We start from the raw sequence: 461,373 nt of genomic DNA, 5'->3' as shown, positions 1-461,373 counted from the left end.
TCATCGCCTCAGCTTTAGCCAACAGAATTTCTGCGTAACGGACAACCGGGAAATCGTTGCCATGTTCGTTTGCCTTGGCTGCTGGATCGGGCGGATATTTTGTACCGCGAATATTTCCCTTACCATTCGTTGGCGTATCTTCCAGAAGATCCACTGTTTTGCCATTCGCGTTTATGTACTTCGTCAAAATACGACCTTTGCGCTGATCCTTTTCATCAAAACTATCATAGAAAGCTTTATACATACGGTAATTGGAAGCAAAGTTAGACCATTGAGAATTCACTACACCTTCCAGATAGCCATCCAAACCTTCTTTGAATCCCGTAGGCAATGTCGTTGCAAGCAACACATTCGTCGCACCGCTATTGGCAAGATAAGAGAAGACAAGCATAAATTCCGAATTCTTCTCATTCTCTATAGCGAACATCTCATTGTAGTCTTTACAAAGTTCATACTTCTTACTCTTGATAATATCATCCGCTACATCGATACACTTTTGCCATTGATGAGTATTCAGGTACCATAAACAAAGTAATCCACGAACACCACCCCGATTTACACGACCATAAGCGGGTTCTTCACCTTCCAGATAAATATCACCCAGTATCTCTTTGAACTCAGTCTCCATGAAAGTCCTGAACTCCTCTTCCGAAGGACGCCCTAAGACATCGGGATCATTAATGCTCCGCCGGATAGGCACTGGTCCGTATTGATCCCATAAAGCATAATATGCCCACACCCGAATAAAACGCGCTTCGGCAATCAACTGCTTACGTTGCGTCTCATTATTAAAGCCACTGGCGGTAGGTACATTTGCCAACACGATATTGACATCACGGATCGCCTGCCACAGATTCATCCAGTCAAATGCTTCCAGCGTATTGGAAGGGTCCCAGTTGAAATTGATCAAAGGAGTAGCCGTACCCTCTTCACCTCCACCGCTCTGCCACAAAATATCGGTAGTCATTTCCCCGCGTTTCACTACATTCCGGGCACTGTTATTCTTACCATATGCATCGGCTATCACAGCTTCAATGCCCGCTTTCTTCGAAAGCAACGTAGCTTCGGTAAATTCCGATTTTACGGACTCATCCAAAATAGCCTCACAACTCTGGGTTAGGAACCCCAAGAGCGACAAAGATAGTAAATAAGTAGCTATATATTTTTTTGTTTTCATATCTTTCAAAATTTAATCGGTTACACTAAAAGTCAAGTTTCACTCCAAACATGTAGGTACGGGCACTCGGATAGGAGTTAAAGTCCATACGGAAGTTAACATTACTATTCGAATTCACCGTTGGATCCAAACCAATGTAATCGGTAAACGTAAATACATTCTCAGCCGTTGCATAAACCTGTAAAGAACTGATGAACTTAGAGAACTTAGGGAATGTATAGCTCAAACGGATCGTTTTCAGACGTACATACGAAGCATCGGACAGCGTTCTGGAGTTAACCACTTTACGACCATGTGCCAACGGATCGACAAATGAAGGGTATTGGTTCGTAGGATTTTCCGGAGTCCACCGGTTCAGATAAAGTTCCGAGAACTTGTTACGGCGGAAACTTAACGGGAAGTAGTTGTCAATCAAGTTACCATTCAACATCTCGACACCTTGTACTCCTTCAAAGAATACGTATAAATCCAAATTCTTATAACTAAATGTATTACCAAACGACCAAGAGAAATCAGGGAAAGAATCACCCAATACCACACGGTCGGCATCATTGATATACCCATCACCATTCTGGTCAACATATTTCAACTCGCCCGGTACGAACTTCTCTTTCATTTTACTGTAATCATCCTTTTCCTGCCATACACCGGCTACCTCCCAACCATAGTATGCATTCAACGGATACCCCGGTTTACGTATAGCTACCTGATCTACATGCAGATATCCTGCACCGATGATAATTTCATCCACACTGCCGAGACTCTTCACTTCATTCTTCATAGCCGAGAAAGTTACATCCGATGTCCATTTAAAGTCACCGGCATGGATATTCACCGTATTCAAGAATATCTCTAATCCTCGGTTATCGATACGCCCGATATTGGAAAGTTTGCTCGTATAACCGGTAGTCTGGTCAACGGGGAGTTGCAACAACATGTCCGTAGTCTTCTTCCAGAAATAATCGACACCTCCGGTAATGCGGTTATTAAAGAAACCAAAATCCAAACCGACATTAAACTGGTCGGTCGTTTCCCATTTCAGATCCGGATTAGGCATTTTACTGGGCTGAATACCATTGATTTTCTTATCTCCCCAAACAGCAGCATTAGCCACACTATACGTAGTCAACGACGGATAGTTACCAATGTCCTGATTACCGGTACGTCCCCAGCTGGCACGAATCTTCATGGAAGTAATCGCACGGATGTCCTTCATAAACGATTCATTGGATATCTTCCATGCCAAAGCGGTAGATGGGAAATAACCGAAACGGTTGTTCTTACCAAAACGTGACGAACCGTCTGCACGGAACGTAGCTGTCATCAAGTATCTGTCATCGAATGAATAGTTGACACGTCCGATATAAGAGGCCAGACGATTGCCGGTAGAAGAATTCGATAAACGATAGGTATCTTGGGCTCCCGCAGTCAGATTATCCGCTCCCAGAGATTCGTCAGGGAAGGAAGCGGCACGCATATTCATGCTTGAATTGCTGAAACGCTGATAACTGAGTCCAAACAATGCACCGAAAGAGTGTTGTTTGATCGTCTTGTTATAGTTCACCGTACCCTCGACAATGTAATTGGTCTTTTCACCATTCTGATTGGAACCTACTCCACCGTTGTCGCGTCCGAACTCACAAAGACTGGAATTAAAATTCTTACGGTTCTCGTTCAGGAAGTCAGTACCGACATTCAATTTGGCAAACAAGTCTTTGGTGATATGATATTCAGCATAAGCCGAAGCAAGGATTCTGTACGTATCCGAACGTGAACTCATACCTTCCTGAATAGCCACCGGATTGTCTACCGACAAAAGGCTTGAAGTGGCATAAGCTCCATCTTCCCCCCAAACCGGAAGTGTAGGGTCAAAATTATAAGCGGCATACAATACGCCGGCATCTTTGTTCACACCGTAACCATCGGCTACAAACTGGTCTTTCATATACGATCCTGTCACGTTCATTCCCAAAGTCAGCTTAGAGCTGATATCCGATTTCAGGTTCAGGCGCGCGCCCCATCTTTCAAAGCTGGTATTCTTTACGATACCGTCCTGTTTGGTATAGTTGAAAGAAGCATAATAAAACGTCTTTGAAGTTCCGCCCGAGAAAGACAACTGATGTTCGTGCGTAATGGCATTACGGGTAACTTCATCCTGCCAGTCGGTACCTGCACCATTGTTGGCAATATCCCCCACCCGGTTTCCTTCTTCACCTGTTCCGGCATCAATGATTTCATTCATAACACGTTTGTAATCGGTAGCATTCAGCAAATCCAATCTTCTTGCAGGTGTCTGTACACCGAACGAACCGGAGTAACTGACCTTCATCTTCTCGGAAGAGCCGCCACGAGTCGTAACCAAAATTACACCATTGGCACCTCTCGAACCGTAGATAGCCGTAGCGGAAGCATCTTTCAGAATCTCGATAGATTCGATGTCGGCCGGGTTAATGGAAGCCAACGGATTGCGCGGTGTGCGGCTACTGTTGAAACCAGAGATAGAACCTTGGTCTATGGCACGTGAGTTGTCGATAGGAATCCCATCGATTACATACAACGGAGAGACACCGGCATTGATAGAACTGGCTCCGCGGATATTGATAGAATATCCTCCACCCGGTTCACCACTGTTCTGAACAACGGTCACACCTGCACTTTTACCAAACAACATCTGGTCGACCGAGGTGCTGACACCCTCCTTCAATTCATCCACTTTCACTGAAGACAAAGAGCCTGTAATATCGCTCTTCTTCATCGTTCCATAACCAACGACCACAATCTCATCCAGCGTCTTGGTGTCTTCCTTGAGTACGACTTTGACGAAACTCTTGCCTTTTATATCTACATTCTGTACGATATATCCGATATAAGACACATGAAGTGTGCAATCTTCGGGGACTTTCAGTGAGAACTTACCGTCCAGATCGGTGATGGTACCTATTGACTGACTACCCACCACGCTCACATTTGCACCGATGATAGGTTCACCGGCAGCATCGGTCACTGTTCCCTCTATTTTACGGTCTTTCTGTTGTTGGATAGCATCTGTTTTTGCTTTATTAGCCAAAAGGATATAATCATTTTCAAACTCATATCCTATTTCCGTTTTCGCGAAGGCTTCCTTAAGAAGAGTCATAACCTGTGCAGACGTATTTTTTACATTTATCTGACGCTCGGTATTAATTTCCCGGTTACTGTACACTACCAGATAGTCCGTCTGTTTCTCAATCTCGGAAATCAGGTTTCCCACTGATAATGATTGAGACGGAAGTTTGATAACCGCATCCTGGGCTTTTGTGTTCGAGGCCACCAACTGGAGTGTGCCTGTCAAGAGCAAGAACAACCATAGTTTCATAACTCTAAAATAAAATTTAACGCTGTGATTTTGGACAATACAAGATAATAACAAAGGATTTTTCATATCTTTGCAATGTTAAGTGAATACTAAAATGTGTGTGTTTACTTCTCATTCAGAGTGGCGGATGGTGGTGCATCGGTCACTCTTTTTTTCTGTTTTTGATAAGATTATGTTCTCATAGGCAGTTTTTCGTATTATAATGGGTTACACAATTGGATTAACTTAAGGTGATTGTATTTTTATCTTTATCTATTTTGATTTTAAAGTGATGAATCTTCTGAATGATATGTATAATCTCTTCTATACCATCCCTTTGCCGGAATTTACAGGTATAACGCACTTTGGCGAGTGCCGGATTGGTAATATGTATTTCAACGTTGTAATACAATTCCAATTGCCGGACAATATTCTCCAACGTTTCATTATCGAAACTATAAATTCCATCTTTCCATAACAATGCCGCCGGATGCTTGATTTTTCCTACGATCATCTTTCCATTCCTTACGGTGACTTGCTGATTGGGTTCCAATATTACTCCTTTCGAGGAGATGCCTTCACAAGACACTTGTACACTTCCTTCCAAAAGGCAAGTTCGTACAATCCCCGTTTCAGGATAACTATATACATTGAACTTTGTCCCCAGCACCTTCATTTCCACTCCTTGGGACGCGGACACGATAAAAGGCTTTTCCGAATCAGGAGCCACTTCAAAATATCCTTCTCCTTTCAGGGTAACACGCCTTTCAGAACCTAAGAAGGAAGAGGGATAAGTCAATGTGGACTGTGCATTCAGCCAAACCACACTCCCATCCTGCAAAGTGACACGGGCGCGCTGCCCGACCGGGGCATACAACACATTCGTCTCGGCCATCAACTTCTTACGGAAAGTATCGGTAACTTGCCTTTCTGCCAACCAGTAGGCAGATAAGATCACGATCGCAAATACTGCTGCATATTTCATGATCCGAACCGTCCAACGATATCCGTTAATTCTACGAATTCGACCGGCAAATTGCTTGTATTTTTTCTTTCCTTCCTCCCTGTCTTCCCCATAAGAAGAGAGGTGGGCTAAAGCTCGTATATTCTGATATTCGACAAACTGCCTTTTAAGAGTCTCGTCCCTCTCCGCTTCACGCAGAAATTCCAATCTCTCGGCAACAGTCAGTTCGTTCTGAAAATATTTTAATATACGTTCGTCCATATTTTATCGGCTTGATACATAATGTAAACGAATAAGGAAAAAGAATCCGCTAAAAGAAAATAGTTTTTTTTATTCAAAATCATAAATAAAACAGGAAAATGAAAAGAGGAAAGTAATCCTTTAGTTCACTTTTTAGTTTCTTATAGGCAATGCCCATCTGACTCTCAACGGTATTTACCGAAATATTTAACTCAGCTGCAATATCCTTTTGCTTTTTGCCTTCAATTTTATTTTTAATAAAAATCTCCCTGCACTTCTCCGGAAGCGAGTCAATAGCCTTTGATAAAACTTGTTCGATATTCTCTTCTTCAAACAATTCGTTATCAAAAGCTTCCAATGAATAATACTTCATCTGAAGGGTAAGCCGATACTCTGCTTGCATTTTATCTTCCGTGTCCTTTGCCACAATCCTGTGCCGGAGAAGATCGATACAACGGTTCTTAATGGCAGTAAAAAGATAGGCAATGATATTGACAGGCAATGCCAGAATTTCTTTTTTTTCCCATAGTTCAAGAAAAACATCCTGCACAATATTCTCGGCATCTTCATCTGACAAGACATATTCACGAGCGAAATACTTCATTTTAGAGAAATACATAATGTATGTCTGCTCAAAATCAATGTGTTTTTCTTCCTTGATCACTTTATTCATTCCTATTAATATGATGGCAAATATACCATAAAATATATAACGATGAATCCGAAAATAAAGTAATATTATTTATCACTATAATAAGTTATGTCTAACAAGTTATGTATTAACTACATGCAATCAAAAAAGTCACTTCATTAATTAAAAACACCCAGATGTTATATAGTAAAACATCCGGATGTTCTATAATAAAACATGGGGATGTTATCAACTAAAACACCCGGATGTTTTTGTATCTTATCCTTCTGTTTTCATTTGTCTGATACCTACGTTTCAGCTCTTGAAGATAGGAGTTCTACTTCTGAAATATAAAGGACGTATCTCTTATTTCAAGGCTTAACTATTTTCCATTCTTTCGGAGCTTTGAAAGTGTCCTTTCCCAAACCGTAATCTTTCTCTTCAAATACCGGTTTTACAGCATCGTATTTCTCTGCTATTTTCTTCAGGCGTTGCATCTCTTCCGGATTATTAGCGGCACTGTTTTTCTGTTCGTAAGGATCATTCTTATAATCGACCAGATAGCCTGTTCCCAGGTTTTTCATATGGTTGTTTTGTCCCGGAAGAATCAGTTTCCAATCCTGATTGACAACTGCACCACATCCCAGATAAAAATCACGCCGGATACTCTCACGCTCACCCGTTAATACAGAGCGTACGCTAATGCCGTCCAACTCACGTTTGGGTGCTTTCTTCACATCGAGGATATCCCGAAGTGTCGGGAGTACATCGACGAAGCCGGTCACTTGTTCCACTTTCCGGGGTTGTTTGAAACCCTTGTTCCACTGGATAACTGCGGCCGTACGTACACCACCATCCCATTCTTGGAACTTAAAGCCACGCAGCTCTCCGGATGAACCGCCTTTACCATCCGTTCCGTTGTCGCTGAAGAAAAGGAAAATCGTATTATCAAGCTGGCCGTTCTTTTCCAACGTGTTATAAATATCACCGATCCCCCTGTCCATGCAAGTCACCATTGCGGAATAAATACAACGGTTTTGCTCTTTCTTCGAAAGACTTTCCAAGTCGGAAGTATAGAGAGCAATATCTTCAGGCTTCGCCTGCAAAGGTGTATGCGGAGCATTGAAAGCCACATAGAGGAAGAAAGGTTCTTTTTTATGGTCGTTGACATAACGGACAGCTTCCCGGGCAATCAGGTCCGTGGAATACCCTTTGTCATAACAACTTTCCCAATTCTTATGCCAGTCCAGTTCTCCTTCACGTTCGTGAGTAAAGTAATCGATCGCCCCGTTCAGATGACCATAGAAATAGTTAAAGCCGCGGTTCAAAGGATAATAAGCTTTACGCCCATGACCGAGATGCCATTTGCCAATAACCGCCCGGTGTTCATAACCAGCATCGCCAAGAACATCGGCAATCGTCTCTTCGGTTTCGTCCAATCCATATTCGCGCCAAGGAGGAATAACCGTCTTACGGATGCCGAAACGATTCGGATAACGCCCGGTCATCAATCCTGCACGGGTAGGCGAACTGACAGGAGCCGTATAAAAACGGTCAAGAATGATTCCTTGCTTTGCCACCCGATCCAAATTAGGAGTCTTTATCGAACTTTGATGAAACCCCACATCTCCCCAGCCCAAGTCATCGGCTACTATGATTACGATATTGGGACGATCCCCACTCTCCACAGGAGCCTTCTGCGCCTGTGCCATGACTGGCTGCAATAAAAAAGAAGAGCCAACCAGTCCTACGGTACTGCAAATCGAATTCTTATTCATGTTTATACCCTTACTATTGTCTTAGTTTACGTTTTGTGAAATACCAATTGATGACTTTCTTCGACATTTCTTGTGCCATCTCAGGATATTTATTCGCTATATTGGTTGTTTCGTTCGGATCTTCCTTTATATTGAAAAGTTCCAGATTAGCCCCGTCAGCATTGACCAAAACCTTCCAGTCACCTCTGCGAAGAGCCAGGTGGGGACTTTGCTGATGAGGTTGAGCCGGATGGCCGAAGAAACGGTTACGGCCGAAATCCCACATCATATCTTTCTTGCGGCTCTGGTGTTTCACTCCCATCAATGCCTTGCTCATGTCTTCGCCACTGTAATTGAAACCTTTTAGTTGCGTGGCTCCTGTTATGGCACATAAAGAAGGATAAATATCCACTGCATTGATCACGGTCTCATCATCCACCTCACCTGCCTTGATTTTATCGGGCCATACGATAATGAAAGGCATATTGACACCACCTTCATAAAGGCTATTTTTCGAACCACGATGCCCGTTGCTTCGAACCTGATCAAAAGTAGGATAAGCCCCGTTGTCGCTGGTAAAAATCACAATCGTATTGTCGGCAATGCCAAGTCTCTCCAAACCATCCATGAAACGTCCGATCTGACGGTCGTATTCTTCAAGTACGGCCATAAAGTTCTCCTTGCCGTTCCACTCCTTTTTCTTTCCGTAGCAATCGGCCGAAGGCACCCAGGGAGTATGCATATCATCCGGCCATAAGTTTACAAAACAGGGTTCACCTTTATGACGACCAAGGTATTCAAGTGTTTTATCTACAAAGTAGCCGGTACGTTCCCATCGCTTGATACTGTCTTTCTCGCTCCATATCCAATTGGTAGCAGTGATCAGCTTGTCCGGATCGGGACTCTCATAAGTACTCAGATATTCGTCGAAGCCATATTTCGGTATTTGGGGAGCATCGTCCACATCACGGCCACCACCCATGTGCCATTTACCAATATGAGCGGTCGCATATCCGGCAGCTTTCAATGACTTGGCGATAGTCGGTGCCGAACTATCTAGATAATCGGACTGCTCGCACTCCGCATTCCCTTTCCGGTCGTGTAGGAAAGTGTTGATTCCCCATTCGGTAGGGAACATTCCGGTGGTCAGTCCGACCCGTGAAGGGGAACTTACGGGTGACGAAGTATAATAATGGTTGAATTTCAATCCTTTTGCAGCAAGACGATCGATATTAGGGGTCATCACCCATCCGCTGTTATAACAGGAAACATCACCAATGCCCATGTCATCCGTATAAATAATGACAATATTGGGTTTCTTCTCCTGCGCAACAGCCATTGTGGCTGCCAGCCCACTGCAAGCGGTCAAGAACAATACTGATTTGTTCATAAGTAGCGTATTTAATAGGTTTTAGTTTGTAAAATGATAATTCTCCGGATTCCGCTTGAAATGATAACGGTTACGTGGTACGGGCAAAGGGTCTTGCAAACGAAGGTTCCAGGTGAGCAACTCTTCCAACAGTTCCATTTGCGTAGCGGCATGTTTTTTATTTCCATATAAATTATTTATCTCTACAGGGTCTTCTTTCAGGTTATAAAGTTCCCCCCTGCCATTCTGATCCATTACCAACTTCCAATCGCCTTTGCGAACCATTCTCAGCACCCCACTTTGCGTCCAGGAATTTAAGCCGTCGAAGCCTGCTTCTTTTCCTGAATAGCAACCTTCTTCCTTGAAAGTAACCGGTTCATTGAGAGTGAAATCTTCACCTCCGTAACCTTGTTCCACTACTACGCTGGCAAATTCTTTCTTCGGATATTCTTTTCCCGTCAGCATGGGCCATAAACTGCGTCCTTGTACCCCAAGAGGGATATCTGCCCCCATAATACTACAGAAAGTAGGTAGGACATCGACGATCGAAACACAATCGTCCATCGGTTGCCGACGGGGAACAATGTCTTTACCAGCCCAAACCATCGGGATGCGTGTCAAAGATTCCGGCACGCCCGCACCTTTACGAATCAGTCCATATTCACCAAAATAATCTCCATGATCGGACATGATAACGAATACGGTATTATCGTACAGCCCGGTTGCCTTCATTTCTTCAATTAAACGACGAATCTGATCGTCAATAAGACGAAGCATACCGGCATAAATACTTCTCAAACGAGGGATGTCCCGCTGTACATTAGGACAGGCTGTATCTTCCAAAGCAGCCAATGACATGTATTTCTCACCCTTATCCTGCAGATTCTTCCGGCTCGAAAGGAGTGGCGGGAGCGATTCTGGCGGAAACATAGAATAATAGGGTTCGCAGACCTGTGAAGGAGAGTGCGGTTCGGGTATGGATACAAACAGGAAAAAAGGAGCATCTTTTTGCTGCTTTACCCAGTCCAACGCTTTCGTCACAATCTGATAAGGTTGTTGCTGTTCCAGTGGAAAAGGAGAAGGGTCGAGATATTGACCGGGCATCTCCTGCAGAAATTTCCCAAGCGCTCTTTCTTCAGGCGTCCCCTTCTTGGCATTCCCACGATGGCCATAGTCCACGCTGTAATCGAACACTTCGCTCATATTCATATAAGTATGGTTTTTACCGACCATTGCAGTACGGTAACCGCACTCTTTCAGGACATCGGTCAAATCCTTTCCATGGAAAGCATCAGGTATATTATGATTCGTGCGCACGTGCGTAGCACTCGGAAACCGCCCGCTAATCAAAGAACAACGCGCAGGGGCACTCGAAGGCATCGATGTATAAGCCCGATTGAACCATACATTTTGTGTAGCCAGCGAATCTACATAGGGAGTCACAGGAAGCGGAAACCCTTCTCGCCCGCATATATCTGCCCGTTGTTGGTCAGTCATTATCAATACAATGTTCGGTTTGGTAGCCTGAGCAGCTGCTGTAACATTTCCTAATGCAGCCAAAGCTATTGGTACGGAATAAAAAGCATGTTGTTTCATTATTATCAGTTCTATTTAAAGTCATCGTCTACTCACTTTGAGCAGGCATACAAAATACGCCATTTGCATCCAAAAGCAAGATAAATAATCGGGCAGAAAATAGAAAAAACGAACCAAATCGAATTATTTCCGTTCACCAGCATAAAATACAGTCATAAAAACACAATGTTTTTTATCTTTTGTGACTAAAACATTCATATATTTGTTTTACATTTGTGTGAATTAAACAAACAAAATTATGAGAACGTCTATCGTAACCATTGTATTAATGCTCTGTTTCAATGCACTAATCCATGCACAGACAAATCAAGACAGAGCCAAAGAGTTAAAAGAACAAGCCCAGAGTAGTCTGAGCCAAAAAGATTATATCAAGGCACGTTATCTTTTCAAAAAAGCATACGAGGCCTTTGCTGCCCGCGAAAATTATCCGCAGGCAGTGGAATGCGGTATCCAAACCAGCATCCTCTATGTCAGAGAGAACTTTTACAAAGAGGCATTTGAGCTTTGCCGGGAAATGGATCAGGTGATATGGGCAGGCGAACAAAAACAGAACAAAGCCTTTTATGATCTACGCTACCCGGTCACCAAAGAAAGGCTGCGTATGTACATGGGACTGAAAAACGCTGCACAAGCCAAAGGGCAGTTGGACAAACTGGAGGAAACGGCCAACCTTGCCAAAAACGACTCGATCAATGAGGACTTACTTTATACAAAAGCCAACTATTATTACACCTTCGGGCTTAATACGCAAGGCGATGCGTGTTTCCGTAAATTAATCAACCAATATAAGGAGAAGAAGGACTACAAAAAAGTAGACGACTGTTATAAGAACTTGATTGCCATTGCGCGTAAAGCAAATAATGCCCCACTGATGGGACGGACTTATGAAAGTTATATCGTTTGGACAGATTCGGTGAAAGCTCTCACTGCACAAGATGAATTGAATATATTAAAAAGGAAATACGATGAAAGCCAGCAAGTCATTCAGGAAAAAGACGATACGCTTTCGGCAAAACAATACATCATCATAGGATTATGCACGCTAGTCGTTATTCTCATTGTCGCTTTGGTATTGCTCGCCATCGTATGGTTACGCTTTGTCGCTGCAAACCGAAAACTCAAAAAAGGTATTCAAATAGCCAACGAACACAATGAATTGAAAACTAAATTTATCCAAAATATATCTTCCCAAATGGAGCCTACACTGAACACACTGGCAGCTTCGGCAGGCGAACTCTCCGGAAAAGCCCCCCAACAAGCTCTCCAAATGCAGGAACAGGTAGGTGCGTTAAAGAAATTCAGTGATGATATTCAAGAACTCTCTTCCTTGGAAAACTCATTAACCGAACCCTACGAAATGACCGAAGTCAACGCTAACACCTTCTGTGAAGAAATAATGGAAAAAGCAAAGCAATATATGAAACCCGGTGTTACAGCCACCGTGAATGCTCCCAAACTTCAGGTAAAGACGAACAGGGAAGAATTGGAACGCATTCTGCTTCACCTATTGAAAAATGCCGCTTATTATACCGAAGAGGGACGTATCACTCTCGACTTCAAAAAGCGCGGAGCCCATACTCATCAATTTATCATTACCGATACTGGTACCGGAATTTCCGAGGAACAACGAGAAAAATTGTTCAAGCCCTTTACCGAAGTGAAAGATCTGACAATGGGTGATGGATTGGGCTTGCCCATCTGTTCGCTGATCGCCACCAAAATGAATGGCAACCTGAGCTTGGATTCAAGTTATACAAAAGGAAGTAGATTCATACTGGAATTACATGGATAATTTATACGGGAAGAACTCATTTGTCATTTATTTTACATAGGGTTCAGTTCATTTATTTTTTATCCCCAATGTAACAACACCAAAATAACCACGCCTTATACTCTTGATAATCAATATATAGGAAAGTGCTTTTTACCTCGGTGAGGAACACCCTCTTCATCGGTGAGGAACATCCCCTTCATCGGTGAGGAAAGGGTGCTTCATCGGTGATCTCCAAGGTACTCCCCGGCACCTGGCAAATTCAATAGTTACAACCACGAAGCAATGTAAAAATATTGTCCTTCGATTTAACCAATAGAAAAGGTACGCCAACTATGAAATGAACCCCGAAAGTCGGATAAAAAACTTCCAGGGTTCACTTTTATGGCGAATCATCTGCTTACTTTTAGACAGACCTTCTATATCTTACATTTAGCGAAAAGCGATATATCTACTTTTCAAAATAACCGGATCAACGAAGTGCTTCAACTTCTTCCGGTGTCAATGGGATCTTCTTACCCAAACGGCGGGCACCGGTTTCAGTAATCAGATAATCTTCTTCGTTACGGATACCGCCAAAGTCTTTATAGGTTTCTACCTTATCATAATTAATGAAATCGGCAAACTTCTTTTCAGCTTTCCACATATCGATCAGTTCCGGTATGAAATAAATACCCGGTTCCACAGTATGTACAAAGCCAGGCTCAAGCGGGATAGCCAAGCGTTGTGACTTACGACCGAACTGCGTACTTTTAGGTTCACCATTGTAACCTACCCAAAGTTCCCCCAGATTTTCCATATCATGTACATCAAGGCCCATCATATGCCCCAAGCCATGAGGATAGAACAATGCGTGCGCTCCTTCGCGTACAGCATCTTCCGCATTACCTTTCATCAGTCCAAGCCCCTTCATTCCTTCCACCATCACACGGGCAGACAAATCATACACATCCATATAAGGTATACCCGGTCGAAGTGCTTTAACAGACTCGAGATGCATTGCATTCTGGATTTCATAAACCTCACGCTGGCGAGTGGTAAACTTCTTATCGGCAGGGATAGTAGACGACATGTCTCCGGCATACCCCATCTCCGTCTCGGCACCTGCATCAATCAGAAACAGATCGCCCGGTTTCACTTTATTACCATGATAATGATTATGCAAAGTCTGGCCATTGATGGTAGCAATAGTCGCAAACGAAAGCTCACAATTATTGGCTTCTGCCACGCGGTTCATCTCAGCAACAACTTCATATTCATACATGCCCGGACGAAGCACCTTAGTAGCCGTAATATGCATATCAGCTGTTACGTTGCATGCACGTTCTATCTCAGCAATTTCTTCAGCGGATTTATAATTACGTTGGCTGACAATCGCACGGATAAAAGGTACAGAGCCTTCCTGACGAGATGGAGGTATTCCCAGCCAATCCATCAATTTCAGCTTATGTTCGGCACGATAAGGAGGCAGATAGTGGATAGCCTCCCCCTTTTGCACACACTGATGCAGATAATCCACAATTGCAGCGGACGGCAATGTATGTTTAACTCCTACAAGCTCACTTTTCTCCTTCAATGTTGGCTGAACACCCATCCAGACGACATCATCAATCGTCAATTCATCACCAAAAATAATTTCTTTATCATTGTCTATATCAATTATAGCAGAAAGGCCGGCAAACCGAAGACCGAAATAATAAAGGAAGGTAGAATCCTGACGGTAACGGAAAGTATTACTTTCATAATTTAGCCCACAATCGTCATTACCCAGAAATAACAACACTCCGGAGCCTAATTTCTCTTTCAGCAGGGCTCGGCGCTGCACATAGGTTTCTTTGCCAAACATAATGTTCTATTTTAAGGTGAGTTCTATCAATTCAATTTATCCTCTTGTATCAGACAGCAGAACTCTTTAACTGCCCAATTTGTGAGCTTTAGTCTTGCAAATTTAGCGAATATTTTCTACCCCCCCCCCGATTTTTACAATAATTAACTTGTGTTTGTTGTAAAAATTGGATGTGCAGGCATAATTCACCCCAACAACTCAGGTTTCAGCCTGATTATTTGCGTGTAACGACTGATGTTATACACAAGACTGGTGAATGCTACATTGGCTTTAGCACGAATAAGCCCTACTGTACGCACCACAAGTCCACGCATGGTTTGTTCCTCAAACCCGAATACATGCTCGACAAGGCAACGTGTCTTGGATTTTTTCCTATTGTCTGATTTCTGCTCCTTGGTAAGCGGACGGTTACGGTAGCCCTTTTCGCAAATTATCGGATTCATCTTATGCTGTTTTACAATCTCCTCTTGTCCGACATAACCGGCGTCCAAATACAAGTCCTTGCCTTCGTCTTTTTCATCCAGCAGTCCTTCAAAGCCTTTGGAATCATGCACTTCTGCCGACGTGGTATCATAAGAAAGTATGATCTTATTGCGTTTCTCAACTTTAGTATGCTGCTTGTAGCCGTAAAAAGTCTCATCACGCTTCTTTGTCCAGCGGGCATCTACATCCTTGTGGCACTTCTTGTGGGGATTGTCATTCCACAACTTATCACCCGCTCCCTGTTTTATCTGCTCATTTTCATCACGGGTGTTACGTTGGCGAGGGGCAATAACAAAACTGGCATCAATGATGCGACCCTCATTGAATTGCAGACCCTTACTTTCCATGAAACTATGAAATTCCGAAAAAAGCTTGTCATAAACGCCTGTATTTGTCAGGAGTTCGCGATACTTCCACACCGTCTTCTCGTCAGGAACATCGTCAACACATTCAATACCAAGAAACTTGCGGAAACTCGTACGGTCAACTATCTGATACTCTATCTGATGGTCACTCAAACCATAATAACGCTGAAGAAACAAGACCTTGAACATCAGCACACAGTCTATCGGCGGACGACCGGCATTACTTTTGCGCTCTCCGGTAAAAAGGGCTGATTCAAGAGTAGGACGAAAGATCTCAAAATCAACATACTGAGACAACACTTCAAGAGGATTGCCCATTTCATTCAAACGCAATTCACGATTCTCTGACTCAAATAGTTGATTATAACGAAGCTTACGGTATCGGGATAACTTGTTCATTATAAAATTCTTATTTTCTGCAAATTTACGCTCTTGGAACCATATAAACAACTGTACTACAATATTTTAATTTATAGAACTCCTCTTAAAGTTAATGCAACAAAGATACAGAAATTAGTGTTATACTAATAAAAATAATCCGTGTAATCTGTATTATCTGTGGTTAAAAAACTACTTTTGCAGCGAGAAACAATAGGAAATAAAACAGAAAACGTATGGCTCAAGGTTCCCGTCAAATACAATCTCAGGCGCAACAGCAGATTCAAACGCTATCACCACAACAAATCCTGGTAGTTAAACTATTGGAACTACCGGCTGTTGAACTGGAAGACCGCATACATGCCGAACTGTTAGAAAATCCGGCACTTGAAGAAGGCAAAGAAGATTCATCCACCGATGAATTGAGCGAAAGCACTCCCTCCGAGACTGAATCCGAAGGAGGTGACAACGACTATGACTCTTTGGGTGACTATCTGTATGAAGACGACATACCCGATTACAAATTACAAGAAAACAACCGTTCGAAAGGTGAACAACCGGAAGAAATTCCTTTCTCCGATGCCATCTCCTTTTACGAAATACTCCAAGAGCAATTGGGTGAACGAAAACTCACGGAACATCAACGCGAACTGGCGGAATATCTCATAGGATCATTGGACGATGACGGACTGCTCCGCAAATCACTTGAAAGCATTTGTGACGAACTGGCAATCTATGCTGGAGTTGACACTACTGAAATTGAATTGGAAGAAGTCTTACATATAATCCAAGATTTCGATCCGGCCGGACTAGGCGCGCGCAATTTAAAGGAATGTCTATTGATCCAACTGCACAGGAAAATAAAAGTGGGGAAGTCAGATCCGATATTGATGCTTGAAATTAGAATCATCGAGGATTGTTACGAAGAATTCACCCGCAAACATTGGGATAAGATCATAAAGAAATTAGGATGCAACGAAGATCACTTTAACGCTGCAATAGCCGAAATCACCAAGTTGAACCCACGGCCGGGAGCATCTTTAGGTGAAGCTATCGGGCGCAATTTGCAACAGATCGTACCCGATTTCATTGTAGATACTTACGATGATGGCAATATTAACATTAGCCTGAACAATCGTAATATACCCGAACTCCGTATGAGCCGTGACTTCACGGAAATGGTTGAAGAGCATACGAGAAACAAGGCCAACCAATCAAAAGAAGCCAAGGAAGCCATGATGTTCCTGAAACAAAAGATGGATGCGGCGCAGGGATTCATTGACGCTGTAAAACAGCGCCAAAACACACTGATGACAACCATGCAAGCGATAGTCGACTTGCAACACTCTTTCTTTCTTGAAGGTGACGAATCATTACTCCGCCCGATGATTCTTAAGGATGTGGCGGAACGTACCGGACTGGACATCTCAACAATTTCTCGTGTGAGCAACAGCAAGTATGTCCAAACCAATTTCGGTATTTATCCACTAAAATTCTTTTTCAGTGATGGATATGTCACCGAGGACGGTGAAGAGATGTCCGTACGCGAGATACGTAAAATCCTTAAAGAGTGTATCGACAATGAAGACAAGAAGAAACCACTTACCGATGATGAATTAGCTGACATTCTGAAAGAAAAAGGATATCCAATTGCAAGACGTACGGTAGCTAAATACCGCCAGCAACTGAATATACCGGTAGCAAGACTCAGAAAATAATTCAAGACAGAAAAACGAAATAGTAAAATCAATAAGTTTATCAAATTATGAGCGAAGTTAATGCAGGTCAACATATTATTGCAGATAAGACACTCATCAGAACTGCACAAATCACATCATGGATACTGACTCCCTTCTCTATCCCATTTCTGGCATTTCTGGTTTTGTTTTTATTCTCATACCTGCGTATCATGCCCATACAATATAAACTGATTGTGCTAGGCATTGTCTATTGCTTTACCATATTAATGCCTACACTCACCATATTCCTGTTTCGTCGAATCAATGGGTTTGCCATGCAGGAACTCAGTGAGCGCAAGAAAAGATACATACCTTTTCTATTGACTATTATCTCTTATGTATTTTGCCTCTTGATGATGCACAAATTGAATATCCCTTGGTACATGACCGGCATTATTTTAGCAGCCCTCGTAGTTCAGATTATCTGTATTATCGTAAATCTGAAATGGAAATTGAGTGAACATATGGCAGGAATTGGTGGCATTATAGGCGGCTTGATCTCATTCAGCGAATTGTTCGGATACAATCCGGTGTGGTGGTTATGCTTATTCATCCTGATTGCCGGTATTTTAGGTTCGGCAAGAATCATTTTAAGTCATCATACATTGGGAGAAGTATTATCAGGCTTTGCCATTGGTATGATTTGCGCCCTGTTAGTCTTGCATCCATTAAGTAACATATTGTTTCGAATCTTTTTATTTTAAATAAAGCAGCTTTTTCCCCTTCAATAAAAGTTGTAATATAATTGAAATATCGATCAACAAAGACTTTTCATTATCATCTTCCATAATTAACATAGTGAGAAAAAATTTATAAAATGATAAGTAGTAGCAATGCACATCTTTTTTTTAAATATTCTATTGCTATCATAGAATGTAAAATCAATAGCGTTTTAACACAAACACATGTTAATATAGTTTCATATTGATAGCTTATAAACAGTTTCAATAAATTACAAGTTTCATTTTTCAATAGTTCATTTATTGATACTGCCTCTTAGATTACATAATAATGTTAACAAACCAAAACCGAAAGCTTTATTTGGTTACATCTATGCAAAATTATCTAAAACAGATGCATATTAACTAACTTATTTTCATCTTATTTTAAAAACATTTATATCTTTGCCAAGTCCCATAAATGATAAACGGTAGTATATCAAATACATTATATAATAATAAGTCTACTATACAACAAGTTATCTAAAAATAATTATGAGAAAAGGATTATTTATCATCTTGCTCGTCTTGTTATCACCGCTTGCTCTAATGGCACAGCAGATGAAAATACAAGGAGTAGTTATCTCGGCAGAGGACGGAGAGCCAATCATCGGAGCATCCGTTACAGTAAAGGGAAATACCGGAATTGGTACAGTAACTGACTTGGACGGAAAATACTCATTGAGTATTCCTAAAAGTACTAAGAAAATTGTGATTTCGTACATCGGAATGAAAACGCAAGAAGCTACGCCATCAGGAAGTATGAAAATCACGCTTGAACCTGATGCCCAGCAACTGGATGAAGTTGTAGTTACCGGTATGCAAAAGATGGATAAACGATTATTCACAGGAGCGACAACGAAAATCAGTGCGGAAGATGCGAAGTTAGACGGTATCGCCGATGTCAGCCGTGCCTTGGAAGGACGTGCAGCCGGAGTATCCGTACAGAACGTTTCCGGAACATTCGGTACAGCACCAAAAATTCGTGTACGCGGTGCGACCTCTATCTATGGTAGCTCCAAACCTTTATGGGTTGTGGACGGAGTTATTATGGAAGAGTCTGTTGACGTTTCTGCAGATGACCTTTCTTCGGGCGATGCGGTTACACTTATCTCTTCTGCCATCGCTGGTTTGAATGCTGACGACATCGAAAGTTTTCAGGTTCTGAAAGATGGTTCCGCTACCTCTATTTACGGTGCGCGCGCTATGGCAGGTGTAGTTGTTGTTACTACCAAAAAAGGCCAAACAGGACGTAGTACCATCAATTATACGGGTGAATTTACCACACGTCTAAAACCCCATTACCGCAACTATAACATTTCCAATTCACAGGAACAAATGGGTATATATAAGGAAATGGCATCTAAAGGCTGGCTCGAGTTTGAGAATTTAGTTAACAGTACTTCCTCCGGTATTTATGGTAAAATGTACCAATTAATCTCAATGTATGACAAAACCACCGGTCAATTCGGTCTCCCCAATACAGAAGCTGCTAAAGAAGGCTATCTGCAACAAGCCGAATTCAGAAACACGGACTGGTTTGATTTACTTTTCAAGACAAATCTAGTACAAAACCACTCTGTCAGCATCTCTAACGGTACAGACAAAGCGAAGATGTATGCATCATTGTCTGCCATGTATGATCCGGGATGGACCAAATCCAGTTCCGTAGAACGTTACACGGCAAACATGAACGGGTCTTTTAAACTATCCAAATGGTTAACGGCAAGTATGTTGACCAGCGGATCTTATAGAAAGCAGTTAGCACCGGGTACGTTGAGCCAGGAAACAGACGTTGTTAGTGGTGAAGTAAAACGTAGTTTCGACATCAACCCGTTCAGCTATGCATTGAATACTTCACGTACTTTGGATGCTAATGATGTATATACACGTAACTATGCATCGTTCAATATTTTTGATGAGTTGGAAAATAATTATATCGAACTAGGAGTAACCGACCTCAAATTCCAAGGCGAATTGAATTGGAAGCCTATCCAAGGATTAGAGTTCAATGCATTAGGAGCTTTGAGATATCAGAAATCAACTAACGAACACTTCATCAAAGATCATTCTAATCAGGCAGAAGCATACCGTGCAGGAGTCAACGACCCCAGTATCATGTATAGCAATCCATACTTGTATCAAGATCCTGACAAACCTAACTCATTACCGGTATCTGTTCTTCCTGAAGGTGGTATGTATTTCCGTAATGATTATACAGTTCGTCAGATTGACTTCCGCGGTACTTTCCAATACAATAAAGTATGGAACGAAGACACCCACATTCTTAATGTATTTGGTGGAACGGAAATAAACTCTACTGACCGTAATTCCGTAGCATTTGAAGGTTGGGGATTCGTATACGACAATGGTGGAATCGCAGCACCAGATCCTAATTTATTCAAAAACCAAAAAGAAGAAAATTCGGTTTATTATTCTAATCAATGGGGATACACCCGTAGCGTTGCTTATTTTGCATCTGGTACTTATTCTTATAAAGGTCGCTATACATTGAACCTGACAGGTCGTTACGAAGGTACTAACAAGTTGGGGAAAACACGTAGCGCACGTTGGTTGCCGACATATAACATCGCTGCAGCGTGGAATTTACATGAAGAAGAATGGTTTAAGAAATGGGATCAGAATGCTCTTTCTCACTTAATGCTTAAAGGTTCTTATTCACTAACAGGTGACCGTGGACCATCTTCAATCTCAAATGCATTACCGATTTATTATTCTACAACACCGTGGCGTCCGACTGTTTCAGCTTATGAAACAGCGATCACTTTGGATAATATCGCCAACAAGGAACTGACTTATGAAAAGAAACACGAATGGAATTTTGGTGTTGAGGCAGGCTTTATTGATAATCGTATCAACGTTGCAGTCGATGCTTATAAACGTAACAACTACGATTTGATTGGTTTGATATATACTGAAGGAGCAGGTGGATTCATCGCCAAATACGCTAATATGGCAAGTATGAAATCACACGGTGTAGAATTCACGTTGTCTACAAAAAACATTCGTACTAAAGACTTCAATTGGAGTACTGACCTTACTTTCTCTTATGCCAAGAATAAGATTACAGAACTGGATTCACGTTCCAACGTACTCCAGCTCTGTTCTGGTAGCGGCTATGCAAAACAAGGTTATCCGGTACGCGCATTATTCTCTATCCCGTTTGTAGGATTGAACGATGAAGGTCTGCCACAATTCATCAATGAAAAAGGTGAAACGACCACATCTGATATTTACTTCCAAGAATATGAGAAACTGGACTTCTTGAAATATGAAGGTCCGACAGATCCTACCATCACCGGTGGATTCGGAAACTTGTTCAGCTATAAGAATTTCCGCTTGAATGTATTTATCACTTATTCATTTGGAAACAAGATTCGTCTTGATAATGCATTCTCAGCAGCCTATTCAGATATGAATTCTATGCCGAAAGAATTCAAAAACAGATGGACAATTCCGGGAGATGAAAACATTACTGACATCCCGACAATTGCAAGTAGACGTCAATACAAAAATGACCAGTATCTTTCTTACGCATACAACGCTTACAATTATTCTACGGCACGTATTGCCGATGGTGGTTTTATCCGTATGAAAGAGATCTCTCTAACGTATGATTTGCCAACCACTTTCTTAAAGAAGATCGGACTTTCTACAGCTTCCTTGAAAATACAAGGAACCAACTTATTCTTGATCTATGCTGACAAGAAGTTGAATGGACAGGATCCGGAATTCGTTAATTCAGGTGGTGTAGCAACTCCAATGCCTAAACAGTTTACATTTACAGTTAGATTTGGTATTTAAAATCCATAAACAAATTATTAAACTATGAAATTAAGATATATTTATATGACGGCAATCGCCGGATTGTCATTATCCTTGGCATCTTGCGAAGACTTTCTTGAAAAAGAGACAGATAACCGTATAGAGTTAGTAAACTCAAAACAAATCGTGCAACTATTGACTACCGGTTACTTTACTGGTAATTACGGTCCTATTTGCGAAACAAGTAGTGATAATGTGATGGACAACAATTCCCCTCACGTAGACGCGTTAGGTGACGGTAAAAAAACCGTATATTACAATTTGACTTCCTATAATCGTATGTACGATGAATTGTTCGCATTCGAACCTGTTAGATCATCTACTAGTACCGATAGCCCCTCCGCTGTATGGGAAGGTTGCTATAATGCCATCGCAACAGCTAATCACGCTCTGGAAGCCATAGATAAACTACGTAATGAAGGCAAAGTTGATGCCGCATTGAACGGTGCGGAAGGCGAAGCATTATTGATTCGTGCTTACAACCATTTCCTGCTTGTTAACATTTTCTCTCAAGCTTACCGGAACCCGACTTTAAGCAAAAATGATATCGGTATTCCTTACGTGACTAAACCTGAAACAGAAGTGTTAGTACACTATGACCGTGGCAATGTAGCCGATGTATATGCTAAGATACGGGAAGATTTGGAAAAAGGATTGAAATTAGTCACAGATGACATTTATGCAGATGGCCAAGCTAGAAAATTCCACTTCAACGAAAAAGCAGCACATGCTTTTGCCGCACGTTTCTACCTGTATATTCGCGAATATGATAATGTCATTAAACATGCCAACATCGTATTGGGCGAAACAGAAGAATCAGCTTTGGCATGTCTTCCTGACTGGGAACCGTTTGCAAAATGTACTACTGGTAGTGACTTTGCCAACGCTTGGCTAAATCCAGAATCTCCTAATAATCTATTGCTAGTTTCTACTTACTCTACTGCATGGCGTGGAATGGCCAGTAGCGTTCGTTATGCCTGTAATGGTGACATAGCTAAAGCCACATTATATTCATTCTCTCCCACATGTAGCTTAGCTCCGGCTCCTTGGTTAAGTAATTCAGGTCTGTTTATCAATGGTAAGCAAGACTGGGGATTGCTTAGTGGAAAAGGTGTAGAAATGTTTGAATATACAGACAAAGTAGCTGGTATTGGTTATCCACATATCGTACGCCGCGAATTTACAAGTGCAGAAACATTACTCTGTCGTGCCGAAGCCAAAATATTGAAAAAGAATCCTGATTTTGAAGGTGCCGTAGCAGATCTAAGAGCATACGACAAAAATCATCAGATCCTTCCAACTCCGGGAGTTGAAAAATATTTCAATAGAGATGGAGAATTATCTTCAGAACTGATCAAAACATATTACACGAAAGAAAAGAATCCTTTGGTAGTATTAGATTATAACACTTCATTAATGGATCCTGAATTCGTTATCAGTGAAGAAGCCAAGCCCTATTTTGATTGCATGATGGACTTCCGTCGCATTGAAACCATTGGGGATGGAACCCGCTTTTTCGATGTAAAACGTTTAGGATTGGAGTATTCTCACATCATTGGCAAAAGTGCAACAGTGGAAACATTAACATGGAATGATCCCCGTCGCGCTATTGAAATACCTCAAGAAGTTCAAGCTGCCGGTGTTGAATCATCTTACGCAAAAGTACCTGCTGCAACAGCGCCTGCTGCTAGTAAAGTATCCAAATCAGAAGTAAAAAGTAATTAAATAAAAAATACGATAATGAAAAAGTCTATTATTTTTATATTCCTTTCCATTCTTATTGGAAGCAGCCTTTTTACAGCTTGTTCCGATGATGAATTAGGACCAACCATTTTTGACGCGACAGTAAGACCATTGGACCGTACTCAATATTCATTCCCGTTAGACAGTTTCGTAGAAGCGAACTACCGTCAGCCCTATAATCTCCGGTATATTTATCGGATGGAGGATATCAGTGCCGATATGGACTACAATCTTATACCTTGTACTTACCAAAAAAGTAAAGAGGTAGCTGTATTGGCAAAATATCTTTGGTTTGATATTTATGCAAAGCTACAAACACCGGAATTCTTGAAAATGTATGCTCCGCGCATCCTGCACATCATCGGTTCACCGGCATATAATCCGAGTAGTGGAACTATGACTTTGGGTGAAGCCAGTGGAGGTAAAAAAATTACTTTCTACCGGGGTAATTCTATTGACGTCAACAACATTGATAGTTTAAATGAATTATTCTTTAAAACGATGCATCATGAATTCTCTCATATTTTGCAACAGACTAAAGTCACACCTACTGAATTCAATACGTTGTCATCTGGTCAATACGACTCTTTTGCATGGCAGGATAGAAATGACTCACTTGTTCTTTCATTAGGCTTCGTTACTCCTTATGGTAGTTCACAAGCCACAGAAGACTGGGTGGAAGTAATAGCCAACTACATCGTGAAAGACAGCATAACTTGGAACGGTATGTTGAATACAGCCACTTACGGCTGGGAGGTGGTAATGGTTGATGTTGACAAATTCGATCCGGAACTTGAAACCAGAACTTTCAAAAACGATGTAAAACAAGCGGGCAGTGATGCATATGCACAATATGAAGTATACCGCAAGACAATCGTTCGGGATGAAAATGGAGATCCTATCAAAGATGAAAATGGTAAATTGCAATATATCGATGAAGACGGTGTAGATGGAAAAGCATTAATCCTTCAAAAGTTAGATATGGCTCGCAACTGGATGAAAACTTCTTTCGGACTTGACTTAGACCAATTGCGCAAAGAAGTACAAACTCGTCAATATCTTACTGATGAAAAAGGAGAATTCGTTTTGCGAGATGGTAAGTTTGTCAACCGCCTTGTCGAACCTCTACATATCGGAAGCTCTGAAACTTTAATGGATTCATTATTGTATCAGGTAGATAAATTTAAAGAGTTGCAAAACTAAAATAATTATGATAATCAAAAGACTGAATATGAAAAGATTTGCGTTATTTTTTGCTTTGTCTGCCCTATTCCTTACTTCGTTTAATTCATGTAAAAATGAAGAGGAGGATCTTTTCGACCAGACATCGGCTCTTCGGCTTGAAGCTGCCAAAAAAGACTATACAGCATTGCTTACCAGCGCAAGCAATGGATGGGTTATGGAATATTTTGCTACTGAAAAATACAAAGGTTATACTATGTTAGTTAAATTCAATTCTGACGGCTCCGTTAAATTTGCGGCCAAAGACGATCTTACTTCTAACAAGTATACTGAAGAAGAGGGTTCTTTATGGGAAATGATTTCTGACAATGGACCGGTTTTAACATTTAATACTTCCAATTCTTTATTACATCGTTTTTCCAGCCCAGAAGACATTCCTTCGACTTCCAAAGATGATGAACAGGGATTAGGGTATGAAGGTGACTATGAGTTCATTATGGTGAGCCCAACTACAAATAAAGACGCAGTAATGTTGAAAGGGAAAAAACGCGGTATGTATATTCCTCTCACACGTTTGAGTGAAGACCAAAATTGGGAAGATTATTTTGCCAAACAAGAAGCACTAAAAGAAAAAGTATTTGGAGAGAGTATAAACCCTGTGTTACTTGCACTAGGAGACAAAAATTATGAGATACATGAGATCAATAGTGGAATGGCTAAATATATCCCGGAAGGCGGAGATATCATCACAGATGCTGAGGAAAGATCAGTAGCTTTTACATCCAACGGATTTCGTTTAATCAAACCAATTACAGAAAATGATCATTCTGTTCAGAATTTCGTATACGATGAGAATAATGATATATTCACCTGCACAGATGATCAAGAAGCAAGTATAAGAGGCGTTGCCAAATTTCAATTTATATGGCAACAACTGACCTTGTCTGAAAAGCCCAAATCATTAACTTTTAATGCAAGTTCAGAAATGTCAAGCAAATTCTCTGCAGTTTTTCAGCCAATAGTTGAATCATTTAAGGAAATAAAGTATTCTGTGACGAGTTTCGCGTTTATCCCCAATGGCACAGACTTAAGTTTAAAATTAACAGTCAGAACCAATAAGGGAGGTGCATTATCAGGGAATTATTATTACACAACAAAAGGGAACAATGATGAACTGAATATCACATATAAAGATGCAGATGCGACTGGAAATAATCTTTTGAAATTTAATGTTGAACCTTTTGTAAAAACAACAATGTCACGTGAGTTTGAGCTAGCGGCAGATAAATCAAACATGAATCTAGAAACCATCAAATTAGTGGACAAAAATGATCCGGAGCTTTGGGTTATAGCTACTTTAAAATAAATAATTAATAATTGTTTCACATAAAAAAAGGAAATCATGAATAAGAATTTTTTATTTTCTACAGCTTTGATGGCAATAGCTACTGTGGCATCAGCACAGTCTTTGTCTCAGGCAGATGTACAAGTTACTACACCATCTACAGAGAAAGTGAGTGTACTTAAAGTAAAGGCTACCACTCCTATAGCAACATCAAAACAGGAAGCCTCAACAAGAGCAAATGGAGTATCCTACCTTAATCCTGATGGAACATATTGGTTGGGAATAAACATAGAAGGAGCAGGTTATAAGGCTGACCTCCTTCATGTACCGGCTTGGCAGATATTGACATTCAAAAACACATCTGATGAGCCACTCAAAACCAAATGGTCAATCAACGGCAATGATGTCAGCCAAAACGTAACAAGTGAGGGAAATTTAGAATATTATTATATAAATCCTGCAGCCAAAACAGACGCTGCTTTTTATCTTCCCACACTGAAAAGTAATTCAGGGAACCACTCATTTACTTTAGGAGAGTCCAACACAACAGGAAGTGCAGTAAAGACTTTCGGAAATGCAGAGACTACCTTATGTACAACCGCAAAGGGTGGTATGACTCCTATTTGGTCAGACACTAAAGGTTATATATTTGGCTCTGACACTGAAATAAATGAAACAGGAGAGATAATAGAGTCTATTGTTGTATCATCGCCTCAACCTGCTGCATCATTATGCGTATCTAATATTCTGTACCATGTTTATTCTAAATCAAATACTCCTCTATCATCAGGAGCCAAAATGACATTGAAAATCGTGGAAGCAAAAGCCAATGATAAAGGAGTTTACCTTCCTACAGATAATGTTTTGTATGAAATGACAGCAGAGGAGAAAGATGTTTTAGACGGAGGTCTTTTCAGTGATCTTACCACCTACGCACTTGTCTTTAGTAACAAAGTATATGATCCGGCTACAGAGTCTATGATTGAAGAACCACTTACTTTAGATAAACCATTTTCCCTAGTACTCAGCGGATTCAATCAAAAAGGAGTTGACATGGGTTTAATAGCAACACAATTCCCAGAAGGAGAAGTTCTTAACTCACATATGACCATTCCAAGCGAAGAGGGAATGTTCTATAGCTACGGTTCTTTCAATGTTGCTGTCATGATTACAGGCTATTTTAACGGCATTCAGGTAGATGACCGTATAAATGTTTTAAAAGCTCCAGACGAAGGAGGTATAGCAACAGCAACCTATGAAGGAGGTGAAATTGAATATGCAGCTGTAACTACAAGCCAAAACTGGATTGAAGAATATGATTTCGGTTTTGAACCTGAGTTACCAAGCTGGATATCTTGGGAACTAGATAATTCTTATCGTGAAGAAGATGGATATTACGCTTTAACATTTACTTGTGAACCGTCAGAAGGTCAAGATCGTAATTGGACAGGACATATAACTGGATTCGGAGGTGTCAAATCAGATAATACCATTACAATTTATCAAGGAAAGTACACAGGTATCAATGATGCTGTTACTAATAACAATATTAAAGTATCAACAAACGAGGATTCGTTTATCCTGTCATATATGGAAGGAATAAACAACGTAAATATTGTGAACATTGCAGGCCAAACTATAGCAACTTATGAATTACCTGCTAGTGGTCAGTTTACAATCCCTGCTGCAAATTTGAGTAAAGGAATCTATTTACTTAAATTCAATAACAACCAAACTATCAAAGTTGTAAAATAAGCCTTTACAACAGCTGATCTTGAATTTTATTTAAGAAGAGAGCGATGCACTTTTGAAGTGCAATCGCTCTCTTTTTTTATAATAAACCAAGAAATTCAACAATTATTGAAAGGTTTTGAAAATCTCATACATGTCATTATTTTCCATCTATATTCCAACAGATGAGCTACAATACATCCCACATAATACAACATATATGCATTAAGGAACTCCATTTTCATAATTTCTCAGCTTCCTCTCTTCCTAGGTATTCATATAACGCTAATTACAATATAAATTTAATCCTTATCTGATTATCTATATTTACTGAGAAATAGTATGCTTTGTGCTACCGTTGAACTGTTCTAAACAATCTCCTTTATCTGTAGGAGTTACTTCCCAATAATATATTCTTACAATACTGCAACAATCTTATTAAAATTGAGAGTCTCAGAATAGCGATATCACTTTATTCTGCAAATAAAAATTAGACTCATAAACGTTACCACCAACCTTTCCAAATTTCAGGCTGGATATCTTCTTGATTCTATCTCACAATATATCTTATGCCATCGATTAGATACTTCTAACAGTCAAAATATGTTAGTAACATCTATTCACCCACTATAATAAATCGTATTAAATGAACAAAAATGCCAAATGATGCTTACTTCTTCATCATTTGGCATTACATTCTTTACACTAAGTATTACAAGTAATACAAAGAACAAATAATAATAGTGTATTCTAATAGATAACCTTAGCTATCTTTCCATTACAATTAATAATATACAATCCTTTCTCCTGTAACGAAATTTCAGCTCTCCCACTTTGCAGTTTTGCATTCTCAACTAATACACCACTGGCAGAATAAATCCAAACATCTGAAGAAATATCTTCACCAGTTTCAATTATAATCTTCCCATCATTACAATATACTTTCCAAGACATATCTTCTGCAAATTCCTGTGATATACCTGTATTTATTTTGGATACATAAGTCAATGTAAAATCGTCCAGATAACATTTTTCAGTAGTACTACCTTTGTACAAAACTACTTGATAAAGAGAAGGTACATCTAAATTAATATTGTATTTCAACAAAGCAGATTTACCCGGAGCGACTGTTGCCAGAGTTTCTCCTGATTCAGTCTTAGCAGTAGTCCAAATCTTTCCTCCTCCAGTTGAATACTGCAAGCGAACTTGAGCAGTTACTTTAGTAGGATTCCAAAACATAAAAGAAGCCGTCTTCACCTCTATATCTACTGGAGTAGTCGACGTTAATTGAGCTTTCTGTAGCATCCCTATCGAGCGATTACCATGAGCTAACGCACTACCAGGTTCCTGTATAAATGCCTGTTTGAGATTCCAATTACTGAATACCCCTTCAATATCAGTTGCATTTTGATCAGTGACATCCATACCCTCAAAATCTTCTAAGTACACCTGTTCAGCAAAGTCACCAGTTTTAAAACTGATCAGACCTTCACTTTCTTTTATATCAAAGATACTAATGGGAGTTTCGCTACCCTTCCATGAAGCCAACGCCCCACTTCCAGTCAGATAAGTAATTTTATTTTTTCCTGGATACGGATCCGTTGGCGAATCGGTTCCACCGGGAGTAGCACGCACAAGTTCAAAATACTGATGCGAAGGATTAATATTTACCGCATTATTGACCCAAGCATAAGTACTTGTCGAATCGACACGATAGACAAGCATTCCATGTCCCGGTAAAAATCTATCCCAACCTTCAAGTTGACGATTTTCAATTAAGAAGAACTCTTTATTTACAGCGGAATTAATCCGATAACCTTCATGGGCAGAGTTCTGCGGCTTTAAGCTATGGTTTCCTTCTCCATCTATCAATTTAGGCATCACCCAACCGGATGCATATTTTTCATAAATAGTATAACCAGTCGGAGTACGTCCATAATTAGAATAACTACCACCAGACATAATAGACCAAATTCCCGGATGATTAGTCTCACCACCGCTACTGTCATAGTCAGTATCATATAAATCGGGAAGTCCCAATACATGACTGAACTCATGGCAAATAGTACCGATGCCATCTAACATCTTTTCTTTTTCCAATCCATAGAGTTCTGTAGAACAAGCATACCTTCCTAAATAGATGCCATCCAATTTAAACTGTGAGAAGGAAAATGCATGCGGCCAAAGATATTTAGAATTATTACCACCAACATTAGAGCCTGCACCAGCAAATATGAAATAAACCATATCCACTTTTCCATCACCATCTGAATCATATTTGCTAAAATCCACTAGAGGATCTGCTGCTCTACATGCAGCCTTCATAATAGTGGTCGCATTGCTCGTCTGATTTACATATGTCTGACTATAATCAATTTTAACCGGACCTACCACATCAAATTCTGGATCGAATTTACCTTCCGAATTTTCGTAGAAATAATCTCGGACACTTCCTGTATATTCTATATGCTTACCATTGTCATCGTATCCTGTATAATTTCTTTTATTCATCATATCAGTGAACAAAGTGTTAAGGTCATCACGTGTAAACCCACGATCATTATATTCTACCAAAATCACCAATCCACGGTAATTATCAAGACCGGAAGCGTTTGCCCTTGTCATCAAGCCATCTTCACCATAACCGGCATTGGCAGCAACACGCAAAGCCGTTGCCTTTGCATTATCGGCAGCCACAATATTTTTACCAACTTTAGACAAATAACTTTGCTCATCTACAGAGCGATAAGCCGCATCCTTTGCAACATAAGAAGTAGGTACAAGTGAACCGTTTTTCAGATCGGCATACACATAATAGCCATCCTCGTTAAGCACAACCGTATAGCCGTCTTCGGTAGACATACGATTCATAAATTCATCTCCATGCATACGAATTACAACAGAGCTTCCATCCGGTTGAGTCACCTTAACAGGGTACGGATAAGCCGGAACCGCTTTCACTAGGGCCGGACACAATAGTAGAACAATAACCCAAGAAATTAAAATTAGATTTTTCATCATATATTAAATTAATAAATATTGGTTACAAAAATAAGATGAATCATATTATCAATAAATTTAATTATTTGCAAAAATACAATTTTTATGCATAATTGAGCCGAATTCAGCAACAAAATCAGTGTAATTATCGACATAGAACATTATTTTATCTATCTTTGCGTCACAGGAGAAATAAATTCAAACGTTAAAAACTAATTATTATGAATTTCCCGCAAAATTTGAAGTACACAAGCGAACATGAATGGATTCGCATTGATGGCGACATTGCCTATGTAGGTATTACCGATTATGCTCAGGAACAATTGGGTGATATCGTTTTCGTTGATATCCCAACTGTAGGAGAGACTTTGGAAGCCAATGAAACCTTCGGAACTATTGAAGTAGTTAAAACTATTTCGGATCTTTTCCTCCCGGTAGCCGGTGTTATCATGGAACAGAACGATGAGTTGGAAGAAAACCCGGATTTGGTAAATAAAGATCCGTATGGAAAAGGTTGGTTGATAAAAATGAAACCGACTCGTATGGAAGATATCGATAATTTGCTGGATGCCGAAGCATATAAAGAAGTGATTAATGGCTAATAAAAAGTAATTGATCGTTAATATCTGATTGGCTGCGCAAATACAATTAAACAATGTAATTGCGCAGCCAACTTGTAAATATCAAACTATAAAATCTTAAAAAGAATGACTCCAATTGTTAGTATCATCATGGGTAGCACCTCAGACCTTCCGGTTATGGAGAAGGCAGCGCAACTGCTCAATGATTTGCATGTACCGTTCGAAATCAATGCTCTTTCAGCACACCGTACCCCCGAAGCTGTGGAAGAGTTTGCAAAGAATGCTCGTTCACGAGGCATTAAGGTGATCATTGCCGCTGCCGGAATGGCTGCTGCATTGCCCGGTGTTATTGCCGCCAATACGACCCTGCCGGTCATCGGTGTACCCATCAAAGGATCTGTACTCGACGGAGTAGACGCTCTCTATTCCATCATCCAGATGCCTCCCGGAATCCCCGTAGCTACCGTAGCCATTAACGGAGCCATGAATGCAGCGATTCTCGCGGTACAAATCCTTGCACTTAGCGATGCTGCTCTTGCTGAATCTTTCGCGGCCTACAAAGAAGGATTGAAAAAGAAGATAGTAAAAGCTAATGAGGATTTGAAAGAGGTAAAATTTGAATATAAAACAAACTGATTGAGAAGTAAAGGAGAATGAAATATTTAGAAAGATATTTATCTCTTAGTTTTTAACTTTTAGCTCTTAACTTTTTTATGGATCTATTTAATTATTCCCGGAGAGAAACATCAGAAGTAAATATTGGAGCCGTTCCGTTGGGTGGTTCCAATCCTATCCGCATACAGTCGATGACTAATACATCGACACAAGACACAGAGGCTAGCGTAGAACAAGCTAAACGCATTGTGGATGCAGGAGGTGAATATGTGCGCCTGACAACTCAAGGTATCAAGGAAGCGGAGAACCTGATGAATATCAATATCGGTTTGCGCAGCCAGGAATACATGGTACCGTTGGTAGCAGATGTCCATTTCAATCCTAAAGTGGCAGATATTGCCGCACTTTATGCAGAAAAGGTGCGCATTAATCCGGGAAATTATGTAGATCCCGGGCGCACCTTCAAGCAACTGGAATATACGGACGAAGAATATGCAAAAGAGTTGCAGAAAATACGTGACCGCTTCATTCCATTCCTGAACATTTGCAAAGAAAACAATACCGCTATCCGTATCGGAGTCAACCACGGCTCACTCTCCGACCGCATTATGTCCCGTTATGGCGATACTCCGGAAGGCATGGTCGAATCGTGCATGGAGTTCCTGCGCATCTGTGTTGCAGAGAATTTCAAAGATGTCGTAATATCCATAAAAGCGTCCAATACGGTAATCATGGTACGGACCGTCCGCCTGCTGGTTGCTGTCATGGAAAAAGAAGGCATGTCGTTCCCCCTTCATTTGGGAGTAACTGAAGCGGGAGACGGAGAAGACGGGCGCATCAAGTCCGCACTCGGCATCGGTGCTTTGCTTGCCGATGGATTGGGAGATACGATTCGCGTTTCACTGAGTGAAGAGCCGGAAGCTGAGATCCCAGTCGCACGCAAATTGGTCGATTACATCGTCACCCGGAAAGACCATCCTTTTATTCCGGGAATGCAAGCACCTGAATTCAACTATTTATCTCCTTCCCGAAGAAAGACAAAAGCCGTACGCAATATCGGTGGAGACAACCTTCCCGTGGTACTTGCCGACCGCATGGACGGAAAAACAGAAGTAAGCCCGGAATTCAAGCCAGATTATATCTATGCCGGACGGGAACTCCCTGCCATACGCGAATCCGGTGTTGAGTACATCCTTGATGCAGACATCTGGAATGGTGAAGAAGGGACATGGCCGGCATTCAATTACCTCCAACTCTCACTGTTGGAAACCACCCGGGCAGAACTGAAATTCCTGTTTTTACCCTATATGGCACTGACCGATGAAGTGATTGCTTGCCTGAAAAAGCATCCGGAAGTAGTTATCATTTCCCAAAGCAATCATCCGAACCGCACGGGGGAACATCGCGCGCTGGTACATCAGTTAATAACGGAAGAATTAAAAAATCCTGTCCTGTTTTTCCAGCACTATACGGAAGACCATGCAGAGGATTTACAAATAAAATCTGCTGCCGACATGGGAGCGCTTATTTTTGACGGACTGTGCGATGGCATCTATCTATTCAACCAAGGTTCCCTGAGCCATGCCATCATTGATGCCACCGCTTTCGGTATTTTACAAGCGGGACGTATCCGCACTTCAAAAACGGAGTATATCTCATGCCCCGGTTGTGGACGAACCTTGTTTAATCTGCAAAACACGATTGCCCGGATCAAAGCAGCTACTTCACACTTGAAAGGATTGAAAATCGGCATTATGGGATGTATCGTGAATGGCCCCGGAGAGATGGCTGACGCAGATTATGGTTATGTGGGCGCAGGTCGTGGCAAAGTAAGCCTCTACAAACAGAAGAACTGCATCGAGAAGAATATTCCGGAAGAGGAAGCGGTAGAAAGATTAATTGAACTGATCAAAGCAAACGGAGACTATAAAGAACCTGAGAAATAATCAGATTATTTCAGACACGGATTAGGCGACTTTAGTAAATTAAGAACCACGTAATCCGCGTCTGAAAATTATATTTTAATAGTAACTATTACTTCTGACATAAAAGAGTTTACGGAGACGATCGCTTACCTCCTAATATCTATTCCTTTTTCTGGCTAAACAGCCAATCCATAAATCCCGGATAATTGAATGCCGGAGTCCAACTGCCATGATTGCATCCGGGAAACTCAATATATTCCACATCCGCACCTGCTGCCTTTAAAGCACGATAAGCTTCACGCGAACCTTCAACGGTAACAATATCATCAGCATCTCCGTGAAAGATACGGAACTTCACATCTTTCGCAGCAGCTAAACGCGCAGGATTAACAGAGCCGCAGATAGGAATAGCAGCAGCAAAGATTTCAGGGAAACGGACAGCCAAATCATACGTACCCATCCCACCCATTGAAAGGCCGATAATATAAACCCGGTCCTTATCCACTTCGGGCATAGCAAGATAAGTGTCCAACAACTCTTTCAATGTGATGAAGATCGGACACATCTCCTGTCCTACCGGCATCTCAGACGGTACTAAAGATGCAGGACGGGAAGCGAATCCCCAATATTTATCTTCCGGGCATTGCGGCATCAGGACAAATGCCGGATGTTCTTCCCGGTTCACCGGATTGAGAAACATCTGTCCACCATGCGTCAATTGTTTTTCGTTATCCTTTCCACGCTCTCCGGCACCGTGCAGGAACAGGACAAGGGGATATTTCTTTCCCGGCTTTTCCACTTCCGGACGAAGCAGGCGGTAATTCAACGAATCTCCCTGAACGGAAACAAACACTTTCTTCTGATAGGTTTCCTGCGCAGATATAGTGACTACGCAATAAAATAGGAGCAACAAACTAACTAATTTTCTCATATAGTATTAATATTAAAGATGAGGGTTAAACATCCTCAGTCACAGAATTTAATCAAATAAAAACAACTACATCCACTATTTTATCAGGGACTATATTTTCCTTTTTCCGGATCTCAGCCTTGAGAGGAAGCATGTAAATTTCTTGTTTCGTATCAAACCAAATGGAAGTTCTCCATTCACTATTACCAATTCTTGCAGTTACCTTCATCCGTCCCCAGCCTTCTTCAAACTTCTTAAAATTGTCCCGTATCTCTATTGACATGTCCTTCGGAAGTGAAACAATAGTCCAGCCGGGTATCTCTACCGATGACGAATATTGATAAACTTTCGCTGTGAACTGGTATTTTACTCCTTTACTTTCCATTTTACGTACCGCTAGGAATTGATAAACGACTGAGATGGAAATAAAAGGTATATAAACGCTACTCTATATATTTTATTTCCGAGCGTAAAGATACTCCATTTCCATTAAACGCCTCCACGCAAAAGCAATAATCCTGATCGGTAGTCAATGATTTTATCAACAATTCATGAGTACCATAAACCAGCCATGAACTGTACAGCTTGTCGGGGCAATTCCCCAAAATAACGGAAAGTCCTCTGCTGCAGCAATGTCATCAGTTCCTCATCCGAGATACATTCAAATTTATCACTCTGATAATAAGTATACAACAGCAAAAAAGTTAAGATGTATTTCATATAAAGCACTATCTCCAAATTAAAAACATCCGGATGTTTTATATAAGAACATCCCCATGTTTCGACATACAACATCCCCATGTTATTATATAAAACATCCGGATGTTCTTACAATTTATCTAACTAATTAAAAGATTATTCTCCCGTTATCCTTTCTCATTAGAAAGCCTGCGAACGTCTTCTGCATTAATAGCTTTATCGCAGAAGTGGAACTGATCCATCAGTCCCGGATAAGTACCCTCCCAGTCGGGAGACGTTGTTGCAGAGGTCAGACTTGGATTCGGAGAGAAAATGGAATCGGATTCCCTTCCCCGTGGCAAGGAATACCCGAAAAAGAAAACCACAGATAGTCCTTCGATGATATTGAAAGATTACCTGTGGTTATGTAGATTTACATTGTTTCAGTTTCTTCTTGTTAAAGATGAAATTCAGAGTTTATTTCTTTTCAGCAACCGGGACAGTCAATATTTCTTTGTAACGTTCGGGCGAAGTAAGTACTTTTACCGCTTCTTCCATACCTTTGTCCCCCTTTAACTGCTCGATAATTGCTCCACGCTTATAATAGTAGCGTTTTACAATCTCTAAAGCAAGAATCTCTTTAATATCTTTCGAGAAATAATCCAGATCACGATCAAGGTTATGATTCAACTTCTTCTCCAACGCCTTGAACTCATCGGATGCTTCTGACATATAGCCTTCAAATTCAGCAGCTTCTTTCAATGTTTTCAGAATCTTCTCGCTCTGTTGGTCATATTTGAAATCTGCTGCTTTTACTTTCTTTTTAAACTCCTCATAATCGGCATCCGTCAGTTTGAAATCTTCAGCAGAGGCAATAGTAGGGTGTTTCAAGCAGTAATCCGTAGCATAATCGAATATCAAATCGTCACGAAGAAGATAATAAACTATATTAGGCAACCGCTCCTGTTTAATTGTAATGTCCGGTGTCACTCCACCTCCATCACGGACTTCACGTCCGGCAGCCGTATGGAACACAGAAGTCAAACTATCGGGAATGGTTCCGACACTTCCGTCTTCATTCCGGTGTTTATAATCAATGGCCTGCACACAACGTCCGCTAGGGATATAATATTTGGAAGTGGTAACCTTCATATTACCGCCATAAGGCAATGAACGTGGAACCTGTACCAAGCCTTTACCAAAAGTACGATTACCGATAATAACGGCACGATCCAAATCCTGCAAAGCACCCGAGAGAATCTCGGAAGCAGAAGCCGTACCGCTATTCACCAGAACAGCTATCGGGATATCCAAATCCAACGGTTCACGTAAGGTCTTATAAGTACTGCTGGCTTGCTTTACCTTTCCTTTTGTAGTCACGATCACTTTGCCACGCGGTAGGAAATAATTTGCAATTTCCACAGCCTGTTCAAGCAATCCGCCCCCATTATCCCGGATGTCAATGACCAATGAAGTAATTCCCTGCTTCTTCAAATCGAGAAAAGCCTTTTTGAAATCTTTCGAAGGATTTCCCGAGAAACTGTTCAAATTGATATAACCAACCTGATTATCCATCATGGCATAATAGGGAATGGTTGGCATCTGAATGGAGCGACGTACGATTGTAAATTCCAAAGGATCTTTTACACCGGGACGTTTCACTTTCAATTTGAAACTTGTATTTACCTGTCCACGCAACAAAGTGCTTACGTCCGAATTGCCTTTCAGGTCTTTTCCGTCTATCTCCAAAAGAAGGTCACCCGGCTTTAAACCGCTTTCAGCAGCCGGCATCCCCTCATAAGGCTCCACGATCATAGTATATTTAAGTTCCGGTTTATATCTGATGATAGATCCGATTCCCCCATAGGAACCTTTCAGCATCATCTCCAGTTCATCCTGATCATTTTCGGGATAATATACTGTATAGGGATCGAGTGAATATAACATATTGTCGATTCCTTCGCGGATCGTCTTATTGGGATCGATGGTGTCCACGTAAAACATATCCAACTCTTTTACAATAGAATTGAATATCTCCAGGTTCTTAGCTATCTGGAAATTACGGTCGTCACCACTTTTAAATCCCAAGAAGGCTGCAGCAATCAGCACAACCATTGCAAGGACAGCATTTCTCCTATTCAGAAACTTTTTCATACATCTTTTTTAGTTAAAATGAGTCGTAAAAGTAACTCATTACCTGTTCATTCTGACAGAATTTCGTTAATATTTAACTTTATTTCATCCCAACGTTCCTTTGGGATAGTAGTTCCGATAACTTGTATAACATTTCCCGAAAGAATAGAACCTATTTTAGCACATTTCTCCAAAGAATAGCCGCAAGTCAAGCCATATAGAAAGCCTGCCGAGAAATAATCACCCGCACCGGTGGTATCCAGCACTTTCTTTACCGGGATGGCATCTACCTTGACTTCTTCCGTACCTTTACGTATCAAGGAACCTCTGCATCCCACTTTTACGATCGCAATGCTACACTGCTTGCCGATAATTTCCAGTGCTTCTTCGGGTTCCTTACCCGTGAAAGCTTTTGCTTCCTCCTCATTGGCAAATACGATATCCACATATTTATTAATCAATAAGGAAAAGAACTCTTTATCTTCTTCTACGATGTTATAGCTCGCCATATCGAGGCATATCTGAAGTCCGGCTTCTTTTGCCAGTTTAATGGCGCGGAGAATCATATCGTGATCCTGTACCAGATATCCTTCTATATATAAGTAAGCATATCCTTTAAACATTTCCAATGTTAGATCTTCGGCTTTCAATGAAGCTGCGGCTCCGAGATAAGTACCAAACGTCCGTTCACCGTCCGAAGAAATAAAAGTCGATGCTACTCCCGAAGGAAGATCGGAAAGAAGCAAATTGTCCTGTATATTGTTTTTTTGAAGGTTTTCACGAAAAAAGTTTCCATAAGTATCATTCCCCACTTTTCCGATAAAACCGGTCGCTGCACCGAGACAAGAGAGTCCCAAAATGGTATTTCCGGCTGATCCACCTGTTGCAAGATGGGTTTTCATCTGGCTGAATTCATCCTTAATCTGTTGTAACTTAGCTTCATCAATGAGTTGCATACTCCCTTTAGGCAATCCCATAGTCGTAAGTAAGGAATCATCTTTCAAAGTTGCAAGTACATCAACAAGGGCATTGCCCAAACCAATTATTTTGTCCATTTCAAATATTTTTTTTGCAAAGATATTGCATATTTCAAAATAACCTATTACTTTTGCAGCGCATTTGAGAAAAAACATTCTTCCTTAGCTCAGTCGGTTAGAGCATCTGACTGTTAATCAGAGGGTCCTTGGTTCAAGTCCAAGAGGAAGAGCAAAGTTCAAAAATCCCGGATGCAAATATTCTTCCTTAGCTCAGTCGGTTAGAGCATCTGACTGTTAATCAGAGGGTCCTTGGTTCAAGTCCAAGAGGAAGAGCAAAAAAGGTTCGTCGATAGGCGAACCTTTTTTTGTGAAGTCAAAAAATGCAAAACTTTCTCTGTTTTAATCGGCTACCGCCAAAGTCAGAATACTTATCTTCATCCCTTCTACCGCATTAAAAGCTGAAGCACATGCCACAGTAGTCGCTCCGGTAGTCAAAACATCATCGATAATAAGTATATGTTTGCCCTTGAACCATTCGGGAGATTTAAGAAGAAAAATACCATCCACATTTTCCCAACGTTCCGACATGGACTTTTTAGTCTGTGTTTCCGTATTCTTCTCACGAATCACAGCATCGGTCTTAACGGGTAATGCGGTAAGGGCAGAGATCCCGCAGGCCAGCCATTCACTCTGATTATACCCTCTTAACTTCTGTTTCTTCTTATGTAAAGGGACAGGGATAATGACATCTATACCTTCGAAAAAGCCCGAAGGAAGCAATTCGGCAGCCATATAGCGACCCATAATCTCACCAATCTCCTTCTGACCATTATATTTCAGCTCATAAAGAATGGCCTGGCAATCGTTCCCTTTGCGATAAAAGAAAAAGGAGGTAGCACGTCCCAGCGGTATTTTGCCCCAAAACATCTTTTCAACCGGATTATCTTTCTGCAAATGATATCCCGTACGGGGCAAGCCTATATTACATCCGGTACATAAACACTCTTCACCCTTTGCCAGCGTCCGCCCACATACCAGACAACAACGGGGGAAAAATAGAGAAAGAAATGAGTAAAGCCACTCTTTCATAAGATTTATCAGATTTAAATCCGGAACTACATTCCTACCGGTAAAAGTTCATTTACCTTCTGTTGCATCAATGCATGTAAATGCCCATTCGTGGCAATGATATGATGCCCTTCAATGAAGTGCCTGTCTCCATAAAAGTCAGTCACCTCGCCACCAGCCTCAAGAAGAATCAAGGCAGCGGCAGAATAGTCCCATTTGCCGAGAAAAGCTTCCATCCAAGCATCGAAACGCCCCGCAGCAACATAGCAGATAGCCGCTGCAGCAGAACCATTCATTCGTATTCCTCCCACTTTCCCATAAAACTCATTTAAGAGATGCATCGCAGTCTGTTTGTACTCTTTGTCATTGTAAGGAAGTTCCACAATGATAAAAGCATCGGTAAGTTCATTCACTGTCGAAACTTGCAAAGGTTCACCGTTCAGCCATGCCTTACCATCTTTCCAAGCATAAAAGCACTCATCACGACACACTTCATAGACAACTCCAAGCAGCAATTCTTCGCGATTGCGTAAAGAGATGCAGACACAATAGGGAGCATTATCGTGGATATAGTTAGTAGTACCGTCCAAAGGATCTATCACCCAACAATAAGGCTCGTCATTATACGTAGCCGAACCTTCTTCAGCAATAAAACCGGCTTCAGGCAACAAATCGTTGAGAGCCGCCACTAATTTATGTTCAGCTTCCTTATCGACATAGGATACGTAATCATGTTCATGCTTTTTGACCACACTCTCACGGTTGAAATTCTTCCGTTCTTCTTTCAGGAAATGCCCGACAGATGTTGCTAAGCGACATACGTCAGCAGTCAATTGTTGTAAATCTAACATAGTTGCATTATTTGTTTCATTCAACTAAATAACAAATCTGCAGACAAAAATACAACATGAAAACGAAAATGGTGACAGGATAAAGAAATAATAATGATAAAATTAATACCCAGCACATTGAGTAAGCATACTCACCGTGCTGGGTATTGATATCCTAAGAATAAAGTTCTGAGATCAAATCACACCACGTACCCGGTCTTCAAAAGCAGACAAAGCAGCTTTCGCACCTTCACCCATAGCAATGATAATCTGTTTATAAGGAACGGTTGAAACATCACCGGCAGCATAAATGCCAGCTACATTAGTACGGCAATGGGTATCAATCACGATTTCACCCGCACGATTCGTTTCCACGACATCACGGAAAACAGCACTGTTGGCAACCAAACCGATTTGTACAAACACCCCATCCAAATTGTGGATACGCTCGTCACCCGTACCACGATCCTTCACACGTAAGGAAGTCAGTTTAGTACCGTCTCCTATCACTTCGGCTGTTTGGGAATTAACGAAGATTTCCACGTTCGGCAGGCTTTTCACCTTTTCCTGCAAGACACTGTCGGCTTTCAACTCATCCATGAACTCCAGGACAGTCACCTTCGAACAGATACCTGCCAGGTCGATAGCAGCTTCTATTCCGGAATTTCCACCTCCGACAACAGCAACATGTTTATCTTTATAAAACGGACCGTCGCAGTGGGGACAAAAAGCTACACCTCTACCTATATGTTCCGCCTCACCGGGAACATTCAGTTTACGCCAACTTGCCCCGGTAGCAATGATTAAAGCAGGGGCGGATAATGTTTCACCTACGGAGGTCGTTACCAACTTTTCATTTCCCGAAACTTCCACTTTATCTATCTTACGATGCTCAAGCAAGTCAACCGGATATTCCATCAAATGGGTTTTCAAGTGGTCAGCCAACTCATTACCGGTAGTGTAAGGAGTGGAAATCAGATTTTCTATTCCTACCGTCTCTTTCACCTGTCCACCGATTCGTTCGGCAACGATGGCAACTTTCAATCCCTTGCGAGCCGAATAGATCGCAGCCGATACTCCGGCAGGGCCACCTCCGGCAATAATTACATCATAATTCTTCACCGTAGTATCTACGGCCATCTCTTCAACGCCATAACGGGTTTCCAGTTTCGCAAGCAATTCTCCAAAATCTCCACGTCCCACATGCAACAATTGTCCGTCTGCAAAAACAGAAGGGACACCTTGTATATTCAGCGACTCTACTTCTTTCTGATAAAGGGCACCATCCACCATTTCATGGGTTATTCCCGGATTCAGGGTAGTCATAGCATTCAGTGCCTGCACCACATCGGGGCAATTGGTACAAGTGAGTGAAACATACGTAGTGAGATGTACCGGTCCTTTCAGTGCCTTTACACGGTTGCACACTTGTTCATCCGGAAAATTCTTCCCTTTTCCATCCAGATTGAGGATAGCCAGTAACAGAGAAGTAAACTCATGTCCGTTCGGAACGGCACGAAAGGTTATTCCTGTCCTCTCGCCATTCTTCAATATAGTAAATTTCAACGCCTCTCCGTCATTCACCCGGCTGGAAATATGCGAAGAACAATCTGCCACATCTCCCAGTAATTCGAGTAATTCTTTACGCCCCTCATGTTCGGGCGATACATATATGTCAAAAGTATAATCTCCGTCCAAACCGGCAAATATACCTTTCAGTTGCTCTTTCAATGCGGGTTCTAACATCCGTTTTTCCTCCTATTATAATTAAAGAATCCGTTTATAAATTAAAAAGGCCGGTAATCAAAACATTGCCGGCCTTCGTCTAATTAGTATCAAATCTTTCCTACCAGGTCGATGCTCGGTTTCAGAGTAGCTTCCCCTTTTTTCCATTTAGCCGGACAAACTTCTCCGTCATGAGAGGCAACAAACTGAGCAGCCTCTACTTTACGTACCAGTTCATCGGCATCACGGCCAATGCTGTTGTCGTTCATTTCCGCCAACTTGATCTGACCTTCCGGATTGATAAGGAATGTACCGCGATAAGCCATGCCTTCTTCTGCAATATACACACCGAATGCGCGTGCCAATGCACCTGTCGGGTCTGCCAGCATCGGATACTTGATCTTACGGATACTTTCAGAAGCATCGTGCCATGCTTTATGAACGAAATGCGAATCGCAACTTACCGAATATACTTCTACGCCCATTGCTTGAAGCTTGTCATACTTTTCGGCTACGTCTACAAGCTCTGTCGGACAAACAAAAGTAAAGTCTGCAGGATAGAAGAAGAAGATAGCCCATTTGCCTTTAACATCATTGTTAGTTACGGTCTTGAAACTTCCGTTGTGAAAAGCCTGAACACTGAATTCAGGAAGTTGAGAGTTAAGAATTGGTTCCATACTGAATTTATTATTTTATGATTAAACTTATTTTTGATTACGGTACAAAGATAAGGGGAGATGACCCTGACGAACAAAAAAAGTCCAATCGAATAATTCTATGTTCCGATAGACAAAATCCATCAGGCCGTCTTTCGCCACAACACCTTTGCACCGTAACCAAAGAGAGATCAGAGAACACTTACCTGCCGGATTTTGTTTATCTTTGCACCCATTCAATCCTATCAATCAAATAAAAAGAACATGGAACATCCTTTATCACAATTCAAATATTGTCCGGAATGCGGGTCGGAACACTTCAATATAAATAATGAGAAATCAAAACGCTGTGCCGACTGCGGATTCGTTTATTATTTCAATCCCTCTTCGGCTACCGTAGCCCTCATCGTGAATGAGAAGAACGAGTTGCTGGTCTGCCGTCGTGCCAAAGATCCCGCCAAAGGCACACTCGACCTGCCCGGTGGATTCATCGATATGGGCGAAACCGGTGAAGAAGGAGTTGCCCGGGAAGTAATGGAAGAGACGGGACTTGTAGTGAAAGAAGCCGTCTATCAGTTCACCCTGCCGAATATTTATATCTATTCCGGTTTCCCGGTACATACACTCGACATGTTTTACCTCTGTAAAGTAGAAAACACCGACCACCTCTCCGCTATGGACGATGCAGCCGATGCCTTCTTCATGCCAGTCTCCGAAATAGATCCCGACCAATTCGGATTGGGGTCGATCCGAAAGGGACTTGTGAAATTTCTAACTACTTTCTGACCCCGGCAAGTAAATCTTCCAGCATACTTTTCAGTTGGGGCTTTCCCATGGTTCCCAATTCCATGTAAGGCGTTCCGTTCACCGGAACAAACAACAGATTGGGAATCATACGTATCTTGAAAGCACTCTCTAGTTCAGGTTCCTGGTCTACATCCACTTTGTAGAAGTCGATCTTACCGTCATATTCCTCGGCCAACTGATCGAGGACAGGCGACAACGCTTTGCAATATACGCACCAGGGAGCATGGAAATCGACCACACAAGGCTTATCTCCCTTAAAGTTCCAGCCTTCGGGATATTGCTGAAATTCAGATACTCTCTCCACAAAACTCTCTTTTGATAAATCTATAACTTTCATATTGTTTCGGTTTAATTTTCCTTATTCATTTCTATACTGCAAAAGTAGCATGTTTTATCCTTTCAGGAAATAGCAATTTACCCGATTCAGATGGCAATACTTCCTTTGGTATCACTTCCCTATTCCTCATAAAAGGAAAATATTCACCGAACATATAGGGTCATGCTGACGTTAAAACCTGTAAAACTAAAGCACAGTTTGCGATAAAGTCCCTAAAAACAAGTACTTTTGCGAAAACGTCCAATTATGAAAAGAAGAGTTTCACGATTTATATGTGCCCTAATGTGCAGCGTTCCTGTCATTGCTTCGGCACAGACAAGCGAAAAGATCACATCGCCAGAGAACCTATATAAAGAAGGAAGATACCTGTTCCAGCAGAAGAACTATGCAGCAGCTACGGCATCGCTGAAAGCATTCATCAAAGATGCACCCGAAACAAAGTTTCGTGAAGAAGCCGGATATATGCTGGTTTGCTCGGCTTACGAACTGAAAGATAAAAACAGCATCGCTTTGTTACGAAGCTATCTGGATGAATATCCGGATACCCCGTATGCCAACCGGATTTATGCGCTGATTGCCGCAGCCTATTTTTACGAAGGGAAATACGACGAGGCACTCGCCATGTTCAATTCATCACAACTCGACCAATTGGGCAATGAAGAACGGGACGACATGACCTACCTGCTCGCCACTTGCTATCTGAAAACAGGGAATGTAAAAGAAGCCGCCATCTGGTTTGAAACCCTGAAGGCAAGCAGCAAGAAGTATGAAAAGGATTGCACCTATTACGTTTCATACATCCGCTACACGCAGAATAGACTGGATGAAGCCCTGACCGGATTCCTCTCCTTGCAGGATGATCCGAAATATAAGGCACTGGTTCCTTATTATATCGCTGAAATCTATTCCGCCAAGAAGAACTATGACAAAGCGGAGATCGTAGCACAGAACTATTTATCTGCCTATCCGCAGAATGAACATGCAGCCGAAATGTATCGCATCCTCGGAGATGCCTATTACCATTTCCGCAACTACCAGGCAGCCATCAAAGCCTTTGAGAACTATCTCGACCGGGATGCATCACCACGCCGGGATGCCCTCTACATGCTCGGACTCTCCTATTTCCAGACCGGATTATATGCCAAAGCAGCCGAAACGCTGGGCGAAACGGCTACGACCAACGATGCCTTAACCCAGAATGCTTACCTCCACATGGGGCTTTCCTATTTGCAATTGTCCGAAAAGAACAAAGCACGAATGGCCTTTGAACAGGCTGCCGCTTCAAATGCCGACATGAAAATCAAGGAACAAGCCGCTTATAATTACGCTTTATGCATTCATGAAACCTCTTACTCCGCTTTCGGAGAATCGGTCACCGTTTTTGAAAAGTTCCTGAACGAGTTTCCAAACTCTCCCTATGCCGACATGGTAAGTAACTACCTCATAGAAGTCTACCTGAACACACGTAGTTATGATGCCGCCTTAAAATCAATCGACCGCATCACCCATCCGGGAACCCGCATCATGGAAGCCAAGCAGAAGATACTGTTCCAACTAGGTACGCAAGCTTTTGCCAACGCTGCCTTCGAGCAGGCTATCGATTACTTCAACCAATCCATCGCCATCGGCCAGTACAATCGCCAGACAAAGGCAGATGCCCTTTATTGGCGCGGGGAATCTTACTACCGCCTGAACCGGATGCAGGAAGCCGCACGCAATTTCATTGATTACCTGCAGCTTACCCAACAAACAAATACAGAGATGTACGCTTTAGCTAACTACAACCTGGGTTACTGCGCCTTCCACCGGAAAGACTATGCGCAAGCGCGCCAATGGTTCCTCAAATACATCCAACTTGAAAAGGGAGAAAACCGTACCGCTCTGGGTGATGCTTACAACCGCATCGGTGACTGCTTCCTCAACGAACGTAACTTTGATGAAGCAAAACATTATTATGCGCAAGCGGAAAGTATGAACTCCGCCTCCGGTGATTATTCGTTCTATCAGCTAGCCCTCGTTTCGGGACTACAAAAAGATTACTCCGGCAAGATCACGTTGTTGAACCGGCTGGTAGGCAAATACCCGGCTTCGCCTTACGCCGTAAACGCTCTTTACGAAAAGGGACGTTCGTATGTACAAATGAACAATAATAGTCAGGCGATCGCCTCGTTCAAGGAATTACTGAATAAATACCCTGAAAGTCCGGTCAGCCGGAAAGCAGCTGCTGAAATCGGTCTGTTGTATTATCAGAATGAAGACTACAATCAAGCCATCGATGCTTATAAACAGGTTATCAGCAAATATCCCGGCAGTGAAGAAGCACGCTTGGCAATGCTCGACCTTAAATCCCTTTATGTGGACATGAACCGTATCGATGAGTTTGCCGAACTTGCAGCATCCATGCCGGGGAACATCCGTTTCGATGCCAGCGAGCAGGATTCACTGACCTATATAGCTGCTGAGAAGATTTACGGCCGCGGGCGTATCGAAGAAGCTAAAAGCAGCTTCAACAAGTATCTGCAAACCTTCCCGGAAGGAGCCTTCGGACTTAATGCCCATTATTACCTCTGCCTCATCGGTAACGAGCAGAAAAACTACGATATGATTCTGCTCCATTCGGGCAAGTTGCTGGAATATCCCGACAACCCATTCTCGGAAGAAGCCTTGGTGATGCGTGCGGAAGTGCAGTTCAATCTGCAACAGTTTGCCGACGCACTGGCTTCCTACAAGATGCTGAAAGAAAAATCCACAACCACCGACCGACGTTTACTGGCGGAAACGGGTATGCTCCGCACTGCCTATCTCCTGAAAGATGATGTAGAAACCATTCATGCCGCCACCGACCTGTTGGCGGAAGTCAAACTGACCCCGGAACTGACCAACGAAGCTTTGTATTACCGAGCCAAGGCTTACCTTAACCAACAAGCCGACAAGAAAGCAATGGATGATCTGAAAGCATTGGCTAAAGACACACGTAATCTCTATGGCGCAGAAGCAAAATATCTGGTAGCTCAACAATATTTCAATGCCGGTGATTACGCAGCCGCTGAAAAGGAATTATTGAACTACATCGACCAAAGCACACCTCATGCCTACTGGCTGGCACGCAGTTTCGTCCTCCTATCAGATGTATATGTAGCTATGGATAAAAAGCTCGATGCACGCCAGTACTTGCTGAGCTTGCAGCAGAACTACCATGCCGATGACGACATTGAGAATATGATAACAAGCAGACTGGAAAAACTTAATAAGCAATAAAGTATGAAACGCAATCGATATATTTTCCTGGGAATGGCGCTCACCGCGCTTCCTGCCATGGCTCAGCATCAACAAGCCCAGCCTAAAGATACAACCATGAACCGTACGGTCGTAGTGGAACAGGAGTACAACCCGGAGATCATGGATGCTTCCAAAGTAAATGTTTTGCCGAAGGTAGAAGAGCCGACTGTCATCAAAAAAGAGGTCGAATATGCCGTCAGTGCCGTTCCGGCTTCCAACATTCCGATGGAAACCATGCAAGCCTACACAGGAATAGAAGCCCAACCCATGAGCAAACCGGGATACATCCGGCTGGGATATGGTAATTATAATAACCTAGATGTTTATGCCAATTATCTCTTCCACCTTTCAGGCAGGGATAAATTAAATGTCAATTTCAACATGACCGGAATGAGCGGAAAGCTGGAAGTGCCTTACGAAGAAGGATTCAAATGGAACGCCCATTATTACCGTACCCGCGCAAGCGTCGATTATCTGCATCAATTCAAAAAGGTAGACTTGAATGTTGCCGGACACTTCGGATTGAGCAACTTTAACTACGAGCCCAATACGATGGCATCCGGCAATCAGAAATTCACCTCGGGAGATATACATTTCGGTGCCAAATCGACCGATGAGACGATGCCATTGCAGTTTCACGCTGAGACAAACCTGATGTTGTACAACCGCCGGGATTACCTTTCCCATGGGGAAATAACCGAAACCCAGGTACGTACCTATGCCGATGTGAGAGGGAAGATCAACGATGAACAGCAGATTGCCATCGGTCTTACCATGAATAACCTGATCTACAGTAATGATGCCAAGAAGAATGCATTCAAGCAATACTTCAAAGAAAAATATGACGACCGTACCACTTTGAACTTGAATCCTTATTACGAATTAATGGATGATAGCTGGCACCTCCATTTAGGAGCTAATGTCGATGGCTCTTTCGGAGGAGGCAAAAAGCTGCGTGTCTCCCCGGACGTGAGCATCCAATTCATCTTTTCCGACAGCTACGTGCTTTACGCAAAAGCTACGGGAGGCAGGATAGTCAATGATTTCCGCCGATTGGAAACATACGACCCCTACCTGGAACCCGATAGTAAAATACGTGACACTTATGAACAGGTCAATGCTTCCATAGGATTCAAAGCCAGTCCGGTAAATGGTCTTTGGTTTAACCTGTTTGCAGGATACCAGAACCTAAAAGACGACTTATATGCCAGGGAAGCTGAATTCGGATTTCTTGCAAGTTATGCAGACATCCCTGCTTCCGCATCTAGAGACAACATTGTTTCCTCACAGACCCAGACCGACAATCTCTATGCCGGACTTCAAGTTAGTTACCAATACAAAGATATCCTTTCTCTATCCGCTGAAGGCATCTACAGGCATTGGAAAGCAGATGGCGCGTTCGAATCCTATAACCCCATATCCTACAATCCAGCTCTTTTGATGAAGCCGGAAACAGAATTGAATTTCCAAGCAGAGTTCCATCCCATTCCGAATTTATGGATGAATGTAGGTTATCAATACATCCGTCGTGCAGAGCGCTATCATGCACGACTAGGCACTTATCTCCCTTCAGTCAGCGACCTCAGCCTAGGCATTACCTACAATCTGTTTAAAGGAGCCTCCATCTATGCGAAAGCTGATAACCTCTTAAATAAAGCATACCAACGCTATCTTCTCTATCCAACGGAAGGCATTAACTTTGTAGGAGGTCTGAGCTTCCAATTCTGATCTTTTATAAATACACTGATAAAATCACTTAAAGGGCGTTTCTTGTCATAATTGGAAAGAAACGCCCTTTAGGTACAAAGAAGAAGGGAATCCACTACTCAGCGGACAAATCCCCTTGTTCTTCTTCCGCTTGAATCACTTCCTGGCTCAACATCGACTTCGGGAAATAGCGTGATAAAGGTATCCGGATAAACTTCATTTTCTTAATACGCCGTGTCAACCAACGGTCGGCAATAAAATAAACACGTGAGACTTTTACCGTCCCTGGCATCACATCTTCCGGGCGATCTGCTCCCGGACTGGTCAAAGCCACTTGGAACGTGCCGAGTCCTTTCAAATTCACCGAATAACCTTCTTGCAGGAACTTCTCTACGACGGAAGCGACTTCCGTCATGATGCCTTGCACTTCACCTTCGCGAAATCCACTCCGTTCCGCTACCAACCGTGCCACGTCTTCTTCGGTCTTCCCGCCACGTTCCTGCAACTTCTTTTGTACGGCATACCAGCGTATCTTCCTTTCACCGCCATTGACGTTCACTTTCTTTCTTACTAAATAAGGTATTGACATGTTAGTTATAACTGTTCATTAATCAGGGTTTAAACATTCCATTCTTATCTCAGCACCCTCCAATGTGAAACACCCCCATGTTTCACTGTTAAACATGGGCATGTAACGCAGTGAGACATGGGGGTGTTTCGCAGTCAGACATGGGGATGTTTCACATCAAAGGATACCGACAAAGATAGGTGATCTCCGCGGGAAAAGCAAATGATGTCACCGAGAATGCAGTTTTTACATTCTATCGGGCACTTCAATGCCTAAAAGTCCCATGCCGAGACGCACGACCTTGGCTACGTTGGCAGAAAGAGCCACGCGGAATACTTTCAATGCTTCATTCTCCTCACGCAGAATACTGAAATCGTGATAGAACTGGTTATACTCTTTCACCAAATCATACGTATAGTTAGCGATGATGGACGGGCTATAGTCCGTTCCAGCCTGTTTAACAATGGCGGCAAAATCAGCAACCATCTGAATCAGCCCTTCTTCCTTTTCACTCAATTCGACACCGGCAGGCAGCTGGTCCGGAATCGTAATGCCGCTTTCGGCAGCCTTACGGAGTACGGACTGGATACGAGCATACGTATACTGGATGAACGGTCCGGTGTTCCCGTTAAAGTCGATGGACTCTTTCGGGTTGAACGTCATATTCTTACGGGCATCTACTTTCAGGATGAAATACTTCAGCGCGCCAAGACCAACGATACGGGCAATATTATCTGCCTCCTCCTGAGTCAGCCCATCCAGCTTACCCAGTTCCTGCGACGTCTCTTTCGCTGTCGCGATCATCTCTTCCATCAAGTCGTCGGCATCGACTACGGTTCCTTCACGGGACTTCATCTTGCCTTCCGGAAGTTCAACCATACCGTACGAGAAATGTACAAGACTCTTGCCCCATTCAAATCCCAGCTTATCGAGCAGGATAGAAAGCACCTGGAAGTGATAATTCTGCTCGTTACCAACGACATAAACCATCTTATCGATAGGATAATCGGCAAAACGCAACTTAGCCGTACCTATATCCTGCGTCATATAAACAGAAGTACCATCGGCACGAAGCAATAACTTATGGTCAAGCCCTTCACCTGTCAGGTCTGCCCACACCGAGCCGTCTTCTTTCTTGTAGAAGAACCCTTTCTCAAGTCCTTCCATAACCTTTTCTTTTCCTTCAAGATAAGTGTTCGATTCATAGTAGATCTTATCGAAGCTCACTCCCATCTTGCGGTAAGTCTCGTCAAACCCGGCATATACCCAATTGTTCATCATTGTCCACAAGGCACGCACTTCAGGATCGCCCGCTTCCCATTTCACCAACATTTCCCGGGCCTCATTCATCAGCGGAGAGGCAGCTTCCGCCTCCTCTTTCGTCATACCTTTCTCCATCAAGGCAGCAACCTCCGCTTTGTAATGTTTATCAAAAGCCACGTAGTAATCACCTACCAGATGGTCTCCCTTTTTGCCGGAACTTTCGGGAGTTTCACCATTCCCATAAAGTTTCCAAGCAAGCATCGACTTACAAATATGGATACCGCGGTCGTTTACAATATTAGTCTTCACAAGCTTATTACCATTAGCCATGATGATATTAGCCAATGCATTGCCCAGCAGGTTATTGCGCACATGTCCCAAGTGAAGCGGCTTGTTCGTATTGGGTGAAGAATATTCAATCATCACGAGCGGTGCATCTTCTCCGGCTGTCACAATTCCATAATGCGGGTCGGCATGAACCACGTTCAGCAGGTCGATCCAGGCAGAAGATGCGATGGTCAGGTTCAGAAAACCTTTGATCACATTAAAAGCCGATACCGCTGGTTCGTTAGCCAGCAAATATTCACCGATTTCCTGAGCCGTTTGCTCCGGTCCCTTCTTCGACATGCGCAAGAAAGGGAACACTACCAACGTCAGGTGTCCTTCAAATTCTTTCTTAGTCTTCTGAAGCTGCACCTGTGCGGCAGGGACATCCTGACCGTAAAGAGCTTTCAGTCCGTTTATTACGGATTCAACAAGTTTGTTCTCTATATTCATATTCTACAATTATTTTCCGGGCGCAAAGATACAAAAAAGGAGGCGTTAGAGCGCCTCCTTCTTTAAAATCTTTCAACGATATAGCTTATTCTACAGCATAAGAGAGTTCAGCACCCGCTTTAAACTTGGCAACTTTCTTTGCCGGAATTTCAATAGCCTTTTTTGTAGACGGATTAATACCGGTTCTTGCAGCTCTTTCAGCAACAGAGAATGTACCAAAACCAACCAAAGAAACTTTGTCACCACTTTTTAAAGCGTTAATAACGGACGATACAAAAGCATCGAGAGCTTTTTTAGAATCAGCTTTATTCAAGCCGGATTCTGCTGCAATAGCACTAATAAGTTCAGCTTTATTCATAAGTCGTAAATGATTAATTAATATATATTACACAAAAGATAGACGTAAAATCCTCACAAATATAGAGTAACAAAACAATATATCAAATAAAAACATCAAAAAAACGCATCAATTTGTTGAAAAAGAGCTAATAGAGATTCGTTTTTCTGCTTTAGAACAGAATTTATTCGTACTTTTGCATTCATTACTATTACCAAACGTAAATAAAGAGACTAAAATATATATGCCAACAGTTACTAAAAACCTGATAATTATTAATGTACTGGTCTATTTAGGGACTCTCGTTGCCCAATCTTACGGCATAGACCTGGCGGACTATCTGGGACTTCATTTTTTTCTCGCCAAGGATTTCAACCCGGCACAGTTGATAACGTATATGTTCATGCACGGTGGGTTCACCCATCTTTTCTTCAACATGTTTGCCGTATGGATGTTTGGCCGGATTCTTGAACAAGTATGGGGGCCGAAACGTTTCTTGTTTTACTACATTCTTTGTGGTATCGGTGCAGGTTTGATCAGTATCCTCGTGACCTATATCCGTATGAATATATTGGAAGCCGGAATGAGTCCGGAAGCTATCGCTACCGTTTTTCAGGAAGGATTGGGAGTATTACAGACCAACCATAATTACATTGAACCACACATGGCAAGTCTGAATCTTCTTTTGAACACCGCTACCGTAGGAGCTTCAGGCGCCGTTTATGCCATTTTGCTGGCTTTCGGTATGTTGTTCCCCAATCAGAGCCTGTTCATCTTCCCGCTACCGTTCCCCATCAAGGCGAAATATTTCGTTATCGGATATGCATTACTTGAATTGTACTCCGGCTTTGCCAATAACCCCAATGATAATGTAGCCCATTTCGCCCATTTGGGAGGAATGATATTCGGATTCATCCTGATAATGTATTGGAGAAAAAAGAACAATAACCATGGGACATATTATAACTGACCTTAAAGAGGCTTTCCGAAGAGGGAATGTTTTCATCCAACTGATTTATATCAATGTCGGTGTTTTCATAGCCACTACGTTGATCAATATCATCCTGCAACTCTTCAACAGAAGCGCGGCAGGCATATTCGACCTGTTGGCATTACCGGCCTCCTTCACCCGATTCATCCTACAGCCCTGGTCGTTGTTCACTTACATGTTCATGCATGCGGGATTCCTGCATATATTGTTCAATATGCTTTGGCTCTATTGGTTCGGGCAATTGTTCCTCTACTTCTTCTCAGGGAAACATCTACGCGGACTTTACATTCTCGGAGGAATCTGCGGTGGTTTGCTGTATATGGTTTCTTACAACATTTTCCCCTACTTCCGCCCCTTTGTTGAAGGATCGACCATGGTCGGTGCATCCGCTTCCGTACTGGCCATCGTAGTAGCAACGGCTTACCGTGAGCCGAATTACCCGGTTCGTCTTTTCCTTTTCGGAAACGTCCGGTTGAAGTACCTGGCTCTGATCGTGGTACTGACAGACCTTCTGTTCATCACCTCCGCCAATGCAGGCGGCCATATCGCACACCTTGGAGGAGCGCTTGCCGGACTATGGTTTGCCTCGAGCCTGAGCAAAGGCACCGATATCACAGCTTGGATCAATAAAGCATTGGACGGAATCGCTTCCCTTTTCAGCAAGAAGACCTGGAAACACAAGCCCAAGATGAAAGTACATTACAGCAACAGCGGCCGTCAGCAGGATTACGATTATAATGCACGCAAGAAAGCCCAGTCGGACGAGGTAGACCGCATTCTCGAGAAATTGAAGAAATCAGGATATGAGAGTCTCACGACCGAAGAGAAGAAGAGCCTCTTTGATGCAAGTAAAAAATAAAGCATGAGACATATCGGAAAAGTAGTCGCTTATCTGATTTTAGCTGTCAACTCATTCTTTGCGGGAATGCTTTTACTGACAGCATACAGTCCCCATATCCATCCTGCGGTTCATCCGGTAGAATCGTGTCTGGGATTGACTTTTCCCATATTCCTGCTGATCAACCTTTGCTTTATGATATTCTGGTTGATCGTACGCTACAAATATGCTTTGTTACCGTTGTTGGCATTCGTATTCTGCTATCCGCAAATACGCACCTATCTGCCCGTCAACTTCACCACTAAGACGGTTCCGGAAGGAAGCATAAAGATACTTTCCTACAATATCATGGGATTCGGGAACTTGAAAAAGGAAAACGGCAAAAATGCGATCCTTGAATATATTCGAGAAAGCGATGCAGATATTGTTTGTTTGCAGGAATACCATACTTCGACAGTCGCTTCCAACCGATTCATCAAAGAAAAGGAAGTGCAGAACGAGCTGAAAGCTTATCCTTACCGGCACGTTCAACCTGTGGGGCAGGGAGGTACCAACCAGATAGCAATCTATTCAAGATTTCCAATTCTATCTGCACGCAAACTGGGCTATAAAAGCAACTACAACGGCTCGGCTATTTACGAATTGAAAGTCAATGAAGACACGATCACACTGATCAACAATCACCTGGAGTCGAACAAACTGACATTGGAAGATAAAGAAGTCTACGAAGATATATTGAAAGACCCCAACACACATAATGTAAAGACCGGAATGCGCCAACTTGTGGGTAAACTGGCCGAAGCATCTGCCATCCGTTCCTTTCAGGCGGATAGCATAGCCACAGCAATTGCAGCCTCAAAGCATCCGTACATCATTGTCTGCGGTGATTTCAACGACACTCCCATCTCTTACACCCACCGCAAGATTGCAGAAAACCTGAATGATGCTTTCACCGAATCCGGACGCGGGCTGGGAATCTCCTACAACCAGAACAAGTTCTATTTCCGGATAGACAACATACTCATCAGCGATAATATGAAAGCTTATAACTGCACGGTAGACCGTTCTATCAAAGATTCGGACCATTATCCGATCTGGTGTTATGTAAAAATCAAGAAATAAGAACCGAATACAATTATCACTTTAATGAATCATATATCCCTAACAGATAATACTTATGAGAATTAAAAGAACAGTAATCATTTTAGCCGCATGTTGTATGATGTACTCCTGTGCTACGCAAACGGAAAGCAATCCGTTTTTCACCGAGTTTCAAACCGAGTATGGCGTTCCTCCTTTCGACAAGATCAAGTTGGAACACTACGAACCTGCCTTCCTGAAAGGAATTGAAGAAGAGAATCGTAACATCGAAGCCATTATCGAATCGACGGAAGCCCCGACATTCGAAAACACAATCGTAGCACTCGACAACAGCTCACCTATCCTTGACCGGGTCAGTGCCGTCTTTTTCAACATGGCTGATGCGGAAACAACCGACTCCCTGACCGAACTCTCCATCAAGCTGGCTCCGGTTCTTTCGGAACATAGTGATAACATCGTACTGAACCAAGAGCTATTTAAAAGAATAAATGCCGTATACCAACAAAAAGACGACTTGAACCTCACAAGGGAGCAGCAGCGCCTGCTTGAAAAAGTTTATAAAGACTTTGTTCGTGCCGGTGCTAATCTTCCCGCAGACAAACAGGCGCGCTTGCGTGAAATCAACAAAGAGCTGTCCACCCTCGGCATTACATACAGCAACAATGTTTTGAATGAAAACAATGCATTCCAACTTTTTGTAGACAAAGAAGAAGACCTTGCCGGACTCCCAGAATGGTTCCGCCAGAGCGCTGCCGAGGAGGCCAAAGCCGCAGGACAGGAAGGTAAATGGCTGTTTACGTTGCACAGTGCAAGCCGCTTGCCATTCCTGCAATATTCGGAGAACCGCCCGTTACGCGAAAAGATGTATAAAGCTTATATCAATCGCGGAAACAATAACGATCAAAATGACAATAAAAAGGTCATCACTCAAATCGTAGCGCTCCGTTTGGAAAAAGCCAATTTATTAGGTTTCGACTGCTACTCCAACTTCGTTTTGGACAATACCATGGCGAAAAACACTGCCACCGTCATGCCATTCCTTAACAACCTGTGGAGTTATGCGCTTCCAAAAGCTAAAGCAGAAGCAGCAGAATTGCAAAAGTTGATGGACAGAGAAGGCAAAGGCGAGAAGCTGGCAGCTTGGGACTGGTGGTATTATACAGATAAACTGCGCAACGAGAAGTACAACCTGAATGAAGAGGAAATCAAACCCTACTTCAAACTGGAGAATGTCCGTGAAGGAGCTTTCGCTGCGGCCAACAAGCTGTATGGCATCACATTGACCAAACTACAAGATATCCCGGTATATCACCCCGATGTAGAAGTCTTTGAAGTAAAGAGTGCCGATGGCAAGCAACTGGGAATCTTCTACGTGGACTACTTCCCCCGCCCCGGCAAGAGCGGTGGCGCGTGGATGAGCAACTACCGCGAACAACAAGGTGACGTTCGCCCGATCATCTGTAATGTAGCCAGCTTCACAAAACCGGTCGGAGATACCCCTTCCCTGTTGACAATCGATGAAGTAGAGACACTGTTCCATGAATTCGGACATGCTCTTCACGGGCTATTAACTCAATGTGTCTATAAAAGCACCTCCGGCACCAACGTCCTCCGCGATTTTGTAGAATTACCTTCACAAATCAACGAACATTGGGCTACCGAACCGGAAGTACTGAAAATGTATGCCAAACATTACCAGACAGGTGAGGTCATTCCAGACTCTCTCATCAATAAGATCTTGGCACAGAAAACCTTTAATCAAGGATTTATGACTACTGAATTGTTGGCAGCCGCTATCCTAGACATGAATCTGCACAACCTGACCGAGGTAAACAATCTGGATGTCGTTGCTTATGAAAAAGAGGCAATGAATAAACTCGGACTTATCCCCGAGATCGCACCGCGTTATTGCACCACCAACTTCACTCACATTATTGGTGGATATGCTGCCGGATACTATGGTTACCTCTGGGCAAACGTATTGGACAACGATGCTTTTGAAGCCTTCAAAGAACATGGCATTTTCGACAAGACAACTGCCGACCTGTTCCGTCAGAACGTCCTAGAAAAAGGGGACAGCGAAGACCCGATGGTTCTCTATAAAAACTTCCGTGGAGCCGAACCCCAACTGGAACCACTGCTGAAAAACAGAGGAATGAATTAAGAAGGGAAAAATCTACTGGCTCACTTATATAAAAAGAGAGGATTCAAGCATAACACTTGAATCCTCTCTTTTTATGGATAGAAGACTGTGCTTTTTCACAACAGCCGTACGCCAAGTCAGGGGGAACATCATATGCGTGCCAATCATTCACACTATACAGCTTAACTAATTACCAGTTAATCATTTGCCATGACTCGATGAAGCACATAGTGAACACCTACCTCAAATAGCATATAGGCCGCAAATAATCATCCCCTCCCTTTACCTCTTACTTCCTTCTTCATTCTTCCTTCTTAATTCCCCTTCCCCCTCCTCTCAATTTTTCTCTTTAGAAGCAAAATACACCCCAAACATCAAATATTTGAGGGCTAAATGCCACTGAATGTGAAAAAAAAGCTATATTTGCAGCCTTATATGCGACAGAATTAAATTAAAAAGTAATCATAATAAATTAAAAGTAAAATGCAAAACAAAGGATTTGTTAAAGTTTTTGCGGTACTTCTCACGCTGGTATGCGTGTTCTACCTCTCTTTCTCCTTCGTTACCCGCCATTATACAAATAAGGCTAAAGAGGTGGCAAAAGGCGATCTTAAAGTAGAACAGGACTATCTCGACTCGCTCGCTAACACGAAGGTCTGGCTGTGGAACTACACGCTGAAACAATGTCGTGAAATGGAAATTAGTTTAGGTTTGGACCTCAAGGGCGGTATGAACGTCATCCTTGAAGTATCCGTGCCCGATGTTATCAAAGCACTGGCTGATAACAAACCTGATGAAAACTTCAATCAGGCACTTGCCACTGCTGCGAAACAAGCCGTAAACAGCCAAGAGGACGTTATCACGCTGTTCATCAAAGAGTATCAAAGAATAGCACCGGGAGCCAAGCTTTCTGAACTTTTCGCAACACAGCAATTGAAAGACAAGGTTAACCAGAAATCAACCGATGCCGAAGTAGAAAAAGTATTGAGAACTGAGGTTAAAGCTGCCGTTGAAAACTCCTACAACGTGCTTCGTACCCGTATCGACCGTTTCGGTGTAGTTCAGCCTAACATCCAGAGTCTTGAGGACAAAATGGGACGTATCATGGTGGAACTTCCGGGTATCAAAGAACCGGAACGTGTGAGAAAGCTTCTTCAGGGATCTGCCAATCTGGAATTCTGGGAAACATATACTGCCAGAGAAATCCTTCCGAACTTCCAGTCTGTGGATTACAAGCTACGCGAGATTCTGACAGATACCAATGCACCTGCTGACGACGCTGCCAATGCAGCTGCCGACACAATAGCCGTGGAGGAAGTCGTTGCAGAAGCCGCTCCTGCTAAAACCATAAGCGCAGCCGACAGCCTAGCAGCCGCTTTGAAAGGCGACAAAGCAGAAGCTTCCGTAAACATGGAACAACTCAAGAAAGAGCATCCTTTACTTGCCATCTTCCAACTGAACACAAGCGGCCAAGGCCCTATCATCGGTTATGCCAACTACAAAGACACTGCTGAAGTCAACAAATATCTCAGCATGAAAGAGATCAAGTCAGAACTTCCCAAAGACCTCCGCTTGAAATGGGGTGTTGCACCTGCCGACTTCGATCAAAAAGGACAAATCTTCGAGCTGTACGCAATCAAATCTACCGAACGTAACGGAAAAGCTCCGTTGGAAGGCGATGTGGTTACTGATGCCAAAGACGATTACGACCAGCATGGCAAACCGTCTGTAAGCATGTCAATGAACACTGACGGGGCACGTCGTTGGGCTCAGCTGACCAAACAAAACATCGGACGTTCTATCGCAATCGTTCTTGATAATTATGTATATTCCGCTCCGAACGTAAGCACGGAAATCACCGGTGGTAACTCTATTATCACAGGTAACTTTACTCCGGAACAATCCAAGGACTTGGCAAACGTATTGAAATCAGGTAAGATGCCTGCTCCGGCACACATCGTACAGGAAGATATCGTAGGTCCGTCATTGGGTCAGGAATCTATCAATGCAGGTATCTTCTCATTCATTGTTGCGCTTATCCTGTTGATGATCTATATGTGTTCCATGTATGGTCTGATCCCGGGTATGATCGCCAATGGCGCGTTGTTACTCAACTTCTTCTTTACATTGGGTATCCTGTCATCCTTCCAAGCTGCACTGACCATGTCAGGTATTGCCGGTATGGTGTTATCACTCGGTATGGCAGTGGATGCGAACGTGCTTATCTATGAGCGTACCAAAGAAGAACTGCGCGCAGGCAAGGGTGTGAAGAAAGCATTGGCCGACGGTTATTCAAATGCCTTCTCTGCTATCTTCGACTCCAACTTGACATCTATCATTACGGGTATCATCCTGTTCAACTTCGGTACGGGTCCTATCCGCGGCTTCGCCACTACATTGATTATCGGTATTCTCTGCTCATTCTTTACAGCAGTATTCATGACCCGTCTGGTTTACGAATACTTCATGAGTAAAGACAAGTTGTTGAACCTGACATTCACCTCTCCTATTTCAAAGAAGATGCTGGTGAACACCCACTTCGACTTTATGGGAACCAATAAACGTTCGTTTATCATTACCGGAGTTGTCATTCTGATATGCGTTGTTTCATTCTTTACCCGCGGATTAAGTGAAAGTATCGACTTCACCGGTGGACGTAACTACAAAGTACAATTCGAAAAGCCGGTAGAACCGGAACAAGTTCGTGACTTGATCGCAAGCAAGTTCGGTGATGCCAATGTCAGCGTTATCGCTATCGGTACGGATAAGAAAACGGTTCGTATCAGTACCAACTACCGCATTGAGGAAGAAGGCAACAATGTCGACTCTGAAATCGAAGCATACTTGTATGAATCAGTAAAACCGTTGCTGACCAACAACATCACACTGGAAACATTCATCGACCGCGATAACCATACCGGTGGTAGTATCATCAGTTCACAGAAAGTAGGTCCGAGCATCGCAGAAGACATCAAAACGTCTGCAATCTATTCGGTCGTACTGGCTCTGCTTGCCATCGGTCTGTACATCCTGATCCGTTTCCGCAACATTGCATATAGTGTGGGCTCTGTTGTAGCGCTGACCTGTGATACGATCATGATTATCGGTGCTTACTCACTGTTGTGGGGTATCGTTCCCTTCTCCTTGGAAATTGACCAGACGTTTATCGGAGCAATCCTGACAGCTATCGGTTACTCCATCAACGACAAGGTGGTAATCTTCGACCGTGTCCGTGAGTTCTTCCATTTGTATCCGAAACGTAACAAGCGTCAGTTGTTCGATGACTCATTGAATACGACTTTGGCACGTACCATCAATACTTCTTTAAGTACTTTGATCGTGTTGCTATGTATCTTCATCCTGGGTGGTGACTCTATCCGTAGTTTCGCCTTCGCAATGATCCTGGGTGTTGTTATCGGTACATTGTCTTCACTGTTCGTTGCTTCTCCGATTGCCTACGTAATGTTAAGCAGAAAGAAAGGCAAAACAGAAGAAGTAGCTGCTGCAACTGCCGAATAATCCTGTTAGGATACTAATCTTATATATATAAATGCCCTGAGGTGAATTCACCTCAGGGCATTTATTTTATGTGTACCTTCTACATAATCATCTATTAAACAGGCATATACATTTGTCGTAATGAGTATTAATAATCACCACGTCAGGTATTAATGGTCAGCGCGTCAGGTATTAATATCCAGCGTGATAACTATTAATAGCCAACACGATAGGTATTAATACTCAATTTGAAGACTATTTATAGCTGATAAACTGAGTATTTAGAATGCACATACAATATAACACGTTCTCTAATTTTATGCTTTTAATTTGGGAATATCGATAATAATACCCAAATTTGTGAAAATTAAACCTCTAGCATTAGATTAGAGTTTAATTTCATGTTTTCCTGTATTATGAAAAACATAAAAAACGATATTATCTATGAATTCACAAAAAAACGATACCCTTAGTGTTACTGTTTCTCGTAATAGGGCAACTCCTGTTAATCTAAATCGTCTACTTGCCTTTATTTTTTCATGAATGGAACAAGGTACAGCTTTCTTAAGACTTTTAAATAGTGACAATATGAAACTAAAATCATTTACAATTATTATAATAAGCACTTTATTTATCATCAATATATTTGGTCAAAAAGAGAATATAAATAAGGTCAATCAGTTTAATAATAAAGGACAAAAAACTGGTTTATGGGTAGATAGTAGTGGATCTTTTATAATAGAGAAATATTATAAGAACGACATATTATCAGGTATTTATATAGAATATTACACAACAGGTAAATTGTCAATTTTTGGAGAATACAAAAACGGACTACGTTGTGGGACTTGGTTCTATTTTGACAATAATGGATATCTAATCATGCTCTTTAAAGATTTTTCCAAAAACAATTATTCTATTATTAATGAAGGAGATGGTAAAAAATACATTCCAGATTATAAGTGTTACACTATAACTTATTATCCCAACGGAAATATACAAAACGAAGGGACTCTTCTATGGTCAGAAGGTGAAGCACCTGAGTCGGATTTTTCTGTTGAATACGGTGAATGGAAGTATTATGATGAAAATGGAAAGTTAATAAAAACAAGGAATTTCAAGTAAAACCTAGTAACCGTTTAATTAAAAAACTTAACATTTGAAATACTGTATGATATATAACTCCCATTCGTTTACTCAAAATTAATAATAATGGATAGTAAAGCATTTTTTAAGAACATATTTACCTGTCTGTTTTTATGCACGATTTGCACTACTAACAACGGACAAAATGTAAGCTTAGGAAACATTATAAAGAAAAATCAGTATAACCCTGTTTACAATTCCATTTCTACCCCTGCTTCAGGAAAAAGCCGGGATTTCCTTCCCGTTTCTCCCACGGTGGGTAGTTTGGGCGTATTTGGACAAATTCCGGTAGGCAATTATACGGGCACGGCTGATATTAATATGCCTTTATACACAACCATTAAATACAAAGAAGACCGGAACAATGTGGAAAAATTGAAACTTTATCTGATTCAAAATAGTTTGACCTATGCAAATACGCGCGAACTAGACAAATACTATTTTAATAGTAACGAAGAATTAGGAAAAATGGTTCCTGCTAGTACGAACGACTATACTTCCATAGATTACCGTGGCAATGTACTTTACGAAACCGACATTCAGAATAAAAGGCTCCCCAGTGAAGGATATATCACTCTATCCAAATATTCCATCTGCTACCATTACTTATATAAAGTAGTCATTTATGGTTTCAGACAACAAGACTTATCTGAGGGAAAAACAAAGAGTAATAATAAATAATATTTTTATGATTGACAAAGCAAAATTTATATTATCCTTTTTTGAAAAAACAGCCTTCTTGATTGGAAAGATTATATACTTATCTGTTTGTACTATAACCATTCTTTCTATATTGCTTATTGCGATATTAACGTTATATACTGGAAATTCTAATTTATACTACTTAGAAGAAGCAGGAATCTATATTAAAACATTTCCATCAAGACGATATACAATAGTAGCTATTTCAGAAAATAAAATAGAAAATATCTCTGATAGTCTAGATTATATTAAATTTATTAAAGGAGAAGACTATTGGCCTAGTTTGATTTTCAATCCTAACAAAAAACACGTAATTTATGATACTGGAAATCATAATATGATACAAGTTCATTTGGTCAAGTATAAGTTAGATACTTTAACCTTTAACCGAAATGACATTAATTATGATAAAAAGCTAGAAGAAAATCCGTATGTACAAGTTTTATTCTATTTTTCTGGAATTAAAGAAGAATTATCCTTAAAAAATAGATATGATGATGGATATACAATTTTAATACCCAAAGAATGGAGTATAGCTTTTCCTTAATTTAAAATCTTTCTTTTTTATAGCTTTATAAGCCTTCACAAAAAGATAAATAATCAACAATATACATAAGATATATGATTAGTAAAAGATATATAATTACAAAAGAAACAAGACTAATGAAAAAGATCATCAAGACCTATTGGTTATTATTCCCCTTAACTTTTAGTTGGAGTACAAATATTTTTGCTCAAAGTGAAGATATTACAATACGATTGGAATTTGCTTCTGTATCTGAATATTTTTTCAACTCTTTATGCAAAGGCATTTCCGTAAAAGATACGATGCCTCATAAATTAAGTTTTCCATTTTTAATAGAGAATCATACTAAGAAGAAAATGTTATTTGGATCAAATACCCGGAATTATTATAGAGATAATGAATATTTTCATTATAAAGATTATAATTATGGAGTGATAGGACGTTTTTTGATGATAAACGGGGCAGATACAATTCCATTGTTCACAGACAAATATAATATTAAGCCAGGATTTGAAGATTATATTACAATTTGGGGAGAAATACGCTTTAGTTTAAGTGATAAACGCATGTCCATTTTTAATGATCTATTGTGTCGCTTCGCCCATTTTAAAGTAAATCAAAAAGAGCGTATTTATAACTATTTAAATGAAGCGCGCTTCGTATATGTTCCGGTTATTTCAGATTATGAATTGCGTATGTCAGAATGTGAGAATGATTCGATAAGAAATATGTTTATATATCCCCAAAAGCCAATAGAAGTAATCAAAAATGATCCGTTTACGGTGTTTTTTATATGGAACGATGACCAAGAAAATGTAGAAACGTATCCTAAAGGAAATGCTTCATCAGAATAGACACACAAAGAATATGGGAGTTAAAAATAAGTCCTAAATCATTAACCACTTTAAAATTAGAAATTCAAATGTTTTTCTTTATAAATTTTACAGGAGAATCCGAACAAAGAACTCTTACGTACTGCGAGAATGAGTATAGTTTTGATATGTCCCCCTGGGAATCAAACCTTGATTTTGACCTTAGCATTAATCAATTATGTCTAACAGTAGTTGATGGCAAGATTATACAGCTTAGTGGCTTTTGCGGGTTAAGTAAAAAAATGATAAGTGATTTTCTTACACCTGAAAGCAAGAAAGGAGAATTGAGGATTTTAAATGTAAACAAATATCTCTCCGGAGTAGGTTCATATGGCATTAGCGATGAAGAATTTCCTGTTTATATAAACATCGTAACAGGATGGGTATGTGTAGGATTCCCAGAAAAAAAAGGTTTTGCTGTAGAGTTCATCGATAATTGTATAGCTGTAATTAGCGATAAACAAAAATTAGTATCACTCTGGCTAAAGCCATTGAGATTACCCTCTTTATCATAATATATTAAAGTTTCTATATACATTGATGAACAGTATATAGTAATAACACATTGAACTATATAACTCAGCAAAATACTTAAACATGAAAATGGCGGCAAGTGAAAACTAACCGCCATTTTTATAATCGTCCCTAGAATAGATATCGGTATCTCTACTTCACCACTTTCAATAGTTGAGTTCCATCACTTTCAAGATCGATATTTATCACATATATTCCAGCAGGATATCCGGACATATCAAATCTATCTTCCACATATACCCTCTTCAAAAGTACACCATCAGTATTAAACAAGGACACGGTAGAAGCTTTTGGAAGAATAACTTGTTTCAAACTATTGTCATAAGTTGCTTTTGAACTTGCATCAACACCTGTGATACCTGTAATGTCTCCCAATAATATTGCATTGGACGGAGCGGTTTCAACACCATCTATCACGGCAGTCACCGTATAAATGCCATCGGCAGCATTGCTGACTTTATAACTGGTAACAGCAAGATTTTCTGCAAGCATCACACCGTTGCGATAAACAGTGTAGGTAAGGGCAGGTGTATCCGTCTCGGCTTTCATGGCAGGTGCCTTCAATACCACATCGGCATTTTGGAGAACGGCAGTAATACGCCAGTTGTAATCCAACTTGCTACTGAGTTTCTTCAACGTTTTCCAACTTGTCGGAGCATCGGAAGCACTGTTGGCAATCATATTTCCCTTCCCATCTTCTGCAGGCCCGGAATCTGTCATATTAGGTTTGATCGTACTCGCATATTTGGCATAATAACCTACCATGACCTCACGACCGGCCAACAATTCCACCGGAGTATCCAAACGTACTGAGTTTTCCCCTTTTATCAATGTTTCTACATTGACTTCCTGCTCGTAATAACGGTTCTTATCGAAATAAATCACAATCTTACATGCATCAAGTCCAGGATCGGCTAATCCAAACTTAACGTGCGTGATAAACTGTCCTATCTTCCCTTCATTCTTCAGATCTTCTTCCGAATAAAGAATAGCAAAATAGCCTTCAACCGTTGCTTTACCACTCAATCCTACAGCCAGACTGGTGGATTCTTTGTCCTGCCAAGTTAATTCATTCGCCTCGGAAGGAGATTGCCATGTCAAATTCAAGTCCTTTCCGTCCCGTTCTCCCGTCAAAGCATATGGTGCAGAAACCAGATTAGGTTGTTGATAATTAATATCATAAGAATCGGATAAAGCAGACTCCCAACCATTATCATATACGGCAGACACAGCATAACTATATGCTCCATACGGCAGACCTTTTACAGAATAGCTCGTACCGTCCAATTCTTCAACTAAACTACCATTACAATAGAGTCTATAGCTTTTTACTTTCGGAGTAGTCGTTTCTGCCTTAAAAATACCAGCCTTATTTGCCAAAGTAGAAGTCGTTTGTGCATCAGATTCCAATGCGAACGGTGTCAAAGCCTCAGAAAGGTCGCTTAATTTGTCATTCATAATTTGCCTGATAAGGATAGGTGCTGACGAAAACTTGGATAAGACATAAGAAGCAGGTTCTTCTTTAGGTTCAGCCACAAGACCGATTACAATATTATTGTTCTTTACAACTGTACTTATCAAACCTAAATTCGACCAACGGGTTCCTTCAAAGCTGATCAATGCGCCTCCTTCTACCAACGGTCCGTCATCCAAAAGGGTAGGACTCTTACCAACTTCATAGACAATGTGATAAGCAACCAGGACAGTCTTTCCTTCGGGAACAGCAACCGGGGTGTCAAACTTAACCACATTCATCTCAAGCAACGGGAAAGCAGCAGCATCTACTACCTTACTGGCAACAACCTGGTCATCTATATAAAGGAATACTTCCAATTTCTTCACGGTATCTGCAAGCCCCATATTGACCCCTGTAATAGTATAACCATTGATCGCATTAACTTCCTCTGGAGTAAAACTTGCTCCGAAATAGGCATCGATATCTTTCGTATCTTGCAAGCCATAGCTATATACCACCTCATTATAATGTTTCAGTTCACGAACATCCGTACTCCAAGAAAGAGAAAGATTTCCTTCACTAAATGACTTTTCAAGGAACATAGGAGACACATACTCTGCAGGTAACGCAACTTTTGCTTTCACTGTGGCGGACATTTCCGACTCTTTCCCATCCTTGAAATGTGCAACGATACCATACTCATAAGTACCGGGAGATGGGACTTCATCTACATACGAATTAACGGTAACTGCCTCTGCAACCTTTTGTCCATCCCGATAAACATCGTAAGACTGTGCTTCTATCTTATTTCCTCCTTCACCGACAGGCTCAACATCTGCACTTAAAGTCCAATTATAATCATATCCGCCATCTAATAACTCCTTCCAGGTAGGTTTCGTATTCTCCAGACCACTCGTTGCCGGTGAACTGGTCGAGAACCAGCCGCCTCTGGACGGAACTTGCGGGCCACCGTCACGTCCTGCAGGAGAAACGCCTTCGGGTGTATAGACCAAATATCCAAACCGTAAATCACTTCCTAAAGGTATCTGATAAGGGGTTTTCAAAGTAAACTTCATCCACGAATTGGCTTTTATTTGCGACAACACCGCATCTTCTACTCTTTCTGTATAAGCAATTTTCCCATCCGCAAAAATAACCATCCATAAAGAATCGACCTTTGCCTCGTAGAAACCGACATTTATAGCAGTGATCTGGTGATTGTTATAAGCCAAAAGCTCCTTAGCATCAAAAGCATGCACAATCCATAATTTAGGTTTTGTGCCGGTTCCCTTCATTCCGCCTAAAATCTCTTTGCTGCTCCAAGTCAATTCATTCCCGGAGAAAGGCGTATTCCACGTGGTTGTTACTTTCATGCCTTCCACTTGTACACCGACATTGGTTACAACAGGGCGATAGTCGGTTGCAGACTTATTGGTCAGCGTAACGGTGTTAGAACGTTCTTCTTTATCACCATACACGGCTGTAACATGGTAATCAAACGTACCGACCGGTTCGTCCGAAAAGCGTACTTCCGTAGCTTCCAGCAATTCCGTATTTACCTTTGCATCCCCGCGGTATACATTATATCCGTCCGGTTCCTCGGTGGCGACCGTACCTTGAATATGTCCTGTCACCAAAAAGTTACCACGCCCTACACTCTTCCAGTTTACACCATCGTAAGAGTATAAATCGCCCTTTCCCGTCACAACAGGTCCATTATCCATGATGGCTACAAAATCCAAATTCTCGCCATGCAAGAACTTGACTGCAATCATCAGATCGACATCCGTCTTTATCGTATAAGGTTTGTCCAATTTAACAGAAGCCATTTTATTCAGTTCCAAACTCTTGGTATCGACAGGCTGCTCGTACACCACTTCTCCGTTCTCATAAAGCTGAATAGTAATACTAAACACAGGACGGTAATGAAAATAAGCAACCGAATCGATTACCGCATCTTTGTAACCTTTTAGATCCTCTTTTGTAAATAGGTTAGCCACGTAAATTTCAGGCATCTTTCCACTCATACTAATACCCGTTTCTCCGTCATAATCCCGATCATGGTGCCATTGAAGAGTTTGCGGACTAGTCGGACTTTTCCACGATAAACTGACCGTAGCCATATCACTCTCTCCTCTTAATGTATGAGGAGCTTTCATCTGCGCCATAGCAAAGTTCCAACCCGACAATGCCACTAACAGAAAAATCATCTTAAAAGTAATATTTTTCATAAGCAATCATTTTATTCCCAAAGCAGGGGGATACCCACCGGGAGTGTTAAACAATAATAGGCAAAATTAGCAGAATGAGCCATTTCATCGTAAAAAAGCCAATAGACAAATGATGTACAAATGTCAATTTCATTATCTTTGTAGCATGAAAAATGCATTTTTAATATATTTATGTCTGATTTCATGCCAACTCCCAATTTGGGGAAGCAATCCTTATAGATGGAAAGCCATCGATATGGCTTTCGACTCATTGGGCATTCAACTCGAGATGACAAGCTGCAAAAGCAATAACCGGATGGAATTCTATCCGCTTGTCAACGATATGTACCAAATTGCCACACAAAAAAAGAACCCCAATCTACTGGTTCGCGCACTATACTGGGATGCATGGCTGCAATTTGAAACGAACACGGAAAAGACCGAAGCATTGATCCTCCAAGCTTTGGAAAAGGCTGATTCTGCGGCATATAGTTATGATTTTGCAAGAATATCATTTGTAAAGGGTATGTTGTTAGCTAAACGCAACATTTACCCGGAGGCTTATCGTGTATTCAAAACACAGGAGAATTATTTCAAATCGATCGGAGACCTTTATAATCTGGGGTACACATACGTTAATATCGGCTCCATCATGCGTAGGATTGGCGAGTATCAAGAAGGATATAAATATTATTTATTAGCAAACGAGGCTTTCAGGAAAGGAGGATTCGATACGGATGAATTGAAAAACGAACATAATATCGGAATCAGCCAATATCATTTGGGGAATCAACAGAAGGCAATAGATATATTGACAACTTTGCTCCAAAATAAAATTACCGAAGACGATGCCACGTTGAAAGTAGATATACTTACCTCTCTCTATTATGTTTCAAAGACACTTACCGATAAAGAAAGGTACGCGCGAGAAGCATACAGAACAGCACAACACGTAACCAATAAAACTTCCCAGACCTATACACTGATTAATATGGGGGCTATCTACATATACAAACATGATAATGACTCTGCTTTATTTTATTTCAAGAAAGCACGGCAACTCGCAGAAGCAAACAAAGACGCTTACTCCGCCATACATACATTATACGGCCTTTCGGAAATATTCGATCGTAAGAATGAACCGGATAGTGCTTACCAATGTCTCAAACGCTATCTGCAATATAAAGAGGAAACGACCGGTCACGCCAAATCAAATGAGATAAACAGACTGGAAGTACGCGCTGCCATTAAACAATATGAAAAAGAGCTGAAAGAGGCTGACATGAACATGCGAAAACATAAAAGGATCACATTAATTATTATATTTTCTGTCACTTTCTTGGCAATTATCGGATTTTATATACTGTGGATTTTACGCAAAAAAGAGAAAATCAACAAACTGCTGAAAGAAGCTGAGAACCGGGAATTGAATGAACGATTGGAAAGAGAGAAATTACAAAATGAACAGTTCCTTATGAAAATAGACTTAAAAAACAGAGAACTGACCTCCAATTCAATGATCATGGCAGAGAAGAACCAGCTTTTAAAAGAATTGATGGGACAAATAGAGGATTTTGCCAGTCAAGGGCTCCTCCCCCGGCAACAGGAGAAAGCTCTTAACTATCAAATAAAAAAACACTTGGGCACTGGAGATGAATGGGCATTCTTTAAACTACATTTTGAAGAAGTACATCCTAACTTTTTCCTCAAACTGAGTGAGAGGCATCCGGTGCTTTCAGAAAACGATCTGAGACTTTGTGCCTATATACGAATAGGAATGACAAATAAACAAATAGCCCAGATGCTTTATGTCCTACCCGAAACGATCAACACAAGCCGTTACCGCATTAGGAAGAAATTACACTTGGAACAAGACGAATCATTGGAAGATTATTTAAGAAGGATTTGACGGCATTCTTAAAGAATGATTTTGTATCTCTCTCAATTTGTCACATCTGCGGCAGTATTTATTGTAGTTATTTCCCTAGATATAACAATCATTGAAACAGTCGTTGCCACTTCTTTTCAAGAGAAATGAATCCTATAAGGTTACGTGGTTGTCCATCGAAACAATAAAAGATATCATCTACCCGCTAAAATATCATGGGAATGTTATGCAATACCAATTAATCGAAAATCAATAACATATTCATACATAGAGAATTTAGCATTTCCGATTGTAGTCCCGAGGGGAATCGAACCCCTATCTAAAGTTTAGGAAACTTCTATTCTATCCGTTGAACTACAGGACCTCTTTTCAGATTTCGGTTGCAAAGATAACTTATTCTCTTGATTTAACAAGACGGAATACTCAGTTTTATATAAAACAGAAGAATAACACTGTTACTTCGAAACACAGAAACTGATTTAATGACACTAAAAACAGAGGATAAATGCTATATTTGAAAGCAAATTCAGAATAAATATAACATATGTATTATAAAATATATAAAATAGAGGACAATAAGTAATTACCTATTCAAGATAACGGTAACAAAATGAAACCACATTAGCATAAAACCAAGATAAAACATGGAAGCATCCCTTACTTTAGCCATATTAAACCAGAAGAATGATAAATCTTTTGATAGACGACTACAGATAAACTGCAAAACATTTTGCTAAGTCATTTTACTTTGCGACCTTTGCCAAACCTTCTGCATAGTAAATGAATATACAAGAGCAACAATTGTTAAGGTGATATTTATGCATGAATGTAACACAGTTAATCCTTAATTTAAATTAGTAAATAAAATTATGGCAGACGAAATGATGGTTAAAGAATTGGAGCAAGTGGTAGTACGCTTCTCCGGCGATTCCGGCGATGGTATGCAGTTGGCCGGCAACATCTTCTCGAACGTGTCGGCAACAGTAGGTAATGACATCTGTACATTCCCGGACTACCCGGCAGATATACGCGCCCCGCAAGGTTCACTGACGGGAGTATCGGGTTTCCAAGTACACATTGGAGCAGACAAAATCTTCACTCCCGGTGACCATTGCCACGTGTTGGTAGCAATGAACCCGGCAGCATTGAAAACACAAATCAAGTTCTGCAAGCCTCAAGGACTGGTAATCACAGATTCCGATTCCTTTGGAACAAAAGACTTGGAAAAAGCTAAATTTACAACCAATAACCCGTTCGAAGAGCTGGGTATCAAACAAGAAGTACTCGAAGTACCTATCTCATCCATGTGCAAAGAGAGTCTTAAAGACTCCGGATTGGATAATAAAGCGGTGCTTCGTTGCAAAAACATGTTCGCACTCGGACTGGTTTGCTGGCTTTTCAATCGCAACCTCGAAGCTGCTGAAACCATGATCCGCCAGAAATTTGCCAAAAAACCGGAAATTGCAGCTGCTAATATCAAAGTACTCAATGACGGTTATAATTATGGTGCAAATACCCATGCCGCCACTTCCACTTACAAAATAGAAAGTAAGAATCAAAAGGCAAAAGGACTATATACAGACATCAATGGAAATAAAGCGACTGCTTACGGTTTGATTGCCGCAGCCGAGAAGGCAGGACTAGAGCTTTATTTAGGTTCTTATCCTATCACACCCGCCACAGACATTCTGCACGAACTGTCTAAACATAAATCACTCGGTGTAAAAACCGTGCAGTGCGAAGATGAAATAGCCGGATGCGCTTCCGCCGTAGGTGCTGCTTTTGCCGGTGACCTTGCCGTAACATCCACTTCCGGACCGGGTGTCTGCTTGAAGAGCGAAGCTATGAACCTCGCTGTCATTGCCGAACTTCCATTGGTAGTGATCAACGTACAGCGTGGCGGCCCTTCTACAGGTATGCCTACCAAATCAGAACAAACAGACCTGTTGCAAGCTCTTTATGGCCGTAATGGCGAAAGCCCGATGCCGGTCATTGCAGCTACTTCACCTACCAATTGTTTCGATGCCGCTTATATGGCAGCAAAGATTGCGTTGGAACACATGACTCCTGTCGTACTGTTGACGGATGCATTCATCGCAAACGGTTCTGCTGCATGGAAACTGCCTAATCTGGATGAATATCCTGCTATCAACCCGCCTTATGTCACTCCGGACATGGCTGAAACCTGGACTCCATTCCAACGTAACGAGAAGACAGGCTCACGCTATTGGGCTGTTCCCGGAACAGAAGGCTTCATGCACCGCATCGGAGGACTGGAAAAGAGTAATGAGACAGGTGTCATCTCTACAGAACCCGATAATCACCAAAAAATGACCCTGCTACGTCAGGCCAAAGTCGACAAGATTGCCGATTGCATTCCCAATCTGGAGATACAAGGAGATCCGGATGCAGACCTGTTGATCGTTGGTTGGGGAGGAACATACGGACACCTTCATCTGGCTATGGAATTCATGCTTAAGAGTGGCAAGAAGGTGGCACTCGCCCAATTCCAATATATCAACCCGCTGCCGAAGAACACAGCCGAGGTATTGAAGAGATTCAAGAAGATTGTAGTTGCCGAACAGAATTTGGGCCAGTTTGCAGGATACCTGCGCATGAAAGTGCCCGGACTGAACATCAGCCAATACAATCAGGTGAAAGGCCAGCCTTTCGTAACGAGAGAACTTGTAGATGCATTCACTAAATTATTGGAGGAATAAGAGATGAGCGAAACATTATATACAGCAAAAGATTACAAATCAGGCCAGCCGCGTTGGTGCCCGGGATGTGGCGACCACGCTTTCCTGAACTCACTGCACAAGGCTATGGCCGAATTAGGAGTAGCTCCGCACAACATTGCCGTGATTTCCGGTATCGGCTGTTCTTCACGTTTGCCTTATTACGTGAATACCTACGGATTCCACACTATACACGGACGTGCCGCTGCCGTAGCCACCGGTGCGAAAGTAGCCAATCCGGATCTGACTATCTGGCAGATCTCCGGTGACGGTGACGGACTGGCCATTGGCGGTAACCATTTCATTCATGCTTTACGCCGTAATATCGACTTGAACATGATCCTGCTGAACAACCGTATTTACGGATTGACCAAAGGACAATATTCTCCGACATCGGAACGAGGACTTGTGACGAAATCATCACCTTACGGCACAGTGGAAGATCCTTTCCACCCGGCCGAACTGGCTTTTGGCGCCCGCGGTAAATTCTTTGCCCGTTGCATTGCCGTAGACGGTCCTGCTTCCGTCGAAGTTTTGAAAGCCGCTGCCCACCATAAAGGTGCTTCCGTGGTCGAAGTTTTGCAAAACTGTGTCATCTTTAATGACGGCACACACGAAAGCGTAGCTACGAAAGAAGGGCGTTCCAAAAACGCTATCTATCTGGAACATGGCAAACCGATGCTCTTTGGAGAAAACAAAGAATTCGGATTGATGCAACAAGGTTTCGGATTGAAGGTTGTGAAGCTTGGTGAAAACGGTATCACTGAAAAGGATATTCTGGTACACGATGCACACTGCGAAGACAATACATTACAGTTGAAGCTCGCTTTGATGGAAGGCCCCGACTTCCCGATCGCCCTGGGCGTTATCCGTGATGTAGAAGCTCCCACATACAATGAAGCCGTGGCTGCTCAAATCGAAGAAATCAAAGGGAAAAAGAAATATCACAATTTCAACGAACTCCTGATGACAAATGAAACTTGGGAAGTGAAATAAACATTTCCAGCATGTACCAAAAAACGAGAGAGATCGCATCCCACCGGAACGGTTCTGATGCAATCTCTCTTTTTTTATACCTCTTCTATATATATTATTCCTTAAGGATGCACATTATCTTCTTCCGAACTTCTTTATAATATATTCCGGCCGGTCTGTAGCAATCACATCCACTCCCAAACGCGCAGCACGGATATAGTCTTCATCCGGAGCCGAACTCTTTAATGCCAAAGCAAGCACTTTCATTCCTGCCTCATGGCAACGGGATATCCACAGAGGAGTTATCGAGTCAAGCCGTACCACCGCAATATCGGGCTTCAAACTGTCTATCACATAGTCAAAATCCTTATTCGTGCGAATATAGGCCTGCAACCGTTTGACCTGAGGAGCAAGTTTCCGGAAAGCTTTAAAGTCATCTTCGGAATAAAAGACGAAAGTACAATGGTCGAGCATCCCCTCTCTCCGGATCAGATCAAGCATTCTTTTCAAATTGCCATTCCTATAATCGATCGTCAGTTCCAATTTCCCTTGTTTAGCCCTTCTCAGCGCATCTTCCAAACGTGGCACACGCACTCCTTTAAAAACGGGATTAAACCAAGAGCCGGCATCCAACGTATCTATATCATAAGACATCCAATTAGCAATAGCTCCCGAACCGTTCGTTGTCCGGTCGAGGGTAGAGTCATGCAAAAGATAGAAAACACTGTCCTTACTAATACATACATCACATTCGGCAAGATCGACTTTATATTTAATGCAAGAATCAATCGAAGCCAACGTATTTTCCGGAGCAATGAAACTCGTTCCGCGGTGTCCGCTTATTTTCGGGAAATGTTCAGTTTTACTTTTACATGCAACAATAAGCAATATACAAATAAACTGTATAAGTCTTGAAAAAATCTTTGTACACACAATTACGCTTTTTTATCTGACTGCAAAAATACTTAAAATATATTGTTAAAGCAATGCCATACAGAGATCTCCCTTTCTATTTGCCGACAGGGACATTCAAAGTCAATGCTTGTGTTGTCGGTCCATGCACTGCTAATTCACCATTCGGCTGCACTTCCATCTTATCGATGAACACCACCCGGTTCTTTCCTGTCTTCTTTGTGCGCCCGTGATAGACACATAACATCTGACCGTCGGACAAGGTAAGCACCATATTATGCCCCGTCCCTGTCACATCGCCCCCGGCTGTTATGTTCTTTTGAAGAACCGGATTATGGTCAGACTTCTTAAACGGTCCTAACGGAGATTCCGAGGTGGCATATCCGACAGCATAATCGGCTCCTCCGAAGAAGTTGGCCGAATACATCATATAATACAGGCCGTTTCGTTCGAAAATAAACGATCCTTCCGTCCATCGGCGATTAGCTTCCTGGCTGGTCACCGAACGGCTTTCCCATTCAGCCTGCTTATCATCGAGAGAGGCGGGAGGACAAAGCATCACTTTTGGCTCACCGATGATGCCCGAATAATCGGGTTTCAATTCCACTCCGTAAATCCAACTTTCTTCAATCTCGTCATACCAGCCTTTCTCTTTTGCCAAAGATGCAATTTCACTCTCTACCGGATGTTTGTAGCAACAACGTGAATAGTAAAGATATACCTTGCCCGTTTTGTCATCAAACAATAAATTGGCATCGATCACAGGATATCCGGGATCGAATACCGGGCCATCATTTAAGTCTTTGAAAGGTCCGGTTGGTTTATCAGCCACCGCAACGCCAATCCTGAAGTTCTCTTCCTCGTTGGTAGGGTTTTGTTTCCAATTGGCACTATACCACAAATAGTATTTGCCACCCCGCTCATACACTTCAGGTGCCCAAAAGCAATCTACATTCCAGGACTGATCGGTTCCTCCCTGATACACCAGCCCTTCTTCTTTCCAATCGGTGAGATCGTCAGAGGAATAAGCTCTGAAACCTTTTTCTCCGGAAGTTCCATACATATAATACCTTCCGTCCGAGGCGGCCAGAATATAAGGATCACCGAAAGAGACAGAAAGCGGATTACTATAAGTTATTTCTTTTGTCCGGCTCTGATTACAACTCCAGAGAGACAGTAAAATGGTTATAATTGAAATAAATTTGATCTTCATTACAAATGTCTTGTTTTAAGTAAAATTGTTGTGTCTATAAGGCCTAAATGCTTTTCATAAAGCAGCCTATAAATTACGGTCTCAAATCCCCCGGTAGACGGGACGTTTACAAAGCAGGATCACTCCTTTTCTCCATAGGCCAGATCGCCTGCATCCCCCAGTCCCGGCACAATGTATGAATGCTCGTTGATCTCCGGATCGATAGCAGCACACCAAATGGTCGTCTTGTCCTCCGGAAAAACAGAAGCGATGTGGTCTACCGCCTTCTGGCTGGCAATGATCGAAGCGACATGAATTTCGGACGGATGTCCTTTCGTCAACATAGCCTGGTAACTAAGCTCCATACTGCTACCCGTGGCCAGCATCGGATCGGTAATGATCAAAGTCTTTCCATCGATACGCGGTGAAGCGATGTATTCAATATGAATATCGAACTTCAGCGTATCCTTATACTTGCGGTAAGCCGACACAAAGGCATTTTCAGCCTGGTCGAAATAGCTCAGGAAGCCCTGATGAAAAGGCAGACCAGCGCGAAGAATAGTACTTATCACCAATTGATTGTCAGGCGTGCTGACCGGTGCTATGCCCAACGGAGTGCAAATATCCTTTACGGAATAAGTAAATTCCTTACTTATCTCGTACGCCATAATCTCACCGATCCGTTCGATATTGCGGCGAAAGCGCAAGCGGTCGTTCTGAATATCAACATTTCTTATTTCCGCTACATACTGATTCAAAATGGAATTAGTATCACTAAAATTGATTATTCTCATCTTTAATTATAGAGTTATTTTATATATCCTATCTATACTTCTGCAAAGTAAATGATAAAGTTTCAATTTGCAACATTCAGTTTGCAGATTTTGTTAGGAATCTATAAAAGAGATTCAATTAGGGAAATATTTCTCTAATCCATAACATGTTTCCAAAGAAAGTATTACTTTTGTAGCCGATTTACAAGAGGATGTTGTAAAACATCCTTTTCCGCATGCCAGAATGAGATAATAAACAAAATACCAATTTAAATTAATTCAAAAGAAAATGGCAAATTTAGATTTAAGCAAGTACGGTATTACCGACGTGAAGGAAATCATCCACAACCCTTCTTATGATGTACTGTTCGCAGAAGAGACCAAACCGGGACTGGAAGGTTTCGAAAAAGGTCAAGTAACTGAATTGGGCGCTGTAAACGTAATGACTGGTATCTATACCGGCCGTTCTCCTAAAGATAAATTCTTCGTTAAGAATGAAGCCAGCGAAAACACTGTATGGTGGACTTCTGAAGAATACAAAAATGACAACAAACCTTGTTCTGAAGAAGCTTGGGCTGACTTGAAAGCTAAAGCAGTGAAAGAACTGTCCGGCAAACGTCTGTTTGTTGTAGATACTTTCTGCGGTGCTAACCCTGCCACTCGTATGAAAGTTCGTTTCATCATGGAAGTAGCTTGGCAGGCTCACTTCGTAACTAACATGTTCATCCGCCCGACAGCTGAAGAACTGGCTAATTACGGAGAACCTGACTTCGTTTCATTCAACGCTTCCAAAGCTAAAGTTGACAACTACAAAGAACTGGGTCTGAACTCAGAGACTGCTACCGTATTCAACTTGAAGGTAAACGAACAAGTTATCCTGAACACATGGTATGGTGGTGAAATGAAGAAGGGTATGTTCTCTATCATGAACTATCTGAACCCGTTGCGCGGAATCGCTTCAATGCACTGCTCTGCCAACACAGATAAAGAAGGCAAGAGTTCAGCTATCTTCTTCGGTCTGTCCGGTACTGGTAAGACAACCTTGTCAACTGACCCTAAACGTCTGTTGATCGGTGACGACGAACACGGATGGGATGACGAAGGCGTATTCAACTACGAAGGCGGTTGCTATGCTAAAGTTATCAATTTGGACAAAGACAGCGAGCCCGATATCTACAATGCTATCCGTCGTGATGCTCTGCTTGAAAACGTTACAGTAGACGCAAGCGGTAAGATCGACTTTGCAGATAAGAGCGTAACTGAGAACACTCGTGTTTCTTATCCTATCTACCACATCGAAAACATCGTTAAACCGGTTTCTAAAGGTCCTCACGCAAAACAAGTCATCTTCTTGTCTGCTGATGCCTTCGGAGTATTGCCTCCAGTATCTATCCTGACTCCGGAACAAGCTCAGTACTACTTCCTGTCCGGATTTACAGCTAAGTTGGCTGGTACAGAACGTGGTATCACTGAACCGACTCCGACATTCTCCGCTTGCTTCGGTGCTGCTTTCTTGTCACTGCACCCGACTAAATATGCAGAAGAACTGGTTAAGAAGATGGAAAAGACCGGTGCTAAAGCATACTTGGTTAACACTGGCTGGAACGGATCTGGCAAACGTATCTCTATCCGCGACACTCGTGGTATCATCGATGCAATCCTTGACGGTTCTATCGACAAAGCTCCGACGAAGGTTATTCCTTTCTTCGACTTCGTTGTTCCTACAGAACTTCCGGGTGTTGATCCGAAGATCCTCGATCCGCGCGACACTTACGAATGCGCTTGCAAATGGGAAGAAAAAGCAAAAGACCTTGCAGGACGTTTCATCAAGAACTTTGCTAAGTTCACTGGAAACGAAGCAGGTAAGAAGTTGGTTGCTGCTGGTCCGAAACTCTAATCTGAGATTCGACCTTGACATACAAAAAGGCGGTTCCGAAAGGAATCGCCTTTATTTTATTTGTATCGTTACTTTGCCAAAACACCCTGCAATGCGAGTTCAAACGTCAATACTTCCAGAGGCTCGACCGGTGAAAAACTCTGATATGCATCAGAGTTCATGTAAGCAAATCGCCTATAAAAGCACTTCGACTTTGCTTTATGACCGTTAAAGCAATACTTTATTTCTTTTTAAAGTGGAACTTTATTCCTTTTAAAGCGATGCTTTATTACCGTTAAAGCGATGCTTTATTACCGTTAAAGTGGTGCTTTATTACTATTGAAGTGGTACTGCATTACCTTTACAGTAACGCTGCATTACTTTTGCAGTAATGCTGTATTGCTTTTGCAGAAGCACTGCATCACCTTTGCAGCAGCGCTGCATTGCTTTTGCAGTGACATTGCATAAAAAGGGGCTGTCTCATCCTTCCTATGCGGAATGAGACAGCCCCTTCGATTTATTTAGAGAATACCTTTATCTTACAACGACCTTGGTAACGACATCTCCAACCTTAACAAGATAGAATCCTGCTGAAACCGGAATAGCATTTGCACCTGCAGTCACAGCCTTGCTTACAAGAACCTGACCCACAGAATTAACTATAGTAACCTGTGCATCTTCGGCAGCATTCACATTGATCACATTATAACCCGCTTCTACTCTTGAAGCTGCATTATCAACATTTGCAATGCCCGTATTAGTCAATGTAAAGGAGATAGGGAACAACTGTAAAGCCCCCTTAAAGCTACTTACGATAGCAGTTACATCATACGCTTTATCATCCGCAGGTAAACTTACTTCATTAAAACGTGCAAAAAGAGTAATAGTACCGGATTCGTCCGTTAATGTTTTACCACCTTCAAGATTAACAGTAGCATTATTCACCTGAATCAGTCTATTAAGCATTGTTTCTGTGATTTCATTAACCTTAACCACAGTCGGTTTGATAACCGCACCTTCCTCAGCAGCAGCAAATGTTTCGGCTACAGGGCTTGACAACTGTATAACTTCTCCGAATTCACCAACGGAACCCATGAAACCGGCAGGGATAATGTCGCCATTCTTATAAGTCTGCCCAACATTACCATATATCTGAAGTGCGCCCGTTGCATCTTGTACAAACAAATACGCACCGCTTTGATAAAGTACATTGACCGGATTAGCAAATTTCACAACCAAGCTTTGAGATTGTGTATAAAAATCTGCAATGTTCTCAACGGATTTTGCCTCACTTATGGTATAAGTAGCTGATACAACATCAGAGAATGTAGTTCCTACGGCAGCCGCTGCTATAATGGTTGTAGTAGATTCTACTTTAATAGGTCCGGTATAAGCAGTAAATTGTGGTGCTGATTTACTTAATTTATACCAAATGTCGGCCCCTTCGGTAGCACAACTAAGAGTCACTTCCACCGGTCCGTAATAAGTTCCTTCGCCAGGATTGAAAACCGGAACGGCAACAGCCGGAGCTTCACCTGTTGTTGTAGTTACCACTATAGAACTAATTTTAGCAGTACCGGCAAAAGTTAACACTACCTGACTTTCCGATCCCGTCCATGTGGGTTGGGCATATTCTCCACTATCAAATGTCAAAATAGTAGAAGCAATTGCTTTTCCTTCAAAAGTTATGGCAGTTATAATTTCCCCATTTGTAGTACTGAAAGTCAAAGTAGAAGGTTTGTAGCAACGAAGGCCTTCAACTCCATCTTTAGTTGCCCAAAAACGGTTATCAGTCGTTTCGTTGATCTTAGTAGATTTAATCACAACATTTCCGACAGTCATAGTACCATCGGCAAGATCGGTACCAGCACCTGATTCTGGAACAGCATACCCCAACGCAGCAGGGTCAGTCAAATTAAAAGTCACATCTGTAGCATTTGTAAAGCTTACAGCAGCAATAATCACAAATAATGAAAGTAACAGTCTTTTCATAAATAAATGTTTTTTAAAATTGGTGACACAAAGATAGAAGTTATTTATATTGCTGCTCCAATCCAACGTTTAAAAAATCACAATGTCACAATATTGTAATGAGGGAGGAAATGTAATAGTGCCGGACAAACACAAAAAGAGCTGTCTCGTTTTTCCAACTCAAGACAGCCCTTATAAAATTATTTCAAAAAGACCTTTTTACCTTACGACAACCTTAGCTACGACATCACCGACTTTAACAAGATAGAACCCTGCTGAAACCGGAATGGCATTAGTTCCGGCACTAACCGTTTTGTTAACAAGAGCCTGACCAACAGAATTGACAACAGTAACCTGGGTATCTTCCGCAGCATTCACATTGATTACGTTATAGCCCGCAACTACTTTTGAAGCTGTATTATCGACATTTGCAATACCTGTAGTCAACGTAAATGAAATCGGGAACAATTGGAAGTTACCATTATAACGACTTACAATGGCAGTTACGTTATACGATTTATCATCTGTAGGCAAAGTCACCTCATTGAAACGGGCATAAAGATTAATCGTACCCGTACCATCTGTCAAAGTCTTACCATCTTCAAGATTGACAATCGCATCATTCACCTGAATCAGTTTATCAAACAGATAATCATCGATTGCGTCTATCTTAACAACCGTAGGCGCGATCACCGGCCCCTCTTCCGGAGCTGCAAATGTTTCGGGCTCAACCACACGGAACTGAAGCTCCCCTCCGAACACATCTCCCTCCCCAATAATACCGGCCGGAATTATATCGCCATTCTTATATGTTCGACCGACATCACCATATATCTGCATCGCAGCCGATTCGTCTTGCACAAACAAATACAGACCGCTTTGATAAAGCACACTTACAGGATTGGTAAACACATGGACTATTCCTCTATTGGTGGTGAAGAAGTCAGCAATGTCTTTCACAGGTGTAGTTTCACCGATAGTATAAGTAGCTGAAACCACCGTACTATTATCACTTCCCTTTGAAGCCATAGCCTTGATTGTAGTTGTAGACTCTACTTTAATAGGAGCATTGTAAACGGCAGAAGCACTTGTCGGCTCGTCACCATTTGTAGTGTAATGGATGATAGCTCCCTCAGTAGCACATGTAATTTCTACATTTTTTGCCACATAATAAGTACCAGTCGCGAGTGAAAAAGTAGGATCGGCAACAGAAGCAGCCTGACCGGCTGTAGACACAACTATTGAACTGATTTTTGCAGTACCGCCAAAGGTTAACACAACTTTGCTTGCCGAGCCGGTCCATGTCGGTTTATCATATTCGCCACTATCGAATGTCAAAACAGCAGGAGTAATAGTTACTCCTTCAAAAGTAATAGCAGTGATTACTTCTCCATTGTTCGTAGAAAATGTCAAAGTGGAGGGCTTATAGCAGCGAAGACCTTCAACACCGTTAGCAGTTCCCCAAAAACGATTATCAGTCGTATCGTGCTTCTTATCCGACGTAATCACGACATTTCCAACAGTCAAAGTGCCATTCGCAAGATCAGTACCCTTACTTGTTTCAGGGACAGCATAGCCAAACGCAGCAGGATCAGTTAGATCAAAAGTCACTTCTCCTGCATTTGCAGAACTTAATGCAACTATAATCACAAATAACGAAAGTAATAGTCTTTTCATATATATATGTTTTAAAATGATTTCACAAAGATAGAATATATTTCATATTATCATCATAATCAACGTTTAAAAATTCACAATGCTAAAAAATAGTTATTATGAAGGACATCTTGCATCCGGAGCAATAAAAAAGCCTGGCAAGATTAACTTACCAGGCTCTTTCCTATTTATATATAGACTATACTCGATAGCCTCGATTACTAATTCTTATTAGCACGCTTACGTTCCATTTCGTCCAGAATGACTTTACGCATGCGCATCGCCTTCGGAGTCACCTCCACATATTCATCTTCCTTAATATATTCCAACGCCTCTTCCAAGGAGAACTGCACAGGAGGAATCAAACGAGCCTTCTCGTCAGAGCCGGACGCACGCATATTGGTAAGCTTCTTCGATTTAGTCACATTTACCACCAAGTCATTATCATGAGAATGTTCTCCCACCACCTGTCCGGCATAAACCTCTTCCTGCGGGAAAACGAAGAACTTGCCGCGATCCTGCAATTTATCGATTGCATAAGCAAATGCAGTACCACTCTCCATAGCAATAATAGAGCCATTGGTACGGCGTTCTATATCTCCTTTGTACGGTTGATACTCCTTGAAGCGGTGTGCCATGATAGCCTCACCGGCAGAAGCCGTCAACACATTGGTACGCAAACCGATGATACCGCGTGAAGGCATGTCGAACTCCAGATTTACACGTTCACCGTTGCTCTCCATCATAGTCATTTCACCCTTGCGGCGAGTCACCATATCAATGATCTTGCTTGAATACTCCTCCGGAACATTCACCGTAAGCTCTTCGATCGGCTCGCATTTCACACCGTCTATCTCTTTATAGATCACCTGCGGCTGTCCCACCTGCAACTCGTAGCCCTCACGACGCATGGTCTCTATCAATACAGACAAGTGAAGCACACCACGGCCGGAAACGATCCATTTGCCATCTTCCTCACTCTTACGCACACGTAATGCCAGATTCTTGTCCAATTCCTTCATCAGGCGGTCATGAATATGGCGCGAAGTCACAAACTTGCCATCCTTACCGAAAAACGGGGAATCGTTGATGGTGAACAGCATGCTCATCGTAGGCTCATCGATAGCAATTGGCGGCAATGCTTCCGGATTCTCAAAGTCGCAGATCGTGTCCCCGATCTCAAACCCGTCAATACCGATCAATGCGCAGATATCTCCGGAAGAAACTTCCGTAGTCTTCACGCGTCCCAACCCTTCGAATACATGCACTTCCTTAATCTTTGATTTCTGGAAACTCCCGTCACGCTTTGCCAATGTCACGTTCATACCTTCCTTCAACGTACCGCGGTGAACACGTCCTACAGCGATACGGCCCGTATATGAAGAATAATCGAGTGAAGTAATCAGCATCTGGGGAGTACCTTCCAACTGCGTAGGCGCAGGAATGTTCTCAATAATGCAGTCCAGCAACGGAGTGATGCTGTCGGTAGGTTTCTGCCAGTCCGTACTCATCCATCCGTTCTTTGCAGAACCGTACACACACGGAAAGTCCAACTGATCCTCTGTAGCATCCAAGCTAAACATAAGGTCGAACACCATCTCATGCACCTCTTCCGGGCGGCAGTTCGGTTTGTCCACCTTATTAACCACCACGATCGGTTTCAGTCCGATTTCCAGTGCTTTCTGCAACACGAAACGTGTTTGAGGCATCGGACCTTCAAAAGCATCGACCAACAGGATACATCCGTCAGCCATATTAAGTACACGTTCCACTTCTCCTCCGAAGTCACTATGCCCCGGAGTATCAATAATGTTAATCTTAGTTCCTTTGTAATTGATTGAAACGTTTTTTGACAGAATCGTTATCCCTCGTTCACGTTCCAAGTCGTTGTTATCCAGAATTAATTCACCGCTTGCCTGGTTGCTACGGAACAGATTTCCGGACAAAAGCATCTTATCGACAAGAGTTGTTTTCCCATGGTCAACATGGGCAATAATTGCAATGTTTCTAATATTTTGCATATAATACCTATTATTTGGCTGCAAAGGTACGAAAATGGATTATAAAACATATACTATACTTGGAAAAATTTCCTGCAAAACGTTGTGCGTTATTAAGATAATAACTATCTTTGCACGCTCAAAAGTAATATTTATATATCAAACCAAATCAAAGAATTATGTATTTAGACGCTGCTGAAAAGCAAGAGATCTTTGGAAAGTACGGAAAGTCTAACTCTGATACTGGCTCAGCTGAGTCCCAGATAGCTTTGTTTTCATACCGTATTTCTCACCTGACTGAGCATATGAAGCTCAACAGAAAAGATTATAGTACTGAGAGAGCTTTAACAATGTTGGTAGGTAAACGTCGTCGTTTGCTCGATTACCTGAAGGCTAAAGATATCGCAAGATATCGTGCCATCATTAAAACTCTCGGATTGCGTAAGTAATCCACTTGTTACAGACAAGATTGAAAGAGCCGTTCTCCAAAAAGAACGGCTCTTTTATTCTCAATAAAAACCACTCTCAAAAAACGGACATCCATCCGATTCCAAACCTTTCCTTAGAAAAGGATACTTAAAAAATCAGCTGCCGCATACTTTTTACCTTCTATAATTGTTATCATATAAAGAATTTGCTATTTTTGCAAATCAACCATTTCTAAATAGTAACCTTTTAGACAATAAATTCTATCGATATGGATACAAGCAAAATTGTCGGAGAGAAAATAAAAACACTCCGCGAGAATAAATCAATTACAATAGAAGAGCTGGCTCAACGTTCCGGCTTGGCTATAGAACAAATCGAACGCATCGAAGGCAACATCGATCTTCCATCACTGGCTCCACTCATCAAAATAGCCCGTGTACTGGGAGTGCGTCTGGGCACTTTCCTTGATGATCAGGATGAAACAGGCCCTGTGGTATGCCGCAAGACCGAAACAACCAACACCATCAGCTTTTCGAACAACGCCATCCATTCCAGAAAACATATGGAATATCATTCACTGTCAAAGTCGAAAGCAGACCGCCATATGGAACCGTTTATCATCGATGTCGCCCCGACTACCGATAATGACTTCGTTCTTTCATCCCACGAAGGAGAAGAATTCATCATGGTTATGGAAGGGGTCATGGAAATCAGTTACGGTAAGACCACTTATCTGCTTGAGGAAGGTGACAGCATTTATTACGACTCCATCATTCCCCACCATGTACACGCTTACGAAGGACAAGCGGCTAAGATACTGGCGGTGATTTATACACCAATTTAGGGGAGGAAGAATCAATTCTCAATTATACCACATGCAACTATACAACAGAACTCTCGGCCAGTGGCTGGAACACTGGGCCGAGAAGACACCCGACAAAGAATACATAGTATATTCCGATCGCAATCTTCGTTTTACCTGGCAACAATTTAATCATCGCGTGGACGATATGGCCAAGGGACTGATTGCTATCGGAGTAAGGAGAGGTACGCACGTAGGAATATGGGCAGCCAACGTACCCGATTGGCTGACATTGCTGTATGCCTGTGCCAAAATAGGCGCTGTCTACGTTACTGTCAACACGAACTATAAACAGGCAGAACTGGAATATTTGTGCCAGAACTCCGACATGCACACGCTGTGCATCGTGAACGGAGAGAAAGACAGCGACTTTGTACAAATGACCTATAACATGCTCCCCGAACTTAAAACCTGCGAACGGGGACATCTGGAGAGTAAACGTTTCCCACACATGAAGAACGTGATATACGTTGGTCCGGAAAAACACCGGGGCATGTACAACACGGCAGAAATCCTCCTGTTGGGAAACAATGTAAAAGACGACAAACTGGAAGAACTGAAAAGCCAGGTAGACTGCCACGATGTTGCGAATATGCAGTATACATCGGGAACCACGGGATTCCCCAAAGGGGTAATGCTGACCCACCACAACATCACGAACAACGGCTTTCTAACGGGAGAGCATATGAAGTTTACCGCAGACGACAAGTTGTGCTGCTGCGTTCCGTTATTCCATTGTTTTGGCGTTGTACTTGCCACAATGAATTGCCTGACACACGGCTGCACGCAAGTCATGGTAGAACGGTTCGATCCGTTGGTCGTACTCGCCTCCATCCACAAAGAACGTTGCACGGCACTCTATGGCGTACCTACCATGTTCATCGCCGAATTGAATCATCCGATGTTCGACTTATTCGATATGACAAGCCTCCGTACCGGCATTATGGCAGGTTCGCTCTGCCCGGTGGAGTTGATGAAGCAGGTAGAAGAAAAAATGTACATGAAAGTAACCAGTGTTTACGGACTGACAGAGGCTTCTCCCGGCATGACCGCCACACGCATTGAAGATTCATTTGATGTCCGTTGCAACACGGTGGGACGCGACTTCGAATTTACGGAAGTCAAAGTACTCGATCCGGAAACCGGAGAAGAATGCCCCGTAGGTGTACAGGGAGAAATGTGTAACCGCGGCTACAACACCATGAAAGGATATTATAAAAACCCGCAAGCAACCGCTGAAGTAATCGATCAGAACGGCTTCCTGCACTCCGGTGATCTCGGCATCAAAGATGAGGATGGGAACTACCGGATCACCGGTCGCATCAAAGATATGATCATCCGTGGCGGGGAAAACATTTATCCCCGGGAGATTGAAGAGTTTCTTTATAAGCTGGAAGGGATCAAAGATGTGCAAGTGGCAGGCATCCCGTCAAAGAAGTACGGTGAAGCCGTAGGAGCATTCATCATCCTTCATGAAGGGGTCGAAATGCACGAATCGGATGTTCGGGATTTCTGCAAAAACAAGATAGCCCGATACAAGATACCGAAATACATTTTCTTTATCGACGAATTCCCAATGACGGGCAGTGGCAAGATTCAGAAATTCAAACTGAAGGATCTGGGGTTGCAACTGTGCAAAGAGCAGGGAACGGAGATTATTTAAGGGAACAGGGTAACGTAAAGTAGAAAGTCGTGCCTTTGCCGACTTTCGAACGTACCCAGATACGACCACCCATCTTCTCTGCCAACATGCGGCAAAGCGTCAACCCGAGTCCGGTTCCCTGAACAAAATCATCTATCTTTCCAAAGCGACTGAAGATAGTGGCAATACGTTCGGCAGGAATACCTATTCCGGTATCGGAGACGTACCCTTGCACCATTTCCTCTTTCTTTTCAAATCCGTAATGAATCTCACCACCGGAGGTAAACTTTACGGCATTGCTCAATAAATTCATCCATATCTGGGAAATACGATCCCAATCACCCTGTACACACAATTCCTGATCGATCTCATCCAAATAAAGTTTCACTCCGGGCTTAACCGAATTGCAGAAACGATGATACAAGAGATTGCATACATCTCTCAATCTGACGGAACGAACGGAAAGCCTCAATGATCCGGCCTCCAATGCCGAAAGATCAAGGATGTCATTAAACAGGTTTAATAACAAGCCGGAATTCTTTTCGACTATCTCGGCATACTGATCCTGCTCTTCCCTATTTTCAGACTCAATGATCAGCTTTGAGAAACCTACAATTGCATTCAAAGGGGTACGTATTTCATGACTCATGTTAGCGAGAAACGAAGATTTCAGCTTGTCTGCTTCTTCCGCTTTGACACGTGCGGCAATCAACTCCCTTTCAGTGCGCTTTATATCGGTAACATCCCATGCCACACCGATGATATACGGATGTTCGCTACCAGAAGGTACCAGTGTTTTTATTGTCTTAACGAAACGTACCTCTCCTCTTTTGGTAGTATACCTCTCTTCATATTCCAGCCTCCCGGTCTTCATCACTTGCAGGTCGTCCTGACGGAATTTCATCGTCTCCTCGATATTGGGAAATACCTCCGCATCCGTTTTTCCGACAGCCTGCTCCACAGATATTCCCGAATACTCCGCAGCGGCAGCATTCCAATACAAGTAACGGAAGTCATTCCCCGCATCTTTCACAAACAGATAGACAGGAACATTATTCAAAATAGCATGCATCAGGGAATTCAAACGGGCAATCTCATTGCTTTGCTGAGTATTCCGCTTCTGCATTTTGACCTGATCGGACACATCGCGACACATACACAGCAGATAATTATCATCCAACGGGAAGATACGGTTCTCATAATGATGCAGAACACCATCCAGCATCAGCGAATGCTTGGCGATTGACCCTTTATGGGTTTCAATCACTATATCCATATTGTGCCTGACACTCTCATAAGCCTCTTCGGGCACAATGTCTTTTACATTAGAACCTACAATACTGTCGGAAGAAGTGCCTTCCACATGATTCGTAGAAGGAGATGAAGCCAATTCCACAATGTTCGCATCGTGATCGAAAACAGTAAGCATATCGGGCAATGCATCCAAAATACGGGTACCGTACCTGTCTCGAAAGCGTTTCGCCTTCATCAATGACAGCTCGGAAGAAAGACTTTCCACTTTCTTCTCAAGATCAACTATAATTTCAAGCAGCTCTTCCCTTGTTTTTTGTTTGCAATGTTCCATATATAGACCGTGTTTCTTCACTGGTATTATCATCCCGGTTGTCAATACTTTGCAAATATAAAATATATTCCGCAATACTGTTCATCCTTGTAGTTATTATTTTAAAAAAAGTCTGGCTGCTTTTGCCCTACTACTCAGAATGTTCTATCTTTGCATCACTTTTATTTTTAAACAAATTACAATATGTCTACAGAATTATTCTCTACTCTGCCTTATAAAGTGGCAGACATTAAACTTGCTGACTTCGGTCGCAAAGAAATCGATTTGGCAGAAAAGGAAATGCCCGGCCTTATGGCTCTTCGCGAAAAATATGGAGAATCCAAACCTTTGAAAGGTGCCCGCATCATGGGATCATTGCATATGACCATCCAGACTGCCGTACTTATTGAGACGCTCGTTGCATTGGGAGCTGAAGTACGTTGGTGTTCATGTAACATATATTCAACACAAGATCATGCAGCCGCTGCCATCGCAGCATCGGGAGTCGCTGTGTTTGCATGGAAAGGCGAAACACTCGCTGATTACTGGTGGTGTACGCTTCAGGCATTGAACTTTCCCGGTGGCAAAGGCCCCACGGTAATTGTAGACGACGGCGGTGACGCTACGATGATGATCCACGTAGGCTACGAAGCTGAAAACAATGCTGCCGTACTGGATAAAGAAGCCCATGCGGAAGATGAGATCGAACTGAACGCCATCCTCAAAAGAGTGCTGGCAGAAGATAAAGACCGTTGGCATCGTGTAGCTACCGAAGTACGCGGTGTATCGGAAGAAACAACTACGGGCGTACACCGTCTGTACCAGATGCAGGAAGAAGGCAAGTTGCTGTTCCCTGCCTTCAACGTAAACGATTCTGTAACCAAATCAAAATTCGACAACCTGTATGGTTGCCGTGAATCACTGGCTGATGGTATCAAGCGTGCCACAGACGTAATGATTGCCGGCAAAGTAGTGGTAGTTTGCGGTTATGGCGATGTAGGTAAAGGATGCTCGCATTCCATGCGTTCGTACGGAGCCCGTGTACTGGTGACGGAAGTCGATCCTATCTGCGCCCTGCAAGCAGCTATGGAAGGCTTTGAAGTAGTGACAATGGAAGATGCCTGCAAAGAAGGCAATATCTTTGTAACCACTACCGGAAACATAGACATCATCCGCATAGACCACATGGAGCAGATGAAAGATCAAGCCATCGTATGTAACATCGGTCACTTCGACAACGAAATACAGGTGGATGCACTGAAACATTACCCGGGTATTAAACGGGTTAATATCAAACCACAAGTAGATCGCTATTACTTCCCGGACGGACATAGCATCACCCTCCTTGCCGATGGCCGTCTGGTAAACCTGGGATGCGCAACGGGACATCCGTCCTTCGTGATGAGTAACTCGTTCACCAACCAAACATTGGCACAGATCGAACTGTTCAACAAGAAGTACGATGTAAACGTATACCGCCTGCCTAAACATCTGGACGAGGAAGTAGCCCGTCTGCATCTTGAAAAGATCGGTGTAAAACTGACGAAACTCACCCCCGAACAGGCTGCTTATATCGGTGTATCGGTAGATGGTCCGTACAAAGCTGAACACTACAGATATTAATAGATTGTTATTCAACAAGTGAAGAGTGAGAAGTATCACTATTTTTCACTCTTCACTAATCACTTTTCATTTAATTAAGTATGAAGAAGTTCCTTCCCGATCTGATTGCCATCCTGGCATTTATCATTCTCTCTTTCGCCTATTTCTTCCCGGCTGTCATCGAAGGTCGGTCACTCTTCCAACACGACACGGTTGCCGGAGTAGGAGCCGGACAGGAGGCTAAAGAGTTCCATGAACGTACAGGCCAAACCACACGCTGGACAAACTCGCTTTTCGGTGGTATGCCGAATTATCAAATATCGCCCAGCTACGATTCCACCAAACCATTGCGATGGGCAGAAAAGGTATATCAACTTTATTTGCCTTCATACGTCTGGCTCACGTTCATCATGATGCTGGGGTTCTATATCCTGTTGCGCGCCTTCGGACTTCCGGCATGGTTGGCTGGTTTAGGAGGTGTTATATGGGCATTCTCTTCATACTTCTTTATATTGATATCGGCAGGCCATATCTGGAAGTTTATCACTCTGGCATATATTCCGCCTACGATAGCCGGTATCGTACTTGCTTATCGTAAGAAATATCTATTGGGAGGTATTGTCACCGCCTTGTTCCTGGCTCTGCAAATACAGTCCAACCACGTTCAGATGTCTTACTATTTCTTGTTTGTTATCCTGTTTATGGTGGGAGCTTACTTCGAAGAGGCGTGGCGTAAGAAAGAATTGCCTTCTTTCTTTAAAGCTTCGGCAGTATTGGTAGTGGCAGGCATAATAGGTGTGGCGGTCAACCTCTCCAATCTGTACCACACGTATGAATATAGCAAAGAAACCTTGCGCGGTAAAAGCGAATTGGTACACGAAGGTGCGAAAGCAGAACAGACCAGTAATGGACTCGACCGTGATTACATCACAAACTGGAGTTATGGCATCGGTGAAACACTCAGCTTGTTGGTCCCCAATGTCAGAGGCGGTGCATCCGTCCCCTTGACGGAAAGTGAAACTGCTATGAAAAAAGCCAACCCGATGTACAACGGGCTTTATTCGCAAATCACCCAATACTTCGGTGACCAACCCATGACTTCCGGCCCGGTCTATGTCGGTGCGTTTGTGATGGCACTCTTCCTCCTGGGCTGCTTTATCGTGAAAGGCCCCATGAAATGGGCACTGATCGGGGCTACCCTCTTCTCCATCCTTTTGTCATGGGGAAAGAACTTCATACCATTGACTGACTTCTTCATCGATTACATACCGATGTACAACAAATTCCGGGCGGTATCGTCCATTCTGGTAATTGCAGAATTTACCATACCGTTATTGGCAATATTCGCACTTAAAACGATTATCGACAAGCCGTCCGTTCTGAAAGAGAACCGCCGGGGAGTCATCATCAGCTTTTGCCTGACTGCCGGTGTAGCACTTATATTGGCTATTGCTCCGGGCATACTTATTCCGAGCTTTATCCCCGCACACGAAATGGCTGCCCTCCAACAGGCCATTCCATCCGATCAGTTAATGCCCATTCTCGACAATCTGAAAGAGATGCGCATGAGCATGGTAACATCAGACGCGTGGTCGAGTTTCTTTATCATCTGTTGTGGCTTTGCCCTCCTGTTCATTTATCAAAGAGGCAAACTGAAAAGTTCATGGACAATCGGTGCCATTGCTTTGCTCTGTATCATCGAAATGTGGAGCATTAACAAGAGATATCTTAACGATGAACAGTTCGTACACCAATCTGCAAAAGTAGATACATTCCGCAAGACCCCGACCGACGAACAGATATTACAAGACAAATCGTTGGATTATCGTGTATTGAACTTCGCAACCAGTACGTTCCAAGAGAACAATACTTCTTACTGGCACAAAAGTATCGGTGGATATCATGCAGCCAAACTCAGGCGTTATCAGGAAATGATAGACCACTACATCGCACCGGAAATGCAGTCTACCTTCAAGGAAATTGCTGCAACCGGTGGAGAAATGGACAGTGTAGATGCCAATAAGTTCCGGGTATTGAACATGCTGAACACGAAATATTTCATTTTACCGGTCAACCAACAGGGACAAACGGTACCGATCCTCAATCCGTATGCTTATGGCAATGCCTGGTTCGTTGACAAAGTACAGTATGTGAATAATGCCAACGAAGAAATAGATGCAGTAGGCACGGCAGACCTTAAGAACACTGCAATTGTAGATGCGAAATTCAAGGATGCTTTGAAAGGAGTTACGGATGGGTTTAAACAAGATTCCTTAAGCACTATCCGGCTAACCAGTTATGAGCCGAATCAGTTGGTATACGAAACTTCTTCCCCCAAAGACGGTGTTGTCGTTTTCTCCGAGATTTACTATCCGGGATGGCAAGCTACGATTGACGGTCAGCCAGCGGACATAGCCCGTGCCGATTATATCCTCCGTGCCATGAATGTTCCGGCAGGCAAGCACACCATTGAGATGCGCTTCGACCCGAAAAGCTTGCATGTGACGGAAGGTATCGCTTACGGAGCAATAGGATTGCTGGTAGCCGGAGTAGTAATGCTGATAATCATCTATATTAGAAGAAACAGAAAAACAACTTAAAAATAAGAATGGACTGAGTTGAACATGATGAACGAATAAATCCCCTACTATGCCAAGGATAAGAGAAGGATTCAAAGGAGAACGAATTGCCGTACTGCCCGTCTTTCTGATTGAAGAATTGAAGCGGGACTATTTAGGTAAAGAGCTATACATAACCGATATCGGTTATTATCCTCATGCCGGCTTCCATTATTGTGAACGCACGGATGCGGAAGCAAACGAATTTGTCCTTATCTATTGTGTAGAGGGAGAGGGTTGGTTTGAACTCGACAGGAAAAAGCAGACAGTGACCGCCAACCAATTCTTTATCCTTCCCGAACATAAAGCACATTCATACGGAAGCAGTACGCAGAATCCGTGGAGCATCTACTGGATGCACTTCAACGGGGAGAAAGCCGCCTTCTTCAGTTCGGGCTTCGACCGCCCGCACGACATTGCCCCAGCGGAACATTCACGCATCAAGGAGAGGCTGGGACTGTTTGAAGAGATCTACTTATCCATCAGTTCGGGATACAATAAAAACAACATGCTTTATGCCACCACCAGCCTATTCCACTTCTTGGGTTCCATGAAATTTATCGGTGAGTACCGGGAATGCCGTTCACCCAAGGAGGCACGCCCCAAAGACGTTGTACAACTGGCCATCCACTACATGCAGGAGAACCTGAACAGAAGTATCCGGTTGAAAGACATCGCTGCCGAAGTGAAACTTTCCATCTCTTACTTCTCCAGTCTCTTTGAAGAAAAGACGGGTTACTCACCCCTACGTTATCTGGCATACCTCCGGATTCAGGAGGCTTGCCATTATCTGGATTTCACAAACCTAAAGATCAGCCAGATCAGCCCGTTGGTGGGTTATGAAGATTCATTCTATTTCTCCCGCTTGTTCACGAAGACGATGGGAATGTCGCCTTCGGAATACAAAGCGAAGAAAAAAGGATAGGTCACAGGTTGTCGAACCGGTAAACCGTCAAGTGATCGTACACCTCCCCCGGATTGAGCAAACAGGAAGGAAAATGCGGATGTGAAGGGGTATCCGGAAAATACTGTGTCTCCAGACAGACTGCCGTATCCGGACGCGCATAATATCCGGCAGTATAGAGCAATACCCCCGGCAAATCAGTCTTCACGGTCAACCGGCGGTGGGATTCCGTTTCACATAAAGAGGCGGCAGTTAGTAAGTCAGGAGAAGATGCCTCTTTCAGTACATAGCAATGGTTATACCCTTTATTCCATGCCAACTGTTGATGGGCAGCATAAAGATCTTTACCAATCGTTTTACGGCGTGTAAAGTCAAAGGGCGTACCCAGGACGGAAACCTTCTTCCCATTGGGAATGAACTTGGAATTGGTATCCAATATCCACTCCGAAGGGATGGTCAGATAATGGGAAGTAATCTTTTCCCTTCTCCCCGTCAAGTTGAAATATGCATGGTTCGTCATATTCAAATAGGTCGGACGATCGGTTTGCCCATAATAACGAATGGAGAGTTCATTGTCTTCGCTCCACAAATAATCCACTTTCACCCGGATAGTTCCGGGATAACCTCCTTCGCCATCGGGCGATGTCAATTCAAACCGGACACCACCGTCTATCTCCTGCCATTCCCATAGCTTATTATGGAAACCGGAGAATCCACCATGATTCGTATGGTGCCCGTCATTAGCCTCCAGTTGGAAAGTCTCCCCGTGTATGGTGAATCGCGCATTCGCAATGCGATTGGCGAACCTGCCGACAATGGCTCCCATATAGTAAGAATCGGACAGATACTCCTCTATGCAGTCATAGCCCGCCAATACATTCGCCAATCGCCCATTGGCATCGGGCATCATAGAAGTGATCCAACGGGCTCCCCAGTTGGTCACTTCTACGAACGCTCCCGATTCGTTAGTCAACCGGATACGGTAGACCGGTTCACCGGAAGGGATATAAGCTTCTACGTTATAAGCTATCTTCATAACATGTTCCGATGGATTTGCCCACCCTGATGGTTCACATCCAATGCTCTCACCTCATCGAGAAAAGCGGTTGCTTTGACAGGCTCGTTCAATCCCAAGTAGCCAAGTCCCATCACATAGTTGCAATGGATGCGGTTACGCTTGTCCAGATCGTCTTCCCAGATAGCCAGATCGGGCAATGACACGGCAAAGTAATCGATGCGGCATTTGTCGAACAGATGCTTCTCACCATGCTTGATGAGCTTGTTGAAACAGCCGCGTGCCTTGCCTTCTTCTCCCAACGCCCGCCAAGCTAATCCCTGATAGAATATTTTATCCGGTTGCTGGTCATTATAGAAGAAAGCCTGCTGAGGTTCGGACGATCCGACAGTAGCTTTTTCAAAGCACTCTCTAGCCGATACATCTTCTCCCAAGCCGCGATAGGCTTCGCCTTTGTAATACCAGATATCATTTTCCTCGGCATTCGCCAGCTTGCCTTCACCCAAGTTATAGGGATAGTCTTCCGTCTCTTTCAGAAGAGCCAAGGCATCGGCATACCGTTTCTCGCGAAGTGCAATTTTCGCAAGTTCTACCCGGCATAACACGTACTGCCCGGTGATCTTTCCTTCACCACCCTCCCAAGGATGGAAATTACGGGCAGCGATCAAATCTTTGGCTTCGGCATAACGACCCAATTGATTATAAAGCGTAATACGCTCGATAGCCAAATCATCACGCTCTTCCGTTTCGGCAAGGTGAGCTTCGAGGAAAGCAAGGCGTTCGGCATGGGGACGGCCAAGACGTTTGTAAAGCTGGTCGAGTTCCATCAAAATGCGCGAATCGTGTTCATCGAGCCTGTAAGCTCTTTCAAGGGCCTCCAAAGCTTTCTGTTTCTCATTTTGCTTATTGTAATAAGCCAATGACAGATTGCGCCAGACGGTGGGGAATGACGGATCGACGGAAGCAGAAGTTTCCCAGCAAGCAACGGCACTGTCGTACTGACGGGCGGAATACCAGAAGTTACCCAAGCTATAAGCAGCTTTTGCACCTTGCTTATTCATAGCAACTGCACTTTGCAGGATGAGGACTTCCTCAATGCGGTTCGGGAAACAATAGGCGTGGTTTTCTTTCTCCGCCTTCTGATAGTATTCCAATGCTTTCTCATTTTCACCCATACAGGCATGGAAATACCCCAGTGCATAGTAAACCATCGGATATACGTTTCCAGCTCCCGAAGCATGGCTTTGCAACAAGGCAATTGCCTCATCATACAGACCGGCAGCGGCAAAATCGAGTGCATATTCTAGGAATCCGTGCGACCAATTGCGCATCATCGTCTTCATATCCGCCAGCACTTTCTCGTCTTGTGTCAGCAAGTAAAGTTCAAAACGGCAGCCCATGTTGAAACGGTCTATCTTCAAAGACTCTTCTATCAGTGCCAACGCCTCCTCCTTCCGGTTCAGCTTCCGGAGAATGGAGGCTTTCAACTGACGAGCCTTGTGATTATGCCAGTTGCGAATCAGAGAACGGTCTGCCTTATCAAGCGCACTCTCATAATTCCCTTTCTGTGTCTCAATCTGTGCCAGGGCAAAATAAGCGGCATCCTGCCAGGCGGCATTCCAAGCCGATTTGAAGAACGCATCATATGCTTCATCCGGTTTACCTTGCATCTTGCAACTCCACCCCAGGTTGTAGTAAGGTTCTCCGTCATACGGATTGGGATTGCGTTCGGTCAAGGTTTCTACTGCTTTGCGGAAATACGCTTCTGCCTGTGCAAACTGCCCTTTACGCATCAGAAGGAGTCCGACCGCATTGTTACAACGCACATCCCCCGGTTCGCGGTGGAGAGCTTCCATATAATAATCCATCGGATTGTAAGTAGCATGGCGATACTGTTCCAGATGCAGACCGGTAAGGAACAATTGTTCGATTGAAGCAATGTCCTTCGGATCTTTGGCAGCCTTCGCAGGATCGGGAACCGGTTTGATTTCCGGCTTATCCGCCTGATAGGAAAGGATCACTTTTCCTTCCCGGTTCCTGACTTCCACACGGATCTCTTCTTCTTTCAAATCTCCTGTCGGGAAAGTGCCGGCAAACGGTTCGGCAGGAGATATCCGGAGCGTCTTATCAAAAAGCATATTTCCCCGGTTATCTTTGACCAGTATGTTCAAGTCTTTGTTCACGCCTGTGGTATAGAGGACGATACGGCTTTCTCCATCCTTCAGTTCTAGGTTCAACAGGGCATCTTTAGTCGCATTTTTCACATAACCCACTTCGCTGTAAGGCATGAAATATTGAACCCATGATTTTTCTTCATAAGGTTGAAGCCATGAGAAATCAGGTTGGTTGTCGGTGTACATTCCGGTCATAAGCTCAATGTACGGACCGTCCTCGTCCGTAAGATTGCGATCCCAGGCACGGCCGAAGTTTCCATTTCCCCACGTCCACTGTTTCTTACCGGGCGAAACATGATGATCGGCAACGTGCAGCAAACCGCCTTGCACATCGGCTTCATAACCTCCGACAAAGTCGAACTTCGATTTAATAGCCATATAGGAAGTAGGCACGGGGATATTCTTATACTTCGAGATGTCCACGCCTGCCGAATAATCCTGTTTATAATAAGTCCCGGTAGCAATGGGGAAAGAGGAAACATCGCGCTTGCCATGATCGAACACGGCATTCACATCAGGCGGGAACACCGAATGGTAATGATCGTTGACCACGACTGCCGGATTTGCCCACCATAAGAATGTCTGAGGGAAAGAAGTGCGATTGTATATCTTCACCTTAATTTCGATATACGCCTTTCCGGGGTAGAGCGTGAATCCTTGCATTCCTTTGGTACGGAACATGCGTTCCACTTCATTGCACCAGATGGTTTTACTACCATCGGGATTCTCCTCGATAGAGAAGTCGGTGGGCAGATAAGTGGAAGGACGGTGGTGCTGAGGCCAGTTGAATTCTATACCTCCTGAAATCCACGGGCCGGTTAGTCCTACCAAGGCAGGTTTCACTACTTGGTTGTAATACACAAAATGGCGTTTCTTCACTTTATCGTATGCCATGTGTACACGTCCGCCCAGTTCGGGCAGAATCATCACCTTTATATACTCGTTCTCGATGAACAGGGCGTGATATTGCTTATCGACTTTCTTATCGGATATCTTTTCTACCACAGGATAAGGATAGACCGATCCGCAACTGCCCTGATAAACTCGCTTTTCAAGGAAGATAGGGTTCTTCTCCTCTTTTCCTATCTCGTAAGTAGGAAGTAGAATATCCTCTTCCCAAGCACGCACTTCACTGGTGTGAACGGTGCTTTGAATCAAATATTGGGTTATCTTTTCCATATTTATATAATGATTATTTTATTAATTCTTTCTCGATCTCTTCCAAGCTCTTCCCTTTCGTTTCGGGCAGACAGGTCACTACAAATATTCCGCCGGCAAGACAGATGACACCGTACAACCAGAAAGTTCCGGCTGCCCCCAGGCTACTGTTCAATACGGGGAAAGTATAAGTCAGGATGAAACAAGCAGCCCACAGAGCGAATGTACAAACGGACATTGCTACACCGCGTACACGGTTCGGGAAGATCTCGGAGATGATGACCCACATGGTAGTTGCCAACGTCATGGCGTAACAGGCAATAGCCAGTACGACAATGACCAGCAATACGATGCCCGTGATGTGGAAATAGTAGGCTGCCCCCATGAAAGCGTAAATAACGGTCAGCCCGAACGATCCGATCAATGTGAGTACCTTACGTCCCCAGCGGTCAACAACAAACATGGCAAGAATCGTAAAGACCACATTCGTAATACCGGTCACGACAATATTCATCAATACATCCGAAACACCGTAACCCGCTTCCATAAATATCTCTTGGGCATAATTGAATATCACATTAATGCCACACCATTGTTGCAGAACAGCCATAACAATACCAATTATCAAGACTTTCCTCATGGATGGTTGAAGTAATTGCTTGAATCCTCCTTGTTGCTCAGTACCGGTGGAAGATGCATCGATGGCTTGCAGTTCCCTACGTGCATAGGCATCTCCTCCCATACGCGCGAACACTTTCAATGCTGCTTCCCGGCGACCGGAAGAAGCCAGCCAACGGGGACTTTCGGGAAGAATGAAGCTAAAACCGAAAAACAAAGTTGCAGGCACGGTCATCGCCCAGAACATCCAACGCCAGCCCCATTGCCCGTTCCACGATTCACGGATCATCTCCGCTGTGGCACCTGCCTGCACAGGTTCGGCTATCTGCCAGTTCACGATCTGGGAGGCAAGTATGCCCAATACAACTGTTAACTGATTGATGGAAACGAACCGTCCCCGAAGATGTGCCGGAGCTATCTCGGCAATATACATAGGTGAAAGGCTGGAAGCAATGCCAATAGCAAATCCGCCTATCAACCGGAATACATTAAAATAAGTAAAGGAATGGACAGCACCCGTACCAATTGCCGTGGCAATAAACAGTCCCGCAGCCAGAATCAGGATAGGCTTACGTCCGAGACGGTCGCTCAGCTTGCCGGCACTCAAAGCACCGACCAGACAGCCGATCAACGCGCTGCTCATAGCCCAGCCTTGGAGGACAGGATCACCTGCTATCTGGAAATATTGTTCATAAAAAGGCTTTGCACCGCCTATCACAACCCAGTCGTAACCAAAGAGGAAACCTCCCATGGCAGAGATCAGGGCGATCAGAAACAGATAAAGATTCGATTGTGTCTTCATGGTCATAATGATATTGATTAATTATGACCGCAAAGTAACCCGGTTTTCTCCGAGTAAAAAATAGAGAGAATTACTTAAAGCATGGACAATCTTACTATTGCAAAGTCGAAGAAAGCCGATACGCTCAACGCATCCACTTGACAATCTTCCTGCGAAAACATCATCTGATTATCAAAAGCCATCATATGCAAGTTTGAGCATGATGATAGCTTAAAATGAAACATGATTGTTGAATTAAATCATTTAGCTTAATACCAGGTTTGCCCAATTATCAAAGCCGATATTCATATAGAGACACCAAAATCGAGATAAATCATATATATTAAATCATTGACTATCAGATCATTTTAAACACATTTTTTACTCGGTGAGGAAGTGGTTCTTCATCGGTGAGGAACAGCGCCTTCATCGGTGAGGAAGGACACCTTCATCGGTGCCCTCCGATACGTTCCTCGGTGATAAGAAACATCATCAGTTTAAAGCATCAACAGATGTAAAGTATTATTTACTGATCCGTTGCATCAACTCCATGCACATCCGTCCATTATGATAAGGACATTTCCAAAACCCGGCTTTATCATCTTCTCGGTTCACTGTCCCGTCAGCACGGATACTCCAGAACCACTCCCCATGTTCACGGTCTATCAGATGTTTTTTAATAAACTCCCAACAATCAAGCGAACGCTGCAACGCCACCGGATCGTCAAAGTGCTGATAGATATTAAAATATCCCACTACCGCCTCGGCTTGCACCCACCAATGCCGGTCAGCATCCGTATGTCCGGTATTCGTATCCCTTTCATAAATCATTCCTCCTTCGGTGGTAACGCCTTCGGCTGCTGCATCGGCTATACAGCGAACGACCATTTCCACAGATGCCAGTAATCTTGTATCACCCAATTCCAAAGCAGCCTCATGTAACAGCCAGGAAGCCTCAATGTCATGCCCATACGATATAATTGAGGATTTTGATTGCCAATCGTCATTAAAAAAGAGTTGCAAATGACTGGTCTCCTTATTGAGTATCTTCTCTGTAAAAAGAAGAATCAGATTATGCAGTCGCTCACGCAAACGATCGTCTTTCCAGACCCGGTACAAGTTGGTATAAGGTTCCAGAATATGGAGATGAGTATTCATCGTCTTCCTTTCATTCGCATCTTTTTCGCTCAGGCGCATGTCGGCTATCTCCTCCCACTGACGGGTAAAAGCTTCCTGATAGCCATTCTTTACCGTGTCAAAGCTGTGCTTTTCAATATCATCGAACAATCGTACAGCATACGTCAATGCTTCTTCATCACCCGTTGCACGGTGATATTCGCTCAATCCGTAGACGGCAAAACCAATGGCATACACCTGTTTCTTCGTATCCAACGGATCACCTTCGGCAGTAAGACTCCAATATACGCCCCCGAAATCGCGATCATAGAAACAATCGATCAGATATCGTTTGGCATGTGTAGCCATATCCAGATATTCCTGTTTACCAAGAAGCCGGTAAGCTGCTGAAAAAGTCCAAAGGATACGCGCACAAAGAATAGCTCCTTTCGGGGCATCGGGCATGAGTACGTCCCTCCCGGTGATGCGTCCGAAAAAGCCGCCTCTCGCATTGTCTTTCATCCCGTTCATCCAGTAAGGAAGAATATTGGAGACAAGGATATCTTCCATTTCATTATATAGCTTTTGCAATGCTTCCATCATTTAGTCCTTCCGTTTAGTTTCCAATTCCGCTTCAATCTTCTTCATCCTTTGTTCACTAAGAGGATACATGCTGATAAAGATCACACTCAACACCGTACCGACAGCAGGCAGAAAGCTCAAGAACATCTTGATACCATGTATCGCCTCTTCACTTTGCACAGCATTCGCCCGAAATCCGAAATAGGCCAATAGCCATCCGGTCAGCGCAGTGCCTATCGCCCATCCGAACTTCTGGCTCATTGATGAAGACGAAAAGATCAGCCCTGTAGCCCTGTTCCCTGTTTTCCATTCCGAATAATCGGTACAATCGGCATACATCGACCACAGCAGAGGAAAAATACTTCCCGCACAAATACTGATCAGTACTTGAAAGGTAAAAATGAGTACCAGATCCCCTTTGCCGAACCAATAGAAAATAATGCTCAGCACAGTAGCGATCGACATCGCCCACTTGTAAGTAGCCTTCTTTCCGATCCGGTTACTGACAGGAGCCGCAAGCATTACTCCCACGATGTTTGCCGCTTGTCCTACCGCCAAATACAACCCGCTCAGCACAAAAGAGACTCCAAAAAGGGATACAGCCGCATGAGATTCTTCCACAATGAAATATTTGAAATAGTATACCGTAGCTCCGTCACGAATCGAATTAAAAACCAAAGCAGCAATGCCTGCCCCAAGCAGAATCCACCAGGGACGATTGTGCAAAAGATCGCGCAGATCGTCTTTCAACGGGCTTTGTACCTCCCTAATGGGTTTCACCCGCTCGCGTGTCAGTGCAAAGCAACCGTAAAACAGCGCAGTACACATCACCGCTATCACCACCACAGCCATCATCCAGCCATATTGCTCACTATGCCCGTGACTGAAATGATTCACCATCGGCATAAACAGCAACAGGGCAATGAAACTGCCGATATAAGCAAAAGTCATGCGATAGGTGGAAAGCGTGTTCCGCTCTTTTGGGTCGGGACTCATTACTCCCAGCAAGGATGCATAAGGAACATTGATGCCCGAATAAACCATCATCATCAGCGAATAGGTAATATAAGCATAGACGAGTTTTCCGGTGGTACCCAGACCCGGGGTAGTAAATGTCAGGACTCCGATCAGTCCGAAAGGTGCAGCCAGATATAACAAATAGGGACGGAACTTCCCCCACCGAGAAAGGGTACGATCCGCCATCACCCCTACGATGGGATCAAATGCAGAATCCCACACCCGAGTTATCAGGAACATGGTTCCAACCACCGCTGCGGGGAGCCCGAACACATCCGTATAAAATATCATCAAATAAGAACCGAAAAGCTTCCAGAACATAGACGAAGCCATGTCCCCGAAGCCGTAACCAATCTTTTCCCTTAATTTTATCATAGTATCTATTTGTAAACTAACACCTTATGCCTGTATCATGTCCGTTACCTCCATAATCTTTTCGTCTTCAGAAGCATCCCTCATCACCTCAAGGTTATGCTTTATGAGTTTTTTCAGTGTTTCTACCGAAGCCGATGACGACAATCCATCCTGCGGAGTGTGCATACAATAGTCCACCAGTTTCTTGATGGTAGAAGTAGCCACATGCATTCGCGTGTCCGAAGAAGCGTAATAGATAAATACGGTTCCGTCTTCATCGGCAATCCAACCGTTGCTGAACAATACATTGGAAACATCACCGATGCGCTCTTCACCTTCGGGAGCCATGAAGTAACCACCCGGAGAAGCAATCACACGGGTAGGATCATCCAGCGATGTCATGTACATATACAGCACATAGCGCAAACCGGAAGCACATCCGCGGACTCCGTGAGCCAGATGCAACCATCCCTGGGGAGTCTTAATCGGGTGAGGGCCTTCACCGTTTTTCACCTCTTTAATAGTATGGTAATAACGCGAATCGATAATCTTTTCTTCTTTTACCTCAGCACAAGTCATATCGTCTACCAAAGCCCAACCAATGCCTCCACCGCTACCGGCATCGATAAATCCGTCCTGCGGACGGGTATAAAGGGCATATTTCCCATTCACGAATTCCGGATGCAAGACTACGTTGCGTTGCTGGCTCCGTGTTTTCAGATCCGGCAAACGTTCCCAATGGATCAAATCTTTAGTACGTGCAATGGCAGCGGTAGCTGTAGCCGATGACAAATCCCCGACGGGCGCAGAATCATCATGCCTCTCTGCACAAAAGATACCGTATATCCAGCCATCCTCATGAGCTGTCAGACGCATGTCGTAAATGTTTGTGGCAGGAATCAAGTCCTCGGGCATCGTAACGGGATAGTCCCAGAAGCGGAAATTATCCACACCGTTGGGACTTTCCGCCACGGCAAAGAACGACTTCCGGTCGGCTCCTTCCACACGAACCAGCATCAGATAGCGTCCCTGCCATTTGATGGCCCCTGAATTCATGGTGGCGTTCATCCCAATACGTTCCAACAAATTAGGATTCGAATGCTCATCCAGGTCGTAACGCCAAAAAACAGGCGTATGGGCAGCCGTCAGTACCGGATATTTATAACGGGTAAAAATACCGTTGCCGGTGGGAAGAGGTTCATTTTTTCTTACGATCAACTCTTCATACTTACGAAAGAGCTTCGCTACCTTATTATTAAAAGTTTCCATCCTTTTTCAATATTTTATTTTTCTCATACATATCATAATACGCTGCAAAGATAGCCGGACACTTTAAGAGATACTGATACAAAATTATCCCATTATAATATTATTTATCGTCCTATTGAAATCTCTCTCAAATATCTCATATTCTCAACCGGTGTAGCGCGCGGAATCTCACATCCTGCCATCATTATCCAGTTCTCAAGCGGTATCTGGCTCTTTACTGCATCATATTTCTCTTTTATCAATTTCTTGTCACCTTGCATAACTACCGTTACAGGATCAAGATTACCACATATCATAACATCTTCTCCCATCACTTCATAGGCCTCTCTTACATTGACCATCCAGTCCACATCTAATATATCCACATCCGTTTTGGCCAAAGAAGGCAATATATGAGTTATATTCCCACAAATATGAAGTTTGACAATGGCTCCTTGCGCATGGATAAATGAGAAAAGCTCTTTGTGCAAAGGCAAACAGAACTCATCATACATGTCTTTCGATATCTGTGAACATACAGCATCTCCTACCCCAATGATATTAGCCCCGGCTTTAATCTGAGCCAAAGCAAAATTCTTTGCCATCTGCAAACATTTCAATTGCAATGCCTGAACCATTTCTGGTTCAATCACCATGTTCATCAATATTTCCGAAACACCTGCAAGATCGGCAGCCTCAGCAAGCGGTCCCTCTACCCAACCTATTATGGGAAATGGCTCACCCAACTTTTCACGAAACAGTTTCACTCCGTTTATCCTGTCCAAAGTCCGTTCACAAGCATATACATCAGGAATCTCCAACCTTTCAACGTCTTCCATGGAATGAACCAATTTCTCACCTTTAGGAGAGTTATCACCGTTGAAAGTAATGGTAGCTCCAAAAGCGGATGCTTCCCTATAAGGATCGGAAATGACGCTAACAGCATCATGGTCATACATTTCAAGCAATCGTAAGTTAGATTCCACCAACACGTTATGATCTGACATGAACTCCGTATAGGTCTTTCCATATAAAGTGGCAGCATGCATCATCAATATCGGATGAAAATAAACCCGTCCTTCACCGGTCTTAGGAGTTGCCAGCATGCTATGTGTTCTTTCTAATTTTGCATTCATCATACTTGTTCTTATTTTTGTAATTTCTTATTTTTTATACAGGTAGCCATTTTGCAAATATCGCAACCATAAGGTTGCTTTTTCACATCCGTACCGACTGCAACGATTCCACTGACCGACTTAACAGGAAGCATCAGGCAAGAATCAGTCAGATGAATGCCAATCGGAGTTGCCGGAAAGAACCCAAATACCTTTTTTTGTTCTTCCAACAACCAATCGCAATATCCGGGACTATAATTATTGCTTATTTCCATTTCATCGGAGGCCGCCATAGAGGACAAGCGTTTCATAAAATAAGCAACAGCAGCTTCTGCCAATACAGAACCAAATGCATCTGCAATAAACACTTGTAACATATCATTCTCTTTTTTCAATTGCTCACAATATAAATCAAACTCTTTTCCTATGGTTACTAAAAAAATAGCGTAATATGAAGCTCCTTTCATGGCATGGGTAATAATACGCCCAGGATTTAACAGCGTGTCCCCTATCTGAAGACTTTGAATACCATCGATCCTTCCTTTCAATAACCGGTATGTACAACGAGGAGTAACCAACCGGCTTATCCGATCTGCCATGTCATTGACAAGTGTCACTATTTCCGTACCCGGTTCATGCCCGTCATACCCCATCAACTGATACACCTCCCTCATTTCTATTGAAAGTTGCGAGAAGGCAATATCGAAGCTTCCAAATTCATTCATGTCCGATCAACATTTATGGCATGGTTGTATTCATCCAATGCAGCATAAAAAGCTGTTATATTCGCAAGAGAAGTATGCGGAGGAATGTCACATCCCGAAGAAAGAACGAAATTAGGATATGCCGATGTTTGTTGCAACAAATCGAGTGTAGCTATCCTCAAATCTTCCGGGCTCGCTGCTTTAAACAAAGTTACAGGATCAAGATTGCCCATTACGATTGAATCGGTGGGACATGCATCCAATGCTTCCAACATATTTATCTTATTACCAAAATGATAGCAGGCAGCACCGGTCTGTACCATTGCCTCGGTACAATGACCTGTATTACCACAGTTATGTAATATGACAACAAAATTTCTATCCTGAACGACCTCCACTATCGACTTGATATATTGTGAAGAAAACTCTGCACAACCCTCATTCGACAATAATCCGGCTGCCGGTTCGGCTATTACAACTCCTTGTATTCCTTGTTTTTTCAATTCCAAGCAATAGTTTAACAAGAAAGAGGTACATTTCCGTAACAATAAACCAGCCGTTTCCGGTTCACAATAGCACGCCATCATGAACTCGGACATATCGTACAGTCGTCCAGCCAAAGAGAAAGGACCGATCATTCCGCCAAATACCGGTTTATCGGTAATATTTTCAGCAGCCAATTTGTTAGCCAGCAGATATTGCGGAATGCGTCCTTCACTCATATCGGGTTCCTTCAATGCTTTTACAGATGACAGGTCGGATACCAGATGCCCAACAACTGTCGGTATTTCATCTTGTGGAAAATCAACCGAAGCACCGAATGCCTCCGCTTCCACAGTAAGATCCATAATTACCGTACATGCTGCGGAAGGGTACTTCTCATTAAGAGCATTAATGGCATCAAAATGCACTTTGCCATTATTGACAGCTTCATAAACGGTTCTACCAATTAGTTCTATTCCCGGATGAGTCATTATGGGAATAGCCACTCTCTTTCTGTTAGCCCGGATACTTTCCATCCAGGCATCCATATCCATATTCTTCATTTTATATCCTGTCTGATGTCTTATTTCTATGAAAGTTTCAGGCAACTCCCAATAATTCTTTTGCTTTTATAACAGCAGAGTTAGCACTACTGCTAAACCCATCGGCACCGACCTCTGCCGCAAAGCCCGCACTTACCGGAGCGCCTCCTACCATTACTTTTACTCTGTCTCTGAGTCCGGCTACTTCCAACTCATCAATTACTGTTTTCATATATGGCATAGTAGTCGTAAGCAATGCACTCAACCCTACCACATTGGCATTATGATCTTTTACCGCCTGCACAAACTTCTCTGAATCCACATCTACGCCTAAATCGACTACTCGAAATCCACATCCTTCAAACATAGATCCTACCAGGTTCTTTCCAATATCATGCAAATCGCCTTTCACAGTTCCTATGACAATTGTTCCGACGGAAGAAGCTGCATCTTCACCTTTTAATAAAGGTTGAAGCAGTGCCAAAGCCGACTTCATCGCCCGGCCAGCCATTAACAACTCCGGGACAAATGCTTGTTGGATCTCAAAGCGTCGTCCGATCTCCTCCATTGCCCTTATCAGATAGTTATTAATCAGTTCCTTAGGAGATACATTCTCATCTATTGCAGCTTGCGTAAGTTCTGCGGCAACAGTATGTTTTCCTTTTAATATCGCTTCGTAAAGTAAATTCAAATCTACCATAATTTATTCTGCTTCTTAATCAATACAAATAATTCTCTGATTACTTATTCCAATCCACAAGGTCCGAAACAAACAAGGTCTTTGGATGCTTGTAAAACTCAACAAAATCTTCGGCCGACAGTTGTCCGGGATAAGGTGCATAATAGTGATTCTCTTTCTCGCGTGCATTGCGCCAAACCAATACATAACTCACCGGATATTCATTTAAAACCGGAAATAACACATTCGTCCACCAATCCTTCACCGGAAGAGCTTCCAATCCCGTTTCCGTTACAGCAATAGGCTTGTTATGCAACGCGCCCAATTTTGTGAGGAACTTCAATGTCCTATGCATTGCATCTTTATATGATTGACACCCTTCGCTTCCATTCATCTGATAGTAATCAAATCCTAAAACGTCTACATACTCATCTCCCGGATAACGATCCATATATTCTTCCATCGTACAATCTCCTCCGGGAGAATAAGCATATAGTAAATTGTTCACTCCTTTAGAATGAAGATAATCATAGGTCATAATCCACAAAGTTTTATATTGCTCAGAAGTACAATGATCTTTCCCCCACCAGAACCAACTGCCTGTATGCTCATGCCAGGGACGAAACAATATCGGTATTTTCGTCCCTTCAGGAGTAACCAACGAATTGCAGTAGTCTGCCAATTTATCTAACCAATCTAGGAACTTGATATGATTTGTCCCGTCCGGCAGAATGGAAGCAACGACTCCGTCTTTCGCTGAAACATCCCATGAATCGCCTCCCGTCATCGGATTGTCCACATGCCAACTCAAAGCATTCACCCCGCCACGTAGATAATTCCGGATCATCTCCACTCGAATCCTATCGAAAGATACATTGTCCAAACTGGCCGGTTTACCTGTCTCAATGCGCCCTATTTCCCATCCGCAAACAGCGGGATAATCCCCACATACACTCTTGACATCACTACGAGCCGAATCTCCTTCCCAACCAATTCCATATACTGTGGCATCCTGATGACCAAACATAAAACCTTTCCCGGGGATTTTCTTTAAAAGTGTATATAGGCTGTCCGTCTCAGGAGTCCTGCATACCTCCGTATTATCCATCTTCTTGTTTCCAACCCCACACGCTGTAAGCCCCGCTAAGGCAAACACCGCCATAATCCTCCTTATATTTTTCATTCTATCTAATTTTTAAATTCGGTTCTTCGATATTGCATTCCATCCACCACACACTATTTACGAATATTATTCTTCACGTTCGTACAGTTTTTCAATGATACAGCCGGCAACTCCGGATTGGAAGGAGAAGGTGAAGCCGTCATATTATCCAGATACAAGGTGTTGACCTTAATGGCTTCGATCGCGTTTGTATAGTATGGCTTATCTACATTCCCCCAACTGATGTTGCCTTGATTAAAAAATACATTCTTCGCATTTTCTATATAGACAACCGGGATATTAGAGGCATAGATCTCTTTGCCTTGTACGGTATTCGGGCGCAAGTCAAAGTTACCACCACTTACTTCTTCCAATGCTCCTTTCTTCAATTCGAAATTAAAGTTATTGAATGAGATGTTTTCCATGACAGTCTCATCGGAAGCATACATCAATATTGAATTTTCTGCCGAGCAGGAAATATTGGCAAAACTGATATTTTTAATAATACCTATCGGGCTATCGGGCACTCCTCTCAAAGCTGAAATCTTGATCGGTTCGCCATTTCCCCACCAATCTCCGGTATGCATTCTGGTCTCGATACGGATGTTGTCAAAGTTTACATTCTGAATAGAACCCGAGTCACGTACGGTAAGGTTGATCCCACAGTTCGAATCATAGATGGTGATGTTACTGAAATTATAATTGGACATGTGGTTCTGATCCCATCCTCCAATCCGGATAGCACTGGAACGTGAACGGAAAATACAATTATCCACATTTATATTCTTCGAGGGTTTCAAGATATCTTTGAATCCCGGATCACCGAAATGATGAGCATAGCCGGCCAGAATTATTGCATCATCCCCACAACTGAAATAACAGTCGGATACATTCACATTACTACTGGACACAATATCCAACCCATCGCTGTTAGGTATCAGCAAATTATTATCGATCATAACCTTATTTACCTTCACACGGTCACAGTGTACGACAAGAATTGTCCAATAAGGCGCATCCACACATTTAAAATCCGACAGACTGACATCAGTACAATTGCTGAAAATGACCATTTGATGGAATCGCTCCTTCGGATTTACCGGGCCATCCCCCAACGTACCATTTTCGACCTTTCTAAAATCAAACTTCTGCCGGATATAATTATTCACATCTCCAACAATCTTTTTCGCAACCGTCCGTTCCATAAACTCCATTCCTTGACCAAAGATGGTGCCGTTACCGGTTATGGAAACGTTATCAGCATCTTCCGTATAGAAAACACCTGCCAATTGTTCATTATGTCTTTGGTATTGGGATAAATCTGTGGTAGCCAATAGTACAGCCCCGGTCTCAAAATGAAATTCGACATTCGATTTCAGGTTTAACGTACCAACCAGGTATTTTCCTGACGGTACAAATACTACACCTCCACCATCGGCATGGCACTGATTGATCGCTTTTTGAATATGTGACGTTACTAATTCTCTTCCGTTATTCTTAGCTCCAAAATCGAGTACATTGTAACTCGCTGCATTGGAGAAGGTAGAAATAGTTGCTAAAGCGGCAACAAGTAAAGCTTTAATCTTCTTTCTGTTCATTGAAAAATTTCTTTTGCATATGCAAGCCGATCGTAATGTATATCGACTTGCATATTTGTTAGACCATTAGTTAAATACTTATTCTTTCTCGGGATATCCATTTAATGTATAAGGACCGTCCGTAATCATAATCTTATCAATATTTGCCTTGAATTCTTTATTATCCTGACTCCCATAATTATAGATATCATCAGGATTCTCCGTACCATACTTACCATTCCAATATACCCCGTTAACCTGTTTGAACACAAGTTCAATATCGGTAATCTGTCCAAAGAGGTCAAATTCTTTAAAATCTCCTCCCCAACTTTCGACAACCAAATCCTTTAGGCGGGCGGTAACGCAATGCCACTTTTTATTGGTAGGACGCAATGTGTATAAATCATACTTCGCTTCAGGATCATACTTTTTATCCGTTTTACCCGGTGCAAAAGTTCCGCCACCTTTTTGTTCACCCTGACTTACTGCCAATTGGAATGACCCGATGTTATCATCACTATTCCAATAGAATGATATATAAGGATCATGGAATTCAGACATATCTATCGGTTTGGCAAAGACTGTTTTTAAAGAGCCCAGATAAGTCCACATCGAATACGCTCCGGTAATTTCTTTTGCATACAAGCTAAAATAGTTATTACTTCCATCGGGTGAAACAATGCCATTGCCTGCTCCGTTTAACTTAGCAGTGCAAAGGGCGGAAGGCATGTCACCACTTAAATAGTGCATATCGCCATCTTCAAAGTCCATCAATACAACCGGCTCTATAGGTTCCCAATTAACAGGATCGTATTCAATGACAGGCAATTCATTGCCCAAGCTTATGGTAGAACCTACGATTGTTTTCAGAACAATCGTAGCTGATGATTCTTCAAGTGTTTCGGGTACAAGTACCAGCAGTCTCTCCTGTTGCTGGTTCAATCCGTTTACCGAGATTGTCACAGAGCCTACCGATACCTGCGTTACCAAGTCCATGTTATGTCCCCGCACGATTAATGGCCGGCCCTTGGTTATTTGTTTAGGCCAAGATGTAACCGTTATCTCTTCCGCTGCCGGATAAATCGGTTTGACAACCATTTTTTCCTCACTACTACGTCCGAAAGCGTTACGCACGATGATTGAAGAGGTTTTAAACAACCGAGGTAATACGGCAACTATCTTCTTATCATCCTGAGAAGTAATGTTCATGCTTATACCGTCAATAGAGACTGTACTCGGTGCAGCAAAGTTCTCACCTATTATCGTTATTTCTCCTCCTACCTCAACATCAGAGGTTACCGAGGTTATTGTTGGGATAGGATAATCCATCTCCGAATGTTCCCCATATTGATCTTCGGAACAAGAGGTTGCCGTAACTAAAACAAATGCAACCGCACTGATATATTGTATAATTTTCATGATCGTAGTTATTAATAATTAGGATTCTGTTCTAACCCCCATGCCAAAACTTCATCATTTGGAATTGGTAACACAGGTACGCCTCTCAGCAGATGCTTGTCATAATTTGCCTGAACAGCAGGAGACAAAGAATTCCGATACTCTCCCCATCTTACTTGATCCCAATAACGCAATGATTCCATGGCCAATTCAAGACGCCTTTCTTTTTTGATTGCCTCTAATAAAGCTGTTCCTGTAGCATCTATATCAGGCACGTTATTAATAAAACCGGTAGCCGTATATGTATTCTTCCCCTCTTCCCAACCTTTGGGATAAGTTGATTGGCGGGCACGTGTACGCACCATATTTACACATTCTCTTGCCGTAATTTCATTATTCAGATGATACGCTGCCTCAGCTTTCATGAGGAGAACATCCGCATAACGGAGAACACGCAGATTATTAGGATAGTCGGATTGGTTAGGCCCCCGTAGGGCAGGATCAGTAGCCAACTTACGCGCACAATAACCCGTCAGGTAATCATTTTTGACTACATCATGTTTAATACCGTACACATAATCGGTGATTCCTTGCCCGTGGACGGTTACGTATAATCGTGGATCATCTTTGGCAAATTGATCTACCAAATCCTGAGTTGGGCAATTATATCCCCATCCCCACGAAGGGTTATCATTTGTTCCCCTATTGGCAACTACGATAGGACTGTTACAACCCTCATTCTCAGTAGTCCATCCGGTATTCGTAGTCTTATGTTGTATTTCAAAAATAGATTCGGAAGAATTCTCTCCTTCATCCTCGAATATTTCAGCATAATTGGACAATAAACTATAAGCTCCCGACTTTACAATTTCATCGGTAAGGTCATATACTTTTTTCCAAGATGATTCCGGTTCTGTTTTAAACATACCTATAGCGTACATAATGGCACGAGCTTCAAGTCCTTTAGCCGCACCGGAAGTAGCTCGTCCTACTTGCTCGGCAGGCCAGCTAACCGGCAATACTTCGGCTGCATCTTCAAAATCCTTTTTGATGAGTTCTAGGACATCTGCAAACGGAGAACGCTGAATCTTTCCCATCTGGTCGGTTCCCAACGGTTCGGTAATCAGCGGAAGATCACCGAACAATTTTACTAAAATAAGATATGAATAGGCTCTCACAAATTTAGCTTCGGCAATATATTGTTCCCTCAAGTCCGAATCAAAAGTGGCATCAGCCAACTGCTTGATTACGGTATTTGCTCTAAAAATAGCCATATAATAAGATTGCCAGACAACTTTCCCCCAAATGTTGGTAGGCAAAGCCACCCACTCTTTCATCTCTTGTATATAAAGATTTTCTCCGGCTCCTCCACCGCCTTTCCAAGCATCATCGGATGCAACATCGGCAAACATCCACTGATAAGTAGACATGTCGTCATCATATTGTAAAGCATCATAGCAAGCTATAACAGCCATATTAGCATTATCAACATCATTATAATATGCGGGAGTATCAAGACTTTGTCCCAATATCGGTTGGTCGAGGAAGTTAGAACAGGAACTGCCCGTCAACAGTAACCCGATTCCCAAAAATGATTTTAATATACGTGATTTCATCGTCTTTATTATTTAGAAAGTTAAATTCAAACCTACAGTCATTGTTCTCGGTAGCGGAGAAGCTCCTACATCAGAACCAGCGGTCAAAGGATCGCCCCATTGATCACTGATTTCGGGAGTATACCCCGAATATTTAGTGAACGTAAACAGATTATCCACTGAGACATAAATTCTTAAAGCATCGAAATGAATATTCTTCAACATTGATTTCGGGAAGTTATAGCCTAATTGAACATTGCGGATTCTCAGATAACTACCATCTTCAATATAACGATCAGAAAAGAGAGTGTTCTGCCCGGATTGGGTGGATGCCGTCAATCGGGGTTGGTTATTCTGAGGTGTTTCGGGAGTCCATCTATCGTCATAATAGGACTGCAGAATATTAGCTCCCATCAAAGGAGAGTTCAAATGGAACAAGTTCATATTGGCAATCTCATTACCGTAACAAAAATCAGCGAACAAAGAGAAAGTGAAGTTTTTATATTCCAATCCTAAGTTAAAACCACCAGTAAATGTCGGTATATAATTCCCTAAATAGGTCTGATCTTTTTCATTGATCTCACCATCCCCATTTCTATCAACATATTTCACATCTCCCAATTCCGCGGTCGGCTGAATTTTAGAAACCGTACCATCCGCATTAGTATGGGTATAGGAGTCCAACTCCTCTTTGGTATGGAATACTCCGTCAGTCTGATATCCCCAATAGCTTGCCAAAGGATGTCCGACTTCTGTCTTAGAAGTTGAAGGCAAACGGTCGAACAAAGTTTTATAAATCGGAGTGGAAAGTCCCAAGCTGGTCACTTCATTATCAATAAAGCTTAAGTTCAAACCCACATTATATTTCACTTGCCCTATTTCATTATTGTGATTGACAGTTATCTCAAAACCTTTATTCCGCATACTACCTACATTGGCAACAGGGGCCAAAGCACCCATATAATCAGGTATCGGGGAACGTACTATCATGTCCTTCGTGTCTTTCACAAAATAATCCAGCACAAAAGCCAGCTTATTATTCCATAATCCGAAATCCACTCCGACATTATATTGTTCGGCAACTTCCCATTTCAATTGAGGATTCGATAAATATTCCGGAATACGTCCTTCAACAACCTGACCGCCCAACACATATTTCTTGCCATTGGATATGGTCGATAAATAATCACCGATACCCGTACTCGACTGATTACCTACCGTTCCCCAACCAGCACGTAGTTTCAATTGGGAGACGGCATTGACATCCTTCATAAATCCTTCTTCTTTGATATTCCATCCCAAAGCAACAGACGGGAATATTCCTCTCCTGTTCTCTTTGGCAAAACGGGAAGAAACATCCGAACGAACGGTTGCTGTCAACAAATATCTATCCTTCAATGAATAGTTCAGACGCAAGAACGTAGAGAAGATAGAACTGGAACCTTGAGAAGAATTCGCCTTATAGTTGTTTGATTTCGCAGCGGAAATATAACGCATATCCTCATTCTCGGATACATCAAAAGCAACTGCCTCTATTCCATCGAAGCTATTATAAGTAGCTTCCGTACCAACCATTGCGGTGAAACGATGCATATTTGCCAAAGTGAAATTATAAGTCAATACATTAGACCACACCCAGTCAAGATTATTATTGCGGTACTCCGTCAACTGACTTGTTGTGATGGCTTCCTGCGGACTGACATTATAGGTAGGAACATAATTGTTTTGCTTTCTATACGAATAATCTACTCCGAACGTACTCTTAAAAGACAACCCTTTCCAAATATCGGCATTCAAAAAGAAGTTACCCACAAAATGCCTCCGTCCGTATTTATCATATTTAGCATGTTCGCTTTTACGAACCGGATTCGAATCCCTGCTCATATTTGATTGCCAGTTGCCGAATTGATCATAGACAGGACTCACCGGAGCCGAACGGGCAGCCAGCATCAATGTTGCAGCATACATATTACTCAAATCCGACATGCTCGACTGAATATCGACAAAAGAAATGTCCGAACCGAACTGAACAGCCTTCGACAATTTATATTCCGTGTTTAGGCGAACAAAGAACTTATCTACAAAAGCATTTTTCAGCACCCCCTCGTTTGAATTATAAGTAGTAGACAGGTTATATTTAACCTTCTCCGAGCCTCCTACGACATTTACATTATAATTCTGTACCGTACCTGTTCTTAAGACCTCCTTCTGCCAATCCGTTCCTTTTTGATTCGATTCAATTGCATAATTCAAAATCGTTCGTTCCGACTCGTCCATTGCCATACCTTCGTAAGCTTCCAAACGCGCTTTTGCATAAGTGGGCGCATCCAGCACATCCAATGTTTTAGTTATCTGACTTATTCCTCCATAAATATTCACATTTACCTTTGTCGGCTTGTCAGCACCTTTATTGGTCGTTATCAAGATCACGCCATTTGCTCCCCGCGAACCATAGATGGCTGTGGCGGAAGCATCTTTCAGAATTTCCATAGATGCAATGTCCGTAGAAGCCAGATAGGAAATATCACTTGTAGGGAATCCATCCACTACATAAAGAGGATCGGAATTATTAATTGTACCGATACCACGTACGCGCACCTTTACATCACCATCGACCGAACCACTGCTGATAACTTGTACACCGGCTGCCCGTCCCGCCATAGACGATTGGATGTTCGGTGCAACAATTGCGTTTAAGTCTTCACTTTTAATAGAAGTTACCGAACCTGTCAGGTCGCTCTTCTTCATAGTCCCGTATCCCACAACTACCACTTCGTCCAACACTTCCGTATCCGGTAGCAATTCAACCATCAGATTCTGTTCCACACGTACCGTAACAGTCTTGTACCCTATGGAACTGATCTTCAATGACTCATTGGAATCCGGCACAGTTATTTCAAATGCCCCATCCATGTCAGTAACAGTACCTACCGAGGTAGAACTTTGTAAAACAACTGTAACCCCAATCAAAGGTTCCCGGGTCTCTTTATCAACCACATGCCCTTTTATCTTCATACCCCCTTGTGCAAAAACACAAGTTACAAAGAGTGATAGAAGAATAGATAAAAGAAATTTTTTCATGACTAAATTTTTTAAAGATTTTCAAAAGTATATCTATAAGATTATTAGAATTCCAAACGCACTTTAGCTTGTCCATTGAAGGAACTGACCGTAATAGTTTCACTTACCGCATCATAATCACCGCCTGTCACTCTCACAGGCTTATTATATTCGGGATGGGGAAGTCTTATTTTTACACACGATGGTTTCCGGTCATGAGTACATTCGACCGTTGCTTCAATGATTCCGGCCGAAAGATCAGAAACTGCATTTATCTTTAATTTTCCGAAGTAACTGCCTACATTATCCAATGCTATTCTTTCTCCATCCTCCATCCATTTACGAGGAATCACTTTAAAGACTTCCAACGTATCGCCTTTCTCCGAATACAACATTCTGCGTGTATCCATCAGGAAGTTAGCTTCTTCATGTGTCTTATGCGGGGTCATTTTGTATAAATGTTCCCAAAACGAATAAGTTTCCCTATCCGTAGTAGCTGCCATTGTCATATAATAAGTGTTCAAGAAAGGCTTCACCATCCCCATCTTAGCCTGATACCAGTTGTGCGTACTATAATAAGGTTGGCTAAATGCAGAATTCTCCTGGAAGAGAAGTTCACTATGATAGTTGAATAGCATTCTTGAAACCGGATCAGTAGGATCAAGAACTTCGCAATAAACTAAATAAAGAGGACCTAAAAGTCCATCGGCTATTGTAAAAGTACCATGAGACCAAAAGACATCTCCATTCAAATATAAAGCGCGAGGGCCTTTCCCTTCAGCCCAAGGAGGAGCGGTGGGACACCAAGAGCCATCGCCTAAAGCAACGACCGGTGATAATGCCATTGAACGCTGTAACGAATGCTTTATATCAGCTTTCCATTCAGCCGATTCTTTTGCATATGCCTTTGCCTGAGGAAGATTCAATGCTTGGAGCAGCTCCGCCATTCGGCTCAATCCCAAATAGGCATATCCGTTAAGCATAAACTGATGGAAATTATCTTCCGGATCAGCCACTTTACCGTCTATCATGCCATACCCCCTTCCTCTCAACTCCTCTTTCTTATTTGCCTCTCTCCATTCTATCAGATAGTTACACGATTTCAATATCTTTGGCATTATTGCCAATATCCACTCCTTGTCCTGAGTATATCGGTAGTATTCACCAATATTCCAAAGTACCGCTCCGGTTTCGACCATATAACCGCTATAGTTAGCTATCAAGCCGTTATCTTGCTGCGTATCCAGAAAATACATCAATGCCCGTCTCGCTTGTTCTTCCCATCCCATCGACAGGTAATATTGAATAATTGGAGAGCTTTCCGTACCAATTGGAGAATATATGCCGACATTGGCAGCCAAAACACCGTCAGGTTCCTGTCCGAAAGTGATCAAATCCAAATGCAACAATCCGGACTTTACCATATTATTAATTCTTTCCTCCGGTAACTTGATTTGAGCTGCTTCACTCAATTTATTATTCCAATAGGTTTTGCACTCCAAATATTTGGAATCAAACGAAGTACCAGCGATATCTTCAGCTTTTCGTTGTGAAACCGGGGTATGGGGAAGATAGAATTCAAATATTGCTGTTTGCCCCGGTTGTAGTAAAATCGCTACTTCTTCATTGGGAACAGGTTCGCCATTCAGTTTCGAGATACAAAATACCCTGTCAGGGGAAAAGGCCGAGAATCCCGTCCGGGGGTCAAATGTATATTTCCAGTTCCCGTTCCCTGTTTGCGGAGTTTTCACCCAAGCGTAACGGGGAACTATTCCTGTATTTTCAATCCAGGTTTTGGAATAGAGTATCACTTCCTCTTCCGTTTCGGCAGCTTCTGCCACTTTCTTTTCCAAAATCTTTTTCTGCTCGTCCGTAAACACACGTCCGGGACTGTACTTATCAGAGATAAAATAATCGGTTCCTTTTACATTCTCCTTCTTTAGCTCTTTACCTTCCAATGTTGCAAAAGTGATACTTTTATAATGAATATCATCGTCTTGCATTTCAGAATGGTAGATAGGAATCGCTCCATCTTCTAATCTACGGGTTACATTATTTTTCACTCCTACCCCTCTTCCCAAAGCATAACGATAAAACACGCCCTGATCATTGGATTCGGGTAAAGTCACAGGAGTACCGGCAAACCGGGGACGGAGCATCTTACATTCCAGATTGTTTGTCTCCAACTCATCCTCTACTTCAAAGAGACGCATGTCCCTGCTAAGTCCCAGCCAAATGGGAACATTCATATTTCTTGCTTTGGAAGCTGCCGTTTCAAAAGACATTTCCGGCTGTCTCTCTATCTCCTGGATTTTCGTAAAACTCTTTCGGCTTAAAACCTCATATTCTACCTGAGCATAGCTACGTCTGTCGTTTGCCGGCAGGACAACTACATTATATTGAGGAATATAAATAGGATAGTCCGACTGCACGTCACGCAAGAAAAATGAAAAAGAGTTCCCGGATTCAAGCAAAATGCTTACAACGGTTGCTTTTGGCCCTATTCTATTGTTTGCTCCTGCAACAGAAAGTTGCAACTCACAATTGTCTGAATTACCAAATTCAAACGCATCCCCTCTTACTTTCCCTTTGGTAACTTTTACTTTCTGCAGTTCCCCATTAAGAATACATACACGGCCGTTCTCCGGACTCTCCTTCCACTTGACCGCCACTTCCTGAGCGCATAGGTCAAACGACAGGAATAACACCAAAATTAAAATTGGATTTCTCATACTTAATTGAATTAATTCATGCTCTTGATGTTTCTATTAAACTCTTTCACCATTTCAGTAGTCTTATCACTTTGGAATACTGAATATAAACCTTGCTCCTCTTGTGCCGGATCTCCCATATAATCATCACCTTTCTCCCAGAAGGTATGTTCCGGATTCTTTTTCGCCATACCGCCCCATGCCCAGAAATTACATCCGGCCAGTACACCTTGTTTTCTGCTATGCTCTAAAACCTGTTGAAAAACCGAAGCATAATATTTATCCCGATCTTGCGTGGAAGATTCGATTGTAAACTGGAAACTATCTCTTGGAAAGCCGAATTCTTCTATTACCAAAGGCTTTCGATATTTCTCGGCTATAGCCAAATGTTGCCGGATATAAATTTCGGTTTGCTCTATGGAATAATCCAATGTTCCTGCCAGATCATCTTTTTTTGCCCATCCCCAGTTATAAGGCCAGATATGAATAGTCATATAATCGATATTCTGATAGGAATGTATCAACTCCCATAACTGAATGTCGCCTTCTGTTCCCTGATAACCTTCACTGCCTGTCGAAATCAGATGATTGGGATCTAATTCCCTGATCAAGCTTGCCACATCCTGTATCCACAAAGCATAACTGACTTTATTCTCCTCACCAAAAGCACGGGGTTCATTGCCTATCTGCCAAGCCATGATAGCCGGATCATCTATATATTTTTGGTTTGTGTATCGGTTGGTACGTGTCACAATGCTTCTTACATGATTGGCAAATAGCTCTTTGGCAGCATCGCATTTCTGATACTGACGTACAAACTCCTGAAAATTATTCCATCCATCCACAGCCGGTATGGGGGCTTTCCCATAACCTGCCCATTCCAAATATTGCCCGTATCCTCCAGACCACTCCCATGAATTATTTAAATAAAGGATGGCTTTCATATCTCTTTTATTCAATTCTAAGAGCAAATAATCTAATCCTGCTAAAATTGTATCATTATATACTCCCGGTGCTTTTTGGAGGGTAGGTTCCACCTTTGCAGTCACCCCATTTTCCCCATCGGCTCCAACCAGTATTCGAAGATTATCGACTCCGATCGCAGCCAACGAATCCAGTTCCGCATTCAAGCGTTTACGGTTTCCACCTTCACCCTCCGATGCTAAAATTGCACCATACCAAAAATTAGTACCTACATAATAACACGGCTTTCCATCCAGTATAAAGTGTCCGTTTTCAACCTTTACGAATGATTTTTGTACATTTTGCTTTTGACAGGAACTGAATAAAGCTAAAAAGATGATTCCAAATAGAATGTGTTTTTTCATTATGCTTTTCATTTTATAAATTATGATATTGCAAAATTAAGGCATATGACTACCATCGACAAATATAAAATTATCATATTCCGATACTATTCATACAAACAGAAAAAATCATTATCCAACAGTCTTATTACTTTCATAATCATTTCATTAACAGTATTATAGAATAATTTAATTAGAGTAAAAGCATGTATTTTTTTAATACAGGCTTGATAACATTATTGTATTTTATAAGTGATTATCTAAATATGTGTGCGCTTACCATTGCAATTGAGAAAGTATCAAAACCACAACAATACTATATTCGTTTTGCAGTGCTACTTACATAGTCTTCGCAGTAAAAGTTATAAAGCAACTACATTTAGTTACTAATTGACATAGCCAAAGAAGGATATGCCAAATCTGTAAGATCAGGAAATTTCGTGAAAAGATGTCGCCTTACCCCACCCAGTTCAATTCAAACGGGCCTCAAGGGATTACCTGAAAAGGGGGTTATAACTATAAAGGACAAGGCTTACCATATATATATGGTTATTTTTTCTTTATCTGGCTCAGTGAGAACTATTAAAACAACAATCCTCTTCCAAAACACAAACCAAAGCTGATTTATACCAGTATTTTCTTCTTCCGATAGTTTTCACGGAATTCTTTCGGAGAACAACCTTTCTTCTTCTTGAATATACGGTTGAAGTTGGAGAGATTGTTGAAACCGCACTCATAACAGATTTCAGCGACAGACATCGTGGAGTCTACCAACAACCGCGATGCAAACCCCAAACGAATATCGATTATATAGTCGGATAAGTTTTTACCGGTGCGCAATTTAAAGAAACGACTAAATGAAACAGCCGTCATACCGACTATATCAGCCAAATGGTTCAAACGTATCTCTTCCTGATAATGGGCATTAATGTACTCCTGGACTTTCTGTACCCGGCGGCTATCCGAATGGATATCGATTTTAGCAAAAGAAGAACTTGACAGAGTACAGGCTTCTTCTTCAAAAAGCGAGAGTTCATATAAGATGGTGAGGAACTTGATCACCGCGTAAAATCCTTGCTTTTCCGATGCCAAAGTATCCAGCATGGAATAAACTTTCAATATGGCAGACATGGGGAAACAGAGCCCTTTTTGCGCTTTCTCCAACATTCGACGTATGGAATCGAACTGATTCTTATTTATAAAAGTCTTGGAGAACAAATCGGAAGAAAACTGAATGGTTATCTCGCGGATATCTTTCGAGTGACACTCATGTTGTTCCCAGACATGTTCCAGTTCTTTCCCGGTGATTAGGACAAGATCATAATCGGTGATCACCTCTGCCGAATCACCAACAATCCTTCTTACACCAGCGGCTTTTTCGCAAAAGTTAAGTTCAAATTCAGTATGATTATGAATAGGATAGGTGAATTCCGTCTTATGACGGTCGGCAATGTAAAAACAGTCCTTGTCCGACAAAGGAGTGATTTCACGAATAATCGGGCTTTGAATTGTAGTCATAGCGGATCGTTGAATATAAAAATAGTTAGTATACGATATGGTGTTTCATAAGAAACGGAAGATTGGATGATAATATTCTTTAAACGGGAAGATATTTGTTCTTATAACGAATAGTTTAACAATATGTGCTAAAAAACATTCCATACGTTAAGTGGGTAGGAAAAGGAACTGATAGGAAGAATTCCGGTAACACCAATTATTCCACTTTCTTTAACGTCATTTTCAAATCTGCTTTTATAAGCGGCATATCTATATCTTCACATTCACCCGCGTTATATAGGAGATATTCCCCACTTACATAATTTATCAGTAAATGCTTATATTTTATCTGATCACCCTTTTCTGTCAAATAGATGAAATCTTGCCCTTCGCTATCCGTGCCAAATCCATAGGATATAAATCCCTCATATCCTTTTACACTTCCGTCTTCTCCAAAATATATTTTATTTATCTCATTGTCCTTATCTGAAACATCATAACAACCTCCAAACCACATGAACCGCATTTTATTCAAGACCAAATTAAATATCTCATAATATTGGAACTTACTTATATCATATACAATCTTTTGCATTCTTTGTCTATCGCCAGTATTAAGATCGATAAGCACCAGATTTTCATCATCGATCAACTTGATATCATATAAGTTCTCTTCGAGAGGAGTGCTTTCTTGAGAATATGGGCCAGAGGCATATAGATTTCCATCTTCTATCTGAAGTTGGATTATCCGGTTTCCAAAGATACTGTCCGCTTTCGAAACGGAATCATATTTCTTCAGAATATCCAAATAAGAAAAATCACCCCAGATGCCTTCAGGTATCTGTCTATTCACTCTCAAGGTTGCCGAAGCACCCACAGGTTGCGTAGTGCCTGCATCTATTTGCTGACTGCAACTTTGAGCGATCAACAAACTTTTAATGGAGCCATTCGGCGTAAACATGCCAATAAGCAACAGAAATAAGATAATTATCCTTTTATACATAGGTATTTAAATAGCTCAGCCTTAATCAATAATATTTAAACCAATTCTAAAGTAAATCAGAAATATTTTGTAACACATATAAACCACAAATTCTAAAATAATGATCGTTCATCTTATTTGATTATAAGCCAATGTAAACACTCGTATATCTTTTTCATTCAAACTCAATATTCTTTATCTACAAACACGGCAATCTCTCTTTCTTTATTTCTTTCAAAAGCAATCCCCCTTATATCTTCTTTTTTAATTAAAACCACTCCAGCGCAAAAGCCTTGCACTGAGTATACTGTAATAGATAAAGCCTTTCCGTCATAATCAGAAATTATTCCGGTTATGTAATCTCCGTAAATCAATTGGATTGTGACAAGAATAGAATAGCTCTTGCACGTATCAATCATACTATTAATCCCATCTTTATGGATGAGCCCTTTCTTTTCGGACAAAAGAGTAAAATCCGGATGAAAATAGCTCTTCTTCAACAACTGTTTTAAATATAATGAACCTTTCTCTATTTTAAAGAAGTCCTCAAATCTCAATAATATGAAACCATCATCCACTCCCATTTCATCAAATGTAGCTACTAACAGAGCGTTTTTAAATAGCACTTCAACATATCCTACTATAAAGCAAGATGCATCGTCCACATTATCGTAAAAAGCAAGAATACCCCTTTCCTGTCTACTTTGTTTCAATATTTCCAAAATCCTATGTTGTACTTTCATAAAGCATTTCCTCCATGACCGATCATTCTCATGACTGCTCTTTCGTCTGCACTGTCAAAAGCGAGACTTCGTATATTCTTATATTCTACAACCGTCACCCCATCGAAAATCCCCTGATCGGTATAAACGGAAACTAATAATTCGTTCCCATTATAATAAGTAATAAATCCTGTAAAACTGTCTTCATAAATCAGCCATATAGTAACCATCTTTTTCTCTATATTACACATCTCAATAATGTAATCAATTCCATACTCTTCTATCCAACGGGGATTAGGCACTGAACTTGTTTGAAATGGAACAAAGTCGGTTTCTAAAGAAAGCAAAGCCGACCATCTTATCAAATATTTTGTATCTTCTTCTATTTTGAAAATATCTACTAATCGCAAAAGGATATATCCATTACTCTCTCCTCGCTTATTAAATTGGACAATCAATACAGAATCAGAAAACATCATTATTACAATGCCTACTCTAAAACTATAGATATCATTCTTATCATCATAAATAGACAAAAGCTTTCTCTTTTGCCTACTCTCTTCTAATTTACAGGTAAATAAATCTTCCATCATTCTATTCAAGTTGAAAATAAAACTTTTATTGCAGGATTTACAAATAATTATTCCTAGGAATCAACGCAAACTGGTGGCACTCCATACAAGTGTGCCTTCCGGTTAAAGTTTTGGGGGACACCCGTACAGGACAAGTTACACGAACGGTTCAAAGAGAACTGGACGGAAATTTGACATGTAAGGATAACTAAAAAGAAAAAAGACAGAGATGATCTCATAAGCCAGATTTTTTATAGGTCAAACCTCTTTAGATATATTGCTATACGAAGTCAGGTTTTAACAACAGCCTTCGCAAATATAAAGAATTATTCCTAGAATTCAAATAGAAGAAGAATAAACGATGGAGTTATGATAACAAAAAGGAATGTTTGCTAAAAGAAATAACAAAGAAATAGATATTCTCTCACTTAAAGGGGTGCTGCGTATGCAAAACACTTCTTAAAAATATTCGCAAAGGCTGAATGGTAGGCAAATATCTACGTTCAATCCAATGGATATACTTTTTGAAGACATCATTCTAGGCTTTCGAAGCGGAGGAATCTTAAGACGGGGAATATTTTTCATCCTAATTAATAATCAAAACATGGGGATGTTCTAATTAAAAACATCCCCATGTTCTATATAACAACATCCGGATGTTTTGGTATACAACATCCGGATGTTTTTTATGTCCATTTATAACAATTGATACCTTACGCCTTATATTTCAAAGAGTTACAAGGGGTAATTCCATACATTCCTAATAGGTACATTTCAGACGGTTGCTTTCACCGCTGACTGCAACGATATAAACGCCTCTTTGCGACAAGGGAATCAGTGTATTGGAAAAGCCTGTGTTCACAGTCCTTCCATCTGCGGCATAGACAGTTACTTTATGGTTATCAGCACCACGAACTACCAATCCGGTATCTGCCGTAACCACCCTGAAGTGACGGACGGCCTCCACTTGGCGAAGTCCTGTGGCAACGAGGGTGGTGGTTGCAAACGTGCTACCTGCATACGACTGGTCTAATGTCTGGACACCCACCGTATAATTGCCTCCTCCGAATATATTCATACGGTAGGAACGGATAGCGGAAGAGAGAGACGTCTGCAAATCATTGCCCACTTTCAGCTTACCGGTCTCGATGTCAACGGGAATCATCGTATACAACTCTCCGGTGTCATCATTACGGACAAAGATGTTATAGCGCAATGCAGCTTCGGAGGTTTCCTTATCGGAACCGGGCTGCCAGGTGATTACGAGTTCTTCGCCATCCATACGGGCGGTGATTCCGGCAGGAGGTTCAGGAAAGGTATTGCCTGCAAGACCTTTCTTTCGGGGATTGTTTTCATAAATGCGCAATGGGGACGAGTAATAAGCAGCCGGTGTTTCATCATATGTACCGATGTATCCACCGACAATAAGGTCCATGTTACCGTCACCATTGGTGTCGCCCATGTTGATGCCTCCGTCTTGGTTGACAGGAACAACAGGGTAGGAGGTGTCCATGATGAACTTGCCTTCCGTTGTCTGATAGTATATGCGGTTACGGAAGCCCGATCCGTCACTGGGTTCTCCATTGATGACCATATCCATCAGACCATCGCCATTGAAATCTGCTATCAACGGGGTGGCACGGCTTACGCCCAGTATGCCGCTCTCCTCCTCGGAAACATATCGGTAGCTGCATGTGCCGTCTTGTCCCACGGTATTATAATACAAGGAAGCGAGGCAGGCCCAGTTCGTATTGTTACCCGTACTCAGGATATCGAGCGTACCATTGCCATCGATATCCGCCAAGGAAGACTGTCCCTGGAAAGCACCGCTCAGGTTGGAAGGGGTCTCATCGGCAAAGGTTCCGTCTTTTTTATTGATATACGTTTTGAGGGTAGTAGGACTCTGGTCACCGTAACCGGAGAATTCTATATCGAGCCAACCGTCGTTGTTCATATCGCCAAACATGACCGATCCGTTGGTTGCCGCTTCGAAAGACTGTTGCTCCTGACGGATAAAGTTTCCGGTACCGCGGTCGTTCAGATACAGATCGACATGCCGTCCGTCATGGTAGTTCATCACTACGACATCCGTATATCCATCGTGGTTGTAATCGCCCACGGAGACAGGATTATAAATTCCCTCATCTTTATATTGCAGGAATCCCGGTGCTGCCACTTTCTCAAAACGATAGTCGTAGTCAGCTCCCAGATTACGGTACAGGACCACCATCTTGACATCCGCACTGATGTTCCAGTCGCCTCCCTGCCCCATAATGAGCAAGTCGAGGTTGCCATCGTTGTTGTAATCGAAAAACACAGCATTCGTATAGGTGCTGATAGGTAAATAAGAATCTTTCTCAAGTGTGAAAGTGCCATCGCTGTTGCGACGGACGAGAATTGCCAATTCATCCCAGACATGGGCGGATGCACCCGTCCATGAAAGAACAGCGAGCAAACAGGCTATCATAATTTTCTTCATGTTTTTGTCCTCCTTTGTTATTCTTCTGTTACTAAACCACCGGGGCCATCGTACTTGTAGTCGAATGAATCGAACCAGGCACTACCGGATGCTTCTTTCGTATTGTACGAATAAATTCCGACACGGGAACCTTTCCAGTCACGGGAACTTTCCTGAAAGGTGTCGCCACAATCCACGTAGTTCTGTCCGTCCAAGCTGTAGGAGAACTGGTGTTTATTGTTCAGCGCATCGATTGCCAACTTCACGTAAATCACCGGAGCATCGACTTTTTCGATTGTTTTTATCAGTTTCACCTCGCCTTCGTTCTCAAAATAGATGACAGGTTGCAGCGTTTCATTCTCTTTTTGCATACAGATACCCGCACCACAGAATTTACCACCAATGCATTCCAGTCCGGCACGTTGTCCCTCGGTCATTGCCGAATAATCCAGGCAGATGGTAGCTTCTCCCCGATACCCCATCGTCTTTTGGGTAAACTGGTTAAGTGCCATGCGCACATTGTCGGCTTTCAACGCTTTGATCTCCAACCAACCGGGGCGGGAGGTCAGCGACCAGTTCGCATCTACCGGGTTATGATTGAACTGCCACTGCACAGCCAGTTTATCGGAAGAGAAATCATCACTTGACTGGGGTGCATGGGGTTTTATGTTGCTGCTTATAGAAGGTTTCTTGCAAACCTTCATCGGCTCACCGACTCCGTTCTTGTCATAATCCTCACCGATAACGGGGAAGCCCTCTTCCCAGACTACCGGTTGCAAGTGTACTACCCGTCCCTGCGGATCGGCTGACTGGAAATGATAAAACCACCATTCGCCTTCGGGGGTATCAACCAAAGCACCTTGGTGCGGGCCGTTCACCTTCGTTACTCCCATTTCCAGGACACGTCTTGATTCATACGGGCCATAGATGCTCTGAGAACGCATCACAGTCTGCCAACCTGAGCCGACTCCGCCTTCGGGGATACTGATATAATAATAACCGTCCTTCTTGAAGAGTTTGGTTCCCTCGGCTACAGGACCTTCATAAACCTTCTGTCCTTCATCGAGCAGACGGGTGCCGTCCGGACTCATCTTATGGATATAAATCGGACCGCCACCCAACTGGCTACGGCCTATATAAGCCTGCCCGTCTTCATCCCATAACGGACAAGGATCTTCCCAACCTTTCACTTCCTTCACGCAATACAAAGGAGTCCAAGGACCGGCAGGATCGGTAGCCGTCGACATAAACAATCCATCGTTAGGCATACAAACGAACATCCAGAACTTTCCATCGTGATAACGAAGGGCGGGTGCCCAACTGCCTTCTCCGTAACGATTCATCTCCGAATATCCAGGAAGGTCGATACGACCAAATATCTGCCCGATGGTCGTCCAATTCACCATATCTTCCGATTCAAGAACGGGTATGCCCATAAAGTGGAATTCGGAGCAGATCATATAATACTTATTCCCTACACGGATTACATCGGGATCGGAATAATCGCCATTCAGAATAGGATTGGCAAACGTGCCATCGCCCAAATCGCCCCAACGGGGATCGGCATACCAACCGGACGAACCTCCCAAGTCTTGCCCGCCACTGAACAGTCCCATATATCCGCTATTGGTATAATCGCCCAATACGGGCCGGGCACGGTGTTCACCCGGAAAATATTCCTGAACGGACTCATCATCCGTTCCCACTCTTTCGAACGCAGTCATTTGCTGACCGGCAACGTTCAGAAACGGCAGGCAGCAGAAAGTCAAAGTCAATATACTCTTATTGAAATTCCGCAAACGATTCATTTGCAAATTCGGTGTAAAACAAGGTAGCTTTACTCTCATGATTATTAGTTTAAGAATTAATAAATAGGATCTCGGTTCAATGCATTGATGTACGCTTCAACATAAAAGGGGACTTACCGTCTTTCCGGTTTGGAATCAGGAATGAGAATGTTCTCTTATGTCTCGGTACGGCAAAGATGGACGTTTTATGCATCCAAGTAGAATGTAAACTCGCCAATATTTAATACTTTTGACGCATTATTCCTTCTAAAAGGATGCTTTAAAAAGAAAAAAGGAGGAAATTGGACTTTCCTCCTTTTTTATAAACCGGACTTCATACCGAAGCAGCGGATAGTTATTGTAGCAAAGTTGCGACTGATTTATCGGAATGGCTGATTAGTTATTGTAGGGAGTCACTTCCAATTTGTAAGAACCTCCGTCCAGCAATTCCTCATCGAATGTGATATTCACATGCTTCTTTTCACCCGGCATCAGGGTAAAATAATTATCATTCATCAGGGCAGGCAGAATGCGCTCCCCGTCCGATGTACGGTAAGCCTGTACGTGTACGGCAAAGGCCGCACCCTTGGCAGAGGCAGGATTCGTTATCATGGCCTGCACTTCGGCTTTACCATTACTCTTCACCAGTCTGGATGTTACCTTAAGATTGGCTTTCGGCATTGTGTTCAAGGCTGTAAAGTCCATTCGGTCGTTACCACGCCAATAGTTATTTTCCGAAATCACCTTACCGGACTGGTCTTTCAAAGTCAGGCGGATAAAGTGGACATCACTCAATCCTTCGCTGGGTTGTGTGCCACTCAGCACATCGAAGCTCCATAAGGAATAACCGAACCACCAGCCCAGTTCAATGCCGAACATGCGGACGTAGCGAGCTTCGACTTCAGGGAAGGTGATCTCATCAACTCCGCCACGCCCTTCGTCTGTTTTATAAACTTCCTTCCAGTTCTTGGCATCATCGGAAACCTGTATTTTATAGGCCTTTCCGAAAGAAGCCTCCCAGTCCAGTCGGACTCCTCCGACCGGCTGTACACTGCCCAGATCGACATAGATCCATTCGTTATCAGCTTTCGAAGCAGCCCAACGGGTATCTTTCTTCCCATCAGTAGCATCCGATGGCTGTCCGTAAGAAGTACTGGAAGCATAGGTGGGTTTACCCAAGGAGAGGTTCTTTCGTTCCTTGTTAAAGTCGATAGTAAAACATTGGATGGTGGAATTGCTGGGAGAATTCACTTTAGCCAATTTGGTATAGGCAGCTACCGGTTTACCGTCCAAGTTGAAGACTTTGACTTCCGCTGTAAGTCCTTCCAGGTCACGTGCCGTGGTATTGGCAATCTTCACACCGTCTGTCACGGGATTCCAAAGGATATGTACCGGTTCGCAAGCGGATTTACATCCCCAGTAAGCCCCTGTCAGGTCGTAATAATAGTCATACGTCTGCCATACCATGGAAGGATAAGCCGATTGCCCCATCCAAGTCATGATGCCGGAAGCATCTTCCCACATCCTGTCCAGCCAGCCTTCATACATGGCTTTGTTCGATTCCAGGTTGATAAGCTGTGCTTTACGGCAATAATCTTCAATGCCTGCGGGCTTGCCGAAATTCCGGGTGATGGAAGCATCATACCGGTCAGGGGCTGCATTAAAGGCATTCGGACCGAAATAATGCTTATCCCACATTTCGTCACGCGGCCACCAATGTTCTTCAGGCATGAACTTCCGGAAGCTTTCGAAAGTGGTCATAACCGCTGTGCCGATCTCCGTACGGAATCCCCAGCCACGTGCCGGATCACCTTCCAAACCATCCGGATATTTAGTGAAATAGAAACGGGGTTCAAATGCCCCCCACGGACCGCTACCGGTCAGGCCGTTCGCATGTGAATTCGCCTGGAAGTAACGATCGCCACCATCAAAGGTCTTGATATTCTCTGCCATCCAGCCTTCCAACGGAGGTTGCGGATTGGACTCGTTGTCACCACACCAGACGGCAATGCTCGGGTGGTTGCGTACGCGCTTGATCTTCTCCATCATATTGTTATTGAAGACATTCAGATCATAAGGCAGGTTCGGGTTCGAGTTGATCCAAAAGTCATCCCATACCATGATGCCGTATTTATCACAAGCCTCATAGAATTCATCATCGGTAACGGAGCCGAGCCAGTTGCGTATCATGTTAAAGTTCATCTCTTTATGGAAGCGAACCTTGGTGTCGTATTCCGCACCGCGGCAACGCAACATGTATTCCGACATTCCCCAGTTGGCACCTTTCACGAATACCGGTACATTATTAATATATACGTGGAAGGTATTTCCTTCTTTGTCATACGTATATTTCTTTATGCCGAAAGTCACATCCTTGGTTTCAGAAACCTTTCCGTCCACTTTTACTTCAAAGGTACAAGTGTATAAGTTAGGTTCGCCATAACCGTTCGGCCACCATAGTTTAGGACTGTCGATCATCAATTGCGGATAATAGCGTTTATCGAAGCTGACTATGGAAGTAGTATTCGCTCCCAACTCTACTTCTTTACTGAAAGTGACATCTCCCGGCTTGATGGTTCCTGTCACAAAAGCTTTGACGGTATTATCGCCACTGTTCTTCACTTCCAGCCGGACAGACAAGTCGGCACGGGCACGGGAAGGTAAATCGGAACGTATCCAAGGATCGATCATCGTCACCTTGCCTGTATTACTGAGATATACCTTATCGGTAATACCCATATTCAAACCCGGGACATACGGCATCCAATCCCAGCCTCCGCTCGACAGGTAAGTCGGGCTACCGCAATTCGCCAATGGAGTCTGGGGCATATGTACCAATACTGCCACTACATTTTTCCCCTTCCTTTTTACAATCTCCGTCACATTGAAACGGCCGCGATGCATGAATCCATCCAACGTACCCAGTTGATGCCCGTTCAGATAAACCTCCGCCTTACGGTTTACACCGTTAAAGTTCAGCCAGATAAGTTCTTTATTAAAATCAGCGGGTACTTTGAATTCGGTACGATACCAAAAACTACGGTCATATTTGGCACGGTCTACCTGATGAATGTTATCACCGAAATTCGGGTCTTTCTCTAATCCGGCATTTACATAAGCGGTAAAGGCTGTTCCCGGAACTACGGCATCTACCCATGCCGATGTGTTGTAACCGGGTGTACACAGTGCGTCTGCATCGGCTTTTACTTCCGCCTGCGGTTTCAGCTTCCAGACAACAGCAGGATCGTCACTATGCAAGTACACCTGTTTCGTTTGCGCGGAAAGCCCAAAAGCCGAAGCCAACAAAAGCAAGCCGACTAATCTCTTGCTCATTTTTCTTTTTACTTCCATTTTATCGTATTTAATAATTATATGATTTATTCTTTCAATAAGCGAATACTTAACTCCGGATATGAACTATATGCATCCCAGACATGAATCTTGATTATCCCACAACAGAGAGAGTGCAAAATAAGCGGGTAACAAGCAAAAAAGAAATAGATAATCTTATCATTCATATGGATTATCTTACTATTTATCATCCATTATATGAAAAAACATCTTGTTTTAATCATCGGAAGTTATATCGTCCATATTCCAAAACTCATTACCAGTTATGAATCCATTAAAGAATAAGGGTATTTCATACTTAGTTTACGTATTACCATGAACTGACCGTTATTCTTGTTTCTTTAATGGAAAGGGGAAAGTTAAAACTCCTCCTTTTCACCGTTAACGCACATAACATACACAATTTTCGTAGGATAATTCAGTTATTACGAATGATGCAAAAAAAGACTCTTTTGTAGAAAAGAGCATCCACAAGGCATCCTAAAAGGAACGTTGCATCAAAAATCACAATTATTGCCGAGTTTACACCTTATCATGATATTTCGAGCATCTATCTTTGTCATACCAAAACAAAGGTGGTATCATCCTATCATTCCTAATAGAAGTATAGAAAAACACCGGATGTTGAAGTAAAAACCAATGCATTGAAATAAAAACATATTTATTAATTCTTAAACTAATAATCATGAAACAAGTAAAACTGATTTGTTTGATCTTGACTATGTTAGGGTGTTGTCCCGGACTATTCGCCCAGAACATGACTATTACCGGAAAGGTTATAGACGTAAATTCCGAACCGATTATTGGAGCAAACGTAACAGAGAAAGGCACAACAAACGGTACTATCACCGATATTGATGGAAACTTTTCTCTTAATGCCCCCCAAGGAGCCACACTCGTTATCTCCTATATAGGTTATCTGACTCAAGAAGTAAAAATCGCTTCTCAGACTTCATTAAAAATCATACTGAAAGAAAATGCCGAAGCATTGGAAGAGGTGGTCGTAGTGGGTGTTTCCATGAAAAGAAGCGACCTGACAGGTGCCATCTCACAAGTTTCGTCCAAAGTGCTGGAAGAAAAACCCGTAACTACTATCAACGAAGCCCTGCAAGGACGTGTAGCCGGTGTGATGATCAATACAGCCGCCAAACCGAGCGATGATTCAAGTATTAAGATTCGCGGTGTAAACACAATCAACTCCGGAAGTACTCCGATCTATGTAATAGACGGGCTGGTTATGGGTAACGACCAAGGTGGTTTCAATTCCATCAACGTAAACGATGTAGCATCCGTTCAGGTATTGAAAGATGCATCCGCCACTGCCCTCTATGGTTCACGTGGTGCGAATGGTGTTGTCCTGATTACTACAAAGAAAGGAAAAGAAGGAGTAGGCAAAGTCAACTACGATGGTTGGTTTGGTATCACCAAAATGTCACAACGCCCGAAAACTATGTCCGCACAGGAATTATTTAATTTGCGTTTAGACGCTTTTGCCAATGGTTATATGTATAATAATCCAGATGGAAACCGTCAGGACTATATCGACAATACACTGCTGAAGACAAACATTGCCTTCCACGATCAAGAATTCGATACTTATCGTAGCGGACAATCTTATGACTGGTTGGATCAGGTAGTACAGACTGGCTACCAACAGAATCACAACATCAGTTTCTCTAAAGGTACTGATAATAGCAGCATTTATATTAGTTTAGGTTACTCCGACGTAAAAGGTCTGGTGAAAACTACCGAACAAACAAGATATTCCGGTCGTGTAAATGCGGAAACAAACATTAAATCTTGGTTAAAAGTAGGTACAAATACTTCTTTCAACCACGTAAAAGACGGTATGCCCTCAGATGACGTTTATAACAAAGCTTTATGGGCAAACCCTTTATTGAATTACAACCCATACAAAGATGACGCTACCCGTCACGATAAAGATTATCTGACTCTTTTCTATCGAGCACACTCGGAAGAAAACAATAACGATTACAACCCGTTCAACTCGCTGGAAGTAATACGCGACCGTACTCGTAACCGTATCACATCTTCTAACTTCCTGAACATTAATCCAATTGAAGGCTTGAATATCCGTACTAGCTTTGCTATCGATTATTCTACACAAGCATGGTATGAGTATACTCCTACCGGAATTCAGGAATCTATCCGTGGTAACGAAGGGGACTCAAAAGCCAAACATGAACGTTGGGAATATATGAACTGGCAATGGGATAACTCTATCACATACGACAAAACAATCGGCAAACACCGTATCAACGCTTTGTTTAGCACAAGTACCAGCCGTATTAACACTAACTACACAAAAGCAGAAGGTAGCCGTTTTGCTAGTGATGATCTGACATACAAAGACTTGGCCGGGGCTGCTTTAAAAAATAAGACTTACATTGGTTCCGATTTCACAGGAAAGACATTGGTTTCTTTTGTTGGACGTGCCAACTATGATTATGATAAACGTTATTTTGCTACTGCTACTCTCCGCTATGACGGTTCTTCTAAATTTGCAGACGGAAATCGTTGGGGACTATTCCCCTCTTTCTCATTAGCATGGGAAATGACAAATGAGGCGTTCATGGAAGATCAGAATATCTTTGATCGCTTAAAACTACGTGCTGGTTACGGTGCAGTAGGTAATCAAGACATTGAAGACTTTGTTTATGCCACTCTTTATTATTCAACAATTAATGATGGAATTCCAACCTATTCCGGTACCGGTTTGCGCGGTAATCCTTCCATTTCTTGGGAGAGCCAAAAACAAACTAACATAGGCATTGATATGAGTTTCCTCAACGATCGGCTCAGCGTATCCTTAGACGGATTCTTTATTAAGAACGAAGGTTTGTTACAAAAATACGATTTACCAGGAACATTCGGTTACAACCAAACATGGGGTAATATTGGAGTTGTAGAAAACAAAGGATTTGAGGCTACTATAAACGCTAACATTATTAAGACAAAAGATTTCAACTGGAACCTTAGCGTCAATTACTCAATGGACAAAAATAAAGTAACAGAGCTTTATGAAGGAGCGGATATCCTGAGCAACGAAAATGAACGCGAAAAAAGTGTTTTCCTGAACCAATCGCTTAATAGCATTTACACCTATAAATATGGAGGCATTGCTAACGAATCCAATCGCGAACAGTGGGAAGGTATTACTTATTACGGAAAAACAGTTGGATTAGGGGATATCTATGTACTCGATCTTTCCGGTCCTGACGGCAAACCTGATGGCATTATAGACCAACATGATCGCACAATCGTTGGCAAAAGCGATCCTAAATTCTACGGTGGTTTCTCTACAGATTTCAGTTACAAAGGATTTACACTGAATGCCGTATTCAACTATTCCTACGGAGCCAAAAAAATCAGTCCTTACTATGAATCATTGGCTAGCAGCGTTGGATTAAGTATGGCTACACCCGATTTGAAAGACCGCTGGACACCTGATAATACAGGTGCAAAATTCCCACGTGTCGTAACCAATGCAACAGACTATAACCGTTATTCTCCTTCCGAATCGGATTTCACTTTACAGAATGCTTCTTATTTGAGGTTGGCTACTTTGACGTTAGCATATAACTTCCCTTCAAGCATGTTAGCCAAAGCCAAAATCAGTAATCTCCGGCTATATGTAACCGGTAGTAATCTATTCTGTGCAACGAAATATAAAGGTTTTGATCCTGAAACAGGAGATTGGGGATATCCTCCTACAAAAATGTATGTATTCGGTCTGAACTTTAGTTTTTAACCTTATTAATCCAAGAATCATGAGAATATATAATAATATCAAAAGATTGTCTTTGGCCATATTAGCCTGTGGAGCATTGACATCCTGTTCCGACTTTCTTACAGAAAATTGTCAGAAAGCTTTAACAGAAGAAGAAATCTATACAGATTTAGATTATACAGAACTGAACTTACAAGGTATCTATACTAAATGGCGCGAGTGTTGGAAAGATGAACACTTTTGGATACCTTCTGTCGGCACAGATGAAATACAGAGTGGTGCTTACCAAGCGCTGAAATCAGGTGCAGAACGAGGAGCATTGGACAAATATGATGCAAATCTGAATTCATTGCAAGGTAAAATAGAACAAGAATGGAATCTGCGTTGGGCACAAGTGACCGCTGCTGCCAAAATCATCAGAGTCTTAAATAACGATGACTTAGTAGTAGGAAGTAAAGAAGCTCAATTAGTAGGTGAAGCGAGCTTTATTCGTGGTTTTCTCGATTATGAGCTGGCCATGTATTGGGGACGTATACCGACAATCGATCTTGAGAAAATCTTAAATGGCGAACTGGGATATGGACGGCAATCTTTAGAAGATACATGGAAATTCATAATCGCTGATTTGGAAAGAGCAGCCAAATATACTCCGAAAGAGAATACTCCGGGACGTGCAACCTGTTATGCCGCTTATACAATACTGGGGAAGGCCTATATGTCAGCTCCAATAGAGACTGGATTACGTGACTTTAACAAAGCTAAAGCAGCATTTGAGGAAGTAATAAAAGGTGGATTCCAATTAGTGGATTATGCTGACTTATGGGATTACAAAATCACAAACACGAAAGAATCTATTTGGGAATTGCAGTTTAACGTCACTACTGACTTTAATCAAATTCAATTCCAGATTGGTAGTCGGGCTGTACAAAGCTATTTTGGAGATCAATGCTACTTCTCCGGCTATGACCATGCAGTACCGACTGAATATGCATACTCTGATATAGAAGATGGCGGTCTTTGGGAAGAGGGTGACATCCGTCGCGATGAAAATATTCGTTATAATTTCACATATTATGGTCAGACTCCCGATTTAAAAAATATTTTGTGGGAAGACTTAGGTGATGATCACGATGAGCTGAAGCCACATATCAAAAAATACGAAGACTTTCGTACGGATTCACACTCCGGATTTGATGTAAAAAACATGTGGAAATCAGGAAAGAATATCCCTGTACTCCGCTATGCAGATGTATTGCTGAGCTATGCAGAATGTCTTAATGAATTAGGCCAGACCGCAGAAGCTGTAGCCGAAGTAAATAAGGTACGCGAACGTGCATGGGAATTTGATCTCCCGACCGAAATGAAATGGGACAAAGGCATGTCACAAGAAGATTTCCGGACTAAGATCATGGATGAGCGCATGCGTGAACTATTCGGAGAGAAGTGGCGTAAAATAGACTTATTACGTACCGGCAAATTCGTTGAACTGACCAAAGAGCGCAATAAATGGACGAAAATGAACGGAACAATTGACCAGCACAACATCTACTGGCCTATCCCTGATTCAGAAATAAAATTAAATCCGGATATTACGGATGATGATCAGAACGAAGGATACAGATAACGATTAAACAACTTAAAACTAACCTAACCGCTTCCTTCCCTTCAGTTTACAACTGAATGAGGAAGCGGTTACAAATAAGAAACAATAACCTGATAAAAATACTACAACCATGAGATCAAACAAACTAAAAACATCCCTTGCCGGGATGGCATTACTTGCCGCTATCGGAGCATCGGCACAAACTGCTCCTTCTTACTCTGCCATCGAACTACCTTGTAGCAACAAGCTATTCCACGGAAACTTCGTATGGATGGATCATAACATGGATGGCAAAATGGATATGGCAGTCAAAGGACGTGACCTGAACGACAATTGGACCATCAAAGCCGCATTACTTCGCAACAGGGGTAATGATTTCGAATCGGAAGACCTGAGCGCAAAGATCGAACTCAATGAAACCTGGGACAAAGTACTTGCACCTATTGATTATAACAACGATGGATATGTGGACTTGCTCTATGCCGGTTATGGAGAAGCCAAACTATATAAAAACACGAAAGGAAATAGCTTCAAAGTAGTTTCCAACTTCCAAATAGAAGATATGGACAATGAAGAAGAGGCATTGTACACCGGGTTCATCGCTATAGCCGATTACGATAATGACGGATACCAAGATATCGCAACTTTCGATAAAGAACGCCGCATCGTACTCTATCACAACAACAATGGTGACGGAACTTTTAGCAAAGCAGACAATGCCCTCGATGGAGAAAGCTTTCCGACATTAGGTAGCGGATCATTAGCATGGGGCGATTATGACAATGACGGACGACCAGACCTGATAGCCACAGGTTGGGGAAATGATGCCACTTATTCCGTACTCTATCATAACTTAGGTAACGGTAAATTCGAAAAGATCGCGATCGACCAAAGCGAAGGTGGCATCGTAAGCGGTACGCAAAAAGGACAGATCACATGGGTGGATATCAATGGAGATGGACACCAAGATCTTTTCTACAGTGGCGAAACTTATATCGGGGGAAACTGGGATAAGAGTTGTGCCATCTACCTGAACACAGGAGATACCGCTGTTCCCTTCCGAAAGATGGAAGCAGATCTTCCTAAAGTACAGAAAAGCGGTGTAGACTGGGCAGATGTGAATGGCGACGGAAAAATGGATCTTGTTTATGCCGGGAACGGTGACAATGACGCATCTATGACTATATTCGTACTAAACAAAGACAATAATACATTCGATATCAAAACCGATGTTGTCATGGGCTTCAGAAGCGGTGCCGTCGTCGGGCTGTATGACTATGACAATGATGGTTTCGTCGACATGGCAGCTATGGGATATAATGATCCGGCTACATTCGGTATTTACCACAATGGCGGCAATACTGCCAAGAACACCGCTCCGGCCTCACCGACTGGGCTCAAAGCCACTGCTGGTGATAATAACGTCACTTTCAGTTGGTCTGCAGGAAGCGATACACAGACTCCGGTATCAGCTTTACGTTACAACCTTGTGATTAAGCTGAAAAACGACCAGATCATTTCACTTGTGCCAGCCAATCTGTCAACCGGTGCATTAAGTCTGGGCGATTGCAACAATGCACTGACTTCTTTGTCATACACATTGAACATTCCGGCTGCCGATATCGAAGAATGGGGAGTACAAACCATCGATCAAGGTAAACTGGGAAGCACTTTCGCCACTTCCAAAGAGATCGGCACAGGCATCGGCCAACTCGAAGCGGACAAAGACAATCTGATCAAGGTTACTGACGGAAAAATTTATCTTCAGTCAGACGAAGCAGCTATAATCACCGTTTATAACAGCGTAGGACAGGCAATAGCCACCGAGACCGTGCAACCGGGCAATTATATGAATTCAGTTTTCAATAGGAATATATACATCGTACAAGTTCGTACAGCAAATTACCAAGAAACTATTAAAGTAACCATCGAATGAGAAAGAACTTTTTAAAAAGAAATCTATGTTGCCTTATCAGCAGTTTGTGCCTCACGGCACATACTGCCGTTGCAGGCGATCTCGACATCAGTTACGGAAAGTGGCAAATCACATTTGACGAAAGCAGCAAGACCGTGACTTATGTTTATCAGGATCTGACTCTCCTGAAAAAAGTCTTCGTACAGGCAGTCAATGCCAACGGAGAAGAACTGAAAAGTAACGATTATCCCAACGCTACCCTCAAAAAGGAAAGTATATCCGATGTTTTCGGTGACGGAGAAAAATATACTTATATCTATTCCGGTCTTTCTGGAAAAGAATCACTAGAACAGGTTTTCTACTTTTATCCATCACAGGATTACTTGCTGACAGAAGCTTTTCTGGTATCCGACCAACAGAGCAGCTGCAACTGGATTGCTCCTATCATGACCAAGACCAGCAGTACTTTCCTTCCCGCTGAAGGAGATAATCGGCTACTTTACGTGCCATTCGACAATGACAGCTTCCGTGGTTATTCTGCCAATCCTTGGGGAATCAGTTCCACCTCTTGCGAAGTAACTGCCATTTACGATGTCATCAGCCGCCAAGGGTTGTGCTTAGGTTCTATAGAACATGATAACTGGAAAACAGGTATCAATTACGGCAGTTCAAGCACCAACCGCTTAAGAAGCCTTGAAGTGTTCGGTGGATTGGTAGATGCCAACACAAACGACGTTCGTCCGGAAAAAGGTCCCGCCATCTATCATCACGGAAGTCTGAAAGGGAAACGCATCAAATCTCCTAAAATCCTTGTAGGTTACTTCAACGATTGGCGCAAAGGTCTTGAAACAATCGGTGAAGCAACGGCTCTTGTCACTCCTCCGCTGTCCTGGCAGAAAGGTACCATCTTTGCATGGCAGAGCTGGGGCGGTATGGCTGAGAAAGTGAACTATGAAGGTGCCATCGATGTATCCGATTATTTCAAATCCACACTTCAACCACAGAACTTCCACAATGAAAATGGAAAAGTATACATGGTACTCGATTCTTACTGGGACAACTTTAGCGAACAGCAACTGAAAGACTTCGTAAAACATTGCGAAGCTAACGGGCAGATTCCGGGTATCTACTGGACACCATTCTCCTTCTGGGGAAGTGCAACGGACGATTGGGACGTGGAAGGTACCAACGGAAAATACAAATACAGTGACATCATCATCACCGCCGGAGGAGAACGCCGTAAGATCGAATCGTACGCACTCGACCCGACACATCCGGGTACACTGGCACGCATAGACTATCAGGTGAAACGTTTTAAAGACTGGGGATTCAAGTACGTAAAGATCGACTTCATCAACAACGGTACGTTGGAAGCCGACAAGTTCTACAATCCCGATATCACAACCGGTATACAAGCGTATAACTATGGTATGCAATATTTTGTAGATGCTTGTGGGGAAGATATGTTCATCGACCTTTCCATCGCTCCCATTTTCCCGTCACAATACGGACACGCTCGACGCATCTCTTGTGATGCATGGGGTACCATTGACAATAGCCAGTATATGCTCAACAGCCTGACATTCGGCTGGTGGTTAGATCGTGTATATCCCTACAACGACCCTGATCATCTAGTATTCAAAGACTGCTCGGAAGGAGCCAACCGAATCCGCCTGACTACAGGAGCTATGACCGGTACGATGTTATTAGGTGACAACTTCAGCCTGAAAGGATCATTCCCCGGTACGCAAACCTTGCGTACACAGGCAGAAAAAGTAGCGACTAATGCCGACATCAATGCTGTGGCACAATTAGGACGTTCATTCAGTCCGGTTGAAGGAAACATGTCTGTCAACTTCAGTCACTTCGACAACAATTACGGTGTAGACAAGATCTACATGCTCGATACCAAAAATGCTTTCTATCTGGTAGTATTCAATTATGACACATCGAAAACAGCAACCGAAACCGTTAGTTTGTCACGCCTGGGACTAAACGAAGCCGATGTGAAACACATCACAGAGTTATGGACAGGCGAAAGTATAAACTTGGACGATGGAAACCTGAAGTGTACAGTCCCTGCAGGAGATGTCCGATTATATAGATTGGAAAAAGAGGGTTGGTCGACCGGAATCGTTACTGAAACGGACTCCGGTACGGATTCTTTTAATATGTTTATTAGTAATGGGAGCTTGGTTATGCAGGCTCCCAAACCTGTTTACAGTGCATCCGTTTATTCCATTGACGGACGCTTGCATACCACCCAGGTCTTCAGCGGTTCTCAGCATGAAGAGACCTTGGACATCAACGCGCTACCTGAAGGGTTCTATATCCTGAAAGCAACGCTGACTTCGAAACAGACAATAAGCAAGAAATTTGTGAAATAAGACAGCACAAGCCAAAATGTCAAACTGACACTTTGTATTTTCTGCACGAGCGCAGCGGATGTATTTACGACCCAAACCTTGTCTGGTGGAAAAGAACGGATTATAAAGCAATCTGGATTTTCCACTTCGAAAGCAAATATAGGAGGATGGATTGCACAGTATGCAATTCATCCTTTTCTTCTTTCTGTAAGTATCGGTTTAAAGATTCCCATCTATCTTTCTGTTAGACAAAAAGCATCCACCGGAAATGAAGAGATAGAAAAGACTATTTTACTCGTTGACAATAGCTATCCAACACAGTAGCAATAGCCATTTAACACAGTGGCAATTGCTATCTGACACGTTAGCAATAGCTATCCAACACAGTAACAACAGTAATCTGACAAAATAAATATTGAATTTCGACTTAGCAAGTATAAAACATCTTCCTTATAAGGCCAGTCCAGTGAAACGTCAAAGCTAAAAGAAGCAACATAAGTATACATTTTGCCAATAAAATATCTAAAAGCGGTACATTATAGCACTTCATAAATTCCCCAATTTCCTCCTTTGCCTTTCTCTTCCAACGTATGCATTTTCTCTCCTCTCCTCTTCCCCCTTCTTTCTTCGTTCTCAATTCTATAAAAATATCATCCCCCCTGAGCATTTCCGAATATAAAACGTTATATTTGTATCGTATAGAGATTTAATACTGTCCATTATGAGTTCAAATTTGATACGTTTTGACTGGGCGATGAAACGCCTGCTGCGCGATAAGAGCAATTATGTCGTGCTGGAAGGATTCCTTTCTACCTTATTGGGAGAGGACTTGAAAATATGTAAATTCCTTGAAAGTGAAGGTAACCAGACGGATGCACATGATAAGTTCAACCGCGTAGACCTACTGGCAGAAGACACGAAAGGTGAGTTGCTTATCATCGAAGTACAGAACAATCGTGAATTGGATTATTTCCACCGCATGCTATATGGAGTTTCGAAAGCGATCACCGAGTACATAGGGCTTGGAGATGAATATAGCAATGTACGCAAAGTATATTCTGTCAACATAGTCTATTTTGACCTCGGGCAAGGCAAAGATTACGTTTACCATGGGAAAACAGTATTCCAAGGGATGCACGAACCGGAAGACATATTACAGTTATCCATTCACCAACGGGAGATGTTCGTGGGCAAAGAAGCCGGAGACGTTTTTCCGGAATACTACGTACTGCGTGTCAATGAGTTCGACAAAGTAGCCCGTACTCCGCTGGACGAATGGATACAGTTCCTAAAAACGGGGGAAATAGAAAAGACTGCAACAGCCAAAGGATTGCCCGAAGCCCGAGAACGGTTGCGGATAGATGCATTGGATGATACGGAGAAACAAGCTTATTACAGAGATATGGAAGCGATACGTTATCAAAAAAGCGTTATTTTTACCGGATGGTATGAAGGTCGGGCAGATGGCTTGGCAGAAGGAAGAGCAGAAGGGAAAGCGGAAGGGAAAGCCGAAGGACTCGCTGAAGGACTCGCTGAAGGACTCGCTGAAGGAAAGGTAGAAGGACTTCGCCAAACCGCCTTCAACATGAAAAAACAAGGACTTCCGGTCTCTGTCATTAGCCAATGTACTGGACTGACGGAAGAAGAAATAGCAAACCTGTAAACAACCCAGATATATAAACAACAAGAGGATATTACTCATTTAAAGTAATATCCTCTTAATTTTAGTGCCATATTAAGAACGACAGTTTGCAACAGGAATCCCCCCATCGTCCCTGCTTTTAAAAACATCATTTATTATCGTTCGACCCTGCAATTTCCACAACATCTCCTTTCTTCAAAGAAAGACGGAAACAGTTGCTCACATCCGGACGTATTGTTTGGACCTCACCGTTGATACGGAGCGTATAACGTCCTCCATCTACCAGCTGCAGGCGAAAGTCTGCAGGAACAGTAGCACGTAAGAGACCACTTTCCAAACGTCCTTCCTTCCAACAAGCATCTACTACGAGGCCACCACGGGCACATAGTCCCTTATACGAACCTTCCTTCCACTCAATAGGCAGTGCAGGTAACAAGCGAATGCAATCGTCATGGCTCTGCAGCAACATTTCTGCAATTCCCGCAGCACCGGCAGCATTACCGTCAAAGATAAAAATATCATAAGGTGCCCCGGCAATACCGGCAGGGGAAATACTTAGAAGATTTTCACGCGTCAGTTCAGTAAGCAACTGGTGTACACTGGCATTCGCAGCTTCTGCATCACGCAGACGAGCATACATGCAAATCATATTGGCACGGCTCCATTCCGTATCTTCCCAATCAGGAGTTGCCAGACGAAGTTCAATCGTACGCCGGGCAGCAGTTGCCAATTCAGGAGTCTCTTCAGGAGTAATCTGAGAGAACGGATAGAGTGAAAGCAAATGGGAGGTATGGCGATGGTTCGGATGAGCCTCTTCATAATCTTCCATCCATTCCTGGACACCTCCATTAGCCCCTATACGTAAAGGAGGAAGCTTCTTCAATGCTTGGCGCAAACTGTCTGCTAAGAGGGGATCAGTATCAAGAATTTCAGTAGAACGTAAACAGGCATTGAATATCTCCTGAGCCAGTACACGGTCTACGGTAGGCATCATCGAAGCACCCAACTCACGCCCTTCGAAGCGAAATGAATTCTCGGGAGAAATACTGGGGCCCGTAAGCAGATAACCAGTGGAAGGATCTTCCACCATATAATCGAGTAGAAAACGGGCATTTCCCTTCAACAGCGGATAAGCCGTCTTAGCCAAATAATCACGGTCGAGTGTATATTCGTATTGTGTCCAAAGATGCGAAGCCATCCAAGAGGAAGCCGTCGGGAAAAGTCCCCATGCGATACTTGTCGAGACAGCAGTATATCCCCACGGATTAGCCGTGGTATGTGCCGTCCATCCCTGACAACCGTAAAGATCACGAGCAGTCTTCGAGCCATGAACCGAAAGGTCACGGATATAATCGAACAGTGGCAAATTGCATTCTGCCAGATTACCAACATTCGCTATCCAGTAATTCTGCTCGGTATTGATATCGAGGTGATAATCATTTGTCCATCCCATGTAGCATGCCAGGTTGTCATTGAAGAAACCTTGCAATGCAACCGGCAACGGAGAGTCCGGTCGTGAAGAAGCAATAAGCAGATAACGGGCATATTGGAAGAATAAAGCAGAGAGTGCAGGATCAGTGCCTCCGGCACGCAACTGTCTCCAACGTTCATCCGTGGGAATATCTTTGTTGTCTACCGTCCCCAGTGAAAGGTTTACACGGGCAAAAAGCGGTGCATAATCAGCGACATGACGCTTCAGCAACTCTTTAAAAGAGTGTTTTCCCGCTTCGGCAAGCGTAGTACGGCATTTCTCCGAATAGTCATATCCGGCAAAAGTCGTATTGCGGAAGTCGGTACGAATATCCGTCAGTAACGTAACTTCCGTAGCTTTGCGGATACGAAGCAATGTATCGGCAGGTTCTACCACACCGTCCTTAGCTTTTACTGTGACACGACCTTCAAATTTAACGCCCCCTTCACCCTGCAATGGAAAGCGCGCATCACCGGTATAAACAAGGTCATTCCCTTCGGTATGTATTTCTGCGTTCCGAAGTAGAGCAAGACTGATATCCATATTCAACGCTTCCGGCCGGCTGGCTGTAACATTCCAGACAATAACCTCGTCAGGGTTAGAGGCAATACACTGACTAGAATAGGTCACATCCCCGCGACGGTATGTAGTGCGACAAACAGCATCCTGTAAGTCCAGTTCCCTACAGTAATCAGTCACAGGATGGCTATCCTCATAGATAAAACGTATTTTCAAGTCACCCATTGGCAGATGCGTTCCGAACGAACGGGAGGTTCCGTTCATCTCCCTGCCTGCTATGTCATTGGCTTCTGCCAGTTTACCTTCAAAAACAAGTTTCCGGAGATGATCCAGTTTCTCACGGCCGAAAGGCCGTTGCTGCGTCTCGTCATATTCTCCTCCCCAAAGGGTAGACTCATTCAACGCCAACTTCTCCTCATCGACTCCCCCATACACCATTGCTCCCAGTCGGCCATTGCCTACGGGCAAAGATTCCATCCATTCATTGGCGGGACGGTCGTACCATAACCTAAATTCATCTCCTGTCTTCGTTTCGCCCTGCGTACATGACACGGTAAGCGTAACCAGACAAAACCCGGCTGCTACCTGAGCCAGCCATTTTCTTTTTCTGTGTTCCATGTTCAATATGTTTTTTAGTGATTGTTCTTTACCCTACAAAGATAGAGAGCAAGCACGAGGCTTTCAGACGCAAATGCGCCGATTACTGAAACAAATACGTCAGTAACAGCGGAATTGCCGTTTTTTGCATTATATTTGCACACACATTTCATCTTACATCTAACATTCGCGATACATGAAAAAGTATTTTTTCCCCCTCTTGCTTATCGCCCTGATAGTTGGTAATCTCCCTCTCAGGGGACAAGGCAATTACTCTTTCACACATATCAACGGAGAAAATGGTCTCTCGGCAAGCAATGTCAAAGTGATTTTGCAGGACAGTTACGGTTTCATGTGGTTCGGCACCAAGAACGGCTTGAACCGGTATGACGGTACCTCCATTCTCCAACTGGATTGTGACGACCTGAAAGCAGGCAAAGGCAACCATAATATCGGTGCTTTATATGAAGACAAAGACCGTAATCTGTGGGTAGGTACCGATCGAGGAATCTACATCTACAACCCGGCAAATGATGTTTTTACTTTCGTCGATAACCGCAGTTCGGATGGTGTTGCACCCGAAAACTGGGTACAGGAAATCATCGGTGACTCTAATGGAAACATCTGGGTACTGATTCCTGATCAAGGATTATTCCGCTTCTACGATGAAAAAATGGATTATTACCCCATAACCGATAAAAGCAATCTCAAGACCGAGACTCCGACTTGCATCTGCAAAAGTCCTCAAGGAGACATCTGGCTAGGCAGTTCCGGAGTGGGATTATTCTGTTACAACCCCCGTACCAACCAGTTCGAACAACGATTAACAGACGCCAACGGACAATCACTGGCGAGTATGTCCATCACAAGTATCTGCTTTCAAGGCGATCAGTTAATCATTGCCATGCAGGATGGAGAGCTGCAAAAATATGATCCCCGTTCCAACCGGATAAGCAAGATCCTTTTCACACCCGAAGAGCAGACCTATCTGCGTGACATAGTGTGTATCGGTGACGAAATTTGGGTAGGAACCCATCACGGGTTGTTCATCATTAATGAAAAGAAGCAGCAAGTCGAACACCTGAAAGAAGACCTTATGCGCTCGTTCAGCCTCTCCGACAATACCATTTATTACATTTACCGTGATCATGAAGGAGGCATGTGGATAGGTACCATGTTCGGTGGGGTAAACTATTTGCCTCGTCATCAAATGGCATTCGAGAAATACGTACCGGGCAGTGATGCAAACTCGCTCAACAGTAAACGAATCCGCGGGTTGGCGGAAGATGCCAACGGAAATATCTGGGTAGGTACGGAAAACTCCGGCATTAACATTCTAAATCCGCGTACGGGAAAAGTTAGGCACGCCCTTCATTCCAACCCCAAGCATCAAGTCACACTTTGCATGAAAAGCTTCGGAGGAGACATCTATACAGGATTTTTTAAACAAGGGGTCGATAGGTTCACCCTGCCTGGCGAACAGGTACAAAACATTTGCAACCCGGTTGAAGGTACTGACAACAGTGTCTATTCTTTCTTTCAAGACAGCAAGGGGCAACAATGGGTCGGATTCGGTTGGGGACTGTATGTAAAGCAACCCGGAGAACAACAATATAAACGCATCGACAACACAGGTTTCGACTGGATATTCGACATTATGGAAGCCCGTGACGGTACTATCTGGCTGGCATCCATGGGCAACGGCATCTGGAAACACGACCCGGAAAAGAATACTTTCCGCAACTATAGCTACGTGGAAGGAGAGCCGAACGGCCTTACCTCCAACTCTATCAGTTCCATCATGCAGGACAGCAAAGGCAACGTCTGGTTCTCAACCGACCGTGGCGGCATCTGCCGATATAATGAGAAAGAGGATAACTTTACCTCATTCGGTACGCGCGAAGGATTGCCGGATGACGTGGCTTACAACATACTTGAAGACGAACGAGGTAATCTCTGGTTCGGAACCAACAAAGGCTTAGTCCGTTTTAATCCTGCGGACGGCAACATTCGTGTCTTCACCACCAAAGACGGATTGCTAGGCAACCAGTTCAATTACCATTCAGCTTTAAAAGCCAGTGACGGACGTTTCTATTTCGGAGGAATAGACGGACTCATCGCTTTCGATCCCAATGTAGAAGAGGAGAGCCGCGACCTGCCCCCTATCTACATCTCCCGTTTCAGTATATATAATAAGGAAGTAACTGTACATTCACCGGATTCTCCGTTAAAGCAATGTATCACACATACAGATAAGATTACCTTGCCTTATGACCAGGCCAATCTCAGTTTCGACGTTGCTTTGCTGAGTTACGCAACCACGGAAACCAATGAATACAGTTATCGGATGGACCCTATCGATAAAGACTGGATTCCGGCAGCAAGCAGCCAGAACATCTCTTACGCCAAACTCCCACCGGGGGATTACACCTTCCGCGTACGTGCCACTCATAATGGCGCTCCGGGTAAACAGGCCAGCCGCTCACTGTCCATCGTAATTCTCCCACCCTGGTGGCAATCTACAATAGCGTACATTGTCTATGTTTTGATTATTACCCTCATCTTGGCCGGATGGTTCCTATGGTACAAACGACGCAAGGAAAAGGAGATGCACGAACAACAAAAACTCTTTGCCATAGAGAAAGAAAAAGAACTTTACGAATCGAAGGTAGAATTCTTCACGGAGATAGCTCATGAGATACGTACTCCGCTGACATTGATCAACAGCCCTTTGGAAGCTATTGAGGAGATCGGAGTGCAAGACTCACGTATCAAGAAATACCTTCGGGTAATGGGACAAAACACGAAACGCTTATTAGAACTGACTACTCAATTGCTCGACTTTCAGAAAATAGGTGCCAACAAACTGACCATGAAGTTCGAAAGCGTAGACATCACTGCCATGCTTGAAGAGATTATGGATCGTTTCGAAGCTGCCATCACACTAAATAAAAAGGAGTTGCTACGCAATCTACCGGAAGAAGATATCTGGGCGGCAGTAGACAAAGAAGCGATAACCAAAATCATGAGCAACCTTTTAAACAACGCCTTGAAGTATGCCCGGCAGTCTATACTGGTTGAACTCAGTAAAGACAATGAATCCTTCACCATCCGGGTAACCAGCGATGGAGAGAAAATATCTCCGGAAACAGGGTGTCGCATATTCGAACCTTTCTACCAAATAGATAAAAAAGAAGGAGGCAGCAACGGATTCGGCATCGGCCTGCCTCTGGCACGTTCATTGGCGGCACTACATAAAGGAACACTTACGCTAGACGAATCAGTCGGTCAGGAAGGCAATTCATTTGTACTGAACATACCACTTAACAAAGAGGGTATCCAGCTGGACAATCAATTGAAACTCGAAAAAGACGGCATCGTATTGGAAGAGGAAACGGCTGTATCAGGGAACCTTCGCAGCTATACACTGCTTTTAGTAGAAGATAATGAAGCCATGTGCGACTTTATCAGCGAACGCCTGCGCGAATCTTTCACCGTAGAGACCGCTCCGAATGGAGAAAAGGCTCTCGAAATTTTACGTAGCAATCATATCGACCTAATCATCTCGGATATCATGATGCCGGTGATGAATGGATATGAGCTGTGTCGTGCCGTGAAATCCGATCTCGATCTGTCACATATCCCCGTTATTTTCCTTACGGCAAAGAACGACTTGAACAGCAAAATCAACGGATTGAAGCAGGGAGCCGAAGCCTATGTCGAGAAACCTTTCTCGTTCAACTACCTGAAAGAGCAAGTGCTTTCACTGCTTGACAACCGCAGGCGTGAACGCGAAGCATTCTCCAAACGGCCGTTCTTCACAGTAGACAACATGCAGATGAATAAATCCGATGAGGAATTCATGAACAAGGTGATCGGCATCATCGAAGAGAACATTACCGACGACAACTTCGGAGTGGAACGTATGGCGGAAATATTATGCATGAGCCGTTCAAGCCTGCTGCGCAAGATCAAAACACTGTTCAACTTATCCCCTGTCGACTTCATCCGCCTTATCAAATTGAAAAAAGCGGCCGAGCTGATACAGGAAGGAAAGCACCGGATCGGTGATATCTGCTATCTGGTAGGTATCAACTCATCTTCTTATTTCAGTAAAATCTTCCTCAAACAATTCGGAATGACCCCGAAAGATTTTGAGAAACAATGTCAGAATGGGGCACAAATCATACTGACTACAAAAAAGGAGGAAGGAAAAACACTTTAAAGAAGCAATATGGATGATGCAAAAAAAGCATACTGATGCGTCAAAGGCTGCCTGTGGGCAGCCTTTGCTGTAAACGCGCTATTTTATGAATGATTTATCTGCAACTATAAAAGACACATTCGCTATCTTTGTGCAATAAATGAAAACCCCAAATAGAATAGTATGAATAAATACAAGTTAACCCTTTTAGCCTTATGCCTCGCTTTGGTCTGCCAGGCTAAAGTGACGCTGCCATCCTTTTTTACAGATCGGATGGTCATTCAACAAAACAGTATTTTAACTCTGCCCGGACATGCTCGTCCCGGTCGCACTGTAACAGCAATTGCCAGTTGGAACGACCAAAAGTTCACGACAAAAGCTGCCGCTGACGGTTCTTTCCGTCTTGAAATACCGACACCCGCTGCAGGCGGCCCTTATACACTTACAATCTCCGATGGTGAAAAGCTTACCTTGTCCCAAATACTATCCGGTGAAGTGTGGTTCTGTTCCGGTCAGTCGAACATGGAAATGCCGGTAGCCGGCTGGGGAAAAGTGATGAACTACGAACAGGAGATTGCTGCCGCTGACTATCCATCCATACGCCTCCTGCAAATCAAGAAAGCAACCGCTTTCTCACCGGCAGAAGATGCAAAGGTAAACATGGGAGGATGGCAACCTTGCAGTCCGGGCACCATACCCGAATTTTCATCGGTAGCTTATTTTTACGCCCGCGCTCTATGGAAAGAATTAAACGTACCCATCGGTGTCATCGACTGCACATGGGGAGGTACTCCAGCTGAAGCATGGACAAGCATCGAAACATTGAAACAAGTAATGGGATTCCAAAAAGAGACCGACAAACTGAAACAGTTTGATTATGACCGGTCAAAGCTTATAACAGCCTATCAGGAAGAAATGAACGAATGGCAACAACAGCTTTCCAAACAGGATACCGGACTCGACAACGGTACTCCGTGTTGGACAGCTTCCGAACAGAACGGCAAGGAATGGAAAACAATGAATCTGCCGGGCTATTGGGAAGGACGGGGATTAAGAGGAGTAGACGGAGTGGTCTGGTTCCAGCACTCTTTTGAGATTCCCGCAGAATGGACAGGAAAAGAAATCACGCTCAGTCTGGCAATGATCGATGACGAAGATATCACTTATTACAACGGCAAAGAGATTGCCCGTGGTCAAGGCTATGCTACGCCCCGTCATTATACAATACCGGCAAAAGATGTGAAAGCCGGCAAAGGCATCATTACCGTTCGGGTGTCGGACTTCGGCGGCGAAGGCGGTATTCATGGAAAACCGGAAGAGATGTATGCCGAAGCAAACGGACAAAAGATTTCATTAGCCGGAGATTGGAAATACCGGGTCGGGGTTACTTTAAGTGATCTGCCTCCTGCACCGCAATCACCGGAAAGTTCCAGCTATCCCACCGTACTTTACAATGCAATGGTACACCCGCTTACCATATTCCCTATCAAAGGGGTAATCTGGTATCAGGGCGAAGCCAACGTGGGACGCCACGAACAATATGCGCTTCTGTTCCAATCCCTCATTACCGACTGGCGCAAACAGTGGAAGAGCGATTTTCCTTTCTACTTCGTACAATTGGCCAATTATCTGGAACCCGTCCAAGTACAACCCGATTCGCAATGGGCTGCACTCCGGGAAGCACAAGCCCATGCACTTCATATGGATAATACCGGTATGGCTGTCATTATCGATATAGGTGAAGCCGGAGACATTCATCCAAAGAATAAACAAGAGGTCGGACGTCGTCTCTCTTTATTATCACTGGTGCACACCTACGGTAAAGATTATACCGCTGAAGCTCCAGCTGTCAAAAGTTTCCGTATCTCAGACGGTAAATTGGAACTGACCTTCGATGCAGATGTAAAAATAGGGAGCTATTCCGTGTATGCCGGTAGCGAACCCGCAAAAAGTGCTTCTGATGTTTTGAAAGGATTTATACTTGCAGGCCCCGATGGCGTATTCCACCCAGCAGTCGCCTCACAGCGTGACTCCCGTACAATCGTCCTGACATCACCGGAAATTGAAATTCCAATAGCTGCCCGTTATGATTGGGCGGATTGTCCGGACGGAAACCTTTACGGGAACAACGGATTACCGGTAGCTCCTTTCCGTACAGACGGAAAATAATCATCGGGAAAGTAAGATTGTCCATATCATTAGTAATATCCTCTATTCCCGGAACGGGAAAAAGCGAGTTACTTTGCAGACAATACATATGACCTGTAAAACACATAGAATATAATCAATAAAATATTCATAAACATTAATATAACTATACCATGAACGTAAAAGCTATTTTACTGGCAGGACTTTTCTGCCTCTCCGGCATAGTACATGCCGCCGACAAACCAGTAATACGTATTGAGACCGGAAACACCAGCCTCATCTACCGCGTAGGTGACAACGGTCGTCTTTACCAGTCCTACCTGGGCAAACGCCTCAACTATGAGGCAGATATCGATCACCTGCCTCTGGGTACAGAAGCCTATCTGACACACGGCATGGAAGACTACTTCGAGCCCGCACTGCATATGGTGCATAATGACGGTAATCCTTCCACACTTTTAAAGTATGATACACATACCAGCCAGAAACTGTCTGATGGTTCGAACGAGACCGTAATCACCCTGAGCGACGCCCAGTACCCCGTAACCGTCAAGTTGCACTACATTGCTTTTCCGGAGGAAAATATCATCAAGACCTTTACGGAAATCAGCCACCGGGAAAAGAAGCCCGTCACACTGCAAAAGTACGCTTCATCCCTGTTGCACCTTAACCGTGGCAAATACTTCCTCACTGAATTCGCAGGCGACTGGGCACACGAAGCCAACATTACCGAACGCGAACTGGCTTTCGGCAAGAAAGTGATCGACACGAAACTGGGCGCACGCGCTAATATGTTCGTTTCTCCTTTCTTCCAATTGTCCGTTGACAATCCATCGGAAGAGAACACCGGTGAAGTGATCGTAGGTACACTCGGCTGGACGGGAAACTTCCGGTTTACTTTTGAAGTGGACAATCTGAACCATCTGCGTATCCTGAGCGGCATCAATCCGTATGCATCAGAATACAACCTGCCAGCCGGAGAAGTATTCCGCACTCCGGATTTTTACTTCACTTACAGCCTGAACGGTAAAGGACAGGCAAGCCGTAACTTCCACGACTGGGCAAGACGCTATCAAGTGAAAGACGGAAACGAAACCCGCATGACTTTGCTTAACAACTGGGAAGCCACCTACTTTGACTTTAACGAAGACAAACTGATCGGTCTGATCGGTGAAGCAAAGCACTTAGGTGTAGACATGTTCCTGCTTGACGATGGCTGGTTTGCCAACAAATATCCCCGTAGCAGCGACCATCAGGGATTGGGAGACTGGACAGAGACTGCCGACAAACTGCCTAACGGTATCGGCCGCCTGACCGCAGAAGCCCAAAAACAAGGCGTCAAGTTCGGTATCTGGATCGAACCGGAGATGGTAAACCCGAAGAGTGAACTCTACGAAAAGCATAAAGACTGGGTGATCCACCTGCCTAACCGTGATGAATACTACTTCCGTAACCAAATGGTTCTTGACCTGAGCAATCCGGCAGTACAGGATCATGTATTCGGTGTAGTCGACCAGCTCATGACTAAATACCCGGATATCGCTTTCTTCAAATGGGATTGCAACAGCCCTATCACTAATATTTATTCTTCTTACCTGAAAGGAAAACAAACACATCTATATATAGACTATGTAAAAGGACTCTACAAAGTCCTGGACCGTGTAAAAGCAAAATATCCAAACCTGCCGATGATGCTCTGTGCAGGTGGTAGCGGACGTTCGGATTACGAAGCATTGAAGTATTTCACTGAGTTCTGGCCGAGCGACAATACCGACCCGATCGAACGCTTATTCATCCAGTGGGGCTTCTCACAGGTATTCCCCAGCAAAACGCTTTGTGCCCATGTCACTACATGGAACAAGAAAGCCAATGTCAAGTTCCGTACGGAAGTAGCCATGATGGGTAAACTGGGCTTCGATATCAAGTTGGACGACCTGACCGATGACGAGCAAGCTTATTGCCGCCAAGCCATACAGGAGTACAACCGTTTGAAACCGGTAGTTCTAGAAGGCGATCTCTTCCGTCTTGTTTCACCCTACGAAGGAAACCACACCTCCTCCATGTATGTCGATAAGGCAAAGAATAAAGCAGTCGTGTTCGCTTTCGACATCCACCCGCGCTATGGTGAGCATATCCTTCCGGTACGCCTTCAGGGATTGGATGCCAACAAAATGTATCATGTAAAAGAGATCAACCTCATGCCCGGTGCAGGTGCTTCCATGGGTGGCAACGATCAGAACTATTCCGGAGAATACCTGATGACAGTCGGACTCGGACTTTTCACCGGACAGGATTTGAGCAGCCGGGTTATCGAAGTAACCGCTTTGTAAGGGAAGACTTTGAATTAATTACCCTACAGGCATCATAGAACAGAAAACATTCATGAAAATAGCTTTCATTTTAGTGTGTACCCTTGCACTTGCCTTCACCGGCAGTGCAAGGGCCACTGATTTCACACAGTACGTCAACCCATTTATCGGGACAGGTGCCGTTCACGGTGGCCTCTCCGGAAATAATTATCCGGGAGCTACGGTGCCCTTCGGCATGGTTCAACTCAGCCCCGATACCCGCGAAGCTCCCGACTGGGCACAAGCTTCAGGATATGATTACAATGACACCACCATCTATGGTTTCAGCCACACCCGTCTTAGTGGGACAGGGGCATCGGATCTGATCGATCTGTTGCTGATGCCGACAACCGGCAACCGCACTTCTTCTACTTTCTCGCACGAACGGGAAGAAGCACATCCGGGCTATTACCAGGTATTTCTGAAGGACGAAGGTATCAATGCCGAACTCACGGCAACCACCCGGACAGGTATACACCGCTATACCTATCCAGAAACCAAGGACGCAGAGCTGATCATCGATTTGGATCACTCCGCCAACAAAGAAAGCTGGAACCGAAAGATCATCCATTCGCAAATCCGCCTGATAAACGACCGAACAATAGAAGGATACCGCATTATCACCGGCTGGGCAAAATTACGCAAAGTATACTTTCATATTGAATTCTCCACTCCCATCGTTTCGGCAACCTTAAGAGACGGTGACCGACGGTACGAAAATGCTCCTCTGATAAACGGAACCGATCTGCACGCACTGCTCCGCTTCGGTAAACTCAACGGACAGCCTTTAATATGCAAAGTTGCACTTTCCCCCGTATCAAAAGCCAACGCACAATTGAATATGGAGCAAGAAGCCGGACATTGGGAATTCGACCGTTTTGTAACAGATGCCAATACCTGTTGGGAAAAGGAACTAAGCAAGATTAAAGCCGATGGCAGTGAGTTGCAAAAAGAACTCTTCTACACGGCACTCTATCATACGATGCTCCAACCTAATACCTTCTCCGATGTCAACGGAGAATACATGACAGCCGACTATACCGTGGGAAAACTACCCGGAGGAGAAACGCATTATACCACTTTCTCCCTTTGGGATACCTTCCGCGGAGCGCATCCGCTTTATACACTGATTACGCCCGAACGTGTTCCCGATTTTGTTAAAAGCATGATACGCCAATACGACAGTTACGGGTATCTACCTATCTGGCAACTTTGGGGGCAGGATAATTACTGCATGATCGGGAACCATTCCATTCCGGTAATCGTAGACGCAGTATTGAAAGGTGTACCGGATATCGATGTTGAAAAAGCATACGAAGCTGTCCGGAACAGTTCACTGACTTCACACCCCAACTCTCCGTTCCACGTATGGGAAAAGTACGGCTACATGCCCGAGAATATACAAACCCAATCGGTCTCCATTACTTTGGAACAGGCCTATGATGATTGGTGTACAGCCCGGCTCGCAAAGAAATTAGGCAAAGAGGAAGACCATCAGCACTTCACCCACCGCTCCGGATTCTACCGGAATCTATACAACAGTGACACCCACTTCTTCCAGCCCAAAAACGACAAAGGAGAATGGATAGAACCTTTCGACCCTTACAAATACGGAGCCAATGGTGGTTATCCGTTTACTGAAGGAAATGCCTGGCAATATTACTGGTATGTCCCGCAGGACATACCGGCCTTAATAGAGTTGACCGGTGGCTCGAAGGCATTCGAACAGAAACTAGACACGTTCTTTACCTCCCGCCATCAAAGCGGAGAGCTGAATGACAACGCTTCCGGCTTTGTAGGTCAGTATGCACATGGCAATGAGCCGAGTCATCATGTGGCTTATCTCTACAATTATGCCGGTCGCCCGGAGAAGACACAAAAGTACGTACATCACATCTTGACCGAGCTTTACAATAACACTTCGTCCGGTTACGCTGGTAACGATGATTGTGGTGAAATGTCCGCTTGGTACGTATTCTCAGCGATGGGATTTTATCCGGTCAATCCCGCAAGCGGAGAATATGTCATCGGTACCCCCGCTTTCAATCATTGTACATTGAATCTATCGAACGGCAAAGAATTCCATATTGAAGCACCCCGCAAATCCCCCAGCGAATTCTATGTCCGCTCCATTCAATTGAACGGACAACCTCTAAAAGGTTTCATACTTACACATAAAGATATAGTAAAAGGGGGAACTATGGTGTTTAAGATGAAAAAGTAAATTCGCCTCAATAGAACTGATAGTACAATTTACCCTCCTTACAGATTTAGTCTGTAAGGAGGGTAATTATATCGGATGAATCTTTATTAGTATTCAATTCCTTTCACAGTACGCTCCACGAAAGAGACTATTTCTTCTTAGAGGCACGTGGCTTCTTCGGAGTAGCTGCCTTTTCACTTTGCAACTTAACGATATCAAGACAAGTCTTTAAATTCAAGTCTTGCGGCACTACATCTTTTGGAATCTTGTAGTTACTACCCTTATAGGCAATGTAAGGGCCATATCTTCCGTTCAGAATTTCCAGTTCCGGTTCTTCAGCAAACTGCTTGATGTGCCGTTTCGCTTCTGCCTCGCGTTTGTTATTGATTATTTCGATGCACTCCTCCAATGACACTTCCATCGGATCGACTCCTTTAGGAAGAGAATTGAAAGTATCATTATGACGGATATAAGGACCAAAACGTCCCGAACCGATCGTTACCGGCTTCCCTTCATACTCACCAACGGTGCGTGGCAGCTTAAACAGTCCGAGTGCTTCCTCCAAAGTGATGGTTTCCATGGAATAGCCTTTCTCCAGTCTGGCAAACCGAGGCTTGTCTTCAGAGTCGGTACTACCGATCTGCACCACCGGGCCGAAACGTCCGATCTTCACGGATACCACCTTACCCGTTTTTGGCTCTTCGCCCAAGATACGTTCACCGACTTTATGCTCCGTTTTTGTAGCCAAAGTTGTCTCCACCGAAGGATGGAAGCCTTTGTAGAAGTTCTTCATGATGGTTGTCCATTGCTGGTCGCCATCGGCAACTTCATCAAACTTCTTTTCAATGTCAGCGGTAAAGTTATAATCCAGTATCTTCGAGAAATATTCATTCAGGAAGTCATTGACCACCGTTCCGATATCCGTCGGCAGAAGTTTCGACTTCTCGGCTCCTACTACCTCGGTATGAGTCTCGTCACTGATAGCCTTATCCTTCAGTGTCAGTTTATTGAAAGAACGTTCTTCACCCGGTTTATCCCCCTTCTCCACATATTCGCGTTGCTGAATGGTAGAGATGGTCGGAGCATAGGTAGAAGGACGGCCTATGCCGAGTTCCTCCAGTTTACGCACCAAACTGGCTTCTGTATAACGTGACGGACGTTGAGTGAAACGCTCGGTAGCTACAATATCGGTATAATCGAGAACTTGTCCCTTCTTTAACGGGGGAAGCAAGCGGCTTTCGTCTTCCTGTTCATTATCGTCATCATACGACTCTTTGTAAATGCGAAGGAACCCATCGAACGTGATTACCTCTCCGGTAGCGGTGAAAGTATCGTCATTGGTGCTGATTCCTATGGTGGCAGTGGTCTTTTCCAGTTCGGCATCCGCCATCTGCGAAGCAATGGTACGTTTCCAGATAAGATCGTACAGTCTCTTTTCCTGTGCGCTGGCATCTACCGATGCATTCTCCATGTATGTCGGACGGATCGCCTCATGCGCCTCTTGTGCCCCTTTGGTCTTCGTCGTGAAATGACGGGAATATACATATCTTTCACCCATCATGCCGATGATAGCCTGTTTGCTGCCTTCGGTCGCATATTCCGAAAGATTCACCGAGTCTGTACGCATATAAGTGATCAATCCCGCTTCGTACAGCTTCTGAGCCAGCATCATGGTTTGCGCAACGGTGTATCCCAGTTTACGGGCAGCCTCCTGCTGCAAAGTAGAAGTGGTGAACGGTGCGGCAGGACTTTTCTTCACCGGACGCTTTACGATGTCTTCGATGGTGAAAGATGCGTTCTTACAACTTTCCAGAAACGCCTTTGCCTCCTCCTTCGTCTTCAACCGGCGAGCCAGTTCGGCTTTCATCTCTACCGTCTTACCGTCCTCCTCCGGTACGAGGAAGACTGCCGTGACACGGTAGGATGCCTCGGTATTGAAGGCTTGTATCTCGCGCTCGCGTTCCACAATCAGACGTACGGCAACGGATTGCACGCGACCGGCAGAAAGGGCGGGCTTTACTTTCTTCCACAAAACGGGTGAAAGTTCAAAACCTACGATGCGGTCGAGTATACGCCGCGCCTGTTGTGCGTTTACCAGATTAATATCGATCTCCCGCGGATTCTCGATAGCTTTTAATATAGCGGTTTTCGTGATTTCATGGAATACGATTCGTTTCGTCTGCTCCGGTTTGAGTTTCAGCACCTCAAAAAGATGCCAGGCGATAGCCTCTCCTTCACGGTCCTCATCGGATGCGAGCCAAACGACATCAGCTTTCTTCGCCTCAGCCTTCAACTTCTCGACCAGTTCCTTTTTATCTTCAGGTATTTCATAATCGGGGGTGAAGTTCTTGGCAATATCAATACTGAATTCTTTTCTCTTCAGGTCCCGGATATGTCCATAGCTTGAAAGCACTTTATAGTCCTTACCAAGGAACTTCTCGATGGTTTTCGCTTTGGCTGGAGATTCGACAATAACAAGGTTCTTCTGCATAGTTTTTACTTTAATAGGGATGTTTGAGAGCGGTGCTTTTCAAAGTTTCAACTCTCTTCTAATCTGAAATTTGGCGACAAAAGTAGAAAAAAACATTTTTCTTACCTTATAATATAGGGAGAATCTTTCCTTTTTCGGTAAAAAAAGTCATCTTCTACACCAGAAAGATGTATTTTTGCAAAAGAATACACACACCGGCTACTATTACATTCGTTACAAATACTTAAACATAATCTGAAATGAAACATCTCTTTTTGTTAACATTATTGCTTATTCCGTGTACGCTATTCGCGGAAGTCAAACTATCCGACCGTCCCTCTTCGGGGAAAGACGCATTCAATTTAGTCGAACGGAAGTCACAAGCCGCCATTTGCTTTGACGACAACGATTACTTAGTGGTAAAAAAAGCCGCCTCGCTGTTTGCCGCAGATGTCGAGATGGTAACCGGGCATAAACCTTCCTTACAGACAGACTTACGGAATAATAAGACGCTTCTGATTGTCGGCACCATCGAAAAGAATGCCTTTATCCGGCAATTGAGCAAAGAAGGAAAGATCGACATCTCTCCTTTGGAAGATGCCTGGGAACGTTATCTGATTCAAACGGTAAAGAATCCTTTCCCGGGAGTAAGCAGTGCCTTGGTCGTGGCAGGAAGTGACCGCCGGGGGGCAGCCTATGGACTCTTTTCCCTCTCTGAACTGATTGGTGTTTCCCCCTGGTACTGGTGGGCGGATGTCCCCGTGAAGAAACATACCACTCTCTGCCTATATGCACCCGCCACACTATCCAAATCGCCCTCGGTAAAATACAGGGGTATTTTCCTGAATGACGAAGATTGGGGACTGACTCCGTGGGCATCTAAAAACTTTGAAAAAGAAAGAGGGAACATCGGTCCAAAGACGTATGCCAAGATCTGCGAGCTTTTGCTGAGGCTAAAGGCAAACCATCTGGCACCCGCCATGCACCCGGTATCCACAGCTTTCAACCAGATACCCGAGAACAAGCTGGTAGCGGACTCCTTTGCCATCGTCATGGGATCGACCCATTGCGAACCGCTGCTACTGAATACCGCCAGCGAATGGGATAAGAAGACAATGGGAGCTTGGGACTATAACACCAATAAAGATAAAATCAACGAAGTTCTCTCCAGACGGATTGAGGAAAACTGCGCATACGAAAACGTATATACTCTCGCCCTGCGCGGATTGCACGATGCAGCCATGGGCGTAGGAGTTCCCATCAAAGAGAAAGTGAAAATGCTGGGAAGCGCGCTGCTCGATCAGAGAAACATCCTGGCATCCCACATAAAAAAGCCCATTGAAACCGTTCCGCAAGCCTTCACTCCCTATAAAGAGGTTCTAGAAATCTATTCCAACGGCCTGGAACTGCCCGATGACGTGACCATCATCTGGCCGGACGACAACTATGGCTATCTGAAACGCCTGAGCGGTATTAATGAACAGAAACGCTCGGGTAGAGCCGGAGTTTATTATCACGTGTCTTATTTAGGCGTTCCACACAGTTATTTGTGGTTCAGCACCACTCCGCCCGCACTCATGTACGAAGAACTGCGTAAAGCTTACGACACAACGGCAGACAGGATATGGTTGCTCAACTGCGGTGACATGAAGGGCTCCGAAATGCAGGTATCCCTGTTCCTCTCCATGGCCTACGACATCGACCGTTTCAATGCCGACAACGTAGTGACCTATCCGGCTCGTTGGCTGTCGGGTATGTTCGGGGAATCTTATTATACGCGCTTGGAAGACATTACCCGGTCGCATATCCAGTTGGCATTCTCCCGCAAACCCGAATACATGGGTTGGGGATACCACTGGAATCTCTTCAACCACTCTTGCGAACGACTAACCGACACCGACTTTTCACTAACAAACTACGGTGAAGTAGAAGGCAGGCTAAACGAATACAAAAGAATCGGGGCAGAAGCCGGGAAAATACTTAATACATTGGAAGAAGAGAGCCGCCCGGCATTTTTCCAGTTACTATACTATCCGGTAAAAGGCGCGGAGCTGATGAACCGTATGACACTGAACGGACAGCGCAACCGCTGGTACGCCCGCCAACAACGCGCTGCAACCAACAGGATGAAGAAAGAAGTGCAACTCTGCTACGACAGTCTCCAAACCATCACCGCTGACTACAACGCATTGCTTGACGGTAAATGGAAGTACATGATGTCCATGCGTCAAAACTATGACAATGTGAGTGCCTATTTTCAATTGCCCCACCTGGAGGAATATGTTCCGGCAGGCTCTCCCCGTCTGGCGTTGCAAGTGAAAAATGAAGATGCCGCCATTACCCAAAGAAGCTTCCATGCACTTCCATGCTTCAACACTTACCTTCACCGAAGTTACTGGATCGACCTCTACAATAAAGGCAACGGTTTCATTAAATGGCAGGCGCAACCTTCGGCCGATTGGATCGTACTGAACAAAACATCCGGTGAAACGGCAACCGAAGAACGGATTCAAGTCTCTGTCGATTGGAAGAAAGTCCCGACAGGAGAAAACATCTTGGGAAATATCCGCTTCACGGACGGCAAAGCAGAAAAGGAAGTCCTTCTGTCCGTATTCAATCCCGCCTCTCCGCGACCGGAAGAGGTCGAAGGCATATATGTAGAAGACAACGGTTGCATCTCCATCCCCGGAGCAGGCTTCCACCGCAAACACGAGAATGCCGACATACAGATGCACATCCTTGATGGAATCGGCATTGAGGGGCAGTCGCTGCAAATGGGAAACCCTGTAGCACCGCTACAAATCTTCCGAGCGAAAGAAGTTCCCCACATAGAATATGATTTCTATACTTTCGATGCCGGTTCGGTGGATGTATATACCTATGTACTTCCTACTTTCCCCCTTCATGCCGACCGGGATTTCCGATTATCGGAGAATACGAATGTAGACACGAAGTATAGTATACGTATCGACGACGGAGCCATCGCCACTCCTACAACCTCGGCTGTGGAATACACTCAGGTCTGGTTTGAAGGCGTGCTACGCAACTACACCGTCAACAAATCGACTCTTCATATCGACAAACCCGGTCGCCATACCTTGCAGATTCGTTGTGGAGATCCGGGAGTTGTCATTCAGAAAATCGTCCTCGATTTCGGTGGAATGAAGCGTTCTTATTTAGGTCCGAACTCTACATTGTCATTCAGGACAAAGTGATTTGCAAACGAGATTTGCGTTTCTAGCAAAGAAGATTTGCACTACCCTTGATGGAAGCCTGTCTTCCATATAAAGGGAACCCTTTTATCTCGTTGCCCAACGATGTCAAACATGGGGATGTTTCACTGTTAAACACCCCCATGTCTCACTGCGTTACATGCCCATGTTTCACTGCGTTACATGGGCATGTTTTACATTGGACAGTTGCAAGAAAAAGAATGGAGGATTAAAACAAAGGGAACGCTTCTCTACGGGGAAGGCATATCTCGCCTTATAAGAAACCGGCTTCCAAGGGAATTGTCAGGCTTCAGCATCAACGCCACAATTAAAGCCAAACAAAAAGATATCTATCACGTCTAGCTACACAGTACCGTTCACGATGAAACATAGAATGAAAATAAGCTAACAATCATAGGTCTCGCCAACAATGCCTCCGGCACAATCGAAGAAAATCACCAAAGCATCCTTCTCATTTATGATAGTGAAGAGCGTACGGTAAAGAGCATCAAAGCTCTTAGATGTAAGACTGAAATAATCAATCAGCTGAGTAACAACTATTCTCCAAGAAGGAAAAAAATAATGGTAGGAAAATAAAGCCCCCTCCACAATGAACTGTTTTTGATTTTGAAAGATCGTCCTAACACGAAATTAAAGCGATCTCTTGCTTAAAAGATTCAATTTGTATATTGAAACCTTTGGGTAACATATTAATAACTTTTATGTATGAAGTTAGTACCTATTCATTGGCATAATCTTAACATTTACAGAATTAAGCCACAATTTTGTACTTCAACTCATTTCAGCAAAGCTACCTATTGTCAATTAGAAAGAAGCCGTTTGCTTAAATACCGTACCGGATACCATACCGAAAGGAAACCAACAGACAGGACGGTAACGAAGACCAGTACCACATCCCAGAAATGGACACTTACGGGGTAGGCATCGACAATAAACTGTCCGCCTCCCCCACCGAGAGTGATCAGTCCGAACTTTTGCTGGATAAAACAAAGTCCCAGTCCGAGTACAATGCCGATCAAGGCCCCGAAGAGAGAAATCAACCGACCTTCAAAAAGGAATATTCGCCGGATCAGCCGGTCGTCGGCTCCAAGATTGCGCAACGTGACCACATCTTCTTTCTTATCCAAAATCAGCATGGAAAGAGAGCCAATGACATTGAAACAAGCAATCATGAGGATAAAAGTGAGAAAGAGGTAAGAGATCAGTTTTTCTATTTCCATGATACGGAACACGTCTGCCTGTTGCTCGTAACGATCTTGTACAAGAAACTCATCCCCTAACATCGAAGCTATCTTCGACTTGACGGAAGAGAGAGAAGCATCCGGCTTTAGCCTCAATTCCACCGCAGACACTTCGGAAGTGTAATCCAGCATCCGGCGGACAAAATCAAGCGAAGTCAGTATGTAGCGGGAATCATATTTTTGCTGGTTAACCACGAATACGGCACCGGGGGAAAACAGGTAATCCATGTTGAAGGAAGAGGCAGGATTGGCCATGTTTACTTTCACGTTCCTCTTCGGCGTATAGATTTGAAGGGGATCGACAAATTGTATTCCCGTCCCCAGCGTAGATACCAGTTCGATACCCATCACTCCATAATCCACGATGGAATCGTGCAACAGGAAGTCTCCCGCACCATACAGGATACTATCGATTGCCGTAAGATCCTCGAAGTTATCTTCCACCCCTTTGATGACTGCCATTGTTTGGCGATCTTTGTATTGTACCATGGCGTTCTCCTCCAATGTTTCGGTAAAGACCGAGACTTCGGGCAATGTCCGGATAGCCCTAATTCGTTCGTCCTGACCATCGAAAACCTTACCCTCGCGGATGGTAATCTTCAGTTCGGGATCGAAAGCGGTAAACAGTCCGGCTACCATATCCTGGAAACCGTTGAAGACGGAAAGAGTACAAACAAGTGCCAACGTAGCAAGAGCCACCCCGCATACGGATATGGCGGAGATAATGTTAATGGCATTATGCTTCTTCTTCGAGAAGAGGTAGCGCCTAGCTATGTAAAAAGGCAGGTTCACTCTTTCAGCAAAGAATCAATCTTTTCAATATAGTCTAAAGAATCGTCCACAAAAAACTTCAACTCGGGAATGATACGCAGCTGATGACGTACCCGCATTCCAAGTTCATAACGGATGGACTTCATATTGTTATTGATATTCTTTACCATTTCTTCCGCTTTTTCAGAGGGGAACACACTGAGATAAACGCGGGCAATGCTCATATCGGGACTGATACGCACGGCACTTACCGATATCAATATTCCGGGCATGGCTTTGGTCTGAAGCAAGAAAATTTCACTTAGTTCTTTCTGCAACAAACGGGATATTTTATTCTGACGGGTTGTTTCCATAAAGGCAATTGTTCTAATTGTTCAACATATTCTAGCAAATGGTTGGGTACCATTCCATTTTACAAAACACAAAGTTACGGAATTATATTATAGCGGCAGGATATTTATATGTTTTTTTAGTAAATAACAGCGTGCGCTGTTATTGGGGAACCATACATTTCTTTTTTTATTTCATCATGATCCCTTAGAAAAAAACAGACCGGACATCCACTCCGTCAACAGAGTAGGATGTCCGGCCTTTTCAAGTATTCTATCCTCCGGGAAAGAGACATCTTCTAGTAAACTACAACCACTTTAGACACATTTGCCTGGCCAGTCTTCACAGTCACCACATACATACCTGCCGGCAAATCGATCCTTTCGTTATCAGAAATAGTCTTCTTCTGAATCTGTACACCATCCATGGAATAGATTCCGATTTCAGCTTGCGCGGAGGCATCAAATGTGATATTATTTTTTCCTCCGATAACGGTGATTGCCTCTTTTTCATTCATATCGATACCTGATAAGATAGTGAATTTGGCAACTACGTCCGTAGCCCGTAATACGGTAAATGCATTTTCAACCACCTCTTTGCCGTTAGCTTTAACGCTCTCTACCTGATAGCCTTCATCCGGTTCGGTTATAACGGTCACCACTGTGTTTTTAGCCACTTTACCACCGGAAACAACTTTCTTATTGTTACTGTCCATTAATTGTATTTTGCCGTTCACAGGTTCTTTCACCGTAATATAAGCTTCGTTACATCCGGTTCCGTCACCTTCATAATTTATCCTCCAACCCTTACCGGTGGCAATAAGAGATTCGGCATGTTCGGCATCATTGCATGTGCCTTCATCAGAACCTTTAACCCAAAGTGTAAATCCTTTCACAGGCTCTTCGAGTTCAGGATATTCGGGCAAACCGTAATAAAGATCATTCAAGGCGCAAGCAGTCATGCTGTTTCCACCACAGTCGATGTAATAGATACCAGTATGGTGGCTCAGATCCAAAGCAGCCAACTTGTTGTCGGCACATAAAAGTTTACCGAGTTTCGTATTATGACTCAAGTTCAAAGAGGTCAATTCATTGCCAGATACCGTAAGAATCCGAAGTTCCGCGTTGTTTGCCAAATCGATCTCACGAATCTTGTTCGCATTGATAGCGAGACTTTCCAGATTCTTCATTTGTGTAACATCAATTTGTTCCAGTTCATTATTCTGCACATCAAGGGATACAAGTTTCGTATTACCGGACAGGTTGAGTTCTGCCAGCTGATTGTTCTTGGCACTTAATTCCTCCAATTGCGTACATTTGGTTACATCCAGTTTGGTTAGTTCATTGCCATAGCAAAGCAATGTAACCAATTTCGTATTGGCAGTAACATCCAGTTCGTCAAGTTCACAATAAGCACAATCCAAATATTCAAGGTCAAGGCAATTGCCTACCGTTAACTTCTGCACCGGATTCATATAAGTACTCAGGGAAACCAAACCATCGTTATGGGAAATATCGATACCCGTCAACTGATTGTCCCATAATCCCATACCGGGATAGCTCGTAAAGTCGGCTTCAATGACCGCACCTGCAATCTTAACGGTTGTTCCGGCAGCATATCCGTCTATACGACTCACACCCGTACCTACCGTATAAGCACTTTCAACGCCATCGCCCCAATCCACGCTGACTTCCGTATCTTCCTCCGCAGCTCTCAAGGCAAATGACATCTGAGTTCCGGCCGCCACATCGACAGTGATGTAAGGAACAAATGTCGATTTGAAATTTACCGAAATGGCTGCATCTTCTTTCAATACAAACAAGGTATCGGCAATTGTTTCTCCACCGACCGTCACACTCTCATATTTATAATCACTATCGGGTGTAGCCACCACTTTGACTGGAGTACCGGCCATGGCCTTTTTAGTTACTTCCTTATAATCTTTCCCATACAAAGAAGGCTGTTCGAGACGATAACTGCCATTTTCGGAAGGCATCATTGTTATTACAACGGAGTCACAGACAGCAGTACCGTCCCCCTTCACATCCGTCATCCATTTCATATCCGCTGAATTTATCTCTTCCGTATCCGCATGTTCGGGGTTGCTCCCTGCGATCAGCAAATTGGGACTGTAAGGATCGCGATATCTACTCAACATGGTAGAAAACATATAATTCAGCGTACATGCCGTCATGTTGGCATTGTTACGACAATCGACATAATCAAGGCGTGGATTCCCAGCGAAATCAAGAAACTCCAACTGGTTGTCTTTACAATATAATCTTGAAAGAAATTCGTTGTTGGAAAGATCCAAACGCTTCAGTTGATTACCATCACATGTCAGAGAGGTCAGACTGGGAAGTTTGGAAACATCCAGGCTTTTCAGAAGATTCTCACCACATCCTAGGTTCGTCATCTTAGGTTGATTAGATACATTTAATTCCTCTATTTGGTTGCCGCCACAAAAAAGATTGAGCAGCTCGGGATTCTGAGTTACGTTAATCTCCTTAAGCAGATTCTCACTGCAATTAAACGAACTGAGTTTGGAACAGGAAGCAATATCGATTTCCGAAATATAGTTACCACTGACATTCAAAGATTCCAAGTTAGGATAATAGTCGGCAAGTTCAAGTTCCATCAGCGAACCGTTAGACAGATTCAATGATTCCAATCCCGGCAGATGGATAGGATAAAAATGACTGATATCACAATTTGCCATGTCAATGCTGCGTAACACTGAATTTCCATCGGCAAACAGTACAGTACTTAAAGACTCATTATCATTTGCAGAGAACATTTCCAGCTTCTCGAAAGGACGCATATCGAAAATAGTCAGTTGATTCTTGCTCAAGTTTACCACTTTCAAGTTGGTGGCACCATCAAGAATACATTTATCCGAAGTAAGTTCATTGTCATTCACCAGCAAATTAGTCAATAAAGGTTGGTCAATCAAGGTCAGAGAAGTTACATTCCCTTCGGAACATTCCAAATTGACTAATTTTGTAAAGATACGGATAGTGTCGCCTACAATCCTTCCGCTCACTTTCGTAAAGTAAGGCATCCCATTCGGATCAATGTTGTATTCTTTCAATTCTCCATCTCCCCAATCAATACTTATCGCATCCTCTTTGGAAGTAGATTTAGGCCACATATCCAAAGTAGCTCCATACTCTTTTGAAGTGGTAATCTTAATTTCACTCTTCACTTGTGCAGTTGCCCATACAGCAACAAGTAGCAAACTTAAAAACAGGTAAACTTTTCTCATACTGATTCCTTGTTAAATTAATACTTGTGTTATATTCAAATCGAGTTTGCGAGATTATAATCTTACTTAAAACAGGATTATAATTAAAAGGAATAAAATCTCTAATCACAAAAATAGAAGATACTTAAGAGAAAAACGAATATTTACCGTTTCTATTTTGAGATATCCGAACGTTGATTATCAGACAATTGTAGAAAGAAACGTTGCATTTCAACCATTTCCGCCTGATTCTTCACCAAAAATCAGGTTGAAAAGACCGCCTTTAAGGAAGTTTTCGGGAATCTTTTTCTTAATTCTTGTTCGTTGCGAACGAATGGTTTCATTGCTTACTCCACGACACAGTGCGCACTCTCTTGTAGAAAATTTCAATAGCGAAAGGCAACAAAGCAAGCTGTCGTTCGTAGAAAGCTTATCAATGATGACGGAGAGTTGCTGAATATAGTTACCGAACACTTCAAAAACAACTTGCCGCAATTCATCTTGCTCATTATAGGTCAAAGACGCATCCTCCGATTGCAATTTCTTTTTTAATCTTTCATAAAACGGCATTGCCACAAAACGCTCTACACAACTATTCCCGGCACTTACAGTAATGGAAATGAGCTGCTTTTCCCAACCGGATTTATTCATTTCATGTACTTTATGAAGTTCCCGGTTGCTGGTATCCAGATGTTCGATAATTTGTTGGTATTTATTCTTTTTGCATTTATACCAATAATGGAAATAAACAACCAGAAGAAGCACGATTGCCGCAACAATAAATGATATATAAATCAATTTGCTTTGAGCATTGCTTTTCAATGATTGCAATTGGTGCAAATGTTCGCTTTCGACTACTTGTACGGAGCGATTGACATCTTCAATGGAGTCGGAGAGTTGTTTTGCCAAACTCAGGTAGACGTATTTCATGGAGTCCGTGATCCCTGATGCTACCGGCATTTCAGAAAGTTTGTAGTAGCTTGATGCGCGTACACGGGCATCATTGCTTCGGCTCGCAATGGCTATATAATAAAGTGCAGAATCATATTGATGGGAAAGCATTAATAACCGTCCCCGTACAGCACAGTTCCGAAAATACTTCAAGCTATCTTTCGTAAGGGATATCGCTTTACTATTACAAAATAGAGCCTTGTCATTATCTTCCAGTTCACAATAAGCATTGGATAGATTATTGTATATAGAGGACACCTCTTCTACATCGGCTATCTGGTCTTCGAGATTTCGGGCTTTTTGAAAATACTGCAATGCATCTTTCATGTTCCCGCATAAATAGTGGTATTTGCCGATTCCCCGATAGGCTCTCGAAAGCAAGAATTTATCAGGTAGCATCTGTACATAGTCCGCAGCTTGCTGATAGGCCTCTATGGCACGGTCATAAACTCCGTGTTGCAAAAAAATATCACCAAGGCAATTATAAATCTCACTTTGCAACGCTGCATCCCCTGTAGCGGTAGAAAGGTCTGCCGCTTTCCTGAATAAGTTTACTGCGGAATTAGGATCACCCGAATCTGCCATCTCTTCACCTTCCCGAAGTAATGCAAGCGCTTCCGTCCGTCTATCTACATGACAAGAAGATAGAAAACAAAGTAGCACGAACAGGTATAATAAAAATCTCATAATACTAACAGGCAAAGTTGTCACAAAGATAGAAATTATATTCTATTCCAAAACAGACGTGCTATCTTTTCAAAGCATAGAAAATGAAAATACCCCTAGTTTATAAAGCTGAATTGCACTTTACAAACCAGGGGCATTCTTATATTCTATTAATCAAAACTAATATTCCGTTGAAATTTTCCTCTAAAAGATATTCAAAAGAAGTTGGAGCAAAATCAAAAGAAACTCCTATTTCTTTCGGATAATGGTTAGTCCATCTCTTAACGGAAGTATCACTTTTTCGACACGGAGATCTTTTGCGACCAAGTCATTGAACGCTTTAATACCTATCGTCTGGTAATCATTACTATGCGGTGATTCTTCCAGCACATGACCATCCCATAAAGTATTGTCAGCAATAATATAACCGCCTGTGGACAAATGAGCGAGTGTCATCTCGTAATACTCAATATATTTACGTTTATCACCATCAATAAAGGCAAGATCGAACGTGATCCCTAATTGTGGTACCAACTCAAGGGCATCACCGATATAAAACTTTATTTTATCGGCATCTGCCGACTTCTCAAGCCAAGGACGGGTAAAATCTTCCTGTTCATCATTAATCTCAAATGTATGCAGCATCCCACCTTCTGACAAGCCTTCCGCTAGGCAGAGTGCCGAATATCCACTATAAGTTCCTATCTCAAGAATTTGCCGAGGACGTATCATTTCAACAAACATCTTCAACATACGACCTTGCAAGTGCCCGGAAGCCATCCGTGGTCGAAGCAATTTCACATGCGTATCACGATACAATGCTTTCAAGTAATCATTCTCTTCGTCGATATGCCGCAAAATGTATTCGTCGATTGACTCAGTCTCCTTCATCCCTATTTACATTTATAAATAGCGGTTCTTATTCGGCAGCACGGTTTCATCGGCATGTTTCAGAACATCTTCTACCACATTGATTTCAAGGAAGGAGGTCTTCGTACCCGCTTTACCACTACTTAAATAACCAACCATATCGGCAGGACACAAACGACCTTCTTTCAACAAACGGCGAAGGGCTGCAAAATAATATTCCTGTCCATTCGCCAACTCAGGCATATAAATAGCTTCCACACCATAAGAAAGAGCCAGCTGGCGCATCGTCTTTTCTTTGTAACAAATAGCCAGTACCGGATATTTGCCACGGAAAGCAGCCAGATTACGAGCTGTACGCCCACTGTAACTGTCAGTAATGATGGCACGCATCTTCAGTTTAGTCGTAGCTTTAACAGCTTGTTTGGCAAGAAAGGCGGTAACGTCATTGCTATTTTCATCCAATGGGATGCGAATATCGTTTTCTTCCATCTTGTCTTTTTCTGCTTGGGCTGCTACCTTAGTCATAGTCTTTACAGCATCTACGGGATATTTTCCATAAGCAGTTTCCCCGCTCAGCATCAAAGCGTCCGTGCGGTAATAAATAGCATTGGCAATATCAGTCACTTCCGCACGTGTCGGGCGAGGGTTGTTAATCATCGTATGAAGCATTTGGGTGGCAACGATAACCGGTTTCTTAGCCAATACACATTTGCGGATCAACATACGTTGAATACCCGGAATACGTTCTTGCGGAACCTCAATTCCCAAATCACCACGGGCCACCATGACACCATCCGCCACTTCAAGAATTTCATCGATATTGTCGACTCCTTCCTGATTCTCAATCTTCGCGATAATTTTTATATCACTATTATGGACATCGAGGATTTCACGGATATCGAGTACATCCTGACGGTTACGTACAAAAGAATGTGCTATGAAATCGATATCTTTCTCAATGGCGTAAAGTATATTGTTTCGGTCTTTTTCAGTCAATGAAGGGAGGTTAATGCGAACACCCGGAACATTCACACTTTTACGGCTTCCTAAAGTAGCTTCATTTTGAACTTCACAAAGAAGGTGTTCGGCTGTCTTATCAATTACACGGAGTTCGAGGTCTCCGTCATCAATCAAGATAGCTCCTCCGATGTTCAGGTCATGCACAAAATTAGGGTAAGAGACGGAAATGCACTCACGTGTAGTTTCCTGATCTGGATTACCCACAATCTTTACCTTATCGCCTATCTGATAAAGAATCGGTTCGGCATTAGCCGTAGTCCGGACTTCCGGCCCTTTGGTATCCATCAGGATTGCAATGCGATTGGAAACGGCACGTACATTAGCTATCAGTGCTTCAAAGCCTTCCCGGCTTGCATGAGCGGTATTCATACGAACAACGTTCATACCTGCATCGAATAACTGTTTTATAAAGTCTACATCACAGCGTCTGTCTGAGATGGAAGCAACGATTTTAGTCTGTTTCAGCAACATAAGCTTATTACCTATTTAATTATTATTTCCTATTTATTATCAATTAAAGCCTCAATCGCCAGGCGATAAGAGTTTAACCCGAATCCGCAAATCACACCTTTACAAGCACATGCAATCATCGATTTGTGGCGAAACGGTTCACGGGTGTGTACATTAGAAATATGTACTTCGATCACCGGGGCTGTTACCGAACGGATAGCATCCTGAAGTGCTATGGAAGTATGTGTATAGGCTCCGGCATTTAGAATAATGCCATCGACTTCAAAGCCCGTCTGTTGAATACAATCAATCATTTCTCCCTCAATATTCGACTGGAAATAGCTAATTTCTATATCTTTATACTTTTCACGAAGACCGGCCAAATAGTCTTCAAATGTAACGCTTCCGTAAATGGAAGGTTCACGCTTACCAAGCAGATTAATATTGGGGCCATTAATAATTTGTATCCTCATAACACAATCCTACTAATTTTAATACCTTTGTCCCGGGAACATAGTTTGAATGTGCAAAGGTAGAAAAAAGAAATGAAAGTAAACGAAAAAACTCATAAGAAGGATACACAAGAGTTGATAATCAAGGAGTATAAACAGTATCTGAAACTTGAAAAGTCTTTATCTAAAAACACGTTGGATGCCTATATGACAGATTTGTCCAAACTACTGAACTTCCTGGAACCGGAGCAGAGCAACGTACTTGAAGTAACACCGGAACATCTGGAACGTTTTCTTGCAGGGCTACACGACATAGGCATACATCCCCGTTCACAAGCACGTATCCTGTCAGGTATTAAATCGTTTTTCCATTTTCTGATCATGGCCGATTACCTCGAAGCCGACCCAAGCGAACTACTGGAAGGCCCAAAAATCGGATTAAAACTTCCGGAAGTACTGACCTTGGAAGAAATCGATGCCATTATCGCTACTGTTGACCTCAGCAAAAACGAAGGACAACGCAATCGTGCCATTCTCGAAACATTATACAGTTGCGGGTTGCGCGTATCGGAACTAACCAACCTGAAACTTTCCGACCTTTATTTTGACGAAGGTTTCATTAAAGTAGAAGGTAAAGGGAGCAAACAACGCCTGGTTCCCATCTCTCCGCGAGCTATCAAAGAGATTCAACTATACTTCATCGACCGTAACCGGGGAAAGATAAAAAAGGATTACGAAGATTTTGTTTTTCTCGCTCGTTGGGGTAAAAACATCTCACGTATCATGGTGTTCCACCTCATCAAGGAGTTGGCACAAATGGCAGGAATCACGAAAAACATCAGTCCCCATACTTTCCGGCATTCATTTGCCACCCATTTGTTGGAAGGAGGAGCCAACCTGAGAGCCATCCAATGTATGCTCGGTCATGAGTCTATAGGTACTACAGAAATATACACTCACATCGACCGTAACATGTTGAGAAGCGAAATCATAGAACACCACCCCCGAAATATTAAATACAGGCAGGAAAAGAGGGGTTGATTTCATTAAATTATAATAAAATCAATACCTTGTTTATATATATATCTTAAGATGTACTATCTTTGCGTTACCTTTCTGAAAAACATCGGGAAAGGCTTATGAATAGACGAATATTTCAATTACAAACATTTAATTTATACCTAAAATGATTAAGAAGCTGTATTTGCCTTTACTTATGGCATTGGTTGTTGCATTATCGTCTTGCAGCAAAAAAATGGGTGAACTATCATCTGATTACTTCACTACGACTCCGCAAGTGCTGGAAGCAGTAGGTGGTAAAGTTCCTGTAACTATCAACGGGAAGTTCCCTGAAAAGTATTTTAACAAAAAGGCAGTTGTAGAAGTAACTCCGGTTCTGAGATGGAACGGTGGTGAAGCTAAATCTCAGCCTGCAGTATTCCAAGGTGAAAAGGTGGAAGGTAACGACCAGACTATTTCTTACAAAGTAGGTGGTAACTACACAATGAAAGCATCTTTCGACTATGTTCCTGAAATGGCCAAGTCTGAATTGTACCTTGTGTTCAACGCTAAAATTGGTAACAAAACAGTCAACATTCCTGATGTCAAAATTGCTGATGGTGTGATTTCCACTTCTGAGTTGATTGAGAACACTCTTCAGAGCGCTAACCCCGCTAACGGTGATGACGCTTTCCAACGTATCATCAAAGAAAAACACAATGCTAACATCATGTTCCTTATCCAACAGGCTAACATTCGTGCAAGCGAACTGAAAACTGCTAAAGACTTCAACAAAGAAGTTGTAGAAGTTAACGATGCTGCCAACAAGAAAATCAGCAATATCGAAGTTTCTGCTTATGCATCTCCTGATGGTGGAGTAGAACTGAATACCGGTCTTGCAGAAAATCGCGAAAGCAATACTAATAAAGTAATCAACCAGAACCTGAAGAAGTCTAAGATCGACGCTCCTGTTGACTCTAAGTATACTGCTCAGGACTGGGAAGGTTTCCAGGAATTGGTTTCTAAATCAAACATCCAGGACAAAGACCTGATCCTTCGTGTTATCTCTATGTACCAAGATCCAGCACAAAGAGAAAGCGAAATCAAAAACATCTCTGCCGTATACAAAGAACTTGCCAATACTATCTTACCTCAGTTGCGTCGTTCTCGTTTGACTTTGAACTACGAAATCATCGGTAAGTCTGACGAAGAAATCGCTTCTCTGGCTTCTTCAAATCCTAAAGAACTGACTATCGAAGAACTGTTGTACGCTGCTACACTGACTAACGATAATGGTAAAAAAGAAGTGATCTATACCAAAGCTACAGAATTGTTCCCGAACGATTACCGTGCATTCAACAACTTAGGCAAATTAGCTTACCAAGCCGGTAACATCGATAAAGCCGAATCATACCTGAAGAAAGCTGCCAGCATCCAAGCTGCTCCTGAAGTTAACATGAACTTGGGTCTTGTTGCTTTAGCTAAGGGTGACAAGACTGCTGCTGAAGCTTACTTAGGTAAAGCTGCCGGTGCAAAAGAGCTGGGCGAAACTCTGGGTAACCTGTACATCGCTCAAGGACAATATGAAAGAGCTGTAAACTCATTTGGCGACGCTAAAACCAACAGTGCTGCATTGGCTCAGATTTTAGCTAAAGATTACAACAAAGCTAAAAACACTCTTGCCGGTATAGAAAAACCAGATGCTTACACAGACTACTTGATGGCTGTATTAGGCGCAAGAACTAATAACACTTCTTTGATGATGAACAGTCTGAAGAGCGCTATCGCTAAAGATTCTTCATTGGCTAAGAAAGCTGCAACTGATCTTGAATTTGCTAAATACTTCACAAACTCTGATTTCATGAGCATCGTAAAATAAGCAATTTCATCTGATATATTAGAAAAAGGAGAATTGCCTGCCATTTTATCGCAGGCAATTCTTTTTTTTATGCCATAAAACCTGTACATTCGCAGCAAAAGAACTAAGAAAATGAAGAAGGTTAATATTCTGCTCATCCTGATTATTTGTTTGACCGGCTGTAAGAAAAGCGATCATTCGACGAACCTCACCGGAAATATAAAAGGATTGGGCAATGATACGATCTATCTGTACGAAGTGGATGGGATATATGAAAAAATAGATACCATCTATGTGAAAGAAGATAAATTCTCCCACGCGATAAAAGTAGATACTGCAACTTCCGCCTTACTACTCTTTAAAAATAAGACAGAGTACCCTGTCTTTTTGGATAAGAACAACCAAATCAAGATACAGGGCAATGCAGATAATCTGGATTATCTTAACATAGAAGGCAATATTTACAATGAAGAACTCACTGCATTCCTGAAGGATTTGCAAGATCTCGGCACGCCATCAGAAAAGGTACTTGAAGAAAAAGCAGAGACATTCATCCGCCAACATAGCTCTTCCCCGGTCAGCATCTATCTGCTTAATAAGTATTTCATCGAGAAAGAAACACCCGATTTTCAGAAGATCAAAGCATTGATTGGAAGCTTTACGGGAATCCTCCAGGATCGGCCGATCATTGAGAAACTTAATGAGTATATTGCCCAATTAGAGAAAGCCGATAAAGGGAAAACGGCTCCTTTTTTCAGTTTGACCGATGAGAAAGGCAAAAAGGTGACACGTGCCGAGAAGTTTAGAGATAAATACATGCTCGTCAATTTCTGGGCATCGTGGTGTAAGGAGTGCGATAAATCCAATGCAGAACTACGGAAAATAAACAAGAAATACAAAAAGAACAACAACTTCGGAATGATAGGAATATCACTGGACGTAGATAAAGAGGCATGGAAAGATGCTATCGAGAAAGATACACTGAACTGGACACAGGTATGCGATGCTACCGGATGGAATTCCGAGACAGCGAAACAATATGCTATTCTGAAATTACCTACTAACATCCTGGTTTCCCCTACCGGAAAAATAATGGAAAGAGACATACCCACCGACAGCCTGAGCCATAAAATCGATGAAATACTGAAGAAGAACGAAAAAAAATAATCCTTTTTTAATCTATACTAAGAAAAACATGCTTGTTAAAGTATACGGAGCCGCCGTACAAGGAATAAATGCTACACTTATCACCATAGAAGTCAATAGTTCAAGAGGTTGTATGTTCTATCTGGTCGGTCTAGCTGATTCTGCCGTAAAAGAAAGCCACCAACGCATCATATCGGCATTGCAAGTAACGGGATATAAAATGCCCACCAGCAACATTGTCATAAACATGGCTCCGGCAGATATCCGTAAGGAAGGCTCTGCTTATGACCTGCCACTTGCCATCGGTATATTATCAGCGAATGAAACGATCTCTCCCGAGAAACTTTCTCGCTTCGTCATGATGGGAGAACTGAGCCTCGACGGAAGTATCCAACCTATCAAGGGGGCACTTCCCATTGCAATCAAAGCCCGTGAAGAGGGGTTCGAAGGATTAATTGTTCCGAAACAAAACGCACGTGAAGCAGCCGTAGTCAATAACCTTTCCGTCTACGGGGTAGAGAATATCAAAGAAGTCATCGAATTCTTCAATGGAAAATACGAATTACAACCAACCGTGGTTAACACCCGCGAGGAGTTCTATGCCCAGCAAGAAAACTTTGAAAATGACTTCGAAGACGTCAAAGGACAAGAGAACGTAAAACGTGCCCTCGAAGTAGCCGCTGCCGGAGGACATAATTTACTAATGATAGGTGCACCGGGAAGTGGAAAATCAATGATGGCCAAGCGTTTACCGTCCATACTTCCTCCCCTTTCTTTAGGAGAAAGCCTTGAAACGACCAAGATTCATTCCGTTGCCGGAAAATTAAACAGTGATACATCTCTCATATCGAAACGCCCTTTCCGTGACCCACATAACACCATCTCCCAAGTAGCAATGGTAGGAGGTGGAAATTATCCCCAGCCGGGAGAAATCAGTCTGGCTCATAATGGTGTCCTTTTCCTAGATGAATTACCTGAATACAGTAGAGCCGTATTGGAAGTATTGCGCCAACCGTTAGAAGACCGGCGGATCACCATTTCAAGAGTAAAATACACTACCGACTATCCCGCCAGCTTTATGTTGGTAGCGTCCATGAATCCCTGCCCATGTGGATATTATAACCACCCGACTAAAGAGTGCGTTTGCAGCCCCGGACAAGTTCAGAAATACCTGAACCGAATATCAGGTCCTCTATTAGACCGTATAGACATACAAATCGAGATTGTCCCCGTCCCTTTTGAAGAGATATCCAACAGACGGCCGGCAGAATCGAGCGGTGAAATTCGTAAACGGGTAATTAAAGCCAGACAAATACAAGAAAAACGTTTTGCCGGCCAATCCGGAATCTACTGTAATGCACAAATGACCAGTAAGCTTTTGGCAACCTATGCCCAGCCGGACAGTAAAGGACTGGCGTTGCTAAGAAATGCCATGGAACGATTCGACCTTTCAGCCCGTGCTTACGACCGTATATTAAAAGTAGCTCGTACGATTGCCGACTTGGAGGATAGTGAGCTGATTTGCCCCGCCCATCTAGCGGAAGCAATCAGTTACCGCAATTTGGACAGGGAGAATTGGGCAGGATAATATTTTACATAAACCGATAGCCGAAAGTACAAATATCACACGGTGCCGGGGTACACCTTGAAGGGCACCGATGAACACCCCCTTCATCGGTGAGGAACAGCCTCTTCATCGGTGAGGAAAGGGGCGTTCCTCACCGAGGTAAAACGAGGCAAAAAGCATATTGATTATCAATTGTTTAAAACAACAACCATCCTCTTTTCCTGTTTTTTTCTGTAGAATTGCAGAAGTCATATTTTATGACATAACATGAATCTGACAATAATAAAAACAAAGAGATTATTTCTGCAAGAACTTTTCCGCACGTCCCGGTGAGAACAATTCCCATAAGGATGCCACTGTCCAGCCCGGAGCAAAAATGTCATTGTAATATCCTTTTCCATTACGGCCATAATCCCAATTAGTGTGTTGCACAACCTCCGGATAATAACCCGTCTTTGCCACACCACACAGATGTCCCTCGTAAGGCAAAAGTTGGCGCATGGAAGTATTGATGACTTCAGCGAACCGTGCAAAACGAGGTTCATTATATTCCTTTGAAAGCCAATCAAGCACGGAAGCAAATTCAAAGACGAACACGTCGATGTGATTGTTTTCTACCGAAACATTCCCCCAACCACGGGTTTGCAAGCCGATGTCACCTAGCATCTGTCCCGGTGCAAAAGGCACATCCCACATATAATACCAAGAAAGAGCAAAGTAAGAAGCTTTCTTGGTCAAATCCGCATAATGGCGGTGTTCCTCTCCTTTTGTAATCAAAGCCAAATAATAGGTTGCCGTGGCAGCATAGAGAGACGCTTCCTTATCTTCACAATTAGCATCCAACGTCGAAGAGAAATAATCCGACTTAGAGATCAGTTCCTTTTCCAAATAACCGGCAGTACGTTTGGCACTCTCCAAATAACGCTTATCTTTAAAATATTTATAAGCCATTACCAACGGCAGTGTAGCCGATGGTGTACTTCCTCCACTACGATCGACAATAGAAAAGTCATCTTTGAACTTGCGTGGGAAACTACCGTCCGGATTCTGTAACTGCATGAACATATCTAACATCTTTTTCATGCGCTGATCCCATTCCGGGTGGCGGCGACCATTTTCCCTCTCGTATTCAAGGAAATGAAGCATTGCATAAATGCCTTCGGATTGACGGCGAATGCTGTGGACAGGATCTACAAAGTTATTTTTATAGTTTACAAACTCATTGAAAAAACCCGCTTCGGAAAAACCATTCTTCAGATAACTGTCGAATACTTTGATTGCATTCGCCTTTAGCTCATCCCGATTGGTTTGCCAGCCATATTCCCACGCATTGAAGGCATTCAATAAAGCACGGCCCACAAAACCGACTTCCGCCACACCGGTATTGGCGCAGTCATCGGTACGCATATGCACACCGGAGTTGTAAACCAATGGATTGCTCTCGACGAAACTCTCTACAAAGTAATTGCTGATCACTTCTTTCATCTTCTCCGTTGTGTAAGGTGTAGCTACCGGTTCGGGACGGAATGTATCGTAACTATATTCCCAGGTGCGACTTACAAAATCGGAGAAGTCCGCTCCCTTTCCTTCATGAATCTCCCAAGTAAAAGAGATGGTTTCTCCCTTTTTCAACAACTGAAAAGCAGTTACCGAAGGAGCCAAAGTCAGTTTCCGAATGTAAGTTTTCGGTGTTTCCATATACGGAAAGCCAAATGACAAGGAAGCCTGCCCCTCTTTATTCTCAAATCCGGTAAAGCCGATTGAAGTAGTGCCGGAAAGGATCACTTCACCCTCCTTATGAGTAGTCAAAGCATCCGTTACCGGTTTGTCGAGACGGACTACCGTCATATAACTCCCGCTCTTCTCATTGAAAATCCCGGTCAAAGGGGTACTTAAGCGGTCTTCACGTACCGTCCAACTGTCCGACGTATGAAACGAAGGAGCCTTCTCCGGTGAACGAAGATTGCGGCGATACCAGAAACCGGGCATATAAAACTGGCAATCATCGTGACGAAAGCCGGTACGAACCGATTGATTATAATTGAAATAAATATCTTCCAGTGCAGTGATGAAAGTCGTTACCTGGCGTTTGTCCCCCTCACCCGTGAGTTTCTGATAAACAGTTACCGGAATAGCCCGTCCGGAAACCAGTTCGTAAGTACAATATCCGTTGTCCGCTTTCTTCATGGAGAGCGGATAAGTCACGGAATGATTGCCGGGAGTTTTTAACATCAATGTCGCTTCAGCATTCTGCGGAGTGTAATCGATAGCTCCTGCATGTGTACATAGAATTGTCATCAATGCACCCGTGCAAAGTCTTTTAAGAGTAAATTTCATGATAAATAAAGTCGTGTATGGTTATAATAATGGTTTATTTTCTTTCAGTGATGGAGAGGTCGTTTTTACAAACGGCCAGCCGTCTTTCCAATGAACCTGGTCGAGCATCAGTACTCTCCCTTCGGGATTGGCAATGCTCACCGCATGATAAAGCATCCAGTCGTTGCCAGCTTTGTCCGTGACGATCTCCGAATTGTGACCGGTCCCTACAAAGGCTTCATTTTTATGGATCAGAATTTCGTGGTGATTGTCCAGCATCGATTCACCCTTCTTGTCCAGATAAGGACCGAACAGCGAACGGGATCGTCCGACCACCGTTGTATACGTACTCTTCACACCTTCACAGCAGCTACCAATGGAGGCAAACAGATAGTAATATCCGTCATGTTTATGAATGTAAGTACCTTCGTATGCAGTGCCTGCAATCTGCCTCGGCTTTTCTCCCTTCTTCAAAGCCAGCCCGTCACCAGTAAGCTCGATGGCATAAATTCCGCGAAAGCTACCCCAAAAAAGATATTTCTTCCCGTTATCATCTATATAGAAAGGGTCGATTGAGTTCTGCACACCGATCTCGTTGCTGCGGAAGAGCATGCCACGGTCTGTAAAAGGTCCTTCGGGTTTGTCGGCAGTCGCAATGCCGATGCCACAAGTCCATTCACCACCCCATTTGGACATGGAGTAGTACATCACATATTTATCGCCTATTTTATTGATATCCGGTGCCCAGACATTTCCTTTCGGCTCGAAAGTGGGACGGGTTTCGTCGGTAAAAGCAGTACCGACCGATTCCCAATGCACCAAATCCTTGGAACGGTGAATAGGAACATTACGGATGTTTTCCGTGGCATATACATAGAAATACCCGTCATCTCCTTCAATGACCGTCGGATCGGGAAGACTATAATTAATGACCGGATTCTGGTACACAGACGCATCTTTTCCAGTTTTCTTGCTGCAGGCTTCTTTTGAATCACACTGTGCGAACGCCAAAGAAGCGAACGAGCATGCAAACAAGGTAAGCATCAAATTTCTTTTCATGGTTTTAAAATTAACATAGCAGTTTTTATTCAGTATCTCAGTGTTGCAAAGATACCCCAACTATGCTTTTTAAAACAGCAAAGTAGAGTCAATTAATATCAGAATCCGGTCAAAACAGTTTTTATTTTTCTATACGGATACGCGCATCCACCGCTATCACATCCGTTTCGGTGGCCAACAGCGGGTTGATGTCCATTTCCTTGATCTCCGTAGCGAAACGCAACAAGGTTGAAAGACGGACAATGATCTCGGCAAATTTATCTTCATTTACCCCTTTCTGTCCGCGGGTTCCCTGAATGATCTTATATGCCCGCAAGGAATGAATCATGGAGTAAGCCTCCTCGTATGACAACGGGGCAAGCCCGGAAGAGACATCTTTCAGGACTTCCACGAAGATGCCGCCCAATCCGCAAAGCACCACGTGCCCGAACTTCTGTTCATACTTCGCTCCGATGAACAGTTCTGTGCCCTTCAACATGGGCTGTACCATGATGGCAGTCGCATCGGGAATCTGCATCATGCGGTCGAACTCCAATGCCAGGTGTTCTTCGCCCTTAATATTCAATACCACACCTCCCACATCCGATTTGTGTACCGGACCTACTACCTTGGCTACCACTGGGAAACCGCAACGCCGGCCAAAAGCAAGTACATCTTCCTTCTTGCTGGAAACAAATTCCTCTACCACCGGGATACCGGCAGCCTGGAGCAATGATTGCACGTGATGGGGAGAAATATAGCCATCTTCCGGAACAGAATCGATGATACGGCGGATACGTGGCACATCCACTCCGAAGAGTTCAATCTCATTGTTTGCCGGTTGGGGTGCGTTCACGATCCTTGACAATGCCGTACCCAAGGTCACTTCGTCTGCAAAGTTCACATGTCCCTTTTCCAGGAAAGCCGCTACTTCTGCGCCCGCTGTATTGATAGAAGGTAGGATAGGGAAGATCGGTTTACGGCAGGTTCTCATCTTCTCGTCCAGCACATCGTACATATCGAACATCGTCACCAGTCCCGGCGTACCGAAGATAGCCATCATGGCATCTATGTTCTCAAACTCTTCTTCGCAGTAGTCGATACAGAGTTTAAGATGCTCCGGTGTTCCCGTTGCAAGTATATCGATCGGATTTCCCACAGAGGCTCCGGGGAATAATTTGGATTTCAATTCTTCGGCAGCAGCACCCGACAGACGGGGAACATTCAGACCGCCTTTGCTCAATGCATCGGTCAACATCACACCCGGACCTCCGGCATGAGTGATGATGGCAAAGTTCTTGCCCCGCAATTCCGGCAATGTGAAGACACAACCTACCGTGGTCAGTTCCTCCCGCGAATAGCAACGGACAATACCGGCCTTGCGGAACAATGCTTCCACTGCCGAATCGGAACTGGCGATTGCTCCCGTATGCGAAGATGCCGCACGGCTTCCGCTTTCCGAACTTCCCGCCTTAATCGCTGCTATCTTGCAGCCTTTCTTGATCAAAGAGGCAGCGTGGAACAACAGCCGGTCGGGATCACCGATGCTTTCTATATAGAGTAGCTTTAAATTCGAATCTTTTTCCGGATCATAATTTTCGTCCATATAAGCCAGTACATCTTCCACACCGATCTGTTTGGCATTTCCCACAGACCATACGGAATTGAACTGTAAACCTTTCGTCACCGCACTCTCCAAGATAAATACTGCGGTGGCACCGGAACTGGAAATTAAATCAACGCCCTTCGGGTTAAGCTGCGGAATCGGTTGGCTGAACACGCTGTGATGCCAAGTGTTCATCAGTCCGATACAGTTCGGCCCGATCAACGAGGCACCATATTTATTTACAATCTCCAAGATGCGGTCTTCCAGCAATGCTCCCTCGTGCGTCTCTTCGCCAAAACCGGCAGAAAGAATGATGAATGCCTTCGTCTGCTTTTGGCTTGCCAAGGTTTCTACCACATCGGGACACAGCTGGGCGGGAATAGCAAGAATGGCCAGATCCGTATCGGGAATTTCTTCCGCGCTTGCGAAGGAAGGGACACCTTGCACTTCTTGCTCTTTAGGATTAACGGCACGAAGCTCTCCACGGTAACCACCGCTGATAAGATTCTTCAAAATAGCGCCACCGGGCTTATGCACATTGTTTGATGCGCCCACTACAACAATGCTCTCGGGGCGGAGTAACTGGTGTGTAATCATAATGATTGTATATTATTCGGTTATTGATGCACAAATATAGCGTTTCCACTTAACATAAGAAATGTTTATGAAGAAATTCTTTGCGATTCGCTATTTGCGCATACTCTGCGCAATGGGCATCAATAAACCACTCGATAACTATTAATATCCAGCGCGATGGATGTTAATGACCAGCGCGATGGGTGTTAAAGGTTATCACGCTGGATAGCAATAGCCAACAAAACAGATATTAATGACCGGTAAGCCACCTCCCCCTTACAACCGCAACAGTAATAAACAAATACCTAACAGACCGTTTACTTTGTCACGGAAAACCGTGACATCATGCTTCGTTTAAGTCTAATATACAACATTTTATCTGTTTTTTATTGCATGATAGTAATTATTATTCAAAGATGTTAACTACATTTGCATAACGATTTTAAAAACAACCTAACTAAAAAACAAACATGTTAAACAGTATCACAAAACACTGGCTACTGCTCATAATTTTACTTTCTTTTTGCCCCGCTGTCCGAGTTATGGCACAGCAAAGCAAAATTAGCGTAGCGTCCTTTCAGAAGATGGAAAGTGACATCACAGCAAGAGTCACTGCTCCAAAAAGGGATCAAAACGGAGAAGTATGTGCATTGATCCGTATTGTAACGACTGAAAAAGAGCTGATGTTCGAGCCCGATGCACTGGGAATCACCGCCCGTGAAAACAAAACGGGAGAAGTCTGGATATATGTTCCGAGAGGGGCACGCCGTATCTCCATCCTTCACGACAAACTGGGTATTTTGAGAAACTACTTCTATCCCGACATCATCGAAAAAGCTACCGTGTACGAGATGGTACTTAATACAGGCGGAGAAGAGGACAAACCGGTAATGGAAAACAACATGCAGTTCCTCGTCGTACGTCCCGAACCGGCTACCGCCAATGTCTACATCGACGATGAATTAGTGCCTATAGAAAACGGACTCTTCAATGCTACCATGCCCAAGGGAGAGCATACTTACCGCGTAGAAGCTCCCATGTACCAATCTGATGCCGGTATCATCAAACTGGAAAACACACCTGTCACAAAGAGTGTTGCGCTGAAGCCTAAATTCGGCTACATGGAGATATTTTCCTTGCCCGAACAGGATGCCGATGTATACATAGACAGCGTACTTGTCGGCAAAACGCCTTACCGGAGTGACCGGATGGCACTCAAAGAATACAAAGTACGGATCGAGAAGACTACTTATTTCCCTATCGACACCCTACTGAACGTAATGGCAGGAGAAACCGTACGCCCCACGTTTACGATGAAATCCACCATCAAACCGAAAGTACCGATGAACACGCTGATTATGGCGCAAGCCGGTTTCGGTGGAGGTGGTCAGACTTCTTTCGGAGGCATGATCGGATTCACCCGTACCAACGGATTTTATGCTGCTTTCCGAAGCGATTTCAATTCAGTGAAGACCGTAGGAGAATGTAGTGACAGCCAAAAGACCGCGGACGGTTCGTCAATCATTTATGAACCGGGAAAGACCGAAAAGTCTTATCTCTGTTTCACTGCCGGATATCTTCGCCGGTTGGTCAAACCACTCTATGGGTATGTCGGTGTTGGATACGGCAGCCGTACCTACGCATGGCTCGAAGCTGACACAGAAGACAATTGGTATAAAAACACGGATCACTCTGCCTCGGGAGTAGCCGTAGAGTTAGGTGCCATACTCCGGCTAAAAGGATTCCTTCTTTCAGCAGGCTTCAACACTGTCAACTTCAAACAACACCAGGTGACTGCCGGTGTGGGTATCATTTTCTAAACGAATCACATAAATCACTCCAAACAATATGAAACAATTCATACGCATCACCGCACTCTTATGCTGCATTTGTCTGGCAACGGGCTGCGAGAAAGATACAGAACCTACTTGGATCGCCCCGACGATGGAAATCCAAGTGGTTATGCAAGACGACATCAGCCGTAAAACCGCCATCCTGAAAGGAAACATCGGACAGAATGAACTGGACATCACAGAATGCGGTTTCCTGTACTCCATTAACAAAACCTTGCTCGAAAGCAAGGCACTGAACGACAACGCTGTTGCAAAAGTACCAGTCAGTCAGACATCCGGTGCCGTGGAGGCACAACTGGACGAACTGACTCCGGGAACCAACTACTTCTACTGCCTCTATATCACTTGTGGCAATACGACAGTTATCAGCCCCGAAATCTTGCAATTCGCCACAGTCGCCAACAACGCACCCGAACTGGATGTCGTAGCAGTAAAGGCTAAAGATAACCAAAGCTTGACACTGACAAGCAAAGTTCTTGCTTCCGGAGCTGAAAGTGTCGATCTGCGAGGCATTTGCTATATGAAAGGCGCGGACGGTGATCCGAAACTTGGTGATAACATCGTTCCTGTACCGGAAAATGAGACTGACTTCATCGTTACCATCGGTAATCTGGAAGCCTCAACTGAATATACCGTTCGAGCCTTCGCTATGAATAATGAAGGTATTGTCGGATACGGAAAGACAATGGTAGTCAGTACGGAAAACTCTGAAAAACCGACCTTGCGCACTTACGATGAACCTACCGTTCGCGGTAACTATGCCGTAGTGACTGCCGAAGTAACCGATAAAGGAACTTCAGATGTAACGGCTCGCGGATTTTGTTGGAGTAGCACCAGTACCACACCGATGCTAGGAGCATGTGACGGGGAGGTAAATATAGCCTTGTCGGAAAGCAACGTATTTGCAGGCGAAGTTACCGGACTCAAAGAAGGGACAGTCTACCACATCCGAGCCTATGCTACCAATGAAAAGGGAACGGGTTATGGAAATACCATCACTATCAATACCACAAGCGTGTCCTTACCCGAAGTATCTATTTCGGAACCGACATTTACCACAAAAACTGCCGAACTTACCGGTGCGGTAGGAAGCAACGGAGGTGGTACGATTACCGAACGCGGATTCTGTTGGAGCGCTTCCGTACACAACCCTCAGATCGGTACGGAAGGATGCCAAAACAAGGCAGTAGAAGGAGAGGACTTCAAATATACACTGGAAGAATTGACCCCGGGTACCATCTATTATGTAACTGCATATGCCAAAAATGAAAAAGGCATAGGTTACTCCAACGTTACCGAATTCACCACGATGGAATTGACAGCACCTAAACTGGACGCTATCATTATTTCCACTCCGACCACGGATAAGGCAACCGTCAGTTGCACACTGCTCAGCAACGGTAACGGTACGGTAACCGAACGCGGATTCTGCTGGAGTACCTCCGTCCAGAACCCTCAACTGGAAGTACAAGGATGCGAAAGCATCAAGATTACAAGTACGGAATTCCTCTATGAACTGACCGGACTGAAACCTGGCACTCCTTACTATATAACAGCTTATGCCAAGAACGAAGCCGGTACGGGATATTCCACAGCCGGAAGTTTCACCACCATAGCCATTGCCGAACCAACGCTGGACATCCCGTATGTATCGGCCGTAAATACCACCTCGGCTTATGTACGGAGCAGCATTATCAATGACAATAACTCATCGGTAACTGCCAAAGGATTCTGCTATAGTAGCACCAATAACAGTCCGACCTTGGATAATGCAGACAAAGTGGTCAACGTGGAAGGCAGCGATTTCACTACCCAATTGACAAACCTCGCTCATGGAAAACTATATTATGTGCGTGCCTTTGCCACCAACGGAGTGGGTACGGGATACAGCACAGCTCAAAGTTTCACAACCACAGAAATCACTGTTCCCGGCTTATACGGCACAAACGTATCAGGTGTCACTATCAACAGTGCAGTACTCACCACTACTATCTACTCGGCAGGTAACGGCACTATCAGCCGAAAGGGCTTCTGTTGGAGTACCAATAACACCCATCCTGACATGGATACCGATACTCATAAAGATATCGAAGGCAATGTGACCAACCTAAGCCATACGCTAACCGGATTGACACCCGGGGAGACCTATTATGTACGTGCTTACGCTGTCAATGAAGCCGGAGTGACATACAACGATTATTCAGAATTCACCACCGACCCGGTTGGCAAACCTACTTTCGGAAACATCAACGTCACCGATGTAAAAATCACGACTGCCAAGGTAACTGCACGCATCAGTAGCAATGGAAATCAGGAAATCGAAGAAAAAGGTTTCTATTGGAGCAGCAGCAATCAAGAGCCAGGGCCAAACGATAGAGTGGAGAATATTACGGACAACAATGACCAGATGACCTTCAACATGAGTGGTCTAAAATCGAATACGACTTATTATGTACGTGCCTTTGCACGAAATTCACAAGGTACCAGTTTGTCGAACGTCATTTCATTTACTACGGCCATCAATCCGGTTCCGGACGACGGTGACATGGACAATCCAGATAAATAACAAACTTAAGAGAAATTCATCATGAAGAAAATTCTATTATATATATGTATGATTTGCCTATCAGGGCTGAGTGCTTATGCAGGCATACAGCAACTGCAAACCACTGATGGTAATTTTGCAGCCAACGCGCTGAAAGAGGGATCATTTCCTCTGACATTCGACCAGGAATCAACCACCACACCGTGGGTAACTGCAAACAACGGTGTAGTAACGAGCGGTAATAAAGACGCAAATTCAGAAGTTGGTTTCAGTACGACATTCAATCTCTCATTCGATGCCAACGTATCCTTCGACTGGTCGATCAACGGAGACGAACTGATCTTCTACGTGGATAATAATCGGATAACAGCTATTTCAGGCATCCAATCCAATTATACACCCTACTCATATAGCTTGAAAGCAGGCGTACATACACTGAAATGGAGCTATAAAAACGGAAATGCAGCTACCACAGGAGATGACCGCGGATATGTAAAGAACATCTATATCTCGCCTACCGCTTTCATCATGGCTGGCATAGCATATCCTGTATGCGAATCCCAACTTTATTTCGGTAACGTAGTAAAAGATGCTCCGACTACCGTCAACCTAAATGTTCGTAACATTGGTAGCGAACAATTAAGCATTACGGACGTAACGACCTCGGATGCCACTTTTGCAATAGGGAACTATGAAAAAAATATTCCGGCATTGGAAACCCGCAGCATTCCTTTCACCGTTACAGCCACGGCCGAAGGCCTTATCGAAGCTAAAGCAACAATTATCACTACAGGAGGTACACGGGAAGTCGCTTTACGTGCAAATTGTACCAATAATATCACAACTTACACTATTGCCACCCCTGGAAACCTCAGCAATATGGTAAATGAAAGTGATTATGCCACTATAACCAGCCTGAAACTCAACGGTGAAATAAATGATGTCGACATAGCCTTTATTAAACAAAATCTGACCGCAGTTAAAACATTGGACTTACTGGATGCCTCATTTGCAGATAATACCATCAACACACAGTTTCAGAATAACACATGGGTAACTTTGATTTTACCGAAAGGAACTGAAACAATTAACAACCAAGCATTCCGAAATTGTGAAAGCCTACAGAGCCTCGTGCTACCAGAGGGACTGAAGACAATAAGAGGGAATGCATTTGATAACTGCATAAAACTTCAAGACATCACTCTACCTTCCAGCCTGGAAACAATCGAAGGCGGAGCATTCAATAATTGTTCAAGCCTCCTTTCAATCACCGTGCCCGAAAAAGTCCAAAGAATAGAGAACTATACTTTCAAGGGCTGTAGCTCACTGACAAACGTGGTGATCGGAAACCGGGTCACAACTCTAGGTTCTTATGACACATTCAGCGGATGTGATAATTTAGAAACACTTGTATTAGGAGACGAATTGACCAGGGTAGGAAGCTTTTTCAGCAACAAAACTAAACTGAAACAGGTGACATTTGGCAAAAAAACAACAAGTATAGCAGCTCAGGCCTTTAGTGGATGTACCGCTTTAACTGTTATCAACTTACCCAATACATTGCAAACGATTGAAAGCAATGCATTCGCCGGCTGCACGAATTTGGAAACGATCAATATGCCCGATAGTCTTCGCACCATCGGAGACAATACTTTCAGTGGATGTGAAAAGATGAAAGACATCGCCCTTCCCGATAGCCTATACACTATAGGACAAGGAGCTTTTACCGGATGCAAAACATTAACTACGATCAACATCCCAGAAAAGGTAAAAGTCATCAATCATTATACATTCAATGGATGTACGGCTCTCGAAAATATTACGATTGGAAATGGAGTAGAAACAATAAACCATTATGATACTTTCAAAGATTGTCCTCTAAAGAAAGTCGTAATCGGTGATGGGCTAAAAGAGTTGCCATATGTGTTTGCCAACAAACCGACACTGACTGAAATAACACTAGGCAAAAGCATATCAACCTTGGGCTCGGAATGCTTCAGAGGATGCACTTCACTTACCAAAGTAACCCTTCCTGATAATCTAAGGAAAATAGACCAACACTCATTTAATGGTTGCACTAACCTGCAAACGATCAATATGCCTAATAGTTTGAGAACTATCGGTTATAATGCATTTAAGGGATGTGAACTGATGGAAGACATCGTATTACCTGACAGTCTGAATGTGATAGATCAAGGAGCATTTACCGATTGTAAAACATTGACTAAAATCAACATACCAGACAGTGTCAAAGTCGTCAATCATTATACATTCAGCGGGTGTACGGCTTTAGAAAGCATCACCATAGGAGACGGAGTAGAAACAATAAACACATATGATACATTCAAAGACTGTCCTATCAAAAAAGTTGTAATAGGAAAGGGACTAAAAGAATTGCCAAATGTATTTGCCAACAAACCGACACTGACCGATATTACACTGGGAGAAAGTATATCAGCTTTAGGTTCGGAATGCTTCAGGAAATGCACCTCACTTGCAAAAGTGACTCTTCCAAATAATTTAAGAAGAATTGAGCAATATTCATTTGAGGGTTGTACAAATCTTCAAACGATTAATATGCCCGACAGTCTGAGAAGCATTGGTAACAATGCATTCCAAGGATGCGAGCTTATGGAAGATATTACCTTACCGGATAGTCTGAATGTTATAGACCAAGGAGCATTTAACGGTTGTAAAACACTGACTAAAATCATCATTCCGGAAAGGATAAAAATTATCAACCATTATACATTCACTGGCTGTACTTCACTGGACACTTTGAAGATAGGAAAAGGTGTTGAAACAATCAGCACATACGATACGTTCAAAGATTGCAACAACCTACGCTATATAGAGTTCCAAAATAATATAACAACGATAGGAAGCTGGTTCTCGGGATTGGAGAAATTAGAAACAGTAGTCCTGAATGATAGTGTACGAGTAATTGGAGACCAAGCCTTTTCCAATTGTAAAGCATTAAAGAATATCCAGTTACCTATGAAACTAAATACAATAGGCAATAGTGCATTCCAACAATGCAATGCATTAACGACAATCAATTTCCCGGATAGTTTATCATCTATAGGAGATTTCGCTTTCCGATATACGGCTTTATCTGAAATCAAGATTCCGGATAAGGTAACAAAATTGAACACAGGAGCCTTCGCTGGGATCGAAACGCTGACAAAGGTAGAATTAGGAGACGGAGTACAATCTATCAGAACTGATTATGGCAACGGCAACGACTGGAACACATTCGGGAAATCGCCTAATATCGAAACTTTCATAATAGGCAAAGGGATGACCTACCTCGATAATAATATATTCAACAGCATGATCAACCTGAAGAATGTATCGCTAGGAGACAGCATAAGAACCATCGGAAGTGGAGCCTTCTATGGATGCAAAGCATTAACTACCCTGACACTGCCAACCAAAGTAAATACCATCCAAGACAAGGCTTTCCAGCAATGTAGCAATCTGACAACCATTAACCTACCGGACAGCCTGTCATTTATTGGAGATTTTGCTTTTCAATATACAGCGTTACCGGAAATTAAGATCCCGGATAAGGTAACGATATTGAATACAGGGGCATTTGCCGGAATAGAAACGCTGAAAAAGGTAGACTTGGGAAACGGAGTACAATCTATCAGAACTGATTATGGCAACAATAACGACTGGAATACATTCGGGAAATCACCTAATATAGCAACTTTTATAGTTGGGGAAGGAATGCAAAGCCTTGGCAACGGCCTATTCTCCGGTATGAAAAACCTATCTACCGTAGAGCTGAGCGACAGTCTGAAAGTAATCGGAAACAATACTTTCAGCGAGTGTTCGGGCATCAGAACCATAAAGCTCCCAAAGAACCTGACTACCATCGAAAATTCGGCATTCAACGGCTGTACCTCATTAAGCGAGATTACTCTGCCGGATAGTTTATCAAGTATTGGCAATTATACATTTGCAAACTCAGGTTTGCGATCGATCGTTTTACCGAAAAAGATAACGGTTATTCCTAATTATACCTTCGACAACTGTGATAGCTTGCGGACAATCACTCTCAGCAAGCAATTGGCCACCGTTGAAGATTACGCTTTTAGCAGTTGTGACAGCGTACAGCATTTGATTATTGACAATGCTAACGAAAAGATTATCGCCTTTGCAGGAAAGTTCCCGACAATACAGAAAGTCACTTTCAATGATCTTGTTACTGAAATTCCTGCCAATCTTTTCAGTGGCAAACAATACCTGAAAGAAGTAGAAATGAGCAAAAACCTGACCACTATCGGTGCTAATGCATTCTACAACACAGGCTTGGAATCTTTCACCTTGCCGGACCAAGTTAAAACCATCGGTGAAGCTTCGTTCAAAGGCAACAAGAAATTGAAAGAATTCACACTAAGCAAAAGTATGAGTGAAATTCCCTCAGAAACTTTTGCCGGCTGTGTGAAACTCGACTCTATCGGATTCCCCGCTTCCATCCGTAAAATAGGCAATAGAGCATTCGACGGTTGCGACTCATTACGGGTGATCAATATGAATCCCGAGTTAACAGAGATCGGGGCTTATGCTTTCTACAACGCAGGCGACAAGAAACTGGAACGTATCACCATACCGGCTCAGGTAAAGAGCATCGGAAGTTATGCCTTTGCAAGTTGCGACACATTGAGCAACATTACGATAGGTGCCGCTGTAGATAGCATCGCCACATACGCCTTCGAGAATTGCCGAAGTTTGAAAGCCATTACCCTTCCGGCCAATCTGCGCAAACTGGAACATGATGTATTCAATGGTACCGCAATCTCCTCTCTCGATATCCCCAATCAGGTTACAGACGTCACCGGAGTGTTCAACGGACTAAACGGCAAACTGACATCCGTCACCATCGGAAACGGAGTAAAGGCTTTGCCAGAAGCCGCATTCAACAGCTTCTCGGTATTGAAAAGCGTCAAGATGGGAACCGGTATAACTAAAGTTCCACAAAACACGTTCAATTATTGTCAAGCATTAACCGACATCACAATCGGTGCGAACGTTACCGCCTTGGATGCATATAGTTTCGGACACTGCACGGCCTTAAAGCAACTGAGCATTCCGGAGAAAGTATCTGAAATACACGAAAATGCCTTCTACGGTACTACGCTGACCAATTTGGCACTGAACATGGAAGAGATCAAGGATTATGCCTTCAACAACCGAAGCGATATAACCCAGATCACCATCGGGAAGAATGTAAAACGAATCGGTATTCAAGCTTTCGGTTCGACAAATATCAGCACCGTCGCACTGCCCGAAGGCCTGACCACGATTGCCGACAGAGCTTTCTATGGAACGAAACTCCAAAGCATCAGCATACCCGCATCCGTAGAAACAGTGGGAATGCAGGCGTTCCACAGCTGTAACGAACTGGCTCGCGTAGAAATAGGGGCAGGCTCGGTATCCATCGGCAAACAAGCGTTTGCAGCCAGTCCGAAATTAACGACAGTCGTAATGAAAGAAGGAGGGGTAAAGAACATCGCAGCAGAAGCGTTCTATGTTTGTCCGCTATTGCAAGACGTGACGTTGGCAAGCATCGATTCCATCGGTACGAGCGCCTTCTCCGATTGCCCCAAACTGGCAAGTATCCATATACCTGCCAAAAACGTAGGAGCTTATGCTTTTGCCAATTGCGAATCATTGGCAAACGTAACCTTTGCCGAAGGAATGGATTCCATTGCAGACTACGCCTTCAACAACTCCAGAAATATCGAGCAGTTGATATTCCCGAACAGTTTGCGCACCATCGGAGCATATGCTTTCACTGCCGACAACCAAGAGATCGCACTGAAAGACATCACTTTCGGAAGCGGCCTGGAGACTATCGGACAGTATGCATTCTACAGAAGCACGAAAGTCAAAGACATCGTAATCCCCGACAAAGTGAAAACGATTCGCCTCAATGCTTTCAGTAACTGCGACAACTTGCGCACAGTCAGCGTGGGTAGCGGAGTAACCACAGTCGAGCCTTTTGCCTTCAATGCCAATCCTAATTTGATGTCCATCACTTGGAAGAGCGCGACACGGATTGAGAATGATGCTTTCAACAGTTATGCGAAGAACTGTCTGATGTATGTCACAGCAAAAACGGAAGTACCGCAACAGTGGTACAATGTGATTCGTGACGGAGAAGCCGATAGCATCGACATTGCTGATAAGTATCCGTTCCATTGCTGGACACCGTTCAAAGCAAAAAAAGCAGTGTTCCGCAAAACATTCAGCCTTGAAACCGGACGCGGCAGTTCATCGAAAGGATGGGAATCTATCACGTTACCGTTCGATGTAAGCCGAGTATGGTTTGAGAACAAAGCTAGCGATCTCCTGCCGTTCGGTGCAGAAGGAAGTAGCACACGCCGCTTCTGGCTTCGCGAACTAGGAGAAAACGGCTTCCAGTCATGCCAACAGATAAAGGCACATACACCTTACATCATTGCTATGCCAAACAACAGGGAGTATGACGATCAATACAATATCGTAGGTGAAGTGCAATTCATAGCCGAAGACTATCAGATGCCCGCAACCCCGGAAACTCTGAACATAGTAGAAGGACCTAAGTTCAACTTCATACCGACTTTGACAGCCGTAGAGCAATCTCAGGAAGTCTACGCCTTGAATATCGTATCATGGAACACAGAAGAACCTGCCGGCAGCGTATTCGAACGTTACCGTCGCGATGTCGATCCTTTCGAGGCATACGTCACAGATAAACCGGAAAGTACGAACTCACCGGCTATGTTCAGTATCAGCGACAACGGTGGCGGGACAACCGACATACGTGTCATGCTGGGCGAAGCCATCGATGATGTGAAAGCATACAGCCGGAACGGTATCCTGTTCATCGAATCCGCAGACGAACGTATCGTCGAGATTTATGGAACGAACGGCATGCTACTCCGAACCGTAGAAGTGAATGAAGGCATCAACCAAGTTACCGACCTTGAAAAGGGTGTTTACTTCCTTGAAGGACAAAAGGTAGTTGTGAAGTAACAAAGTAAGCATATTTTTTAATCCGCCACCACACACCCCCATGTTTGACAATCAGACATGGGGGTGTATCATAGTGAAACATGGGCATGTCTCAGAACTTATCCCGGCATCAAGTCTATCGTAACAAGGTAATAAACAGAACTAAAGCCACCCGACAAGCCAAAGAAGCCTCCGGCAGTGCATACTTTTCAATCCCTAAAGCATACACTCTTATTTTTTAGTATTATCTTTGCACTCTCTCTGAACAGATTACAATAAAAAAGACACTATATCACATGGAAAAGAAGTTTAAAAGAACCACAGTAACCTCGGCTCTCCCTTATGCCAACGGCCCTGTCCATATCGGGCATCTTGCCGGTGTATACGTACCGGCAGATATCTACGTCCGTTACCTGAGATTGAAGAAAGAAGACGTACTCTTCATCGGAGGTTCCGATGAACACGGTGTGCCCATTACTATCCGTGCCCAAAAAGAAGGAATCACTCCCCAGGATGTAGTAGACCGTTACCACTCCCTCATCAAGAAGTCGTTCGAAGAATTCGGCATCTCTTTCGATGTATACAGCCGAACCTCTTCGAAAACTCACCATGAACTCGCCTCCGAATTCTTCAAAGAACTTTATGACAAGGGTGAATTCATCGAAAAAACTTCCGAACAGTATTATGACGAAGAGGCACACCAATTCCTTGCCGACCGTTACATCACCGGCGAATGCCCTCATTGCCACGCTGATGGAGCTTACGGAGACCAATGTGAGAAATGTGGCACATCACTCTCGCCTACCGATCTTATCAATCCCAAAAGTGCCATTAGCGGAAGCAAACCGGTAATGAAAGAGACTAAGCACTGGTATCTCCCGTTGGACAAACACGAAGCATGGCTACGCCAATGGATTTTGGAAGATCATAAGGAATGGCGGCCGAATGTATACGGACAATGTAAAAGCTGGCTCGACATGGGGCTACAACCACGTGCTGTAAGCCGCGACCTCGATTGGGGAATTCCCGTCCCGGTAGAAGGTGCCGAAGGTAAAGTGCTTTATGTATGGTTCGATGCCCCCATCGGCTACATTTCCAACACGAAAGAACTCCTCCCCGACAGTTGGGAAACTTGGTGGAAAGATCCTGAAACACGCCTTGTCCATTTCATTGGCAAGGACAACATCGTGTTCCATTGCATCGTCTTCCCCGCCATGCTGAAAGCAGAAGGCAGCTACATATTGCCGGACAACGTTCCGAGCAATGAGTTCCTGAACCTGGAAGGCGACAAAATATCCACTTCGCGCAACTGGGCTGTCTGGCTGCACGAATATCTGGAAGACTTCCCCGGCAAACAAGACGTGCTGCGTTATGTGCTGACCGCCAATGCCCCGGAAACGAAAGACAATGATTTCACCTGGAAAGATTTCCAGGCACGCAACAACAACGAGTTGGTTGCTGTATACGGCAACTTCGTAAACCGTGCAATGGTACTGACCCAGAAATACTTCGACGGCAAAGTACCGGCTGCGGGCGAACTTACGGAATATGACAAAGAAACGCTGAAAGAATTTGCCGACGTGAAAGCAGAAGTTGAAAAACTGCTGAATGCGTTCAAATTCCGGGATGCGCAGAAAGAAGCAATGAACCTGGCACGTATCGGTAACAAATACCTCGCTGATACGGAACCTTGGAAACTGGCTAAAACAGATATGGAACGGGTAGGCACGATTCTCAACATCGCACTCCAATTGGTAGCCAACCTCGCCATCGCCTTCGAACCCTTCTTGCCGTTCAGCTCCGAACGACTGCGGCAGATGCTGAACATGGAAAGCTTCGACTGGTCGGAACTGGGCCGCAATGACTTGCTCACTGCCGGGCATCCGTTGAATAAGCCGGAACTGCTGTTTGAAAAACTTGAAGACAGTGTAATAGAAGCTCAAGTTCAGAAACTTCTGGACACCAAGAAAGCCAACGAGGAGGCTAACTACAAAGCAAAACCGATCCGGGAAAACATCGAATTTGATGATTTCCTGAAACTGGATATCCGCGTAGGAACCGTCCTCGAATGCCAGAAAGTACCGAAAGCTGACAAATTGCTGCAATTCAAAATAGATGACGGACTGGAAACCCGTACCATCGTCAGCGGAATTGCCCAGCACTATCAACCGGAAGAACTAGTAGGCAAACAAGTTTGTTTCATCGCCAACCTCGCGCCACGCAAACTGAAAGGCATCGTCAGCGAAGGTATGATCCTTTCTGCCGAAAACAATGACGGCAGTTTGTCGGTGGTAATGCCACATAAAGAAGTAAAACCGGGTAGCGAAGTGAAATAAACAACCCTCAAAAACAAGAATGTATCAAAAGTGCAAGGTTTTTATTATAATCCCCCTTGCACTTTTGACACACCATCATTCAAATATAATTAATCCGGGAATGAAGAACCTATGAGCGAATCCCTGAAAGAGAAGACAGCCAGAGGATTATTCTGGGGAGGAATCAGCAACAGCCTGTATCAATTGTTAGGACTGTTCTTCGGAATCTTCCTCGCACGCTTGCTGACCCCGGATGATTACGGAATGATCGGCATGTTAACCATCTTTTCGGCAGTAGCCAACTCCATACAAGAAAGCGGATTCACCCAAGCTTTGACCAACCGGAAAGATGCCGGACAGGACGACTATAATGCCGTTTTCTGGTTCAGTCTATGCACAGGCGGAGTACTTTACCTACTATTATTCTTCTGTGCCCCGTTGATAGCAAACTTTTACCATACTCCTGCCCTTGTTCCGTTAGCACGTTTCCTCTTCTTAGGATTCCTGATCTCCAGTGCAGGAACAGCACATAACGCAATCCTTTTCAAGAACTTGATGGTAAAGGAGAAAGCAAAAGCCATGTTGACGGCTCTTACCGTTTCGGGAACCCTCGGAGTCATTATGGCCTACTACGGCATGGCGTATTGGGGGATAGCCACCCAGAACGTAGTCTATATATTTACATTCAATCTGCTCCTCTGGCACTACTCACCTTGGAGACCCACCTGGTCATTTCATTTCCAACCCATCCGGGAAATGTTGCCGTTCAGTATCAAACTACTTATCACCAACGTTTTTCATTTCGTAAACGATAACATATTCTCAGTCCTTCTGGGGCGTTTCTATACCAAACAAGAAGTCGGCTACTACACACAGGCAAACAAATGGACCAATATGGGACATACATTGATCACCGGTGTCGTAAACAGTGTTTCCCAACCGATCATGGTAGAAGCCGGAGCAAATCCCGACCGGCAGAGAAAAGTATTCCGCAAGATGTTGCGGTTCACGGCATTCATCTCTTTTCCACTCATGTTCGGGCTGGCATTGATCGCCCCCGAGTTTATAACGATTGCCATTACAGACAAGTGGTTGCCCAGTGCTGCAATCATGCAGATACTGTGTATATGGGGAGCATTCCTACCTATCAATTACATATACACTAATCAACTCATCAGTAAAGGCAAATCGAATGTTTATATGTGGAATACCATTATCCAAAACCTGGTTCAACTGTTAGTGTTATTGCTAACGGTTTCTTACGGCATATATGTGATGGCAGCCATTTATGTCACGATCAATATTTTATGGCTTTTCGTCTGGCACTATTTTGTTTGGCAACTGATTCGTATCACGCTATGGAATGTGATGAAAGACATAACCCCCTATCTGTCGATCACTGCCATCTCTCTAACAGCAGGATATTTTGCGGCAAAAGCTTTCAGTAATATCTACATATGCCTGATAAACAAAATTGTGGTAACAGCCTTGGTATACATTATAATATTATGGAGCAGCAAGTCTGTAATTTTCCACGAAAGTATTAACTTCTTATTGAAACGGAGAAAATGAACATATTGATCTTGCAAACCAAAGCCTTTCCTCATAGGTCAAACAGTTTCTATTGGTTTTATACACAACTGACCGAATGGCTGACAGCACACGGATATCCCAGCATTCTCTATTTCGCCTATCTCGATGTGGATGATTACGGTTTTGAAAACGGCCTTTTGCTACCGGATAAAGTCCCTCATTTTTATACCCAACAAAACATCGAGACACTATCGACCTACATCACAGACAAAAGGATCGATGTCATCCTTGATTATTCTCACATCATCACAGGCAGGACGCGCCTTTTCTTTCTGGAGATTAAGCGTTTGCACCCGGATCTGAGAATATTTACAATGATTCACAACTGTCCCAGCCATACTACTCAACTAAAACAGTATGAAATCTCCAGGTTAAGATTGAAAGACGTGCGTTCAGTGAAGCAATTCGTACAATGGTCGATGCCCGAAATCTATCTTCGTCTGTTAAAAAGAGAGGTCAAGAAACAGAATATTTCCGCTTACGATACGCTCGATGAAATAGTATTGCTATCTCCTTCCTATATACCGGAATTCAAAAAGCTCATAAATCGACCGGATGCGAACCGTTTATCAGCCATTCCGAATGCCATCCGTCCGGTTGAAAGCCAGATACCGATTCAAAAAAAGAATAAGGAGATTATCTTTGTAGGAAGGATAGAAAACGAGAAAGCCCTGCCAAAATTATTAAAAATCTGGGAAATGGTACAAGACAGATTACCGGACTGGAACTTAATCATCGTAGGCGATGGTTCCAAACGGGAAGAATGCCGGTCGATTATAGAAAGGAGAAAACTGAAACGTACAGAGATCAAAGAATATCAGATGGCTATCCCCCTTATCGACCAAGCCAGTATCTTATGCCTCACTTCAGTTATAGAAGGACTGCCTACTGTCTTCACGGAAGCCATGTCACTGGGTGTAGTTCCTATCGGATTTGATTCTTTCCGTGCCATCTACGATATGATTGAAGACGGGAAAAACGGTTTTATCATTCCTAACAATGACTACCGGCAGTATGCAGAAACATTGTACCGGTTAGCTTCAGACGACCGTCTGCGGCAACAAATGGCTCAACATGCATTAAGCAAGAAAGATAAATATAGCATAGAATCCATAGCCCCGCTCTGGTTGGAAACATTCAAGAAACATGGTCTGGCATGAAAATAACATAACTGATCATTTCAAATATATTTGGTCTGAAGCTATCGGACACGATTATATAGTTTGTAAATAACACATATACCATAAAAAAGAAACTTCATGAAAGAAATTCATATTGCCATAGCAGCCGATTCCAACTATCTGATCCCCGTGACGGTGGTATTGCAATCCATTTTTGATAATAGCCGCAAATCGACTATTTCATTCTATCTCCTTTACATGACCGGAACAATGGAACAGGAGAAGTTGGAATTTCTTTCAGCGTTTACCACCAAACACCGTGGCAAATTTATCCCATTGGAGATAAATCCGGATCAGTTAGCCGATTTTCCTGAGACAAGACATGGCAAAGCCACATTGCTCCGGCTTTGCCTTCCCACCGTACTCCCTGATTTGGACAAAATCTTATACCTAGACGGAGATGTTATTGTCAATGATGATCTTACCGAATTGTATTCGACCGATATAACCGGTTATTACTTAGCCGCTGCTAAAGATTCTGCCACCGCATACGACATAGGATACCAAAAAGCGATGGGCATAGAAGAAGAACATTGCTATTTCAATGCTGGAGTCACATTGCTTAACTTGAAAGAACTCCGTCAAATTCAACTTCCGGAAATAATCAGTCGGTTCGTTGAAACAAACTATCTTCTGATCGGCGCACCCGACCAAGATGCCCTCAATTATATCTGCCAAAAAGGAAAAACTTACTACATCCCTCCCAGATATAATATGAATTACAACCTCGAGAAGGACATCGCAAACAAAATCTGGGGAAAACAAGCTATAAAGGAGGCCAAGCAGAATCCGGCAATCATCCATTACATCGGCCCTATTAAGCCGTGGTCCATATTGTCCACACACCCGCAGGGCAAACTATGGTGGGCCTATCTGAGAAGAACGCCCTTTGCCGGATTCCGACCCAAAGATGCCACTTTGAAGAATCGACTCCGTAAAGTCTATCTGTCTTTAACCAAACCGATAGAAGCACAGTTCAGTTTGAAAAGCAAGCAACAGATCGGAAAGCTCATCCCTTCTGCACTGAAGAAACATATCAAAAAATCCCTCTTAAAACCACAACCCAAACAATGAAAGTACTCTTTACCTTCGGCGGTATGCCTCATTACTTGAGTGCCATGCTCGATAAATTACAAAATCAGGGAGTAGAAGTAATTGTAGTTACTCCCGAAAAAGGAAATGCAATCATCGGTAAAGGTGTAAAAATGGTAGAAGACGGCACCTATCGACGCATTGCAAGTCAGGAAAAGAAGATGTTCTACGGAAAAACGGCTTATCCGCAACTGCCGGAAATAGTACGCGAAGTGCAACCGGACCTCATCGTCCTGGGATGGCCATACTTCCTGCAACTCTACTTCCAGCCCCGGTTAAGAAGAGCCTTACGGGCATGCGGAACAAAAATCGTCATCCGGGAGATACCCTTCCAGACCCCTCCTTACGGGAAAATTAAAGAATTCTTCCGTAGACAACCCATGATCGACGAAAACATGAACGTACAAAGTACCGGTACAAGCTTCTACATCAAACAGTGGCTTACGGCTCATATCCGAAAATATTGCTACGCGAAGGTGGCGGGTACACTTAATTACTCCACAGCCGCCTACGACATCCTCCCTTCATATGGCGTAAAAAAGGAAAAGATACATGTCACTTATAACTCTACAGATACAGAAGCGTTACTCCGGGAAAAAGAGAATGTTTTGGCCGCTCCTCCCCTCCTACCCCCCAATCAGAGAAGAATCCTGCATATCGGGCGCCTAGTAAAATGGAAACGGGTAGATCTATTGATTACGGCACTTCCTGAAGTACTGGTGCAATTCCCGGATGCAGAACTAGTGATCGTAGGAGATGGCCCTGAACTGAATGCCTTGAAACAACAAGCCGAACGACTCGCGCTAAGCAAACATGTCCGTTTTGCAGGTAGCATCTATAAACCGGAGGAACTGGGCGCATACATGAACGAATCTTCCGTTTACGTACTTGCCGGCATGGGAGGACTTTCAATCAATGACGCTATGACTTACGGATTGCCTGTCATCTGCTCGGTATGCGACAGTACAGAACGCGACCTAGTCACAGACGGACGAAACGGTTTCTTCTTCAAAGAGGGAGATGCCGGCAGCTTGGCAGAAAAGATCACGACTCTCTTCGCATCTCCCGGTTTATGTGAAAAGATGGGAAAAGAGTCGAAACGTATCATTCTGGAGAAGATTAATATCAATACCGTCAGCCAAAGATACCTGCAAGCTTTTAAAGAGATTTTATGACAAGAGTGCTTCTCTGATTCTTTCGCAGGCATGTCCGTCCCCGTAAGGATTATGGGTTTCGGACATCATGCGATAAAGCTCCTTGTTACGCAATAGTTCGTCCACATTGCTGATAATGGCATTGCAATCCGTACCGACAAGTTTTACAGTCCCGGCTGTTACAGCTTCAGGACGTTCCGTAGTGTCACGCATCACCAGCACCGGTTTGCCCAACGAAGGCGCTTCCTCTTGCACACCCCCACTGTCAGTCAGCAACAACTTACTGTGCTGCATGGCATAAATAAAAGGCAGATAATCGAGCGGATCAATCAGATATACATTGCTTAAACCGGAAAGCAGTTCATATACAGGTCTCTGGACATTGGGATTGAGATGAACAGGATATACGATGTCCATCTCAGAATGTTGGAAAGCAATTTCCTTGATAGCTTTGCAAATGTGCAGAAAGCCTTCACCGAAATTTTCACGGCGATGTCCGGTGACAAGAATATATTCCCGATCGGTCACGGCATATCCCTTTCCTTTCAGAATCTCATGCAACTCCTGTTGTTTTACCGGACTCCTGCCTATGATATCGACCGCCATCAACAAAGCATCAATCACGGTGTTGCCGGTCACGAAGATTCGGCTCTTATTTATATTTTCACGGAGCAGATTCTCTTCCGATTGCCGGGTAGGGGCAAAATAGTAATGGCAAAGTCGATCGGTCACCTGCCGATTCATCTCTTCAGGCCAGGGAGAAAGCATATCATACGTACGAAGCCCAGCTTCGACATGGCCCACTTTTATCTGTTGGTAGAAAGCAGCCAGGCCGGCAGCCATAGAGGTAGTTGTATCGCCATGCACCAACACCACATCCGGAGCAAAATCCTTCAACACATCTCTCAGTCCCAATAATACTTTCGAAGTTATATCATAAAGATCCTGACCGGGAGCCATGATATTCAGATCATATTCGGGGACAATACCAAATACCTCCAGCACTTGATCCAGCATCTGACGGTGTTGAGCCGTAACACAGACCTTTGTTTCAAAATGTTCCGTATCCTGTTGCAGAACCTTCACCAAGGGAGCCATCTTGATTGCTTCAGGACGGGTTCCAAACACCAATAATACTCTCTTCACTAAATACTTCTCCCTTCGTTTTTATTATTAATCTTTCATTATTAATTATCTCAGCGTCTCACTCCGCAGAAGTCCAGTTCCTCTTTACCTTCTACCCGGGGCAATTCCACGAAAGGAGTATGACGAACCAACCATACCACGATATCCGCTTTTTCATAAGCTTCCTTATAATCCGTCAGATTAAAACTGGAATGTACACCGACATTCGGTTCGACTATCAACACGTCGGCTCTCGATTCTGAAATAATCCGGGAAGCAATGTACTTGGCAGGAGACTCTCGCAAGTCATCAATGTTGGGCTTAAAAGCCAGTCCCATACAAGCCACGACAGGTTCGCGATCGTTTTTCTCGACAAAACGTAAACAAGCCTCCATCACTTTGTTGGCGCACCAATCAGCTTTATAGTCATTCGTCTCACGGGCACGCTTGATGAGCTGCGCCTGTTCCGGATAATCGGAAACGATGAACCAAGGATCTACGGCAATGCAATGCCCACCCACACCGCAACCCGGTTGGAGGATATTGACACGCGGATGCTTATTGGCAAGTTCAATCAACTCCCACACATTGACACCGGCTTTATCGCAAATCATTGAAAGTTCGTTGGCAAAAGCAATTTGAGAATCACGGGAAGAATTCTCCGTCAGCTTGCACATCTCCGCTGTGCGGGCATTGGTACGATGCAACTTTCCTTGTACGAAAGCAGAATAAAACTCAATCGCTTTCTCTGTAGACTCCGGGTTGAGACCACCGATCACGCGGTCGTTATGCACCAGTTCGTACAACGTATTCCCAGGCAGCACTCGCTCCGGACAATATGCGATATACAGTTTATCTTTCAGTTCGGGTCGCTCTTTATAAATAATCTCCGCCATGCGTTCGGTTGTGAAAACCGGGGAGGTGGATTCTATCACGAACAAATCGCCCTCCTTCAGAAAAGGAATGACAGAGCGAGTAGCCGATTCCACATAGGTAATGTCAGCACGATGGTTCTGTTTGAACGGAGTAGGCACCACCACAAAGAAAGCGTCAGCCTGCTCCGGCTTCGACACGGCACGGAGATGCCCTTTCTGGACTGCTTCTTTCACGACTTTATCCAAATCGGGTTCTACAATATGTATTTTACCTTGATTGATTGTTTCGACTACCGCAGGGTTCACATCCACACCGATTACCTGATAACCATGATTGGCAGCTACTGCCGCCGTGGGAAGTCCAATGTATCCCAAGCCCAAAAACAGAACCTTTTTCATAACTGTACACCTATTTATATATAGTGCCGCAAAAGTACAAATAATCCACGACTTTGTATAAATTCTCACAGAAAACCGCTACTTTTGCCAAAACATTCGGCATAATGAGAGTACTGATTATTAATACATCCGAACGCATAGGCGGTGCAGCAGTTGCTGCCAGCCGATTAATGGAAGCATTAAAAAACAACGGAATCAAGGCGAAAATGCTGGTGCGGGACAAACAGACAGATCAGATCAGCGTAGTAGGTCTCGATCGCAACTGGCTGACAGTATGGAAATTTATATGGGAACGCATCGTCATCTGGAAAGCAAATCATTTTAAGAAAAACAACCTTTTTGCTGTAGATATAGCCAATACAGGAACCGATATAACCAATTTACCCGAATTTAAACAGGCTGATGTCATACACCTGCATTGGATTAATCAGGGAATGATTTCACTGAAAAACCTTCGCAAAATACTGGAATCGGGAAAACCCATCGTATGGACTATGCACGACATGTGGCCTTCGACCGGCATTTGTCATCATGCACGCGAATGTACACACTACCAGCAGGAGTGTCACCAATGCCCTTTCCTATATGGGGGAGGAAGCAAAAAGGACTTGTCCAACCGGGTATTTAAAAAGAAAAAAGAACTTTACAAGATAGCACCCATTACGTTTATCACCTGTAGCCGGTGGTTGGAAAATCGTGCCCGAAGTAGCGCCTTACTCACCGGACACACAGTAACGAGCATCCCCAACCCCATCAATACCAATCTCTTCAAACCCCGCAACAAACAAGAAGCACGTGTACATTTCCGTCTGCCACAAGAAGGTAAACTGATGCTATTCGGTTCGGTCAAGATCACGGATAAACGAAAAGGAATCGATTATCTGATAGAGTCATGCAAACTTTTGGCCGAGAAACATCCCGAACTAGTTTCATCATTAAGCGTTGTCGTATTCGGAAATCAGTCTCAGCAATTGACCAACTTACTACCTTTCCCCGTTTATGCCCTCGATTATGTGAGCAACGAGCATGAACTTGTCAATGTTTACAATGCCGTAGACCTGTTTGTAACCCCTTCCCTGGAAGAAAACCTGCCTAACACCATCATGGAAGCAATGGCGTGCGGCATACCTTGTGTAGGATTCAATGTCGGAGGTATCCCGGAAATGATTGACCACTTGCATAACGGTTATGTAGCTCAATATAAGTCATCAGCAGACTTTGCCAACGGCATCTACTGGACTCTGACGGAGTCGGAATACCCATCTTTGTCGGAACAAGCTTGTAGAAAAGCAGTAGCCAACTATTCGGAAAGCATTGTAGCCAAACAATATATAGAGGTTTACAATAAAATCACAGGAAGTTATGCATAATCATCTCACTCCTAAATTTTCGGTTATCACCGTGACCTATAATGCAGAAAAAGTGCTGGAAGACACACTGCAAAGTGTCATCTCACAAACCTACCGACATGTGGAATACATCATTGTAGACGGTGCTTCAAAAGATGGGACTATAAAGATTATCGATAAATACCGTGAACGGATTCATACAGTTGTCAGTGAACCGGACAAGGGGCTGTATGATGCCATGAATAAGGGGATTGCCCTTGCTACAGGCAATTACCTCTGTTTTCTCAATGCCGGAGATAGTTTTCATGAAGACGATACCCTGCAACAAATGGTGCATTCCATCAAAGGGAATGAGCTTCCGGATATCCTTTACGGTGAAACAGCGATCGTAGACCAACAAAGCCATTTCCTTCGTATGCGACGCCTCTCTGCACCGGAAGTGCTAAGTTGGAAAAGCTTTAAACAAGGGATGCTCGTTTGTCATCAGGCATTCTTTGCCAAACGTGATCTGGTAGAGCCATACGACCTGAACTATCGCTTCTCGTCCGATTTTGACTGGTGCATTCGGGTAATGAAGAAAGCACATACTCTACATAACACCCATCTGACAATTATCGACTATTTGGAAGAAGGCTTAACAACACAGAACCATAAAGCATCCCTGCGTGAACGTTTTCGTATCATGACAAAGCATTATGGATTGGTCAGCACAATTATCCATCATGCATGGTTTGTCATGAGGGCTGTTCTAAAAAAATAGAACAATAATTTATACACCTAATACCTTCATCAACTCCGCTACCCCTTCCGAGGCACCTTTCTGTATCACATGTATCGGACGGGAAGTATGAGTATCTACCGGTTTAGGATCGATAAGATAAACTTCGGCTGATCGCGGAACATAATTCAGTAATCCCGCAGCAGGATAAACGTTCATGGAAGTTCCAATGATCACGAATATATCCGCTTTCTCAACAAAGCTGATAGCACGCTCTATCTCCGGCACCGATTCACCGAACCACACAATAAAAGGACGCAACTGGGAACCATCGCCAGCCTTATCGCCTAAACGTACTTCAAATTCCTCGGGCTTCAACTCTTTCACATAGTGGTGATTATTCGGATCACGACTCGAACAAACCTTTGTCAGTTCACCATGCAAATGAATAATACGTTTACTACCTGCCCGTTCGTGCAAATTATCAATATTCTGCGTAATCACTGTCACGTTAAAATACTTTTCCAACTCGGCCAGCAATTCATGACCCTGATTCGGCTTGACATCTAACAATTGCCTACGGCGTTCGTTATAAAAATTAATCACCAATTCCGGATTGCGTGCATAACCTTCCGGGGTAGCCACTTGCTCCACCGGATACTTGTCCCACAGTCCGCCGGCATCACGAAACGTACTGATACCACTTTCCGCACTCATTCCCGCACCGGACAAAATGACTAGATTCTTCATAAACATCCTCCTTTTCTTTTAATAATAGCAAATGTAAGCAGAAAAATGCATTAACTTACCTGACTATAAGAAATTTTAATTGCTAAAAAAACAATCATTCAAATAAAACACGTACTTTTGCGATTTATAAAATTGCAATTGATTGAAGGTGAAAGATTCAACATCACATCCCATTCAATCTTCAACAAGAAATAAATATGGATAAATTTAGTTATGCTATCGGCCTCGGAATCGGCCAGAACTTATTGGGCATGGGTGCTAAAGGCATCGAGGTGAATGACTTTGCACAAGCAATCAAAGATGTACTGGAAGGTAACCAGACGGCCATCAGCCATCAGGAAGCTCGCGAAATAGTAAATAAATATTTTGAAGAACTGGAACAGAAAATGAATGCAGCCAGCATCGAACAAGGAAAAGCTTTTCTGACGGAAAATGCCAAAAGAGCCAACGTAGTAACCCTTCCAAGCGGACTGCAATATGAAGTTATCAAGGAAGGTAACGGCAAACTAGCCAAAGCTACCGATCAAGTAAAATGCCATTATGAAGGTACGTTGATTGACGGTACATTGTTCGACAGTTCTGTGAAACGCGGCCAACCTGCCGTATTTGGAGTCAATCAGGTTATCCCGGGATGGGTAGAAGCATTGCAACTAATGCCGGAAGGATCGAAATGGAAATTGTACATCCCATCGGAACTCGCGTATGGCGCACAAGGTGCGGGTGAGATGATTCCTCCTCACAGCACATTGGTGTTCGAAGTAGAATTACTTGAAGTATTAAATAAATAAAAACATTTAAAGCAAAATGAAGAAGATTACAATTTTGGCAGCTATCGCTGCTGTAGCCGGTCTTGCATCATGTACAGCACAGGCTCCTAAAGCAAATCTGAAAACAGAACTCGATTCACTGTCCTATTCTATCGGTATGGCTCAGACTCAAGGTCTGAAAGGTTATCTGGTAGGCCGTATGGATGTCGACACAGCCTATATGGCTGATTTCATCAAAGGTGTAACCGAGGGTGCTAACAAATCAGGCAAAAAGGAAACTGCTTATATGGCAGGTTTGCAAATCGGTCAGCAGATTGCAAATCAGATGATGAAAGGTATCAACCACGAACTGTTTGCGGGTGATTCTACAAAAACCATCAGCAAAGAAAACTTCCTTGCAGGTTTCATCGCTGGTACACTCGAAAAAGGCGGCTTGATGACTATGGAAACAGCTCAGGCATATACACAAACTGCCATGGAAGCTATCAAGGCCAAAGCTATGGAAGAGAAATACGCTGACAACAAAGCTGCCGGTGAAAAATTCCTTGCCGAAAACAAGACTAAAGAAGGTGTGAAAACCACTCCGAGCGGATTGCAATATAAAGTAATCACTGAAGGTAAAGGTGAAATTCCTGCCGATACTTGCAAAGTGAAAGTAAACTATAAAGGAACTTTGATTGACGGAACAGAATTCGACAGCTCATACAAACGCAACGAGCCGATGACATTCCGTGCTAACCAAGTCATCAAAGGTTGGACAGAAGCTTTGACCATGATGCCTGTCGGTTCTAAATGGGAACTTTACATCCCGCAGGAACTGGCTTACGGTTCAAGAGACCAAGGCCAAATCAAACCTTTCTCTACTTTGGTTTTCGAAGTTGAACTGTTAGGTATCGAGAAATAAGTAAGCTAACTTGATAAATGGAAAGAGGCGCAAAGACATTTGTGCCTCTTTTTTTGCTAAATCCCTTTTTTTATTACTTTTATATAGAGAAATTAAAATAAATCTCTATATTTGCTTACTATTTGATAACGATTGGAAATTATACTAATAAATTATGGAAAAGATAGACAACCTCGACAGGCAGATTCTTGAGATTATTTCTCAAAATGCCCGTATTCCTTTCAAAGATGTAGCGGCAGAATGTGGAGTCTCACGTGCTGCTATTCATCAGCGTGTCCAACGTCTCATCGATCTGGGAGTCATCGTAGGCTCAGGTTATCATGTTAACCCCAAATCACTCGGATACAGAACTTGCACTTATGTCGGCATCAAGCTCGAAAAAGGTTCTATGTACAAAGCAGTAGTAGCAGAATTACAGAATATCCCCGAAATTGTAGAATGTCACTTCACAACCGGTCCGTACACCATGCTTACCAAAGTTTATGCTTGTGACAACGAGCATTTGATGGACTTGCTGAACAATAGAATGCAAGAAATACCGGGTGTGGTAGCTACCGAAACTTTAATTTCACTTGAGCAAAGCATCAAGAAAGAGATTCCTATCCGGGCAGATAAATAACCCATGGAGTTTCTGAATGATTACCACCTGTCAGGTCTCCTGATAGGAATTTGTACTTTCCTGATAATCGGTCTTTTCCATCCTGTTGTGGTAAAAGCAGAATATTATTGGGGCACCAAATGTTGGTGGCTATTCCTTATATTAGGAATAGCTGGAGTAGTGACCTCACTTTGTGTGGACAATATTCTCGTCTCCTCTTTACTGGGAGTTTTTGCCTTTTCCTCTTTCTGGACCATCAAAGAGATCTTCGAACAGGAAGAAAGAGTAAAGAAGGGGTGGTTTCCGAAGAACCCTAAACGTAAATAAACAGAACAACAGATTAATGTACCAATTGCCTTACGGATTTTTTCGGAGTCGATTGGTACATTTAATAAGTTCATTATCCAACCGCTAAATTCACCTACAAATACTTCCCTAATCAATAATCAAGAATGAAGCAATACTGATTAATCGGCACAACGTAGCCCATGAAGAAGCACCATCTTACCAATCAACCGGCAGTACTGTGCCACACACATTGGTACCAACTCGGCAACACACAACGTAGATGCCATTGATTATTCACAAAAAAATAAAATGCCCATTCCTCCCAAGAAGCAACAGGCATTTTATCCGATACAGAACGACCGTTATTCTATATACATCATTTATTCTTTACCAATCCGGGTTCTCGACGCTCATTCCCCTTCATACGTGTCAGATTATCACCTAGTTCCTGCCGTTTCTGATCGGTAATCTTCATCAGTTTTGCAGCCTCTTCCGGATATTGCGTGATTACATTATAGCGTTCTCCCGGATCACGGCGAAGATCGTACATCTCCGGCTTCAACAACTCCAAGCTTGTCAAACGCCCCGGCTGGCCATCATTTCCCGGTTCATAAGCACCATAAGTAACATATTTGTGGGGGAATACCAACTTAAACATCCCATCCGTTACCGCCTCCAAATCATTCTTATTATAGTAATATACGAATGATTCACGAGGATTGGCATTCTTCTCCCCTTTTATCAACGAGAGGATGCTCACCCCGTCTATCTTACGAACCGGAAGCGGAGCGCCACTAATCTCAGCAAAAGTAGGGAATAAATCTATATTAGAAGCCAATTTATTACATGTCGTACCCGGCTGGATTTTCCCTTTCCAATACATGATGCACGGGATACGGTTACCACCGTCAAACGTGGTTGCTTTTGCCTCACGCAAACCACCCGCTGAGCCAGCATGATTGCCATAGTTAGTCCAAGGCCCATTGTCCGAAGTTAAAATAACCAGCGTATTCTCCTCCAATCCCTGTTCACGCAAAGTCTTCAATATCTCACCGATACTCCAGTCGATCTCCATCATGACATCACCATATAAGCCTTGTTCGCTCTTTCCCTTGAACTTGTCGGAAACAGCCAATGGGACGTGAGGCATGGAATGTGCCAAATACAGAAAGAACGGTTTATTTTTATTCTTCTTAATAAAATTGACGGAACGTGTCGTATAGTCTGTAGTAAATTTTGACTGGTCCGTATTATATCCAACCACCTTGTTACCATCATATGTCGGCAGATCCGGAAAATTGAAGACTTCCCCCTGTTGCGGGTGATACGGCCACATATCGTTGGAGTAAGGTAATCCGTAATACTCATCAAAGCCATTCTGCAAAGGCAAAAACTCCTCCGCATCACCCAAGTGCCATTTCCCAAAAATAGCAGTGCTATATCCTTTCTGTTTCAACAGTTCCCCCATTGTCATCTCTTCAGGATGAATACCGTATTTAGAACCCGGTCCAGGCGCTCCTGCAAAACCGATACGGTTTGGATAACAACCAGTCAGTAATCCGGCACGGGAAGCACCGCTAATCGGTTGCCCAGCCAGAAAATGGGTAAAACGCATACCTTCACCGGCCATTCTGTCAATATTCGGTGTCGTATAACCATAAGCTCCGTTGCAGGAAAAATCCCCATAACCCACATCGTCCAGATTGACGAGTACAATGTTCGTGTAATCAGCGGCAAAACCCGTTACGGAGAAAGCGGAAGCGGCTGATAATAGTAGTAGTTTGTTGTTCATGACATTATTAAGTATTGATAATACACAGAATGATTCTCATTCAAGAGACACTTCAAAGATAATCTTTTAATTATTACAAAGAACCAATTCCTGTCCAGATTTTACTTTTTTATCTGATTCCGCAAGAAAAGAAGCCACTTTTTTAATAAAGCCTCAACTTTTCCGATGTATTTTCGTCCCTGAAAACTTGCACAATTCAGAGAAAAGCATTAATTTTGCATCCGAATCCTTAAACAAGGGATCACGGGCTTTTAGCTCAGTTGGTTAGAGCAACAGACTCATAATCTGGAGGTCCTAGGTTCAAGCCCTAGATGGCCCACCGGTAAAATCCCCATAAGCAGCAGTTTATGGGGATTTTTCTTTGGTTTGAAATTTTCTGATTATGACGAAATTGGCATAAAATCACCTTGAAATGCTTCATTGTTGACCTATTGTTGACCCTTGGAAAATCATATTGTAGCGGCTTTTTCTATTCACATAAAAAAACTCCTTATGCATAGGCAGTCCATTCGCAAATAAATATTGCTATTTATTTGATTATAAGTAACAAAAGCTCTATATTTGTTATCTGTATAACTATAGACGTCTCCATTAAGGTTTATCTTTAAAGCAGCTTCCAATTATTATACACCAAATTATATTTATGGGGGGAATATCCTGATTTCAAACATATAGCAGATTTACGTTGAACTTATAAATATATACGTCATGAAAACATTCAGATTTATTGGAATGACCTTATTAATGGCCACGTTTATTGCGAACTTTATTGCTTGTTCTAAAGAAAAAGTAATTGAAGAGCCACCTCAAAAGCCTGTTATCAAAACGGCATTTAACGGATATGTGCAGAAAGGACCCTATATAAACGGTTCATCAGTAACAATTACCCTATTGGACGACCAACTCGGTCAAACGGGTACTGTCTATTCCACAAGAATAGCAGATAACTCAGGAAGCTTTGAAGAAAGAAATATCGAACTTATTTCTCCCTTTGCCGAATTAAAAGCAGACGGCTATTATTTTAATGAGGTAGAAGGAGATGTATCGAACGCTCCACTTTCCTTGTATGCACTGGCTGATATCAGCGATACCAGTTCTGTCAATATAAACATTCTAACTCATCTAGAATACCCCCGTGTAAAATATTTAGTGAAAAAAGAGGGAATGAGTTTCACCAATGCAAAAAAGCAAGCAAGAAAAGAAGTTTTGAATATTTTTGGAGGCAACCCTGAAAACGATATGCCATCTGAACAACTCAGTCTAAACAGTGATGCCATCCTATTGACAATCTCGTCTATTATTCAAGGACGGCTAAGTACGGGTAAAGTTTCGGAATTGCTTGCCGGTATAAGCTCAGATATACAGACTGATGGAAAACTAGACAACCAAGCCTTGGGTTCGCAACTTGCCGACAATGTTGCCTATCTTGACATTGATGAAATACAATCCAACTTAATCAAAAAGTACAGTGAGTTAGGCGTAGAGTACTCTATTACTACAGAGGATTTAAACAAATGCATTCAGGACTTTAACGCAAATACCGATTATCAACGTACCTTATTCGTCACCTATCCCCAGATGGGCCAATATGGAATCAATCTTCTTGCCGATGAAGTTACTACAGTCTCGGACAGAAGTGATTATTCATTGTGCGCCGATGTGCCCGCTGGAATAAAACTGAAAGTCATTATTAAGGGAGGCTCCCGAACCGAAAAGAAATTCAGATTGGGCGTATGGGGAGGCTTTTATGTAGGCACACAAGATAATTGGATGGTCAGCTCTTTCAACGAAGAGATAGGTGGAAATATATTAACTTCCATCGAAAGCGGCAGGTCTTGTGATCTTAAAATTATGCTTAGTGGTGAATACGATATCATATTAGAGTATTATGAGAACGGAGCAACCGAACCGACCAAGGTAAAACAAGTAAAAATAAAAGATTAGATAACTAAGGTAGCAGCCTAACTTCTATCGGATAATTACTCTTTATCGATGAGAAAGGCAGCTTTTGTTTGTATCTGCTGTCTTTCTTTTATTATTTTTGCAAAGTATTCACTAAATAATAAGACCGATGAAAACAAAATGGATTCTCACAGCCTTGATATTAGCAGGCTCAATTGCTTCATGCCAATCGGGTAAAAAGGCAGATACCCAAACACAACTGACAGGTAACCCCATTATCGAAGGATGGTATGCCGACCCGGAAGCAATTATTTACGATGACACTTACTGGATTTATCCTACGTCCAGCAATGGTGCAATGAAAGCTACTTATTTTGATTGCTTCTCTTCGAAAGACCTTGTCAACTGGGAGAAGCATGCGTGCATTCTCGATACGGCAACCGTCAGTTGGGCCTCAAAAGCTCTATGGGCCCCTGCCGTACTGAAGAAAGACAATAAGTATTACTTCTTCTTTTCTGCAAACGATATCCACCAGGGAGATGTAGGCGGCATTGGAGTAGCCGTCAGCGACCGTCCGGAAGGACCGTATAAGGATTTAGTCGGCAAACCATTGATCAGCGACATTGTGAACGGGGCACAACCCATCGACCAGTTTGTATTCAACGACAACGGCAATTACTACATGTACTACGGAGGCTGGGGACATTGTAACATCGTTCGTTTAAAAGACGACTTCACACAGATCATACCATTCGAAGACGGAACCATGTACAAAGAAGTTACGCCCGAACATTACGTTGAAGGACCGTTCGTATTTAAGAAAAACAATAAATACTATTTCATGTGGAGCGAAGGCGGCTGGACAGGTCCCGACTATTCAGTAGCATATGCTATCTCCGATTCTCCATTCGGCCCTTTTGAACGAATCGGCAAAATATTGGAACAAGATCCTAATATCGGTACGGGTGCAGGACATCACTCTGTCATACAGATTCCGGGTACCGAAGAATATTATATCGTTTACCATCGTCATCCGCTGAATGATAAAGAGGGCACTCACCGTAACGTTTGCATCGACCGCATGACTTTCGACGAGAACGGATTTATAAATCCTGTAAAACTCACTATGGAAGGGGTTGAAGCAAAACCATTAAAATAATAAAGTAATGGGATAGCTTTCAAAACAGGGAATCGCGTTTATTATAACAGACCACGATGGTCATTCAAACAGCAATCATAACCATCTAAATAATGCAATAGAAATGAGATACAACAGATGGCTATTTCCGATGTTCTTTCTTGCGTTCATGGCTTGCCATGACGCAAGAAGACAAGTAGCGTCTTCAATAGTATCGCCTGATTCCACCACCCTCTCCACGAAGACAGATTCCTTACAAACAGCCTCTCTTCCAGCCCAAATCAAAAGCCGTACCGCCTTGTACCTTGATTCACTCGGATTGAAAAATATACGGGAAGCCGACAGTACGATTGTGATAAAACTGATGTATGCCACGCCTGATAATTTCACCGGAGAGATTCTTTACAGCGATCTCAAAGAAGCTTACCTGCATGAAGACGCCCTGCAATCTCTACTGCTTGCACAACAACGGCTAAAAGAACGGCATCCCGAATACCGCCTGATCGTTTATGACGCAGCCCGACCAATGTCTGTTCAGAGAAAAATGTGGAACAGAGTGAAGGGAACGTCAAAGAACATTTATGTATCCAATCCTGCACACGGAGGAGGATTGCACAATTACGGACTTGCCGTCGATGTCAGCATCATCGATAGCAACAATGTAGTTCTGCCGATGGGAACGGAAGTAGACTATTTCGGTGCCGAAGCCCATATCACCCAAGAAGCAATGCTGGTTAAAAACGGAAAAATCAGCCCGGAAGAACGGAACAACCGGCTATTGCTAAGAGAAGTAATGAAAGAAGCCGGATTCCGGGCATTAAACAGCGAGTGGTGGCATTTCAACCGATGCAGCCGCGAAGATGCCTTACGGAAATACAAGCTGATAAATTAGACCTATCTATAAACCCATAAAATTAATTTAGGATGAAAAAAAGATATGCTTTACTATTCGTTTTCCTGATAGTGTGTTGGGTTGGGTCAGTAGCCCAAAAAACGACCGACCGGGTTCATACCCTCTCTTTCCTGGCAGGCTACAGCAATATCCTGGAGGGAACTTCAGGACTTACCAGGCAAATACATAGCTATGAAAGAGAACTATCCGAAGGAGTCAGCTGGGATGTCGGTTACTATTTTCATCCTATAAAAATTATGGGAATAGGACTTTTATATTCAGGCTTTTCTTCAAAAGGAAGCCATGAAGAAGGCAGCGATCATGTACATACACATTACATAGCACCACAAGTCGGACTTTATTGTTACGAGAATCGATACTTCTTTATCCGTTTAAGTATCGGAGCAGGTTCAATGATTTATCGTAATGACAGTAAAGTTTTCGGGAAAAGCAGGCTTGTCCGAGGATCGTCCGCGGCATGCAATGCAGGAGTAAACGCCACATTAAAACTAACCCGGCATTGGAATTTAGAAGCTAACGTACAATATATACATGCACATATTAAAGAGGTTACCTCCCTATACCATGGTAAGGAAATTACTGTGGAATTCAATGACGATCCACTCTCAGTAAGCAGATTAAATCTATCAGCGGGTATCTCCTATAGCTTTTAATTTTAAAACCATAGAATCATGATAAGAAAATATATACTCATACTTCTCTCGGCAATCTTCTGTCTGGGTTGCGAAGAAGATAGGACGGTGGACACAACCGTTATGCCTGAGATCAGCAATGTAGGTGCTGATACTTTCGGTTGCCTCATAGATGGTTGGTTATATGTAGGAGGAAGGTACGGAGCCTTCTTCCTTTCAATACCAACGAAAGAATATTCTATTTCATTCTGTTATAATGAATACACAAAAGTAATGGACGTAAAAGTATTAACGAGCTGGGATAAAGCCATCCGGTTTACGATACAATCACCGAAAGAAGGAGAAGAAAGCATATTCTCCAACGTCCGGTTCGGCAATCAAGAACTGGAAGACGGCACTGTCCAAATCACCCGGTTCGACAAGCAACAGCAGATCATTAGCGGTACCTTCAGTGGCGGCAGGATCACTCACGGACGCTTTGATACTCATTATACAACTTATACAACCAACAATTAGCCTTCTCGCAACCAATGATAAATCTCTCACAGTCCACACTGGACTTTATTCGCCTACATGCCCACGATGACATTCACACGCTGGCATTGCAAGCTGCCCGTTATCCGGACATAGATATGCCGATGGCCATTACCCAAATAGCAGGGAGACAGATCGCTGCATACAAGATCCCTTCCTGGCAAAAGAACGAAAATCTTCTTTATCCCCGCCACCTTTCGCTGGAACAATGTTCTTCGGAAATAACAGCACGTTATAAAGCTTCATTGATCGAAGGAAATTCGTTAGCCGATCTCACCGGAGGATTCGGAATAGATTGTGCCTTCCTATCCCCTAAGTTTCAAAAAGCTACATACGTAGAGCGGCAAAAGGAACTTTGCGAAATAGCCGCACACAATTTCCCCCTATTAGGGCTACAACATATCACTATATATAATGATGACAGCGTAAGCCATTTACAACAGATGGAACCGGTAGATTGTATCTTTATCGATCCTGCCCGGAGAAACGAACATGGCGGCAAAACTGTCGCCATCTCCGACTGTGAACCGAATGTGGCCGAACTCGAAAAACTATTGCTGGAAAAGGGACACAAGGTCATCATTAAATTATCTCCGATGCTCGACCTGACATTAGCATTGAGAAATATGCAGCATACCCGGGAAGTACATATCCTCTCGGTCAACAATGAATGCAAAGAACTTTTATTAATCTTGAGCAAAGAGCCGAAAACGGAAATCCCCATCTTCTGTATCAATCTCACCGTTAAAGAGCAAACTTCATTTGTTTTTACCCGTGAGAAGGAACAGATTTCGGAATGTACCTATACAGAAACCGTCGGAACCTATCTCTACGAACCCAATGCATCTATCCTCAAAGCCGGTGCATTTCGAAGCATCGCCTCTTCATTCAATGTGAAAAAGCTACATCCCAACAGCCACCTCTATACCTCGGACGAATATGTAAAATGCTTTCCCGGCCGTATTTTCCTTGTAACCGGACAATGCTCCTTCAATAAAAAAGAAATAAAGAGGATGCTCGGGGATATAAAGAAAGCCAATATTACAGTCCGTAATTTCCCTGCAACAGTGGCGGAAGTCCGGAAGCGCACCCAGTTATCCGAAGGAGGAGAGGTATACTTATTTGCTACTACTCTAGCCAACGAACAGAAAATACTGATAAGGTGCAGTAAAATCCAAGAAAACTTAGCAACCGAGAACTAGCAGAAAATAAAGAGCTTATAACCAAGCAATTGCTAATCATGAAAGTCTTGCTTATCGGACATTAAAGGTCAACGCGATAAGTATTAATAGCCAGCACGCTAACCATTAATATTCAACGCGCTAATCATTAATGTCCAATACGTTGGATATAGATACCCATTGTGACAGGTAACTACAGCTAGTAAAAACAGCATTTATTGTTATCCAGTTGAATGAGAACAAACACCTGTAAAATTATAAACCAACACATAATTCAGCCTTAAATATAATTTTTATCACAAAACATACCTAGAAACTAATAATATTGATTATATTTGTAAAAATTCACTTATTGTTATACACATAAAACAAAACTTATGAAAAAAGTACTACTTCAAAAGATCCTAAGTACAGGACTATTTCTCTTATTCGTAACATCCCTGTTGGCAGACGTGCCTGTAACTCCTAGACAAAAAGTTTTAAAACGTTGCAACAAAAGCGAGTCTATAGCGACGGCCCAGAAGAACAAAAGAATGGGTCGTGTTGAATTAAACGCTATAACACGTACATCTGCGCGATATAAGACACCGAATGAAACAGTTGTGGAATACCCGGACAGCATGATCGTATTTACTCCTGATGGTATAAAAACGTACATCACCAAATTCGAATACGATGATAACAACAAACTGACCCATTTGGAAGAATTCAGACAATCAGATCTCGATAATACCTGGATACCGACAAAAGAGCAGATTGTCAGATACGATGAAGCCGGACTAGCCGTATATAATGAGTTCTACGAACTGATAAAAGAAGTATGGACAGGTACCAAAAAAGCTGCTTTAGAATATGACGAATATGGCAACATAGTCTATCAAGAACAATTCTACTGGAATGCCACTGACGGCAAATGGATGAACAACCAAAAAGAAAGCTCTTCCTACCGCCCGGACGGGAAACTCATTTCGGAAGAAGGTTATTATTGGGGAGAAGATGGCTGGTTCGGAAGTTTTAAAGACATCTACGAATACAACGAATTGGGGCTTGTAACCAGATATAATGAATGGGAATGGGAAGATGATGAATTTATTGAAAGCTTCTACTACATTTGCGAATATGATGCCATCAAACCTTTACTTCTGAAAATAAGAACGGAATATGAGCTGGACTACGCCACAAACGAATTTTCAGCTACCGCAAAAGGAACTTTCACTTACGATGCGAATGATGAACTTGAAATGGCATTTTGGCAAGAGTCAGAAGACGGTGAATGGGTAAACGATCAGAGAATAATATACGAACACATCAATGGGAAAATGACCCTGGAGGAAGGATATGGCTGGGAAGACGGTGATTGGGGATTTTCACAAAGATGGGAAGGTGAATACGATGCTGAAGGCCGTGAAATAAAATCCCGCTTTTATTATCCTGATAATACCACCGGGACACCTCTGTTAAGTTCGGTATACACCCATGAGTACGATACGAACGGAAATCAAACCCTCTATCAGATAGAATCGATCCCATACGGTAGTTCAACACCGGAACTGATCCTTATGCAGAAAGAAATTACCGAATATGACGAAGCTTCCCGTAACACGCTACATGAAGTATACGGGTATGATATGGAAGAAGCAGAGTTCATTGGCGTGATAAAAGAGATATTTGAATACACAGGACATGAAAATGACGTGGCAAATTATGAAAGCTATGTTTGGGGAGACAAAGGTTGGACACCTGCAACAAAAGAAGTCGGTACTTATGACAACAATAATCTTTTAAAAGAAATAGTCCGTTCAGAAGGTGATGCAACAACCGGCAAATGGGTAGAGGGTTCTAAATATCAGTTCACTTACAATGAAAATAGCAACCTGCTCCGTGAAGATTATTTCGTTTCAAACGGAATGAAAGGCTGGATAGCCGATTCTTACCTCATATATTATTATCCGATTGAAACAGGAATTCAAACCAATAATCAGTCAACCCGCCTGAATATTCAGGTTAACCAAAAATTACTTACCGTTTCAAACCTAAAAGGCTACGAGTCGATACGGATTCATAACATTAACGGACAAATGGTGCAAAATGCGAAATCTCAAGGAAATACATTCTCAATAGCATTACCCCAAGGTGTTTATATCATTTGCGTGGGGAATGAAACAATGAAAGTCTCGATAAAATAAAAGATTAGAAAAGAAAACTGATCAATAAAGGAGATATTATGACAGTTGGAAGGATGCTATGCAGAGATAAAAAAAACAGAAAACACTGAAACAAAAGCTTTGTATAGTCTCTTTAAAGTATTGCACGCAGAGAACGAGAATCTAGTGAGCATTCACTCTTGTAACGTTTCTCTACGTGCAATGTCTTATTTTTCTTCTTTATTTTATGCCGGCTTCGTACTTCCCGTACCAGTGGTTTGTGGTTTGATATCTTCCTTTGGAATAGTAGACTCATTGCCGTCGCGCATTGCCATGTAATGAGGAGACATAATCTCCACATCTGCCTCAGCAAACTTATCCTGAATATTCTGAAGCAGATCCGAATGAATCTGTGTCAATTTATCCGCCTCTTTAATATAGGCATTAATCTGATAGACCGGATACCAGTCCTGCAAGGAGGTCTCCAGAACGAACGGTTCCGGGTCGGCTGACACACCTTCGGTAGCCAAGGCAGAATCGATCAGCAACTGATGCACCTTCCTCCAAGGCACATCGTAACCGATGCTGACCTCCGTATGAATAATCAGACCGTAAGTGCGTGCGGACGAGCTATAATTCACAGTGTGCGAAGACATGATAAATGAGTTCGGAATCGTCACCAGTTCATTCTTCGGAGTTTTGATACGAGTCACCAATGCCGTCTTCTCAATCACATTACCTGTGGTGTCATTCAGCTTGATACGGTCGCCCAGCTTAAACGGACGCATATAAGTAATGACAAGCCCCGCCATAATATTTCCGATTACCGTACTCGATCCCAACGAAACAATCAAACCGACAAAGACAGAAATGCCCTTAAAAATATCCGAATCCGCGCCCGGCAGGTAAGGATAGATCATGGCAATCATGAAAGCGTAAAGCAGAAAACGAAAAATGTGGAAGGTGGGAAGTGCCCAATCCGGATAGAATCCCGTAATCTTCAAATGCCCGGAATCGATCTCCGTGGCAAGATAACGCAATCCCTTCACCAAATATTTCACAGCATAATAAATGATGATGATGGTGAAGAGATTCGGTATATATTCCACAATCCCCCAAAATATGCTTTTAACCGGGTTCCAGATATATGAAAAGATAGTATAGGCAAGATCTTTCGTCTGCGGAAAGATGGAAAACAGTAAAGGCACAGTAATCAACAACTGCAGCAACATGACGACGTACCGTCCTATATTAGCGAGGAATATAAGCAAGTTAACCTGCTTCTGCGTATCGAGCAATTGATAATTCTGAATGGAAATCGGCTTCAGTTTCGTATCTTTCAGCTTCTGGATACGTACTTTCAGTTTTCTGTACAGCCAGCTGGTGAGCCAGAACAAAAGATACTGTCCAGCCAACACAAGAATGAAATAAAGTATCCGCTTACCCAGCTGCCACGCACTATGTTCTTCTTTCAGCTCCTTCAATTTCTGCACGATGACCTGCCGTTCCTTAGCAGCTAACTGATCGCGCGAACAATTCGCCCAAAGGCCGTCCTGATCGGTAAAAGAAACAATTACTTTATTACCATACATGATATCTGTAACGATATCCGTACTTTCGATATATACCGAATCGGGATTCAGATTAAAACGCTTACCCAGTTCCTCGATAGCGTCAGCATCCATCTGCGCACGTTGTTGCGGAGTATATCCGCCCCTCTTTGCATAAAGATAGAACAACGTATCGCCTGTGACCACTACCGGCACTCCCGGAGTAAGGGCTCTCAAAGAATCGATGCGTTGCATCTGCTTCGCCTGTTTCAAAGAGTCAGCGGCATCCGCCTGATATTTCAGCAACTCTATCTCCATCCGCATATTTGCCTCATTCAATTTTGCAGCAGCCAGTTCATTCCTCACACGGGCAATACCTATCGTATCAGAATCGGGAACAACGGGAATTATGATCGTATCGGGGACAGATGTCTTGACGGTATTCTGCGCTGATACACCCACCGCAAGCAGCAGACAGATGAACAAAATACTTAAGAATCGGTTATTTTTCATACTAAACAAGTTTTGATTTTAGATAAACGTGCCAAACATACACAATGTTTTTGATATGGCAATCAGTGTAAATCATTATCTTTGCGCAGAGTTTACAGAAAAGGACAAAAAGATGGATATATTACTTCTTATCGGAGGGCTCATCCTCATTCTAATAGGTGCAAACGGTTTGACGGACGGTGCTGCTTCCATTGCCAAACGCTTTCGGATTCCTTCTATCGTCATCGGACTAACCATCGTAGCATTCGGAACATCGGCACCGGAGCTGACCGTCAGTATCTCTTCCGCCTTGAAAGGAAGTGCAGACATCGCTATCGGAAACGTGGTGGGGAGCAATATCTTCAATACTCTGATGATCGTAGGTTGCACGGCACTCGTCGCTCCCATTGTCATCACCAGCAACACGTTGAAGAAGGAGATCCCGCTCTGTATTCTTTCCTCCATTGTACTGTTGATATGTGCCAACGATGTATTCTTGGACGGGGCTTCCCGCAATGTCCTCAATACCACCGATGGCCTGTTGCTACTTTGTTTCTTCGCCATCTTCATGGGTTATACATTTGCCATCTCGAGCCATCCGGACAGCGGCAGCCAGCCGGAAGAGATACGGGTGTTACCTGTCTGGCGTTCCACACTCTACATCATAGGCGGACTTGCCGGTCTGATTTTCGGAGGACAATGGTTTGTCGATGGAGCCAGCAACATCGCTCGCAACTTGGGAGTAAGCGAATCGATTATCGGGCTGACTTTGGTTGCCGGAGGAACTTCTTTACCGGAACTGGCTACCTCGGTTGTGGCAGCATTGAAAAAGAATCCGGAGATAGCAATCGGCAATGTCATCGGCAGCAACCTTTTTAACATATTCTTCGTATTGGGTTGCAGTGCTTCCATCACCCCGCTCGGACTGAACGGAATCACTAATTTCGACTTGCTGACACTTGTCGGTTCGGGAATGCTTTTATGGTTATTGGGTCTATTCTTCGGAAAACGCACCATTACCCGCATAGAAGGGAGCATATTAGTACTTTGCTACATAGCTTATACGGTGATATTGATTCTTAATATCTAAAGCATTCACGATTATAAAAAGAGGCACCTCGACTTATGAGGTACCCCTGAAAATGTAATGTTATGTTCGCCCGAATCCACAAAGATGAAGCCTATTTACCTTCAGGAGTTGCTTCAATTACAACAAATAACATCCGAGCGTAATACACAGATCACTGTTCATCGCTTTCCCGTAGGAAGAATGTACCTTTAGGAATCCGGCCGAATAAGAAACACGGAGGAAATAGTCTTTGATTTGAAATTCCGACCCCAGCCGTATACCGAAATCGAAACGGTTGTAACCCACGAACTGCCCATTCTGGAATGATTGGTCTTTGAATACATTAGATATCCGTTCTTCATTGCTTTCTCCGGTTGGCTCCCAAACAGCCGTACCCTTTCCGTTAATTCCACAATTCAGATATACTCCTCCTTTAAAAATAAATCTGGCTTGTGAACTTTCGTTTCCGATTTGGGTTACATGTCCAAACATAAAGGGAACTTCTAAGCAGTTCATTTTAGTTCTCAATTCCTTTATGGCTGTTCGGTCTGACAGAAACCCTGACATATTATATCCTTTATACACATAGTAAATTCCGGTTTCATACATAAGCCCCGACCTTTTCTTTGGGAAAAAGTCCACGGTTACTCCGGCTCTTTCCATCATATCGGTAGAGTTATAGACATCATCGGAGATAATTCCGTTTATACCACCTCCTACTTCAAGTCCGACTTTGACTTGAGCCCGGACACCTGCCAAGAGCAGCAAAGAGAAAACAAAAAGAATAGTTCGTTTCATATATATTATATTTTGGTTATACCACAAAATTAATTAATCTGATTGTAAAACGCAACAGATTGTATACAAATTATCACTGTTATCCAACAATATATTCTCCCACTTAAGCCTGTCTAAATTTTACTCAAGATTTTATCGACCATGCTTTAGAATAGAGATTTAAACAGGCCTAAGATTACAAAGCCTAACTAGTGCTTCTCATATTTGCGTTTATATGCAAATAAAACAATTTCCAAAAGCAACAAGATCACTAATTCTCCTATACAATATTGATATAACAGGGAGATTGCCGGGAAATGGGATTACAAAGGCAGCCGTATCTAGTTAAACAACCAAGAAATATTTCCTTCCAACATGGACGGCAGACCATACACAACCAAACAATGAGAAAGCATTGGGTTTCTACTCCGCAAGTACGCCTAGTTAAATGGATGTTTACAGTTGCTTTTGTTACACTGGATGGCGAGGAATCGGTAGAAAGACTGATTTATTCAAGAAATAAATGAGATTCGTCATTCATATTTCAAAATCTTTTTCAACGGCATGAACACACGTTCTATTAGTCTCAAATCCTCCGTAATGATATCGGCACTCCCTTTCATTTCTCGAACAATGGGCAACTCCTTTCCGTAATTTGTACGCATTCCATCTGGCAAATATACTTCCACCACATATTTGCCGTCAGCTCCGGGCAAAGGTGAAACTGATTGTACATTTCCGCTTATATAACCGAATTCCTGATCAGGATAATTGTTCAATCGTATCAGAACCCGCTGGCCAGATTTCACCTTACCCGATCCTTGTAAGGGAAGCAACGCCTTACCCATCGGACGGGAATTTCCAAAAGGAGCCACCACAAATACTGTCATATTCGACTCCACATACTGGTTGCTGCTCCACACGCTCATTAATGTGACTTTGCCAGCTACCGGAGCAACCAACAGATAATGCTGTTCCCAAGAAGTCAGTCCAACAGAAAGTTGTTCGGTAGCATTTTTGAGTTCTATCCTATGCTTCTGTTCTTCTTCTGTAGCTTGCCTGTGTACATCCAGTAAATTTTCTTTATCCTGCCCTATTTGCATTGCAATCTGCGTCAATGACATTTTTGAAGCCTCCCGGGATTGCAGACTTTGCAAATAATCCTTTCCCGATTGGTCAAACTCAGCAGGAACTATCGCATTGCAATCGTAAAGCAATGAATCACGTTGATACAACTTATGTGCCAACACTTGTTCTTTTTCCTGCAATTGATATTGCTTGCTGGCTAAATGATAATAGGTTTGCTGCTTCCGTAACCGCTCTTCACCACTGAATATTTTACGTTGATAATAATTTTGTTCCGCAAAACGAATGTAATCACTCAATGCAGAAATGAATGAAGCATATGCCGCTTGGCACTCCCCTAATCGCAAACGTATATCAGTAAACAAAACTTTTCCTGTTTCTAACGAGTAACCAGCTTCTGCCCATTCTTTCATTTTCTCTTTCAGTAATAATACATCTTTTGTGAATGCGGCATTTTCTATTATTCCCAAAGGAGTACCTTGTTTTACAATCTCCTCATTTTTTATAAATAGCTCGGCCACCCTTCCGGCTGTACGTGCCTGCACATAAGCGGGAGGATTCTCCATACTCAGGGTGATTTCAGCTTGTATCGTATCCGGATATTTAAACAAGTAACTACCAAAAAGCAATGCTGCAATCACACAGAAAAGAACAGTTATCCCCCAGCGAAGAATCCAGGGAGATATTTTGTTCATTACTTGTTGAACGTCCTCACTGCGAAGTTCTACATTCCTATATTCCGCATCCTTTTTATCCATCAATTCCCCAATTCTAATTGATTTTTTACCAATTGATAATACAAGCCTTTTTTCAGAGTTAACTCTTGATGAGTCCCTTCTTCTACAATATACCCCTGATCAAGCACCACTATTTTATCTGCATCTCGTACCGTACTCAAACGATGAGCCACTACCACTACCGTCTTCCCTTCGTAGAAATCCCGAAGATGCTCCATGATTTCTTTCTCATTGTTGGCATCCAATGCATTCGTAGCCTCATCAAAAAATAAATATTCAGGATTCTTATATACAGCCCTCGCAATCAGGATACGTTGCCGCTGTCCCTGGCTGATGCCGTTCCCTTCCATCCCTATCTTCGTATCAAAGCCTAATGGCAAAGAATTGACAAACTTTCCTATATTTGCTACTGTCACAGCATGGCGTAACCGCTTTTGGTCTATCTCTTCGTCACCAACAGCAATATTTTGAGCGATAGATTCTGAGAAGATAAAACCATCTTGCATCACCGAACCTGTTTTGGCACGCCATAAATGTGGGTTAATAGTATCCAAGGGGGATTCACCAACCTTCACTTCCCCCATATTGGGAAGGTAAAAACCGAGCATTAACTTCACAAGGGTAGTTTTCCCACTACCGCTTGCTCCCACGATCGCTGTCACTTTCTTTTCAGGTATCACCAGATTGATATCTTTCAACACATAATTCCGATCCGCCCCATCGTAACTAAATGATAAATTCTCTATCCATATATCTTTATGCTCGGGCAAACGAGTTAATTTGGAAACAATCTCTTGCTCTTCGTCTGTCTTCCCATGCACCTCGTTCAAACGTTCAAGGCTGATTTTTGTATCTTGCAACTGCTGAGCAAATCCGATGAACGAACTGACGGGAGCGCTCAATTGTCCTATAATATAAGTCAGAGACATCATCATACCCAGAGTCATTTGTCCGTCAACTACGGCTTTCGCAGCTATAAAGGATATCACAATGTTGGTAGTCTGGTTAAAAAAGACAGATCCCGTCTGTTGTACCTGTCCCAATGCAAGTCCTTTTACACTAATCTTAAACAACCTCACCTGAATACGCTCCCATTGCCACCGTTTCTGTTTCTCACAATTGTTCAATTTGATCTCCTGCATTCCTGTTACTATCTGGATCAGATTACTTTGCTCGCCCGCTGCTTGTGCAAATCGCCGGATATCGAGTTCACGCCGATACTTCATAAACAATAATATCCAACAAACATACAATGTGTTCCCCAACAAAAAGATACCCAGAATTAACAAATCATAGTACGCCAGCACAAAAGCGAAAACAAAGAAATTGAGAAAGGAAAATAAGGTAGTTATGGACGATCCTGTAAGGAAAGACTCGATGCGGTTGTGATCGCCAATACGCTGCATGATGTCCCCCAACATTTTTGTATCAAAAAAACGTATGGGAAGTTTCATCAATTTGGCAAGGAAATCGGATATCAATGAGATATTAATGCGGGTATTCATATGAAGCAGTATCCAGCTGCGAATAAACTCCACCGAAAGTTGTGAAACGAAAATCACAAGTTGGGCAACAAGAATCAAAGTAATAAAACTTATATTACCATCCCGTATGCCGACATCAACCAATGACTGCGTTAGAAACGGAAAGATAAGTTGTAGAACGCTTACTGTCAACATGCCCAATGCCAGTTGTACCAATTGCGATTTATATGGAGATAGATAACGAGCAAAAAACCACAGGCTTTTCTTTCCTTTTTCCTCCGGTTCATCTTCCCGATCATAAAATTCTACCCCCGGCTCTAAAGCCAATAACACTCCCCGACACACTACTTCTCCTTTGATAGACAACCAACACTTTGCAAATGCCTTCTCTTCATATACCACCAATTGGCTTCCCGGATCGGCTATGTAAAAACGTATCCCTTTTCTAGTTTTCCTTATACGGTAACATACCACAAAATGATTCTGGTTCCAATGTAGGATACAGGGTAACGGAACGTTTTCAACCAAATCCTGCAAAGTGGATTTTGCTCCGACAGTACGAAAACCGATGGATTCGGCAGCATCACTAATTCCCAACAATGATACCCCATCACGGGAAAGGAAGGAACGCGCACGGAGTGTCTGCAAAGAATAGCTTTTGCCGTAGTACTTAGCGATCATTCGCAGGCAGGTTGGGCCACAGTCCATGGCATCAAGTTGTTGGTAAAAGGGGAAATTATTCTTTATCTCCATCACTAGAACTTTCATTATTAATATAACTTATGTACTTTTTTATCACCATTTTTCAAATACACAGCCGAATGTTCCTCCACGTTAATCGGGAATGGACAATTATAGAAAGCATTCAGCCTCTCCCATCCTCCAAACGAATAATATCAAAGCGATCTTTCAAATGCCCCTCTCTGTTTTGCCATCGTATAATTTTAAACGTCCACTGCCCCTTGTTAATATAGTTCAAATAAGCATCATCCGGAAAAGCCCCACACAAATCACGTAACCTAAATAAGAGAATATTTCTTCCTATAGTAGACAATAATCATTTGCAAACAAGTTGGTTCACAATTCATCACACCATGTTGGCTACTAAAAAAAAATATTTCATAGATTATCTTTAATCTAATCGTTATTACCTTCCTCAATCACGAACACTTTTATAACGAATGACTAAGTGAATAATGGTTATAATTAGTATCCTAAATGTAATCGCAAACGACAACCTATAAATGAAATTATTCGTCACATACTCAGCGATAGTGAACAATAAATCAAACCAAAAATATTCTAATATCATTCGAAAAATAAAGTCAAGGGCATTTTTAACTATATTGACACGCAATATTCTTTTCCAAACAATAAATTTATCTTTGTAATGAAATTTATTAATATACTGAACATTCCATCGACTTAGCAACAAGGAATACGATGCCATTAACAAACTAATTAGCATAATTTTGTAAATTGCCATAACTTATATTTTTTAAATTAATAATACGACTTTTCGTCAAGTAAAACCAATCAACTATATCTCAAATCTAGCCAAATAAGAATCGTAATACTTGTATAGAAAGAAATAAATTACCATTTCATGAAGTCGATTCTTCGATTTAAAGAAGCGATTCATTGTCATATGGATTAAACTAGATAGTGAATAATCAGAAATCCATTGTAATTCTTCCTTATTTAATTTCTTTGTTATTTCTTCCAAATCATTTTTCCTTCTGTTCAGAATGTCCGAATACTTAATATATACAACACTATTTTCCCTATCCATAGTTCTCCAGACATTTGACTTATTAGTCCTATATTTATCATTTAATTGCTTGGTAAATTTATGATTAATAAATCCATGTTCAAGTTTCAACTGTTCCGACAGCATACATAAATATTGTTTTTTTGATTTGCCATCAAAATCAAAAACATTTAAAAGATCATCAATAAGTAACAAAGATAAATTCCAACGTTCATACTCTCTTAAATCTTCATCATATTTCTGCAATATTGACAACAGAGACAATATAGACCAGCTGTCAATACAAAATATTTCCTCTACATACTTTATTAATTCATTGCCATAACGCTCAAGCTCACGATTATAAGTATCACACATTATTCTAAAAATAGAACCATTATTCAAACAGGGTTCTAAAAAGACTAGTAGGTTACTGAAAATAGTTGCATAAGACTCTAATTTATCAACATACAATCTTAATCTTAAATGAAACAAAGGATCTGAATATCTAACAAAGAAAGAGCCCATAATCACACCCTCATTATAAAGTGTATGAATGAAAGGCATTACGTTTTCAATCAAAATATTATCCGCAGTTTGTTCACCTGTATATATTTTAAAATAAATCCATTGGCTACCTGGAATAAATAATCTTTTAACCATACCTGTTGTTTATTTATGAAACATGAAAATAAATTCATTAGTAAATACAGACTTCCCTGATTTCACAATAGAGTGATCCTCGTCAAACAAAAATTCTTCAAGTAATACAGTTTTACGCTTAATAAGAATAGAAAGAAATAACTTAACATGACTAATTATATAAAAATCAACATATAATTCATTATCATAATCTGGTATTATGACCTTTTGAGATATTTTTTTATTTTGAAGAATTACTTTTATTTTCTCTAAAAGTTTACCATCTTCTATTTGCCTACAATCAGCAATATCAGATTCTCGAATTATCCATCTTTTTCTAATTAAAACAACATTCTTATATTGTATTCTTGGCAAATAATCCACATTATGAAATATATTATTCCAATGAAGATTCATATCAAATATAGGATTATCTCCATTCTGAAAATCACATAAAAAACGAAAAACTGGTAATGTACTTAAAGAGTAATTATATGCACATGTTAATTTAGGAATAATTTCTTTATTATATTTTTTTGATCTCAATATCAGTTTACCATTTTTTATAGACAAAAGTAAATCCGATACTGATATATTATTATCATTCATATCATTACAGTTAGATAAATAATGTAATGTGTAATTTCTTAAATCAGGTCGGGACATGATATTACCTATTCTAGATTCTGGTAAATGAGATATTTCTACTAAAATCAGATTTGTACGCAATTCAGCTTCTTTATCACAAATATCTTTTGCCATTTTTTTTATTGAGGAATTAATATAGCAAAATCGTCCTAATAAACATGCTGCACTACTATAGTTACTAATAGATTTAATATAAACCGACCTAGCTTTATCGTTGAAAATATTACACAACACACTAATGGTATCTGGAATTTCTATCTCAGAATTAAGCCTTTCAAAATCTTTATTATCTAAAAAAATTACATCTTTTCCACTAGCCAAACATTCCGTATATTTCCTAATAAGAATTTGATCAATAGAACTAAAAATATCATTTCTAAAATTTTCAGTTAAAGAAGGCAGAATTAAATCATCAACTAAAGGGCTAACACTATGCCCAGACCTCACAGGATATCCAATTCCCAATTCACTATCCATAATATCTTGCAATGGAACTTCTTGCCCATCATATCTTTCCATGAATTTTTGTTTAAATGTTTCCATATCCACATTTTTCTTTTGAATAGATATTCTACCAAGAAATTGAATAACATTATTAATATCATTAACGATTTCAGAAGAAATAGTTGCAACTTTCGTTGGTTTAAATAAGTCGGTTTGAAATAGATATTTAGAATTATAGTTGATTTCAAGTCGGTTAATAATTTTTATAATATCATGATAATATTGAATGGAATCTCCAATATCCGTTCTATTTATTTTTTCGAGGAGACTCTTTATTACATTTAAATCATCCAGTATCAGAACATTCTCTAATTTTGATAGTTTTTCTAATAATGACTCAAAAATATCATTACCAATTGTACAAGGTTCTAATTCACTTTTCAATAATTGTGAATTTATTAGTTCATAAACAAAATTTTCAGCCTCTTCATAAGTAATATCACTATCCACCAAGGTTTTTGACAAGCTATATATATTAGCGCCATAACGTGCTTTCTCGATAATCAATGAAATGTAATCCTCAAATTGAACAGATGAAATTTGATATCGTTTTAGAAAATTCACATCTATATATTCTATATATCTATATTTATCCGCAATTCTATATAATGAATCATTAGGGTAGTATAGTAATTGAATTTGAACATCATGAATATTCTCTATTTTTTTTATAAGCTCACATAGAAATTGCATATCCAATCGTGTTTGTCTTGTATAGAAATGAGAATCTACCAATTCAATTTGACTATTTTCACTAATACTACCAACAGAACATCCCGCAAATAAACCAAATGGAGTACATCTAGTGCAAGCTCTAATAAAGTATTTTAAATAGGATTCAGAGAGTTTTTTATCTTTCTTTTTATCGTAATATTTTTTTTTAGAATCTAATAAATCATTCGATGCTAAGAAAATAGCTTCACTAAATAAGGCAGAATCAATCAATTGCTCTTCTTTCCCTATATCAGAATAGGGGATCAAAGGAGTTCGTAATATGAATTTATCAAATGCAGTGTAATTATGTTTATCCATATCAGTGTTTATTTAGAAGTAGAAAGAAATGATTCCATTCAAAACATATTGGATTGTTTGAAACCACAGTCAACAACATCAACCCTATTCCAGAAATACCTGTAAGTAATGAACAATCATTTTTATAATTACCATTCCATGTTTTATACCCAGCCAATCCATCTTTAAAACTAGCCATTTTTAATGTAACTGATATCCAATAATTACATGTTTCCATGAAAATAAAGTTTCGAGTTTCATTATACATATAATAAAAAATCATTGCTAATCCAGAACTACCATGACAAATTCCTGCATCTTTTATCAAAGTATCATCAATTGATCTCCTCGTACAAGATTCAAGCATTATATTTAATGAAACAGATTTCCAGAAACTATTTTGCAGAACCTTTCCAGCTTCCCACAATGCTAAAGCTATTCCCAAATCACCATAGCACCAAGCTAATCTACTTTTCTGAAGAAATGTATCGCTTTCCAACGATTGTATTGGAAAAAAACAACCATAAATATTATAATCTATTCTCTGAGAAAGAATATAATTAACCGCTCCCGTAATTAATGTTTGAACAGATTTAGATTCAATGTTTTTTTCATAAATTCGACACAATATAATTACTAAACTTGACATTCCATGAGACAAGGAAATATTAATGCCCCGCTTTTCTTTAAAATCAATAAAAGAATACCATTTAATTTTTTCACCATCGATAACTGCCGCCTGTTCTAAACTTCTTATAGCTGCTTTTACAAATTTCACATCATCCATTTGACCCAATAAAATGCCTAAAGACCCATGAAAATAATCATAGTTACAGTTATTAAATCCCCATTTCATCATTCTAAATAAATATTTTTTATAATGCTTTTCAACATCATTATAATCTATATTCAAAGACATACTTTTATCTAATAAATTCAAGCCATATAAAATACCCGAAATCCCATTGCAATAAGATATTTGTAAAACATGACTAACTAAATTATCGAAATAAATGTCGAATCGCTTTTCTAATGTTTTGATTATATTTACTTGATCATAAATAATAGAATAATATTTTAAAAAGATTAGCGCTCCTAATTCTCCTGATAAAAGTGATAAATCATTAGAAAACTCTTTTTTTAAATTAACTGCTAATAAAACATTAGCAATCTCAGTTATTTTTTGTTCTATTAGTTCTTTCATTAATCTCTTCTTTTCGTAAGAAAGTTACAGAAAAAGAAACGACAGTTATGGCTATTTTATCTAATACCATCCTGATTGAAATAAGTATGCAAGAAAGTATTATCTTGCATACTTATTTTCACTTTCCTTATGACATACACCACCTAGTTTCACATACACATGTATTACAATCTGTTTGTGCTGTAGGGCAATGTTCAGCTGTGGCCATAACTACTGTACCAACAGCACATGTTACCGCTCCTAAAACGGTACTTGCAACAATAGTAACAGTATCTTTGAGTACATCCCAAGTACCACCTCCTCTAATTTGAGACATATCATCCAACTGAGTAATAGTTTCTTTTTTCAAAGAAAGCTTCTTCTTTTCCATATTAATAAGAATTTCGTTACAAACTACAAGATTAACAAACTCATTTTTTTAGAAAATTAGCCTTGCAACAATTCACACACGTAGAAAAGACAAGGATAATCCTTTCCATCTTTAACATTCCAATTTCTTTCCCATACATTTTTAAGAATAAACTGTGTCTATCAGAATTGAATATAAGAAATAGGCACAGTAAACAAACTAAAGTTGTTTTTTCCTAATTTGAAAATCATACTCATGACTTAAGATTTTTAAAAGAATTAATTTCACACATCATCTATAAATGAATATACTATGTTTTACATCATGAACTCTCCGTCCAGCACCCAAGAGCCAAATTTGATCTCTAGTTGATAGCACGTACCATCTTCTACCAAACCTAGTTGGATCACTATACAACCTAACGAAGTATAGCTTTCCGAATAGATAATCTCACCTTTGTCAGCATTAGTAATCGTAATAGTAATTGCTTCTTCCAAAAAAGAAAGGAAATCTACGGTGAGTGTTTCACCATAAATAAAAGCCGTGATGGGGAATTGTGCAGGACTATGTTGAACTTTCCCCTTACCACCAGTACTAGTTCCCGGATGAATATTCTTCAACGGAATTTCTTTTTTATTCACCACAAAAGAACCGTTCCATTCACTTTGTGCATAAACCGATTGACCTGATAATAAACTTACAAGAACAATAATAATTAACAATAACTGTTTCATAGCATCTAAATATTAATTAATTAAAAATTCTTTAATTTGTTGGCTGTCACAAAAGAGCGCATTTTGCATTATAATAGTATTAGAGCTTTCTGTTAAAAAGAGCTAATCATCTGATTTACAATAGAAGGTAATTACATTTATTTGGAATTTCTCGCTTTCATGAACTATTCCATCCTTTTTAGAAGCTCATCTAACTTCACATCTTTACTAATCTGCATCCGCCCTTTTAGAGCCTTTTCGTATTTATAAACCGCATCAAGGGTGCGAGAAAGAATGTATTGAATCTCCGCTTTTTTGAAACCAAACCTCACCAAACAACAGAAATGAATATCATCCATTAATAACAGTGTATATTTAGCACTCAAATTCCGTATAAATTCGGGAAACAGCTTTCCAATCTCTGTTTCCAGTTCTTCCCATTCTTTCTCATTTAATTTCTCCTTCAGATCGGGATTCTCTTTATTTACTTTTATCAGTTCGAGTAATCTATGATAGATGGGAGTGTTCTCTATCAAACTGATGAAATTCTTCTTTTGCAGTTGATTTATAATGAGCGTGTCCTTGACACGTTGATTTTCCAACTGTATACAAATCTCATTTTTTTGCATCAATAATTCTTCATAAGCACTGATAAGTTGAGTTTGTCTAAGCCTGCCATTATCGTATTCATCACACTCCCGTTTCAATGAAAGCATTTCTTTTTCTTTAGTATCGATCTCTTGTTGAAATTTCTCAAGCAGAAGAAGAGTTGACTTATGCTCTTTTAGCAAACGTACCTCTTCGTGCTTCTTATATTTGCGTTTATATGTAAATAAAACAATTGCTAAAAGCAACAAGATTACTAATCCTCCTATACAATATTGATATAAAAGAGAAGACGAAGCATACTTTCGAGCTGCTTGACGGTATAGAATATCCTTGGACAGAGTTACTATTTCAACCGGTTTTTCAAGTTGCCTCACCGAATCTTCATAAACCAAGCTGCATTTTTCATAATAGACAGCATCCGTTTCCTTTCCTTCTGCACGGGCTATGTCGGCTAAACGCATATAGGCTCCTTCTTTTATACTATAACTGGAAGATGATAAACATTTATCTAGATATACTTTTGCAGAGTCACGCTTCTCTTGTTTATAATATGTACTTCCTAATAACAAATAACATTCATACATAGATTCCGGATAAGGTTGAAGAGTCATATAATAGTTAATAAAGTAAGTAGTTTTTGAGAAATCGGACATGCGTTCATAAAGGTATCCTAATGATCGCACTATTTCGCTTTCTTCATGCAAATGCATCCCAAAAGAAGCTTTTACAATCATGAGAGCTTGTTTCAAACAGCTTTCTGCTTCGGCATAATATTCTTCACCTCTTTCCATGCAGATATCTCCACGCATAGCTAAAGCCATAGCCCAATGCAATGAATCTCTATGCAATTCAGTCAATTGAATTTCTTCTTTATATAAAGAATCAGCTTCATCCAATAATCCGTGTTCCCAACAAAGATAGCCCAAATTCCCCTGCAATAAACACATTAAAGTATGTTCTTTTGCTTTTTTTGCCAATGGCATGGCTGTCAGGAACTCGCGTACGGTTCCTTCGACATCGCCCATATCTTGATGGACGCGACCCCAATAATAATGGGCTTTTGCCCGGGAAGACAAATCATTGGTGGAATCATAATACTTAACTGCTATCCGTATCAATGAGTCACCGGTAAGAGTGATATAATTCTTATCCATTGCCTGAGTCAGTAACAAAGCATGGCGTGCCTGAAGGGAAACAGTAGTCAAATCATCAACAGGAAAGGAGTCTAAAAGAATCAGGGCGCTGTCGGCATATCCTATCTGCAATAACAAATCGGCTCGTGACAATACCGGCAATAAACTATTTTCGGGATGAGAACAGGAAAAAAACATTATCAATGATAACAAAAGGAGAGTATTTCTCATAGTTGATTGTTTTTAATACCAAATCCCGATTAGTGGAACTTATCTATAAATAAGTCTGCAAGTTATAACAAATATTCCAATCATCAAAAGAAAGAATAAGAAAAATCCAGTTCTCGTTTGCACCCAGCCACTTTCCGTATATCCCTAACTAAAAGCTCACCTTAAAATCATGTATAGAGCGATGATGCTAAATCCCCGAAAACATTCGTCAATGTAACGACAGAATGAGGATTCTCCCATCGTCCTTCAATGTGGGATTAAGGAATTATATTTTACACTATCGGCAGGCGGAAATGCTATCATTTCTTGGTCAGGAATGAATCCCTCGTTAGTCACCGATGAAGAGGTCGTTCCTCACCGATGAAGGAGCCATTCCTCACCGATGAAGAGGGTGTTCATCGGTGAGGAAAAACAGCAGTCAATACATATTGATTATCAATCGTTTAGAATTTTACATTTTCAATATTATTGCATGAGCATCAGAAATTGTAATATAATAAAGGAGTAACCAAAGAAGGAAGAACTTTTTACAATTACTTATCCAACAAATAGATTTGTATCCGCCTTATCTGCCATTCAAGAAGATAACACAGTGCAAATAGCTATTTTTACCCTTTGCACATTGCAATCCGAAGTTTATCTTATATCTTTGTAACCTAAAAGTTAACGGTACGTCCGCTAATCTGTTTACTAACAAACTACTATAATAATGAAAACACCTACACTATTTTTCACACTGATTTCCCTGTTCTTTCTGGCAGGTAACAACACGCTTGCAGCGAAAGCCATCGATGTAAAATCTCCCAATGGAGAAATACAAGTATCCATCGACATTAAAGACAAAATCTATTACTCAGTGTCTTATGATGACGATTTGATAGTAAAGGACTGCTATCTGAACCTGCAACTTGCCAATGAAACATTAGGCAACAATCCCAAACTCCGCAACACCAAAAAAGGAGTGATCAACGAAAGCATCAAGCGTGAAATCCCGTTCAAGAACGCGGTTGTAAAGAATCATTGCAACACGCTCAGACTCAATTTTGCCGGTAATTATGCAGTGGAGTTCCGTGTCTTCGACAACGGAATGGCTTACCGCTTCATTACAGATAAGAAAGATGAAAACATCGTGATGGGAGAAGACTTCGTTCTTAATTTTCCTGCCGACTACACCGCCCATCTGTCTCAACCCGATGGCTTCAAAACCTCCTACGAATACCCGTATACCCATGTCAAAACAAAAGAGTATAAAAAGACAGACCGAATGAGTTATCTGCCTGTCTTATTGGAAACCGACAAGGCATATAAGATCCTCATCTCGGAAGCCGACCTCTACGATTATCCTTGCATGTTCCTGAAAAGTACCGGCACGAACGGTATGCAATCTCTGTTTCCGAAGGTTCCCTTGGAATTCGGTGATGACGGAGACCGTAGCCTAAAGATTCTAAAAGAAGCTGATTACATCGCCAAGACGGACGGGAAGCGCAGTTTCCCGTGGAGAATGATGGTCATCTCGAAGGAGGACAAAGAGTTGGTGGAAAATGAAATGGTGTACAGCCTCTCTTCACCATGTGTGCTTGAAGATTACAGTTGGATCAAACCGGGACAAGTGAGCTGGGAATGGTGGCACGATGCACGTCTGTACGGCGTGGATTTCCGTTCCGGATATAATATGGATTCATACAAATACTACATTGACTTTGCTTCGAAATTCGGTATCCCTTACATCATCATGGATGAAGGATGGGCAAAGAGTACGCGCGACCCATATACCCCGAATCCCACCATCGACTTGGCGGAACTGATTCAGTACGGAAAAGAGCGTAATGTAAAAATCGTGTTATGGCTGACGTGGCTAACGGTTGAGAATAACTTTGACCTCTTCAAGACATTCGCTGATTGGGGAATAGCAGGTGTAAAAATAGACTTCATGGATCGTAGCGATCAATGGATGGTCAATTATTACGAACGGGTAGCCAAAGAAGCGGCAAAACATAAATTGTTTGTAGACTTCCACGGTGCATTCAAGCCTGCCGGACTGGAACGTAAATATCCGAACATACTCTCTTACGAAGGTGTTCTGGGCATGGAACAGGGGGGCAATTGCAAACCGTCCAATACCATCTATCTACCTTTCATGCGCAACGCAGTCGGCCCGATGGACTTTACTCCGGGATCTATGATTTCCGCCCAACCGGAAGATAACCGTTCGACACGTGCCAATGCCATGGGATCGGGTACACGGGCTTACCAGATGGCTCTGTTCGTGGTTTTCGAAAGCGGGTTGCAAATGCTGGCTGACAATCCGGTATATTACTATCGCGAACTTCCCTGTACTGAATTTATTTCCAGTGTTCCCGTCACCTGGGATGAAACGAAAGTTCTCTATGCAGAAGTAGGTGAAGGAGTGGTTATTGCCCGTAGAAAAGGCGAGAAATGGTTTATCGGGGGCATAACTAACAACGAGGGGCGTACGGTAAACATCGACCTCAGTTTCTTGCCCGAAGGGCAGTCTTTCACATTAACCGCTTTTGAAGACGGCATCAATGCGGACCGCCAAGCGATGGATTATAAAAAAAGAGAAAGCCGCGTAGACAGCAAATCGCAGATAACCATCCAAATGGTACGAAACGGTGGATGGGCAGGCGTAATACAATAAGATCAAAGTGAGTGTGTCAAATATTCCTTTTTAAAGATTCTCCCCGTCACTACCACATTTGAAACGAGGTTAATTTTTATATTGAAAGGCATTTTGGCACACCTGCTTTCCATCATTCATATTTCAAAATCTTTTTCAACGATTACTCTTTTACCAAATCAGGAAATCCCTTGATTAGTATTCCTTTCGCTCTTTCATAATCTGATTTGAAAACGTATACCTCAATCTGAAAACCTGGGGAGTTGGCAAACACACAAGAAACCACTTCATTCTTTAAAAAAGATTCTATTCCTTGATTCTTCAAAGCACCCTGCAAAATACCTGCTTGAATGAAACCGCAAACACAGGCAATGCTCCGCCACAAACATAAAACAGAGAGAGTTCTCGGTTGGAAAGATAAATCGTTTCCGAACAAAGAGTAAGAACAAGTCAACAACGATAATAATAAAATAAGTTTTTCATAGATGACTATATTTAACAACAAAATCCGATTTAAAGCATCTCTAATAAACTCGTTGGCAAGTTATAACAAACATTTCATATATCAAAGGGAAACAGAGTATAAATGATGAAGTTAACAAACTAACAAGCATAAAAGAAAACAAACGGAACTATCAAGAGAACGTTGCCTGAATGAACCTCCTCCCAAAATTAATCTCTCCAAAGAACATCAAGACAAACAATTAATTATCAGAAACATATAAATTATATTTATAGATAGAAGCATCACTTTTTATTCTTCGCAAAAATAGTATTTTAAATGTGTGTTAAATACGTATTCCTTTGCCGAAAGAATATATGTTTTTATCATGCAAACATAATATGATCGTGCAGGGACATATACCAAACCCTAATAGCAAATCAACAATGTTAAAAGTAAGAATTAAGAAAAGGCCAAACAGAAGACCTCCAACTATGACTATTGACGAAATAGCCGAGCGTTCAGGCTTTAATTCTATTTCTACCTTCCACCAGATCTTCCTCAAACAAACCGGAATGACCCCTCTGCAATTCAAGAAGATAGCACAACGATAACGAGAGTTTTTTTATTCCTTACACGTTGTAATTTGAAGATTATCACGTATCTTTGCATCCTCAAATAAATACATAAATATGGCTATTACAATCAAACAAGTCTCTTGCAGGAAAGAGTTGGACAAATTCATCCGTTTCAATTATGAGATGTATAAAAAGAATCCCTACTCAGTGCCCGATCTCTATGATGACATGCTCAACACATTCAACAAGAAGAAAAACGCAGCTTTCGAGTTTTGCGAAGCAGACTACTTCTTAGCTTACAAAGATGGGAAAATAGTTGGACGTGTAGCAGCCATCATCAACAAACGGGCCAACGAAACTTGGAACAAAAAGGATGTACGTTTCGGGTGGATTGACTTTATTGACGATCTGGAGGTATCGGACGCTTTAATCAAAACTGTAGAAGAATGGGGGAAAAAACGGGGTATGACGGACATTCAAGGTCCGCTCGGCTTCACCGACTTCGACGCAGAAGGAATGCTGATAGAAGGATTCGACCAACTCAGCACCATGGCTACTATCTACAATTTTCCTTACTACCCCGAACACATGGAGAAGTTGGGGTTCCGGAAAGATGCCGATTGGGTAGAATTTAAAATCTACATCCCCGACGCCATCCCTGAAAAGCATCAACGTATTTCGGACTTGATTCAGCGAAAGTATAACCTTAAGATAAAAAAATATACTTCGGCAAAGAAAATAGCAAAAGACTACGGACAAGAGATATTCAAACTAATGAACGAAGCTTACAGTCCGTTATATGGATATTCGGCTCTCTCACAACGGCAAATCAACCAGTATGTCAAGATGTATCTTCCGATTCTCGACCTGCGCATGGTGACACTCATTACCGATGCCGAAGATCAACTGATAGCCGTAGGTGTTTCAATGCCTTCACTGGCAGAAGCTTTGCAAAAGTCACACGGCCGCCTGCTGCCATTCGGATGGTTCTATCTGCTAAAGGCTTTGTTCATGAAAAGACGGGCGAAAATGCTCGATTTATTGCTTGTAGCCGTAAAACCCGAATATCAGAACAAAGGTGTTAACGCATTGTTATTTTCTGATTTAATTCCGGTTTATCAAAAATTAGGTTTTATATTTGCAGAGAGCAACCCGGAACTGGAAATGAACGGTAAAGTTCAAGCACAGTGGGATTATTTCAAAACGGAACAACATAAACGCCGTCGTGCGTTTACAAAAAAGATTGAATAATTACTAAAATGGAAGAGAACGAGCTGATACCCGTAAACAATAATTCTGTAGAATACACTGACGACAACATCCGCCATCTGAGCGACATGGAACATGTCCGTACACGTCCCGGTATGTATATCGGTAAACTGGGAGACGGGGCACATGCCGAAGACGGAATCTATGTATTGCTGAAAGAGGTGATTGATAACAGTATCGACGAGTTCAAAATGCAAGCCGGCAAGAAAATAGAGATTACTGTCGAAGAGAATCTGCGTGTAAGTGTACGCGACTATGGACGAGGCATCCCGCAAGGAAAACTGATCGAGGCCGTCAGTATGCTAAATACAGGAGGCAAGTACGACAGTAAAGCCTTCAAAAAAAGTGTCGGTCTGAACGGAGTCGGTGTAAAAGCTGTCAATGCGTTGAGTTCAAGTTTCGAAGTACGCAGTTACCGTGACGGAAAAGTGCGAACAGCCACTTTCTCAAAAGGAAACCTGTTGAAAGACGAAACGCACGACACAGAAGAAGGTAATGGTACATACATCTTCTTTGAACCGGACAATACCTTGTTCCTTAATTATAGTTTCCGACCCGAGTTTATTGAGACAATGCTCCGGAACTATACCTATCTCAATACAGGTCTGGCGATCATTTACAACGGACAGCGCATCTTGTCACGCAATGGACTGGTAGACTTGCTGAATGACAATATGACTGCGGTAGGACTTTATCCGATCATTCACCTCAAAGGAGAAGATATCGAAATCGCCTTTACGCACACCGGACAGTATGGTGAAGAGTACTACTCCTTTGTCAACGGACAACATACATCCCAAGGAGGAACTCATCAAAGCGCCTTCAAAGAACATATAGCCCGCACGATCAAAGAGTTCTATAACAAGAGTATGGATTATGCCGATATCCGCAACGGACTGGTAGCTGCCATTGCCGTTAACGTGGAAGAGCCGATGTTTGAAAGTCAGACGAAGATCAAACTGGGATCTACCAATATGTCTCCCGGAGGAATCACGGTAAACAAGTTCGTAGGCGACTTCATCAAACAGGAACTGGACAATTACCTGCATAAACATGCAGACGTTGCCGAGATCATGCAACAAAAGATACAGGATTCCGAAAAAGAACGTAAAGCCATAGCCGGTGTTACCAAACTGGCTCGCGAACGTGCGAAAAAAGCAAATTTGCACAACCGCAAGCTCCGTGATTGCCGGATCCATCTGAACGATTCAAAGGGCAAGGAACTTGAAGAGGATTCCTGCATTTTCATTACGGAGGGTGACTCTGCAAGCGGCTCCATCACCAAAAGCCGCGATGTAAACACACAAGCTGTATTCAGCTTGCGTGGTAAACCCCTCAACTCTTTCGGACTGACCAAAAAAGTGGTTTATGAGAATGAAGAGTTCAATCTGCTACAGGCGGCACTTAACATTGAAGACGGCATAGAGGGTCTACGCTACAACAAAGTAATTGTGGCCACCGATGCCGATGTAGACGGAATGCACATTCGCCTGTTGCTGATCACTTTCTTCTTGCAATTCTTCCCTGATCTGATAAAGAAAGGGCATGTTTATATCCTACAAACACCACTTTTCCGAGTACGCAACAAGAAAAAAACTCTCTATTGCTACAGTGAAGAAGAACGGGTCAATGCCATTCGTGAATTGAGTCCTAATCCGGAGATCACCCGATTTAAAGGTCTGGGAGAGATATCCCCCGACGAGTTTAAGCACTTCATTGGCAAAGACATGCGTCTGGAACAGGTTTCACTACGTAAGACAGACCTCGTCAAGGAGTTGTTGGAATTCTACATGGGCAAGAATACAATGGAACGACAAAACTTTATTATTGATAATCTGGTTATAGAAGAAGACATAGCAGAAAAATGAGAACAGCTATTTTTCCGGGCACGTTCGACCCCTTCACTATCGGACATTATTCGGTCGTAAGCCGGGCATTAACATTTATGGATGAAGTAATCATCGGAATAGGTATCAATGAAAACAAAAACACTTATTTCCCCATAGAGAAACGTGTCGAAATGATCCGGAAACTCTACAAGGATGAACCCCGGATAAAAGTTATGTCGTATGATTGCCTGACTATCGATTTTGCACAACAGGTAAATGCTCACTTTATTGTTCGCGGCATTCGTACCGTAAAGGACTTCGAATACGAAGAGACCATTGCGGACATAAACCGTAAACTGGCCGGTATAGAAACGATTCTGCTATTTACAGAGCCGGAGTTGACATGCGTAAGTTCAACAATCGTACGTGAACTCCTGAGCTATAATAAAGATATTAGCAGATTCATACCGGAAGGTATGGAAATGTAAAATAAATGAAGAGTAATTTAGATGATGAAAAAGTTATATATTCTTTTAGTTTGCCTGTGGGCCATGAATACACAGGCACAGAATTTCGGCACTCCGGCTATGCGGAAACTACAAATGGCCGAATTTGCTATCGCCAACTTATACGTTGACAAAGTAGACGAAGATAAATTGGTGGAGGAAGCCATTGTTAAGATGCTGGCGCAGCTTGACCCGCATTCTACCTATTCGGATGCCGAAGAAGTAAAGAAAATGAATGAACCCTTGCAAGGAAACTTCGAAGGTATCGGAGTACAGTTTCAGATGATCGAAGACACCCTCCTTGTAGTTCAACCGGTCAGCAACGGACCTTCCGAAAAAGTAGGGATACTGGCCGGAGACCGTATTGTTGCAGTCAATGATTCAACGATTGCCGGCATAAAACTAAGTACGGAAGATATCATGAGACGTCTCCGCGGACCAAAAGATTCTAAAGTAGACCTTACTATTATCCGCCGCGGAGTCAATGACCCGCTACATTTTACCGTCAGCCGTGATAAAATTCCTATTCTTAGCCTAGACGCTGCTTACATGATAAAGCCAAAGATAGGCTATATCCGTATCAACCGCTTCGGTGCTACAACGGCTGATGAATTCGTGAAGGCAATGAAAGAATTGCAAAGTAAAGGAATGAAAGATTTAATCCTCGATCTTCAAGGCAACGGAGGAGGCTATCTCAATGCGGCCATCGACCTTGCCAATGAATTCCTCAATGGAAAAGAACTGATTGTATATACCGAAGGACGGACAGCCCAACGTAGTGAATTCTTTGCCAAAGGAAATGGCGGCTTCCGTAATGGAAAGCTAATTGTATTAGTAGATGAATATTCGGCTTCCGCCAGCGAGATCGTCACCGGAGCCATACAAGATTGGGATAGAGGCGTAGTAGTAGGTCGTCGTTCTTTCGGAAAAGGCCTTGTTCAACGCCCCATCGATCTGCCGGACGGATCTATGATTCGCTTGACCGTCGCAAGATATTATACCCCTGCCGGACGCTGCATCCAAAAGCCTTATGTAAGTACAGCGGATACGAGCCTGTCGGATAAAAATTCATCAGACGATGATAATATCAGGAAATATCATCAAGACTTGATGAATCGTTTTAACCACGGTGAATTGATGAGCGCGGACAGTATCCATTTCCCTGACTCCCTGAAATGCCAAACTAAAAAATTAGGACGCACCATCTATGGCGGTGGTGGCATCATGCCGGATTACTTTGTCCCTATCGATACAACCTTGTATACGAATTATCATCGTAATCTTGTTGCCAAAGGAGTTATCATCAAATTAACCATGAAGTACATCGAAAATCATCGGCAAGAATTAACTAAGAAATACAAGAAATTCGAGAACTTCGTTGAGAAGTTCGAAGTAGACGATGAATTGCTGAATCAAATGCGTGAAATGGCTGACAAAGAAAAGATAGAATTCAACCAAGAGCAATACGACCGGGCACTCCCATTGATAAAGACGCAACTAAAAGCACTTATCGCCCGCGATATCTGGGATATGAACGAATATTTCCAGATTATGAATAAGACCAATAAGAGTGTGGAACGGGCATTGGAAATATTACAATCGGACGAATACGATCAGATACTGAAACAGCAAAATTAGTACAGCACTAAAGCCCCTAAAAGCCGAAGGGAAATTAAGCGGATAACACAATTAAAGTAAAATTCGATTTGTGCTAATCACTGGATTTCCCTTCGGTTTTTATATCCTGTAAAACTCAAAAGCGATCAATCAATAAGCTATAACAGTTTTCTTTTTCTCTCCGAATAACCAGCCGTTCAACCACCGGTTCACATATACATTCACCACGGCACAACCAGCACCGATCACAGCACCGGCGAACACATCCGAAGGATAATGCACTCCCTCATTCATCCTCGAGAAGCCGACTGAACATGCCCAAAAAGCCGATGGTGCAATCACATACCACTTTGGATATTTTATGCTCAACGAAGTAGCCAGTGAAAAAGCCGCTGCCGTATGGCTCGATGGAAAAGACGGGCTGCTCTCCGTACTATAAGGATGCACGCGGTCGGGATAACGATCATAAGGACGTTCCCGGTCTACCAAATGCTTGACACCATAAGTCAATACCACAGCTTCGGCAACACTCGTACCTATATAAATAGCATCTTGCAACAATTTCTTATCTTTGTCAATCCCTGCGTAAATAGCCATAGCCACCGGGATACCTACCGAAATATAGGGTGCCGAACGAGAAAATACCTTACTATAATTACGTACAAATTTCCCATCCAGACTATTGATTTTATGCAACGTGTTGATATCCCAATTTTGTGCTTGAGCCCCGATCACATATATCATTGAGACACAGATAATAATAAATTTCTTCATCCTGCTGTTTAATTACTAAGACGAGCAAAGATAGAGCAAAATAATTGAATATTCACAAAAAAATAATATCTTTGTTCCCTGACAATTAATACGATCTTGATTTATCTATGATAAGGAACAGTTACTGTAAAAGATTTACCGACTGCTCACAATGCCCCAAGACGGCCGGTGATATACTAACCTACAGGAAGTTTCCCAAAGGACAGCACTTTCCCGCAGACAAGTGTATATCAAACTGCATGCTATTCATGATTAAAGGGGAGTTACTAATCAATAGCCAGGAATATCCTGGTACGACTCTTCATGACCGGCAATTTATACTTCAGGCAATCGGTTCCAAACTCGAGTTGCTGGCCCTGACAGATGTAGAATACATAGTTTATTGGTTCAATGAACTTCCTCAGATATGCGAAAGCCGGTATCAGGAAATACTGGATATCACTGAAGCGCCTTTGACTTATTCCCCTATGATTATGAATTACCGTCTCAATAATTTCATGGCCGATTTGGGCGAATATCTTACTGAAGGGCCTTCTTGCGAACCTTACATCAGACTAAAAACACAGGAACTCATTTTCCTGTTATTTTCCTATTATCCGCTACCACAGCTAAATAACTTTTTCTTCCCTATCAAAAGCTATACGGAAAGCTTTCAATATTTTATCATGCAGAATTATAGTAAAGTCAAGAACGTGGAAGAATTCGCACACCTTGGTGGATATAGCGTAACAACTTTCCGCCGTCTGTTTAAGAATATGTATAACGTTCCCGTATACGAATGGATACTCGACAAGAAACGAGAAGGAATTCTTGACGATTTACAACATACCAAACAACGAATCACAGAAATCAGTACACGTTACGGTTTTGATTCTTTGTCACATTTTGCACATTTCTGCAAAGCCTCTTTCGGTGACACCCCACGTGCCTTGAGAATGCGGGTAACTCAAGGAAAGGAGAATGGTAAAAAATAATATACTTGGATTACACTGTTGTCCAATTAAGGAATAATTTCTTTAATACCTTTGGTTAATCAATGTATTTCACGTACTTTTGCACGAAGAGACATAGACACGTGAAAATGAAATTATAGTTCTAACAATTAAATAATTTAAATTCAATCATTTATGTGGTTAAGTAATTCATCTGTAGGAAGGAAAGTGGTGATGAGCGTTACAGGTATCGCCCTTGTCCTGTTTCTAACGTTTCACATGGCGATGAACTTAGTTGCAATCATCTCGGCTGATGGTTACAATATGGTTTGTGAGTTCCTGGGAGCAAACTGGTATGCGTTGGTGGCTACTTTAGGACTGGCTGCCCTCTTCGTGATTCACATTATCTACGCCTTTTGGCTGACGATACAGAATCGTGCAGCACGCGGTAGCGAACGTTATGCCGTAGTAGAAAAGCCCAAAACCGTAGAGTGGGCTTCACAAAACATGCTCGTTCTGGGTATCATCGTGATCTTGGGTCTTGGACTTCACCTGTTCAACTTCTGGGCTAAAATGCAGTTACCGGAATTGATGCACAACATGGGTTGTGTAACAGCCGATGTAACTTATGCTGCTGACGGTGTTTATCACATTTTCAACACCTTCTCTAATCCTGTATACGTAGTGCTTTACCTCATCTGGCTTGCCGCTCTTTGGTTCCACCTTACTCATGGTTTCTGGAGTTCTATGCAGTCATTGGGCTGGAACAACAAGATTTGGATCAATCGCTGGAAATGCATTTCCAACATTTATTCAACGATCATTGTCATCTGCTTCGCCCTGGTAGTAGTCGTATTCTTCGTTAAATCGTTGGCTTGCGGCGCTTGCTAATTTTTTAAATTGTAACTGACATTAAAGTAAATAGCATTATGACTCAAATAGATTCTAAAATTCCTGAAGGCCAGTTAGCCGAAAAATGGAGTAACTATAAAGCTCACCAAAAACTTGTTAATCCTGCCAACAAACGTCGTCTTGACATCATCGTGGTAGGTACCGGACTTGCCGGCGCATCTGCTGCCGCTTCTCTAGGTGAAATGGGATTCAGAGTGTTCAACTTCTGTATCCAAGATTCTCCCCGTCGCGCGCACTCTATCGCAGCACAGGGTGGTATCAACGCTGCTAAGAATTATCAAAACGACGGTGACTCAGTATACCGTCTTTTCTACGATACAATCAAAGGTGGTGATTACCGCGCACGTGAAGCCAACGTTTATCGTTTGGCAGAAGTTGCCAACGCCATCATCGACCAATGTGTTGCGCAAGGTGTTCCTTTCGCACGCGAATACGGTGGTACACTTGACAACCGTTCATTCGGTGGCGCACAGGTATCACGTACATTCTATGCCCGCGGACAAACCGGACAGCAGTTATTGCTGGGCGCTTATTCCGCATTGAGCCGTCAGGTACAACAAGGTACTGTTAAACTTTTCACCCGTTACGAAATGCTCGACCTCGTTATAATCGACGGACGTGCCCGTGGTATCATCGCCCGTAACCTCGTAACCGGAGAAATCGAACGCTTCGCAGCACACGCTGTAGTTATCGGCACCGGAGGATATGGAAACGCATTCTTCTTGTCTACTAACGCAATGGCTTCCAACGGTTCCGTTGCCATCCAATGTTACAAGAAAGGCGCTTATATTGCTAATCCTGCCTTTGCACAAATCCACCCGACTTGTATTCCTGTCCATGGTGACAAGCAGTCCAAACTGACATTGATGTCCGAGTCACTGCGTAATGATGGCCGTATCTGGGTTCCGAAAAAGATTGAAGATGCAAAAGCATTGCAGGCCGGAACAAAGAAACCGAACGATATCCCCGACGAAGACCGCGACTTCTACCTAGAACGCCGTTACCCCGCATTCGGTAACCTTGTACCACGTGACGTAGCATCACGTGCAGCCAAAGAACGTTGCGATGCCGGTTTCGGTGTGAACAATACCGGTCTGGCCGTATTCCTCGACTTCAAATATGCTATCAACCGCTTGGGTGAAGACGTAGTTCGCGCTCGTTACGGTAACCTCTTCGACATGTACGAAGAAATCACTGACGAGAATCCGTATAAAACTCCGATGATGATATTCCCGGCTATCCATTATACAATGGGTGGTATCTGGGTTGACTACGAATTGATGACCTCTATTCCGGGTCTGTTCGCAATCGGTGAATGTAACTTCTCCGACCACGGTGCTAACCGTCTGGGTGCTTCTGCATTGATGCAAGGTTTGGCTGACGGATATTTCGTATTGCCATACACTATCCAGAACTACCTCGCTGACCAGATTCAGGTTCCTCGCTTCTCTACCGACCTGCCGGAATTTGCTGCAGCCGAGAAAGAAGTTAAAGATAAGATCAAGAAGATCAAAGCAGTTAACGGTAAACATTCTGTTGATTCCATCCACAAGAAACTCGGACATATCATGTGGGACTTCGTAGGTATGGCTCGTACAAAAGAATCTTTGCAGAAAGCATTGGACGGCATCCAGGAAGTGAAAAAAGACTTCTGGACTAACGTACGTATCCCAGGTGAAGTAAACGAACTCAACGTAGAACTTGAAAAAGCACTTCGGTTGACAGACTTCATCGAAATCGGTATGCTGATGGCTCGTGATGCCCTGAACCGTGAAGAATCTTGCGGCGGACACTTCCGCGAAGAGTACCAGACTCCGGAAGGAGAAGCATTGCGTGATGATAAAAACTTCTCTTACGTAGCTTGCTGGAAGTACACTGGTGAAAACTCTGCACCGGAATTGATCAAAGAAGATTTGAACTACCAATTTGTAAAAGTTCAGACCCGTAACTACAAATCTTAATCGGTTAATCAATTAAAGGAAAACAAAAATGGATAAAAATATAAGTTTCACACTGAAGGTATGGCGTCAGAAAGGCCCTAAAGCAAAAGGTTTTTTTGAGACACATCAAATGAAAGATATCCCGGGCGATACTTCGTTCCTTGAAATGCTGGATATCCTCAACGAACAGATTATTAATGACGGTGGCGAGCCTATTGTATTCGACCACGACTGCCGCGAGGGAATCTGCGGTATGTGTTCACTTTACATCAACGGTCATCCTCACGGACCCGCAACAGGTGCAACAACATGCCAGATTTACATGCGCCGTTTCCATGACGGAGAAACAATCACTGTCGAACCATGGCGTTCAGCTGCTTTCCCGGTTATCCGTGACTTGATGGTAGACCGTGGTGCATTCGATAAGATCATGCAATCCGGTGGTTACGTAAGTGTTAACACGGGCGCTCCTCAAGATGCCAACGCTATCCTTATCTCCAAGGATATTGCTGACGAGGCTATGGACGCAGCTGCTTGTATCGGTTGTGGTGCTTGCGTAGCTGCTTGCAAGAATGGTTCTGCCATGTTGTTCGTCTCAGCAAAAGTAAGCCAGTTGAATCTGCTTCCTCAAGGAAAAGTGGAAGCTTCACGCCGTGCCAAAGCCATGTTATCTAAAATGGACGAACTGGGATTCGGTAACTGTACAAACACTCGTGCTTGTGAAGCAGAATGTCCGAAGAACATTTCTATCAGCAACATCGCCAGACTGAACCGCGACTTCATCGTTGCCAAATTGGAAGACTAAGCATAACAACTTAGCATTTGATTAATAGCAGAAGAATCCCCTGCCGGTTATCCGGCAGGGGATTTGTATTTATTAGGTCTAAAGGCCTTTATTCATCTCCTCGGCTTCCGCTTTTTCCTGAACCAGACAATAAATCCGGTAACAGGCAACGAAGCCCCGACAAGGCTCGCACAAAACATCAGTATCTTTCCGAAAAGCCCGAAAATACGACCATCATGAATTTCAAGATTCATTCTCCTGAACTTATCGGCAGGTGAAGCTTCGGTATATTTTCCGGCATAGGGGCCTGTACCTTGTAGCGAAGCAAGCGTATACTGATCGAAGAAAAGATTGTCCGTACGATAGTAAGAACCCCGTTTATGGACAATGCTAACGCGAAACACGCCATCATTCGTAACAGGCAAGGCAAAGTAAAAGGTTTTAGCGGCAGGTTCCTCTTCACGGAGTTGGAAATAGAGCTTATCCAATGAATCATTTTTCCAACGGCTTATTCGTAACGTATCCGATATAGGCAATGTGTATGGTTTTAGTTCCTTTCCCCCCGAAGTGATGAAGTAGACAGCTTTGCTAAACCAATTCAGACTAAAAACAAGCCCTGTAAAACTAAGAATGATCAGTAGGAAGGCCGCATAAAATCCCACGACATTGTGCAGGTCGAAATTCAAACGGGAAAAAGATGATTTACGCTTTATGGTAAGCCGCGCAACAAGCGCATTCCGTGTCCAATGTTTCGGCCACCAGAGTATAATGCCCGTGATAAGAGTGATTAAAAAGATCAAAACACTGTATCCTACAATGGGACTTCCAATTGCACGGGGAAGCCATAATGTGCGGTGACCATCAAGAATAAAACGAAAGAAGTCAAAATCATCGAATCGTTTGCTTACCATTTTCAATACCATCCCGTTGTAAGGATCAAGAAAGACAGTAGTCATTCCTATTTCCGGCTGATAGTAATCGACAAACACAGCATCGGACGCTTCGCCATAAGTGATAGCAGTAGGAGCTTTATTTACTACGACCGAATCCGAAACGGCCAATATCCGCGAAGGTGGCAAGACCGAATTCTCCTGCGGTGTAACGAAACGCCAAGGTTGTGTCGCCTCGTTTATCTCCTCTTTAAAAACATACAGGCAGCCAGTGATGCATACGATAAAAACAACAATCCCCGACAATAGCCCCAGCCAGAGATGTAACTTTACGCATACCTTGCGAAACGTCTTGTTCATCACTTAATCCAGACGGAAGAATCCGCCCACAAACGTAGTTGCTACCTTCGCACCCTTCACAGCGGTTGCCGTCCGCGGATCGATACGATAAATATAAGTTCCTTCACCGGGTGTCGTGACAGGCCGATAAACATATCCGCCATCTACCAATGCTGCAAACCTGCGTCCACCGTCACCGTTGTGTACCGGAATCTCTTCGATATCATGCACTGTCTTATTATTCAAGTCAATAATGCAACATTTCAGATCTTTATCCCCCCAGCGATGCTCGGATGTCTGCGGTGTAATGGTACTGACTTCCGCAAAAACCAATCCGTTACCGATATATTTGATATGTGAAGGTTTCAGCCCACCCGAAGCCGTTTCAAAGTCGAAATAATAATCATCAAAACGGGTTTCACCTTTGGGGATACGGAGAAAAGCAGCATTCTTCGTACCCTGCGAGAAGCCGTTGGCTATGGCAGAATTGGACATGATATACATATCCCCCGATTCGACTTTGAAAATACCGTTAAATGCATTCCACGAACCTGCCGGCCCTGTACGGGTGTCCTTCATCAAGGTCTTAAAGCTCATCTCGGGATACGAATAAACCGCCACATACGTAGTATCCGTGTAAAGCGTCTCAAAGTTAGAGGGATTCATGGGGAAATAGGTCACATATACATTGCCTTCACTGTAACATATCCCCGTAATGCTCGGCCACTCCAACTGATCTATCGGATAGACGGGTGCCTGAGCTTGACGGGTAATAGCTGCATCTTCAATGCCGACCGTATAGAAAGTCATTTTGCTGCCGCTCTCTTTGTTGGCAGGAAGCTCAAGGCCGATCATTGAGTGGTCGTCCATTTGCGTAAAGGCATTCAGGGAATTGTTGAAAACAAAGTCCCCTTTTTCATACAAATACCCATCGCCACCGCGTACAATACCCGTAGCACTGGTCAGCCCCAGACCACCGATACTGAAAACCGTCTGACCACCTTGGTCATAATCACGATATCCGTTTTGTTCGATCCCCTTCCCTACGGCATTAATAGTTCCGGACATCAGATCGGCAGTTGTAACCACATAATAAGTAGTCGCTCCGTTGGATGTAATCCCCAGACTAAGCACATAAGGGGCAAATGGTGTCTCCTCGTTACCCAGTGCCTCCTCTTCACACGAGGCAAGCCCCACTGAAATAGACAGGGTAGCGAGGGCAATCATACAATTACGGTATATTTTATTCATTCGATTCATCTCAGAGTCAGTTTAAACTTTTCTTCTAAAGTACTCAATTCTATTTTTTATTAAAGAAATATCTCAGCTTCACATTGAAAGCACGTCCGGGCTTTTGCAAACGATAGTTGTCATACAGTTTCCGGTCTGTCAGATTGGTACATTCCACTACGATCCCGTATTTTCCGTTGTCCATCGAATAGCCCAAAGCGAGATCATGCGAGAACTGTTCAGGAATGACCTTTTTCGAACTTTTTGCACCCAGCCCGGGGAAGGAAAGATAGTACTGATGGATATATCCCAAATTATAATCCAATGTCAGCACCGAATTCCTCCGGAGGATGTTGTGGAAACGCAGCCCCATATCTCCATTGGCAAAAAGATACGGAATGTTGGGAAGCCGCTCCTTATAAGTAATATTCTCGGTAATTCCCTCACCGACAAAGCTCCCCTTGTTGATCTCGAATTCCTGATTGTCGATGATATCCTGATACGTAAAATTGGCTCCCATGTGAAACAGGTCTTTATATCCATAACGGAAACCAAGCTCCACCCCTTTTGTCAATACGTTGCCCAAGTTCTCATATCCGGTGGTAGGATTGCTTGTCAGGCTGACACCCTTCAGGATAAAGTCTTTCGTATGCCGGTAGATAAAATTGGCTTCGGCGGACAGTTGGTGGACATTGACAAGCTGCATATAGCTCAACCCGAAGTTCACATTACGGCTGCTCTCTGGTTTCAAATCGGGGTTGCGCTGCTGAATCAGTCCGTCACCGAACATCTCCACGCTTTCCGGCAAACGATAAGCATATTCATAAGATAACTTGGCTTGCAAAGACGGCAGAATGTAATAAGTGGCGGCAGCTCCGTACCCGAAGTTCGTCTTATCATCCTTCACCTTCTCCCAACGAGCCGTTTCGGTGTATTCATCCAACCGCTTATAGGTCGAGCTGTGTAATTTGTACATCTTCCCAAACACGTTGGCGTTCCAACGGTCATAACGGATCTGCCATCCCAGACCGGTCACATTCTTAACCAGTCGTTGGGGAACATTGTTCATTTCATCATCGGGATGGGCATCGTCGTTCATCCTCCTCTTCATGGAAGAGAATACATGATTCAGGATAAAAGACTGATGGGCATTGACCACATAACTGACATTCCCGTTTGCCAACCATTCCCGGTTTCTGATTTCAGCATCTGTCAAATAGGCTTCACCAGCCGTGGCAGAAGGCACGTACTCTCCCAGCCAATTGTAACGGTGGGTAAGCGTATCGACATTAAACGTATTGACAGTGTTGTATGTTCCATACAGCGACAAAGAGAGTCCATCGAGCAGTAAATCGTCTTTTTTGTACCGGACGGAGGGAATCAGTGATTCACTTTTCATCTTCACACCGCCATAGACAGCATCCATCGTAGCCCCGGTCTGGACATCTTTGTCATTCTTCGAAAAGATGACACCTGCTAGGAGATAGTCGGCAAAAGGCTTATTCGTAATTCCCGTTTCCAGCCGCAAACCTCCCGAACGGTAGGCATCGTTGAACCGCTTTACCCAACGTTCGTCTACCTTCTTGTTGGTTGTCAGGTCGATGACCGGCACAAATACTTTATAGTCATTATCGGAATAATTATAGAAAGCATTGGCACGCACGGTAAATCCTGTTTTCAGATCGGTATACGCCCCGTTCAGAGTCACCTTGTGCGTATTGAACGAACCGAATGAATAGGTCGCATCCAGATAATTCGCATCTTTCCTACTGACAATATTCACTGCACCTCCCAGTGCATCGGCACCCAGGTTAACAGGCAACACGCCTTTATACACTTCCACCCTTTCAGCCATGTTAGCCGGGATATTAGCCATATTGAAAGAAGAGCCGAAATTATCCATCGGTATCCCGTCCAAGAAGAATTTCACTTGGTTGCCGGAGAACCCGTTCAGGCTGAAGTTATAGTTGGAACCAACACCGCCCTCCTCGCGGATACGGACACTGGACACATTATTGAGCAGTTTATTAAGCGGAGCAGCTCCACTATAAGCCTTTTTGATATCAAGCACAGAGATGGCATAGGCTTGTTCCTGTTGCCGGCGTGCTTCCGATTTACCCAACACCTGTATTTCGTCCAGTTGCTCTACGTGGGTATCGATCTCGATATCTCCCAGATCGATCAGCTTCCCGGCAACAATCTTTACCGGAACTTTCTTTGTTTTTACTCCCAATCCGGAGACAACCAATGTATGGTCGCCTACGGGGATATCATTAATACGGAAATTTCCTTTCTCGTTCGTATAGCCTCCCATCAATAATCCTTCAATGCTAACGGCCACGGGATAATAGGGTTCACTTTGGGAGTCGATGACACGCCCGGTTATCATACCTTTGCTTGGTTGTTGAATAACGGCATACATCTCCGTCGCACATCCTACGGAAAGAAAACTGAGAAATAGAAATGTTTTGTACAATAGGTGGTTCATTAATCACTCTTGTTTAATTCGGGGTGCAAAGATACGGGCCTGAAAGTTTGGCTACAATCACCATATTTAGGTATTCGACAGAATTTGAATACCTACTTATATGATACATACTGCTAAGTGAATGCCTATCTATTGGCACAGATTCCATAAATAAGAGATAATAATAGCCGATTACTTCTTCAGTCGTAAAGCCCGTGGAGAAGCTCCAAAGTTCTTTTTGCAGAAGTTAGAAAAATGGGGCAATGACTCGAAACCGTAATTGAAACATATCTCGGAGATTGTTTCATCCGTATAACGGAGATCATAAATGATGCCCTCCTTACGACGATTCATCATCCATTCGTATACAGGTTCGTGAAATACGGTGTTAAAGATACGTCGGAATGTCGTGACGGTATATCCGCCAAGTTGTGCAAGTTCTTCTACCGTTTTCACTTTGGAATGGTTCTCAAGAACAAAATATTGAAAGCTTGTGGTATACTTTGAAAGGGGGTGAACCAATGTAGAAAGCTCGTAATCGGAATAAAAGTTACCTAATATAAAACCTAACTCTTTCCGTTTGAATGACAGCAGTTCGCGACAAATCTTCGCTTCACTCAAATAGGCTCTGGAGCCTTCAAGAAAGAATTGCAGTTCCGGCAATATTTTCAAGGGAGAAAAGATCAGTGGTGGTGTCACTTCATTCATGATACGATTGTAAAGCTCTTCGCAAAAAAGTTCCGGCTTATTGAACTGGTAACACACACACTCAACATCCGTCATTGCCAACACTTCCAGCTTCGACCCAATGGCCTGGAGGATAAATTCCCCGGCTTTTAATAATGTGCCGGCATATTCCTGACTATTGATAAGAGCTTCCCCTCTAAGAAGGAAAATCATGATATTTGATTCACACTTCTGAACCGGCAGATGAAATCCCCTGGGATGAGAAGCGTGAATAATAGTATTCTCAACTGCCTTCGGGCATTCCTGACAGTTTATGTTTATCCCGCAAGAGGACGAGCCGCGCATATAAATATATTATTTGTTTATGTTCGCAACAAAAGTACAAGAATATTTCTATATACAATACGATATACAAAAAAACCTCAATAAAAGCTTAAAGCTTTTATTGAGGTGCTGAATAAACGGTTAATTAGATCTGCCCCAACAAATGAATAACTATTTATTCAACAGTACCTGAGCCTGTACCTTCTTCCCAGTCAGAAACAGTAGCTTTTCCTGCTATAGCTTTTTGTTGGAATGTTAGAGCTATTGTATATGCTTTCCCTGCCATCAACGAAGCGTCACTATCTATATTAACTGAAACATCATCAAAAGTTCCCACAGAAGTAACAACTGTAAGTTTCAGATCAGCCATAGGGGAAATCATCACTGGGCTACCAACTACCAAAGGAGTGGTTGTATTACCATTAATTGTAGGAGAAGAAATACCTAATATAAGAAGGGTAGCTTTATCTACATAAGTTAATGCATCCGTGCTTAGATCAAAACCTTCAGGAACTTTTACATTTTTCAATGTTATTGATTGCAAAGTAGTATTTTCACTTAGCCCGGCTCCTTCTTTAACTGCAAATTTAATTTGTGTAAGAAGATGTTTAAATTCAAAAGCCTTTGTCGTATTAGTACTTTTATTACCGCTTATAGCAGTAGCAAATAGAACATCTCTATCACCATTATCATTTTTAAAAGTATATATATATTCCTTAGAACTATCCATAGCCGGAGCAATATCTCCTGATACATAAAATGCCTTCATAAATGTATTAACTAATGCATCAGCATTATAGTATTCTAAAGGATCCATAGTAATTTCAAAATTCGAAGCGTTACCTGCGATTGGCTGAGTAGTAGATGCTTTCCATTTTGGATTCTGATTATACTCTGCAGTTGCTCCTTCCCATCCTAATATAATAGGTTTAAATGACTCTACGGATGTTATAGGCGCTCTACTTACTACTACATTTGCCTGCACTCCTGCACTCAATCTGATTGCTACCGGTTCGTCATTATTAACTACATCATCAATTGCTGAATTTGTACAGCTTGCTAATACTGCCATAGCTACTGCTGAAAATACAAATGTCTTCATACTCTTTCAATTTTAAAGTTTATACTATTGTTGTTTTATTTGTTTTTTATTCTACTTCGCCGCTGCCTGTACCTGCAACCCAACTGACGACTGTAGCTGTCATACCTATTTTTAATAAATTGAATGTCACTTCTGCAGGAGCTTCATCAGCCACCTCTTGCAATGTTTGTGTGATATCCGTTTCTAATGTTTCCGTTTCTCCGTCCTCATATTCAAAATTCATTTTCAAAAGTGTCTTTCCACTGTTGCTGTCATCCGTTCCACGAGTCTTTTTACCAAAAGGCAACAGCATCTTTCCTTCAAAACAAACCCGGTCTTCCTTATAGACCACATCCAGTTCTGCATAGTGTTCGAAAGGCGCATATCCCATCTCCATCGTAAACAACTTCAGTGAATTGACCATCCCGACAAGTTGGGCTACGGCTGCTTTCACTCTCTTTCCCGGTGCTATGGGCATCTCGAAACAGGCTTTCAAAGACAAAGGATAAGGCGAAAACATCACCAACTGTCCACTATTCTCGGTATAATCGCAAGTTGCCGTACATGCAAACATAATCTCGGGATGACAAATCTCACCACTTTCTTCGGGTTCCAGCAACTTTATCATTACATCTCCCTGTTCGTCCATGTTGCAAAACTGAACTTTCGGATCTGCCTTGTCCATACACAGCAATAACAACTTGTATGAGCCCGATGGCAAATCGTCAATGTAACAATCATCACTGATTTCTTTTGAAAAAGGTTTCAAAGAACGATCTTCCGGATAAAAGACCAGCCATTCTCCTGCCGGTTTACTGTAGTTGCTCCAACGAACTTTTACATGAATATCTCCATCGTGTTCATCTTGTTTGACAGCATCTTCTACCGAACGGAAAAGACAGGAGGTAAGTAAGAGAAAAACTCCTGCGCATAACATCGAATAAATTGTTTTCCATGCAGAAGACTTTAATCCTTTTTCCATCCCCGGTATCTTTTATTGCGACAAATATAGAGGATGAAAATGAACTATAACAATACTTTAGGAAGTATTTTGAAGCTCTGAAAGGCTTCGTGAAACGATTGGAAGGAATTTGCAACTTATCCGGCTTTCATCTCCACCGGTTAGCTATCATTTTGTACCGATTAGCCAAACAATAGAAATCTTTACTTTGGTAGGGCCAACGTAAATGCAATCACGGGTATCTTTCCAAATCAGTTTATTACCCGAGGAAGTATAAGTGCGATATTTACTATAGAGACACCCCACCCCGAAACTGAACTCAAATGATAAATGCCGCGCAAGCCTTTTGGTATACCCATAACTCAAACCACCGGCAGCATAATAATTTCCCTGTACCCCTTCGGTACTATCAAACTGAAAGTCATATTTTCCTCCCTCAGCATACAATCCCAAAAAGTGGCCGATGAGACGGTTGTGTCCTTGACGTTTTCCCAGCCACAAACGCCCTTCAGCACCACCCGATAATAACTGATAGCAAAAGTTATGCTTATCGTTCAGCCACCAAGGGCATTTAAATTCAGCATTAAGCGACCAATGATCACCCGCGGGTATCTCCATTTCTAGGTTAGGAGCCAACACCAAATCGTAAAGCAGATTGTTCTTAAGGGCAAGCACTGTCTTAGGGCTTACAGCAGACGTTTCGGATGGAGTTGACGGGTGCAAAGTTTTAGAGAAAGATATAATTTCGTTTTGAACGCTTACCGCAGATAATAATACAGGTTTCATTTCTGCCAAAGGCACAAAAAGATCAGGATAATTCCAACTGATCAGTATTTCAGATTGATGCAAACGGGGAAGGATGTGCTTTGTGATGTACTGATAAGGTTCATTCCCATTTAGATACTGAAGCAGACGTTTGCACTTTCCCGGTTCATCATGATGAAAGTCGATCAGTCGTAAAACATCATCCCGATTGGGAACTGAAGCATCATTGGCAATCAGATCGCGGAAATCAGTCCAATCCATCTCTTTCCGGCAGAGAACAAATTTCGTTTTAAGTGAAGGGTAACGATTCGACAGGAACTCCTTCACATTTCCGGCACGATGCTCCGCCAGCCATATATTGAACTTCGGGCTGCCTTCCGGCAACACCAAAGAAGTTATCATAACAGAATCCGGTTGTACGAACGCGGGGGCGTTCAGAAATAAAGAATCGAGCAAAAGAATCGTTTTGGCATTATCCAAGTAATCGGATAACACTTCGTCCTGATTAAATTGAAAATACAAAGAAGTGCTTTTCACAGAATCACCATAAGCAGAGACAGGAGCTACTTCCAGGGCAAAGCTCTTCCCCGGAATCAAACAAAGCAATCCAAGAATCAAGCTTAAACAGATTCCATCTTTCATAATACACTCTTAATCTGTAACAAAGATAGAGAAAAAACTAATAGCCAAACCTAATGAGAACAGATTTTGAGCAAATTGGTCTCCATTGTGAAGCTATTGGTAATTATTTGCAAGTTTAGAGCCTGCCAAACTCCTACGAGTTATCCCGTATGGAAAGGAGTAAAAATCCGTGAAAGAATTTAAAAGAGAACCAATATTACAGGAAATATTTGGCGAAAAGGAAAGGATAACGTACTTTTGTATAGTGATTTTTTTCATAGTATTAGATTTAAGGTTAACAAAGGTTGGAGTACAGCGGTACTCCTTTTTTTTGCCCTTTACCGAACCTTCTTATTTTTATGTCGAAACCGCAAACCTTGGCTCGTCAAACTTGCTATCGGAATGCACTTTCAAATAATATTCTACAAAATAGATACGAATTTCTATCAACGAAGCAACTGATACATACCACCCGCCAAAACCCTTACTACGCCTTTCATCTCCAGTTCAAAAAGAATGGCGTTCATTTTATGCACCGGGATATCGGCCTCAACAACTAACGAATTGATCTGTAAATTGCCCTGCTTATCAAGAATAGAAACGATAAGCTGCTCTTCATCGGAGAGTTCCGGAAAAAGACTACGTTGTACATTCTCCCCTTTTTGAAAACGGGAATCGATCTCCCAGGACATTGCCTTTACAAAATCTTCGGCAGATAAAAGAAGAGTGGCTTTATTGTCGCGTATCAACTGGTTGCAACCGGTGGAATATTCATCGGTACTCCGACCCGGAAAAGCGAAACAATCCCGATGATAACTATCGGCTATATCGGCAGTGATCAAAGAACCTCCCTTTGCCGCGGACTCCACCACGATGGTTGCGTCCGCCATGCCTGCCACAATCCGGTTGCGGCTTATAAAATTATGCTTATCGGGATTAGTGCCGGAAAGGAATTCAGTCAGCAAACCACCATGCTGTAACATGTCGATAGCTGTTTTGCGATGTACCGAAGGATAAATCCGGTCGAGGCCATGTGCCAGCACACCCACGGTAGAAAGCTCATTGGCAAGTGCGGCACGATGAGAATGGATATCGATGCCATAAGCCAGCCCGCTTACCACAAGTACATCCGGACATAACGCTTTCAGGTCTCGCAGAAAAGTGGCACAAAGCTGCTTGCCATATTCCGTTGCATTGCGTGTGCCCACCATATTTATAATGTGAAGAGTATTCAGATCGGCATTCCCTTTAAAGAAGAGTACCACCGGGGCATCATCGCATTCGCGGAGACGTGAAGGATATTGTTCACCGGCAAGCGTGAGACATTGAATACGGTTCTTTTCTGCAAAGGCATATTCTTGTTCGGCACGAACCATTGCCTGCGGACAGTCCAACGCTTCGACCACACGGCTGTGTACCCCCGGCAACCGACCGGGCAATTCCTTACGGAAACGGAATACATCGGCAGCACTCCCTCCCATACCGTCCACGAGCTTCTTTGCCCAGATATGACCGATACCGGGAATTAGCGTCAAGGCAATGCTACAGATGCACTCTTCAAAAGTATTCATTACAGGTAGGGAGCAAAGACATGATCGAACAATTCACTGTCGCCCAAACGCCCGTTTACCACACATACGGTTTCAACAGTCGATCTCACAACAACCTTGTTATCACTCTTACGGAAGATATCCTGATAGAACACATATTTGATACCTTCTTTTTTCATGTACAGCTTGGACACAAATTCATCCCCGCTTTTCAAAGGTGTCTTGAAAGCCATATTGATACGAGCGACCACCGGATCCACACCCTGTTCGTGCAAAGCTGCGAAACTGACTCCTACCGATGAAAGGAATTCATGACGGGTATGTTCCAGATAATGTTGATAATTAGCATTGTTGACTATACCTTGCAGGTCGCATTCATAATCACGCACCTTCATTCCCAGTTCATAGATATATTTGTCCATACCGCTTATCCTCTTTTATTTTCAACATCGATGCCTTTAAACTTTTTCAACTCCTCTACCGAAACCAGTTTATAGAGTTTATCGCTCGGACGGATTTTCTCCAGCTTCATAGAGAAATGCTCTCCTTTTTTCACGGTCTGTACCGGTTTCAGGTCGACACGCGCCTCTTCGAGCGTAGCAAACACAGCACCGGTGGTAGGTCCGGTAATCAGAAGTTTGTCACCGACACTCAGCTCGGCAGCTTCCACCAAAAACTCTGCCACACCGATATTACTGAAATAACGGATACCTTTGCCTACATAAATCTTACGTTCCGTAGCCGCTGATCCATAGTTCTTGGTCCACTCGCCCAAACGTTGTCCCAGATAATATCCATCCCAGAATCCCCGGTTGAAGACCGTCTTCAACCGTTCGTCCCAAGCCACGATTTTCTCATCTGTGAAAGTTCCGTCCAGATATGCGCGGATTGCTTCCTTATAACATTCGACCACCGTACGAACATACTCGGGTCCGCGGGCACGTCCCTCAATCTTGAACACCCGTACCCCGGCATCCATCATTTTATTCATGAAATGGATTGTTTTCAGGTCTTTGGGAGACATGATATACTGATTGTCGATATCCAGTTCCACATCCGTCTCTTTATCACGAACCGTATACGAACGACGGCATACCTGCATACAAGCTCCCCGGTTGGCGGAACTGTTCATTTCATGAAGCGAAAGATAACACTTGCCGGACACTGCCATACAAAGTGCGCCATGACAAAACATCTCGATGCGTATCTGCTCACCGCAAGGACCACAGATATTCTCTTCCTTGATATGACGGTAAATCTCAGCAACCTGCTCCAGATTCAACTCGCGCGCCAATACAACCACATCGGCAAACTGCGCATAAAACCGCAATGCCTCCACATTAGAAATATTCAACTGAGTAGATAGATGTACCTCCTGACCTATCTGACGGGCATAACTCATTACTGCCACATCCGCAGCAATCACGGCTGAGATTCCTGCTTCTTTGGCTGCACTTACGATGGTGCGCATCAGTTCAAGGTCATTGTCGTAGATGATGGTATTTACGGTCAGATAACTCTTCATACCATGCTCATCGCAAGTCCGGGCTATCTCGCGCAAGTCGTCAATCGTAAACGTATTGGCGGAACGGGCACGCATGTTAAGGTTGGCAATACCAAAATAGATGGAGTCTGCTCCCGCCTGAATAGCTGCCGCAAGAGATTCGCGGGAACCGACAGGAGCCATTATTTCAAAGTCTTTAATAGAGTGATTCATACAGTAATAAACAAATTATGATGCAAAGATAGGCTTTTTTCCGTACTTTTGCAGCCGATAAAGAATAAAGAAGGACAAACCAATCATACAAATGAAAATAGGCCATATTGACCTGGGCGAACGCCCAATATTTCTTGCTCCCATGGAAGACGTGACCGATCCCGCCTTCCGTCTGATGTGCAAAAAGTTCGGAGCAGACATGGTTTATACCGAGTTCGTGTCGAGCGACGCACTGATACGTTCGATAAACAAGACCACTCAGAAACTCACGATCTGTGATGAAGAACGTCCGGTAGCCATACAAATATACGGAAAGGAGACGGAAGCCATGGTAGAAGCTGCCCGGATCGTGGAGGAAGCACAACCGGATATCCTAGACATCAATTTCGGGTGCCCTGTAAAGAAGGTAGCCGGCAAAGGTGCGGGTGCCGGCATGCTACAGAACATTCCTAAGATGCTAGAGATCACCCGCGCAGTGGTAAATGCCGTTAAAATACCTGTCACAGTAAAAACCCGCCTGGGATGGGACGCAGATCACAAAATCATTGTCGATCTCGCAGAGCAGTTACAAGATTGTGGCATCGCAGCTTTAGCCATCCACGGCCGTACCCGCGCACAAATGTATACCGGAGAAGCCGATTGGACACTGATCGGAGATGTAAAGAATAACCCACGGATGCACATTCCGGTGATCGGTAATGGAGACATCACCACGGCAACCCGGGCCAAAGAATGTTTCGACCGCTACGGTGTAGACGCTATCATGATCGGTCGGGGAAGCATCGGCCGTCCCTGGATATTCCGTGAAATAAAACACTATTTGGAAACAGGTAACGAGCTTCCTGCCGAATCCTTTGGATGGTATCTGAATGTGTTGCGCGAGGAAGTACTCAGCAGTGTAGCCCGGTTGGACGAACGCCGGGGCATCATACATATACGCCGCCATTTGGCAGCCACTCCTTTGTTCAAAGGTATTCCCAACTTCCGCGAAACACGTATTGCCATGCTGCGAACGGAATCGGTTGAAGAATTATTCAGAATTTTTGATAGAATTAAACCGGAAGGTGAATAAAAAAGATCAAGCATTTGCTACCAATATAGTAAAAAACTTATTACTTTTGCCGTGAATTGACATCCATAACGTTACAAACAATATGAGAAAGCTGCTACTTTTTACGATTTTATCTTTATTCATCTTTCCATTCCTCCGCGCACAGTCTGTAGAAGAGATACAGAACAGCAAAGATTATATCTGGGGAACCGGAAACGCCACGACTCTTAAAAAAGCGGACAATGAGGCATTGGCCGCACTGATCAGCCAAATCTCTACGAACGTATCCAGCCAATTCAGTCAGCTGACGGAAGGTGGCACGGATGGAGACCAGGCAACCGTGGATGAAACCTTCAAATCGGTCATTAATACTTATTCGCGTGCCACACTGAACAATACGCGCCGCATTGTCATCCAAAACGAACCGGATGCCGCTGTGATGCGCTATATTAAAGTAAGCGAGATACAACGTATCTTCGAAGGACGCAAAACCAAATTGCTGGATTTCACCCAGGAAGCTATAAAGGCCGAAAAGAAAGCACAGGTGGCAGATGCCTTGCGTTATTACTACTGGGCACTCATCCTATTGCAAAGCTATCCCGATGGGAATTTCCTGACCATGAAAGATGAAGAAGGAAACGAACAGCTATTGTGCAACTGGATTCCCAAACAAATGAACAGCATCTTCTCGCATTTGGAAGTATCCATAGACAATGTACATGTGGACGGAGATTTGAAAACCATCGACCTGAAAGTATTATATAAAGGGATCCCTGCACGTAACTATGACTATACTTACTTTGACGGGCGGGACTGGTCGAACATCTTCTCTGCCAAAGACGGGCTGGGAATCATCGAGATGCCAACCGTGGCAAGTGCCAAAGGAATGCAGATCAAGACGGAATACATGTTCGAAGGCGAATCGAATATCGACAACGAGCTTGCAGAAGTCATGCAATCGGTCAATCCTATACCGATGCGCGGCTGCTATCTGAAACTGACCGGAGAAGAGCCGAAACCGGGAGAAACAGAAAATGAAGAAATACTAATGGCAGCAGGTGACAGCGCCAAACAGACGGAGTCCGCGATGCACTTCCTTAGTTGTGACGAAACGACATGCTATGAGGCAACCATGACAGAAGTGCAAAACGCCATTCGTACCAAGAACTATGCGAATATACAATCGCTTTGTACCCCGGATGGATTTTCCATGTTCAACCAACTCATCAAATATGGAAATGCCAAGATCGTGAAAGAGCCGGAATTCAAATACCTGGAATGCAATGGTGAGATCACTTGTCGGAGCCTGCCCATGAGTTTCAGCTTCAGCGGCAACCGTCGTACTTTTGTGGAAGACGTGGTGTTCACCATGACAAAAGAAGGCAAGATCGATGCCATCTCTTTCGGGCTGAATAAACCGGCAGTTGATGACATCATGAACCAAACGACCTGGGGAGACGATGTGCGGAAGGTACTGATCAACTTCCTTGAAAGTTATAAAACAGCCTATGCCCTAAAACGCTACGATTATATAAACAGCATCTTCTCCGATGATGCCTTGATCATCACTGGTTCGGTATTGAAGCACAAAGTGGCAGTCGAAGGTCAGCCGATGAGTAAAGAAGCCGTGAAGTACACCCGCCAGACAAAAGCGGAGTTCATGAAACGCCTCAAACACATCTTTGCAGGAAGCGAATATATCAACTTACGCTTTGCCGACAACCAGATTCGTAAATCAGGAGTCGGTGGAGAGATTTACGGTATCCAGATCAAACAGGATTATTTCTCCTCCAGCTACGGTGACACAGGTTATCTTTTCCTGATGGTCGATCTGAACAATCCGAAAGAACCAATCATCCATGTACGTACCTGGCAGCCGGAAAAAGATCCGGATTTCGGACTGATAGATTTGAGCCACTTCTAAGAAGTGTCTTAAAGCCACCCATCCGGAAGCCTGTCTTTTTTACTTCCTATCAAGGAATTGCCTTGGATAGCATCAAAAGGATAGCATATCCCCCTTTTTACTAACCGTCAAGGTTTCCAAAACAGACAGGATAGCATTCAAAAGTGTATATACGACCGGATGATTATGCATTGATATGCCTTTTAAGGATAAATATACGCATCGGACAGGGCGAAAAGCCGTATTCCCCGGTGATGAAACACCCGCATCTCGGTGATCTCCCCCTTGTTCCTCGGTGAGGAACAAGGGGGAGATCACCGAGGTAGATTTCATTGCTCACCGAGGAAGCCTTCCAACGATTAAAAAAAAGAGAAAGAGCAAGCCGTTTTTTTCTATTTGCTCTCCCTGATGCACACAAAACAATGAATCTATTTGCACATATTTCCATAGATAACATATCATCGTATTCACAAAATCAGGGAATTCGATTCAATAAATCAAATTTATCCTTCTTACAATACCTATATGCCAACGTGCTGATCGCTTAGAATCCCGCCTTATTAAAATAGTCCACAGAGAGACCAAAAGAAACGATTTAAGAAGCGTTAGAATATCCAAAATGTCAATAATATCCATGCAACCTGTTTTCAACAAGAAACAGAAATTATTTGTCACGGAAAACCGTGACAAATAATTCAATGTCTATTAAATAGCTAAACAAAAGAATCATTTTTTTTGATAAATCATGCTTCATTAATAAATGTTATCTATCTTTGTAGGAGCAATTTATTAATCTTAAATAACTCAAAGCAAACATGTCAAACGGTACTCTTAAACGTCTGTTGCTACTAGTAATCATTCTCCTTTCAACCTACCCCTCCACGCATATTTGGGGTCAACAAGGGAAAATCAACGTAGCATCCTTCCAACGTATGGAAAGCGACATTACCGCCCGGGTCACGGCACCTAAACGAGACCAAAACGGAGAAATCTGTGCATTAATCCGCATCGTGACCAATGTAAAAGATCTCATGTTCGAACCAGACGCTCTCGGCATCACTGCACGCGAGAACAAAACCGGAGAAATCTGGCTGTATGTCCCACGCGGGGCTCGCCGTATCTCCATCCTTCATGATGAACTCGGCATTATGCGAAACTATTTCTACCCCGACATCATCGAGAAAGCCACTGTTTATGAGATGGTACTCAACACGGGCGACCAGCAAGACAAACCGGTAGTTGAAAACAACATGCAACTTATCGTAGTCCGCCCCGAACCGGCTACAGCCAACATCTACATCGACGATGAACAGGTACCGGTAGAAAACGGACTTTTTAACGCAACAATGCCCAAAGGAGAACACTCCTACCGAGTGGAAGCACCGATGTACCAGTCGGAAGCCGGGGTCATCTCATTGGGAAGCAACCCGGTAACAAAGAGTGTCGTGCTGAAACCCAAATTCGGCTATATGGAAATATTCTCCTTACCCGAACAGGATGCAAAAGTATACATCGACACCACACTCGTCGGTACAACTCCTTACCGTAGTGATCGCATGGCAATCAAAGAATATAAAGTGCGTATCGAAAAAGAGAGATACTTCCCCATCGATACCATACTGACAGTAAGCCCGGGCGAGACAGTACGTCCGACCTTTAACATGAGATCGACCATCAAACCGAAAGTGCCGATGAACACACTTATCCTGTTACAAGCGGGGTACAATCCGAACACCACCACCTTCGGTGCCATGCTGGGCTTTGGCAAAAAGAAGAACGGATTTTATGTGGGTTTCCGAAGTGACTTCGGTTCGGCAGGAAGTGACTTCGAAGGAAATGAAAACGGGGTGATCGGAGAGAACTCTTCTTCTTCCTTTTACGAACCGGGCGTTACACACCAATCCCGCATGTCTGTCACAGGCGGATATTTCCGCCGGCTCAACAAGACAATCTATCTCTATGCAGGTGCAGGATATGGTAGCCGTGTGCTGAGCTACGAACTTAACAGTGCTTCGGCAGACATAAATACAGGTGCCAGCCTCGAGGGAATGCAAGTGAAAGACATCGACAAATCGAGTACAGGCTTCGCAGCCGAAATAGGCGGTATCCTCCGTTTTAATAAATTCCTGATCTCTGCCGGATACCATACGGTAGGCGGCAAATACCACGAAGTGAGTGCCGGTATCGGTATGATATTCTAAATTCATTTAATTGGAGAAAGATGAAAAAACTACTATATATATTAATGTGTAGTCTGCTCCTTATCACCGGATGCGAAGAAGACAATGCTCCGTTGGTATATCCCCCGACTCTCGTCACGGGGCAAGTGGAACACGTCACACGTTTTGAAGCAGAACTACAAGGAACGGCTGTACCCAATCCTGTCAGTGCTGCGAAATGTGATATCGGATTCATGGTCTCGACCTCGCAGAGCATGACAGATGCCACTACCTACAAGGGAGTGGAAACGGGTAACAACCAATACACCGTACAAGCCAACGGGCTGAAACCGGGTGGACAATATTACTTTTGCCTATATGCTCAAAGTGGCAACACGATTGTAAAGAGCGAACCACAGAAATTTACTACCGAGGAAAGTATTCCTCCTGTGTTGAAAGAACCGGTCATCGATGGAGCAAGTGAAAGCAGCGTCACCGTGACATCCGAAATAGTGGACAATGGCGGATACGAACCCGGCATAAAAGGTTTTGCTTATAAAAAGTTCGTAGAAGGAGATTCTGATCCGACAACAGATGATAAAACCGTCCTGCTACCGATCGGAGCAACGGAGTTTTCGGCTGTGATCACCGACCTCGACCCTTCTACAACTTATGTGATTCGTGCTTACGCCACCACCGAAACCGGCACAGGTTACAGCGAGTCGATCAACATCACTACCGACAAGCTGAACATACCTATATTGAGCATAGGTACCGTATCCCAACTCACGGCTTACACAGCCACCGTAACCGCTACTGTTACCGATGCTCAAGGATTTGACATTACCGAACAAGGGCTTTGTTGGAGCGCTGAAAGCCGCCAACCGACCATCGACGGAAAGCACATTACCGTTGCAGGCACCGAAAGTCCCTTCATAGGAACAGCGGGAAGCGATGAGAACGACCGCTTGCAGCCGCATACCAAATATTATCTCCGAGCCTATGCTGTCAATGAAAAAGGAACAGGTTACAGCCCGGTGATAGAGTTCACCACTGAAGAGTTGGAAATGGTGTCATTGACAAGACTGATTATCTCGGAACTGACCATCTCATCCGCCATCATCACCGCACAAGTGGAGTACGGTGAAACAACGTCTGTCACCGAAACTGGTATCTGCTGGAGTGAAACGACTACTTCCCCTACCAAAAACGATCATATAGCTAAAGGAATATTAGCTGATAAAACATTAACAGCCAATATTGAAGGACTGGCAGAAGGACATAAATACTACGCCACGGCATATGCCGTGACCCGAGACGGCTATTTCTACAGCGAACCGATCGAGTTTAGCACGGAGAAAACCAGTACGCCTGCCATGACTACTCCTGCAGCATCGGATATCGAAGAAACTTCCAGTACGATCACTGCCAGCATTACCAGTAACGGTGGTTCTGCAGTCATTGCAAAAGGTGTATGCTGGAGCAGTACCAATAAAGAACCTTCCTTGGAAGATACGAATACCAGTCATTATTTACCTGCATCCGACAGTGGCAATGGCATCACTTGCGAATTGAAGGGATTGACAAAAGGGACAAAATATTTTGTACGCGCATATGCCACGAACAAAAACGGAACAAACTACAGTGCAACCGCTGAATTCACCACGGCAGAAACTTTTGCACCTACCGTAAGTACTCCTACCATCAGCGAGACGACGGAGAGCAGCGGTAAAGTGACTGCGAAAGTAACTTCCGATGGCGGTGCCGAACTGACAGAAACCGGGATTTGCTACAGCATAGACAAACCCGAACCAACCATCAACGATGGAAAAGCGGCCATGCAGAAGCCTTCCGAAAACATCGGTATCGTATTGACCGGTCTCACCAAAGGGAAGCTTTACTATGTACGTGCTTACGCCACCAACCGCAACGGAACTTCCTACAGCGTAACCGGTGAATTGCGTACTTCACAAAACCAGGCACCTACCCTGACCAGCATCACCGTAATGAATATCAATGACGACAACGCATTGGGCAAAGCCTTTATTTCCGACAATGGCGGTAAGGAAATGACCATTACCACCAAAGGCTTCGTATGGTCTATTGGTAACGCCTCGATACCGACACTGGAAAATTGTACCGGAAGCATGCAATCGACCAGTTCAGGCAACAGCTTCGAAGGCCGTTTGGAAAATCTGCAATACCGTACAGATTACTCCGTGCGTGCTTACGCCACCAACAATGAAGGATTGACCGGCTATAGCGATCCTATCGGCTTCCAAAGCGGATATTCGGAACTGGCAAGTATTAGCCATAACAATGAACAGACCTATGTCAGTAAAATCACCGGTACAGGTGCCACCGTACATGCTTTGATTGAAGGGGATGGCGGTGCTACCATCACCAAAGTGGGAATTTGCTGGGGCAGTGAATATGATCCTGTTAAAAAAGAAGGACATTATGTCGAAACGGACTATACAGACAACGAATTTTCACTTGCCATTACCGGCCTGACACATGAAACGAATTACAATGCTCGTGCCTATGCCATCAATAAAAACGGGATAAGCTATGGTAACAATCTTAGCTTCACGACCGATAAACTGCCACCTTCGGTAGACGACAATCTCCCGCCCGGCACCGTTACCGGCAAGAAACCGACCATGGGAAGTATCTATTCATCGGGAATATTCAGCAATCGCCTGGAACTGACTGCTACCATCTACGATGACGGTGGACTGCCCATCAGTGCAAAAGGATTTGTTTGGAGCGAAACAGATTATGATCCGCAAATCGGAGACGAAGGATGTACACAAGTACCCATCACCACCTCCGGTAACGAAATGAAACTGGTACTTCGCGACCTAAAGCCAGGTACAACGTATTATATAAGCGCATATGCAACCAATGAAAAAGGTACATCCTATACGCGAAACAGCTTCACTACCAAAGCAAACAAACCGGAACCTGACGAAGGAGACAATCCGACACCGGGAACGGATGAAAAGAGATAAAAAACAATTAATTGCTAATAATAAAAAGACAAGATATATGAAACGAATAAATTTATATGCCATCGTATGGTTAATAAGCCTGCTTCTTACAGGAATAAGCCTAAATGCGGAAACTATCAATGTATCCACCGCGGGTAGCCTCGAAAGTTTGTTGGGAGATAAAAAGCACGTAGTTGAAAATTTGACATTAACCGGTTCACTAAACGGATCAGATATACGTTGTATACGCCAAATGGGAAAACTGACGGCATTGAATATGAAAGATGCATATATTGTAGAAGGAGGAGCGCCTTATTATGGGACTTTCTATACCTACGGTAATGCTATTGGCGAACAAATGTTCTATGGATTGAGCAAACTGGCATCTATTGTCATTCCAAGTAGCGTTACAAGTATTGGAAACTCAGCTTTTGCAGACTGTATTTATAACCATAGAACAACCAAAACTAATCAGAAATATCCGAGTGTAAATCTTTAATTACCAGCATATTCTAAAATTTAACACTTTTCGGTTGCCATTTGTCGCTTCCCAAATTTCCACATATTTTTGAGACGTATTTCTGACGTGGAGAATTTGCGGGGCTTGTTTTTTGTCACACCGTGCAGACAGTTGACAAGGGTTTACAACCGTTTACGACAAGCGACAATAACCGCCCCGATATGCGGAAACAGTCACACTGTGTAGAAAAGCGACAATGGTTGACTTCCGTTCACATCCGTTTACCATTTCAGAGATATAGGATTGAAGAAATGAACCATTAAACGATAAAACGGTATGAAAGCAACCAGAAAATGCAGTTTTTGCGGCAAGTCCTTTGTAACCCGAAGCGGTATGCAAAGATATTGCAGTGAGGCTTGTCAGGCAGAAGCCAAACGAGCCAGAGTGATGCAGAAGAACAACCTCTTCAAAGTCGCCCAACCCTTGATGGAGATACAGCATCAGGAGTATCTCACCTTTTCCAAAGCAGCCATCCTCATGGGCTGTTCCCGACAGTACATTTACAAACTTGTAGCCATCGGCAAGCTGAAAGCCTCACGCATCAGCAACCGCATGGCATTCATCCGCAGAGCCGACATCGAGCAGATGTTGGAGGGCAATCCCTATCACCGCATCCTGCCCGGCAACACCTCCACACCAAGGAAATCATCTTCATCTTCCTTACCTGCCAAAAGAGAAAAAAGGGAAAAGGAAAGCGAAGAAGTGTTGGACTTCTATTCGGGCGAGGAGGTGATGTCCCTTTTTAAGGTAAAGCAGTCATGGCTTTACACTTCCGCCAAGCGTAACCATATCCCCATCTGCCGTATCGCAGGAAAGAACTATTACAGCAAGAAGCATATTGACGAGTTTTTCGGTGTGGCAGTTGATATTAGCGAAATTACCGACTGGCTACTGACCGAGGAGGTGGAGGAACTGTTCGGCATGAAGCCGACCGCACTCCGTGCCTACACCTATCGCCATAAGATACCCACTAAAAGAGAGTACGGGCGTACCTATTACTCCAAATCACATTTGAACGAACTCCGCAGAACTGACCTTGTGAACGATGAACGCTACTATACCGTTGAGCAGGTGCAGCAAATCTATGGTCTTTCGTCAGCCAACATCTGCCATATCGTCAAGGTGAAGCACATCGAAAAGATAAAGGTGGGTGTGAAAAACCTGCTTTTGCGCTCAGATGTGGAGCGTGTCATGGCTGAAAGGAACAAATAACCGTGAAAAATCGGGATTATCGAAAATTATTTCAAAATGATGTATCGTGGAGGTATTCACGGATATTTCACGTTGTTCCTTTGCCATCGGAAACATGGATACAACTCCAAAATGTATACAACCAATTAAAACATAATTATTATGAGTAAATGCAAAACAGTTACCTTGCGTAAGCGCAAGATTAAGAACGGGACACAGTATTCACTATGCCTTGACTACTATCCCGGCTACCGTGACAATGTCACCATGAGAGTGATTACACGTGAAGCCTTAGGAATTTACATCTTCGCCAAACCTGCAAACCAGCAGGAACGGGACTTCAACGCACGCATGATGAAGAAAGCGGTCATCCTGCGCAACCAGCGCTACGAAGCCATTTTCAATGAAAACAACGGCTTTTTTGACAAGACCAAGATGAAGGGCGATTTCCTTGCCTATTTCAAAGGACTGGCTGACCGCAAGAATATCAAGTGGCAGCACGTATACAAGCATTTCCAGCGGTTCGTGAACGGCAAATGCACCTTTGAGGAGGTGGATGTGGATTTGTGCCGCAAGTTCATGGAATACCTGCTTGATGCACCCCAATCCATCCACACCAACCAAAAGCTGCACATCAACTCCGCAGCAGGCTATTGGTCAACTTTCCGTGCCGTGCTGCACACCGCTTACCGTGACAGGAAGATAAAGGAGAACCCAAACGGCTTCTTAGACCGCATCGAGTGCATTCCCACCATCAGGGAGCATTTGAGCCAAGAGGAACTGATACGGCTTGCCGAAACACCCTGTGAGGAGGAGGTCTTGAAAAAAGCTTTTCTTTTCGCCTGTCTTACGGGACTGAGAAAGAGCGACATCAGACAGCTCACGTGGCAGCAGATACAACCATACACCAACGGCAGGATGTTCGTTACCACCCGTATGCAGAAAACCAAAGAAATAGTGCATAACCCCATCAGTGATGAAGCCTATGGACTGCTGGGAGAACGGGGCGAGGGACTTATCTTTGAGGATTTCAAGGACAAGATGCTGCAAGGACCACTCCAACGGTGGCTCACGGCAGCAGGGATAACCAAGAAAATCACCTTTCACTGTACCCGCCACAGCTTCGGAAGCCTGCACGTGGAAATGGGAACGGACATGGCTGTCATCCAAGCCTATCTCGGACATAAGAACATTACCACCACACAAATCTATTCCAAGATAGCAGCGCAGCAGATGTGTCAGGTGGTGGACAAGATAACCTTGAAGCGCAAGGAGGCATAAATGTCTCACATTGACAGGTATTCAGAGGGGCGGTTATGGCTACAAGGCTATAATCGCCCCTCTATGTTTTTGGCTTGATGCCACCATTTATAAGCCCCTCAGAGTATGAAACAGAGTATGATATGATGACATTTCGTGAAATACATTGAAAAAGACCGTTCTAACCGCAAATAACGGGCAGTAATTGGGAAAAATAGCATTAACTTTGCACAAAATAATACAGGAACATTCAATCTCTCAACGAAATATGGAATCATCAATCAAGGACAAATACATCATCTTGGGCTTTGTCGGCTTCGCCATCGTCCTAATATCTTCCATTGCCACGCTGGTAATAGCGGACAGCTTCAACCAAGACAACTTTGTCAGGTGGATAGTATTCGTATGCTGTAACCTGTTGGGATGGTTGCTCTATCTCTCCTTTCAGACACTTATCTTTGATACATACGAAATCTACAAAATCAAGTTCGGCAAGAAAGAAACGATTGCCGAAGCCATAGAGGTGCAGGAAGAACTGTCACAAAATACACTTGAAGAAGCCACATCTGTGCCTGGACCTACATCAGTCCCTGAGCCTGTACCCGAATCATCCCCGACAAAAGAAGAGACACTTATCCAAACACAACCGATAGAGCTTACTATCGCCCCGGATCTTCACGAAAAGAACCGTGCCAATTACGCAAGCAGAGAGCAACGGGAAAAGGAAGAGCGCATCCGCATGGTCATGGAGTATTGCCATTATTACCTGCCTCGCATTGCCGACCAAGAAACCGTGAACCACATCTGTACTGAGGTGGACAAATGGATGAATCTTAACACTTATACCCCGAAGCCCATACAAAGACCGTTTACCAAAGACATCAACAACATTCCACTCCGTCACTTCGTATGGAATATCTCTGAGCGTTTCCTGTACAAGAGATACTACAATGGGGATAACCGTGCCAAGTTCATCAAAGCCCTTTTCCCGAAATCGTTTGCTGATACAGACTTATCAACCATCAAGAATTTCAAGGTAGAGCCGTTAAAGACGGAAATTCCCATTGATGAACCCGAAAACGGCAAACTTGATTTCCACTATCCCGAGGATTATGTGCGGAATTAGGATAATCACGACACCAACGACAACCATCCGGTAACTCATAACCGCCTGTTTTACATCGTTTCCCGAGTAATTTTGCCCGTCATTTATGGCTGGGCTTAATTATTCGGGAATTATTTTGCAATGACGTGTCGTGGAGATATTCACGGATATATCATTTCAGTCCTTTGCGCCAAGTCTTACAAAAGAGACGAGTACGCGAATGGAAAAATCAATTCTTACCTTCAACGACCTCCCCGAGGTTGTCGCTCAGCTTCGAGACGAAGTGATGAGCCTGAAAAGCCTGCTCGCCGAGCAGTGCAGTGTGAACAATGCCAAAACGGTGGACACCCACGTGCCCATGTCTGTGGACGAGGCAGCAGAGTATTTAGGTATCCCTAAGGGTACGCTCTACATGAAACTGTCAGAAGGGACAATCCCTGCCACCAAGCCCGGCAAACGCTATTGCCTTTACCGTGACGAACTGGACAAGTGGCTGGAAACCGCCCGAAAGAATCCCATACCGTTGTCAGACGAGGAACTGAACAAGTCCTTATCCTCTTCCCACCGTCGCAAGCCCAACCCACGTAACTGGTGAATGATATGGAAGAGGATAAGAACTATATCAACCTGATACGTGGCGACCTCACAAAAGCATCCCAAGCGCATAACGGTATGCCCGACAGTGTAGGCATGATGAATATCAAGACGGCAAACCAAACCATTCTTGAAGCATCGTTATTGCCTACGCCCTGTGCGCTGTGGGACAGCTTTTGGTACGAGGGGGAACTCTCCTGCTTGTTTGCCGATTCCAACGTGGGCAAGTCCATCCTTGCCGTGCAGATAGCCGACCGCATCGCCCGAACCGACAATGTGCTGTATCTGGACTTTGAACTGTCCGAAAAGCAGTTCCAGCTCCGCTATACCAACGAGCATGGAGAGCTCTACACCTTTCCCGACAAACTCTATCGGGTGTCTATTGACTGCAACCAGCTTTTGGATGCCAACTTTGAGGAAGCTATCATAGGCGGCATTGAACAGATGGCTGTGCAGACCGACTGCAAGATTTTCATCATTGACAATCTTACCTACCTGTGTTGCGCCATGGAGAAAGGCGATGCCGCAGGACGGCTGATGATTCAGCTGAACAATCTCAAAAAGAGATATGCGCTCTCTATCCTTGTCCTAGCACATACGCCCAAACGCTCTTTGGATTGTCCCATCACATCCAACGACCTTGCCGGAAGCAAACGGCTCTACAATTTCTTTGACAGCGTGTTCACCATTGGAAAAAGTGCCCAAGACGGAGGGCTTCGCTATGTGAAGCAGCTTAAAGTGCGCTATGGCACGTTCTCTCATGATGCGGATAATGTAATCGTTTACGAGATTGACAAGGTGGATGCTTTCTTGCAGTTCGTGTTCAGGGGCTATTCCACGGAAAAGGAACACTTGAAAAAATTGGGCGACAATGAATCAAGCCAAAGGGATTGCCAAATTCTGCAACTCTCCCAATCGGGCAAGTCCGTCAGGGAGATAGCCTCACAGGTGAATTGTGGCAAGTCCACCGTAAACCGTATCATCCAGCGCAGCAAAGAGAGTAAAAACGCAGGTGTCCCAAGTGTCCCACTGTCCCAACCCTTAGAGTGTGGGACAATGGGACAGGATGGGACAGCCGACAATCAACCATCAAAAACGGACTAAGCTATGGGCAATTATTCATTACAGAAGTATAAAGGAACGGCAACACGGCATACCTGCCCCAAATGCGGAGACAGGCATTCTTTCGTCTATTACGTGGACGAAAATAATGTGCCGTTGCATCCATCGGTCGGCAGATGTAACCACGAAAGCGGTTGTGGGTATCACTACACTCCGAAAGAGTATTTTCAAGAGCATCCTGAACACAGAACTACCAATGATTTCTCTTTTGACAGGCAAAGAGCAGAGCAGAAGAAAGTGAAGCAGCAAAGTAAGCCGACAGCCATCGGCTATATTCCCCCTCACTATGTGGAGAAGTCGCAAAGCGAGCGTAGCAATTTCTTCCGTTTCCTCTTCACACTCCTTACTTCCTACTATGGCGACAAGGCGAAAGAGGTGTTGAAGCGGTTGTTGGAGGAATACCGTTTGGGGGCTACCCGTGACGGCTCTGTTATCTTTTGGCAGATAGACAGGACGGGCAAGGTACGCACGGGAAAGGTGATGCAGTACAATCCCGAAGACGGACACCGTATCAAGGGAGGACAGACATCGGCAGTGAACTGGATACACAGCATATTGAAAAAGCAGCGTGTGTTGGCAGAGGATTGGCAACTATCCCAATGCCTTTTCGGGGAACACTTGTTGAAAACGCATCCCGACAAGGTGGTGGTCTTGGTGGAATCCGAGAAGAGTGCCGTTATCGGTTCTGCTATCTTCCCCGATTATGTATGGCTGGCTACGGGTGGTAAGAGTCAGATGAGAGAAGAGAAACTCCGTGTACTGTCAGGGCGAACCGTGCTTCTCTTTCCCGATGCCGATGCTTATGCCGAGTGGAAACAGCGAGCCGAGAGCATGTACTTTTGTAAGGTGGTGGTTTCGGACATCATCGAAAGGAATGCCACCCCGAAACAAAAAGAAGCCCATATCGACATAGCCGATTGGATTATCTTTCAGATACGGGAGGGCAAGGTGATGAGTACAGCCAACCACTTGGTCGAGGCTGAGAGAATCCTCCAGCGGATGATAGAGAAGAATCCCGTCCTGCAAAAACTGATAGACGATTTAGACCTTGTGCTGGTCGGTGCATCTCCAATCGGCAACGATGATGAAAAACCTCCCTGACGGAGGAGAGCGGAAGCCGTAGGCTGGAGTTTGCAGACAATGGCTTGCCATTGATATAGCCCACTATAACTACACGCTCCGCTTACGTAGTTGTGGGCTCTCCCGAGGGGATTAGGGTTTTACCCTAATGACCCACTCAGGGCGTTTCTCCCCTGAGAACCCAGAGCAAAGAGTGACCCTCTCTTTGCAATCTCCGCTTATGGGTTGCACCCCTAAGAACCCCATGCGTTTACGGACAGCGGAAAAGCAAACAATAAAGTACAAACCAAAAAACAAGTATCTATGGCAACAAAATCAAGCATACATATCAAGCCCTGCAACATCGCATCGAGCGAGGCTCACAACAGGAGGACTGCCGAATACATGCGCCACATCGGAGAGTCCAGAATCTATGTCGTTCCTGAACTATCCACCGATAACGAACAGTGGATAAATCCCGACTTCGGCAGTCCGGATTTGCGGATGCATTATGACAATATCAGACAGATGGTAAAGGAAAAGACCGGACGTGCCATGCAGGAAAAGGAGCGTGAACGCAAAGGCAAGAACGGTAAAATAGTCAAGATTGCGGGATGCTCCCCCATACGTGAAGGAGTGCTGCTTGTCAGGTCGGACACCACACTGGCAGACGTGCGTAAATTCGGTGAGGAGTGTCAAAGACGCTGGGGAATCACACCGCTGCAAATCTTCCTGCACAAGGATGAAGGGCATTGGCTGAACGGTCAGCCGGAAGCGGAAGACAGGGAAAGCTTCAAAGTCGGGGACAGATGGTTCAAGCCGAACTATCATGCCCATATCGTTTTCGACTGGATGAACCACGAAACAGGAAAGAGCCGAAAGCTCAATGACGATGACATGATGCAGATGCAGACCCTTGCATCCGACATCCTGCTGATGGAACGCGGGCAGTCAAAGGCTGTCACTGGTAAGGAGCATCTGGAACGGAACGACTTTATCATTGAGAAGCAGAAAGCTGAACTGCAACGCATGGATGCAGCCAAACGGCACAAAGAAGAACAGATAAATCTTGCCGAGCAGGAACTGAAACAGGTGAAATCAGAAATACGCACTGACAAGTTAAAGAAGACAGCCACCACGGCAGCGACAGCCATAACTAGTGGAGTTGCTTCTCTTTTCGGGAGTGGAAAACTGAAAGAACTGGAACGTGCCAACGAAAAACTGCAAGACGAGGTTTCAAAACGGAACACCAATATTGAAAAATTGCAGAGCCAAGTACAGCAGATGCAGAAACAGCATGATACGCAAATCCACAATCTCAGAGAAATGCACAGGCAGGAACTTGACATGAAAGAAAAAGAACTGTCACGGCTCGCCAGAATCATAGACAAGGCTTTCAGGTGGTTTCCGATGTTCAGGGAAATGCTGCGCATGGAAAAGTTTTGTGCCATGCTGGGATTCTCTAAAGAAATGACTGAAAGTCTTATAGTCAAAAAAGAAGCCCTGAAATGTAGCGGTAAAATCTATTCCGAGCAACACAGGCGGAACTTTGATATAAAGGATGATATTTTAAGGGTGGAAAATGACCCTGACGATGAAAGCAGGCTGAACCTGACAATAAACAGGAAGCCGATTGCCGACTGGTTCAGGGAGCAATGGCACAGGCTTAGATATGGAGCAAGAGTGCCGCAACAGGAAGAAAGAAAAAGTAGAGGATTCAAATTATAATAGAAGCAATTTGATTAGTAATCTAAAAGCACTCCGATAACGATTAGAGTGCTTTTAGATTGTTTATCATTAATTATCAAAGCAAGTGCAGTTTAAGATTTTACTGAAGTTTGCATTAATAAAGAATATACTACAGCTGATATATGCGCAACATATTGTGACGCTTGTGATTCATTTCCCTTGAAATCCTTAACAAATACCGCTAAGGTATAACTGATATTATTAGGCAGACATATATAGGCAACATCATTGTGAGCTGCAAGAACACCATTTTCATTAACATTACCTGAACCTGTCTTATGCGCTATAACAACCCCTTCTTTATCAAGAAGTGGAGCTGCTATCCTATCTACACCTGTTTTGCATTCTTTTAACGTATTCTTAATGAAACTTTGTTTCTCATCATCGATAAGACCTTCAGTAAACAAACGATTCATCAACATTGCAGCACCAAGAGGAGATGTATAGTTAGAGTAAGCCTTGTTATGGTCAGCCGACATTTCCTCTTCCGTATAAGCTATCTGAAAACTTGAACGAGGAATGAGTGTGGCTATAAAACTATCTGTTTGAGCGACATTAACCATATCCTTAAACATAAGGTTGCTTGCATTGTTGTCACTCTGAGTAAGAGTATAACGCAGCAAATCTCTCACTGTCAATGATATGACTGGCCCTGAATAATCTTTCAGCATAGGACTCCAAGTCTTTGGGTCAAGTTTATCCCTATTTATATTTACTAAGGTATCAAGTGAAATTCCTTTATTGTCAAAGTCATTACAAAGAGCTAATGCCTGATGAACCTTAAACACACTCATCATAGGATAAACACTCTTATTATTGACCTTAACCGTATCTCTGTTATTAACAATAACCGCCACACCAATTTCGCCAGGACAAGCTGAGACAATTTGAGAAATGCTATCAGTCAAAACATTTGTTAAAGGAGGATTTGCGCTATCTTTTGTCGCTGATTTATGGAACAATGAAAATACCAAGATGAAAATGCAAACTAAAGCTATACTCAAAACTACGATTTGTTTTTTTCTGTTTTTTTCCATGTTTATATTATTTATAGGTGAGTTCTATCAATTCAATTTATCCTCTTGTATCAGACAGCAGAACTCTTTAACTGCCCAATTTGTGAGCTTTAGTCTTGCAAATTTAGCGAATATTTTCTACCCCCCCCCGATTTTTACAATAATTAACTTGTGTTTGTTGTAAAAATTGGATGTGCAGGCATAATTCACCCCAACAACTCAGGTTTCAGCCTGATTATTTGCGTGTAACGACTGATGTTATACACAAGACTGGTGAATGCTACATTGGCTTTAGCACGAATAAGCCCTACTGTACGCACCACAAGTCCACGCATGGTTTGTTCCTCAAACCCGAATACATGCTCGACAAGGCAACGTGTCTTGGATTTTTTCCTATTGTCTGATTTCTGCTCCTTGGTAAGCGGACGGTTACGGTAGCCCTTTTCGCAAATTATCGGATTCATCTTATGCTGTTTTACAATCTCCTCTTGTCCGACATAACCGGCGTCCAAATACAAGTCCTTGCCTTCGTCTTTTTCATCCAGCAGTCCTTCAAAGCCTTTGGAATCATGCACTTCTGCCGACGTGGTATCATAAGAAAGTATGATCTTATTGCGTTTCTCAACTTTAGTATGCTGCTTGTAGCCGTAAAAAGTCTCATCACGCTTCTTTGTCCAGCGGGCATCTACATCCTTGTGGCACTTCTTGTGGGGATTGTCATTCCACAACTTATCACCCGCTCCCTGTTTTATCTGCTCATTTTCATCACGGGTGTTACGTTGGCGAGGGGCAATAACAAAACTGGCATCAATGATGCGACCCTCATTGAATTGCAGACCCTTACTTTCCATGAAACTATGAAATTCCGAAAAAAGCTTGTCATAAACGCCTGTATTTGTCAGGAGTTCGCGATACTTCCACACCGTCTTCTCGTCAGGAACATCGTCAACACATTCAATACCAAGAAACTTGCGGAAACTCGTACGGTCAACTATCTGATACTCTATCTGATGGTCACTCAAACCATAATAACGCTGAAGAAACAAGACCTTGAACATCAGCACACAGTCTATCGGCGGACGACCGGCATTACTTTTGCGCTCTCCGGTAAAAAGGGCTGATTCAAGAGTAGGACGAAAGATCTCAAAATCAACATACTGAGACAACACTTCAAGAGGATTGCCCATTTCATTCAAACGCAATTCACGATTCTCTGACTCAAATAGTTGATTATAACGAAGCTTACGGTATCGGGATAACTTGTTCATTATAAAATTCTTATTTTCTGCAAATTTACGCTCTTGGAACCATATAAACAACTGTACTACAATATTTTAATTTATAGAACTCCTCTATATTTGTTTGACGAGAATATCTTTATTTGCCGACAAAGGTACATAACTTTACGGAAAAATATGTTTCTAAAATATATAAATAGACAGCTGTGGGGAAAATGTGGGGAAAAATTAGATAATTAAAAAGGCTAAATGACTGGAAATAATCACTTAGCCTTTTAATCCGTACCCAGACCCGTACTTCGTAATTGCTGCGCCCATCATTCAAGACTGTCAAATCGGGTCTTTCCTGTCAAGCCAATGATGCCTATGCGTATGCCAAACACATGGATTACGGATTTCTCGTTCCGTGAACAAACACTTTATCCGCAACTCTGCTATGTGGTGTATTGGCTTAACTCCATTTCTATGGGCAACACTTTTGTTGCAGATTTCAAGCAGCTTTTATCGAAATACCCATCAGTAAGAACTCGTTTATTAGGCTTTCCTCATAATTGGGAACAAGAGCCTTTGTGGAGATAAAATAATTGCCCTGTTTCTTAAAAAGCACTGGGGCAAACCAGCTCCGTCTTTAATTGTTTCCAATAAATGGATTGTTTCAAGCCCCTATAGAAAGAGAACAAAAATTCCTGTGTGAAAATTAATCTACGACAAGGAGCAAGCAAGGAGCAATATCAAACAAAAATCAATACCTTTGCAGTACATATGAGATAGACCAAAACAAAAGTGGAATATCGGAAACGAATAGCAAGGAAAAGAGAAGAAACGACCCAAGTTGATGTCCTTTTTGAGTTAATAATCAATAAAAGCGTTAAATCTTCACCTTTTAGAATGTGCAATTAAAAATAACAACCATATTTCTGACTTATTATCTATAAAATATTGAGTAATAATCGGTTGTAAATACAGTTATTGTGACACATTGGAAACCGTCACTCTGCCTTCTACAATAAATCATATCGGAGTGGCTGCCTTCGCCTTCTCCAAATTAAAATCCATCACTATTCCGGAAGGGATTGATAGCATTGCTGCGGGCATGTTCCAGGGGTGTGAGAAACTTGAAACAGTACAATTGCCTGCCACTGTCAAACAGGTCAATGGAAAAAAATCTTATAATCTTAGATATTACAGTTATAATGAATATAGTAAAAAATGGAATTATGAAACACGACAAATCCAACAGTTCGGTGCCTTCTCCGAATGCAAGAATCTAAAAAATATCCAATTCCCCGAAAAGGTTACCTCCATCGGAGATTATGCATTTTATGAATGCAGCAAACTTCAGTCCGTTTCGCTACCACAAGCCACTACAGTCGGATCTTATGCATTCTCCGAATGCAGAAAACTTCAGACCGCTTCATTGCCAAAAGTGGAAACTATTTGGGAAAATGCATTCTCCTCCTGTGGAAATCTTACCGAAATCTCTTTGCCTGTAACTAAAACTATTGGAACATATGCATTCTACTACTGTAGCCAACTAAAGAAAGTTCATTTAGGCCAAATTACAGATATCGGTGACCAAGCTTTTCAATATTGCAATAGGTTGACATATCTTCAAATACCTGCAACCTTAAATACAATCGGTTCAGGGGCCTTTGGCTCTTCTGAGTTCACCTCAGTAGAATGGAATGCTTCTATCGAAATCCCCGCAAACACATTCCGTAACGTCCGTTACCTGTTTATTCCCGATGGCATAACTGGTAATAATGCAAATGCCACCTATATCATCCGCAACGGCATAGCCGATACATTCACCGCAGAAACAAGCAGCCGCCAAGAAGAAGATAATAAATGGATTGAGGTTTACGAAATCCCCAAAGCCTTCAAAGCTAAGAAAGCCACATATAACCGCCGCTTTACCCAGACCAGCGGAGTAGGAGAAGCAGCCGGATGGGAAACCATCGTATTGCCATTCGATGCAGATAAGTTCATTTATACCGGTTATTCTTACGATAGTGGTGAAAATATTCCTTTGGCTCCTTTCGGCAGCGAAGCGTTGCAAATTGAAGGCACTCGCCCGTTCTGGCTGTACGAGATGACCACGGAGGGGCCGAAAGCTGCCATGACCATCGAAGCTCACAAGCCTTACTTGATTTGTATGCCGAACAATAATAAGTACCCGAACAGCAGCAATATCTCAGGGAATGTTAACTTCATTGGTGAGGATGAAACCAACGGTGTACTTATCAGTGAAACCGAGGGAAAACTGCAAACAGCAAAAGGGAAAGACTATAACCTTGTTCCGACTTACCAAACTGTACAACAAAACGAATCGGTCTATCAGCTTAATATTGGTAATTGGTATGATGAATACAAACCCGGAAGTGTTTTCGTGAAAAATGGAGGAAGCATTCAGCCTTTTTATGCTTATGCCACTCCTGCATCGAACCAAGCTGCTCAAGCTCCTTTCTTCAGCATCAGTTTCGGTGACGGAGGAATTACCGGACTTGAAGAGGAACTGCTAATGGCTCCCGACAAAGCAGTCAAAGCAACTTCTAACAACGGCATACTTTCGATCGAAAGCAACAAAAGCCGTATAATCAACTTGTATGATGCAGCCGGCCGCACAATCCGTACCCTTGAGTTACAAGAAGGAACCAATACCGTGACCGATCTGGAAGACGGCATTTATTTCCTCGAAGGACAAAAGGTGCTGATTAATCATTAACCGATAGTTCTATGACAAGTATGAAAATAAAACAATTTCTAAAACAAACCTTATGGTTCGTCCTCTTCTTGCTCCTCATAGCAGGATGCGAAGAGGATCACGAGCCAATGGTATATCCCCCTACACTGGTCACCAGCCAACCTACAGGACTGACACGCTTTGAAGCCATCCTCACCGGGACGGCTGTGAAGAATCCTGCCAGTGTCGCTGAGTGCAAAATAGGATTTCTGGTATCCGAATCGTCCACTTTGACATTGGAAAATGCCGTAGAGGCAGTAGCCTCCACAGAGAACAATAACCAATATTCAGCCGTCATCGAAGGTCTTCAATCCGGAAAGACGTATTACTATTGCATCTATGCCAGTAGCGGCACGAGCATTGCCAAAGGAGATGTACAGGAGTTCCAAACGCTTTCGAGTGTACCACCCGTATTAGGAAGCACTACGGCCTCTGAAACAACCGAGAACAGCGTATTGCTGGGCGGAGAGTTGAGAGATAACGGAGGGCATGATGTCACCGAACGAGGGTTCTGCTACAAAATATATACAAAAGAAGGTGACGAACCGACCGAATATGATAAGAAGGTGAAAGTAGCAAAAGACGCGAAAGCTTTTACTGTGACGGCTACCGAACTGAAACCTCAGACTACGTACATAGTACGGTCATATGCCGTCAATCAAAAAGGAACGGGATACGGTACAAGCACTACGTTCATCACGCAGGAAGAAAAAAAGCCACGGATCGTCTGCGAAGCAGCAACCGAAGTATCCGCCACTACCGCACATCTGACAGTCTCCAACGTGGATGATTGCGGTTTTGAAATCACCGAACGCGGGTTCTGCTTCAGCATCGAAAATCCTACTCCGACAACAGACAACCTGAAAGAAACCTTGGAAGAGGAAGATGACTTCCGCATTACGCTGGAAGCACTGAGTGAAAATACAACGTACTATGTACGCGCGTATGCCGTCAACGAAAAGGGAACGGGCTACAGTAACGCCATCGAGTTCACAACCCAAAAGTTACAGAAAGCGACACTCGGTCAACCACAGATAACGGATATCACCTATACTACCGCCAAAGTTTCCGCCACCAGGGATGTACCTGCCGAAACGGAAGTAACGGAACAAGGATTCTGTTATAGCAAGCTCTCTACCCATCCGGGGATAGACGGTGATCATGTCACCTTATCTAAGGATCAGACAACACTTTCGGCAACATTGACATTGGATGAAGGTACACGTTATTACATCACTGCTTACGCAATCACACGGGACGGAACTTACTATAGTGCCGCTGCGCAATTCAGTACCAGCCAAACCAAGACACCCACTCTTGAAAAACCCGTTGCCGGTGGAATCGATGAAACATTTGCCACGATTACAGGGCAAGTTACCAATAACGGAGGTGCAGACATAGACGAAAAAGGCATTTGCTGGAGTGATGCTTTACATGCTCCTACCGTAGGGAATCTTAAACTGGAAGACTCTTCCGAAGGGAGCAATATCAACCTTCGCTTGACCGATTTGAAGGCCGGTACGCAATATTATGTAAGGGCATATGCCCACAATAAAAACGGTTACGCATACAGCGAAACAATGGAGTTTACTACAAAGCAAACTTATAAGCCGACCGTGGAAGCCCTTTCTTTCAGCAACATTTTTGAGACTACTGCACAAGTGACGGCAGAGGTAAGCAGTGATGGCGGAACACCCATTACCGGACAAGGAGTTTGTTACAGTACCACAACATCGACTCCGACATTGGATGATTCCAATGTAATCGCTACCTTGAACGGAACTACGCTCTCAGCAAATCTGGATGGATTGGAAAAAGGGACTACCTATCATGTCCGCGCATATGCTGAAAATAAGAATGGCATCAGCTATAGCCCGGTACGCGACCTAAAAACAATCAGGAACAGCGAACCAACCGTAGCCGCTTTACAAACGACAGTCATCGGTGATGACCATGCCACATTACAGGCCACCATTGCAAGCAACGGTGGATTGGAAATCACCGAACGCGGCTTCATCTACTCACAGACCATCGCTTCTCCTACATTGGACGATGAAGAGATAACGATACTGAAATCTACAGACAAGACGGATATCTTCAGTGCCTCCATGAAAGGATTACCTTACACTACCCTGTACTATGTACGTGCGTATGCTCGTAACAGCATCGGAGTGGCCTATAGCTCGCCTATCTACTTCACTACCATCACCAGCTATGTCCCTTCTCCGAACGCACCTTCCGTAGCGACAGAGAGCATTACCGCGCATGAAGCCATCGTGACCGGGAGTATCGCAAATGACGGAGGGGCAGAAGTCACCGAAACCGGTTTCTGGTACAGTCCGAATGCCACCTCTGAAGCATCGGAAAAAAATGGTATAATGGTAAAAGCCTCCCCGACAGATGCCAACGCAGAGTTCAGCTGCAAGCTTGAAAAATTGGGCACATATACTTATTATTATGTCCGCACGTACGCGCGCAATAAAAACGGTATCGCCTTCAGCAGCAGTTACGCCACATTTACAACGCTTCAAGCCGATCCGGACGCGGGAGACAATCCTACTCCGGATATATAAACGGGTATGAAAATAAAGCAAACGACATGAAAATGAAATCTCCCCCGGCAACCTGTAGAATAACGGTCGACCGGGGGAGATTCAAAAAACACTTAAGAGTTTTCGATATCTTCTTTTGATAATCCTGTCAAATCTATAATGTCTTGAATAGACAGGCCTTTTAGTTTCATTTTATGTGCTATAACTTTCTGACCTTCTACACGACCTTTTTCTAGTCCTTGTTCCAGTCCTTCTTGTAATCCTTTTTGCAAACCTTCCGTTAGTCCTTCCGCATGTCCTTCCAATTTGGCAGAACCTAATACATCATTTTGTATCATTATAGCATTGACATGTTCATCATACGCATGACGTTCTTTGGGAGACATATTATAGTATTTGAGTTTCTCCCTCGCCTCTCCAAGTCCGGGAGCCTGAGTGTCTGGCTTGATAATACCGGTTTTCAAATACTCTATCCACTCTTCCAATGGGGTAACAGCTACTTTGTTGAACTCATTGACACGAATAAGGAAATAGTCAGGAAATACCTCGGCTGGCATTTTAGGGACAATGGCATTCTTCTCTTTAGTATTTACAATCAGCAAATCTTTTGTATGCACACCTACAAATTGGTTCTGCCCATGATACAAGTAATCTTCTCCTTTTCCTATATCGAAGTAAAGAATGCTGATGGAATATATCTTTTTGACTTCCTGATAACTTTCTCCTAAATGAATATGTTCGGTAATGGCCTTCGCCACTCCATAAAGTATACGTTCAAGATAATACAGCTCGCGCGTGTTCTGTATCTCTACAATAACAATTTCCCCCTTACTGTTTTTGGCTTTGATATCCACACGGTTGAATTTATCATCTATGTCGATTTGATTACTTTCGCTTTCGAGTATTTCCACTATTTCTATCTTCTCGCCTATGAGTACGGTGAGAAATCCTTCAAGTACACCAAAGTTGGCTTTATGCCGCAACAGACGTTTGACCGCCCAGTCAAAACGAATATACTGGTCTTGATTCATTCTACAATCTCCTTTCTTCTACTTTAATTCTTCAAAGATAACCAATTTAAACGATTCAATCCTATTTCCGTGAAACAAAATTGAATACAAGAAAAAGAGATGTAAACAGAACCGTTACTTAAACATAGGGACAGCAAACCATTTCTTGTACATTTTCGTAACAAGTACATACAAAATAAATGCTGAAATGAATCCTGCGATGGCATCTATCAGGTAATGTGCCTGAATATAAACCGTGGCACAACAAAGCAGAATGTAAAACGGCATCAGTATAGCAAACAACCATTTGCTGCCACGCCATGCCATGATCATCAATAGGGTGGAAATACCGACATGAGAACTGGGGAAAGCTGCCGTAGGTCGTTCACCTACTTGTTGAGAACCTTCCACGAGGTTATAGAAGAATCCATGCTGATATCCCGGACCGGGCAATAATTCCTGATGATGATTGAAATAATCGCCAATAGCACAAAAGACTCCCTGGTCGACACGATCCAGCCCGATGGCCGGGAAATAATATTGTGGACCGGCAACTGGGATGAAAATATAAATCAGATAATAAATGAAAAAAGAGGTAACCAATACGAACGAGAGCTTCTCAAACAAATCGAAACGGAAAATGAAATAGAACATCGTAACGACAAGAATCATCGGATAGTAAGAGAAGTATCCCATGTTAAACGCTTCACTAACCCATTGATGGGGCAACAGGTAGCAGAAATGAAGAGCCGGTTGCGTACCGAACAACCATTGTTCCACCGAAGCGAAAATATGATCGAGATTCGGGAAGAAACGGTTGAACTCATATGTATCCGGATACCAGTAAGAGAGTAAACTCATCTGGACGGCAATACGCACAAACGCGGAAAACTTGCAAGGAGCCAGACGGTACAGGTACATCAAAAGAAATGTCATTCCCGCTATCATCGCCCTATCCAGCAACATATGCCAAGGATGATCCATCCGTTGGAAAAGGAACAGAATCAATATGGAAGTTAACAGATTATATATCAGTGTTACCTTCTCAACTGCGAACAGCCCCTTTCGGGATTCTACACGTTTAAATAAATCTAGAGCCATCCTTCATTCTTATACCAAGCAATTGCCTCTTTCACTCCTCTTTCCAGATCGTATTCCGGTACGTATCCTAATTCCTTCATCGCTGGAGTGATGTCACATTGCCAGTTTCTTTGTTTCATTATCTTATACTTATCCGAATTCAACGTACTGGGCTTCCCGAAACGGGCAGCAATGAATTCAGCGAGCAAAGATACTACTTTAAGGACAATTAACGGGCATTTCATGCGAATAACAAACGGATTCCCCAATTCTTTTTGTATCAAATCGGAAAAAGTACGGCTTTTATATACGTTTCCATCCGACAAAAAGTAAGCTCGACGGGACACCTGTTTCTCAATTCCGAGAAAAACGGCCTGCACAATATCCTTCACGTAGACGAAAGTCAAATCCTGACGTTTGAAGCCAACGGAGAAATCCATATGCCGGGCAATGGATTTCGCCATCAGGAAGTAATCCATCTCACGAGGACCATAAACCCCGGTCGGACGATAAAAGACATAAGGGAATCCGGGAACGCTCTGTATATACAATTCGGCCTTCAGCTTGCTCAATCCATAAGCGGTATTCGGCACAGGTATGTCTTTTTCGCGTATTGGACGGTAGTCCTCCTCATGAATCGGTCCGAAAACACTCAGTGTACTGATATAGATGAACTGTTTCGGAACCATATTCAGTTCCTTCAACGTATCGATAAAATATTTCGTTTGCAGATAATTGACAAGTTCGAACTCCTTCTCGTCCCGGCACTTGGTCAAGCCGGCACAATGGACAATATAATCGAACTTATTGTACGTGCCTTTATGACCTGACAGCTGTGCCCGCAACTCGTTAGGATGTGCAAAATCCAGTTCCAGAAAATGAATCTTACGGCTGCGAAGATATTTCTTACTGCTTGTCGAACGGATACCTGCCCATACACCGAATTTTCGCTTTAAAGCCTCTTCGACTATAAAGCTACCGATAAATCCGCTTGCTCCTGTTACTAAAATACTTTCCACAATACCCTATTTTTTACTTACCACCCTCTCTTAATTCTTTTCTCTTCATTCTATCTTCTCTCTTTTCACCGGTTCCACATGTATTCCCACATGCGTCCCCTTGCCGAACATTTCTCTCAGTTTATTCTCTATTTCGGTTGCAGTATGATGGGCTTCATTCAAAGAAATCCCACCGTCCATGCGTATATGCAACTCGATAGCATATTGACTTCCGATTCTCCGTGTACGGAGATGATGGGGTTGGCTTACTCCGGGAAACGACAATACCGCCTGTTCGATCTCCTTCTCGACCTCATCCGGCAAAGACTTTTCCAACAATTCATCCACACAGGGGATGAGCAACTGTATAGCCACCTTTATAATGAAAATACTGACCACTACTGCCGCTATCGGATCAAGGACTCTCCATTTGTCTCCCAGCAATATGGCTCCACCGATACCGATAGTCGTACCTATGGACGAGAGGGCATCACTCCGGTGATGCCAAGCATTGGCCACTACTGCCTGAGAATTGAGTTTACGCCCTTTGATGGCAGTGTACTGATACAAAATCTCTTTCAATACAATCGAAACCAAAGCTGCCACCAACGCCAACATACCCGGTGCTTCAAGCTGCTTGCCATGGAAAACACCGTAAATGGAGGAAGCCCCGTTCCAAAAAATTCCAACTCCCACGCCTAGCAACAATATCCCGATGATGGCAGTGGCAAGCGTTTCATACTTCCCGTGCCCGTAATCGTGATCTTTATCTTCCGGTTTGTTAGAAATACGCACAAAGACGATCACTATGATATCCGTAACAAAGTCCGATAACGAATGAACCGCATCGGCCAGCATTGCAGCACTATGTCCTGCAATTCCGGCAAAAAACTTAAAAACCAACAGCAGGAAGTTGACTACACTTCCCACAATCGTTACTTTATAAATTTCCTTTTCCCGGGAAAGCTTTTTAGCTTCCATTTTGTTATTTTATTAATCAACAGTGTGGCAAATGTACATGAAAATCTTGAATTATTAATATTTAATCATTTACTTTGTATCAATATAGCATGGTAATAAAGAATCAAGCGGGTATAAATGGATCTCACAATGAGCTTGAATACCCATCCTGTCAGATATAGATACCCATCGCGACAGGTGTTAATGGCCATCGTGATAGGTATTAATAACCAGCACGCTGGACATTAATGGTCAGCACGCTGGATATTAATACCCATCAAACCCGTTTGGAAACCTATCCTTTATTATCATAAACAACTTATAACTTAAAACATTATGGCGAAAAAGAAAGAAAAAAAAGCCGGTAAGCGAATGAAGAAAAAAGAACTGGCACATGTGGTATTGGATTTCTTCCATGACAGGCAGCAAGAGGCCATCAGCCTAAAATATCTTTTCGCGGAACTCCACCTTACAACACATCCGCTGAAGATGCTCTGTATGGACATCCTGGCAGATTTACTGGCAGACGATTATATTACAGAAGTAGAAAAGAACAAATACAAACTCAACAACCACGGCATCGAAATGGTAGGTACTTTCCAACGAAAGAGCAACGGAAAGAACTCGTTTGTTCCCGAAGGCGGGGGCGACCCGATCTTCATAGCCGAACGTAACTCCGCCCATGCCATGAACAATGACAAAGTAAAGATCGCTTTCTTTGCCAAACGCAAAAACCATGATGCGGAAGGAGAGGTGATCGAGATCCTGGAACGAGCTAACGACGTCTTCGTGGGAATACTGGAGGTAGAAAAGTCTTACGCCTTCCTGGTAACGGAAAATCGTACTTTGGCAAATGATATCTTTATCCCGAAGGATAAGCTAAAAGGAGGTAAGACGGGAGACAAAGCAGTGGTGAAGATCACGGAATGGCCCGACAAAGCCAAGAATCCTATCGGTCAGGTAATAGACATCCTCGGCCGAGCCGGAGAAAACACGACTGAGATGCACGCCATCCTTGCCGAGTTCGGTTTGCCATATGTCTATCCGCAATCCGTAGAAAAAGCAGCGGACAAAATCCCAGTCGATATCACTCCGGAAGAGATCAATCGCCGTGAAGACTTCCGCGGAGTAACCACTTTTACCATCGACCCGAAAGATGCCAAAGATTTTGACGACGCACTCTCTATCCGCAAACTGAAAGACGGCCTGTGGGAAGTAGGTGTACACATTGCCGACGTAACCCATTATGTGAAAGAAGGGGGAATCATCGATAAGGAAGCCGAAAAACGTGCAACATCCGTTTACCTGGTAGATCGCACCATCCCGATGCTGCCGGAAAGACTTTGCAATTTCCTCTGTTCATTGCGTCCGAATGAAGAGAAACTGGCATTCTCCGTCATCTTCGACATCACCGAGAAAGGTGATGTAAAGAGTTCACGAGTCGTTCATACCGTGATCTATTCCGACCGCCGCTTCACTTACGAAGAAGCTCAGGAAATCATTGAAACGAAAGAAGGGGAATACAAGGAAGAAATGCTCATGTTGGACACCATCGCCAAAGCGTTACGAGAAAAACGCTTTGCAGCCGGTGCCATCAACTTCGACCGTTACGAAGTGAAATTCGAAATAGATGAAAAAGGCAAACCCGTCAGTGTCTACTTCAAGGAATCGAAAGATGCCAACAAGCTGGTGGAAGAGTTCATGTTACTTGCCAACCGTACGGTAGCCGAAAAGATCGGGCGTGTGCCTAAAGGCAAAAAAGCCAAAGTACTGCCTTACCGCATCCACGACCTGCCCGATCCGGAGAAACTGGATAACCTGAACCAGTTCATAGCCCGTTTCGGTTATAAACTGCGTACCAGCGGTACGAAAACGGACATTTCGAAATCGATCAATCACCTATTGGACGACATTCAAGGAAAAAAAGAAGAGAATCTGATTGAAACCGTTTCTATCCGTGCCATGCAAAAAGCGCGATATTCCACACACAACATCGGCCACTACGGACTGGCCTTCGAATATTATACCCACTTTACCTCCCCTATCCGCCGTTTCCCGGACATGATGGTTCATCGTCTGGTCACCCGGTACATGGATGGTGGAAGAAGTGCTTCGGAAAGCAAATACGAAGACCTTTGCGACCACAGTTCGAACATGGAGCAGATCGCAGCCAATGCCGAACGTGCTTCCATCAAATACAAGCAGGTGGAATTCATGAGTGAGCGTCTCGGTCAGACTTACGATGGCGTAATCTCCGGTGTAACGGAATGGGGACTTTATGTCGAATTGAACGAAAACAAATGCGAAGGCATGATACCGATACGCGACCTGGACGATGATTACTACGAATTCGATGAAAAGAATTATTGTTTACGCGGACGGCATAAGAACCGTATTTACAGTCTGGGTGACGCGATCACAGTCAAAGTGGCGCGTGCCAACCTTGAGAAAAAACAACTTGATTTTGCACTGGTATAGAAATTGACCCTATCATCCATGAAAACCATCGTTATAGAAGACAAGCAACGGGTAGAAGAAATCATCTCCCGTTGCGACATCTGCTTTGTCGGCATCACCGACCTGGAAGGTAATCCATACGTAATTCCCATGAACTTCGGTTACCGGGAAGGAGTCATCTATCTACATTCCGGCCCGACCGGCAGCAGTATAGACATGTTGAAACGTAACAATCACGTATGCGTTACGTTCAGTACCGACCATGAACTAGTATTCCAACATCCCAAAGTGGCTTGTAGCTACCGTATGAAAGCAAAAAGCGTGATCTGTCGCGGACAGGTAAGTTTCATTGAAGACATGGACAGCAAGCGGGAAGCCTTGAACATCATCATGAGTCACTACAGCAGCCGTGAATTTATCTATTCCGACCCTGCCGTGAGAAATGTGAAAATCTGGGAGATCCCGATCGATAGCGTGACGGCTAAAGAATACGCAGCCCCGCATGATAAAGCTAATCAATGATAAGATTTTTATGACCCGTTCAGGAATTATACACGACACACAACATGAAATGGATATATGTTTTACTCTGCCTGTTATCTGTATGTACCGGGCTTGTCGCACAAGATAAAATCGGTTACGATACTTTATTGAACCGGGTCAACCGCCTACCGTCAGAAGAAATCATCAAATTAGGCGATGATTATCTGAAAGGGCAACATATGGATACGGCCATCGTACTCTACTCTATCGCTTTCAGCCGATATAGCAACGATGCAAGCGAAGAAGAGAAGAAATTCTGTGCCATCGGCTACCTAAAAACAGCTAACGTGTACTATCTGCAAGGTAACTATACAGGTGCTTTGGAATTATATATCAAAGGCCTGAAGATATACGAATCTTGCAAAGATAAAACAGAACTGATGCGTTTTTACAATAACATCGGAAATATTTATTGCATATTTGCCGACTATGAGAGAGGAATCAGTTATTATGAGAAAGGATACGCTCTTTGCAAACAATATCCAAACAAAGAAGTGGAATATAACCTTCTTACCAACCTTGCCGGAATATGCTGCTTCACGAAGGATATAGAGAAAGCTAAAAAATATTATCTGAAAACAGAAAAGATGAAACAGCCCAATGACACAATAAAGAACTATATGTCTATATTCAATTGGGGATTAATCCTGGTAAGTGAAGGAAAACTAAGAGAAGCCATGCAATCCTTTCATCGCTCGGTGGATTTTGCCCAAAGATGCCAAATGAATTCCGAATATCTGTGTACGGCCTATCAACAGTTATATGAGGCTTTCAAACAAATAAACCGGGAAGATTCGACCATATATTATCTACACCTGTGTAACGAACTGGCAGAAAAGAATAACCAGACTCATCTCTTTATACAAACTCTAAAAGATTATTCGGTTTACTACGAGAGAAAAGGAAATACCGAAAAAGCACAATATTACAAAAGCAAGTACTTAGCAATCACGGACTCTATCTATAATGTACGTGAATTCAACAAGGTAAAGAATACTCAATTCCTCTATGAAATAGGTAAAACAAATAAAGAGATTTCCGATCTGCACGCCGAACAAGAGATGAAGGAACAGAAAATCAAACAACAGCAAAGAATACTCGCTGGCATTATTACAAGCCTCGTCATCATTTCTTCATTATTGATATTAGTATATCAGCAAAAAAGAAAAATACAACGTTCCTATCGAGATTTGTTCAACATAAACCGGGATGTGGTAGTTTCCGAAAAGTACAATAAAAACCTACGTTTGCAATATGAACAAAAAATCAGTACTTTGCTAAACGAGCTAAGCCAATATAAAGATCAAGAAGCCGGAAGTACAGGTAAACAGATTGACAACCAAACTGATTCGAAATATCTTACAAGCAAACTGAACGATAAACAGAAACAGGCATTGGCAGAAAACATCCGGTATATCATGGAGAATACTGATGCCTTCTGCAAGGATGATTTCACACTCGAGAAATTGGCTTCAATGGTCAATTCAAATTATAAATACGTATCCCAAGTTATCAACGAAACCTATCAGAAAAATTTTAGCAACTTTATTAATGAATACCGTATACAGGAAGCACGCATCCGACTAATGGACACTACCCATTACGGGAACTATACGATCCAAGCTATTGCAGAAAGCGTAGGATATAAATCGCAGTCCACTTTCATCAATGCTTTCCGGAAAATAACAGGCATTCCTCCTTCTATCTACCAGAAAATGGCTAAAGAACAGTGTGATTAATTTTCAATTCATGAATCGAAAAAAAGATTATTTGGAAAAACGAACCATCTTGCTTATGTTTGCAAGGACAAGTTGCAACAAGTCTTTTTCTATTATCCATTTATAATAACCTGAGCTTTGCAAAGACTTTTACAGATGGAACGTTTATACAAATTATTTAACACACTTAATTAGTAACCGCGTATGAAAGGAATAATTTTACTACTCAGTTTGTGCTTCACGGCACTCGTATATGCCGGAAATGAAAAAAATGCTCAGAAGCATCTATCTATTGAAAAAGTGACTACCAGAGAGAAAATACAAAAACCGGAAAGTCCGATATCATTAATCGACAGAATCTATTCATCTAATAGCTCGCGTGTAAAAACATTGAATAAGATTCATGCCAATAAAGAAGAAAAGGTAGATGTAACAAAATGTTGGTTGGATTTCGGAAATGTAAAAGATTACTTCTCCAGCACCAGTGACACCAAAGAACGACTGGATAGTATCATTTTAACCGACAATACGGGAAAACTTGTAAGCCATCAGCTCTTTACTTTCGATAATCACCAATGGACAATAGGACGTGTCAATTCGCTTTGGGATGAGGAGAACAATAAATGGCAACCAGTAGAAGAATACACATTCGTGTGGGACGAAGAGGGGTATCTGCTCGAACAAAAAGGGATTAATGTGATTTACAACGAAGGTTCGAAGGAGGAGTTTACTTACGATGACAAGAAACAAGGCATTTCCAACACGGTATCCATATTGAACGCTGGTCAATGGTATCCATCGGAACGAGGTGAATATAAATATGATGATGCAGGAAACATCATCGAAGTAATATCTTATACATATAACGAAAAAGAAAAAGAATGGGATAAGATTTCCAAAGCACTAGCCACTTATGATAAGCAACACAGACAGACCAGCTATGAAGAATATACATGGACGGGGACAGATTGGGACGGTATTACCAAAGAAGAATATGTGTACAATGAGAATAATATGTTAACCCTCTACAGTGACTACATGTGGCAACCATTAACTAAAGACTGGCTGTATTTCCACAAATTCGAACAGGAGTTTGTAAACGGCAATATCGTATTACAGGCAGAATCCTATTGGAATAGTACTGAAAACTCATGGATCGGATTGGAAGAATATAATGGCACTGTCCTATTCACAGGTAAAACCGAGTATAAATATGATGAGCAAGGAAGAGAAATCTATGAAGTTTACAGCCAGTATCTAGACAACGGCTGGAAGAAAAAAGTAGATATGGAAGATACATGGAGTACATTGGAAAACGGTCAGACCCAATTCATGCAAAAGACCTATTTTTATTCGGACGACAACGATACGGACAAATACATGACCGGCGAACTGATCAAAAAGTACAATGCCAACGGTGATATAGTATATGCTTTCGAAAAGAAAATAGAGGATGGCAAAGACTCCTACAAATATGAAGAAGAATATTCTTATGATACAGACAAATATTTATTAAGCTCTACCTTCTGGCTGTTTGATGAAAACAATGCAAAATTGGCAGATATTCATGAAGAGATAGTTTACGATGATAATCATAACATTATTGATTCAAAGTATAGCAACGGACAAGGTACCGGTGAAAATGATTGGATAAATATTAGCCGTTACACTTATGCCTACGAAAATAACGTGAGAACTGAAAAATTAGCTTATCGTTGGGAAAATGGCGATTGGGTTACTAATTGGGGAAATGGCGTCGATTTTGATTTATCAGTACCGGTATCCAAACTTTTCACTCCTATTGGTTATGGAGATGATTATAAGATACTTGCTACTTATGATTATACAGGTACAGAAGCTGGTTGGGATATTAATACATATACTTATTATTACTCTGACCAAAAGATTGTTTCAGGCATCAATTCTGTTAAAAATAAAACGTTCTCAGTTTATCCCAATCCTGTAGTCGACATTCTCACTATCAATTCCGATGAAGATACAGAATCAAGCTTGTACAACTTACAAGGTTCGAAACTGCTGAATACAAGCGAAAAGAAAATTGACATGTCTGGATATCCGACTGGACTATATATCATTGAAGTCAACGGGATAAAAGCTAAAGTCCTAAAAAAATAAACATTTGCAAATAAAAAAAGGCTCCATAAGAAATTGGACTAACCAATGTATTATGTAAATTGTGGATAGTGCCTATGTAAATATGGAACTGAGTAAAAAGCATTTCTCTTTTTATTCAGTCCCATATTTATTACAAATGATCTAAGACTTCAAATGTATTTATCTAGAAGAATAACTTCTTCCTAATAAGATTTTCCAACCACATCCTTTCTACAAATCAGAGAGGATATTCCTCAAATGCATACAATAAGGTGGACAGGTAGCGTTCACCGGTATCGGGCAGAAGCACCACGATAGTTTTACCAAAGTTTTCGGGCAACTCAGCCAACTTAGTAGCAGCATATACCGCAGCCCCTGAAGATATTCCGACCAATAATCCTTCCTGAGAAGCCAGCTCGCGACTGGTACGAATGGCATCGTCATTCTGCACTTGAATTATTCCATCCACAACGGATGAATCATAGGTCTTGGGAATGAACCCCGCACCAATCCCTTGTATTTTATGCGACCCCGGTTTACCACCGGATAATACAGGTGAATCGGCTGGTTCAACAGCAACTATTCTTATCTCCGGATTATGTCTTTTCAATGTTTTACCTACACCACTCACTGTACCCCCGGTACCTACACCGGCTACAAAAATGTCTATCTTACCGTCCGTGTCCGTCCATATCTCCTCTGCCGTAGTACGTTCGTGTACAGCAGGATTGGCAGGATTCTCAAACTGTTGCAGAATCACCGAACCGGGGATAGTCGCTTTTAAATCCTCTGCTTTAGCAATAGCACCTTTCATTCCGTCTGCACCGGGAGTAAGTACCAATTCTGCTCCCAGCGCTTTCAACAGATTCCTTCGCTCCACACTCATGGTATCGGGCATTGTCAGAATCAGTTTATATTTTTTGGAAGCAGCAACAAAAGCCAATCCTACACCCGTATTACCACTGGTCGGTTCTATAATTGTTGCACCGGGTTCTAAAATACCTTTAGCCTCAGCATCTTCAACCATAGCCAAAGCAATACGGTCTTTTACACTTCCTGCAGGGTTGAAATATTCCAATTTTACTATCAAACGGGCTTTCAAATCCTTACTTGCATCGTAATTACTCAACTCCAGTAACGGAGTATTACCTACGAGATCCGTCAATCTTTTTGCTATCTTTCTCATATCTGTAATGTATTAATTATCTAAACTTTTATGATAATGCAAAGATAGCCATGTTTCAACTTAACAGAAATACCACAGTTGTGGTAAATTCATACTATAAATGAGGGATATGGCTAACAAATCCAAGAAACCATTGAACTGAATTCGTATAAGAACCGTTAATATATGAAAGCAATCCATAAACATAACTTCAACAATGAAAAGTAATATCCTCACTGTCTTCTTTATCTTATTCGCTTTTCCACTTAGTTTAGCTGCACAGGAACACAGCCACTCCCATGCACGGAACGAGATTGGAATCAGTCCGGGAGTCACGTATTCCCCATCATATGAAAACTGGGGATTCGGAATCCATGCCCACTACTTCCGCACATTGGGCGAACATAGCCCTTGGGCATTGGGCGGAAGTCTGGAGCAAGTATCGGGGCACGGTTCACACTGGACGGTAAGCGTCGGAGGGAAATACGAGATATTCGATAAACTGAATATAGCCGTAATGCCCGGAGTCACCTTTTTCAGGCACAATCATGAACACGGACCCCAAGAGACTCATGAACACACCAAGAAAGCCCAATTCTCGGCACATTTCGAAATAGGCTACGACCTCATCCATCTGGAGCATTTCCATTTAGGCCCGGCAATCGACTATTCATGGAGCAAACATGATACCCACTTCATGTTGGGAATTCATTGTGCTTACGGATTCTAACATGCGGAAACTTTCTAATTGAATCCGGCAACGAATTCCATTAGCTCTGTATCGAAATGAATGCCTAACTTCCTGCGGATTCTGTAGCGTGCCATCTCTACACCGCGAACCGAAATATCTAACAAAATAGACATATCGAGCAAGGGAAGATTCAGCTTAAGATAAGCACATACTTTCAGTTCATATGGGGTTAATTCCGGACAAGCTTCCTGCAATTTATCAAAAAAAGTCGGATAAATGCAGTTGAAGTTCGTTTGAAAGGTGTACCAGTCATCTTCCGATTCCATATGTTGCTTAATAATCTCGGCCAATTTATTATAGCATTTACTCGGATATTCATTACCAAGAGCCTCCTTTTGGCGATCGAGTTCCTTTTTCAGAATTCGGAGTGCTTCACATTTCCTGACCATCATCATAACAATGTTAGCTATCTCCTTGTGTTTATGCTCTATCTCGATCTCCCGTTTCTCATTCTGAAGACGAGTTATCATTTCTTTTTGGCGCTCAATTTCTGCCTTGTATTTGGCAATCCTTTTTTCAGCATAATTGGGCATATCCTCTTTAAGTTTATAGGAAGCATAATACCTGACACCTATTATAATCATCAATGCTAACAAAACAGCATAAATCAGCAAGGCCCACACAGATGTAAAAACAGGAGAGACAGTGTATAGTTCTGTCTCGATTGGGTATGTATTCATATTCGCAAATCTTCTTTAAGGATATGAAAAAATAATATGATCGGTTGTCTTTCGGAAGGAAACTCTGCTTTCGAATAAACTTCCGGATATAATTTACAATCAGATAACAGCCGGGTCCCGAAACTTCTCCGTGGTCGAAACCCTGTAACTCATATAAACTTACATTCTTGTTCCCGATATTTTTTGCAACGGAAGCTAAAAGAGCATTTTCTTCCCAACGATCCGCCATTTCCAAGTCGCGGCCACCGGTAATGAGAATAACCGGAGGAGTATCTTTACGCACTTTGTTCACCGGTGCATATTCATCGATGATCGGGATACCGTTTGGTAACCCACGTTCTTTACGAATCGTAAAATGAGTCACCGTCTGTCCGCTTATGGGGAGATAAGCAGCTACTTTATCCGCATCCGCCCCATAGGCCTCCATATATTTCTTGTCCATAGCCAGTATCAACGTCAGATAACCACCGGCAGAATGTCCCGACACAAAAATACGCTCCTTGCTGCCGCCATACTTCTCGATGTTCTCAAAAGTCCAAGCTACGGCTGCCGCTGCATCTTCTATATAAGCGGGATTCTTCGCTTTCGGACTCAAACGATAGTTAACGGCCACAACAGCAAATCCCTTATTCATCAATTCATGAGGAATATGTTTTCCTCCTACTTCCAATCCACCCCCATGGAACCAGACAATAGTAGGAAAATCTTTCTTTCCTTCCGGATAATAAACATCCAGTTTACAGCGCTCTTTACGGTAAGCATCCTTTTCGGAAGCAGATACATAAGAGAGATCAGTATCGGTTTTATACATTTCCTGAGCCTGCAAAGCAAAAGCACAAAGCAGGAACAATAAAAAAATCATCTTTCTTTTCATGGTTTTGTCTATTTTAAGTGTTTTCAAACTGTTCTTTTTACATTTGTCTTCCATGCATACAGCATGACGACCACAAACGAAAGTAACGGCACGATAAAAGAGAACGACATTGTTGTCCGGTCAGCTACATACCCCATCATCAACGGACCGACAGCTCCTCCAATCGGTGACATCATCAGATAAGAAGATGCTCGTTTGGTGTGTTTCCCCAGCCCTCTTAACGAAAGGGCAAAGATAGTAGGAAACATGATTGCTTCAAATGCATAGCCTAGAAAAAGTGCAATCAAAGAAAGAATTCCCAAATTCAAGACAAGCAGAAAAGAAGTGGTTACTGTCGCAATCGCACAAAATAGCAGAACCTTCTCTGCCCGGACACGCTGCATGATCCAACTGCCGGCAAAACGTCCGCACATAAATAGCCCTAACCCACCGAAAGAAAGTACCACAGATGCATCACGTGGATTCATCCAGCCATCATCCACCACATAGTTAATAAAGAAGCTATTGATAGATATCTCTGCTATCTCATAACAAAACAAGGCCGCTATTCCAAAAATAAAGAGTTTGTGCGACCACAGCCCCTTTGCTTCTTCCCTCCTATCCTTCTCTTCTTCATGGGTAATCTCCGGCAATCTCACTCTGGTAAAGACGAATGCAACGGCCAATACCACAACACCCATGATTGTGTAAGGCAAAGAGATGGCACCCGACCCGTCTTCCGAGAAAAGTAACAATCCACCGACAAGGGGACCACAAATACATCCCAGTCCATTAAATGACTGCGCCAAATTTAGGCGGCTGGCAGCTGTCGCTCTATCTCCTAACTCCGTCATATAAGGATTGGCAGCCGTCTCAAGAAATACCAATCCGCAAGCAATGACAAACAATGAGAAAAGAAAGAAATTGAACGACATGCAATATTCTCCCGGAATAAAAAGTAACGAACCGCCCCCGTAAAGCAATAGCCCGAAAACGACTCCCCGACGATATCCGTACTTGTTGATAAACAGTCCCGCAGGAATTGCCATCACGAAGTAACCCAGATAAAACATCACTTGTACCCATGCCGAATGTGTTCGGGTTATCACCAATACATCTTGAAAATGCTTATTCAGTACATCAAGAATAGCGTGAGCAAATCCCCATAAAAAAAACAGAGAAGTAACTAAAACGAAAGGAACCCGATATTCCTTCTTAACCAATGCGTGTATTTGTTTTTGCATATCTTAATAGTCCATAGTTCAAAGCCTCTCCAGAAGACTTTACAGGGCGTAAAGATAAGCATAATGTTAAAACAAGAAAAGATTCATCCGACCGAAATGACGTTTAATCTTTATTTCATTTTCAGATCGGAAAATAATCGAATCCTATGAAAACAAATCACCATGGCTTATGTTATCTTTCGACAATGTCCGAAGAAACGAACGGATTTGCAACAAAACTACCATTTTCAGGGGAACCTAATAAAAGGCGCCCTTAAAGCAAGTGATTTTTATTAACGTTTAAAAGTAACATTAAAAAATGGGATTATGAGTAAAAATGTACATAGTTTCTGCATGGTAGTTTTGTTGGCGGTACTTGCCAGCTCATGCATTAAGGAAACCCTTCCGGAGTGTCCATCTGAGATGATCGTAAAGTTAGTCATCAAGGACATGAATTATTCCAATATAGCTCATTTCCCTGAGCTTTCTCCGGAAAGTACTTCACAGCCCTTTTCACATTTCTCGGGCTCTCTCTATTACATCCTCACAGATGCTGCTACAAAGCAAACAGTACGCGAATCCGAAATAATGGTATTGAATGACAATAATCCAGATTATACGATTACATTCAATGATCTCCCTGCAGGAAAATACGAACTCTCAGTATGGGGAAACGTCACGAATGCCATACCGATAGGAATTCTCCACCAGAATGGACTTGAACATACCGATATTTATACTGCTCAGGCAACTTTGTCTATAATACCCGACAGCCAAACCCAGACAGTAGAGTTGGTAAGGGCCAAAGGTAAATTAGTCGTATTCTGCCGTAATTTCCCAAGCAATATTTCAGTATTAAGCCTCGCAATAGCTCCTGTTTACCAATCGGTTGATGCTACCCTCAATTATCAGGGAAGTACGAACATTCAAAAATCAACCACTCTTCAAGCAATCAATGAAACTTTTGTAGCTCCCACGCCCCAAGGAAGTACAACTAAACTAGACTTAAGTTTTTATACAACAGATTCCCGCGCAACAATGCCCGTATTAAAAGTACCGCAGATGGATATAGCAATGCACCGCAACGAAATATCGGCAGTTGCTATAGACTACGATGAAACCGGTGGTGCATGGGAAATCTGGACCTATACCGAAGGTGAATGGACGAAAGTCCACCATCTGGATATCGAGTGATTTGTTTTTTCCTATCTATTTATTAACTAAACTTTATTACATCATGAAAAAATTTATGTTTCTTGTATTGGCGAGCGCTTTTATGTTCGCATGTTCTGACAATGAGGATCCTGCTCCGAACGTTGACAACGGTATTCCTGAAGGCAGTGTAGCTTTCGATATTTCTGCGGTTAACAGTCTTGAAGATGGAATGTCACGTAGTGGCATTTACAGCCAGGAAGCCACTCAGCATGTCACTAATGTTGTCGTTTACGCCTTTGCAAAAAGCGGTTCCGACTATACTTACACTAAGACTTACACTATCACAGGATGGTCTGACGGTACTACTTTCAAACGTTACATCGTAGCTGACGGTGATAAATTATCTGCTAATGAATATTATTTCTTAGCTGTAGGCCGTGACGCAACCGATAATTTCACTTTAACAACTCCGGCAGTAGGTGATTCCTATACTACTATGGAAGCATCTATTACTGCAAACGGGATGGAAAAAGAAATTTTCGCAGGTAATTCAACTGCTACAGTCACTGATCAGGGAAGCCGTGTAAGTATCAATATGACCCGCAAAGTTGCCGGTATCATGGGATACTTCAAAAATGTTCCCCAAACATTGAACGGACAGACTGTTCAATTTCTGCGCTTGGGCATCAGCAATGCCAACCAACAGGTAAACCTGAATAATGGAGTAGGAATCAATACGGCTCCGACTACTTACAACATCATTAACATGGATCTTTCCGGCCAGTCTGTAGCCAATGGCGTATATACAGGCAATGATCTTTCCTCACAAGGTGTAGTGAAAGTGCCCAATTCACAATTGGACGGTTCGTTTTTTATGCCTGTAAGCAATGTTACGCTTACATTAGGATTATATGCAGCCGACGGAACAGCCATTAAAACATGGACAGTAAAAGATACTCTTGGTAATTCAACCTTCAATATCCTTGCCAATAACTTCTATTCACTCGGAACGAAAGTTCAAGCCGGTAATGTAAACGGTGGTACAAGTGACCCGGGAGATGATGACAATCCTATCGACTTGTTGACTGACCAGAATATAATTATTTCCATCAGCCCGGCTTGGGAACTTATCCATAATTTGATCATCCAATAATCATAACCCCAAAAGGAATGGATAGCATTAAACAAATATATGGTCTCATGGCTACTTTGATAGTTCTCCTGCTGAGCGGATGCTCTCAGGAAGAAGCTATCGGAGTAGCTTCCGAGGAAACGATCCCCGTAGAACTAAACATCAGCTATAACGTACTGAATAATACCAGCCATAATGAGGTATTAACCCGTGCGCCCGGTGATGCCACACTTTCCGTGAACCGTATCCTGGTACTGCCATTCCAAAAAACGAATGAAGCTGCAGCGGACGATCCTGCTAATTTCATTCCGGTATACAGTCTGGCAAAACAGATAAATGTGTCTTCGTTTCCGAACGTGGTAACGAAACTTACCCTGACCCCGGCAACAACTTATAGGATATTAATCATCGGCTATAACCGGAATGATTATGATTTTGCAAACCAGAGTAGTGCTACTCGACGCTTCAACCTCGGTTCGGCAACTTCACCTACAACGCTTGCCAACTTTTACCTGCAACTCGTATCTCCTACCGATATTCCGGAGTTTTTCTCCTGCATGGCAGTAGGATACATGAATGGACAATCCATAGGCACGAGCTTCAAACCCGAGCAGATCAATAATATTCAGGGTACACTGAAACGTATCGTAAGCGGATTGACGCTGAATCTCACAAATATTCCAACTTACATCACATCCGTCTCACTGATAGCCGAGCAACTGGTCACCGCTACCCGTGCTACGGACGGAACACCTCTCACTTGGCAAACGGCAGGAGACAGCGGACTGAAAACATTTCCCGGGCAAACTCCCGTAGCCGGAAAAGTAACTTTCAATCAGTATATGCTTGGTACACCGGATGCAAGAAAAACCCTTTTTTATATAAGAATAGCTTACGGAACATTCAGTCAGAACTATCCCATCAGCATAGTTGATAGTCCGAACGTTGTTTCAGGCAACCGAATCATTTTCACGCCCAACCATTGGGTCCAAATAGATGGTAAATACATAAACAGCACCCTAGTCTTCATTCTTACGGGTACTATCAACCTAGACGATAACGCCTGGGACGGAATCAGCTAACTATTAAAACAATTACGGAGATGAGAACAGCTCTATTCATATCAACAAGTGTACTCTCCCTTTTTCTGCTTGCAAGTTGTGAAAAAGGGATGGAAGACATGACTGCTCCCCAACCGCTCCCAGAGAAAGAATTACCATCGGAAGGCTCCTCTGACGATGTTCCCGAAGGATATTTCGTGGTAAGTTTTTTAGCCGGACAAGATGACATCACACGAACGCCTGTGACCGGAGCAGATGGAAGAGTCCGGCACATCCGTTATGTTATCTACAACTCGGCAGGAGAGTACGTCAAAGAGAAAGTAATACTCACACCTGCCAACCCTATACCTACATGGCCGTTTACAGCTGTAAAAGATACATTACCAAAAGGAACTTACACGGCCATTTTCCTGGCTAACATAGAAAAGACCATGTTCCCGATTCCCGGATCAGGGGGAACCACAACGTACGCAGACGTGCTGACAAATTATAAAGGAAAAATGACGGATGCCCGCATCGTATTGCCAGGTGCCGAGTTTACAGATACTTCTGAATACTACTGGGCAAAAATAGGCTTTTCGGACGCTGCCGCACAACCTACTGTCACGTTGCAACGGATTATCAGTATGCTGAACCTGCACCGCAACTTCGTGGATGCACAAACAGCATTAAATAAATTAGAGAATAATATTGTCACGCAATTAAATTACAATGGTACTATCCAAACCACCGTCAATGCGGTTCTTCCGGCCGCCATTAAAAATGCGTTGAATTTAGGTCCAGTCGGCAACTTAGTGTACGATGTAGTCGGAGGACTTGATAAAGCAGTCGATCTTGTAAAAAATGCAGTGATAAATCAAGTTGTGAATGCCCTTTATCAGAATTTGCTGCAACAGCTCACCAACCAGATAGGAATGGCACTGACGGGCAATGCTAACCAACAGGGAGCTTTGGCCGGTTTAGGAGTTCTATTGAATCCTTGGGCAACGGATGAAGCCAATGCCGCCATTGTCACCATCCGCAACTTTCCGCAAACAATGGATTTAAGTCTCAATGTCCAATCCGTTTTTACGGGAGACCATCTTTTCAAATATACCTTTACTCCAGGAACCATATATGACGAAAAGGATATCCTTATCCGAGGTTTCAATGGTGTATTCGATGTACGTAAGATTAATGTGGTCAAACAGGGACTCATTGGCGGATTGGTAATAGACAATATCGTAGGCAGCCCTTATTTGCTAACCGGAGTATTTATAGATATAACAGACCCCATCCAAGCTACTGTCGCAACCAACTTCAGATATAAAGCCAATTACTCGTTCGTCGACCTGGGACTGAAATCGTATACCGCCCAAACCGATGGCAATCATTCGCTAACCCTGTCCGTACAATTAGCAAATATAGCCAACTTGGATGGAATATTAACAGGTATTCCTGTACTCGGCCCGATACTCAACGGAACTGTAAAAGGATTATTAAATAATATAACCGTCTCCGTACCCATCAACCTCCCGTTGTTAGGAGTAGACAACCTAACCTTATCCGGCAGTTGGAGTACACCGACAACCTATTGAATAAAACTAGAAACAAATGAAAAAAGCTTTAGTATTATTAGCCTTCAGCCTACTTTCCTTTGCTGCATACAGCCAGGTGGTAGGAATAAAAAGCAATCTGCTTTATGACGCTACCACTTCCATGAACCTGGGTGTGGAAGTAGCACTCGCCCCGAAACTGACATTAGATATATCGGGCAATTACAACCCATGGGAGTTCAATAACAAACAGTTCAAGCACTGGCTTGTGCAACCGGAGCTGCGCTATTGGCTGTGTGAAAAGTTCAACGGCTCATTCTTCGGTATCCATGCGCACTATGCCGAGTTCAATGCCAAAGGAATCAAATTACCATTCGACCTTTATCCGGGATTGAAAGACCACAGATACCAAGGAAAGCTGTACGGAGCAGGCGTCTCCTATGGATACCATTGGATATTGAAAAAAAGGTGGAGCATGGAAGCTACCGTCGGTGTTGGTTATGCCCGTGTCGATTACGACCGCTATAACTGCCAAGACTGCGGTACGAAGCTCAACAGCGGGCATAAGAATTATTTCGGTCCGACAAAGCTCGGCTTAAGCCTGATTTATATCATCAAATAAAAGGAAGAGGTATTTTCCTAACCAAATAGATATTATTAAGGAATAAGAAACAATGAAGCCGACTGAGAGACAGCTTCATTGTTTCTTATTCCTTAAATATAAGTTTTCTCATAAAATATATTAGACCTTCACCCGTGATCTGACTTGAAAATTGGTTCCGTCTCAATACTTGTTTCTATTCATTCCTATAATGATAATCATTTTTCTGAATCATATTATTATCCAAATCCTTTGTACGAATCAAACGTCCAAAAGTGTCATATTCATGATAGGTTGTAAAGCCCGAAGCATCCGTCATTTGAGTTACTCCAATCAGAGGCATAAACTTATACGTTGTTATACGAGCATCACTAAGAGTCGGTTGTGATCTTAGCTTATCCAATTTCAATTTGTCCGGATTAGTATTTGTAGATAAACTTGCAATAGAAGTCAAGCCAACCGATGATAAAGCCGAATTAACAACCGCATAGGTAGAATTCCTTATTTCTGCAACCACATATTGCCCATTATACGACCAAAGATAAATATCATGCGTCCCATCCTTATTTATTATCTCAACGGGATTACCAGAATCATCATATTTAGATACCGTATAATCCTCTTCAAAATATTGGGAATAATTATTTGCCAATGTCAAAGATGGCACTTGCTTCAATGTACAGGAACCCTTCTTCAAAACAGCATTCAATCCGGCATTAAAAACATATTGTGTTTTACTACCGGAGATGATTTTTTCATCTTTCAGAGTAATCGTCTCAAGAGGAATTCCAATCATATTTTTTTCTACCATTTTCCCTGTTATTTGATCCGTAAAGTCTTTTGCAAATTTAGTTCGGGTAACGAGAGAAGTGTTTCCAAAAGTAACCGTTTGAATATTTACGAGACGATTCTTCATATCATATTTATATCCTGTACGTTTACTGGCAAAATTTCGTCCATGATCAAAATAATCTGTTTCTAAAGTAGAATCCAAACTCCAAAATTCAGGTTTAATCTCGTAAAACATCAATCCGAGAGAATTTTGACCCGGCTCATAAAATTTAGGTATATATGAAGTTGGGGCGTTTGGTATAGATTTGAAAGAATAGCTGAATACTTTTTTCTTTAATAGCATTCCGTCACTATCGTAATAAGCTTCCTCCAATAAAGAACCATTCCCTACATGATAGTCTTTGGGTAATGGAAACGGAATTTTTGTTTTAAGCGGTTCTGCCATATATCGATAAGTTGTTTTTCCAGTTGTTTTGTTATTTATATCCACATTCTTTTCTTCAACATATTTATATACCACTTGTGGAGCAGCACCATTATTAGGGATAAAAGGTGTCCCCCAATTTGGACTGAATCCTTTATAGCAAGGCATAAATTTCACCATTTCATTCCATAATAATGAATAATAAAGACTACTTCTTATTGTCGGATCCAATATCTGTAAGAAAGCATAATCCGGTGTTGATAATAAACAACCTGAAGACATTCCATTCTCCGAATAAGAATATTGTTTCTTATTTACTATTACTCCATTGTCTATATTCTGGATTTCTTTTATTCTAAGCCCTCCCCCTTTGCTCTCATTATGCCAGATAAAGGCCACTGCATTTGCAGTTACGTGGTAGTTAAAATTTATATCCTGTCCATTATCTCCTTTGTCACTCCTCCATAGATTGATTCTATAAGTCCCTTTTTTAAGATAAATAGCATCCCTATCAAAGTTTATTGTTTCGTCATTTTTAACAATATAAATCGTTTTATCATATAAGTCCACATATTTGCTTCCCGTTTTTTCCTGAAGAATTATGCGACCTGAAGTAGGCAAAGCTGGCTTGAGCGAATTGTTTATATGATAATGATACGTCAGCCTTAAATATGAATCTTCCTCTAAGACAAAATCCTTTCCATAAGTAAAAGCATTACTTTGCTGGGAACTATTATCCGGACTGTATGAAAGAGAAGAATAAGGAAGAACCTTCCTTATAAATCCACTATTAGTTCCATCTTGAAAATCATGTGGCTCATATACAAACCGGGTTTTACCTCCGGTTGGATATTCAATCATATCTAAAGTCCCATATTGGATGTATGCATCGTGTGTAAACCTATTGGCACCTTCATCTAAATAGGATTCCGGATATTTATAAATATTATTTGTATTAGCTTTGGTTTTTAAAGTTGTGTAAGTCGGAAATTGAACTTTATTTATAGCTCCGTTATAATATCCCCACATATCTGTACTATATGAATTCTTAGCTGGTAAAACTCCACTTTTATACGAAAATTTATATTGATGCTTCCCTTGTCCTTGTTTATCAGTGATTTCAAACGAATTAAGCATTAATCGGCAAAGTTTATAATCAGTGCTATCTCCCATATAATTATAGTTGAACCTAATATTCTTAACATCGTTACCTGCTAAGTCTTTAATAATAATTTTGTCTAATTTTTGCGGTCTTAAGGGAGTAAGAGCTGATCGGACATCATAATTATCTAAAAAAAGATCCAAATCCGTTCTTCCGGAGGTTATAAAAGAAATGCTCCCCTCGCTAAACTCAATAGTTTTAGGTAGTAATTGGCTTATTTTAGAATAAGTGTAGTTGTAACTATTATATCCTCCACCTCCGATCGTTATCCCATTTAATCCTTCCATTAGTATTGGAATATCAAAATTATGAGAAGTCATTATAGGGGTACTGGAATGTTCTACATTATATGTAAAACTTACCTTTTTGCCTCTGGGAGATTCAATGGATTGCAATAAGCAACTTGTATCAGTTATAGCTCCTCTCTTCCCAAGATTCAATCTGTTTTTATCTCTACTAAATTCCGGAGTCTCATATTTTGTCTTTTCAACATAAACCCAAGTACGCTCTTTGGGTTCAAAAATGAATTTGAATCCTTGCTGGTCAATTATGCACCATGATCCTTCTACTTTATTATATGTAATATCCAAATATTGGTTTGAAGATTTAATAATAGGTTTAATAAAATCGGAAGCAGGTTCTCCTGCCTCATGCGGCTTAAAATAGAAGGTACCAGAATAGTTACAGAAATTAAAATGATATAAATCCGGTTCGTTATCACAATTTGAAACTGCATATGTTTCATCGGACATTAAATTCTCTCCTCCTGTTATTATTCCTGTTTTCGGATCATAGCTAAGCTTATGAAGAAACTTTCCATAATTTCCTGAGTACACATAATAATATCCCGAAGATGTCCCCCCCGGAGCTGATACATCGTCATAAATAAAATCATTATATCCTCTTACTTCTTTAGTAATGTGCCCCCCCGTTTCCAAAGCCCAGCCTAAACCAACCCAACCGGCACTTTGATCCACCCGGATTCCGGAAGAATTATACTTTAATTTAATTGGAATAATTAATCCGTCCAAATTAATTTCATAAAAAGGGAATTCTATTACGGGTGTCCCTGTATGATACCCTATAGGGAAATTACCGTATTCGCCCAGTGAAGAAATATTGGGAGAAACTGGAATGCTTATCTCTTGACTAAATAAAGTACTTGATAATACAAGTAATAAAAGCACAAATTTTAGTTTCATAATTATTTTATATCCTTCTTCTATTAATCACAACTATTTCAATTAAGTATGTTAGAATTCTCAAAACTAACATTTTCAAAATGTGATGGAATCTTTATCAGCTTACTGAAATCAACTTTCCAAATATTCATTTCGAAAAGTTTATCATCTTTATCTAAATATAAGGAAGCTATTACCAACACTCCATCAACATCTCTAAATTGACATTCACTTACTTGCGAACCAAAATGACGATCTTCATTAATCGTATTACCAGGAAATAATGCTAAACTTCCCATTCCTCCATCATCTAAAGAAGAAACTATCAAATCACTCTTCCAAGTAGAAAGAATATTTTTATTTGACCGCACTATCAATTCTTCTAAAAGCTTCTCCTCCTGCGGATTTAACTTTCTGGTTTTATTTAATTTCATGAATTCTTCCAATTCCCAAAGCGAATACATTCCCTACAACTTTTTCAATAGTTTCTCTCGCTAATAAAAATGTGCTAATCTATATATAGATAGCTACATAGCATCTTTTGCCTAAACGTTTGGCGACGTCATTTGCAATTTTAATGCTATCTTTAGCAATATCATAACTTCGTTTGACATAATCTTCTTGAGTTTCATAATCAGTTTTATCACAATACCAATCCAAGCAATGGAATTCTTGCCCATCTCCCCAGAACTGGTAAGCATATACAAGTTTACCATTTTCTTTTTCGGAAAATATTTCACCTCCCAAAATAGCAACCTGATTTTTATTTAATATATTCAATACGTGCAAAACATCTTTTATTGTTAATGCAATATCATCACTCCCCGGATTTATTTCCGACAAAGGTTTTCCATCTTCTAAAGGAAAATCCAAATAACTTAACAGTGATTTCATAATTTATGGTATTTTAAAATATCTATGATTAATTATTCCGTTGGCATCCTTAATATATTCAAACACACCTGTTTTACCTCCATAGCTGCCTGGCATTTCCAACCACTGGTAAACTTTTCCGTCAGCACCTATTTTTATACTCCATTGACCAAATTTAGTAGCATATCCATCTACGCTTTTAGGAAAACTATGAACTATATCATCCGCTTTTTTCATTTGGCTAACAACCTTATTAGAATATTTTGCACCCTTAAAAAAAGCAGTCTTTCCTCCCTTAGTCATATTTTTAAATAGCAAGTTCCCTAATCTTCCAATTGAGCCAACACTTCCAATACCACTTAAAATAGCTTCAGCATACAGTAATCTTTGTCCTAATTCTAATCCTAATTCATTCACTTCCCGATTAACTAAACCATTGAATAATTCAGATTTAGAATTCTCTGATAAAGGACTATCTTTACCCAAAAACTGATTTTGTAGTTTTCCACTGGAATATATTAAATCAAAGGCACTTACAGCTTTATTTGCTACTACACCAGCATTTTGATAGGCATTAAAATAAGAATTCTGTCCCAATTGTATAGAAACTTCAGGACCAATATATGTATATCCATCAATTGGTTCATGCCCTTCCTGCCAGTAGTAAGCTCCAGTCGTATTGTTTTGATACCAATCTCTCCCATCAGGATCAATACAATTCACAGGATTATTATTACAATATACATACGGACTAATCGAATAATACTTTTCACATAACGGATCAATGCTCATCCAGCCGGGCCCGTCATTTCTTAAGTACCTGTTTCCGAAATCACACCAATTCAATCCATGCATAGGATCGAACTCTTTACCACCGAATTTGTATGGTTGTTCACCATCTCCGGTACTTTCAAAGATACCACCGAATGGATAATAGTTGTTCGACTGCTCAATAGTCTCTCCATCTTGATTCATGACAACGCGGATATTGCCCAAATGGTCTTTCAGGTAATAATGATATTCATGGTCTTCACCATCCAACGTGATATAGCCCTCTTCTGTTAAAATACGCTCGATCCTGGTCTTAGGCGAACTCCATTTGTCACCATAAATCGTGTTATTGCTCTTATAAATTACATTTCCACCATAAAAAGTTTTAATAAAGTGCCGTGTAGGTGAACTCGTACTCATGTTTCCTTGAACCGACAAGGAAGACATAGGCGTGAGTGTAAAATCTGTAATCACATGTTCGGCACTCAGTTTAAGACCATTGGCATCATAACTGTAAGAAATGCTGCGGGGATTGCCATTGTCAGTAAATGATATCTCTTCCGGCAGGTTGAGGCAATTATAGGAGATGGAATTGATGTCCTTGTCCAAGTCTTTCGTCAGATTGCCATTGGCATCATAAGCAAAATCATCAGAGCCGTCGTCATGAAGATCAATATAGTTGAAACTGCCGCTCGCCAAAGGATCAATACCCGCATCACTGACATTTATCAACTGGTTACCCCGATAATTCAATGTTAAATCATCAACACGCGGGTAAGTATACTTAGGGGGCCCCTGAATTGAACTGAAATGTGAATCTTTGCCATATCGTTGAAGACGGCGGATGTTACCTTGCTTGTCATATTCAAGAACGCGCTCGCTGAAGTTGGGGAAATTTCCAGTAACAGCCAATTGAAAACTGGAATAGTCAGCCGAAAGCAGGCGATTCAGGGCATCGTAAGAGAAATCATATCTTTGAGACGCGGTAGTACCCACACGCCATTCCATCACGCTGACATTACCGTTGAAACAGGCCGGGGAGCCACCGTCATTGCTATCGTAGTAGAGGGACTGCTTAAAGGAATTGCCTGAAATTTTTGTCACCCAATTGCGAATGTTGTAACTGTAATTGGTTGTAAGGTTCGAATTCCCATGGAATCTTTTTGATTGCAAACGGCCTAACTCGTCATAGGCGTTTTCGGATAATACGACCGAAGGGTCTTCATCCAATTGGTGCGTTACTTTGGTCAAACGTTCCGCATGGTCATAAGTGTAACGATAGGTTTCAATATGGGAGAATAAGGGGGGGCTGACGCTCCGGGCGACATGGCTATATTCCACGACAAGCGGTTTGCCTGTAAAGGTATAAGATGTCGTAGTGGTCTCCGTGCCTCGCATGGCATTGTCACTGATTACTTTCGTGACCCGACCATGAGTGTCATAATGGCTGACCGTACAGTAGCTTGTATAACCATCCAGATCAAAAGTGATATTGCCTGTCAACAGCCCCTTGGCATTCACACTGCCGCCTTCCTTGCCGGAAAAGCCACTGAGGTTCAGGAAAGTATAGTCGTCATAATAGTTCACTGTGTGAAGGACGGGTGAGGATATTCCAAAAGAAGAGGAATAGCCCGTATCACCTATTCCCGCTGCAAGGATCATGCGGGTGGAGGAATTTCTTGCCAGTTGGGTCTTGACAATCTGGCTTTTTACCAAAGAGGTGTTCGTATTGGTACAGATGCCACGCATCACAAGGCGATGGAAAAGATCGTAAAGGTAGAAGGTCCATTCGCCCTTCTTGCGTTGAACACCGTCCTGGGAAAAGATGAGGTTGTCAGCCTTGTCATAAACATATTTTACGACCTCGCAGCCGGGAAGTGTTTTCTCGATGCAACGCCCGTATTCATCGTACTTATATTGGTATGCAAAAAGGGAGAGGCTGTCCGTATCTTGATAGCCGGGAGGGAGGACAAAACGCAAATTGTCGAAATCATCGTAGACATAATAAGTATCATACGGAGTGGCATTCAACATTTGCCGGCTAAGAAGCTGGCGGCCCAACTTGTCCGTGAAGAGGTAAGAGACATTTCCGTCCTCATCGGTGGATTTTGCAACATACAATTCCCGCGCAGGGTAAACTTTGTCCTGTGCCAGACTGTCAGTCGAAGTAACATAATAGTATTTACAGACAAGCTCTTTACTATCATCGTTCGTCAAATAAGAGGTGGAAACAGGATGTGTCCCCCAAGATGCCCCGGGGCCGTATTGTTTAACCACGCGGTTCAAAGGGGAGTCCTCATAGACCGTCTCGTCATAAGGACGGCTGTCGCCATTGTAAGTACCGGGAACAGCGCTCTTGAAAGAAACGGGATCGAGGTAGGAGGAGGTACTGACATGGGGAAGCCAGCTCTTGGTCGCACGGCCGAAACCATCATATTCCTGCAAGGTGACAAGATTCGAACGGTTGGGGGTCACACCTTTCTGAACGGTCTGGATAGGGCGACCAAGACCGTCAAAGTACTGGATGTTATCAATATATTTAGTTCCGGACTCGTTGAGAAAAGTGCGGGTAAGGACATAATTCTGGCTGCTCTCCTGTGAAAAGAGGGAATTAATCACAAATAGTAATGAAATGATGAAATAAAGCCTTTTCATTGTGTTTCTGCTTTTAAGATTCAAAACAGGATTATAATATGGTATTCTTAAAGACTACCGCTTCAGGACTTTCTCACCGTAAGTCTTTCCGCCAACAACCAGACGGAGAAGGTATTCACCGTCCGGAAAATCAACCAGAGAAAGCGTTTCGGTATAACGACCAGCGGGACTTTCCTGCCTACGGACATCACTCAGCTGACGACCCTGCAAGTCATAAAGCCCGATCAGCACATCTGCGGATTCGTTGAGGAGATAATCGATCTTCAGCTCGCCCTGAGTATCGATGCTGATGCCATAACTGATACGCTCATCGGAATAGCCCCTGCCATCACCGTCTTCACCGTTGCCGTTGGAGACGGAATATTCTTTTTCAACGAAGCCGTCACGTCTCTCCCGGTTGTCGGAATCCTCGTCCAGCGCGTAGTATTGTTCGTGAGGAGGATAGTAGAAGGAGGTGGCAAAATAGGGGGATGCTTTTCCAAGGCAGCAAATAGAGCCGGAGACGGACTCGAAGATGGGATAGCGGTAGCCATCCGCATACCAACGCCAAGTGTCCACCTGCAAAGAGGAGGAGTCATTGGCAAGGTACCAGTCGATGCTGTCGCGGTTCAGGATGAGAGGGAGGGTGTCCGCGCGCAAGGAGGAACCCGGGGTGAAAGGTTCCATACTTTCGACCATGCATTTGCGATGATGCACGCGCAAAACATGCCTCAACGTGTCGCCCCCCGGAAGGACAAGCATCCCGGAGGCATCCGCGGTGACCTGAGACTTACCCTGTACGTGGATGTCGAGCTGGTCACAATAACTGCCAGTCCCTTCAAAATAATCGGTGAACGTACGACCGTAAGTGAAAGGGAAAACGAGCAGGGTTTCAGGTTTGCGGTAAGTGATCAGGGTAGTGGGATTCTCATAACCCAGGGAATAGAGGGAATCGCCACGCAGATAATAATAGTACATCGTGCGGTGTTCAGTACCGACAAGGGTATCAGAATGTACGTCCAAGGAACGGTAATTCAACTCGTAATGGTCGTTCAACGGGGTTTGATCGCTGAAATCCCAGACAACCCCCACTCCCTTACCACCGGGAGCCTTATAGTCAACTTGCTGTTTGACAAGGCGGTCGCCCGAACGGGGAAGGTTACACAAACTATTCAAGGTAATCTGGGAGGACAGCCCAAGAGAGAGTACAGACGCGAACAAGAAGAGAAGTAGTGGTTTCATAAGCCTGACTTTTTGATTTGTGACGTTTATTAAACGTAATTTTCATATTCTTTAAGCGAAGAAACAAAAAATAACTGACAATCAATCCTAAAAGTCTCTGTTTAATAACATAACAACAAAAATAAGCTTCATAACAATTCTATTTATCCAAATTTTACATTCAATTATTTATACTTCAAAGGCTATCTTTCATATTCTTTTTCCGTCAAAATAGACAGTTCAAAATCAATTTCAGAATCTGTTTTATTTAGGAATTTGATCATTTGGCTACTCAAGGAGAATGATGGTGTTAAAGATATTTTAGCCTCAGATATAATTTTTGTTTTTACCTTCAAGCAATGTTTCTTACACCATTCATGAATAACAATAGCATATTTGTCCATTTCATTTAAAAATGATTCCATGACAAAATCACTATCATATGTCTCAAAAAAACCTTCTGAAATCTCCATAAGATTTATTAAGTACTAACTCTGTATTATAGTTCATAATCTTTCATTTCTACTTTAATTTTCTCAAAAAGGTAGCCAAGTAGCACCCCCCTCAATATTAATAAGTGGAGTATAATAAGTTATTTTTATCATGAAAAATAAAGTCAAATACTTTGCAGCCGGATTCACTGAATCTATATCAACAAACATTCTAACACGTTCATATTCAATATTAAGAATTCTCTTTTCCACTTCCCAACCTTCTAGGGAATCCCCAAATAAGATCGGATATTTTCAAGGCTCCACTGAATGCAATAAGGAAAACAATAATTAGTTTATACATATCAATTCTTTTATTGACTTATATTTTTAAGGTTTTTCTCCTGCCACTCAAAATTACATTTATTAGAATCCTCCTATAAAAAACATTCTTAGCCTTACTGGCAAACGTAATTTTATTAAAAATATCATTCCATCATTTCAGACTTTACAATTAAAAGTTTTTTATTAAAGACCGTATTTCGCAATTATTTCTTTCGACATTTTAGCTTACAAATTACATCTGCTTCAATTCATTTCAAATATTTCTTCTAATGCATATTCACACAATAATTCGTAAAAGGAATTACATACTCTTTAATCTCGGGGCAGGGGTAAAAAGATTGATTTATCTCGTTTCTCTGATTCTTCCTTCAATTTGGCTATATGCCTCAACCACTGCGCATAGACTCCCTCCTGTAATTCTTCGTAACCTAAATCATCTATCTGTTTGTATAGATCGTGCATTGCCTCAAAGTGTTTGTAGGCTTCAGGAGATTTTGCTTTCAATGCTTCCGGATTAGAGGCTTGTAATAAGTTTGCTAATATCAATGTCAACCGAGTTTCGTAGGCCGCCTTGCATAATAATGCATCCAGATCATTCGCGAGATATTGAGCAGCCGTATTTGCACATTTCAAATAGAAATCATCCATCCCATATTTATCATAATATCCTGCGGCTAATTCTATTAACATTCGTGCTATGGTATTAACCTTATCCAATGGTTCCAAATAAGTTCGGCTTTGCAACGCCTCTACTTTAATGTAACTGCTATTCATATAATGAGCATCTGTAAGGACTGCACCACAAGTCAGTTCTAAATTATACCATGCCTCATTTTCATCTTTAATTTTCACAAAACTATGTTTTGGAGAAGTCGACCAATAAGCCTCTGCCCCTAATTCTTCAGCCAAAACCAAATAGTATAAAGGCATTGACTGACATTGACCGACCCCAGTTCTCATTAGCTTGGTTACAAAATGGCTGTCAAAGCTAATTCTTGATTGGTAATCATCCAAATCATATTTAAGGGGATAATTTATCAAAGTTCTTCCTCCGGTTCTTATCTTCATTGTATCGGTTAAAATGCTGAAAAGCATCATGTTCTTAACTACATTATTATTTCTATCATATTTCCCTTCTTTGATTTTGTCATTGCAAAGTTGTGCTTTTGCCTGAATAGCTTTTCGATAGGCATCATAAATCAATGAGTCTTCATAGTATGCGTTTTCTACAAGAAACACAACTCTACCTAGGTTCATAGGCTGTTCCCCTTTCAGCATGCCTTCAATTTCATTAAAAGCATGCTGATAAGCAGATGTGTTATGAATATCAGCTTGAGAAGGAAAACTTCGTTCAATAAGCATTCTTATGTTCGATTGCCGCTGCATTTCCATTTGGATTCGCTGATAGTGCCTCATGTCTTCATAGATCATAGCGGCATTTCTCTTTTGAATATCCGATAATTCATTAAGTCTATAGGGATTATGCTGCCCGTTGTTGTAGGGACTGGCTGATTGCCGGTCGTGCGGATTGCTCTGTTGCCGACCATATGGATACAACGGAATTTGAGGGACTAAACCGGACTTAGGTTTAACTTCCGGTAAAGTTTGTGATGATATACCTACCGAAAAGAATAAAAGAAGCACCCTGATAAAAGATTTAATTTTGCTGAACTTCATCTTTTTTGACCATTATTGATTTCATTCTATTATCTACATCCTCTGTTCCCATCTTTCTCAACCAGTTCAAATACATAGCCTGCGGCATTTTCCGGTATCCTAATTTATGAATCATCGTGTAGATCTCATTCATTTGTGCAAATAGTTCTTGGCTTTCATCAGAATCGGGAACTGCTTGCTTATGTAATGCCGTGATCGTTTCCGCCTTCAGTAATAAAGCATTGATATAATTGGGAAAATGAGTTAAAGCGGTATCACAACATTTTAAGATAAAAGAGCCATCCTTCATTCCGAACCTGGCTTGATAGCCCTGTGCTAAATCGACAAGACAAAGAGCGATGGATTCTTTGTCCGACAACGCCTTCATGTATACCCCATTGCGGATCGCATCAGTATGGATATAGCCTGAAGCAACGTACCAGACATCGGTAGGAAAATCCCTGCATGTCAATTCAATATTATACCAACCCACTCTCTTGTTCTGCACTTTAATATAAATATGGTTGGGTGCCAAAGCTAAATGGCATTCATAGCCCATTTCATCCATTATTATTTTATAAAGATAAGGCAGTGAATGGCAGTTTCCCGTATTTGTTTGCATTAAAGTCGATACAAACATACTCGACCACTCCTCTTTACCGGCATAATCCTCAAAATTATAAGTAAATGGAATACTGCCAATTATGTCGTTACCAGAAACAATAGGAATAGTATCAGTCATAAAAAGAAAAACCGCACATTGACCGGCAGCAATATCCTTGTCTTTCTCAGGATAAACGATATTGCCGGAGTTCATTATCTGTTTACAAATCTGCGTGTATAAATTTATATTATCAACAAACACAACCTTATCGAGTTGGTTGTCGAGATAAGCATTTTCTACCGTAAAAACAGCTTCTTGAAAATTGGGTATGCTTTTTCCTGAAAGCATATTTTCACACTTCGAGAAAGCCTCCGCATAATAATTTTTTTGTGCATTTGCATGGAAGTGCATAAAAACAACAATCACTAATAACAAGGTCTGTCTTATCATATTCAGTTTTTTTTCTTACTTTTCTTCTTGCAATTCAGCTTAGGGGGATCATAATGTTGCCTTATAGTCCCTGACCCATTTTTTTTATAGTTTCGCAAGTCATTTTCACAAAAATAATAAACCATACCTTCTTTTCCATCGTCAATTATCAAAGGTGGTAAAATATATTCTTTACTCCAGTTAAAATCAATCTGATCAAATCTTTCCAGAGTGGAAATCATTTCTTGAGTTATAACCTGAGTTGTATCATTCCAATAAAATAATTTTTCATCCCTTATGATATATCTAGTAGGAAAAAACTCATCAAAAGCTCCCACTTTATTTTTATCAGTCGGATATATCTTATTAACTGCTCCAATTATGCCAATTACCAAAATCCCGTTACCAGCATCGGTAACTTTTAAACTAAATACCGTATCTTTTTTACTTAGTTTTGATGTATTTAAAAAATCAGTAATAGCGTTGTTTATAGCATTAACAGTATTCCCCTCCGAAACCAATTCTTTTTTCCATTTTGAAGTTGCACAATTTTCAAAAACAAAACAAAACAGTAATAAAAAAATAAATTTTGACTTTTTCATTTTAATAGGGTATTGGAGAGAATCCTTTTGTCAATATAATAAATTTCTTTATTCCATTTACCTTTTGACTCTCTTTATGCTCAATATCGCCCCCTCCACTACCTGTTAAACCTGAAGGTTGTGTCCTATCACTTACCGGAAATTTTGATAAATGTTTATGGAAATCCGTATGAATATTAATTTCATTAATTGACTTAACTCCAGCTATATTTAGATTAAACGATGTTTGAGTCATTTGATCACTATTATTTTGATATTTACTTATATAGACTTTACTTGGTACACTTTCACTTTTATTTGAATATTCATATCCAGAAATTTCTTTTCCTACCATTTCTGACAGTTCTATAACAAAATTTTGCACTCCTTCTACTGTTGCTTGCCCTTCTCCTCCTACGGATATAGCATTATCAACTGTTTTAAAATTTATCCCATCATTCAAAATACCTTTCTCAATATTATCCATACGGGCTTTTATCTGGAATAAACCTTTATTTTGTACCCAATCCCCTGCTTTATTTTGATGATATCCCATTACTTTGTCTGTTGCATCATCATTTGTTTCCATTAAATGAAAAGTTCCTGTCTTATCGTCAAAACGATAAATATCCAGACCGTCCGGATCGATAAAACGTATCGGATTATTCATGCAATACGCATAAGGGAAAATCCAAAGATATTTCTCACATAACGGATCAATCGACATGGCAGGAGTTGCAGCGGACACATCCTTATCGGTCGCTTTGACATATCCAACTACCTTTTTTGTTTTGGTATTGTATAACACTGAACCGATTTCAACGATTTCTTTATTATCATGAAATTCTTCAAATTCTCCCTTGGAGAAAGAGTAGGCACGAACTTTCTTAAAACCGTATTTTTCAAAAGGATTTTTTGCGGTTTGAGCATTAGCAAAGGCAGATCCGCATAACAGGATGAAAGCAAAGATAATCTTCTTCATAACTGACGGGAATTTATGACAGGTTATATTCGCCAAATATAATAATTATATTTAAATTATCAAAATTATAATTAGTTTATTTGTGCATTTGCATGGAAGTGTATAAAAACAACAATCACTAATAGCAAAGTCTGTCTTATCATATTCAGTTTTTCTTTCTTTTCTTATTGCAATTCAGCTTAGGAGGATCATACCATCCCATAGCAATTCTTGTAACTACTCTTTTGTAGATGGATAAATCATTTTTGCAAAAATAGTAATCCGCTCCTTTTATACTTTCATCTAAAAGATAATCAGGATAGGCTTTTTCATAACTTACAAAAGAAGAATCTATTTGGTTGTATTTTGCAAGTACTCTTATAATTTCTTCCGTTAACACATTAATTGAATCAACCCAATAATATATTAGCTTATTGTTTCTTTCTATATAATGAGATGGAAATATTCGAGTTTCAGCACCTATCGTATCTTTGGAGGTTGGATAAATTTTATTGCCATACTCCCCCGAAATACTTAAACCCAATATATCTTCATTATCAATATCAATATATACGCTGAAGACGCTATCAGTCTTCTGCAAACTACAGTTATCCAAAAAATCATTAATGGCGATTATAATCGCTTCATTTCGCAGGTGATCACCATCTCCACCTTTCATGGCCGAACAACAAAAGAAAAGGATTATTAATCCTATAAACATATTATAACTGAATAACTTCATATCAATAGTTTTTGAGATAGGGTTCATTTTATCATATTCATTACCTTTTCTTTTTTTTCTTGTAGCAATTCAGTTTAGGAGGATCATACCACCCTATACCAACTCTTGTAACAACTCTTTTGTAAATAGACAAATCGTTTTTACAAAAATAATAATGCGCTCCTTTTATACTTTCATCTAAAAGATAATCAGGATAAGCATTTTCATAATTTACATAAGAGGAATCTATTTGGTTGTATTTTGCAAGTACTTTGACTATCTCTTCTGTCAATACATTAATTGAATCTACCCAATAATATATTAGCTTATTGTTTCTTTCTATATAATGAGACGGAAATATTCGGGTTTCAGCACCTATTGTATCTTTAGAACTTGGATAAATTTTAAATCCATATGTCCCGGAAATACCTAAAACTAATATGTCATCATTTTCAATATAAACATTAGCCTCGAAAGCGTTGTCAGTCTTTTGCAAACTACAATTATCTAAAAAATCTTCAATGGCGATAATAATTGCTTCATTTCGCAAATTAGCATTATTATCACTATCTTTTATTGCAGAACAACAAAAGGAAAGGATTATTAATCCTATAAATAATTTATAACTAAATAACTTCATATTAGTAAGATATCGGAGAAAAACCTTTTGTCAAGATTATAAATTTCTTCACATGTGGATGATCCCTTTGTGTTTTTAACTTCATCTTTTTATCCCGTTCGGAATCTTGTGATCTATCCGAATCGGATGCTCGAGAAGGATGAGTATGCCAGTCCGTATGTTCATATACGGAATTCATATCCAATTTAGAAGAATAATCCCTATAAGGATAATAACTTTTAACTGATTCATTATATTTATTATTTTTGTATTTGCCTATATGAACATAACTCGGACTGTCACTTCCTTTGTTTGCTATATCATAACCGCCTATTTCCTTACCAACCATTTCAGACAAATCAACGACAAAGCTCTGTACTCCCTCTAAAGTAGGCTGACCCTCTCCCCCTATCTCTATTAAATTATTATCCGTTTTAAAATTTATCCCATCATTCAAAATACCCTTCTCAATACCATCCATACGGGTTTTTATCTGGAAAAAACCTTTATTTTGTACCCAATCCCCTGCTTTATTTTGATGATATCCCATTACTTTGTCTGTTGCATCATCATTTGTTTCCATTAAATGAAAAGTTCCTGTCTTATCGTCAAAACGATAAACGTCCAAACCGTCCGGATCGATAAAACGTATCGGATTATTCATGCAATACGCATAAGGGGAAATCCAGGGATATTTCTCACATAACGGATCAATCGACATGGCAGGAGTTGCAGCGGGCACATCCTTATCGGTCGCTTTGACATATCCAACTACCTTTTTTGTTTTGGTATTGTATAACACTGAACCGATTTCAACGATTTCTTTATTATCATGAAATTCTTCAAATTCTCCTTTGGAGAAAGAATAGGCACGAACTTTCTTAAAACCGTATTTTTCAAAAGGATTTTTTGCGGTTTGAGCATTAGCAAAGGCAAATCCGCATAACAGGATGAAAGCAAAGATAATCTTCTTCATAACTGACAGGAATTTATGACAGGTTATATTCGCCAAATATAATAATTATATTTAAACTATCAAAATAACAATTAGTTTACTTGCATATCCCAATCATTTTACTCAATCATTGTGTTTCAATCATTCTTTTTTTGAAATAAATCGAGATTAGGCACGGAGAAAAGTAAAGTTTAGTTTAAAAAGAATCCGGCATAATGGAAATAGTTTCTTATGTTCGAAAGAGTTTTGCCGGATAGAAATAGTTTATATTAAATAATAATACCTTCTATTTCTTCACCTTCATTCCAAACCAATATATGGGTATTCCTTTATCAACGAAAGAAATCCTCTTATACTAAAACAGAAAGATACTGATCCAACAATTTAATACTCGGCTTTAAATAGTAAAAACATGGGGATGTTCTTGCAAAAAACACCCCCATGTTTTATACCACAACATCCGGATGTTCTATACTAAAACATCCGGATGTTTTTTATATTAATATAGGACTATATGAATATAAGAAGCTACTATCCAATGGTTTGACCATACATATTTCACTTATTGGAAAAGGTATGTTTTCCAACCGTTCATAAAGCCTGTTTACGACTTCAATGGATGCGCCGTTCGTACTTCTTCAACAGGAAACGGGCGTAGGTCATTAAATCCCCTTCCGATTGCACGGTAACGGGGGTGGTGGAATCTACCCAGGCATCTTCAAAGGCTTTGACCGAGGCATCCAGTTCTTTCTGGTCGAAAGGGCAGTTGCTTTCAGTAGCCAGGAGTACGGCATCCAGATACATATCCCAACGTTTGGAATAATAGTCCTTGATAAGTCCCGACCATGCACGACTGGCATAATCGTTCAGGCTTCCTCCCCAGGTTGTGATAAGGTTCCGGGCATTCTTCTCATAATAATCTTTCAAATCCGGAGTATCGCCTAAAGCGCGGGCATCGGCAATCCATTTATCGAGCGAACAACGGCTATGGAAAGCGGTAAGCTTGTCCAGGTCACTCAGCACTTCACGCATCTCGGAGGCACGGGCTTTCAGTCCGGGTACATCTTTGGCGGCATACATACGGTCGAAATCTTCTTTCAATGTCTTGAAGTAATTGCCCAATAACTGGCGGCCTACGGCAATGATATCCAGACGAAGTGCGTCCCGATTGCAGTCGGGAGCTTGAAGCAACTTGTCCCAGGCTTTCAACAGAACGGTATCGGAGTAATCGTTCGTGATGCGTTTATTCGGTTTGTCCATTTCCGGACGATAGCCGGGCAATATGCCCAATGTACGGGGAACTTGCACGTAGACATCGTTGAAAAGAATGTCCCAGGCCTCACGAACGGGTTGCGATACGGTTCCGGCATGACGGTCGGCCAAGGCATGAAGCCATGCATCGTCATCCCGGTTCAGGTTCCAGGCTTTCTCAAAGATGTATTCATAAGGAAACTGCATAACGTCCAGCCCTTCGAGTGTCGAACCGATGCCGTGAAGGTTACTGCCGCCATCGAGCAAAGCATTCTCCAGACGCTTGCCACTCTCCTTTACATTCCCGGTGAGGGTGGTGTTGCCACCGAAGTTACCCAGATAACACCAAATGTAAGGCTGTCCGTGGAAATGGTCGGTGGTTTTCCACAGTTCCACATTTTCGCAATGATAATCGAGAAGGTACATCTTATCTTTCGGCACACCCGTCAGCAAGGCTTTGATGCGCGGGGCAGTCCAATCCTTCCGGTCGTGGTAGAACATCCAGGTCATCTGCATCCATTCCGCTTTCGGATCAGCGGCTGTCAGGGTACGGTACATGTTGGAAGATATTTCACTCAGGTACTCCGGCTCCCAACTGGGCGGATCGACTTCATTGAATGGATCGACCCCATAGATATGATCGGTTCCGAAAAGCCGCGTCTGCTCCTGTAGGAAACGCTTCTGGATGGTAGCAAACAAAGGTTCTTCCGGGTTCAGGAAGTGACAACGGTAGGTATCGGCAAAGCCTGCCCACTTGCCCAGATATTGGATGTTCGCATCCGGATAAATCCGTTTCAATCCGGCAGGCACATGTCCGGCAAAAGCCGGGAGGACGGGCTTCATATTCAGTTCGCGTTCGCGGGCGAGAATCTTCTTTTGAAGCTCCACCTGATTGTCCAGCCATTGCATCGGCAACGGGCCGTTCCAACCGTCGATGTTCGCCATTCGGTGCCAGGGGAGGTAAGTGGGGCCGGTAAAGTACGAACGGATTTCTTCATCGGTCATTCCCATCTTCTTCCAGACTTTATACCACACGGCTTCCTGTCCGGTAATGGCCAAAGGCATGTTGACACCGTTCAGCGCCATCCAGTCGATGAACCGTTCCCAATCCGCCCACTGCCAGTAGGGCATCGTGTATCCATACGTACAGTAGTTCAGGAAGAAACGCTTGTCCACCTTCGCCTCCACATCGATGGCTTCCTTGACAGCCGGAAGCACTTCGGGCATTTCAACGGGAATGTCGGCATACCATGAGATGGTGGTCAGGCAGTAGTATCGCAGATAATGGTTCAACCCCATTGCCATCGAATTGGCATTGTTGCCGCTTATCACTATCTTCCCGCGGTCGCTCTCCAGACGGAAACGGTCTTTGCCATCGATGGCTTTCACCTTCCGGAACTGGAAATTATCGGCATAAGACGGAATGAGCCGCTGCACCAGGGCTTGCACCACCGCCACATCTTTCTCCTTCGCCCCTGCCGAAAGGGACAGGAAAAGGAGTACAAAAAGTAAATAAATGCTTCTTTTCATGATTATAGTTTATAGTTTTATATAGATTCTTTTTTTAAACAGGATGTATCCTGCCGCCCAGTGGAGCGACAAGAAAAGAACGGCATACATGAAGGAGCCGAAATAGTTGCCGAACAGCGGTTGGAGTGCCGTGTCGAACAAAAAGCCACTCACGCCCCACAACCGGAAAAGTTCACCGAATATATAGCTTGCCACATAGAGAAACAAAGGATTGGCTCCAAAGACCTCGAAGAAAGTCCATCCCCGTTTCTGTTGCCGCACATCAATAACGTAAATCAGCGCAGCCAGTGAAAGCGCAGCTATACCGCATGTGACCAGTACAAAACTGGGCGACCATAACCGTTTGTTCAAAGGACAGGCGTAGCTGAACAGATACCCTGAAAACAACAGTGTAGTACCCGTCAGAAACAAATACTGCATCCGTTCCCCGTTGTCCTTCCGCCCGAGGATGGCACGTCCGCATACAAAACCGATCATCACCTGTGCCACCGAAGGGATCGTACTCAGAATACCTTCCGGCTCTACGAACTGCCGTCCCTGGAGATACATGTGACTGGTTCCCAAGACGGTGGAATCAACAATTGCCATGATATTGCCGGGACTCTTTTCAAAACCGTTTCCAATAAGTTGCAGGATGAAATAGCCCAATAAAAGCAAGAGAGCAACGGGCAGAAAACGACGGTGGGGAACAAACAAAGCCAACACAGCGGTCACTCCGTAACAGATGCCCAGACGCTGCATGACACCCAAAATGCGCATGTGTTCCCAATCCGTCCAGACCCCGCTTTCACAAGCGTTCACAAACCATTTCATGGCAACCCCGATAAGGAACAACAGGACAGCCCGTTTCAATATCTTGCCGATGGCAGGTTTCCACCGGAATTCATATTTGCGTAAAGAGATATAAGTAGAGATTCCCATCAGGAACATGAACATAGGAAAGACAAGATCGGCAGGGGTAAATCCATCCCATTTTGCATGGCGCAACGGTTCATACGGATATCCGCACGCACCGGCGTTGTTGACCAGTATCATCCCGGCAATGGTAATGCCGCGCAATACATCGAGTGAAAGAAGACGATTCTTAGTTGACATTTCTATGGATTAAAAGTTATAAGACAAGACATAAAAGAGTGGTGGAAGCCGCCAGCACCGCTCCTATCAAAGTTTCGTAAGGAATCAGTTTAAGACGTTCCCTGAAAGTCAGTTCGCAGACTCCCCCCGTGGCATGAAAGAAAGAACCGTGAGGCAGATGGTCGAGTACGGTAGCACCGGAATTGACCATCGCTGCTCCCCAGGCGGCAGAGATACCGACGGCAAGAATCGTATCGGCAAAGGAGGCGGAAGCAAGCGTAGCACCGGCAGTAGTGGACGCTGTGGCGGCAGACATCAATGCACCCGACACAGGAGCGATCATCACTTCATCGAAATGGGCTTGTCCCAAGGCTTGCAGGATCCAGTCTTTCAAGGTAGAGTTCTTGATGACCCCGGCAATCGTTCCGGTTCCTATCAGCAGGATGGCAACAGACGACATCTTCTGCAACCCATACTCCATGCTGGGCAGGATGTTCCTCCACTGTCTCATGCAAAGAATCCCGCAAACGCCACCAATAGGAAGTGCAATCAACGGATCGACCGTAATATCGAACAACGGGCGAAGAGAAAGAAGGATGATTGTTACCACCGGAGCCACCAGGCTACCGAACAAAGAAGGAAGTTCCTTCTCTTCGGCAACTTCTTCCGTCACCTTACCTTTAACCAATTTATCGGGGATCAGACGTACCACGACAAATACGGTAAACAGCAACCCGACTACCGCTGGCAAGACATTGTAGAACATCACCGAAGAGAGGTCTGCCCCAAAATTCTCGGCTGCAATAATCGTATTGGGATTGGGAGAAATGATATTCCCGCATTTCCCACCGCCAACCATGGCTATCAGCAATACGGACGGGGAAATGCCCAGCCTCCTGCCAATGGACAGGGCAATGGGAGCAACGGTAATCACTGCCACATCGATAAATACGCCAACGGCACACAACAACATCGTGGCGAGTGCCAATGCAAAAAACACACGCCTCTCACCCAACGTGCGGATGATGGCATTCGAGAGTGTGGCCGCCGCTCCCGTCTTAATCAGTACTCCGGACAAGACACCTGCCGTAAGGATGCGGATCACTGCCGGAGTCACATCCTTGACTCCTTCCGTCATCACTCTGACAGTGTCGGTCAACGGAAGTCCACCCAACAATCCTCCCACGATTGCGCCTGCAATCAGGCTATAGGTCGGGGCGACCTTTTTTATAATCAAGAGAACGGATACAAGCAATCCGATCAATGCGCCAATAGCGGTCATAATGGTTTTCTGGAATTACGGGTTACTTTTTAAACTGTTTGATGATACGCATGAGCTGAGTGACGGTATTCTCTATATTCGACAAAGCAAACTCACGTTGCATCGCCTGTTCCAAAGAAACGGGAGCCGGCTGGATGGATAGCACGGCTGTGAATCCCATTTCATTGAGTTTGTCCGCATCTTCGATGCATCCTCCCAAGGCTACGACCGGGACATCGGCTTCTCTGGCAAGTTTCAGGATACCCCCCAAAGCCTTGCCCATTCCGGTCTGCACATCCAGTTTGCCTTCACCCGTCAGAATGAGGTCGGCATCACGAATGGCTTCCTTGAAACGGAGTATTTCCAATATGGTATCGATGCCCGGCTTCAAAGTCGCATTCAGGAAAGGAAGTAATCCGCCTCCCATGCCTCCGGCTGCACCTGCACCGGGAAGAGTTGTTATATCCATGCCTTTCTCCCGGTGGATGACTTCGGCATAATGTTTCAGTCCGCCATCCAAGGCAACCACTTCTTCGGGAGAGGCACCTTTCTGGGGCGCATATACAAAGGCTGCTCCATCCATCCCGTAGAACGGATTGTTCACATCACAAGCTATCGTGAAAGAAGCTTCCTTCACGAACGGATGCAAAGCCGATTCATCTATGTGTTCTATCCGGACAAGATTGCTCCCTTTCGCATCCAGCAAGTTCCCTTGTCCATCGGCAAAACGGACTCCTAAGGCTTGCAGCATTCCCGTCCCGGCATCATTGGTGGCACTCCCCCCGATTCCCATGATGAACTTCCGGCATCCCCGGTTCAAAGCATCGAGGATGACTTCTCCCGTACCATAAGTGGTGGTATGCATAGGATTGCGCAAAGCATCGGGCACCAAGGGCAGACCGCTGGCGGATGCCATTTCAAGGATGGCCGTCCGGCCGTCTTCCGTGATGCCATAAGATACTTCGATCTCATTCATCAACGGATCATGCGCTTTACAGGCGACCCGCTCCACATTCAGATTGGCACAGATCGCTTCCGTGGTTCCTTCACCGCCATCGGCTATCGGGAAACGGACTGTTTCACAACGGGGGAATTCTTTCCCTATGGCCCGAAGGGCACTCCCGGCAATGTCGAGGGATTGGACAGAACCTTTAAATGAATCGAAAGCAAGAATAATTTTTCTCATGGTTATGGATGTTTTTTTATTCGGAGAATCATTCATTCACTCTAAAGTAGCATTCACCATTTTAATTGCCTCTTCAAGCGGATGATCGAAAGGTATAGTGGTATTCTTCCAAGGAGTCTGTATCCATTCTTCTTCCCACTCGTCCAACTTGTCACGATCAGGAGAGAAATAACGCTGCATACGAGGAATGTAGTAATCTTTAATCAGTCCGCTCCAAAAACGGGCGGCATAATCTTCTTGTATTCCTCCCCATGTGGTAATCAGGCGTTTGGCATTCGCTTCATACGCATCTTTCTCTTCGGGTGTAGTACCACTGTTTCTTGCCAGCTTCACCCACTCTTCCAGGCGGTAAAGGGGATGGGAAGCTAACAAACGGTCTACCTGCAATAGCAAACCAACAGCTTCTTCCAAAGATTTCCGGGCAGCAACCTTATTGCCGGAAGCATCTTCGTCCAACGCACGGGTATATAGCTTATCCGCTTTAGCAGCTACATAGTGAGCTGCATATTCCAAAGCATCGTTTACATAAAGCGGAGAACTCTTCAGGCTATCGGCACAAGAGAGGAATTGCTCTACGCCACGCAGGAACTCTTCGCTTGTATCTATTTTACTGATACGGAGCGTATCGGGAATGACCGTTTGCCATGTGAAACGGGGGTAAGAGTACAAACAGCTATAAGCCGTCTTCCTGAACTTGTCCCACGCTTCCTTCATTGGCTGCGGATAGGCTCCGTAGCGGGCTTTACAATATACGGGCATCCATTGATCCAGATGGATGGGACGATCCGTCCAGCCCATATCCGCCAGAAGTTCATAAACCACTTCATTGTTTTCAAGTCCTTCGGGTGCCGAACCAAATCCGATCAGGTTTCCATGACCCTCCGTATGTAAAGCCTCAGCCGAAGAAGAGGCATACATTTGCAGATCACCCGTCATCGGAGTTTTCCCTCCGAAATTAGGTACGTAACTGAATATCCACTTCTTGCCATAGAAGCCGTCCTGCACCTTCCAGGTTTGTTCCGTTCCCCAAACCCACTTTGGATAATCATTACCTAAATCGACTATCACCATCTTATCATCGGGAACGCGACTCAATAATGCTTGTAAACTGGCTTTATCCCAAAAGTCATGTTGATAACCGAACGTCCAGCCCTGCGTCACCCACACCGCATCCGGATTGCCGGCTGTGATGGAACGGTAAATAGACTCTCCGTACTGAGCCAGTAATTTATGCTTTCCTTCCACATCGTTTTTAGCTACAGGAAGGCGCATCTCGTTAAAACTATCCGAGAGGTAAAATGTATTTTTTCCAAACTCTTTCTCCCACTCTTCGACAAACAGTTTGCCTATCTCTTCAAAGAAAGGAGAATCGGGAGGAAGCACATAAGCATTGAAACGATCTTCGAAACCGCCCCATTCCAAGTGTTTAAAATCCACCTCGGCATGTTTCTTCGCAAAAGCCATGGGTACAAATCCGGCAAAAGCAGGGGCGATTGGCTCCATGCCAAGTTCGCGCATACGGTTGATAATGTGATGCTGGAGTTCGATCTGCCCTTCCTGCCAAGCATCGGTCAGAGGACCGTCCCAGGTATTTAGGTTACCCATGCGGTGCCAGGGCAAATGCGCCGGAGCGGTGAAAAACTCACGAATTTCTTCTTTAGTCAATCCCATGCGTAACCATACACGTTCGGCTATGGCTTCACTGGCTACAGTAGCCAACGGCATGTTCACACCGCGAAGTGCCATCCAGTCTATTTCTTTTTCCCAACGAGACCAGTCCCAGTAAGGAGTGGTATATCCATAGGTACATACATTCAGGAAGTATCGGTACTCGTAAGGAGTTGTTTGTTTTCTCAGTGAATAATCGGGCCACTCGGCTGGCAGAGACGCATGTTCGCCTCCCCACGTCTTCATGGCTTGGCATCCCTCTTTCAGATAAGTATGAAATGCATAACAAAGGGATACCGTACTACTTCCTTTCAAGGTCAGAACACCTGCTTTAGCATCTATTTCGAAAGTCTCTTTCCCGTCAACGGGTTCTATATACTGAAAACTAATACCTTTCACTCTTTCTCCGATTTGCCGTTCAATTACTTGTTTGGCCGGAGTTATTATATCGGCAGAACCGGACGTACCGGCACATGCACTAAGAAAAAATACCCAAATGATAGAAAAACATGTCAGAAAGTAGCCTTTCATATAATTAGATTTTCAAAATTAATAAAAAAGGGAAGCCGGCAATCAGGGAAATCGGGGGCTTTCCCCGGTTGCCGGCTAAAAAGTTGTATCAAATATGTGTTAAGTCAATATTACTTGATAATCAATTTGGCAGTAGCACCATTTACCTTCGCAATATAAAGACCTTCCAGTACAGGGACGGTAACCGATACACCTTCCCGGATAGTACCTTCGTAAACCTGTTTGCCTGTCATATCGTACACAGCTATGGAAGCCATACTTTCAATGCCTGCAGCATACAATACATTGCCATCGTTCCAGATTTTAATATCGGATGCTCCGGCTATGTTATTTACGATACCGCTTTCACCACCATATTCCACAGCACCGATAGCCGGAGTTGCAGGACGAGCTTTTCCCAACTGGTCAGTAGTAGGAATAGTCACACCATTATAAGATGCGGTACCTTTAGCGATAGCAATGCTACCCTCGCAAAGCAACGCTACAGGCATTCCATCAGCAGTCAATGTCGGACTCCATACCTCATCGCCTTCAATATCCGGGAATATCGTATTATCCAGTTTGTACAACGAAGTAAATATTTTGCTGTTTGCAAAATCATCTACTTTAATGCTATTGCCACTGAAAACGTCATTCATCGGTGTTCCTGCCTGATCATCAGCATCCATCGATTCGGCTACACCGTAAATACAGTTAGTCGTATTGAAGGTATAATTGCGTACATAAAGATTACCATCTTTATCTTTATCCCTCGGACCTTTCCAGCATCCTAAATCGTTCGGAGAGAAGAAATTGTCATCCAAGCTACCACCTGTATTGCCTGCAACGATACAATTTGCCATTGTAAGTTCGGCAGTCATATTAGCATTACAGAATATCGCTACGCCACCACCGACATTTCTACCAGAATAGTTACTTGTAATGGTACAGTTCACCAACTTCATGCCAAAAGACTCTCCGGTACGTGACCATGCATAGATGGCACCACCTCTTTCACTGGCATAGTTGTTCACAAATGTGCAATTGGTAGCCGATAACGATGGGATAGCTTTGTCCGCAGTAGTATACATGTAGATAGCACCGCCACTGGCTGAAGCATAATTATGAATGAATGAAGAATTCTCTAAAGTAACATCGCCTCCTACTGTGATTACAATAGCACCACCGGCAGATTTATTATCTTTGAAAAGTGAGTTTTTAATTATGCATTTTGCCGAATTGGCCACATTTATGGCACCACCGGCAGATGGCTTTTTCTCACCGTCTTTAATAGAATAATTATCATTGTCAATAAATTCGCAACGATCCACAAGCATAGTGGCACCTGTGGTGGCATACAAGGAGGAGGTGTTCTTTCCGGTAAACACACAATCATTTATTTCCACAGCACTTTGCACCATCAATGTCTGATTGACACCTGTGAAAATAACTTTCTTGTTATTCTTCTTATTCAGTCCGTTAATAGTCACACTCTTCTTAACAGTGATCTTTGTAAACTCTTCAATTTGTTCACCGTCGAAATCAAAGTTGATCACATCCCCATCGCTCAACGATTCAGAACTCATGATATTGGGAAAAGAACCTTCCACTGCGGGATCACCGCTTGAAGTGGTTACGGTAAAGTCCGTTGCATACATATTGAATGCTGCAAAACTCAACATTGCTGAAAGTAGAATTTGTTTTTTCATAACAATACAATTTTAAGTAGTTAATAAATATTCGTTATACAAAAGTTTCTCAAATCTGTATTTATAGTATAAGTTTACGGGTATATACTTCATCACCGTTTTTCATCCATAACAAGACCATCCCGGATTCCAAGCCGTTTAACGGTAGGGCATCGCCTTCCTTCATGCAGGCATTGAGAAGCAATTTTCCCGTCATTGAGTAAAGTTTTACGCAGGCAAAGCCTTCAACTCCTTTCAGAAGATAACGGTCCCCTGATTTTATGACTTTTATGCCTTTGTAGTCCGCAGTGTTTCCTTCAATGCCCGTAGTACTGGTATACTCGATTTTGACATACACCGGTAAATGGTCGGATGCAGTAGTAAGATCCACATCGCTCTGGTTGGCAATTCCCCGTTCAGTCACTTTGTAGGAAATAGATGATTTATTATATCCCAAAATAAAGTCGATACAATCTACAGGATCGGTTGACGGATAAGTAAACAGTTTTGTATCATTAAGAATAGTAAAGCCGTTTTCCTTGAGAGTCACCATTGCTCGGTAGGTTTCTTTTATATTAAGATCACCTCCTAAAAAGACAGGCTTATCGGCACTTTTTGCAAAATTGATGATATAATCAGTCGCTACATCCCTGTCTTCGGCATTCAGTGAATAATGGGTGGACAAAAAATAATAGTCGGGAAATTCAGCGATAATTATTCCACGGTTATCATCCGGATCAGGTTTAGCGGTTCCTCCGCCTGCACCTTTAGCAATAAGGTGAGTTTTTACCCCAAGAGGCTCCTCCTTGCTCAGCAAAACAATACCGAAATAAGTACTATGAGTAACCAGAAAACGGGATTTCATTCCTGTCTTTGTTCCCAATTGGGCGGCACAGTCTTTCACGTATCTCTGATCAACTTCTTGTATGGCTACGACATCCGGAATTACACTTTTTATCACAGAAGCTATCTTATCAACCTGTCTCGAATTAATAATAGAATGTCCTTGAATGTTGTAGGTCATCATTGTCAACTGTTTTCCCGATTCACCTGCATAGAGCCGGGAAATTCCCGAAAAGAAACAGACTGCCATAATCAAGGCATAACGTAGAATTGTTTTTAATCTATCCATAATAGTGTGTTATTTGGTTTCTCTGATTAATTCCACTTCCGTAATAATAGGCAAATGGTCGGATAGCAATGACTGTATCGATTGAGTACGAATCACACGCCATACGTCTTTAGGATATCCGAACAGGTAATCTATTTTAATGGAAGGCTTATTCGAAGGAAAAGTCAAATCATCATTGGTAAGCAGTTTCCAGTCTGAAATTCCTTCCCGTATAGTCTTTGAATCAGGACGTGTATTGAAATCACCTCCTAAAATTACAGGATAAGGAGACCGTTGCAAGGTTTCCGTTATCTTCTTTATCTGTAAGAAACGTGTATCTTCCGAGAAATAATCCAGATGCGTACATGCAAAAGTGATGGTATCTTTTCCGTTTACTTCAAACGTCCCCTGAAACATCACTCTTTGTTCTTTCTCTTGCGGACGAGGCAACATCATCTTCTCCGATTTGAAATAAGGATGACGGGAAAGTATTCCGATGCCATAATATCCTCCTTTATAAGAGATGGATTTTCCATACAAAGGATACATCTGCGTACGGTATCCCAATTCAGTAATGAAATCTTTTCCATTTTGTTGGGGAGTCCTTTCACGGAACGTTTTGCTGTCTACCTCTTGCAAAGCGACAAAATCGGGTTGAAAAGCTTTGATATGTTCTGCAATCTGTTCCAAGGATGCCAGTTCACCAAAACGGAGATTATAAGTCATGACCCGGATACGCAACGTATCTTGCTTCTGGGCACATACCCAGTTAGCGGTCAATGCTAAAAACAATACTATTATATACTTTTTCATTCTTCTTTTTTTTACCAATTAGGATTCTGTCCCAATGCGGGATTCTTCAACCTTTCCTGATAGGGTACCGGCCACAGATAATGTTTGTTTTCATCAAAATTACGAGAACCGCCTTCAGCAGTAGATCTGTCATAGACGACATCACCAAACTCATCCACGATCGGATTATTCTGATCATCCACATAAGGACATCCGCCTAATTCGTTGAGGCAAACCTCCAGACTTGGACAAGTTACGGCACGTCCCAGACGGAAGCCTTCTTTCCAGCGCAGGATATCGAAATAACGCATTCCGTCAAACGACATCTCGATCCGTCGTTCACGTCTTAATTCTGTTTTCAAATCCATGTTCCATGCTTTCAATTCGGAAAGTTTCATAGGATGCATTCCCACTCTATTGCGTAAAAGGTTTATAGTTTCGTCAATCTGATCCTGAGTCAAGGTTTCACCTTGTAGGTTGAACAAAGCCTCTGCGTAGATTAAAATGACTTCCGGATAACGAATTACGTTGATATTGTTATGATCTTTATCCGTTAATCCTGCCAATTCGGGTGTATTGTACTTCTTAAAGTAAAATCCGGTTTTGGTATTTGCACCATTATTATTGTTCCCTTGCAAAGAAGCAAAACGAGGTAATCCGAAAGTGGCATTCACTCTATTCCCCGCATCACCGTCATCACCTCCCGGCCATGCATCGCCCGGTGTATAGAGTGTCATCTTCATGCGGGGATCTCTGTCGACAAAATAATCAGCATACTTTTTCACAGGATATTTTGATTGGGGGGAAACAGCTACATCTGTCCGTTTGTAATATTCCAAACCGGGAGTTGCCGGCTTTCCATCGGAACAAAGAAATGCATCGACAAATGTCTTAGAAGCATTCAGACGGATATAATTTACCGGAGTACAGGTATAATTGGTCATGTTACACATCCGGATATCCTGAACATACAAACTGTAAATCATTGATTCCTTATTATTGGGATCGGTTTCAGAGTTCCCTTCCAGATGATAGACTTTTTCATAATCATATAGACCGTAAGGACTGTTATCAATAATATATTTAGAAACTTTTTCTGCCAACTCCCATCTTTCGTCCTGCAATGCAACACGAGCCAACAGAGCCAAAGCTCCCCATCGATCGATGCGTCCTACATCCGATCCGGTATGAATCTCAGCGGGCAACTTACCGGCAGCCCATTTTAAATCTTCAATCATCCAATCTATCACATCTTTCTTCGGATTACGCGGGCCATAAGCTTCTTCCGAACTAAGGACCTTATCTACCAAAGGCACATCGCCCCAGACTGAAGTCAGCCAGAAATATTGTAAGGCACGAATGGTTTTTACTTCGGCAGCATAGACATCTTTCACATCTTGGTCTACCTCTGCCTGGTCATAATTATCCAGAAAATTGTTGCAATCGAAAATATGACCATATAAATCTCTCCAATAGTTATAATAAGGGAAATTATCCTGCGCACTACTGGTTCCTCCGCTTACCTTGCTCAAACCGGAAGTAGGATCACCCCATACCACTGTCTCCGCACAAGCTTCGCCCAGATTAATGATCAAATCATACTGAAGTCCCTCATAACAAGGATATAAAGCAGCACGCAATTGAGGTTCTGTCTTCCAGTAGGTTTCATTGACGGCCTTGTCCAAAGGATATCTGTCTAAAAAGTCACTGCAACTAAAAGTCGTCATCAGGCAACAACCTGCCAAAATATATTTTATTCTCTTTTTCATAATACTATCTCTTATTGCTTAAGTTAAAAAGTCAGATTCAATCCAAACACATATGTTTTTACTTGGGGATAAGTATCTCCTGAAGATTGTTGAACCTCAGGATCGAAACCATCAAAATACTTAGTAATTGTAAATAAGTTATCGGCAGAAATGTAAGCTCTCAATTTACTTACTCCCAATTTATTCATCCATTGCTGCGGGAAAGTATATCCTAATTGCACGTTCTTCAAACGTAGATAGGCAGCATTCTCTATCCAGAAATCTGAAAATCTGCGATTATGAGTCTGCGCATAATACATACGGGGATAAGCAGCTCCCGTGTTTTCAGGTGTCCATCTGTCGAGATGAGATTTCTTAGGCACCGAGTAGTCATTAATAAAACAATGTCTCGCCTCTTCACTCAAATAACCGTTGGCTTTGCCCACTCCCTGGATATAGAAAGAAAAATCAATGCCTTTCCATGCCAACTCACCTTTAAATGAATATGAATAACGTGGTGTCTTGTCTCCGATGACCACCTTGTCATAATCGTCTATCACACCATCGGGTTTTCCTTCCGGACCACTGATATCCTTATATTTAATGTCACCCGGCTGAACAGCAACGCCATCTTTTATAACAGGGAACTTGGGATTTATATAATTACCAAAGCTGTCTTTGCCACCAAAATCATCCACTTGGGCAAGCCCTTCGGTTTTATATCCGTAATAAGCATCGATAGGATCACCTACCCGACGAATCTCATCTCCAATGATCGGAGCGCTTGAACCTAAATCAATAATTTTATTTTTTGCATCGGACAAATTAAAGAATAAGCCATATTTAACTTCGCCAATCTGATCTCTCCAAGCCAAGTTCAATTCCCAACCTTTACTTTCTACTTCTCCCAGATTCTCCAAAGGCAAATAGTCACGACCTGAATCTTTTTGCCATACGCCTATCACCAAAGGATAAGAAGGGCGCACCAACGCATCTACATTGTTCTTCTTGAACCAGTCGGCACTAACAGTCAAACGGTTATTAAAGAAAGCCAGGTCAAGCCCCAAATTGAGCATCCGGATAGTTTCCCATTTAATATTTCTGTTCCCTAAAGCAATCTGTTTAAACCCCGTGTTCAACTGGTTACCGATGGGATAGGCTTTATCAACGGATTCAATCGCTACCAGATAAGGATAATAATTACCCCCCACATTCTGGTTTCCAAGTTCTCCCCAAGAAGCACGTAGTTTAGCCATCTGCAATACAGGTTCTGCAAAACTCATGAATTTTTCCTTGGAAAAATTCCATCCAGCGGAGAAAGAAGGGAAATATCCCCAACGATTCCCCTTTGCAAAACGGGAAGTTCCGTCACAACGGATATTCGCTTCAAACAAATATTTTTCTGCATAATTATAGTTCAACCGACCGAAATAGGACCTCAAAGCCCACTCTTCGGCTCCCCCTCCATTAGTCAGTTCATCTGTTCCGGCATCAATCACCTCAATACCGTCCAGCAAGATAGATTTTCTACCGGCATTTAATGTATGTGTATATGCCCATTCCTGAGAAAAACCGGCTAATACCTTAAAGTCATGTTGATTCATATTTTTCTGATAGGTAGCAGTAGCATTCAACGTCTGGGTCAGTGTATTGGTATAGTATTCATCAATGGAATTCTTTCTCAGCTTGTTTCCCGGATCTTCCGTCCCGTCCGACATCCAACGTTTCATATCCGGAACAAACTTTTTCCTGTCCTGCGTATAATAGTTGGCAGCGTATTGCCCATTTATAAACAAGCCTTCCAACACTTTGAACGAAGCGTTCACCTGTCCGTTGAATGTACGGGAATTACGTTTATTATAACCGGAATTATAAGCAATATCCACCGGATTCATCAATGAAGAATAAGCATAATGATCTGTGTCCACCCATTCACCATTCTCATTTTGCTGTTTCCATTTAACCGGAAGCAGGGGAGAAACTCGTTGAACTGTCCTGAACACGCCTGTCGTACCTGAAACACCGTTCTCCTGACGGTAAAAATCAACAAAGCTGATGTTTCCATTCAATTTCAAACGATCATAAAGTTCGGTATTCATACTTAAACGGGCGTTGTGCCTTCTGGAAGAGAACGGATCGCCTACGATCAGACCGTCTTGCTTCAAATAACCATAAGACATGTAATAGCCACTCTTTTCTGTACCTCCACGAACACTGACATTATGTCCCGTTTGCATGGCGGACTTTTTATAGACTTCCTTCACCCAATCTGTATTTGAATACTCATTGGGAGAATCGCCTCTATCGTAGGCATCAAAAGCTTCTTGCTGATATAATTTTCCAAAACCGGCAGCAATATACGCTTCATTAGCCAACTCCATGTATTCACGTCCATTGACCAATTCGGGCAAAGCAGTAGGAGTCTGGAAACCTACATAACCTGAATAACTCACCGTTGTTTTTTCTTTCCGGTTACCTTGTTTTGTTGTTACCAGAATAACACCGTTTGCAGCACGGGCACCATAAATGGCAGAAGAAGCGGCATCTTTTAGAACAGATACATTTTCTATATCATCCGGATTCAGCATATTCAAATCTCCTCCTGCTACTCCGTCAATCAGAATAAGAGGATCGGTCTTACTGTTTAAAGTACTGATACCACGGATAACGATCGACATCTTATCATTACCAGGCTGACCGGAAGGTTGCACGATGGATACACCGGGCAGCATACCTTGCAACCCGCTTCCTACATTGGTTATCGGACGACTGGCTAACTCATCCCCTTTGACTGCCGACACAGCCCCGGTTAAATTCACTTTTTTCTGTACTCCGTAACCTACTACTACGACATCATTCAGTTGAATGGTATTCTCAGCCAACACTATATCCAATGTACCGGGCTGGCTTACTACCTTTTTAGCTTCGGTATATCCTATGAAAGAAAAAAGTAAAGTACTTCCTTGCTCCACTTTCAATGAATAATTGCCATCAAGGTCGGTAATTGTACCGTCAGAGGTGCCTACTACCGATACGGTAGCTCCGATAATCGGATCGCCCGTTGCCTTATCGAGTACTTTTCCAACAACTGACAATTCTTTGTTCTTATCAGGAACAGATACCTTTTTCTGTTCATTTTTATTAAACAAAAGGATACTATTATCCAAAAAGCGGAAACCGATATTAGTATCTTTCAAAAGAAGGGAAAGAGCTTCTTTTAACGCTACATTTTTTACTTTAAGATTAACTTTCTTATTTGTGTCCACAAATTCTTTACTGTAAGCCACATTCATGGAAGCTTGCTTACTAATTTGCTCAATAGCCTGTTTTAAAGGTATTTGCTGCACATTAATTGAAATTTTCTGATTCTGTGAATAAGCTGTCAGCGGAATTAGCAGACATAATCCACACACCATACACCACATTCGGATGTATGAGAAAGGTGTTTTTTTTCTCATAAGTTATAATTTTTCTGTATGATTAGATTAATTAGTTTTTATAGTCATTTTACCGTATAGTTTCCCTCCGAAATTTTCTTAAACTTAATAGGTGTTATTGATTCCATCATCTCCAAAATATTACTTAAATCGTTCCCTTTGCAGACGAAGTTATAGGTAAAAGAAGATATTTTCGCTTCTTGTATTTCAAACGTTATATCAAACTGCCGGGTAAGTACTTTCAGTACATCTTCCAGAGAAGTGTTTCGGAAGACTAACCGGTTCTCTTTCCAACCGGAAGCATCCTTATAGTATTCATTCGTGCTGATTTTACAAATGTGACTTCCTTTTTCATACTGGGCTGTTTGTCCCGGCACCATCTCATACATGACCGAATTGCTCACACAATGTCCTATACTTATCTTTCCTTCATCCAAGGTAGTTATAATATGGTTGTCGGCAGGATAAGCGCATACATTAAAGCAAGTCCCGGTTACCCTGACACGCATTTCGCCTGCGGTCACCATGAAAGGGTTTTCCGGGTTTTTCTTTACTTCAAAATAAGCCTCTCCTATTAATGAAACTCTTCGTTCACCTCCCGTAAAATGTTCCGGATAAATCAACTTAGAATCTGCATTCAACCAAACACGGCTACCATCACCCAGCAAAACAACCAGCTTTTCTCCTTTGGAAGCATAAATTTCATGATATACGGGAGTTTCCTCTTTTACATATTGATAAGTAAAATAACTCGCATTGAAAATAAGCAAAGCCACCACACAAGCCCACTTAAGAATAGGAACAACTTTTCTTTTCTCCTTTTTCTCTACCGCTGCAAGTATATTCTGGTAAACTTTATACTCATCGAATTCCGGAACTTCACGATCCGCCATATCCAATGGTTTATCATCCAAAAGACAATCAATATCATTGTCTATATGTTCGGCAATATACTTGATGATCTCAGAATCCGTATTTTCAGTCTTATTTATATGCATGTATTTATCAGCTTTTATATATAATACACAAGGACTAAAAGAAAGTATTATATAAAATCAAAGTTTTTTTAGAAAAAGTTATTTTAGAGCAACAACATGATTGCACATTCACGTACCCACTCCTTAATCTGTTTAAGGGATTGGCTGTATTGGAACTTAATTGTGTTTACGGAAAGGTTTAGCCGATCGGCTATCTCTTGGTTGGAATATTTTCCAGACATTTTCATAGAAAATATTTTCTTGCGTTGAGGTGACAACTGATCCATGGCACTGCGGATCATCTCTACTTGTTCCCGGTCAAAATCCTGTGCCTCCGTATCTTCACCATCAATATAGTTAAGAATTTCCAGGCAGTCATCCAATACAAAGATGTTACTTTTCGAGTCTCTCAATATATTTAGTAAGTCGTTCTTCAAAACAGTAAATAAAAAGCGGTTAATGGGCTTATTCTCGTCCAGCTCTTCCCGCTTCATCCAGATTTTCATAAAAAGGTTTTGTACGGCATCTTCTGCCAATTCTTTATTGCAAAGGTATTTGAATGATAGTGAAAACGCTTGTACACCATACTTTTTATAAAGTGTGGTGAATGCAAGTTGATTACCTTTTTTTAATTGCAAAACTATAGAAATATCATCCATAACAAGTTCCTCAATACACGATGTGGCTGCAATATTCGTAAAAATAGTTGAGATAAACAAACATTCCTTTCGATCTTGCTGATTTAAGCCAAAAAGTAGAATGAATTAAGAGGATGATATGACAAATGGATTTAATTCAATTCATTTTATCCCGATTTTGAAATATAACTGCCTGAAAAGTTTCCTAAAAACGAAAAGGGGATGTATTAAAACTCCCCTTTCAACGAAATTACCCATATTACAATTCAATCTGTAACATGGGTAATTTTTTATCTATATTCAAACATTCCTTTTTCAGAATATGAATATCATACTCATATATTCACGATTTATCTCTTCATGAATTTAATCTTAGTAACCCCTTCACTTCCTTCTATAACCAATAGATAAAGTCCACCCGGTAGATCGGATATAGATATAGACTCACTTTCGTTTGCCATATTCTCATTAATTATACGCATACCACTTACATTATATATAGTATAATGATTAGCTCCATTCATGGAGAACAACAACCGGCCGTTCTCTATGGAGTATTTTAGACCTTGCTGCTTTTGTGCAGTAATTCCGGTTTGTTGCGTCACATCAATATAATCCCTTGGAACTATTTTTTCAGTTGGATCAAACTTCTGTTCATCGTAGTTCCATGTATAGTTGATAATTTCAAGGATCTCATCATTATCACCGTATTTATAATCTGATTTCAATCCACCCACTTGTTCGGATTCACCTTCCATTTCTTCAAAAACATTGAACAGAACAATATTGCCATGGCTATCACAAGTCACTTCATTTGTAGAAACATATTCTTCCATAATTCCATCTCCATTCTCATCATACGATTCTAATATCTGTTCTTTATAACTTCCATTTTCATCCGTATCTTTGAGAATATGTTTGATTTTATCAGGACCGGCAACAGAAGACATGATACTTTCAAAATCCCTTTTATTTGTATACACGACCTTAAGCTTCGCGGTTTCTACCCCTTCATCATAAACTTTTGCTTCCTTTATGCGATTGTTTCCAACCAAAAAGTCATTCTCATCATGAGATAGTATTTGCCCGTCACTATTTTCCCATTTTATATTATCATACCGTGCAACTTCAGACATGACCAACTCATTTTCATCATTATAGCCTAGCATAAAATGTTTCCACGTCTTTGCAGGAAGTTCTCCATTTTCATAAACAACCTCAATTACCTCCACTTCCTCATAAGCTCCCTGATAATAAGATTGAATAGCCATTCTCGTCACATACCCTTTTTCATTTCTGGTTATATTGAATATATTGGAATATCCAATTTCCCACTTACCATCTTGCCAAGAATACATGGTAGATCGTTTTTTAAAATCCGGAACGAGATCGTCATATTCATATTCCTTCTTCTCCTCATTCAACCAAGTTTTCCCCTTGTCTTCAGAAACGAGGCTCATCTCAGTTAAAACGTTGTCATTTTCATTATATGTGATGACAGTCTTATGCTGCGATTCACCATCATCAAAAAAGATTTCAGTTATATTTCCTTTTAAATCATATTTGTAATGTAAGTCCTCAAAGGGAAGCCATTCTCCCTCATCATATATATACATAGCCTCAACCTGAGGCTTCAGAATAGCATTCTCACTCCGTGTTAAAGGAAATTTTTTAGCATCAGTAATGGATTTTCGATCCTTGGCAAATACAGACTTCGTTTGTAATTTCTCAACTTTAGAGTCCGTTCTGGCAAATCTTTGCTGAGCTGAGGCAACACCTGAAAACAAGAATGCACCTAATAATAATAGTGTAAAATTCTTCATAGACAACAATTTTAAATTAATGAATTAATATACATTTATCACTTACAAAGAAAGCAAATAAAATCCACCTTTACTATTAATTGCTTATTTTTTATATCATTTATCGATAAATCATAATTATAAATAGAATATTATTTTCAATCTTATTCAAAGGATAAAGTTTGATCTTACACACCAGATGAAATTTCACAAAGATCCATTTAGGCTGCATATCTAAAAGAGTAGAGGGAAGTACTGATACTATATTCCTACCGAAGAAATGGTTAAACTACTCAAAAAACGGTCTATCTCTATATAATGGTACACAGGTGTCGGGAAATAAAAAAAAGAATAGTTATCTTTGTACCGTTTTAAGAACCTGTCTATGTTCAAAATAAGCGGATTAAAATCCGGAAAATGAAAATAGAAACAAGTTCTGCAAATATTGAAAATAAATAACGAAATAGATTAATGGCATTACAATGTGGTATTGTCGGATTACCTAACGTAGGTAAGTCGACACTTTTCAACTGTTTGTCAAACGCTAAAGCGCAGGCAGCAAACTTCCCTTTTTGTACAATAGAACCGAATGTAGGCGTTATCACTGTACCCGATGAACGCTTGAATAAACTGGCAGAACTGGTTCATCCGGGACGTATCGTCCCCACTACGGTAGAGATTGTAGATATCGCCGGATTGGTGAAAGGTGCCAGCAAAGGAGAAGGATTAGGAAATAAGTTTCTCGCTAATATCCGTGAAACTGATGCGATCATTCATGTATTGCGTTGCTTTGACGATGACAACGTGACACACGTGGACGGAAGTATCAACCCGGTTCGCGACAAGGAAATCATTGATTATGAACTTCAGCTGAAAGACCTGGAAACAATAGAAAGCCGTATACAAAAGGTACAAAAGCAAGCGCAGACAGGTGGCGACAAAGCTGCCAAACAGGCTTACGATGTACTGATCCGCTACAAAGAAGCCCTCGAACAGGGCAAGTCGGCACGTACCGTCACTTTCGAAACGAAAGATGACCAGAAAATAGCCAAAGAGCTTTTCCTTTTGACATCCAAACCGGTAATGTACGTTTGCAACGTGGATGAAGCAAGTGCCGTCAGCGGCAACAACTATGTAGAAATGGTTCGTGAAGCTGTCAAAGACGAGAATGCCGAAATACTGGTGGTTGCCGCCAAAACCGAAGCTGATATCGCAGAACTGGAAACTTACGAAGACCGCCAGATGTTCTTACAGGAAGTTGGTCTGGAGGAATCGGGAGTTTCACGCCTCATCAAATCCGCCTATAAACTGTTGAATTTGGAAACATTCATTACAGCCGGTGAAATGGAAGTAAAAGCCTGGACGTACCACAAAGGCTGGAAAGCTCCTCAATGTGCAAGCGTTATCCACACTGATTTTGAAAAAGGATTTATCCGTGCCGAAGTAATCAAATACGATGATTTCATCCAATACGGTTCTGAAGCTGCCGTGCGCGAAGCTGGAAAATTGGGAGTGGAAGGAAAAGAATATGTCGTCCAAGACGGAGACATTATGCATTTCCGTTTCAATGTATAACTCTAAAGACAAACATGTAACTCAAAAAGACAGATGAAGTATCTCATAGCAGGAACCGGAGGAGTGGGAGGAAGCATTGCAGCTTTCCTGGCATTGAACGGGAATGATGTTACCTGCATTGCTCGCGGAGAACATTTGCAGGCAATGCAAACCAATGGTCTGAAGCTGAAATCGGGACTGAAAGGAGAACATACCATCCCCGTCAAAGCACGTTCGGCAGAGGAATTCCGCGGGAAAGCGGATGTCATCTTCGTTTGCGTAAAAGGATACTCGGTAGCATCTGTCATAGATCTTATAAAACGTGCCTCTCACGATAAAACGATCGTTATCCCCATACTCAACGTTTACGGAACAGGTGCCCGCATACAGCAGCTCATTCCGGAAGTGACGGTTCTGGATGGATGCATTTATATCGTCAGCTTCGTGTCCGCGCCCGGTGAAGTCACACAATCGGGAAATATCTTCCGGCTGGTTTACGGCTTACGCGAAGGGACGGAAGTAACATCCGGATTGTTAGAAGCCGTAAACAAAGATCTCATCGAAAGCGGAATCAAAGTCAACCTTTCACCGGACATCAAACGGGATACATTCATCAAATGGTCGTTTATTTCGGCAATGGCAGTCACCGGGGCATATTATGACGTTCCTATGGGAGAAGTCCAAAAACCGGGAAAAGTACGCGATACCTTTATCAAGCTTTCTACGGAAAGCGCTGCATTAGGAAAAAGATTAGGTATCGAGTTCCCCGAAGACCCGGTAAGTTATAATCTCAAAGTAGTCGATAAGATCGATCCGCAAGGCACCTCCTCCATGCAAAAAGACATCGAGAAAGGACACGAATCGGAAGTACAAGGCTTGCTTTTCGACGTAATAAGAGCCGCTGAAGAACAAGGGCTGGATGTCCCGACTTACCGGAAAGCCGCCAAAAAATTCAAGAACAAAAGCACTAATTAAACTCAATAGTTATGAACACCTTCTTATTATCTATCAACTGGAATCCCAATCCCGAACTGTTCAGTCTCTTCGGATTTCCTATTCGCTATTACGGGCTGTTGTGGGCTGTCGGAATCTTCTTGGCTTACGTGATCGTCCATTATCAGTACCGTGATAAAAAGATATCAGAAAAGAAGTTTGAACCTCTGTTCTTCTATTGTTTCTTCGGCATTCTGATCGGAGCCAGGTTAGGTCACTGCCTGTTTTATCAACCGGAATATTTCCTATCGCATCCTTTGGAAATGATCCTACCCATCAAATTTCTGCCCACCGGAGGGTGGAAGTTTACAGGATACGAAGGACTTGCCAGCCACGGTGGTACACTGGGACTCATGATCGCCCTGTGGCTCTATTGCCGCAAAACAAAGATGCATTATATGGAAGTTGTGGATATGATAGCCGTTGCTACGCCTATCACCGCTTGTTGCATCCGTCTCGCCAACTTGATGAATTCGGAGATCATTGGCAAGCCAACCGATATGCCATGGGGATTTGTTTTCGAGCGCGTGGATATGATTCCCCGCCATCCGGCACAGCTATATGAAGCAATAGCTTACTTCTTACTTTTCCTAGTCATGATGTACCTTTACAAAAATTACAGCAAGAAGCTGCACCACGGTTTCTTTTTCGGGCTTTGCTTGACTGCAATCTTCGTATTCCGCTTCTTTGTAGAATTCCTGAAAGAGAATCAAGTAGACTTTGAAAACAGTATGAATTTCAATATGGGGCAGTGGTTAAGCATCCCGTTCATCATAATCGGTGTTTACTTCATGTGTTTTTACGATACTAAAAAATTTAGAAAATGAAACATATTATTGACATGAATACCTGGGAAAGAAAGAGCAATTATGAGTTCTTTCTGAATTTCCAGAACCCAACCATTTCCATCACTTCGGAAGTGGAGTGCGGAGGAGCAAAGGAGCGTGCAAAAGCTTCGGGTCAATCATTCTTTTTACACTATCTCTATGCGGTGTTGCGTGCAGTCAATGAAATACCTGAATTCCGTTTCCGCATCGATTGGGAATACAGAGTGGTATATTTCGATACGATAGACATACTCACTCCGATCAAAGTAAAAGAAAACGGACGCTTCTTCACCGTGCGTATCCCTTGGAAGGAAGACTTCGACACTTTCTATACGGAAGCCAAAGCGGTAATCGATGCTATTGATCCGGAAGGCGAACCTTATACCGCAGAACAAACTGGAAAAAATGAACTGTTAGATGTCGTTCTGTTAAGTGCCACTCCCGATCTCTATTTCACTTCGCTAACATGCACGCAGGAACATCGCCACGGTAGCAATTATCCGTTGATGAATGCCGGAAAAGCTGTAATAAGAGAAGGAAAGCTGGTGATGCCTATTGCCATGACCATCCATCATGGATTTATAGACGGACACCATCTATCACTATTCTTCAAAAAAGTAGAAGAGTTTTTGAAATAAAAAATGGCAGAAGATTGCAAGCTAGTTGACAAGTTTTTTAAAACACTCATTAATAAAAGGTTTCAGGATATAAATATTAATTTTGTGCCTGATTAGAAGAAAAACAGGTAAAGAATGAAAGAAAAGCAATTAAGATTGTTTGAATTAGAGGAAAGAAATAGTTATAGCTTGTTGTGTCAGAAATTTGCAAATAGGGATTTTTTAACACCCGATGAATTCGGTTATCATGTTCGGAATTGGAGCCGCACGAAAGGAATAAAAATTAATACATTAAGTTTGTTTTCCGGTGCAGGAGGACTGGATATCGGATTTGAAGATGTTGGTTTTAATATAATCGAAAGCGTTGAGATTGAACAAAAATTTGTTCAAACCGCTCTATTAAATCAGGGCAAAGGAAAGTATTATTGCAATACAAAAATTAATTGTGCGAATATCCGAGATTATTCACCGAATCAAAATATTAAAATTGATTTTATTATAGGAGGGCCGCCTTGCCAATCTTTCTCATCTGCAGGAAGACGAGTTGCTGGTGTAAGAGGAATAAATGACGATAGAGGAACACTGTTTCAAGAATATGTCAGAATATTAAAAGAGCTTCAGCCTCGAGGCTTTTTATTTGAAAATGTATATGGACTTTTAGGGGCTCAAGGAGGAGATGCGATCAAACAAATCGTACAAGCTTTTAAAGAAGTTGGATATAAATTGTCATATCGCGTATTGGATACGGCCGATTATGGAGTACCGCAACATCGTGAAAGACTAATAATCGTGGGATTGAAAGATAAGTATTTCAAACTACCCAAACCAACCCATGGACCTGATTCAAAGGATATACCATTTTTTAATGCCGCTAATGCTTTAGAAGGTCTAACTATAGAAGAAAAAGCAAGTCAGCTAGGAGGAAAGTTTGGACATCTACTAAAAGAAATTCCCCCTGGTTTGAATTATAGTTTTTTTACTGAAAAGATGGGACATCCCAACCCTATATTTGCGTGGAGATCTAAATTCTCTGATTTCTTATATAAGGCAGATCCAACCACTCCTATAAGAACACTGAAAGCTTCAGGGGGACAATATACAGGTCCCTTCCATTGGTGCAATCGACGGTTTACAATTAGTGAACTGAAAAGGTTACAAACTTTCCCAGACGATTATGAATTTGTCGGAAATTATGCAATTGGGCAAAAACAAATTGGCAATTCGGTTCCTCCGCAATTTGCAAGAATTTTGGGTTTAGCACTTTTAAATCAAGTTTTTGATATAGAATTACCTTTCGATTTAAAATATTTAAATGACTCTGATACATTATCTTTTAGAAAGTTAAAACGCGAAAAGACCAATGCTTACCTTATCAAGGCAAAGGAGGCAATAACGACTATTGATGTAGAAACGACCTCAATAGAAAAGCATATACAATATTCGGCCGATTTAAAAGATAATTTTGAATGGGTAAAAGTTGACAGGAACGGAGAATACACAATTAAGATCGAATTAGAGGAAGAAATTTGGAGAATTAATTTGCGTAATAAGACTCAATCTCGTACACCAAAAATTGAAATAAATATTTATTCTCAAAGGAATGACACACTTTTCAAAAAAGTAAAAAAGATTGAATTAACTTCAAATTCATATATCTTAAAGGATTACACAGCCCTGTGGAAAGCTTTTGAGGACTCTTTGTCAGAACATAATATAAAAGTAGATCTGGTACAATTTGCAGGATATTATCAATATAAGAATGAAATAGACTACAATATAATTTTTCACAAGAAGCCTACACAAAATAAAAGTATGTGGAAGATTATTTCAATGCTATATGAAGATACTCCCATTGGTAAAATTGAACCCATCGATTTTTTCACACAATACTTTCATATTGAGAAAAATGAACTACTTTTGTTTTTTAGAGAGTTAAAGAACATTGGTTTTGAAATAAGAAACACGAAAACAAATCCGGAAATAAAAGAGGATTATTATCTTATTCCATACAGATTTCCGACTTTAAACCCTCTAAGCATACAATTAAATAAATCATTATGAATGAAATAAACGAACCATATTTGGTGATCCTTCAAGGCAAAAGTATTTTATACGACAGTGATGGGTCTGTACATCAATACGACGAAGGCAAGTTGTCCATCGAGGCTAAAAGGCGTTCTCAATATGTAAAGAGCCAGTTAGAACATGGATATTTGGAACATTTAATAAAAGAATGTTATATTCCAAATATTAATCATGATGTCTTATGTCAAGAGCATAAGAATGTTTTGGAGAAATTGGTCAATTCTGTGACAAGTGAAGTCGGTAGAGCTATTGTCGGACTGTCTGTCTTACAATTAACTATAAAATCTTTAAGTCCTCAACAATCCATTCGGTTACATAAAGGAAGCACTCAAAGCGGAAGTTTTTCTTGGAGTGAAGGAATTGCAATGAGAGTATTGGATAAAAATTTCATCACCCCTGTATTACGTAAATATGAACTTTTACGTTTAAATGCAGACGGCTTTATGATGACTCGCTCATTGGCTGAAAACTATCCATATTCAAAACTTTATAAAGCTGCAATTAAGGGAGGAAGAGAGGAGTGGTTGACTTTAGTTGATTTGATGGAAAATGGAGAACTAGATGCAGAGGCCGGCTTAAGATTTTTAATAACACAGTTAATAAAAAAATCAGAATCGTTTAAAAGAATTGCCGATTGCCTTTTACAAAAGACAGAGAAATATTTGTTGTCTAATCCAACTTTTGAGGATATATTTAAAGTTATTTGCGATTTCATCAATGATTCAACATACTCTGCACGAATCCTTGAGATAGCTATGCACTCGTTGTTTCAGGCTTTAAATACTAAGAAATGTCTTGCAGGATATTTAGTTCCATTATCTCAAATGCGATCAGCAAATAAAAAACATGGGAATATTGGTGATATAGAATTAAGTTATTCGAACAATGGGAATGATATCATTGAATCATGGGACGCTAAATTTGGGAAGGCATATCTTAGAGATGAACTAGAAGAATTACATGAGAAATTAAATTTTCATCCTATTGCAGAGAATGTCGGTTTTGTTACAGATGCTACTCCAAACTTGAAAGAAGAGATCATAACCAGAGTAGAAGAACTCGAAATGACTCATAATGTAAAAATTCACATTGTTGATTTCAAGACTTGGGTCTTCAGCCAAATAGAACAACATAGTTTAGACTATAATGAAGTAGGTAAGATATGGTTAATTGCTTTGGTTGAAACAATATGTTTGAAAAGAAGAGATATTGCACCCATTGATGAACCTACTAATCAATGGATTGAAGAATTTTCACATATATTGGATAGTAAGAGCCAAATGCATAGCCTACTGTATAGATCATAATATAGCAGAAGAACCTATTATTTAGTCTTTTAATAATAGGTTCTCCTGCATAAACATAACCTGCAAAACAATCCTTATCCTCAAAAAAATATTATATTAGCTACTATTACCTTATCGTCCAGCTGATTATTTATAAACAACCAACTTAGTGGTGTTATGGTCTTTCCCGTCATCGAAAGACACCATATAAACCCCGTTGGAAAGTCCGTTTACCTCTAATTTATTCTGATTGGGATAGTTAAACGAATAAAGCAATTTTCCTTGCATATCCCTTATTGAAATTACTCCTACCCAATCGGCTGTCGTTTTAAAATATGCAAAATCCGAACAAGGATTAGGATAGACAGAGAACCGTTGCCAATCGGACAAGATCGTTCCAAGTGCAGACGAACCGGCCGGTTGCAATTCGATGTAATCCACATCATATGGGGTACGTACGGTGGTAGGTGCTAAATGGATCGTATTAAATCCTTCTCTCAACTCAATTTCGGAAGTGTAAGTTTGCCATTCACCGTTCGTTGACGGGTATTTAACTTCAGTCACTACATCATTCACAGTCACATTATATCTGAGACTCGCACTCCCCCGGTAGCATACCGACAAGTGATACGTTCCTCCTTTCTTCACAAAAACATTATTGAATTGAAGATAGGTACTTAGACGTGATACATAGGCTCCGGATGAACTCAGTCCGTCAAAGGTACGGTTCGACTCATGAGGCTGGGAAGCCTCAGCTTCCAGTCTCGTTGCCGGCAGAGACGACTCATACGCATATTTCGTCTCCGGATAAAATTCTTCCAAGTATTTATCAGTTACGATCTCAATGCCATAATAGTTCATCGCCCGGTCTTTTTGCAGGATTTTCAGTCTCACTTCCGACTTTCCTTTAGTCAGATCAAGGGGTATTTTGAAAAAATTGGTAGGATAAGTGAATTGCTTCAATTTTTCACAAGCCCCGATACTGCCGATAAGTGCATCATCGATATAAACTTCGTAATCGCCCACTTCTTCCGTTTCCCATCCCTGGTGCTTGATAGCTATCCAATGCTGAGTACCGGATGTTTCCGAAAGTTTCAAAGTGTAAGACAAGCTACGTCCCTTGTCAACATGACGGTAATAACGGTTATAATTCTTTTCAAGTGATGTTCGCCCGCCATATGCATGTTCTGTCTCATTTACATTAAAAATGATCCGATCCGGGACATAATTGTTTTCCCATTTCTTGTCTTTCTCACCTGTGAAACGTTGGTAAACTGAGGTTCTCATGTGGTTGGCTTGATAAAACGGCACAAAATTATAAGTCTGATCCGCCCCCTGTGCAGTAAATTCCAATGTACCTTCTTTTCTCTTCATCCATGTGGAAAGCTCTTCTTTCGACTGAGTGAAGTTAGGGAAATCCGGGAACTTATCGATCTGCGTATCTCCTTGCTGATCCCACACATTGCTGACATAATCTCCGGAAGCCACAGCACCCAAGTTGGGAACGATCACAAGAGGTCCGTAAAACAGGCTCACCACATTCGGCTCTTCCGACGGTTCATAACGCAGCTCAACGGGCATTGACAGTACTATTACATCTCCGGCTTTCCAAGCTTGCCGGATATTTATAAACTTTCCGGATTCTATATTGACTTTTTGTGTTTGTCCATTCACTGTTATATTCACACGTGAGGCATCCATCCATTGCGGGCATCTGAATCGAATAGTACCATTGAAGTCCTGATTTTTTAGAATTGTCAATTTTATCTCATTCTCCAACGGATAATCCCCTTCCATTCGCATAGAAAAACCTCTATCTTCATATTCCAGCGTGGAAGGTATGTATAAATTAACCAAGATATCGTCATCGTTATGGAAATAGATCGCTTCTCCATATTTGGAATGATTTTCGAGTCCCGTCTCCCAACAGCAGTAAAAGCTGTTATCGTCCATATATTTACGACATTGCCCCGGCATCAACGACTGATAATAGCAGAACCCACCGCCAACCGACTGATTATCGGGATCTTTAGAAGCCAGAATATGGTTATATAAGGCTTTTTCATAAAAATCGAGATACTTGCCGTCACCAAAAACAGAAAACATGGCCTTGGTAAACCGCAACATATTATTCGTGCAACAGGTTTCGGTGGAAGTATTAGCCAACTGATCCAAAAATTTCCCCGGTTCTCCGTAACGTTCCCATCTTCCGTGGCCTCCCATTGAAAGTACATGATGATTGACCACGATATCCCACGTATTGAGTGCCGCATCGCGGTTTTGTTCATTCCCCGTAAACTCATAGTCACGGATCAATCCCATGTATTTTGGATCGTATACATTGGCATGACGGGAAGTCAACACATCGTTTCCTTTTGCCATCTGATCCCTGAAGTTAAGGCTGTGAACCCATCTTTCGGCATTATCAATGAAACGCTTATTGCCGGTCAGCGCATATGCATCGACGAACAACTCGGTCATCCCTCCGTGTTCTGCCTCAAGCGCCATCTGGAGTTGTGCATCTTCCGGAATGAGGTCCGTCCATTTACAAGCCCACTCCATGCATTTCACGAAGACGGTTTTTGCTTTCTCATAGCCGGTATAATAATAAACATCCCGTATTCCGTAGAATATGCGGTGCAACTGGTAAAAAGCCATTCCCGCCATGGCAGAATTCGTGTAAAAGTCCTCCCCGTTGTTAACGGGATATACGCCATTTCCCGTAGCTGCCATCAATGCATTATATGAGGCGGCTCCTTTACTGCGTCCGAAATAGAAAAAGCCATCCAAATTCTCTTTCTCCTGGCAAACGGCAATCTGGTCGATCATCCACTTTATGCGTTCCAGCAGACGTACGTCCCCAGTGGAGGCATACATCATGGCGCATCCCGCCATATAATTGGAAAACCCATTACCATTGTCGTGCTGCCATCCGCCGTAGTTTGCAGCAGATGTAGGAATATCCCCTCCACGCAAAACATTGTTGAGCAAACGTTCCGGATCGAGGGAAAGCAGATAATTCAAATGTTGATCCTGCATCTTCTTAAAATAACTTCCATCCAGAAGGCGAACATCGGATAGATTGAAATTTGTCCATTTCTTCTCCACCACTCTCGGCACAACGTAAAGGTCGTCCGTCTCCTCCGCATGAACACCATACCCTGCAAATAACAACATTGCAATAATGAAACCTGTTCTTTTTCTCATATAAACTATTATTTAGATAGAAGAGCATCCGGACAAAACGGGATAAAGCCGTTTTGTCCGGTAAAAGCTCAAAATATTACTGTGCAATAATCGTCTGCCTGAAATCTCCGGCAGCTACCACATAAAATCCTTTGGCCAAATTGATGTTCACTGTATAGACATCGCCTTCTGCCGTAAACGTATTTGTCAACGAACCGGCAACGGAATATACATTCACTTTTCTTCCGTCAGCTCCGGATACGGTCAACCGGCCATTCTGATAATTAACCGTCACATTCTTCTCATTTACAGATTGCTGAATACCTGTAAAATTACCCAGTTTATTATCTTCAGGCAGCTTCACGGCTTTGTCCGAATGGGCGGCAGCACCTGCAACATAAGTCAATCCCTTGAAATCAGTATTATGGGCATCGCCAGAAGTAGCTACCACATCGGGCACACCGTCATTATTGAAATCGGCCATAGCATAGACAGGAGTCTTCAATGCACACCAGCGTTGGTAATAACCTGTCATTGTCGGTGTAGATTCAGCCACGCCCATTTCTCCTTTGAATATATGAGTGCTGAAACCGCCTTTTCCATCACCTAACTGCAATACGCCTACCAATGCCTGCAGATTATTAGCTTTGCTCGCATCGTCCAGATCGGTTGTCGGCAACCAGGTGTTATACCACAAATCGAGATTTCCATCCTGATTGAAATCAGCCACTACCGGAGTTGCTCTTTCAACTCCAAGTGGAGTCACATCTTTGCCGGCAACATCCTTATTGTGAGCCGTGAAATTGCCTTTCCCGTCATTCAGGAAAAATCCTCCTCTGTATCTCCAGGGATCGGAAGACACCTGGTCATTGTTCCCGAACCAGATATCGATAGCACCGTCATTATTGAAATCGCCTACCTGTACACGAGAGCCTTCACTGGTGAAATACAATCCGTCCTTGTTCTCAGATTTCACCAAAGTAGTGGTGGTAAACGTACGGTTCTTGTTATTGATCGATACAAAGACTCCGCTTCCATCTCCTTTCTTTTCAAGATTAGCGGCATCGTTCCAACATTTTCCCGATTTACCGGTTACGGAAACCACATCCGGATACCCGTCACCATTCAGGTCGGCAACGACAGAACCACCATCGGCAACTGGTGCCAGTCCATTATCCACATGTGTTTTACGAGTAAAGTTTCCGTTTCCGTCTCCCCAATAGATAACTTGAGTACTTGAACCGTATTCACTGATCACTTCAGCTTCCGTATCGGGCAAACCGATCCAGCCGGAAATCAAGACATCGTAATTACCATCTTTATCGAAATCGTATACGTGAAGTCCGACACCTACACCGCAAACTCCGTCCTCCAGCTCTTTCACCAAAGTCCACACAGGCTTTCCATCGGCATCGAAAGACAATTCATGCAGAGAGGTCTTCAGATTGCTTTTCAATCCGAGATTAAAGCCCGGATTCCACCACTCCGCATCTGTTACAGACCCCGTAGTGGCAATGATTGCTTTATCATTCGCTGTTTTGATATAGTGGGCAGCTCCCATGTGGTATGCTCCGCTATCAGGCAGTTTATAGGCCGTAAACTTGCCGGTTCCATCCCCCAGATAAAGTACGTTCGTTGGAGAGGGGTTTCCTACCTCTCCGAAAGAAATGTTTCCGGTGAGGAAAACATCCTTATTTCCATCTCCATTAAAGTCTGCGGCAATCACCGGTACGTTCAATCCGTTGGCAAACCAAGCATCTCCTCCCCCATCATCCAACGGATCGGAAAAGTTAAACGGTGCTTCAACAAAAAGCTTCTCCAACTCAGCTTGTGAGTCCACGATGGTTTGTGCATTCATCATACATGCACTGAGACATAGTCCCGAAAGTAATAATAACTTCTTCATAATAATAACTATACTTTTAAGATTAATAAGAATTCCAAGTTTCGCAAGCCATTTCATGTTTTGGTAAAAGACACCAAATACGAACAATATAACATACTGTTTATTAATCCATTAATCGTTTTCACAATGATCATTAAGACAGGTCGTATCGACCATTAATAACTAGCGCGACGATCATTAATATCCAGCGTGATGACTATTAATATCTAGCGTGATGACTATTAATACTTGACACGATAGGTATTAACATCCAACAAACAGATCTTTTACATATTGACAATGAGACACATAACTTGCGAAACCTGAATAAAATTTAATATCCCTCGTTTTGATGTAAATTAGAATTTGCCTGAATTTCCTTTAAAGGAATAGGATACAATTGCTTATTGATGTCATTCGTAGCTTTATGAGACGACCATGCTTTAGCAATCCACACCGATTTACCGGATGTCGTTTTGAAACGTATCATATCCTGTCTGCGGCGACCTTCCTGATCAAACTCCCAGCCTAATTCATCCAGGAAACGGCCGTATACGATATCCTCGCCACCGGCTTCCGGGGCACCGGGATCGGAAGTGGTGTACTTCCACGTTCCATCCGGATTTTTGGGATATTTACCCCGGGAGGGCACACACTCTTTATATCCGTAGGCATAACAACTTCCCTGATTCAGTTCATCACCCGTGACCACGGCAACCGATTGGTCATTAAAGCTTCTACGTCTCACTTTGGTAACAAGTTCCGCAGCATCATCGGCTCGCCCAAGACGCAACAGGCATTCTGCCTTCATCATCAACACATCCGAATATCTGAATGGGAATACATCATTATTCATATTGTTTCCATCCAACCCCATTTCATATTCGTATTTGGCAAGCCGATAACCCATATTTTCATTACAGTTTTCACCGCTACTGCCCTCACAGGAAAGGACTTCATTCACAATAATAAAATCCTGTCCGGCTATGCTGCCCAAACCTGCCTTCATCAAATTTCCATCACTGTCATATTGAGGACCGTACAGATAGTTCTCCTTCAAACGCTTGTCATCTGGATGATATGAATCGATGAACTGCGGCACCATGATCGAACCGCCATTACCCCATCCTCCGGTAATCTGATAGGTTTGCGCATGCTGCCCATTAAGGTTGGTGGTGAAAAGGCTTAATCCCTGAGCATTTTTCTCATCAAAAACCACGGCAAAAATCGCTTCTTTACAAAAATCATTTTCGGCAACAAAAATCTCTTTTTGAGTGCCCGTCAGGGCAAATGCATCCGACTCAATGATCTTATCGCACATGTCGATGCAATCCTGCCAACGTCCCTTGTCCCCGTCACCATACACATATACGCCCCAATTCAGGTATAATTTGGCTAAAGTGGCATAGGCGGCCCATTGCGTGAAACGCCCATAGGTCTTCTTGTTCACATCGGTATATAAATAGGGTAAGGACTTTTTCAATCCCTTTTCAATCTCCCCGGCAAGATTGGCACGTGAGATCTGTTCCGGCAAATAGTCTTCTTCACCGTTATATTTGACAGACCATGCCACATTTCCGTACAGATCACACAGATAGTAATAGTAGCAGCTACGCAATGCCTCCAGCTCCTTGATCAAAGCTTCGGTATCATCTCCCTGATCTCCGTTCTGCAATTCCCAAATGGTGCGGTTGCAGGCATTGATGCCGTCATAACATGAGTTCCAGCCACCATCGATCTCAGCAGAACTGGATGTATAATTGTGATTGAACAGTTGATAACCGTACGTCCAGCCCCAAGGCTTTACCGGACAAAATATCTGGTCGGTGTCCCACGACATACCTAAAAGCAACCGGGTACACAAACCCTTAAACGGAGTATAAGCCGCACCGATCTTTGCCAACCCGTCCAGTGGGGTAGGCTCATATCTGTCTTCTACTATTTCAGAATAAATCCGGTCGTCCAGATCAACGCAACTCTGTATTGAAAATGTCGAGCAACAGCATACTGATGCTAACAGTAGATTCTTAATTAGTCTCATATCTAATCGGTAGTTTTTATAGTTAGAAATTTAAGTTTACGCCCAATGTATAGATCCGTGTAGTAGGATACTGGTTCATATAATCCATTCCGGGATTCAGCCCGACACGTGACGCAGATTCAGGATCGTTGCCCGAGTAGCCTGTGAATATAAAGGCGTTATTAACGGTGGCATACAAACGGAACGATTCCAAGTACTTCACTTTCGGAGTAGAGAATGTATAACCCAAAGTGATATTATCTATCTTCCAGAAATCGCCCTTTTCCACATAATAACTGGTGATCTTCTCAACCGGGTTCTTATTCACTGAAACACCGAATACAGGATCGAAAGCAGACACAGGTTTGTTGTTCGAACGGCGGTTGCTTACATTTTCATTACGCAGGCGGAACTGGTTGATAATGCTATAATCAAATGCTCCACGCATCATAATGCTCAAGTCAAAGTTCTTGAATGTAAACCGGTTATTGAATCCCAAGTAATATTTGGGCAAACTGTTCCCTAATACTTGTCCATGACTCTCGACAGTGATGCCACTATCATCCGTTGTAAATGTTCCACCGGGATTAGTAGGATCGTCAAACAGCCACTTCCCTTCTTCGCTAATCCCCACTACCTTGTATCCCCAGATTTGTCCGATAGGTTCTCCAACTTTTATACGGTGGGTGCATGTATACGACCCTTCTTCGGCATTAGTGAAAAAGTAATCACGGGGATTCTCCACGTTATACTGTGCATAATCGAGCGACGACAACTTATTCGTATTGTAGGAGAAAGTCACAGCCGGTGTCCACGAAAAGTTCCTTGTTTTGACGGGTATCCCGGATATCATGACCTCAATTCCCGAATTACGTATCTTACCGATATTGGCAGTAGTCGTCCCGTAAACATTAGGCGGAACCGGTACGCTGAAATCCCAAAGCAAATCGCTCGTCACACGGTTATAATAATCCACCGAACCGGAAATGCGCCCTTTCAGCAGTGAGAAATCCAATCCTGCGTTGTATTCGTGTTTCTTCTCCCAAGTAAACTTAGTATTTACATTGTTTGCCGGGCCGAGAGGAGTGACCCATTCACCGTCATAGTAGAATGAATTTCCGGTACCTAAATATTTCAGGCGTGAAATGGTCTGATAGTATTGAGAAGGAGAAATACCTGTTACACCGTATCCTGCACGCAGTTTCAGGTCATCAATAAAAGTAAGATTCTCCATGAATGATTCCTTACTGATTCTCCAGGCAGCACTGACGGAAGGAAACAAACCCCATTCCTGATTGGAACCCACGAACTTGGAATCGCCTTCATAACGCACACTGGCGGTGAGCATATATTTCTCTTTATAGTTATAGTTCACCCGGGCAAAGAATCCGATCAGGTTTCCGGAAGTCTTATTGCTATACATACCTGCCTTACCGTCTTTCAAAGCAGACCCCATTCCCATATTATGATAAGTCAACTGATCGGACGGAAAATCGTAATTGTTCATCCAGAAATGTTCCCATTCATTGCGGATATAACTATATCCGCCCAGTACTGATAACTGGTGTTCGTTGAACGTTTTGTCAAACTGTCCGGTAAACTCGAGCATGGCATCTTCACTTTGTGTGGCAGCTCGGGAAGCGAACAATGGAGTGGCGGAATACACCGTGTTACTGATGTCCCTTGAAGACTGGGCATACCCGCGAGTCTGGTTATAACGTTGGTAGGACATTAACAAATTAAATTTCAGTTCAGCTATCGGCGTAAACGTGATATTACCATAAATACGGCCTGTGAAGTTGTCATTATTTCCTTTCCGCTCTTTCAGCAATGCCAAAGGATTCTCCCAAGTACCGATATCTACTCCCAAGAACTTGGGTTGACACCATTGCCCGTCTTCCATTCTGACCGGTGCTGTTGGATTAGCGGTCAACGCCATGTTATAAGCATAGGAATTAAAACTGGCATCTCCATCGGCAGTGATGGTGTAATCTTGTTTGCTCAAGATAGTGTTCAAATTAAATTTGAGCAACCCGTCAAAAGCCGTGTGATTGACTGTCAGTTTACCGGAGAAATCTTGTTTATCGGAATTCAAGAAAACTCCCTTTGCATCCTTTACTGAGATATTAGCATATACGTTTGTCTTTTCATTTCCCCAGTTCAGACTTAAACTATGATAATGGGAAATGGGAGTGCGGGTAATCTCATCCAACCAATCGGTTGAAGAACCGTAGTCCGAATTCTCTTCAATATATCCGCTTCCGTTATTCAAAAGATTACGATACTCGGCAGCAGTAAGCACTTCCGGTGTACGAGCAATCTGTTCGGTGGTTATGTAGCCGTTATAGCTAATCGAGGTTTTGCCGGTAGCAGCCTGTTTGGTCGTTACAAGTATCACACCGTTGTTTGCACGTGTACCGTAAATAGCAGCGGCCGAACCGTCTTTCAAGACATCGATGGAAGCGATATTATCCGGTGAAACCAATTTCAGGTCACCGGGAACTCCATCGATAAGTATCAACGGTGCGCTTCCCGCTTTTAGAGAATTCGTACCACGAAGCACAATCTCCACACCACCAACCGGGTCACCGCTCGGTGTACTGATGTTCAGTCCGGCAATCTTTCCTTGTATCAACTGGCCGGCATCCTTCACACTTCCGGCGAGAAAGTCATCGGACTTGACGCTTGCGATAGCACTTGTCAGCTTCTTCTTCTCAATAGATCCGTACCCGACCACTACCACTTCATCCAATCCTGTCACATCTTCGTGCAAAGTTACCAAGATAGGTTTGCCATCGACAGTTATTTCGACCGGAATATAGCCTAAATAAGTGACTTGTAAAACATCCCCTTTTACCGCTTCAATAGAAAAAGTACCATTCAAATCAGTAATAGTACCCAGCGTAGAATTCTTCTTAATAACATTTGCACCGATAACCGGCTCGCCCGCTTCATCTAAAATTTTTCCTTTAATATTGTCCGCGTACATATGCGAACTTAAGAAAAGCCCCAATAGCAATGCTATCATCTTCCATGCTTTTACCTTTGAATTTTTCATCAGCATTCAATTTTAATTAAACAAGTTTGATATTTAATGAATAGGATAACTACTTCACAAATTATTCTTTGCTTGTCACAAATGTAGGTTATGGGGATTATTTCGGACGCGAAAAACGGCTCAAAATAAAGCAAAAACGGCTCATTGACATGGTTTAAAGGACACTTTCAGACCATAAAACAAAAAAGTAAATGCATCGGAAAATAATCACTGTTTTTGCTCATTTTCGTCCTTACAAATATTGATGTACTCTTTGGGCAACACCCCGAATTGTTTCTGAAAACATTTGGCAAAATATGACGATGTACTGAATCCGGTCAAGAATACGATCTCATTTATACGGTATTTCCCGGATTTCAGGTAAGCAGCAGCTTTCTTCAAACGGTATAAACGTATGTATTCATTGGGAGACAATTCGGAAATACCCTTAAACTTCCGGTTTAAGGTAGAACGGCTCAGTCCCAGCTCTCCCGAAAGCAAATCAATGTTTAATTCCGGATTATCTATATTATTTTCGATAATCTGATTTACCTCCGCCAAGAATTTCTGGTCAGTATCGTTGAAGGCCATCGAGTTAATCGCATCGATGGGGTACAGGCTGAACAGACGTTTCACCTCTTTTCTTTTCTCCAGCAGATTGGCAATTTGTGCTTTCAAGAAAGAAAATGAAAATGGTTTCTCAATATAAGCGTCTGCGCCTGAGTCCAACGACTCTATTTTAGAATTTAAATTATTCTTTGCCGTAAGAAAGATAACCGGAATATGGCTGAATTTATAATTCGACCTCACCTCCTTCAACAGTCCCAAACCGTCAAGTTCTGGCATCATAATATCACTGACGATCAAATCTACATCTTTATTCTCAAGTTGTTGCAAAGCGACCAATCCGTTCACAGCCTTTATTATGGTATAATCGGGACTCAACCATTTTGTCATCAACTCTAACAAATCTATATTATCTTCAACCAGTAAGATAGTACTCCCTTCCTTAGTCGGAACAGAATCAACCATAGTAGATTCGTTGTTTTCATTCGCCCCGGCTTCTGTTTCAACATCCTGTTCGGAGTCAGATACTCTTTTCTCGTCTACTTTCAGGGGAAGCGAAAGTATAAACCGGTTGGCAGCTCCATCCGGTGAAACCTGATAAATCAAACTGCCGTCATGCATCTGGGCGAGCCCTTTTGCCAAAGGTAATCCCAAGCCGCTACCATTGCCCGCATAGCCTTTTTCTCCATCCTTAATCTGATAAAAAGGTTCGAATATTTTCTCTTTCAGATTCTCTCCGATCAAATGACCGTCATTCTCAACTATCAGAAGGAACGCATCGGCTTTCTCCGTTAACTTCAGTTCTACTTTTATATAGGTGAAGGTATATTTAATAGCATTGACAAGCAGATTACTGACTATTTTCACGAATGCCTCGCAATCGACTTTAGCCCAAACAGGTTCATCGGGGATATCCAGCGAACAGTCGAGTGAGCGTTGCCGGGCTGTAGGCAGAAAGCGGTTATAAGTATCACTCAAAATCTGTGAAATGTTCGTATCGGCAAAATAAAGTTTAAGTCCTTTATTCTCTATTCGCTGGAAGTCGAGCAGTTGATTGGACAACTGCAAGAGCCGTCTTGTGTTCTGTTGCATTACCATGAGATTTTCACGGACATTATCTTTCAGATCCTTATCTTCAAGCAGATACTCCAACGGGGAACTGATCAATGTAAGCGGTGTACGTATCTCGTGAGTCACGTTCGTAAAGAAATCAATTTTAGCTTCAATGGCTTCCTGTTCCTTTTCCTTTTCGATGGCGGCAATCTGTTTCTTATGTTTATTGATGAATCTTTTCCGCAACAATATGTACATGCCACAGAGAAAAAGAACACCGAACAACCAATAGCATATCCGAGCAGTCCGAGACAAATAAAACGGAGGTAATATATGTATATCAAGGCTCTTTTCGACTTCGCTCCAGATTCCATAACTATTCGCACCCTTCACTTTGAAAACATAATCCCCCGGAGGCAAATTAGAATAAAATATCCGGTTATTGCGATCCAATAAATTCCATTCTTTATCCAGACCCTCCATTTTATAGGCATACCGGTTTTGTTTCGGTGAGGAGAAGCTCAATACGACAAACTCGAATGCGAAAGTCGACTGATCATGTTGTAATGTTATCGACCCAGTAGTGTTGATGGATTGTTTCAAAGGGGAATCAGAACCTATTTTTACCTCTTCATTGAACAGTGAAAACGAAGTAAGTGCCACGGTAGGTTTATAATTGTTCTCCACAAAAGTCCTGGGATCAAATGCAATCATACCTTTTACCATACCGAAATAGATTACGCCATTGGCATCTATCAATCCCGATTTATAATTAAACTGATTGGATATAAGCCCGTTATTATGTGTATAGGTTTGTACGTCTCCCGTTTTCGTATCCAACTTTACCAAACCATTGTTCGTGCCAAACCAGAAATTAGTCTCAGAATCCTCAACAATCTGATAAGCGACACCGTTGGGTAATCCGTTTCTTTCATTAAAACGGATGAAGTTATCTTTCTTACGATCGTAACGGCATATACCTCCTCCTTCAGTAGTAAACCACACTTCGCCCGTAGACGAAATATGTGTACTCAACACTTTGTTGGAGGGAAGACTATGATCATCTTTCTCATTATAAACATAGGATGTCCGTTTTTGGGTTTCTGGATGATAACAAATCACCCCCGATCCAAGCGTTGCAAACCAAAAACATCCATTCTTATCTTGCTTGATATCATAAACAAATATATTACCCAATTCGTGAATGCATGTCATTTTATCTTCCATGATATCATACGTATACACCCCCCGAACAGTTCCAATCCACAATTTACGATCTGCTTGGGAACAATATAAGGAAAACACATCCTCGTTGACCTTACAACCGATTTTTTCAGAAAGGGACATATATCGCAATTCTCCGGTCAGCAGATCATAACGGTCGATTCCTCCGTTATAATACCCTATCCACAGGTAACGATCGTCACAAGCCAGTCCATGCACATTGAGCAGATTCGGAAACGCACCTATTCGCTGCTGTTTATAACTGATAAACTTTTTGGTTTTCGTATCGAAACAGGAAAGACCGTTATCTTCCGACCCGATCCAAATACGTCCCATTCCGTCCTGGCACATTTCCCTTATTCGTTCACCCGATATGGATAAATAATCTTGTTGAGGATAATATTGCATAAAAGGGCTGAACTGGTAAGGCAAATAGTTTATACCATCAAAATAAGTCCCCAGCCAAATCCCTTTTTCCCTGTCTTTATAAATGGAATAGATGGCACTATCGGATATGGAACGGGAATTGGAAACCTGATGATAATAACGTATGGTCTCTTTTGAAATTTCATTGTATAAGACCAAACCGATCTCAGTCCCAATCAATATCTCGGACGATGACTTACGTTCGATGGAATGGATTAAGGAAGCGTTCAGGTTTAATTCTTTATTCTTATTTTCAACGGTCATCAAAGTACCATCCTCCGTCAAGACTAAGAGTCCCAGTTCAGTAGTACCTACATACATCCTGTTATCACTACACAATAAAACATTGGTATTGCATTGGCTCAGATCGAATCCTTTTGTTTCCATCTTCTCAAACTGTTTCCGGAGATGGTTATAAAGGAACAAACCTCCATTCAACGCTCCTACCCATATGCGCCCTTTGTCGTCCATTTCAAGGCATTGCGCATATACATGGTCATTCAGATCATAATGATATAAACGGTTTTCAGCCTTGCTGTATTTAAAAACACCTTGTGGTCCTGCCGTCAACCAAATATCCCCGTTTTTATCCACATTTATGTCGTTGACCCTTTCCGTAATACTCTTGCCATCGGCAGCTTTATCAGACAAAGGATGGAAATTGTCATTGGTCGTATCATAGGCGTACAAACCGACATCGGTACCAACCCACAATACACCGTCCGTATCCTTACAGAGAGACAATATATAACTACTTCCCAAACTGGTCAAATCATTGGGGATGTGTCTATAAACTTTAAAAGTCAACCCGTCAAAGCGATTCAATCCGTCTTTCGTACCAAACCACATGAAACCGTAATCATCTTGAATGATACTGTTTATCGTATTTTGGGAAAGGCCGTTCTCCATATTGAAATGCTCAAAAATGAGATTCTCGGAGGCATGGGTATTTACCACGCTCATCAGAGCGATTCCCCATACAATGACAAAACGGATAAATACTTTTAGAGCCATCATAATTAGGTTGTTTTAATCGTTTCTGAACCCACGCCCCCAAACCGGAAATTGTGAAATTCTCAAAGTAGTACACCCGTAAGGAATCAATGTGATTTCTTCAGGATGAATATCCTTCATTTGGTAATATGGGCTGAAAGGCAATGGACCTGCAGAATGATTGTATTCTTTCCACTCCTTGATACGTGTGCCTTCCGTTTTTAAGGAAAGCGGACAACTTTCCTGATTCCAGGGATAAATAAATCCTTTCTTATTTTTCTCGACTTTAAATCCCTTCTCAGGCTCATACACATGCTCTTCCAACAAAGCATAATTCCACGGTGAATCGGACTTAACTTCATAATAGATTTCTCCGGGCTTATTATCCGATCCGAATTTTTTCCACTTCTCATTCATTTTCAATGCGTATACCAACGGGCCACGTTCTATCCAAGCAGAATTCTCATATCCGCGTTCAACGGATACAATCATAGGAAACATAAGTTCTACACGATCACCATTTTTCCACTTCCGGTTCAAGCAAACAATCTCTGCCGGTTTCACATTCTTCTGTAAAACCCCGTTCACTCGTATTTCAGGAGATTTACACCAACCGGGTATCCGTAAATAAAGCGGGAAATCAACCCCTTCACTCTCTTTTAATGTAATTGCTAACCGAATGGATTCATCAAAAGGATAATCGGTCTGTTCCGAAATAACGATTTCTTTTCCACCGGCAACTTCAGCATGAACGGTCGATGCGGAGTAAATCAAGGCTGCCAATCCTTCATCCGGTGTAGCATACCAGAGATTTTGCACAAACTTAGGCCATGCCTGATGCATGTTCGCTGTACAACAAGGAAAACCGGTCAATACTCCGAACAACTGTGCAGAGCCATGATAGGAAACATTAAAATTACGAGGATTGTGACTAACTTCTATCTGATTAGCTTGTTGGAAATATTGCCTTGCCCCATAATCATCCGTAACCTGTGCAGGAAGGGGGTTAAAAGCGATCTTTTCCAGATAATCTGCAAATTCCACATCACCGGTAATTTCAATGATACTCTCCAAAGAGAACATCATTTCGGCAATGGTACATAATTCCGAACCCTGAGTAGGATTGGCATTATGAAGCCATTCATCTGCTCCCCATAATCCATGGGCTAATCCGTATGTACGGCGCAATACGTTCAACCCTCTTTTCAAATCCAACATAGCCTTGCCAACATCATGTAGCTGAGCATAAATGACAGGTTGCTTGATTCCCTGTGCAATGTTTACGCAATGAGTACTCCAGGGACGCAAGAACTCGGGAGAATTTATTCGATCTGCCCAATCTACCGTTTGAGAATTGAGCAACTCCGCCAATTCAAGCAGAAAACGATCACCAGTGATATTATAGAGCCACAGAATGACTTGCAGATTATCTCCTCCACGTTCTTTAGCCCAGAAAGTCCAATGATCCAACGGAGTGCCGGGCAGTTCTCGCAGCTGGTATTTAAAATAATTGGTCAGCACGGTGATGACTCTTTCATCTCCGGTTGCCATATAATACTGTTGCAGCACTTTTAAAACAACCATTTTAGGCCACCAGTCCTTGGCATTATCGCGTTGTAATCCGGGAACATTATTAGGATAGTCTTTCGCTGGTCCGAAATATCCATCCGGTTGTTGACTTAGAATAGCCCATTCAATCCATTTTTGCGCTTTTTGCTTTAATTCATCATCATCAAGGATATAGGCTAACGGTAACAAGCCATCGATCCAGTAAGGCCCTCGCTCCCATTGATCCCCATCACCACCGAGCCAACCGTTCCGGCTACCCATGACCGATTCATATATTTCGTCCAAATGTCCTGTCAATCCGTTTTTCTGGCGGATCAATTGCTCTTTCAGCCATCCTTCCGCACGAATAGCACCGAGAGGAAGGGATATAAATTGTTTGGGATATAACGGAGCCCGTTGTACATATACACGGTCGCTTGCTAAAGAGGGAGTAAAACAGCTCCCTATTATTATGAAAATAATTAGTGAAGTTCTGGTATTCATAACAGTTTTATAATGTGCTAAAATATAGTTGTATTGCAAATAAAGAAACTTTTAGAATAACAACCGGGTAAAATCGGTTTATAAAAGGATAAAATTGAATCAAAATGGTTGTTTTATTAGGGAAAATACACCTTTTCATCAAATTACTTCCGGGTCATTTCTTTTATCAATTCTATCTCTTCCGGATTATAAGGAACCAGTTTGTCAGTAAAAATATCATGTTGCCATTCTCCTTTATACGGCAAATCTTCGGGACGATGTCCCCAACTAAGATGAGTCTGTGTCTTTCCATTGACCAATCCCCACATGACACAACCCACATGATTTTCTTTAAAAAGTGGAAGTAAGTCCAAGATAGTAGACTTCGCGACCCTGTTCATCCATTCGGTACAAATCACCGGCCGACCTAATTTCATGAATTTTGCCATTGCTTCTTCTGTCTCTTTTACAGGCGCATAACGATGAAATGTAATCACATCCGAATTTTTAATCAGAAAATCATTCAGAACAGTATTATCATTCCATATTCCACTTGTAACCGGTTGTTCAGGGTTTATTTCTCTTGCCCATTCAAATACTTTATACAACAGGGGAAGACTTCTTTCGGGCATAGTCGTATTTGTTGGTTCATTATATAAATCCCATAACAGGATACGATCATCCTGTTTAAATCGTGTCATGACAGACTTTACATACTCCTCCAATTTATAATGAGTACGACTATCCACTACCATGGAATAACCGGGAGAGGGCGACCATGCCCAGGCATACCACCCTTCCAAAGGTTCCGACTGCTTGCCTAAAACGGGATCGGTATTGACACCGAAAGCACAATCATCAAAAAAACAGGGAATGACTTTTATATGGTGTTTCTCGGAAATGGCAAGAAAATGATTAAAAGTACGAAGGAAATAAACTGGATCGTCTTCATAAACTATGTATTGCATCACCACACGCACGCAATTGATACCGATCTTTTCCGCCAAATCCAACTCTTTATCAATAAGGTCGGGTGAGAAACTGGTCTTATCCCACATTGCCGTATAGTTGATGGCATTAGAAGGTATATAATTTACACCGCAATACCAAGGCTGCCGTTCCCCCCAACTCTTTGCTTTTTCCACACTCCATGTCGAATCTTGCGCATAAGCGGATAAATTCAACAAACAAACTATACATACGCTAAAAATAAGATTAACTGTTTTCATGATATCTCTACTATTTTGCACAAAAATAGAGACAATCAGATCTGACCGGGATATCAAATACCTCAGAAAACAACAAAATTGAATCAGAAACAGTCTTTTTCGCAAATACAGCTTGAATCAGCCGCAACCGTTTACTTCCCCCTCACTATCTTCTTAATATCGTTCAACTTATTCAGTGCTTCAAGCGGAGTCAGGTTGTTCACGTCCAAATTGAGTATTTCATCCCGTATCTGGCAAAGTATGGGATCATCCAACTGGAAGAAACTTAACTGCATCCCGCCTCTGTTTTCACTGACTTCATTGAGCGGCTTGCCGGAAATGCCTTGTTGGCGGTTATCCGTTTCAAGTTGTTTCAGGATCTCGTTGGCACGTTTCACAATACTTTTCGGCATACCTGCCATCTTGGCTACATGAATACCGAACGAGTGTTCGCTGCCGCCACGCTCCAACTTGCGGAGGAAAATAACTTTATTGTCCACCTCCTTCACGGATACGTTGTAGTTCTTGATCCGCTTAAAGGATTTCTCCATCTCGTTCAATTCGTGATAGTGAGTGGCAAAGAGGGTACGAGCTTTAGCCTTGGGATGCTCGTGGATATACTCTACAATAGCCCAGGCGATGGAAATACCGTCGTAAGTGGAAGTACCCCGCCCCAGCTCGTCAAAAAGCACAAGACTGCGGGAAGATACGTTATTCAGAATATCCGCTGCCTCGTTCATCTCCACCATGAAAGTAGATTCTCCCACCGAGATGTTATCACTCGCCCCTACACGCGTGAATATCTTATCCACTAATCCGATATGCGCACTCTCGGCCGGAACAAACGAACCGATCTGAGCCAACAAGGTGATCAAGGCCGTCTGCCGCAAGAGTGCCGACTTACCCGCCATATTCGGACCGGTGATAATGATGACCTGTTGGGTCGCGCTATCCAGCATCACATCATTGGCAACGTATTTTTCTCCGATGGGCAACTGCTTCTCGATTACCGGATGGCGGCCCTGGTGAATGTCCAGTACATCGTTGTCTTCTATCACCGGACGAATGTAGTTATTCTCACGAGCCACATTTGCAAATGCCAGCAGGCAATCGACACGCGCTATCTGATTGGCATTGATCTGAATGGCAGGGATAAATTCGCTCAACGCCTGCACGAGTTCCGTGTAAAGCCGGGTTTCCAGCATCAGTATTTTATCTTCTGCGCCAAGAATCTTCTCTTCGTACTCTTTTAGTTCCTGAGTAATGTAACGTTCCGCATTGACCAAGGTCTGTTTGCGTATCCACTCCTGCGGAACTTTGTCTTTATGGATATTGCGCACTTCGATATAATAGCCGAACACACTGTTATAAGCAATCTTAAGGCTGGGAATTCCTGTCAGTTCACTTTCCCGCTGTTGTATTTTCAGCAAATAGTCTTTTCCGGAATAAGCGATCTGGCGCAGTTCGTCCAGTTCCGTATTCACACCATCTTTTATTACGCCACCCTTGTTGATAAGCAACGGAGGATCGTTATTGATCTCTTTTGCTATCCGGTCGCGGATAGACAAACACAGGTTCAATTGCTCCCCGATACGGTTCAGGCTAGCATTATCCGCTTGCATACAGGCTTCCTTTATGGGTTCTATCGCCTGCAAAGCTACTTTCAGCTGAACTACCTCACGAGGGGACACACGCCCTACGGCTACTTTCGAAATGATACGTTCCAAGTCGCCAATCAGATGCAGTTGCTCTTCAATCAGCTCTTTGAAATCCGGTTGGCGGAAGAAATATTCCACCACATTCAAACGGTCATTGATCGGCTTTTCATCTTTCAACGGGAATACCATCCAGCGTTTCAGCAAACGGGCTCCCATCGGACTGATCGTCTTGTCGATGACGCTGAGCAGGCTGCTCCCGCCATCGTTCATGCTGCCGATCAATTCCAGACTTCGGACAGTAAACTTATCCAGACGTACATATTTATCTTCTTCGATGCGGGCAAGTGCGGTGATATGACCGATCTGTGTATGCTGAGTCATCTCCAGGTATTGCAGGATAGCACCCGAAGCGATAATACCGTTCTTCAGATGCTCGACTCCGAAGCCTTTCAGGTTCTTCGTTTCGAAATGCTTCAGCAACTTCTCACGCGAACTGGTTTCGGTAAACACCCAGTCATCCAGTTCGAAAGTAAAGAACTTGCTTCCGAAGTTACCTTCAAACATTCCCCGCTTCCCCCGTTCAAAAAGTACCTCCTTCGGGGCAAAATTATTCAAGAGCTTATCAACATAGTCGAACGGTCCTTCCGCTGTCAGGAATTCACCGGTAGAGATATCGAGGAACGCAATGCCGCAAGCCGCTTTTCCAAAATGCACGGCAGCGAGGAAGTTATTTTCCTTATAATTCAGAATATTATCATTGATAGAGACACCAGGAGTAACCAGTTCTGTGATTCCGCGCTTCACGAGTTTCTTCGTCATTTTGGGATCTTCCAACTGGTCGCAGATCGCCACCCGCTTACCTGCGCGGATCAGTTTCGGCAGATAAGTATCCAACGCATGATGAGGAAACCCCGCCATTTCGATGGTTTTACCTTTACCATTGGCACGCTTGGTCAATGTGATTCCTAATATTTCAGCCGCAACTATTGCATCTGTCGAGTAAGTCTCGTAAAAGTCCCCACATCTGAAAAGCATCACCGCATCCGGATGTTTTGCTTTCAAGTCAAGGAACTGCTTCATCATAGGGGTTAGTTCAATATCATTGCTCACAGGTGGTCTCCTCTCTTTTTTAAGTTTACTTATTAGCCGGGCAAAGATACTCAATTCTCACAAAACTACCATTCGGACAATGTGAAGAATTGTGCTGTTCACGTTAAGTCTGTACAGAAACCTACTTTCAGAAACAATATGTGTCATTTTAAAACCTATTTTCTCTTTGATGTATGATACACATTAAACTATAAATGAATTATTTTTAATTAATAAAAAAATTATTTGTCAACATAAAATCAAATTAGAGATAAAATCCCATGATTGAATTATCACAAAAATAGTAAGTTAAAAATCATCCAAATGATAATTTTATATGAGATTTAGAATCTAATCATTTAATAAATAGAATCAAAGTTCATCCTACAGTAACGAAGCACAGGATCGGAGAAAGAGCAAAATTTTCATCTGTTTTTCTCTCATATATTCAAGATTTAAAAATAAAATATTGATATTTTTATTGTATTTTATTTTACATTTGATTATAATATTAATATATTTGAAACAAGCTTAATATATCCCGGGAGACTTTTGTTTAATTTATTTTAATTTATTACACTTATGAAAACTAAAGAATTACTACTGGCACTCTGCTTAATCTGTGCATCTACAGCTTTTTCTCAAAAAATGTACTTAACAAGGGCTTACTCACCGTTTACTGAAGTAAAGTATACGTATGGAAGCCATGACAAGGTGATTGAGACCGATGATCAATCAAGCTATCATCTGAAATGCAAATATACTTACAATGATCTGAATCAATGCATTCGTGAAGATGATTATCAATGGATGGATGACGATCAGGAATGGTTGTATGCCGCCTATATTCTTTATACGCACGATGAAAAAGGAAATCTGGCTACAAGGATCAATTATAATTTAGACCCTTCTACACGCGAATTCGTTAAATCCGGATTAATGACTTACGAATATGATGTTAATAACCATTTAGTAACCGAAAATACAGGAATATTCTTTGGAGAAGATAAAGAAAGCGCAACTCCCTATATGCGCCGTACATTTACCTATGATAAAAACGGAAATATGCGAACAGTACTTTATGAAGACAATGAAAATATGTTTGGAGGGGATACCGAATGGATTGAATCGATAAAAGGAGTATATCAATATGACGATCTCGGAAAACTGGTAGCAGACAGTTCATTCACCGTAAGTTACGAAACCAATGATTGGGTCTTTAATGAAAAAAACCTTTATGTTTACGATAAAAATGGAAATGTAACCCTCCATGAATATTACCATGGCGTTGACAATGGCACTCGTTGGAGCATATCTTCCTTTGAAGAATACGAATACGACCCGTCTAAATTGGCAGCAGAATATATTTATCCGGTATCATACGAATCGGGATGGCCGAAATTCGACAACATCGTCAATGAAAGAATAAAAGAGATCTCCCACCAAAAGGACGATAACGGTATCATGCAATTGTACGATACATACGCTTATGAATATTCCTCTACAGGAACCAGTTCCATTGAAACACCACAAATATCCGATTCGGGCAAGCTGCTTATTTATCCGAATCCGGTGAAGGAATCATTTACGTTGAACCTAGAGGACAAATATATGCCGGTGTATGTTTACGATACAGAAGGACATCTGAAAGTAATGTTCTCCAATGCGGAAGGAACATTGGATGTATCCGGCCTTCCGACTGGCATTTATTTCGTGAAATGCGGCAAGCATACAGCGAAATTAGTGAAAGAATAAGATAATCGAGACACATTTTACCAAGAACGGAGAGGTTAATACCTCTCCGTTAATTAAACCACCTACAGTGATGACAAATTAGTATTTCTAATTTAAAAGTTATTCACAAAAACCACATAAAACCATTAAAGAGCCACATATTATCCTTAAATCATGTTATAAAACACATGTTTTTATTTTGATTATTTGCAGATATCATTAAAAGCCGTACCTTTGCAATGTGTTTTTCATAGTATTAGATTTAAGGTTAACAAAGGTTGGAGTACAGCGGTACTCCTTTTTTTATGTCCATACGTCTCTTCACCCTACCGAATATCCCCCTTTCCACACATTTCTTATATTATACAAAAAGTTTTGTCAATATAAAGTTGTACTTTCAATAAAATTCTTCTGTAGGGAGATATCTAAAAAGAAAGCCCATAAACTATTAAAAAGATGATTTCACATTAAATCTATAAGTTAAATCATTAATTACCAGAAATAATATTCCATACTCACCAAATAGCCTTATCATCGGAGAAAGAGAAAAATCACCATCTATTTTAAATTCATTTATCCAATAATAAAGAAAACAAAAAGCATATTTTTATTGTATTTTATTTTACATTTGATTATAATATTAATATATTTGAAACAAGCTTAATAAACCCCGGGGACCTTTTGTACAATTATTTAATTCATTATGCTTATGAAAACTAAGAAATTACTATTAATGCTCTGTTTAGTCTGTACATCTACAGCTTTTTCTCAAAAAATGTACTTAACAAAGTCTTATTCTCCTTACATGGAAGTAAAATATACGTATGGAGAGAATGATAGGGTGATTGAAATGGAAGATCGAGCGAGCTATACCCTGAAAAGCAAATTCACATACAATGACTTGAACCAATGCATACGCGAGGATAATTATCAATTAATGGATGATGACGAGTGGCTACATGCATCATATCTTGTTTACACGTATGATGAAAATGGAAATCTGGCTACAAGGATTAATTACAACTTGGATCCTTTCTCACATGAACTCGTTAAGACAGGATTAATGGCTTATGAATATGATGACAAGCATCATTTAATCGTAGAAAATACAGGATTGTTCATGGGAGAGGAAAAGGATAAAGTAGTACCTTATATGCGTCGTACTTTTACCTATGATGAAAACGGAAAAAAGAAAACAGTACTTTATGAAGAGAACGAAGAAATGTGGGGAGATGAAGATCCTGTATGGAATGAGTCGATAAAAGGTGTATATCATTACAACGATCTTGGCAAACTGGACATCGACAGTTCCTTTACGGTAAGCTATGAAACCGGTGAATGGGTTTACTACGATAAAAACACTTATGCTTATGACAAAAATGGAAATATAACCCTACATGAATATTATTATGGAGCTGCTGACGGCACCCGCTGGAGTATTTCTTCTTTCGATGAATATGAATACGACCCGACTACATCAGCAGCAGAATATGTATATCCGATAAACCACGAAATTGTATGGCCTAAGTTCGACAATATCGTCAATAAAAGGGTAAAAGAGATTTCCCACCAAAAGGATGATGACGGAATCATGCAATTATACGATACGTATATCTATGAATATTCCCCTACAGGAACCAGTTCCATTGAAACAGCACAAGTATCAGATTCGGGCAAAATGCTCATTTATCCGAATCCGGTGAAGGAATCGTTCACTTTGAAGCTGGAAGACAAACGTATGCCGGTATATATTTATGATGCAGAAGGACGTTTGAAAGTTTCCTTCTCCGATGCAGAAGGAACATTGAATGTTTCCGAGCTTCCTACAGGCATTTACTTTGTGAAATGCGGCAAATATACAACTAAATTAGTGAAAGAATAAAAACAATTGATTTCCTATTCATCAAGAGAGGAGAGAATCAAAATTTCCTCCTCTCTCTAAAAGCTTTAAAACAAATGCCTAGATGCTGACCAATAGAAACAGAATCATTTATTTCGTTATTGTTCAGACATTTACAATTAGGATAACAGGCATTAATACCCAGTGTATTGACCATTAATACCCAGCGTGCTGAGTATTAATATCCAGCATGTTGACCTTTAATATCTGTCACGTTGGATATTGATAGCCGTCAAAACGACCATTAATCCCCATCAAAACAACCACAAACATCTCTGTCCCTTAATTTAAAAACTATTCACAAGTATCTATGGGAATCATTAAATAGGCACATATCATTCTTAAATCATGTTACAAAACATACTTTTTTATTTGGATTATTTGCAGAAGTCACCAAAAGCCGTACCTTTGCAATGTGTTTTTCATAGTATTAGATTTAAGGTTAACAAAGGTTGGAGTACAGCGGTACTCCTTTTTTTATGCCCATACGTTATGCTGAACCTATATAACACACGAGCTTACGATCTTTATTAACGAATACAAATCCGAAATAACAGTCTTCAAATTCTTCGGAGAAAATCCTCTAACGTCTCCTGCCCTTCAAGTCCAATCTTTTTTCTCATTCTGTAGCGGGCGGTTTTCACTGTTTCGGGAAGAACCGACAGCATTTGCCCGATCTGTTTATTAGTCATCCCGATCCGCACATAAGCACACAGGCGAAGATCGTTTTCAGAAAGCGAAGGAGCAATTTCTTTCAGTTTAGTAAAATATTCGGGATGCACCTTCTCAAAATGAAGCTTGAAGTACTTCCACTCATCATCCACCGTGAGATTACTCTTTATTTGTTTGCTCAACATAGCCGATTGTTCCCTGCCAAGCTCACCTTCCTCATTGAATCTCTCAACCTGTTTGAGCAACTCCTTCAGCCGATTGTTCTTTTCGGACAATATCAATGTAGTAGATGATATCTCTCTGTTCTTAGAATCTATCTCCAACTGAAATTTCTCATTCAGTAGTTTTTCATTCTGAAACAGAATAGCCAATTGATTGTTTTCCAATTCTTTCAGTTGCCTCTTGTCCTTTTCTCTTTTGCGCAGCGTCCAAAAGATATAACATGTCAACAAAGTCACAATCAAAAGGAAAGCAGAAACCATCAACATCATATTCCTACGTAACCGGGCTTTCTCTTTCATTGTACTCAATTTCATCTCATATTTTTCAATTTCCGCCTGGACAACCAGCTTGTTTATTTCCATCATTTTCAAATTAGGAAGTAACGAGTCACGATACGATTCGTATTTCTTCAAATAATGATAGGCACTATCCACTTGCCCGAGCAGCTCGAAAGATTGATTCAGGCCATATAAAATAGGTTGCAATTTAAATATTCTTTTTTGCAGCAAATAAGCCTGCCTGTAACAGTATAAAGCACTATCGGCATTCGCTTTCATCAGAAAATAAGCACCCCTGTTTACTAAAGTACTTGCCAAAACGTTCTTATTACCCAACCTTTTTGCAAGCTCATAAGCCTTTTGCGAATAGATTGCCTCCTTAAAATCTGAAGCGCTGAAAAGAGAAACCATCACACCGATCTGAAAAATCGTATCATTTTGTATCTCAAGATTTTTAATTAAACCTTTAAGAATATGCACTGATTTATCTTTTTCACCCAGTTGATACAGCGTATTACTGATATTCAATTTGTTTTTAGCCTCACAATTTATGCAATGCAGTTTCTTAAATTCATCCTCCCCTTGCAATAAGTACTTCAGAGCGTTCTCATATTCTTCCACATCATTGAACAACACTCCAAGTGCTATACAAGTCATGGCAAAATTGAATCGATCCTTCTCCTCGATAAATTCTTTTTCAAGTTTTTTAAAGATCCGGAATGCCTCAAACCATTCACCGCTCTCATGCAATAACCGCCCCTTAATGTAAAGGAAACGATTATAATCATATTTATAACGTAAAGTATCGATGGATGATAAAGTCCGGTCTACTAAATCCATTGCAGACGAATGGTCATTACCCATTTTCAACCATAAATTCCAGTAAACTGCTCTTGCCGATAAAACAGGATTTTTCTTCATATCGGCAATTTGCCGTAACTTCATGACCTCCGGACGGAACGCTTCATGAGGCAAATCCATAAAGTCTACTTCTTCCAACTTATTAGCAATAGAATCAAATTCCGAATCCACCCATTTCCACTTATAGTCATATCCATGAGCTGACTGACAAAGAAAAAAAGACAAAAGAAAATATATCGATGTGTGTTTTATCATAATACAAAAGTATGAAAAAAGGCCTGTTTACCAAAAACATATCGTACAAACAGCAGCCGAAAACGAATTTCCAAGAATCAACGATTCTTATTTTGTCCAATAATCCCGGAAAATAATGCATGTATACCTTTTGTCTACGCTTCATTTAAGGTATTTCAAACAAATCGTCCTAACTTTGTCAATGCCAATCAGAACAAATACGAAATTCTATAATAAGGTAATCTACACATCTAACTTATTGTCAAACTAAAAAAAATTGAATTATGAAACGACTCTACGCATTTCCTCTATTTCTTGGCCTCATGCTGATGAACAGTACATTAATGGCGCAACAAGAAAATGCTTTTATGAAAATTGATTATTCCACCGGTACAGCGAATGCTATCGCTCCCGATGGCAAATGGGTTGTAGGTGGAAGAGCCGGTGAAGCTTTCATATACAATACCGAGGCACATCAACTTCAGGACTTGACAGAAACAGGTACGATAATCAGTGCCAATGCAGTTAGCAATAGCGGGATTATTGCTGGAAGCTATGGCCCTAACACGATGGAATTGAAACCAGTATATTATAAAGACAGTAAATGGAATGAACTCGAAAACACAGGTTCAAATGACATCGGTGAAGCTTTTGCCATCTCTTTAGATGATAAAAAGATAGCCGGATATATATTGGATAATGCCGTAAAAAAACCGTCCATCTGGACTTTGGAAGGGAATGAATACAAAATCCACATCCTTCCTTCTCCCGAAAAGGATATATTTGGAATGAAACCTCAAGGAGCTTTGGTAACAAATATGTCTGCAGACGGGAACATACTGGTTGGACGATTCAGAGACTGGAGCGGAATGTATAATCAGATTATCATCTGGAAACTGGATGAAAGCAAAGGTGAATACGATTATCAGTTATTAGCCACCGACATGATGTATAATACTGAAGCCGAGAACCCAGGGCCATCCTTAGAATTTTCAGACTTTGTAACAGCCGAATACGGCACACCGGAATATAAAGAACAACTTGACGCTTTTAAAGCAGCGGTCGAAAAGCGCAACGAACTGATGAAAGAATTTTATAAAGGTGTTAGTTTGGATATAGGTTCGGTTCCTCTCAGCTACAACGGTCAATACTTGGCAACCAGCATTACGATGCCCGATCCGGAAGATACATCAAGCTCAATCAATCACCCCATTCGCTTTGATCTGAAAAACAATACCAATGTGATTTTCAGTAAACAAAGCGATAACATCGTATGCTCGGTAACAAATGAGGGACTTCTCATGACGGCATCCCCTTACAATGACCTTGTAAGAAACTCTTATATCATTAAAGATGAAAACCAAGAAGATCTTTTACCATTAAATGAATGGTTGAAAGAAAAACATAATTTCGATATCGATGCTGAATTACCTGAATCAGAAGATAATGACAATGTTATGACCGGCACTGCATTTCTCAGTAAAAACGAGCGGAATATTTATTCATTTATTTTTGACGTGAACAGTTTCACCTATATAAACTTCTGTATCCAATTATCAGATAAACTAAATCCTACTTCCATCAAAAATATTGAAACCCCAACCAATGAAATAATAGCGTATACAAAAGGACAAACCTTGTATACCAACGCCATTTCAGGAAAGGTGGATGTCATTGATTTGGTAGGCAAGATTGTTTACAGCACCACTATCAACGATAACGATATTGATCTTGCATACTTACCTAAAGGCGTCTATATAGCAAAAATCATATCGGGAGCAAAAGAAATTTCAAAAAAGATTATAATCAGATAAAGGTTTCCTATAACAATACAAATTCGATATAAGATTTCAAGATATATTCCGTGTTGAGATGGCTTTTTAAAGAAAGCCATCTCATTTGTGTATTCAATAAATATCTCTGCCTACAAATTACGAATTGATACTAAATTCTTACTAAAATCTAATAAGTGATAGTCATTTCTTAATTCGTGTTATAAAACATCCTTTTTTATTTGTATAATTTGCAAATATCATCATAAGCCGTATCTTTGCAATGTGTTTTTCATAGTATTAGATTTAAGGTTAACAAAGGTTGGAGTACAGCGGTACTCCTTTTTTTATATCCATACTCTAGCTTTATCTAAAAAAGCCCGGAAAGGACATTTTATTCATCTCCCCCCGGGCATTCACTCTAGGAATATATAAATAGTCAAGTTTAGTTACTCATTGAACCAATCGATCTTCTTTGAGAAATACATTACGGCAGCCAATATCACAAACAACCCAAGACTTCCGGCAAGCAGCGCATAGGTTTCCAACTGAATGAGAATAAATATATACACATACAATATTATCAACAATCCGCCCATAATAAAGGCCGGTTTCTTTTTCTTGATAATCCCTAACATATACCCGCTAACCAAACCGATCGTAAGTACAGCAGATATCAGATAAGCCATGTTGAAACCAAGATGCTCGGATATGGAAAGTAACAAGCTGTAGAAAAGACACAATGCCAGACCAACCAACAAGTATTGCAAAGCGTGTATTCGAGTCTTCTCCATAATTTCTGTAAAAAATATCACAGTAAACGTCAACAGTATAATCAAGACCGCATATTTGGCGGAACGCATGGATTGCTGGTACTGTTCGACAGGAACTTTCAGGTTCACTCCGAAATCGGAATCAGCAATATCACTGACTACCATCGCTGAAGGGTCTACCAATACCTGAGAGTAATTACGGTTGAGATTCAGCACCTGCCATTGGGCTGAAAATTCATCTGCGGTAACGTCCCGATTTTCCGGAAGAAAACTACCAACAAAGCTGGGAGTATTCCAATTAGCTTTCAAATTGACTTTCGTAGTTTTGCCCAACGGAGTGAAGTTGACGGACTGAGAGCCTTTCAACCGTATCTTCATCTCATAAGGAATCTTCTGCTCTCCTTTCAGGGAGGAAAGGTCAACTAAGGTATGTACACCGGTATTTTTAATTCCAAGTCCATCCATTCCGGGTTCAAACACGTAGACAGAATCATCTATCGCAATACTGACCTGCTCACTGATTCCACGCATATCCGTGAGATTAAAACAGACAGCAGCTTTATCAAACCGTATCAAGTTCATATCGACACCACTTTTCCGAAGTTCTTCCGAACTGAAATAACCTTTGAAGAGCAACTCCGATTGATAAACATTAACCTCATAAATTCCTCGACGAAGCAGCTCGGTATGCAACTTTCCATCTACCATGAGTTCATCAGGAAACAATACTACATTGCTGACAACAACCTTTGGTTTTCCGTCAACTTCAGTCGTAACAGGATATTGTAAGTTAAGATAAGGGCCCGTGACGGTCTGTGCCAAGCTCCATTTTTGACTTACTTCATCGATTGCCTCCTCTTGCGTACGCCCTCTTTCGGAAATCATTTCCTTGATCATTATCATCGGAATAAGTAGCAACAGAATCAATACCCCGATAACTACTACTTTAATCGTTTTCGAAAAACGATGCAAACAGCCGTTGGCTTGTCTTTTCGTCTCATTCAGGTTTTCATTAAAATCATCCATACTTAGAATAGTGTTAAGTGAATTATTAGAATAGTTATTATAAGATTCCCATTACGCCAATTGCAAAGATCGCGTCAAGTAGATTTCAAGAAACTTTCCAATGCATCAATGTGCGCTTTAAATGCTTCCCTCCCTTGCGGAGTGGCTTGGAAAGTGGTTTTCGTCTTCCTTCCCACGAAAGCTTTCCGGCAGACAATATAACCAAGCTCTTCCAACGCTCGAGTATGGCTCGCCAAATTGCCATCCGTCAATGAAAGCAATTCTTTCAGGGAATTGAAATCGGCTTCATCATTAACCATCAAGACAGCCATAATCCCCAATCTGACCTTGCTCTCAAATGCTTTGTTTATATTCTGAAATGCTTCTATCATCAATTACTTTTTCCTTTCGTACTGCAAATAAAATAATACTCCATACAAGATGTGGAATCCACCGAACCCGATAGTCCAGAACATTAATGCATGCCCTTCAAAAAAACAATCGATAATGCCCAGACAAAGAAACGAGTACCCCAGCCAGCCTAAATTAGAATAGGTAAACTTAGAAGCATTGACTAACGAAAGTCCATAAAATAATAACATGACGGAAGAAATCAGACCATAATCCTTATGCATGAGCAAAGCAATACAAAACAAACCGCCTACCAATAATGGCAAAGAGAAATTCCATGCAATACGATAAGTTATTTTACTGAAAAACTTTTGCCCTGTCTTTTTCGCCTTATACCAGGAGAGTATATAAGCGGTAATCGCTGCAGCGACTAATACAACGGAAGCTATTACTATCAACTCCACATGGGAAGCTCCCGAACTAAGTGTTCCGACTGCCAAGTAAGAGCCTATCAACGAATATATCCCGGCCAAGACTGCAGTCATGCCACTAAGAGAAACAAACCTGGAGGACTTTTCCATCAACTCCTTTATCTCATTTACTGATTCTAATGCTTTATTCTTATCCATATAAAAGTACTTTGCGCTACAAAGTAAAATAGAAATTATCAAAGAACAAAACAATATCAGAAAAAAATGAAATCGGGATGCAATTCTTTCAAATTACATCCCGATTTATTACCCCTTAAACACATCTCTGTGTTCAACCTATTGAATTTATGTCAGAAATCTTATCTTTAGAGTGTTTATAGATTCATTTTTTTGATTGCTCAAAGATAAGAAATAAAATTCATAAAAGCAATATGTAAAAGCATTTATTTTTCCTGCAAAATAAAATCTTTTCAATGGGTAGCAGTTTTCGACTCATGAAATACCGAAAACAGGAGTATATCTCAGCCACTAAATATGACTTTTACAGGAAATAGATACCGCAAAAAATCCGCTATTTAAAGGACTATCGGCATAATGCAATTGAAAAGACAAACAAATCATTGTTTTTTATACTACTACGCTATAAATCTGAAAATAAACCTTTAAATTTGCACCGTTTATATTAAATAGAGGTCATAACATAGTATTCAACAATAACTAAAGAAATCAATATGGAATATAATTTCAGGGAGATTGAAAAGAAATGGCAGAAACGGTGGGTGGACAATAAAACTTACCAAGTGAAGGAAGATGAATCGAAACAAAAATTCTATGTGCTGAATATGTTCCCTTATCCTTCGGGAGCCGGGCTGCATGTAGGTCATCCGCTGGGATATATTGCTTCGGATATCTACGCCCGATACAAACGCCTGCAAGGTTTCAATGTTCTGAACCCGATGGGATATGACGCTTACGGCCTGCCTGCCGAACAATACGCCATCCAGACCGGACAGCACCCTGCAATTACGACTGTCAACAATATCAACCGTTACCGCGAACAATTGGATAAAATAGGTTTCTGTTTCGACTGGAGCCGTGAGATACGTACCTGTGACCCTGACTATTATCACTGGACACAATGGGCATTCATCAAAATGTTCAACAGCTATTACTGCAATGATAAGAAACAAGCCCGCCCTATCGAAGAGCTGATAGAGGCTTTCGGAACCATCGGAACAGAAGGTCTTAACATAGCCCATGGCGAAGAACTCTCATTCACTGCCGATGAATGGAAAGCAAAAAGTGAAAAAGAGCAACAGGAAATACTGATGAATTACCGGATTGCTTATCTGGGAAACACGATGGTAAACTGGTGTCCTGCGCTCGGCACAGTACTTGCCAACGATGAAGTAGTGGACGGGGTTAGCGAACGTGGCGGTTATCCGGTGATCCAGAAAGTGATGCGCCAGTGGTGTTTACGAGTATCTGCCTATGCCCAGCGTCTGCTCGACGGACTGGATACGGTAGACTGGACAGATTCCCTGAAAGAAACCCAACGTAACTGGATCGGACGCTCGGAAGGGGACGAAATGAAATTCAAAGTAAAAGACTCGGATGTAGAATTTACCATCTTCACCACCCGTGCAGACACGGTATTCGGTGTTACATTCATGGTGCTTGCACCGGAAAGCGAGCTGGTGGCGCAACTCACTACTCCCGGTCAGAAGGCAGAAGTCGATGCTTATCTGGAGCGTACCAAAAAACGTACGGAACGCGAACGCATCGCTGACCGCAGCGTCAGTGGCGTATTCTCAGGAAGCTATGCCATTAATCCGTTAACCAACGAAGCAATTCCTGTATGGATCAGCGATTACGTGTTGGCAGGATACGGTACGGGTGCTATCATGGCAGTGCCTGCACATGATAGCCGCGACTACGCTTTTGCCAAACATTTCGGCCTTGAAATTCGTCCGTTGATAGAAGGATGTGATGTCAGCGAAGAGAGCTTCGATGCCAAAGAAGGCATTATGATTAACTCTCCGCGTCCCGGTACACCCGAAGGAGGGCTGGTACTGAACGGACTGACTGTAAAAGAAGCCATCGCCAAGACAAAAGAATATATCAAAGAGACTGGACTGGGACGAGTCAAAGTTAACTTCCGCCTCCGGGATGCCATCTTCTCACGCCAACGTTATTGGGGCGAACCGTTCCCCGTCTACTATAAGGACGGTATGCCTTATGTGATCGATGAATCCTGTCTGCCGCTCGAATTACCGGAAATTGACAAATTCTTGCCTACTGAAACCGGTGAGCCTCCATTGGGACATGCTACCAAATGGGCATGGGACACAGTGAACAAATGCGTGGTAGAAAACGAGAAGATCGACCATATTACCATCTTCCCGCTCGAACTCAATACAATGCCCGGCTTTGCCGGATCATCCGCATATTACCTCCGTTACATGGATCCTCACAACGAGGAAGCATTGGTTGCTCCTGCTATAGACCGGTATTGGAAAAACGTAGACCTGTATGTGGGCGGCACCGAACATGCTACCGGACATTTGATTTATTCTCGTTTCTGGAACAAATTCCTGCACGATCTGGATATATCTGCGGTTGAAGAGCCCTACCAAAAACTTGTCAACCAAGGAATGATTCAGGGACGCAGTAATTTTGTTTACCGCATTAAAGATACCAATACATTTGTATCACTGAATTTAAAAGATCAATACGAAGTCACCCCTATACATGTAGATGTGAACATCGTATCCAATGATATTCTCGACATAGAAGCCTTCAAAGCATGGCGTCCCGAATATGAAACGGCAGAATTCATTCTTGAAGATGGTAAATACATCTGTGGCTGGGCTGTCGAAAAAATGAGTAAATCTATGTTCAATGTGGTCAATCCGGATATGATCGTTGAAAAGTACGGAGCCGACACACTTCGCATGTACGAAATGTTCCTTGGTCCGGTGGAACAATCCAAACCGTGGGACACGAACGGCATCGACGGTGTACATCGCTTCATCCGTAAGTTCTGGTCATTGTTCTACAACCGCAACGATGAATATCTCGTTAAAAACGAACCAGCCACGAAAGACGAACTGAAAGCACTACATAAACTGATAAAGAAAGTTAGCGGGGACATCGAACAATTCTCATATAACACTTCTGTCAGTGCATTCATGATCTGTGTCAACGAACTCAGCAACCTGAAATGTAGCAAAAAAGAAATACTCGAGAAGCTAATCATTGTTCTGGCTCCCTTTGCTCCACATGTATGCGAAGAACTATGGGAGACACTGGGAAACACCACTTCCGTTTGCGATGCACAATGGCCGGCTTTCAATGAAGAATACCTAAAAGAAGATGTGGTAAGCTATACCATCTCTTTCAATGGAAAAGCACGCTTCAACATGGAGTTCCCGGCAGATGCAACAAGTGATGCCATACAGACAACCGTACTGGCAGACGAACGTTCACAGAAGTGGACAGAAGGCAAAACACCGAAAAAAGTAATTGTAGTTCCGAAGAAGATTGTAAACATTGTGATATAACGACTCATACTTATTTATATGCATAAACCTACCAAAGCTGAAGTGAGGAGAGAAGTCAGGGACTATCTGTTCATCACATTGGGATTAATCAGTTATTCGTTCGCTTGGGGACTTTTTCTGATTCCTTACCAGATCACTACCGGAGGAACTACCGGTATCAGTGCTATTATTTATTATGCTTCAGGATTTCCTATCCAGTGGTCATATTTCATTATCAATGCTATCCTGATGACATTCGCCATCAAGATACTGGGTCCGAGGTTTAGCATAAAAACAACGTATGCCATCTTCATGATGACTTTCTTCCTGTGGTTATTCCAATATTTGGTAAACAACTATCTGGTGACACCGGACATGACCCCGGACGGTAAACCGCTTGTATTAGGCAAAGGCCAAGACTTTATGGCATGCCTCATAGGAGCCTCCTTATGCGGTTTGGGTTTAGGTATCGTATTCAATTGCAACGGAAGCACGGGTGGTACGGATATCATAGCCGCCATTGTCCATAAATACAAAGATGTTACATTAGGGCGTATGGTTATGCTTTGTGATGTCATCATCATCAGTTCTTGTTATTTTGTCTTCAATGACTGGCGCCGCGTCATATTCGGTTTTGTCACCCTGTTCATCATGGGTTTCGTATTAGATTATATCGTCAACAGCGCCCGCCAATCCGTACAATTCTTTATCTTTTCGAAAGAATATGAGAAGATAGCCGATCGGATAACAAAAGAAACCCATCGTGGCGTGACCGTACTCGATGGTACGGGATGGTATAGTAAAGGCAATGTAAAAGTATTGATAATACTCGCTTATAAACGCCAATCGGTGGAAATATTCCGGTTGGTGAAAGACATAGACCCGAACGCATTCATCTCTCAAAGCTCGGTAATCGGAGTGTACGGAGAAGGGTTCGACAGGTTGAAAGTAAAATAAAAAGGTAATAAAGTTACAGGCGAGAATAGGAATTTTATTCCTATTCTCGCCTGTAACTTTATCATACTACAATAAACTGCACAGATTCCCGGCTATTATCTGAGCGAGAAAGTACCATGATATAATTTCCTGCATGAAGATTCTCAAGAGGGATTTCCATAATACCATTTCGAACAATCACATCTTTAGTCAACACTAATAATCCATTAAAAGCATATATATCCATTCGAATGAAATCGGCTTCTGAAAAAGAAACAATCAACTTCCGTCCCTTTATCGGATTATCTAGAATCCTATAAGCAGGAATTGATTTATATTCAGAGATAGGAAGTATTGATTCACAAGTACATCTGTAACCATCACAATAAAGAGATTTACCATTATGCCGGACACTGAGTAACATTGAAATATCACCTGTCGGTAAATTTTGAAAAGGCCTAGTAAAAACATATTCTCCACCTATTCCCTCTGTACAGGCATCTTCTGCTGGATAAACATATCCATATTCAGAAGTTATGTCATTGAAATAAAACTTTCGACGGAGAATACCTTCTATTTTCAAAGTATCGATATGCAAAACCTCCAACTTCTTTCTATTACCACAAATATATTCATCATATTCTATTTGATCTCCAACCATCAAATTGAAATCATAAATCAATTCTTCTTTTGTTTCAGAACTCTCATTATAAGGCTTTCCAACAAAATAAATCCGTTGATCTTCTTCACGGATAGCACCTTCATATTTCTTAACATCAGGTTGACTACAAAAGTTTCCATAAATCTTCTTATAAGTTTTCCCTAAAATCAATGTGTCTACATCACTTATTATAGTCTTATACCCGTCCATTCCCCAATGGGCACTTGTAATCCACTCACAATTACCATCCATTATAAAAGATTGATATTGATAACTAGTTTTTTCTGTAATAGGATAACAATAATCCAAATAAGAATTAGAATAACCATATACATAATAAATTTGGTTTGGTTGAGAACTTACTTCAGAGGTTACAACCAAAAAGATATTTATTACATCTAAATCTACTTGAATTTGATATGATAAATCTTTCAAACATTTATTATCAATCCCGTTTTCGTCTGTGATTTCCGTTTCACGAATAAAGATGGAATCATTAGACCAACTTACTTCCACGTCTATAGTACTATTAGAAGAATTCACCAAAATATCCTTATGAGAAATATCAAATAAATTAGAACCATTTTCATGATACGAAAACGTCTCATTACGTTGATCTATCGTTTTATCCAGACAATTACTTAATGTAATCGTTTTTACTTCAACTGTTTGAGAATCAGATTGAGCAAAAAGACAAACATTAAATATACAGCATAAAATAAAAAATAATAGCTTATCCATAACACTAATTATTTAATTTAATTTCAAATTCAGCACCTAATTCTATCTCAGTTCCGGCATCCAATGTAACACCATCCGACACTTCTAAAACAAGGTTAGACCCTGATTTAACCTTAAAATCTCCACTTCCTTTATAATTATTAACAGAATTACCTGTAAATATCTTACTACCTTTAATATAGTGTGAACCAACAACTGATTCATTTTGTAAATATATAGGAAAGACATAAGGAAAATAATTATGTTTATAAAATGTCAAAACATAATTTTTCGGTAAGTTTGTGAATGTAGTTGTCTGTCCTACTCGAAATAATACATTATTATCACTAAAGAGTCCTCTTAAAGCAATATTAACATTTTCAATTCCTGTATTTATTTTTACCCCATCAAATGATTCTGTTACAGTAACATTTTGAAATTTAGAAGGAATATCTGTCCATATTTCAAATTCAGGACAACCAATTAAATTATGTGTCAATGCCAACCAATGAAACATACTTTCTTTATTTTCTGCTTTTGACAAAGCTTCTGCTATACCGATTTTTACAAAATTATTCTTTATTTTATCTACAAAATTTATTTCTAATTCATGTGATCCACTAACCCATCCAGAACGGCTATTACCTAAAAAAGCCACACATCCATATTTTCCAGCAATAGTTAAAGCTTCTCCCAAATTATATTTCACATTATAATTGATATAACTAGTCCTAAACGTATCGTAAGGTGCTACTGTACATGCTATAGTATATGCGATTGAAGGATAATTTAAATTATCCATGTTGTTGATGCCATTACCTTGTTCTATTACTATCGAAGGATTTAAATATTCTCCCTCAGTAGCAATAATAGAACAACAATGCCCTCCTTTAACCAATTGGTTCGACCTTACTATTATTGCATTGGGACCACCATGACCGTACCAACTTAGGAAGCCATAATATTCATTGTTCATTGCATTAATTACACTTTTACCCGTAGGAAACGTTGGAAATGAATCTTTTCCATTAGGTAATTCTTGAATTAAACTAAAAGTTGGAAAGATATTCTTAAAATCATTTGCTATTTTTTCTGCTTGATGAGATTCTTGCATCTGATCTGCCTGTGTATAAAATGCCTTTTTCAAATAAGCTACATCTCCCTTTCCCGGATTCTGTTCATAAAGTAAAAGTTTATCTATATAATTATTAATTTCAAATCCATTTTTACATAACAACCTTCCCACATACAATTCTGGTTCATAATCAACTGCGTCTCCTAATTCTTCTCCTAAATATATATCGCCATCTTTATTCCAATTTCCATTTAGATCACTGAAATACAAATCTGAAGGTATTTTAGCACCTTCAAATTCAATTACTCCGCCATTTAATACCTCCCATTTATTTTCATATCCGGTACCGTATCGAATTGGTACAAACTCATTTCCTCCTCCCAATAACACATACCTCGTTCCTTTGCCATAAGCCAATTTCAAGTATTGGCGCAACTTGCCCGCATCATCGGATAAATTAGAAGCTTCATCTTTCGTTATGGAAGCATCACTCAATATGTCCTGCATCGTCACAATGCCCGCATTCAGACCTTTCTGACGTTTCCAGTCGACCAGTCTCTTAAAGTAAGGGGCCAAACTTTGGGAAGTGATCACCACATATTCATAAGCCGGAAGTTTCAGGATTGAAGCGGTAGCATGGACTTGTGAACGGGAATTCAAAATTCTGCTTATGTCCGATTTGTTCTCCACAAAACCAAGCATTTTCACCAGTTCGGTAGACTCCCTGGAAGGAGCAGCAATCGGGGAGATTCTTCTTTCGGAACTTCTTGATGATAAATTATCAGGATTGGAGTTGATTGTGAAGCCAACCGAAGAATGGAACAGCAAACAGTTGGAGGCGGCTAAATACTGCACGGGAGTCACCTTCACCGTCAGGATACGTTTGTCACCGTCCAGATACCCTTCATTAATTATTTGGACGATCTTCTCGGGATATGCACCAGAAGTGACAAAAGAAGATGGTATGAACTCACTCTTTGCACTATTCAAAGAAGTCGGAACAGGCGCCTGGATCGGTAATAGAGGAGCGGGCAGATCGATCTGTGTACTATTGGAGCTATTTATATCGATCGAAAAGGAGACAGGATCGTTAGGGACAATGAAACGGAGAATACGATAGGGCAATGAGGGAGCCCCCACGCTGTCGTTAACCGAACAATCTTCATACAACAGGTTTGAATACCTGTTACCGTCCTCCTGCAACTGATTGTCAATGATCAGTTTATCAGGTTCAAAAACAACCGTATGGCTGATTTGGGCTTGTATGCCTATGTGGCATAAAATACAAGCAATAAGGAATATAGATCGTTTCATAACTCACTTTTATTCGGTTAATATCATCTTTTTCGTATCTATATCTTTACCATCTACAATTAATGTATACATATACATTCCCGGATTCAATTCATATCCTTTTATGATCACAGAATTACTGCCTCTTTCTGAAATATTAATTTGTTTCACTTGCTTACCCTGTAAATTATATATATGAAGGCTAGCTTGTGAAGCTTTTTCCGGTATAAAAAAAGATATTTTGGTTTCTTCTTTAAAGGGATTAGGAATATTAGAATACAAAGCTGCTATTCCTCTTTCATCCAAGTCTAAAGAATCATCTTCCGATTCATTTTCCCCATTATCGGCAGCACGTGTTTTATTTTTAGCATTTAATACCTGTTTCAATTCATCAATTTCACTCTGTTGTTCTTTTATTGCTTCAACCAAAAGCGGAATAATTTCTCCATAGGCAATCGCTTTCGTACCTTCTATCGTTGTATAAACTGCCTCAGGAAAAACCTTTTCTAATTCCTGAGCTATAAATCCAGCTTTTTTCCTTTGTTTCTCGGCTTTAATCTGATTGGCTATTTCAACAGATACCGGTGATTGAATAGATGATGTAGTATCCAAGGAATCTGTTTGCAGATCATTGCTCTGAACTTCCACATCTTGTTCCTGATATTTCATTTTATAGGTAACTCCTTGCATCTTTTTTATTTTATCCAACCCACCGCTAATTTCAGCTATATCACTTTTAAGATTTTCATCGGATGAAGTCAGAAACGTTCCTTTTGAAAATATACTACCGTCTCCGTTGACATAAAATGTTATCAAGTCCGATCCCGTACTTAAATCTCTCACAACATAAGCCATATCAGTATGCCTTTTTGAATAAACTTTAATAACATCTCCATAATCATATCCGGGATCAGCAGTTATTTTCAAACCGGTACAAGGATTAGACCGGTAAATATAAAGATTTATCAATGCATCTATACTCGACTCGCTAGTACTCAAAGTAGCTCCTACTCCCAATCGTCCGTCATTACGTATCGTAATGCCACGACGTGAATTACCAAAATTTAAAAATCCATAATTACCTGACGTATAAAATCTTAGTGGAGGAAGAGAAGACAAACTATCATAAATAGCTATTCCATTATTAACTCCGGATTTACCAATTTGTAAAGAACCATACTGTGGATTGTAAGTTTTTACACCAACTTTACCAGTAGAAACGACTTTCAATTGCGCATTAATTTGTAAACAAAACAAAACAGCACTAAAAAATAGTAATAATTTTACTTTCATAATAAAACAATTTGAAGGATTAATTTGCTCTAAATTTAAGAATAAATAATTGAAAATCAGAGATAATTCTGTTAAATATCGAAGAATCTATTCATTTTTAGATAAAAAAATAGATGTTTAAATTCTAAAAATAAGTACATTTGTATGTTATTCATACAAAAAGTAGAACTACATGAAAGAAAAACTTGTTTTTGCAACTAATAATGCACATAAACTAAAAGAAGTATCAACCATTCTCGGAAACAATATTGAATTTCTTAGCTTAGATGATATAAATTGCCATTCAGACATTCCTGAGACTGCCGATACCCTTGAAGGAAATGCTTTACTAAAGTCACGATTTATTCATTCCAATTATGGAATGAATTGTTTTTCCGATGATACCGGACTTGAAGTAGAAGTATTGAATGGAGCCCCCGGAGTATATTCAGCTCGGTATGCCGGTGAAAATCACGATTCGGAAGCAAACATGCTGAAGTTACTTCACAATATGAAGGGATTGACTAATAGAAACGCTCGGTTCAGAACTGTTATTTCACTTATCTTAAATGAAAAGGAATATCTGTTTGAAGGAATAGTAAATGGAAAAATAACTGCCGAAAGACAAGGTTATTCTGGTTTCGGATATGATCCGATTTTTATTCCGGAAGGATACGATAAAACATTTGCAGAGCTTGGCGATGAAATCAAAAATAAGATCAGCCATCGCGCACAAGCGGTTCATAAACTCTGTAAATTCCTCACTTCCATACAATAAACCTGTTATAAATGCGTTTTTATACTAAGCATATAGATTGTCTATATGCTTTTTTAATTTCTCACATTATGAAAAGAAAAATAATCTATACCATCATTACTTTTTTAATACTTACTACCTCTATAAATGCACAACATGCCATAGGTAGTTGGCAAAATTACTTGTCGTATCATAACGTAATAAGAACTGCACCTGCCGGTAATTTAATTTATGCTGTCGGAAACGGAGATTTATTTTCCTATGATAAAGAAGACGAAAGTATACAATGCTATTGGAAAAATAATCTGTTAACCGATACAGATATTTCATACATAGCTTATCAACGAGAATACAAAACATTAATCGTTGTATACTCGAATGCAAACATCGATTTAATCGTAAATGATAAAGAAGTCTATAACCTGCCAGACTATATGAATAAGAATATGACTCAAAACAAAACGGTCAATCATATCAGTTTCGCTAAAGAATATGCCTATTTATCTACTGACTTTGGAATTGTTGTTTTAAACTTAAAGAAAAAAGAAATTAATAATGCATATATTCTTAATAAGAAAATCAATGCATGTGCTGTTGATGACAATAAAATATATGCTGCATCTACTAACGGATTATTAACAGGATTATTAACTGACAATCTACTTGATATAAATAATTGGAAAAATGTCTCAAATACGGTATATTCGTTTATATCAATGTTTAATGATGAATTGATAGGAAATATTACCTCAAGTGGAGTTTATATTATTAACAGACAAAATTATAGTTATTCACAACTAACCGGAGGAAATTTCAACTATATGCAGGTTTGTAATGATAAGCTTTTAGCAGGTAATGAGAATTCATTGGCTATAATTGATAATATAAACAAAATTCATTACCTTAATCACGGATTGAAAGCTCCGTATATCTTTTATGAAAATGGAATATATTGGGCTGCCGGCAAGGAAAACGGTCTTATGGGCTTAACTTACAATGAAACTAAGAACACCTTGGAAGTGAAAGTATCTTCCATACTTCCGGATAGCCCAAAAAGAAATTTACCAAACTATATGAAATTTGAAGGCGAACGCCTGTTTATAACTGGAGGAGGTAATACTAATAATAACCATCCAGGGACCATCATGATGTTTGAAAACAATACATGGAGTAATTTCCAAGAAGAAGGAATCAGTGAAAAAACAGGAGTGTCTTACTCCAACATAAGTTCTATAGCACAGGATCCTACAGATGACAGACATCATTTTGCATCATCAGTAACTCAAGGATTATATGAGTTTTATGATTATGAATTTATAAACCATTATACATACGATAACAGTCCGTTAGAAGTAGCGACCCCAATCACAAATCCTGACTATTACAAAAATTTTGTGCGTATCAACGGACTTACTTATGATAATGACAATAATTTATGGATGTTGAATTGTGAAGCAGAACATCCGATACATGTTTTAAAACCTGATAAAAAATGGGTCAATCTGCATTATCCAGAAGTAACAAATATCACAAGCTTTGAACATATATTCTTCGATCAACGTGGATGGTTATGGGCTACTGCGACTGGAATTATAGATAAAACAGGAATATTCTGTTTGAATACGAATGGAACGTTAGAAGATAATACTGACGATCACCATAAATTAATGAAATCATTCATCAATCAGGATGGAACAAAACTGGATTATATAACTTATTGCATGGCGATAGATAAAGAAGGAGCAATCTGGGTAGGAACCAATCATGGTCCATTATTATTTAGCAATCCATCGAAATTTTTTGATGAGAACTTTTATTGTACACAAATCAAAGTACCAAGAAATGATGGTACCAACTTAGCCGATTTCCTATTATCGAACGATATAATAAAAACTATTGCAATAGATGGTGCCAATCGTAAATGGATAGGGACAAACAGTAATGGAGTTTACTTAATAAGTCCGGATGGTTTAGAAACAATCCATCATTTTACAGTAGACAATAGTCCTTTATTATCCAACAGCATTTCCTATATAACTATTCATCCACGCACTGGAGAAGTATTTATAGGTACCAGTTTGGGATTGGTATCTTATCAAAGTGATGCAACAGAAGCAGGAGAGAACTTCAGTGATAACGTATATGCGTATCCTAACCCGGTAAAACCGGATTATACAGGTGTTATTACTGTTACTGGATTAGTCAGAGATTCAGATGTAAAAATAACGAATGTAAACGGAAAATTAATATATTCGGGAACTTCTGTCGGAGGACAATTCACATGGAATGGACTCAACTCACAAGGAGACAGAGTTCCTTCAGGAATTTATTTCGTATTAGCTGCCGATCAAGATGGAAAACAGAGTGTAGCAACCAAAATATTAATTGTAAAATGAATAGCTTATTAAGTGAACATTCAAGAGAATTACTAAAAGAAAATAACTGTTTTGACTTTATAAGATATTTCTTTACAATATCAGTATTTATAGGACATTTCTGTGTTCTAAATAATATAGAATATTTCTGGTTTATAAACGGAGAAACAGGAGTCAGAGCATTTTTTATTATAAGTGGTTTTTTAATTTTTTATAGCCATATTGAAAAACAAAGTATCAAATATTACATAGACAAAAGAGTCAGAAGAATACTTCCACCTTATTTTTCGGTAGTTATACTAAGTTTTATAATAGGAATATTCATTACAAAATTAAATCTAAAGGATTATCTTACTTACACTGAAACCTATAAATATCTAATAGCAAATCTAGGTTTTCTTAATTTCATTCAACCCAATTTACCTGGAGTATTCGAATCTAATCCAATTACTGCTGTTAATGGTTCATTATGGACAATGAAAGTAGAAATAATGTTTTATGTCAGTGTTCCATTTATCTATTATCTATTCAAGAAATACAATAAATTAATAATTATATTGGCTATTTTCAGTTTAGCTATTGCCTATGATTATTTCTTCATGAGTTTATACAAACAAACTGATAATCAAATGTATCTTTTAATTAGAAAACAATTTGGAAGCCAACTTATATATTTTTATTCGGGCACATTTGTGCTACTGTATTTTGACTATTTCATTAAATATCTAAAATTTATTTTTCCAGCAGCTATTGTTATCTTTTTATTTCGAGATACCAATTTTATACTTTCATGCTTATCACCTTTAGCTTTTGCCGCTATTCTTATCGGAATAGCTTACAATTTCAAATACATGAATTTCTTAAGAAGATACGATAATATTTCCTATGGTATGTATTTGTATCATTACCCTATTATTCAAATTATCATTTATTACAAAATAGCTGAACAAAACATCTATATATCATTTTGTCTCGCACTTATATCAACTATTGTCGTCTCTTGGTTGTCTTGGATATGGTTAGAAAAGCCAATCATTACTAAAAAATTATTTTATAAAAGAGTTCCAAGAAATTCCGATTGCTTATTGTAATCATAACTATATTGCATAGCAAATGAACTTATTGATACTATTATATAATGAAGGTGTGTCGTTCTTTGACACACCTTCTTTTCCTTTATAACAAATTAATAGATTACAAATTGTTTATTGCACTATTAAGCCAAGAAATTCGATCTAAATAAGATTGCCGTAATCGATCGACTGCCTCAGTAAATTCCATAGATTCATCTCCATTAGTATTTTGATCGATAGGCCACATTTGAATATTTATATTATCAGAATTTCTAATTTTAACTTCAGTATTATCTATTTCCTGAACCACATTTTCAAAAAGAGTTTTGGTTTCTGTCCACTTTTTTTTTACTGTGTTTACAAACGTTGGATCATCAAAAAGGCGATTATACCAAATAGCTCCATTAATACAATAGGAAAAACAATCAGGAATAAACGTTCCCCAGTCAAAATCCCATACCGGTCCGGCAAATAATTTCCCATTCCTTCCCTTATACATATAGCTACTCTTAGGCCAACGCGGTTCACCATTTAAAGTCAATTCATGAACAAACCACCAGTCAATAAAACTGTTCACATCTATATAATCTGTATATGAGTGACCGTCCAATGAAAAATTATCAGCATATAAAGTTCTTTCTACTTGATTCAGATAATTACGAATATAATCAAACTGCTTAGCGACAAGAACTTCTTCATCCGGATCTTTAATATTAACCGGCAAATCGCGAATTCAACAAACATATCATCATCAAAAAATGATTTCTCAAATTAAATGTGTATTTCATAGTATTCAGTAATTACAGAGTTATAAACCTAACTTCTCTGATATCTCCAGCATCCGCCTAATCGGTCGGACTGCTTTATCTGCAACTTCCTTATCAACCAGAATTTCCGGGGATTCATTTTTCAGGCATTCATAGAGCTTTTCCAGCGTGTTTAGTCTCATGAAGCTACATTCATTACAGGCACAGGTACTATCGTTAGGAGGGGCCGGAATAAATGTCTTTTCAGGGCATTTCTTCTGCATCTCATGAAGGATGCCCGATTCGGTAGCAACAATGAATCGTTGTTCACTGCTGTTCACTGCATATTTCAATAAGGCAGCGGTGGAACCGACAACATCGGCCAACTTCAACACCGTACTTTTACATTCAGGGTGTGCAAGTATGATGGCATCGGGATATTTGGTTTTCAGTTCGAGGATCTTTTCAACTGAAAACTGTTCGTGTACGTGACAAGCACCATCCCATAACAACATCTGGCGGTTCGTAATTGAATTGATATAATTACCCAAATTACGATCTGGACCAAAAATTATTTTCTCATCTTTTGGGAAGCTTTCTACAATTTGTTTCGCATTGGTAGAAGTAACGACTACATCGGTCACTGCCTTTACAGCAGCTGTCGTATTCACATAAGATATCACTGTATATCCCGGATGCTCTTTGACAAATTGTGCAAACTTATCTGCCGGGCAACTGTCCGCCAACGAACAACCGGCATTCATATCGGGTACCAGCACTTTCTTCTCAGGACAAAGTATCTTTGCCGTTTCACCCATAAAGTGAACACCACACATCACAATGATGTCCGCTTCCGTTTTGGCAGCCCATTGTGCCAGTGCCAGACTGTCGCCAACAAAGTCAGCGATATCTTGTATTTCACCCTTCTGGTAGTAGTGCCCCAAAATTGCAGCATTCTTTTCTTTCTTCAGCTCGTTTATAGCTTTTATAAGTTCATTCATAATATTCTTATTTTCTCTTTTCTTTTAAAAATCTCTTTGTTAGTGATAATAGCCTGTTAATAGTGTTGGCAAAAAAGTGAAGTATTCCTTGCTGGATAAGTTATTAGTCTTCGATTCACTGTTATCATTCTTTTATGAACGGATAAAATTATGTTTATCATCTGATAATAAGCTATTTTTTGTTTCCTATTAACATCCTGTTGATAAAGTGCAAAGTTAAAAACTTTATGGATATAAATAGGGGTATAAGTACTGAAAAATATGTTGAAGGATACATTGAAAGTTTATATTAACTTTTTTGCATTGTTCGTTTCACACATTCCTTATATCTTCTTATGAATAAAGCAAGATATATTTTTCAAAATCTTTGCCGGGAGTATTGACAGGTTTTCCACCGTTATAAACAGGCATGTTAACAGAAAAGAATTACCTTTGCAAAAGATAAGAAATAATAGAATTATGAACATGCGGAAATTGAAAATAACGGAATTAAACCGTATCAGTGCGGAGGAATTCAAGGAAGCGGAGAAGTTGCCTTTGGTAATCGTGTTGGATGATATTCGGAGTTTGCATAATATTGGTTCTGTGTTCCGTACATCGGATGCTTTTCGTATCGAATGCATTTATCTTTGCGGTATTACTGCCACTCCTCCGCATCCGGAAATGCATAAAACTGCCTTGGGTGCGGAATTTACAGTAGATTGGAAGTATGTTAATAACGCTGTTGAAGCTGTTGATAACCTTCAGAGAGAAGGTTATATAGTTTATTCCGTAGAGCAGGCGCAAGGGAGTGTTATGTTGAATGAGGTGGAATTGGATCGGACTAAGAAATATGCCATTGTCATGGGAAACGAAGTGAAAGGTGTGCAACAGGAAGTGATCGATCATTCGGATGGTTGCATTGAAATACCACAGTATGGTACGAAACACTCATTAAATGTTTCCGTTACAGCCGGAATTGTTATATGGGAACTGTTTAATCAATTAAAAGGGAAAAAGGAGAGTTAAGAATCAAGATGAATAATGTACATCAATTGAGAGTGAATTGCACATTCCCCTCTAATTGTTCATTTTGAGTTAACTAAATCTGCCCGTTCTCCACCAGTAACACCACTCTTTCGGTGAGTTTGTCATCTCCCAGCGGATCATATTCTTTTTTTAGGCTGGCACCGAAGAGTGCTGCAAATGTCTGATAGAAACCAGCCTTGAACGGTCCCATAAAAGCTCTTACCAGCTCAAAAGAAGTTTGGTGACTTTGCCGGTCTACCAGTTTTATCAACAGCTTTCCCTGTGCAAAAGTGAGTTTTTTCATTTGGGGAGTATACTGTTCTTTCAGTCCCTTTTCTACCTTCTTGATATGTTTCTGGCGTGCTTTTTCATTGGGTAGAGTTTGCAGATATTCATAAGTTTCAAGGATGGTTCGGTTTATTTCCCGTGCGATGGGATACACCTTTTTGACGTTCCTTACCAGTTTATAATACTCCATCCGTTCTTTGTCGTTTTTGAACTTAAGAGGCTTGAAGATATAAACCATGGGTAAATTTACGTAAGGAATGGTATCTCCTTCATAAATACAGACCGGTACAAAATATCCACCAATGTTCCGTTTCTCTTGTGCATATCCGTAATGAACAATGAAAAACAGAGCAAACAAGGTAGTAATTACTATGTTAAGTCTCGTATTCATGGATGCAAAATTACGAGAATATTTTATTATTTATTTAATTCCTTGCAGTGTTAACCTATTTAAAGTATCTTCGTGAGTTGTCCAAAGTAAAATTAAATGAAGAACACGTCGATTTTACGTCTTATTTCTGTTATTAACCTTCTGTTGATAATCCCTGTTAATAACGCACAAACCCCTTCTACAGATTTTTTAGAGGGAGTAATAGAGGATATAGCTGTTAATAACGAAAATGAGAAAGAGATAAACTGGGAAAATGAGATAGAAGAACTTTCCGAACGAATCAGTCAACCTATCAACCTGAATTCTGCAACAAAAGAACAGTTGGAACAGTTACCTTTCCTTACCGATCTTCAAGTTGAAAATTTATTGGCTTATGTATATATTCACGGACAAATGCAAACGGTCTATGAACTCCAGTTGGTGGAGGAGATGGATTATAAGACAATCCGGTTACTACTGCCTTTTGTTTGTGTACAATCTGTTAAAAAGAAGGAGATATTCCGGTTGAGAGATATGTTCAAATACGGAAAACAGGAAATATTAACACGTTTGGACATACCTTTTTATACCCGGAAAGGATATGAAAATTCATATCTCGGACCTTCTATGTATCACTCTCTGCGCTATGGTTTTCGCTATGGAGAACAAGTATATGCAGGCATTACGGGTGAAAAAGATTCCGGTGAACCATTTGCTGCTTTGCACAATAAACAGGGATATGATTATTATTCTTATTACCTGTTGATACGTGATTTCGGTCGGTTGAAAACCCTTGCATTAGGGAATTATCGTTTAAGTTTCGGACAAGGTTTGGTGGTGAGTACCGATTTTCTTGTTGGTAAAAGTTCTTCTTTGGTTTCTTCTTCTTTCAGGAACGGAGGTATTAGGAAACATGCTTCCACGGATGAGTATAACTATTTTCGAGGGATAGCTTCTACCGTAAAGTTGATTAAAGGAGTGTTATTATCCGGATTTTATTCATATCGGTGTATGGACGGGACGATGGAAGAGAATGAAATCACCACAATTTATAAAACTGGGCTGCATCGAAATGAAAAGGAAGCTGATAAGAAAAATGTCTTTTCATTGCAACTAACCGGAGGTAATATTTCCTATGTTAATAACCGGTTAAAACTTGGATTGACAGGTATTTATTATGTTTTTAACCACCCTTTTGAACCGGAGTTGAGGGAATATGCCAAATATAATCTTCATGGAAATCGTTTTTACAATGTGGGATTGGATTATGGGTATCGTTGGCATCGTTTTATGTTTCAAGGTGAAACAGCAATCGGGAAAAAGGGGTTGGCTACTTTGAATCGTTTGCAATATTCACCTGTTCAGGGAATGCAATTGCTATTAATACACCGGTACTACTCCTATGATTACTGGGCGATGTTTGCCCGTTCGTTTGGTGAAGGAAGCAGTGTTCAGAATGAGAACGGTTGGTATTTGGCGATGGAGGCAGCACCTTTTCGTCATTGGATCTTTTTTGCTTCTGTCGATTTCTTCTCTTTTCCTTGGTGGCGATACAGAATTAGTAAACCTTCACAGGGTATGGATCTCTTGTTGAAAACTACTTTTTCTCCTTGTAAAGTTGCAAACATGTATCTGAGTTATCGTTATAAACGGAAAGAAAGGGATAATTCCGGTACAAACGGATCGGTTATCTTGCCAATTTATCAACACCGATTACGTTATCGGTTGAATTTTCTGCCAGGAGATATGTTTGCTTTTCGTACAACGGTTGATTATAATCATTTTCATGCTTTCCGAAAACCTCCCAGCCAAGGGTATCAGTTTAGCCAAATGGTTTCCGTACAATTTCCGTATTTTCCGTTAAGAGCCGAAGTTCAAGGGAACTATTTCCATACAGATGATTATGATTCGCGTGTATTTGTGGCAGAGAAGGGGTTACTTTATACATTTTATACTCCTTCTTTTCAAGGTGAAGGTATCCGATGGATGGCTAATTTACGATATGATATAAATTCCCATTGGATGATTATATGTAAATTTGGACAGACAATTTATTATGACCGTAATGCAATTGGCTCCGGAAATGATAGGATAGAGGGAAATAGAAAAGCTGACTTGCAGATGCAATTACGATTAAAATTTTAGAGTTTATGTTTTAAGGAAAAATATTTATCAGGAACCTTTCATTTGTCAGCATGATGGAATTGATAGAAAGCGTTTTTCACTAATTGTTTCATAACCGACATTCGCTATCTGATTCTTGTCTCTGAACCTTTTTTTCTTGAAATAGATATAGGTATCTAAAAATATATTCGTACTTTTGAATAAGTTAATGAAGACGTGTCAAAAGTTATCATTTATTCCTTTTTGGAGGAAAATTGAAACTGTGGTTTTAACTTTTGTCATACTTTCAAGTTTTTATATTCATTAAATTGAAAGAGTTTATAATGACTGTCATTTATCCATCTCCTATTTTCGGACCAGTCCATTCCCGCCGTTTGGGAGTATCATTGGGAATAAATCTTTTGCCTTCTGATGGCAAAGTATGTTCGTTCGATTGCATATATTGTGAGTGCGGTTTTAATACCGATCATCGTCCTACGAAAGCATTACCAACACGTGAAGAAGTACGTGAAGCTTTGGAAGTAAGACTAAAAGATATGAAAGTGAATGGTCCGTCACCCGATGTTCTGACTTTTGCGGGAAATGGCGAACCGACGGCACATCCTCACTTTCCGGAAATTATTGAAGATACATTACTGCTTCGTGATAAATACTTTCCGGAAGCAAAAGTGAGTGTGTTGAGCAATTCTACTTTTATACATCGCCCGTCTGTATTCGAAGCATTGAATAAGGTAGACAATAATATATTGAAACTTGATACGGTCGATGAAAATTATATCCATTTGGTAGACCGTCCGGCAGGGAAATATTCCGTATCCGAAATAATCGAGCTTTTAAAAGAATTTAAGGGGAACTGCATCATTCAAACTATGTTTATGAAAGGCAATTATCTAGATAAGGAAGTAGATAATACTTCGGATAAATATGTTCTCCCTTGGTTGGAAGCGGTGAAAGCAATAACTCCTCGGCAAGTGATGATTTATACAATTGATCGTGAGACACCAGATCATGATTTACAGAAAGCTTCTCATGAAGAGTTAGATAGGATTGCAACTTTGGTAAAAGAAACGGGAATTCCGGTAAGTGTTTCTTATTGATTATAATATAACTTTCTGCCAATAGATTGGTACAAAATGGCACATAGAAAAAGTTTCAAATACTTCTTCTATGTGCCATTTTGTATTACTTTTTATCTATTATTTTTTTTGCCCTTTCTATTGCTATATTGATATTTGGGCAGATATTTTCTTTACCAAGTAATTCATAGAAACCGGCTTTCTCCAGTGCTTTGTGTACATTTTCATTCACACCCGATAGCACGATAGTAATTTTCTCCTTCTGTGACATCTGGCAAAGGTTGCTTAAATTATGAATACCAGTCGAGTCGATGAATGGAACTCTGCGCATACGGATAATACGTACTTCCGGTCGATCGCCCAATTGTGACATGACTTGCTCAAACTGGGTTGCAATACCAAAGAAATAAGGACCGTTGATTTCATATACTTCTACTCCTTTCGGAATGGCAAGATGTTCTTGATGAACCGCAATGTCCGACTCTGAATTCGGATCGATTTCATCAGTAATAACCGATATCTTGGTTGTTTCCATTACCCGTTTCATAAACAATACGCAGGCAATAACCAGCCCTACTTCGATAGCGATTGTCAGGTCGAAAACTACGGTTAGGAAGAAAGTGATGAGCAATACGGCTACGTCCGGTTTCGGATTGTTCAGCAGAGCCTTAAACGTCCGCCATCCACTCATGTTATAGGAAACAATTACTAATACACCTGCTAGACACGCCATAGGAATGTATTGTGCCAAAGGCATAAAGAATAACAGTATGAGCAAAAGGACGATTGCGTGAATTATGCCTGCAACCGGAGTTTTTCCACCGTTATTGATATTTGTCATGGTACGGGCAATGGCACCTGTAGCGGGGATTCCGCCAAACAGAGGAGTTATGATGTTGGCAGCTCCTTGTGCAATCAACTCCATATTGGAGTCATGACGGTCGCCTGTCACACCATCGGCCACTGTAGCGGAGAGTAATGATTCGATAGCTCCTAATACAGCAATTGTAATGGCTACGGGAAAAAGATTCTTAATGGCCTCCCAATTCAAAGAGGGAACAGTTGCATCGGGCAGTTCGGATTTGATAGTAAAACGGTCACCAATGGTGTCGATACAATCGATTCCTCCGTAAATTTTCATCAGATACACTGCTAAAGTCACCACGATGATGGCGATGAGCGAACCCGGTATTTTTTTTGAGAATCGGGGAGTAACGGCAATTATGAAAACACTTACAATACTCACTATCACATTCCACCAGTTGACTGTATCGAAGTAACGAAAATATATTAACCATTTTCCAATAAAATCACCGGGTACTTTTTCACCTCCGAAGTTTAATCCGAAGATATCAGCAATTTGAGTGGTGAAAATGGTGACTGCAATACCACTGGTAAATCCCACGATAATGGGATAAGGGATAAATTTGATGACTGCACCCAGCTTGAAAACTCCCAAAAGCACCAGTATCACCCCTGCCATCAAGGTAGCTACGATCAATCCTGCTTCCCCATATTGCTGTATGATGCCGTAGATAATGACGATAAATGCTCCGGTAGGACCTCCGATTTGTACCTTACTTCCTCCCAAAAGCGAAATAATAAAACCAGCGATGATAGCCGTGATGATTCCTTTTTCCGGTGAAACTCCCGAGGCTATACCAAATGCAATGGCGAGAGGCAGTGCGACGATACCTACGATGATACCTGCCATAAGATCGGCCATGAATGTTTCTTTTGTGTATCCTTTCAGTGTAGTGAATAATACCGGTTTAAATTCAAAAAGTTTCATTTCAATATAAAGACTAATTATTTAATGTATCATAGACCTAATTTTATTATAAAATCGGTCTTTTGTAAAGTAGAGGTTGCAAAATTACATATAATATATCAAATAAAGCTGTTTTTAAGCATGTTATTTGTTTCCGATAGATTTTATCGATGATCTGATAGAATTAATTTATATATAAATATTCCGGTTCTTTGAACAAATCGCGTATATTTGTGTTATTAAATAACGACATGATGCGTAATAACGACTAATTTATTAAATATAAAACTATTATGGCTACAAGTATTAAAGGAACTCAGACAGAAAAGAATCTGCTGACATCATTTGCAGGTGAATCACAAGCAAGAATGCGTTACACTTATTATGCAAGTGTAGCTAAGAAAGAAGGTTATGAACAAATTGCTGCTATTTTTACTGAAACAGCCGACCAAGAAAAAGAACATGCAAAACGTATGTTTAAGTATCTGGAAGGTGGAATGGTAGAAATCACTGCCAGTTATCCTGCCGGTGTCATCAGCACCACTCTTAATAATTTGCTGGAAGCTGCAGCCGGTGAACACGAAGAATGGTCACAGGATTATCCTCACTTTGCTGATGTTGCCGAGAAAGAAGGTTTTTATGAAATTGCTGCTATGTATCGCAATATCTCAGTTGCTGAAAAGGGACATGAAGAAAGATACCGTGCTTTTGTAAACAACATTGAAAATGCTGCCGTATTTGCTAAAGAAGGTGAAGTGGTATGGCAATGTCGCAACTGCGGTTATATTACTATTGGTAAAGAAGCTCCTGAAGTATGTCCGGCATGTCTGCATCCGCAAGCTTACTTCGAAGTGAAGAAGCAGAATTATTAATCACATAATTTCCTTTGATAAGGAGAGAGGCTGTAAAAGCCATCTTATAAAATCGCCCTTATTACAATATTGTAATAAGGGCGATTTCTTGTTTTGTGTATTTTTCAGTTACCTTTCTTATCAGGGCTATCTGATTACTTTATATGTTCTACTGCCAATCCGGACAATATATATTCCTCTGTCAGTAATCGGGAACCGATAAGTTCCGAGTGTAATTGTTTTCTTTTCGAGTATGTGGCCTTGTACATCTAAAATATAAAGAGATGACAAGTCCGGATTATCCGATGTAACTATCAGTTCCGAATTTTCCATATAGACTGAAATGCCATTGTCGGAAGTCGGTTTGATTCCCATAATGTCCGAAAGTGTACTTACTGCTATTTCATTGGATTTTTTAGAATATACTTCACCATTGAAGGCTGTCACTGCATAGAAATATTCTTTTTCGCTTTCCAGTTGTTCCACTAACCAGGAAACAGTATTTCCTACCTCTTTTCCTTCATAACCTTTCAGTGGAAGGATAAATACTTCTCCGCCGTAATCTATTGTGATATCGTCAACAGCGAGTGATCCGGTTCCAACCATTTTGTAAGTAATACGCATAGCCTTACATCCGTTAGGAATTGCTTTTGCAGTATGTTCTTTCCACTCTGCCAGAATACCTCCCTCTTTATTGCTGATTGGAGATATGGTATCCAGACCAATCCAATTTTTGTTGACATATCCGCTTAAAATGATCTGGCTCTCTTCATCTGCGTCTATTCCACGATACCAGAAACTGATGTTGCGAATATTTTCTTCCATTACAGGTGACTCTATGTAATTATAGTCCTGCGAGAAACGTAAAGAAGGGATCGCTTTTCCCGAATTGTTTGCAGAGCCATAGGTAGATTTGCAATTCGTTTTCCATCCTGTTGGGAGTTCCGTTATTCCACCGGTAAAATCGATAGTTGTTGAAAGGGGATCTCCTAATTCTTTAGTATAAACATATAACAGGTAGTTCTGAGCTTCTTCCATAGCCTCCCATTGGGCCTCAAAAGATGTAGTTTTGATAGCAGTGGCTTCCAGAGCTTTTGGAGCGAGAAAGTCGAAGGTCGGATCATCTGTAATTACTATAATTTCGTTGGAAGTAGGGCTTTCACCTGTTTCATCGTAGACGCGGATTACATATCTGTATTCTGTTGCCGGTTCTAAACCTTCTACGAGACATGATTCTACATTGCCTACATTATTTTCCTGATAACCGTCTACATAGTTCATCGTTATCTTTCCTGAACTTGTCTCATTTATGGTATATACATCGATTGCGTAGCTGGTAGCAATTTCACTCTTTTCCCAGTGAGCGATGAATGAACTCGGTGTGATGTCAGTAGCAGGTAACGCTTTAGTAGTTGGTAGATCCTCTTTACCACCACTTATTTTGAAATAGATTATTCCGTTTTTTTCTTCGATTTCGGTAATGGGTTTATCCTGTTTGATTCCTTTCCAGGTTCTCATATTTGGAGAAGTATCGTCAGTGAAAGAGGTGATTTTTTTTGTGCCTGGAAAAGTGTCACCGGCTCTTGTTGTTTCGGTCTGTTTATTGTCTGCTTCTTCAATATCTACATATTGGTGGGAAGGTGTATTGTTTACAACATTACGATTCCATACCGTTTCATTATAATCGATGTGCCATATCAACATACCATGTCCGGGAATATACTTATCCCAACCTTCCTGTTGCCTGTTTTCTAACAGAAAATATTCGTTTTCATTATATGTTTTGATTATGTAGCCAGTATTTTTTGAAATATTGTCGAGTTTGATGTTGGCAGGGTCACCGATCTCTTTCGGAGTGAGCCAACCTAATGCATATCGTTCATAAACAGATAGGTAGGGTGGTGTTCTACTGTCGTTATTATAAGAGCCGCTATCCATCAGTGACCAGGAACCTGGAGTAAATGAATAGGTGTAAGTGGTAGCATATAAATCGGGTAATCCCAGAACATGGGAAAACTCATGGCAGAATGTACCTATGCCAGTCATATTGTTTCCTGTATCCAATTCATTGGAGCAGGCATAGTGGTTTAATTGTATTCCATCGAGCATGACTGTCTTACCGGCTCCGTCATAGATATCCCAAGAATGTGGCCACACAGTATTAGCTCCTCCACCTGTAGCTTCACCATATCCGGCATAGAAAACGTATACATTATCTATTTGACCGTCGTTATCCCGGTCATATTCTGTAAAGTCTATTTCATCATCCAACAGTTGGCAGGCTTCGATGACCATTTCTTCGGGCGCTTTATCATTTCCTGAAATGTCATTTCCTCCGTAATAGCTCATGGGGCGGGATAGTTTTACCGGTCCATATACATCAAATTCCGGTTTAAACTGGTCATTGGAACTTGCCATGAAGAAGTCACGTGCGCTTCCTGTACCTCCGTTTTCACTATAATCTTTTTCATTTAATAGCTTATTGAAGGCTTCTTGTGGATTATTTATTGTGAATTTATTATTGGAATATTCCACCAAGATAACCAAGCCTTTTTGTGTACCGGTGGTTGGGTAGGTAGCTTTTTGTACCACTCTGCGCGATGGCATCTTCTGCAACTTCTTCGAGTCTTGCTGTTGTTGTAAAGAAAGTAACTGCTTTTTGTCGATAGTAGCTAGAAACTTATTTTCTTCCGGTGTGCGTTTGGAAATGTCTTTTACTCTGTATGGGGATTGCTGGAGTTTGTTTTCCTGAATACTCTCAGCATAATAGAAGTAACCATTTTGGTCTTGAATCAAAAGGTAATGATCCAAGGTGGTGTAATAATGTGAAGATTCATCACCAAAGAGACGTACGGTAAGAGTAGTTCCATCAGGAAGAGATACGGTCATTGGTGTTGGCTTTGCCGGAACAGCATACGAATAATCTAAAAAGATTACCACTGCAAATAAAAGGGTAAGAAAGGATTTTTTCATATTAATATCAATATTGGTGGATATTTATAGGAATTAATATACGAAATTAAGCAATTTAAAGCTAATATCAAATCTGTTGTATAACATAAATCTGTTTTTTGTATATAAAATATTTTACATTTTACCTTGTTTTTATTATATGTATAAATTACTATTTCCTTTTTATTTTTTATTTCTATCTTTTATTTATCAAAATAGATAGGAATAAATTTGTTTTTTATAATTATTATTAATATATTTGCAAAATACCTTTCATGAAGATGAATTGAATAATTCTTTAAATATTGATATATAATTAAGTAAAAAAGAAGGCTCCCCCCACCTTTATATTAGCTGTTCTTTTAGTATTAACCTTTAAAATTATCAATTTATGGAGCTAGATGAAGATTTCCTTGATTGTATGAGGTAGAAAATACCTCATCAGCCAGACTCTGGCAGTTTTAATTCACTTTATTTTTTTATTTAATGAGTACTCTTATGAAAAAACAGTTATCTACTCTATTATTAGTCATCATGTCTTTAATGATGATTATACCAAGTGATTTATCTGCTCAAACGGTAAGGCAAAAAGCCAGTACAAAAAAGGCTAAAGCGATTACTACTCTATCGAAAACGGATGCTAACAAACGTAAGAATGATCATGCACGTTTAATGTCAATTATGCCGCAGGCAAAGAAAGTGGGCAGTAACTCTAATTTTCAGAGTATGCGCGCAGGGGGACCGCTTCTCTTGCCTTTAGGGCATTTCCAATCACCTGCTTTGACAGCAGGAGACGGTGTTACCATCTATGGTAGCGTTATTTTTGGGGCTAGTTGGACAAACGATAACAGTCCTTCGGGAATGTATTCTTTTCCTGCTTCTGCCAACACTACTTTGACTTCTTTGATGATAGGAAGCAATTTTGAAGCGAATGGTGGAGGAGTTTATGTAGACGGCAAATACCATATGGTGAATTATATGGATATTTTCGGGTTTATAATTGCGAATTACCACATTTATAATACGGAAACATGGGAAACGATATACAGTGCTGATGTCGATGCAACGAGTGTTGCTACGGATATGACTTTTGATCCTATTACCGGCAATGTATATGGTTGTTTCTTTAATGAAGATTTAGACGGATATGTGTTCGGCACAATGGATTTGGAAACGGGGACAACCACGAAGATAGCCGATCTCCCGTTGACTATGTATGTTGTAGCTGCCAATTCGAAAGGAGAAATTTATGGCATTGGAAATGATGGTGTCTTGTACAGCATTAACAAGTCGACAGGAGAAACTACCAGTATCGGGAATACGGGTGTGAGTCCGAAATACATCCAGTCGGGAACTTTTGATCCTAAAACTGATAAGCTTTATTGGGCTGCGTCGCTTGCTGATGATACTTCCGCCCTTTATGAAGTAAATGTGTCAACAGGTGTCGCCACATTGATTTCTCCATTCTCGGATAGTGAAGAAATAGTAGGTTTGTATATTCCGGCTCCGGCTGCCGAAGATGATGCTCCGGCAGCGGTTACTGATCTGACTGCTACTTATGAGAAGGATGCTACTATTGGGAAAATCAAGTTTACAATGCCTGACAAGACTTTTATCGGTGGAGCATTGAATGGGTCTCTTTCTTATAGTATTACTTTCAATGGTGACGAAAAAGTCAGCGGAACAGCAAATGCGGGCACTTCGGTTGAAAAATCTGTTACTGTTGAAACCGGCATGTATACCATTGGTGTCACAACATCAAATGCTGTGGGTAAAAGTCCTCTTGCAAAACTCAGTATGTGGATTGGTAAAGACGCTCCGGTAGCCGTACAAAACCTTAAGTTGGTGAAAGGAGATGTTGAAAATAAACTGATGTTAAGTTGGAAAGCACCGGTCAAAGGTATAAATGACGGATATTTTGATCCAACAACTCTTAATTACAAAGTAGTTCGTTACCCTGGAAAGGTTGTGGTGGCTGATAAGATTGCAATAACATCTTTCTCCGAAGTGGTGAATCCGGAAAGCTTGGCGAATTATTGGTACGAGGTAACCGCATTTGCAGGTAGTCTTGAAGGTGAAACATCGGCTTCCAATAAGATTGCTTTAGGAAATGCATTAACCGTGCCTTATCTGGAAAGTTTCGATATAAGAGAAAACTTTGAATTGTTTACTGTCATCGATGCTAACAATGATGGCAAAACATGGAATTACGATGCAACGAACTTTGCTGTTAAATGTGATTATAGTTCTGCCAATGAAAAAGACGAATGGCTAATCTCGCCTCCTGTCACATTAGGTGTGGATCATCTGTATAAATTATATTTCAAAGTGAAATGTGCAAATTCTTCCTATCCTGAAAGAGTAAAAGTTGCATTTGGAAAAGATAAGACTGTAGAAGCAATGACTTCGGAACTTATTCCTCCTACAAATATTGAAAATGAAGATTATATAAATATGGAGGCAACTATTAAGGCACCTGCGGCAGGTGATTATTATATAGGAATTCAGGCTTGTAGTGATGCGGATATGTTCAATCTCTTTGTTGATGATTTTGAAATAGAATTGAGTTCTGCCATAGGCGCTCCGGCTGAGGTAAACGGGTTGAAGGCTGTTGCAGCGGCACAGGGCAAACTGGAAACTACCATTTCGTTTATAACTCCGAATAAAGCTATAAACGGTAGTGTATTGACGAGTCTTAGCAAGGTAGAGTTGTACCGGGAAAATGATCTGATTAAGATCTTTAATACACCGGCTGTCGGAACGGAACTTACTTATACGGATAAAGAGGCAAAGCAAGGCACTAATGTTTATACAGTAGTAGCCAGCAATGGTGCAGGTGCTGGTGCCGAAGCAAAGACAAGCGTTTATGCAGGGATCGATACTCCAGCTGTTCCTATAAATGTAGTTTTAAAAGAAGTTAATGGTAAAGCAGTATTAACTTGGGAAGCTCCCTCCATTGGTGAAGCGGGTGGTTATATTGATCCGGCTACTCTCAAATATTATATAAAGAGAAATGATAATACAATTGTTGCGGAAAGCATTTCTGAACTTACATTTACCGATGAGCCGGATTTAAGTGGTGGACAAAAATTTGTATATTACTTTGTATATGCTGAGTCAATAGCAGGTATAGGATATGGTACACCTTCCAATTCTCTCATTATGGGTACTCCATATGATTTACCGTTTGTAGAATCATTTGCGGGAGCCGAATTGAGTAAAGGTCCTTGGGTACTCACTACAATTGTAGGTGATGCTTCATGGACTTTGGCAGAAAGTGGTGAATATCCGGATGTTGATCCACAGGATAATGACGGAGGTTTAGCTTCGTTTGTTCCGGGAAGTAAAGAAGGTGATGCTAAACGCTTGTCGTCCGGTAAGATTAGTTTGAAAGGTAGTGTAAATCCTGCATTGGAATTTTACTATTATTTTGTTCCGGGAGCTACTGAGAAGTTGATAGTAGAAGTTGCTAAGGAGAGTGGAGATTTTGAAGCGGTTCGAACTATCAATCTCGCGCCAAGTTCCATTGCTGAAGGTTGGACAAAAGTAACGATTCCTTTGAAAGACTTTATTTCTGCTGAATTTATCCAAATCGGCTTCCAAGGTGTAACCGTGGAAGGTGGATATAATCTGCATCTGGATAATATCAAAGTAAGAAATCTGTTGGATTATGACATTATGGCAACTGCTATTAATGCCCCAAAGACCATCAAAGTGGGAGAAAGTAAAGATATCTCTGTGACAATAATGAATAACGGACTTAAAGAAGCAAAAGACTATACGGTAGAATTATATCGAAATGGTAAGATGGTAAACAGCCTAGTTGGTGAGACTTTGACCGTAAATGCAACAAAGACTTATAAGTTCACCGAGACTCCGACAATTGACTTTGATGCTTCCGTTACTTATTATTCGGTTGTTAATTATGCTGCCGATTTGGATCAGAACAATAATAAGACGACTGAAGCCGTTGTTGCCGTTAAGTTACCTACTTATCCGACAATTACCGATTTGGTAGGGATGTCTACGGATAATAAGGTGGTGCTGAGCTGGAGTGAACCGGATTATACAGGTGGCGTAGCCGAACCAATTACGGATGATATTGAAGAATATGATGCATTTATCATTGATAATGTAGGCGAGTGGACGCTGGTCGATGTGGATGGTGGTAAAGCCACTTATGGAATCGATAACGGAGCGGGCAGTATCATAAAATATGATAATGCCGGTGCGCCTATGGCATTCCAGGTATTCAATCCTTCTGCTGCCGGCATTGCGGTAGCTGATGAAAGCGGTGTGCCTACTGCATGGGCTCCTCATTCGGGAGAACAGATGTTTGCTGCATTTGCCGATGAAGATGGTCAAAATGATGACTGGCTCATTTCACCCGAACTTCCGGGAACTGCACAGACTATTTCTTTCTTTGCAAAGAGCGTTACGGATATATATGGTTTAGAAACTTTAGAAGTATTGTTTTCCTCGACCAATAGCGATGTGCAAAGCTTTAGTAGAGTCAATGATGCGGCTATTATCAATGAGGTGCCGGTAGAATGGACTAAGATAACGGCTCAATTGCCTGCAGGTACGAAGTTTTTCGCTATTCGTTGTACATCCACTGATCAGTTTGCTCTTTTGATTGACGATATCACTTATACACCTGCTTCCGCAACTCCCGAAGAATTGAGTTTGGTAGGTTATAACGTATATCGTGATGGCGAGAAGATCACACCGGTAGCCGGAGTTGAATCAACTTATACCGATGCTACTATTACCAAAGACGGTGATTACAAGTATAAAGTCACTACCGTATATGATAAGGGCGAGTCTGTTTATTCAAATGAAGTGACGGTGAACGTGGTATTGACTTCTATCGATCAGGTGCTTGAAGGAGTAGCCAATGCATTTGGAATCCGCCATGCGATTGAAATCCGCCATGCTGCCAGTATGGATATTTGTATTTACACCATTGATGGTAAGCTGGTTTATAAAGGAATGGGTGAAGACCTAGTTACGGTACCTGTAGCAGACGGTAAATATGTTGTTAAGGTAGGTAATAAAGTTGTGAAAATACTTGTTAAGTAATTCAATAGGTAATTGAATATGGATTAATTTGAAATGAAAGAGAATGAGCCGGCATGTACATGACTCATTCTCTTTCTCTTTTTTCAGAAATATGTAAAGGTGTAAGTTATCTGATTACTTTGTATACGTTTTCGCCTATGCGAACAATATACGTACCTCTGTCGGAAATAGGGAAACTATAAGTACCGGCTGTTATTTCACTCTTATCAAGAATATGCCCTTGGATATCCATGATATATAAGGGAAGTTTTTCCGGATTGTTCGATGTTACAATTAGTTTCGAATCTTCTACATTGACTGTAATGTCATTTGCGGCCCACGTATTCATGATCGATGTATCGTCTCCTCCGCTTATTTTAAAACGAATAATTCCATCTTTTTCTTCGATATCGGTAATCGGTTTATTTAGTCCGTTCCCTTTCCATGTTTTCATACTGGGATTTGTATCATCGGTGAAAGATGTTACATTGCTTGTACCCGGAAAAGTGTCGCCTGCTCTTGTTTCATCAGTTTGTATGGCATCTGCCTCTTCGATATCCACATATTGATGTGACGGAATATTGTTCACAGCATTTAAATCCCACACTTCCTGATTATAATCTATGTGCCAGATCAGCATTCCGTGTCCTGGAATATATTTGTCCCAGCCTTCCTGCTGACGGTTTTCTAACAGAAAATATTCATTTTCATTATCAGTTTTGATGATATAGCCGACATTTTTGGAGATATTATCAAGTTTTATATCAGCAGGCTTTCCGATTTCTTGCGGAGTGATCCATCCGAGTGCATATCTTTCATAGATTGAGTAGTAGGGAGGAGTCTTTCCGTTATTGTTGTAGGGACCTCTATCCATAAGTATCCAAGAATCGGGAGTAAAAGATGGTACATAGTAGTCCGTAGAGTATAAATCCGGTAATCCAAGTACATGAGAAAATTCATGGCAGAATGTTCCTATGCCCACCATTTGCTTTTTTTGATCCAGTTCATTGGAACATGCATAGTGATTTAAACGAACACCATCCAGCTCTATGTCTTTTAGTTTTTCATCGTATATATCGCTTGAGTGTGGCCATACCGTGCTGCTTGACCCACCGGTTGCTTCACCGAATCCGGCATAAAAGACATATACATTATCTATTTGTCCGTCGTTGTCCCGGTCGTATTCTTTGAAATCTATCACGTCATCCAGTTGCTGGCAGGCTTCGATGACCATTTCTTCCGGTGCTTTATCATTTCCATACGCATCATTTGCTCCATAATAACTCATGGCATGAGCTAACTGAATAGGCCCGTATACATCAAATTCTGGCTGGAATTGGCTGTTTGAACTTGCTATGAAGTAATCGCGCGCACTTCCTGTTCCACCGTTTTCACTGTAATCTTTTTCGTTCATCATTCTATCAAATGCTTCACGTGGATTTTCTACGGTGAATTTTTTGTTAGTATATTCCACCAAGATAACCAATCCTTTTTGAACTCCCGTGGTAGGATAAGTAGCTTTTTGCATCACTTTGCGGGGAGCTTTTTTCTTCAGGCTCTTCATTTCCTGCATCTGTTGCAATGAAAGCAAATGTTCCTTATCGATAGTAGCTAAAAAGTTTTTTTCAACCAATGTACGTTGATCTATATCTTTTACTTTATATGGAGAACGTTGTAGCTTGTTTTCCGAGTTGCTCTCGGCATAATAAAAATACCCGTCAGCGTCCTGGATCAGAAGGTAGTGATCCAGACTGGTGTAGTAATGAGAATACTCATCGCCAAAAAGGCGTACTGTAAGAGTGGTTCCATCCGGTAGTGTCATTGTGAGAGGCGTTGGCTTTGCCGGAACTGCAAATGAATAACCTAAAGAGATCATTGCTAAAAGCAGGAAAGTGAAAATGACTTTTTTCATATTAATGCCAATTTTGTGGGTATAAATTATTTATTATACAAAAATATACATTTTATATATGATTTCAAACCTGTTGTATAACACGTTTTAACAAAATTCAATTAATAAAATTGACATATTGTTGTTTATATATTTTCCTTGTAATGTTACAGTTTTCACCTTAATTCCTGTTTCTTTCTTCTATATACGAAGATTAATGGAGCTAAATTCGCTCATTGTTATCACAATCAAAGCATTTTGTAAAATGCTTTGATTGTGATAAAGTGTTGAATATATTTGAAAAGATATTATTTACTGAGTGGATGGAAAATGTTTTTTCTATTTTTATTCGTCATAAAGTCAATTATAATCAGAAAAATAGCCCTTTAAAAAATGTGCGGTGACATCCATGCAAAAGAATCTTGAACAATGAAATGTCCACCGAACTTTAGTACAAGAACATAAAATGTTTTTTAAGTAGGCCGACAATCTGTTTCTGTAATATTCCGGGTTGGATCGGTTTAGATGTATAAGCATTGAATCCGCTATCCAATATATGTTGTTCGTCTTCGGCATAAGCAAAGGCGGTCACTGCCATGACTGGAATATCGGTAGATATTTCACGTATCTTCCGGGTGGCTTCATAACCGTTCATTTTTGGCATACTTATGTCCATTAAAACAAGATGTGGATTATGTTCTTTGAATAGTTCTACGGCTTCTTCTCCGTCCCACGCATGGATAAGGTTGTATTCTTTCTTTAGGACAGATTCGAATAGCTTGTAATTGCTTTCGTTATCTTCTGCGATCAATATGGTAAGTTTCTCTTTGCTGTCGATCGAACGGATGATGGCATGTTCTCCATTTTCTCCGATGTTCGTTTTATTCACTTGAAGATAAGGCAATGTAAACCAGAATGTGCTTCCTTCCCCGGCTTTGGAATTTACACCGATTTTCCCTCCCATGCCTTCAATGATGGTTTGGCAAATGGATAGCCCCAGCCCTGTACCTTGTGCAAAGGTATTGAGTTTGACGAACCGTTCGAATACCGAGCTGATTTGGTCTTCAGATATGCCGCAGCCTGTGTCGCTTACATAGAAATAGAGCGTATTGTCATTTTGCAGAGTATAACCGAATTCGATGCTTCCTTGTTTGGTAAATTTCATGGCGTTATTGAGCAAGTTGGTGACTACCTGCGTCAAGCGGTTTTTGTCGGTGCTGATGTAGCATTCGGGCATTGTACATTTATATGAAATCAGGACATCTTCTGTTTTATTTCGCATTTTGGCAGATTCTTCCATATTGAGGAACAGTTCATTGACATCTACATTGCTGTACATGAATTCGATCACGCCTGCTTCAATCTTGGAGAGATCGAGTATATCGTTGATAAGTTGGAGCAATAAATTGTTGTTGTTTTCAATGATCTGTACATATTCCTGTTTTTCTTCTTCCTCATTATCCTCTGCTGTGGCTAGTATACCGGAGAAACCAACGATGGCATTCAGCGGGGTACGGATTTCATGACTCATGTTAGCTAGGAAGGCCGATTTCAGGCGATTGGACTCTTCCGCTTTTTCTTTAGCTTTTATCAGGTCGTCTTCCATCGCTTTTCGTTTGGTAATCATTAAAGACGATCCGACAAGGGTTTTGGCTTTGCCGGTCGAATCCCGTTCGTCAACAGTAGCTTGTACTTCCACCCATTCATAATGGAGTGAATTCCCCTTTTTAGAAATCACCCGGAACTCTTCCTTGATTTTAGAGACTTCTCCATCGATAAGCTTTTGATAGGAGGCTTTCACGCGGTCTATGTCTTGTTTGCAGATATTAGAAAAATAGCAGGAATCCGGTACGGATAATAGCTGTTCGCTGGTAGGATTGCTTTTACTGATTTCGACAGGACGGTTGACATCGCATAAAATCAATTTCTTTTCCAGATCCCATTTCCAAGGAGTTATATTGGCCACATCGAGGGCAGCGGAAAGTTTATGGTTGGCAGAACGTAGCATCTGTTGCGTCTGTGCCAGTTCGGTATTGTTCACGCAGAAAACGTCGACAAAACCTTTTTTAGTGGAGTGACTAATGATGACAGTAAGATAAGTTTGGTTATGTTCCACATAATATTGGAAGGAGATCTCTTTTTTATCGTTCAAAGAATTGTACAAGTCCATCAGTCCATCATGTTGTTTACCGATTTCGCTGTATTTTTTTCCTATGATTTTGTGGCTTGGTGTAATATATTGTTCGAAGGACGGATTTACCTTCCTGTAAATAAAATCGGTAATATGTCCGTCTTTATCGTAAATCAGCTCTTCTTTGATATAAATGATCGGCATGTTTTCAAACAGGTTGTTATATTCGTCCATTGCAGCCAGTCGTGCTTCCCGTTCTTTTGCTATCTTTTTTTGCCAAAAAACATATAAGCAAAATGCAAGAAGACAAATCAAGACAATGTAATACCAGTTCTTTTCTAATTTTTCCACCAGTGTAGGAGGTTCATTGTAGAAGTAAGTGTCGGATGGACAACGGTCTATGTCCAGTCCCAGATTTATGAGGTCGGGATAATTCATGATCGGTCCGGGATGTGGCATTCTTACCACACGTACGCCTGCTTTATGAGGATTGTCTAGCTCTTGCTTTATGGTGCCCAGTAATTTTTCATTTAAAATGTCGTCTTTGTGGTAAACCCCTCCGATCAATCCGTTGGTTAAAGAAACATGATAGTGGTTCAGTGTGAAGATGGGTACTTTCGAGTAATTGCTCAGTACTTTCGATATATCGGAAGAGAGTATAAGGTTGCCCTGTTGATTCACTTCGCTATACCAGGAAGCATATAGCACACATGATTTTGCTGTCAGTTGTCTCAATGAGTCTATCAAGTCATCATTTGTAATGTCTCCGGCAATTAAGTGGCGTACATGTACGTCCGGATACTGGCTTTTCATGGTTTCATTGACCTCTTCCCGGTATTGGGCATTGATATAATGTCTGTCCGACATAAAAACAACCTCTTCCATATCCGGCTTGAGTGTTTTCATCAGTTCCAATGTTTCTTTAACATAACAGGGGGTATGGAAAATAGTCAATGGCAAATTGCTTTGATAACTATCTATCGGTATTCTTTCGTCTTGTGGCACGAAGGTCTTTTCCAGATATGCTTTCTGAGGACTGAAATAATCTTTCTTGCTACAAATGATGATAGGTATACTTTTCCAATATCTTTCTATCTCTTCATTCAATAACATCCAAGCCGATGCTCCTAATATGATGATCATTTTGGGAGTTAGTCCCGCGTATTTTTCTCTGAATTGTTGTTTGTATGCTTGCAAGGCTTCATTGTCATTGATAGTAAGCATATTCATATGCTCCGTATATAAATGTATGTGTTTTTCGGTCTGTGCTGTATATTCCAAATATATCGGTGTAATGAGGTTGTCGCTCCATTGGGTGTTGGAGGCATAGGAATTGATTATCAGGATCGTATTGGATGAGGCGTTCGTCGGGATGGAAGAAGCAAAATTTAAAGAGGGGAACAGAGCCAGCATGAGGACAACTGACAGTACTATTTTCTTAATTTCTAAAGCCATCATAATGATTATTTTGTTTTGTTGCTGATTAACAATCAGCGAATATAGCCTTATTTTTCCTTATAAATAAGTTAATTAACAATACATTCTCATCCGATAAGTAAAAAAATAACGTGTTAATAGATTATAACACGTTATTTATCAATAGCTTTAGTATAAAATATATTGTTTTATTTTTTCACATGCGGATAGTCAATTGTGTAATGCAATCCACGGCTTTCCTTACGTTCCATCGCCTGACGCATGATGAGGTATCCCACATTGATCATGTTTCTCAGTTCGCAAATCTCTTTCGAAGCCACGCTTCGTTTGAAGAGGCTCTCAGTCTCCTCGTAAAGTATGTCAAGACGATCCCATGCACGTTTCAGACGAAGGTCACTGCGGACAATACCCACATACGTACTCATGATCTGGTTCACCTCTTTCATGCTCTGTGTTATCAATACCATCTCTTCCGGTGAACGGGTTCCTTCATCGTTCCATTCGGGGATAGCATCGTTATAGTCATATTGATCGAATACTTGCAGGCTGTGTTTGGCAGCTGCATCTGCATAGACCACCGCTTCTATCAGTGAGTTCGAAGCCAGACGGTTGCCGCCGTGTAAGCCGGTGCGCGAACACTCGCCTACGGCATACAATCGTTCGATGGACGACTGTGCATTAAGATCTACCTGAATTCCTCCGCAGAGGTAATGTGCTGCCGGGGCCACGGGGATATAATCTTTGGTGATGTCTATGCCCAGGCTGAGACATTTCTCGTAGATATTCGGGAAGTGTTTCTTCGTTTCTTCCGGGTCTTTGTGGGTTACATCCAGATAGACATGATCGTCACCCCGGTTTTTCATTTCATTGTCGATGGCACGTGCCACGATGTCGCGTGGAGCCAGCGAGAGACGCGCATCATATTTTTGCATAAACTCTTTTCCATCCATGGTTCGGAGTACACCGCCATAACCTCGCATTGCCTCCGTGATCAGGAAAGAAGGCCGGTCGCCCGGATGATAAAGTGCGGTTGGGTGGAACTGCACGAACTCCATATCCTTTACCGTACCTTTGGCGCGGTACACCATGGCGATCCCGTCTCCGGTGGCAACCAGTGGGTTGGTGGTCGTTTTGTATACGGAACCTACTCCGCCCGTTGCCATCAAAGTCACTTTTGCCAAATAAGTGTCCACCTTTCCGGTTTTGGGGTCGAGTATGTAGGCACCATAGCATTTGATGTCCGGGGTCTGCCGTGTGACATTCACTCCCAGATGGTGTTGGGTCAGTATTTCGATGGCAAAATGATTTTCAATCACAGTGATGTTAGGGTGCCGTTGTACGGCTTTGATGAGGCTGTCCTGTATTTCAGCTCCCGTGTTATCTTTGTGGTGGAGGATGCGGAATTCCGAATGGCCGCCTTCGCGGTGCAGGTCGAATTCGCCCTTTTCGTTTTTGTCGAAGTCCACTCCCCAGTTGATAAGTGCGTCGATTTGTGCGGGTGCTTCCCGTACGACTTTTTCTACGGCGGCACGGTCGCTGATCCAATCACCCGCAATCATTGTGTCCTCAATGTGTTTTTCGAAATTGTCTACTAACAGGTTGGTGACAGAGGCTACCCCTCCTTGTGCGAAAAAGGTATTTGCCTCTTCCAAACCGCTCTTACAGATAAGCGCAACTTTTCCTTTGTGTGCCACTTTCAGGGCAAAACTCATTCCGGCGATACCGGAACCGATGACGAGGAAATCGAACTTTTTAACCATAATCTTAATGTTTATTACCGCAAAACTACAAAATAACTGTTTTCATTGTACTTTTCGTTGTCATTAATTCATAAAATTGCTAACTTGGCACCAAAATTCTGACAAAATGAATAGAATATTCCATGCCCGTATTGCTTGGTATCAATATTTAATACTGATTATTTTAGGTGCCAATACATTTGCACTTTTGTGGATGAAGCATATTTTACTTGCTTTGCTCATGGCGTTAGCCTTAATCGTAATTATAGAAATGGTGATCCATACTACCTATACTGTCACCTCTGGGAATGAACTGATCCTGTCCTACGGTCGTTTTACCCGCAAAAAGATTATCCCGATTAAAGAGATTGTTTCCATGGAGAAATGCCACTCGATGAAGTTTGGCAATTTCTCGGTGACGGAGTACGTACTGATTCAGTACGGCCGGGAAAAATATGCTTCGGTAGTTCCGGTCAAGGAACGGGAATTTATGGAGTTGGTGGAGAAACGGAGAATGAAAGAAGAACAACCTATTAATAAATAATAATATGAAATACCAGGTAATGATTATTGGCGGTGGCCCTGCGGGCTATACGGCTGCCGAAGCTGCCGGCAAAGCCGGACTTAGTGTGGTGCTTTTTGAAAAGCAGAATTTAGGAGGGGTATGCTTGAATGAAGGATGTATCCCGACCAAAACCTTATTGTATTCGGCTAAAACCTATGACGGGGCAAAACATGCCTCAAAATATGCGGTGAACGTACCCGAGGTTTCTTTCGACCTGTCGAAGATTATTGCGCGTAAGAGCAAAGTCGTGCGTAAGCTGGTATTGGGAGTGAAAGGAAAGCTTACTTCCAATAATGTAACGATTGTGACCGGTGAGGCACAGATAATAGATAAAAACACGGTTCGTTGCGGTGAAGAGACGTATGAGGGTGACAACCTTATCATCTGCACCGGCTCCGAAACGTTCATTCCGCCCATTGCAGGCATACAAGCGGTGGATTACTGGACGCACCGGGATGCACTCGACAATAAGGAACTGCCTGCTTCACTGGCAATTGTCGGGGGCGGAGTTATCGGTATGGAATTTGCTTCCTTCTTCAATAGTCTTGGTGTACAGGTTACGGTCATCGAGATGTTGGACGAGATATTGGGAGGAATGGACAAAGAACTTTCTGCCCTTCTTCGTGCCGAATATGCTAAACGGGGGATTAGATTCCTGCTGAGTACCAAGGTTGTTTCTCTTTCCCAAAGCGAGGAAGGTGCTGTCGTGGCATATGAGAATGCCGAAGGTGCGGGAAGCGTTGTAGCGGAGAAACTATTGATGAGCGTAGGTCGTCGTCCGGTTAGCAAAGGTTTCGGCTTGGAGAATCTGGGCTTGCAGCTCACTGAACGAGGTAATGTAGCAGTTGATAATAAGATGCAAACCTCCGTACCGGGCGTATATGTTTGTGGTGACCTGACCGGTTTCTCGCTCCTTGCACATACTGCCGTCCGCGAAGCGGAAGTAGCGGTACATGCTATTTTAGGCAAAGAAGACACCATGAGCTATCGGGCTATTCCCGGTGTGGTATATACCAATCCCGAAATTGCGGGTGTGGGGCAGACGGAAGAGAGCCTGCTTGCCAAAGGCATTCCCTACCATGCGGTTAAGCTTCCTATGGCCTATTCCGGTCGCTTCGTAGCCGAGAACGAAGGAGTGAATGGAGTGTGCAAGATCCTGATTGGTGAGGACAAGACCATTCTGGGTGCCCATGTGCTTGGCAATCCTGCTTCTGAGATTATCACCCTTGCAGGAATGGCGGTGGAATTGAAGCTGACAACTACGGAATGGAAGAAGATCGTATTTCCTCATCCGACGGTTGCCGAAATATTCAGGGAGGGCTTGTAAAGCCCCGTTCCTAAAATAGAATCTTTTTAGACGCGGATTACACAGATAACACAGCTTTTGTAGATTAAAAAGTCGTGCAATCTGTGTAATCCGTGTTTAAAAGGAATATAGATAATGGCTTTTGACATTTACGATCCGATAAATATAAATTTTATGCGCAGAATCCTCTTGTTACTTATTTTATCTGTTTCGTTTTCTCTCTTATGGGCACAAGCAGATGTTTCTTCAAAAATAGATTACCTTATAAAAGGATTGCCTGCCGGCTCCGAAGTAGGTATTTCCGTGTTCGACTTGACGGCAAAGAAGCCGGTATATACGTACCGCGATACCAAACTCTGCCGGCCGGCTTCGACAATGAAGCTTCTCACAACGATTACGGCTCTTTCCCGTCCCGATGCCGATGAGCCGTTTCGTACGGAAGTCTGGTATAAAGGAATCATCGAACAGGATACTTTGCGTGGCGATCTGTATGTGATAGGAGGTTTCGATCCTGAATTTGATGACCAAAGCCTCGATACTTTGGTCGATAAAGTCATTACTTATCCTTTTTCTGCTATCGATGGTAGAGTCTACGGTGATATTTCCATGAAAGACTCCCTGTATTGGGGACATGGTTGGGCGTGGGACGATACGCCGGCTGCTTATCAGCCCTATCTCTCACCATTGATGTATCATAAAGGGATGGTCACCGTAACGGTTACTCCGTCCGTAGAGCGTGGTGAAGCGGCTAGTGTGGTCTGCGACCCGGCATCTTCGTACTATACCCTTACAAACACTACCCGGACACGTACTCCTTCTGCCGGGAAATTTGAACTTACCCGTGGATGGCTTGAAAATAAGAATAATCTTATGGTCAGCGGTAATGTGGAAAACAGGCATAGTTCGGATATCAATGTTTTTTCATCGCAGGATTTCTTCATGCATGTTTTTTCGGAGCGACTGAAAGATAGGGGAATGGAGATTCCGTTTGGATATGCTTTTGCTGCTTTCACTCCCGACAGTCTTTCCACTTGTATGGTTCGTTATGAACGTCCAGTTCAAGAGGTGGTCAACCAGACCATGAAAGAAAGCGATAATCTCAGTGCCGAAGCTTTGTTGTGCCGTCTCGGAGCCCAGGCTACCGGAAAGAAACACATTTCTGCCAAAGACGGGATTGCTGAAATCAATAAACTCATTCGGCAACTGGGGCACCAGCCTGCTGATTATAAAATCGTTGATGGTTGTGGCCTTTCCAACTACGATTACCTCTCCCCTGCCCTGTTGGTCGATTTCCTCAAATTTGCTTATTCCCGTACCGATGTATTCCGGAAGCTTTATAAATCCCTGCCCGTAGCCGGTATCGATGGTACCTTAAAATACCGGATGAAGCAGACTAAAGCTTACAAAAACGTGCATGCCAAGACTGGTTCTTACACTGCTATCAATGCTTTGGCAGGCTACTTAAAAGCTTCCAACGGACATGATATCGCTTTTGTCATCATGAATCAGAATGTTCTTTCTGCTGCCAAAGCGCGAGATTTTCAGGATAAGGTTTGTGGGGTGCTTTGTGAGTTTTGATTGTATGTTTTCTTTTCGCTAGCACATATACTTTGCTATCAATAGAAATAGGTTTAGTTTGTTTTGGCTGCTGTATAGACAAAAGAATGAACTAAACCTTACCCTATAATAAATTCTTCAATTCTTCTATATCCGGTAATGCTTTACGAAGTCGTTCCGGCATATCTTCGGATGCACGGTAAGTAGCAACTCCCATTGGCTTGTTATAATCACGAACTGCAAATTCTACAAAGGTTTGGTTCATTTCTCTGCAAAGTATTATTCCGATAGAGGGATTTTCGTGTGGCTTTCTCACATATGAATCCAAAGCGGAAAGATAAGTATTCAGTTGTCCTAAATACGAAGTACGAAATTTCCCGGACTTCAATTCTACCGCTACCAAAGAATTGAGTTCTCGATTGAAAAACAACAAATCAATGAACATTTCTTCTTCTGCCACCTCAATACGGTATTGATTACCTATAAAGCTAAAATCCTGACCAAAAGTCATAATAAACCTCTTCACGTTAGCGACAATTGTTTTTTCTATAACACGCTCGTTTATGTCCTCTTCCCGCTCATCCAGTTCTTCTATATTGATAAAGTCTAACAAGTAATCATCTTTGAAAGAACAGATAGCTTTAATTGCCTGTTTCGTATCGGGCAGTGTTTGGGCAAAATTGTTGGGCAACGCTCCCCGATGATGGTAAAGGTCGGCTTTCAAATAATCCCTCAAAGTGTATTTGTTCCAATATCGAGTGGCACATTCATGTATATAGAACATTCTCGCATCTAATGTTTTAGCCTTAGCGATGATTTCCGTATGGTGACTGAAACCTATTGATAAGAAATCAGTCCAGTTAAAATCATCCGCCACTGGCTGATGAATTGTCATTAGCAATAATTTTTCATTCAGTACTAAATCATCAGCTAGCGGCTGATGATTTAAAACATTGTTCCATTCTTCGTAGAATATGCGCATATTCCTTATGCTGGTTGCAGAAAATCCCCTCAATCCCGGAAGCTCTTTTTGCAACATCGCAGAGATCTGTTCTATCGCTCCTTTACCCCAAAAGTCTTTACGGGAGTTTTCCGAAACATACCGCCCAATACCATAATACAAAGAGAGCTGCTCTTTATTCACTGATGCGGCAGCACGGTACTGACTGCGTAAAATAGCAGCCTTTATGTTTTTTACTGCTTCTATATAGTTCTGATTTATATTCATTTTGTTCTTCTTTGGATGCAAAAGTACGAAAATAAAACAGAGAATCAATAAATTGGTTTCCAAAACTAATAAATTAAAAATGAAAAGGTTATCTTTGTAAGCACATAGATCAAGATGCGACATTCACACCCCAATTTATAACAAAAGGAGAATGCTGGATTTGAATTTAATTTTGATTTTCATGTAGCTGGTAAAAAGAGTGAGTTGATGATAAAATCTTTTAATTCTTTAAATCAGGGTTTAGTAAAGCGTTTCCTGTTTAGTTGGTAAGATATAAATGAGCCTAAAAAAGAATATGTTGATGCCTTTAAATCTAAGAATGCAGATATTCTTTTTGGGAGTTTGAGAAATATGAAAAAATATTCTGATAAATTAAAAAATGGCATAATTTTAATGAACAGTACTATTTGAGAATTATTTCTTACATTTCTTTTCTTATTATCTTTTTCCATAACTTCTTTATCCAACAGTTGGTAGGTGGCTGTTCTAAGGACATGTAAAGTTTATGATAGCTATCTTCCAGTATCCTATCATGTTCCTCTATCATTTCAAGCAACTTATTCAACTGGGATATTTCTTCTTCTTGTCGTTGGATTTCCTTTTTTTGCAGATTGACAATTTCCAGATATAATTCGGAGATTTTCCATTGGTTGCTGTATAGGTTAAACAAGGAACTGATGTATTCTCTTGTGGGTGTTACCTGATGTTGGCTTAAGAATTCCTGAATACTCTCATCGTCTACGGTGAAAGTATTTTCAATGGAGGATATAGCGATTTCTTTCATTTCCGCCCAGATACGTATATCTTCTGCCTCGACACCGTACTTGCGTGCAGCTTCATTTATGCTGATCCATTTTGGCATAGCATCCTTTTTATTTATCAGTTCTACAAAGGGAGAGAAATAGTGTTCTGAATTTATGGAACAACGAGTGTCCTTGCATTTTATCCTTTGCCGATGCAAGGGGGGGATGTATCTGTGCGGATATAAAAAAAGCATGGACACTGTTGAACCACTATCTGTGTTCTAGGTCTTAGCAAACCCGTTTACAAGATAATGATAACAACAGAAATCCACGCCAAGCGATTATATATAACATATCTTTAACTGATATGTTGATACACAGTCATCTTACGTGGAGTATCTGTTGTATCATCTCTCTGTAAACCAAAAGGTGCTAAGTTTCGAACACAAGAGACAATACGTTATTTACTCCAATAATTTAGTAAAAACAACTTTTCGCCTATTTCATCACGTTGATGGGCGAAAAGCATAGGGCAAAGATAAATGTTTTTTCTGGATTGTGGTGAAGTTTGTTGGAAAATTATTGATGATAAGCGATTTATATTTGGAATTTCATCAATCATATTCAAATGGCTACACCTGCGGAGCTATGACTAATAGGAGTTTATAGTGTAATATCCTATTAAGATTTTACATTTATCACACTAAGCAGGTATCTGCCCGGTAATTTGATTTTGCCACAACTGTTGCGTAGGTTACTGAAACCTTTCCAGACGGGATTGCCTATGATGCCGTAATTGCTTTTGCGGATGATGGCGTATTGTTCCGAAGGTGGGATGTGATAGTGTAACAGATTGCATAACAGCCCTTCATAATTCCTGGGAATGCCGTCGGCAGGTGGTTGTAAGGTATTGATGAATTCCTGTGTCCATTGTTTCCGTCCGGAAGGATATCCGGTTTCAGTTTTCTCAGGAGAAATCTCCTCTTCTCTATCGTCATTTTCAACCTCTTCTCCGGCTGTGCCGGCATTCTTCCCCTTGGGGGGAACAGGAGGGGGGAGTTCTTTGCTATTCTCTGCTATTCTTTGCTGTGCTATGCTATGCTTTGCTATGCTATGTGTACCGGATGTAACATTTTCGGTGCTAAATGTAACATTTTGAATTTTCGTTCTTTTTTCATCCGCTTCTCCATCCTTTGCTTTACTGCTTGATTTTCTGCTGTTTGACGGTTGAAGGCCTGCGAGTTCGGCATCGGAGAGCAAGCAGTAATCAGCATTCATTTGAGAAGCTTTTCGCCGTTTGGTGCTGAAGAGATATTGCCGTTGAATTTCAGCGGAAGTCAGTATCCCGAACCGACTGAAGAGTGAAGTGTCGAATATTCCATATTCCACTGCCAGGCAAATGATGCGTTTCACGCCTTCTCCGCTTTTTTCAAAGAGACTGGCTGCCAGGTCTTCGTAAAATAAAGTGTCTGCCCGTACAAAATACCCTTCGCCTGCATAGATGTACGAAAGAGCATTGAACAAGACGGCAAAAGCGCCGTCTCCTTCTTGTCTCATGATGCGCCGCACACTGCGGTCTTGTGTAAAATCGGTATTCATGGGGAAATAGTCCAATCCCCGTTTTTTTATTCTTGACATGTTTCTTTCCTTTCTTTTTTCTCAGTATCCCCTCTCTCCTTTTCCTTTTTTAATTCTTCCTTTTAATTCTCTTCTTTCTCCAAGTCCTCATCCCATCTTTTCCTTCTTTTTCGTTCTATACTTTCGGCAACCACTTGCAAGGCGTGGGAGATAAGTTCCATCCGTGTTTCCCGATCTGCTATACGAGTGATGACAGGATAATTCCTGTTTGCTATTTGGGTACTTCTCACCGTGACATAACGGTCGCGACTGACCACTTTGCGGCACTCTTTGCAATAGTTGTCACGGTGCTGTTTACTATTCACGTAGAATGATTCCTCCGGGAGTTCTTTTTTGCAACATCCACAGATGTAACGAGTTTGATTCATCGAGTTTTCCATGTTAATTTTCATTTTTTAAATTGTTGGTAATTCGTTTATTTTTGTTTTGCCGGGTATTAATAGTTATCATGTCAGATATTAATAGCCATTGTGCCAAGTATTAATGGCTAATGTGTTGGGTATTAAAGGTGATCGCGATGAGTAGCTATTACTATCACGTGCGATGCCTATGACTGGCTTGGAGATCATTTATGTCCGGCAAACGGACAGTCTTCGGCTGTTTCTTTAATCTTTCGTAAACTTTTTGCTGTTTTTCATAGCTGTTCTATTTTTAATTTATAATTTTGAAACAAATTAGTGATTTGTTTGTCACAAATATAATACTGTTTTCGTATAGAAAACAAATATTCTTGAGAGTTAATCATAAAATAAACTATAATCGATTATCGATTAGTTGATTATGAGTTTATAAATATTTACATTATTAAAAGGGAGTGAGATGGATACGATTTTGGATGTTACAGGGATTGTAAAGCGTGCCAAACTGGCCTTGGGATTTAAGAATGATAGCGAACTAGCAAGCTATTTGGGGGTTTCACGAGGTACTGTATCGAATTGGTGTGCTAGGAACCGGATTGATTTTCCTCTGTTACTGAATAAACTGAATGACGTAGATTTGAATTGGTTGTTGGTTGGAAAAGGAAATCCCCACCATTTGGCGAAGTTTTGTGAAAGCAAATGGGTGCAGGGCGAAGTGCAGATAATTCACAATCCGAAAACATCGGAAGCAGTGGACGACCGTAGTGTGACTTTGTACGACATCACGGCAGCGGCCAATCTGAAGACTTTGCTCACTAACAAACATCAATATATGCTGGGAAAAATCCAGATTCCCAACATTCCTTCCTGCGATGGTGCAGTATATATCAGCGGTGACAGTATGTATCCCATTCTGAAATCGGGTGATATCGCAGGTTTTAAAGAAATCAGCAGTTTCAACAGCCTTATTTATGGTGAGATGTACCTGGTGTCATTCACCATCGATGGCGATGAATACCTGGCGGTGAAATACGTCAATCATTCAGAGAAGGAAGGCTGCATCAAACTTGTCAGCTATAATCCGCATCACGACCCGATGGATATCCAGTTCAGTTGCATTAATGCGATGGCAATTGTGAAATTCTCCATCAGGAGGCATATGATGCTGTGATGCCAATTAATAATTAATAATTAATAATCGGAGGGGGATACAAAGGGAATAAAAATAAGGAAGAATTGAGAAAGAATTGAAATAGGTCACTATATATTGCGACTTTATCCCATCCTTCCCAGTTCTCCCCCATTCCTGTCTTCGTTTTTAATTATTAATTTTTAATTATTAATTATTTCGTGTATTCCGCCCAATTCGTATTCTTCATGTCTCCGCTTTTTGCCAATTCAGCATGCATGCCGAGGGCAGCAGGGATGAAATGAGGAGTTTGAGCTTTGTTTCCGGCTAATTTGAGATAATCCCAAAGGAGCTGTTTGTAATCCGGATGGGCACAATTTTCGATAATGGCCTGTGCGCGCTCTTTCGGACTCTTTCCGCGAAGATCGGCTACACCCTGTTCGGTGATGACGATATTTACCGAGTGTTCGCTGTGATCCTGGTGCGATACCATCGGGACGATGGCGCTGATCTTGCCCTCTTTGGCAACAGACGGACAGGTAAAGATAGAGATGTAGGCATTGCGGGTGAAATCTCCTGAACCACCGATACCGTTCATCATCTTCGTTCCGCTGATGTGGGTAGAGTTCACGTTGCCGTAAAGATCCACTTCAATGGCGGTATTGATGGAGATGATGCCTAAACGGCGAACAATTTCCGGGCTGTTGGAGATTTCCGACGGGCGGAGTACCAATTTGTCGCGGAAGAAATCCATATCGTCATAGACACCTTGCAGGCAGTCGTTGGTTACGGTCAGTGAGCAGGCGCTGCCGAACTTCACGCGGCCGTCGCGAATCAGCCCGATCACGGAATTTTGGATAACTTCTGTGTACATTTCGAACGGAGGGATCGTCTTATCACGGCCTAAAGCACCCAGTACAGCGTTGGCAATGTTTCCCACGCCCGACTGCAACGGCAGGAAGGTAGAAGGAATGATGCCGCGTTTCATATCGGCTGCAAGGAAGTCGGCTACGTTCTGACCGATCTTGTCTGTCAGCGGATCGGCTTCTGCAAACGAACGTGCCTCGTCCGGCCAGTTGGTTTCAACCACACCGACAATCTTCTTCGGATCTACTTGAATGTAAGGCAGTCCGATGCGGTCGCTCGGTTTGTAAATAGGTATTTCACGGCGGTAAGGCGGGTCGAGCGGTTCGTAAACGTCGTGTATACCCATCATGTTCTTGCTGTGGGCGCTGTTCAACTCAACAATGATCTTATCTGCCAGGCGGCAAACCGTAGGAGCGATACCGCCAGCGGCTGTCAGGTAAATTTTTCCATCGGGAGTGACTTCACAAGCTTCGATGATAGCTACATTTACATTTCCCATGAATCCGTAGCGGACTTCCTGTGCCATCTGAGACAGGTGAATGTCGTTGTAAGCTATCTCACCGTTGTTCACCGCTTTGCGGAAGTCGGTGTTCGTGGTATAAGGGGCACGATAACGGATGGCTTTGGCGCGCGACAATATGCCGTCGCAAGAGTCACCTGTAGAGGCACCTGTAAAGATACCGATCTGGAAAGGGTTGCCTTTCGCATGTTCCGCTTCTGCTATTTTAGCAATTTCAGCCGTAACGGCTTTGGCTGTACCAGCGGGGGTAAAACCACTAAGACCAATGTTGTAGCCATGTTTAACAAGGCTGGCAGCTTCTGCTGCCGAGATAAAATTGAGTGCCATATAAATAGTATATTTTCGTGTTAGAATGTACGTCTCTAATATTTTCTCCGTAAGATTTCCGACCAGATGATGGCGCGTCTCGCCTCTTCGGCAGAACGTATGGAGTACTCGTTCCCGTTGTTTTCGGCCGTTTCCTTCGTTTTTGTTTTCTTTGGAGGAGGAATAGTGCCCTTTATCGTTCTGACTCCTTCTTTGGGGAGAGGTTTCAGGGTAACTGGCTTGGCAGGAGCCGGTTTAACTTCCGGCATTTCGAACACGACCGGTTCCTCCGGTTCATATTCATCAAACTCCGGTTCGGGCAACGGCATTTGGTTTTCGGGCTTTCGAGCTTTCTCTTTGTTCACTTGTTTGAAAATGCCAAAAGCGATAGTGCCTGCTACAATAAGAAATTTAAAAACATCTTCCATATATATTAGGATTAGTTCGCCAAAGGTAATTATTTAAAATCAGAAAAAGAACACTGGGGCATAATAAATCGGGATATCTTTGCTAAAGTTTTGCTCATCTATGCATTTGTTTTAACTTTGCCTATATTCTATTTTGTATTCGTTGATGGTGGAAACGATCAGATTGTTCAATATATGGGCGATTTTGGCTATAGCGACATATCTTTTTGTGTCGTGTCAGCCCGCTACTCCCTCGCATTCGCTTTTGTTACGGGTCGATAGCCTGATGGATACTCATCCCGATAGCGCTCTGCGATTGTTAGAAAGTATATCCCATCCCGAAAATTTGCATCCGGCTGATTATGGTGAGTATGCTTTGTTATTAATGCAGGCAAAAGATAGGAATTACACAAGGGCTACTGACGATTCCCTCATCCGTTCTGCTGTGGCATATTATCAGAATGGTTCGGATAAGGAGCGGGAAGCGAAGGCTTATTATTACTTGGGGCGTGTATACGAAAATTCCGATCGGGGAACTGAGGCGGTCGAGGCTTTTTTGCATGCAGCTCGTGTGATGCCGGATCAGATGAAATCTGTCTATTTGGGAGTGACATATGAAAGGCTGGGCAAATGCCTTCGTAAACAGAAATTCTATAAGCTGTCTCTGGAGATGTATAAAAAGGCACAAGTGGCTTATGTTGGAAGTCCTCGGTTTGAAAAAGAGGGTACATATAGAACTTTGAAGGATATTTCTGTTGTATATATATTCTTAAATAAGTATGACAGTGCTTCTTACTATGCCCAAAAGTGTTTGGGCTTTGCTGTGGAGCAAAGAGTGGCGAAATGGATTTCCGGTTCTTACCACACCCTGGCACAAGTGTATTTTATGAAAAAAGAATACGAAAAGGCAGATCAAGCTATTTCCCAATCTATACAGATCAAACTTGATAGTTTGAAAGGGGATAAAGAAAATCTTGCAAGGGCTTATTGCTGGAAAGGTATTTTCTTAAACAAATTAAATAAAGTGGATTCTGCCCGTTATTATTTGAATTTGGGTCATGCTATGTCATCAAAAATAGATTTAGGTTATTATAAACAGATGTACGAAATAGAAAGAGATGCAGGGCAATGGAAAGAAGCAGCTTGGTCGGTCGACCGATCCATAAAGTTGCGTGATTCAATTAATCGATCGGTAGATTATGAAAAAATGAGCCGGGTTATTGCCCGATATAAGGCGGATTTGGAAGAAAATGCTTGGGAACCGCTTCGAGAGAGGAAATGGCTTTGGGTGGCAGGAGGTGTTGTTTGCGTTCTTTGTATTGCAATAATCTCATATAAAGTTTACTTAGGTAGGAAAATAAAAATAAATTGTCGAGTTGGATCTATTAAACCTACAAAGGAACATTTTGTGTTTAATGAAAACGTGTTTATAAATTGTCTTAATAACTTTCAGACTGCGGAAACGGCTAAAGAATTGGCAATGTTATCCAAGAAGCCAAAAGATGAAGAAATTAAACTAAGCAAAGACGTCCGTATGCAAATGACCTGTATTCTCCATGATTTTTTTTCAGATGTCATAAAAGAATTGCAGCATAATTTCACGCAGTTGTCAGAGGAGGATGTAACTCTATGTATATATTTATTGCTTGGAATCCCTAAGAAGGTTATTTTGGCATGTACAGGTACGAGTGATAATGCTTATCGGTCGAGAATGAAACGAATACGTCAGAAGATGGGACAAGATAAATTCGATTGGGTGATGTCTTTAAGAAGACCGGATTAACGACATATAATCATTCGATAGTTTGATGCTTGGCTATATAATCGGGCATCAAATTGCAGTTGACACAATATTGACACAAAAAAATGGAGTTCTTTATTTCAAAATCGCTTTCTTTGTAAGAAACTTAAAGTAAAAAAATTATGAAAAACAAAATTGCATTTTTATTGATTGCGGCTGGTTTGTTACTAAGTAACAGTTTATGGGCATCAGTATTGTATGATGAACCTGTGGAATTTATAGATATATTTGAAGATGAAGATGATCCATCATTGCCTATTATTATCGTTTGCTCGAATCCCGAGGTTAATGTAAATCTTACAGATTCTAACTTACATCTTAGCTTTGCGAAATTGCAAGAAGAACTTACAGTAATAATTAAAGAGAAAGAAACGGGTAAAATCATAGGTAAAGAATCTTATTCTGGAGTGGCGGATATTATTTTGAATACAATACTTCCCGATGGGAAAAATTATACGGTGCAGCTGAAAATGAAATGAGTTATACTGTTTCTTTTAGAATATAAAAGGAAATATATCAAAAGTAATTTTTGGGAAGTTGATTATAAATAACCTTTCAAACTTGTGGAAAATGGAGTCATTAATCTTTATTCTTGGAAAAAACAATTTCGACAGTTGTACTGTGTTTGCTTTTATGGTTCGGTATGAGCAAATGCAGTTGAATAGGCTGATGGCATACTAATACTGAACTAACGGGATAATATTTATAACACTATTATCTTACCAAAAAATTAACACATTATTAAACTAAAAACTATATATCATGAAACGACATATATATTTTTTGAGTATTTTGGTTACAGGGTTATTGAATTTAGTCTTTTTATGTGGCTGTTCACCTGACGAAGAAGTTACGAATGACATCCATGAAAAGTTTCAGGAAAATTATGAACAGGCAAAAGCACATAGTGCTACTTTGACCTTATTGAGAAATAAAATAAATATCGCCACAAGGACTTTGGGAAATGTGACTATAGATGTTCGTCGTGAAGAGGCATATCAAACTATTAAAAACGCCTATTTTGAACAAGAAACAGACCCCATGCTACGTACAGAAGCAGCTTATGAATATATTACATTACAGAATCCTACGGCCATTTCCGATGTATATAGAGATTTTGGACATTCTTTTTTGACAATCTTTCAACATTGATAACGCTAGGAAAAGATGAAAATGTCTTGAGAAGACAATTGGAGTCATTATTAAATCGCTATGTTTATGATAGGAATTATAATGTCTATATGGGACTAGCTGCTATAGCACTGGATTCATACGTTTATTGGAGTGATAATATCCATGAACTAAATGGAACAGGTTATAGTGTATTGACGGTTTTCACCTCGATAGTCAAAGCTGATGTTATTTCTGCTGCATCTACTTTAATATATTGTGGAACAGCGGCCTTATGGACAGCAATAGCAACCGGAGGTGCTACCGCTCTTCCCACAATTGGCGCAGTTGCCGGTAAAGCTGCGGTAGGATCGGCAATAGTAGGTGTTTCATGGTTATTTAGATGATGAAGATTCATGAAGATATAAAAGAGATAATGTCCTATTTCATTCCTGTTGTAATTGCTAGTTTACTACAACATGACGGTGAAGATTTTTGGCTTTCATTATTAATAGCTTTTGTATTAGTAATGGTACTTTATCCTATTATAAGATACTGGAGAAAGAGGAGGGCTAAAAGAAGGAAGGACAGGAAATAAGGAACATGATGTTGATGACAGTATCAAAGTGTAATTAGCCTTTTCAAGTTTCGCAAGTACTCTACTTCTTAGTCGGCAAGTGAACAGGTTGATGAGGAAACAAGCTGGATGCTCTTGCAAATGATAAATAATTCGGCTTGTTTTATTATAGTTATGAAATATTTTCTTTGTTTACTTGTACTTGTCGGTTTTCAAAATAGCATTTGCGAAACTTGAGCTATTTAAAAATAGAAGGATTAAGAAGTTTGGACTATAGCATTTTGATGGTTTTCCACGCAAATAATTAGAAGGAATATTCCTTATGTGGGAGCAGCTTTTGTATGTTGCGGTGCTACAGTTTCCTGGGCAGTAGAGTGGTAAACGGAAGTACTACAGTTCCTCCCACAATTAGCATAGCTGTAGGAAGGGCTGTAACAGGATCGGCTGTAAATGGTGTTTTATATTTATTTAGATTATGAAGATTCATGAAGATATAAAAGAGATAATGTCCTATTTAATACCTGGGGTTATTGGTAGCGTACTTGCGGGTGCAAACTTTTGGATTTCACTTTCAGTAGGGGTGGGAATAATGATGATTATATATCCTATTATAAAATACTGGAGAAAGAGAAAGGATAAAAACAGGAAGGAAAAGAAAGAATAGGGAATATGATGTGATATTGATGCCAGTATCCAAATGTAATCAAAATATTGAATTCATTTAAAGAAGTATGTTTTCGTACTTTAGTCCTTTCGAGCAAGCGCTTCTGTAAGGGGTTGAATGCAGAAAAAGAGACTTTTTAGTCCCGATTTAAATTTTATCGTTTGAAATAAAAAGAGTGTTCATATATCATTGATAATGAATATTGTAAGTCACTAGGCTTAAGAGTCGGCCTGCAACTATTTTTCTTTTGGTGAATTTAATTTGCTATTGAATAACTTACTAGAAAATGCATGTGTAAAATTAGCAAAAAGTAGTAGTGAGTATGAGGCATGAACAGCCAACATGTACAGTGGGGTAACAACTACCCTCTGAATGGTATTGGCAGGAATAGAAATTAAAAGAAGTTAAACGCCATGTAGTAGATAAAAATGGTTTTCTAATCATGGTAGCTATTATTTGTGTGCATGATAGTGAAGCAGCTTATTTATTAGCAAGATCTCTCAAAGAACTTTGTTACAACATTAAATTATATTAGCAGATGCGAGGGGTTGTGGAGAAATAGCAGAATGGTGAACGTAATATTCATTGGAATGCTTTTGAATAAAATTTAAACAGACTTAAGGATAAAATTAAGATAATGTTTTTTGTTTAACTAATTAGATTCAAATTATTATGAAGATGATTAAATTTGACTTTTTTAAAAGATTATCATTGGTATTATTTGTATTACCAATATGTTTCTTATCTTGTCAGGAAGACTTTTTAAAGGAACAAGCGAATGAACATGTTATTATTCCGGATGATCTAGTAGATAATAATCTGCAATTAAAAAGTGAGTTTGCTAAAGCTCTGGCTATTGTATTGGATGAGCATCAGGAAGCGAGAAGCTTTATTAAAAACGAAGCTTTGAAGAAATTTGACCACGATTATGATGTACTTTATGATTTAATAAAGGATGAAAAGCTCAACTGTGGCCTTACTCTTGAAGAAATGCTTTCAAAACATATGAGTGCCGAAAAGCTAACACAGGTCAAGGAACAAATTCCTACATTGACGATCTTTGTTCCTGAATTGCCGGAGAATTCATTTTCAGCCGAAATATGGGAAACTGATAATGACGCTCCATTTGTTGGAGTTAGGGTAAGATATGACAACAATGTTCCTATGTACGATGCGATGGGAAATAAAACAATATTACCTGCAGATAGGATACCTACATATCCAGTACTTATTATAAAGGAAAATGAAAGGGTGGTGGCAAGTAACGAGGCTTCTTCGTTAGGGATCATGTCCCGGTCAATTGGTGGCCAGAAGTTTGCATTCATTGATTCTGTATTTGATAATGTGTCACAACGTATTTATCAGGGAACACTTGTCACTACAACAGATAATATAACTGGTGTCTATGAAAAGACTACGACAGATAGTAGAGGAAATGTTCACAAAACAGTAGTACCGGAATCTCTTAGGAAAATATTGGATGCATATGATGTTTATAACGGTCGAAACGGTTGGCAAAGAGATTATATCTACTATAATTTAACTCCGACAAGAACGCAAGGCCCATTTCATTATAATATTAAAGAATGTATAATGGCTTTTGAGATGGTTGGAAACGCTGATGCTTGCTTAGCGAAAATATCTGATCAAGATGGTGATCCAAGGAGAAATGGAAATAATATTTATGGTAGTAGGAGAGGAGGAGGAACTTATTGGACTGATGGTGAGTTTGAATTTAAAGTTAAAGTTTATGTAGGAAATAAAAATTCATTTGGAACTGAGTTGATCAGTTATTTTAGAGTAAATCCTACTCATCTCTTTGCATTAAAATATATAAGAGATAGAAATAACTCTCAAAATATGGTAATAACGGGTGTTAACAACATTAGGGCCTATTTAGAAACCCCATTACCATTATTTGAATGGGATCTAGAGACTTATAGTGCAAATGTTAAAATTGCAATAGAAGAAGTTGATGCTACTGAAGTGGTGAAGCAAGCCATAGAAACAACTTCTGAATTTGCAACTAATTTTAGTTTCTCTTCCACTTTTGGTGCAAAAGTGAAAACTGGCTTGCAATTTGGTGCAAGTAATAAAGAAACGAGGAAAACGACCTATGAATGTTCTACAACTTATGGGAATGATGAATTAGGTGAAACTATAATAAATTTTGCTGATGATGTAATAATTAATAGGGAAATTTTTGGAAAACCTAATTATGATGGTGATACACCACGGACTACTGTTGGTGAAACTTCTTCGAATATTATTGAAGGTACCCTTGATTTTAATGGGAAATATCAAACTGGTTGGTATAAAATATTTATTGCTCCAGTTAAAATGAATTAAATTAATTTTGTCAATGTTAATATGTGTTTTGGGTCACATTTAATTAGTGCATTATAGTATCTTATTATTCACTAAATGGGCCAAAGACAACTGTCAAAGTCACTTTCTTCTCACCGGAAGGATAACTATAGGCAGTTGTCTTTTTATAATGATTGCTTTCAATTATTATTGTAAAAGGCTTATCAATATTGTCTAAATGTATCGTGTTTTTTCCTTTTTCGTAGAGAGTGATACTCTGATCTGGATATAAAACTTTTCCCTCTTTTACCAATTCCCCCTTCTGAAATGTATAATCAATGAGTTCTGTAGAATATTTTCCATAATAAATGAATAATTTGGATTTTAAATCAGGAATTTGAATATTCAAATTATCTTTAGTTTTATAGTAAACGCTAACCTCAACAATGCCATTTTCATATTGCTTTAACAATTCATTGGTTTCTTTATTGCAAGATATACATAAAAAACATATCAAAGTAAATAATAGTTGTTTCATGGTTGGAGTAATTAATGTTCAGATTAACAAAGGTATAAAAATATTTTTGATTGCAATCTATTTCCTTGTTTTGTTTAAGATTTCATCATAAAATATTCAAGAAAACGGTCTTTATCTATTGAAATTTGTACAATTATAAAAAGCAATTTCAAGATTTTATATCCAAAAGCAATAAAACAAGTTCCATGATATCAATATCCGTTCTTGCTTTTGTTCAGTTTTAGCACATACTTTTTCTCGTAAGTTACTCAATAACAAATCAAATTATATTTCATGCAAAGCATTTTTTCTTTTATTTTCTTGTTGGTTCGAGATTTTCTTGGTAACTTACCACCCTGTTTCTTCTAAATCCGTCCAAATGCATTATTATTATAATCTTGATAACTCAAAGTATTCATTTTCAGGGAAAGAGGAACATCCTTTTTATTTCAAACGATAAAATTTAGACAAGGATTTAAAGTGGACTCCATTAAATATTTATACAGATGAAGAAATTAGATAAAAATGTTGTTAAGGAGCTGATACTTATTTGGCTGGCTACTACATTCCTTCTTCTTTTAGATTGGAATAAGAATCCGGATCATTGGGTAATCTTTATAGGTCCTTCTATTGCAGTAATTCTTTTATATCCTCTTTATGTATACAGAAGGAAAAGGAAGAAAAGGTGAAATTCAATTTCAGTTTGAAAAAGAATACAATCTTATTAAAAGAAAATACAGGCAAAATCGGGGAATAAAAGCCTGTATTTAAGATGAAAAAAGGGCAGCTTCACAGCTCCCCTTAATTTTTTTAACCTAAACCTTAACTATGAAAAAATCATCTAATGTTTCTTTCATTGCACAAAAGTGTGAAATAAAATTTAATGGAGCAAGATATAAGGTAGAAAATGTTTGCTTTATTAACATTAATTATATTTATAAGGTCGAGTTATTAACCTAAAACGTTATTTTTGTTTCAGTTTATCAGTTATTGACCACGAAGTCTTATCTTTGTACCGCAAATAATCTGCAAAATATTAATTGATTGAATTATGAATGAATTGACGGGAGCGGACTTTAAATCCGCAACTGCTGACGACAACAAAAAGTTGTTTATTGAGACGTATGGTTGCCAGATGAACGTGGCGGACAGTGAAGTGATTGCCTCTGTGATGCAGATGGCAGGGTATTCCGTAGCCAATTCTTTGGAAGAGGCGGACGCGGTGTTCATGAATACTTGTTCTATCCGTGATAATGCGGAACAGAAGATTCTGAACCGGTTGGAATTCTTCCATTCGTTAAAGAAAAAGAAGAAGCACCTGATCGTAGGCGTATTGGGCTGTATGGCGGAACGCGTGAAAGATGATTTGATTGAGAACCATCATGTGGACTTGGTAGTAGGTCCGGATGCGTATCTTACCCTCCCGGAACTGATCGCCTCGGTAGAAGCGGGGGAAAAAGCCATCAATGTCGATCTTTCTACGACCGAGACTTATCGCGATGTCATTCCTTCGCGTATTTGTGGCAATCACATTTCGGGCTTCGTGTCCATCATGCGCGGATGTAATAATTTCTGCACGTATTGCATTGTCCCTTATACTCGTGGACGCGAGCGCAGCAGGGATGTGGAGAGCATCCTTAATGAAGTTGCCGATTTGGTGACTAAAGGTTATAAGGAAATCACTCTGCTGGGACAGAATGTGAATTCTTACCGTTTTGAAAAGGAGAATGGCGAAGTGATTACCTTCCCGATGTTACTGCGGACGGTGGCCGAAGCAGCTCCGGAGGTGAGAATCCGTTTTACTACTTCCCATCCGAAGGATATGAGCGATGAGACATTGGAAGTGATAGCTCAAGTGCCTAATGTGTGCAAGCATATCCATCTGCCTGTGCAAAGTGGTAGTTCACGTATCTTGAAATTGATGAACCGTAAGTATACCCGTGAATGGTACCTGGAGCGTGTAGCTGCTATCAAACGCATTATTCCCGAATGCGGATTGACTACCGATATCTTCTCCGGTTTCCATTCCGAAACGGAAGAAGACCATCAGGAATCGCTTTCATTGATGGAGGCATGTGGATATGACGCTGCTTTCATGTTTAAATATTCCGAACGCCCCGGTACGTATGCATCCAAACATTTAGAGGACAATGTGCCCGAAGAAGTGAAAGTGCGGCGTCTCAACGAGATTATCGCTTTACAGAACCGGTTGTCGGCCGAGTCGAATGCACGCTGTATCGGAAAGACGTATGAGGTGCTTGTGGAAGGTGTTTCCAAACGTTCCCGGGAGCAGCTCTTCGGGCGTACCGAGCAAAACCGGGTAGTAGTATTTAATCGCGGGACTCACAAAATAGGCGATTTTGTGAATGTCCGGATCACGGAAGCCAGTTCGGCGACCCTGAAAGGAGAAGAAGTGATGATATAAAAGTAAACGTACACATTAAACACATACATGAAACACGACCTTTTGACGAAATCGTCCCGTATAGAAGTGGTAGATGCTTTACGGGGCTTTGCCGTATTGGCTATTATGTTGTTGCACAACATCGAGCATTTTAATTTTTATAATTTCCCCCCGGCCTCATCTGCCTTTATGCAGGCGCTTGATAAAGGGATATGGGAAACACTGTTTTTCCTTTTTTCGGGGAAGGCGTATGCTATCTTTTCTTTACTGTTTGGTTTCAGTTTCTTTATTCAATATAATAACCAGTTGCAGAGAGGGAAAGATTTCCGCTTGCGTTTTCTTTGGCGGTTGTTACTGCTCTTTTTCATCGGTTGTTTCAACGGGGCGTTTTTCCCGGGGGATATTCTGGTTCTTTATTCTATCATCGGTGTGGTGTTGGTGCTTACTTGTAAATGGAGTGACCGGTTGGTGCTGATTGCGGCTGTTGTCCTGATGCTCCAACCTTTGGAGTTGGGTAAGTTTTTCTATGCGATGATGAACCCCGATTATGTGCCACCCGTAGGAGTGTGGCGCATGCATAGCGCACGTATGTATCCCTATCTTGCGCAGTCCGATTTTTGGGCTATGGTAAAATCTAATCTGTGGGACGGGCAGCTGTTCAGCTTGTTGTGGGCATGGGATTACGGTCGGTTCTTTCAGACTGCCTCGCTTTTCCTGTTGGGGATGCTGATCGGTAGGAAACGTTTATTTGTGAATTTGTCGGGGCATCGCGTGTTTTGGTACAGGACATTGTTAATCGGAGCCATCTGTTTTGTTCCACTCTATGTCCTAACCACATCTTTGCCGGAACTACTTCCTAATAAAGCGATGTTTACCCCGATGAATACGGTGGTTTCTTCTTTTCGTAACTTCTCCTTTATGTGTGTGTTGGTATCTTCCTTCGTTCTTTTGTGGCAATCTGTAGCGGTGCATAAAGTATTGCATGGTTTGGTGCCTTATGGGAAAATGAGCTTGACCAACTATCTGATGCAATCCATTATCGGTTCGTTCATCTATTTCGGTTATGGTTTGTCTTTGTACAACGTTCTGGGTACGACAGCGAGCTTCGGTGTTGCCATCCTTCTGTTCGTTCTTCAGTTGGGATTCTGCCATTGGTGGCTGAAGAGATTTAAACAAGGACCGTTTGAAGGAGTTTGGCGTAAGGCGACGTGGATTTTTTCATGAAAATTCAATAAACTTGTTGGTATGCTTTTGCTTTAGTTGAAAGCTCTCCGGATATTATAATCGTGCTTAAAATAATTGAGTGATATAATTGACTGTTTGTGTGTTCTTTGTTTCATTTGATTCTATTAAAAGAACTTAACGAAACACCCTTACATCACTTTTTATTTGTTTCTTTGCACCAAATTCGGGTGAAGTGCGGCTTTGTGACTCAAGTCGATGCTTAATTTAGGTGCAAAATCAATGAATAAACTTACTATAAATGCTTGTCCGCTGTGCGGTGGCACGCACTTGAAGCGTGTTATGACTTGTACGGATTTCTATGCATCGGGCGAACAGTTCGACCTGCTTTCTTGCGAAGATTGCGGATTTACTTTCACCCAAGGGGTGCCTGTCGAAGCAGAAATAGGACGTTATTATGAAACTCCCGATTATATTTCCCATTCCGATACGAAAAAAGGTGCCATGAACACTATTTACCATCAGGTGCGTAAGTACATGTTGGGCAAAAAAGCACGTTTGGTGGTCAAAGAATCTCACCGTAAACAAGGGAGACTGCTTGATATCGGGACGGGTACCGGTTACTTTGCCGAAGCAATGGATCAACGCGGTTGGGAAGTCGAAGCGATCGAAAAGAATGCACAAGCCCGTCTGTTTGCCAAAGAGCATTTCGGGCTGGATGTAAAAGAAGAGGGTGCTTTATACGAATTCGAACCGGGATCATTCGATGTCATAACTTTGTGGCATGTCATGGAACACTTGGAACACCTGAATGAAGTTTGGGATAAACTCTATGAGCTTCTCACCAACAGAGGCGTGCTGATTGTGGCGGTGCCTAACTGCTCTTCTTATGATGCTCTGAAATATGGTGAATATTGGGCTGCATACGATGTACCCCGTCATCTGTGGCATTTCACACCGGCTACTATCCAACAACTGGCTTCCAAACACGGGTTTATCATGGCGGCACGGCATCCCATGCCTTTTGATGCTTTCTATGTATCGATGTTGAGCGAGAAGCACCGTGGAAGCGCGTTCGCCTTTCTGAAAGGCATGTGGACGGGGACAAAAGGATGGTTCAGCGCACTGGGCAAGAAAGAGAGAAGCAGTTCAATGATTTACGTATTCAGAAAAAAACGCTGATGAAGAACAAGGTTAAAAATCATTCGGTATCCTATTTCGACATGCAATTTGTCACGTCGAGCATCAGCACCACCTTGGTGTTGTTGTTGCTCGGATTGGTCGTGTTCTTTGTCTTGGGAGCGCACAATCTTTCCATTTATGTACGTGAAAACATCAATTTCTCCGTGTTGATCAGTGATGACATGAAAGAGTCGGATATACTGAAACTACAGAAGAAGCTTGATAAAGAACCGTTTGTCAAAGAGACCGAGTATATTTCAAAAAAGCAGGCATTGAAAGAGCAGACGGAAGCTATGGGGACGGACCCGGAGGAATTCCTCGGCTACAATCCTTTTACTGCATCCATCGAAATAAAACTACATTCCGACTATGCCAATTCGGACAGCATAGCCAAGATAGAAAAGATGATCAAAAAGAACACCAACATACAGGACGTGCTTTACCAGCGCGAACTGATCGATTTGGTGAACGAGAACATCCGTAATATCAGCCTTGTGCTACTGGCGTTGGCAGTAGTGTTGGCATTGATTTCCTTTGCACTGATTAATAACACGATACGTCTGGCTATTTATTCCAAACGATTCCTCATCCATACCATGAAACTGGTAGGTGCCAGTTGGAGTTTCATCCGGAGGCCATTTCTTCGCAGGAATATATGGAGTGGGATATTGGCGGGAATTCTAGCAGATGCCATCCTGATGGGAGCGGCATATTGGCTGGTGTCTTACGAACCTGAACTGATCCGGGTGATTACTCCCGAAGTGATGTTGCTGGTATCCGGTTCCGTATTGCTGTTCGGTGTCTTAATCACGTTCATGTGCGCATATCTTTCTATCAACAGGTATTTGAAGATGAAAGCGAGTACACTTTATTATATATAGAGAAATAGTTAACGTACCTGCGGCTTGTGCAGTCCGAGGAAAAGCATGGCCACCGGGAATAAACAATTAAAATAGCATTATGGCTGATAAACAGAAATTTGCCTTTGACAAAACTAACTTCATTCTGCTGGCTATCGGAATGGCGGTAGTGATCATAGGCTTTATCCTTATGACAGGGCCTTCATCGACGGAGACCACTTTTGAACCGGATATTTTTAGCGTGCGTAGAATCAGGGTAGCACCGGTGGTTTGCTTCCTGGGTTTCATTTTTATGATATACGCTGTGCTGCGTAAACCTAAAACCAAAACAGAAGAGTAAGGATGGAATGGTTTGAAGCACTTATCCTCGGTCTCGTTCAGGGGCTGACGGAGTATTTACCTGTGAGCAGTAGCGGCCATCTGGCCATCGGATCAGCCTTATTCGGCATACAGGGAGAAGAGAATCTGGCATTTACGATCGTGGTTCATGTGGCTACGGTATTTAGTACGCTTGTCATACTGTGGAAAGAGATCGACTGGATTTTCCGTGGATTGTTTAAATGGGAGATGAACAGTGAGACGAAATATGTGATCAATATCCTTGTTTCTATGATTCCTATCGGAATTGTAGGCGTTTTCTTTAAAGATTATGTAGAAGAGATTTTTGGTTCGGGACTGTTGATTGTCGGTTTTTGCTTGTTGCTGACGGCTGCTTTGCTTGCTTTCTCTTACTATGCGAAACCGCGTCAGAAGGAGAACATTTCGATGAAAGATGCGTTCATTATCGGTCTTGCACAGGCATGTGCCGTGCTTCCGGGGCTTTCACGTTCGGGTAGTACGATTGCGACCGGACTTCTGTTGGGAGACAACAAAACGAAGCTGGCACAATTCTCTTTCCTGATGGTGATACCTCCCATTTTGGGAGAAGCCTTGCTGGATGGCATGAAGATGATGAAAGGAGAAGCTGTTACGGGAGACATCCCTACCCTCTCGTTGGTGATCGGTTTCTTGGCCGCCTTTGTGTCGGGGTGTCTGGCTTGCAAGTGGATGATTAATATCGTGAAGAAAGGCAAGCTGATCTACTTTGCTATCTACTGTGCCATTGTGGGTACGGTGACAATAGTATGCAGCTTGTTGAATTAAGTAGTAAACTTAATCGTTAATATTTTGAATTTTAAAGAAGGAGAAGTACTCTATTTTAATAAACCTCTCGGTTGGACATCGTTCAAAGTGGTGGGGCATGCACGCTACCACATTTGCCGGAGGATGAAAGTGAAGAAACTGAAAGTAGGCCATGCCGGTACGCTCGATCCTCTGGCTACGGGAGTCATGATTGTCTGTACGGGGAAGGCTACAAAGCGGATAGAAGAGTTCCAATATCATACCAAAGAGTATATTGCCACCGTACAACTGGGGGCTACCACTCCGTCTTACGACTTGGAACATGAGATAGACGCCACGTATCCTACCGAACATATTACCCGTGAGAAGGTGGAAGAGGCGTTGAAACGGTTCTTGGGCGAGATTCATCAGATTCCGCCCGTATTCTCTGCTTGCAAGGTGGACGGCAAACGTGCCTACGACTTGGCCCGTAAGGGGGAAGAGGTGGAACTGAAACCGAAGTTGCTCGTCATCGATGAGATAGAACTATTGGAATGCGACTTGGAACGGATGGAGATAAAAATCCGTGTGGTCTGTAGCAAAGGCACCTATATCCGTGCGTTGGCCCGGGATATCGGTGAAGCGCTCCAAAGCGGAGCCCATCTGACAGGATTGATCCGGACGAGGGTGGGAGAAGTGAAGCTGGAAGATTGCCTCGACCCGATGCAGTTTGCTGCCTGGATGGATGAGCAGGAGATAGAAATAACAGAAGATAATTAACGTAATAAGAAGAATAGATATGAAACTGTCACAATTTAAATTTAAGTTGCCTGAGGACAAAATTGCTTTGCACCCGACGAAGTACAGAGATGAATCGCGTTTAATGGTACTCCACCGTAAAACAGGTCAGATTGAACACAAGATGTTTAAAGACGTCTTGAATTATTTTGATGATAAGGATGTGTTTATTTTCAACGATACGAAGGTTTTTCCTGCCCGCTTGTACGGGAACAAGGAAAAGACTGGGGCTCGTATCGAAGTATTCTTGTTGCGGGAGCTGAACGAGGAGCTTCGTCTTTGGGACGTGCTTGTCGATCCGGCTCGTAAAATCCGTATCGGAAACAAGCTCTATTTTGGTGATGACGACTCGATGGTTGCCGAGGTAATCGACAATACCACTTCGCGTGGTCGTACCTTGCGTTTCCTTTACGACGGACCTCATGACGAATTTAAAAAGGCACTTTATGCTTTGGGTGAGACTCCGCTGCCTCATTCCATTATCAACCGTCCGGTTGAAGAGGAAGATGCGGAACGTTTCCAGTCTATCTTTGCCCGCAACGAGGGAGCCGTGACCGCACCTACCGCCAGTCTTCACTTCAGCCGCGAGTTGATGAAGCGCATGGAGATCAAAGGGATCGACTTTGCTTATATCACTTTGCATGCCGGTTTGGGAAACTTCCGCGATATCGACGTGGAGGATTTGACGAAGCATAAGATGGACTCTGAACAGATGTTTGTAGGTGAAGAGGCTGTACGGACAGTGAACCGGGCTAAAGACCTTGGCAAAAACGTCTGCGCTGTGGGTACTACGGTGATGCGTGCCATTGAAAGCACGGTGAGTACGGACGGACACCTGAAGGAATTCGAAGGCTGGACGAATAAGTTCATCTTCCCTCCCTATGAATTTACAGTTGCCAATGCGATGATTTCCAACTTCCACATGCCGCTGTCTACCCTGTTGATGATCGTTGCCGCCTTCGGAGGTTATGATCAGGTGATGGACGCTTACCACGTGGCGATGAAGGAGGGCTATCGCTTCGGTACGTATGGTGATGCCATGCTGATTTTAGACTAAAGTAGTTAATTCACGATTGCTAAGTAAATAATGAACGTATATCTGGGCCTTGGTACCAATTTAGGTGACAAAGAGCAGAACCTGCGGATGGCCGTAGAGAAAATCGGAGAGCGGATAGGGAAAATCGTTTCCCTTTCCGCTTTTTATGTGACCGAGCCTTGGGGATTCTCTTCCGGAAACAGCTTCCTGAACGCTGTCGTCTGTGCCGATACAAAGCTGCCTCCCCTACAGCTTCTCAATGAGACGCAAGCAATAGAAAGGGAATTGGGAAGAACTCATAAATCGGTAAACGGGCAGTATTCCGACCGTCTGATCGATATCGATATTCTTTTGTATGGAGAGGAAGTGATAAAGACAGCGGAGCTTGTCCTCCCCCACCCTTTAATGACTGAAAGACGCTTTGTGATGGAACCGTTGGTTGAAATTGCACCGGATCTTATTCATCCCGTGTTTCATAAAACAATGAGTGAACTGTTAGACAGGTAAACGTTAAAAGCAACGAATAAGATAGGTTGTAATTATTACAATCGTGCCTCATTCCTATCATGGAACTGCTTTATCACCGATACAGCCATACTTTAACACCGATACAGTAGCTCTTTAATGCCGATAAAGCAGGACTTTAAAGGTAATAAAGCAACGCTTTAAAGGCAATAAAGCAATACTTTATACTACCATAAAGCACCGTAAAGTTATGTAGGCGATGGATGATAAGATTAACCCTGTTATTCTTTCTTCCTCTTCCAGAAAATAACCAGAGCCATCGTAACCCCTGCTAAGACATTGAATAAAGCCTTTCTGACAGTAAATGCTTCAAAACATACATCCATGAAACTAGCTAGAATTGGATATATCAGCGTAAACCCCAGAATCTTTTTCCAAGGTTGTACTTTTACAATTTCTCTAAAAGCCATATCTCTTTCTATTTGTTAAAGTTCTAACAAATATAATCATAGTTTCTCAATAATCCCTATCTTTGCAACCGAAATGATATGTGGAAAGATTTGAGTAGCTTGCAACCACAGAAAAAAATGCTAAAACAACATTCCTTTCTGTGCCGTCAGGCATCCCTACTTAGCCTAGTGTCTCCACCTGTTTCATCCAATTTTCAATTATTAATTTTTCAATTAGTATGGGATATTTATTCACATCCGAATCGGTGTCTGAAGGACACCCCGACAAAGTGGCCGATCAGATATCGGACGCTGTACTTGACAAACTGTTGGCTTATGACTCCAGTTCGAAAGTAGCTTGCGAAACTTTAGTAACTACCGGACAGGTAGTGCTTGCTGGAGAAGTGAAAACAAGTGCGTATATCGACTTGCAGCTCGTTGCACGCGAAGTAATCAAGAAAATCGGCTATACGAAGGCCGAATACATGTTTGAAGGCAATTCGTGCGGTGTACTTTCTGCCATTCACGAACAGAGCCCCGATATCAACCGTGGTGTCGAGCGTGAAGACCCGATGAATCAGGGTGCGGGCGACCAGGGAATGATGTTTGGTTACGCTACCAATGAAACAGAAAACTATATGCCTCTTTCCCTCGATCTGGCTCACCGCATTTTGCTGGTTCTGGCTGATATTCGTCGTGAAGGCAGGCAGATGACCTATCTTCGTCCCGATGCAAAAAGCCAGGTGACGATTGAATATGATGATAACGGAAAACCTGTACGTATCGATACCATTGTTGTATCGACCCAGCACGACGACTTTATCCAACCTACCGACGCCTCTGAAGAAGCTCAGTTGAAGGCGGATGAAGAGATGTTGGCCATCATCCGCAAAGATGTGATTGAAATATTGATGCCTCGCGTCATAGCCGATATCCATCATGAAGATGTACTGGCACTGTTCAATGACCATATCACCTATCATGTCAACCCGACAGGTAAGTTCGTGATTGGCGGTCCTCACGGTGACACCGGACTGACCGGCCGTAAGATTATTGTAGATACCTATGGTGGCAAGGGTGCCCACGGGGGTGGTGCTTTCTCCGGCAAAGATCCGAGCAAGGTAGACCGTAGCGCAGCATATGCCGCCCGTCACATTGCCAAGAACCTGGTGGCTGCCGGTGTAGCCGATGAAATGCTCGTACAGGTATCCTATGCAATCGGTGTGGCACGCCCCATCAATATCTATGTCAATACCTACGGGCGCAGCCATGTGAACATGACTGACGGTGAAATAGCCAAGAAGATTGATGAATTGTTCGATCTTCGCCCGAAAGCAATCGAGGAACGTTTGAAATTGCGTAACCCGATCTATCAAGAAACTGCCGCTTACGGACATATGGGTCGTGAGCCACAGGTTGTTACCAAGCATTTTGAGTCCCGCTATGAAGGTAATAAGACCCTTGAGGTTGAGCTTTTCACTTGGGAGAAACTTGATTATGTAGATCAGGTGAAATCCGCATTCGGTTTGTAATCAGCGTAGCTTTACAGCTATTTATTATAGAAGACCGTTTTTCTCTTTTTTTAAAGGGGAAGGCGGTTTTCTTCTTTCCTCCTTTCTTTGCTTAAAGCGGATTATGTATATTTGCTGCAAATGCGATAGAGTTAGTATGGCAGAGATACAGCGTTAATTTTTTGCCATATGTTATTTATAAAATCAGTATAGAGTTAATTGGATGAAAGTGTTGAGTTGCTGTCTATTCCCGTTGTTTCTCACTATTTCTGTTTTAGTGGCAATGGGTTCCTGTCATTTTATTCCGGATACAAAAGATCTTCTTCTTCAACGTGCTGAACGGTTGATGGGAACGCAGCCGGATAGTGCATTGCGTCTTTTAGAATCGATCTCAGAATCAGCATTGAAGGAGGAAGCTCTTGCCCGTTATTATTTATTGCTGACTCAAGCGCGGGACAATAATTATATGGATTTGACTACTGATTCTTCTATCATCTATTCCGTGCATTATTTCAAAGAGAAGGGTGATTGGGCACAATACGGTAAGTCTATGTATTATTACGGACGCATCATTCAACTGTGTGGTGATGAATTGCGTGCGATGAAGATATACTTAGATGCATATAAGTCACTGAAAGATGCTAAAGAGTACAAATTGCTGGGGTTGCTGTCTGAAAATATAGCCATATTCCACAGAAACCAATCTTTTTATGATCAGTATATTCGTTTTGCCCGTTGTGCTGTAAATTTCAATTATTTGGCTAAGGATACTTTAGGAGTGGCATATGCATATCAAACATTGGGACAAGCATTCTTTTATAAACAAGAACTTGATAGTGCTTTGGAATGTACTACAAGGAGTTTGCAACTTCTAAAAGATAATCCTATTCGGCTTGAGATTGCTGCTGCAAAATTATTTGCATTTATATATTGTCAAAAAGGAGAATATATTAAAGCTGAAAAGATCCTTTTAGATATTATAGATAAAGAACCGAATGAAAGGAAAAAGTTATACCATTATATTACTTTGGGACATTTATATCAAAAACAAGGAAAAGTGTCTGAAGCAAAGAAATACATAATGATGTGCATGAATAGCCCCAGTTTATCGACACGTTCTGAAGCATACGCTTGTTTGTCTGAATTATCAGAAGCAGAGAATAATTATAAAGAGGCGTTATCTTACAAAGCAATTGCTGATTCATTACATTATTTAGCCGAAAATCAGAATAAAAGAGAAGCTGTGGTTCAATTTCAGGCTAAATATGTAGAAGAGAAGTCTTTGAGGGAAAGTTTACAGTTACAAATGGAGAAAAGGACGATATTTTTCAGTAGCATTATACTTTTACTCTTTTTCGGTATCTGTATGTATTATTTATACAGGAAATATTATCATGCAAAATTGCAGATCACGAAGAGTTGCAGGCGATTGAAAAGGAATGATGAAAAAATCGCTGGCTATAGGAAAGAGATAAAAATGTGTAAACGTCAAAAGACAGATTCAGCTGTCTCTTCTGGAAACAAGATTAAAAAGTTGAATGAAAAAATAGATGAATTGATGGCTGACTCTCACAGGTTACGTGATAAGCTGGATGTAAGCGTATTGATTAAAATGCTAAAGAGTGGCGAGATTATAGTTGATAATCTTACCTTGGAAGAATGGGACAGGATATTTACTTTGGTAAATAATCTTTTTAATAATGTACTTGTGGTTTTGAAGAATAAATATGAACAGTTGACAGATCATGATATTAAAGTTCTGAGTTTTCTGTTGCTATCTTTCTCATCAAAAGAAGTGGTCACTTTGTTTGAAAGTAAAGATGGTCATACCTTATCAAAAAATAAACTGCGCATTAAAGAACGGATAGGCATGTTAAAAGGGGAAGCTTTGGAAGATTTCTTGCAAAAGTGTAGAGCCGGAAAGATTCGATAATCCATGCAAAAGCTTTTATTTATGGATATTTAATTGGTAATCAGTATTGTATAATTATACCCTACGTCCATGCTATGTTTTTTGAAATGTCCTTTATGCACCCTATCTTTGTCACAGTTAAACAACCAAAATGAGATTAAAATGAAAACAAAACTTTTTCTATTATTATTCGTTTGTTTGAGTGGAATGGTCAGGGCACAGCAGGTGAATGACAGTTTTATAGCTTGGACCGGTCAGATTTCTTTCATTAGTCATTGGAAAGGTGATCCGGACGAATGGAAAGGTGGCTCAGACGACAGAGATATAGATAATCGTTCCATGCCCATTATTCCTATCAGTGCAATTATTGAGAATGAAAAGATTTCAATTGATTTCTGGGACGTAACGGGTGATGTAACCGTTTCTATCACCGAGAAGGATGGATTGGAAATCTATTCCCAACCTATTTTTGTGAATGAATATATTCGATATGACATTGCCATTGGTACATATTCACCGGGAGTTTATCTGCTGAAAATATCCAACCAAGATGATGGATATATTTATGGATGGTTTGAGGTAAAATAATATAGCTCTGTGAAAAAAGTGATATAATATTTTGAGCGCTCGATCTATTATATTCTGTATTCATAATACTAAAAGGGACGGAGTTTCCTTTATAGTACACTCTCTCCCTTTTAGCTATTATGAATTAAAATAACTGTAAGAACTACTTCTTTTTAACGGTTTCTCCTCTTTTTACTATTGCCCCACCTTAACAAGAGAAACAGGAAAAGTCTGTGGAACATTTCCCCGAAGAACATGTCACATTTTTAAGTTGATGCCTGGCATCTGGATGTTAGGCATAGAATTTCCATATTTATCCTATCCGGCTTTTAGGGTATACATAAGGATATTGTGGTATCTTGAAAAAGTAATCGTTCCATTTTATTATAAGTTAATGCGTTGCATCACAAATAAATATGGAAATATTGTACTAGCTGTGTGACATTTTTATTATTTGATCTATTAAGTAAACAGTAACGAATACTATGATCTATAGCATTCAAATCCTTTAATCAATATGTATTTCAACCGTGTTTCGTTTGTTATACGTTCTCCTCCTTGAGTCAATCTTCTACAGATGTGAAATAAACAAACAAAAAACAATAAAAACAAATCAATTGATTATTATACTTGGAGGAAATCTCCCTATTCTATAATGACTGATTTGAAAACATTAGGATTTAAACTCTGCATACTGGACTTATGCTCTGAACATTGCCCTCTATTACATAATTCCGGGATTATAATATCTGAGTTTATCTATGCACAATCGTGAAATCATAACTTTTACCAATCTGAAAGTAAAGGAAAGGGTTGTTCCTTCCAAGTGATGATTTTAAAATCCATAGAACATGAAGAACCTAATAACAACTTTATTTCTTGTTTTTGTAATTATAGTTACAAACACTACAAACCAATTATATTCTATCCTACTGCTGACAGCAGGAATTATTTTGATCTTTTGGCTCCTATTCAATTTGCTTGTAATGAGAAAAGAAATTAATCTCTTGAAAGAACAAAATCAATATGTCATGGATTCTTTCCATGATATTCTCACTCCGGTTACTTTGGTACATACTTTCTTAAAAACAGCCTGCGATAGCAATTTCTCCGAAAACATTCGAAAAGAACTTTTCATGTCTGTTCGTAATATGAACAGTCTTAATGATCATCTGACAAGATTAATGATCCTGAAGAAACAGCTTACCTGTTCTTCCAAAATGGAATTGACAGAGTATGAGTTGGGAGCTTTTCTGAGAAGCAGGGTGCTAGCTATGCGGGAATTTGCTGCCAGTAGACATATCACTCTAGAAATCAAATCCGATTTCAGCTATGCCAGCGTCCGGGTCGATCAAAGTAAAATCATTCCCGTAATTGATAAATTCATTAAGAATGCAATCACTTGCAGAGAAACCGGGATGGGTATCGTATTGTCTATTTCCATCAATGAAAATACGTGGAGTATTAAGATCTCAGACTCCGGAGACCATAAACTGATGTCTTGTTATAGATGTAAAAAGCATCAATTGATGAAGCATGCGGTGGAACTCGAACATTGTTTCGTGGGGAGCCTTCTCTGTCATAAACTGATTGGATTGTGTAATGGGAAAATTCTTGTAGACAGAGAGAATCATACCGTTTCATTGCAATTTCCCGTGATAAATCCCTCTACTGAACCATCGGAACATTCTGTTATCCGTATTACCAAAACTCCCGCAGAACATAATATTGACAATCTGTTCAGGAAAACCTCACAAAGAAGAATCTCGGACAAACCGGAAGTCGTTCTTTTAGATAGTAATGACGATTTCAGATGTTATCTTGAGGCACATTTATCCGATGAATATATAATCAAAAGTTTTGTGAACGGTGCAGTGGCATTTGCTTATATAAAAGAAGAATATCCTGATCTGGTGGTTAGCAATACGGTACTGGAGGGGATGAGTGGCGAAGAGCTTTCTTCGCGGTTGAAAACGTCCAGGGAGACTTCGGTCATACCTATTATCCTGTATGGCTCAAGCGTAGATACTGATAACCGTTATAAAAGGCAAGCTTCCCTTGCCGACAGCTATTTGTTAACCCCTTTCCATATTGAAGATTTGAAGATAGAAATGTCAGTCCTTATCAGTAATAGTCGTTTGCTCCGGAAGTCATTTCTCCAAAGTATATTCGGAGAGAAATTTATTAATATTCCCGATGCTGACAATGGAAATAGCGCCAATCATGTATTTATCAATCAAGTGAAAGAATTCATCTTGGAGAATATTGATAATGAAGATTTTCTAATTAAGCATATTGCTGAGAAATTTAATGTGAGCCGAACCTCTTTCTTCAATAAATGGAAGTCGTTGACGGGTGAATCTCCAAAATGTATTATTCATCGGATTCGCATGGAAAAAGCACGTGAGCTATTGGAAAGTGGGAAATATGCCGTAAGCGTGATACCCGAAATGATCGGATTGAGAAGTGAAAAGAACTTCCGTAAAGAATACAAAAAGTATTTCAAGATGACTCCATGCGAATCTATTACGAAGATTTGAAAGAAAATAGCAGTAATCGGCAATCAAGGATATATTCATATTCTAAAAAACTCTTACCTTTGTGCCCAAGTCATTAGAGAACAGTGAATATGAACAAGATAAAATCCGTATGTGTCTACAGCGCATCAAGTACGAAGATAGATGAAGTATATTTTAAGGCAGCAACCGATTTGGGACGGTTGCTTGCTGATTATCATATCCGTTTGGTCAACGGGGCGGGCAGTATAGGTTTGATGCGATCTGTTGCAGATGCTGTGCTTGAGAATGGAGGTGAGGTGACGGGAGTCATACCTAGATTTATGGTAGAGCAGGGCTGGCATCATACCGGGTTGACGGAACTGGTGGAAGTGGAAAGTATGCACGAACGTAAGCAATTGATGGCCGATATGAGTGATGCTGTCATTGCTTTGCCCGGAGGTTGCGGTACGCTGGAAGAACTGCTTGAGATAATCACATGGAAGCAACTTGGACTTTATCTGAATCCCATCGTTATTTTGAATACTAATGGATTTTTCGATCCGTTGCTCGAGATGCTCGAACGTGCTATCGATGAAAATTTCATGCGCCGTCAACACGGTGACATTTGGCATGTGGCGACTACTCCCGAAGAGGCGGTAAGGCTGATTCATACGATTCCCGTTTGGGATGTTTCCATTCGTAAGTTTGCTGCGATATGAGTGTGTGGCTGTTATTTGCTACGGGTTTTGACGGGGTACCTATTCCCTACTCACCGCGCACGGACGATGTAATAGCGCTGGTTTTGCTGGCGTGCTTCTTTCTTTCTTCTTTCGTATTGGCGCGGAGCAAGAAGTTTCTGTCTCAACAGGCGAAGGACTTCATTTTGCATCGCGAGCGAACCAGTATCTTTGCTACTTCTACGGCATCTGATGTCCGTTATCTGTTATTATTGGTATTGCAAACCTGTATTTTGGGAGGCATTTGCATATTCAACTACTTTAATGATATACAGCCAAGGCTGATGGAAGAAGTCTCCCCTCTCCTCCTCCTTGGAACTTACATCTTGGTCTGCTTGATTTACGTGTTATTTAAGTGGGTACTCTACTCTTTCCTTGGGTGGGTGTTTCTTGACAAAAACAGAACATCTTTATGGCTGGAATCCTATTCTACACTGATATATTATCTCGGTTTTGTCCTTTTCCCGTTTGTTTTATTCCTTGTTTACTTTGATTTGAAGATTGTTTTTTTAGTTACAATTGCTCTTTTTCTAATAATTTTCGCTAAAATACTGATGTTTTATAAGTGGATAAAGCTTTTTTTCAACAATATTGTCACCCTTTTCCTTTTAATTTTGTACTTTTGTGCCCTTGAAATCATACCTTGTTTGATTCTATATCAAGGGTTGAGGGAACTAAACAATATATTGATAATAAAATTTTAGGACGTTGAAAATTAAGAAAGTACTTGTGTCGCAGCCCAAACCTGCTTCAGAGAAATCTCCGTATTACGACATAGCTGAAAAGTATGGCGTAAAGATAGATTTCAGACCCTTTATTAAGGTAGAAAGCGTTTCTGCAAAAGAGGTTCGGCAGCAGAAAGTGTCGATTCTTGACCATACAGCTGTCATATTTACTTCGCGTCATGCGATTGATCACTTTTTTCATTTGTGTACAGAACTTCGTGTGACTATACCAGAAACAATGAAGTATTTCTGTGTGACAGAACAGATAGCACTCTACATTCAGAAATATGTGCAATATCGTAAGCGTAAGATTTTCTTTGGCGCTACGGGTAAAATAGAAGATCTGATTCCTGCTGTTGTGAAACATAAAGCAGAGAAATATCTTGTACCGATGTCGGACGTACATAACGATGACATCAAGAAACTTCTGGATAAACACAATATCCAGCATACGGAAGTGGTGATGTATCGTACGGTAAGTAACGATTTTGGTGAGGATGAGGATTTTGATTATGACATGCTGGTGTTCTTCAGTCCGGCCGGGGTAACTTCGTTGAAGAAGAATTTCCCGGATTTCGACCAGAAGAACATTAAGATCGGAACGTTCGGTTCTACAACAGCGCAAGCTGTTCGTGATGCCGGATTGCGTTTGGATTTGGAGGCTCCTACCGTGCAGGCTCCTTCCATGACGGCTGCTCTGGATCTGTTTATTAAAGAAAACAATAAAGGAAAATAGTTATTAAGTAATTACGAATTATAGATTACGAGCTACGGAGGGATATATAGAATGCATCGATAATTTCCGTAAACAGTGATCTGTAATTCGTAATTTTTTTATTAATAAAATGAATGACCTGCGTAAGTCTGAAAGACTAAATAGTAAGATTGTTATTGAGAAGATGTTTGCGGGCGGTAGTTCGCGTTCGTTTTCAGTCTTTCCGTTGCGTGTGGTATATATGCCGGTCGATTCACTGGAAGCATCGGCTTCCATTCTTGTCAGTGTCCCCAAAAAGCGGTTCAAACGGGCGGTAAAACGCAACCGGGTGAAGCGTCAGATCCGGGAGGCTTATCGTAAGAATAAAGGAGAATTGAAACAATTATTGACGGAAAAAGAGCAAAAGTTGGCAATCGCTTTTATATATTTGTCCGATCAATTGACCTCTTCGGTTGAAATAGAGGAGAAAGTGAAACTACTTTTAGCTCGTATGGCCGAGAAAGTGGCATGAAACGTCTTCTGGCCTACATATTATTGATTCCCATATACTTCTACCGGGCGTGTATCTCGCCTATGCTTCCTCCTTCGTGTCGTTATACTCCCACTTGCTCGCAATATGCTATTGAAGCAATAAAGAAACACGGACCTTTCAAGGGGTTGTATCTGGCAGTGAGACGGATTCTCCGTTGCCATCCTTGGGGAGGTTCCGGTTACGATCCTGTCCCTTGATTCCATGGATATACTGGATATACATACCCATCGCATTCCGGAACAGCCTCTTAACGCCATCTGGAATTGTATGCCGAAAGATGAATCGCTTTTGCACCGGGTGGACTATTGCTCGGTAGGCATTCATCCTTGGTATGTGACCGAAGCAAATCTTTCGGAACAGAAACGATGGGTGGAAGAAGTGGTTCTTAATACCCCTTCGGTTGTGGCAATCGGTGAGGCAGGATTGGATAAAGCTACGGATGTGCCTTGGGAACTCCAGCTAAATGCTTTTGAGTGGCAAATCGAATGGGCGGATAGGCTCGGACTTCCTTTGATACTTCATGTCGTGAAAGCACATAATGAAGTGATGGAGATGAAGAAAAAATACCGTCCCCGCAATCGATGGATCGTGCATGGATTCAGAGGGAAGCGGCAACTGGCGGAACAGTATTTGAGGGAAGGCATCTCCCTTTCATTCGGTACCCGTTACAGCGAAGATGCATTGCGTGCTATTCCGTATGATAAGTTGTTTTTTGAGACGGATGAAAGCTCCGAAAGTATTTATCATATTTATGAGCAGGCGGCAAAGACACTTCAATATCCCTATGAAGAGCTTCTTGCACAAGGAAAGCGGAATATTGGAAAGGCTTTTTTTAATGGCTAAGAGTTGTTACTTCGGATAAAGAGTCGTATTTTTGCCCAGATTAAAAATTTAAAACATACTATCATTCGATGAATTTTGTAGAAGAACTAAGATGGCGTGGCATGTTGCAGGATATAATGCCAGGCACGGAAGAATTGTTAGCGAAGGAACAAGTGACGGCCTATCTCGGCATAGACCCGACAGCTGACTCATTGCATATCGGTCACCTGTGTGGCGTAATGATGCTTCGCCACCTCCAGCGTTGTGGTCACAAGCCGTTGGCACTCATCGGTGGTGCGACAGGTATGATTGGCGATCCTTCGGGCAAATCGGCAGAACGCAATCTGCTGGACGAAGAGACGCTGCGCCATAACCAGGCTTGTATCCGGAAGCAACTTGCCAAATTTCTGGATTTTGATTCGGATGCACCGAACCGTGCCGAGTTGGTGAACAACTATGACTGGATGAAAGACTTCACCTTCCTGGATTTTGCGCGCGAAGTTGGTAAACACATCACAGTGAACTACATGATGGCGAAGGACTCCGTGAAGAGACGTTTGAACGGTGAAGCGCGCGATGGCCTGTCGTTTACGGAATTTACTTATCAGCTGTTGCAGGGATATGACTTCCTTCATCTTAACCAGGAGAAAGGTTGCAAGCTACAGATGGGTGGTTCCGACCAGTGGGGCAATATTACTACCGGCACCGAGCTGATCCGCCGCACCAATGGGGGAGAGGCTTATGCACTGACTTGCCCGCTGATTACGAAAGCCGATGGTGGTAAATTCGGTAAGACGGAATCGGGCAATGTATGGCTCGATGCGAGATATACTTCTCCTTATAAATTCTACCAGTTCTGGCTGAATGTAAGCGACTCGGATGCGGAACGCTATATCAAAATCTTTACTTCTCTGCCGAAAGACGAGATAGATGCTTTGATAGCCGAACATCAAGCAGCACCGCATTTGCGCGTGTTGCAGAAACGCTTGGCTAAAGAGGTTACGGTGATGGTTCATTCCGAAGAAGATTACAACGCAGCCGTAGATGCATCCAATATCCTGTTTGGTAACGCAACTTCCGAGGCTTTAAGAAAACTCGATGAAGACACGCTCTTGGCTGTATTCGAAGGCGTTCCTCAATTTGAGATATCCCGTGAAGCATTAGCAGATGGTGTAAAAGCCGTAGATCTTTTCGTTGACAATGCTGCCGTGTTTGCTTCCAAAGGGGAAATGCGTAAGCTTGTGCAGGGTGGGGGAGTCTCCTTGAACAAGGAGAAACTTGCTGTATTCGACCAGCTAATTACTACCGCTGATTTGCTTGATGATAAATACCTTCTCGTTCAACGTGGCAAGAAGAACTACTATTTACTCATTGCGAAATAAAAAAGTTTGCAGAATATTTGGAGATATAATTGCATAACACTATCTTTGCACCGCTTTTTAACAGAAAGCGGTGTTTAAGTTTGGACTATGGTGTAATGGTAGCACAACAGGTTTTGGTTCTGTTTGACCAGGTTCGAGTCCTGGTAGTCCAACCAATTTTCAGCCAATATAGTACAAAAGCCGTTATTATCCAGTAATAACGGCTTTTGTTGTATTCTGGCACATCTGCTTTCTAAGTTTCCATTCGGTAAGGGTTACATTTTCACACCAACCATTCCCAGCATCCGTCTTATTCCTCTTGCTACAATAAAACAGCATGGAATACCCATTATACAAACCAGTATCAATCTCATCAAAGGAGGAATCGGTAAAAGCTCCATTATAAATATAAAGCTTACTACAATAACCGGATGAATAAAATAAGCCGAATAACTATCAATGGATAATTTCTGAACTAAAGCCATCGGACTGTTCCAATGAGCCTTCCCGTATGCTAAGAGGAAATAGGAAATACCAACACACATCATTGGTTCCCAAAGCGCATAGAATAGTGCATGTAGATTCCATCCTCCCGAAAAACTATCCATTTGCTCTGAGAAACGGCTCATTACGATCAATAATAAAGGAATCCCAAAGATGATAGCTATAAGGAACCAAGGAAGTGCGTCCTTTACGCAGATTTTATCTAACCAATGGTTACGGTGCGCCACAATCCCTAACAAGTACATACCTATATAGAGAGGAAAGAAAGCAAGCTGCAGCCTCAGGACTTCTCTTCCTACGGGCACATAAAGGCGAATAAGAAATGCTGAAATACCCATTATTATTATAAATGCAAGTATGCCTGCCACTGTGGGATATTTCCAGTTCAGCACTAATCGCTTCGTACAGAAATGACGATAAACAGCGTAACTTAATTCAAAAATCAGTAGTGTAAATACGAACCACATCGGTCCAAATCCAGGCTCACCCCACCTTCCATATATCTCATATACCAATAGAGGATTGATCAGAAAACTATAGATCAAAAGAGGAATGCCCAAACGGTTAAGGCGATCATATATAAAAGATTTCCCTCCTTTACGATCATAGGAAAAAGGCATCAGGTAGGCGGAAATGAAAAAGAAAAGGCTCATGAAATAAGCTTGGTCAATGCCCATGGAGGCTGAAAGCAATCCTTTAGTCAATCCGGTAGTTGTCTCATTCGAAATGTAATACCATCCACCGGAAGCTCCGAAAGCAATGGCAGAATGATGATAGAACACTAACATAGTCAGTAGAACTCGTAATAAATCAAGATAATAAAAACGTGTTTGGCTCATGATATCTATATATGAATGCTACAAATCAGTATTTAATAAATGCAAGTTCGATATAAGTATAATGCTTATTTTGTGAACAATAGGGACATAGTGATAAAAGTCTTAAATATATGGAATGGAATAATCATATTCAAACGATTGTGGCTATGTTCTCAGAGGTTAAAGTTACGGAGATTTATCGTATGTTCA

General features: G+C 41.8%; 315 protein-coding genes, 5 tRNA genes and 5 pseudogenes (1 of these 325 only partly in view). 162 read left to right on the top strand and 163 right to left on the bottom strand.

The features are described from left to right. From H8744_RS07120 to H8744_RS07090, 7 genes are all read right to left on the bottom strand, one after another. Positions 1-1,177, bottom strand: the 5' portion of a protein-coding gene (locus tag H8744_RS07120; RefSeq protein WP_262434185.1) for a RagB/SusD family nutrient uptake outer membrane protein. 311 nt of this gene lie to the left of the window's left edge; the window shows 1,177 of its 1,488 coding nt (coding positions 1-1,177); its start codon is at positions 1,175-1,177; its stop codon lies beyond the left edge, outside the window. Positions 1,178-1,202: 25 nt separating this feature from the next. Then, a complete protein-coding gene (locus H8744_RS07115) occupies positions 1,203-4,532 on the bottom strand; it encodes a SusC/RagA family TonB-linked outer membrane protein (protein ID WP_262434184.1) in 3,330 nt (1,109 codons plus the stop codon). A 220-nt stretch (positions 4,533-4,752) separates the two neighbouring features. Then, positions 4,753-5,736 carry a FecR family protein gene (locus H8744_RS07110; RefSeq protein ID WP_262434183.1) on the bottom strand — a complete coding sequence of 328 codons (984 nt, stop codon included), beginning with the start codon at positions 5,734-5,736 and terminating at the stop codon, positions 4,753-4,755. Positions 5,737-5,815: 79 nt separating this feature from the next. Continuing rightward, a complete protein-coding gene (locus H8744_RS07105) occupies positions 5,816-6,388 on the bottom strand; it encodes an RNA polymerase sigma-70 factor (RefSeq protein ID WP_262434182.1) in 573 nt (190 codons plus the stop codon). Between the two features lie 329 nt (positions 6,389-6,717). Further along, a complete protein-coding gene (locus H8744_RS07100) occupies positions 6,718-8,058 on the bottom strand; it encodes an arylsulfatase B (protein WP_369411061.1) in 1,341 nt (446 codons plus the stop codon). Positions 8,059-8,137: 79 nt separating this feature from the next. Next, positions 8,138-9,493: a sulfatase family protein gene (locus H8744_RS07095; protein WP_262434180.1), complete on the bottom strand. Its 1,356-nt coding sequence runs from the start codon at positions 9,491-9,493 to the stop codon at positions 8,138-8,140. A gap of 21 nt (positions 9,494-9,514) precedes the next feature. Further along, the gene (locus H8744_RS07090; RefSeq protein ID WP_262434179.1) at positions 9,515-11,068 is read right to left on the bottom strand and encodes a sulfatase family protein; all 1,554 of its coding nucleotides are present in this window, start codon (positions 11,066-11,068) and stop codon (positions 9,515-9,517) included. 238 nt (positions 11,069-11,306) lie between these two features. Between H8744_RS07090 and H8744_RS07085 the strand changes: the two genes are divergently transcribed. After that, complete coding sequence (locus H8744_RS07085; RefSeq protein ID WP_262434178.1) at positions 11,307-12,860, top strand: sensor histidine kinase; 1,554 nt, start codon at positions 11,307-11,309, stop codon at positions 12,858-12,860. A gap of 451 nt (positions 12,861-13,311) precedes the next feature. Here H8744_RS07085 and H8744_RS07080 read toward each other — a convergent pair whose 3' ends face one another. Both H8744_RS07080 and H8744_RS07075 read right to left on the bottom strand, forming a co-directional pair. Then, on the bottom strand, positions 13,312-14,685 hold the full coding sequence (locus tag H8744_RS07080) for an aminopeptidase P family protein (RefSeq protein ID WP_262434177.1): 1,374 nt from the start codon (positions 14,683-14,685) through the stop codon (positions 13,312-13,314). Positions 14,686-14,870: 185 nt separating this feature from the next. Beyond that, on the bottom strand, positions 14,871-15,932 hold the full coding sequence (locus tag H8744_RS07075) for an IS5-like element IS1169 family transposase (protein ID WP_008777670.1): 1,062 nt from the start codon (positions 15,930-15,932) through the stop codon (positions 14,871-14,873). Positions 15,933-16,147: 215 nt separating this feature from the next. On the opposite strand from H8744_RS07075, the gene rpoN reads away from it, so the two are divergent. The 7 genes from rpoN (at position 16,148) to H8744_RS07040 (ending at position 28,240) form a co-directional block, all read left to right on the top strand. Beyond that, entirely contained in the window at positions 16,148-17,629 is a 1,482-nt protein-coding gene (gene rpoN / locus H8744_RS07070) for an RNA polymerase factor sigma-54 (RefSeq protein WP_262434176.1), read from the top strand. Between the two features lie 47 nt (positions 17,630-17,676). Continuing rightward, on the top strand, positions 17,677-18,354 hold the full coding sequence (locus tag H8744_RS07065) for a hypothetical protein (protein ID WP_262434175.1): 678 nt from the start codon (positions 17,677-17,679) through the stop codon (positions 18,352-18,354). 510 nt (positions 18,355-18,864) lie between these two features. Then, the gene (locus H8744_RS07060; RefSeq protein WP_262434174.1) at positions 18,865-22,194 is read left to right on the top strand and encodes a SusC/RagA family TonB-linked outer membrane protein; all 3,330 of its coding nucleotides are present in this window, start codon (positions 18,865-18,867) and stop codon (positions 22,192-22,194) included. 24 nt (positions 22,195-22,218) lie between these two features. Then, entirely contained in the window at positions 22,219-23,940 is a 1,722-nt protein-coding gene (locus tag H8744_RS07055; protein ID WP_262434173.1) for a RagB/SusD family nutrient uptake outer membrane protein, read from the top strand. A gap of 15 nt (positions 23,941-23,955) precedes the next feature. Beyond that, positions 23,956-25,161 (top strand): substrate import-associated zinc metallohydrolase lipoprotein, encoded by a 1,206-nt coding sequence (locus H8744_RS07050; protein ID WP_262434172.1) that lies wholly within the window; start codon positions 23,956-23,958, stop codon positions 25,159-25,161. 28 nt (positions 25,162-25,189) lie between these two features. Continuing rightward, positions 25,190-26,506 carry a DUF4302 domain-containing protein gene (locus tag H8744_RS07045; RefSeq protein WP_262434171.1) on the top strand — a complete coding sequence of 439 codons (1,317 nt, stop codon included), beginning with the start codon at positions 25,190-25,192 and terminating at the stop codon, positions 26,504-26,506. 36 nt (positions 26,507-26,542) lie between these two features. After that, entirely contained in the window at positions 26,543-28,240 is a 1,698-nt protein-coding gene (locus H8744_RS07040) for a T9SS type A sorting domain-containing protein (protein ID WP_262434170.1), read from the top strand. A gap of 726 nt (positions 28,241-28,966) precedes the next feature. Here the strand turns inward: H8744_RS07040 and H8744_RS07035 are convergent. Beyond that, complete coding sequence (locus H8744_RS07035) at positions 28,967-31,237, bottom strand: M6 family metalloprotease domain-containing protein (protein ID WP_262434169.1); 2,271 nt, start codon at positions 31,235-31,237, stop codon at positions 28,967-28,969. Positions 31,238-31,437: 200 nt separating this feature from the next. Between H8744_RS07035 and gcvH the strand changes: the two genes are divergently transcribed. The 3 genes from gcvH (at position 31,438) to H8744_RS07020 (ending at position 34,358) form a co-directional block, all read left to right on the top strand. Beyond that, positions 31,438-31,818, top strand: a complete 381-nt coding sequence (gene gcvH, locus H8744_RS07030) for a glycine cleavage system protein GcvH (RefSeq protein ID WP_262434168.1) — start codon at positions 31,438-31,440, stop codon at positions 31,816-31,818. Positions 31,819-31,923: 105 nt separating this feature from the next. Then, entirely contained in the window at positions 31,924-32,433 is a 510-nt protein-coding gene (gene purE / locus H8744_RS07025) for a 5-(carboxyamino)imidazole ribonucleotide mutase (protein ID WP_262434167.1), read from the top strand. Positions 32,434-32,510: 77 nt separating this feature from the next. Then, positions 32,511-34,358, top strand: a complete 1,848-nt coding sequence (locus H8744_RS07020; RefSeq protein WP_262434166.1) for a 4-hydroxy-3-methylbut-2-en-1-yl diphosphate synthase — start codon at positions 32,511-32,513, stop codon at positions 34,356-34,358. Between the two features lie 139 nt (positions 34,359-34,497). Here the strand turns inward: H8744_RS07020 and H8744_RS07015 are convergent, their stop codons facing one another. The 6 genes and pseudogenes from H8744_RS07015 to H8744_RS06995 all read right to left on the bottom strand — a co-directional run bounded on the left by H8744_RS07015 (position 34,498) and on the right by H8744_RS06995 (position 39,113). Continuing rightward, entirely contained in the window at positions 34,498-35,268 is a 771-nt protein-coding gene (locus tag H8744_RS07015; protein ID WP_262434165.1) for a carboxylesterase family protein, read from the bottom strand. A 52-nt stretch (positions 35,269-35,320) separates the two neighbouring features. After that, positions 35,321-35,632: a DUF1905 domain-containing protein gene (locus H8744_RS07010; protein WP_262434164.1), complete on the bottom strand. Its 312-nt coding sequence runs from the start codon at positions 35,630-35,632 to the stop codon at positions 35,321-35,323. 58 nt (positions 35,633-35,690) lie between these two features. Beyond that, positions 35,691-35,849: pseudogene (locus H8744_RS18850) on the bottom strand (fibronectin type III domain-containing protein); the annotation flags it as partial. A gap of 264 nt (positions 35,850-36,113) precedes the next feature. Then, positions 36,114-36,311, bottom strand: coding sequence for a hypothetical protein (locus tag H8744_RS07005; RefSeq protein WP_262434163.1), 198 nt, complete (start codon positions 36,309-36,311; stop codon positions 36,114-36,116). 91 nt (positions 36,312-36,402) lie between these two features. Beyond that, positions 36,403-38,079 carry a S41 family peptidase gene (locus tag H8744_RS07000; RefSeq protein ID WP_262434162.1) on the bottom strand — a complete coding sequence of 559 codons (1,677 nt, stop codon included), beginning with the start codon at positions 38,077-38,079 and terminating at the stop codon, positions 36,403-36,405. A gap of 47 nt (positions 38,080-38,126) precedes the next feature. Beyond that, complete coding sequence (locus tag H8744_RS06995; protein WP_262434161.1) at positions 38,127-39,113, bottom strand: adenosine kinase; 987 nt, start codon at positions 39,111-39,113, stop codon at positions 38,127-38,129. 78 nt (positions 39,114-39,191) lie between these two features. On the opposite strand from H8744_RS06995, the gene H8744_RS06990 reads away from it, so the two are divergent. Then, positions 39,192-39,265: transfer RNA gene (locus tag H8744_RS06990), tRNA-Asn, on the top strand. A gap of 29 nt (positions 39,266-39,294) precedes the next feature. After that, positions 39,295-39,368 (top strand) — tRNA-Asn (locus tag H8744_RS06985). Between the two features lie 66 nt (positions 39,369-39,434). On the opposite strand, the gene H8744_RS06980 is transcribed toward H8744_RS06985, so the two are convergent. From H8744_RS06980 to ahpC, 4 genes are all read right to left on the bottom strand, one after another. Next, positions 39,435-40,124, bottom strand: a complete 690-nt coding sequence (locus H8744_RS06980; RefSeq protein ID WP_262434160.1) for a ComF family protein — start codon at positions 40,122-40,124, stop codon at positions 39,435-39,437. Positions 40,125-40,150: 26 nt separating this feature from the next. Next, positions 40,151-40,954 (bottom strand): inositol monophosphatase family protein, encoded by an 804-nt coding sequence (locus H8744_RS06975; RefSeq protein WP_262434159.1) that lies wholly within the window; start codon positions 40,952-40,954, stop codon positions 40,151-40,153. Positions 40,955-41,128: 174 nt separating this feature from the next. Further along, positions 41,129-42,679 carry an alkyl hydroperoxide reductase subunit F gene (ahpF, locus tag H8744_RS06970; RefSeq protein ID WP_262434158.1) on the bottom strand — a complete coding sequence of 517 codons (1,551 nt, stop codon included), beginning with the start codon at positions 42,677-42,679 and terminating at the stop codon, positions 41,129-41,131. Positions 42,680-42,768: 89 nt separating this feature from the next. Then, complete coding sequence (gene ahpC, locus H8744_RS06965; RefSeq protein ID WP_262434157.1) at positions 42,769-43,335, bottom strand: alkyl hydroperoxide reductase subunit C; 567 nt, start codon at positions 43,333-43,335, stop codon at positions 42,769-42,771. A 243-nt stretch (positions 43,336-43,578) separates the two neighbouring features. Here ahpC and H8744_RS06960 point away from each other — a divergent pair, with 243 nt between their 5' ends. After that, complete coding sequence (locus H8744_RS06960) at positions 43,579-44,100, top strand: NUDIX hydrolase (protein ID WP_262434156.1); 522 nt, start codon at positions 43,579-43,581, stop codon at positions 44,098-44,100. Here the strand turns inward: H8744_RS06960 and H8744_RS06955 are convergent. Beyond that, positions 44,090-44,458, bottom strand: coding sequence for a thioredoxin family protein (locus H8744_RS06955; protein ID WP_262434155.1), 369 nt, complete (start codon positions 44,456-44,458; stop codon positions 44,090-44,092). The two genes, H8744_RS06960 and H8744_RS06955, sit on opposite strands and share 11 nt — an antisense overlap. Positions 44,459-44,704: 246 nt before the next feature. Here H8744_RS06955 and H8744_RS06950 point away from each other — a divergent pair, with 246 nt between their 5' ends. After that, entirely contained in the window at positions 44,705-47,716 is a 3,012-nt protein-coding gene (locus H8744_RS06950; protein ID WP_262434154.1) for a tetratricopeptide repeat protein, read from the top strand. A gap of 3 nt (positions 47,717-47,719) precedes the next feature. Continuing rightward, entirely contained in the window at positions 47,720-49,465 is a 1,746-nt protein-coding gene (locus tag H8744_RS06945) for a TonB-dependent receptor (protein ID WP_262434153.1), read from the top strand. Between the two features lie 94 nt (positions 49,466-49,559). Here H8744_RS06945 and H8744_RS06940 read toward each other — a convergent pair whose 3' ends face one another. From H8744_RS06940 to H8744_RS06930, 3 genes are all read right to left on the bottom strand, one after another. After that, positions 49,560-50,033, bottom strand: coding sequence for an HU family DNA-binding protein (locus H8744_RS06940; RefSeq protein WP_262434152.1), 474 nt, complete (start codon positions 50,031-50,033; stop codon positions 49,560-49,562). Between the two features lie 225 nt (positions 50,034-50,258). Continuing rightward, positions 50,259-52,052: an arginine--tRNA ligase gene (gene argS, locus H8744_RS06935; protein ID WP_262434151.1), complete on the bottom strand. Its 1,794-nt coding sequence runs from the start codon at positions 52,050-52,052 to the stop codon at positions 50,259-50,261. A gap of 85 nt (positions 52,053-52,137) precedes the next feature. After that, a complete protein-coding gene (locus H8744_RS06930) occupies positions 52,138-52,410 on the bottom strand; it encodes an HU family DNA-binding protein (RefSeq protein WP_262434150.1) in 273 nt (90 codons plus the stop codon). A 223-nt stretch (positions 52,411-52,633) separates the two neighbouring features. On the opposite strand from H8744_RS06930, the gene H8744_RS06925 reads away from it, so the two are divergent. The 10 genes from H8744_RS06925 to H8744_RS06880 all read left to right on the top strand — a co-directional run bounded on the left by H8744_RS06925 (position 52,634) and on the right by H8744_RS06880 (position 64,721). Beyond that, entirely contained in the window at positions 52,634-53,359 is a 726-nt protein-coding gene (locus H8744_RS06925; protein WP_262434149.1) for a rhomboid family intramembrane serine protease, read from the top strand. Then, positions 53,340-54,239: a rhomboid family protein gene (locus H8744_RS06920; RefSeq protein WP_262434148.1), complete on the top strand. Its 900-nt coding sequence runs from the start codon at positions 53,340-53,342 to the stop codon at positions 54,237-54,239. The genes H8744_RS06925 and H8744_RS06920 overlap by 20 nt, the downstream gene beginning before the upstream one ends. A 3-nt stretch (positions 54,240-54,242) precedes the next feature. Then, entirely contained in the window at positions 54,243-55,340 is a 1,098-nt protein-coding gene (locus H8744_RS06915; RefSeq protein ID WP_262434147.1) for an endonuclease/exonuclease/phosphatase family protein, read from the top strand. A 55-nt stretch (positions 55,341-55,395) separates the two neighbouring features. Continuing rightward, positions 55,396-57,483 (top strand): M3 family metallopeptidase, encoded by a 2,088-nt coding sequence (locus tag H8744_RS06910; RefSeq protein WP_262434146.1) that lies wholly within the window; start codon positions 55,396-55,398, stop codon positions 57,481-57,483. Between the two features lie 462 nt (positions 57,484-57,945). Then, the gene (gene secDF, locus H8744_RS06905; protein ID WP_262434145.1) at positions 57,946-60,981 is read left to right on the top strand and encodes a protein translocase subunit SecDF; all 3,036 of its coding nucleotides are present in this window, start codon (positions 57,946-57,948) and stop codon (positions 60,979-60,981) included. Positions 60,982-61,503: 522 nt separating this feature from the next. After that, entirely contained in the window at positions 61,504-62,085 is a 582-nt protein-coding gene (locus tag H8744_RS06900; RefSeq protein ID WP_262434144.1) for a toxin-antitoxin system YwqK family antitoxin, read from the top strand. Positions 62,086-62,172: 87 nt separating this feature from the next. Then, positions 62,173-62,787: a hypothetical protein gene (locus H8744_RS06895; protein ID WP_262434143.1), complete on the top strand. Its 615-nt coding sequence runs from the start codon at positions 62,173-62,175 to the stop codon at positions 62,785-62,787. A 7-nt stretch (positions 62,788-62,794) separates the two neighbouring features. Then, complete coding sequence (locus H8744_RS06890) at positions 62,795-63,355, top strand: hypothetical protein (protein ID WP_262434142.1); 561 nt, start codon at positions 62,795-62,797, stop codon at positions 63,353-63,355. Between the two features lie 116 nt (positions 63,356-63,471). Beyond that, positions 63,472-64,188 (top strand): hypothetical protein, encoded by a 717-nt coding sequence (locus tag H8744_RS06885; protein WP_262434141.1) that lies wholly within the window; start codon positions 63,472-63,474, stop codon positions 64,186-64,188. Positions 64,189-64,256: 68 nt separating this feature from the next. Beyond that, the gene (locus tag H8744_RS06880) at positions 64,257-64,721 is read left to right on the top strand and encodes a hypothetical protein (protein WP_262434140.1); all 465 of its coding nucleotides are present in this window, start codon (positions 64,257-64,259) and stop codon (positions 64,719-64,721) included. Positions 64,722-64,872: 151 nt separating this feature from the next. On the opposite strand, the gene H8744_RS06875 is transcribed toward H8744_RS06880, so the two are convergent. Next, positions 64,873-68,427 (bottom strand): hypothetical protein, encoded by a 3,555-nt coding sequence (locus H8744_RS06875; RefSeq protein ID WP_262434139.1) that lies wholly within the window; start codon positions 68,425-68,427, stop codon positions 64,873-64,875. Positions 68,428-68,572: 145 nt separating this feature from the next. Here H8744_RS06875 and H8744_RS06870 point away from each other — a divergent pair, with 145 nt between their 5' ends. Further along, a complete protein-coding gene (locus H8744_RS06870; RefSeq protein WP_262434138.1) occupies positions 68,573-70,315 on the top strand; it encodes a LuxR C-terminal-related transcriptional regulator in 1,743 nt (580 codons plus the stop codon). Positions 70,316-70,586: 271 nt separating this feature from the next. On the opposite strand, the gene H8744_RS06865 is transcribed toward H8744_RS06870, so the two are convergent. Further along, a tRNA-Arg gene (locus H8744_RS06865) sits at positions 70,587-70,658 on the bottom strand. Between the two features lie 505 nt (positions 70,659-71,163). Between H8744_RS06865 and H8744_RS06860 the strand changes: the two genes are divergently transcribed. Continuing rightward, the gene (locus H8744_RS06860) at positions 71,164-73,014 is read left to right on the top strand and encodes a 2-oxoacid:acceptor oxidoreductase subunit alpha (RefSeq protein WP_262434137.1); all 1,851 of its coding nucleotides are present in this window, start codon (positions 71,164-71,166) and stop codon (positions 73,012-73,014) included. A 3-nt stretch (positions 73,015-73,017) separates the two neighbouring features. Continuing rightward, positions 73,018-74,028 (top strand): 2-oxoacid:ferredoxin oxidoreductase subunit beta, encoded by a 1,011-nt coding sequence (locus tag H8744_RS06855; protein WP_262434136.1) that lies wholly within the window; start codon positions 73,018-73,020, stop codon positions 74,026-74,028. A gap of 114 nt (positions 74,029-74,142) precedes the next feature. Here the strand turns inward: H8744_RS06855 and H8744_RS06850 are convergent, their stop codons facing one another. From H8744_RS06850 to upp, 3 genes are all read right to left on the bottom strand, one after another. Continuing rightward, positions 74,143-74,889 carry a glycerophosphodiester phosphodiesterase family protein gene (locus H8744_RS06850; protein WP_369411059.1) on the bottom strand — a complete coding sequence of 249 codons (747 nt, stop codon included), beginning with the start codon at positions 74,887-74,889 and terminating at the stop codon, positions 74,143-74,145. Positions 74,890-75,016: 127 nt separating this feature from the next. Then, the gene (locus tag H8744_RS06845) at positions 75,017-76,132 is read right to left on the bottom strand and encodes a glycoside hydrolase family 43 protein (RefSeq protein WP_262434134.1); all 1,116 of its coding nucleotides are present in this window, start codon (positions 76,130-76,132) and stop codon (positions 75,017-75,019) included. Between the two features lie 119 nt (positions 76,133-76,251). Next, positions 76,252-76,905, bottom strand: a complete 654-nt coding sequence (upp, locus tag H8744_RS06840) for a uracil phosphoribosyltransferase (protein ID WP_262434133.1) — start codon at positions 76,903-76,905, stop codon at positions 76,252-76,254. A gap of 268 nt (positions 76,906-77,173) precedes the next feature. On the opposite strand from upp, the gene pckA reads away from it, so the two are divergent. Next, on the top strand, positions 77,174-78,781 hold the full coding sequence (gene pckA, locus H8744_RS06835; protein WP_262434132.1) for a phosphoenolpyruvate carboxykinase (ATP): 1,608 nt from the start codon (positions 77,174-77,176) through the stop codon (positions 78,779-78,781). 513 nt (positions 78,782-79,294) lie between these two features. Here the strand turns inward: pckA and H8744_RS06830 are convergent. From H8744_RS06830 to typA, 3 genes are all read right to left on the bottom strand, one after another. Next, complete coding sequence (locus H8744_RS06830; RefSeq protein WP_262434131.1) at positions 79,295-80,752, bottom strand: chitobiase/beta-hexosaminidase C-terminal domain-containing protein; 1,458 nt, start codon at positions 80,750-80,752, stop codon at positions 79,295-79,297. A 198-nt stretch (positions 80,753-80,950) separates the two neighbouring features. Continuing rightward, the gene (locus H8744_RS06825) at positions 80,951-82,408 is read right to left on the bottom strand and encodes a chitobiase/beta-hexosaminidase C-terminal domain-containing protein (RefSeq protein ID WP_262434130.1); all 1,458 of its coding nucleotides are present in this window, start codon (positions 82,406-82,408) and stop codon (positions 80,951-80,953) included. Between the two features lie 200 nt (positions 82,409-82,608). Further along, positions 82,609-84,408 carry a translational GTPase TypA gene (gene typA, locus H8744_RS06820; RefSeq protein WP_262434129.1) on the bottom strand — a complete coding sequence of 600 codons (1,800 nt, stop codon included), beginning with the start codon at positions 84,406-84,408 and terminating at the stop codon, positions 82,609-82,611. A gap of 158 nt (positions 84,409-84,566) precedes the next feature. Here typA and rpsO point away from each other — a divergent pair, with 158 nt between their 5' ends. From rpsO to H8744_RS06805, 3 genes are all read left to right on the top strand, one after another. Next, positions 84,567-84,836: a 30S ribosomal protein S15 gene (gene rpsO, locus H8744_RS06815; protein ID WP_262434128.1), complete on the top strand. Its 270-nt coding sequence runs from the start codon at positions 84,567-84,569 to the stop codon at positions 84,834-84,836. Between the two features lie 248 nt (positions 84,837-85,084). After that, positions 85,085-85,660, top strand: a complete 576-nt coding sequence (locus H8744_RS06810) for a helix-turn-helix domain-containing protein (RefSeq protein ID WP_262434127.1) — start codon at positions 85,085-85,087, stop codon at positions 85,658-85,660. 31 nt (positions 85,661-85,691) lie between these two features. Beyond that, positions 85,692-87,341: an AMP-binding protein gene (locus H8744_RS06805; protein ID WP_262434126.1), complete on the top strand. Its 1,650-nt coding sequence runs from the start codon at positions 85,692-85,694 to the stop codon at positions 87,339-87,341. Here the strand turns inward: H8744_RS06805 and H8744_RS06800 are convergent. Beyond that, positions 87,334-88,905 (bottom strand): PAS domain-containing sensor histidine kinase, encoded by a 1,572-nt coding sequence (locus tag H8744_RS06800; protein WP_262434125.1) that lies wholly within the window; start codon positions 88,903-88,905, stop codon positions 87,334-87,336. The two genes, H8744_RS06805 and H8744_RS06800, sit on opposite strands and share 8 nt — an antisense overlap. 183 nt (positions 88,906-89,088) lie before the next feature. Here H8744_RS06800 and ahcY point away from each other — a divergent pair, with 183 nt between their 5' ends. The 3 genes from ahcY to H8744_RS06785 all read left to right on the top strand — a co-directional run bounded on the left by ahcY (position 89,089) and on the right by H8744_RS06785 (position 94,029). Next, complete coding sequence (gene ahcY, locus H8744_RS06795) at positions 89,089-90,507, top strand: adenosylhomocysteinase (RefSeq protein ID WP_262434124.1); 1,419 nt, start codon at positions 89,089-89,091, stop codon at positions 90,505-90,507. Positions 90,508-90,587: 80 nt separating this feature from the next. Beyond that, positions 90,588-93,086, top strand: coding sequence for a YfhO family protein (locus tag H8744_RS06790; protein ID WP_262434123.1), 2,499 nt, complete (start codon positions 90,588-90,590; stop codon positions 93,084-93,086). Between the two features lie 49 nt (positions 93,087-93,135). Continuing rightward, on the top strand, positions 93,136-94,029 hold the full coding sequence (locus H8744_RS06785; protein ID WP_262434122.1) for an AraC family transcriptional regulator: 894 nt from the start codon (positions 93,136-93,138) through the stop codon (positions 94,027-94,029). Between the two features lies 1 nt (position 94,030). Here H8744_RS06785 and H8744_RS06780 read toward each other — a convergent pair whose 3' ends face one another. From H8744_RS06780 to H8744_RS06700, 17 genes and pseudogenes are all read right to left on the bottom strand, one after another. After that, entirely contained in the window at positions 94,031-95,044 is a 1,014-nt protein-coding gene (locus H8744_RS06780) for an aldose epimerase family protein (protein WP_262434121.1), read from the bottom strand. Continuing rightward, on the bottom strand, positions 95,041-98,376 hold the full coding sequence (locus tag H8744_RS06775) for a DUF5107 domain-containing protein (protein ID WP_262434120.1): 3,336 nt from the start codon (positions 98,374-98,376) through the stop codon (positions 95,041-95,043). Before H8744_RS06775 ends, H8744_RS06780 begins: the two co-directional genes overlap by 4 nt. Before the next feature lie 13 nt (positions 98,377-98,389). Then, positions 98,390-99,784 (bottom strand): sugar porter family MFS transporter, encoded by a 1,395-nt coding sequence (locus tag H8744_RS06770; protein WP_439649376.1) that lies wholly within the window; start codon positions 99,782-99,784, stop codon positions 98,390-98,392. A gap of 492 nt (positions 99,785-100,276) precedes the next feature. After that, entirely contained in the window at positions 100,277-101,473 is a 1,197-nt protein-coding gene (locus tag H8744_RS06765; RefSeq protein ID WP_439649357.1) for an AGE family epimerase/isomerase, read from the bottom strand. Continuing rightward, complete coding sequence (locus H8744_RS06760) at positions 101,474-102,844, bottom strand: MFS transporter (RefSeq protein WP_262434118.1); 1,371 nt, start codon at positions 102,842-102,844, stop codon at positions 101,474-101,476. 24 nt (positions 102,845-102,868) lie between these two features. Next, on the bottom strand, positions 102,869-104,092 hold the full coding sequence (locus tag H8744_RS06755) for a glycoside hydrolase family 130 protein (RefSeq protein WP_262434117.1): 1,224 nt from the start codon (positions 104,090-104,092) through the stop codon (positions 102,869-102,871). Between the two features lie 104 nt (positions 104,093-104,196). Then, positions 104,197-105,210 carry a uroporphyrinogen decarboxylase family protein gene (locus H8744_RS06750; RefSeq protein WP_262434116.1) on the bottom strand — a complete coding sequence of 338 codons (1,014 nt, stop codon included), beginning with the start codon at positions 105,208-105,210 and terminating at the stop codon, positions 104,197-104,199. Positions 105,211-105,218: 8 nt separating this feature from the next. Beyond that, positions 105,219-105,911 carry a vitamin B12 dependent-methionine synthase activation domain-containing protein gene (locus H8744_RS06745; protein WP_262434115.1) on the bottom strand — a complete coding sequence of 231 codons (693 nt, stop codon included), beginning with the start codon at positions 105,909-105,911 and terminating at the stop codon, positions 105,219-105,221. Further along, the gene (locus H8744_RS06740) at positions 105,908-106,936 is read right to left on the bottom strand and encodes a uroporphyrinogen decarboxylase family protein (RefSeq protein ID WP_262434114.1); all 1,029 of its coding nucleotides are present in this window, start codon (positions 106,934-106,936) and stop codon (positions 105,908-105,910) included. The genes H8744_RS06745 and H8744_RS06740 overlap by 4 nt, the downstream gene beginning before the upstream one ends. A 37-nt stretch (positions 106,937-106,973) precedes the next feature. After that, positions 106,974-107,606 (bottom strand): annotated as a pseudogene (locus tag H8744_RS06735) (corrinoid protein); the annotation flags it as partial. Positions 107,607-107,655: 49 nt separating this feature from the next. Beyond that, positions 107,656-108,777, bottom strand: a complete 1,122-nt coding sequence (locus H8744_RS06730) for a glycoside hydrolase family 26 protein (protein ID WP_262434112.1) — start codon at positions 108,775-108,777, stop codon at positions 107,656-107,658. Between the two features lie 53 nt (positions 108,778-108,830). Continuing rightward, entirely contained in the window at positions 108,831-110,354 is a 1,524-nt protein-coding gene (locus H8744_RS06725) for a glycoside hydrolase family 28 protein (protein WP_262434111.1), read from the bottom strand. Positions 110,355-110,432: 78 nt separating this feature from the next. After that, the gene (locus H8744_RS06720; protein ID WP_262434110.1) at positions 110,433-111,752 is read right to left on the bottom strand and encodes an IPT/TIG domain-containing protein; all 1,320 of its coding nucleotides are present in this window, start codon (positions 111,750-111,752) and stop codon (positions 110,433-110,435) included. A gap of 11 nt (positions 111,753-111,763) precedes the next feature. Further along, the gene (locus H8744_RS06715; protein ID WP_262434109.1) at positions 111,764-113,347 is read right to left on the bottom strand and encodes a RagB/SusD family nutrient uptake outer membrane protein; all 1,584 of its coding nucleotides are present in this window, start codon (positions 113,345-113,347) and stop codon (positions 111,764-111,766) included. A gap of 12 nt (positions 113,348-113,359) precedes the next feature. Continuing rightward, a complete protein-coding gene (locus tag H8744_RS06710; protein WP_262434108.1) occupies positions 113,360-116,407 on the bottom strand; it encodes a SusC/RagA family TonB-linked outer membrane protein in 3,048 nt (1,015 codons plus the stop codon). Positions 116,408-116,451: 44 nt separating this feature from the next. Next, entirely contained in the window at positions 116,452-119,118 is a 2,667-nt protein-coding gene (locus tag H8744_RS06705) for a glucosidase family protein (protein WP_262434107.1), read from the bottom strand. An 11-nt stretch (positions 119,119-119,129) separates the two neighbouring features. Further along, positions 119,130-120,425, bottom strand: coding sequence for a glycoside hydrolase 5 family protein (locus H8744_RS06700; RefSeq protein ID WP_262434106.1), 1,296 nt, complete (start codon positions 120,423-120,425; stop codon positions 119,130-119,132). A 368-nt stretch (positions 120,426-120,793) separates the two neighbouring features. Here H8744_RS06700 and H8744_RS19140 point away from each other — a divergent pair, with 368 nt between their 5' ends. After that, positions 120,794-121,027, top strand: coding sequence for a hypothetical protein (locus tag H8744_RS19140; RefSeq protein ID WP_500793328.1), 234 nt, complete (start codon positions 120,794-120,796; stop codon positions 121,025-121,027). Between the two features lies 1 nt (position 121,028). Here the strand turns inward: H8744_RS19140 and H8744_RS06695 are convergent, their stop codons facing one another. From H8744_RS06695 to H8744_RS06665, 7 genes are all read right to left on the bottom strand, one after another. Continuing rightward, entirely contained in the window at positions 121,029-121,922 is an 894-nt protein-coding gene (locus tag H8744_RS06695; RefSeq protein WP_262434105.1) for an AraC family transcriptional regulator, read from the bottom strand. 196 nt (positions 121,923-122,118) lie between these two features. Then, complete coding sequence (locus H8744_RS06690) at positions 122,119-122,904, bottom strand: hypothetical protein (RefSeq protein ID WP_262434104.1); 786 nt, start codon at positions 122,902-122,904, stop codon at positions 122,119-122,121. A 164-nt stretch (positions 122,905-123,068) separates the two neighbouring features. Beyond that, the gene (locus tag H8744_RS06685) at positions 123,069-123,605 is read right to left on the bottom strand and encodes a hypothetical protein (RefSeq protein ID WP_262434103.1); all 537 of its coding nucleotides are present in this window, start codon (positions 123,603-123,605) and stop codon (positions 123,069-123,071) included. Positions 123,606-123,622: 17 nt separating this feature from the next. Then, positions 123,623-124,198: a hypothetical protein gene (locus H8744_RS06680; protein ID WP_262434102.1), complete on the bottom strand. Its 576-nt coding sequence runs from the start codon at positions 124,196-124,198 to the stop codon at positions 123,623-123,625. Between the two features lie 739 nt (positions 124,199-124,937). Continuing rightward, complete coding sequence (locus tag H8744_RS06675) at positions 124,938-126,656, bottom strand: FG-GAP-like repeat-containing protein (protein ID WP_262434101.1); 1,719 nt, start codon at positions 126,654-126,656, stop codon at positions 124,938-124,940. Between the two features lie 17 nt (positions 126,657-126,673). Next, a complete protein-coding gene (locus H8744_RS06670) occupies positions 126,674-128,443 on the bottom strand; it encodes a glycoside hydrolase family 43 protein (protein WP_305067457.1) in 1,770 nt (589 codons plus the stop codon). Positions 128,444-128,818: 375 nt separating this feature from the next. Next, entirely contained in the window at positions 128,819-131,773 is a 2,955-nt protein-coding gene (locus tag H8744_RS06665) for a galactose-binding domain-containing protein (RefSeq protein WP_262434099.1), read from the bottom strand. A 685-nt stretch (positions 131,774-132,458) separates the two neighbouring features. On the opposite strand from H8744_RS06665, the gene H8744_RS06660 reads away from it, so the two are divergent. The 5 genes from H8744_RS06660 to H8744_RS06640 all read left to right on the top strand — a co-directional run bounded on the left by H8744_RS06660 (position 132,459) and on the right by H8744_RS06640 (position 143,071). After that, the gene (locus H8744_RS06660; protein ID WP_262434098.1) at positions 132,459-135,545 is read left to right on the top strand and encodes a SusC/RagA family TonB-linked outer membrane protein; all 3,087 of its coding nucleotides are present in this window, start codon (positions 132,459-132,461) and stop codon (positions 135,543-135,545) included. 19 nt (positions 135,546-135,564) lie between these two features. Next, positions 135,565-137,148 carry a RagB/SusD family nutrient uptake outer membrane protein gene (locus H8744_RS06655; RefSeq protein WP_262434097.1) on the top strand — a complete coding sequence of 528 codons (1,584 nt, stop codon included), beginning with the start codon at positions 135,565-135,567 and terminating at the stop codon, positions 137,146-137,148. A 109-nt stretch (positions 137,149-137,257) separates the two neighbouring features. After that, positions 137,258-139,063: a T9SS type A sorting domain-containing protein gene (locus H8744_RS06650; protein ID WP_262434096.1), complete on the top strand. Its 1,806-nt coding sequence runs from the start codon at positions 137,258-137,260 to the stop codon at positions 139,061-139,063. Beyond that, positions 139,060-141,429 (top strand): T9SS type A sorting domain-containing protein, encoded by a 2,370-nt coding sequence (locus H8744_RS06645; RefSeq protein ID WP_262434095.1) that lies wholly within the window; start codon positions 139,060-139,062, stop codon positions 141,427-141,429. The genes H8744_RS06650 and H8744_RS06645 overlap by 4 nt, the downstream gene beginning before the upstream one ends. Positions 141,430-142,129: 700 nt before the next feature. Next, positions 142,130-143,071 (top strand): Rpn family recombination-promoting nuclease/putative transposase, encoded by a 942-nt coding sequence (locus H8744_RS06640; protein WP_262434094.1) that lies wholly within the window; start codon positions 142,130-142,132, stop codon positions 143,069-143,071. 127 nt (positions 143,072-143,198) lie between these two features. Here the strand turns inward: H8744_RS06640 and H8744_RS06635 are convergent, their stop codons facing one another. Next, positions 143,199-145,658, bottom strand: a complete 2,460-nt coding sequence (locus H8744_RS06635; RefSeq protein ID WP_262434093.1) for a glycoside hydrolase family 95 protein — start codon at positions 145,656-145,658, stop codon at positions 143,199-143,201. A gap of 175 nt (positions 145,659-145,833) precedes the next feature. On the opposite strand from H8744_RS06635, the gene H8744_RS06630 reads away from it, so the two are divergent. The 4 genes from H8744_RS06630 to H8744_RS06615 all read left to right on the top strand — a co-directional run bounded on the left by H8744_RS06630 (position 145,834) and on the right by H8744_RS06615 (position 156,561). Next, on the top strand, positions 145,834-149,862 hold the full coding sequence (locus tag H8744_RS06630) for a hybrid sensor histidine kinase/response regulator transcription factor (RefSeq protein ID WP_262434092.1): 4,029 nt from the start codon (positions 145,834-145,836) through the stop codon (positions 149,860-149,862). Positions 149,863-150,024: 162 nt separating this feature from the next. Then, a complete protein-coding gene (locus tag H8744_RS06625; protein WP_262434091.1) occupies positions 150,025-152,010 on the top strand; it encodes a sialate O-acetylesterase in 1,986 nt (661 codons plus the stop codon). A gap of 152 nt (positions 152,011-152,162) precedes the next feature. Beyond that, positions 152,163-154,319 carry an alpha-galactosidase gene (locus H8744_RS06620; RefSeq protein WP_262434090.1) on the top strand — a complete coding sequence of 719 codons (2,157 nt, stop codon included), beginning with the start codon at positions 152,163-152,165 and terminating at the stop codon, positions 154,317-154,319. A gap of 34 nt (positions 154,320-154,353) precedes the next feature. Next, a complete protein-coding gene (locus H8744_RS06615) occupies positions 154,354-156,561 on the top strand; it encodes a GH92 family glycosyl hydrolase (protein ID WP_439649375.1) in 2,208 nt (735 codons plus the stop codon). Between the two features lie 127 nt (positions 156,562-156,688). Here H8744_RS06615 and topA read toward each other — a convergent pair whose 3' ends face one another. Continuing rightward, positions 156,689-159,031 (bottom strand): type I DNA topoisomerase, encoded by a 2,343-nt coding sequence (gene topA, locus H8744_RS06610; protein WP_262434088.1) that lies wholly within the window; start codon positions 159,029-159,031, stop codon positions 156,689-156,691. Between the two features lie 239 nt (positions 159,032-159,270). Here topA and H8744_RS06605 point away from each other — a divergent pair, with 239 nt between their 5' ends. Then, positions 159,271-162,225 carry a glycosyl hydrolase 115 family protein gene (locus tag H8744_RS06605; protein WP_262434087.1) on the top strand — a complete coding sequence of 985 codons (2,955 nt, stop codon included), beginning with the start codon at positions 159,271-159,273 and terminating at the stop codon, positions 162,223-162,225. A gap of 818 nt (positions 162,226-163,043) precedes the next feature. On the opposite strand, the gene H8744_RS06600 is transcribed toward H8744_RS06605, so the two are convergent. The 7 genes from H8744_RS06600 to aroQ form a co-directional block, all read right to left on the bottom strand. Beyond that, positions 163,044-164,276: an FtsX-like permease family protein gene (locus H8744_RS06600; protein WP_262434086.1), complete on the bottom strand. Its 1,233-nt coding sequence runs from the start codon at positions 164,274-164,276 to the stop codon at positions 163,044-163,046. Then, the gene (rbfA, locus tag H8744_RS06595) at positions 164,273-164,608 is read right to left on the bottom strand and encodes a 30S ribosome-binding factor RbfA (RefSeq protein ID WP_262434085.1); all 336 of its coding nucleotides are present in this window, start codon (positions 164,606-164,608) and stop codon (positions 164,273-164,275) included. Before rbfA ends, H8744_RS06600 begins: the two co-directional genes overlap by 4 nt. 275 nt (positions 164,609-164,883) lie before the next feature. Continuing rightward, positions 164,884-167,850: a T9SS type A sorting domain-containing protein gene (locus tag H8744_RS06590; RefSeq protein WP_262434084.1), complete on the bottom strand. Its 2,967-nt coding sequence runs from the start codon at positions 167,848-167,850 to the stop codon at positions 164,884-164,886. A gap of 210 nt (positions 167,851-168,060) precedes the next feature. Then, entirely contained in the window at positions 168,061-169,467 is a 1,407-nt protein-coding gene (locus H8744_RS06585) for a tetratricopeptide repeat protein (protein ID WP_262434083.1), read from the bottom strand. Between the two features lie 228 nt (positions 169,468-169,695). Next, positions 169,696-170,337 carry an O-methyltransferase gene (locus H8744_RS06580; RefSeq protein WP_262434082.1) on the bottom strand — a complete coding sequence of 214 codons (642 nt, stop codon included), beginning with the start codon at positions 170,335-170,337 and terminating at the stop codon, positions 169,696-169,698. Between the two features lie 12 nt (positions 170,338-170,349). Beyond that, the gene (pyk, locus tag H8744_RS06575; protein WP_262434081.1) at positions 170,350-171,807 is read right to left on the bottom strand and encodes a pyruvate kinase; all 1,458 of its coding nucleotides are present in this window, start codon (positions 171,805-171,807) and stop codon (positions 170,350-170,352) included. Between the two features lie 29 nt (positions 171,808-171,836). After that, complete coding sequence (gene aroQ, locus H8744_RS06570) at positions 171,837-172,259, bottom strand: type II 3-dehydroquinate dehydratase (protein WP_262434080.1); 423 nt, start codon at positions 172,257-172,259, stop codon at positions 171,837-171,839. A 72-nt stretch (positions 172,260-172,331) separates the two neighbouring features. Between aroQ and xerD the strand changes: the two genes are divergently transcribed. The 4 genes from xerD (at position 172,332) to H8744_RS06550 (ending at position 177,829) form a co-directional block, all read left to right on the top strand. Then, the gene (xerD, locus tag H8744_RS06565) at positions 172,332-173,279 is read left to right on the top strand and encodes a site-specific tyrosine recombinase XerD (RefSeq protein ID WP_262434079.1); all 948 of its coding nucleotides are present in this window, start codon (positions 172,332-172,334) and stop codon (positions 173,277-173,279) included. Between the two features lie 145 nt (positions 173,280-173,424). Continuing rightward, on the top strand, positions 173,425-175,116 hold the full coding sequence (locus H8744_RS06560; protein WP_262434078.1) for a tetratricopeptide repeat protein: 1,692 nt from the start codon (positions 173,425-173,427) through the stop codon (positions 175,114-175,116). 111 nt (positions 175,117-175,227) lie between these two features. Continuing rightward, complete coding sequence (locus H8744_RS06555) at positions 175,228-176,262, top strand: TlpA disulfide reductase family protein (RefSeq protein ID WP_262434077.1); 1,035 nt, start codon at positions 175,228-175,230, stop codon at positions 176,260-176,262. A gap of 28 nt (positions 176,263-176,290) precedes the next feature. After that, positions 176,291-177,829, top strand: a complete 1,539-nt coding sequence (locus H8744_RS06550; protein ID WP_262434076.1) for a YifB family Mg chelatase-like AAA ATPase — start codon at positions 176,291-176,293, stop codon at positions 177,827-177,829. Positions 177,830-178,105: 276 nt separating this feature from the next. On the opposite strand, the gene H8744_RS06545 is transcribed toward H8744_RS06550, so the two are convergent. The 3 genes from H8744_RS06545 to H8744_RS06535 all read right to left on the bottom strand — a co-directional run bounded on the left by H8744_RS06545 (position 178,106) and on the right by H8744_RS06535 (position 183,365). After that, on the bottom strand, positions 178,106-180,145 hold the full coding sequence (locus H8744_RS06545; RefSeq protein WP_262434075.1) for a glycoside hydrolase family protein: 2,040 nt from the start codon (positions 180,143-180,145) through the stop codon (positions 178,106-178,108). A 21-nt stretch (positions 180,146-180,166) separates the two neighbouring features. Next, positions 180,167-181,183, bottom strand: coding sequence for a family 43 glycosylhydrolase (locus H8744_RS06540; RefSeq protein WP_262434074.1), 1,017 nt, complete (start codon positions 181,181-181,183; stop codon positions 180,167-180,169). Positions 181,184-181,304: 121 nt separating this feature from the next. Then, the gene (locus H8744_RS06535) at positions 181,305-183,365 is read right to left on the bottom strand and encodes an acetate--CoA ligase family protein (protein ID WP_262434073.1); all 2,061 of its coding nucleotides are present in this window, start codon (positions 183,363-183,365) and stop codon (positions 181,305-181,307) included. 449 nt (positions 183,366-183,814) lie between these two features. Here H8744_RS06535 and H8744_RS06530 point away from each other — a divergent pair, with 449 nt between their 5' ends. From H8744_RS06530 to H8744_RS06495, 8 genes are all read left to right on the top strand, one after another. Then, complete coding sequence (locus tag H8744_RS06530) at positions 183,815-185,164, top strand: PEGA domain-containing protein (protein ID WP_369410997.1); 1,350 nt, start codon at positions 183,815-183,817, stop codon at positions 185,162-185,164. Positions 185,165-185,192: 28 nt separating this feature from the next. Further along, positions 185,193-187,763: a fibronectin type III domain-containing protein gene (locus H8744_RS06525; RefSeq protein WP_262434071.1), complete on the top strand. Its 2,571-nt coding sequence runs from the start codon at positions 185,193-185,195 to the stop codon at positions 187,761-187,763. A gap of 21 nt (positions 187,764-187,784) precedes the next feature. Then, positions 187,785-194,771, top strand: coding sequence for a leucine-rich repeat domain-containing protein (locus H8744_RS06520; protein WP_262434070.1), 6,987 nt, complete (start codon positions 187,785-187,787; stop codon positions 194,769-194,771). 275 nt (positions 194,772-195,046) lie between these two features. Beyond that, positions 195,047-197,086 carry a methionine--tRNA ligase gene (metG, locus tag H8744_RS06515; protein WP_262434069.1) on the top strand — a complete coding sequence of 680 codons (2,040 nt, stop codon included), beginning with the start codon at positions 195,047-195,049 and terminating at the stop codon, positions 197,084-197,086. A 111-nt stretch (positions 197,087-197,197) separates the two neighbouring features. After that, positions 197,198-198,637, top strand: coding sequence for an O-glycosylation flippase (wzx, locus tag H8744_RS06510; RefSeq protein ID WP_262434068.1), 1,440 nt, complete (start codon positions 197,198-197,200; stop codon positions 198,635-198,637). Beyond that, positions 198,634-199,818, top strand: a complete 1,185-nt coding sequence (locus H8744_RS06505) for a glycosyltransferase (RefSeq protein WP_262434067.1) — start codon at positions 198,634-198,636, stop codon at positions 199,816-199,818. Before wzx ends, H8744_RS06505 begins: the two co-directional genes overlap by 4 nt. Before the next feature lie 99 nt (positions 199,819-199,917). Beyond that, positions 199,918-200,913, top strand: a complete 996-nt coding sequence (locus tag H8744_RS06500; protein WP_262434066.1) for a glycosyltransferase family 8 protein — start codon at positions 199,918-199,920, stop codon at positions 200,911-200,913. Continuing rightward, on the top strand, positions 200,910-202,106 hold the full coding sequence (locus tag H8744_RS06495; protein WP_262434065.1) for a glycosyltransferase family 4 protein: 1,197 nt from the start codon (positions 200,910-200,912) through the stop codon (positions 202,104-202,106). The genes H8744_RS06500 and H8744_RS06495 overlap by 4 nt, the downstream gene beginning before the upstream one ends. Here H8744_RS06495 and wecB read toward each other — a convergent pair. Beyond that, a complete protein-coding gene (wecB, locus tag H8744_RS06490; protein ID WP_262434064.1) occupies positions 202,101-203,231 on the bottom strand; it encodes a non-hydrolyzing UDP-N-acetylglucosamine 2-epimerase in 1,131 nt (376 codons plus the stop codon). The two genes, H8744_RS06495 and wecB, sit on opposite strands and share 6 nt — an antisense overlap. Positions 203,232-203,281: 50 nt before the next feature. Beyond that, positions 203,282-204,484 carry a UDP-N-acetyl-D-mannosamine dehydrogenase gene (gene wecC, locus H8744_RS06485; protein WP_262434063.1) on the bottom strand — a complete coding sequence of 401 codons (1,203 nt, stop codon included), beginning with the start codon at positions 204,482-204,484 and terminating at the stop codon, positions 203,282-203,284. Between the two features lie 104 nt (positions 204,485-204,588). On the opposite strand from wecC, the gene H8744_RS06480 reads away from it, so the two are divergent. After that, positions 204,589-205,854: a glycosyltransferase family 4 protein gene (locus H8744_RS06480; protein WP_262434062.1), complete on the top strand. Its 1,266-nt coding sequence runs from the start codon at positions 204,589-204,591 to the stop codon at positions 205,852-205,854. Beyond that, the gene (locus H8744_RS06475) at positions 205,847-206,593 is read left to right on the top strand and encodes a glycosyltransferase family 2 protein (protein ID WP_262434061.1); all 747 of its coding nucleotides are present in this window, start codon (positions 205,847-205,849) and stop codon (positions 206,591-206,593) included. The genes H8744_RS06480 and H8744_RS06475 overlap by 8 nt, the downstream gene beginning before the upstream one ends. Before the next feature lie 9 nt (positions 206,594-206,602). Here the strand turns inward: H8744_RS06475 and H8744_RS06470 are convergent, their stop codons facing one another. Then, a complete protein-coding gene (locus tag H8744_RS06470) occupies positions 206,603-207,301 on the bottom strand; it encodes an SIR2 family NAD-dependent protein deacylase (RefSeq protein ID WP_262434060.1) in 699 nt (232 codons plus the stop codon). Between the two features lie 197 nt (positions 207,302-207,498). Between H8744_RS06470 and bamJ (H8744_RS06465) the strand changes: the two genes are divergently transcribed. The 4 genes from bamJ (H8744_RS06465) (at position 207,499) to H8744_RS06450 (ending at position 209,897) form a co-directional block, all read left to right on the top strand. Beyond that, on the top strand, positions 207,499-208,089 hold the full coding sequence (bamJ, locus tag H8744_RS06465; RefSeq protein WP_262434059.1) for a BamJ family beta-barrel-assembly machinery protein: 591 nt from the start codon (positions 207,499-207,501) through the stop codon (positions 208,087-208,089). Positions 208,090-208,105: 16 nt separating this feature from the next. Then, on the top strand, positions 208,106-208,972 hold the full coding sequence (gene bamJ, locus H8744_RS06460) for a BamJ family beta-barrel-assembly machinery protein (RefSeq protein ID WP_262434058.1): 867 nt from the start codon (positions 208,106-208,108) through the stop codon (positions 208,970-208,972). Between the two features lie 154 nt (positions 208,973-209,126). Then, on the top strand, positions 209,127-209,591 hold the full coding sequence (locus H8744_RS06455; RefSeq protein ID WP_262434057.1) for an Lrp/AsnC family transcriptional regulator: 465 nt from the start codon (positions 209,127-209,129) through the stop codon (positions 209,589-209,591). A gap of 3 nt (positions 209,592-209,594) precedes the next feature. After that, entirely contained in the window at positions 209,595-209,897 is a 303-nt protein-coding gene (locus tag H8744_RS06450; protein WP_262434056.1) for a DUF4491 family protein, read from the top strand. A 337-nt stretch (positions 209,898-210,234) separates the two neighbouring features. Here H8744_RS06450 and H8744_RS06445 read toward each other — a convergent pair whose 3' ends face one another. After that, positions 210,235-211,650 carry a sulfatase family protein gene (locus H8744_RS06445; protein ID WP_262434055.1) on the bottom strand — a complete coding sequence of 472 codons (1,416 nt, stop codon included), beginning with the start codon at positions 211,648-211,650 and terminating at the stop codon, positions 210,235-210,237. 245 nt (positions 211,651-211,895) lie between these two features. Here H8744_RS06445 and H8744_RS06440 point away from each other — a divergent pair. From H8744_RS06440 to H8744_RS06405, 8 genes are all read left to right on the top strand, one after another. Beyond that, positions 211,896-211,969: transfer RNA gene (locus H8744_RS06440), tRNA-Ile, on the top strand. A gap of 389 nt (positions 211,970-212,358) precedes the next feature. Continuing rightward, entirely contained in the window at positions 212,359-213,594 is a 1,236-nt protein-coding gene (locus tag H8744_RS06435; protein WP_262434054.1) for a hypothetical protein, read from the top strand. Between the two features lie 127 nt (positions 213,595-213,721). Next, entirely contained in the window at positions 213,722-214,711 is a 990-nt protein-coding gene (locus H8744_RS06430) for a glycoside hydrolase family 43 protein (RefSeq protein ID WP_262434053.1), read from the top strand. A gap of 148 nt (positions 214,712-214,859) precedes the next feature. After that, entirely contained in the window at positions 214,860-215,582 is a 723-nt protein-coding gene (locus tag H8744_RS06425) for a M15 family metallopeptidase (protein WP_439649374.1), read from the top strand. 32 nt (positions 215,583-215,614) lie between these two features. Beyond that, positions 215,615-216,256, top strand: coding sequence for an outer membrane beta-barrel protein (locus H8744_RS06420; RefSeq protein WP_262434051.1), 642 nt, complete (start codon positions 215,615-215,617; stop codon positions 216,254-216,256). Between the two features lie 18 nt (positions 216,257-216,274). Beyond that, a complete protein-coding gene (locus tag H8744_RS06415) occupies positions 216,275-216,751 on the top strand; it encodes a Riean_0653 family protein (protein ID WP_262434050.1) in 477 nt (158 codons plus the stop codon). 14 nt (positions 216,752-216,765) lie between these two features. Continuing rightward, positions 216,766-217,971: a THUMP-like domain-containing protein gene (locus H8744_RS06410; protein ID WP_262434049.1), complete on the top strand. Its 1,206-nt coding sequence runs from the start codon at positions 216,766-216,768 to the stop codon at positions 217,969-217,971. A 356-nt stretch (positions 217,972-218,327) separates the two neighbouring features. Next, positions 218,328-220,136: a T9SS type A sorting domain-containing protein gene (locus H8744_RS06405; RefSeq protein ID WP_262434048.1), complete on the top strand. Its 1,809-nt coding sequence runs from the start codon at positions 218,328-218,330 to the stop codon at positions 220,134-220,136. 203 nt (positions 220,137-220,339) lie between these two features. Here the strand turns inward: H8744_RS06405 and H8744_RS06400 are convergent, their stop codons facing one another. Further along, entirely contained in the window at positions 220,340-222,157 is a 1,818-nt protein-coding gene (locus H8744_RS06400; RefSeq protein WP_262434047.1) for a mechanosensitive ion channel family protein, read from the bottom strand. 112 nt (positions 222,158-222,269) lie between these two features. Here H8744_RS06400 and H8744_RS06395 point away from each other — a divergent pair, with 112 nt between their 5' ends. Continuing rightward, positions 222,270-223,226 carry a calcium/sodium antiporter gene (locus H8744_RS06395; protein WP_262434046.1) on the top strand — a complete coding sequence of 319 codons (957 nt, stop codon included), beginning with the start codon at positions 222,270-222,272 and terminating at the stop codon, positions 223,224-223,226. 117 nt (positions 223,227-223,343) lie between these two features. Here H8744_RS06395 and H8744_RS06390 read toward each other — a convergent pair whose 3' ends face one another. After that, entirely contained in the window at positions 223,344-224,003 is a 660-nt protein-coding gene (locus H8744_RS06390) for an outer membrane beta-barrel protein (RefSeq protein WP_262434045.1), read from the bottom strand. Positions 224,004-224,288: 285 nt separating this feature from the next. On the opposite strand from H8744_RS06390, the pseudogene H8744_RS18845 reads away from it, so the two are divergent. Continuing rightward, a pseudogene (locus H8744_RS18845) lies at positions 224,289-224,509 on the top strand (family 20 glycosylhydrolase); the annotation flags it as partial. A gap of 6 nt (positions 224,510-224,515) precedes the next feature. On the opposite strand, the gene H8744_RS06380 reads toward H8744_RS18845, so the two are convergent. From H8744_RS06380 to H8744_RS06345, 8 genes are all read right to left on the bottom strand, one after another. Further along, positions 224,516-225,826 (bottom strand): HlyD family secretion protein, encoded by a 1,311-nt coding sequence (locus tag H8744_RS06380; RefSeq protein ID WP_262434043.1) that lies wholly within the window; start codon positions 225,824-225,826, stop codon positions 224,516-224,518. Beyond that, on the bottom strand, positions 225,826-228,042 hold the full coding sequence (locus H8744_RS06375; RefSeq protein ID WP_262434042.1) for a peptidase domain-containing ABC transporter: 2,217 nt from the start codon (positions 228,040-228,042) through the stop codon (positions 225,826-225,828). Before H8744_RS06375 ends, H8744_RS06380 begins: the two co-directional genes overlap by 1 nt. A gap of 787 nt (positions 228,043-228,829) precedes the next feature. Continuing rightward, entirely contained in the window at positions 228,830-229,702 is an 873-nt protein-coding gene (locus H8744_RS06370) for a thiopeptide-type bacteriocin biosynthesis protein (RefSeq protein ID WP_262434041.1), read from the bottom strand. A gap of 9 nt (positions 229,703-229,711) precedes the next feature. Then, positions 229,712-231,865, bottom strand: a complete 2,154-nt coding sequence (locus tag H8744_RS06365; RefSeq protein ID WP_262434040.1) for a lantibiotic dehydratase family protein — start codon at positions 231,863-231,865, stop codon at positions 229,712-229,714. Between the two features lies 1 nt (position 231,866). Further along, positions 231,867-233,048 carry a lanthionine synthetase LanC family protein gene (locus H8744_RS06360; protein ID WP_262434039.1) on the bottom strand — a complete coding sequence of 394 codons (1,182 nt, stop codon included), beginning with the start codon at positions 233,046-233,048 and terminating at the stop codon, positions 231,867-231,869. Positions 233,049-233,175: 127 nt separating this feature from the next. Next, positions 233,176-233,418 carry a class I lanthipeptide gene (locus H8744_RS06355; protein WP_262434038.1) on the bottom strand — a complete coding sequence of 81 codons (243 nt, stop codon included), beginning with the start codon at positions 233,416-233,418 and terminating at the stop codon, positions 233,176-233,178. Positions 233,419-233,714: 296 nt separating this feature from the next. Continuing rightward, positions 233,715-234,131 (bottom strand): DUF3244 domain-containing protein, encoded by a 417-nt coding sequence (locus H8744_RS06350; RefSeq protein WP_262434037.1) that lies wholly within the window; start codon positions 234,129-234,131, stop codon positions 233,715-233,717. A 164-nt stretch (positions 234,132-234,295) separates the two neighbouring features. Next, positions 234,296-236,083, bottom strand: coding sequence for a tetratricopeptide repeat protein (locus H8744_RS06345; protein WP_262434036.1), 1,788 nt, complete (start codon positions 236,081-236,083; stop codon positions 234,296-234,298). A gap of 709 nt (positions 236,084-236,792) precedes the next feature. Between H8744_RS06345 and H8744_RS06340 the strand changes: the two genes are divergently transcribed. After that, a complete protein-coding gene (locus tag H8744_RS06340; RefSeq protein ID WP_262434035.1) occupies positions 236,793-238,742 on the top strand; it encodes a glycoside hydrolase family 97 protein in 1,950 nt (649 codons plus the stop codon). 142 nt (positions 238,743-238,884) lie between these two features. Here H8744_RS06340 and H8744_RS18840 read toward each other — a convergent pair whose 3' ends face one another. Further along, positions 238,885-239,106, bottom strand: a complete 222-nt coding sequence (locus H8744_RS18840; protein WP_305067452.1) for a putative signal transducing protein — start codon at positions 239,104-239,106, stop codon at positions 238,885-238,887. Between the two features lie 551 nt (positions 239,107-239,657). On the opposite strand from H8744_RS18840, the gene H8744_RS06335 reads away from it, so the two are divergent. The 5 genes from H8744_RS06335 (at position 239,658) to H8744_RS06315 (ending at position 244,983) form a co-directional block, all read left to right on the top strand. Continuing rightward, positions 239,658-239,777 carry an AraC family transcriptional regulator gene (locus H8744_RS06335; RefSeq protein ID WP_262434034.1) on the top strand — a complete coding sequence of 40 codons (120 nt, stop codon included), beginning with the start codon at positions 239,658-239,660 and terminating at the stop codon, positions 239,775-239,777. A gap of 78 nt (positions 239,778-239,855) precedes the next feature. Further along, entirely contained in the window at positions 239,856-240,992 is a 1,137-nt protein-coding gene (locus tag H8744_RS06330; protein ID WP_262434033.1) for a hypothetical protein, read from the top strand. Between the two features lie 8 nt (positions 240,993-241,000). After that, the gene (locus H8744_RS06325; protein WP_262434032.1) at positions 241,001-242,878 is read left to right on the top strand and encodes a DNA topoisomerase IV subunit B; all 1,878 of its coding nucleotides are present in this window, start codon (positions 241,001-241,003) and stop codon (positions 242,876-242,878) included. Continuing rightward, positions 242,875-243,327: a pantetheine-phosphate adenylyltransferase gene (gene coaD, locus H8744_RS06320; protein WP_262434031.1), complete on the top strand. Its 453-nt coding sequence runs from the start codon at positions 242,875-242,877 to the stop codon at positions 243,325-243,327. Before H8744_RS06325 ends, coaD begins: the two co-directional genes overlap by 4 nt. A gap of 21 nt (positions 243,328-243,348) precedes the next feature. Beyond that, complete coding sequence (locus H8744_RS06315) at positions 243,349-244,983, top strand: S41 family peptidase (protein ID WP_262434030.1); 1,635 nt, start codon at positions 243,349-243,351, stop codon at positions 244,981-244,983. Between the two features lie 129 nt (positions 244,984-245,112). Here the strand turns inward: H8744_RS06315 and H8744_RS06310 are convergent, their stop codons facing one another. Further along, positions 245,113-245,736, bottom strand: a complete 624-nt coding sequence (locus H8744_RS06310; RefSeq protein WP_262434029.1) for a phosphatase PAP2 family protein — start codon at positions 245,734-245,736, stop codon at positions 245,113-245,115. Between the two features lie 107 nt (positions 245,737-245,843). Between H8744_RS06310 and H8744_RS06305 the strand changes: the two genes are divergently transcribed. The 4 genes from H8744_RS06305 to H8744_RS06290 all read left to right on the top strand — a co-directional run bounded on the left by H8744_RS06305 (position 245,844) and on the right by H8744_RS06290 (position 250,325). Then, a complete protein-coding gene (locus H8744_RS06305; protein ID WP_305067348.1) occupies positions 245,844-246,710 on the top strand; it encodes a helix-turn-helix transcriptional regulator in 867 nt (288 codons plus the stop codon). A gap of 153 nt (positions 246,711-246,863) precedes the next feature. Continuing rightward, the gene (locus H8744_RS06300; RefSeq protein ID WP_262434027.1) at positions 246,864-247,559 is read left to right on the top strand and encodes a hypothetical protein; all 696 of its coding nucleotides are present in this window, start codon (positions 246,864-246,866) and stop codon (positions 247,557-247,559) included. 38 nt (positions 247,560-247,597) lie between these two features. Continuing rightward, positions 247,598-249,541 carry a fumarate reductase/succinate dehydrogenase flavoprotein subunit gene (locus H8744_RS06295; protein ID WP_262434026.1) on the top strand — a complete coding sequence of 648 codons (1,944 nt, stop codon included), beginning with the start codon at positions 247,598-247,600 and terminating at the stop codon, positions 249,539-249,541. A gap of 28 nt (positions 249,542-249,569) precedes the next feature. Beyond that, positions 249,570-250,325, top strand: coding sequence for a succinate dehydrogenase/fumarate reductase iron-sulfur subunit (locus tag H8744_RS06290; RefSeq protein ID WP_262434025.1), 756 nt, complete (start codon positions 249,570-249,572; stop codon positions 250,323-250,325). A gap of 92 nt (positions 250,326-250,417) precedes the next feature. Here H8744_RS06290 and H8744_RS06285 read toward each other — a convergent pair whose 3' ends face one another. The 10 genes from H8744_RS06285 to H8744_RS06240 form a co-directional block, all read right to left on the bottom strand. After that, the gene (locus tag H8744_RS06285) at positions 250,418-251,554 is read right to left on the bottom strand and encodes a PepSY-associated TM helix domain-containing protein (RefSeq protein WP_262434024.1); all 1,137 of its coding nucleotides are present in this window, start codon (positions 251,552-251,554) and stop codon (positions 250,418-250,420) included. A 3-nt stretch (positions 251,555-251,557) separates the two neighbouring features. Next, on the bottom strand, positions 251,558-252,784 hold the full coding sequence (locus tag H8744_RS06280) for a DUF4374 domain-containing protein (protein WP_305067451.1): 1,227 nt from the start codon (positions 252,782-252,784) through the stop codon (positions 251,558-251,560). 49 nt (positions 252,785-252,833) lie between these two features. After that, on the bottom strand, positions 252,834-255,251 hold the full coding sequence (locus tag H8744_RS06275; protein ID WP_262434022.1) for a TonB-dependent receptor: 2,418 nt from the start codon (positions 255,249-255,251) through the stop codon (positions 252,834-252,836). Between the two features lie 171 nt (positions 255,252-255,422). Further along, complete coding sequence (locus H8744_RS06270) at positions 255,423-256,262, bottom strand: helix-turn-helix domain-containing protein (RefSeq protein ID WP_305067347.1); 840 nt, start codon at positions 256,260-256,262, stop codon at positions 255,423-255,425. Positions 256,263-256,416: 154 nt separating this feature from the next. Next, positions 256,417-257,343, bottom strand: coding sequence for a fimbrillin family protein (locus H8744_RS06265; protein ID WP_262434020.1), 927 nt, complete (start codon positions 257,341-257,343; stop codon positions 256,417-256,419). Positions 257,344-257,389: 46 nt separating this feature from the next. After that, complete coding sequence (locus H8744_RS06260; RefSeq protein WP_262434019.1) at positions 257,390-258,304, bottom strand: hypothetical protein; 915 nt, start codon at positions 258,302-258,304, stop codon at positions 257,390-257,392. A gap of 147 nt (positions 258,305-258,451) precedes the next feature. Further along, the gene (locus H8744_RS06255; RefSeq protein WP_262434018.1) at positions 258,452-259,690 is read right to left on the bottom strand and encodes a DUF3575 domain-containing protein; all 1,239 of its coding nucleotides are present in this window, start codon (positions 259,688-259,690) and stop codon (positions 258,452-258,454) included. Positions 259,691-260,115: 425 nt separating this feature from the next. Then, a complete protein-coding gene (gene dprA / locus H8744_RS06250; protein WP_262434017.1) occupies positions 260,116-261,240 on the bottom strand; it encodes a DNA-processing protein DprA in 1,125 nt (374 codons plus the stop codon). Beyond that, positions 261,240-261,641 carry an acyl-CoA thioesterase gene (locus H8744_RS06245; protein ID WP_262434016.1) on the bottom strand — a complete coding sequence of 134 codons (402 nt, stop codon included), beginning with the start codon at positions 261,639-261,641 and terminating at the stop codon, positions 261,240-261,242. The genes dprA and H8744_RS06245 overlap by 1 nt, the downstream gene beginning before the upstream one ends. 5 nt (positions 261,642-261,646) lie before the next feature. Next, positions 261,647-262,936 (bottom strand): peptidase U32 family protein, encoded by a 1,290-nt coding sequence (locus H8744_RS06240; protein WP_262434015.1) that lies wholly within the window; start codon positions 262,934-262,936, stop codon positions 261,647-261,649. Between the two features lie 91 nt (positions 262,937-263,027). Between H8744_RS06240 and dusB the strand changes: the two genes are divergently transcribed. From dusB to H8744_RS06180, 12 genes are all read left to right on the top strand, one after another. Further along, entirely contained in the window at positions 263,028-264,008 is a 981-nt protein-coding gene (gene dusB / locus H8744_RS06235) for a tRNA dihydrouridine synthase DusB (protein WP_262434014.1), read from the top strand. Positions 264,009-264,090: 82 nt separating this feature from the next. Beyond that, the gene (locus H8744_RS06230; RefSeq protein ID WP_262434013.1) at positions 264,091-265,911 is read left to right on the top strand and encodes an LPP20 family lipoprotein; all 1,821 of its coding nucleotides are present in this window, start codon (positions 264,091-264,093) and stop codon (positions 265,909-265,911) included. Between the two features lie 794 nt (positions 265,912-266,705). Continuing rightward, complete coding sequence (locus H8744_RS06225; protein ID WP_262434012.1) at positions 266,706-268,091, top strand: PEGA domain-containing protein; 1,386 nt, start codon at positions 266,706-266,708, stop codon at positions 268,089-268,091. A 20-nt stretch (positions 268,092-268,111) separates the two neighbouring features. Then, positions 268,112-271,063 carry a fibronectin type III domain-containing protein gene (locus H8744_RS06220; RefSeq protein WP_262434011.1) on the top strand — a complete coding sequence of 984 codons (2,952 nt, stop codon included), beginning with the start codon at positions 268,112-268,114 and terminating at the stop codon, positions 271,061-271,063. Positions 271,064-271,100: 37 nt separating this feature from the next. After that, positions 271,101-271,541, top strand: coding sequence for a leucine-rich repeat protein (locus H8744_RS06215; RefSeq protein ID WP_262434010.1), 441 nt, complete (start codon positions 271,101-271,103; stop codon positions 271,539-271,541). A gap of 297 nt (positions 271,542-271,838) precedes the next feature. Beyond that, entirely contained in the window at positions 271,839-272,774 is a 936-nt protein-coding gene (tnpA, locus tag H8744_RS06210) for a transposon Tn4555 protein TnpA (protein ID WP_004292844.1), read from the top strand. 141 nt (positions 272,775-272,915) lie between these two features. Further along, entirely contained in the window at positions 272,916-274,034 is a 1,119-nt protein-coding gene (locus H8744_RS06205) for a tyrosine-type recombinase/integrase (RefSeq protein WP_004338318.1), read from the top strand. Positions 274,035-274,281: 247 nt separating this feature from the next. Then, on the top strand, positions 274,282-275,139 hold the full coding sequence (tnpC, locus tag H8744_RS06200; RefSeq protein ID WP_004339687.1) for a transposon Tn4555 protein TnpC: 858 nt from the start codon (positions 274,282-274,284) through the stop codon (positions 275,137-275,139). A gap of 199 nt (positions 275,140-275,338) precedes the next feature. Then, entirely contained in the window at positions 275,339-275,713 is a 375-nt protein-coding gene (locus tag H8744_RS06195; protein WP_122116178.1) for a helix-turn-helix domain-containing protein, read from the top strand. 5 nt (positions 275,714-275,718) lie between these two features. Beyond that, the gene (locus tag H8744_RS06190) at positions 275,719-276,816 is read left to right on the top strand and encodes an AAA family ATPase (RefSeq protein ID WP_122116177.1); all 1,098 of its coding nucleotides are present in this window, start codon (positions 275,719-275,721) and stop codon (positions 276,814-276,816) included. A gap of 3 nt (positions 276,817-276,819) precedes the next feature. Continuing rightward, entirely contained in the window at positions 276,820-277,935 is a 1,116-nt protein-coding gene (locus tag H8744_RS06185; RefSeq protein ID WP_004292742.1) for a DUF6371 domain-containing protein, read from the top strand. A 282-nt stretch (positions 277,936-278,217) separates the two neighbouring features. Further along, positions 278,218-279,621, top strand: a complete 1,404-nt coding sequence (locus H8744_RS06180; RefSeq protein ID WP_004292734.1) for a hypothetical protein — start codon at positions 278,218-278,220, stop codon at positions 279,619-279,621. Positions 279,622-279,713: 92 nt separating this feature from the next. On the opposite strand, the gene H8744_RS06175 is transcribed toward H8744_RS06180, so the two are convergent. Both H8744_RS06175 and H8744_RS06170 read right to left on the bottom strand, forming a co-directional pair. Further along, positions 279,714-280,679 (bottom strand): extended-spectrum class A beta-lactamase CfxA4, encoded by a 966-nt coding sequence (locus H8744_RS06175; protein ID WP_057280848.1) that lies wholly within the window; start codon positions 280,677-280,679, stop codon positions 279,714-279,716. A 185-nt stretch (positions 280,680-280,864) separates the two neighbouring features. Beyond that, positions 280,865-281,926, bottom strand: a complete 1,062-nt coding sequence (locus H8744_RS06170; RefSeq protein ID WP_008777670.1) for an IS5-like element IS1169 family transposase — start codon at positions 281,924-281,926, stop codon at positions 280,865-280,867. Between the two features lie 916 nt (positions 281,927-282,842). On the opposite strand from H8744_RS06170, the gene H8744_RS06165 reads away from it, so the two are divergent. Both H8744_RS06165 and H8744_RS06160 read left to right on the top strand, forming a co-directional pair. Then, positions 282,843-284,621, top strand: a complete 1,779-nt coding sequence (locus H8744_RS06165) for a leucine-rich repeat domain-containing protein (RefSeq protein ID WP_369411057.1) — start codon at positions 282,843-282,845, stop codon at positions 284,619-284,621. Between the two features lie 11 nt (positions 284,622-284,632). Then, complete coding sequence (locus tag H8744_RS06160) at positions 284,633-287,212, top strand: fibronectin type III domain-containing protein (RefSeq protein ID WP_262434009.1); 2,580 nt, start codon at positions 284,633-284,635, stop codon at positions 287,210-287,212. Positions 287,213-287,304: 92 nt separating this feature from the next. On the opposite strand, the gene H8744_RS06155 is transcribed toward H8744_RS06160, so the two are convergent. From H8744_RS06155 to H8744_RS06140, 4 genes are all read right to left on the bottom strand, one after another. Then, complete coding sequence (locus H8744_RS06155; RefSeq protein WP_262434008.1) at positions 287,305-288,222, bottom strand: Rpn family recombination-promoting nuclease/putative transposase; 918 nt, start codon at positions 288,220-288,222, stop codon at positions 287,305-287,307. A 114-nt stretch (positions 288,223-288,336) separates the two neighbouring features. After that, complete coding sequence (locus H8744_RS06150; RefSeq protein WP_262434007.1) at positions 288,337-289,302, bottom strand: phosphatase PAP2 family protein; 966 nt, start codon at positions 289,300-289,302, stop codon at positions 288,337-288,339. After that, on the bottom strand, positions 289,293-290,300 hold the full coding sequence (locus tag H8744_RS06145) for an NAD-dependent epimerase/dehydratase family protein (RefSeq protein ID WP_262434006.1): 1,008 nt from the start codon (positions 290,298-290,300) through the stop codon (positions 289,293-289,295). Before H8744_RS06145 ends, H8744_RS06150 begins: the two co-directional genes overlap by 10 nt. A gap of 45 nt (positions 290,301-290,345) precedes the next feature. Next, the gene (locus tag H8744_RS06140) at positions 290,346-291,260 is read right to left on the bottom strand and encodes a cation diffusion facilitator family transporter (RefSeq protein WP_262434005.1); all 915 of its coding nucleotides are present in this window, start codon (positions 291,258-291,260) and stop codon (positions 290,346-290,348) included. Positions 291,261-291,575: 315 nt separating this feature from the next. Here H8744_RS06140 and rnr point away from each other — a divergent pair, with 315 nt between their 5' ends. The 4 genes from rnr (at position 291,576) to H8744_RS06120 (ending at position 298,093) form a co-directional block, all read left to right on the top strand. Continuing rightward, on the top strand, positions 291,576-293,717 hold the full coding sequence (gene rnr / locus H8744_RS06135; RefSeq protein WP_262434004.1) for a ribonuclease R: 2,142 nt from the start codon (positions 291,576-291,578) through the stop codon (positions 293,715-293,717). 18 nt (positions 293,718-293,735) lie between these two features. Continuing rightward, a complete protein-coding gene (locus tag H8744_RS06130) occupies positions 293,736-294,218 on the top strand; it encodes a pyridoxamine 5'-phosphate oxidase family protein (protein WP_262434003.1) in 483 nt (160 codons plus the stop codon). 44 nt (positions 294,219-294,262) lie between these two features. Beyond that, entirely contained in the window at positions 294,263-295,978 is a 1,716-nt protein-coding gene (locus H8744_RS06125) for a helix-turn-helix domain-containing protein (RefSeq protein ID WP_262434002.1), read from the top strand. A 183-nt stretch (positions 295,979-296,161) separates the two neighbouring features. Then, a complete protein-coding gene (locus H8744_RS06120; protein ID WP_262434001.1) occupies positions 296,162-298,093 on the top strand; it encodes a T9SS type A sorting domain-containing protein in 1,932 nt (643 codons plus the stop codon). 217 nt (positions 298,094-298,310) lie between these two features. Here the strand turns inward: H8744_RS06120 and cysK are convergent, their stop codons facing one another. Continuing rightward, positions 298,311-299,258, bottom strand: a complete 948-nt coding sequence (gene cysK / locus H8744_RS06115) for a cysteine synthase A (RefSeq protein ID WP_262434000.1) — start codon at positions 299,256-299,258, stop codon at positions 298,311-298,313. A gap of 196 nt (positions 299,259-299,454) precedes the next feature. On the opposite strand from cysK, the gene H8744_RS06110 reads away from it, so the two are divergent. Continuing rightward, positions 299,455-299,967, top strand: coding sequence for an autotransporter domain-containing protein (locus H8744_RS06110; protein ID WP_262433999.1), 513 nt, complete (start codon positions 299,455-299,457; stop codon positions 299,965-299,967). 14 nt (positions 299,968-299,981) lie between these two features. Here H8744_RS06110 and H8744_RS06105 read toward each other — a convergent pair whose 3' ends face one another. The 3 genes and pseudogenes from H8744_RS06105 to H8744_RS06095 all read right to left on the bottom strand — a co-directional run bounded on the left by H8744_RS06105 (position 299,982) and on the right by H8744_RS06095 (position 302,765). Continuing rightward, positions 299,982-300,521 carry a helix-turn-helix transcriptional regulator gene (locus H8744_RS06105; protein WP_262433998.1) on the bottom strand — a complete coding sequence of 180 codons (540 nt, stop codon included), beginning with the start codon at positions 300,519-300,521 and terminating at the stop codon, positions 299,982-299,984. Positions 300,522-300,744: 223 nt separating this feature from the next. Continuing rightward, positions 300,745-301,542, bottom strand: a pseudogene (locus H8744_RS06100) (alpha/beta hydrolase); the annotation flags it as partial. Positions 301,543-301,565: 23 nt separating this feature from the next. Further along, a complete protein-coding gene (locus H8744_RS06095; RefSeq protein WP_262433996.1) occupies positions 301,566-302,765 on the bottom strand; it encodes a sugar MFS transporter in 1,200 nt (399 codons plus the stop codon). Between the two features lie 306 nt (positions 302,766-303,071). Here H8744_RS06095 and H8744_RS06090 point away from each other — a divergent pair, with 306 nt between their 5' ends. The 5 genes from H8744_RS06090 to H8744_RS06070 are packed head-to-tail and all read left to right on the top strand — an operon-like array spanning position 303,072 to position 308,249. Beyond that, complete coding sequence (locus H8744_RS06090) at positions 303,072-303,938, top strand: FimB/Mfa2 family fimbrial subunit (protein WP_262433995.1); 867 nt, start codon at positions 303,072-303,074, stop codon at positions 303,936-303,938. A gap of 43 nt (positions 303,939-303,981) precedes the next feature. Then, positions 303,982-305,052, top strand: a complete 1,071-nt coding sequence (locus H8744_RS06085; protein WP_262433994.1) for a FimB/Mfa2 family fimbrial subunit — start codon at positions 303,982-303,984, stop codon at positions 305,050-305,052. A 17-nt stretch (positions 305,053-305,069) separates the two neighbouring features. Continuing rightward, complete coding sequence (locus H8744_RS06080; RefSeq protein ID WP_369410996.1) at positions 305,070-306,113, top strand: hypothetical protein; 1,044 nt, start codon at positions 305,070-305,072, stop codon at positions 306,111-306,113. A gap of 20 nt (positions 306,114-306,133) precedes the next feature. Next, on the top strand, positions 306,134-307,669 hold the full coding sequence (locus H8744_RS06075) for a hypothetical protein (protein WP_262433992.1): 1,536 nt from the start codon (positions 306,134-306,136) through the stop codon (positions 307,667-307,669). A gap of 16 nt (positions 307,670-307,685) precedes the next feature. Continuing rightward, positions 307,686-308,249, top strand: coding sequence for a DUF3575 domain-containing protein (locus H8744_RS06070; protein WP_262433991.1), 564 nt, complete (start codon positions 307,686-307,688; stop codon positions 308,247-308,249). A 175-nt stretch (positions 308,250-308,424) separates the two neighbouring features. On the opposite strand, the gene H8744_RS06065 is transcribed toward H8744_RS06070, so the two are convergent. The 26 genes from H8744_RS06065 to H8744_RS05940 all read right to left on the bottom strand — a co-directional run bounded on the left by H8744_RS06065 (position 308,425) and on the right by H8744_RS05940 (position 345,282). Further along, positions 308,425-311,808 (bottom strand): hypothetical protein, encoded by a 3,384-nt coding sequence (locus tag H8744_RS06065; RefSeq protein ID WP_262433990.1) that lies wholly within the window; start codon positions 311,806-311,808, stop codon positions 308,425-308,427. Between the two features lie 38 nt (positions 311,809-311,846). Beyond that, positions 311,847-312,251: a DUF6984 family protein gene (locus tag H8744_RS06060; RefSeq protein ID WP_262433989.1), complete on the bottom strand. Its 405-nt coding sequence runs from the start codon at positions 312,249-312,251 to the stop codon at positions 311,847-311,849. A 49-nt stretch (positions 312,252-312,300) separates the two neighbouring features. Continuing rightward, on the bottom strand, positions 312,301-312,681 hold the full coding sequence (imm40, locus tag H8744_RS06055) for an Imm40 family immunity protein (protein ID WP_262433988.1): 381 nt from the start codon (positions 312,679-312,681) through the stop codon (positions 312,301-312,303). Positions 312,682-312,684: 3 nt separating this feature from the next. Continuing rightward, on the bottom strand, positions 312,685-316,086 hold the full coding sequence (locus tag H8744_RS06050; protein ID WP_262433987.1) for a DUF6443 domain-containing protein: 3,402 nt from the start codon (positions 316,084-316,086) through the stop codon (positions 312,685-312,687). Positions 316,087-316,140: 54 nt separating this feature from the next. Then, on the bottom strand, positions 316,141-317,307 hold the full coding sequence (locus tag H8744_RS06045; RefSeq protein WP_262433986.1) for a T9SS type A sorting domain-containing protein: 1,167 nt from the start codon (positions 317,305-317,307) through the stop codon (positions 316,141-316,143). Positions 317,308-317,489: 182 nt separating this feature from the next. Then, a complete protein-coding gene (locus tag H8744_RS06040; RefSeq protein ID WP_262433985.1) occupies positions 317,490-317,759 on the bottom strand; it encodes a DUF4279 domain-containing protein in 270 nt (89 codons plus the stop codon). A gap of 615 nt (positions 317,760-318,374) precedes the next feature. Beyond that, positions 318,375-319,739: a hypothetical protein gene (locus tag H8744_RS06035; protein WP_262433984.1), complete on the bottom strand. Its 1,365-nt coding sequence runs from the start codon at positions 319,737-319,739 to the stop codon at positions 318,375-318,377. After that, positions 319,720-320,772 carry a hypothetical protein gene (locus H8744_RS06030; RefSeq protein ID WP_262433983.1) on the bottom strand — a complete coding sequence of 351 codons (1,053 nt, stop codon included), beginning with the start codon at positions 320,770-320,772 and terminating at the stop codon, positions 319,720-319,722. Before H8744_RS06030 ends, H8744_RS06035 begins: the two co-directional genes overlap by 20 nt. 2 nt (positions 320,773-320,774) lie before the next feature. Next, a complete protein-coding gene (locus H8744_RS06025; protein ID WP_262433982.1) occupies positions 320,775-321,353 on the bottom strand; it encodes a hypothetical protein in 579 nt (192 codons plus the stop codon). 1 nt (position 321,354) lies between these two features. Beyond that, on the bottom strand, positions 321,355-322,314 hold the full coding sequence (locus tag H8744_RS06020) for a hypothetical protein (RefSeq protein WP_262433981.1): 960 nt from the start codon (positions 322,312-322,314) through the stop codon (positions 321,355-321,357). A gap of 145 nt (positions 322,315-322,459) precedes the next feature. Continuing rightward, a complete protein-coding gene (locus tag H8744_RS06015; RefSeq protein ID WP_262433980.1) occupies positions 322,460-323,035 on the bottom strand; it encodes a hypothetical protein in 576 nt (191 codons plus the stop codon). A 40-nt stretch (positions 323,036-323,075) separates the two neighbouring features. Then, positions 323,076-323,654 (bottom strand): hypothetical protein, encoded by a 579-nt coding sequence (locus H8744_RS06010; RefSeq protein WP_262433979.1) that lies wholly within the window; start codon positions 323,652-323,654, stop codon positions 323,076-323,078. Between the two features lies 1 nt (position 323,655). Further along, complete coding sequence (locus tag H8744_RS06005; protein WP_262433978.1) at positions 323,656-324,609, bottom strand: RHS repeat-associated core domain-containing protein; 954 nt, start codon at positions 324,607-324,609, stop codon at positions 323,656-323,658. A 591-nt stretch (positions 324,610-325,200) separates the two neighbouring features. After that, entirely contained in the window at positions 325,201-327,372 is a 2,172-nt protein-coding gene (locus H8744_RS06000; RefSeq protein WP_369411056.1) for an alpha-N-acetylglucosaminidase, read from the bottom strand. Between the two features lie 6 nt (positions 327,373-327,378). Next, positions 327,379-328,464 carry an acyltransferase family protein gene (locus tag H8744_RS05995; protein ID WP_262433976.1) on the bottom strand — a complete coding sequence of 362 codons (1,086 nt, stop codon included), beginning with the start codon at positions 328,462-328,464 and terminating at the stop codon, positions 327,379-327,381. A gap of 16 nt (positions 328,465-328,480) precedes the next feature. Beyond that, positions 328,481-329,725 (bottom strand): GntP family permease, encoded by a 1,245-nt coding sequence (locus H8744_RS05990; protein ID WP_262433975.1) that lies wholly within the window; start codon positions 329,723-329,725, stop codon positions 328,481-328,483. Positions 329,726-329,747: 22 nt separating this feature from the next. Then, complete coding sequence (locus tag H8744_RS05985; protein ID WP_262433974.1) at positions 329,748-330,890, bottom strand: glycerate kinase family protein; 1,143 nt, start codon at positions 330,888-330,890, stop codon at positions 329,748-329,750. A gap of 36 nt (positions 330,891-330,926) precedes the next feature. Further along, a complete protein-coding gene (locus H8744_RS05980; protein WP_262433973.1) occupies positions 330,927-333,089 on the bottom strand; it encodes an alpha-N-acetylglucosaminidase in 2,163 nt (720 codons plus the stop codon). Positions 333,090-333,199: 110 nt separating this feature from the next. After that, positions 333,200-334,777 (bottom strand): right-handed parallel beta-helix repeat-containing protein, encoded by a 1,578-nt coding sequence (locus tag H8744_RS05975; RefSeq protein WP_262433972.1) that lies wholly within the window; start codon positions 334,775-334,777, stop codon positions 333,200-333,202. A 61-nt stretch (positions 334,778-334,838) separates the two neighbouring features. Beyond that, complete coding sequence (locus tag H8744_RS05970; RefSeq protein WP_262433971.1) at positions 334,839-335,888, bottom strand: endonuclease/exonuclease/phosphatase family protein; 1,050 nt, start codon at positions 335,886-335,888, stop codon at positions 334,839-334,841. 9 nt (positions 335,889-335,897) lie between these two features. Beyond that, on the bottom strand, positions 335,898-336,680 hold the full coding sequence (locus tag H8744_RS05965) for an endonuclease/exonuclease/phosphatase family protein (protein ID WP_262433970.1): 783 nt from the start codon (positions 336,678-336,680) through the stop codon (positions 335,898-335,900). 11 nt (positions 336,681-336,691) lie between these two features. Continuing rightward, entirely contained in the window at positions 336,692-338,428 is a 1,737-nt protein-coding gene (locus H8744_RS05960) for a RagB/SusD family nutrient uptake outer membrane protein (protein WP_262433969.1), read from the bottom strand. Positions 338,429-338,451: 23 nt separating this feature from the next. Beyond that, positions 338,452-341,865, bottom strand: a complete 3,414-nt coding sequence (locus H8744_RS05955; RefSeq protein ID WP_262433968.1) for a TonB-dependent receptor — start codon at positions 341,863-341,865, stop codon at positions 338,452-338,454. A gap of 44 nt (positions 341,866-341,909) precedes the next feature. Beyond that, entirely contained in the window at positions 341,910-342,842 is a 933-nt protein-coding gene (locus H8744_RS05950) for a FecR family protein (protein ID WP_262433967.1), read from the bottom strand. Between the two features lie 83 nt (positions 342,843-342,925). Continuing rightward, complete coding sequence (locus H8744_RS05945; protein ID WP_262433966.1) at positions 342,926-343,480, bottom strand: RNA polymerase sigma factor; 555 nt, start codon at positions 343,478-343,480, stop codon at positions 342,926-342,928. A gap of 329 nt (positions 343,481-343,809) precedes the next feature. Continuing rightward, entirely contained in the window at positions 343,810-345,282 is a 1,473-nt protein-coding gene (locus H8744_RS05940; RefSeq protein ID WP_262433965.1) for a T9SS type A sorting domain-containing protein, read from the bottom strand. 450 nt (positions 345,283-345,732) lie between these two features. Here H8744_RS05940 and ychF point away from each other — a divergent pair, with 450 nt between their 5' ends. From ychF to H8744_RS05910, 6 genes are all read left to right on the top strand, one after another. Continuing rightward, the gene (ychF, locus tag H8744_RS05935) at positions 345,733-346,836 is read left to right on the top strand and encodes a redox-regulated ATPase YchF (RefSeq protein ID WP_262433964.1); all 1,104 of its coding nucleotides are present in this window, start codon (positions 345,733-345,735) and stop codon (positions 346,834-346,836) included. 33 nt (positions 346,837-346,869) lie between these two features. Next, the gene (locus tag H8744_RS05930; protein ID WP_262433963.1) at positions 346,870-347,790 is read left to right on the top strand and encodes a ketopantoate reductase family protein; all 921 of its coding nucleotides are present in this window, start codon (positions 346,870-346,872) and stop codon (positions 347,788-347,790) included. An 11-nt stretch (positions 347,791-347,801) separates the two neighbouring features. Then, positions 347,802-348,635 carry a prolipoprotein diacylglyceryl transferase gene (gene lgt / locus H8744_RS05925; RefSeq protein ID WP_262433962.1) on the top strand — a complete coding sequence of 278 codons (834 nt, stop codon included), beginning with the start codon at positions 347,802-347,804 and terminating at the stop codon, positions 348,633-348,635. Next, positions 348,632-349,273 carry a chloramphenicol acetyltransferase gene (locus H8744_RS05920; RefSeq protein ID WP_262433961.1) on the top strand — a complete coding sequence of 214 codons (642 nt, stop codon included), beginning with the start codon at positions 348,632-348,634 and terminating at the stop codon, positions 349,271-349,273. The genes lgt and H8744_RS05920 overlap by 4 nt, the downstream gene beginning before the upstream one ends. Before the next feature lie 114 nt (positions 349,274-349,387). Next, the gene (locus H8744_RS05915) at positions 349,388-351,313 is read left to right on the top strand and encodes a DNA cytosine methyltransferase (RefSeq protein WP_262433960.1); all 1,926 of its coding nucleotides are present in this window, start codon (positions 349,388-349,390) and stop codon (positions 351,311-351,313) included. Beyond that, positions 351,310-352,644, top strand: coding sequence for a hypothetical protein (locus tag H8744_RS05910; protein WP_262433959.1), 1,335 nt, complete (start codon positions 351,310-351,312; stop codon positions 352,642-352,644). Before H8744_RS05915 ends, H8744_RS05910 begins: the two co-directional genes overlap by 4 nt. 126 nt (positions 352,645-352,770) lie before the next feature. Here the strand turns inward: H8744_RS05910 and H8744_RS05905 are convergent, their stop codons facing one another. The 8 genes from H8744_RS05905 to mutS all read right to left on the bottom strand — a co-directional run bounded on the left by H8744_RS05905 (position 352,771) and on the right by mutS (position 373,021). After that, complete coding sequence (locus H8744_RS05905; RefSeq protein WP_262433958.1) at positions 352,771-355,830, bottom strand: beta-L-arabinofuranosidase domain-containing protein; 3,060 nt, start codon at positions 355,828-355,830, stop codon at positions 352,771-352,773. A 76-nt stretch (positions 355,831-355,906) separates the two neighbouring features. Next, a complete protein-coding gene (locus H8744_RS05900; protein ID WP_262433957.1) occupies positions 355,907-357,715 on the bottom strand; it encodes an FG-GAP repeat domain-containing protein in 1,809 nt (602 codons plus the stop codon). Between the two features lie 313 nt (positions 357,716-358,028). Further along, complete coding sequence (locus H8744_RS05895) at positions 358,029-359,735, bottom strand: RagB/SusD family nutrient uptake outer membrane protein (protein ID WP_262433956.1); 1,707 nt, start codon at positions 359,733-359,735, stop codon at positions 358,029-358,031. 22 nt (positions 359,736-359,757) lie between these two features. After that, the gene (locus H8744_RS05890) at positions 359,758-362,772 is read right to left on the bottom strand and encodes a SusC/RagA family TonB-linked outer membrane protein (protein ID WP_262433955.1); all 3,015 of its coding nucleotides are present in this window, start codon (positions 362,770-362,772) and stop codon (positions 359,758-359,760) included. Between the two features lie 207 nt (positions 362,773-362,979). Then, on the bottom strand, positions 362,980-366,984 hold the full coding sequence (locus tag H8744_RS05885) for a two-component regulator propeller domain-containing protein (protein ID WP_439649373.1): 4,005 nt from the start codon (positions 366,982-366,984) through the stop codon (positions 362,980-362,982). Between the two features lie 66 nt (positions 366,985-367,050). Beyond that, the gene (locus H8744_RS05880) at positions 367,051-369,066 is read right to left on the bottom strand and encodes a beta-L-arabinofuranosidase domain-containing protein (protein ID WP_262433953.1); all 2,016 of its coding nucleotides are present in this window, start codon (positions 369,064-369,066) and stop codon (positions 367,051-367,053) included. Between the two features lie 143 nt (positions 369,067-369,209). Further along, positions 369,210-370,274 (bottom strand): cellulase family glycosylhydrolase, encoded by a 1,065-nt coding sequence (locus H8744_RS05875; RefSeq protein WP_262433952.1) that lies wholly within the window; start codon positions 370,272-370,274, stop codon positions 369,210-369,212. Positions 370,275-370,405: 131 nt separating this feature from the next. Continuing rightward, the gene (gene mutS, locus H8744_RS05870) at positions 370,406-373,021 is read right to left on the bottom strand and encodes a DNA mismatch repair protein MutS (RefSeq protein WP_369410995.1); all 2,616 of its coding nucleotides are present in this window, start codon (positions 373,019-373,021) and stop codon (positions 370,406-370,408) included. Positions 373,022-373,582: 561 nt separating this feature from the next. Here mutS and H8744_RS05865 point away from each other — a divergent pair. After that, positions 373,583-374,755: a T9SS type A sorting domain-containing protein gene (locus H8744_RS05865; RefSeq protein WP_262433950.1), complete on the top strand. Its 1,173-nt coding sequence runs from the start codon at positions 373,583-373,585 to the stop codon at positions 374,753-374,755. Positions 374,756-375,443: 688 nt separating this feature from the next. After that, entirely contained in the window at positions 375,444-376,616 is a 1,173-nt protein-coding gene (locus H8744_RS05860) for a T9SS type A sorting domain-containing protein (protein ID WP_262433949.1), read from the top strand. A gap of 578 nt (positions 376,617-377,194) precedes the next feature. On the opposite strand, the gene H8744_RS05855 is transcribed toward H8744_RS05860, so the two are convergent. Continuing rightward, positions 377,195-378,922: a tetratricopeptide repeat protein gene (locus H8744_RS05855; protein ID WP_262433948.1), complete on the bottom strand. Its 1,728-nt coding sequence runs from the start codon at positions 378,920-378,922 to the stop codon at positions 377,195-377,197. Positions 378,923-379,185: 263 nt separating this feature from the next. On the opposite strand from H8744_RS05855, the gene H8744_RS05850 reads away from it, so the two are divergent. After that, entirely contained in the window at positions 379,186-380,715 is a 1,530-nt protein-coding gene (locus H8744_RS05850) for a T9SS type A sorting domain-containing protein (protein WP_262433947.1), read from the top strand. Between the two features lie 407 nt (positions 380,716-381,122). Here H8744_RS05850 and creD read toward each other — a convergent pair whose 3' ends face one another. From creD to H8744_RS05835, 3 genes are all read right to left on the bottom strand, one after another. Then, positions 381,123-382,472, bottom strand: coding sequence for a cell envelope integrity protein CreD (creD, locus tag H8744_RS05845; protein WP_262433946.1), 1,350 nt, complete (start codon positions 382,470-382,472; stop codon positions 381,123-381,125). 74 nt (positions 382,473-382,546) lie between these two features. Beyond that, the gene (locus tag H8744_RS05840; protein ID WP_262433945.1) at positions 382,547-382,843 is read right to left on the bottom strand and encodes a winged helix-turn-helix domain-containing protein; all 297 of its coding nucleotides are present in this window, start codon (positions 382,841-382,843) and stop codon (positions 382,547-382,549) included. Positions 382,844-382,846: 3 nt separating this feature from the next. Next, positions 382,847-383,431, bottom strand: coding sequence for a hypothetical protein (locus tag H8744_RS05835; RefSeq protein WP_262433944.1), 585 nt, complete (start codon positions 383,429-383,431; stop codon positions 382,847-382,849). 533 nt (positions 383,432-383,964) lie between these two features. On the opposite strand from H8744_RS05835, the gene leuS reads away from it, so the two are divergent. Then, a complete protein-coding gene (leuS, locus tag H8744_RS05825) occupies positions 383,965-386,796 on the top strand; it encodes a leucine--tRNA ligase (RefSeq protein WP_305067346.1) in 2,832 nt (943 codons plus the stop codon). Between the two features lie 18 nt (positions 386,797-386,814). Beyond that, positions 386,815-387,732: a YitT family protein gene (locus H8744_RS05820; RefSeq protein ID WP_262433943.1), complete on the top strand. Its 918-nt coding sequence runs from the start codon at positions 386,815-386,817 to the stop codon at positions 387,730-387,732. Between the two features lie 61 nt (positions 387,733-387,793). Here H8744_RS05820 and H8744_RS05815 read toward each other — a convergent pair whose 3' ends face one another. After that, positions 387,794-389,113, bottom strand: a complete 1,320-nt coding sequence (locus H8744_RS05815) for a hypothetical protein (RefSeq protein WP_262433942.1) — start codon at positions 389,111-389,113, stop codon at positions 387,794-387,796. Positions 389,114-389,117: 4 nt separating this feature from the next. Then, complete coding sequence (locus tag H8744_RS05810) at positions 389,118-390,857, bottom strand: C25 family cysteine peptidase (RefSeq protein ID WP_262433941.1); 1,740 nt, start codon at positions 390,855-390,857, stop codon at positions 389,118-389,120. Here H8744_RS05810 and H8744_RS05805 point away from each other — a divergent pair. Continuing rightward, the gene (locus tag H8744_RS05805; RefSeq protein ID WP_262433940.1) at positions 390,838-391,287 is read left to right on the top strand and encodes a hypothetical protein; all 450 of its coding nucleotides are present in this window, start codon (positions 390,838-390,840) and stop codon (positions 391,285-391,287) included. The two genes, H8744_RS05810 and H8744_RS05805, sit on opposite strands and share 20 nt — an antisense overlap. Before the next feature lie 203 nt (positions 391,288-391,490). Here the strand turns inward: H8744_RS05805 and H8744_RS05800 are convergent, their stop codons facing one another. Continuing rightward, positions 391,491-392,753 carry a tail fiber domain-containing protein gene (locus tag H8744_RS05800; RefSeq protein WP_262433939.1) on the bottom strand — a complete coding sequence of 421 codons (1,263 nt, stop codon included), beginning with the start codon at positions 392,751-392,753 and terminating at the stop codon, positions 391,491-391,493. Positions 392,754-392,925: 172 nt separating this feature from the next. Between H8744_RS05800 and H8744_RS05795 the strand changes: the two genes are divergently transcribed. The 3 genes from H8744_RS05795 (at position 392,926) to H8744_RS05785 (ending at position 396,955) form a co-directional block, all read left to right on the top strand. Further along, a complete protein-coding gene (locus H8744_RS05795; RefSeq protein WP_262433938.1) occupies positions 392,926-393,510 on the top strand; it encodes a non-canonical purine NTP diphosphatase in 585 nt (194 codons plus the stop codon). A gap of 68 nt (positions 393,511-393,578) precedes the next feature. Continuing rightward, positions 393,579-395,885: a type IX secretion system anionic LPS delivery protein PorZ gene (porZ, locus tag H8744_RS05790; protein ID WP_262433937.1), complete on the top strand. Its 2,307-nt coding sequence runs from the start codon at positions 393,579-393,581 to the stop codon at positions 395,883-395,885. Next, complete coding sequence (locus tag H8744_RS05785) at positions 395,882-396,955, top strand: acyltransferase family protein (protein WP_262433936.1); 1,074 nt, start codon at positions 395,882-395,884, stop codon at positions 396,953-396,955. Before porZ ends, H8744_RS05785 begins: the two co-directional genes overlap by 4 nt. A gap of 103 nt (positions 396,956-397,058) precedes the next feature. Here the strand turns inward: H8744_RS05785 and H8744_RS05780 are convergent, their stop codons facing one another. Both H8744_RS05780 and nadA read right to left on the bottom strand, forming a co-directional pair. Beyond that, positions 397,059-397,661, bottom strand: coding sequence for a CotH kinase family protein (locus tag H8744_RS05780; RefSeq protein WP_262433935.1), 603 nt, complete (start codon positions 397,659-397,661; stop codon positions 397,059-397,061). A gap of 84 nt (positions 397,662-397,745) precedes the next feature. After that, positions 397,746-398,684, bottom strand: a complete 939-nt coding sequence (nadA, locus tag H8744_RS05775; RefSeq protein WP_262433934.1) for a quinolinate synthase NadA — start codon at positions 398,682-398,684, stop codon at positions 397,746-397,748. 465 nt (positions 398,685-399,149) lie between these two features. Here nadA and H8744_RS05770 point away from each other — a divergent pair, with 465 nt between their 5' ends. Continuing rightward, positions 399,150-399,692 carry an RNA methyltransferase gene (locus H8744_RS05770; protein ID WP_305067449.1) on the top strand — a complete coding sequence of 181 codons (543 nt, stop codon included), beginning with the start codon at positions 399,150-399,152 and terminating at the stop codon, positions 399,690-399,692. Positions 399,693-399,765: 73 nt separating this feature from the next. Here H8744_RS05770 and H8744_RS05765 read toward each other — a convergent pair whose 3' ends face one another. Next, entirely contained in the window at positions 399,766-400,371 is a 606-nt protein-coding gene (locus H8744_RS05765) for a DUF4294 domain-containing protein (RefSeq protein WP_262433932.1), read from the bottom strand. A 96-nt stretch (positions 400,372-400,467) separates the two neighbouring features. Between H8744_RS05765 and H8744_RS05760 the strand changes: the two genes are divergently transcribed. Both H8744_RS05760 and H8744_RS05755 read left to right on the top strand, forming a co-directional pair. Further along, positions 400,468-402,495, top strand: a complete 2,028-nt coding sequence (locus tag H8744_RS05760; protein ID WP_262433931.1) for a helix-hairpin-helix domain-containing protein — start codon at positions 400,468-400,470, stop codon at positions 402,493-402,495. 302 nt (positions 402,496-402,797) lie between these two features. Next, entirely contained in the window at positions 402,798-403,571 is a 774-nt protein-coding gene (locus H8744_RS05755) for a radical SAM protein (protein ID WP_305067448.1), read from the top strand. Between the two features lie 85 nt (positions 403,572-403,656). On the opposite strand, the gene H8744_RS05750 is transcribed toward H8744_RS05755, so the two are convergent. After that, a complete protein-coding gene (locus H8744_RS05750) occupies positions 403,657-405,342 on the bottom strand; it encodes a SulP family inorganic anion transporter (protein ID WP_262433929.1) in 1,686 nt (561 codons plus the stop codon). 272 nt (positions 405,343-405,614) lie between these two features. On the opposite strand from H8744_RS05750, the gene rbr reads away from it, so the two are divergent. After that, positions 405,615-406,193: a rubrerythrin gene (rbr, locus tag H8744_RS05745; RefSeq protein ID WP_262433928.1), complete on the top strand. Its 579-nt coding sequence runs from the start codon at positions 405,615-405,617 to the stop codon at positions 406,191-406,193. Between the two features lie 126 nt (positions 406,194-406,319). On the opposite strand, the gene H8744_RS05740 is transcribed toward rbr, so the two are convergent. Beyond that, positions 406,320-409,145: a M6 family metalloprotease domain-containing protein gene (locus H8744_RS05740; protein WP_262433927.1), complete on the bottom strand. Its 2,826-nt coding sequence runs from the start codon at positions 409,143-409,145 to the stop codon at positions 406,320-406,322. A gap of 477 nt (positions 409,146-409,622) precedes the next feature. On the opposite strand from H8744_RS05740, the gene H8744_RS05735 reads away from it, so the two are divergent. Further along, positions 409,623-414,206 carry a choice-of-anchor J domain-containing protein gene (locus H8744_RS05735; protein ID WP_262433926.1) on the top strand — a complete coding sequence of 1,528 codons (4,584 nt, stop codon included), beginning with the start codon at positions 409,623-409,625 and terminating at the stop codon, positions 414,204-414,206. 106 nt (positions 414,207-414,312) lie between these two features. Here H8744_RS05735 and H8744_RS05730 read toward each other — a convergent pair whose 3' ends face one another. The 3 genes from H8744_RS05730 to nadB form a co-directional block, all read right to left on the bottom strand. After that, positions 414,313-416,097: a M6 family metalloprotease domain-containing protein gene (locus H8744_RS05730; protein WP_262433925.1), complete on the bottom strand. Its 1,785-nt coding sequence runs from the start codon at positions 416,095-416,097 to the stop codon at positions 414,313-414,315. Positions 416,098-416,524: 427 nt separating this feature from the next. After that, positions 416,525-419,665 (bottom strand): ATP-binding protein, encoded by a 3,141-nt coding sequence (locus H8744_RS05725; RefSeq protein WP_262433924.1) that lies wholly within the window; start codon positions 419,663-419,665, stop codon positions 416,525-416,527. A 167-nt stretch (positions 419,666-419,832) separates the two neighbouring features. Then, the gene (gene nadB, locus H8744_RS05720; RefSeq protein ID WP_262433923.1) at positions 419,833-421,404 is read right to left on the bottom strand and encodes an L-aspartate oxidase; all 1,572 of its coding nucleotides are present in this window, start codon (positions 421,402-421,404) and stop codon (positions 419,833-419,835) included. Between the two features lie 106 nt (positions 421,405-421,510). Between nadB and H8744_RS05715 the strand changes: the two genes are divergently transcribed. The 3 genes from H8744_RS05715 (at position 421,511) to dacB (ending at position 424,832) form a co-directional block, all read left to right on the top strand. Then, positions 421,511-421,927 (top strand): PH domain-containing protein, encoded by a 417-nt coding sequence (locus H8744_RS05715; RefSeq protein ID WP_262433922.1) that lies wholly within the window; start codon positions 421,511-421,513, stop codon positions 421,925-421,927. Between the two features lie 4 nt (positions 421,928-421,931). Beyond that, positions 421,932-423,275: a dihydrolipoyl dehydrogenase gene (gene lpdA, locus H8744_RS05710; RefSeq protein WP_262433921.1), complete on the top strand. Its 1,344-nt coding sequence runs from the start codon at positions 421,932-421,934 to the stop codon at positions 423,273-423,275. Positions 423,276-423,428: 153 nt separating this feature from the next. Then, positions 423,429-424,832: a D-alanyl-D-alanine carboxypeptidase/D-alanyl-D-alanine endopeptidase gene (gene dacB / locus H8744_RS05705; protein ID WP_262433920.1), complete on the top strand. Its 1,404-nt coding sequence runs from the start codon at positions 423,429-423,431 to the stop codon at positions 424,830-424,832. Positions 424,833-424,935: 103 nt separating this feature from the next. Here dacB and H8744_RS05700 read toward each other — a convergent pair whose 3' ends face one another. Beyond that, complete coding sequence (locus H8744_RS05700; RefSeq protein WP_262433919.1) at positions 424,936-426,039, bottom strand: PDDEXK nuclease domain-containing protein; 1,104 nt, start codon at positions 426,037-426,039, stop codon at positions 424,936-424,938. A gap of 165 nt (positions 426,040-426,204) precedes the next feature. Here H8744_RS05700 and H8744_RS19015 point away from each other — a divergent pair. Then, a pseudogene (locus H8744_RS19015) lies at positions 426,205-426,309 on the top strand (hypothetical protein); the annotation flags it as partial. Positions 426,310-426,460: 151 nt separating this feature from the next. Here the strand turns inward: H8744_RS19015 and H8744_RS05695 are convergent. From H8744_RS05695 to H8744_RS05685, 3 genes are all read right to left on the bottom strand, one after another. Beyond that, complete coding sequence (locus H8744_RS05695) at positions 426,461-426,901, bottom strand: hypothetical protein (protein ID WP_262433918.1); 441 nt, start codon at positions 426,899-426,901, stop codon at positions 426,461-426,463. Positions 426,902-427,463: 562 nt separating this feature from the next. Then, positions 427,464-428,420 (bottom strand): DUF4373 domain-containing protein, encoded by a 957-nt coding sequence (locus H8744_RS05690; protein WP_262433917.1) that lies wholly within the window; start codon positions 428,418-428,420, stop codon positions 427,464-427,466. 62 nt (positions 428,421-428,482) lie between these two features. Further along, on the bottom strand, positions 428,483-428,800 hold the full coding sequence (locus H8744_RS05685; protein ID WP_262433916.1) for a hypothetical protein: 318 nt from the start codon (positions 428,798-428,800) through the stop codon (positions 428,483-428,485). A 439-nt stretch (positions 428,801-429,239) separates the two neighbouring features. On the opposite strand from H8744_RS05685, the gene H8744_RS05680 reads away from it, so the two are divergent. Further along, positions 429,240-429,950, top strand: coding sequence for a helix-turn-helix domain-containing protein (locus tag H8744_RS05680; RefSeq protein ID WP_262433915.1), 711 nt, complete (start codon positions 429,240-429,242; stop codon positions 429,948-429,950). Positions 429,951-430,122: 172 nt separating this feature from the next. Here H8744_RS05680 and H8744_RS05675 read toward each other — a convergent pair whose 3' ends face one another. Next, positions 430,123-431,622, bottom strand: coding sequence for a butyryl-CoA:acetate CoA transferase (locus H8744_RS05675; RefSeq protein ID WP_262433914.1), 1,500 nt, complete (start codon positions 431,620-431,622; stop codon positions 430,123-430,125). A 35-nt stretch (positions 431,623-431,657) separates the two neighbouring features. Beyond that, positions 431,658-432,029, bottom strand: coding sequence for a hypothetical protein (locus H8744_RS05670; RefSeq protein ID WP_262433913.1), 372 nt, complete (start codon positions 432,027-432,029; stop codon positions 431,658-431,660). A 184-nt stretch (positions 432,030-432,213) separates the two neighbouring features. Between H8744_RS05670 and H8744_RS05665 the strand changes: the two genes are divergently transcribed. The 7 genes from H8744_RS05665 to H8744_RS05635 all read left to right on the top strand — a co-directional run bounded on the left by H8744_RS05665 (position 432,214) and on the right by H8744_RS05635 (position 438,509). Next, positions 432,214-433,791 carry a tetratricopeptide repeat protein gene (locus H8744_RS05665; protein WP_262433912.1) on the top strand — a complete coding sequence of 526 codons (1,578 nt, stop codon included), beginning with the start codon at positions 432,214-432,216 and terminating at the stop codon, positions 433,789-433,791. Positions 433,792-433,931: 140 nt separating this feature from the next. Then, a complete protein-coding gene (locus tag H8744_RS05660; RefSeq protein ID WP_262433911.1) occupies positions 433,932-434,288 on the top strand; it encodes a hypothetical protein in 357 nt (118 codons plus the stop codon). A 283-nt stretch (positions 434,289-434,571) separates the two neighbouring features. Continuing rightward, on the top strand, positions 434,572-434,961 hold the full coding sequence (locus tag H8744_RS05655; RefSeq protein ID WP_262433910.1) for a hypothetical protein: 390 nt from the start codon (positions 434,572-434,574) through the stop codon (positions 434,959-434,961). Positions 434,962-434,987: 26 nt separating this feature from the next. Next, positions 434,988-435,326: a hypothetical protein gene (locus H8744_RS05650; protein ID WP_262433909.1), complete on the top strand. Its 339-nt coding sequence runs from the start codon at positions 434,988-434,990 to the stop codon at positions 435,324-435,326. After that, the gene (locus H8744_RS05645) at positions 435,323-435,517 is read left to right on the top strand and encodes a hypothetical protein (RefSeq protein WP_262433908.1); all 195 of its coding nucleotides are present in this window, start codon (positions 435,323-435,325) and stop codon (positions 435,515-435,517) included. The genes H8744_RS05650 and H8744_RS05645 overlap by 4 nt, the downstream gene beginning before the upstream one ends. 454 nt (positions 435,518-435,971) lie before the next feature. Further along, entirely contained in the window at positions 435,972-436,160 is a 189-nt protein-coding gene (locus tag H8744_RS05640) for a hypothetical protein (RefSeq protein ID WP_262433907.1), read from the top strand. A gap of 672 nt (positions 436,161-436,832) precedes the next feature. Continuing rightward, positions 436,833-438,509: a hypothetical protein gene (locus tag H8744_RS05635; RefSeq protein ID WP_262433906.1), complete on the top strand. Its 1,677-nt coding sequence runs from the start codon at positions 436,833-436,835 to the stop codon at positions 438,507-438,509. 64 nt (positions 438,510-438,573) lie between these two features. Here H8744_RS05635 and H8744_RS05630 read toward each other — a convergent pair whose 3' ends face one another. Then, complete coding sequence (locus H8744_RS05630; RefSeq protein WP_262433905.1) at positions 438,574-439,005, bottom strand: hypothetical protein; 432 nt, start codon at positions 439,003-439,005, stop codon at positions 438,574-438,576. Positions 439,006-440,035: 1,030 nt separating this feature from the next. Between H8744_RS05630 and miaB the strand changes: the two genes are divergently transcribed. The 9 genes from miaB (at position 440,036) to folK (ending at position 448,054) form a co-directional block, all read left to right on the top strand. Continuing rightward, positions 440,036-441,409 (top strand): tRNA (N6-isopentenyl adenosine(37)-C2)-methylthiotransferase MiaB, encoded by a 1,374-nt coding sequence (miaB, locus tag H8744_RS05625; protein WP_262433904.1) that lies wholly within the window; start codon positions 440,036-440,038, stop codon positions 441,407-441,409. 27 nt (positions 441,410-441,436) lie between these two features. Beyond that, on the top strand, positions 441,437-442,612 hold the full coding sequence (locus H8744_RS05620) for a DUF418 domain-containing protein (protein ID WP_262433903.1): 1,176 nt from the start codon (positions 441,437-441,439) through the stop codon (positions 442,610-442,612). A 240-nt stretch (positions 442,613-442,852) separates the two neighbouring features. Beyond that, a complete protein-coding gene (locus H8744_RS05615; RefSeq protein WP_262433902.1) occupies positions 442,853-443,752 on the top strand; it encodes a class I SAM-dependent methyltransferase in 900 nt (299 codons plus the stop codon). Next, complete coding sequence (locus H8744_RS05610) at positions 443,752-444,633, top strand: cell division protein FtsX (RefSeq protein ID WP_262433901.1); 882 nt, start codon at positions 443,752-443,754, stop codon at positions 444,631-444,633. The genes H8744_RS05615 and H8744_RS05610 overlap by 1 nt, the downstream gene beginning before the upstream one ends. A 79-nt stretch (positions 444,634-444,712) precedes the next feature. Then, complete coding sequence (locus tag H8744_RS05605) at positions 444,713-444,952, top strand: DUF3098 domain-containing protein (protein ID WP_262433900.1); 240 nt, start codon at positions 444,713-444,715, stop codon at positions 444,950-444,952. A 2-nt stretch (positions 444,953-444,954) separates the two neighbouring features. Continuing rightward, positions 444,955-445,755, top strand: coding sequence for an undecaprenyl-diphosphate phosphatase (locus H8744_RS05600; protein ID WP_262433899.1), 801 nt, complete (start codon positions 444,955-444,957; stop codon positions 445,753-445,755). Positions 445,756-445,779: 24 nt separating this feature from the next. After that, complete coding sequence (gene truB, locus H8744_RS05595; RefSeq protein WP_262433898.1) at positions 445,780-446,493, top strand: tRNA pseudouridine(55) synthase TruB; 714 nt, start codon at positions 445,780-445,782, stop codon at positions 446,491-446,493. A 19-nt stretch (positions 446,494-446,512) separates the two neighbouring features. Further along, entirely contained in the window at positions 446,513-447,568 is a 1,056-nt protein-coding gene (gene queA / locus H8744_RS05590; RefSeq protein WP_262433897.1) for a tRNA preQ1(34) S-adenosylmethionine ribosyltransferase-isomerase QueA, read from the top strand. A 27-nt stretch (positions 447,569-447,595) separates the two neighbouring features. After that, complete coding sequence (folK, locus tag H8744_RS05585; RefSeq protein WP_369411054.1) at positions 447,596-448,054, top strand: 2-amino-4-hydroxy-6-hydroxymethyldihydropteridine diphosphokinase; 459 nt, start codon at positions 447,596-447,598, stop codon at positions 448,052-448,054. 239 nt (positions 448,055-448,293) lie between these two features. On the opposite strand, the gene H8744_RS05580 is transcribed toward folK, so the two are convergent. Next, positions 448,294-448,482, bottom strand: coding sequence for a hypothetical protein (locus tag H8744_RS05580; RefSeq protein ID WP_262433895.1), 189 nt, complete (start codon positions 448,480-448,482; stop codon positions 448,294-448,296). A 218-nt stretch (positions 448,483-448,700) separates the two neighbouring features. Here H8744_RS05580 and metK point away from each other — a divergent pair, with 218 nt between their 5' ends. The 12 genes from metK (at position 448,701) to H8744_RS05525 (ending at position 460,017) form a co-directional block, all read left to right on the top strand. Next, on the top strand, positions 448,701-449,993 hold the full coding sequence (metK, locus tag H8744_RS05575) for a methionine adenosyltransferase (RefSeq protein ID WP_262433894.1): 1,293 nt from the start codon (positions 448,701-448,703) through the stop codon (positions 449,991-449,993). Between the two features lie 451 nt (positions 449,994-450,444). After that, on the top strand, positions 450,445-451,905 hold the full coding sequence (locus tag H8744_RS05570; protein WP_262433893.1) for a tetratricopeptide repeat protein: 1,461 nt from the start codon (positions 450,445-450,447) through the stop codon (positions 451,903-451,905). 141 nt (positions 451,906-452,046) lie between these two features. After that, a complete protein-coding gene (locus H8744_RS05565; RefSeq protein WP_262433892.1) occupies positions 452,047-452,472 on the top strand; it encodes a DUF3244 domain-containing protein in 426 nt (141 codons plus the stop codon). Positions 452,473-453,302: 830 nt separating this feature from the next. Further along, the gene (locus H8744_RS05560) at positions 453,303-454,991 is read left to right on the top strand and encodes a hybrid sensor histidine kinase/response regulator transcription factor (protein ID WP_305067344.1); all 1,689 of its coding nucleotides are present in this window, start codon (positions 453,303-453,305) and stop codon (positions 454,989-454,991) included. 89 nt (positions 454,992-455,080) lie between these two features. After that, positions 455,081-455,668: an LOG family protein gene (locus H8744_RS05555; RefSeq protein WP_262433890.1), complete on the top strand. Its 588-nt coding sequence runs from the start codon at positions 455,081-455,083 to the stop codon at positions 455,666-455,668. Continuing rightward, positions 455,665-456,390, top strand: a complete 726-nt coding sequence (locus H8744_RS18830) for a DUF4271 domain-containing protein (protein ID WP_305067343.1) — start codon at positions 455,665-455,667, stop codon at positions 456,388-456,390. The genes H8744_RS05555 and H8744_RS18830 overlap by 4 nt, the downstream gene beginning before the upstream one ends. A gap of 4 nt (positions 456,391-456,394) precedes the next feature. After that, positions 456,395-457,147, top strand: a complete 753-nt coding sequence (locus tag H8744_RS05550; RefSeq protein ID WP_262433889.1) for a uroporphyrinogen-III synthase — start codon at positions 456,395-456,397, stop codon at positions 457,145-457,147. Positions 457,148-457,256: 109 nt separating this feature from the next. After that, on the top strand, positions 457,257-457,637 hold the full coding sequence (rnpA, locus tag H8744_RS05545) for a ribonuclease P protein component (RefSeq protein ID WP_262433888.1): 381 nt from the start codon (positions 457,257-457,259) through the stop codon (positions 457,635-457,637). Further along, positions 457,634-457,855 carry a membrane protein insertion efficiency factor YidD gene (yidD, locus tag H8744_RS05540; protein WP_262433887.1) on the top strand — a complete coding sequence of 74 codons (222 nt, stop codon included), beginning with the start codon at positions 457,634-457,636 and terminating at the stop codon, positions 457,853-457,855. Before rnpA ends, yidD begins: the two co-directional genes overlap by 4 nt. A 4-nt stretch (positions 457,856-457,859) precedes the next feature. Beyond that, entirely contained in the window at positions 457,860-458,501 is a 642-nt protein-coding gene (locus H8744_RS05535; RefSeq protein WP_262433886.1) for a TatD family hydrolase, read from the top strand. Positions 458,502-458,569: 68 nt separating this feature from the next. After that, entirely contained in the window at positions 458,570-459,862 is a 1,293-nt protein-coding gene (tyrS, locus tag H8744_RS05530; protein WP_262433885.1) for a tyrosine--tRNA ligase, read from the top strand. A gap of 81 nt (positions 459,863-459,943) precedes the next feature. Further along, positions 459,944-460,017, top strand: a tRNA-Gln gene (locus tag H8744_RS05525). Between the two features lie 99 nt (positions 460,018-460,116). Here H8744_RS05525 and H8744_RS05520 read toward each other — a convergent pair. Beyond that, positions 460,117-461,184 carry an acyltransferase family protein gene (locus tag H8744_RS05520; RefSeq protein WP_262433884.1) on the bottom strand — a complete coding sequence of 356 codons (1,068 nt, stop codon included), beginning with the start codon at positions 461,182-461,184 and terminating at the stop codon, positions 460,117-460,119. Positions 461,185-461,373 lie beyond the last annotated feature (189 nt).

Source organism: Jilunia laotingensis (assembly GCF_014385165.1).
Classification (GTDB): domain Bacteria; phylum Bacteroidota; class Bacteroidia; order Bacteroidales; family Bacteroidaceae; genus Bacteroides; species Bacteroides laotingensis.
Note: the sequence above shows the minus strand (reverse complement) of the source record. Positions and strands in the feature narration are given on the sequence as shown.

Excerpts from the sequence above, each read along its gene's own strand:
- H8744_RS06975 (WP_262434159.1), bottom strand. The coding sequence starts at position 40,954 with ATGTTAGATTTACAACAATTGACTGCTGACGTATGTCGCTTAGCAACA.
- H8744_RS06065 (WP_262433990.1), bottom strand. The coding sequence starts at position 311,808 with ATGAAACTAAAATTTGTGCTTTTATTACTTGTATTATCAAGTACTTTA.
- H8744_RS06380 (WP_262434043.1), bottom strand. The coding sequence starts at position 225,826 with ATGGATAAAAAGGATGCGGAATATAGGAATGTAGAACTTCGCAGTGAG.
- H8744_RS05860 (WP_262433949.1), top strand. The coding sequence starts at position 375,444 with ATGAAAACTAAGAAATTACTATTAATGCTCTGTTTAGTCTGTACATCT.
- H8744_RS06660 (WP_262434098.1), top strand. The coding sequence starts at position 132,459 with ATGAAACAAGTAAAACTGATTTGTTTGATCTTGACTATGTTAGGGTGT.
- bamJ (WP_262434058.1), top strand. The coding sequence starts at position 208,106 with ATGAAGAAGATTACAATTTTGGCAGCTATCGCTGCTGTAGCCGGTCTT.
- H8744_RS06255 (WP_262434018.1), bottom strand. The coding sequence starts at position 259,690 with ATGAAAGATGGAATCTGTTTAAGCTTGATTCTTGGATTGCTTTGTTTG.
- pyk (WP_262434081.1), bottom strand. The coding sequence starts at position 171,807 with ATGTTGCTGAAACAGACTAAAATCGTTGCTTCCATCTCAGACAGACGC.
- H8744_RS06800 (WP_262434125.1), bottom strand. The coding sequence starts at position 88,905 with ATGGAACATTGCAAACAAAAAACAAGGGAAGAGCTGCTTGAAATTATA.
- yidD (WP_262433887.1), top strand. The coding sequence starts at position 457,634 with ATGAAACGTCTTCTGGCCTACATATTATTGATTCCCATATACTTCTAC.
- H8744_RS05615 (WP_262433902.1), top strand. The coding sequence starts at position 442,853 with ATGAATAAACTTACTATAAATGCTTGTCCGCTGTGCGGTGGCACGCAC.
- H8744_RS05970 (WP_262433971.1), bottom strand. The coding sequence starts at position 335,888 with ATGGATAGATTAAAAACAATTCTACGTTATGCCTTGATTATGGCAGTC.
- metK (WP_262433894.1), top strand. The coding sequence starts at position 448,701 with ATGGGATATTTATTCACATCCGAATCGGTGTCTGAAGGACACCCCGAC.
- rnpA (WP_262433888.1), top strand. The coding sequence starts at position 457,257 with ATGAATGACCTGCGTAAGTCTGAAAGACTAAATAGTAAGATTGTTATT.
- H8744_RS06885 (WP_262434141.1), top strand. The coding sequence starts at position 63,472 with ATGAAAAAGATCATCAAGACCTATTGGTTATTATTCCCCTTAACTTTT.
- H8744_RS06215 (WP_262434010.1), top strand. The coding sequence starts at position 271,101 with ATGAAACGAATAAATTTATATGCCATCGTATGGTTAATAAGCCTGCTT.
- H8744_RS06940 (WP_262434152.1), bottom strand. The coding sequence starts at position 50,033 with ATGTCAATACCTTATTTAGTAAGAAAGAAAGTGAACGTCAATGGCGGT.
- H8744_RS06190 (WP_122116177.1), top strand. The coding sequence starts at position 275,719 with ATGGAAGAGGATAAGAACTATATCAACCTGATACGTGGCGACCTCACA.
- H8744_RS06170 (WP_008777670.1), bottom strand. The coding sequence starts at position 281,926 with ATGAACAAGTTATCCCGATACCGTAAGCTTCGTTATAATCAACTATTT.
- H8744_RS07010 (WP_262434164.1), bottom strand. The coding sequence starts at position 35,632 with ATGGAAAGTAAAGGAGTAAAATACCAGTTCACAGCGAAAGTTTATCAA.
- H8744_RS05535 (WP_262433886.1), top strand. The coding sequence starts at position 457,860 with ATGGATATACTGGATATACATACCCATCGCATTCCGGAACAGCCTCTT.
- typA (WP_262434129.1), bottom strand. The coding sequence starts at position 84,408 with ATGCAAAATATTAGAAACATTGCAATTATTGCCCATGTTGACCATGGG.
- H8744_RS06920 (WP_262434148.1), top strand. The coding sequence starts at position 53,340 with ATGGGACATATTATAACTGACCTTAAAGAGGCTTTCCGAAGAGGGAAT.
- H8744_RS06530 (WP_369410997.1), top strand. The coding sequence starts at position 183,815 with ATGTTAAACAGTATCACAAAACACTGGCTACTGCTCATAATTTTACTT.
- H8744_RS05950 (WP_262433967.1), bottom strand. The coding sequence starts at position 342,842 with ATGCATATAAATAAGACTGAAAATACGGATTCTGAGATCATCAAGTAT.
- H8744_RS06420 (WP_262434051.1), top strand. The coding sequence starts at position 215,615 with ATGAAAAAAAGATATGCTTTACTATTCGTTTTCCTGATAGTGTGTTGG.
- H8744_RS06625 (WP_262434091.1), top strand. The coding sequence starts at position 150,025 with ATGAATAAATACAAGTTAACCCTTTTAGCCTTATGCCTCGCTTTGGTC.
- H8744_RS05915 (WP_262433960.1), top strand. The coding sequence starts at position 349,388 with ATGAAAGAAAAGCAATTAAGATTGTTTGAATTAGAGGAAAGAAATAGT.
- H8744_RS05730 (WP_262433925.1), bottom strand. The coding sequence starts at position 416,097 with ATGAAAAAAGTCATTTTCACTTTCCTGCTTTTAGCAATGATCTCTTTA.
- H8744_RS05675 (WP_262433914.1), bottom strand. The coding sequence starts at position 431,622 with ATGGCACTCAATTTTATCTCGGCAGCAGAAGCTGCCAGCCTTGTTAAA.
- rpoN (WP_262434176.1), top strand. The coding sequence starts at position 16,148 with ATGGCTCAAGGTTCCCGTCAAATACAATCTCAGGCGCAACAGCAGATT.
- H8744_RS06870 (WP_262434138.1), top strand. The coding sequence starts at position 68,573 with ATGAAAAATGCATTTTTAATATATTTATGTCTGATTTCATGCCAACTC.
- H8744_RS05955 (WP_262433968.1), bottom strand. The coding sequence starts at position 341,865 with ATGAGAAAAAAAACACCTTTCTCATACATCCGAATGTGGTGTATGGTG.
- gcvH (WP_262434168.1), top strand. The coding sequence starts at position 31,438 with ATGAATTTCCCGCAAAATTTGAAGTACACAAGCGAACATGAATGGATT.
- H8744_RS18830 (WP_305067343.1), top strand. The coding sequence starts at position 455,665 with ATGAGTGTGTGGCTGTTATTTGCTACGGGTTTTGACGGGGTACCTATT.
- H8744_RS05795 (WP_262433938.1), top strand. The coding sequence starts at position 392,926 with ATGAAAGAAAAACTTGTTTTTGCAACTAATAATGCACATAAACTAAAA.
- H8744_RS06365 (WP_262434040.1), bottom strand. The coding sequence starts at position 231,865 with ATGGATAAACATAATTACACTGCATTTGATAAATTCATATTACGAACT.
- H8744_RS05735 (WP_262433926.1), top strand. The coding sequence starts at position 409,623 with ATGAAAAAACAGTTATCTACTCTATTATTAGTCATCATGTCTTTAATG.
- H8744_RS06545 (WP_262434075.1), bottom strand. The coding sequence starts at position 180,145 with ATGAAATTTACTCTTAAAAGACTTTGCACGGGTGCATTGATGACAATT.
- H8744_RS07000 (WP_262434162.1), bottom strand. The coding sequence starts at position 38,079 with ATGAAAAAGTTTCTGAATAGGAGAAATGCTGTCCTTGCAATGGTTGTG.
- H8744_RS06045 (WP_262433986.1), bottom strand. The coding sequence starts at position 317,307 with ATGAAACCACTACTTCTCTTCTTGTTCGCGTCTGTACTCTCTCTTGGG.
- H8744_RS06325 (WP_262434032.1), top strand. The coding sequence starts at position 241,001 with ATGGAAGAGAACGAGCTGATACCCGTAAACAATAATTCTGTAGAATAC.
- dacB (WP_262433920.1), top strand. The coding sequence starts at position 423,429 with ATGCGCAGAATCCTCTTGTTACTTATTTTATCTGTTTCGTTTTCTCTC.
- H8744_RS06355 (WP_262434038.1), bottom strand. The coding sequence starts at position 233,418 with ATGGAAAAGAAGAAGCTTTCTTTGAAAAAAGAAACTATTACTCAGTTG.
- H8744_RS06155 (WP_262434008.1), bottom strand. The coding sequence starts at position 288,222 with ATGAATCAAGACCAGTATATTCGTTTTGACTGGGCGGTCAAACGTCTG.
- H8744_RS06585 (WP_262434083.1), bottom strand. The coding sequence starts at position 169,467 with ATGAGATTTTTATTATACCTGTTCGTGCTACTTTGTTTTCTATCTTCT.
- H8744_RS05985 (WP_262433974.1), bottom strand. The coding sequence starts at position 330,890 with ATGAGAAAAATTATTCTTGCTTTCGATTCATTTAAAGGTTCTGTCCAA.
- H8744_RS06195 (WP_122116178.1), top strand. The coding sequence starts at position 275,339 with ATGGAAAAATCAATTCTTACCTTCAACGACCTCCCCGAGGTTGTCGCT.
- H8744_RS06010 (WP_262433979.1), bottom strand. The coding sequence starts at position 323,654 with ATGAAGTTATTTAGTTATAAATTATTTATAGGATTAATAATCCTTTCC.
- H8744_RS06350 (WP_262434037.1), bottom strand. The coding sequence starts at position 234,131 with ATGAAACAGTTATTGTTAATTATTATTGTTCTTGTAAGTTTATTATCA.
- H8744_RS05560 (WP_305067344.1), top strand. The coding sequence starts at position 453,303 with ATGAAGAACCTAATAACAACTTTATTTCTTGTTTTTGTAATTATAGTT.
- H8744_RS05700 (WP_262433919.1), bottom strand. The coding sequence starts at position 426,039 with ATGAATATAAATCAGAACTATATAGAAGCAGTAAAAAACATAAAGGCT.
- H8744_RS05715 (WP_262433922.1), top strand. The coding sequence starts at position 421,511 with ATGAATAGAATATTCCATGCCCGTATTGCTTGGTATCAATATTTAATA.
- H8744_RS06750 (WP_262434116.1), bottom strand. The coding sequence starts at position 105,210 with ATGATGAATGCAAAATTAGAAAGAACACATAGCATGCTGGCAACTCCT.
- H8744_RS06130 (WP_262434003.1), top strand. The coding sequence starts at position 293,736 with ATGAAAACCATCGTTATAGAAGACAAGCAACGGGTAGAAGAAATCATC.
- wzx (WP_262434068.1), top strand. The coding sequence starts at position 197,198 with ATGAGCGAATCCCTGAAAGAGAAGACAGCCAGAGGATTATTCTGGGGA.
- H8744_RS05755 (WP_305067448.1), top strand. The coding sequence starts at position 402,798 with ATGACTGTCATTTATCCATCTCCTATTTTCGGACCAGTCCATTCCCGC.
- H8744_RS06695 (WP_262434105.1), bottom strand. The coding sequence starts at position 121,922 with ATGACTACAATTCAAAGCCCGATTATTCGTGAAATCACTCCTTTGTCG.
- H8744_RS06950 (WP_262434154.1), top strand. The coding sequence starts at position 44,705 with ATGAAAAGAAGAGTTTCACGATTTATATGTGCCCTAATGTGCAGCGTT.
- H8744_RS06620 (WP_262434090.1), top strand. The coding sequence starts at position 152,163 with ATGAACGTAAAAGCTATTTTACTGGCAGGACTTTTCTGCCTCTCCGGC.
- H8744_RS06805 (WP_262434126.1), top strand. The coding sequence starts at position 85,692 with ATGCAACTATACAACAGAACTCTCGGCCAGTGGCTGGAACACTGGGCC.
- H8744_RS05940 (WP_262433965.1), bottom strand. The coding sequence starts at position 345,282 with ATGAAGAATTTTACACTATTATTATTAGGTGCATTCTTGTTTTCAGGT.
- H8744_RS06345 (WP_262434036.1), bottom strand. The coding sequence starts at position 236,083 with ATGAGAAATACTCTCCTTTTGTTATCATTGATAATGTTTTTTTCCTGT.
- H8744_RS05680 (WP_262433915.1), top strand. The coding sequence starts at position 429,240 with ATGGATACGATTTTGGATGTTACAGGGATTGTAAAGCGTGCCAAACTG.
- H8744_RS07020 (WP_262434166.1), top strand. The coding sequence starts at position 32,511 with ATGGATCTATTTAATTATTCCCGGAGAGAAACATCAGAAGTAAATATT.
- porZ (WP_262433937.1), top strand. The coding sequence starts at position 393,579 with ATGAAAAGAAAAATAATCTATACCATCATTACTTTTTTAATACTTACT.
- creD (WP_262433946.1), bottom strand. The coding sequence starts at position 382,472 with ATGGATGATTTTAATGAAAACCTGAATGAGACGAAAAGACAAGCCAAC.
- H8744_RS06710 (WP_262434108.1), bottom strand. The coding sequence starts at position 116,407 with ATGAAAAAATTTCTTTTATCTATTCTTCTATCACTCTTTGTAACTTGT.
- H8744_RS06185 (WP_004292742.1), top strand. The coding sequence starts at position 276,820 with ATGGGCAATTATTCATTACAGAAGTATAAAGGAACGGCAACACGGCAT.
- rpsO (WP_262434128.1), top strand. The coding sequence starts at position 84,567 with ATGTATTTAGACGCTGCTGAAAAGCAAGAGATCTTTGGAAAGTACGGA.
- H8744_RS07075 (WP_008777670.1), bottom strand. The coding sequence starts at position 15,932 with ATGAACAAGTTATCCCGATACCGTAAGCTTCGTTATAATCAACTATTT.
- topA (WP_262434088.1), bottom strand. The coding sequence starts at position 159,031 with ATGCAGAAGAACCTTGTTATTGTCGAATCTCCAGCCAAAGCGAAAACC.
- H8744_RS06785 (WP_262434122.1), top strand. The coding sequence starts at position 93,136 with ATGCCAAGGATAAGAGAAGGATTCAAAGGAGAACGAATTGCCGTACTG.
- H8744_RS05910 (WP_262433959.1), top strand. The coding sequence starts at position 351,310 with ATGAATGAAATAAACGAACCATATTTGGTGATCCTTCAAGGCAAAAGT.
- H8744_RS07065 (WP_262434175.1), top strand. The coding sequence starts at position 17,677 with ATGAGCGAAGTTAATGCAGGTCAACATATTATTGCAGATAAGACACTC.
- H8744_RS06030 (WP_262433983.1), bottom strand. The coding sequence starts at position 320,772 with ATGATAAGACAGACCTTGTTATTAGTGATTGTTGTTTTTATGCACTTC.
- nadA (WP_262433934.1), bottom strand. The coding sequence starts at position 398,684 with ATGAATGAACTTATAAAAGCTATAAACGAGCTGAAGAAAGAAAAGAAT.
- purE (WP_262434167.1), top strand. The coding sequence starts at position 31,924 with ATGACTCCAATTGTTAGTATCATCATGGGTAGCACCTCAGACCTTCCG.
- H8744_RS06765 (WP_439649357.1), bottom strand. The coding sequence starts at position 101,473 with ATGATGGAAGCATTGCAAAAGCTATATAATGAAATGGAAGATATCCTT.
- H8744_RS06025 (WP_262433982.1), bottom strand. The coding sequence starts at position 321,353 with ATGAAAAAGTCAAAATTTATTTTTTTATTACTGTTTTGTTTTGTTTTT.
- H8744_RS07085 (WP_262434178.1), top strand. The coding sequence starts at position 11,307 with ATGAGAACGTCTATCGTAACCATTGTATTAATGCTCTGTTTCAATGCA.
- H8744_RS06665 (WP_262434099.1), bottom strand. The coding sequence starts at position 131,773 with ATGGAAGTAAAAAGAAAAATGAGCAAGAGATTAGTCGGCTTGCTTTTG.
- H8744_RS05660 (WP_262433911.1), top strand. The coding sequence starts at position 433,932 with ATGAAAAACAAAATTGCATTTTTATTGATTGCGGCTGGTTTGTTACTA.
- ahpC (WP_262434157.1), bottom strand. The coding sequence starts at position 43,335 with ATGGAACCAATTCTTAACTCTCAACTTCCTGAATTCAGTGTTCAGGCT.
- cysK (WP_262434000.1), bottom strand. The coding sequence starts at position 299,258 with ATGAGAAAGATAGCAAAAAGATTGACGGATCTCGTAGGTAATACTCCG.
- H8744_RS05975 (WP_262433972.1), bottom strand. The coding sequence starts at position 334,777 with ATGAAAAAACAAATTCTACTTTCAGCAATGTTGAGTTTTGCAGCATTC.
- H8744_RS06535 (WP_262434073.1), bottom strand. The coding sequence starts at position 183,365 with ATGATTACACACCAGTTACTCCGCCCCGAGAGCATTGTTGTAGTGGGC.
- H8744_RS05945 (WP_262433966.1), bottom strand. The coding sequence starts at position 343,480 with ATGGATGATATTTCTATAGTTTTGCAATTAAAAAAAGGTAATCAACTT.
- H8744_RS06755 (WP_262434117.1), bottom strand. The coding sequence starts at position 104,092 with ATGGAAACTTTTAATAATAAGGTAGCGAAGCTCTTTCGTAAGTATGAA.
- H8744_RS06260 (WP_262434019.1), bottom strand. The coding sequence starts at position 258,304 with ATGGAAAAAGGATTAAAGTCTTCTGCATGGAAAACAATTTATTCGATG.
- H8744_RS05885 (WP_439649373.1), bottom strand. The coding sequence starts at position 366,984 with ATGAGCGTGGTAAATACCCATGCCTCCGAGAATCTCATTTTTGAGCAT.
- ahpF (WP_262434158.1), bottom strand. The coding sequence starts at position 42,679 with ATGTTAGAACCCGCATTGAAAGAGCAACTGAAAGGTATATTTGCCGGT.
- H8744_RS07055 (WP_262434173.1), top strand. The coding sequence starts at position 22,219 with ATGAAATTAAGATATATTTATATGACGGCAATCGCCGGATTGTCATTA.
- H8744_RS05520 (WP_262433884.1), bottom strand. The coding sequence starts at position 461,184 with ATGAGCCAAACACGTTTTTATTATCTTGATTTATTACGAGTTCTACTG.
- H8744_RS06040 (WP_262433985.1), bottom strand. The coding sequence starts at position 317,759 with ATGGAGATTTCAGAAGGTTTTTTTGAGACATATGATAGTGATTTTGTC.
- H8744_RS05865 (WP_262433950.1), top strand. The coding sequence starts at position 373,583 with ATGAAAACTAAAGAATTACTACTGGCACTCTGCTTAATCTGTGCATCT.
- H8744_RS05820 (WP_262433943.1), top strand. The coding sequence starts at position 386,815 with ATGCATAAACCTACCAAAGCTGAAGTGAGGAGAGAAGTCAGGGACTAT.
- H8744_RS06790 (WP_262434123.1), top strand. The coding sequence starts at position 90,588 with ATGAAGAAGTTCCTTCCCGATCTGATTGCCATCCTGGCATTTATCATT.
- H8744_RS06480 (WP_262434062.1), top strand. The coding sequence starts at position 204,589 with ATGAGAGTACTGATTATTAATACATCCGAACGCATAGGCGGTGCAGCA.
- H8744_RS06120 (WP_262434001.1), top strand. The coding sequence starts at position 296,162 with ATGAAAGGAATAATTTTACTACTCAGTTTGTGCTTCACGGCACTCGTA.
- H8744_RS06675 (WP_262434101.1), bottom strand. The coding sequence starts at position 126,656 with ATGAAGAAAATTATGATAGCCTGTTTGCTCGCTGTTCTTTCATGGACG.
- H8744_RS05850 (WP_262433947.1), top strand. The coding sequence starts at position 379,186 with ATGAAACGACTCTACGCATTTCCTCTATTTCTTGGCCTCATGCTGATG.
- H8744_RS05600 (WP_262433899.1), top strand. The coding sequence starts at position 444,955 with ATGGAATGGTTTGAAGCACTTATCCTCGGTCTCGTTCAGGGGCTGACG.
- H8744_RS05685 (WP_262433916.1), bottom strand. The coding sequence starts at position 428,800 with ATGGAAAACTCGATGAATCAAACTCGTTACATCTGTGGATGTTGCAAA.
- H8744_RS06525 (WP_262434071.1), top strand. The coding sequence starts at position 185,193 with ATGAAACAATTCATACGCATCACCGCACTCTTATGCTGCATTTGTCTG.
- dusB (WP_262434014.1), top strand. The coding sequence starts at position 263,028 with ATGAAAATAGGCCATATTGACCTGGGCGAACGCCCAATATTTCTTGCT.
- H8744_RS05805 (WP_262433940.1), top strand. The coding sequence starts at position 390,838 with ATGTCCGATTTGTTCTCCACAAAACCAAGCATTTTCACCAGTTCGGTA.
- H8744_RS05895 (WP_262433956.1), bottom strand. The coding sequence starts at position 359,735 with ATGAGACTAATTAAGAATCTACTGTTAGCATCAGTATGCTGTTGCTCG.
- H8744_RS05930 (WP_262433963.1), top strand. The coding sequence starts at position 346,870 with ATGAAGTATCTCATAGCAGGAACCGGAGGAGTGGGAGGAAGCATTGCA.
- H8744_RS05855 (WP_262433948.1), bottom strand. The coding sequence starts at position 378,922 with ATGATAAAACACACATCGATATATTTTCTTTTGTCTTTTTTTCTTTGT.
- H8744_RS06495 (WP_262434065.1), top strand. The coding sequence starts at position 200,910 with ATGAAAGTACTCTTTACCTTCGGCGGTATGCCTCATTACTTGAGTGCC.
- H8744_RS06230 (WP_262434013.1), top strand. The coding sequence starts at position 264,091 with ATGAGAAAGCTGCTACTTTTTACGATTTTATCTTTATTCATCTTTCCA.
- H8744_RS05555 (WP_262433890.1), top strand. The coding sequence starts at position 455,081 with ATGAACAAGATAAAATCCGTATGTGTCTACAGCGCATCAAGTACGAAG.
- H8744_RS06035 (WP_262433984.1), bottom strand. The coding sequence starts at position 319,739 with ATGAAGTTCAGCAAAATTAAATCTTTTATCAGGGTGCTTCTTTTATTC.
- H8744_RS05645 (WP_262433908.1), top strand. The coding sequence starts at position 435,323 with ATGATGAAGATTCATGAAGATATAAAAGAGATAATGTCCTATTTCATT.
- H8744_RS06060 (WP_262433989.1), bottom strand. The coding sequence starts at position 312,251 with ATGTATTCGCTTTGGGAATTGGAAGAATTCATGAAATTAAATAAAACC.
- rnr (WP_262434004.1), top strand. The coding sequence starts at position 291,576 with ATGGCGAAAAAGAAAGAAAAAAAAGCCGGTAAGCGAATGAAGAAAAAA.
- H8744_RS05760 (WP_262433931.1), top strand. The coding sequence starts at position 400,468 with ATGAAGAACACGTCGATTTTACGTCTTATTTCTGTTATTAACCTTCTG.
- queA (WP_262433897.1), top strand. The coding sequence starts at position 446,513 with ATGAAACTGTCACAATTTAAATTTAAGTTGCCTGAGGACAAAATTGCT.
- H8744_RS07115 (WP_262434184.1), bottom strand. The coding sequence starts at position 4,532 with ATGAAACTATGGTTGTTCTTGCTCTTGACAGGCACACTCCAGTTGGTG.
- H8744_RS05620 (WP_262433903.1), top strand. The coding sequence starts at position 441,437 with ATGAAACACGACCTTTTGACGAAATCGTCCCGTATAGAAGTGGTAGAT.
- H8744_RS06925 (WP_262434149.1), top strand. The coding sequence starts at position 52,634 with ATGCCAACAGTTACTAAAAACCTGATAATTATTAATGTACTGGTCTAT.
- H8744_RS06780 (WP_262434121.1), bottom strand. The coding sequence starts at position 95,044 with ATGAAGATAGCTTATAACGTAGAAGCTTATATCCCTTCCGGTGAACCG.
- aroQ (WP_262434080.1), bottom strand. The coding sequence starts at position 172,259 with ATGAGGATACAAATTATTAATGGCCCCAATATTAATCTGCTTGGTAAG.
- H8744_RS06220 (WP_262434011.1), top strand. The coding sequence starts at position 268,112 with ATGAAAAAACTACTATATATATTAATGTGTAGTCTGCTCCTTATCACC.
- dprA (WP_262434017.1), bottom strand. The coding sequence starts at position 261,240 with ATGAATACTTTTGAAGAGTGCATCTGTAGCATTGCCTTGACGCTAATT.
- ychF (WP_262433964.1), top strand. The coding sequence starts at position 345,733 with ATGGCATTACAATGTGGTATTGTCGGATTACCTAACGTAGGTAAGTCG.
- H8744_RS05840 (WP_262433945.1), bottom strand. The coding sequence starts at position 382,843 with ATGATAGAAGCATTTCAGAATATAAACAAAGCATTTGAGAGCAAGGTC.
- H8744_RS06005 (WP_262433978.1), bottom strand. The coding sequence starts at position 324,609 with ATGAAGAAGATTATCTTTGCTTTCATCCTGTTATGCGGATTTGCCTTT.
- H8744_RS06930 (WP_262434150.1), bottom strand. The coding sequence starts at position 52,410 with ATGAATAAAGCTGAACTTATTAGTGCTATTGCAGCAGAATCCGGCTTG.
- H8744_RS06020 (WP_262433981.1), bottom strand. The coding sequence starts at position 322,314 with ATGAAGAAGATTATCTTTGCTTTCATCCTGTTATGCGGATCTGCCTTT.
- H8744_RS07015 (WP_262434165.1), bottom strand. The coding sequence starts at position 35,268 with ATGAGAAAATTAGTTAGTTTGTTGCTCCTATTTTATTGCGTAGTCACT.
- rbfA (WP_262434085.1), bottom strand. The coding sequence starts at position 164,608 with ATGGAAACAACCCGTCAGAATAAAATATCCCGTTTGTTGCAGAAAGAA.
- bamJ (WP_262434059.1), top strand. The coding sequence starts at position 207,499 with ATGGATAAATTTAGTTATGCTATCGGCCTCGGAATCGGCCAGAACTTA.
- H8744_RS06125 (WP_262434002.1), top strand. The coding sequence starts at position 294,263 with ATGAAATGGATATATGTTTTACTCTGCCTGTTATCTGTATGTACCGGG.
- H8744_RS06160 (WP_262434009.1), top strand. The coding sequence starts at position 284,633 with ATGACAAGTATGAAAATAAAACAATTTCTAAAACAAACCTTATGGTTC.
- H8744_RS06760 (WP_262434118.1), bottom strand. The coding sequence starts at position 102,844 with ATGATAAAATTAAGGGAAAAGATTGGTTACGGCTTCGGGGACATGGCT.
- H8744_RS06725 (WP_262434111.1), bottom strand. The coding sequence starts at position 110,354 with ATGAACAGAAAGAAGATTAAAGCTTTACTTGTTGCCGCTTTAGCAACT.
- H8744_RS06655 (WP_262434097.1), top strand. The coding sequence starts at position 135,565 with ATGAGAATATATAATAATATCAAAAGATTGTCTTTGGCCATATTAGCC.
- secDF (WP_262434145.1), top strand. The coding sequence starts at position 57,946 with ATGCAAAACAAAGGATTTGTTAAAGTTTTTGCGGTACTTCTCACGCTG.
- H8744_RS05960 (WP_262433969.1), bottom strand. The coding sequence starts at position 338,428 with ATGAAAAAGAGAATAAAATATATTTTGGCAGGTTGTTGCCTGATGACG.
- H8744_RS06445 (WP_262434055.1), bottom strand. The coding sequence starts at position 211,650 with ATGAACAACAAACTACTACTATTATCAGCCGCTTCCGCTTTCTCCGTA.
- H8744_RS06450 (WP_262434056.1), top strand. The coding sequence starts at position 209,595 with ATGGAGTTTCTGAATGATTACCACCTGTCAGGTCTCCTGATAGGAATT.
- H8744_RS06390 (WP_262434045.1), bottom strand. The coding sequence starts at position 224,003 with ATGAAACGAACTATTCTTTTTGTTTTCTCTTTGCTGCTCTTGGCAGGT.
- H8744_RS05695 (WP_262433918.1), bottom strand. The coding sequence starts at position 426,901 with ATGCCAAAATGGATCAGCATAAATGAAGCTGCACGCAAGTACGGTGTC.
- H8744_RS05800 (WP_262433939.1), bottom strand. The coding sequence starts at position 392,753 with ATGAAAGTAAAATTATTACTATTTTTTAGTGCTGTTTTGTTTTGTTTA.
- H8744_RS06405 (WP_262434048.1), top strand. The coding sequence starts at position 218,328 with ATGAAAAAAGTACTACTTCAAAAGATCCTAAGTACAGGACTATTTCTC.
- H8744_RS06715 (WP_262434109.1), bottom strand. The coding sequence starts at position 113,347 with ATGAAATCACGTATATTAAAATCATTTTTGGGAATCGGGTTACTGTTG.
- tyrS (WP_262433885.1), top strand. The coding sequence starts at position 458,570 with ATGAATTTTGTAGAAGAACTAAGATGGCGTGGCATGTTGCAGGATATA.
- H8744_RS06140 (WP_262434005.1), bottom strand. The coding sequence starts at position 291,260 with ATGGAAGCTAAAAAGCTTTCCCGGGAAAAGGAAATTTATAAAGTAACG.
- H8744_RS06690 (WP_262434104.1), bottom strand. The coding sequence starts at position 122,904 with ATGTATAAAAGGATAATTATCTTATTTCTGTTGCTTATTGGCATGTTT.
- leuS (WP_305067346.1), top strand. The coding sequence starts at position 383,965 with ATGGAATATAATTTCAGGGAGATTGAAAAGAAATGGCAGAAACGGTGG.
- H8744_RS06645 (WP_262434095.1), top strand. The coding sequence starts at position 139,060 with ATGAGAAAGAACTTTTTAAAAAGAAATCTATGTTGCCTTATCAGCAGT.
- H8744_RS07095 (WP_262434180.1), bottom strand. The coding sequence starts at position 9,493 with ATGAACAAATCAGTATTGTTCTTGACCGCTTGCAGTGGGCTGGCAGCC.
- H8744_RS06580 (WP_262434082.1), bottom strand. The coding sequence starts at position 170,337 with ATGAAGGAGACTGAGTCAATCGACGAATACATTTTGCGGCATATCGAC.
- H8744_RS05610 (WP_262433901.1), top strand. The coding sequence starts at position 443,752 with ATGAAGAACAAGGTTAAAAATCATTCGGTATCCTATTTCGACATGCAA.
- H8744_RS06605 (WP_262434087.1), top strand. The coding sequence starts at position 159,271 with ATGAAACATCTCTTTTTGTTAACATTATTGCTTATTCCGTGTACGCTA.
- H8744_RS06435 (WP_262434054.1), top strand. The coding sequence starts at position 212,359 with ATGAAAACATTCAGATTTATTGGAATGACCTTATTAATGGCCACGTTT.
- H8744_RS06945 (WP_262434153.1), top strand. The coding sequence starts at position 47,720 with ATGAAACGCAATCGATATATTTTCCTGGGAATGGCGCTCACCGCGCTT.
- H8744_RS06205 (WP_004338318.1), top strand. The coding sequence starts at position 272,916 with ATGAGTAAATGCAAAACAGTTACCTTGCGTAAGCGCAAGATTAAGAAC.
- H8744_RS05890 (WP_262433955.1), bottom strand. The coding sequence starts at position 362,772 with ATGAAAAATTCAAAGGTAAAAGCATGGAAGATGATAGCATTGCTATTG.
- H8744_RS06700 (WP_262434106.1), bottom strand. The coding sequence starts at position 120,425 with ATGAAAAAACACATTCTATTTGGAATCATCTTTTTAGCTTTATTCAGT.
- H8744_RS06305 (WP_305067348.1), top strand. The coding sequence starts at position 245,844 with ATGATAAGGAACAGTTACTGTAAAAGATTTACCGACTGCTCACAATGC.
- H8744_RS06550 (WP_262434076.1), top strand. The coding sequence starts at position 176,291 with ATGCTTGTTAAAGTATACGGAGCCGCCGTACAAGGAATAAATGCTACA.
- H8744_RS05635 (WP_262433906.1), top strand. The coding sequence starts at position 436,833 with ATGAAGATGATTAAATTTGACTTTTTTAAAAGATTATCATTGGTATTA.
- H8744_RS06225 (WP_262434012.1), top strand. The coding sequence starts at position 266,706 with ATGTCAAACGGTACTCTTAAACGTCTGTTGCTACTAGTAATCATTCTC.
- H8744_RS05725 (WP_262433924.1), bottom strand. The coding sequence starts at position 419,665 with ATGATGGCTTTAGAAATTAAGAAAATAGTACTGTCAGTTGTCCTCATG.
- H8744_RS06900 (WP_262434144.1), top strand. The coding sequence starts at position 61,504 with ATGGAACAAGGTACAGCTTTCTTAAGACTTTTAAATAGTGACAATATG.
- H8744_RS06050 (WP_262433987.1), bottom strand. The coding sequence starts at position 316,086 with ATGAAAAGGCTTTATTTCATCATTTCATTACTATTTGTGATTAATTCC.
- H8744_RS06825 (WP_262434130.1), bottom strand. The coding sequence starts at position 82,408 with ATGAAAAGACTATTACTTTCGTTATTTGTGATTATAGTTGCATTAAGT.
- H8744_RS06285 (WP_262434024.1), bottom strand. The coding sequence starts at position 251,554 with ATGAACAAGACGTTTCGCAAGGTATGCGTAAAGTTACATCTCTGGCTG.
- H8744_RS05785 (WP_262433936.1), top strand. The coding sequence starts at position 395,882 with ATGAATAGCTTATTAAGTGAACATTCAAGAGAATTACTAAAAGAAAAT.
- H8744_RS06995 (WP_262434161.1), bottom strand. The coding sequence starts at position 39,113 with ATGGACAAAATAATTGGTTTGGGCAATGCCCTTGTTGATGTACTTGCA.
- nadB (WP_262433923.1), bottom strand. The coding sequence starts at position 421,404 with ATGGTTAAAAAGTTCGATTTCCTCGTCATCGGTTCCGGTATCGCCGGA.
- H8744_RS05750 (WP_262433929.1), bottom strand. The coding sequence starts at position 405,342 with ATGAAACTTTTTGAATTTAAACCGGTATTATTCACTACACTGAAAGGA.
- H8744_RS06890 (WP_262434142.1), top strand. The coding sequence starts at position 62,795 with ATGATTGACAAAGCAAAATTTATATTATCCTTTTTTGAAAAAACAGCC.
- H8744_RS06880 (WP_262434140.1), top strand. The coding sequence starts at position 64,257 with ATGTTTTTCTTTATAAATTTTACAGGAGAATCCGAACAAAGAACTCTT.
- xerD (WP_262434079.1), top strand. The coding sequence starts at position 172,332 with ATGAAAGTAAACGAAAAAACTCATAAGAAGGATACACAAGAGTTGATA.
- H8744_RS06560 (WP_262434078.1), top strand. The coding sequence starts at position 173,425 with ATGATTAAGAAGCTGTATTTGCCTTTACTTATGGCATTGGTTGTTGCA.
- H8744_RS06110 (WP_262433999.1), top strand. The coding sequence starts at position 299,455 with ATGAAAAGTAATATCCTCACTGTCTTCTTTATCTTATTCGCTTTTCCA.
- H8744_RS05815 (WP_262433942.1), bottom strand. The coding sequence starts at position 389,113 with ATGGATAAGCTATTATTTTTTATTTTATGCTGTATATTTAATGTTTGT.
- H8744_RS06895 (WP_262434143.1), top strand. The coding sequence starts at position 62,173 with ATGGATAGTAAAGCATTTTTTAAGAACATATTTACCTGTCTGTTTTTA.
- H8744_RS06415 (WP_262434050.1), top strand. The coding sequence starts at position 216,275 with ATGATAAGAAAATATATACTCATACTTCTCTCGGCAATCTTCTGTCTG.
- H8744_RS06175 (WP_057280848.1), bottom strand. The coding sequence starts at position 280,679 with ATGGAAAAAAACAGAAAAAAACAAATCGTAGTTTTGAGTATAGCTTTA.
- H8744_RS05875 (WP_262433952.1), bottom strand. The coding sequence starts at position 370,274 with ATGAAAACAGTTAATCTTATTTTTAGCGTATGTATAGTTTGTTTGTTG.
- H8744_RS05605 (WP_262433900.1), top strand. The coding sequence starts at position 444,713 with ATGGCTGATAAACAGAAATTTGCCTTTGACAAAACTAACTTCATTCTG.
- H8744_RS05980 (WP_262433973.1), bottom strand. The coding sequence starts at position 333,089 with ATGAAAGGCTACTTTCTGACATGTTTTTCTATCATTTGGGTATTTTTT.
- H8744_RS07035 (WP_262434169.1), bottom strand. The coding sequence starts at position 31,237 with ATGATGAAAAATCTAATTTTAATTTCTTGGGTTATTGTTCTACTATTG.
- H8744_RS07110 (WP_262434183.1), bottom strand. The coding sequence starts at position 5,736 with ATGGACGAACGTATATTAAAATATTTTCAGAACGAACTGACTGTTGCC.
- miaB (WP_262433904.1), top strand. The coding sequence starts at position 440,036 with ATGAATGAATTGACGGGAGCGGACTTTAAATCCGCAACTGCTGACGAC.
- H8744_RS06330 (WP_262434033.1), top strand. The coding sequence starts at position 239,856 with ATGGCTATTACAATCAAACAAGTCTCTTGCAGGAAAGAGTTGGACAAA.
- H8744_RS06960 (WP_262434156.1), top strand. The coding sequence starts at position 43,579 with ATGGAACATCCTTTATCACAATTCAAATATTGTCCGGAATGCGGGTCG.
- tnpC (WP_004339687.1), top strand. The coding sequence starts at position 274,282 with ATGGAATCATCAATCAAGGACAAATACATCATCTTGGGCTTTGTCGGC.
- lpdA (WP_262433921.1), top strand. The coding sequence starts at position 421,932 with ATGAAATACCAGGTAATGATTATTGGCGGTGGCCCTGCGGGCTATACG.
- H8744_RS06280 (WP_305067451.1), bottom strand. The coding sequence starts at position 252,784 with ATGAATAAAATATACCGTAATTGTATGATTGCCCTCGCTACCCTGTCT.
- H8744_RS07040 (WP_262434170.1), top strand. The coding sequence starts at position 26,543 with ATGAATAAGAATTTTTTATTTTCTACAGCTTTGATGGCAATAGCTACT.
- H8744_RS06775 (WP_262434120.1), bottom strand. The coding sequence starts at position 98,376 with ATGGAAAAGATAACCCAATATTTGATTCAAAGCACCGTTCACACCAGT.
- H8744_RS06310 (WP_262434029.1), bottom strand. The coding sequence starts at position 245,736 with ATGAAGAAATTTATTATTATCTGTGTCTCAATGATATATGTGATCGGG.
- H8744_RS06180 (WP_004292734.1), top strand. The coding sequence starts at position 278,218 with ATGGCAACAAAATCAAGCATACATATCAAGCCCTGCAACATCGCATCG.
- H8744_RS05965 (WP_262433970.1), bottom strand. The coding sequence starts at position 336,680 with ATGAAAAAGTATATAATAGTATTGTTTTTAGCATTGACCGCTAACTGG.
- H8744_RS06910 (WP_262434146.1), top strand. The coding sequence starts at position 55,396 with ATGAGAATTAAAAGAACAGTAATCATTTTAGCCGCATGTTGTATGATG.
- H8744_RS06270 (WP_305067347.1), bottom strand. The coding sequence starts at position 256,262 with ATGCGCGGCTCGTCCTCTTGCGGGATAAACATAAACTGTCAGGAATGC.
- H8744_RS06070 (WP_262433991.1), top strand. The coding sequence starts at position 307,686 with ATGAAAAAAGCTTTAGTATTATTAGCCTTCAGCCTACTTTCCTTTGCT.
- H8744_RS06015 (WP_262433980.1), bottom strand. The coding sequence starts at position 323,035 with ATGAAGTTATTCAGTTATAATATGTTTATAGGATTAATAATCCTTTTC.
- H8744_RS05655 (WP_262433910.1), top strand. The coding sequence starts at position 434,572 with ATGAAACGACATATATATTTTTTGAGTATTTTGGTTACAGGGTTATTG.
- H8744_RS05920 (WP_262433961.1), top strand. The coding sequence starts at position 348,632 with ATGAAACATATTATTGACATGAATACCTGGGAAAGAAAGAGCAATTAT.
- H8744_RS07060 (WP_262434174.1), top strand. The coding sequence starts at position 18,865 with ATGAGAAAAGGATTATTTATCATCTTGCTCGTCTTGTTATCACCGCTT.
- H8744_RS06980 (WP_262434160.1), bottom strand. The coding sequence starts at position 40,124 with ATGAAAGAGTGGCTTTACTCATTTCTTTCTCTATTTTTCCCCCGTTGT.
- H8744_RS06240 (WP_262434015.1), bottom strand. The coding sequence starts at position 262,936 with ATGAATCACTCTATTAAAGACTTTGAAATAATGGCTCCTGTCGGTTCC.
- upp (WP_262434133.1), bottom strand. The coding sequence starts at position 76,905 with ATGAGAATAATCAATTTTAGTGATACTAATTCCATTTTGAATCAGTAT.
- H8744_RS06590 (WP_262434084.1), bottom strand. The coding sequence starts at position 167,850 with ATGAGAAAAGTTTACCTGTTTTTAAGTTTGCTACTTGTTGCTGTATGG.
- H8744_RS07090 (WP_262434179.1), bottom strand. The coding sequence starts at position 11,068 with ATGAAACAACATGCTTTTTATTCCGTACCAATAGCTTTGGCTGCATTA.
- H8744_RS06340 (WP_262434035.1), top strand. The coding sequence starts at position 236,793 with ATGAAAACACCTACACTATTTTTCACACTGATTTCCCTGTTCTTTCTG.
- metG (WP_262434069.1), top strand. The coding sequence starts at position 195,047 with ATGGAAAAGAAGTTTAAAAGAACCACAGTAACCTCGGCTCTCCCTTAT.
- H8744_RS07050 (WP_262434172.1), top strand. The coding sequence starts at position 23,956 with ATGAAAAAGTCTATTATTTTTATATTCCTTTCCATTCTTATTGGAAGC.
- lgt (WP_262433962.1), top strand. The coding sequence starts at position 347,802 with ATGAACACCTTCTTATTATCTATCAACTGGAATCCCAATCCCGAACTG.
- H8744_RS05640 (WP_262433907.1), top strand. The coding sequence starts at position 435,972 with ATGAAGATTCATGAAGATATAAAAGAGATAATGTCCTATTTAATACCT.
- H8744_RS05765 (WP_262433932.1), bottom strand. The coding sequence starts at position 400,371 with ATGAATACGAGACTTAACATAGTAATTACTACCTTGTTTGCTCTGTTT.
- H8744_RS06540 (WP_262434074.1), bottom strand. The coding sequence starts at position 181,183 with ATGAAAAGAAATTTGATGCTTACCTTGTTTGCATGCTCGTTCGCTTCT.
- H8744_RS06860 (WP_262434137.1), top strand. The coding sequence starts at position 71,164 with ATGGCAGACGAAATGATGGTTAAAGAATTGGAGCAAGTGGTAGTACGC.
- H8744_RS06520 (WP_262434070.1), top strand. The coding sequence starts at position 187,785 with ATGAAGAAAATTCTATTATATATATGTATGATTTGCCTATCAGGGCTG.
- H8744_RS06150 (WP_262434007.1), bottom strand. The coding sequence starts at position 289,302 with ATGGCTCTAGATTTATTTAAACGTGTAGAATCCCGAAAGGGGCTGTTC.
- ahcY (WP_262434124.1), top strand. The coding sequence starts at position 89,089 with ATGTCTACAGAATTATTCTCTACTCTGCCTTATAAAGTGGCAGACATT.
- H8744_RS06505 (WP_262434067.1), top strand. The coding sequence starts at position 198,634 with ATGAACATATTGATCTTGCAAACCAAAGCCTTTCCTCATAGGTCAAAC.
- H8744_RS06630 (WP_262434092.1), top strand. The coding sequence starts at position 145,834 with ATGAAAAAGTATTTTTTCCCCCTCTTGCTTATCGCCCTGATAGTTGGT.
- H8744_RS06875 (WP_262434139.1), bottom strand. The coding sequence starts at position 68,427 with ATGAAAAATATTACTTTTAAGATGATTTTTCTGTTAGTGGCATTGTCG.
- H8744_RS06275 (WP_262434022.1), bottom strand. The coding sequence starts at position 255,251 with ATGAACCACCTATTGTACAAAACATTTCTATTTCTCAGTTTTCTTTCC.
- H8744_RS06410 (WP_262434049.1), top strand. The coding sequence starts at position 216,766 with ATGATAAATCTCTCACAGTCCACACTGGACTTTATTCGCCTACATGCC.
- H8744_RS05900 (WP_262433957.1), bottom strand. The coding sequence starts at position 357,715 with ATGAAGAAGTTATTATTACTTTCGGGACTATGTCTCAGTGCATGTATG.
- H8744_RS06430 (WP_262434053.1), top strand. The coding sequence starts at position 213,722 with ATGAAAACAAAATGGATTCTCACAGCCTTGATATTAGCAGGCTCAATT.
- H8744_RS06475 (WP_262434061.1), top strand. The coding sequence starts at position 205,847 with ATGCATAATCATCTCACTCCTAAATTTTCGGTTATCACCGTGACCTAT.
- H8744_RS06300 (WP_262434027.1), top strand. The coding sequence starts at position 246,864 with ATGTGGTTAAGTAATTCATCTGTAGGAAGGAAAGTGGTGATGAGCGTT.
- H8744_RS05835 (WP_262433944.1), bottom strand. The coding sequence starts at position 383,431 with ATGGATAAGAATAAAGCATTAGAATCAGTAAATGAGATAAAGGAGTTG.
- H8744_RS05580 (WP_262433895.1), bottom strand. The coding sequence starts at position 448,482 with ATGGCTTTTAGAGAAATTGTAAAAGTACAACCTTGGAAAAAGATTCTG.
- H8744_RS05565 (WP_262433892.1), top strand. The coding sequence starts at position 452,047 with ATGAAAACAAAACTTTTTCTATTATTATTCGTTTGTTTGAGTGGAATG.
- H8744_RS06745 (WP_262434115.1), bottom strand. The coding sequence starts at position 105,911 with ATGAATGAATTTGGAAGCTTCGATATTGCCTTCTCGCAACTTTCAATA.
- H8744_RS06455 (WP_262434057.1), top strand. The coding sequence starts at position 209,127 with ATGGAAAAGATAGACAACCTCGACAGGCAGATTCTTGAGATTATTTCT.
- rbr (WP_262433928.1), top strand. The coding sequence starts at position 405,615 with ATGGCTACAAGTATTAAAGGAACTCAGACAGAAAAGAATCTGCTGACA.
- H8744_RS06830 (WP_262434131.1), bottom strand. The coding sequence starts at position 80,752 with ATGAAAAGACTGTTACTTTCATTATTTGTGATTATTGCTGCTGTAAGC.
- H8744_RS06855 (WP_262434136.1), top strand. The coding sequence starts at position 73,018 with ATGAGCGAAACATTATATACAGCAAAAGATTACAAATCAGGCCAGCCG.
- wecC (WP_262434063.1), bottom strand. The coding sequence starts at position 204,484 with ATGAAAAAGGTTCTGTTTTTGGGCTTGGGATACATTGGACTTCCCACG.
- H8744_RS06425 (WP_439649374.1), top strand. The coding sequence starts at position 214,860 with ATGGCTTGCCATGACGCAAGAAGACAAGTAGCGTCTTCAATAGTATCG.
- H8744_RS06845 (WP_262434134.1), bottom strand. The coding sequence starts at position 76,132 with ATGAAGATCAAATTTATTTCAATTATAACCATTTTACTGTCTCTCTGG.
- H8744_RS06090 (WP_262433995.1), top strand. The coding sequence starts at position 303,072 with ATGAGTAAAAATGTACATAGTTTCTGCATGGTAGTTTTGTTGGCGGTA.
- H8744_RS06375 (WP_262434042.1), bottom strand. The coding sequence starts at position 228,042 with ATGGAGATAAAGAATAATTTCCCCTTTTACCAACAACTTGATGCCATG.
- H8744_RS06720 (WP_262434110.1), bottom strand. The coding sequence starts at position 111,752 with ATGAAAATTATACAATATATCAGTGCGGTTGCATTTGTTTTAGTTACG.
- H8744_RS06650 (WP_262434096.1), top strand. The coding sequence starts at position 137,258 with ATGAGATCAAACAAACTAAAAACATCCCTTGCCGGGATGGCATTACTT.
- H8744_RS06400 (WP_262434047.1), bottom strand. The coding sequence starts at position 222,157 with ATGAAAAATAACCGATTCTTAAGTATTTTGTTCATCTGTCTGCTGCTT.
- H8744_RS06635 (WP_262434093.1), bottom strand. The coding sequence starts at position 145,658 with ATGGAACACAGAAAAAGAAAATGGCTGGCTCAGGTAGCAGCCGGGTTT.
- H8744_RS06245 (WP_262434016.1), bottom strand. The coding sequence starts at position 261,641 with ATGGACAAATATATCTATGAACTGGGAATGAAGGTGCGTGATTATGAA.
- H8744_RS06500 (WP_262434066.1), top strand. The coding sequence starts at position 199,918 with ATGAAAGAAATTCATATTGCCATAGCAGCCGATTCCAACTATCTGATC.
- H8744_RS05995 (WP_262433976.1), bottom strand. The coding sequence starts at position 328,464 with ATGTCAACTAAGAATCGTCTTCTTTCACTCGATGTATTGCGCGGCATT.
- H8744_RS06395 (WP_262434046.1), top strand. The coding sequence starts at position 222,270 with ATGGATATATTACTTCTTATCGGAGGGCTCATCCTCATTCTAATAGGT.
- H8744_RS07105 (WP_262434182.1), bottom strand. The coding sequence starts at position 6,388 with ATGAATAAAGTGATCAAGGAAGAAAAACACATTGATTTTGAGCAGACA.
- H8744_RS05905 (WP_262433958.1), bottom strand. The coding sequence starts at position 355,830 with ATGAGAAAAAGAACAGGTTTCATTATTGCAATGTTGTTATTTGCAGGG.
- H8744_RS06680 (WP_262434102.1), bottom strand. The coding sequence starts at position 124,198 with ATGATGGAAGATTTATTTACCTGTAAATTAGAAGAGAGTAGGCAAAAG.
- H8744_RS06360 (WP_262434039.1), bottom strand. The coding sequence starts at position 233,048 with ATGAAAGAACTAATAGAACAAAAAATAACTGAGATTGCTAATGTTTTA.
- H8744_RS07080 (WP_262434177.1), bottom strand. The coding sequence starts at position 14,685 with ATGTTTGGCAAAGAAACCTATGTGCAGCGCCGAGCCCTGCTGAAAGAG.
- H8744_RS06335 (WP_262434034.1), top strand. The coding sequence starts at position 239,658 with ATGACTATTGACGAAATAGCCGAGCGTTCAGGCTTTAATTCTATTTCT.
- tnpA (WP_004292844.1), top strand. The coding sequence starts at position 271,839 with ATGAAAGCAACCAGAAAATGCAGTTTTTGCGGCAAGTCCTTTGTAACC.
- argS (WP_262434151.1), bottom strand. The coding sequence starts at position 52,052 with ATGAATATAGAGAACAAACTTGTTGAATCCGTAATAAACGGACTGAAA.
- H8744_RS05880 (WP_262433953.1), bottom strand. The coding sequence starts at position 369,066 with ATGAATACCAGAACTTCACTAATTATTTTCATAATAATAGGGAGCTGT.
- H8744_RS07045 (WP_262434171.1), top strand. The coding sequence starts at position 25,190 with ATGAAAAGATTTGCGTTATTTTTTGCTTTGTCTGCCCTATTCCTTACT.
- H8744_RS06740 (WP_262434114.1), bottom strand. The coding sequence starts at position 106,936 with ATGAAGAATATGGATATGGATGCCTGGATGGAAAGTATCCGGGCTAAC.
- pckA (WP_262434132.1), top strand. The coding sequence starts at position 77,174 with ATGGCAAATTTAGATTTAAGCAAGTACGGTATTACCGACGTGAAGGAA.
- H8744_RS06670 (WP_305067457.1), bottom strand. The coding sequence starts at position 128,443 with ATGAATCGTTTGCGGAATTTCAATAAGAGTATATTGACTTTGACTTTC.
- H8744_RS06555 (WP_262434077.1), top strand. The coding sequence starts at position 175,228 with ATGAAGAAGGTTAATATTCTGCTCATCCTGATTATTTGTTTGACCGGC.
- H8744_RS05630 (WP_262433905.1), bottom strand. The coding sequence starts at position 439,005 with ATGAAACAACTATTATTTACTTTGATATGTTTTTTATGTATATCTTGC.
- H8744_RS06075 (WP_262433992.1), top strand. The coding sequence starts at position 306,134 with ATGAGAACAGCTCTATTCATATCAACAAGTGTACTCTCCCTTTTTCTG.
- H8744_RS05690 (WP_262433917.1), bottom strand. The coding sequence starts at position 428,420 with ATGTCAAGAATAAAAAAACGGGGATTGGACTATTTCCCCATGAATACC.
- H8744_RS06810 (WP_262434127.1), top strand. The coding sequence starts at position 85,085 with ATGGATACAAGCAAAATTGTCGGAGAGAAAATAAAAACACTCCGCGAG.
- H8744_RS06315 (WP_262434030.1), top strand. The coding sequence starts at position 243,349 with ATGATGAAAAAGTTATATATTCTTTTAGTTTGCCTGTGGGCCATGAAT.
- H8744_RS06705 (WP_262434107.1), bottom strand. The coding sequence starts at position 119,118 with ATGAGAAATCCAATTTTAATTTTGGTGTTATTCCTGTCGTTTGACCTA.
- H8744_RS05740 (WP_262433927.1), bottom strand. The coding sequence starts at position 409,145 with ATGAAAAAATCCTTTCTTACCCTTTTATTTGCAGTGGTAATCTTTTTA.
- H8744_RS06370 (WP_262434041.1), bottom strand. The coding sequence starts at position 229,702 with ATGGTTAAAAGATTATTTATTCCAGGTAGCCAATGGATTTATTTTAAA.
- H8744_RS06095 (WP_262433996.1), bottom strand. The coding sequence starts at position 302,765 with ATGCAAAAACAAATACACGCATTGGTTAAGAAGGAATATCGGGTTCCT.
- imm40 (WP_262433988.1), bottom strand. The coding sequence starts at position 312,681 with ATGAAATCACTGTTAAGTTATTTGGATTTTCCTTTAGAAGATGGAAAA.
- H8744_RS06915 (WP_262434147.1), top strand. The coding sequence starts at position 54,243 with ATGAGACATATCGGAAAAGTAGTCGCTTATCTGATTTTAGCTGTCAAC.
- H8744_RS05670 (WP_262433913.1), bottom strand. The coding sequence starts at position 432,029 with ATGGAAGATGTTTTTAAATTTCTTATTGTAGCAGGCACTATCGCTTTT.
- H8744_RS06290 (WP_262434025.1), top strand. The coding sequence starts at position 249,570 with ATGGATAAAAATATAAGTTTCACACTGAAGGTATGGCGTCAGAAAGGC.
- H8744_RS05770 (WP_305067449.1), top strand. The coding sequence starts at position 399,150 with ATGCGGAAATTGAAAATAACGGAATTAAACCGTATCAGTGCGGAGGAA.
- H8744_RS06085 (WP_262433994.1), top strand. The coding sequence starts at position 303,982 with ATGAAAAAATTTATGTTTCTTGTATTGGCGAGCGCTTTTATGTTCGCA.
- H8744_RS06265 (WP_262434020.1), bottom strand. The coding sequence starts at position 257,343 with ATGAAGACATTTGTATTTTCAGCAGTAGCTATGGCAGTATTAGCAAGC.
- H8744_RS06105 (WP_262433998.1), bottom strand. The coding sequence starts at position 300,521 with ATGCCCAATTATGCTGAAAAAAGGATTGCCAAATACAAGGCAGAAATT.
- H8744_RS06640 (WP_262434094.1), top strand. The coding sequence starts at position 142,130 with ATGAGTTCAAATTTGATACGTTTTGACTGGGCGATGAAACGCCTGCTG.
- H8744_RS06470 (WP_262434060.1), bottom strand. The coding sequence starts at position 207,301 with ATGAAGAATCTAGTCATTTTGTCCGGTGCGGGAATGAGTGCGGAAAGT.
- H8744_RS05990 (WP_262433975.1), bottom strand. The coding sequence starts at position 329,725 with ATGACCGCTATTGGCGCATTGATCGGATTGCTTGTATCCGTTCTCTTG.
- H8744_RS06080 (WP_369410996.1), top strand. The coding sequence starts at position 305,070 with ATGGATAGCATTAAACAAATATATGGTCTCATGGCTACTTTGATAGTT.
- H8744_RS06730 (WP_262434112.1), bottom strand. The coding sequence starts at position 108,777 with ATGAAAAATATAAGGAGGATTATGGCGGTGTTTGCCTTAGCGGGGCTT.
- coaD (WP_262434031.1), top strand. The coding sequence starts at position 242,875 with ATGAGAACAGCTATTTTTCCGGGCACGTTCGACCCCTTCACTATCGGA.
- H8744_RS06955 (WP_262434155.1), bottom strand. The coding sequence starts at position 44,458 with ATGAAAGTTATAGATTTATCAAAAGAGAGTTTTGTGGAGAGAGTATCT.
- H8744_RS06295 (WP_262434026.1), top strand. The coding sequence starts at position 247,598 with ATGACTCAAATAGATTCTAAAATTCCTGAAGGCCAGTTAGCCGAAAAA.
- H8744_RS07100 (WP_369411061.1), bottom strand. The coding sequence starts at position 8,058 with ATGGCACAGGCGCAGAAGGCTCCTGTGGAGAGTGGGGATCGTCCCAAT.